Origin of the sequence: Glutamicibacter sp. NPDC090743 (genome assembly GCF_044769125.1) — a bacterium.
Taxonomy (GTDB): Bacteria; Actinomycetota; Actinomycetes; order Actinomycetales; family Micrococcaceae; genus Glutamicibacter.
On the sequence record NZ_JBIVXE010000006.1, the window covers coordinates 1 to 341,952 of the forward strand.

Consider the following 341,952-nt stretch of genomic DNA (forward strand, 5'->3'; position numbering starts at 1 on the left):
TTGACCGTTGTCAACTCGACGTTTCAGTCTTGTTCACCCCGCCGTTTCCGTTTCGCCCTTTCAGGCTGTCCGGATCAGCGGCGCGAGATAAAACTTTACACGGGTTCAGCCACGACGCAAAATCGGCCAGTTTCCATGCTTTTCTGCGCAGAATCCCCGGAATCATGCGGATTCCCTGCGGTCCAAGGTGAATATCGGCTAAAAACAACGGAAAATTGTTGTTATGAAGCAGGTCACCCCAATGAAAAGGGGCCATAACTTGCCTTGGCAAGTTATGGCCCCTTCACGGTGCTTGGAGACTACTTGGACTGTCCAGCGCGCAAACGCGATACCTCGTAGAGCGAGATGCCAACAGCCATCGAAGCATTCAGCGATTCCATTGCCGAGTCGATTGGAATCGAAACGATGGCGTCGCAGTTTTCGCGGACCAGCCGGGACAGGCCCTTGCCTTCGGAACCAACCACGATGCACAGCGGGCCGGTAGCCAATTCGAAGTTCGGAAGCTCCATGTCGCCACCGGCGTCGAGGCCGATCACGAAAATGCCAGCAGCCTTGATTTCTTTCAGTGCGCTGGTCAGGTTGCTGCACTTGGCTACTGGTACGCGTACAGCTGCACCGGCGCTGGTCTTCCATGCCGAAGCGGTCATGCCGACGCTGCGGCGCTCTGGAATGATCACGCCGTCTGCGCCGAAGGCCGAAGCCGAACGGACAATCGCACCCAGGTTACGCGGGTCGGTGATGCCATCCAGTGCCAGGAACAGCGGCTGGGTCCGGGTGTATCCCTTGTCGAAGTCCTTGATGGCCTTGGTAGCCAGCTGGACTGCATCCTTGTATTCGTATGGCGGGATCTGCAGGGCCATGCCCTGGTGGATCGCGTCATCGGTCATGCGGTCGAGCTCGGGCTTGGATGCTTCCATCAGCGGGATGCCCAGCTCGGCAGCCAGCTTCAGGGATTCGCGGACGCGGTCATCGACGTCGATGCGGATGGCAACGTGCAGCGCCTTGGCAGGGATGCCGGCGCGCAGCGCCTCAACGACGGAATTGCGGCCGGTGACGAACTCGGCGTTGACCTTGATGCGGTCGGTTCGACGGCCGGTGCTGCGCTTGGCGGCCGAGCGCTCAGAGAGCTGCTTGGCACGGTAAGCCTTGTGGTACGGGCGGTCCTCCGCTTTGGGGGTCGGGCCCTTGCCCTCGAGGGAACGACGTCCCTTGCCACCACTACCCTTGGTTGGGCCCTTTTTGTTCATTGGTTCATGTCCTTTAGTTTTGAGTTCATTGGTGCCGCGCGTGTTCGCGACTAGTTGTCCAGAGTCCAGCGAGCGCCATCGGCCGAGTCCGCCACGGTAATGCCAGCGGATGCCAGCGCATCGCGGATGGCGTCGGAGCGTGCCCAGTCCTTGGCAGCGCGTGCTTCGGCGCGTTCAGCCAACTGGGCCTGGATCAGCTGATCCAGGGCTGCGTGCTCTGCAGAAGATTTCGAGCTTTCATTGCTGCCGGCATCATCCAGGCCCAATACCTGGGTCATGGCCAAGACCTGGCCCAAGGCCTTGGCAGTGGCAGCGTCGTCACGGCTATCCAAGGATGCATTGCCCAGCCGCACGGTTTCATGCAGCGCGGCCAGCGCCATTGGAACGTTCAGGTCATCATCCATCGCGGTGCCGAAAGCTTCCGGAACCCCGGTGGCCACGATCGACTCGGCGACGGCACCCAGGCGGTAGCGCGCATTGGAGATGAAGGTGTCGATGCGTTCGACCGCTGCCCCCGCTTCGGTCAGCGAGTCCGGGCGGTAGTCGAGCATCGAACGGTACTGCGCCTGGCCCAGGAAGTAGCGCACCACGCGGGCGTCGGCCAGCGCGAGCATTTCTTCCGGGGAAATGGTGTTCCCAATGGACTTGGACATCTTCTCACCCTCATAGGTGACCATGCCGTTGTGCATCCAGAAGTTTGCAAAGCCGTGGCCAGCCGCGTTGGACTGGGCCATTTCGTTCTCGTGGTGCGGGAAGCGCAGATCCAGTCCGCCGCCATGGATGTCGAATTCGCTGCCCAGGTACTTGCCAGCCATCGCCGAGCATTCCAGGTGCCAGCCTGGGCGGCCGCGTCCCCAGGGGCTTGGCCAGGAAGCCGTCAGCGGATCGGTGCCCTTGTAGCCCTTCCACAGCGCGAAGTCGCGTGGATCCTTCTTGCCGCGCGGATCCGAATCCGGCGCGTCCTGCATATCGTCGATCTTCTGGCGGGTCAGTGCGCCGTACTGCTCATAGGAGCGCACGTCGAAATAGACATCTCCGGAGCTGTCGGCCGCCGGGTAGGCATGGCCGCGTTCGATCAGCTGTGCAATCAGCTCATGCATTTCGGTGATGTGGCCGGTCGCGCGGGGCTCGTAAGTCGGGCGTTGGACACCCAGAGCCTCGTAGGCCCGTGCGAATTCCTGCTCGAAGCGGTACGCCAGGGCGAACCATTCTTCGCGCGGCTTGTAATGGGCATCCGCCTCGAAGTCCTCGGCGAAGGATTTCGCCGACTTCTCCAGGATCTTGTCATCGATGTCGGTCACGTTGCGGACGGTGGTGACGGCAAAGCCGCGGTATTCGAGCCAGCGCACCAACAGGTCGAAGACAATGGCGCTGCGGACGTGGCCCACGTGCGGCATGCCCTGCACGGTGGCGCCACAGTAGTACAGCTTGACTTCGCCTTCCGCCAATGGCTGGAAGTCGCGTACGGATGCTGTTTTGGTGTCATAGAATCGCAGGCTCACGTCTTTAAGGTTATCCGATGGATGCACCCTTTGTACTTCACTTGTGACACTCTCGATGATCGAAGCCCCGCGGTTGCGCCAAGGGGCCTAGCCCGATACCGGGTAGACCAGTGCGGTGGCATAGGCTGTCACGCCCTTGCCTTCCCCCTCGTAGCCCAGCCCGTCGCTGGTGGTCGCAATGACGCTGACTGGGGCGCCGATAGCCTCGCTCAGCACTTTGCTGGCTTCTTCGCGGCGCGCGGCAAAGCGCGGGCGGCGGCCAACGAACTGCGCCGCGACATTGCCGATTTCGAATCCCGCCTCCCGCACCAGGCGGGCGGCTTCTGCAATCAGGCTCACACCGCTGGCCCCGGCGAATTCCGGTCGGTCCACCCCGAAGTGCGTGCCCAGATCGCCAATGCCCGCAGCGGAGAACAGCGCATCGCAGGCCGCGTGCGCTACCGCGTCGCCATCGGAGTGGCCCGAAAGCCCGGTGTCTTCCGGGAAGTGCAGTCCTGCCAGCCACATTTCGCGAGTCGGGTCTTCGCTGACCGCGTGAACATCGATGCCGTTGCCGACTCGTGGCAGGATCATGGTTTCTTCCTTTGCGCTTGGGGTGGCCGCGGGCTGGTTCGCCGCGAGCTTGCCTGCCGCGTCGAGATCTCCGGGATAGGTGACCTTCATGGCTTGCTGCGATCCCGGCACCACATGGACTTCGGCTCCGAAAGCCCGCACGATCGACGCGTCGTCGGTAACCTGCTCCAGTTCTGCCTTGGTGCAGCCATCCAGTTGGGCGTGGGCATCGCGCAACAGCTGCGCGTCAAAGCCCTGCGGGGTTTGCACCGCGCGCAGGATGGAACGTGCCGGGGTTTCCTTGATGATTTCGTGCTCGCCGGCGGCATCGAGCTCCACCACGCAGATGGTGTCGGTGACGTTCAGCGCCGGGATGACGGCGTTGCACTGCTCGTCGGCCAGAGCGCCAAGCACTTGTTCATGCAGCTTCGCCGGGGCAAAAGCGCGGGCGGCGTCATGCACCAGAATGTTGGTGGCGGCGGAACTGGCTTCAGCCAGGCCGGCGCGGACCGACGCGGCGCGGCTGGCGCCACCGGGCACGGTGCGCACCTTGTCCCCGTACTGCGCCATGGCCGCGGCCAGGCGTTCGTCCTGCGGCGGGGTCACCACGATGATTTCGGTGATCTGCGGAATTCCCAGCGCCCGGTCCACGGCATGTTCAGCCAGGGATTTTCCGGCCACCTGGACCATCGCCTTGGGAAGGCCAGCGCCGAGGCGGGTTCCCATTCCAGCAGCCACGAGGATCAGGCTTGAGTTCTGCACTTCGCTTTGCTTCACAGCGCCCAGCTTATCGTGCCGCGCGGTTCGGCCTTGGCCGCTTTAACGCCAAAAGCCGTGAAACGCTTGGGAGCGTTTCACGGCGATGCGTTACCGGAACGGGGCTAGGCCGAAGCCAGAACCTCGTCCAAGAGGCCTTCTGCCTTGGCCTCGTCCAGATCCTTGGCCAAGGCCAATTCACTGATCAATACCTGGCGAGCTTTTGCCAGCATGCGCTTTTCGCCTGCCGACAGACCACGGTCATTTTCTCGGCGCCACAAGTCGCGAACTACTTCTGCAACTTTGATGACATCGCCGGAAGCGAGCTTCTCGACATTTGCCTTGTAGCGGCGCGACCAGTTGGTCGGCTCTTCGGTAAATTCAGCACGAAGGACATCGAACACATGGTCCAAGCCTTCCTGACCTACCACGTCACGTACGCCAACAAGATCAACGTTCTCAGCAGGAACCTCAATGGTCAGGTCGCCCTGAGCCACCTTGAGCTTGAGATACATTTTCTCTTCGCCCTTGATCTTGCGCATCTTGATCTCTTCGATCATCGCGGCACCGTGGTGCGGGTAGACAACAGTCTCGCCAACCTCAAAAACCATGTGGATAAACCCCTTTCCCACGCCCTAGTCTACCATGTTTGCTATTCCGGATCCTGCGACTGTGCCCCATATAACCGCGAATTCACGCGGAAATGCCTCTTCCACTTGCAAGAGAAACATGCTATGAAGAAGATAGGGCAGTCGACTGCGCACCAACCCCCTTCCCCGCATCGGTTGTCTACAACTTGTCGAAATGCGTGTGTTGCACGTCGCTAAATCGCGTCTTTGCGTGAAAAACAGCTAGGCTTAGAGGTAATCGTGGTCCAATTTTCGATTGCCCCTGCCCTAGGTGCATTCGATTAAGCAGGCCACGAACCGAAGCAACTCATTTTTCTCACCGAGGAGTTAGTGTCGTGATCACCGCACGCATGACCGCTGGACGTCGCATTGCCGCGTCCCTCGCTGTGGCTGCCCTGGCATTCGGTGTCACCAGCTGTGGCGCCATCAACGAGCAGGCCACCAACACCGACTACGCCGCCAGCGATGGCGTCAACGTCGATGTCGCAGACGCAAAGGTCCGCAACCTGATGTTCGTCACCAACAGCGACGACACTGAAGCCCGCCTGATCGGCTCCGTAGTCAACGCCGGCGATTCCGCGCTGACCCTGTCGGTCAAGGCTGACAACGCAGCACCTGTCTCCATCCAGGTTCCTGCAGACGGCACCATCAAGCTTGAAGAAGACAAGAACCAGCAGATCATCAAGAACATGGGCATTGCAGCTGGCGAACACGCCGACTCGGTCTTCACCGTTGCCGGTGAGAACGTGGAATTTAGCGTTCCAGTTGTCGATGGCACCCTGGCTGAATACCGCGACTTCGTACCAGGCGGTGCTGATCAGTCGGTTACCGAGCACCTGACTCCAGAAGAGACCCACTCCACTTCGGGCCACTAAGCTTCGCGCAAGACAAAACAAGAGCCTCGGACAGAATCGAAAGATTCTGTCCGAGGCTCTTGGCGTATCCTGGCTCTTTGGCTTTAGACCACGAACTTGTAGCCCAGCCCGCGCACGGTCACCAGGCGTTCGGGCACCGCCGGGTCGACCTCGATCTTGGAGCGCAGGCGCTTGACGTGCACATCCAAAGTCTTGGTGTCCCCCACGTAGTCGCTGCCCCAGACGCGGTCAATCAGCTGGCCTCGGGTGAGCACTCGACCGGCGTTGCGCAACAGCATTTCCAGCAGCTCGAATTCCTTCAGCGGCATGGATACCTCGGTGTTGTCGACCGAGACCACGTGGCGTTCCACGTCCATTCGCACCGGACCGGCGGTGACCACATTGCTGATCAGTTCTTCGCCTTCGCCCTGGCGGCGCAGTACAGCACGGATGCGGGCCAGCAATTCGCGGGAGGAGTACGGCTTGGTGACGTAGTCGTCGGCGCCGAGCTCCAGGCCGACGACCTTATCGATCTCCGAGTCCTTTGCGGTGAGCATGATGACCGGGACCTGGCTGTTCAGGCGGATCTGGCGGATCACTTCGGTTCCGGGCTGGCCCGGGAGCATCAGATCCAGCAGCACCAGGTCTGCGCCATGGCGTTCGAACTCGGTCACGGCCTTCAGACCGTCGTCGGCGATCCGGACTTCGAAACCTTCGCGTTCCAGCAGGTAGGACAGCGGGTCAGAGAGCGATTCCTCGTCCTCAACGATCAATATGCGGGTCATCGGCGTCCTCCTTCACGATCGGACGCATTCGTCTCGATCGTTCGTTCCTTCATCGTCTGGCCGGCAAGCACATTGCTGGTCGCCGGTTCTTCGTCCGCTAGGGGAAGTCTTAGGGTAAATGTGGATCCGTGGCCCGGCTGCGACCACAGCGACACTTCGCCGCCGTGGTTGGCCAGCACGTGCTTGACGATGCTCAGCCCCAGGCCGGTGCCCCCGGTCTGCCTCGAACGTGCGGAGTCCACGCGGTAGAAGCGCTCGAAAACGCGTTCCTGCTCTTCGGCCGAAATCCCGGGTCCCTGGTCGGTGACCGAGATCTGCGCATAGCCATCACGCTGCCGGATGCCCACGCCTACCGTGGTGTTCTCCGGGGAGTAGCGGATGGCATTATCGATCAGGTTGCGGATCGCAGTCATCAGCAGGTCCGCATCGCCCAGGATCGGCTCCTCGAGATGTCCGCCTACGGTAATGGCGATGCCCTTTTCCTCGGCAATCAGGTGGCTGCGGTCAACTGCCTCGGCCACGACGCTGTCGATATTCACTTCCTGGCCCTGCACGATGGCATCGGATGCCTGCAGGCGGGAGAGCTCGATAATGTCCTGGACCAGGGCGGCCAGGCGCCGCGATTCCTTGTCCATCCGGGTGGAGAAGCGGCGTACCGCCTTGGGGTCATCGGCAGCCTCGGTAATGGCCTCGGCCAGCAGGCCGATCGCGCCGACAGGAGTCTTCAGCTCGTGGGAAACGTTGGCCACGAAGTCGTTGCGCATCGCTTCGGTACGGGTGATTTCGGTACGGTCGTCGGCCAGCAGGAGAATGTACTCGTCGCCCAGCGGTGCCACGCGCACATGGACAATCAGCTGCCCGGCACCCAGCGTGGAGCGTTGCAGCTCGTACTGGCTTTCGGCAATCACGCCGTCGGCGCGAACCTGCCGCACCAGCGAGAGCAGTTCGTTGTGGACGAGCGTGTGTCCTCGCACCAGTCCGTAGGCGTAGGAAGCGGGGTTGGCTCGAACCACCCCGTCGACGTCATCAAGGATTACGAAGGCGCGTCCAATGACCGACAGGACGGCGGCGGCTCCCTCGGGGAGCACGGGTTCGTCGACCTGCGGCAGCTTCGAGGAGCGGTTCTGGGAAAGCCGGAAGGCGATGACGCCAACGATCCCCAGAGCCAGGCCGAGGACGCCGGCTATAAGAGTCGAGATCACTTCGTTCACATCTTTAGACTAGCTTCACCTTTGGGTGGCACCGGCCCTAAATGACGTGATTTAGTCGATTTCGGCGCGCTGTTCACCAAACGTTCACCTTTCGTGGCATATTCGTTAATCACCCGCTGACAAGCTGGAGCAAGACCCTCCACCATGCCACAAAACTGTTTCGGGGCGGTTGGCTGCCACGGCAGTCCACCATCCGGCATGGATACCGACACTCGAAAGGAACTGCTGTGCGTAAGGTATTTCAAGCAGACCTGCAGCAAATTGGCGAAGAACTCATTGAGATGGCCAACCAGGTCGCAACCGCAATGGATCGAGCTTGGGATTCGCTAGCCAACGTCGACGTCGATCTGGCCCAGGAAGTCATCGCAGCGGACGCGAAGATCGACTTCCTGCAGAACCAGCTCGATGAGCGCGCTATCGATACCTTGGCTTTGCAGGGACCGGTAGCCAGCGATCTGCGCATGATCGTCGGTTCGCTGCGCATGAGTGCTTCGCTGGAGCGCATGGGCGACTTGGCACGCCACTTGGCGCAGCTGGCCCGCCTGCGCTTCCCCAACCCGGCAATCCCAGCCAGGATTTCCGACACCTTTGCCCAGATGGCAAAGATCGATATTGACATCGCCAAGGCCGTTGCGCGTTTGCTCGACACCCGCGATCTGCAGATCGCTACCGAAATTATCGAGCTGAACCACCAGCTGGATCGCTTGCACTCCAGCGTCTTCACCCTGGTCGCGGCCGACGACTGGGATGCCAATGCACCCACCACCGTGGACGTATCGCTGACCAGCCGCTACCTTGAGCGCTTCGGCGATCATGGTGTGTCCGTAGCTCGCAAGGTCACCTATCTGGTGACCGGCGAATGGGACCCCACCGAGATCTAGGTCCGCGGACCTAAGCTATAAGGCTGCGCCTTGGCGCCTGCCATCCGGTACCACCGGATGGCAGGCGCCATTTTTGCTCTCCAGCTCATTCAGCACTGAAACTGGGTGTCCGGGGTCCGGGAAGCCTTCGCATCGCGGCGCGAACTGGGTACCGTGCCGTGGCCCGCGGCCCCGTTGGCATGGCAGTGCTGCGCCTCGTCCGGCCATGCAGCTCCACGCGCTCACCGTGAGCGCACGTCCAGCCATTGCCCCGGCAGGATGCCAGCGGACGCACGACGCAGCGCTGGGCACCCCAGGGACCGCCGTTGGAGTCCGGTCCCATCCGGGGAATCCAGCCCGTTAAACCAGCAGAGGGCAGTCCACCGATCGGTGGACTGCCCTCGCAGGTTGTTGGCGCGCAAGTGGCGCCAGCGTCTAGCGGGCTTCTAGCCTTCGCACTCGACGCAGAAGCCTACATTGCCCTCTTCGCGCACCAGCTGCGAACGGTGGCGAATCAAGAAGCACGAGCCGCAAATGAACTCGTCGTCTTTCTGCGGAATGACCGTAACGGTCAATTCCTCGTTGGATAGATCCGCACCTGGCAGATCCATGCCATCGGTGTGGTCGGTCTCGTCGAGCTCGCGCACCACCGACTTGGCGTCCGGTGCGTTTGCGGACTTCACCGCATCCAGAGAAGCCTTACGTGCCTCAGCAACGTCTGGGCGGACTTCATCGTAATCAGTTGCCACGAATTGCATTCCTAACGTGAGCCATTGAGCCTATTCGAAATAGGAGATTACAGCATACTAATGCCAAAAATACAATCGTGCGCAGTTGTTTCGCTCACAGCCGGATGCTTGGCGTTACCTCGGCGTTAACAAGCGGACGGCGGCATCGCGAACTACTGGCGAGTAGCCAGCAGCCTCGATGCCGCCGAAAAGCGTGTCCTACTTGCGGCCTTGGTTGGCAACGGCCTCGATGGCGTCCGCAGCGGCTGCTGGATCCAGGTAGGTTCCGCCCTTGGTGATTGGCTGGAAGTTGTCATCCAGCTCATAGACCAGCGGGATGCCGGTTGGGATGTTCAGGCCAGCAATGTCTTCATCGCTGATGCCATCCAGATGCTTGACCAGCGCACGCAGCGAGTTGCCGTGGGCGGTGACCATGACGGTCTTGCCTGCCGACAGGTCGGCCTTGATGTTGTTCTCCCAGTAGGGAAGCATGCGATCCAGCACGTCCTTGAGGCACTCGGTGCGTGGGGCGGAGTCGCCCAACGCCGCATAGCGCTCGTCGTTGATCTGGCTGAACTCCGAGGAATCATCCAGTGCTGGTGGCGGGGTGTCGTAGCTGCGACGCCATTCCATGAACTGCTCTTCGCCGAACTCGGCCAAGGTCTGCGCCTTGTCCTTGCCCTGCAGCGCACCGTAGTGGCGCTCGTTCAGGCGCCAGTCGCGGTTCACCGGGATCCACGAACGGCCAGCGGCCTCCAGGGCCAGGTTCGCGGTAACAATGGCGCGGGTCAGCAAGGAGGTGTGAAGCACCTCCGGCTTGTAGCCAGCTTCGGTCAGCAGCTGGCCGCCGCGGGCAGCTTCAGCACGGCCCTTCTCAGTCAGCGATACGTCGTACCAACCGGTGAACAGGTTCTTTTCGTTCCATTCGCTCTGTCCGTGGCGAAGCAAAATCAAAGTGTGGCTCATGTAATCCATCCTAACCAATGCGCAAGCCTGCTCGTGCGAAAGTTAAGGCCCGTGATTAAAGTGCGAAGACCTGCAGTCCGCCAAGATGCGGATGCAGGTCTTCGGGAAAACTTGGTGCCTTGGCACGCCTAGTAGTTGTACCAGCCGCCGCCTTTGCCGCTGACGGCAGGCTTGACGTCCGCGAGGTACACGCAGGCGATGCAGGCGCCGATCAGCTGCAGGAAGCCGATTCCGCCCTGGCTGAAGATGCCAAGCAGTGCCACGGCGGTGCTGGCGACGGTCAGTCCAAGCCAGAACCCCTTGGTGCGCTTGCCTTCCTGGGCGAAACGATCTGCGCCATGACGCAGGCAATCAACCAAAGCCCAGACGGCGAGCGCAACGATGACAATGCTCAAAGCGATCATCATGTAGTACTCGATTATTTGGGCCATGCGCAACATGTTCATGCTTGTACTCTACCTTTTTGGCGCAAATGATGGGCGCTGTGCCACGCGCGGAAATCAGCGCCCGCGGGCATCAAAGCCGGTCCAGCGCTTGCTGCAGATCGGCCCAGAGGTCTTCCACCTCTTCAATGCCTACTGACAGTCGGATCAGGCTGGCCGGGACGCTGGCCGGCTCCGAAGCGTGGCGGGCCCGGCGCTCAGCTAGGGATTCCACGCCTCCAAGCGAGGTGGCGCCGGTGATGAGCTGGAAGGCTTCCAGCACCCGGTCCGCTTCTTCGGCGGTGCTTCCCGCTTCAAAGGCGATCACCGATCCGAACCCACCCATGAGGTCCGCGGCGCGCGCGTGGCCCGGGTCGTTGGGCAGTCCCGGGTAGCGTACGGCCTGCACCTTGGGATGTGCCGCGAGGCGTTCTGCCAGCACCTGGCTGTTTGACTGCGAACGCTGAAGGCGCACGGCCATGGTGCGCACCCCGCGTAATGCGAGGAAGGTATCCATCGGGCCGGCGATCGCGCCATGCAAGGTCCGGTACCCATGCAGGCGGCTGTGGAGCTGCTCGTCGCTGGTGACCAGCGCGCCCATGATCACGTCCGAGTGGCCCGACAGGTACTTGGTCACCGAGTGAACTACAAGGTCGGCACCGTGGACCAGCGGCTGCTGGAGCAGTGGGGTGGCAAAGGTGTTATCCACGATGCTCACGACGTTCTTCGCTTTGGCGGCAGCCAGCAGGGACGGCAGGTCGGCGACTTCCAGCATCGGGTTGGTTGGCGATTCCACCCAGAGCACATCGGCCCCATCCAAGGCAGCGAGCACTTCTTCGGTGTTGGCAATATCCACCGGGCGAATGCGCAGCCGTCCCGCATCTTGCAGCTCTGCGCTCAACGCCAGCGAACCGTTATAGGAATGCTGCGGCATCACCAGCACGCCGGCCTCTGGCACGATGCTCAATGCGGCGGCAATAGCTGCCATGCCCGAGGAGAACACCAGGGCAGGCAGCGTTGCCGCTTCGAGCTGGCCCAGTACTTCTTCAAACGGATCCCAGGTCGGATTGGAGAAGCGCGCATATACGCGTTCACCCGGCGCCGCCTGGCCTTTGGAATGGTAAGTCGAGGTGAAGGTTACCGGGTGGTTGACTGGAGCATCGTAGCCATGGGCCGGACGCCCGCCGGCAACGAGCAAAGTTTTCGGATCCCAGGCCGGATTGGCGCCTGATTCTGCGGTGCGGGGGTTCATGGAAAAAACTCTACGCTTCCTTTGACGCTGCCAGCCGGTGGATTTCACTACATTTCATCTGACTGATCCACCACACTGGGCGCATTTTCGTTGCACATCCTGCCGTTGCAGCGCACATCTTTAAATGTCCTTGGATAGGCTAGTGGGGTGAGTATCGAATCGAGTACCCCAACCCGTGGCTTGTTCATCGTTTTTGAAGGCGGTGACGGCGCTGGGAAGTCCACGCAGGTCGCCCTGGCCCAGCAATGGCTGGAGTCCCGTGGCGCCAAGGTCACCACTACCCGTGAGCCAGGCGGAACCCAGATCAGCGAAGAGCTGCGTTCCTTGGTGCTCGAACATGGCCACGGCGAGATCGATGCCCGTACCGAGGCCCTGATTTACTCGGCGGCGCGTGCCGCCCATGTCCAGCAGGTCATCTCCCCCGCGCTGGATGCCGGAACCCACGTCATCTGCGACCGGTTTGTTGATTCCTCGCTGGCTTACCAGGGCATGGGCCGTGCCCTCGGCTTTGATGCCGTCGCATCGATTAACGACTTCGCAACCGGCGGACTGAAGCCTGATGCCACCATCATTCTTGATATCTCCGCCGCGCAAGGACGTGCCCGGCGCATTGCGGCCAGCGGCGGCGTGGAGGATTCGGATCGCTTGGAATCCGAGCCGGATGATTTCCATGAACGCATCCGCAACGCCTTCCTCGACTTGGCGGCCCGTGATCCGCAACGCTATCTGGTCCTGGATGCCACCGCCAGCGTGGAGAAGCTGCACCAGTCGGTTGCGCAGCATTTGGCAGGCTTGCTGTGACCCGGCCGGTCTTCGCAGAACTTGCCGGGCAGGAACGTGTCATTGCCACGTTGACCGCTGAGGTTGATCGCGGCAACCCGACCCATGCCTGGCTGGTCACCGGTCCCCCGGGTTCGGGCCGCACCACGGCGGGGCGGGCTTTCGCGGCAGCTTTGCAGTGCACCCAGGCCCCGGCCGGCTGCGGGCAGTGCGCCAACTGCAAAATGGTCATGAATTCGGAGCACCCGGATGTGTCCTTCGTATCCACCGACAAATTCGAGTACCAGATCGCTGACGTCCGCCATCTGATTACCCGTGCACAGGAAAGTGCTGGCACCGGCCGCTGGCGCATCATCATCATCGAAGATGCCGACCGCATGTCCGAGCGCAGCACCAACGTGCTGCTCAAGGCCATTGAAGAACCGCCCGCCAAGATGATCTGGATCCTGAGCGCCCCGTCTCCTGCAGATGTTCTGGTGACCATTCGATCACGGTGCCGCGCGGTAAATCTCTCCGTGCCGTCCACCCAGGATGTTGCCGATCTTCTGGTGCGCCGTGACGGCCTGGAACCGGAACAGGCGCTGTTCGCTGCCCGTGTCTCGCAGTCCCACATTGGCGTAGCCCGTTTGCTGGCCCGTGACGAGCAAGCACGCATCCAGCGTGAAAAAGTCGTTACCTTGCCGTTGCGCACCACCACCTTGCCGCAGGCGATGGCCGCTGCCGCAGAAATTTCCAAACTGGCCAGCGAGCGTGCCGAGAACATTACCGGCACCGATCTGCAGAACAAGATTGCCCAGCTGCGCCACGCCAACGGCTTGGGTCCAGAGGAGAACATCCCCGCTGGATTGCGTGGACAGTTCAAGGCGCTGGAGGATGATGCCAAGCGATTCGCTCGGCGTGCGGCTTTCGATGCCTTGGACCGTACCCTGACAGACCTGACCACATTCTTCCGCGATGTTTTGAGCATCCAGCTGAAAACCGGAATTGAGCTGATCAACGAGCACCTGCGCGAGCAGCTCGAACGTTTCGCAGCGGAACAGTCCAGCGAGAAGTCCTTGGCCCAGCTTGATGCCATCAATGAAACGCGCAGCCGCTTGGCTGCCAACGTCAACCAGCTCATGGCCCTGGAAGCACTCATGACCCGTTTGCTGCCTCAGCCGGGACGCCGTTAACCCATCACAAGGAGACACTAAAAGTGCCTGCACGCTCACCGATGATGCGCTTGGCCGCAGTGGGGACCGCTCTGGCTTTGACCCTGGCCGGCTGCTCTTCCACTACAGCGGATTCGCAGTCCGGCGCATCGGATGCGTCGCAGTCCGCGCCCAACGCCAGTACACCGGAAGGATTGGAATCCTTCTACAGCCAAGACCTCGATTGGGAAGAATGCGGCAGCATCATCGAATGCGCCACCATAGAGGTTCCGCTGGACTATGCCGATCCCGAAGGCGAGAGCATTGATCTGGCGTTGAACCGCCGCGCAGTGGACGGAGCGACAGGCAATCTGCTGGTAAACCCCGGCGGCCCAGGCGGATCCGGCCTGGATCTGGTGGCGTCCTCGGTACCAGGCATGTTCAGCGCTGACCTGCAGCGCACCTACAACGTCATCGGATTCGATCCGCGAGGCGTGGGAGAAAGCTCCCCGGTCACCTGCCAAAGCGGTGCCGAGACCGATGAGGGACGCCAGGAAAACCTGCGGGCTTGGGTTCCTGAAGACCAGGACGAAATTGTCGAGGATACCGAGGACTACGCAGCTGACTGCGCGTCCAATACCGGCGATCTCCTAGGCCACGTCGATACCGTTTCGGTAGCGAAGGACATGGACGTGATCCGTGCTGTGCTCGGTGATGCACAGCTGGACTACCTCGGTTTCTCCTATGGAACCTTCCTCGGAGCAACCTACGCTGATTTGTTCCCTCGGAATGTGGGTCGCTTCGTACTCGATGGCGCCATGGATCCAACCAGCACAGCTTCGGACCTCACCTTGGCCCAGGCCGTTGGCTTCGAGAAGGAGATCGACGCGTGGCTCGCCAATTGCCTTGAAAGCGGTGAGTGCCCGTTCACTGGAACCGTTGAAGAGGCCAAGGTGCAGCTGCAGCAGTTCTTTGCGCAGGTGGAGAACGAACCAATGACTGCCAGCGACGGGCGTGCAGTGCCGATCATCGACTTCATCAACGGCTTCATCTTGCCGCTGTATGACGATTCCAGCTGGCCCATTTTGACCGATGCGATGAACGCTGCCGTCAACGACGCGGATGTGGATATGATCCTCGGCTTCGCGGATCTCTCGGCGGACCGCGAGGGCGACGGCACGTATGCATCGAATTCCACCGATGCTTTCACCGCCATCAATTGCCTGGACCGTCCAATGGACGCCAGTCCAGAAGCGATGCAGGCCGAAGCAACAGAGTTGATGCGTGCGGCCCCGACCTTGGGCAAGTATCTCGCCTACGGCGGCATCACCTGCGAGGCCTGGGACCACGACGCCACTGGCAAGCCTGAGGTCCTCGACGCGGAAGGCTCGAATGAGATCCTCGTCATTGGCACCGTCGGCGATCCAGCTACCCCCTACGCATGGTCTGAGGCATTGGCGCAGCAGCTGGATAACGCGACCCTGCTGACCTATGAAGGCCATGGCCACACCGCATATGGACGCTCCAATGAATGCATTACCAAAGCGGTGGATGAGTACCTGATTGACGGCAAAGTCCCCGAAGCCGGCACCCGGTGCTGATTGGGCTTGATGATGTCGTCGCCGTTTTGACGTTCAGACAATTCCTCGGATAAAGTGACGTGGTGCCTGTTTGCAGGTACAGGCCTCCTTAGCTCAGGGGTAGAGCAGCTCCCTCGTAAAGAGCAGGTCGCCGGTTCAAATCCGGCAGGGGGCTCGTTGTGAAGAAAACCCCGGAATCGCGCTTGCCGCATGATTCCGGGGTTTTCGCAATTTTCAATGGATTTTCATGACTGGTCCCGGGGTCTTCGATTCCCACGCAGTCCATTCTTATCCCGCATCTTGCCCAACGGCGCTTTTGGATATTCAATTAGGCCAGAGCCGGCAAACGATTCTTCACTCCGCGATCAGCAGATCATCGATCCTGGTTCGCGACCGGCAATAGCGGTATAAGCCTTCGACAGCAATTTCCAAGGAATTCCAAACTGATGCAATCCTTGCAGTACTCCCCTGAACCGCCATCGCTAGGCGGCAACGCGATCATGCGCCAACGGTGGAGCGAAGTAGCGTTCCTGCATTGGCGGGTTAGCCCGGATGAGGTGGCGCCGTACATGCCCGAAGGATGCCGGCCAGATATTGTCGCCGGCAGCGCTTGGGTGGGCCTCGTCGCTTTCCAGATGTCGCGCAGTGCGTTCTTCTCCGGTCCTGCGATTCCGTGGTTGGGTGACTTCCCGGAGATCAATGTGCGCCTCTATTCCGTTGACAATCAAGGACGCCGCGCAGTGGTATTCCTGAGCCTTGAAGCATCACGCCTGCTACCTGTGCTCATGGCGCGGGCAGTCTTCGGGTTGAAGTACCAGTGGTCGTCCATGAAAATCCTGAAGAAGGCCGGCACGATCAGCTATGCAACACGGCGCATCGGAAATCCGAGCGCACGTTCCCGCATCGTCGTGCGTCCGGTAGAAGCTTCTGCCAGTGCCGGTCCAATTACCCCGGGTTCGCAGACCGCCATCGCGCTATCGGCACAGTGGGCGTTCCACCAGCGGCATCTTGGGCGCACCTTGCACTGCCGGAACCACCATGAACCGTGGCCGCTGCAACCTGCACAACTCGTTGAATTCGACGATGGCCTGCTGCGTGCCGCCGGTTTCGCCACTCTCGCTGATCGAGCTCCTGACTCGGTTCTGTACGCCGAAGGCGTCGATACGCTGTTCGCTGCACCAACCGTACTGGACTGCTAGAGGCCAGGCACAAGGCAGTTGCGGCAGAAGGCTCCCGGTTTCGGAAGAAACCGGGAGCCTTCTGTTCTGCCTAGCTTTTTTACTCGAAATCGGCGGTTGCCGGGTCAGCCGAGATACGGCCTTCCGCTCCGCGGTCCAGGGTAGCGATGGCAGCCAGATCTTCCTCGTCCAGATGCACGTTCAGCGATTCGAAGTTCTCGACGATGCGCGATTCGGTGGTCGACTTCGGGATGACCACGTTGCCTACCGCCAGGTGCCACGCGATGACTACCTGTGCCACCGATGCTTCATGCTTCTTGGCGATCTCCACCAGCACTGGGTCGCTGAGCAGTTCGCCGCCGTGGCCCAGCGGGGACCAGGACTGGTGCAGGATGCCGTGCTCGGCCTCGTAGGCGCGCAGCTCGCCCTGCGGGAAGTACGGATGGGTTTCGACCTGGTTGATCACCGGGCGGACGCCGGTTTCGGTGTAGAGCTCTTCCAGTGCTTCCTTGGTGAAGTTGCAAACGCCGATGGACTTGGCCTTGCCGTCCTTCTGCAACTGGATCAGTGCCTTCCAGGTGTCCACGTAGGTGCCGCGCTTGGGCTGCAGCCAGTGGATCAGGTACAGGTCGACGTATTCCAGGCCGAGCCGTTCCAGCGAGGCATCCGCTGCGGCGAGGGTCTTCTCGAAACCCTGGTCCGAGTTCCAGACCTTGGTGGTGATGAAGAGGTCTTCGCGTGGCACGGTGCTGGCTGCAACTGCGCGGCCGACGCCAGCTTCGTTGCCATAGATGCGTGCGGTGTCGATGTGGCGGTAGCCGGCGTCGATGGCCTGGCCAACGACTGCTTCCGCGTCCTCGTCGGCGACCTTCCAGACGCCGTAGCCAAGCTGGTCGATGGTGTTTCCGTCAAGGAACTTCAGTTCAGGAATTGTTTGGGTCATGCAACTAATTTAGTCCACTGATGCGCCCTGCGCGGTGGAACACCACGCGAGCGATCGGGAAAACCCAATTATTCGCTGGAAGCGAGCAATTGCACGGCCCGGCTGACGTCTTCTTTCACCAGCATGGCACGATGGCGCACGGCTTCGATATCGATCGGCTTGCCGGCTTCGGCCTGCATGCGCATCATCGCTACGACCTGTGCGGTCGTCGCCAAATCATTGGCGGCCTTAGTCAGCGAACGATGCGCCGCAGAGGTCAGCTGCGGGATCGTGTCGTCATTGCTCGGGGTGATCCGATGCGCCGCACAGCAAAGCTGGCGTACGGTCGGCAACAGCACAGCCATCTCATTGGCTTCTCGGACCAGCTGATTGTAAACCTGGTCATCGTTGATGCCCTCTACCACCTGGAAGACCCGGTCCAATGACCGCTGGAAACGGTCATGGGCGCGACGCCAGACGCCCTCGCCAAGTTCGCGAGCAGCAGCACGCTCAGCGCGCAGTCGTGAAAAGAACGCCATTACACTTCTCTGCCGGTGGATTCCGATGAATTACTGGTTCTAGCCTACCGGGATCACCGCAGTGTTCCCGGCAGCGGGGTCGACATAAAACGAAACCGGCCGCGAGCCCCATCCGCTTTCGCCAATGGTTCTCACGGCCGGTACCAGTCGCGTTCAGCAGCAACGCCCTTCAGGATTCTTTTCCTGCCAGTCGGTGTAGTCCTTCCAGAATTCGCGCTCGGACATTGGCTTGGCGCCAGGATGATTGCGTTCGTGGTGTTCCAGGTAGTGCTGGTACTTGTCGGCCCCGAGCACCCCGTCGACAAACTTCTTGGCTTGCCCCAGGCGTTCCAACAGCGTCGCCATGGCTAGTGGCCGCCTCGCTGGACTTGGGCTTCGGCAGGGATTTGCTTCCAAGCCTTTTCAAGTTCCTTTTCGGCAGGCGACGAGATCAAGCCGGCGGGTGCGTACATCTTCGATGGCACGGCAGGATCCTCGGTGCTGTTGCCACCACCGCTCTGCTTGGCCTTGGCGGTTGCGACAACAGCCGATACCAGCACGATGGCGGTCAGTACCAGGAAGACCAGGGACAGCCAGCCCTGGACACCGGTGTTGCGGACCACGGCCTCCATGGCTTCGACGCTGCCCGCCGAGCCGAGGGAAGTCTCGCCATTGGCCAGAGCTTCCTTGTAGGCGTTGTGGTTGGCGAAGTAGCCCACCTTGGTATCTGCGGAGAAGATCTTCTGCCAGCTCGCGACGAAGGTGATCACCACGGTGAAGGCCAGCGGCAGAGCCACGACCCATAGGTACTTGAAGTTGTTCTGCTTGGCGATGATGGTCATCACCACGGCCAGCGCTATCGCAGCCAGCAGCTGATTGGCGATGCCGAACAGCGGGAAGAAGGTGTTGATGCCTCCCAGTGGATCTGTCACGCCGAGGATGAGGATGTAGCCCCAGCCGGCAACCATGATCAATGTGCACAGCCACACGCCCGGACGCCACGAGGTGTCCTTGAACTTCGGGAAGAAGTTGCCGATGGTGTCCTGCAGCATGAAGCGCGCAACACGGGTACCGGCGTCAACCGCGGTCAGGATGAACAGTGCCTCGAACATGATCGCGAAGTGGTACCAGAAGCCCATCATCGCGGTGCCGCCGAACCACTGGTGCATGATGTGCGCAATGCCCACAGCCAGGGTCGGAGCGCCACCGGTACGCGAGACAACCGAGCTCTCGCCCACGTTATTGGCAAGTTCGGTCAGCTGGTTTGGATCCAAGCTAACGCCGGCCAAACCCAGCGAGTTCACGAATGCCGCCGCGGTTTCCACCGTGCCGCCGGTAGCGGCAGCCGAGGAGTTCATCGCGAAGTAGATGCCGCGGTCGATGGAAATCGCTGCAACCAGCGCCATGATGGCCACCATGGATTCCATGAGCATGCCGCCGTAGCCCAGGAAGCGGGTTTGCTTTTCCTTCTCGACCAGCTTCGGGGTGGTGCCCGAGGCGATCAGTGCGTGGAAGCCCGACAGCGCACCGCAGGCAATGGTCACGAACAGGAATGGGAAGATGTGCCCGGCAACGACCGGGCCATCGGCACGGCCAGCGAACTCGGAGAAGGCCGGAACATCGATTTCCGGACGGACGACGATGATCGCCACGGCCAGCAGGCCGATGACGCCGATCTTCATGAAAGTCGACAGGTAGTCGCGAGGAGCCAGCAGCAGCCATACCGGGAGCACCGCGGCGATGATGCCGTAGATGATGATGGCCCAGGCGATGGTGGTGCGATCCAGGTGGAAGAACTCGGCACCCCACGCAGACTCGGCAATCCAGCGGCCGGAGATGATCGCGAACATCAGCAGCACGAAGCCGATGATGGAGATTTCCAGGACCTTGCCCGGGCGGATGAACCGCAGGTAGATGCCCATGAACAAGGCGATAGGGATGGTCAGGCCCACCGAGTAGACACCCCACGCGGACTCGCCCAGTGCATTGACGACCACCAGCGCCAAGATGGCGGTAATGATGATCATGATAGCCAGGGTGGCGATCAGGGCAGCGGTGCCGCCGATCAGGCCCAGCTCTTCGCGGGCCATCTGGCCCAGCGAGCGTCCGCCACGGCGCATGGAGAAGAACATGACGAGATAGTCCTGGACCGCTCCGGCCAGCACCACGCCCACGATAATCCAGATGGTGCCAGGCAAATAGCCCATCTGCGCTGCGAGGATCGGTCCAACCAGCGGACCGGCGCCTGCGATGGCGGCGAAGTGGTGGCCGAAGAGCACGCGGCGATCGGTGGGAACGAAGTCACGGCCGTTATTGACCGATTCGGCCGGGGTGGCCCGGAAATCATCGGGTTTGGCGATCTTGCGCTCGATGAACTTCGAATAGAAGCGGTAGGCAATCAGGTAGGTCGCAACAGCGGCGAAGACGAACCAGATGGCATTGATGGTTTCCCCGCGCGAGAAGGCGAGAATCGACCATGCGATTCCGCCGACCAGCGCGATGGCAACCCAGATGGCGATCTTGGCGGGGGTCCAACGCTTTTCTTCGCGTTCGGCAACCTCAGGATCGACACCCGCTGGTGGCAAGGTATTTTGGGTACTCAAATCGAGCAACCTCCTAGGAACAGTGCAAGTGATGTGCGCGACCAGCGGTTATTAGGCTAGTCACGCATTAATGACTACTGAGTCACCTTACAACTGGTTTCCCGCTGCTTTAAACCTCTATGACAACTTTTCCCGTATGTTCACCGGAATCGAAGTATTCGTGGGCAGCGGCCAGCTCCGGGAATCCAAAGGCCTTGGTGACGTTCAGTGCCAGTTTCCCCTGTTCCAGCAGCGGCATCACGCGGGTAATGGTCTGGCGAACGATCTCCGCCTTCTCATGCAGCGGGCGGGAACGCAAAGTTGTGCCGATGATCCGCGCCCGCTTGCTCATCAGCAGCCCCAAGTTCAGTTCTCCCTTGGCTCCGCCTTGCAGTCCGATGACTACCATCCGTCCGCCGACGGCGAGCGCCTTGACGTTCTCCCCCAGGTATTTGGCGCCCACGACATCCAGGATCAGATCCACGCCCCTGGCGTCGGTCAGTTCCTTGACGCGTGCAGAAAAGTCCTCTTCCCGGTAGTTGATCCCCTCGTCGGCGCCGAGGGTACGGCAGTAGTCCAATTTCTCTGCCGAGGAAGCGGTGACGATGACGCGGGCGCCAGCGGCTTTGGCGAGCTGTATGGCCATGGAGCCGATGCCGCCGGCTCCGCCATGGATCAACAACGCCTGGTCTTGGCCCAGTCCGCCTTCGATGAAGAGGTTGGAGACCACGGTGGCGGCGACTTCCGGCAACCCGGCGGCTTCGATGCTCGAAACCGTTTCAGGGATTTCGATGAGCAGTTCTGCCGGAACATTGACGTACTGCGCATACCCGCCAGCAGCGAGCAGGGCGGCAACTCGCGCTCCCGGTTTCCATCCGCTGACGCCATCGCCGATCTCCACGATGCTGCCCGAGACTTCCAGCCCGGGGATATCGCTGGCTCCGGGAGGTGGCGGATACACTCCCTTGCGCTGCTGCACATCCGCGCGGTTCAGTCCGAAGGCCTCGACCTTGACCAGCACTTCCCCAGCTGCGGGGACCGGCATTGGCCGTTGGACCAGTTCAAGGACTTCTGGCCCACCGGCACCGTTGTAGATATAGGCGTTCATAACGTCGTTCATGGCCTTCAATTCCTTTCAACAGGGGTTCATGCCGTATACTTTTTCGGGTTGGATGGTTGTCCGAGCGGCCGAAGGAGCTGGTCTTGAAAACCAGTAGGCGGCAACCCCGTCTCATGGGTTCAAATCCCATACCATCCGCGCTTTTCGAGTTTGGCGGGCTGATCCTTGGATCAGCCCGCCAAACTGCTTAATACTGCTCCGCGCTTAATCTTTCGTTGACGATCAGCCCCGCCAGGCGAGCCACTTCGTTCACTACGTTGGCTGCGTCTTGCAAGGTTCGGGCCGCGGGGTGGCGCAGGTCGCCCGCTTGCGCGGCAATAGCGGTCCCCCACTGCGCTGATGACAATTGCAATCCCAGCACGAATAGCCCGCGGTGCGCCAGCCCATCGCTGTTGACCAGACGGTATGGTTCACCGACCACGTCGAAACCGGATCCAGGCAGGCTTTCGCCTTCCGTGTTCTTCCAAGTGTGCACGCGCGCTACGTGATCTCCCAAGAGCTGCTTTATCAGTGCCGCGTTATTTTGCAGCACGCGGTTACTCGGCATCATCGCTTCGCACATGGTCTTCGCAGTGTGCACCTCCGCATCTACCCAGGGCGAGGATGCGGTGAACTGCTCGGAAACCTCGTCGAAGCCGAACTCCGGGTCCGGACCAAGGAAGGTTACGATCCCGGCGCGCGAGAGCGCCAGCAGCTGTTCAATGCGTTCGAGCGGCGGGCCTGAGGACAGCCCTTCGACCAGTGGCTCGAAGTGCGCTTGGATTTCTTCAATGCGCGACTGCTCGTCGATCACGCCGGAAGCAATCAGCTCCTTGACCAGCATGCGTCCGGCATTCATCGTCATAATGGCGCATGACAACGGGTCTTCTAGCCCGCCGGTGCTGTGCCGGGCATTGCCCACGAGGTAGTCGCGTACTGCCTGCTGGTATTGCTCATCGGAGCTGAACCCGAGTTCTTCAAATGGCCTTGCCAGCTTTGGCACATCGAGCCACTGCAACTGCGGGAACTGCCCGACGAACTTGCGCAGTTCGCTAAGCCACACTTGGCTTCCTTCATGGTGCTCCGCAGAGAGGATCGCTTCGAGCTGATCAACGAATTCTCGCTCATCGAGACCTTCCGGGGCACCATGCGCGCGAGCGCAAGTGCTGTAGTAGGCGAACAAGATGTCCCGGTGCAGTTTGGGCCAAATATGGCGTGAGAACACCAAGGAGGAGGCAGGGTTGGTGGCGCGTGCTTCGGCAAGGCGCCCGATGAGTTCCGGAGCGTCGAAGTAGCGTAGTTCAATTTCATCAGGAATGAACTGCTCCACTACTGGCTTGCCCCAGTAGGGGGTACCTCGGCGCGAAGCTACGATCAGTGCCGGCTCCCGGCCTGAGCCGATGTACTGCAGGCGATGCCCCGGCTCGGTGCTGGCCTCACGGAAAATCCCGCCGCGGCCTGCCGTCAGCTCGGCCATGCCGTCAAAGAAATTCAAGCCCAACCCGCGGATCAACGCAGGCTGGCCCTCCTTGAACTGGGAGTAGTCGAGGTCCGCTGGAACATTCGGTGGCAGGTAGGTGGCCCCGGCTTGGGAGGCAGCATCCTTGAGTTGCTTCTGCCATGGGTTCAGTTCTGCCGGCTGGTGGCCCAAGGCCAGCACCACAGCGTCAGCGGCCAGCTGACGGGTTTCGGCACCCTCCAGGTTACTGCGGAAATCGATCTGATAGGCGTTGCCGACGGGGCGGACCGCAACGACTTCTGCGGCTACATGTTCGATGCTGAAATTCTCGTGGGTGGCAAGTATCGCTGCGCTGCGCTCATACACGTGCTCAAGGTACTCGCCATAGATTGCGCGTGACGGATAGGAGCCGGGTTCAATTTGCCCGATCAGCTTGGCATGCTCATCGGTGAGCTTGCGTCCATCGCCGCGCAGTGCGACGAACTGGCGAAAGCTCAACCCCGGTTCATCGCCCAACCGTTCGGGGGCCACTGTCGGAAATGATGACGGGGTGTTCATCAGGAAATGCTCCGACTGTTTCGGGTTCCACACGTGGCCGGAGCCCGGAGGGAACGGATCAAAGACCGTAACTTTCAGAACGGTGCCTTGGGCCGGGAGTTTCAACGCCAAGTTAGCGAGTCTTTCAACCACGCTCGTGCCGCGTGGGCCTGCCCCGACAAGGGCCAGGCTGAACTCGTTCTTTGGTGTTGCTATCTCGCTGTTCACTCCTCTAGGTTATTACCTTTGGAACAGGGCATGGGCCAGACGCATAGACTATGGCCATGACTGAGCATGATTCTGAGGTTGCAAGCGCTGATCCGTATTCCTGGCTTGAAGGAATTCACGACGAAACGGCACTCGAATGGGTGCGGGATCAGACCCAGCGTACCGAGTCCGAGCTGTACGACGACTCGTTCCATGCTACTGCGGAGCGGATCAAAACGGTTCTGGATGCCCAAGACCGCATTCCCATGGTGACCAAGCGTGGCGATCACTACTACAACTTCTGGCGCGATTCCGCCCATCGTCTTGGACTTTGGCGTCGCACCACTTGGAATTCCTACCTCAGCGACGACCCGCAGTGGGAAATCCTATTGGATCTTGACCTGCATGCGCAGTTGGAAGGCCGCGAATGGCATTTCGCTGGTTCAGCACTCCTGCGTCCAGCGGCCGGCGGCGCCTACCAGCGGGCCCTGCTTCGCTTGAGTCCTGACGGCGGCGACCAGGTGCGCATTCGCGAATTCGATCTGACCTCCAAGAGCTTCGTTGCCGGCGGTTTCGACCTTCCCGTTGCGAAGACCCAAGCCTCGTGGATTGACCACGATACGTTGCTTGTCGGTTCCGCCAGCAGCGAGCAGTTCACGACCCGTTCGACCTACGCGAAGACGTTGCGAAGGCTCAGCCGCGGCATGGAGATCGAAGAAGCGCCAATTCTCTTCCAAGTCGATAGAGAACATGTCGCAGCCTTCGGCTACTTCGATTCGTCTCCGGGATTCGAACGCGTGGTCACCACTGATGCCATCGACTTCTACAATTCCACTGCCGGTGTCCTCATCGACGGGGAACACCATCTGATCGATGTTCCGACCGATGTGCAGGTCAGCCTGCACCGGCAGTGGGTCCTCTTTGCTCCCCAAACCAATTGGGAACACCAGGGCCAGAAGATCGCTGCGGGTTCATTGGCTATCGCCCGGCTGGATAGATTCCTCGAGTCCGGCAGCATCGAGAAGGTTCTCTTCGTCCCGGATGCGCACACTGCGCTGGAATCACTGAGCTTTACCGCCAATTATCTGCTGCTCACCGTATTGCATGATGTGGCTTCGCAAGTGCGCATTATTGATCTCGCAGATCATTTCAGCCAGTCGGACATGCCGCTGATGGATCCAATGCTCAGCGTCTCGGTGGGAGCCGTTGATGATGAGGACCCGGAGCATGGCGATGACTATTGGATGACCATCACCGGATTCATTACCCCTACTACCTTGTTGCGCGGCACAGTTGGTTCGGCAGCAAAGGTCGTGAAGAAATCGCCGGATCGCTTTGATGCCGGTGGTTTTGAAGTCACCCAGCATTTTGCGACCTCTGCGGACGGCACCAGGGTTCCATATTTCCAGGTCGCGGCATCCGACTTGGTTCACGATGGGAAGAACCCGGTGCTGATGGACGGCTACGGCGGTTTCCAGCACAGCATGACTCCTGGCTATGCAGCCGCCATGGGCACCGGTTGGTTATCGCGCCGTACCGTTGAGGGCCGCAAACCGGTATACGTCATGGCCAACATTCGCGGTGGTGGCGAGTACGGGCCAGATTGGCATCGTGCTGCCCTGCGTGAAAAGCGCCATCGTGCCTACGAGGATTTCGCGGCCATCGCCCAGGACCTGGTGGCTCGCCGGGTGACGTCCCGCGCGCATTTGGCCGCGACAGGGCGTTCTAACGGCGGGTTGCTCATGGGCAATATGATCTCTGGCTACCCGCACTTGTTCGGAGCAATTTCCTGCGGCGTCCCGCTATTGGACATGCAGCGCTACACGCAGCTAGCTGCCGGCCATTCCTGGATTGCCGAGTACGGCGACCCGCAGGTTCCCGGGGACTGGGACTTCCTGCGGACCTTCTCCCCCGTGCATCGACTCACCGACCAGCCTCATCCAGCCAATGACTATCCGGCCTCGTTGATTTGGACCACGACTTCTGATGACCGTGTCGGCCCTTCGCAGGCACGCATCATGGCAGCCAAAATGATGGATCTGGGCATTGCCAATGTGCGGTACCACGAGCCACAGGGCGGTGGCCATGCCGGGTCAACGGATAACGAGTCAACCGCCAAAATGCTGGCGACCAGCTACGAATTCCTGTGGCGACAGGTGCGTTAGCTCTCTCGTTTTGGAACACGCGCCCATCTTCGGGTAGGCTAGATTCTGCTGGAAACAGCGGATGGACACGTGCCAGAGCGGCCGAATGGACTTCACTGCTAATGAAGGGTCGGGCTAAAACTCGACCGGGGGTTCAAATCCCCCCGTGTCCGCCAAGAACCCCCTACTCAGGTAGGGGGTTTTTCGTTCATATGGCACTTTTTCGACGAGAACGTTCCGAATACGGAAAATCCCCCGGATTCACCGATTTTTCGGTGAATCCGGGGGATTTTCAAAACTCCAGGACAGCAGTTTCTCCGCTACTGGTCGTCGCGCTTAACGAAGGTCCGCAGCATGTTCTGCACGATATCCTCTGGCAACGAGGTGTGGCGAACAATGATGTCCGACATCCGGTCCAGATCGGTATCGGCGATTGCGTCGAAGAGCGCTTCGCGGTCAGCTTCTGGAAGTTCGGCAGCATCGAAATGCACTGGACCATCCGGGCCCTGGCCTTCAAAGCGGAAGTCTGCAATATTGCCGTTGGCGCTCGCGCCAGACATGGGAGACGTCGCGATCATGCGTTCCAGGTCTTCGACCGGCAGATCCGTATAGCCGTGCAGGATCTTTGCCGCTTCTTCAAAATTGGAATCCCGCAGCATGGAGAATAGCTGGTCGTATTCATTTGCCGGCAGTTGTTCGCTGGAAAATTCGCGGTTCTCGCCATCAAGTTCGAACGCCATCTTGAAGTGCGTAGCACTTGGTTCCTGAAGGGAACTGAACTGCTCGCTCCATTCCTGGGGTACAACCCAAGTGTCATCGGCAGGTGCTGGTGTGGCATCCTCTGCGGCAGTGGCGGCCGCTTCACGATCTTCGCGCTCAACTTGAGCTTCGAGTTTGTCGCTCAAAGCCTTGATCTCGGCATCATCATTCGGCAATTCCTTGGCAGGGGCTGTCTGCGGGTACTTGTCGAGGCTGCGTACTGCAATCACGCAATCCTTGACCGAGTCGCCAGTAGCAGCGCGGAAATCCTTGACCGCGCCCATGACGTCGCCCTTGGCCAGATTGCGGTACACCGAATTGCGTGAAGCATCATCCAGCCTCGCGTTTGCCGCCTGCGCTGCTTCACGGGAAATCGCCTGCGCGATTTGCGCAGTGTTCTTCTTGCGCAGCGCTTGCAGACCGAAGTAGCCCAGGGCAATCACTGCGATGAGGACAACGAGCCAGATGAGAAATTCCATACTTCCAGACTACTTTGTTTAACTGTGCGATTACCCGGCTACGCCCAAAGTGAAAGGCATGACACCCGGTGCGCCGGCGATGCGCAGGGCCCGCCCAGCCATCGCCATGGACCACCGGGAATCAACCAGATCATCAACTAGCAGCACCGGCCCTGGAGCGTCGGCAATGAGCTGTTCGAGCTGCGTTGGAAGTTCAAAAGCATCGGCAACCGCAGCCACACGGAAAGCGGAATTCCCGCCCGGGCCATTCTGTGGTCCAGCACCGCGATATTCGAGCTGCCCCAGGTAGCGCAACCGTCCCACCTCAGCTAGGCCCTGAGCAAGGGAGGTGATCAGCTGGGGACGCTTATTCGATGGCATGGCTACAACGCCCACTGGACGTTCCTCCCAATTCCATTCGGCAAGCACCTTGATGCACGCATCGAACATCGCCTTGTCGATAGGGGAATCGGTGGGGTCGGCAAAGAGCTGGCGCAATCGGTTGCCCCACCCCAGGTCGGTCAGGCGAGCCAGCGCCCGGCCCGTGGCCACCTGCTCGTCAATAGCGATTTTGCCCTTGAGCGTGTACCCCAGCCGGTCCAGTCCCGAAGGGTACAGCTTGCGCGGTTCAATAGGAACTCCCACCCGTCCAAGTGCCGCCTGCGCGCTGTCCTTCGAATCGTCAGGAATATGGTCGTCAAACCAAACGCCAGCGCAGTTGTCGCACCGGCCGCAGGGAGCAGACTGGGGATCATCCAAGGCGTCGGTCAGAAACTGCATGCGGCATCCGCGAGTGTTCTCGTAACTGACCATGAGGTTTTGTTCATGGATTCGGCTCTGCGCCACTCGCTTGTACCGATCGGCATCATAGGTCCATGGCATGTCGGTGCGCATCCAGCCGCCGGCAACACGCTCCACCGCACCATCCACGGCCAGCACCTTCAGCAACAGCTCAAGTGGCGAGCGGCGAAGGTTCACGGCGCTTTCCAGCGCCGGGACGCTCATCGCACCGTCGGTCTTGGCCAAGGCCTCGAGCACCTGGGTGGCGCGTACCTGGTCCGGCATGGAGCTGGTGGCGAAGTATTCCCAAATTTCCGAGTCGTCAGGCCCGGGCAGCAGCAGGACATCTGCGTTGATGCTCCCACGCCCGGCACGGCCCACCTGCTGGTAGTAGGCCACGGGCGAGCTGGGGGCACCGATGTGCAAGACGAAACCGAGGTCTGGCTTGTCAAAACCCATGCCCAAGGCGCTCGTGGCGATCAGCGCTTTCACTTCGTTATTCTTCAACGCTTGTTCAAGGCGTTCGCGTTCTTCCAAATCGGTGCGCCCGGTGTAGGCAGCAACTTCGTGCCTGGCATCCTTGAGCAGGCGAGCAATATCCTCGGCCGCAGAAACCGTCAGGGTGTAGATAATGCCCGAGCCCTTGAAGTCCTCGATGTGGCTGAGCAACCAGGCTAACTGCATGCGCGGCGAAGCCAGACGCAGGACACCTAGGCGCAGCGAGTCGCGAGCCAGGGTGCCGCGCAGCGTGAAGACCTCCTCGGTGCCGCCGGCCAGCTGTTCGGCAACGTCCTGGACTACTCGGCTGTTCGCTGTTGCAGTGGTCGCCAAAACCGGGAGGCCCTGAGGCAATCGGGCGATCAGGTCCCGGATGCGGCGGTAATCCGGGCGGAAATCGTGGCCCCAGTCCGAAATGCAGTGCGCCTCGTCGATGACCAGCAGGCCCAAGCGCTGCATCAGCATCGGCAGCTGCTGCTCGCGGAAGGATGGATTGTTCAAACGCTCCGGGGACACCAGCAGCACATCGAGCTCATTGCGTTGCAGCTTTTCGAGGATTTCACGCCATTCGAGCACATTGGCCGAATTGATGGCCGCAGCGCGGACTCCAGCACGCTCCGCGGCCGCAACCTGGTCGCGCATCAATGCCAGCAGCGGGGAAACGATCAGTGTTGGCCCGTAGCCCTGTTCTCGCAGCAGCAGGGAAGCGATGAAGTACACGGCGGACTTGCCCCAGCCGGTACGCTGGACGACCAGTGCGCGGCGCCGCTCGGCCACCAGTGCGCTGATCGCTTCATACTGGCCATCATGGAACTGCGCGTCCGGGTTTTGCACCAGTGCGCGCAGTTTCTGCAGTGCCAGCGTTTTCAGATCCACTTGCGTTGAGCCATCCATGCCTCCAGTATTTCAGTTCCTGCCCACGATTTAGCCCGTGGCGTCCGCTAATTGTGGATGAGCTCTCACAAGCTGCGGTGCCGACAGGGGAAAATAGCTGAAATGTTAGGCATTTCCCATCCGCAATCGCCTAGTTCTCAATGATTTGAATCAGTCAAACCGGTAGGCTGAAAGGCGTGAGTGAAGAAATTGATCTTAATCAGAGCTTTAAGGCCTACGACGTACGCGGCGTAGTCGGCGAGAACCTGGATGCCGAAGCAATTGAAGCCATCGGCGCAGCCTTTGTCGACGTCCTGTCCCTGTCCGGCAAGGAAGTACTGGTTGGCGGTGACATGCGCCCGTCTTCCGCAGAATTCGCCAAAGCCTTCGCTCGTGGCGCCACCTACCGCGGCGCCAACGTGATCATGCTCGGATTGATCTCCACCGATGAGCTGTACTTTGCATCGGGCAAGCTCAATGCCGCCGGTGTTGTCTTCACCGCCAGCCACAATCCCGCCCAGTACAACGGCATTAAGATGTCCAAGTCTGGCGCGCGCCCGATTTCTTCGGCTACCGGTCTGTTCGACATTCGCGACCTGGCCCAGCAGTACCTTGACGAGGGACTGCCGGTCTCCGGTGACGCCCCGCAGGGCAGCATCAGCGAGCGCGATGTGCTGGCTGACTATGCAGCTTACCTGCGAGAATTGGTGGACTTGTCGGGCATTCGTCCGCTGAAGATCGTGGTGGATGCCGGAAACGGCATGGGCGGCATGACTACCCCCGCAGTTCTTGGGGGTACGGTGCTCGCTGAGCTGCCGCTCGAAATTGTTCCGCTGTATTTCGAGCTGGATGGCACTTTCCCCAACCACCCGGCCAATCCGCTGGAACCGGAAAACCTCAAGGACCTGCAATCCGCAGTACTGGAGCACGGGGCCGATCTCGGCCTGGCTTTCGACGGCGATGCCGACCGCTGCTTCGTTATCGACGAGCGCGGACTGCCGCTGTCCCCTTCGGCTATCACCGCACTGGTCGCGGTGCGCGAAATCGCCCGTGTGCAGGCAGCTGGCGAAGAGTCCCCGGTGATCATCCACAACTTGATCACTTCCAAGGCGGTGCCTGAATTCGTCGCCAAGTCCGGAGGCGTTCCGGTGATGACCCGCGTAGGCCACTCCTTCATCAAAGCTGAAATGGCTTCGCAGGGCGCGGTCTTCGGCGGCGAGCATTCCGCCCACTACTACTTCCGCGACTTCTACAATGCCGATACCGGCATGCTCGCTGCCATGCATGTGCTGGCCGCCTTGGGCGAGCAGGAACTGCCGCTCTCCGAGCTGGGTGCCGAATACGAACCCTACGCTGCCACCGGTGAAATCAATTCAGAGGTCGAGGACAAGGCAGGTGCCACTGCCCGGGTCGTGTCGCATTTCCAAGACCAGCCAGTAGAAGTGATCACCATGGACGGCACGACCATTTCAGCGGCCGATGGCAGCTGGTGGATCAATCTGCGCCCATCGAACACCGAACCATTCCTGCGTTTCAACGGCGAAGGCCGGACCGCAGAAATCATTGAGCCCATCCGCGATGCCGTTCTGGCTATCGTGCGTGAAAAGAACGTCACCAACTAGCAAAGGGAAGACATGAACCTCGAAGAACTGGATGAGGGCGTCAAGGACGCGCTGAACAAGGTCTTGGGCACCGCCCTGGGCGTGGCCCGCGAACAGCTCGAAGAGCAGGGCGTGTTCCTGCCTTTCGCGATCGCGCTGGAGCCGAAGGAAGAGGAAGACGAGCCGGAGCTGCGCTTGATCGCTGTTCCGCCAACGGATGATCCTGAGGATCCGGAAGCCGACATCGACACCGAAGCCATGGTTGCGGACCTGATGCAGGTGCTGAACCAGCAGGGCACCCACTTCCAGGCGATCGCTGTCGCCTCGGATGTGCTGCTCCAGGAAAACGACCAGGATGCCATCCACATTGTGGCCGAGCACCGTGTCGGTGCGGCCTTGGCCATCGTGCAGCCGTACACCATGCCTGCAGAGCCAGGCGGCGAATGGATCTTCGACGAGCCAGCGGCAGAGTCGGCGGAAGCCATTTGGGCCAACGCGCTCTAGACCGCAGTTGGTAATTCCGGGGTCGGCATAGTCACTATGCTGACCCCGGAAGTCTTTTCGCACGTAAAGTAGGAATCATGAAACTCAGTGCCTTCACCGACGTATGCTTGCGAACCGTCATGGTCCTTGCAACGCCCGGCACCGGGCAACTGACCAGCCGCCAGATCGCCGAGTCCGTGGGGGTTCCCTACAACCACGTTGCCAAAGCCGTCCTGGAACTGCGCACGCTGGGAATCCTGCAGGTCACCCGCGGCCGCAATGGCGGCGCGCAGCTGAGCGATGGAGCACTGGATTTTTCCCTCGGCTCACTGCTGCGCAAGTTGGACAAGCGCACCGATATTGTGGATTGCTCCGATCATGACGCGCAATCCAACTGCCCGCTTTCGGGCAGCTGCCGCTTGCGGGCAGTCTTCCGGCAGGCCCGCGAAGCTTTCTACGCTTCACTGGACCCGCTGACCATCCAGGACATCTGCCCAGCATCATCCGCGATGCCCTTCACGGCGCTCCCCTTCCCTACGGTGCGCGCCCTTTCCTGATTCCCCTGCGCCCCCCGGGGGTCGCATCGCCGATTTCTGTTACGAATACCGGCCGGTAGATTTGCAATCCTTTTCTACTAGGCGTAGAAATGAATCATAAATCTTGTATCTGGAATACAAGTTATCGCCTACTCCAAGGAGACCCGATGCTGTCCACGAAGTCCTTCCCGGTCGTTGAAGCCACGTTGCCAATCATCGCAGAGCGCATTTCCAGCATTACCCCGAACTTCTACAACCGCCTGTTCACCGCTCACCCGGAACTGCTCGACGGAATCTTCTCCCGTTCGAACCAGAAGAACGGCACCCAGCAGCAGGCCTTGGCGGGATCCATCGCAGTCTTCGCAACCTACTTGGTCAAGTACCCGGGCACCACTCCGGAAACCATGCTCGCGCGCGTAGCCCACAAGCACGCTTCCCTCGGTGTCGCCGAGGAGCAGTACCCCATCGTCTACAAGCACCTCTTCGACGCCATCGCCGAAGACCTGGGCGAGGCGCTGACTCCGCAGATCGCCGAGGCCTGGACCGAGGTCTACTGGCTGATGGCCCACGCGCTGGTCAAGATCGAGAAAGGCTTGTACGCGCAGCAGGCCAACGCCGAGATCTACACCCCGTGGAAGCTTGTCGAGCGCACCGAAACCGGCGTTGATTCGGTCTGCTTCAGCTTCGAGCCAGCTGACCGGACCCCTGCCACCGTCGCCAAGCCGGGCCAATTCGTTTCGGTCCGCATGCCGATGGCCGACGGCCTGCGCCAGGTCCGCCAGTACACCTTGAGCGGCGACATCGAGCGAACCGACCGCCGCACCGTCACGGTCAAACTGGATGTGAACGGCGAATTCTCCCCGGTGATCCACCATGGCCTGAAACTCGGCGACGTGGTGGAGCTATCGAATCCGTATGGCGACCTGGTCATCGATGACGATGGCTCGCCACTGGTGATCGCCACCGCCGGAATCGGCTGCACCCCAAGCGCGGCCGCGTTGCAGACCCTGGCCGCACGCGGCTCCACCCGCAAGGTCACCGTGCTGCACGCAGACCAGACGGCCACCGCCTGGCCATTGCGCGAGCAGATGCTCGAATCCATCGGCAAGCTGCCAGAAGCCACCATCAGCACCTGGTTCGAACGCGGGGAATTGCCGGAGGGGCTGAACGCCACGTCCGGCTACATGGATCTCGCCGGCGCACTGACCGGGAATGCCCAGGTCTACTTATGCGGCCCGCTGCCATTCATGCATGCAATGCGCAACCAGGCGCTGGAAGCCGGCATCCCGGCCGAGCGTATCCACTACGAAGTCTTCGGCCCGGATGTATGGCTCGCCGCCTAGCTTCCTGGTGACAGAGCCGTGCTGCAGGTGGATCCATGGGGAATCCGCCTGCAGCACTTTTTTGCCTTTATTTTCCGGTATCCGCGGGAGAATCCGGCTTGCCACCCTGTTTCGGTGCCTTCTTCTTCAAATCGAACTTTTTCGGGTCCAGCTTTCGAGGATCGATTTTCCCGGCGAACCTGCCAGGCTTCTTCTGCCCGGCTTCTTGAGCTGGCGGCGCGGGCTCCCCGGCTTCCAGGTCCTGATTCGCCGGCGCTTCAGCGGCTTGTTCCACCGGTGTTGCTTTCGCGCCGGGTGCCGGCTTCGCAGCCTGCGGATCAACCAGGATCTGGTGCAGACCCGCATCGGAAATCCACTTGCGCAGCACCGAGTTGAACAGGATCGGGTTCTCGATATTCCATTGGTGGTGCATGCCCGGAACCACGCGCGTGATCACCTGCGGGAGCCTTGCGCGCAGCGCGTCAAAGGATTTCTGCACAACTTTGGGCTCCTTGGCTCCAGCGAGGGCCAGTACCGGGCCCCGGTAGGAGCCGAGCTTCTGCGGCAATCCCCCTGGGTCCATCTCGTCCATGATGGCCCGCATGTTCTCGGCTTTGAGCTTCACGCCGTGCTCGGTGAACAGCTCGCGCTCATCATCCACCATTCCGTAGGCACCAGCCTGGAAACGCCAGAACCACTCGCTGCCAATGAGCTTGAGCTGCATCCGCTGGAAAGCCCGGGCCGCCTGCCCCACACCGGTCACCGGAGTGCCGGTAATCAGCACGGAGTCAACGAGCTCCGGATGCCGTGCGGCCACGTGCAAAGCAATCACTCCACCCAGGGAAATGCCAACCAGATGCACGCCGCCTTCGGAAACCTCGTCGGCGATCAAGGCGGCGACATCATCGGCGGCGGATTCCAGGCCATCCCAGGTTTCCTCGAACCGGGCACCAAAGGCCGGCAGGTGCAGCGTCAGGATGTTGCAGTCGCCAAAGGCCAGAACCTGCGGGTCCCAGCTCCAGTTGCCGACGTTTCCGCCGTGGAGGAAGACCAGGGTCTTCATCGACCGTTGCCCATCATGATGCCGCCCGGGATGCACTTCCGGATAATCGGTGGCATCGCGCCCGGCACCGCTTGCAGGGGTCTTGTTCTGGTCTTTGGCTGCAGTCATGGCAAGTACTCCAATACCGCGTCGAGCCATTCCAGCTCCGCGGCTTGTTGTCGGATTGCATGGTCAAGTGTGGCAGCCATCAGGAAGCTGCGACGGTCCGCAGCGGCTCGCATGTCAATGCCTTCGCGCTGGGAGAGGTAGTCATCGAGGATGAACTGCGTGGCTTGGCGGCGCTCCTCCAGCAAGCTCTGGATATCATCGCGTTCGAGTTCGGCGGCGAAGAACACCTGCCCCATGAAGGGATCACGCTCGGGAGACTGCACCGCACCAGCAGAAAGCCACTGGGCCAGTGCCGCACGTCCCGTTTCCGTGATGTGGTGTTCCTGGCGGTCAGGGTAATTCGACTGCGCGACGGTGCGCACGGTGGCATACCCCTTGTCCACCAGCTGCGCCAAAGTGCGATAGATCTGCGCCTTGTCTGCGTTCCAGAAGTGGTTAATAGAGGAGTCAAAGTGCTTCTTGAGCTCGTAGCCAGTCATGGGCGACAAGCACAGCAGCCCGAGAATCAATCGTGCCAAAACCATAGAGCAATCTTTTCATAAATAGTTGATTTTGCACCCACTTTGCCCCGGCGTGTGGAAACTGTACCCGGATTGTGACAATTCCTCCGTGGCGCACGAGAACGCCCCGGTGACTGGAATTCCAGTCACCGGGGCGTTCACTGTGCGGATCTGCTGGAGATCCTAGTCAACTACGCGTTCAGGCGATCCTTCAAGCCGTCGAGCTCTGCACGCAGCGAAGCCGGCAGCGCGTCGCCGAACTTGGCGTACCACTCTTCGATGGCCTCGACTTCGGTAGCCCATTCATCCTTGTTGACAGCTACTGCCGCTTCGACGTCGGCTGGGGTGAACCCTTCAAGGCCGGCCAAATCCAGGGACTCGCCGGTCGGGACGTTTCCGATGATGGTTTCCCGGGCGTCCGCGGTGCCTTCGATACGCTCGACAGCCCACTTGAGCACACGCGAATTGTCGCCGAACCCTGGCCACGCGAAGCCACCGTCAGCCGTGCGGCGGAACCAGTTCACCAAGAAGATCTTCGGCATCTGCTCTGGGTTGAGCTTGTTCGAGATCTTGTCCCAGTGGTTCAGGTAGTCGCCTGCGTTGTAGCCGATGAATGGCAGCATCGCCATCGGGTCACGGCGAATCACTCCGGTCGCACCTGCAGCGGCTGCGGTGGTCTCGGAGGAAAGGGTCGAACCCATGAAGATGCCGTTGGTCCAGCTGCGGGCTTCGGTCACCAGCGGAATGGTGGTCTTGCGGCGGCCGCCGAAGAGGATCGCATCGATCTTCACGCCGTTAGGCGAGTAGTAGTCCTCGGAAAGCATGTCGACCTGGTCGATCGGGGTGCAGAAGCGCGAATTAGGGTGCGCTGCCGGACGACCGGATTCAGGAGTCCAGTCGTTGCCCAACCAGTCGGTCAGGTGCGCAGGAGCCTCGTCGGTCATGCCCTCCCACCAGACGCCACCGTCATCGGTCAGCGCAACATTGGTGAAGATGTTGTTGCCCTTGGAGATGGCGCGCATCGCGTTCGGGTTGGTGGACCAGCCGGTGCCTGGCGCCACGCCGAACAGGCCGTATTCGGGGTTAACGCCGCGCAGCTCGCCGTCCTTGCCGATGCGCATCCAGTTGATGTCATCGCCCAGGGTCTCAGTCTTCCAGCCTTCAATGGTTGGATCCAGCAGTGCCAGGTTGGTCTTGCCGCAGGCCGACGGGAATGCCGCGGCAATATGGTACGACTTGTTCTGCGGGCTGGTCAGCTTCAGGATGAGCATGTGCTCTGCGAGCCAGCCTTCATCGCGGGCCATCGCCGAGGCGATGCGCAGCGAGTAGCACTTCTTGCCCAGCAGCGCGTTGCCGCCGTAGCCCGAACCGTAGGACATGATGGCGCGGTCTTCGGGGAAGTGCACGATCCACTTGTCTTCGTTGCATGGCCAGGCAACATCTTCCTGGCCCGGCTCCAGGGGTGCACCTACCGAGTGCAGCGCTGGAACGAAGAAAGCGTCCTCGGCTTCCATCTTGCGCAGTACTTCATTGCCGATCTTGGCCATGATGCGCATCGAGGCAACGACGTAGGCGGAATCGGTGATCTCCACGCCGTAGGCAGGCACTTCCGCGTTCAGCGGGCCCATGACGAATGGGATGACGTACATGGTGCGTCCGCGCATCGAGCCATCGAACAGGCCGCTGAGCATGGACTTCATCTTGGTTGGGTCTTCCCAATTATTGGTGAAGCCTGCATCTTCTTCCTTTTCGGAGCAGATGAAGGTGCGCTCTTCGACTCGGGCCACATCCTTGGGGTCCGAGAAACCAGCGTAAGAGTTAGGGAAGTTCGGATCGGTCAGCTTGACCAAGGTGCCGGCTTCAACCAGCTCGGCAGTCAGGCGATCATTTTCTTCAGCTGACCCATCAACCCAATAAACACGATCCGGCTTCGTCAGTGCGGCAACTTCCTCAACCCAGGATGCCAACTTCTCGTGCGAAGTAGGTGCTGCGCTGATAACGTTCTGATCCGAGCTCGTGCTCATTATCCATTCCCTCCATTGGGCTGAACTTGCAATAAATCAAGGCTATTAGGTACTCAACTCCAGCGCCGTGTGATCGAAACCTCATGAAAGTGAAACCCGGAGGACCCGAAGGAAAAAATTCCCGAAATTCCGGGGGTTGGTCTAAACGAATTGACTCGATTATGTGACGAAGGTCACGTAGACCGGTACCCTTTCAACGTCTTCACATAACCTTATGTTCATCTGGACCCACTAGCTTTGCCCGTCGATTTGTACAGCGCGAAATCGACCTGTATAGTTATTCGAGGTTCGTGAGAACAAGCCACACAAAAGAATATGCGCCCATAGCTCAGCTGGATAGAGCGTCTGTCTACGGAACAGAAGGTCAGGGGTTCGAATCCCTTTGGGCGCACCAACTGAAAAATTCCCACTCGCTCGAGTGGGAATTTTTTGTTTCCCCCAAAGGATTGCCCGATGACACAGCTTGCTCTAGGCGGCCAGCTCAGCCTGCGCCTGCTGGAAGTCGCCGACGCAAAGCAAGTCGCTGAGTCCTACCAGCGCAATCGACAGCACCTGGAGCCCTGGGAGCCGGCTCGCCCCGCAGAATTCTTCACCGAGACGCGGCAAGCGGCACACCTCGCAGCCGCCTCAGAAGCTCGCCGAAGCGGATTGGCCTTTCCCTTCGGGCTCTTCGAACGGGATGCGCTCATCGGACGCTTTAATATCAGCGGAGTGGCCCGTGGCGCATTCCAAAGCGCCAGCCTGGGCTACTGGATCGATCATGAATACACCGGGCGGGGCTTGGCTTCCCGAGCCGTGGCCACCTTGCGCACGGTGGCGCTCAACGATCTGGGCTTGCACCGGCTGGAAGCCAGTACGCTCCCCCACAATTACGGCTCGCAGCGCGTTCTTGAAAAGAACGGCTTCGTCCGAATTGGCATGGCGCCGAACTATCTGGAGATCGAAGGACGCTGGCAGAACCACAACCTCTACCAAGCGATATTGCACGATCATTCGGCTTCCAATCCCAGTGATTCCGTAGTCGACTAGTTATTTTGTGAATCACGGCACTTTTTGCTGTTTTGGTTCTTGCTCCCCGGAAATCTCGTGTAAAGTTATTCAAGTCGTCAAGACTGCTAATAAATGAATATGCGCCCATAGCTCAGCTGGATAGAGCGTCTGTCTACGGAACAGAAGGTCAGGGGTTCGAATCCCTTTGGGCGCACCAACTGAAAATTCCCACTCGATCGAGTGGGAATTTTTTTGTTAAATCCCGGCGGTGAACGGCAGCGGTGCCGCAACAGACTAGTGCGAAGCGCGCAACACCAATTTCGTGTCCATGATGCTCCACTCGGGTACCTGTTCTCCGTTGATGCGTTTGATCAACAGTTCCGCCATGATTTCGCCCTGGCGCTCCGGGTTCTGCGCAATGGTCGTCAACGGCGGTGTCGAGCTTCGCGCGAAAGAGTCATCATCAACGGACGTTACCGAAATGTCCTCCGGCACTTTCACACCGGCTTCCCCTAGGGCTTGCAAAGCTCCGAAGCCCATCTGGGCACTGGCGGCAAACAGGCCGTCTACCGCAACATCCGCGTCCAGCAGCTGCTGCATGATGCGCCGTCCGCTAGCCGGGGTGAAGTCGCCGATCTCAATAGCCGCAGGCTCCAGGCCCGCGCGTTCAACTGCCTGCTTGAATCCCACCAAACGGTCCAGTCCCGCGCCCATGTCCTGTGGCCCGGCAATAATTGCCAGCTTGGTGCGTCCCTGGCCAAGGATGACCTCAGTCGCTTGCCTGGCGGCGGCGATGTTGTCGATATCGACAACATAGATGTCCTTTTGATCGGTGCTCATGGTGCGTCCGCCATAAACCATGGGCAACACAGTTCCGAGATCCGCATAGGAACGGTCATCCGCGTGGTGCGAAAGCACCAGCGCGCCATCCACATTGCTGCCTTGCAGGTAACGGGTGGTTTTCACCGGATCCGCTTCGGTGGACAGCAGCAAGGTGAGCATGAATTCGGTATCGGCCAAGTACTGGGCAGCGCCCTGGACGACCTTGGCGAAGTACGGGTCTGCGAAGAACTTCGCGGTGTTCTCGGGAACCACCAAGGCGATGGAATTGGTCCGGCCCTGCGCCAGGGAACGGGCGGCACGGTTAGGCACGTAGTTCAATTCGCGGATCGCCAATTCAACAGCCTTGCGAGCCCCTGGCTTCACCCGATCCGAGCCATTCACTACACGGGAGACCGTGGCCCGTGAGACACCTGCGCGTTCTGCCACCAACTCGAGGGTCGGTTTCGGGCTCCGCGCTTCGTGCATGATCATGATCTTTATCCAGGTGCCTTGCAGTAGTCCGTCGGTGAAACACGATGATGGTCCGCAGCACCATCGGCAGGCTGCGGACCATCATGCTCAGGTGTTATGCCATTGTACGGTTTGCGGCAATCAACCCTGCGTAGGCCTTGCCACTATTCTTAATCGTTCGCACCTGGGTCTGGTAATCGACGTGGATAATGCCAAAGCGCTTCGCGTAGCCCCAAGCCCATTCGAAATTGTCCAGCAAAGACCAGACAAAGTAGCCGCGGACATCCACGCCGTCTTCTATCGCGCGGGCCACAGCATCAAGGTGGTTGAGGATGTATTCCTCGCGTTCGGGATCTTCAACGGTTCCGGCTTCCGTCACCGTATCGGTGTAGGAAGCGCCATTCTCCGTGATGTACAGCGACGGAAGGTTAGCGTAGTCCCGGCTCAACCGGTTCAACAGCACGCGCAGCCCTTCGGGATTCACTTCCCAGCCCATGGCCGTGCGCGGCAGGTCGCGTGCCGGGAAGGTCACATACTCGCTGCCGACAAATGGCGAAGACTTCGGCGAATCGGTAGGCACCACGGGCTGCGGCTGGCCGGCGGGCAGCGGATGGCCTGAAACGTTGTCATCGTGGTAGTGGTTCACGCCCAAGAAGTCGATTGGCTGCGAGATGATCTCCAGGTCTCCTGCTTCAATGACTTCAGCCAGCCCCAAACCCCGGACGTCTTCAAGCAGGTCGTCGGGGTAGGAACCGCGCAGGACAGGGTCCAGGTACATGCGGTTCCACAATGCGTCGACGCGGCGCGCTGCTTCCAGATCCACCGGATCGCCGGGATTATTCGGGACCGCGTTGGTCAGGTTCAGCGTGATGCCGATATGCTCCGCGCCCAGTTCGCGCAGTCGGGCGGTGGCCAACCCGTGGGCCAGATGCTGGTGGTGCACCGCTGCCAGCGCGGCTTGAGGTTCTTGGCGTCCCGGGGCATGCTCGCCGGCGGCGTAGCCAATCAGCGAAGAGCACAGCGGTTCGTTGAATGTCGTCCAGTGCTTCACGCGGTCACCGAGCTTTTCATGCACAGCCTCCGCGTATTCGAGGAATTTGTAGGAGGTCTCGCGGTTGGTCCAGCCACCGCGCTCTTCCAATGCCTGCGGCAGATCCCAGTGGTAGAGCGTCAGCCACGGCAGGATGCCATTCTCCAGCAGCTCGTCGACCAGCCGGGAGTAGAAATCCAGGCCTTCGGGGTTCACGGTGCGGCCCCCGGGGACCACGCGAGCCCAGCTGGTGGAGAACCGGTAGGAGTCCAGGCCCAGTTCGCGCATGAGCTGCACATCTTCGCGGTAGCGGTGGTAGTGGTCCACTGCGACTTCGAGGTTCTCACCTCCTGCGATGGCCCCTTGCTTCCGGGCGAAGGCGTCCCAGACCGAATCTTCCTTGCCGTAGGAATGGCCAGCGCCTTCGATCTGGGCTGCTGCCGTAGCCGAGCCCCACAAGAATTCCTTAGGCCACGCGAATTTTTGGGATAGGTGGTTCATCATTAGCCCTTTACAGCTCCTGCCATAATTCCGGATACAAGTTGTTTGCCTGCAAGTATGAAGAGCACCAGCAGCGGGATCGTGGCCAGCAGGGCCCCGGTCATCACGATGGTGTAGTCAACGTATCGGGCAGACTGCAGTTGGCTCAACGCCACCTGCAAGGTTGGGTTCTGCGGTGCCACCAGCATGGGCCACAGGTAGTCGGTCCAGGCGGTCATGAAGGTGAACAGCGACAGGATCGCCATCGCCGGGCGAGCCGCTGGAACCCCGACATGCCAGAAGGTGCCGATCATGGAGGCGCCATCCACGCGGGCGGCCTCGATCAGTTCATCGGGGATGTTCTCCACCAGGTACTGGCGCATGAAGAATACGCCGAAGGCAGTGACCAGGGTCGGGATGATGATGGCTCCCAGCGAGCCGGTCCAGCCGAATTGCTTCATCATCATGAACATCGGGATGATGCCCAGCTGGGTGGGCACGGCCAAGGTCGCGATCACGAAGACCAGCAGCCCCTGGCGCCCGCGGAAGCGCAATTTGGCGAACGCGTAGCCTGCCAGGGTGGAGAAGGAAACCACCGAGAAGGTGATCACCGAGGAGACGATGATGCTGTTGCCCAGGGCCGCCCAGAAATCGACGGAGTCCAGGACCTCGGCGACATTGGTCCAGAACTGGCCGCCTGGCAGCAGCGGCGGGTACGCCGAGGCGAACACCGCACCGGTGGAGGAACCGATGACGAACGAGTACCACAGCGGGTAGGTGCTGCCAATGAGGAAGGCCAGCAGGATTCCGTAGGTGAGGAAGCCAGGACGGCGGTCCATGGAGAAGTTCTTGCCGCGGCGCTGGGGCGCACGGACCTGGCGCGCGGGGCGTTCCACTGTTGCATTACTCATTTGCTACACTTCCGCTCTGCGTTCCGTTGGCCGGCTTTGCTGCTTTGGCTTGGGCTCGGGCAGCTGCCCGACGTGCCGCTCGGGTTCTGCCAGTGCTGCCGGCGCCCTTCTTGTCGGCCGAGGAAGCGATGGATCCGGAGATCAGGAAATTGATCACGCCGATCACGATGATGATCAGGAAGAGGATCCAGGCCACGGCCGAAGCGCGTCCGAAGTCCCCGCGATTGAATGCCAGGTCCCAGAGGTAGAGCACCGTGGTCTGGTACTGGCGGTCCGGGCCGCCGGGAACCGAGCTGCTGGGGTTGAACAGCTTGGGTTCGGTGAAGATCTGCAGGCCGCCGATGGTGGCAGTGATGATCACGAAGATCATCGTGGGGCGGATGCTGGGCAAGGTAATCGAGAAGAAGCGGCGGATCACGCCGGCGCCGTCGATGGCCGCCGATTCATGCAGTTCGCGTGGCACCGCCTGCATGGCTGCCAGCAGGATCAGCGCGTTGTAGCCGGTCCAGCGCCAGTTCACCATGGTCGCAATAGCCATATGCGACGGGAAGACCTCGGTCTTCCACGCGATCGGGTCGATATTCACGGCGGCCAGCAGGTTGTTCAGCACGCCATACTGCTCGTCGAATGCCGAGGAGAAAATCAGTGTGACGGCCACCGGCGTGACCACGTAGGGAACCAGCACGCTCATGCGCCAGAAGGTCTTGGCGCGGATGTTCTGGTCCAGCATGGCCGCGATGAACGTCGCGATCACCAATTGCGGGATGGCCGAAAGCAGGAAGATGCTGAAGGTATTGAACAGGGAATTCCAGAACAGCGGAGAGGTCAGTTCGGCTTTGTAGTTTTCCAGGCCGATCCAGGCTCCTGCTCCGCCGAGCAGATCCCAGTCATTGATCGAGACGACGAACGTGTAGATCAGGGGGAACAGGCCCACCAGGCCGAAGAGGATGAAGAAAGGCGAGATGTAGAGATATGGGGAGTACTTGAAATCCCACCGCCCGCGAAGGTGCCGCCGGCGCGTCTTGCGCTCGTCCCTGGTCTCGGCCGGCTTAGCCCCGGCCGGAGCATTGTTCCCCTTGTTCCAACGCTGGGGCTGCGGACTGGGCGCGCTGGCGTCCCGGTCTTGTTCCGGGGCATCGTGTGTTGTGGTGCTCATCAGTGGCATCTTTCCTGCTGCAGTAGCTGTCCAGGCATGGGCCGCAACCTCGTTGCGTGCCGCGGCCCTTGCCTGGATTCGAAGCGGGCTACGGGATTACTTGATTTCCAGTTCCTGCAGGGTGGAGAGGGCCTTGTTCCAGGCGGTCTCGCTGTCGCTGCCAGCATCGATCGCCTTGATAGCCGGGCCGAAGACCTGCTCCTGGATCACCGAATCCTGAGGGCCCTTGTACTGGGCCTGGACGCCGTTGGCGCGGTTGCCCAGGATTTCGCCCACCGGTGCGTTATTGAAGAATTCGCTCATCTCATTCGTGCCGGTCACTGCATCGGACTTCTGCGCTTCCAGGTTCGAAGGGAACGTGCCGGCTTCCTCGAATGAGGTCGCCTGCGACGATGCGCTGGTCAGGTACTGGGCGAGCTTCGCAGCCTCGGCCGGGTGCTCGGAGGTGGTCGGCACGGTCAGGAACGAGCCGCCCCAGTTGGCCGCGCCGCCCGGGAAGACATCTGCGAAGTCCCAGCCTGCGCTGGAGTCTCCACCGGCACCCTCAACCTGGCCCTTGACCGTGCCAAGCATCCAGCCCGGGCAAGGCATGACGGCGAAGGAACCGTCAACGAAGGCCTGGCCCTTGCCCCAGTCCCACTGGGTCTGGTTGGCCGACAGCCCCTTGGACGCAGCATCGGAGAGCAGGTCCCAGCGCTCGCGCAGTTCGGCGTTGCCCTCGATATTCAGTGATCCGTCAGCCTTGTAGTAGCCCTCGTCGAGCTGATTGACCATGGAATTCCAGACGAAACCGGACTGGTCGTAGAAGGCCTTGTCGGTCTTCTTCACATACTCGTTGCCTGCCTTGAAGAAGTCTTCCCAGGTTGCGTCGTCGCCACCGAGCAACTCGGCAACTTCTTCGCGCTCGCTGGGCATGCCAGCGTCCTTGAACAGCTTGGCATTGAAGCAGATGCCCATCGGCCCAATGTCCGTACCGTAGCCAATGACGCGGCCTTCTGGGTCGGTGGCCTGCTTGACCTTCCAGTCAACCCAATCCCCCGCTACCTCATTGGCACCGAACTCGCGCAGATCGGTGAAGGAATCTGCAACCGACATCACCTGGCCCAGCCAGCCTTCTTCCACTGCTTGGACATCTGGCAGGCCGGCACCCGCAGCCTGCTTGGTCTTCCAGTCGGTCAACGCGTTGCCACCGGTGTCGATGTTGGTGGCTTCGATGGTGATTCCAGGGTTTTCCTTCTGGTACTTCTCGTACAGCGGGTCCAGTCCCTGGGTGCCGAAGGTCGTCACGGTCAGCGTGACCGGGTTATCAGCCGAGGCCGGCTGGGCATCCTTGCTTGCGTCGGCTGCGCAGCCGGTTGCTACCAGGGCGATGCTTCCGGCAACGGCCGTGGCCAGTGCCAGTGGGGATTTGCGTGAGGGTTTCACGGTGACTCCATTTCGGATATGAATCGTGCGAGCGGGTGAGCGCCAACAAGTTTGAGAGCGCTCTCAAAATACGGCAAAAAAGAAAATTCCTGCGATTTCCTGGATGCCTGAAACGATGAAAGCGACTCTGCCAAACATTTTGTGAGCGCTCTCACAAATCTTCTCCAACAATTCTCCACGATGGAAGTTTTCTGTCAAGCCTTTTCCCCAAAGAATTCTCCGCCCCGCAACCAGCGCCCCTCTGGGTTCCCCAAAGCGGGTTAAAAGAAGGTGGCCAGGCGCTCTTCAGGGAAGAAGAGCGCCCCGCCACCGCGCAGGCGGGAAAAGTCAGTTTTTCTTATCCAGCTGCAGTCCGACGAGCACCGGGTCATGATCCGAGGAACGGTACTGGTCAGCCGCGAACAGGTTAGTGATGTTGTTGTTGTAGCGGCTGTATTCGTAGCCCACGGATTCAAGGGCGTTGATGTTCCAGATGTCTTCTCCAGTCACCTTGCCCGCCAGCTTCTCCGAAGCGAAGATGTGGTCCAGCGAGCCCACCAAGCCGTCGTAGAGGTAGCTCTGGGAATCGGCTGCGGCGCCGAGGTCCACGTACCCGGCTTCAACCAGAACCTGCATCGGATCTTCAGCCGAATAGGAGTTGAAGTCCCCCGCCAGCAGCACCTGGTCGGTATTGCGCGATTTCTTCAGATCGTCCGCGAAGCCAACCAGCGCTTCCGCTTGGCCGACACGGGCTTCGTTCCAAGCGCCTTGGCCATCGCCGCTGTCGGCATTGCCCGATCCATCAGCAGGATCCGAGCCCTTGGACTTGAAGTGGTTGGCAACGACCAGGAAGCGGGTGTTCTGGTTTCCGCCGACACGCTGGAAGGCCTGGGCCAGTGGATCCCGGGCGTTCACGAATGCTGGATCGTCGAGGATGACCGACTCGTCGATGGGCTTCACTGACTTGTCGCGGTAGATGATCGCGGTGCGGATAACATCTTCGTCAGCGGGCACAACCGATGGGGTAGGGACATAGCTCCAAACCTTCTGGCCAGCTTCCTGGTTCAACTCGTTGACCAAGTGAGCCAGGGCGGCATCGCGGTTCTGTCCGAAGCGTGCCGAGTTCTCGATTTCTTCCAGGACCACCACGTCTGCGGTGAACTTGCCCAGTGCGGCAACGATCTTGGACTGCTGGCGCTCAAAGCTTTCAGCGGTCGCCGCGCCGCGCGCATCGCAACCACCGCGGACATTGATTGGATTGCCCTCGCGGTCGGTGTAGTACGAGCACCCATCGAGCATGTCGCCGGTAGTGGTGAAGTAGTTCAGCACGTTGAAGCTGCCAACGCTGACATTGCCGCCCACCTCTTGCGGAGCGTCGTTGTCGACCTGCTCGAAGTTCACGGCGATATCGGCATCATCGGCGCCGACCACCTGGCCCTGCGGCTGCAAACGCCACATATCGTAGCGGTAGTCCAAGATGACCGGTGCGATGAAGGATGCGTCAGCGCCTACGGTGACGCGCTGCTGCGCGTCGATGTACGGCAGGGCGATCTGCTTGTTCTTGCTGGTTGAGAAGTTCAGCGTGGCCCCGTCATCGACCACGATCGAGCGCTGCTCGTTTTCCGCCGCGAGAGCCTTGGCCTGGGCACTGCCCGGCTTGAAGACATCGGTTGGCTGGCGCAGCAGCCGTTCGCCGGGCAGGATCTCGCTGGTGCCCATGGCCAGGCTCAGCTCGCCGTACTGGTTCAGCGAGTAGTTATCCGAGACGGTGAACTCGCCCTGCGGCTCGATCAGCATGGATTCAAAGCGCTCGCGCTCGGCATCGCTGCTCGGCAGCGAAATCGCCAGCGGCTTGACGCCCTGCGCCGGTTCATCGAGCACCTCGACGCTGCCGGCCTTGAGCTGGGTCAAGCCATAGTATTCGGACACTTCGCCAGAAACCTGGACATGGTCGCCGACGCTCACCGAGGAAACCTCGTCCGGCGCGTACACGAAGATCGCCGAGCTCGCCTGGCCCGAGGCATCTACGCCGCTGCCAGCGCTCTGCAGATAGAAACCGCGGAATCCGCCGTCGGCGTAGGCTCCGGTGACAACACCGCGCACAGTTGCGTCCTGGCCAGCCATGGGTGAGCTGTCGCCGGTCCCCTGGATCTGTTCGATGGGGGTGATTTCGGCAGTATCGGCGTGCGCCGCCGAGAAGCTCGAAACCGCAAGCGCGGTTCCCAGCACCGCGGCAGCGATGCGAGTGGGACGTCTATTGATCATGTTTTTCCCTAGGTAGATATTCAAGCAGCGGCGGCCCTGCCGCGTGCATGGGCCTGGTTCCAAGGTAAGCAAAGCCCGATTAACTGCTCCTGAACTCTGCCCCGCTTTTTCGTGACGTACCCAACAACCATCAAAGGTCATCAAACGCTTTACGTCCAGTAGTGATTAAAGGAACCTTTTCACTAATTGAACTGACTGGTCAGTTCAATTAGCCTTTAACTGTGCTTACCGCAGATTCCATTACCGTCAAGGGACGCCACGACCAGCTCGTGGGGCCCACCTCCGTGCAACTGCAAAGAGGTGAACTGCAGCTGCTGGTATCCGAGCCGCAGATTTCCCGGACCGCGCTGGGCCTAGTACTGAGCGGACGCATGGCACCCAGCTCCGGGACGGTGGTGTGGAATGCGGATCCGAAGCTGCGAACCCTGCGCAAGCACAGCGCTCTGGTCGATTCGCCGGGGATCAATGAACCCGAATCCCACTTGAAGGTTTGCGATCTTGTCGCAGAAGATCTGGGGCTGATCCCGGGGCCAAGCTGGCGCAAGCCCGGCGCCAGGAAGTGGATGGCGCAGCATGGATTCGACGATATCGCCAGCTGCTGGAGCGATGCCATCGATCCGGGCCGCCTCTTCGAACTCCAGCTCCTGCTGGCTGCCGAGAATCCCCGTCTTGAATTGCTCATCGTCGATTCACCGGACCGGCACGATCTGGAAGACGAGCATTGGCTCGAGACCCTGGAGAACTTCGCTTCCTCGCATCGGGAATTCGCAGTCCTGGCTATCGTCAGCCGGCTGCCCCAGTGCTGGCAGCCGCAAACCGGGCAGGACGCCGACCCGGAACCAGCAGTGCTCCCGCTACCCGATCCATCCACCGGGTTCATCCAAGGCGAACTCGATCTGGGCCTGGATCACCTGGCCATGGCCGAGGGCATCGCGGACAACCACGATTTCTTCCTCCCAGCCGACGAACTTGCTGACGCTGTTCAGTGCGAAGCAAAGGAATAGACCATGACAACTTTGCGACTTGCCCTCTCCGAGCTCAAGCGGATGAGCCGCGGCACCTTGCCCAAACTGGCGCTCATCGCGGTCACCTGCGTTCCGCTGCTCTATGGCGCGCTCTACCTCTACGCCAACTGGGACCCCCAGGGAAACCTCGACAAGGTCACGGCCGCCGTGGTCAATCTGGATGAAGGCGCCGAACAGGACGGCGAGAAAACCCGAGTCGGCGACGACGTCGTCGAGGAATTGGAAGACGACGGCACCTTCAGCTGGGCGCACGTGGATTCCAAGGCGGAAGCCGAGCAGGCCGTGGCCACCGGCCAGTACGCCTTTGCGCTGATCCTGCCCGAGGACTTTTCCTCAGCCCTGGTCTCGCCGGGCGATTTCGATGATGCCGAACAGGCCAATATCGAGCTGCTGACCAACGATGCCAATAACTTCATGGTTTCCAACTTCGCCAAAACGCTGGCTACCACGGTGCGCACCTCGGTCGCCCAGGAAGTGGGAACCGAAACGGCTTCGGCGATGATCGCCGGATTCGTGGACATCCACGATTCGATGGGCGAAGCCGCAGACGGCGCCGGGAAGCTCTACGATGGCACCCTGCGACTGGGCGATGGCGTGGTCACCTTGGCCGATGGCACCACCAAGCTCGTCGATGGCAGCACCGAGCTGAACTCGGGCACCAAGACCCTGAAGAATGGCACCGCCGACCTGTCGGGAGGGTTGGGCCAACTGGTCGACGGCCAAACCCGGCTGCGCGACGGCAGCGCCGAACTGGCCGACGGCACCGCGCAGCTGGCCGACGGCAGCAAAGAGCTGAGCGACGGTCTGCACACCTTGAAGACGCAGACCAAAGCGCTGCCCGGTTCCGTCTCGAAGCTGGATCAAGGCGCCGCCAGCGCGAAAGAAGCCGCCGACCAGCTTGCTGCCGGTTCACAGCAGGTCGCAGACGGCAACCAGCAGCTGGCCAGCACGGCAGATGACGCCATCGCGGTAATCGACCAGCTGCAGGCCAACACGAAAACGCAGCTGGATAGCGTCAAGGAAGATACGCAGCAGCGCCTGGACGAGTTGGTCAGCAGTGGCGTGCTCACCCAGGACCAGGCTGATTCCATCCAGAGCACGGTCAGCCAAAGCGTGCAGAATTCTACGCTCGGCAATGCCTTGGATACCAAAGTGACCCAGGTCAATACCGAGTTATCTACCCTGCAAACGCAGCTGCACACCCTCGCCGACGGATCGGCGCAGGTAGCCGAAGGAAACCAGCAGCTGGCCACCGGCCTGGGCACCCTCGCGGATGGCACCAAGGCGTTGGATGACGCCATGCCTGCACTCGCGAAGGGCATCGGCTCGGCAGCCCAAGGCTCGGCGAAGCTCGCCTCCGGCGCCGCCGAAGCCCACACCGGGGCAAAGACCCTGGCCGAGGGCCAGCAGTCCGCATTGAATGGCGCCACCAACGCGGCTGACGGCGCAAGCCAACTGGATCAGGGTGCCGGCACACTGCTCGCCGGCACCGGAGCCCTGCACAACGGACTGGTGCAGCTCTCCGATGGAGTCGGCGAGCTCTCGGACGGCACCGAAGAACTGCAAGACGGTTCAGATGAATTGGCCGCCGGCCTGGAGGACGGCACCGGGAAGGTGCCGAACCCCGATAAGTCCACCAGCGGGCAACTGGCCGAAGTCATGGGCAATCCGGTAGCTGTCTCCAATAGCAAGCAGGCCGAAGCGCAGGCTTATGGCGAAGGCCTTGCCCCCTTCTTCATGACCCTGGCGACCTTTATCGGCGTGCTGATCCTGACCCAGGTGATGCGCCCGATGACCAAGCGCGCGCTGGCTTCCAACGGCAGCAACTGGAAAATTTCCATCGGCGGCTGGTTGCCCTTCGCCGCCATCGCAGTGCTGCAAACCAGCCTGCTCTACGCGGTGGTGCGATTCGGGCTGGGACTGCATGCCGCCCACCCGTGGCTGATCTGGGCTTTGCTGGCCGGTTCTGCCTTATGCTTCAGTGCGCTGATCCAGGGGTGCTTCGCGCTGCTGGGCACCGCTGGAAAGTTCGTGGTGCTGGTACTGATGGTCCTGCAGCTGGTCACCTCAGGCGGCACCTTCCCCTGGGAGACCTTGCCTGATTCGCTGCACCTGCTGCACCGGATCCTGCCCATGAGCAATGTGGTGATCGGCATGCGCCACCTGATGTACGGCGCGGATCTGGGAGTGCTGCCATCGGTTGCCGGTTCGTTGCTGCTCTACACCGCCATTGGACTAGTCTTGAGTATGCTTGCGGTACGCAAGAACAAGACCTGGAGCTTGAAAACACTGCAACCGGAGCTGAAAGAATGACAACGCCAACGGGCCAACGCCGCCGTGTGCGGGCCACGGATTCGAAGGAGAAGCTCTTCGAAGCGGCCATGCAGCTGCTCGGTTCGCGCTCCCCCGAGTCCGTCTCGGTGGACGAGATCGCGGCCGCGGCCGGCGTTTCCAAGGGCACGGTCTACTACAATTTCGGTTCCAAAGACGAGCTGGTCAGCCAGATCCTCAGCTACGGCGCGCACAAGCTCATGGGCGAACTGGCACGTGCGGCCTCCGGGGAAGACCCCTACCTTGCGCTGAGGCAGATGCTGGAATTCTCCATGGACTTCGTCGCCAGCTACCCCTCCTTTGCCCACCTGTGGATGCAGGAGCAGCTGAGCGCGGACACCGCCAATGCGTTCGCCAGCACCCCGCTGCACACGCAGGTGACCGGGCTGATCATCGAGGTTCTCGAACGCCTGGTCGTGCTCGAGCCCGACCAGAAGCTCTCGGTAGCCACCAGTATTTTCGGTGCGGCCTTGTTTACTGCCCGGATGCGCGCCTCGGGGCAGACCGGCCTGGATCGCGGGCAAACGGTGCGCGCCGTGCTGCTCACCGTGGATGGGCTTCGCGCTACCCGTCCGGCGGCCGGCTCCTAGGCCTGCGCGTCCCAGCTGGCGGTTTCCCTGATGCCAGGCAGTCCGGCGCTGAAGAGCAGCACCCCGGGATAGCCGTTGAGCAGTTCGGCCACGTCGCCGTAGGCTCCATCGGGCAAGCGGGTCAGCAGCGAATCGACCACCAGCAAGGGCGGTTCGCGCAACAGCGCCCGTGCCACCAGCAACGATGCTTGCTGCCCGGAACTAAGCGGTTCGCCGCCCCGGCGCAAGCGGGCTTCCGCTCCACCGGGCAAATCGGCCATCTTCAAACCGCAGGTTTCAGCCAGCGCCACGGCCTTGCGCAGCGAAGCGCCCGGATGGCGATACCGCAGCGCACGGGCGACACTTCCGCGCTCGGGAACCATGGATTCCAATGCGGAGCCCACGAGCTTGCGGCGGCCGGCAGCAGGCAGATCCTCGCTGCGCCCCTCGGCGATCCACACCCCGGCCTGCGGGTCGGCGCCGTGCACCAGGGCGCCGGTAGCAATGGCCGAAAGCAGCGCCGCGCATTGGCCCTGGCTTCCACGCAGCGCAATTCGCTCCCCGGGCTGTGCCCGCAGGGTGGAAAACTGGTCGGCCATCCCTGCGGGCACCTGGATGCGCACCGAGGAAGGCTGGAGCATTAGCTCCTTGGCATCGCGGGTGCTTGCCGAAGATTCTTCGCGGGCCCGCCAGCGTTCCTGCTCGGCCAGCAGCGGCGCGATGATTCGCCGGCCCGCCTTGTAATTCTGCCGGTACTCCACCACGCGGCCCCACTCGCCCAGGGTTCCTGCGCAAATTCCCATCAGCGTCAGGGCGGTCGCCACGGCAGCTGGCGGAAGCTGCGCCATCGAGGCCGCTGCCACAACCAGCGCGGTACCCAGCAGTGGAATGGCCAGCGCCCCGCCACGCAGGGCGGCGGCGAACCGGGCGCGATGCACCGAAGCATCGATCACCTTCTGCGAGGAGTCCTGCACCCTTTGCACTTCACGTTCCACGCCGCCGCCGGCCGCAATAGCTGTCCGCGCCGCGACGGTATCGGCAATGCGCGAGGCCAGGCTCCCACGGTGCCGGCGCAAGGTCCTGGCGCTCAGGAAAGTACCCCCGGCCAAGGCCGCCAGCAGGACGCCCTCGAGCACCAGGGTCGCGGCCAAGCTCAGGGCCAGGAGCGGATGCAGGAACCACAGGCCCGCACCGCTGACAATCAGCAATGGCAAACCGGCGACCAGCGGGACCATGCCCTGCACAATCCAGTTGCGGATCGAGGACAGGTCGTTGGTGGAACGGGCGATGGTGATGCCCATGGACGGACCGCGTGCACTGCGCAAAGCGTGCGTGACCAGCCCGCGGCGCAGCTGGGCCACATAATGCTGGCCGAGCTTCTCGGCCAGCACCCGTTCAGCGTACTTGGCCAGGAAGAAGCATCCCACCAAGCCCAGGACCGCGCCAAGAGCTGCCCAGCTGATGCGGGCCGAGAGCTGTCCGATCAGCCAGCCAATGGCAATCGAGAGCAAGCCGGCGAGAATGCCCAGGCTGAGCAATCCGGCCAGCAGCATCCGCCGCCCGGGCGCTACCAGGGCCGGCAGGCGCCCAGGCTGCGCCGGCTGCTCAACGGCGATCTTCTGGTCCAGCATCTTGGCTCCTAGCGGGTTGGCAGCAGGGCGGCGGCAACCTCTGCCTGGCACAGGTCGAAGGTCCCGATGACCGGGGTGGACAGCTGCGCATGGGCTTCCATCGCGGCCAGCGGGGAGGCCGTGAGCACCCCGGAAACCGCGGCAACATCCAGGCCTGCTTCGCGCAGGATCCGCTCTCCGGCCTGGGCGCCCAAGGCGTCCTGGGCGCTGAACAGCACGCGGTCTACATGCTCGGCGAAAATCGGGTCGCGCAGCAAGCGGGAAGTTTCGCCCTGGAACAGCCCGTCGGCGATCTCGATGACCACTGCGTCTGCGCCGGTGGCGCTTTGCTCGCGGATCATCGCCACCAGCAGGTCGCGCACGGTTTCGTAGTCCAAGCGGTAGGTGGTTGGGAAGCCGAAGTCGGTGAAGTCGCAGACGCTGAAGGCGCCGGCATCGGTGAACAGGTTCGGATCATTGCCGGCACCCGTGCCGGTGGCCTTGCCTGCGGCAACTTCCATGCCGGAGTTGACCAGTCCGTTGACCAGGCATCCCAGGGTGGTGGACTTGCCGGAGTTCATCGAGGTGCCCAGCACTGCGATCACCGGCGGGCGCGGCGCGGCAACCTGCGCTGCGCGCGGCGATGCGTTCTCGATGCCCAGTGGAGCGAAGTCCACCAGGTTCACGACCTTGCCGTGGCGCATCAGCAGGCCTGCGGGCTGCAGCTGTGTCGCCTTATCGATCGAGGCGTGCTGTTCGATGACTTCGCTGGCGACACCGCCGCCTGCAACCAGCTGGCATGGACCCAGGTTATCCGGCACATGGGCCAGGAACTGGTCTGGTGCGTAGCGGTGGCCGTAGGCGACCATGATTTCCTGTCCGACGAACATCAGCTGGCGTCGGGAAACCGGGGACTGCAGGCGCGTGTGCTTGCCTAGCTCGGTCACAGTCGCGATGACGACGTCACCGGCACGCGGCACCATGTTTGCGCGGCGCACGATCTCGAAATCCTGCGGATTGCGCTGCAGCTCGGCTGCAACGAAGCGGGTGGTGTAGGCAGCGCGGATGGTGCGGGCGCGCTGTGCATCGATCTGCTGCTGCACTTCATTGCGCGCTGCGGGGGTCTGCGTTGGAAGTGATTCTGCGATGATGGCCATCTGCCTATTCCTCTTTCAGTGTTTCCGGCCCGCCGTTGCGGTTTGCCGGTGCTGGCCGTGCTGCCAACGATTCCCAGTGAAACGAGCAATGGTTAACTGAAAGTGAACGGTTCATGAGGCGGCGAGGTGTATTCGATGAGAGGCCTATCATCTGCTTCTCATAAAGGCAGATCACCGCTTATTTACAGGCTGACTAGTGCATTAGAAAAAACTTGATGAGACTTCTCTCATGCGGGCCGCGGTGCGGTGAAATGCGTGACGCGCGCATCACGGGCATCCAGGTGCGAGTACGGATGCTTGGTTTCCAGCACCGTGGTTCCCAGGGTCGGATAGTTCATCGCCAGCTCGTAAACGGCTTCTTCATCCGAGTCCATTGCCGCCAAGCGCAGCGCCAATTCCTGGAGCACCGGCTGGTGCCCGATCACCAGCAGGTTGCTGACCGTATCGGGAACTTCATTGATGATGGAGCACAGCTGCGAGACTCCTGCGGTGAAAATGCGCGAATCGACATAGGGGGTCGGGCCCTTCTCGCCGAGTTCGGAAAGTACCCAGGCGCAGGTGGAGCGCGCACGCAGCGCGTCGGAGCAGATGATGTAGTCCGGTATCAGGCCATTCTCCACAAGCCAGGCTCCGGCGGCCGGGGCTTCGCGGTGCCCGCGGGCCGCCAGCGGCCGTTCGTGATCCGCGACGCCCAGCGGGTAGTCGGCTTTGGCGTGGCGCATCAGCATGAGCTTGCGGGAATGCATGGTGTTCATTGTTCCAGCTTAAGACAGCAGTGGCGGGCAAACCGAACCCGGTTTGCCCGCCACTGCTGCCAGCTGATGCTAGATGGAGTATTCCGGAGCTGCCCAGACAACAACTTCTGGGTGCTCGTAGAAGCGGTAGCCCTGGCCACGTACGGTGCGCACGGTATTGGCCAGGCGTCCCAGCTTGGAACGCAGACGACGGATATGCACGTCGATGGTGCGTTCGTTAGGGACTTCTTCGGCATTGCGCCACAGGTTTTCCAGCAGCTCTTCGCGGCCTACGGTGCGGGTGCCGTTTTCCACGAGGAAGTTCAGCAGCTCGAATTCCTTGAAGGTCAGGTTCAGGGTTTCGCCATCCAGGTAGACTTCGCGGCGCGAGAGGTCGATCAGCACGCCAGATGGGCGCGGGGTGGATGGACGGGCTTCAGCGCGTGGCCGGCGGGAAATCGTCGGATCGCCCAAAGCCTGGCGAACTACATCGATGGGCTCACCCTGGGCGCTAGTTGGAGCCAGTGCCACGGCGGCATGGGTCTGCGCTTGCGGCGACAAAGTGGCCAGGAAGGCGCGGACCTGGGTGGCCAGCTTGCCCAGCGAGGTGCCCTGCGCCTGGGCGGCAGTTTCATCCAGGCCCACGTAGAGCACGAAGCCGCGTGCGGAGGTGTCGGCGCTTGGCTGGCCTGTTGACTGCACTGGAGTGCTAGCCGGCTGATGCGATGCATCACGTGTTTCATGAACATTGGAAACCGCGCGCAGCGGACGGTAACCCGCTGGTGCATAGCTGCCAGAAGCTGAACGCTGCGCAGCTGCTGCGCGGTTCTGCGCATTGCGAATTGAAACGTGGACGTATCCGGAACCAGCCGACATAATCTTTTCCTCTTTTAGTGCGAAGGCCAAGTGGTTTGGCGCTCATGCTTCGGGTTTTGCTTGCGCTGTTCGCGGCCTTCGTCCACGTTCAGCAGTTGGGTTTCCCGTCAATAACTCCCAAGATCGGATTACAAATCACTCATAATTCGGCTTGGATGCCATGGACGCCGAGCATTCGTTGAGGACGATCTTGGGCAACTCGATGTTGGAATCCGAGGTGCTTTTACCGTCCTGCGCCGTACTCACACCTCTAGTTTCCTCGTAACATTGGCAACTTGCAAGTAACAATGAACACCTGCGTCCACATAGTGAGACGAATGTTTCCAAACGTGACGCACAACACTTTAGACAATTCTAGGCTACCTAAGCGCTTAACTAAACAATATGGTCAACATATCAATAGAACTTCGTCATTATGCCCGGTCCATTCATAGGCCTGAATATTCATTCATCACTATGGTCCGTCCACGCTTCAATCATTCGTCGTTCTTAGGGGTTGACCAAATTAACCACTATCGGTTCGGGTTTTCCCCGCATAAAATCGACTTATAGTCATAGCTGGCACACAGCAAAAACATATTCTCGGCCCATGGCAATAGGACAAGCTGATTAACATGAATGAATCACGATTCTCCCCTTCGCAATTGCCCCGGCTGACTCACCCTGATGGCACGGCAATCAAAGTTCTCGTGGTCGATGATGAACCTTCATTGGCGGAATTGGTCGCCATGGGAACCCGCATGCTCGGCTGGGAAGCCACGATGGCCCACGATGGGCCCGAAGCAGTAGCCACCGCTCGCTCCCTGGCGCCGGACGTACTGGTTCTCGACTGGATGCTGCCTGGGTTCGACGGCCCCGAGGTGCTGCGCAAGGTGCGCACCCACTTCCCTGAAATCCCCGTACTTTTCCTCACTGCCAAGGACGCGGTTGAAGACCGTATCGAGGGCCTGGGGGCCGGTGCAGACGACTACGTCGCCAAGCCCTTCAGCCTCGAAGAGGTCCTGATCCGATTGCACCGACTCGTGGAACGTTCCGGTGCGGCCACTGCGGATTCCGCTGAATTGGTCGTCGGCGATCTGGTGCTGAACATGGACTCGCACGACGTATCCCGCGCAGGCCGCGAAATTTCGCTGACCGCCACCGAATTCGACCTGCTCAGCTACCTGATGAACAACGCCCGCCGTGTGGTATCCAAGTCGCAGATCCTGGACAACGTCTGGCACTACGATTTCGACGGCCAGGCGAACATCGTCGAACTGTACATCTCGTACCTGCGCAAGAAGATTGACGTTGACGCGGAGCCGATGATCCACACCGTGCGTGGCGTTGGCTACGTGCTGAAGCCGGCTGCATGAGTTTCTTTTCCCCGAATACCAGGGTGAGCTCGCCGCACGCGCTGCAGCGCAAACTGCTGCTCATCCTGCTGACCTCGGTCACCGCCGTATCTGTCTTGCTCGGCCTGCTCTATAACGCGGGCATGCGCCAGACCTTGATGGACCAGCTCAACAGCCAGCTGCGGCTCACCACCGAACGCGCGCTGAATTATTCGCAGGGTGCACCAGCGGTGAACTCCCGGCTTGATGCCCCCGGCCAGTCCGCCGGCACGCTGACCGCGCGGTTCGTCGACAAATACGTCTTCAACGGCGGGGTGCTGGACGAACGCACCGGCGTGCTGAAGCAGCTGAGCCAGGAAGATGCCATCCCGATGGTGGATCTGGAGCTGAGCACGTTGCGTGCCGGCGGGCAGTTCAAGCCGGTACGTGCCCACCTGACTGTGGGCGACTATTACCTCGTCGCAGTCAAGGACTCTGGATCCAACGGCATCCTGATTGTCGGTTTGCCCCTGCACAGCACCGATCTGGCGTTGCGCGGCATGGCCTGGCTGACGCTGTTCATCGCCTTGATCCTGATCGCCGGTGCGGGCCTGGCCGGTTCGTGGCTGATCTCCCGCTCGCTTGCCTCGCTGAAGCGCGTGGCCACCGTGGCTGCTTCGGTTGCCGCCGAAGAGCTTGATTCAGGAAAGGTGGACCTGACCCAGCGCGTCCCGGCGCAAGATGCAGTCCCCGGTACCGAGGTGGGCAATGTCGGCAATGCGCTGAACGCGATGATCAGCAACGTCTCCACCGCGCTGACCGCCCGCGAGAAGTCCCAGGCCCAGATGCGCCAATTTGTCGCCGATGCCTCGCACGAACTGCGCACTCCGCTCTCGGCGATCCGCGGCTACACCGAGCTGCTCTCGGCCACTGAGCATTTCTCCCCGGACGGGCAGCGCTCGGTGGACCGCGTTCTGCAGCAAAGCAGCCGAATGAGCTCACTGGTTGAAAATCTACTGCTCCTGGCTCGGCTGGATGAGGAGAATGCGTTCAAGCGCAGCGAAATTGACCTGTGCTCGCTGACATCGGATATCACCGAGGACTTCAAGCTCACCGCGAGCGACCACCATTGGGAGTTCGACTGCCAGGCGCCGCAGACCATCGTCAATGGCGACTCGGCCTCGCTTCGCCGGGTGATCACCAACCTCTTGGCCAACGCCCGCAAGCACACGACGGCCGGAAACACCGTCACCGTTTCGGTGGACCAAGACGAAGACACCGATGAAGCCATCATCCGGGTTCACGACACCGGTGAGGGCATTGCCCCGGAATTCCTGCCTCGGGTCTTCGAACGTTTCACCCGCGCCGACAAGGCGCGTTCTGGCTCCGATGGCACGACCGGGCTGGGCCTGCCGATCGCCAAGAGCATCGTCGAAGCCCACGGGGGCACCGTCACGGTCACCTCCCAGCCAGGAGATACCGTCTTCGAGGTCCGGCTTCCGTTGGACACGCCCGAAACCGGTGAAGAAACGCCGAAGGCTGCGGTGTAGTCACCGCAGCCTTCGGGCACATCGCTTAGCTGGAACTAGGCAATGGGCGGGGTCACGCCATACAGGCGGTCGCCGGCATCGCCCAGGCCTGGGATGATGTAGGACTTCTCGTCCAGCTTTTCGTCCATCGCTGCCAGCACGATGTGCACGCGATGATCGCCACCGTGGATTTCCTTCAGACGCTCGATGCCCTCAGGGGCAGCGATCAGGCAAATGCAGGTAACGGATTCTGCGCCGCGTTCGAAGATGAACTTGATGGCCTCGGCCAGGGTGCCGCCGGTGGCCAGCATCGGATCCAGCACGAACACTTGGCGGCCGGCCAAGTCATTTGGCACGCGGTCAGCGTAGGTGATGATGTCCAGGGTTGCCTCGTTGCGGGCCATGCCCAGGAAGCCGACCTCAGCGGTCGGAACCAGGCGGGTCATGCCTTCGAGCATGCCCAGGCCGGCGCGCAGGATGGGGACAACCAGCGGGGTCGGCTTGGCAATGGAGGTACCGGTGGTGGTGGCGACCGGGGTCTGCACCTCAACGTTTTCGGTTTTCACCTCGCGGGTTGCCTCATAAGCCAGCAGGGTGACCAGTTCGTCGGTCAGCTGGCGGAAAATCGAGGATGGGGTGTTCTTATCACGAAGAACCGAAACCTTGTGTGCCACCAGTGGGTGGTCGACTACCTGTACGCGCATAAGTAGAAATCTATCAGCACCGACTCAGGCAAATCGAGAGATATCCCCGATTTCCCGCCGTTAAAGCACTTTGGTGTGCCCAAGGAAACAGCAAACTTCAGTGCAGTGCGCAGTGCACCACACTCCGAGCACCCGGCTACCGTCCCAAAACACGTAAAGTGAAAGCACTATGGTGCACGAATTTGATGCTTGGATGGACCTCGCCTTGGCTGAAGCGCGCGAAGCGCTGGCTACTGATGACGTACCCATCGGCGCCGTCATCCTCTCCCCCGAAGGCGAAGTCCTGGCCACCGGACGCAACGAGCGCGAGGCCATCAAGGACCCCACGGCGCATGCCGAGGTGGTCGCCATTCGCAATGCGGTCAAGGCCTTGGAAGCCAAGGGACAAGATGATGGCTGGCGCTTATCCGACTGCACCCTGGTGGTGACCCTTGAGCCCTGCGCCATGTGCGCCGGGGCAATAGTCCTTTCGCGCATTCCCAAATTGGTCTTCGGGGCCTGGGACGAGAAGGCCGGCGCGTGCGGCTCGGTCTTCGATATCGTCCGTGAACCGCGATTGAACCATTGGGTCGAGGTGTACTCGCGGGTCAAGGAAGAAGAATGCGGTGACCTGTTGCGTGAATTCTTCCGGAGCAAGCGCGGCTAGAAACCGACGTTGATGTGTTTCGGAACACTTCAGGCCAAAAACAGCGCTCTCGTTTTTGTTTTCGCCTGATGTTCGTTATAGAGTTATCAGGTCTGGTGACGTGTCCGAGCGGCCGAAGGTGCAACACTCGAAATGTTGTGTACGGTAACCCCGTACCGTGGGTTCAAATCCCACCGTCACCGCCAATGAAAACCCCTGGTCAGCCAGGGGTTTTCTTCTTTTAAAGATTTGACATGGTGCACTTATGGTGCATATTTCACCGGAGGGTAGTTACGACATGCCCATCCTTCGTTGTGAACACGGCTACCACCACCATGCAGGCCCGCACGCCTGCGACTGGGTGAACCACAACGAAGAATGACCATACTGGGCATCGCGCAAGCAGGACGAAAAAGATCTCTAGCCTCCCGCCGGCTGCCGCACCTGCTGCGCGCGCTTGCCCTCAGGAAGCCGGGCACAGAGAAAGGTCCCCCTGCTGCTGTATGCGGCAAGGGGATCTCTTCGGGTTAGGCTCAGCGGATCTGGACATTGCTCGTCTCGGCTCATTCGACGAACGAGCCGGCGTTACCTACTATCGTGAAGTGCTGGTCTTCGAGTGGTGGCGGTAGTTGGTGAACGCCAGGATCAGCGCTGCTAGCAGCAGTACTCCGCCAACAGCCCATCCAACCACGGCGTAGTCGGTAAGCTGAGGGACCCGTGGCAGGTTGATCGCGGCTACCGCAAGGAACAGAAGCACCACTACGGTGCTCTTCCTGGCGGCAGACGAATTGCTAGGTTGCTTTGTCATTTGCCGTTTCCTTTCTCGTGCCTAGCTGGCACCGCTCAGGCACTGTCCTACGGATGCGCCAGCAACAGCGGTGAAACTAGCCACGCAGATGATGCAGCCTGTTCCCACGGTAACAGCACAGAACGCCGCACAGGTGGAGATGATCACGAGCGCCGCCATGGTGGAGATGCCCAGCGCGTTGAGGCACTTGATCACACCTTCGTTGCCAGCGGCCGCAACGCCCACCGACGAGCCTTCAGGAGACATGGCGCTCAAGGCTTTCGCAGCCCGAGCTTCAGCTTCGGGAGTAGCTTCAACAGTCCACTGCTTGAGCAAACTCCCATCGACCCACTGCTTCACCTCGGCAGTGCTGTCGCTGGTGTACGTGGCTTGAACCTGTGCGAAGCTCTGGACAACGTCTCCAGCAGCGTCAACCACGGCAACGGCGAAGGAGCCCTCGTCGTGGCCGTCCCCAGACGTAGCCGCTGCCACCATCAGCGAACTGGAGCCATTGATCCGGGCGACGTTTGCCTGCTTGATATCGACTTCTGCACCGTTTCGCAGCTGAGCATCGAAACTCGGTTCGGCACTTGCGATCGCCCGCTCGACAGCTGACTCCGAAAGCGGCTCGTTGTTTAGGAACGAACCTTCGGAAGCGTTGACCGGACTAGCAACCGCGAAGAGCATCGCCCAGCCTGCAACCATCGCGATGATTGCTTTCGAGATCTTTTTCATGTTGACCACTTCCTATTTCTGGGCCTGGTCGATGCAATATCCTACCTGACCGCCCCATACGCCCGCGGCTGCGGCGATGCAAGGCAGTTGTTGAGCTTGTCCCAGAAACCGGCATATGTGGTGACGTTGTTTTCCGCGCCAGCTGTGGTCAATTGCTTGCCCATGGTCAGATTTCCGTCGACCCACATGCGGGCATGACCAGATACGTCGTCGCCAATGAAAGCCATCTCTGTGCGCTGCGCAACGTTGCCAGACTTATCAAGCAGCGCACCGACTGTGGCGAGCTGAACGCCGTCGCCAACGAGCGGGTAACTGACATACGATGTCCCGTCGGACATCGACCATGCCTGAACGTCTGAACGATCGACCTTCAGGCCTGAGAGCGACTCCGTTGGAAGATCAGCGCTGTTGGCCAACTGAACAGCCTCGGACTTTGGCAGACTCTCGGCATTCTCGCCAAAGCTGGCAATGCTGGTCACGGCCGGAGACGAAGCGGCCGCCGCTGGCTTCGTCAATGCAGTACTCAGAGTCAGGACCAGAGAAGCGATTGCCACGAACGCGATCGCAAGGTACGTGACCCCGGAGCGGAATTGTTGTCTTGATGTTGGGATTGGAATGCAGTGGTCGTCATTTGACCGGACCGCAATCGAGTGAAGTTTAAGCTTCACGACTATCACCTTTTGAATGAATCGAAATCTACATCCTCGTAAAGATCGGCGCATCATCTGCCGTGCCAAGCGGGGGTCGACCGGAATCGCGCCACCGAATCAAAAGTCCTCGCTCTGGATCGGATCTCCCCAGAAACGAGCACGTTTAATAATCATCATTAAATAAGAACGGCGTAAATACTACTTAAGTAGGAGGGCAAAACCCGCCTCGGATTACTCGATGGTCGGCAGAAGGGCAGATGGATGCTCGCCGAGACCACTGGCAATCTTCACGATGATGTCCAAGGTGGGATTCCTGCGACCACGCTCGATTCCGCTGACATAAGTCCGGTCGAGTTCAGGATGGTTGGCAAAGGCTCCTTGCGACGTAAACCCTTGGCTTTCCTCAACTCTCGGACCCGGTCGCCAAACGCGCGTCGATGCTCAGGAATGTTCATATATCAAGCTTTTTGATTATGACGACCATGAGACAACGGACTATGAGTCACAAGCACGAACATCTACGCTAGGAAGCCATGGCATCGATCACCATGCCGACAAAACGAATCCGAGCCCTGAGAGTACTCTCACGGACTGCTAAAGGTTTCAAATCCCACAGTCACCGCCAGAAAAACCCCGGGAATCAATGATCCCCGGGGTTTTGCTGTGCCTAGAGCTAGTTCGCGAAGGTATCGGTGAGCTTGCCCTTGGCATCCCACAGCGCCAGCGAGTCGCCACCGTTGTTCAGGATTCCCGGTCCGTCCACGTAGTAGGCTTCTTCGCTGTTGGTACCCGGACCCGAGTACACGCGCAGCTGATCGCCTGTCTCCAGCTCGTATCCTTCGCCAATTTCCAGGATGTTGTTAGCGGCATCGCGAATGATGTAGCCGCTGACATCGATGGTGCGCTTTCCGGTGTTCTCCAGGATCACGTGCTCGCCATTTTCTGGGGCGATGTCATCTCCCGGCACGTCATTGATCGCGTTGGCAATCACCACGCCATTGTTGGCAGGGAAATCCTTCTGGCCAGCGATGTGGCGGTTCACCTGTGCTGGGAAGTCGCCGGTGATTCGCTCGACACCCAGGGCCAGTGCAGCATCGGTTGCTTCGACGGCGTTGACGGTGTAGACGCCCAGGCCCAAGCCTGCGTCCTTCACGCGCTGCGCACCGGCGGCGTCAAGGGTGCGGTAGCTAGTGCCGAAAGAATCCGCGTAGGTCGCGTAGGTTGCCAGTTCCGCGGCAGAAGGCACGGTTCCGGCCAGCTGCTGCAGTGGTACTTCAGGTGCCAGTTGGGCAAAGATCTGGTTGGATGCTGCGTCGAAGCTGAGGACCTCGATCTTGTTGGCCTCTGCCAGTGCCTTCCATTCAGGATCCTCAGCCAGCGCGTCGGCTACCAGCTTCTCCACGCCAGGGGACTTGGCTGGATCTTTGATTTCGATGAATACTCCCGTGCCACCGGTCAGTACACCTGGAACCTCATCGAAATGGGGAATTTTCGTTCCCTCGAACTCGTCTGAGAAGTAGGAACCGGCATCGAGCTGCTGCAGTTCTTCCCAGGTAAATGACGTGATGGGGTCATTGACGCGGCCAGGGAAGACCTCTGCCACGTTCGTGGTGCGGGAGGGCGTACCGTCGTGGAAGATGAACGGTACTCCGTCCTTGGACAGCTGCACATCGATTTCGATGAATTCAGCGCCGGACTGGCTGCCTGCCTTGATGGCAGCCAAGGTGTTCTCCGGTGCCACGCCTGCTGCTCCGCGGTGGCCGATGATCAGTGGATCAGATCCAGTCGGTTCGATCTGAGCAGCCACGGCGGGAGCTGCCAGGGTGACGGCCAAAGCCAGAGTTGCCGTGCCAAGGGTGATATTGCGCAGTTTCATGGAGCACTTCCGTCGGTGTCATTGGTGTACACCTGCCATGTTTCCGCGCGCTGATGACTGCGACCCCACACTGAGCTGAATCAGAGATTAAGCTTTTCTACTCAATCTCATGCGTGCTGAACTGGGTTTCCAGATTCGTCCCGTTCAATTCAAGGTAGATTTGCCCCTCGGTCACCGAGACGGACATGGCATTGCGGCGCGTCAATGCTTGGGCCGCTGCATCAATGAATTTGGGGTCGAAGGAGCGCACCATGATCTCCTGCGACTGGTGGATCGTTTTGCCACGCCAAGAAGCCAGGAGCTTGGCAGGATCGCGGTGCGTGTAGACGGCGGTGCGGTCTGCCCGCTTGCTGCCCAAATGCAGGCGCTGGGCATCAGGGGCGCCGACTTCAATCCACGCGGTAATGAGTCCGGTCAGGTCCTTGACCAAAATGGCTGGCTCTTCCCCGGTGGAAACGCCTCCGGCCGAGAAGGCGATGCCTTCTTCATATTCGAGGCAGTAGGCCAGCACACGGGTGACCATGTAGGCATCGGTTTCTGATGGATGCTGCGCAACACGGAGCGAAAGATCCTCGTAAACCCCGCGATCTACATCAGCAAGTTGAACTTCAAAGGTGTGTATAGTCGCGCCGATAGCCATAGTTCTCGAGTTTACCGTGAACGCCGCAGCTCCATCGACGAGAGGTACGTGCGCTAAGCCTTCGCCTCGCAGTTTCGAACCACGAAGAATCCTGCCAGCGATGACAAGCTGGCCACGGCCGCAAAGATGCCAACCATTGGATTTCCGCTAAAGGAAAGCACCGAACAAGCAGCAAAAAGAATGGCAGAAACAACGAACAAAGTCTTCATAAATACATCCTATTTGATACAGCTCGCGGATAAAAGACATATCTAGGGGTGGCAGTTTTCTCACTCAGCCCCTTGAGCCACTGACAAAGGAGCTCAACAGTTCGGGCATGCAGCTACCGGGACTCCGTTCAATATCATCTGGCAGCCCGCGTCGCGCTATCCACCGGCGAATACCGAAAAGCCCGGTACGAGGTGCACGCGCACCTCGTGGTGCGCTCGCCCCAAGCACACGGAACCGCTACCGACGCCACGATTCTTCTTGGGCTTCACGTCCCGCCAGCACGGTCTTCCTTGAGACCCACCGGCCACCTGCTGGGGATCCGACGCCGGAGAGTTGCTGGATAATCTTTCGCCCGTTGCACTGCCTGGCGCAGATGTACGATTCCGGAGTGAAGACTGTGCGTTGGCCGCTGGCCGGATTCAACTGGGGCGCCGTATCCGCTGCGGTGCTCATCGGCCTGTCATTCGTCCCCGGGCTGGTACGGCAGGGCCTTGAGCTGGCGGACTCCCCCGATCACCCGCTGAATCTGCTTGGCATAGTGCTCGTGGTGTTCCAGGGCGGCTCGGTGGCAGTACTGCGCCACTGGCCGCATTGGTCTTTGACCCTCGCCTTCTCGTCGTTTGCCGCTTTACCAATTGCTCGAATTTCCCACCACATTCGCGGCTCTCGGTCTGCTGGTGGCCCTGGTAGGTGCCGGCGCGCTGGTGCAACGGCACCGACCTCTGGCCGTATCGCTGTTCCTTGCCGGCTACGTCCTGCTTGTCGCGGCCCTGATTCGGATTGACCCCACATTCACCGTGCCCGACGCCTTCGTCTTCGTCTTCGGAGCGTTGCTGGCTGCGCTGTGGATCTTGGGCTCGTGGCTTCGCGCGCAGTCCGCGATGCGGGTGATTTGTCCCGCGCCCCAACGCCGTAGCGTCTTGTTCACACCCACTAACGGGTAGCGAACAAGGAGCAAGAATGACAGAAGCTACCGAGAAATCCCCCTCCCTCAGGCAAAAATCTGGATCTCCACAACCCTGATGGTCACTGGAATGGCCATAGCAATGCTGATGGCCAATGCCCTGGCCGCGTGGCCACGCAATCCGGTGGCAGCCCTGATTATCGGACCCATCCTGGCCGTGGCAATGATCGGCCTGTTCAGCATTGCGGGACAACGAGTCGAACACCGCAAGGTAAAAGAATTCCCGAGGAGCAACGGCGTCCGCCATGTGCTGGTCGGGACAGGGCTCGGGGTGCTGATGTCCGGTGCCACAGTGGGCTTGCTTGCCCTCTTCGGCGCCTACGCGATCACCGGCTGGGGCTCTGTTTCCGGGATGCTGGCCGTAGCCGGAATGATGTGCGCTATCGCGGTGTCAGAGGAAGTATTCTTCCGCGGCGTCGTCTTCCGCTTGCTGCGCGGCCTCTGGGGCACAACGGTGGCGCTGGGTATCTCGGCCGTCCTCTTCGGACTGGTCCATCTGGTGAATCCGGATGCCTCATTGTGGGGCGCCTTCGCCATCATGATCGAAGCAGGAATCATGCTGGGCGCCGCATACCTGGCTACCGGATCCCTCTGGCTGGCCATCGGCGTGCACTTCGGCTGGAACTTCGCGATCACCGGCCTGTTCGGATCGGTCACCTCCGGCTCCGAAGCCCGCGAATCGCTGGTCACCGCGACCAGCAGCGGACCGGACTGGCTGTCCGGGGGAAGTTTCGGGCCAGAAGCCAGCATAGTGGCCATCTTGGTGTGCTCGGCAGCCATCGTCGTGTTCCTGGTTGTCGCCCGGAACCGCGCCAAAGCTAACTGAGGATTTCCAGCTCGCAGTTCGGAGGGACCCAACCCATGCCAGCCGCTGCCGAGAGGCCGCGCCGGCGCAGGGACCAATATCCATCAAGGATGGAACCCGAGCACAGCACTCCAGCGGTTGATGATTCCCTTCAAGCCTCCATGCCTCGCCAGAGTGTTCAGCGCTACCTTGCTGGAAGCCCTGAGTCCGGCCGGCCGCGCGTAAACCCGTCCTGCTGCCTCCACACGCAAAGAGGGAACGAATTTCAGGACGAAACTCCCCTGCGAAGCACAACTCAAATCCAAATCATCATGGATCGCAGATCCCTCGCGACATACTTCATGGCTCAGTTCTTCCCACAGGCTGCTTCTGAACGCCATATTGGACCCCCATAGCGGAACGGTCGCAAGAGCTGAACCCAAGCCGGCAAAATATCCGAAAGCGTAAACGACCGAGCCGAGTGTCCGGAGGCCCCGCGGAAGGTCGTAGAAATAACCGGGGCCGGTCAGAGCATCAATAGCGGGGTTCCCGGCGAATTCTTCATGGACCTTCTCAAGCCAATTGTCCGGCGGGATCGAATCGGCATCACACCTCACAATGATCTCCGCCGAGGTTTGGTCGTAACCGGCACTTGCGGCGGCGGGGATGCCTCTAGTTCTCTCAACAATGACTTTTGCCCCGGCGGAACGAGCGATTTGAGCACTATCATCGGTGCATCCGTTATCAACCACAATGATCTCGTCTGCTTGCCGCGTCTGCGACGCAAGCTTTTCCAGTAGCGTTCGGAGATGGTGCTCGTCGTTCAGCACCGGGACTACTACGCTGATTCGCATGCGCGTCCGAAGCTCCTTATCCGCTTGATCCAGCACACTGCCAGGACAATGCCCAGCATGCCGGCGAGTAAATCAGTAATGCTGTCGCTGATTCCGACCCCGATACTCCGGGAAATCAAGAAGTAGCCAGCCCATTCTCCGATTTCCCACAGAACAGCCGCTAAGGTGCCATTCACCAGCAGCCAGCCTGCTATTTTGTGTTCTTCAGCCGAGTTTGAAGGCGGTCTTAGAATCTTTCGATGAGTTGCGACGTCAAAGAGCAGGAGGGTGACAGTGGCCGTGGTAACGAAGTGGACTGCGAGGTCCAGCCACCAGATCACTTGGTACACGTCAAACGCGCTGAAAGCTCCAGCGGCTATGAAAACGAGTTGCCCCATCACATCTTGAGTACGCGACGCGGCATAGTACCGGAGCAACCAGGTCCCACCAGAAACCAGCGCCATCGCTGCCGCCGCGGCTGATCCGGCTGCCAGCAAAACAACTGGTATCAACACGAGCGCAGCTGCGCGCAGCGAATCACTCGTGTGCAGTCGAAAAGTCGATTCGTAACCTGTCGCTGTCACTTATTTCCTCCCACCACGCTGTTTGCCGGGCCTTGCAATTTGCAGTAAGGATACTGGTTTCGATGAGCCTTCACTAATTCCGGGGATTGGCCCACAACCCGCGTCATGCAGCCCGGCATCCGCAAACCCAGAAGGCACGCCATGCTCCGGACATGAGTCCTAATACCTGAATCGATGCCATCGACGGTTCATGCCACCTAGGCACCCGATCCTGGCCCTTGTGTACCCCGAGCCTGGGGCAGAATATACGAGGGCCCCGTTAAAGGAGCGCCTCGGCAAGATTACGATGATCGTCTGGAAATACACTCTAGTGAAGATCTCAGTTAGCCAGCAGCCCTGTATATATGCGACGGTGCGCTTCAGATAATGCCTGTCGTTGGCTCCTGCGCGCCTCCACATCCAGCCCGGGAATTTGCCGCAACTTCAGCTGATGCCGCACTGCCCTATTCAGGCTGGATTCATCGATCATTTCTCCATTCCATCTATATGGTTCCACGGAGGGATGCTGCCCCAGATAATGCCCGCAGTCTGGAACAACGACTGCGGCGCCAGCATCCAGGGCCGCTTCCAGCCATCCGGAGTGGGTGCCGAAGCGGTACGGCAGTACGCACACCTCCAAAGATCCCAAATAAGCGAATAACTGCGCTTCGGTGAAGTATGAGTGCGCTTCGAGTTCCCAGTCTCCCCGAGCGTGTCCGTCTATGAGTTGGCGTGCCAGGGCTGGCTGGTACTCCCGATTCTGTGGATCCAGGACTTCTTGATGGATATTGACCTGCAGGACTGTGCCGGGGATATCGGAGACGATGCGGGCCAGAGGCTGGAGCACAGCCGGGGAAATATTGGCTCGGACTTCCTTGAGATGCACACCCACTCGCCGCGTCCGCGACCCGGACTGACGTGGCTGTTTCTCACGGCGTTGGCGCAGCTCTCCCATCGTTGGAAAATCAATGACGTGCGGATGAGGCAGCACATGGGCAGTGCGTTTCCACTCAGCCGCAATCTGCGCGGCCGCTCCGTCGGTTAGGGTGATCAGCTCGTCAGCTGACGGAATAAGCACATCCAGCAATGCCCGGTGTGCGCGGGGGTCCGGTTGATGCGGATTTACCAGATCATGGACCGTATATACTAGGGGTTTCCCGGTTTCTTTCAATGCGCCGATTGTTTCTTCCATGCCATTCGGGTCCAACGCGTCAAATCCGAAATGGATGTGCATCAAGTCGAACTGACGCTGATTCTCCACAATCCACTGTGAGTTCAGCATTGCAGGTGGCCACCAAGCAGATTGGATGCTTTGTCCGCCATCGACCGGCCGCGGGTCGGGCAACCGCGCGATGTCGTACTCCTGGCCCTCCAACGGTTCCAGATGACGAATATAAACTTGGTCGTGGGGTACCGACGCTATACGAATGATGTTGGAAGCCTTCTGTGAAATCATGCTCAGTCCTCCTTTGGTGGTAGCTCTTCGATAGGGTCGAAGGCGAATGCGAAATTCCTATGCGAATGGTGCCTGATGCAATTCTCGATTCTGGTCATTGCCCACCGCCGTGCTGGGCACCTCCAACGGCTGTTGGATGGGGTCCAGCGCAGCTCGATGAAGCCCCAAGAGGTTGTGATTGTCTATATGGACGATCCTGCTCCTGCGCCGGTGGAATCCAGCCTTACGGTCAAGACTATTCATCTACGGTCCTTGCCTGGCGAGCGCGGCTTGCCTCTGGCCCGCGCGAGGAATACTGCTGCACGAAATGCCCGTACGGAGAATCTGGTATTCCTGGATATCGACTGCATACCGTCCAAAGAGTGCTTCGCCGGCATGCTCCGTACCCTCGCCTCGCAGCGTGCTCTGGTGATGGCAGAACCGAGATACCTGCGATCTGCTCTTCCTGCAGGAGCACCTCCGGAGGATTCGAAGTTGAGTGAACTGTCCGAGTCTCATCATGCTCGGTCCGGCCTCCCTCGGAATGTGCCCTGCCAGCTGCATGAAATGTTCTGGTCGCTGGCCTTTGCCATTAAATCTGGAGATTTCTCTGTATTGGAGGGGTTCTCCGAAGAGTACGAGGGGTACGGGGCCGAAGATACTGATTTCGCTTTCAAGGCACGCGAGAGCAATCTTCCGGTAGTTTTCATTCGGGAAACTGTATTCCACCAGCACCACGGAGTATTCAAACCGCCTTTGAACCACTTTTCGCAGATTGTGGAAAATGCCCAACAGTTCCGCCACCGGTGGGGAACATGGCCTATGGAAGGCTGGCTGGCAGCCTTTGCAAGCATGGATCTGGTTGCCTGGGACCGGGCAGCTGCCGATTTGGAAGTGCTTCGCGAACCGACATCTCTGCAAATCGAACGCGCTCGGAGCGACGATGCCTACTAGCATGGATGCTTCGTTACGCTAGCGACCATCCCGTGCAAGGCATCGGCAAATCCGTCATGGTCCCCAAACAACACCATCGCCAAGGCATCCGGGTTCTTGGAAGCAGCCACTGGCAAGAGTGCGTTCCAATCCACTGGCGTATTCCACGAAGCGAGCATCGGGTATCCGGTAGCACGGTGGAGCATGCGTGCATAGGCCATCTGTTCGCCAAACGGCCTTTCTTCCGGAATCAGCAGCGCAGGCTTGCGACAGCTCGCCGCCGCGACGACGGCATTGTGCCCTGTTGAAGTTATGATGACATCGGCATCGGCCATCCATTGTTCAGGGTTGGAAACTGTGCCGTGGCTGCGCAAATTATCGGGCATTGCGCCGGTAGCGCGTTGTACAGAACCCAGCACGTCCCAGGACCAGCTCGGCGCTGAGGCAGCGGCACGTGCAATTTCATCAAGGCTGATTGCCGCACCCAGTGAAGTTTGGACGGCAACCTTCCGGGATGCCTCCCGAGGGAAGCTCGTTCGGGGCCCAGGGTCGGAATAACCTACAGGGTCAGGGGACGGAAGGTAATAGCTCTTGCTCCCGTACCGTTGGAGATGGGAAGCTTCTTCAATGGATTCCGGGTAATAGGCGAACAGCGCATCTGCAATGCCATACCCCAATTCGTGCGCTTGATCTGTGCGTTGTCCTGGCATCCGGCGTAGTGCGACGCGGTATCCGCTCAGCCGGGCAAAAATAGCCACCTCCACAGAGACATCGACCATGACCAGATCCGGAGCGAATTGATACCACGCCTGATTCAATGTGGAAAATCGTTTAGTAATCCGAATGTCTGCCGGAGCATAGTGGAAGTAGCCGCCGGCTGTAATCTCACCAGCATGATTTTCCAAGATATCCGACGCCAATGGAACGTAATTCGTTCCTTCTGGAAGCAGCGCCTGGTTCATCGGTCCTGTGCTCGCTACCTGGACGTCAAACATCCTAGTTTCAACTATTCTGCGCGCATGGCGCAGATGCCCGGAGCCCATATGGTGTGCGTAGTAGGAAATTCTTGGTAATCTGCTCATCTGCGGCGATTTTCAGCAGAGGTCTTCAACGCGATTTCAACAAGTGCTTGTTCATATGAGTCGAGCATTCGATCATGTGAAAAACCGGCCGCTCTCTGGAACACAGCATCTCTGTCAAGAGTTCTTGCCCGCTCGATCGCTTCTACAAGGGACGCTGTATCGCAGCGCTCGGCTACGGCACCACCAGTAGGGCCGATAAGACCAGCCATTGCTCCAGATGGCAGGGCGGCAACAGGAGTGCCGCATGCCATCGCTTCCAAGGTGGTCAACCCGAAAGGCTCCTCCCAAAGCGGGGTGGAGAGAAACACTTCGCTCATGCTGATCATCTTGCTGAGCTCAGTGTGTGTCAGATGACCACGGTATTGAATCTGTTCATCAAGTCCAGGGGCGATCAGCTTGTCAAAATATTCCTGGTCCTGGATCGGGCCCGCCATAACCAATTGCATGCCAGCGGCACGAGCGGCCGTAATGGCGATGTGGGGACCTTTTTCCGGTGTAATCCGGCCGCTCCATGAAGCCAAGCCCGAGCGATATGACGTTTCACGGGCCGACGACCAGCTGGCGATGTCAATTCCGTTTTCGATTATGTGCAGTTGTGGGATCCAAGTTTTCCACGCTCGGGCATTGGAGCTCGATACAGTAGCGAAAAGGTGCCTGGTATGGGGATTTCCCTGTTGCTCCAGGACCCTGACGATCCGTGGCAGAGGGGGAGTGTGCAGAATGTGAAAGGTCGGGATGTCCTGAAGCTGCTCATGCGGAACAGGACTGAGCGAATTATTGATTACGACGTCGAAATTTCCCGCATGGATTCTATCGATAGCACTTTGCATAGCACCATCCAAAATCTGATGCTGCATATTCGTCAGGTCGTCATCGGGATACCCGCGCACTACATAGGACTCTGGAAGCATTGGTTCAAGTTCTGCGTTCGCCATTACGTCGAACTCATCGCTGCCCGCCTTGGCGAATAGGCGAACAGAATGTCCTCTCGATGCCAAACCGGCAACGAGATGTGCGGTATGCGATTCCATACCACCAGCAAAAGGCGCCCGAATGGGGTGATGCAGGTGCGCAAGCACAGCGATTCGCAGAGTCGCTGGCGAACCGAATAACTGAAATGCCATCTCCGGTTTAGCCTTTCGGATTGCTTTCAAGGGCCATCTGACTATGGATCGAAGAATATCTTTCTTCCGCTCTCGTCGTTGCGCTTCTTCGTATCTCCCAGCAATCGTCAGGTTTCATGATCTTGCATTGTCCGCACTTCTCCGGATTGCGACTTGCAACATCCGTCGAAATACTCTTGGGATGCGCCCACCAGCATGGCAACCGGGACAGAGCATCGTTCGATAAGTCGATCACACGTATCCAATATTGGCGTTCTCACCATCACGTCGTGCGCGCTATCCAACTGATGCTGTTGGCCATGAATCAGTTGCGGATCTGCGGAATCCTGCGGACGGCGAAAGCGTCGGGAAGAGCCGCCCGTGCGAGATGGACGATGTGGCTAGTTACCGGTTCGCCGGCTTGGCCGCTTGTACCTGAGATAGCGGCGCATCCACCTGTCGACACCCAGAAGGACCCTGGCCCCAGATCGACACCCACGACGGATAGCAAGTGCGAATGAACCGCAGCAGCCGGCGCCGGTGGCCGATCAGGCAGTCCGCGTGAACGGCTGGCTCCATAATCCGCGTCAGGTTGGTCCACGCTGTCGCTGAAAGAATGGTTCGCGAATGAGTCCAACCGAGCGGCCGTCCACGAGTTCCGGACATCCCGGAACCGAGTCCAAATGTGCCGGCCTCGCTCGGTTCACTAGGGACTTGTCCGTGTGCTGCCGATGGGATGTGCATCCAGGTACACGCCGTGGAAATACGAGTCGTTTCTACATTGAGTCCGGCCGATCAGCGAGTTGCCCGAGCATCGCTCCCAGCCCTGCGGCCAGGACATGTGCTTGCTCCAAGGGCATCCACCAGCATTCCCAGGACTCAGCTGCGCCGCCGTGCGCGGGATCTGGTTCACCGGCAATCCAACGCCGTGCAAGATCTTGCCGGGCAACCTTGAGCTGGAAGTAGTGGCGGTTTGCGATTTCATCTCTCATGGGCCGCACGTCGTAGGCCAAGATTCCCAGTTCCCGCGTGATGATCCCTGCCAGCCCAGTTTCTTCCAAGAGCTCGCGTCCGGCTGCTTCACGAGGGGTTTCACCCGGTTCGATGGTGCCGGCAGGTACTTGAACCCCGGTGACATGCATGGGGTGCTGCAAGTGCGTGAAGACCAGCAGGTGGTTATCTTGGACGACGTAGCAGACAGCTTTTTCTTTCACGCGCGGCATTGCTTGAGAATACCAGCAGAGCCAGCACCGGCCAGAGCCCTAGCCTTGGCACCTGTCCGAGGCATTTGGGGCCGCAGCAGCGCAGCGCCGTTCCGGGGAAAAACTCTTGGGCATGCAGGCAGCCTTAGACGCTGTCTGCTAGAGATTTGAGCTTCAGGCGTTGCTGCTCCCACTGACCGGGAGTGAGCTCTGGCAGGTTAGGCGCTGAAGGGCGCAGACCAATGAAACCGTCCAACTGCTCGCGGACGATATCCAGGTGTCCGGCATGACGGTGCGATTCGGCGATCATATGCACCAGAAGCCGTTGCACCGTGGTGTGCCGATGCTTATTCCACCACGGCACCACCGCTGGCGAATCCAGCTCCAGCTCATCGAGAACACCATCGGCTGCGGCAATCGTTTCCTTGTATAGGGATATTGCATCATCCAAGGACATCCCCGGTGGCGGCAGGAAGTCTGCCTGCTCATCTTCGGAATCGATAATGCTCCGGAGGACCGGATCCTGGATTTTCCGGCCCAGGCAGGCAATGAAGTATCCGGCCTCGGTGACGGCCAGATGCAGCAGCAGCCCCATGACGTGGGTACCTGTCGAGGACATGGGAGTCCGCGCCTGGGCATCGTCCAGACCTTCGCATTTCCACAAGACCGCTTCGCGTGCGTCATTGAGATATTCGCGCAGCAGCGCCGAGCTATCGAGTGTTCCGATTGGCATGAGCCGAGTCTATTACTTCACCGGACACAGGAACATAGGCAGATCAGGACAGGTTGAGGTCTGGGTTCCAGCAAGGGAATCTGCGGCTTAAGCTGTTCCTTCAGGATGCTCGTCGGCCCAGCGATGGGCACGTGAAACCAGCTGCTCGGATAATCCTGCAAGCTCTCCCTTGCCGCTGCCCATGGCCAATCCCAGCAAGAAGGTGCTCAAGGGCGCTGCCGGGCGGGCAACCTCATGGGCCACATGCTTGGCGGCATCCAGCACGGTAGCAATATCCACTTCGCTGGAGTCCAAGCCCAATTCCTTGGCGGCGGCTTCCAGCCAGTCGTTCAGTGCTTCTGGTGGCAGGTGCTGTGCCATGCGCGTCCTTTCGTTGCGGCGGGCACTTTCCAGCGCCTGCGGGGTATCGATATCGCTGCTTGTTTCATCATCCACCGGAACTTGTGCCAGGTGAAGCTGGTTCAATGCGCGCCGTACCGGCGCGTTGACGAGGTTCTCACCAAGTGCGTCGCAGACCGAGGCCAACGCCGCGGTGCGGTAGATCCCGGCCAGCCATTGGGTGTGGCCTTGGGCATCAACCAGCAGCAGGCCATCAGTCTCCCGCCGCTCGAAGTTCTTGGTCAACGTGGTGGCGACCGCGACCGGGCGCTGCAAATCGCAGGCCAGGACCATGGTCCATTCGCTCGCGGTTTCACCGCTGAGTTCCTTCAACCCCGCGGCAATGCCTGACAAGGGGCCGGCAAATGGTGGGTCTTCACGCACTACAGCATCGGCTTTGGTTCCCGCAGTATCCGGGCCAACCACGATAACTCGGGCGGCTCCCGCCTTGCGGGTCGCTGCCACCACACGGTCCACCAGGCGCTGGCCATGCAATTGCAGTTCCGCCTTGCCCGCACCGCCCAAGCGGGTGCCTCGTCCCCCGGCAAGGACCAGGGCGTCGAAGCCGATGACGTTCGAATTGCTCATGGAACCATCCTCAGGACTTCGACCTCATCGCCGGGATTGACCTGGGTGATCCCAGCCGGGACCAGGGCGTAGCCCTGGGCCGCGCCGAAACCGCCTACCGAGTGGGAAATACTCTGTGCCTGGACCGCCGGTGCGCATCGCAATTGCTCTCCATGTTCGAATACGACCGGGATGACCTGGACGCGTTCTGCGGCGGCTCGCCAACCTACCGCGGCCACTGCTCGCAAGGTGGGACGCAGCACGTCGCGGTGGTCCTGCATGGCACGCAGGCATGGTCGCACGAACAGCTCGAAGCTCACCGCGGCGCTGACCGGGTTGCCCGGCAGGGCGAAGACCATCGCGCCGGCTGCCAGCCGTCCGGCGCACTGCGGCTGGCCCGGACGGATCTTCACCCGCACCGCCTGCACTTGGGGTTCTGCTTCCAGCGCTTGGCGCATGACGTCATAGGCGCCCGGTCCCACTCCTCCGGTACTGAGCACGGCATCGTGGGTGGCGCCAAGGATCGCCAGCTGCTCGCGCACTGCTTCAATGTCATCGACGCAGTGCACTACGGTAGTGGCCTGGATTCCTGATTCTGCCAGCAGCCCCGCCATCAGCAAGGAGTTGGTTTCCGGGATCTGCCCGCGCGTCAGCGCTTGGCCGGGAGTACGCAATTCTGCTCCGGTGATCAGTACCGCCACCTTGGGCATGGTGCGCACCTCCAGCGTGCTGGATCCGGCTGCGGCCAAGGCTGAGAGCCGGGCCGCGGTTAGTTCCTCGCCGGCGTAGGCCATCGGTTCCCCGGCATTCTTGTCTTCCCCGCTGCGGCGGATGTCCTTGCCAGCAGGAACCTGCACATTGACCTGCACGGTCTTCACATCCCAGCCCTCAACCGCGGCCGAGGTGTCCTCGATGCGCACCACTGCGTCAGCATCCGACGGGATCGGGGCACCGGTCATGATTTTCACGCACTGGCCTGCCTCCAGCACCGGATTCCAGCCGCTTCCAGCCGGCACTTCACCGATCACATCCAGCGCCGCCGGAGCAGTTGCGGTATCGGCCGAGCGCACCGCGTAGCCATCCATGGCCGAGTTGTCCCACAGCGGCAGCGGGTGCGCTGAGGCAACATCCTGGGCCAGCACTGCACCATGCAATGCGGTGAAACCGCCGGCCACCGCAATCCGTTGCGGGGCCACGGGCACCACCTGCGAGAGCAGCCGCGAACGGTGCACTTCAAGTTCTATGGGGTCATTTCCGGTGCTCATGATTGCTCTTCCTGAATGCTTATCGGGTGCTGCGCGGGCAGCGTGGCCACCACGGCGCGCACAAAGCGATTGGCCGGGGCGGCAAAGACGTCGGCCACGGTGCCCTGCTGGATGATCTGTCCGCGCTCAAGCACCAGCAGGTCATCGGCGAGCGCCAAGGTATCGGCGGCCGAATGCGAGACCACGATGGCGCTGGTTGCGGTGCGCGCCAGCTCTTCGCGCACCAGGGCGCGCATGTCCATGGCGGCCTCGACATCCAGCGAAGCGAAGGGTTCGTCGATGAGCAGGATCTTCGGCTTGGCGGCCAGGGCGCGCGCCAGGGCGATGCGCTGCCGCTGTCCGCCAGACAGTGCCTCGGGCCGGTGGCTGGCGATTTCTTCCAGTCCCAGTCTCGCGAGCCATTCGCTGGCGGCGGCCGTGGCCGCGGACTTCTCCAGTCCCCCGGCCCGGGCGCCAAAGGCAATGTTCTTCAAGGCGTCCAAGTGCGGAAACAGATGCGGGTCCTGGCCCAGCAGCCCGACTTCGCGCAGGTGCGGCGGACGGTGCAGCTTCGCATCGGCCAGCACCGTGCCGGACAGTTCGATGCGCCCCCGGGTGATCTTCTGGATCCCGGCGATGGCGTGGACGATGGTGGACTTGCCCGAACCGCTGGGGCCCATCATTGCCAGCGTGCTGCCGGCGGGCACCGCGAATTCAACGTCTACGTCGAATCCGGTGCGCGGCACCTGCAGGTTTACCTTGAGCGTCATTTCAGTGCTCCCGGGCGCCAGGCACGCACCAGCAGCAGCACCAGAACTGCGGTGGCCAGCAGGAGCAGCGAGAGTGCGACAGCCGAGTCTCGTCCGGCCCCGGCACCGTTGAATGCGGTGTAGATGGCCAGCGGCATGGTCTGGGTGACACCCGGCGCATTGCCGGCAAATAGCGCGGTGGCGCCGAACTCGCCGATGGCCCGCGCGAAGCACAGGATGATGCCGGCGACCAGGCCCGGGGCGGCCAGCGGCAGGGTGATGCGGGTGAGCACCATCCAGCGCCCTGCGCCCAAGGTGGCGGCTGCCTGCTCATAGCCTTGGCCGGCGGCACGCAAGGAGCCTTCGACGGAGAGCACGAGGAATGGCAGTGCAACGAAACTTTGTGCAATCACCACCGCGGCGGTGGAGAACGGCAGGGAGATCCCCCATATGGAATCAATGAACTGGCCAATGGGGCTGGTGCGCCCGAACAGGAAGAGCAGTGCGACGCCGCCTACCATCGGCGGCAGCACCAGCGGGACGGCGATCAAGGCCCGCAATAGCTGGGCTACGCGGGTGGAGCTGCGGGCCATCAATACCGCCAGTGGCACGCCGAGCAGCACGCACAGCACGGTGGCGGCCACCCCGGTGCGCAAACTCAGCCACAGTGCGGCGAGCGCTTCTTCACTGGTGGCATCGGCCACCAGCGTGGACCAGCTGGCCCGCGAAATCAGTGCGAGCAGCGGAAGCACCAGCAGTGCCACGCCCAGCAACGCCGGTGCAATGGCGAAGCCTGGAACCCGTACCCCGGTATCGCTAGCCATTAGCCTGCGCGGCCCCGGTACCAAAGCCGTGCTCCTCCAGAATCTGCTGGCCGCGCTCGCTGCTCACGAAATCTACGAAGGCCTGTGCGCCAGGATTTTCACCCCGTGCTGCGATCGGGTAGGTGTTCACAATGTCTTCTGCCCCATCGGGCACGATCGCCGCAACGTTCCCGTCATCGAGTACGTCGGTGGCGTAGACCAGCCCGGCATCTGCTTCACCGGCGGCCACCTTCTGCAGCACCGCGGTGACATTCTGTTCCTGGCTGGCCGAGGTGACTTGCACGCCGCTGGCTTCAAGCAATCGCTGCGAAGCCGCGCCGCAGGGTACCTGTGGTGCGCACAGCACCATAGTGGCCTGTGAAAGGTCCTGCAGGGAATCGATATCCGCCGGGTTATCCTGCGGCACGGCGATCACCAAGGTGTTGCTGGCAAAGATCACCGGCTCGTGGCCGAACCCGGCTTCAGTTACCTCTGACATGTTGCGTTCATCGGCCGAAGCGAAGACATCCACGTTGGCGCCTTCGAGGATCTGCGTGGCCAGGGTAGAAGAGCCGTCATAGGTGATGCTGGAGATCTGCACTTCGGGGTGTTCGGCTGTGAATTCTTCGGAGATCTGCTCGAAGGCACCTTGCAGGGAGGCTGCTGCCGCAATGGTGATTGGTTCCCCGGTGCTGTTGCCGCTCGCCGAGCAGCCAGTCAGGAACAACCCGGCCACGGTGGCTAGCACCGTGCAGCGAAGGGCCAGCGGCCAACGTACGCGCATGAATTCTCCAGAAATTGTGCTTTAAGCCCATGCTACAACCGCACTGAGGTCTACCGGCTTATTTTACGCACTGATTTGCGCTTTCAGACGACTCCCTATCGCCTAGGACCCAACCGGGTTAAGCTGGGAAGCATGAAAGCTCCATTGGCAGGGGAAATACTGGATGCCCGTTCTCGGCCCCTGCATGACTTGCGGATTTCGGTCACGGACCGCTGCAATTTCCGGTGCGTGTACTGCATGCCCAAGGAAATTTTCGGCCGTGACTTCCAATTCCGCGAGCGCTCGGAGCTGCTGAGTTTCGAAGAGATTGAGCGTCTGGCTCGCATTTCGGTTTCTCTTGGCGTGACCAAGCTGCGCCTGACCGGTGGCGAACCATTGCTGCGCCGCGGCATCGTGGATCTGGTGGCAATGCTCTCCAACCTGCGCACGCCCGAAGGCAAACGCATTGACCTGGCAATGACCACCAACGGCTCGGCGTTGCCAGTGCTCGCACCTGCCCTCAAAGAAGCCGGCCTGAACCGCGTCACCATCTCGCTGGACTCGCTGGATGATGAAAAGTTCAAAGCCATCAATGACGTGAATTTCCCTGTCTCCAAGGTCTTGGAAGCCATCCAGGTGGCCCGCGAGGTCGGCCTGGGACCGGTGAAGATCAACACCGTGATCAAGCGCGGGGTCAATGACAGCGAGATCCTTTCGCTGGCCGAGCATTTCCGCGGCACCGGGAACATCCTGCGCTTCATTGAATTCATGGACGTCGGCACCACCAATGGCTGGAAGCTGGATGAAGTGCTCCCATCTGCTGAAGTGGTCTCCATGATCAACGAACGATGGGCGCTGGAACCAGTCACCAAGACCGAACCGGGCGAGACCGCCAACCGCTGGCGCTACAAGGACGGGGCCGGGGAGATCGGCGTGATTTCCAGTGTCACCAATGCCTTCTGCGGCAAATGCTCACGCGCTCGCGTCTCGGCCGAAGGCCAGCTCTACACCTGCCTGTTCGCCGGCTCCGGCTACGACCTGCGCCAGCTGATGCGTGACGGAATCAGCGATGAGGACTTGGCGAAGGCGTTGACCGGCCACTGGCGCAAGCGCGATGACAATTACTCGGAGCTGCGCGCAGCGCTGACCCCGGGCAATCGCAAACGCATCGAAATGTCCTATATCGGCGGCTAGCCCATCGATTTCTGTCCGTCTAGGGATTCGCGGATGATGTCCGCATGTCCTGAATGCTGGGTGGTTTCTGCGATGATGTGCACCAGGGTGCGGCGCACCGACCATTGCGTGTCGGTGAACCACGGGGCCGAGGGCAGCTCATGCACGGTATCCAGGTCCACCTCTGCCAGCAGCGCGTCGGTACGGTCGGCAATCTGCGCGTAGATCTCCAGCAGCTCTTCCAGGGTTTCTCCGTCTTGCATGCGGAATTCATTGAGGAAGGCTTCGACCGCCTCGGGCGGCATCTGGCTGAAATCCGCTCCGTCCCAGGCCATGGCCGCCCGGCCCATGACGATGAATCCCTGCCACTGCTTCTCGACCGCGGTCACGTGCCTGATCAACCCGCCGAGGGTCAATTCGCTCACCGTGGTGCGTTGCGATGCCTGCTCGTCGTTCAGGCCCTGGACGGTGAAACGCAGGAAATGCCGGGCGTTGGCCAGAGCCTGGAGCAGGTCCGCGCGTTCGCCGGTGAGGGTGGTGTTGGTGATGGCCATGGTGCTCATGATTGCCTCCTGGCATAAGCTGCAGCCGGTATTTCCAGCTGGTATTAACCAGAGTAGAAGTGAAAAGTGCCAGTTTTTGTCCTAAATCAAGGCAGACTTGTTGCATGAGTACCAGCACCAGATTCTTGCGCCTGCTCTCGCTGCTGCAGACCCATCGCTATTGGTCAGGAGACGAGCTCGCTGAACGCCTGGACGTCAGCCTGCGCACCGTTCGCCGGGACATCGACAGGCTGCGCGATCTCGGTTATCCGGTGCAAGCTGATCGCGGCGTAGGCGGCGGCTACCAGCTGGCCTCCGGCACCGCACTGCCTCCCTTGGTGCTCGACGATGAGGAAGCTGTGGCATTGGTAGTCTCATTGCAATCCACCGTGCACAGCGGATCTTCCGCGCTGGCCGAGGCCGCACTGCGGGCGATGGGAAAATTTGTGCCCGTGCTGCCAGCCAGATTGAGGAAGCGGGCGCAGGCGCTGACCGCGAGCACTGTCCCGCTCAATTCCCAGTCCTCCGCAACGGATCCGGTGGATCCAGCGGTACTGGTGGCATTGGCCCAGGCGTGCCGCGATCATGAACGAATCGCCTTCGACTACAAGGATGCCAAGTCAGCAGAAACCTCGCGCCGGGTAGAACCGGTCCAATTAGTGAATGTGGGCAACCGCTACTATCTGGTGGCCTTTGATCTGGACCGCGATGATTGGCGCAGTTTCCGGGTGGATCGCGCATTGAACCCCTCACCCAGGGCATTGCGGTTTGCGCCGCGTGAAGTGCCAGGTGGCGACGCAGCGGCCTTTGTGCGCGCAGGATTGCGCGGCAGCGGGCAACCAGAAGTGAGCGCTCGGATTCAGGCCAGCGCCGAAAAGCTGGAGCCTCTCATTGGCCGCTGGTTCCAGATCCAGCAGATCGATGAGAACAGTTGCCTCGTGCGCACCGAGAATATGGATCTGCGCTGGGCGGCGTTCGGCCTTGCGATGAGCGAGGCAAAGGTCAGCGACGTTCAGCCAAAAGAACTGCGTGCGCTATTGGATTCCTGGATTTCGAACCTCGCACCGATGTTGAGGAATGACGAATAAATACCAGTCGAAGTACATTCATGAAGACGGGCAGTTCCTCGCCAGCGGGTGGACATTCCGTTCTCCTGCGGGCTCGACAACAACGTATCTACTCAGGCGCGGGGAAGTTTTCGTGGCCTTCGCTGCCCATATCTATGGCCTTTAACTAGGCGTCAACATAACTCCATTAACAACTACCGACAAGATTGATTATGTAGATTTAAGGCTGTTGAATTGTCAGATCTTGCGGACTCACTATCCCTAGAATCGGCCCAGTCAGGCCGTCACGTAGTTAAACGAGAGAAGAACCCCCTAGCATTGCTAAGGCTCCCTATCAGATGACACCTAGGCCTACTGCTGAGTGCTATCCATGCTCCTGGCCAGCGCCCGGCGCAGGACGTAGCCAACCACCAGCGGAACGCCTGCGATCAGCGTGTATTGCAACCACAGCGGGTTGATCAACGCCGGCTCAACGAGGATGAATGCGGTGCAGACGGCAATGAAAAGCATCATGAGCGCGGTGAGTGCCACCGAAGTTGCACTCTCTTTGTGGGATTCTGGCCCGGTCTCGTGTAAGCCTGCAATGAAAAACCCAAACAGGAAAGTGGAAACCACGATCCCGAGGGCTGCTAGAATGGTCATGAACTCCACGATTACCTGGCTCTCCCGATTGGATGTGTGTTTACGCTCATCAGATCGCTATCTTCGTTTGAGGTGAGCATAACAGGATCCCAAACCGAGGATTGTGTGAACGATAAAAGCTCACCGAAACCTAGCGCGACGGAACTCGATGCGCTTTCTAGATCGTGCAGGGCTTACCTGCTAAGCGTCAGTGCGGATTAGGCACCACACATGATCGAAATTCCTCGCGTCTAGATCTGTCCGGCGGATCCATACCTGAACCGGCCGCTCGTGGAACCAACCAGGTGTCGGGAAAGTCCTTGGATTGATCTCGAAAAGCAAAACATGTTCATCCGACGCATCCGTGAGCGGCAACAACGTGGCCAGCTGCCCGTTGTACTCCTCACGGATTTCACACGCACTCCAGCCTGACATCCTGCTGATGCGTTCATCCGGGATGAAATCTGGATGCTCCGGGCGATGATCCGGAAGCTGAGCCTCGAACCTTAACAACCTGTTGTAGATCTCGAACTCGGTAAGCTCTACGAAATCCGCATAGAGATCAGCTTCTTCCTCGGATCTGAAATCGACACTGAACTGATCCTTGAGATTCATGAACCCGTCAATGTCCAGCGGCATCAACGGAATCGAGAGTATTGCATCACCAGAAGATTCCATGAATGCGAAGGTTTCGACCTCGTCATTTTCGGGTACGAAGTACCGAATCGCCCAAGGCGGATTCAGAAGGTCTTCCACGTCTTCGGGTTCGCCCATGTTCTGCGTGTCGTGGAAGAACTGGATGATGCCTTCGTTCGGAAGACCCGTGGGGATGAATCCAGGATCTCCCACGTTCATGGATTCGTATCCGAGGTCGACTTGGGCAATGTGCGTGAGCAGTGTCCCGTCGGAACTTCTCGGCCATTCCCGGCCATTCTCAAAGGGTTGACCGCCGAACCAGGAGGCCCCAAACCGTGTAGGTTCCTTATCCAGTTCCTTGCGCATTCTCTTTGGCTTTTTGAACTCCATGACGCCAAGTCCAAGAGAAACTTTGGGGTCAATCTGGATGCTGGGGAACTTCGACCGAACCGAAGACAGGTATTCCTCGGGGTCATGCAAGTACAGATAGGGATCCGGCAGTACTTCAGTCATAAGGACCTCGCAGTCAAGTATGGAATTACTTGTTGTGACTGTACCTACCCGACCTTGACTCCACAAAAACTCACAAGTTCCATACCCAAAAGTATGTGCAGCTCGCTCACGGTAACGTGCAGTATGTAACTATGCTTCGCTGCTATGTTGAAGAAAAGAGTGGCCATGGCACTTTCGACATGTCTTAGCCTTCAATTTCGATCCTCATGCTTGCCCCGTACATGATTCCTCGTGAACCAGTGAAAGTGTGAAGGGCCGCTATCAATTCCGAGAATGCATATTGCTCACCACCAGTGAATCCACGTGGCATCCTAATCCCATTCAAGCTGGCAATGTCTTTTTCTGTAACCCGCCATTTAACGATCGCACGGCCATTATCGTCAAAGTTCGGAAATTCAATACAGATCCCCACGGCGTTATGTGAGCTTCATACCCATATTCATCCACCAAGTAGTCAACATAGTTTTGGCGCTTGGAAGTCTCCATAAGCCAACCCTAGTGCGAATGGGTAGACACAAAATAGCGCTGGCCTCGATGTTTAAAACTGTCGGACAGCGGCAAAAGTTTAGGGATGAAGCGTCATGCCGAAAGACGAGAGGCTTTCACTCTCACTACGTCTTCCCTGTGGAAGGCTGAGAATGCCGTGGCGGCAAACAGGATCGCCAGGACGTCCAAGGCGATGATGACCAGTAGTGAACCTTGAGCCGCGCCCCACATCAATTTGCGTCCTCGAGCAGTTACCCTGGTTGAACCGCGGAGCCGGATTCCCTTCGGCGAATCGCTGCGCTATCCGCGTTCTGCCACAGTGCGTAGAACATAAAGAAGCAAATATTCATTGATAGCAGTACCAAAGCGACGATGGTCGCAAAAGTTTTTCGAATCGGCACTAGCATTCAAAACCTTCTAACAGTGCTTCGGCAGATATACTCTCGAGCCAAAAATACGCATGAATCGCAAGCAAGACGTCGTCTATTGTCTGCGCTGTTCGCGGAGCACCATGAAAAGAAAGGACCGCACTCGCGACATTCGATATCGCGGAGTTCAGGCTGGTCCTGTCGAACTCAACGCCGGGCAAAGCCAACAGAAAGTCGTGTGTCAGTTTGCGTAGCTCTCGCTTGGAAAGCATCTTGTGCGTCGAAAATTCCAGAGCGTGTTGCATCGACAAGGTCGCGGTTTCCACATCCGGAAGCGGCAGACATTGTTGTCGAAGCCTGGACACCAGGAATTCATCGCGAGGAATTTCTCCCGGCATGATTTCCCTATAGTCGGTCTTGCTCCCTACGCCAGGAGAATAGTCAGTCACAGGCAAGCCCGGCTTTCCATTAGTTGCATATGTGAAGCAGTATCGAGCCTACAGGCCAACCCATTCTGAACTGCCGGAAGAGAAGTGCTGCTTCTTCCAGATCGGGACCTCGGCCTTGATGCGTTCCACCAGGTTCTCAATGGCATCGAATGCTTCCTTGCGGTGGGCTGCTGCCGAAGCAGCGACCAGCGCGGCGTCGCCAATCTTCAAGGGACCCACGCGGTGCACTGCGGAAAGCTTCAGCCCGGTGCGTTCTTCTTCCTCGGCAATGATTTTCTCCAGAAAATCCTGCGCCTGTGGGTGATGCGAGTAGTCCAAGGAGTTCACCGACTGGCCGCCGTCGTGATTACGAATAATTCCGTGGAAGAGCACCACTGCGCCTGCAGTATCGGACTGCACTGCATCGCGCACTGCGACCTCGTCGATAGGTTCTTCGGTAATCAGCGCATAGCTCATGAGCGGTTTCCTTCGATAGATGCGGGTTCGGCCAGCAGCTGCGGTGCCACCGCGGCCAGTGCGGGAAGCCCGCCTTCAAGATAGTTTGTTTTGATGCCCCGGCCAGCGAGCAAGGCGGCAGCGCGTTGCGAGCGAGGACCGCGTGCGCAATAGACCGTTACCCGTGCCGGGATCTGCTTCAGATCTGTGCCGGATTCAATAGCTGCTTCCAGCTCAGGAAGGGGCAGATGCAAGGAACCGGCGATGTGCTGTTGTGCGCGTTCGTCATCATTGCGCACATCCAACAAGACAAGAGCAGCGGAACCAGCCAGCGACTGGGCGAGCGCCTTGGCATCGATGCCTTGGACCTCGGGCAGAGAACCGGAGCAGAAGAGCACGTAGTCAATCAGCTCGGTGACTTCGCCCGCTTGGGGATCACGGGAGAATTCGAGGGTGCGGGTGCTAGCCGCCAACGCATCGTAGATCAGCACCTTGCCCACCAGCGGGGCACCGATTCCGGCGATCAGCTTCAAGGCTTCGGTAGCCAGCAGCGAACCGACGGTTCCGCATAATCCAGGCAATACTCCCCCGGCCGCGCAATCCGGCACGGTGCCCGGGGCCGGCGGATCCGGGAACAGGTCTCGGTAGCCCGGGCCATGCTCATGCCAGGCCACGGAAACTTGTCCATGATGCTGCAGGATCGATCCCCAGATCAGGGGAATGCCGGTGAGCTGCGCGGCGTCATTGGACAGGTATCGGGTTGGGAAGTTGTCGCTGCCATCGATGACGAGGTCATAATTCGCAAAGATCTGAAGCGCGTTCGATGAATCCAGGCGCAGGTTGTGCTCGATGATCTTCACATTGGGGTCCAGCGCCGTAGCGGCCTGCGCCAGGGAAGCGGTCTTGGCCAAGCCGATATTAGCGGTGGTGTGCGTGACTTGGCGGTGCAGGTTGGATAGCTCCACCACGTCATCATCCACGATGCCGATGGTGCCTACTCCCGCTCCGACCAGATACGGGACGCTGGCGCTGCCTAGTCCGCCCGCGCCGATAACCAGTACCCGGGCGGCAGCCAGCCTGCGCTGCGCAGTGTCATCAAATCCGGGCAACGAGAGTTGGCGTGCAGCGCGAGCAGCCTGTTCGCCGCTCAGTGGCGGCCCGGGGGCCACAAGCGCGGGAAAGTCGCGTTCGCTTTTCATCGTGCTCCTTATCGCCTAGGCGCGATAGCATGAAGTCATGTCGAAGATTACGATACGCTACTTCGCTGCCGCGGCGGCAGCAGCGGGCTGCGAGCAGGAGAGCTGGGAACGCCCCGATACACTCGCCAGGCTGCGTAGCGAACTGATCGATTCCTACGGACCTGAAATGGCCCAGGTTTTGCGCGCCGGAAGTTTCCTGATCAACGGCGTGGTGCGCCGCGATGCCGGCGAGCTGGGCACTGCCGACGATCTGACCGTGGATGTCCTGCCGCCGTTCGCAGGCGGATAGTCCATGTCCTGCACTCTGGAAAGCCATCGCGCGGAACTTGAAGAGCTGCTGTCCCCGGTCTTCGCCTGCCTGGACAATGAAGTGCTGCCCATCGATAGCCCTGAGGCCAGCGATCGAATCCTCAGCGAGGACCAGTACGCCCTTTTGCCCATCCCTGCGTTCACCAATTCGCAGATGGATGGCTACGCTGCGCGCAGCGCGGATCTGGCAGCAGCCTCGCTCCGCTCCCCCATCTCTTTGCCATTGGGTTTCACGGCTGCTGCCGGCGACCGGCAAATATCCCTGGCTGAAGGCACGGTCAGTCCGGTGATGACCGGTGCGATGATCCCGCTGGGTGCTGACACCGTCATCCCCATCGAGGAAAGCGGCTCTGGCGCTTTCCCGGAATTGGTTCGTGCCGGCTTTGGCACCCCCAGCGGCCACGCGGAATTCTCGGCCCCCAGCGCCGCGGGCCGCTTCATCCGCCCCGCCGGCGGTGATCTCGAAACCGGCGCCTTGGTGGCCAAGGCCGGAACCCGGCTGACCCCGACCATGATTGCTGCACTGGTTTCCAGCGGGCTGCGTGAAGTACCGGTGCGCCGGGCCTTGAAGATGGCCGTGTGCACTACCGGCGATGAGCTCAGCGATGGGCAGCGTTCCCAGGGCCAGATCCCGGACTCGAATTCCCCTATGCTCGCAGCCTGGCTGCGCCGCTATCAGGTGCAGGTGCGCACCTTGCAGTTGCCCGATGATCCGCAGCGCTTCGCCCTGGCCATCGATGTCTTGCAGGAACAGGTTGACCTGATCGTAACCGTGGGCGGTATCAGCGCCGGAGCTTACGAGGTGGTCCGCCAAGCGCTGTCGCCGCTAGGCGGGGTTTTCCATCATGTGGCCATCCAGCCCGGCGGTCCGCAAGGCTTCGCCCGACTGGCCAAGGCAGCGGTGCTGTGCTTCCCGGGCAACCCGGTCAGTGCCCTGCTGTCGGCAGAACTGTTCCTGGCCCCGCTGCTGCGACAGCTCAATGCCCTGCCAGAGCCCTTGCCCAGGCACTACCCGCTGGCAGCCGATGCCAGTTCCCCCGAGCACAAGCACCAGGTGCGCCGCGCGCTGATCCGCGATGGCCAGGTCACCATCCTGGATCCGGGATCCCACCTGGTCCACGATCTGGCCCGCGCCGATGCGCTGGTGCATATCCCGGTAGGCGTCAGCCAGTTGGCTGCCGGCCAAAGCATCGAAACTTGGAGCATGAATGTCTGAGAAACTCACCCACCTGCGCGAAGACGGCAGCGCCCATATGGTCGATGTCAGCGACAAGGCCGTCACCAAGCGCGTGGCCACCGCAGAAGCCATCTTCGCCACCCGCCCGGATGTTGTCCCGATGCTGATGACCGGGCAGTTGCCCAAGGGCGAGGCGTTGGGCACCGCAAGGGTCGCTGGCATCATGGCGGCCAAGCGCACCTGGGAACTGATTCCGCTGTGCCACCCGCTGCCGATTTCCAAGGTGTCCATTGATTTCACCGCCGAGGAATCCGCGGTGCGCGTCACCGCCCAGGTGACCACCAAGGGCGTCACCGGGGTGGAGATGGAAGCGTTGACCGCGGCCAGCGTTGCGGCTCTGACCCTCTACGACATGGTCAAGGCCGTGGACAAGCACGCCGAGGTCCGCTCGGTGAAGGTTTTGGCGAAGTCCGGCGGCAAGAGCGGTGACTGGGTTCGTGGAGACTAGCCGCATGGCGGCCGTGGTGGTTGCTTCGACCAGCGCCGCAGCAGGCACCGCCGAAGACAAGACCGGTCCGCTGATCACCCGGTGGCTGTCCGAGCGCGGCTTCGAGACCGGCGAGCCGATGGTGGTGGCCGACGGGCAGCCGGTGCGTTTTGCCGTGGATGACCTGCTGGCCAACGACGCGCAGGTCGTGATCGTGACCGGCGGGACCGGGGTCTCACCCGATGACCAGTCCCCCGAAATGGTTGCCCCGCTGCTGGATGTCCAGCTGCCCGGAATCATCGAGGCCATCCGCCGGCGCGGAGAAGCGACCACCGCGCTGTCCATCATTACCCGCGGGGTCGCAGGATTCTCCGGCAACAGCTTCGTCATCACGTTGCCCGGGTCCACCGGCGGAGTGAAAGACGGGCTGGCCGTCCTGGATCCGATCCTGGAGCACCTGCTGGTCCAGCGCAGCGGCGGCACCGGGCACGGCCCGCGGTAAGTTCTCCAGTACCATCATTGATCAGAAAGGCCACCAGGTTGAGCATCGAACCCGGAATTTACCAGCATTTCAAGGGCCAGCGCTACGAGGTGCTGGCCGTGGGGAAGCACAGCGAAACCGAAGAGCCGCTGGTCTTCTACCGCAAGCTCTACGACGACTACAGCTTCTGGGCTCGGCCGCTGGAGATGTTTGCGGAACACGTTGAACGCGATGGCTACAACGGCCCGCGTTTCGCCAGGATCGCCTAGGGCAAGTTGCAGATTTCCCTGGACCTACTGCGAGTCGGCAACGTTATAGCGTTCCAAGGCCTCGGCAAAGGCCGAGATCTGCTCTTCGCTCCAGCCCTCCAGACGATCGGTTACCGCAGCTCGGTGCACGGCGGCGGAAGCCTGAAGCCGCTCGCGGCCCACGCCAGTCAGTTCCACTACGCGGCCGCGCCCGGATTCCGCATCGTCATAGGCGATATATCCCAAGTCCAGCAGCGTGCCTACCTGCCGGGAGACTGTCGAGCGGTTCAGCGAGAACGCCTCGGCAATGTCGGTGGCCCGGGTTCCGGGAGTATCGGCAATGAAGCGCAGCAGGGAATGCTCCACGAGTGTCAGCGGCTCGGCCAGCTGGCGTGAGCGCGTATTGGCACGTCGGGTAATCATTTGCATGTGATGGAAGATCGATTGGATATCGGCTTCCCGCTGTTCCTTGCCCATGTTCCGAGTCTAGTACGCAGGGCTTTGCCGGGCACTCAATGTTGCATCATGCAACATTAAGCGTATTCTTTAATGCTGATGACTCTCACCGACAACGCCCCGCGCCAATCCTCCGATTCCAAGCATGCCGTCAACCCGGCTGCAAAGAAGTCCCCCGCATCCAAGCCGGCACCGCTGGGCTGGGGAAAGCTGGTGCTGACCATGCTGATCCCGTTCTTCCTGTGCGCAATCATGGGATTGTTCTACCTGGGGGCCTTCCACGCGCCCAGTCCGCACAACGTGCAGGTGGCAGTAGTGGGCGATTCCGCGCAGTCCAAGGTCTTCGCCCAGACCCTGCAGGATGGGTCCGACGGGGCATTGAACGTGCGCACCGTCGCCGATGCGGACCAGGCCCGGAAACTGGTCGAGCAGCGCGAGCTCGTGGCCGCCTACGAAACCAGCGGCGGCACGGCAACGCTTTACAGCTCCAGCGCCGCGTCGGAAACTTCGGCGAATATCGCCCAGAAAGTCTTCTTGGACGTGGCCTACGAACAAGGCCAGCCATTGCGCATCGAAGATGTCGTGCCCACCGGCGAGCAGGACACCACCGGGCAGGGGCTGTTCTTCCTGCTGGTCGCCTTGAGCATTGGCGGCTACGCCAGCGCCGTGCCGCTGGCCGGGTTCATGGGCAAGGTCAAGCTACCCGTGCGCTTCGCCATGGCGGCGGTTGCCGCAGCGGTGGTTGCCACAATCGCGGTGCTGATCGCGGGCCCGGTCTACCGGATCATCGAGGATCATTACGCGGGCATCTGGCTGATTTCCTGGGTTTACGCCGCCGGCATCAGCCTGCTGGGCCTGGGCCTGCATCCACTGCTGCGCCACTGGACCACCCCGACGCTGACCTTGTGCTTCGTCGCACTGAATTTCACCAGTTCCGGCGGGATCTTCCAGCCGCAAATGCAGCCGGGATTCTACGGTGCACTCAATACCTTCTGGAATGGCGCCGGGTGGCTGCACGCAGTGCAGACCCTCGTCTACTTCCCCGGGCAGTCCATCGGCATGGATCTCCTGCGGCTAATCCTCTGGCTGATCCCCGGCATCCTGCTGGTCATCCTGACCCACGCGTGGAGCGTGCGCAAAACCCGCGTGGCCGATGAAAATGCCAGGATCCGGGACGTCGAGGAAACCGTCGCCGCGTAGCGGCACGCGCCGCGGGGATTGCTCCCTGCCAGATGCCGCTCCTAGCTGCGCAAGAGCCAGGAGCGCGCGGAGCCCAAGGCTCGGCGCAGTCCGCTCACCGCGTCATCCATGACCGCGGTTCCCACATCCTGGAAGGACCCCATACCACCGCGGTAGAGTTCCAAGGCCTTCCGGGCAGCCTCTCGCAGCTGCTCTCGGCTTTCAATATTCTCGAAAAGGCCTTCGAGCCAGCGTGCCGCATGGGCGCGTTGCGCGTCATGGTCCTGGGCCGCTGCGAGATGCAGCTTCTCGATCGCCGCGCGGATTCTGCTCAGTGACTGCTCGACATTGTCCATGACACAAGGTTATCCCGGCCGTCGGGCACTGCTGCCCGCCAGCCGCGCTTCAGGACTTGCCCAGCGGTATCAGGTCAAGTTGCGCGGTGATATGGCTGCGGACGTCGTTCAGTTCATCCATGTTGATCCCGTGGGCCAACCCCGGGTAGGTGTGGGCGGTCAGGGTCGAATGCTCGGGCAGGAACTTGGCGGTGCGTTCAATGGCGACCGGGGCAATGACCCGGTCTTCGGTGCCACGGCCCCAGAACACAGTTGGACGCTGCGCGGCGATGATTTCATCGGCTGGCTGGGTGCCGCCTAAGACGAATCCGCCCAGGATCGTGGTGGCCAGCACCCGCTCGGGCCGGGTGCGCAGCAGCTGGCTGGCCATCAACCCGCCCTGGGAGAAACCGATTGGAATGATCTTGGTGGCGGTGTCTACATTTGCATCGATCCAGGCCCAGATCGCCGCGGTGGCCGCTTGCACCGGCGCCGCGTCGGGGACGCCCGGAGTGGTGATCTGGAACCAGGCGGCCCCGCCGTGGCCCAATTCCAGCGGAGCGCGCAGCGAAGCCCAAGGCAGATCCAATCCCAGCGGTTCGGCGAGCGAGCCCAGGTCGTGTTCATTGGAGCCGAAGCCATGCAGGAAGACCAACACGGCACCGGATTCCCCGGCGTCATCCCAGTTGGAAGAACGCACTTCGCTCAACAAGTTGCTCATGGCAGGTCAACTCCTCATCAGTTGCCGGTGACGGTGCCCTGGGGAGGAATTGCGGATTTCGCTTCTCCCCGGCAAAACTCAATAGTTCAAGCATACTGCAATTTGTTGAAGATACAAGTAAATTCTGTCACTTAAAATTCGTCATCCCGGCCGTCACATACTCCCGCCAAGGCCCATTCGGAATTTCTGAAGCGATCTACGCCGCGATCGAGCTCACCCCCCCGCCAAGAGTCGCGAGGCAGAAGCGCGAACCAGCTGGTCAACAAAGATAATCGCGGGCCGGAATCGACCCCAGCCCAATGCGAAAACTTGTGGATTTCCTTTGGCGGAATCACTGATTCCGGAGGCATCCCGTCCCACTTCACGCAAAAATTTGGCGACAGAATCCACGAATCTCAAACTCAGGATCACGGACCGGGGCATTCGTAAATTCCGCGCAACATGGTCATTAACGCTTGAGAACCACACTCTGGACCAGACTGCGGTTCTCAAGTTCACATTATATTATTCCGGATTCATAAACGGCGCTGAATCTTGTCGCCGTGATTTGAGAATTCACCGGTAGGAGCGAGTGATGATTATCCGATATTCATCGCCCAGGGCTTCCACGAGTTGCCGCCGGAGCACTTCACCTTCGGCCCAGTGAACCGAACTTAGATCTTGCTCTGTCCAGCCAGCAACTTCGTCATACTTATCGATAAATCTTTGATTCCATTGAATCAAACGATTCGCAATGTCCTCGGGAACCATCGGAAGTGGATCACCGCTAAAATATCCTTGTTCATAGGGCATTTCAATGGGCAAAATGTTCGTCCACTGGGGAACGATCATGAGAGTTTTCGTCATGCGTTATCTCCTCACCTGCACGCCGGCTTAGAACTTGGATAAGACGTTATAACCAACTTGTTCGTTTTCGAAATAACGACGGTCGGGTTGAAAGTTACCTTTTTTGTACGTTTGGCATTCGTAAGCACAATCGGTGCGCTATAACAGAGCTTTCCGCCGCCCGCATTGCGAATCATCGCAGGATTTTTCAGAATGCTGCGCGTTGCGTAATCCATAAAATCATCCCAACGCCCATATCCTCCCACAGAACCAATACGCTTGGCCCACTCATATGCATGTCGAGACTTTATGTGCAAGTATCCAGAGGTGCTAGACGTTCCACACTTCAGATTAACTTTTCCGCCAGCAAACGCACTATAGCCCTTAGCTGTGTAAGAAGTTACATTCCAACCTCTATTACGAGAGACGTTACAATTGAAGCTGTCTATCGCGCCCAGTAGCGCTGGATTTGCTACCTGAAGTCCGCTTGGCGACTCTGCATCTGAAGCTGGCGGGAAAATCAGCGAACTGTGCTCGTTCAATTGTTCCACCGATATTTCCGTGATCGTCGAATCTGTCGTTACCACAGTGTTTAGCGGTTGCGCATTTGCAACGACCGTTGAAGACATTGCAAGTCCCACACCGGCAATGACTGCCAAAATCTGCCTAAACTTCACTTTGCTTTGTCCTTTGATAGTCGATTTTTCTACTAACGATGGTAATCATAACTCACTTGGATTATTGAAATTACGTTTGGAAGAAATATTTTCAATTAGTTCGACAGCCGTAGGCAGCCGCACGCCAGTAATTTGAGACTAGAACCTTGCATAAACTCGCAAAGGGCAAGTCCAAGCTCTTGAGCTTGCATGCGCCGGCCAGCCAACCGCTCACACGGGATGCTGTGTGTACCTTGTCTTTTCTGGGCACCGCACGCGGCTGATACCCGCCGTCGTATTCTAGATCCGTTTCTTTCCTGTCAAGGACGGGCAACCATGCCCGCTTAGGTCAGCGCCTCCGCCATAGATCCACAGGCCCACCCCGGCGTCAAAGACTGGCAAACTGCCGACTCACTCTTTGTCGACCAATGGTGGGAATCTGCCTGGCCGCTGCCGGATTTTATTGCTGCGGGTGTCACTGCAGATGCAACGCCGGTGCACGCTTGCTGTTTTAACCAAGGCGAACAGGAAGTGCGCAACGCCCTGGACAGCGAGCGTTTCCGGGGTAAGCTGGCCATGCTGGACCAGTTGCCGTCCGTCATTCGGGCCTCAAAATCAGAACAGCGCCCGGCCGCCGGTGAGGCCGAAAGGCTGCTGAGCGCGTCGATCCGCTCCCTGGAAGACGCCCACCACGACTCCGGCGAGGCCGCCGCGGGAGCCGTCCGCGACGAGGCACTGCACCAGGAGCGCAAGGCAGCCAAGGCACTGATGCATCTGGCCGAGTCCCTGGCCTACGGAGGGCTTGATGGCGCCGGTGCGCTGCTGCGGCACGTGCGCAAGCTACAGAGAATCCTAGGCCGGCACCAGGACAGCGCGATGCTGCGAACTTACCTGGACTCGGTTGCCCAACGGGACGATTCCTCCCTCAAGCTGCTCAAGGCCTGCTGCAAGATGCTGGACGCCGAAGAAGCCATCTCCGCCGCCGTGGTCCGCGATTATTCCAAAACCTGGCATGATGCTCAGCTCTCTGGCCTGGCCGCACTTCGAGACTAGGCAGGCGAGCATGGAGATCCTTCCAGCCGGGATCCGCGCGAATCCCGTCAATAAGCGCTGGCCTGCGCGGCTCGCTTCATGGCAAGCTGAAATCGAGCGCTGCTGAAGAGGTCAGCGGCCTATGGGAAGGGACATCCCATGATTTTCGACCCGTCCAGGACCGCAGTGGTGTCCATCCACAACCAGGGGGACATCATCGGGCCCAAATGGCGCCTTCGCGGACATGTTCCACGAGCAGATCACCCGCCGGAACGTGGTGGGCCAACTGGCCGGGCTGCTGGAGCAGGCCCGCACGGCCGGCGCCCCCATCATCTACACCCGCATCGCCTTCGCACCGGACTATAGCGATCTGGTGCCCAATTCCCCGCTGCTGCAGATGGTGCAGCAGGCAGGCTGCCTGGTGGACGGCACCGAATCGGCGGCCATCATTCCGCCGCTGATCCCGAGCCCCGGCGATGCTGTCATCACCAACCAGCAGGTCGGCGGCTTAGGCACGGAACTGGCTGAATTGCTCCGATCCCGCAACATCGGCACCCTGCTGATCGCCGGGGTAGCCACCAATATCTCGGTGGAAAGCACGGCCCGGGCTGCTGTGGACCACGGCTACCGGGTGGCGATCGTGGAAGATGCGTGCTCGGCGGCCACCGAAGCGGCCCATGCAGCGAGCATCGAGTCACTCGGGCTGCTCGCCACGATCCTCACGTGCGACGAAATCCAGTGGGATCCGGCCGTCGCGTGATCCCCTGCGTGTGCTAGCGGCTAGAGGCCAGCGCCTCGCGCACCTGCTGCGCGGCCTCGAAAAGCCGCGGCAGCACCGCTTGGGCTGCCTCCTGCGCGCTGTCGCTGGTATTCGGACGCACGCTCATCGACACGTTCATCGCGGCGACCACGGTGCCATCGGCACTGAATACCGGCACCGCCACCGAGCGCAGGCCGATCTCCAATTCCTGGTCCACCACGGCATAGCCCTGGGTACGGATCCGTTGAAGTTCAACGCGTAGCTGATCCGGGCCATCGATCCCCAGCCCGGTCATTGAATGCACGCCGGCGGCGATCACCGCCTCGCTGATTTCTTCGGGCTGGTAGGCCAGCAACACCCGGCCCATGGAGGTGTTGGCCGCCGGGAAGCGGGTGCCCACCGAAATGCCCACGCGCATGATCGAACGGGTATGCACCCGGGCGATGTAGACGATCTGCGATCCGTCCAGGATGGAAGCGGAGGCCGATTCATGCACAGCAGCCGAGAGTTCCTCAAGCACCGGTTCGATCAGCTGCGGCAAGGTGGCGCTGGACAGGTACGAGTACCCCAGCTGCAGGACCTTGCTGGTCAGCTCGAAATGCTTGCCGTCGGTGCGCATATAGCCCAGCTCCACCAGGGTCAGCAGGAACCGCCGGGCGGTGGCCCGGGACAGGGCAGTGCGTGCGGCGACCTCGGAGAGGGTCATTGACGCGTGATCGGCATCGAAGCTGCTGATGACCGCCAAGCCGCGGGCCAGGGACTGGACCGATGTGGTTGTTGCTGCCTGCTCGCTCACCGTGCTCCTTGCGCGCTGGAAATGATTGCGGGGCGCACTTCCGGGACTCGGATGCGCACCCCACTAATCTACTGGGTCTTCTAGGCCTGGGTCAGTTCCACCGGGACCTTGGCGGCCAGCTCCTCGAAGCTGATGCCATGGGTGGAGCGCACGAAGACCTTGGCATCGCGCAGCTCGAAGACGGCCACTTCGGTGTAGATCCGCGAGACGCAGCCCAGCCCGGTGACCGGATAGCTTAGCGTTTCAACCAGCTTGGATTCCCCGGCCTTGGTGAACAAGCTCATCATCACCCAGGTCGCCTTGGCGCCGATAGCCAGGTCCATGGCGCCGCCCACAGCAGGGATGGCACCTTCGGCACCGGTGTGCCAGTTGGCCAAATCGCCATCCTTGGAGATCTGGAAGGCACCGAGCACGCATACATCCAGGTGGCCGCCGCGCATCATCGCGAAGGAATCCGCGTGGTGGAAGAAGGAGGCGCCGGGCAGCTGCGTGACCGGGATCTTGCCTGCATTGATCAGATCCGGGTCGATGTCCTCGCCGGTGGCGACCGGGCCCATGCCCAGCATGCCGTTCTCGGTGTGCAGGGTGACGCCCTGTTCCTTGGTGAGGTAGTTCGAGACGTTGGTCGGCTGGCCGATTCCCAGGTTCACGAATGCTCCGGCCGGGATGTCCGCGGCAACGAGCTGCGCCATTTCATCGCGGGTGAGCTTTGCTTCGGTGGTGGTCATTGCGCTCATTACTTTTCCCCTCCCAGTTCCACCACGGTATCCACGAAGATGCCCGGGGTGATGACGTTTTCCGGATCGATGGAACCGGCCTGGACGACCTCGTCCACCTGCACGATGGCCGACTTGGCCGCGGTGGCCATGATCGGGCCGAAGTTCCGCGCGGTCTTGCGGTACACCAGGTTGCCCAGCATGTCGGCCTTCAGTGCCTTGATCAGCGCGAAATCGGCGTGGATCGGGGTTTCCAGCACATAGCCCTTGCCATCGATCACGCGGGTTTCCTTGCCCTCGGCCAGCAGCGTGCCGTAGCCGGTGGGGGTGAAGAACCCGCCGATGCCGGCGCCGGCGGCGCGGATGCGCTCGGCCAGGTTGCCCTGCGGAACCAGCTCCAGCTCGATTTCCCCGGCCCGGTAGGCCTCATCGAAGTGCCAGGAGTCGGACTGGCGCGGGAAGGAGCAGATGATCTTCTTGACCCGGCGTTCCTTGATCAGCAGGGCCAGGCCGGCGTCGGCCTGCCCGGCGTTGTTGTTCACGACCGTCAGGTCCTTCGCGCCGCAGTCCATGAGCGCGTTGATCAGTTCCATCGGCTGGCCGGCGTTGCCGAAGCCGCCGATCAGGACGGTGGCGCCGTCGGTGATCTCGGCGACGGCGTCCGCGGCCGAGGTGGCAATGCGTGGTGCCATGATGCTGCCTTTCTATAAGCTACTTGGTTGCGTTCACGTTTTCGACGACGACGGCCAGGCCCTGGCCGACGCCGATGCAGATCGCGGCGAGCCCGTAGCGCTCGCCGGATTCTGCCAGGCGGCGGGCGACGGTGCCCAGGATGCGCAGGCCCGAGGCTCCCAGCGGGTGGCCGATGGAGATGGCCCCGCCCCAGGCATTGACGATGGCCGGGTCGATATCCCAGGCCCGGATGCAGGCCAGGGACTGGGCCGCGAATGCCTCGTTCAGCTCGACCGCGGCGATATCCGACCACTTCAGGCCGGCCTTGGCCAGAGCCTTGTTGGCGGCTTCCACCGGGGCGAAGCCGAAGAACTGCGGATCCAGCGCGGCAGCGCCGTTGGAGACGATGCGGGCGATCGGATCGGCACCCAGCAATTCGCCGCCGCGCTCGGAACCGATGAAGGCCGCCGAGGCGCCGTCGCTCATCGGCGAGGCGTTGCCAGCGGTCACCGTGGCATTCTCCCCGGTGCGGAACACGGTGCGCAGCTTGGAGAGGGTCTGGGCAGTGGAATCGGCACGGATGGTTTCGTCGCGGGTGACTTCGGTGCCGCGCTTGTTCGCCGGCGGAACCGGAACTACCAAGTTGTCGTACTTTCCGGCCTCCCAGGCGGCCGCGGCTTGCTGGTGCGATGCCGCGGAGAATTCATCCTGGTCTTCGCGGGAGATGCCGTGCTTCTCGCGCAGCTGCTCGGTGGCCTCGCCCAGCGATACCGTCCATTCCCCCGGCATGGCCGGGTTGACCAGGCGCCAGCCCAGGGTGGTGTTGGCCAGTTCCAGATTGCTCATCGGGAAAGGACGCTCGGTCTTGGGAAGCACCCATGGAGCACGGCTCATCGATTCGACGCCGCCAACCAGGACCAGGTCCGCGTCGCCGGTGGCGATCTGGCGGGAAGCCGCGATCGAGGCATCCAGCGAGGAGCCGCACAGGCGGTTCATCGTGGTGCCCGGCAGCGAGGTCGGCAACCCGGCGAGCAGGGTGGCCATGCGGGCCACATTGCGGTTTTCCTCGCCGGCGCCGTTGGCGTTGCCGAAGATCGACTCGTCGATATCCGCGACATCCAGCTGCGGCGCCCGGGCGACCAGCTCGCGCACCACGTGGGCGGCCAGGTCATCGGGGCGGTGGCTGGACAGCGCGCCGCCGATCTTGCCGAAGGGGGTGCGGATTGCGTCGTATAGGTAGGCCTGCTGCATCGTCTCACTGCTCCATCGCTGCGGTCTGTTCACATCGTGAACTTATGTTCGTAGAATGAACTTTAGCAGCTGATGTCCGTAGCTTCAATAGATTTCTGTTGCGGTCCACCCGGTTCCCCGCACAAAAATGCCCCGGCTGCCGAAGCAGCCAGGGCACTCTCCAAGGCGAATATTGCTATTGCGCGTTAACCGCGACATTCAGCGGCTGCCATCCGGAAGACTCGTCGAACGCCGGGTCCTGCACAGCTAGCGAGCAAATGGATCCAATGAAGTTTCCATCCTCGTCATAAGCGATCTCATCCCAATGTTCTTCAAAATCCATGCAGGAAACCGGCTCAATTTCGCTGGTCGCCTTTCCATCTGCACCGAGGACTTGGCCAACGGCTCGCTCTATTCCAAAGCTGGCAAACACAACCTTGGGCTCGCCCGGCGATGCTCGATACTTGTCCAGGGTGCTCATGGTTTCAATAACCCTGAATTCGCCTTCGTCAATGCTTCCGCCATTGGCATAGGCCTGGTCGGTCTGGGCGATTAGCTCCTGGCACAAGGTGCAGTCCGCTGCCGAGAAGCCCTTGAGTGCGGCGGTGTCACCGCTCGCCACCGCATAGTTCAGCAGCTGTACCCAATACTCCACGGCACCTTCCAGCCCTTCCTCGGATTTCTCGCTGAGGACCGCCGGGCGCTGCGGAACTTCGGCATTTTGCTCCGTGGAGCTCGGCGCAGGCGACACCGTGCCAGCAGAAGGATCACCGGCCCCTCCCTGGGATGCACTGACGCAACCGCTGGCTGCCAGCGTCAGTGCAGCTATCAAAGCTGCAAGCTTCACTTGATGATTCCGAACCATTGCCGCCGCCTTCTTGGAGTTTATTCCGCGTTCGAAAACGACCTTACATCAAGCATTTCGATAATACGACCACTATTCAAATAACGTTTTCGCTACTCTTTTCAATGAAAATCGCTGGAAAAATTCCACGTTAACTCTGGATGAACAAGGGAAATTCGGCGCGATAGCGAACCCTGCTTGCACTAAAGCGCAGAGCCACTCACCTGGATGCAGGAGAAGCGAAGCAGCCACTGCCCTAAAATAGTTCCATGGCCAATTCGCCCAGTGGGGACTCTATGCTGGACCGCTTGGTTCGGATCCTGAATTCTTTTGATCTCAACAATCAGTCGCTCAGCGTCAGCAGCCTGGCCCGGCGTGCCGACATCCCCAAAGCAACCATGTACAGGTTGCTCGATGAATTGGTATCCCATGACTTGCTGGCGCGAGACGGATCTGGCCAGGTGCGGCTGGGTTTGCGCCTTTGGGAATTAGCCAATCGAAGCGCTGCCACCCAGGACCTTCGCACCGCGGCATTGCCGTTCATGGAGGACATCAACCAGCTGCTGGGGCAAAATACCCAGCTCTCGGTACTGCACCAGGACGAGGTGCTGATCATCGAGCGTCTCTCGCGGCCGGGCTCCGTTGTCAATCAGGCGAATGTCGCCGGACGCATGCCTGTGCACCGAACCTCGATGGGCATGGCACTTTTGGCCTTTTCACGGCCGGAAACCATTCACGGGTTCCTGGAACGCCACCACGAACTGATGACCGCCACCCATCCTGAACTCCGCGCAGAAATGGCGGAAATCCGACGCAACGGATTCGCCTCGTTCGACGGATTCATCGACCCGGAAACCACCGGTGCCGCCGCCCCGATCCTCGACGAGGCAGGCTATCAGGTTGCCGTAATCTCGGTGGTTGTCCCCCGCGACTCTGGAACACTGCAGTCCGCAGCCCTGGCGCTACGCACCGCAGCCCGGGGCATCGCTCGCGCACTGCGCCTCGACAACATCTAGCGACCAGAAATTGCAAGGCCAGCACCCTGTTGCGCTTGACCGGTGCGGCATAGATACGCAACCCATTTTTCCCATTCATTGAGAATGCGCCTGTCTGCCGGGTCACATGCACCGCATCCTGATGGAAGTTCTTCTTACTTCCTTAGACCACATGCATCGGTCCGGCAACGCAGCCGGGCGCCCGGCTTCTGGTCCAGACGACAGCAAGGCAGGGTCCCATGGTTCAGAATCCACGCATCCTCAAGACCAAGGTCGGCATCATCGGCGGCGGTCCAGCCGGGCTCATGCTTTCGCATCTGCTGGCCAAAACCGGCATCGAGAACATCGTCGTGGAAATGCGCGACCACGAGGCCATCCGCAACACCCACCGTGCCGGAATCCTCGAAGCCCAAGCGGTCAAGATGCTCACCGAGTCCGGCGTGGATGGACGGGTCCTCACCCACGGCGACGAGCACGCCGGCATCGACCTGCGCTTCAACGGCGAATCCCACCCGCTGGACTTCCGCGACCTGGTCGACGCCACCGTCACCCTGTACGCGCAGAACGAGGTCTTCGTCGACCTGGCCGCGGTACGCCAACGCGACCAGGGCGACGTGCGGTACTCCTGCGAAGTCACCGAGATCCTGGACATGGAGACATCCACCCCGAAGTTCCGCTTCACCGATGCCGAGGGCAACCTCTTCGAGGTGCACGCGGATGTCATCGTCGGCGCCGACGGCTCGCGCTCCTTCGCCCGCCGCCAGATGCCCGAAACCCTGCGCAAGGACTTCAAGGTCACCTACCCCTTCGCCTGGTTCGGAATCCTCACCGAAGCACCGAAATCCGCCCCGGAGCTGATCTACGCGAACTCCCCGCACGGCTTCGCGCTGATCTCCCAGCGCAGCGAAACCGTGCAGCGCATGTACTTCCAATGCGACCCGAACGAAGACGTGAACGCCTGGAGCGATGACCGCATCTGGACCGAGCTGCAAAAGCGCGTGGACGGGCCGGATGGCTTCCAGCTGAAAACCGGGGAGATCTTCGACAAGACCGTGCTGGGCTTCCGCTCCTTCGTGCGCGAACCGCTCTCCCACGGGCGGATGTTCCTGATCGGCGATGCCGGGCACACCGTCCCGCCCACCGGAGCCAAGGGCCTGAACCTGGCCTTCGCCGATGTGAAGGTGCTCTTCGAGGCCCTGGACTCCTACTTCTCCACCGGCAGCGAGCAGCTGCTGGACGGCTATTCGGACCTGGCGCTGAAGCGCGTGTGGAAGGCGCAGAACTTCTCCTACTGGATGACCTCCATGCTGCACACCCCGGTAGGCGGGGACCCGTTCATGGCCAAGCGCGCCCTGGGCGAACTGGAAACGGTCACCTCCTCGCGCTTCGGCCAGCAGTACCTGGCCGAGTCCTACACCGGCTGGCCCCACGCTTAGCCTTCGCCCTTGCCAAGCATTTCCTCCACCACTCCCGTACGCCCCCTTCGAAAGGAGCACGCAGTGAGCACCGAAACCACAGCTAACGAGTCGTTCAGCGATTCCCACGTGCTGGACCCCGCAGCCACGACGCTCTCGCAAGAATCCATCAGCCAGGAAATCGCCGATATCCATGCGGCCTACCGCCAGTCGGTGGTCGAGGGCAAGAAAGCCGAGACCCAGCCGCGCATCGACTTCGCGCCCTACCGTTCCTCGCTGCTGCGCCACCCGACCAAGAACCTGCGCCACGTGGACCCGGAAACCATTGAGCTGCACTCCCCGGCCTTCGGCCAGCGCGACGTGCACGCGCTGGAATCGGATCTGACGATCCAGCACAACGGCGAGCCGATCGGCGAGCGCATCGTGGTCGCCGGCCGCGTGCTCGATGGCGACGGCCGCCCGGTGGCCGGTCAGCTGGTGGAAATCTGGCAGGCCAACGCCGCGGGACGCTACATCCACAAGCGCGACCAGCATCCGGCCCCGATCGATCCGAACTTCACCGGCGTGGGACGCGCCATCACCGGCCCGAACGGCGAATACTCCTTCACCACCATCAAGCCGGCACCCTACCCGTGGAAGAACCACCACAACGCCTGGCGCCCGGCGCACATCCATTTCTCGCTGTTCGGCACCGACTTCACCCAGCGCATGATCACCCAGATGTACTTCCCGGGCGACCCGCTGTTCAGCCTCGACCCGATCTACCAGGCGATCACCGACAAGGAAGCGCGCGACCGCCTGGTCGCCAGCTACGACCATTCGCTGACGTCCCATGAATGGGCTACCGGCTACAACTGGGACATCGTACTCACCGGCTCCAACCGCACCTGGATGGAAGATGAAGAGGGAGACCACTAGCATGGCTCAGGCACCAGAACTGAAGCTGGCCCCCACACCGGGGCAGACCATCGGCCCGTTCTACGGCTACGCGCTGCCCTATGAGAAAGGCAATGAGCTGGCCAGCCAGGCCCATCCCCGCTCGGTACGCCTGCACGGGGTGATCACCGATGGCAAGGGCGAGGTGATCCCGGACGCCCTGCTGGAAATCTGGCAGGCCGACGAGAACGGCAATGTCGTTGCCCGCGATGGCTCGCTGGTTCGCGACGGCTACACCTTCACCGGGTGGGGACGGGCGGCGGTGGATAACGCCGGGCACTACACCTTCACCACCGTGAACCCGGGCGCTACCGAAGAGGGCAAGGCCCCGTTCATCATGCTCGCGGTTTTCGCCCGCGGCCTGCTCAATCGCCTGTTCACCCGCATCTACCTGCCGGAGGACACCGAAGCGCTGGCTAGCGACCCGTTGCTGTCATCGCTGGGCGAAGCAGAACGCGCAACGCTGATTGCTGCTCGCGAAGACGATGGCTCGCTGTGCTTCGATATCCGCCTGCAAGGCGGGAACGAAACGGTGTTCCTCTCCTACCCGCGCGAGAGCTAGTTGCCACCGCGACACCCCGCTGGATTGCCCCAACGCCCGCACTGTTACGGGCGTTGGAGCGCCCGGCGGGGTGTTGCCCGTTGCCGGGCACTACAGTTCTAGATAGACGGCTTATACGCTCAACAGCTAAGAATCGAGGCACCGAATGGATGGCGCAGACTACGGCGTGCTGGCCCCCGCCTGGGCAGGAACTGCGGCCGCGGCCCTGGCCAGCGATGCGTCTTTCGTCCAAGCCATGCTGGATGCCGAAGCCGGATGGGTGCAGGTCCAGGCGGATGCCGGCCTGTGCAGCGTCCAGGATGCGCAGGCCGTGCGCGAGGTGGCCAGCGTGGACCGCTACGACCTGGCCTTGCTGGCCTCCCGGACACCGGATGGGGCCAATGCGCTCATCCCGCTGCTGGGCATGATGCGCGACCTGCTCAAGCACGACGGGGCCGCGGAAACTGCGGGCACCGCGTTGCACCGCGGTGCCACCAGCCAGGACATCATCGACACCGCGCTGATGCTGGTCCTGTCCAAGACGCTCACGCTCACGCTGGCAGATCTGCGCAGCACCGCTGGCGGGTTGGCTGCCCTGGCGCAGGCCCACCGCGGGACCGTGTGCATTGCCCGCTCGCTGACCCAGCATGCGCTGCCCACCACCTTGGGCTGGAAAGCGGCCAGCTGGCTCTCGGCCGTGCTGGATGCCGAGCAGCAGCTGGATGCCGCGGCGCGGCAGCTGCGCTTGCAATGGGGCGGTGCGGTAGGCACGCTCGCCTCCCTGGAGCAGCTGCTCTCCGGCCAGCCGCAGACAACGGCCACAAGCCAGTCGCTGTCCTCGGATCTGGCGGCCCTGCTGGGCCTGGAGGATCCGGGAACGCCCTGGCACACCAACCGCATGCCGATTCTCCAGCTTGGCTCCGCACTGGGTGCGGCCATTGCCGCGCTGGGGACCCTGGGCGCTGATGTGCTCACCGCCTCCCGTCCGGAAATCGGCGAGCTGTCCGAACCTCGCGAGGCCGGCAAGGGCGGCTCCTCGGCCATGCCGCAGAAGCAGAACCCGGTGCGCTCGGTACTGCTGCGCAATGCGGCATTCAGCGCCCCCGGATTGCTCTCCACCCTGTTCACTGCTGCCGGCACCGCGGTGGATGAACGCCCCGATGGCGGCTGGCACGCCGAATGGAGTGCCCTGCGCGAACTGGCCCGGCTGGCATCAGGGGCGGCATTCCACGCTTCGTTCCTGGCCAACGGCCTGGGAGTGGATCGCGCTGCCATCGAGCGGAACCTCGCCCTGGGCGGAGATGCCGTGCTCTCCGAACGACTCGCTGCCGCCCTGGCTGACCTGGTGGTCGGCGGAAAACCGGCCATCCAGGCATTGGTGCGCCGCAGCCTCGACGAGCGCATTTCCCTGCGCGATCTGCTGCGCCTGGAAATCTCCGTGCATGACTTGAACGACCAGGACCTCTACGAATTATTTGATCCAGCTGGCTACCTCGGTGCCGCGGATCGCTTCACCGAAACCGTACTCGCCGATTACTCGGCACGGAAGGAATCATGGCAGTCCCGCAACTAACCCCCTCCTTGCTGCACACCGACAAGGCACTTCCCACCCTCATCGTCGGCCCCTCGCTGGGCACTGCGGCCCTGCCGCTGTGGGCCCCGGCCTTGCCTTACCTCAAGGACAAGTTCCAGGTCATCGCCTGGGACCTGCCGGGGCACGGCGAAAGCAAGCCGTCCACCGAGGCATTCTCGCTGGCCGAACTGGCTACCGGCGTCACCAAGGCCGTAGGGGCGCTGCGTGCCGACGGCGTCATCCCCGAGGACGGCAAGCTGTACTACGCCGGAGTGTCGGTTGGCGGGGCCACCGCCCTGCAGCTGGCCGTAGACCACGCCGGCTTCTTCAACGCGTTGTCCTCCATCTGCTCTGCCGCGAAGATCGGCACCCCCGAAGGGTGGACCGACCGTGCCGAGCTGGTCGCCAAGGCCGGCACCCCGACCATGGTCGCCGGTTCTGCCGAACGCTGGTTCGCGCCGGGATTCATCGAGAAGGAACCGGTGATCAGCACCGAGCTGCTGCACAGCCTGCAGAACGCTGACCGCTTCGCCTACGCCCACGCCTGCGGCGCCTTGGCAGGATTCGACGTGCGCGGGCAGCTGGCTTCAACCAGCGACCCGATCATTGCCATCAACGGCGCACAGGACCAAGTGTGCCCTCCGGCAGACGCGGAGTTCATCGCCGAAAATGCACCCCGCGGAACCATGGCGGTCATCGATTCGGCCGCCCACCTGGCCCCGGCCGAAGCACCCGAAGAGACCGCGGCCTTGCTGGCCGAGTTCTTGCTGGCCAACTAGAAGCGAGGACCTGCAGAAATGGCTGATTCACCGCGCCTTCCCGGCGATACCTATGATGCCGGCATGGAGGTACGCCGCCAGGTGCTGGGCAACGAGCACGTTGAGCGTTCCACCAGGAACTCGAATGAGTTCACCGACGAATTCCAGGAAATGATCACCCGCTACGCATGGGGCACCATCTGGACCCGCGACGGCCTGCCGCGCACTACCCGCAGCGCCATCACGCTGACCGCAATGATCGCCGGCGGCTACTGGGAAGAACTGGAAATGCATGTGCACGCGGCCCTGCGCAATGGCATGGCTCCCGAAGAAATCAAGGAAGTTTTCTTGCAGTGCGCCATCTACTGTTCCGTTCCGGCAGCGAACGTTGCGTTCAAGATCGGCAAGAAGGTGCTGGAGGAGTACGCGGCAGCCGAAGGCCACTAGCCGTGGCACCGCGCCGCTAGCGGCGCGCCGCCGCGGCTTGCCGGATCGAGTGCAGCAGGGCCCACGGGACGATGCCGCTGGTGCGCGGGTTGCGTGGCGAGGGGTGGTTCTTGATCGAGAAGCTGTACTCGCCGGCTGGGCCGCGCGCCTCGATGCGGTGCTCGGTCAGGCCTGCCTCCGGGTCGGCGATCAATCTGGCTGTCACCGCATCCCAATCCCCCACAGCCAACGCCACCGCCGCGGCCACATTCAATGACTTCGGGAAGTCCTGGGCCGCTGCCGCGGCTGGACCGCGAAATACCTCTACCGGTCCGGCGGCCTGCTCCAATTCACCGCGCCGCTGCGCATCCATCCACGGCTGCACCAAGGTGGCCGGCAGCTTGCGCGTCGTCACCAGCACCTGGTCGATGCCGCCCATCCGGGCAGCCGCGCCCAGCAGGTCCAATCCGCCGATGGCCCCGGCAGTGCTGGACAAGCGTCCCGGTCCGGCGGCCTGCACTTGCGCGGCGAACTCCGGGTCAGCCAGCGCCCCCATGGAACTGGCCAGCAGGTCAACCCCGCAGGCCAGGATGCGCACCGCATTCTCGCGCAGGGCTTGCTGGCCCGCGCATTCGACCACCAGGTCGCAGCGCTCCAGGGCCGACTCCCAGCTCAGCTGCTCATGCTCCAGCCCGGTTTGCGGCCGGCGCAGGATCACCCCTTCGAGCTGGGCACCGTGCACCGTCCCGGCTGCCAGTTGCTCCGCCACCACGGAGCCGATCGCCCCGTGGCCCAGTACTCCCACCCGATACATGCTGCCCGTGGCCATGCCCGTCCTGTCCGAAAAGATCGATGTAAGCTACCGCCAGCTTAGGCCAGCTCGCGGGCTCGGCACGAACTGCCAGCTGGCCAGTGTGCGGGCCATTGCCGCTAGTGCCGTGAAGCGGTCGAATGGTCCGTGCGTTCCATGAGCCGGGAGACTCCATATCCGATGAGAATACCCCAGAAGGCGGCATGGATGTTGAACAGGTCCAGACCGGAAATGGTTACCACGAACGTCACGAGGGCGCCCAGGGTGAATTTGGTGGCGAAGGCCGTCACAAAGGCCTGCTGCAGGGCCTTGAGCATGGCGATGCCTCCCAAGGCCAGCACGAAAGCCTCAGGGGTGGCCAGCATTAAGCGCGTCAGCGTTGGAGCGAACAGGGCGAAGAGCAGGGACAGGAAGCCATAGACCACCGCTGCGGTGTACTGGCGGTGCTTTTCGCCAGATGATGTGAGCAACGCGTTGGTTGGCCCGGTGACGCAGGCGGACACCGCACCGAAGCATGCGTTCAGGATCGAGAACCCGCCCGAGGCCAGCGCAAAGGCATTGACCGGGGGACGGTGCCCGGCAGAGCGCAGCACCGCGACACCCTGGCCGTTCTGCACAATCAGCACGGTGATGGCCAACGGCACCACCAGCTCCAGCTGCGCAGCCCAGGTGAATTCCGGAGCGGTGAACACCGGGGTGGCCAGCACGGGCCCGCCAGCTGCGTCCAACGCGAACTGGCCACTGGCTGCCACCGCGATGGCCCCGGCGATCAGCGTGCCCAGCACCGGGGGAATTCTTCTGCCCAGCGCCGGCACCGCAGCGAGCAGGACGAAGACCAGCACCATGGGGCCGGCCACCACCGGGTTGGCTTGGGTGGACGAGACGATGTCGGTGCCGAAGCGCAAGAAGACCGCGGCCACCATGGCCATCACAATCGGCATGGGTATGGCCGCCATGATCCGGCGCACCACCCCGGTAGCGCCCAAGGCCAGGACCAGTACCCCGGAGACGAAGAACGCCCCGACCACCTCGGGGAAGGACAGGTGCTGCAGCGAAGGGCCCAGCAGCACCGTGCCGGGGATGGACCAGGCGAATCCCAGCGGCTGGCGGTAGAGCAGGGACATCACGATGGTCGCCAACCCGGCGGAGAGGAAGATCCCGCAGACCCAGGAAGCCATCTCGGCCTGGGACAGCCCGCCAGCGGCACCCACCGCAAGGGTGACCGCGATGGGGCCCGAGGCGGAGAAAACCAGCCCGATCACGCCATTGCTGGCATATACCCCGCCCACGTCGCGCAGCAGGTCGCGGATTCCGGCAGGCCGCTGCTCGGCCCGCTCCAGCAGCGGTTCGCGTGGTGCTCGCGCAGCTGCTGGAGCCGATTCGCGGGTGGGCAGGTTATCGGCGGGTTTGGGCATGTGCGCTCCTGGGCGATGGTGGCAGTGGCATTAATAGTCCACCACCATTGCACGGCTCCAGGGGCCGTGGGACGTGGCGCATTGATCCGGGGTATGGCAGTCCTAGGATAGTTCGGGCTGCTAGCTGCCACTGCACGCAGGGCTAGGATAAGACCGGGGCGATGCGGCCCGCGGATGAAAGGAATGCAGGGATGAATTCCAATACCGAGCTCGGCGAATTCCTCAAGGCACGGCGGGCCCTGGTCAGCCCGGCAGGCGATGGCGGTCCCCGGCGACGCGTGCCTGGCCTGCGCCGCGAAGAGGTTGCGGTCCTGGCCGGCGTGAGCACCGACTACTACACCCGGCTGGAACAGGGCCGGCACAAGCGCCCTTCCGAATCCGTGCTCGGCGCGTTGGCCAAGGCCCTGGAACTGGATGAGACGGCGGCCGGGCATTTGTTCAATCTGGCCCGGTCGGTCTCCGGTTCCGGGCGCAACAACCCGTCGAACAGCATCCAGCGGGTACGCCCGTCATTGCATCAGCTGCTGGATTCCTTCACCGGGCATCCGGCCTTCATCCGTGGGCGGCGTACCGAGGTGCTGGGCATGAATGCGCTGGCCGCCAGCCTGCTCACCGACTTCCTCGCCAAGCCGGTGCGCCACCGCAGCCTGATCCGCTGGGCCTTCCTGGATCCCGAAGCCAGGCAGCGCTACGCCGACTGGGAGCAGATCGCCGCCTCGATGGTCGGCACCTTGCGCCTGGATGCCGGGCGCCATCCGCACGATCCGCTGCTCGCGCAGCTGGTCGGAGAGCTGTCCATGAACAGCGAAGAATTCCGCACCTGGTGGGCCGATCACCGGGTGGTCGAGCGGCGGGACGGGATCAAGCGGTTCAACCATCCCCAGGTGGGCTATCTGGAGGTCAACTACGAGGCCTTGGACGTGACCGGGGCACCAGACCAGACCCTGTTCATCTACACCACCGACCCGGGCTCGGACTCCGAAGCGAAGCTGCGCGATCTGGCCGCGCTGCTCAACGGCCAGGGACCGGCACCCGAAGCCTAGCTGCGTGCTGGGATCTGCGATTTGCCGAGCCAGCTGCGCTCCAGCTCGTTGAGCGGGCGCGACGAGACGCCATCGGCTGCCAGCGGCACCATGACCGTGGTCGAGTCGAATACCGGCTGCCCGTCCTGGTAGCCGATGCCCCGCACGGTGAAGGACTTGTTGCCCAGCCGGCTGATGCCCATGCGGATGAGCATCTCGGGCTGGTAGTACAGCGGGCGCAGGTAGTCGATCTGGATCGATGCCACCACGGTGCCGAATTCGAAACGGCCTGTTGTCCCGTCCTCGCGCGTCCAGCGGATGCGGGCTTCTTCCATCAGGGTCACGATGCGCGCATTGTTCACATGTCCCAGGGCATCCTGGTCCGACCAGCGCAGCTGCAAGATGACTTCGGTAGCCGCGGCCAGTTCATCGTTTGTCGTTTCACTCATGGAACCCATTGCACCAGAAACCCGGGCTGGCTACTGCGCCCGTGACGGCTCATGAACTTGGGCCATCGCCGGAAGGCACCCACCGTGCATCCTCGTTGTTGGCGTCCAGACAGATCCATTCCTGTGCAGGCCCGTAGCACCGCAGCTCATCGGTGAACCAGAACGTCTGGTCCGGGTCCCACCCGGCAATCACGCTGGCGTATTTATCATCGATGTCGAGGCATTGCCCGGCGAGCGCCAGATAGGCGCCGATACCCAGATGCACCCCGTCGTAATCGCGCGCCACGGCCAGCCAGTCGGGGATCTTCCATGCGCCGTCGCGCCCGGTGGACAGGTACCAGTCGTGGCGCTTGTGCGCGGTGACCTCGATGCCGTGCTCGCGGCAGAGCCGGATCCAGTCCTCGGCCGTGGCGATCTCCAGCACCTTGGCTGCGGGAGGCACGCTCGTGAACCTGACGCTGGCTTGCTCCCATCCGAAACCGTCCTCCACGCAGCTCAGGCCCACTGGCTCCCGGTCTGGGAACACACCGGTAGTGGAGGGCAGGCGGCTGCTGGGCTTGGACCACCATTCCCCGCTGAAGCTGCCCAGCGGGGTGCTACTCATTTCGGCGGCATCGCGGGCTTCGGTCGCCAGGATGCCGGCCCTCCACTCCTGCAGTAGGCCCAGGGCATTGCTACCGGGAGCCTGCGTCCTGCCCTGCGGGTCATGCTGGTCGAATTCGACCTGGAATTGGTTGCGCAGATCCACGGGATCCAGCCACACGGCCGCGAGCCCGCTGTCCGCCAGGTGCCGGGCCACGCGCTCAAGCGGCGCGGCCAGTTCCGGCAACGCCAGCAGGGTGTCTTCCCAATCCGGTTCCTGCCAATAGCGGGCACTGTCGACCGAGCGGACCAGCGCTTGCTGCAGCAGCGCTGCGGTGGCCGGAACCAAAGTGGTGCCGTCCAGGCGCCGGGCGATCTGCTGGACACTGGTTTCGGGCATGCTGGATTCATCCGCGCCAAACAGGCCAACGCTTTCGCCGCGTTCTACCGCTACGTGATACGCGGCGTAGAACATCGCCGCATGCAGCGGATGCTCCCCGAACGCCGGTAGCAGCTTCTCTTCGCTGGCAGTGGCGAACTCCCACAGCATCCTGCGCCCGCGCGCGCCTGCCATGAGCGCCTGCACTAGTTCCATCCGCGCCACTTCATTTCACTGGTTCGAAAACAGTAAATCCCGCCAAGACAGTCGATAACTATTTACGGGATCGATTATTAGACATTACCTGAGCAGGGGTTGCAATTCACCTGCCATTGGCACCGTGGAAGACGGCCGGCCAAGGGGCCGGCAGATTGTCCCCACCCGGAGGAACGTTCGTGAAAATCTTCGCTCGACCCGGCAAAACCAATCATCTCACCCCACTGCATCTCACCGCCGGAAGCCTAGTTGCCATTGCAGCTTCCACCGCCTTCATCGGCGCCACCCCGGAACTCGAGGCAGTGCCTGCCGCCAAGTCCGCCGCGGACTGGAGCTCCTCGGCCTACCGCGGGTCAGTCGAGGTGATCCCGGCAGGAACTGGCCGCAGCGGCACCGCGCAAGAGACGCTCGACGGAGTGGTCTTCGAGGATCGCAACAAGAACTCCACGCAGGATGCCAACGAGCCTGGCCTACCGAACGTCACGGTTTCCAACGGCCGCGACATCGTGGCCACCGATGGGCAGGGACGCTACGAACTTCCGGCATACAACAACATGACCGCGTTCGTCACCCAGCCCCGGGGCTTCCAGGTTCCGGTCGACGACGACAACGTCGCCCAATTCTTCTACACCCACCTGCCTGAAGGCTCCCCGGACCTGAAGTACGACGGCATCGCCCCGACCGGGCCGCTGCCTGAGGCAGTCAACTTCCCGCTGGTGGCCAGCAGCGCCACGCAATCGCCCGAGCAGAGCTGCGTCATCGGTGCCGATGTGCAGACCTATACCCAGCAGGAAGTCGAGTACGCCAGGGAAGGCGCTTTCGCCGATCTGGCGGCCCGCACCGACTACACCGGCTGCGGCGCCTTGTTCATCGGCGACCTCGTGGGAGATGACTTGACTTTCTTCCATCAGACCCGCGAACTGTCCTCCATGCTCAACGGTCCGGCCCGGTTCCTGCCGGGCAACCACGACATCGACTACGACTCGCTGGACGGGCAGCACGAGTACGATTCCTTCCGCGCCCAGTTCGGTCCGGAGTACTACTCCTACGACACGGGCAAGACTCACGTCATCGCCCTGAGCACCATCGATTACCCGACTGCGGTTCCGGCCAAGAAGAGCGACTACACCTACGATCTGGGCAAGCGCCAGCTGCAGTGGCTGCGCGCCGACCTGGCCGAGGTACCCAAGAACAAGGCCATCGTCCTGGCCGGGCACAGCCCCCTGCTGGAGTTCTTCTACAGCGACGAGCATTCCACCAAGCAGGTCCGGGAGATCTACGAGCTGCTGGAAGGACGCGAGGTCGCTTCCCTGGGCGGGCACACCCACATGTCAGAGAACCTGCGCGCCGGGGACCTGATGGATGGCTGGCGCGACGAGGTCGGCGAGGCAGGCCTGCCCTTCACGCACCTGACTGTCCCGGCCATTTCCGGGCAGTGGTATGACGGACGGGTTACCGAGAATGGCTACCCGACTTCCATCCAGCGCGACGGGACCCCTCCGGGAGTGCTCACCTTGGACATCAAGAACACCAGTATCACCGAGCGCTTCACCGTGACCGGCGGGGATGCCAGCAAGCAGATGTCCCTGGGCTTGAACACCCCGGCGTACCGGCAGTGGTACGAGGAGAATCTGGAAAAGGAGCGCGGCACGGTTCCGGCCCTGGATGACCCGTTGGCGGTGAGCCGGCAGGGACTGGCCGAGGACACCTGGCTGACCACGAACTTCTGGATGGGCAGCACCGGCTCCGCTGTCGAGGTCTCCATCGACGGCCAGGACCCGGTTGCGGCCGAGCGGACGCAGAAAATGGCCGGCGAACGCCCGCTGTCAGGCGCCGAGTACTCGGATCCGGCGGCCATCGCCGAGCAATTCGTCCATGGCGGCGGATTCGCCGAGAAGACCAGCCACTTGTGGCGCTTGGAACTGCCAGATGATCTCTCCGTGGGGGCGCACACCGCCACGGTGACTGCCACCGACGTGCATGGGCGTTCTTTCACCGAGGAATTGGATTTCACGGTCATCGGGTAGCGTCATCCTTCGTGCGTGCATGAAAAACTCCCCAAAAGTTGTTGTGACTTTTTCAGTCCAACTTTTGGGGAGCAGTTCAATGAGCAGGCACCAGCTTTTTGTTACGCCCGCAGTGGGACAGCATCGGCTGCAGGTGCCTAGGATGAATCCATGCGCATTGCAATCCTGGATGATTACCACAACGTGGCCCGCTCGCTGGCCGATTTCGACGGCCTCGCCGTCGCCTTGGACGCCGAAGTCACTGTCTTCACCGAGCACCTGGGCCACGAGGACAGCACCGTCGTCCAGGCGCTGCAGCCCTTCGACGCCATCGTCGCCATGCGCGAACGCACGCCTTTCCCGGCCGCCCGGCTCAATGCCCTGCCCAACCTGAAGCTGCTGGTCACCACCGGCCGCCGCAACGGATCCATCGACCTGCAGGCTGCCAAGAACCAGGGCATCGTGGTCAGCCACACCGGCTACGTGGCTACCGATGCCGCCGAGCACACCTGGGCGCTGATCCTCAGCGCCGCGCGCCGACTGGACGTGGAGCTGTTTTCCGCGGACCGCCCGCTGGCGGCTGGCTCGGGCTGGCAGACCACTTTCGGACTGGGCCTGTCCGGCAAGACCCTGGGCGTCTACGGCCTGGGAAATCTGGGAGCGAAGGTTGCGAAGGTCGGCTTGGCCTTCGGCATGCGGGTCATCGCCTACAGCCAGAATCTCACCAAGGCCCGCGCCACCGAAGTGGGCGTGGAGCTGGTCTCCGAAGCCGAGCTGTTTTCCACCAGCGACATCGTGACCGTGCACCTGAAGCTCTCGGAGCGCAGCACCGGGGTCATCGGACCCAAGCAGCTGGCGTGGATGCGTCCCGATTCCATCCTGGTCAACACCTCGCGCAGCAGGATCGTGCAGACCGACGCGCTCATCGACGCACTGGACAGCCGGCAGCTGCACCTGGCCGCCGTGGATGTCTTCGACGTGGAACCGCTGCCGGCCAAGGACCGGCTGGCCGCTACCCGGGGCGTGATTGCCACCCCGCATATCGGCTATGTGACTATCGAGCAGTTCGAGATGTTCTACCGCGACGCGGTGGAAGACATCCGCGCGTGGGCTAGCGGCGCACCGATCCGGGTGCTGGCCTAGGGACCTGCGGCCGCGGCACAAAGTAGTAGTGCAGGATCGCCACGACGGCAGCCCATGCGGCCCCGATCAGCATCCCCACCAGCACGTCAGAGACCCAGTGGTGCCCGATGTAGATTCGCGAAGCTCCCATCGCCAGGACGAATAGCGCCGCGACGATGGAGATCAGGTACGCGTAGCGGCGCAGCCCGTAGATGATCGCCAGGTAGCTGGCGATGCCGATCAGCGCGGCCGAGTTCAGCGTGTGCCCGCTGGGGAACGAAAAGGTCTGCGGCGGCGCCGGGCCTCCGGGAACGCCTTGGGGACGCGGCACCTGGAGGCTTGTCTTGAGAATAACGGTCAGCAGGACCGAGACCAGTGCAGTGAACGCGATGGCCGCCAACGGCCACGCGCTGCGGGTTTTCCAGCACAGCAATGAGGTGATCACCAGCATGATCATGGTCATCCCCGGTGTGGATCCCCAGAAGTACAAGAAGTCGGAGACCGCAAACAGGAACGGCGACTGGTGCTCCAGTGCCCATTGGTAGGCTGGGGCATCCAGATCCCTGGCCCATCCGCCCGCGTGCAGGGAGACCAGCACCCTGCGGGTGAAGTAGAACATGGCGACAACCAGCCCGAAAATGATCCACAGCACCTGTGCGCCGCGGGAACGTTGGCCTTGCCGGAAATACCATGAGGATCGCATGGCTTCCATCGTATCGGGGCGGGCGCGAAGCGCTGAACTCGATCGATGCGGAACAATAGAAGCATGACGATCAAGGTGCTGGCAGTTGGCAAGAAACACGAATCCTGGGTGGACGAGGGAATTTCCCGCTACGAGAAGCGGATGAAGAAGCCCTTCAATCTCACCTGGCAGCTGCTGAACCATTCCTCGCGCGAGAACGACGCGGCCCGCACCGAGGAGTCTGCCCGCATCCTGGCGAAAATCGATGACCGCGACTTCGTGGTTCTGCTCGATGAACGCGGCAAGAACGTGGACTCCCCCGCGTTGGCCAATACTTTGCGCACCCCGATTGATGCTTCGCGCAACGTTGTCATCATCATCGGCGGCGCGTACGGCGTGGACGCATCCGTGCATGCGCGGGCCAATTTCACCTGGTCGCTTTCGAAGCTGGTCTTCCCGCACCAGCTGGTGCGCTTGATCCTCACCGAGCAGCTGTACCGCGCGCAGGACATCCTGGCAGGCGGGAAGTACCATCACGTTTAAGCCATTCCCTTGACTTTCCAACTTGGAAAGACAAGACTTTCCATAACGGAAAGTGGGGAAATCATGGCTGAGGGGCAAGAACGAATCGACAAGCTGACCGCCGCGGAGCGCCTGGCCTCCGCGGACCAGGCCTCGAACAAGATGATCGCTGCCGGCACTTCTTCCCGGGCCACCCTCTTCGTGTACGTGGTGCTCGGGAGCACCGCGATGAGTCTTGAACATGTCCTTTCGCCAAAGATGGCTCTGGCGTTATTCGCGGTGGCTGTCGTTGCAGCCCTCGTGCACTACGTGATTATGCGCAGCCGCGCCACGATGCGCCCTTTGCTCAGCAGCTCGGCAACCTACGGCTGGTACGCGTTCCTGGCGTCAATGATCGTGATGTGCCTGCGCTTTTGGGTCGCCGAGGACCCTTGGAGCATCGGTGCGAAACTAGTCGTCTCCTGCACCGCCTTATGGCATTTGCTTTCCGCCGCGCAAACGGCATGGGACAAGGACCGTGTGCAAGATGCCCAGGAAATGGCGGTCTAGCCAGGTGAACAATTCGCAGATCCCCTCGGAGCGCGAAGCCGCTTCCCAACTCGCCACGGCCGAAGAAGCCGCGAGCGGCACCGTCAGCGCCACCGAAGCCCCCGGGGCATTCATGATTGCCCTGGGCATCGTCACGTCGGCAATCTTTTCGCTCTACGGAGTCATCGACATCGCCCTTTGGTACTGGTCGCCGGTGCTCTTTGTGCCATTGATCGCCTGGTACGCCTACTGGTCGCGCCAGCGGCCCAAGTCCCGTTCTGCATTGCGGCACTCGGGCAAATACATCGCTGTCATGCTGTTCATGATGCTCGCCCTGCAATTGTGCACCTTCTGGATTCCCCAGACTTGGCTGTTCGCGATACCCAAATTCCTCGCATTGGCCGCTGCCTTCACCGGTTCCCTGTGGATCATGCGCCGCGAAACCATCAAATCCCGCATCAAGGATGGAAATGAACAAGCCATCTAGCAATGCGCAATTCGACGAGCTGATCCATGCACCCATCCGGCTGCGCATTTGCGCCAGCCTCGCCCCGGTGCAGTGGGCAGAATTCGCGCACCTTCGCGGCATCCTCGATGTCGCCGACTCCGTCTTGAGCAAGCACCTCAAGCAGCTCGCCGATGCCGGGTATATCGGCATCGAGCGGTTCACCAAGCTGGGGCGCAGCCATATGCGCGTTTCGCTGACCAAATCCGGACGCCGGGCCTATGTCAGCCATGTGGCGGCCCTGCGGGAGATCACGGCGGGCGGATAATGGCCGATCTTGTCGTTCGCAGACCGTAGTATCGATTCCATGAGCGATGTCCTGTCCCGGTTCGGCGCAGCCACCCGCAAGTGGTTCACCGACGTCTTCTCCGCGCCCACCGTTGCCCAGAGTGGCGCCTGGGAATCCATCTCGGACGGGAAGCACACCCTGGTCATCGCGCCTACCGGCTCGGGCAAGACCCTGGCCGCGTTCCTCTGGGCGCTGGACCGGCTGCACCATGCGGAACTTGACGCTCCAGCATTGCCGGGGATGGACTCCGATGCCGATCATCCAACGGGCAATGGCACCAAGGTGCTCTACATTTCTCCGCTGAAGGCCCTCGGGGTCGACGTGGAGCGCAACCTGCGTTCTCCGCTCGCTGGCATCCGCGCCACCGCGCACGAAATGGGCTTGTCCCAGCCGTCGGTGTCGGTGGGAGTGCGCTCGGGAGACACCCCGGCCAATGACCGGCGCAAGCTGCTCAAGGACCCGCCCGAAATCCTGATCACCACGCCCGAGTCGCTGTACCTGATGCTCACCAGCCAGGCACGCAAGACCCTTGCCGAGGTGCACACCGTAATCATCGATGAGGTCCACGCGATTGCCAATACCAAGCGCGGAACCCATTTGGCCCTGTCACTGGAACGGCTCGACGCGCTGCTGCCCGCCCCGGCCCAGCGCATCGGGCTCTCTGCCACCGTCGAGCCGCCCGAAGAAGTGGCCCGCTTCCTGGCCGGATCCGCCCCGGTGAACATCGTGCGCCCGCCGTCCACCAAGAAATGGGAGTTGGCGGTGCGCGTCCCGGTGGAAGACATGACCGACCTGCCTTCCGCGGCCGGAGCGCATGATCTGGGTCCGGGTTCCTCCCCCGCGGCATCGGCGAGCATTTGGCCGCATGTGGAGAACCAGCTGGTGGATCTGGTGCTGGACAACCATTCGACCATCATCTTCGCCAACTCCCGCCGGCTGGCCGAGCGGCTGACCGGACGGCTGAACGAAATCTACGCCGAACGCGAGGGATTCAGCGCCGAGGATGCTTCCACCTCCACCCCTGCCGCGATGATGGCCCAGGCCGGTTCCACCGCTGCCGCGCACCCGGAAGCTCCGTTACTGGCCCGTGCCCACCACGGCTCGGTGTCCAAGGATTCGCGCGCCCAGATCGAGGAAGACCTGAAGCTGGGCAAGCTGCGCGCCGTGGTGGCCACCAGCTCCCTGGAACTCGGCATCGACATGGGACTGGTGGATCTGGTGATCCAGGTCGAATCCCCGAACTCGGTCTCCTCGGGGCTGCAGCGCGTGGGCCGTGCCGGGCACCAGGTCGGCTCGGTCTCCCGGGGCGCTTTCTTCCCCAAGCACCGGGCGGACCTGCTCTCCACCGCCCTGGTGGTCACCCGCATGCGCCAAGGAGCCATCGAGAAGATGGTGATCCCCGCCAACCCGCTGGATGTGCTGGCGCAGCAGACCCTGGCCGCGGTGGCCATGGACGACTTGGACGTAGAGCAATGGTTCGACACCGTGCGCCGCGCCGCCCCCTACCAGCAGCTGCCGCGCAGCGCCTATCTGGCCACCTTGGACATGCTCTCGGGCAAGTACCCTTCGGATGAATTCGCCACGCTCAAGCCGCGGCTGATCTGGGACCGGGATGCCGGTACCCTCACCGCCCGGCCCGGGGCGCAGCGCCTGGCCGTGATTTCCGGCGGCACCATCCCGGACCGCGGGCTGTTCGGCGTTTTCCTGGCCGGATCCGAGGATGACAAGGCGCCCAAGCGCGTGGGCGAGCTGGACGAGGAAATGGTCTACGAATCGCGCGTCGGAGACATTTTCGCCCTCGGGGCGACCAGCTGGCGCATCGAGGACATCACCCACGACCGGGTGCTGGTCACCCCGGCCTTCGGCCAGCCCGGAAAGCTGCCCTTCTGGCACGGCGACGGGCTGGGACGCCCGGTGGAACTCGGGGCGGCGCTGGGCGAATTCACCACGAAGCTGCTGGCCAGCGAACGCACCGAAGCGGCCGAAGTGCTGCACGGCAGCGGGCTGGATCCGTTCGCCGCGAACAATCTGCTCAACTACCTGGACGAGCAGCGCCGGGCCACCGGCCAGGTGCCCAACCACCAGAATTTCGTGATCGAGCGCTTCCACGACGAGCTGGGCGACTGGCGGGTCATCCTGCACTCCCCGTTCGGCTTGGCCGTGCACGCCCCGTGGGCGCTGGCCGTCGGCGCGCGGGTCCGCGAACGCTGGGGGCTGGACGCCTCGGCGATGGCCGCCGACGACGGGATCGTGCTGCGCATCCCCGCCATGGACGATGAGCCGCCCGGGGCGGATCTCTTCGCCTTCGAAGCCGACGAGATCATCGAGGTGGTCACCTCGCAGGTGGCCAATTCCGCGTTGTTCGCCTCCCGCTTCCGCGAATGCGCCGCCCGCGCGCTGCTGCTGCCGCGGATCAACCCGACCAAGCGCACCCCGCTGTGGCAGCAGCGCCAGCGTGCCAGCCAGCTGCTGGATGTGGCACGCAACTACCCGGATTTCCCGATCATCCTGGAAACCGTGCGCGAATGCCTGAATGATGTCTACGATCTGCCGGCACTGTCCAGGATCCTGTCCAGCATCTCCTCGCGGGCCATCCGCCTGGTGGAAGTGACCACCGAGCTGCCTTCGCCCTTCGCCCAATCCCTGCTTTTCGGCTACGTGGCGCAGTTCCTCTACGAATCCGACGCGCCGCTGGCCGAACGCCGCGCCGCCGCCCTGAGCCTGGATCCGGTGCTGCTGGGCGAATTGCTCGGGCGCAACGACGTGCGCGAGGTGCTGGACCCGCAGGTCATCTCGGCCTTGCAGGAGCAGCTGCAGCATCTGGCAGCCAACCGCCGGTTGGCGGGCATGGAAGGCGCTGCGGACCTGCTGCGGCTGCTGGGTCCGCTGGATGCCGGGCAGCTGGCCGCCAGGCTGCGCGATCCGGCCGATGACGAAGCGGCGCTGGATCCTGCCAGCGCCCGGGCCCACGCCGAGGCCTTGGTCTCCACGCGCCGGGCTTTCACCTTGCGCCGCTCCGGCCAGCTGGTGTACGCGGCCATCGAGGATGCCGGCAAGCTGCGCGATGCGCTGGGCACCCCGCTGCCCACCGGCATCCCGGCGGCCTTCCTGGAGCCTGCCACCGCTCCGATCCAGGACCTGGTCTCGCGCTTCGCCCGCACCCACGCCCCGTTCACCCTCGGGGAGCTGGCCGCGCAGCTGGGACTGGGCGTCGCGGTGCTGCGCCCGGTCCTCGACCAGCTGGTGGCCGCCGGCCGCTTGTCGCTGGGGGCCTTCCGCCCGCTGGAGCTCGTCCCCGAAGGCGTGGCCGGCGACGAATACTGCGACGTGTCGGTGCTGCGCACCATCCGCACCCGATCCCTGGCGGCGCTGCGTGCCGAGGTGGAGCCGGTGGACCAGGACACCTACGGTCGCTTCCTGCCGGCCTGGCAGCAGATCGGTTCTTCGCTGCAGGGAGCCGACGGCGCCTATGAAATCGTTGCCCAGCTCGCGGGCGCCGAGGTCCCCGCCTCCGCTTTGGAGTCCTTCATGCTCCCGGCCCGGCTGAGGGGCTACCAGAATTCCTGGCTGGATGAGCTGTGCAGCTCCGGGGATATCCTGATCTGCGGTGCCGGAGCCGCCGGCGGCAAGGACGGCTGGCTGTCGCTGCACACCGCCGAGCATGCAGCGCTGAGCCTTCCCCAGCCCGATGCCAGCGCGCTGCAAGCCCTGGACCTGCGCGTGCTCCAGGCCTTCGAGTCCACCGGCGCCTACTTCGCCGAGGAGCTGGCCGGACGCATCCACCGCAGCGATGAGCCGGCGGCCAGCAGCCACGAGGTCGCCGAATCCTGCTGGAGGCTGTTCTGGGCCGGGTACATTTCACCGGATACCATGGCGCCGATCCGCGGCTACCTGGCCGGCGGAAGCACCGCGCACAAAATCGCCAAGCCCGCCCCGCGGGCCCGCGCCGCACGATTGAACCGGCTCTCCGGGCTGAACCGGCTGGCCCGGGAACAAGCCGGCGGGCCGGCGCGCGGCTCGCGCGGCGCGGCCCGCTGGTCGCTGCTGCCCGCACCGGTAGCGGACCCCACGATCAGCGCCCACGCCACCGCGGAAATCATGCTGGAACGCTACGGGGTGCTCACCCGCGGCTCGGTGGCCGCCGAGTCGGTGCCCGGCGGCTTCGGCCAGCTCTACCGGGTGCTCTCGAAGCTGGAAGAAGCTGGCCATGCCCGGCGCGGCTACTTCGTCGAGAAGCTCGGCGCCGCCCAGTTCTCCACCTCCACCACCATTGACCGGCTGCGCGGATTCCAGCTGGCCGATGACCCGCGCCGACAGCCGGTGGCCACGGTGCTGGCTTCCACCGACCCGGCGAACCCCTATGGCGCGGCGCTGGCTTGGCCTGCGACCGAAACCGGGCACCGCCCCGGGCGCAAGGCCGGCGCAATCGTCGGGCTGCTCGACGGGGCCCTGAGCCTCTATCTGGAGCGCGGCGGGCGCACGGTGCTGACCTTCGGGCAGCTGCCCGAGCCGTCCTGGCGCATCCTCGCCACGGCGATGGTCGCCGCGCTGCGCACCGCCCAGGTCGACAAGATCGCCATCGCCACGGTCGACGGGCAGCCGGTGCAGGACCATCCGGTCGGCGCCGCCCTGCTGGGCGCCGGTTTCTATGCGACGCCCCAAGGCATCCGCTTCCGCCGCTGACCCGCTATCGAAGGAGCGTTGCCCATGCCCGAAGGCGATACCGTCTACCGCGCCACCGCCCGCCTGCACCAGGCGCTGGCCGGCGAAATCCTGCTGGCCTCCGATTTCCGCGTCCCGGCCCTGGCCACCGTGGACGTCGCCGGGTACACGGTGCGCGAGGTCGTCCCCCGGGGCAAGCACCTGCTGATGCGCCTGCAGCCGCCGGCTACTGCGAACCCGGCCTTCGCCCAGCCTGCGCTGACCTTGCATTCGCATCTGCTCATGGAAGGGCGCTGGGATCTCTATGCGCCAGGCGAACGCTGGAAGCGCCCGGCGCATACCGCCCGGGTGGTGCTGGAAACAGCAAACGCCAAGGCCGTGGGCTTCGAGATCGCCCAGGTGAAACTGCTGCCAACCGAACAGGAGTCCGAGGTGGTCGGCCATCTGGGACCCGACCTGCTCGGGCCGGACTGGGATGCGCAACGGGCGCTGGACAACCTGCGCGCCGATCCGCAGCTGGGCATCGGGCAAGCGCTGCTGGACCAGCGGATCATGGCCGGGGTGGGAAATGTCTACCGCAGCGAGATCCTGTTCCTGCGGCGCGTGCATCCGCTCACCGCGGTGGGCGAGGTGGCCGGCCTGCCGGCATTAATCGAACTGGCTCACCGCTTGCTGGTGGTGAACAAGGACCGGTCGCGGCGGGTGACTACCGGGCAGCCGCGCACCCGCGACCCGCTGTGGGTCTACGGCCGGGCGTCGAAGCCCTGCCTGCGCTGCGGAACCCGCATCGGGCTGCTGCGCATTCCCTCGGCTTCCACCGGTGCTGAACGGGACTGCTACCTGTGCCCTTCCTGCCAGCCAGCGGCCTAGGCGGCGGGGCGCGGCTGCAAGCCTAGAGGTCGACTTCGCCCTGCACGCAGCTGTTCACGTCGCCTCCCACCCAGACCACGCCGTCCTCAACGCGCAGATGCACCCGGCCCTGGTACCCGATCGCGGTGCCTTGGGCGGCGATGTAGCGTTCGGGAGCCAACCCGGAATCGGCCAGCCACCGGGCCAGGCCCGCATTGAGGCTGCCGGTAGCCGGGTCTTCCCACACTGGGTCCCCGCCGACGAAAGCACGCACTTCGAACTGCGTGCCGGCCCCTGGCTCCCGCGGACCTGCAACCCCGATGGCCAGCGTCCCCAGGGCGTTGGGATCCGGGTCCAAGGCCAGTACCTGCTGCGCACTGGAGAGCCTCACCCCGATCCATTCCGGGCCGTTGACCAGCCATGAGGCATCCTGGATCTGCTCCCGGGGAATCGCCAGTACCTCGGCGATGCGCTGCACCAGCAATTCGGCAACCGGTTCGTAGCGGGTCAGCGGCGGTGCAGCGAACCATAGCCGTTGCGGCTCAACGCGCACCTCCACCAGCCCGGCGGCGCATTCCTGGATGACCCGTCCCTTCTTCTTGGGAACCCCGCCGGCCTTCAGCCAGGCAAAGGCCGAGCCCAGCGTCGGGTGGCCGGCGAAGGGGAATTCCTGGGTGGCAGAGAAGATCCGCACCCGGTAGTCGGCGGCCGGATCCTCCGGTTGCATCAGGAACGTGGTCTCGGCCAGGTTGGTCCACTTGGCAAATCCTTGCATCTGCCCGCTGGCCAGGCCTTCTGCATCGTGGACCACAGCCAAGGGGTTGCCCAGATATGAAGTGGGAGAAAAGACGTCGACTTCGCTGTATTTACGCATGGCCATCGAACCAACCTAGCAGACCGCGGCCTGCGCGGTCCTGGCAAAGATGGGAGAATAGCCCCTATGGCTATGGAATCCCCGCTTCCCGTGCGCAACGGCGTCAATGCAACTCGTCTTCGCCTCCCGCGGACCGGTTCGTGGGCGACTGTCGCAGATTATTTGCTTGAGCGCTTCAGCCATGTGGATCCAGAGGGCATCCTGCGCCGCTTCGATGATCAGCAGATCGTTGGCTTGGGCGGCACTCCGCTCACCCGCCAGACGCCCCTGGGCGAGCACGAATTCATTTGGTACTACCGTTCCCTGCCGGTAGAAACTCCCATTCCCTTTGAAGCCAGGATCCTGCACCAAGACGAGCATCTGCTGGTCGTGGACAAGCCGCATTTCCTCCCCACCACACCCGGCGGACGCTTCATCCAGGAATCCGCGCTGGTACGCCTGCGCAACCAGACCGGCATCGATGATTTGGTGCCGATGCACCGGCTGGACCGGGCCACCGCCGGGGTCATTCTTTTCGCGGTGAATCCGGCGACCCGCGGCGATTACCAGATGCTCTTCGAACGCCGCGAGATCGCCAAGCGCTACAAGGCGGTGGTCGCCCTGCAGCCGGGCGAAGGCCTGGAAACTGGACGGGTGCTGCATCCAAATGGGGAGCATTCGCAGGTCAAACCGGAATCCGAGCTGCGTGGCCTGCTGCAGCGGATGCCGCTGCTCTTCGAGAACCGGATGGCCAAGGTCAAGGGCCAGCTGCGTTCCATTGTGGAAGAAGGGGAGCCGAACGCCCAGACCCTGGTCAAGCTCGAGGCGATCGGGACGAGCACCGGTTTCCATGCCGGGCTGGAGGTCGCCTTGATGGATCTGGAACCGCGATCGGGCAAGACCCATCAGCTGCGAGTGCACCTGGCTTCCTTGGGCCTGGGCATCATTAATGACGCGTTCTATCCGCGGCTGTGGGATCTGGCCCCGGATGACTACCGGCGCCCGCTGCAATTGCTGGCGCACACCATTTCCTTCACCGATCCGCTGACCGGCCACGCGCGCAGCTTCAGCTCGCAACAGCGGCTACTGGAAGCGCCGTCGGTCCCATAACCCCTTCTCACGGGGGAAGAATTGCCCTAGGCTGGTGCCTATTATCCCGTGACCCGTAAGGATGAAGGCAAGATGGCCGAACACCAGCGGACCCCGCAACTCGATTCCCTGGTGGAGTCGGCCCAGTCTGCCATTGCTTCGGCGGCAGAACGGTCCTCCTTCGTGTTGCCCTACGCGGCGCCGGATCATCGCCCCAACCCTGCAGTGGAACCTTTCGACACGGTCCGCGGCTACCTCTTGGGCGCTTCGGGCTTATTGCTGCTGCTGACCTCGTTGGCGTTGCCCTCCGGCTTGCATGGACGCGCGCCGTCCAGCCTGCTGGATACCAGCCTGGTGCATTCGGTGTTGTGGCCGGCAACTGCCATCGCGCTGGTCCTGAGCGCCGCGTTTTCGCTGCGCCGCGATCAGCTTTCGGCGCGACGCCAGCGAATCATTTCCGTTTATTCGATCCCGGCCACAGCGATGATGGCCTGCGCCATCACCCTGGCCTCCGGGTTCTTGGCCATCAGCGCTGCCATCCTGGCAACCATCGCTTCGCTGCTGTCCCTGTACGGCGTGCTCCAGCTGAACAGGAATACTGCGCGAAACCGCTTGGAGCGCTGGGCAACGGATGCCCCGGTAAGCTTCTTTGCCGGTTCCAGCTTGGTCTATGCCCTGCAGCTCTGGTTTGCCGCCGCCGGATGGAATGACGGTGGGCAGGGACTTCCTGCTGTGGTGGTGGCGGCCGGAATTTCAGTGGTTGCCGCCGCCTTCGCCCACTCGGAGCGCGGCCGCCACGCCTTTGCCAGCGGCTTCGGAATCTGCATGATCGCCGCTGCCATCCAGGGCTGGCTCAATGGGTCCGCACCGCTGTGGGTCTGCGCGGTCTGGATCTTCATGGCCTTGCTGGTCTTCCTGATGGCCGAGAACCGCCGGTTCCAGATCAGCCATGCCGAGCACCGTGCGCAGCGCGGCAAGCCCATAGAGTTCTAGGGCTGGCCGCACCCCGCCACAGTTGCCTAGCGTGGCGCCATGCGGATGGCTCCATCAAGGCGAATGGTTTCGCCGTTGAGCATCGGGTTGGCCACGATGTGCTCCACCAATGCCGCGTATTCTTCCGGACGTCCAAGACGCGAAGGATGCGGCACCTGGGCTCCGAGCGAGTCCTGGGCAGCCTGCGGCAGGCCGGCCATCATCGGCGTGTGGAAAATGCCCGGTGCGATGGTCATGACGCGGATCTGGTGGTTCGCCAGCTCGCGAGCCAGCGGAAGGGTCATAGCCGCTACTGCTCCCTTGGAGGCCGCATAGGCCGGCTGCCCGATCTGGCCGTCAAAGGCCGCCACCGACGCGGTGTTGATGATGACCCCGCGTTCGGTGGTTCCCTGCTCATCGCTCAGCGCTTCGCTATGCGCCATGGCTTCTGCGGCCAGGCGGATCACGTTGAAGGTGCCGTTGACATTGATGTCCAGCACCTTGGCGAAGCGCTCCAGCGGCAGCACTCCCTCGCGGCCCAGCACCTTGCCTGGTGTTGCCACACCGGCGCAATTGACCAGCACCCGCAGGGTGCCAAGTTCCTTGGCACGTTCGATGCCGGCAGCCACCTGCTGCGCGTCAGTGACATCAGCTGGCACGAAGCGGACATTCGCGCCGATCTCGGCGGCGATTTCATCGCCATCCTCACGCGGCAGGTCGAGTACCACCACATGCCTGGCCCCGGTGGCCAGCTTCTGCGCCGTGGCGCGTCCCAATCCCGATAGGCCGCCGGTGACCAGAGCGACTGAATCCTGCAACTGCATGTTTACCCCTTTGTAGACAGTGGTCTTGTGATCTACATTACTGGCCAGTTGCGTGGAGGCGAAGAATCTTGCCCGCGGGCATGGAAAAACCGCTGGACCCCGCGATGGGATCCAGCGGCTCTTGCACTGTCCTGCAGCCTAGTGGCTCGGAACCGTCGCAGGCTCGGCTTCGACTCCAGCCGATTTCTTCTTGCCGCCAAGCAGGAAGCCGATCACCACGATGCCGACGCTGCAGCCGGCACCGATCAGGAAGCCAGGCTGGAAACCTTCGACCGAAGCGGTCAACGGATCGCTGCCAGCCGCGATCTTCGCGGCGGTGGATGAGGCGACAACGCCAACCAGCAGGGCGGTGCCCATGGCGCCCGCCAACTGCTGCAAGGTCGAGAGCAGGGCCGAACCGTGCGAGTGCAGGCTGTGCGGCAGCGGGTTCAGCGCAGTGGTGAAGGCCGGGGTGAAGATGAAGGCCAGGCCCAAGCTCATCACCAGGTGCATGACAACCAGCAGCCAGATCGGAGTGTCCACATCCAGGACCACCGCGTAGCCCAGCAGCGAAACCAGCAGCACCAGGGCGCCGGGAACGATCAGCGGACGGGCGCCGACCTTGTCGTAGAGCTTTCCGACCAATGGCGCCAGGACACCCATCAGCAGACCGCCCGGGAGCATGATCAAACCGGTGGTCAGGGTTTCAATGCCCAACACGTTGGTGAAGAACATCGGCAGCAGGATGATCACGCCGAACAGCGAAATCATCGAGAACATCATCAGCACCAGCGAAAGGGTGAAAGCCCTGTAGTTCAGCGGACGCAGATCCAGCAGCGCCTTGTCTTCCTTCTGCAGGTTCAGCTGCAGGAAAACGAAAGCGAGCAGGCACAGAATCGCGCCAACAAGGATGCCCAGGTTCAGCGGGGTGACGCCAACCGACAAGCCGCTGAGGCCGTAGACCAGGCCGCCGAAACCCGGGATGGCCAGAATCAGCGAAGGAATGGACAGCGGCGTCGAGGCGCCGTCAACGTCCTTGGACAGTCGAGGGGTGCCGATCAGCAGAGCCGCTACCGCGATCGGGATGATCACGATGAACATGAATCGCCACGACAGGTACTGCAAGATCAGTCCGGATACCGTCGGGCCGATGGCCGGGGCTACGGAGATCACGATGGAGACATTGCCCATCAGCACGCCGCGGCGCTCAGCCGGGACCAGATGCAAGATGGTGGTCATCAGCAGCGGCATCATGATGGCGGTGCCGCTGGCCTGGATCACGCGGGCCACCAGCAGGACGCTCAGGCCCGGCGCGAGGGCAGCCAGCAGGGTGCCCAGAGTGAACAGGCCCATGGCCAAGACGAAGACATTGCGGATGCTCATCCGCTGAAGCAGGAAGCCGGTCATTGGAATGACCACGGCCATAGTCAGCATGAAGATGGTTGACAGCCACTGAATCGCGTCAGCGGTGACATTGAATTCATCCATCAGAACAGGCAGGGCCACGTTCATGATGGTCTCGTTCAGGATGACCACGAAGCTGGAAACAATCAGCACCGCAATCGTGGTGAAGTTCTGTTTGCTCAGTCGTTCTGGAGCGTTCGTCACGGCAGGAATCTGCTTCCACGAGGATTCGGAAAAAGGAAACGCTATCTGACGCTTGCGGCTGCTTCGCCGGGCAAGGAGGTTCAAATAGCTCTATCGATTTTATCGCTTGGGATTGCGGTGCACTAGGGGTGCAGGAAACCTTATAGGTGAGTTCGGCAACACAGATCCAGCTTCACGGAATGTCGAGGGTTTGTGTACGAAGATAGAACCATGAACGTGCGCACTCCTGACCCATACCCTGGATGGCTCTCCGAAGAAGACCTCTACGAGGCACGGCAGCGCCTGCCCATGCTCTACGTCGAGGCCATTCCCGTGCGCCTGGACCCGCTGGGCTACGTCAACGAGGTGGGCCTGCTGCTCACCGGCGATGATGACGGGCGCATGCTGCGCACCTTCGTTTCGGGGCGAGTGATGTACCGCGAGACCATACGCGCCGCGTTGATCCGCCACATCGAAAAGGACCTGGGCACCATGGTGCTTCCGCAGCTTCCTGCTTCACCGGTGCCCTTCACCGTTGCAGAATACTTCCCGGCGCCGAGCGAAACCGGTCTGACCGATGATCGGCAGCATGCCGTATCCATGTGCTACATCGTGCCGGTTCGCGGCGAGACCAGCCCTCGCTCCGATGCGTTGGAGCTGACCTGGCTTTCGCCCAGCGAAGCGCTCAGCTCGGACATCCAGGGCGAGTTCGCTGGCGGTCGAGAAAATATTCTCCGTCAGGCATTAGCCCATGTCGGAGTGAATATCTAGCCCTGCTGCCCGCTATTTGGAATGATTCCCTGCCGGCGCTTGATGATTGATCCAACCCAGCTTCCCAAGAGCACCCCGAGCATGCCCACGGTGCAGCCGATCAGGGTCTCGACCACGCGGTCGTACATCACCGAGCCGCTCAGGCCCGTCACCAGCGAGACGCCCACGAGCGCCATCGGGGTAATGAAGACCTGCGCCAGGAAATAGTTGCGCATGACCAGCAGCTCGGCCATGAATTGGCATATGGCGATGAAGGCGAGCAGGATCCAGACCTGCGGGTTCAGGAAGATCAAGACCGCCATCAGGACCATGCCTGCCAGGGTGCCGAGCATTCGGTGCACGCCGCGCCGGATGCGCAAGGTCGTGGTGTGCCCGACCAGGGGAACCACCGCGGCCACCATCGCCCAGTAGTTGTGCCCGGCTTCCAGGCTGCTGCCCACGGTATTGGCCAAGGCGCCGGCCACGCCGGCTGTCAGGATGTAGAACAGCCCTTCCCACCAGATGGCCTTGCGGACGTTATCCGATAGTGGCGGCAGCGGGGTGCGCTTCCACAAGCTGGTCCACTGCCCGAGTGCACCGGCCGCACCGATGGCTACCGACAACAAGATCGTCAGGGCCGACACGAGCAGGGCTTCGCCGATTGGCGCGGGGACGGGGATCGAGGCAATTGCCGCGAATGCGAAGATGTGGAACAGCGAACCGCCGGGCCGCAGCCGCATGAAACCCACCAGCACCGAGCAGGCACCGGCCACGAGAGTCGTCGCGCCAACTACTTGCCACTGCTTGATTCCAGGGTCCGAATGGTCGATCCACCAGTGCGAAGCGGCCAGCGCCAGAGCGATTACCGCGAAGAACAAGGCCCCGGAACGCACCTGCATCCGCAACCGGTTCCAGTAGCCGTCCACGCGCCCATACACGCCGGTAAAGGCGCCGAACACGGCAAAGACCACAAGGTCCAGCCGGTCAATCGCGAAGAGCGTGATCAGAGGCGCAAAAACACCGATGCCGGTGCGCAGGCCGATCCAATGGTCCTTGCGGGCAGGCCCCAGCGTAATGAGCGCCTTGGCGGATTTCTTCAAATTCTCCAGACCCACATCTTCCTTCCGTCGCGTTGGACACAACACGTACGCTCCATTATTCGCGCTTTGCCTTGTGAAGCGTTAGGTTTTGGCGCACATTGCCCCTGTCGTTTTCCTCACCGCGCGGTTAATACGGCACACTTGGTACGTGTCCGAAAAGAACTTTGACCCCAGTGCCCCGCATGCCCGCCAGGATGAATTCGGCTTTGAAGTCGGAACCCGGCTGACCGCTCCGGACGGTTCCCCGATGTTGGGACGTACCGGCGTTATCCGTACCCCGCACGGCGACGTCAAGACGCCCGCGTTCATTGCGGTAGGCACCAAAGCTACCGTCAAGGCAGTCACCCCGGTGCAGGTTCAGGAGCTTGGCGCGCAGGCTGTGCTGTCAAACGCCTACCACCTGTATCTTCAGCCGGGCGCGGATATCCTCGATGAAGCTGGCGGACTAGGCAAGTTCATGGGCTGGCAGGGGCCGACCTTCACCGACTCCGGCGGATTCCAGGTCATGAGCCTGGGCTCGGGCTTCAAGAAGGTCATCGACATGAAGTCCGTAGACCAGTCTGGTCCGGACGACGCCGTGGCCCCGGGCAAGGAACGCCTGGCCAATGTGGACGAGGACGGCGTCTGGTTCAAGTCCCATCTCGACGGCACCAAGCACCGCTTCTCCCCTGAGATCTCCATGGGCGTGCAGCACCGGATCGGCGCGGACATCATGTTCGCCTTCGACGAGCTGACCACCTTGCAGAATTCCCGCGGCTACCAGGTCGAGTCCCTGGAGCGCACCCGGCGCTGGGCCGAGCGCTGCATTGCCGAGCACTTTGCATTGACCGATTCCCGCGAAGGCAAGGAGTACCAAGCCTTGTTCGGCGTCATCCAGGGCGCCCAGTACGAGGACCTGCGCCGCAAGGCCTGCCAGGACCTGGGGGCCATGGCCTTCGATGGCTTCGGCATCGGCGGCGCCTTGGAGAAGGAAAATCTGGGAACCATCGTCGGCTGGTGCGCCGAAGAGCTTCCAGAGAACAAGCCGCGCCACCTGCTGGGCATTTCCGAGCCGGATGACGTCTTCACCGCGATTGAGAATGGTGCCGATACTTTCGACTGCGTCTCGCCCACTCGCGTTGCGCGCAACTCGGCGTTCTATACCCCCTGGGGCCGTTTCAATCTTTCCGGCGCACGCTACAAGCGGGATTTCACTCCGCTGGTGGAAGGCTGCGAGTGCTATGCCTGCAAGAACTTCACCCGTGCGTACATTCACCACCTGTACAAGGCCAAGGAACTGCTCAGCCACACGTTGATTTCCATCCACAACGAGCAGTTCACTGTTTCGCTGGTTGAATCCGCGCGCCAGGCGATCGAGGACGGAACCTTCTTCGAGCTCAAGGACAAGGTGCTCTCCAGCTACTACGCTGGCGAACCGGATCCGCAGGGCCAGCCGGCCGCCCTGTAGCCAAGGGCCGCAAAGCAGTCGAGGCATCGATTCTCCACGCACTGGGCAGTGCAAGGAGAATCGATGCCTCGGGCTTTTCTAGGCCGAAACGCCCTGCCCTGCGCGGGTCATCGGCAAATGCATGATCCCGTCGTCGTCATAGTCTTCTCCGGAGCGGAGGAAACCGAACTTTCCGTACCAGCCCTCCAGCTGGGTCTGGGCGCTGAGCTGGATCTCCGCCTCCGGAGCGCAAAGCGCCACGGCACGCTGCATGAGTTCCCCGGCCAGGCCCCGGCCTCGGGCTTCTGCGGCCGTTGCAACCCGCCCAATGCGCGGAGTGCCGCTTGCGCTGTCCATGATTCGCACAGTACACAGCACTTTCCCGTTCTCGGTGGCCACCAGATGCACAGTGCCGGCATCCAGATCGCGGCCATCGATGTCCGGGTAGCACGATCGCTGCTCGACGATGAATACCTCGGCACGCAGTTTCAGTATTGAGTAGAGCAATTCTGCGGAAAGCCCATCGGGCTCGTGGATGGAAATCAAATCGTTCATCCTCCAAGACTACCTACGCCCCCGCGCCCAGCTTCCTGCCGGAAACTTGAACCAGGGCACTTGCACCAAAGAGCATTGCCGCGATCCACAGCAACGGGGGAATGGGAGTACCGGGGCTGAGCACCAAGAAGAAAATTGGCGAGAACGTGGCAGCTGCCCGAAGGAAAGTCGCTGTTTCCAGGAAAAGATACGTGGCCACGGCCGAGTCGCTGGTGGCTCCCCCGAGTAATGCATCCCAGTCCCGTTCTTCCCTGCTGGCGTGGGCACTGCTTGCCGCAGCACACCCCAACGCGGCGACCAGGCCTGCGGCGGTCCAAAGCCAAATGCGATCCAGCTGGATCATGCCCAGCATTCCCAGCCCGCCGGTCAAGAACAGCAAGGCGGTGGCTGAAAATAGCATCGCATACAGCGTTGCTGCCCGCATCAGGCGCTGTTCCGAAATCCCTAGCAGCTGGGTGAGCTGCCGTTCGGAAACAAGCGGTGCAATGGTCGCGGAAATGCTCAAGGTAAGAACCAGGCAGAGCACCAGGTAAAAGGCCGCTGCGCTCAGCGGGTTGGCAATTCGCTGAACCGTGGCGGCCAACGCGAAAGCCAGGAGCAGGAACCCGGCCACCGAATGCCAACGGCCTCCCCTCAGCAAACGGAGGCAGAGAATGCGCCACGCCACCGGCAACTTGGCGGTGAGCTTGCCACCGCGTGCGCGCCTGCGGCTAATAGCGGATGTCGCCGGAGCCGAGAGGCCTCGCGAGTCGCCCTGCATCAAAGCCCCCACGGCGAATTGCTGGTGCTCTCCGGCAAAACGCAACGCCTGGCCCGGAATCTGGTCAAAATGGCGAAACGCACCGTACGTACTCGCGCCGCTAAGTACCAGGACAACGAGCAAGGCGAGCACCCAGGCAGCCGGCTTCAAGGTGGCCGCAGCCATAGCGCCAACCAGGCTTTGGGCCCAAGGAATCTGGAACATCATGAGCATCCACAGCACGGCCAAGGCGATGAGCAGCCCGAGGCCCACCCAGTCGCAGATCCGTCGCGCAGCTATTTGCTGGTTCTTCCCCTGGATCGCCGTGGCCGCGTTGGCAAGCCCGACACCGGCCACTGCGAAGCAGGCGAGCCCAAGGACTGCAACGGGTACCGGGAGCGATCCGGCCAGCCCCAGCATCACGATCAGCCACAACGCACCGGCAAAGCTGCTCGCGAAAAGACCGATGAGCACCGCATTTCGCCACGTCGGCTGGCGGATAGCCCGGAGCTTGACCGGCAGCGGCAGCCACCAGTCGGCCTTGGCCGCACTGAGCCCGCAAGGCCCCAGGTAGAGCATGAGCCGAAAGGTTGCCAAGCCGGCCAAGGCCAATAGCACGAAAGAGAGGTCCTGCAAGCGCCAGACGGCGCTAGGCAGCACTTGGTACGCTACGCCCTCGCCCAAGAGCACAAACAGCATGCCAAAGAGTGCGCTGAAGAGGTAAGCCAACGCCACCAGCGCGGCCAGCACCCAGACATAGGCATCGGAAAAGCTGTCGAATTTCTCGGAGAAATTCCGCCGCTTCTTGGCTCGATTGACCAGTTCTCTAGGATTGAAATCAACGGCATGGGTTGCAACCCGGCTAGCGCTCAAGCCACTGCGCCCCGGCCTGCGGATCAAGCAGTTCACCCTCGTCTTCATCCAGAAGCAGCACTTGGTCCACGCAGCTTCGCAGCATCAGCGGATCATGGGTCACCGCTAGCAAAGTTGTTCCCCTGCCGCGTACCCCGGCAAGCCGCTGGTACAGCTTCTGCCTGATACGCAGGTCCAGGCGTTGTTCCGGTTCGTCAAGAATCAGCAGTTCTGCCGGACGGATCAAGGCCGCGGCGAGCAGCAGCTTACGGCGTTGGCCAGAAGACAGCTCGCCGGGAAGGTGATCGGCAGCAGCAGTGATTTCGAAGAAGTCGAGTTCTGCCTGGACTAACTGGGCCCAATCATCCAGTCCGTGTCCACGAGCGACCATTTCCAGATGTTCGCGCACCGTGAGTTCTTCGAAGAAGGCGCCGTCGGTGACCTGCACTGCGACGGTACGGCGAAAATGCTCCGAGCTTTCATTCACGGGAAGACTTTGGAACTCGACGGTGCCTTCCACCGGAATGAGATGTCCCAGGATCGTGCGGATCAGTGTTGATTTTCCGCTGCCATTGGCACCGATAATTCCTAAGCCAGCACCGGGAGCCAGCTGCAGGTTGATCGGCCCGCAGATCACGCGATTGGGATAGCCAATGGTCAAGTCGCGTGCTTCTAGCTGAACTTCAGCGCTTTGACCTGTCTGCATGCCATCGATTCTAGTGTCCGGATACAGCTGTGGGCATCGCCCTCACGGATGATGCCCACAGGATCACTAGCTTGCGATGGCCGCTTGGCTGTAGCCAGGTTCGCGCTTCTTGAACCATTTGATGACCATCGAGGTCACCGGAACAAACAGGACCTCCACGGCGGTCTTGTAGATGAAGCCCACCACCACGTAGTTGATGAATGTCGGCGCATCGGCGATGCCGATAACTGGCGCTGCAATGGCACAGAAGATCAGGGTATCCAGGAACTCCCCAACACCGCTGGAGCCGATCAAGCGGAGAATCAGCCCACGCTCGCCGGTGCGTTCCTTGAGCTTGACCAGCACCCATGAGTTGGCCAGCTGCCCCACCAGGAAGCCGCAAGCGGAGGCGACGACGATCTGCCAGATCGGGCCAAGGGTGCGCTCAAATGCGTCTTGCCCGTCGTAGAACTCGGCTGATGGCAATTGGATCATGACCCAGAAGCAGAACACTGCGAAGAACGCCAAGGCGAAAGTCACCAGGATTGAACGGCGAGCCGCCTTCAATCCGTAGACTTCCGCAATGACGTCGCCCAGAATGTAGGCCAGCGGGAAGAGGAAGAAGCCGCCATCGGTGATCAGCGGACCGAAGCTGACACCTTTGGAGGCGCCGATATTCGAAAGAATCACGACCGCGCCCATCAAGGTGAGCACCGTGGAGAAGTAGGGAGAACCCGAAGAAGCGAAAACCGCGTTCTTGGTTCGAATCAGATTGTTGCTGGCGTTGGAATCGCCCATGAATTTTTTCCTTGTCAAAGTGGTTCGCCAGAACATCGCTAAAGGGCACGGCCCTGCCCACGAATCAAAAGGGTGAAGGTTCCATGCCTGCGCGCTGTCCCGCTGTATTAGCACTTACGCAACAAGTATCCCATGCATAACTGCGGCCACGTTCTCACCTGTTGAAGACCAACCATGTTTCAGAAATCAAAGAATTCCAAAATTCATATCTCACTTGAATGTCTTCGAACTATAAATTCGAGGAAACAAATAGTGCAGTGATCGTCCTCCCGTACATCAGCATGAAAATTTTCCTTTTTTGAACGCGTTCAAATAATTGGTAGAATCGGATCCACCCACTTCCATCCAAAGGCTCCATGACAACGCAACCACGCACCGAAAAAGGCCAGCAGACCCAAGCCAAACTCTTGGCAACTGCCTTGGAGTGCTTTGCCACGGACGGATATAAAGCCTCGAGCATGCGTGCCATTGCTTCGAACGCAGGGGTTTCCCTGTCGCATGCGTACTACTACTTCAAGTCCAAAGAGGAGATCGTTGCCCAGCTCCTGCTGAACCTGCGCAGGGAGCAATATGATCTTTGCGCGGGGATGCTCGCAGAGGGAAATACCCTCGAAGCCAACATCCGCGCAGTACTCGACACGGGCGTCGAAGCGTTGGCTCCCTATCACGATTTCGGGCCTGCGTTCCTGCGTCTGATGCTCGCGCGCGATATGGGCAACGACGAGATTTCCAGCATTGAATTGGAGATATGGGAGAAGGTCGTTTCCGGATCCCGCCCGTTGCCCCCATTGGGCATACGACGCGATCTGCCGAAGTTCTTACTGCTGGTTTCCCGCCAGATCTTCTCGGCGTGGGCTTTCGACCAGTCGCCGCAGCAGCGCCGATCCAGACTTCTGATGAAGAACATGGCACCGGTTGCCGCCAAGTTCGCGGTGCTCTGCCGCTTGCCTGTGGTGCGCTCGCTCTTTGAAGATGTGCTGGCACTGATGGATCCAGGGCCAGCAGGGATTGCCGAAGTGTCCATGGCAGATCCTTCACCGCTGAGACGGCCGAAAGCCTCCTGAAAAGCCGCGGATTGCGCGCGTCGGCAAACACCCTGACACAGAGTTCCGTATCACCGCGTCTTAAGGCGTAAAGTCAAACATGCCGATAGGTGATCCCTAGCGAACCAAAGGAGAACGCAGCACTATGAGCGCAATGGCACGAGCACTGCCAAGCTGGACCCACGACTACGCCACGCTGCGTGATCGCATTGCTTCCTTCCCGAACCAGCACGAGATTCGTTCGGTGAATCAAGACGGCGAAGACGTGGAAATCCTCCGCTACTGGCCTGATGCTTCCTGGTCCGCGCCAAAGGACGCGCAGCGCTTGATCCTCTTGGGCACTCCCAACGACAGCACCGCTGCAGAACTCGCCACTTCGGGTTGGCAGCAAAGCACGACCATGCATCTGCTGGCCGGCAAGCCCGACGACGTCGAGCAGGTGGTCAAGCTCGCCGATACGTCCGGGCTTTTCGAGGCTCCAATGGATAACTATGACGTCGTTGAGGTGACTGACTTCGACCGTCCGGTCGCCCGAGGACGCATGCGCTACGGCGAAAACTACGGCCTGCTTACCGACCCGGACCTTTTCTCCCCCGCTGATCCCGATGCGGCTCGCCGCGCGGTACTGGCTAACTTTGCAGGCGCAGCTTTCGGCCACGGGCTGCCCTGGCTGCTGCTGGTAGCCACCGCAGAACACGCCCAGCAGCTTCCCGAAGGCTGGTCCAAAGCGACCACGCTCAGCTTCTGGCAGCACAGCTAATCCCATTCCCTACCCGCACTACCCGCAATTGAGACTATGACTAATACAAACACTGCCTCTCCAGCCATGACCCTGACCATCGCTGGTTCCGAAGCCACTGGCGGCGCAGGCGCCCAGGCCGATTTGAAGACCTTCCAGGAACTGGGAACCTTCGGCATCGTGGCTTTGACCTGCATCGTCTCCTTCGATCCCAAGGACTCCTGGAACCACCGCTTCGTTCCCGTTGACCAGCAGGTAATTGCCGATCAGCTCGAAGCCATCCAGGCCTGCTACGAGGACAAGCTCAGCACGGTCAAGCTGGGCATGATGGGCTCGCCAGCAACGATCAACACCGTTGCCACCGCGTTGAATTCCCAGCAGTGGGACAACGTACTGCTGGACCCGGTGCTGATTTGCAAGGGCCAGGAACCAGGCCACGCACTGGACACCGACGAAGCCCTCAAGGCTGCCTTGCTGCCCTTGGCTACGTTCGTCACCCCGAACCACTTCGAGGCTGAACAGCTCTCGGGAATCAAGATCACCACCGAAGATGATCTGATCGAAGCCGCCAAGAAGATCCACGAGGTCTCCGGCGCGGCGGTCCTGGCCAAGGGTGGAGTCCGCATCGCTGGCGAAGACGCCGTGGACGTTTTCTACGATGGCACGACCCTCGAGGTCTTGCGCGAGAAGAAGATCGGCGAAGTTGCGGTCTCCGGCGCGGGCTGCTCGCTGGCCGCAGCCGTAACTGCAGAGCTGGCCAAGGGCGCTACCCCGCTGGAGGCAGCCCGCACAGCCAAGGCGTTTGTCACCGAAGGCATCCGCAACCGCGTTTCTGGCAACACCCCGTTTGACGCACTCTGGCAGGGCGGCCGCCGCTAGGCCCTGGCTGCTGGAGTGTTTGCTGGCCACTGCCGTTCACGGCGGTGGCCAGCAAACTGCTTTAACCGTGATCCCAGTCATTGGCCTAAGCCAACCGCACTTGTTATGGTTATTCCGGAAGTGCTCAGAATCAATGCGTGGAGAACCACAGGAAGGAGCGGTCGGCTATGCAAGCCACTTTGACGCTCTGCCCGTTCGTCTGCGTATCGAACGGGGTTGGCAACACATTTTCCGCTTAAGGCTTCTGCCTTAGGCAATGTTCCAGTGCCCCCAATTTTTCGTTCCCTTGCAGACCTCAATACCTTGACGATTCGTGATTCCGCGCGCCCATGAAGCGCGTGCGGACTATTTGAGGATTTCCCATGCAGCCATTGACCGAAAAAACCATCCGTTCTTCCTTCATCAACGCCAGCCGCCAAGAAGCGAAGAAATTGACCCTTCCCGAAAACTTTGCCTCCCTCGAGTGGGATTCGCTGGAGTACCTGGGTTGGCGCGACCCGAAAATGATGCAGCGCGGCTACCTGCTCCACACCGACGAAGCGGGGCAGACCCGCGGCATCCTCTTGCGCCCCACCGACGGTGGCCGCAAGCCGACCAACGCCACGATGTGCGAGATGTGCCGCGATGTGAACATCCCTTGCGCGGTAGGCATGTGGACGACCAAGCGCGCTGGCCAGGCTGGACGTGACGGCAATACCTTGGGGACATTGATCTGCCTGAACTTCGAGTGCTCCCGCAATGTGCGGATCCCGCCTCCGAAGAATCCGATCTACCCGGACCCAATGGTTGTCGTTGCCGAGCGCATCCAGCTGCTCGACGAGCGCGTGCATAGCTTCCTGAACCGCCTCTAGGCAACCGCAGCCTTCAAGCCGATTCCGGCGCCGCCCGCCCAGCAAGTAGTGAACTGATGAGTAACAAAGCGTCCAAATTTTCTCAAAAATGGACGGGCCCATCAGGCCTTGCTGGGCGGGTTTGTCGCAGTGGTTCGCGGATTTTATTGTGAAATTCCCAAGCCAGCACAATATCCAGCCAAAGGTTACTATTCAATAACCCCTTGATATATGAGCTACGTCACCTAAGATTCCAGCTATGGGTATACGCACTAGCGGACGTTTACCCCGGACGATCATCAAGGCTCGCACCGCTTTTATGTCGCCCGCCCATGACGGGAGCAGCACCGCTATCCAGCCCAGCTAGGAGAATCATGGTCACTCGCCGCACGCAGAGAGTGCCGCGCCTGATTTTGGGATCAGCCACTGCGCTTGCACTGGCTGTTACCTTGTCAGGACCGGCAAGCGCAGCAGGAATCCCCCAACCAGGCGACGGCGAAAATGCCGCGTCCCTGCCAATCACCAGTTCATCAGCGCTGTCCAACCTGAAAGTCTCTGGACCTCTTGCCAAATCAACTGGTGAAGTGTCTGTTTTCGTTCAGTTCCAGGGTGATGGCGCCTTCGAGACGGTGAAGAAGTCCGGCAAGAAGAAGGACACTGCCAAGGTCAAGAAGATCGGCAAGGAGGTCAAGGCCAAGGGCAAGCAGCTGGCAGCCGAGGCCAACTCGAAGGTCATCTACACCACGCACAACGCACTGCAGGGTGTCGCACTGACCGGTGATGCCGCTGATCTGCGCAAGCTTGCACAGCGTAGCGACGTTGCCAAGATCAGCTCCATCGTTCCCAAGAAGCCCTCCAACCGCAGCTCGGTCGTTGACACCGGCGCCCTGGAATCGTGGAAGTCCCTGGACAAGACCGGTGACGGCGTCAAGGTGGCTGTACTGGATACCGGCGTGGACTACACCCATGCCAGCTTCGGCGGCCCGGGCACCTTGGAAGGCTACAAGGAAGCCCAGGCCTCCGATGAGCTGCCCGGTGCAGATTCGGGCCTGATCGACACCAACAAGTTCATTGGCGGTTGGGACTTGGTTGGCGATGACTACAACGCCGACTCCGACGATCCCACCTACCAGCCAATTCCGCATCCGGACCCTAACCCGCTTGACTGCCAAGCTGCCGGACACGGCTCCCACGTTGCCGGAACCACCGCAGGCTATGGCGTCAACGCCGATGGCTCGACCTTCACCGGGGACTATTCCTCGCTGGACGCCGACGCGCTGGCGCAGATGAAGGTCGGCCCGGGCTCGGCCCCTGACGCACAGCTCATCGGCATCCGCGTCTTCGGTTGCGGCGGCTCCTCCTCCGTGGTTGGCCAAGCACTGGACTACGTACTTGATCCGAACGGCGACGGCGACTTCTCGGACCGCGCCGACGTGGTCAACATGTCCCTTGGTTCGGATCATTCCCCGGCCAACGACCCTGAAAATGACATTGTCGACGCCCTGAGCGCAGCCGGCATCCTCTCGGTTGTCGCTTCCGGCAATGCCGGCGATGTCACCGACGTGGGCGGTTCGCCGGGCAACTCGCGTTCCTCGCTGACCGTAGCCAACTCCGTTGGCTCGCACGTCACCTTGGACAAGATCCAGGTCGATGGTCCCGACAATGTCGCCGGTTCGGCCTCGGGCCAGTACTCGGCGAACTTCAACTACACCAATGCTGATCCGGCCGCCTTGTCCGGAGAAGCAGTGATGGCTCCGGCCGATAACGCATTCGGTTGCGACGCATTCGAAGAAGGTTCACTGGAAGGCAAGTGGGTTTGGCTGCAGTGGAGCGAGAACGGCGAGTTCCCTTGCGGTTCCGGCGCCCGCTTCAACAACGCTGAAGCCGCCGGTGCCACCGGTGTCCTCTTGGATGCAGAAAGCAACTTGTTCGATGCAGGCATCGCCGGCAACGCGACCATCCCGGGTGCGCAGTTCACCTTGGACGAGTCGAACAAGCTGCGCCCAGCAGCTGAAGCTGGCACGCTGCAGGTTACCCTGTCCCCCGAATTCGTTGGCGGTTCCTCCAGCGAGTCCGGCGTTGCAGACACGCTGAATTCCTCTTCATCGCGTGGCGTCCACGGTTCCAACGGCGTGGTCAAGCCGGATGTGGCTGCCCCAGGTACCCAGATCGGCTCGGTTGGCGTGGGCACCGGTACCGGCACCGCCGTGATGACCGGTACCTCGATGGCCACTCCATTGGTTGCTGGTATCGCCGCGCTGGTTCTGGAAGACAGCGACTACACCCCATATGAAGCCAAGAGCATCATCATGAACACCGCGGCCACCGACATCAAGGCCGCCAATGGCGAAGCCTACGGTCCGAACCGTGTTGGTTCCGGTCGCGTGATGGCCGATGCAGCACTCCAGAGCCCTGCTTTCGCCTACGATTCCGAGGCAGCGGATCTGACCAGCGTGGTCTTCGGCGTTATCGAGCTGGGAGGCAAGAAGCCGTTCAGCGCGCAGCGCGAAATCACCATTGAGAACACCAGCGGCAAGGCGCAGAGCTACGACGCCAACTACGTGGCCGCTACCGAGATCCCAGGCGCAAGCTTCACCTTGGATCGCAGCAGTGTCACCGTGCCGGCCGGCGGCAGCGCCAAGCTGAACGTCACCCTGAGCGTTGACCCGCAGCAGTGGGCCAAGACCATCGATCCAACCATGGCTACCAGCCAGTCCGGTCTGGCTCGTGCCTGGGTTGCCGATGCCAGCGGTCGCGTCGAGCTGACTGCCAGCAATGCTCCGACCCTGCGCATTCCAGTCCAGGCAGCTCCCAAGCTGGCTGCTGACATGGAGGGCAAGCTCAAGAAGCTGAAGAAGGGCGCGGATACCACCACCCTGAGCCTGAAGGGCAAGGACATCACTGCTGGCGAGGGCGCTACTTCGGTCACCTCCCTGCTCGGCGCCTTCGAACTGGGTGCTTCGAGTGAACGCGGCGACGATTCGCTGGACAGCATCCCGGCAGCCCGTTCCGTGGACCTGCAGCACGTTGGCGCATCGAGCACCGCTGCCCGCACCGGTGTGGCTGACGGCCTGCTGAATGTCGGCATCTCCACCTGGGCCAACTGGGCCCACCTGGCTGGCGGCACCGAGCTGGATGTCGAGATCGATACCAATGGCGACGGCGAAGCCGACTTCGTTACCTTCAACGCCGCATTCGACGAAGTTGACCTTGACCTGGCAGCAACCTTCAACCTCGCCACCGGCGAGCAAGTTGACCTGCAGCCAGTGAACGGCATGCTCGGCGATGTCGATACCAACACCTTCGACACCAATGCAGCGGTCTTCCCGATCTCCCTGTCAGCCCTGGGGCTCGATGAGGATTCGTCGGAGATCTCCTACCGTGTGCTGGGCTACTCCTGGTACAACACCGATGAGAACGGCTCGATGATCCCGGTTGACCAGACCGGCTGGATCGACTTCAACGTGGCAGCGCCACAGGTTGATTTCGGTGCAGAAGGCACCTTGTTCACCGATCTGTCCGGGACCCAGATCCCGGTGACCGTTGCAGACAGCACCAAGGCATCGAAGGCACTGTTGCTTCACCTGCACAACGGCAATGATGACCGTGCACAGGTTCTGGAAGTAACTGACGGAAAGAAGAAGGGCAAGAAGTAGGCCTTCCACCTCCCAAGAGCAGGCCCGGGGCACTTCCTAGCGAGTAAGGAAGAGCCCCGGGCCTACACCTTTAAGATCCAGCTGTGCAGCTTATTGCATGCGCAGCTTCTCTTCGAGAACCAGCACTGCGGCTTCTCTTACCTGGGCCGCGAATTTCCCATCGGCCTTGGCCTCGGCTGCCAGGGCCTTCGCCATGGTGATGGCCGGAGCCGATTTTACGCATAGCGGAACAGTTCCGCCGGCGGCCACGAACTTCACTGCGCGCTCGCCCACCGGCAGGTAGCCGACCTGCTTGGCTTCACAGAGATCATCGGAAATCACGATTCCCCCATACCCCATTTGCTCACGCAGCAATCCGGTGATGATCTTCGAAGAGAACGGTGCATCATTCTTTCCATCGAGCCGGGAGTAGCGGGCGTTGGAGACCATGACCCAGGACTTGCCCTGCTCGATAGCCTGCTCGAATGGCTGCAGATCGCTGGAGTCCGCATCGATCTTCGTATCGGTCACTTTGGTACTGGTATCGGTGTTCCCAGCGACCCGGCCCAATCCGGGGAAGTGCTTGACTACCGGTTGCACGCCTTCGGAGCGCAGCGCTTCGTTCACCGTCGAAATGGCCTTGGAGACCCCCGAGGCGTCATGCGCGTATTCGCGGCCAAAGTAGCCGATGGGTGCGTTGCCGGTGCCGATACTGGCCGGAACAACGTCCGCCACCGGAGCCAGATTCACGTTGATGCCGGCTTCAGCCAGTTCTTTCCCGGCGGCGCCCACTTCACGCTCCAGCTTCGATACAGGCCACCCTCCCTGCGTCAACGCAGTCGGCAGTTCGGTGAAACCGGGGCCCTGGAGCACCCGGACAAAGCCCCCTTCCTGATCGGTGGCCACCCAGACCGGCAATTGCCCGGGAATGCCGGACTCCAAGCCCTGGGTAATTTCCTGGACCTGGGCGGCGGTCTGCTTCACCGGCAGTTGCGAACGGCCACGCAGGAAGACATTGGAAATTCCCTGCTTCTTCATCGCAGAAATTTCCGCAGCGGTTGCTCCTGTTGCCGGGACACCGGCCATCACGAGGCTCGCTGCCTGTTCGCTGGCGCTCAGCTCGCCGGCTAGCGCTTCTGCTTGCTGGCGCAGCGAGGGTTCCTGGCTGCGGCTAGGCGATGGGCTTTCTTCTGCCCCGGAGTTGCCGGACGGGCTGGGAGTTGCCTGCTGCGCAGGAGTCCTCGTACTGCTCGGGCTGCTGGAGCTGCCCTCGGACGTGCTCGAAGCTGCTTCTTGGGCATTCGGCGCACTGCAGCTAGCGAGCATCACCGTCATCAGGATTCCGACTGACATGAGCTGCTTGGCACGGGTAGTCATGAGATCATCCTTCCACCGTAAACTGCGAAGTTGCCGAAGAGCCGAGAACCTTTTGCCGTTGGCAGAACGCTAGGCACGCACCACCAGCAGTTCATCCCAGTCGGTGGTGTAGCGCTGCGAAATATGCTCTCGTTTCATTGACCATTCAGGGATTTTGGCCATCCCGGCATGCCCCAGGCCAATGGATTTGGCACCGAATCGAAGGGAGATATCCTGGACTACCGAAGAGACGTTCTCTTGTTCCTCGGCAGCCGGATCGGGACTCTGGCCAAAGAGGTCCAGCTGTGGCTCGCCCGGAGAATCGCTGAGCCCGGAGAGGATCACTCCCCCGCGAACATAGTCCATTCCCGGTTTCATCAGATCCCGCATGGCGGCAATTGCCAGCTTGCTGAGCACGATGGGATCCCGCGTCGGACGCGGCAGGCGCACCTGGGCACTGGGGAATGAGGCTTCTCCCCGGGCGAAGCGGCTGGTGCCCGCGGTGACGGTAAGCAATGAAGCGTACAGGCCTTCGCGCGCCAAGCGGCCGGCAGCCTTCTGCGCATAGATGGACATGACTTCTTCCATCGCTTCATAGGTGCGCACCGGCGTGGAGAAGGAACGGGTGAACATGACCTGGCCGCGATCCGCGCGTTCCTCCACCGGACCAATGCAACGTTGCCCGTTGAGTTCGAAGACCGTGCGCTGCAAGACGACAGAAAACTTCTTGCGGATCGCCAATGGGTCAGCTGCTTGCAGGTCCGCGATGGATTCAATGCCCATGGCTGCCAGCTTGGCACCGGTTTTGCGGCCCACACCCCAGACATCGGTGACTGGAACCCGGTTCAGGATACTGCCCAGGACCTCGGGATCCATGAGCTGCTGGACGCAGACTCCGCCCAGTCCCGGATTGTGCTTGGCAATATGGTTGGACAGCTTCGCCAGGGTCTTGGTGGATGAGACACCCACGCAGACTGGCACCCCAATAGTCTTGTCAATGGCGGCACGGATCTGGGCCGCGGTGCTGCGCACCTGTTCCAGGTTGCCTTCCAGGCCGACGAAAGATTCATCGATGGAATACACCTCGTGCCAGGTCCCGAAGCGTCCGAGCAATTCCATGACACGGGCAGAAATATCCCCGTACAGTTCATAGTTGCTCGACCGCACCGCAAGGTTGTGGGAGTCCATATAGCGTTGGACCTTGAAGAAGGGTTCTCCAGTAGGAATGCCCAGATCCTTGGCTTCCTGGGAACGGGCCACCACGCAGCCGTCATTGTTCGACAGCACCACCACGGGACGATTGCGCAGCGAATAGTCGAAGGCCCGCTCGCAGGAGACGTAGAAATTGTTGACGTCCACCAGGGATACGTGGTCAGCGGACATGATGCAGGCACCTGGTAATGACGCCGAAGACACTGACCTCATCGCCTTCGGCCAGTACCACGGGCAGGGGCGATTCATCGCTGAGCAGCCCAACCTCGTGGCCGTCAATCTGCCAGCGGCGCACCAGCATCTGCCCGTTGAGGTTGACGATGACCACAGAGCCGTGGCGCACGGCCAGCGATCGGTCCACGATCACTTCATCGCCGTCGAAGATGCCAGCTGACCGCATGGCGTGGCCCGAGACGCGCATGATGAAGGTGGAGACACGATCACGGACCAGCAACCGGTTCAGGTCCAGTCCACCGTCAAAATAATCGCGTGCTGGCGAGGGGAAACCCATCGCGGATACCGCTTGGACCGGCCCTTGGGTTGCTCCCGGAGGCATCAGCTCCTGTTCTTCAGCCACACCCCACCACTTTCTAGTACAAATATTCGAATACTTGAATTGTAGCGCGTTATCCAGCAACCTTCATGTTTCCGGCGAGCGCGCTACCCCCGGGACTCCGTAGCAGAGGTCCTCCCATGGACCCTGGCCTGCGCTTTCCAGCTGTACAGCGCGGCGGATACAACAATAACCAGCAGCGTCGCGGCACCGGAGATCACGATGATTGCCCTGGCCGGGCCAATCAGCAATCCCGGGGTGCCGATGAGATAGCCCAATGCGACCATGATGTTGATGAGCATCCGCAGCTGCGCCCAAGCAGCACCATGGCGGGATTCCGGCACGTATTCGTAAATGGCTGTTCGCACTCCAGTATTGTGCAGTCCATTGCCCAGCCCGCCAGCAAGGAACACCAAGGCCAGGCCAGCCGCGTTGGACCAGAGCCCTTCCGTGAGGATCGCGGCGCCCACCAGCCCTCCACCGAGCAGAATCGTCAAGGCGCTTCGGGTACCGAAGCGGCGATTGCCTCCCAGCAGGGAACCGAACACTGCGCCCACGGACCAGGCACCGAGCAATACCGCATATCCAGTGTCGTTATCGGTGATCCCGCGCAGGTAGAACACCCCCGAAACGCCTTCTGCTGCGGTAAACAGCACGATCGCCGCCACCGGCAGCAGCAAGATCCGCAATTGTGGATTGCGCGTCAATGCAGCTCCACCGGGCGATACCGGTCCACCCTGATCCGGCTCGTTCGCTGCGTCTGTTCCTGTCCCGTTGGCGGCTTGCGAGCGGGACAGGAAGATGGCCGCCAGGGCCAGTGCCAGGAATCCTGCCGCCGCGTACCAAAGCACCGCGCCGATCCCCGATTTCGCGAAGACGAGCGAAGCTATCGCCGGCGCGATGATTCCCGCCAGGGACGTCGCTACGACAAGGAAGCTGCTGGCACGAGCAATGCTGAAGCCTCCGCGGATGCGCGGAACGATCTTGAAAATGACCGCTCCGTTAACCACCGCGCAAATACTGGCCACAGGCATCAAGGCGAGGCTCGCGAAGATATTGGAGGCAATGGCCATCACCGCGAAAATCGCCACATGCACGCACAGGTTCAGGATCCACACCCTGAAAAGGCCTGCCCCGTCCACCCAACGCCCTATAGCCGGGGCGGCAAGGATCGGCGGAACCAAGCCGGCGAGGAACAACGCGGTTACGCCCCAGGACCCCAACTGATCCGCGGATTCCAGGGTCAAGGCAAAGACCGCCATGCCCTCGCCGAGCATGGAGAGCAATGCAACCACGCAGAACAGGACACAACGCGCCGAAGACTGCACCTGGCCCCCTTCCTCCGCGCGCATGCCACGCTGGCCTAAAGGTTCTAGTCTATGGGTAGGGGGATTCGCCTCCGAGGACATATCGCGCCAAAGGAGTCTCGTGAAAGTATTACTGGTCAGCTGCGGAGATGTCGCCACCGAGGCAGGACTGCGGCTCCAGCAGGAGGGCCATCGCGTCACCGGCTGGCGGCGCAACAGCCAGAAGCTGCCCGCAGGATTTACCGGCCACAGCGTAGACCTGCTCGATGCCGCCCAGTGGCCAAGCATCGATCCGCAGACCGAAATCGTCGTGCTCACTCCCGTGCCAGCCACCCGCGATGCCGATGGCTACACGCGCGGCTATCTGCGGGTCGCCAAAGAACTGGCTTCACGGCTGGCAGCCCAATGCCCCAATCTTCGCCGGCTTATCTACATCTCCTCCACCGCAGTGATGGGCGGCGCCAACGGAGAACTCGTCGACGAATCAGCACCGCTTGCCCCAGCTAGCCCCACCGCGCAGGTCCTTGCGCACACCGAGGCAGCGCTCGCCGGCAGCGGCCTGCCGGTAACAATCCTGCGGGCGTCGGGAATCTACGGCCCGGGCCGCACCCGGCTCATCGATCACGTCACCGCCGGAACCGCACAGATTCCCGCGGGCTCGCATTGGACCAACCGCATCCACCGCGATGACCTGGCCGCGGCCATCGTTCACGTTGCGGCGCTGGGAGAGCAAGCCGCTGGCCTCTACCTGGCCAGTGACAGCACCCCAGCCCAGCTAGGCGAGGTCTACCAATTTTTGGCCAAGGAACTTCATTTGCCTGCGCCGGAAGAGGCAGGACAAGCCCCGGCACGACGTGCTGCCGACCGCCGGCTCGATAATTCCAAGCTGCTAGCCAGCGGGCTTGAACTGCAGTATCCGGGATTTACCGAAGGCTACCGCGCGATCCTTGCCGGGACATCAACCCGCCATGCCTAAAGCGCGTAAAAGACAGCCTTAAAGGAAAACCGGCTTGCAGCGCATCGCCATGATGCACCGCAAGCCGGTTGTTTTATTTCGTTCCGGGTGTAGACCGAAACGCTTAGAACCCCTTGCGCAAGGGGTTGAAGTGCCGGGCGATGCCTGGAACCTGCTGGCCAGCAATCTGGGCAGCCAGGATCTTGCCAGTCAGCGGTCCCAGCGCAACGCCCCACATGCCGTGGCCGCCGCCAACCGACACGCGCGAGGATCCGGTCTGGCCAATGAGTGGCATGCCGTCCGCGGTGCATGGGCGTCCACCCACCCATTCTTCTTTGCGGTTCTCCCAGTTAATCCCCTGGTAGACCGGGGTCGCAGCGGCAACGATGGCCTCAATGCGCTTCGGCTCCAGCTTGTGGTTGGCGTCGCGGAATTCCATGGTGCCGGCGATGCGGAAGCGATCGCCCAGCGGGGTGCAGGCAACGCGCTGGGTCGGGAAGTAGATCGGGTGCGTTGGCATGTGCTCCGGCTCCACGGTGAACGAGTAGCCGCGGCCTGCCTGAACCACAACGTTCACACCGAACTTGCTGGCCATGTCGGTCATCCAAGCACCGGTAGCCAGCACCACGTGATCCGCGGTGATTGAACGGCCTTCGGAACCGATGACGGTGACCGAGCCGCCATTGTCGCGCACATCGGTGACGTTGAAGGCTCCGATGATGTCGCCGCCGCGGGCGATGACGGATTCGGCCAGTGAATCCATGAACTTCGGCGGGTTGATGTAGCGCTGGTTCTTGATGGCTACGCCCGCAGCGACCTTATTGGACAGGGTCGGCTCGATGCCGCGCAACTCGTCGCCGGTGAGCAATTCGTAATCAACTTCGCCGCCGGTCTTCTCGATCATCTCGAATTCATGCAGCAGCGCATCGCGGTCGCTGAGCGAGGTGAATCCGGTCAAGAATGGATTTGCCGGCTTGGTCGGCTCCTGCACGCCCGGCCCTGCCGAAGTCGCCTGCGCGATTTCGTCGAAGGCATCCAAACCGGTTGCGCCGATTTCCGAGTAGACCCGCATGGCTTCTTCCCACTTCTTCGGGGTCGAGTGCCAGGCAAAACCGATCAGGAAGCGGAGCAACTTGGCATCGGCCTTCAGCGGAATGTACAGCGGGGATGCCGGGTCGAGCATCATCTTCAGGCCGTTCTTGAAAATTGCAGGCTCCGCGATGGGCAGGGTCAGGGCCGGGGTCAACCAGCCGGCGTTACCCCAAGAGGAACCGGACGCGACGCCGCCGCGATCCACGACGGTAACCTTAATGCCAGCTTCCTGCAGGTACCAAGCGGTCGACAGGCCAACAAAGCCAGCGCCTACAACAACGACATGATCTGGCACGCCTACTCCAGCCATGATCCACTCTCCTAGCATTTCGACGGCCTCTCCACACGAGCCCGCATGTCTTCACTGTCGCGCGATCCCCAGGGAAAATCAACGCGTCCTGACGATTCGACGGTGAGCGCCACCACACCGGCAGGAGGTTCGTGTTTCTTGCGGTAAATGATTGCCTATTCCGAACTTTCAACAAGTACTTCCTCCCGTACGGGCACTTTCCCCAGAGGCTGCATCACTATCGCCCATCGGGAACTTCGCCTCCAGCGCGTCCTGCGTAGACTGGAGAGAAGCGAATTACCAATCCCGCCGATCAGCCATTTCTAAGGAACTGCACCACACTCATGGCCTCACGTAAACCAGCCAAGAAGAAGCCTGCCCAGGGTCATCCAGCCCGCCGTTCCGGCGCCAGCAGCGTGCCTTTTGAATCCGAAGTGCGCCAAGCTCTTCAGCCATTCAAGTCCTCGCTCTTCCGCCACTTCCACGAAGAGGGCCAGGCAGCCAGCGAGACCCGCGCAGCGCTCGAAGGGCTCACTACCCTGCTGACCGTGCATGCCCAGTTGCGCCAGAGCGTTGACGTCAAAACCCTGGATCCGACGATTCTGGGTGAACAGCTGGGCCACTTGACGTCGCTGGGCAAGGAAGTTTCGGAAGCCAGCGCTGCGATCCTCAAGCATTACCTGACTTTCCTGGGCACGACCGCTAATTTCGGCGGAAGCGTGGATGACTTCAAGCAGACTTTCGAATTCCTCTCCCGCATGGCTGGCGATTCACCCATCGTGGCACCCTATCTCGAAGATGATGAGGCCAACGGCAGCCTCGAAGCGATGCCCTTCGTTTTTGCGGCTCGCGAGTTGATCAGCTGGGTTGGCGAAGGCAAGCCGACCACCCCAGCTGGCGTACTCACCGGCGATACGCTGCAGGATGCGGCCAGCGCGCTGGGCCTGTTCGTCAAGGTCGATGAATCCGCCGGCGTTCCAGAGGATGCCCAGTGGGAGCCGGAAGACGGCACTGCCGTTTCTTCGCTAGCCGACATTCCACGCCTATCGGCATACTGGGACGCCCTGATCGGCACGGCCATGCTGCGCTACCAGGAACCGAACGCAACCCCAACCGAGTCGCTCAGCGATGCGCTGCTGGCATCCAGCGGACAAGGCGCCCGCTTGGTCAAGGAGCTGATTGCAGAGGTTCTCTACTCGCACATCCTGATCAACACCTTGGAGCAGCCGGGCAAGGCGCAGATCGCCGAGATGGTGGCCGGCGTGTTGAGCAATGCCGCATCATCGACACCGCCACGTGCCGAGTTCGCGTTGCAAGTTCCGACCGAAGATGACCTTCCCGCCGAGCAGCATCACCTGATTGCCAGCCTTGAGGAGGTTGTCCCCCAGGTCGAGTCCCTGCTGCGCGTCTTTGAACGCGAAGGCCTTGTCGAGATTAATGACGAGATCACGATTCCTGTGGTCTTGCGCTCTTCACTGGAACGAGCGCTGGCCAAGGTTTCTGATCATGTTTTGAAAGACACCCAAGAGGCAGAGGCTTCCGAGGCTTAACCACCAGCAACGGCAAAGGGTGCGAGAACTAATTCGAGTTCTCGCACCCTTTGCCGTTGATTCATCGACTAGCCGATGCGCGTGGCCAGCTCGGCGTCGTGCCACGGCAGGCGATCGAACCATGGGCCCCGCTTGGTTCGCCGGCCTTCACGGCCAAAGAATCTGCGGTTGCTTCTGCGTTGATCGCAGCATCTGCCGTCTTGCTATCAAAGCCGCCCTTAGGCTCCACGGCCAGGCCTTATTGTTGCCAAACAACCGTATCTGCCTGGGTACTCATGCGCTCTCGCTTCCCAGACAGGAAATGCTCTCCATAGGCGCAACACCCCGCCACGCAGGCCCATTCCGACCTGAGGTGTGAGGCAGAACGCAGAAACACGGGCTGGGTTTAAGTTATAAAAGGTACGTTGCATTACTGACAGACAACGGCGTGCGATGGGGGCACAGCGCCGATGAAAGATCAGTCCGTTTACGCAATGCAACGTACCTTTTAATCACCCTCGGATCCTTAGTGATGCCACTCGCAAAACACCACCAAGTACCTTCCCGGTGATCGGTCTTCACCGATACATGTCTAACTTATCGCGTCCTGCGAAAATCCGAAATCATACTTTAGTAGGAGGGTAGGGGTCAGAACGGGATGCTTGCGCGCAGTGCCCAAACACCGTTTTCGGAACTGGTTGCAAACTTTCCACCAAATGCACGCATCCTGTCACCCATGCCAATCAGGCCTGTCCCGCCTTCGGGCAACCCACTCGCCTTCTTGTCGAAATTCCCCATCTGATTAGTAATTTCCAGGATGCCCTCTGCCCCTTGGACCGTGAGTTCGAAGGTGCACTTCCCGCCCAAGGCACCGTGCTTTATCACATTTGTTGTACCTTCTTGCATGACCCGATAAATCGCAGTCTGTGCAGAACGGGGTAATTCGGAAATTTTCTCGTCAGTGGTGGAGCTCACCTCGAAATTTGCCTCTTTTAGCCTCTGAACGAAAAGTTCTGCACCCTGAAGCGCGTAAACAGTAGTAGCGGCCGGCTTATCAATGCCCTGGGACGAGGGATCTGCCATGGTCCCATCAGCCCTCAGGACATTGAGCATCAGGCGTAAATCGTGCAAAGTCTCAGTACTCAGTTTGGCGATGACATCCAGAGCTTCGAGGGCCTTCTGACCATCGTTTGCGAACTTCGCGGCCTTCGACTGCATGGCCACGACCGTGATGTCATGCGCGACAATATCGTGCAGATCCCGGGCAATGTTCTTTCGCTCCCGGTCGACAGCAAGACGAGTCTGCTCTTTGACCGTATGCATTTGCCGAAGAGCGAGCTCGTTCTTCTCGCGCAGCAAGTAAATATTCCTCGTTAAGAAGAACGCCATCGCCGTCAACGGGGCAATCCCGACAAGCAGAACCGCGTCTTGCCCGGACTGGATGCCGAACTGCACCATCCACGCTGCGGACAAGGTTAGGAATAAGGCCCTAACGCTCATGGCACTGGCCGTAGCTGCCAGCGCCGAAAAAATCATGAATGAAACGACAGTCCAGAAGAACAAGGCGCCGTCCGTGAGGAAGAAATAGGCAACTGCCACAAACAATCCGACGGATACGGCAACCCAGCGAAGACCAAGCGCAAGAATTGCGCACAGTCCTACGCCGAGCAACGCGCCTCGAACCGAAATATCCGACGAACCACTAAATCCGTCTTCCAGCAGAGTCACGAACTCACTACTGGAAACCGCGATCAGAACCGCAATACCAGTCCAAACAATGACACCCCGACCAGCGAAGAGCTTGGTCAGGGTGTCCTTTAGTCGTCCAGTCATATGCCGAATAATTCCCGGCTCAGATGATCAAGTCAAATAAACCGCGTTATGGGCAGGCGACGCCGTAGCGTTTGCAGAACCACTCCGAGAAGGCTGAGCCAAAGCCAGCAGGAGTAGCAACGTTGCCACTGCTGGAGGCTGGAGAGCTCGCGGCAGATGCAGGAGCTGCCACGGCGGTCAATGGTGCCAGAACTAATGCTGCTACGGCCAGCATTTTCAAACCCTTCATAACAAACTCCACATCAGATCAACTTATATACTTTCAGGTGAACAGGCCAACATGAGGCCACCCGCATCGAATCAGAGGAATCAGATGGAACAAATAAAGGTCCTTATTGTCGATGATGAACCTCTAATTCGACATGCGTTGGGCACAATCCTAGCAACAGACCACGGAATTGTAACGGTTAATTCTGTTGAAAATGGACAGGCCGCCGTCGAGTATTGCAGCGGCAATCAAGTGGACGTTGTGCTCATGGATTTGCAGATGCCGATAATGGACGGGGTTAGCGCTACTAAAGCAATCAAATCTGCCGAAGACAGCCCCTCCGTGCTTGCCATTACCGCCTTTTCTTCTGACGACTACCTGGTTCCGGTACTGACCGCTGGGGCCAGCGGATACTTGGTAAAAGACTCTGAACCAGATGAAATTATTCATGCGATCCATGCCGTTCACCAAGGAACTGCAGCCATTTCCCCGTCGGTTTCTTCTGATCTAGTTTCTGCGGTTCGCGAAGCTTACCGGGATAATTCCCAAGACATTCAAGAACTGGCCTATGACTTGGGAATTACCAATCGGGAATTCGAGATTCTAAAACTGCTCGCACGCGGGCTAAACAATACCGAGATTTCAAGAACTCTGACTATTTCCGAAACTACGGTTAAAACCCATATGGCGAAGATTTTCGTTAAGCTGAATGTTCGCGATCGGGTCCAGGCTCTGGTTGCGGCCGCGCGTATGGGCCTTATCGAAATCCCCAAAGACTAGCGCCTGCTTTCCAGCTATTAGTGTGAAGTCAACCTCTTTGACACCTTGCCCGGCTGGTTCGGGAATATCTGCGCGCCATATGCGTTGAACATGAGCATAGACCGCTCAAGTTTCTATTAGGAGGCTCACTTGCCAGCATTTTTCGGCGCACCGTCAGATGGCTCGTTTGAGGAATTCCTCTCTCGATTCCTGTCTTCACGTGCTCAGGCAGCACGTCCCATCGACCTCACGCGCCTGCTTTCCGCCCGCACCCACGAAGCGGTAGCCACCGCGGCAGCGATTTCCCAGGAGCATGGCCACGACGAGATTGATTCCCTGCACCTCCTGATGGCTCTGCTGCGCACCGAACCAGTCGGCGAGCACCTGACCGCCATGGGTATCGACATCGAGGCTTTGAGTGCAGATGCCATCGCGCGCATGCCCAAGTCCCAGGAGAAGGGCGAGAAGCCATCCCACCTATCGTCGGCAGCTCAGCGCAGCCTCTTTGACGCCTATCAGGTTGCTCGTAACTACGGTTCGACCTACATCGACCCTGATCATCTTTTCCTGGCCTTCGTTTTCAACCCGGAATCTCCGGTCAGCCAGCTCCTGGCGCAGCACGGCATCACCGGCCAGTCCTTGCAGCAAGCCGCCATGGAGCAGGCCCAGCGTGGCCAAAACGATGCCCAGAACCAGTCCGATTCCGAGTCCGACGTGTCCATGCTCGAACGCTACGGAACCGATCTGACCCTGCTGGCCTCCGACGGCCAGATTGATCCGGTGATCGGACGCAAGGAGGAACTGGATCAGGTTATTGAAATCCTGGCCCGTCGCACCAAGAACAACCCTGTGCTGATTGGCGAGGCAGGCGTGGGCAAGACCGCCATTGCCGAAGGACTGGCCCGCGCCATCATCGATGACCAGGTACCAGCCCAACTGCGCAATGCGGCCTTGATCTCCATTGATCTTCCGGGCATGCTCGCCGGAACCCGCTACCGCGGAGATTTCGAGCAGCGGCTCACCGGCCTGCTCGACGAGGTAGCCGCAGCCGAAGGGCAGGTGCTGATATTCATCGATGAGATGCATCTGCTGGTCGGTGCAGGCTCTGGCGAGTCCGGCAATATGGACGCCGCAAATATCCTCAAGCCGCGTTTGGCGCGTGGCGAGCTGCACATGATCGGCGCCACTACGCTCGATGAGTTCCGCAAGGTGGAGAAGGACAGCGCGCTGGCTCGGCGCTTCGGCAAGGTTACTGTTGCCGAGCCGTCGGAGGAAACGGCGCTGGCCATTTTGGACGGCCTGCGCGAATCCTACGAGGATCACCACCAGGTGCAGTACACCCCCGAAGCGCTCAAGGCCGCGGTGACGCTCTCTGCCCGCTACTTGAACGACCGCCAGCTTCCTGACAAGGCCATCGACTTGATCGATATCGCCGGTGCCCGGCGGTCCATCGCTGCTGGAGATGCCGAGGATGTGCAGTCCCTGCGTGCCGAATTGGTAGACGCCGAGCGTGAGAAGTCACGCGCTATCGGCGAGGAACGATTCGAAGAAGCTGGCGCATGGCGTGACCACATCGTGGAAATGACCGCGCGCATCAAGGCTGCTGAGGAGGCCGGCGATGCAGGGGTCACCCGGGTAGTGGATGAGAAGCAGATTTCGGAAGTGATCTCCCGATCCACCGGCATCCCCACCTCGCGCATCTCGGGAGATGACAAGGCACGCTTGGCTTCGCTGGAAGATTCCCTGCATGCTTCGGTCATCGGCCAGCACGATGCCGTTGCCGCTGTGGCACGCGCCGTGCGTCGCAACCGTACCGGAATGTCGCCAGCAGGTCGCCCCATCGGCTCGTTCCTTTTCCTGGGTCCCACCGGCGTCGGAAAGACCGAACTGGCCAAGGCCCTGGCTGCAAACCTCTTCGGTTCGGCCGAATCGCTGGTTCGCGTCGATATGAGCGAATACGGTGAGAAGCACACCGTGGCGCGCCTGATTGGCGCACCTCCGGGGTACATCGGCCATGACGAGCCCGGCCAGCTGACCGAGAAGATCCGCCGCAACCCGTACTCGGTCGTGCTGCTCGATGAAATCGAGAAGGCCCACCCGGACGTGTTCAACGTGCTGCTGCAGGTACTCGATGACGGCCGGTTGACCGACTCAGCCGGGCGCACTGTCGATTTCTCCAACACGCTGATCCTGATGACCAGCAACCTCGGCGGCGAGTACTTGGCCAACAAGGCCGGAAACTTCGGTTTCACCTCCGCCAATGCCACCAGTGAGGCTGGAGAAATCCGGGCCAAGGTCATGGGCAAGGTACGCGAGTTCATGCGCCCAGAGTTCCTGAACCGTCTGGACGAGGTACTGCTGTTCTCCAAGCTCTCGCAGTCCGAGATTGGCCAGATCGTCAAGCTGGTCATCGCCGAGACCGAAGCTCGCTTGGTGGACCAGGAGCTGAAGCTGGAGGTGAGCGACGCTGCCGTGCAGTGGCTGGCAAACGAAGGCTACGACCCCGAGTTCGGTGCCCGCCCGCTGCGCCGGCTGGTACAGCGCAAGGTACAGGATGCCATTGCCGACCTGCTGATCAGTGATTCGCTTGCCGCTGGTGACACCGTTTCGGTGGACTATGCCGCTGGCATGCTGAAGGTGCAGAAGAAAGTCGAGATGCCGACTCCACCTGCTCACAACGAGCACGCGCCAAACTACTTCGATAGCTAGGCCGGCATAGCCCATAAAGGGGCTTGCTTGCTCGGGACTTCCGTCCCGGCCAAGCAAGCCCCTTTTCTTCACTTAGAAAGTGCGCTAGTCAGCTGCAGAAATGCAGTCAACCTCTAGCTAAGCAGGAAGACTCCCGGTACCTTTGACTGCATGGCGAACATTGGAATGATCACCCTTGATGCCCTTGACGAGAAAGCTGCCTCGGCTTGGTGGAGGGCTGTTCTGGGCGGGAAATATCTGGGCCAGTACCCGGGGTTCACCATGATCAGCGTCCCTGGCTTCAGCGCGAGGTTGGGGTTCCAAAAAGTTGATGAGATCACTGCCGGCAAGAACCGGGTTCATCTCGACTTGCAAGCAAGCACGAGCCGCGAGCAGGAAGTCGCCCGTTGCACAGCCGCTGGCGCAACACGCGTTGAGGACCACACCGAAGATCCCACTTTTGGCTGGACCATTATGCGCGATCCTTACGGAATCGTCTTTTGCATTTCCGACCCACACGAGGACTGAGGACATGTCGCTGTTTGCCAGGAAATCATCGGAGGCTTCGACTCACCGGGTGCAGATCCATTTTGCCCAGCCGATGACCGAACGCCTGCGCAAAGATCATGAAGCGGGCCTGCTCGATACATTGTTGCCCAAATACAAGGCTTCCGGAACCATCATCAGCGCCAAGACCACATTGGACGCGGCCGAGGAGCCGATCTCCAGCGACATTAACCTTGAAGTGGCCACCCCCGAACCGAAGAAGCTGTTTTCCGAATTGCTCTCTTCGCTCATCGATGGGGGACTGGGGCATGGTTCCTGGCTGATTATTGATGGACAACGCACCGAAGTAGGCGGCAGCGAGTACGTTTTGCTTCGAACCAGGCTTGGGGCCGAATCGGATCTGGAGCCAACCGTCAGGGCCCTGCAGCATGCATTGGGTGACGGCGAAATCGGATGGCATGAGGATGTCTACTACCGGCATGATGGCCCGGTGTTCGTTTACAACGGCGACTCCGCCCAAGCCATCATCCACACATTGGAAACAGAACTGGTGAAGCATCCGTTGCTGGGCAACGCGGAGATCCTTTCGGTTTCCCCGCAACAGTAAAAGGACTCGATGGAACTCTCCACCACTAAGGTGCCTTCCGAGGAACAAATACTCTCGCTCTACAACGCGGTGGGCTGGATCGCCTATACAGACAACCCAGACGTACTATTCGAAGGCCTGAAGAATTCAGCATGCGTAATCTACGCCTACGACGTAGACCACCAGTTGATCGGCCTTGTGCGCGTGGTCTCGGATAATGCCACCATCTGCTACGTCCAGGACATCCTGGTGCGTCCATCTACGCATCGCACCGGCGTAGGCCGTGCTTTGCTCTCTGCCGTACTAGTGAAATATGAGCATGTGCGTCAGCTGGTCCTGATCACCGATGATGAACCCGGGCAACGTGCCTTCTACGAATCCATGGGGCTCACGGAAGCGTCGGATTTCCGTCCCGGTGCGATCCGGACCTTTGCCAAATTCTCGTAACAGCTCTCCCTTCGCTGCCTGGCCTGTATAGACTGACCATTCATCGATAATGAGGAGTTATTCTTGCGCACCCGTTCGGTCATTGCCCTGTCATCGTTGGCTTTGCTTCTAGCAGGGTGCCATGCAGCTCCCGAACAAGCAGCGCCAGCCGATTCGAGGGCGGCTTCCGTCGTTGGCTCCACTCCGGCGGCACAGCCCGCGGCCGAAACCGGTGAACCCGGTGAAACCGCCCCCGAGCCTGGACCCGCGGAGTTGGACGCCAACGCCAATTCGGGACAGGCCTGGGCAGATTCCAAAATTGAGATGTGGAAAGAAAACTCTGGCATCAAGTCCACCAAAGGCTTCTTGTATCCCTACAACCTAATGACTTCTTGGGAATCTCCAGCACCTGGTGCCATCAATATCTTCTTGGATAACAGCATGAAGTTTGGAACCCAGATGCGGGAAAGCTACGAAACCAACGAGGATGAGCTGCGCATGATGGGCCGAATCATGTTCGAAAGCGTAGGCGAGGCCTCGCCGGAATTGGAATCTGTCACCTTCGCTACTGAAGACGGCAATAACTCAGGAACTTTCACCCGGGCTCGTACTGGTGCCGATCCCGAGGACCGCAAAGCCTGGGCCTCGGAAAAGTACATGCAGTGGCTGTCCGCCATGAACGATACCTACAAATCCCTATGCGGCGCTGAAATCACTGAGCTGGAAATCTACCGCACATGCCTGCCCGCTGACCCCCACGCCTACGTTGAGAAAGTCGAGTCGCCTGCGCTTGGCGAACTCGTCGTCACCCTCGCAGACGGTCCATGGATCGACGGCGAATACGACATGCCCGCATCGATCTTCGTCTCGGGAAATATGATGCTCAAGATCAACGAGCGTGCGGCAACCGGCGAAAAAATTGAAAAGCTGACGGTACTGGCCAGAAATGGCGATGACACCGATACGGCACTCCGCAAGGACTGGGAAATGTAGTTCATTTCCTTTCATGATCAGTTGATGGGCCCTCAGCCCCTAGGGTGGTACCTATGACCCAAGAACTCTCCATTCCATACGAAGACCTGGAACTCAGCGCGCTCTGGGACCGAGCAAAGGCGGCGAAGGCCGTCATCGTGCTCGCACACGGTTCAGGTGCTGGAAAGGATCATGACTTCATGGCCGGCTTTGCGCTAGCCGCTGCGAATCTGGGTGCCAGCGTCCTGCGTTTTAATTTCCCCTACATGGATGCTGGAAAGAAGTTTCCCGACAAAGCGCCAGCGGCGGTCGCAGTGTGGCACCAGGTCCGCCGTTGGGTTGAAGAACACTTGGCTGAAGGCCTGCCAATCTTCACGGCAGGAAAGTCCTTTGGCGGGCGCATCGCTTCCCTGTCAGTTGCCGAGGGCATGCCCTCGGCAGGGTTGATCTTCCTGGGGTACCCGTTGCACGCGCCTAAGAAGGAAGAGAAGCTACGCGATGAGCATCTCTACCCGATTGCGGTGCCGATGCTTTTCCTCGAAGGCACCCGCGATCCCTTTGCCAACCCCGAAAAGATGGAAGAAGTCGCCAGCAAGCTGAACGAGCACAGCGAACTTTCCTGGTTCGAAGGTGGCAACCATTCCTTCAAGGTAGCCCGCTCCGGCCGCACCGTTGCCCAGGATGGCGCGTGGCTGGCGGAAACTGCTCTTGCCTTCATCTCCAAGCACATCGCATAGTCCAACGGTCCTAGTCCACCTGCTTTTCCAGGAATCGGTAGACCTCGGTTTCATCTACTCCGGGAAAAGCTCCGGTTGGCATGGCCGCCAGCAAGTGGGTATTGGCGCGCGTAGCCGGCCACGCATTGCCGAACCACTGGCTGGATAGGTCAGCAGGTGGACGGCGGCAGCAGTTCTCGTCCGGGCAGGTGGATTGGCAGCGCTCCTTGGTATCCCGCCCGCGGAACCACTTCACATGCTCAAAAGGCACGCCAATGGACAAGGAATACAGTCCCGAGGAATGGCGCTCGGTGCGCGCCGTGCACCAGAAGGTCCCATTGACGGTATCGGTGTACTGCTCGAAGGAACGGAACTTATCCATCTGCTCGAAGACCACGCGACTTGTCCAATACCGGCAAATGGTTTGTCCTTCAATGGCACCGGTGTGATCGGCTGGAAAGTTCACTCGGTCATTCTCATAAGCCTTGTGCAAGATGCCCGATTCGTGGACCTTCTGGAAGTGGCAGGTCATCCCCAGATGCTCGGTGGCAAGGTTGGTGAACCGGTGGGCTGCGGACTCATAGGACACGGCGAAAGCATCGCGCAGATCCTCGATGGCCAACTCACGGTTGTTCTTAGCTCGCCGCAAGTAGTCCACCGTGGACTTTTCCGGCATCATCAACGCCGCGGCAAAGTAGTTGGTCGCGACCCTCTGCGAGAGGAAATCGAAATAATCGGTTGGAGTCCTATGACCCAATACGTGATGCCCTAGCGCCTGCAGCAACACCGAACGAGGATCATGTTCCGAGCGGTTCGCCTGCGTCAGATAGATACGCTTGTTCTTCTGGTCAGTCACCGAACGCGTGGAATGCGGAAGATTGCCCACAAAGCGCAGGCTGAATCCCAGATGCTCGGCGATATCTGCTGCACGATGATGCGAGAGCGGCCCTGAATCGTGGCCAACTGCAGAGAGGACTTTGGCGGCTTCCTGCTCGATATCCTTGTAGTAGTTGTTGCGTTGGCGCATCTCATGGCGCAACGCGGTATTGGCCCGACGGGCTTCTTCAGGGGTCGCGGCCTGCTCGTTCAGGCGGCGTTCCAATTCATGCTGCAGTCCCACCAGGGATTCCAGGACGTCCATGGGCAGACGCGTGCCAACACGAACGGTAGGCAATCCCAAGGACTCGTACAGTGGACCGCGTTGGGCACGTTCCAATTCGATCTCCAAAGCAGCACGGCGCGATGGCGGTTCGGTGCCCAGCAGATCGTCGACTCCAACCCCCATGGCTCCAGCCAGGGACTTAAGCAGCGATAGCTTCGGTTCGCGCTTGCCGTTTTCAATCAGCGACAACTGGCTCGGCGCGGTGTCAACGAGCGCCGAGACATCATCCAAGGTCAGTTGCTTGCCCTTGCGCAGAAAGCGGATTCTGCGGCCGAGAGCAATGGCGTCGAGTTCTGTATCTTCGCTGCCAGCGCCATTGCCGGCTGAGTTCACTGAGCGATTCCATGTGGTTGCAGTCACATGACAAGGTTATGCCAAGGATCGTGAAAATTTCTAGATCTTCCGGATTCAACCCGTAATTCAATCGCCCAGCAGTGACGCGGAAGCAAATATTCACGGTTCTTTCCTTGCTTCCCCGGCGAGCTACTCTCAACAAATGCACAGCCTTTCTGCGGAATCTTCAGCGAAGCGCAAACGTTGAAACTACAAAGAGATCCCGCAAGGAGCACCATGCACGCAGTCTCCACCCGCCCCCTACCGGCCCCGCGCCATGCCCATGATCCACCCCGGACTTTGGTCATCGTCGGCACCGATGGCGCAGGTAAAAGCACCACTATTGAAGCTTTAGTACAGCAGCTGCGCAACGATCGCATTCAGGCTCATAGGCTCGCAAACGTCGCCGCGCGGAGCTGGCTTACCAAATTCTCTCGCGCCCTGGGAATCACGTTCCCGACTTTCACCCAGGATTTCTTCGAAACTTCCATTCGCAGCTTCAATGTTGCCCGCAATATGCTTTTCGCGGCCCGCTCTCCCGGACTCAGCGTGATGGACCGGCACCTGTATTGCCAATTAGTGCTGCGGCGCTTACGTGGCCATCCTCCGGGACTGCTTCTCCCCTGGCTTGCGGCGAAAAGTACCGAGCACGCGAGAATTGTCCTGCTCGACATCGACCCCATCCTTGCCTTTGAGCGGATCAATTCCCGTGGCAAAGACGACGAAAGCATGGAGTATCTCAGGGACAGTCGAAATGAGTATCTGCGCCTTGCGCAAGTGCACGGTTGGATAACTCTTGATGCCTCGCTGCCCACATCCCAGCTGGTTGAACAACTTCGCTTGGTCATCGGCAAGTAGACTCGTCCCATGAGCGAAGCACAAGCATCTTTTGCACCGGGTTCCATTCTCGAATTGGCGCAAAGCACCAAGAAGCAATGGGAGCTAGGGCAGGTCCGGCTCATTGCGAGCGGCATTCTGGCGCAGGACGGAACGTTGCGGTCCAGCGAACTGCGGGAATCAACCTGGCAACTGTCGATTCGCTCTATCGAGAAATCTGCAACCTTCACTCCGTCGCCTTCGGCTCAAGTCTTCACGTTGATCGCCGGCGATTTCGTGCAGCTGGATGTAGACGGGCAAGAGCACGGATTGGAACCGCTGCGCCCGTTGAAATTCGAAACGAGAAATTCTGTCCAGGCGAGCCAGCCCGCCGAAGAACTGCTCATCGTGCACGTGGCCGCCATTCCAGAGCAGGTACGACCCACCGTTCGCATTGTCGAGCTGTCCAAAAAGCGCGAGCAATACCTCTTTGATGGGCAACTGGGCCTTTTGGTCCAGGGCTCCGCCAAGCTCTTGCTCGGCGACAGCGAACAGTCGCTGAACCTGCGTGACACCGTCGTTGGCTCTGACGCCGGTGAACCACGCATCTCCGGCCGCGGTTTCATGGCTGTGGTTTCTTTCGACCAGCCCTAGCCCGTTCCGGCTCAATCAGCCATTATCGCAAGATCCATAAATCTTCGCACTCAGAAACTGCACTGCCGGCCAAGAATATGGGCCATAGCGACAAGTCCAGGCCCCCATCTGGCAAAATCCAGCTACCAGTCCAGACTCTGATATTTCACGTTTTTTGGCCTGCTGCACAACGCCTGCCGTGGCGAATCAACACCTGCGGTTTCCATAAAATCCCAGCTCATCAGTGATTCGCCGATTCTCGCAGAGCCCGGAATCGGTCTGCTTTGGCTTCGCCCTTATCCAGGCTTGCTGTTAAATTTCACTCTTCTTCGCCAGGGATTGATTCAATATCAGCTAATTTCCATGCCTTGACTCACATTCAGCGCAAGAAGCGGTAAATTTCCATTTTTGTGAAGAAGTGGAAATCTTAATTCGAAAAACCTCTGTTGAAGCCCTCGCACCTGCGGAAAAGTAGTTGTCACGAAGAAGTTCACAAGATCACCTTCCGATCGACATGAACCCGTAGCTTGTGCGAAGGAGCCAAGGCAATGACTACTGAAAACACCAACGAAACCTCGATCGGCAACCGCATCGCAGCCATCGAGAGCGACTGGGAAAACAACCCCCGCTGGAACGGCGTAACCCGCGACTACAGCGCTGCCGACGTCGTGAAGCTCCAGGGCCGGGTCCAGGAAGAGCACACCCTGGCCAAACGCGGATCCGAGAAGCTGTGGAAACAGCTCACCGAGGAAACCCCCACCGGCGGCTACACCAACGCGTTGGGCGCACTGACCGGCAACCAGGCAGTGCAGCAAGTCAAGGCCGGCCTTCGAGCCATCTATCTTTCGGGCTGGCAGGTAGCAGCGGATGCCAACCTTTCAGGCCAGACCTACCCGGACCAGTCGCTGTACCCGGCCAATTCGGTTCCCCAGGTCGTGCGCCGCATCAACAACGCATTGCAGCGTGCAGACCAGATCGAGTTCTCCGAAGGCATCCAGACCGTCGAAGACTGGATGGTCCCCATCGTCGCTGATGCAGAAGCCGGCTTCGGCGGCCCGCTGAACGCCTACGAACTGATGAAGTCCATGATCACCGCTGGCGCATCGGGCGTCCACTGGGAAGACCAGCTGGCCAGCGAAAAGAAGTGCGGCCACCTCGGCGGCAAGGTGCTGATCCCGACCCAGCAGCACATCCGCACCCTGAACGCGGCCCGCCTGGCCGCCGACGTGGCTGGCACCCCTTCCGTAGTTATCGCCCGCACCGACGCTGAAGCGGCAACGCTGATCACCTCGGATGTCGATGAACGCGATCAGCAGTTCATCACCGGCGAGCGCACCCCGGAAGGCTTCTACAAGGTCACCAACGGGATCGAGCCATGCATCGCCCGGGCCAAGGCCTACGCACCGTACTCGGACCTGATCTGGATGGAAACCGGCACCCCTGACCTGGAGCTGGCCCGCAAGTTCGCCGAAGCGGTCAAAAAGGACTTCCCGGACCAGATGCTTTCCTACAACTGCTCGCCGTCGTTCAACTGGAAGAAGCACCTGGACGATGCGACCATCGCCAAGTTCCAGCGCGAATTGGGCGCCATGGGCTTCAGCTTCCAGTTCATCACCCTGGCCGGATTCCACGCATTGAACCACTCGATGTTCGACTTGGCCTCCGGCTACGCGAAGGACGGCATGAGCGCCTACGTCGAATTGCAGGAACGCGAATTCGCTTCCGAGGCCGCCGGCTACACCGCCACCAGGCACCAGCGCGAAGTCGGCACCGGCTACTTCGATGCGATCTCCACGGCGCTGAACCCTAACGCCTCAACCCTGGCCTTGGTGGGATCCACCGAAGAAGGCCAATTCCATTAGACCCTGATGGGTCGATGGTGCTAGCCGGCAAAGGCGCCGGCTAGCACCAGCACCATTTCCAAGATTTTTAAGGACGCTGCCATGAACTCCCCCATCACCCTGAACAACATCACCATTACCGCTACCCCCGTTCGCTACCAGGAGCAGATCCTGACCAGCGAGGCCCTGGACTTCCTTTCGGCCCTGCACACCGCATTCGAACCGCGCCGTGCCGAGTTGATGCAGCGCCGCCAGGTCAACCGGGCGCGCATTGCCAATGGCCGCGATCCGAAGTTCCTGGACGAGACCCGCGCTATTCGCGAAGACGATTCATGGCAGGTCGCCCCGATCGCACCGGGGCTGGAAGATCGCCGAGTGGAAATCACCGGCCCGATCGAACGCAAGATGGCTATCAATGCGCTGAACTCCGGGGCCAAGGTCTGGCTGGCCGACATGGAGGACGCTTCCTCGCCAACCTGGCAGAACGTCATCAAGAACCAGGTCAACCTGATCCGGGTGCTGGATCAGGATCTGGACTTCACCGCACCGGATGGCCGCGAGTACAAGCTGAACAGCTACGATCTGCAGCAGCTGCCAACCATCGTGGTTCGTCCCCGCGGCTGGCACCTGCCGGAGAAGCACCTGCTGGTTGCCGGCACCCCGATGTCCGGTGCGCTGGTGGACTTCGGACTGCACTTCTTCCACAACGCCAAGCGCCTGCTGGCAGCCGGACGCGGCCCGTACTACTACCTGCCGAAGCTGGAGAACCATCTGGAAGCACGGTTGTGGAACGACGTGTTCAACATGGCCCAGGATCTGATGGATATCGAGCGCGGCACTATCCGTGCCACCGTGCTGATCGAGACCATCACCGCCGCATTCGAGATGGAAGAGATCCTCTACGAACTGCGCGAGCATTCCTCGGGGCTCAATGCTGGCCGCTGGGATTACATCTTCTCGATCATCAAGAACTTCCGTTCCCGCGGACCGCGCTTCGTCTTTCCGGATCGCGACACCGTGACCATGACCGCCCCGTTCATGCGGGCCTACACCGAACAGCTGGTGCGGGCCTGCCACCGCCGCGGGGCTTCGGCCATCGGCGGGATGAGCGCATTCGTTCCCAACCGCAAGGACGCCTCGATCAACGAGCTGGCGTTCGGCAAGGTCCGCGAGGACAAGGCCCGCGAAGCAGCTGATGGCTTCGACGGCTCCTGGGTTGCCCACCCCGACCTGGTTTCGGTTGCCCGGGAGGTGTACGACGAGGTGCTCGGCGAGAACCCCAACCAGTTGCAGCGCACCCGCGAAGATGTCGAGGTTACCGGCCCGGCCCTGCTGAACATCGAGAGCGTCACCGGCAAGATCACCGAACGCGGCATCCGCGACAACATCGAGATCGGCATCCGCTACATCGAGTCCTGGCTGCGCGGCAACGGTGCTGTGGCACTGCGCAACCTGATGGAAGATGCTGCTACCGCCGAGATCTCCCGTTCGCAGCTGTGGCAGTGGATCCACCAGTCGGCGATCACCGATGAGGGCGAGATCATCACCCGTCGCTGGGTCCAGGAACTGGCCGAGGAGACCATGGAGGGCTTGGAGCGCTTCGAGGGCGATCGCTTCGAGGAAGCCGTGGAAATCTTCGAAGCTTGCGCCCTGCGCGATGACTTCCCGACCTTCCTGACCAAGAACGCCTACCTGCGCTACCTGGATGCGCCAGCCCGCACCCTGGAAATGGCAGGTTAGGCAGTACCCGAGACCCGGCCGATAGAAAACAGTCGTCCCTGAACGTCGGCCACGCAAAGCGGCATTCATCCGTTGGTAACCAGTCCAGCGGGTGGATGCCGTTTTGCGTGTGCGGTGGCTAGGCTGTAGCCATGGCTTTCCAGTTCAAGAACCCGGCCGAGGACCTGTGGCAGCCCGATCTGCTGGGCGAGGATTTCTCGCAACGGCCGCTGCCGATGTCGGACGGTTCGACCGCGACGTTGATCAGGCACCGTCCACGCAGAACGCTGCGCCTGCCGCCGCCATTGCGCGGGATCGCGGTGCTTTATGTGCATGGCTGGTCGGACTACTTCTTCCAGGCCGAGTTGGCTGGATTCCTCTCCGAAGCCGGAGCGGATTTCTACGCACTGGACCTGCGCCATTATGGACGGAACTTGCCGGTAGACCAGGCCACCAAAATCGCCGAGCACAGAAGCCCGGGCTTCACCACCGATCTGGAGGAGTACTTCGAGGAATTCGACGCGGCCCACCGCATCATTTCCAGCGCGCATCCGGGCACCCGCTTTGTCCTGCTCGCCCACTCCACTGGCGGGCTCAGCGCTTCGCTGTATGCGGCAGCCAACCCGCAGAAAGTTGATGCGCTGGCGCTGAACAGCCCGTGGCTGGAATTCCAGGCCAGCGAGATCGGGCGCACCGCCTTGGCGAGGATCGTCCAGGCGGCCAGCAGCCGCAACCCCCACCGCTTCTTGCCGACGGTGGATCCAGGGTTCTACACCCGCACGGTCTCCAGCCAGTTTTCCGGCGAATGGGATTACGATCTGGGTTGGCGCCCGATCAACGGCTTCAAGCTCACCGCGGGTTTCATCTCTGCAGTCTTCAATGCGCAAGCCAAGGTGAAGAAGGGGCTGGATCTACAGATGCCCACCCTGGTGATGCTTTCGGCGGAAGACTATTTGCTGCCTCGCTGGCACGACACCGCCACCCGCGCCGACGTGGCCTTGAATGTGCAGGTCGTCGCCCAGCGCAGCATAGACCTAGGCCGGGAACTGCATTTGGTGCGCCTACCAGGCGCGCTGCACGACGTGTTCCTCTCCTCGCCAAAGATCCGCTCCAAGGCCTACATGGCGTTGGGCTCATGGCTTGCGGTCGTCAAGAACCGGCAGCGTGATTCGCTGGTGGCCTCCAGCATCCGCCGGATTGTTCCTTCCGGCATCTAGTGCGGCTTAGCCCGCGACCTTGCTGGGCACCTGGTCATTGACCAGTTCCAACTGCCAATCGCCGGGCTCATTGCCGATAATGGCAACCGAGCCATTGCGGATGGTGTCCAGCTTGTAGCCGGCGAAGTGCGAGAGCGTGTAGCGGATAATGGTGCCGTGGCAGATTACCGCGACGTTCTTGCCCGGGTAGTCTGCTGCAATCTGGTTGATTGCGCGCAGGCCACGGTCAATTACAGATTCCAGTGGTTCAATTCCACCACCGTTCTTGTCCGGCCATAGCGCCAGCGCTTCGGTCTCAACCATGCCCTCGCCCTGGGCGTAGTCGCGCTCGATCAGCAGGTCGTAGCTAGGACCAAGTTCCAGTCCCAGCCCGTCGGCAATGATCTGTGCCGTCTCGCGTGCCCGCGAGAGCGGCGAGGAAACGATAGCGTCCCATTGGCCGCCGTCCAGCACCGAGACAGCCTCGCGGGCTTGGGCTCGCCCGGTATCGTTCAGGGGGATGTCGCTGGAACCCTGCAAGCGGCCTTCGAGGTTCCATTGCGTCTGTCCGTGGCGGACGAATCCTAGTTTCATAAGCCCATTCTCCCACCCGGCAGGTGGCCAACAGCAACCGCTGGTGGCCAAGCTCACGATAGATCTGCAACACTTAAGCGCGCCGTGGATGCCTGGAGCGCATAAGATTTTCACGGCTGTGCCCTGCCTTTGGCGCGGGCCCGTCCCCATCGAACGCACCCCTTATAGGATCCGAGCATTACTATCGTGAACGAAATAAAGGCGTCTCTCGCCCGCGGGCTGACTGCCCGCCACATCCGCTTCATGGCCCTCGGCTCAGCTATCGGAACGGGCCTTTTCTACGGCTCCTCTTCTGCTATCCAGGCTGCTGGCCCTGCCGTCCTCTTCGCATACATGATTGGCGGCGCTGCCGTCTTCATTGTCATGCGTGCCATGGGCGAGATGGCTGTCAAGCATCCGGTTTCCGGATCCTTCGCTCACTACGCTTCGCGCTACCTGGGCCGCTTCGCCGGCTTCGTCACCGGCTGGACTTTTGCCTTCGAAATGGCCATTGTCGCGATCGCCGATGTGACCGCGTTCGGCATCTACATGGGCTTCTGGTTCCCGCAGGTGGCGCAGTGGATCTGGGTGTTGGCGGTCGTCCTGCTCATCGCGTCGATCAACCTGATGAAGGTCAAGGTCTTCGGTGAAACCGAATTCTGGCTGGCTATCATCAAGGTGACCGCAATTATCGCCATGATCATTGGTGGCGCCGCCCTGATCATCTTCGGCTTCAACGCCCCTGAGACCGAAACCGCAACCGGCATCGCTACCCTGATGAGCGCTGGCACCCTGTTCCCCAACGGCTTCGTGGGCCTGCTGCTCTCGTTCTCCGTCGTGATGTTCGCCTTCGGCGGCATCGAAACCATCGGCATCACCGCTGGTGAAGCAGCTGATCCTGCCAAGTCGGTTCCAGCCGCCATCAATACCGTGCCATGGCGCATCCTGCTCTTCTACGTAGCTTCGCTGGCCGTAGTCATGATGCTCTTTGACTGGCGCCAGATCGACGGCTCAGCTTCGCCATTCGTGCAGATTTTCGACGGTCTGGGCATCCCGGCCGCCGCCCACGTGCTCAACGCCGTGGTGATCACCGCAGCCGTTTCGGCGATCAACGCCGATACTTTTGGGGCTGGCCGCATGCTCTACGCCATGTCCGAGATCGGCCATGCTCCGAAGTCCTTTGGCCGCATCTCGCGTAACGGCGTGCCGTGGATGACCGTGGTCATCATGGCCATTGTGCTGCTGGTAGGTGTGGTGCTCAACGCCCTGCTCCCGGAGTCGCTGTTCACCATCATCGCTTCCATCGCTACCTTCGCCACCGTTTGGGTGTGGATCATGATTCTGACTTCGTACCTGGCCATGCGACGCAAGGAAGCCGCAGCGGGCCGCGGACCGGCCGTTGCCCGCGAATACGCTGTGCCCGGCGGCACCGTTGCCGTATGGATCGCCTTGGCCTTCATGGTCTTCGTTGTCGTGCTCTTGGCCCTGAGCCCGACGACGCGTGTAGCCCTGTACACCGGAATCGCATGGCTCGTGCTTCTGGCCGTGCTCTTCAAGCTGCTGGTACGCCCAGCGGCGCCAATCAAGCAGGACAGCGACTCCTTGCTGAGTTAGCCACCGCGCAATAAAATATGCCTGGTTTCGCATAAAGCGAAGCCAAGCATATTTTTTATGTCTTTCTACTTGATCCCGGTGGAGGTTCCGGCCTGAGGCTCCGAGGGCGACTCCAGGCCATGGGGTGTGCGCAGCTCCTGGAACAACGCCAGGCTGGCCCACGCGAGCATGCCGCCTGCGACGATCCACAAGCTGCCGAGCCCCAGCCGCAGGTAGGCCAAGACGCCACCCAGGGAACCCATGGTGATCATCAGCCAAAGCACTGCGTAGCGCATCCATAGCATCCGGTAGCCGCCGCGGTCCGACCCGGTGGCCAACCCGATGATTGCTCCACCGAGTGCCTGCCCGAGCTTGACCAACGTGCCGGTCATATACGTCAGGCCCAGGGAAACCTCTCCCGAACGAGTGTAGGAAACATTGACCACGCCCATCGCGGCGGCCAGCAGCAGAGCCGTCAGCTGCGGCAAGAAATTCCCGGAGATGGCCGCAGCGAGCAGCAGTGCCGCACTGGAATACATGGCCACTGGCCGGCGCAGCCTATCGAGCCGGAAGGTAATCAGCGTTGCAAGGATGACACCTGCGACAAAGCAGCCCACCAAGGACATCGCCATCGCCCATCCGGCAAGGTCCCCTGTCATCAGCGCCACGGAGGAACGCGTGGAGTTTCCCGACATGAAGGAGAGGAAGTAGCCGCCGAAGTGCACGAATCCGACGCCATCAACAAAGCCTGCCATCGCCGTAATCGTTCCGGCGAAGAGGATTCCGCGCCATCGAAGGTTCTTTGCCACCTGCCCTGCTTTCTCTCGCCATCAGCACCATCCGGTTTCCGTAGGAGCCCTGCCATTATCTCCCCCGAAATCAGCAGCTGCGAATAAGGAATGCCCGGTGAGCAAAAGTTGTTACCTCAAGCATGAGCGAAGATACTGCTGTCCAGTCCCCGGAAGACAAGCGCATCCGCGTGGATATCTTCTCCGATATTGCCTGCCCTTGGTGTTTCATCGGAAAGCGCCGCTTTGAGCGGGGTGTCGAGGCGTTCGAATACTCCCAGAACGTGGATGTCTACTGGCACTCGTACCAGCTGGATCCGAGCCTGCCTGAGAACTATGACGGCAGCGAGGCCGAATACCTCTCCCAGATGAAGGGACTGGGCCAGGAACAGGTCGCCCAAATGCTTGACCATGTCACCGCCCAGGCTGCTGCCGAAGGATTGAACTACGACTTCGCCAACTTGAAGGTCGCTAATTCCTTCACTGCACTACGCGTACTGGAATACGCCAAGAAGCATGGTGCCGGAAACGAGATGAAGGAAGCGCTGCTTTCTGCCCACTTCGAGAAGGGCCTGAACACCGGAGACCTAGAAACGCTGCTCGAACTGGCCGGAACGCTGGGGCTGGATACCGGGGAACTGCGTGCGAAGCTCTCGTCCGGATCCTACGTTGAGGAAGTCAACGCAGATATCGTCCAGGCACGCGAGCTGGGCATCAGCGGTGTTCCTTTCTTCATCATTGATGGAAAGTACGGCATTTCCGGCGCCCAGCCAGCCGAGGTCTTCGCAAATGCGCTGGGCCAAGTGCATTCCGGAGATGTGCAGACCCCGTAGCCAGCTATTTGCTGCAGACCAGCTTGCCTTCAGAAGTATCGAGCTTGCGTTCTTTTTCCAGGCCGTCGAACTTCTCCCCCAGCGCCAGGTCCACCCGGCTGCCCCACTTCTTTTCGTCGTAGATGAAAACGATGCCGGGGATCTGGCGCTGCACGGTGAAAGCCTGGGCATAGCCATCAGGCCCGGCAATGACCGCGCCAGTGGTTTCGGAGAGCGACTTCCACCCGGAAGTCAGCGACGAAATCTTGAAGCCGCGCTTTTCCAGTGCCTCGGCAGTGTCACCCGCAAGACCCGAAATATCGGTAGTGTTCAGCACGCGTATTTCGACATCTGAGGGTTTTTGGTACTTGAAATCGATGGCCGGGCACTTGGGGTTTTCGATTTTCGTCTCGCTTGGCTTCGGGCTCGCGACAGCGGCAGGCTCGCCACCCAACTTCAGCGTTCCGTTGAAAACGAGTACGGCGCCGGCCAAAACCGCGATCACCAGCAGGGCCATCACGGAGAAAACAATGTTCTGGCGTTTGCGGGCACGCCGCTTAGCCTGGCCGTCCGAGCTGAAACTTAATTCTTGCTCGTCGACAATATGCGCACCGTGCCATTGCCCCGGGTCATCGCGATCACGCATCATTCCACCTTGCTCTGGTCAGCCTTCGGCAGCTGCTGGCCTGAAGGCGACGTCATCGTCATCCTCGTGGCGCTAGCTTATCTAACTAGCGTCCAGATCCAATATGCGTGCGTGTATTACCGAGCGATGATGAAGCGCCGAGCGCAGCGCGCGGTGCATCCCATCCTCCAGATACAACACGTCCCGATAGCGCACTACATGCGGGAACAAGTCGCCATAGAAGGTGGAATCCTCAGAGAGCAATGTTTCAAGATCCAAGGTGGCTTTGGTGGTGACCAAGTCAGCTAGTTTCACTTGCTGCGGGGGAAGTCCGCTCCAATCACGCGCCGAAGAATAGCCGTGGTCCGGGTATGGACGGCCTTCACCTACCGCTCGAAAAATCACTATTCAAGCATACGGACAAACTCTCCAGACCCGCAGACCTGCAGATCAGGCGCTAGTTGGCAGGCCCCAGGAAGGCCACTTCCCGAGACGGCGCCGATTGAGCCGGGTGGCAGCCGGACTCGCCGCGCAGTTGCCCGGCGAATGCTACACGCGAATGCGAATAATCAGACACGCAATGCGAAAAAGCAAGGATTGTTACGCCAAGGGAAACTTGGAGGAACCGGGCGTAACTTTAGCTGGTAACAATCGCGTCATAAGGTGCACTCTGGGTTTATGAACAACGTAGTCACCGAGATCCCACTGCTCGATATTTCTACCGCACGCAATGCTGACGGCTCCTTCAACAAGGATTTCCTTGCCGCGATTCGCGACGCCGCACACCGCGTCGGCTTCTTCCAGATCGTCGGATACAGCGCATATGCCGGGCAGGACCAGGAACTGCTCGACACCATCGCAGAATTCTTCCAGAAGCCCGTTGAGCAGAAAATCAAGCTCGATAACCGCAATAGCGCCCAGTTCCGCGGCTACACCCGGATGGGCACCGAAATCACCCGCGGCCGCGCCGATGCCCGCGAACAGATCGACTACGGACCGGAACGCGAGACGTTGGCGGTCGTTCCCGAGGACAAGCCGTACTTGAACCTGCAGGGCCCGAACCAGTTCCCTGCCGATTTCCCCCAGCTCGAAGAGCGCGCCATGGCGTGGGCCGAGCTGATGAACAAAACCGGCCACGAGCTGCTTTCGGCCATCGCTGTGGGGCTGGGCTTGCCCGAAGGCCACTTCGACGAGCCATTCGCCAACACCCCGTCATGGATGGGCAAGTTGGTGCACTACGTTTCGGGCGACGTCGTACCAGAGTCGGGCAACCAGGGCGTTGGCCTGCACGCCGACTACGGCTTCGTCACCCTGCTGCTGCAGGACCAGGTTGGAGGGCTGCAGGTGCAACCCTACGGCCAGGAAGAGTGGATCGAGGTGCCGCCGACCCCGGGTGCATTGGTAGTGAACCTCGGGGAGATGCTCGAAGTCGCGACCAACGGCTACCTGATGGCCACCATCCACCGCGTCATTGCGCCACCAGCTGGCGTTGACCGCTACTCGGTGCCGTTCTTCTACTCCCCTCGACTGGATGCAGTGATCGACAAGGTCGAACTGCCAGCCGAGCTGGCTGCCGAAGCTCGCGGCGTCTCCGATGATCCGGAAAACCCAATGCTGGCTTCCTACGGCGCCAACGTGCTCAAGGGATGGCTGCGAGCCCACCCGCAGACCGCGGCCATCCACTACCCAGAGCTGGCCAAGGGGCGCAAAAGCGCCTAGGCCGTGAGCTTCTGCAGGGATCAGGAGCTGCACACGCAAAACCTGTTGGCGTCGAGCTGGTGAGAGATTACCGGCCCGGCGCCAATAGGCATTCAAAGCGCCTCGCTTATTCGACGCCGGAAAGCACGCAGAATTCGTTGCCTTCAGGATCAGCCATCACGATCCAGCTCTCGTCCTCCCGCTGGCCCACATCGGCGTAGCTGGCCCCCAAAGAGATCAGGCGATCAGCTTCTTCTTGCTGCTGGGCGTTTTGAGGACGCAGGTCCAGATGGAGGCGATTCTTGATGCTCTTGGTTTCGGGCACTTGCGCGAACGTCAATTTCAGCCCGCCCTGGCCTTGGGATCCGGACCCAATACTGACCAAGCCGGCTTCTTCTTCCAATACGTCATAATTCAGCGCTTCGCACCAGAACCTCGCCACCAGCATCGGGTTCGCGCAGTCGACGGCGATTTCGCTCAATACACTTGCCATAGTCTTACCTTGCCGAAAGATTGCTGAACAGTTGCCACGGATACTACCTGCCAGGTTCTGGCAATGCCGGTAAGCGCAAAAAAATAATGTCCCGACTCATCGTTTTCACGATGAGCCGGGACATTACATTCGGCGGAGGATAGGGGATTTGAACCCCTGAGGGCGTTAACCCAACACGCGTTCCAGGCGTGCGCCATAGGCCGCTAGGCGAATCCTCCTCAGTTTGCTCCGTGGAGCAGGATCCAGCATATCTAAATTCTCGCTCAATCACGAATCGGACGTTTCCACGTTGCTTCCCAGCTCATTCTTGAGGCGTCAAACCCCTGAAATTCGGTCATTTTGCACCTTTTCACCATCCCGATCTTTTCTCCAAAGGCTGCCGTTTGAACAGATCAATACTGTAAACATGAGTAAAAGAGAGGTATTTCACAGCCAAGACGACCCTCGCCGACTGCCTATCAGCCCGCCCGGGACAAGGAGTATCCCCGGAATCGATGGTCTTTGGGCCGCGAACCTGGACAAAGACAATCTCTTTACCCAGATCGCCGCTACCGCCATAAACCTTTATGACCAGTCGCCGGTCACTGCATCCGCCCAGGGCCTGGAGCGGCTGAAGACCATTGCCCGGCTGCACAGCATGCTGGATGCTGCCGAGGCAGCGGTGTTGGCCGATAGCTACGAATATTCGGTCGCCGAGACGATCAGCCACGGAACCCAAGAGCCGCTGCTGGATGACCCCGGCACAACGGAAGAAACAGCTGAAACTCATTCTGCCTACTTCTACGGTGTCAATCGCTCCGACGAGTCGCTGATCCGTTCTTCCTTTGTTGCCGAGGCATCGGTGGCAATGCGCTCCTCGGAAAAGAAAGTCCAGGACAAGTTGTTCTTCGCCGAAGGACTGCGCCATCTTTGCGCAGACACTTTGGACGCCCTGAGCGTCGGTGAGATCACGACCAGATCCGCGCAGGAGATCGTCAAGCACTCTCAGGATCTGGCACCCGAGGACGTGGCACTAATGCAACGAACCTTGCTGCCGATAGCGCGGCAGGCCGCTGACTCCGCGATAGCCCTACGTGCCAGGAAAATGCGTGAGCGATTGCATCCAAAGCCCATTGAAGAACGCCACAAGAAAGGTGCGGAGGACCGCAAGATCACCTATTGGCACGAGGCCAATGGAATGAGCGTGATTCAGCTGCATCTGCCGGTGGAAAAGGCGTTGGGCATTATCAATACGGTCAATTGGCATGCCGTACGCAATGTTGATCCAGCTGATAATCGGACCGAACAGCAACGACGGCTGGACATTGTTTGCGATGCGTTGCTCGATGGTTGGCCCGCAACCGAAGGGACCCCGCTCAAAGCTCGTGTAGCTGTCACGATTCCTGCGCTGGAAATGCTGGCCAACCCTAAACGCGCACTAGCTGACCTTGAGGGCTACGGGCCGATCCCAGTAGGGACAGCGCTGCTAATCGCAAAAGACGCCCCGTCTTTCATCAAGGTGCTCACCGATCCTTGGTCAGGGGCAGCTATAGACGTGGGCCGCGAAAAGTACCGTCCGTCCAAGGCGCTGCGTGATCTGCTGCGAAATCGGGATATCGTCTGCCGCTTCCCCGGGTGCAATCGGCCCGCCGAAGCATCCGAGATTGACCACATCGATGCATGGGCAAAGGGCGGGCACACCACGCGCAGCAATACGCATTTATTGTGCAAGCGGCATCAGATGTTCAAGCACGTGCTGGGATGGCAAGCCACCTATCTTCCGGACGGTTCAGTGAACTGGCGCTCCCCCAACGGCATGATTTGTGTTGAGCTTCCCGGCAGCGTCACCAGCGTCCAGAACTTCGACTTCGAGAAGGAGCAGACGCCCATGTTGCCTACCGTCCAGCTCAATGACCGCGTTCGACGCGTACTTGGGTGGCTAGAACCGCCTGAAGAAGCGACCGGCTGAGGACGAACAGCATTTTTGGTCAAGATCTCTGAGCCATGATTTGCAAGCTGAGAGCAAGCGCACGCCTGCCGATTTTCATCCAAGCGCCAACCTCGGGTAGTATTTTTGGTGACCCCTCGTGTGGTGTCATCCTGTTGAACTCCCCCAGGACCGGAAGGTAGCAAGGGTAGATGGGCTCTGGCAGGTGCATGAGGGGTCTTTTACTTTCTTACGCAAGCCGAATGGAGTCCACGTGGGCGCTGGCCGTTTCGCCCCTAGCCCTTCGGGGCCACTCCACCTTGGCAATTTGCGCACGGCCATCCTCGCTTGGCTTTTCGCCCGCTCCTCGCAACGCAAATTCCTACTGCGCATTGAAGACTTGGATCGTGTTCGTTCCGGCGCCGAAGCCACCCAAATTGCTGAATTATCGTCCTTGGGCCTTGATTTCGACGGCGAAATTCTCCGACAGTCCGACCGCCTTCCGATTTATCTCCAGGCCGTTGAGCGGCTCAAGGCCCGCGGCTTGGTCTATGAATGCTTCTGCTCGCGCAAGGACATCGCCGAAGCCGGAAGTGCTCCGCATGCTGCGCCCGGCGCCTACCCGGGAACCTGCCGCGATCTGAGCGCCAGCGAACGCTCGGCTAAAGCACAGAACCGTCCAGCCGCCTTGCGACTGCGTTCAGAAGTGAACGAATTTTCTGTTCATGACGAACTATTCGGCGATTACACCGGTGCGGTAGATGATTTCGTCCTGATCCGCAACGATGGAGCTCCCGCCTACAACCTTGCGGTTGTCGTCGACGATGCGTTCTCAGGCATCGACCAGGTCGTGCGCGGAGATGATTTGCTCTCTTCTGCGCCGCGGCAGGCCTATCTGGCAACGCTACTGGGCTACACGGTCCCGGCCTACGCGCACGTACCGCTGGCACTGAACACCAAGGGCCAGCGCTTGGCTAAACGCGACGGTGCAGTAACACTCGAAGAGATCACCGAACAAGGTGTGCATCCAGCCAACGTTGTGGCGATTTTGCTAGAGTCATTGGGCTTGCCCAGCACAAGTTTGCAGGCAGCCCTGGAAGCTTTCGATCCGGCGAATCTGCCACGTGAACCGTGGACCGTCGAACCATTGAATATTGTCCAACAGCTGATGCCTAAAGCATCAGGCAACTGATAGGGAACCGGTGTGAGTACAGCGCTATATCGCAGATATCGTCCCGATACGTTTGGCGACGTTATCGGCCAGGAGCACGTTACTGCGCCCTTGATGACGGCGCTGGAGAAGAACCGCGTCAACCACGCCTACCTATTCTCCGGTCCGCGCGGTTGCGGCAAGACGACTTCTGCCCGCATTTTGGCCCGTTGCTTGAACTGCGAGCAGGGCCCTACGCCCGTTCCTTGCGGCACCTGCCCAAGCTGCGTGGACCTTGCCAATGGTGGCCCGGGTTCGCTGGATGTCATCGAGATTGACGCAGCCAGCCATGGCGGCGTCGATGATGCCCGCGATCTGCGCGAGCGCGCAACCTTCGCGCCGACTCGCGACCGCTACAAGATCTTCATCATCGATGAGGCCCACATGGTCACGGCGGCAGGCTTCAATGCCTTGCTGAAGATCGTTGAAGAGCCACCGGCGCACATCAAATTCATCTTCGCGACTACCGAGCCGGAAAAGGTCATCGGCACCATCCGCTCGCGTACCCACCACTACCCATTCCGCCTGGTTCCGCCAGAGGCATTGCTGGCGTACCTGCAAGTGCTCTGCGAACGCGAAAGCGTCGCGGTAGCCGAAGGCGTACTGCCACTGGTGATCCGTGCTGGCGGCGGGTCGGTCCGCGACACCCTTTCGGTGCTGGATCAGCTGATCGCTGGTGCCCGCGATGGCAACCTGGATTACGAGACGGCCATTGCACTGCTGGGCTATACCCACTCGACACTGCTCGATGAGGTCACCTTGTCGCTGCACGAATCCGATGGCGCTGGTCTGTTCGGTGCGATTGACCGCATCATCCAGACCGGTCTGGATCCCCGGCGCTTTGTTGAAGACGTGCTGGAGCGCTTCCGCGATCTGATCATCGCCAAGGCCATGCCAGAAGGCCTTGAGAAGATCTTGCGCGGCGTACCCGAAGACCAGCTTGAATCCCTTCGCTTGCAGGCTGGCCTGGTCGGCGCAGGCGAACTATCGCGCTGGGCCGATGTCACCAACAAGGCCCTGAGCGAGATGACCGGCGCAACCTCGCCTCGTCTGCACCTGGAATTGCTGGCCGCGCGCTTGATGCTGCCCGGTTCGCAGAATTCCGACAGCGCTTTTGCCGCTCGGCTGGATCGGTTGGAGCGCCATGCGATGACCGGTGGAGTGCTGCCTGCGCTTGATGAGGACGACGCTGCAAGTGCTGGTGCCTCAATGAACGCCACTCCTAACCCGGGCGCCGCGCGTCAGGGTGCTGCCGCAGTACGTGAAGCCCTGGCCGCCGCCAAATCCCGTCGTGAGGGTGCACCCGAACCGGCTGAAGCGCAGGGCGAACCAGTGGCTGGCGAACAGGCCCCACAGGTTCAGCCAAATCATGCCCAGCCGCAACCGCAGGCTCCCGAGGCTCCAGCGCAAATGCAGCAGCCCGTGCAGCACGCAGAACCAGTTCTAGCTCAGCGCACCGAGCAGCCTCAAGAGACTCCGCAGCCAGTACCTGCCGAGCAGGAAACGCATCCTCAGCAGTCCGCGCCATCACAGCCACAGCCACAGCCACAGCCACAGCCACAGCCACATGATGATGATCCAAATGCTCCGCTGGATCCAGGCGCGGCAGCGTCGCTGAACACTGGTGAAGCCGCTGACTGGGGCGCAACTTGGGGTCCAAAGGGCGAAAACTACTCGGTGACCACCGAGGTGCAGCCTGGTCCGAGTATTCCGGCAGCTCGTCCGGAAGGCGTGGCACCATTCAGCTTGGTTCCCGATCCTTCCAGCGGTGAAGACCTGTCATTCGGCACCGGGGTCTCCATTGATGACGTGAAGCAAAATCCTGCCATGGCCGAATTCGCACGTCGTGCGGCTGCCAACCGAACACCACAAGCACCGCAGTCGGCACAGCCGCAACAGGCACCAGAAGCTAGCCAGGCTGGCGTGGATGCCCAGCGCCATGCTGCCCACCAGGCGCAAGAACAAGCCCAAGGCGAACAAGCTGAACGCGAAGCACAACAGCGCGCCGCACAAGAACAAGCCCAACGCGAACAAGCTGAACGCGAAGCACAACAGCGCGCCGCACAAGAACAAGCCCAACGCGCTCAAACACCGCAACAGCAACAGCAACAGCAACAACAGGGTGCTCAGCAACCTCAACATGGTGCCCCTAGCGGGATGCCGCAGAGCCAGCCAGCACCACAGGACACCGGCTCACCGGTGGCGATGTTCCAGCAAGCGTGGCCAACGATCTTGCAGCAGTTGCAGGGCAGCTCGCGCGTCCTGCATTCCATGGTTGCCACCTATGGCTCTGTGGCAGGCTTCGATGGCCGCACCCTCACCTTGGCGTTCAGCAATACTGGCCCAATCGTGAATCTGCGCAACCGGCCGGATCTGATGAACACGCTGACCGGGGTTCTGTCCCAGGTCACCGGTGCACCGATCGAAGTGGTCCTCACCGAAGGCGGCTCCAACCCCAACGGTGGTGGTTCCCCAAAAGGTGAGCGCCGGCCAATCCCGGCGCCAACCCCAGCACCAACTAAGTTCACCAAGGCTGTAAGTTCTGCTGGGGCGGCCGCGCGCGCTGCGGCACGGGCCCAAGCTGCCGCTCCGGCACCGCAGCAGCGTCCGGTATCCGCTGTGCCAAGCTCGGCACCAGTCGCGCCTGCACCCCGCGCCCATGACGGGTACGACAGCTCCTACGATGACGTCCCGCCTCCAGCGGATGAACCCTACTTCGACGAGCCACCGTTCCCAGATGACCCGTACTACGTGCCAGCTGGTTCTGTTCCGGAAGCGCAGCAGGTGCAGCCGCAGCAACAGGCTCCGGTCCCGGCCGTGGCTCCGCAGCCGACCCCGGCAGCGCCAGCGCCGGCGCCGGCGCCGGCGGCTAGTGCACCACGGAGTTTCGGTGGACCTCCGGTGGCTCCCAAGCCCCGGATGACCGCTGGCATGACCGCGCGCCAGGCTGAGGGCGGTGTTCCGAACATTGCACGTCCGGTTTCTTCGACCCCGTTGCACCCGGAAAGCACCACCGATTCCTTCGGGAATCTAGCGGTTGGCGAATCCGGGCAGCAGGCTCCACAAGCTATGGCGCCATCAGCTCCATCGGTTCCGGAAGCCCCGGCGCCGCGGGCTGCCCAAACGCAGCCGCAGGTCCGCCCCCAGCACCAGGAACAGCCTCGCCAGGAACCGGCAGCCCCGCAGCCGGCCCCTGAATCCGCTCCGGGATGGGGCGCTCCACAGGCTGAACCGGCACCGGATCCTGCGGACTCGGCACCGGCGGCCTCAGGCCGCATGAGCCGATACCAGCAGCTGATGGACCAAGCGAAGAACGCACCCAGTGCGCCGGCGCCTGCCCAGGCGGCGAGCGGCTGGGGCGGTCCTGCTTCAGCTCCCGCGCCCGCTCCGGTGCAAGAGCCCGAGGAATTTGTCCCGAGCGACGATGATATCGAGGTCGAGGATTCGGCACTGATCGGTGTTCCAGCCGTGGAACGCCTGCTCGGCGGCATGGTCATCGAGCAGCGCGACGTCAACGGGAATGTAGTGGAAATCAAACGAAGCTTGTAGCCGGCACCACGGCGAACTGTCGGAGTGAGACACTAGGGTGTACCACGGAACAATTTCACGGTATTGAAGCAAGCTAGAAAGTAGGCGCACGTGTACGAAGGTGCTGTACAGGAACTGATCGACGAGCTCGGTCGCTTGCCTGGCATCGGCCCGAAGTCGGCTCAGCGCATTGCTTTCCACATTCTTGACGCCGATGCCGAGGACATGACCCGGCTCGCCGCCTCGATCCAGCTGGTCAAGGAAAAGGTGAAGTTCTGCGAGATCTGCTTCAACATCTCGGAGCAGGAAACCTGCGCCATTTGCCGCGATGAACGCCGCGATGGCACCAAGATCTGCATCGTGGAGGAGTCCAAGGACGTCCTGGCCATTGAGCGCACCCGGGCGTTCTCCGGCAAGTACCACGTGCTCGGCGGTTCCATTAATCCGCTGGCAGGCATTGGCCCGGAACAGCTGCACATCCGCGAGCTGGTAACCCGCTTGGCCGATGACTCGATCACCGAACTGATCCTGGCCACCGACCCGAATCTCGAAGGCGAAGCCACCGCCGTGTACCTGGTGCGCGCGCTAGCCCCTTTGGGCATCCACATCACCCGGTTGGCCTCCGGCCTGCCGGTGGGCGGCGATCTGGAATACGCCGATGAAGTGACCCTGGCCCGCGCCTTCGAGGGACGTCGCGCTGCCGGCCGCACCGCGCCGGGTCCGGCCCGCGCCAAGGCCCAGAAGCAGGGATCCGAGGAGCAGGCGCCGCAAGATCAGTCCGGAGAAGCTGCAGAGAAGCCAAAAGCCCAGCTATCCGAACCTCGCCTGCTGCACGTTGGCGGTGCGCCGGTTCCTTCCAGCAACGCTGGCGAAGGGCCTTCGCATCCGGTAGTTCCCGAGATGGATAACCGTCGCAGCCAGTAGTCCTGGTTGCCTTGGAACGCTCTGCACTCTTCCGGTTCGCCGGCTTGAGCGCAGGGCGTTTTTCTATGCCCGCACGGTGATGTGGGGTGAAACACGCTTAGTTGATAATAGTCAACTATCGCCGTATAGTTGATATCAATCAACCATTCAGGCCCTCTATGCCTGACCCTAAATTTTTGGAGCTTCCATGACCGCAACCGCACCGGTCGCCAAGCCCAAGATGACTCACCGCGAAATCCTCACTGCCCTCACGGGCATTTTGATGGGCATGTTCGTCTCCATCTTGGCCAGCACCGTCGTTTCCAGCTCGCTGCCAGTGATCGTCTCCGATCTCAACGGCAGCCAGACCGCCTACACCTGGGTGGTCACCGCCACCTTGTTGGCGACCACCATCTCCACTCCGATCTGGGGCAAGCTCGCCGACCTGGGCAACCGCAAACTGCTGCTGCAGATCTCGCTCGGCATCTTCGTGCTGGCCTCGGCCGCCGCAGGTTTCTCGCAGGACACCAGCTTCCTGATCACCATGCGCGTTGTCCAGGGACTGGCCGGTGGCGGCGTTGGCGCCTTGGCGCAGATCGTCATGGCCGATTTCCTCTCCCCTCGCGAACGCGGAAAGTACATGGGCCTGTTCGGCGCTGTCATGGCCGTTGGAACCGTGGGCGGCCCGCTGATCGGCGGCTTCGTTACTGACACCATCAACTGGCGCTGGAACTTCTTCATCGCCCTGCCTTTCGCCATCGCTGCGGTCATCCTGATCCAGCGCACCTTGCACCTTCCGGCCATGGCCAAGCGCAAGGTCAAGATCGACTACTGGGGCATCGTCCTGCTTTCCTCCGGCGTCTCGCTGCTGCTGATCTGGATGTCGCTGGGCGGCTCGCAGTTCGAGTGGGCCTCGACGACCAGCTACCTGATGATTGCCGGTGCGGTAATCCTGCTGGCGCTGTTCATTCTGGTCGAAGCCAAGTCCTCCGAGCCGCTGCTGAGCCTGGGCCTGTTCAAGAACCGCACCTTCACCTTCGCGGTCATCGCATCGCTGGCCGTTGGCGTTTCGATGTTCGGCACCTCGGTGTTCCTCAGCCAGTACATGATCATGGCCCGTGGCGCATCAGCCACCATGGCCGGCCTGATGACCTTCCCGCTGATGGGCGGCCTGCTGGTCATCTCCACCATCGGCGGTGCGATGATCTCGCGCACCGGCAAGTGGAAGGCACTGGTTGTCACCGGTTCGGTGCTGATCGTCGTTGGGCTGTTCCTGCTGGGAACCATCCACTACGACACCAACTACGCGTTGGTCGCCGCCTACATGTTCATCCTCGGCGCCGGCATGGGCCTTGTCATGCAGAACATGGTGCTGGTCGTGCAGAACTCGGTCCACGTCAAGGAACTGGGTGTAGCCTCCTCGGCCGTGAACTTCTTCCGCACCTTGGGCGGCACTGCAGGTACCGCAGGCCTGGGCGCCATACTGGCGACCACTGTGCCGAACATGATCGCCGACCGGCAATCCGATTTGGCCGCAGCCCTGGCTTCCCTGGGCGACCAAGCCAAGGAGCTGACCGCAGCATTGGGATCGGGCACCCTGCCTTCAGTTGCAGCGATGCCTGAACCGGTCCGCGTGATCTTCGAGTCCATCTACGGCGACGCAGTGCCTTCGCTGTTCACCATTGCCGCTCCGCTGTCGCTGCTCATCGTCGTGGCTGTCTGCCTGATCCCCAACCAGTCGCTGAAGACCCAGACTGCAAGTGAACGCATGCAGGAGCTGGCTGCTGAGGACCAGGACGCAGCCAAGGCAGAAACGCCAGCTGGCAACTAGGAGATCCGGTGCAGGTTTCAAGCAAAGCCGAAGACGTTCCCGCCGCTCAACGCCCCGATCTCTATGCGTCAGCCGAACAGGAATTATTTTCACTGATCGCGCTGACGACGCGTGCCAAGCGGGAACTGGCCACTCGGCTCGACAGCCGACTCACCCCGGGATACCTGCCCGTGCTCGGGATGATTCTGCGCAGCCAACGCATCACCCAGTCTGAAATCTGCGAACACTTGCTGGTCGATAAAGCTGCGCTATCGCGCATGATCACCAAGCTGGAACAGCTGGCGCTGGTCAAGCGTGAAGTCGACCCGGAAGACCGGAGGGTGTTCCACATCCTGCCTACCGAGCTTGCGGTTGAAAGGTGGCATGAATGCTTCCAAGGGTGGCGTACAGAGCTCCGCTCGCGCATGACCAATTGGGACAATGAGGATCTGTCGGCACTCATCGACCTCCTGAGCCGATTGAATTTGGAAATCAAGTCCCTCTAAAGCAGTCCAATCCCTGGCCGGTCTTCTCGGAATTACCGAGAAGACCGGCCAGGGGCTTTTAAAGCCCACTACATGCACCGGCAGTTCACGGCTTCGCACAGCGCCCTCGCTCACGGCCCATTCCCCGGCGCCAGACAGCGGCGCCGCGGCCACCTTGTTGTTGGAGCTTGCCAGGTTTCGGCACATGAGCACTTCACTGGGCAGATCAGGGAAAATCGAAATCCGCACTGGTTCAAGAGTGGAAGGAATGGGCAGGCATCATGGATGCCGCGGGCCTGCGCGACATGACGCAGAACGAATGGATTCAGAGGCTGCTTCCGCTGATGCAGGACCCGCAGAAAAGCGGCAGGCTCCTGCGGGCCCGGCGCATCGCTTCGGAGTACCGACAGCTCCAAGTCCGCCCTAGACTGTCCTCATGGCAACAAAAAGCAGCAACCTCCCGGCCATCGCCAAGGCCACCGGCATTGAATGGGATCAGTGGTGCGCCAAACTGCGCGCTGGCGGAGCCGATCAACTTACGCACAAGCAGATAGCCGAACTGGCTTTCACCCACATGCCCCCAACCGTCGATACTCCGGGCTGGTGGGCTCAATCCGTGGCTGTAGCCTATGAGCAGCACATTGGCCGACGCCTGCCCGGCCAATCCCAAGACGGCACCTTCCAAGGTTCGGTGAGCAGCACCATCGATGCTGATTTGGATACCGCGCTGGAACGCTGGATCGCCTGCGTCCAGGGGCGCCAGGAGTTCAACGGCCACCAGCTTTCCGAACCTGCACGCACCAGCGGCTCAGAGCGATGGCGCTATTGGCGAGCTGATTTCAGCGACGGAACCAAGACACAGGTAGACATTGGCCTCAAAGGTGGAAAATCCTCGGTTGCCATAAACATTACTAAGGCTGGAACACCTGAACAGGTGTCTGGATGGAAGAGCTTTTGGCGACAAATTTTGGCTGAATTCAAGGGGTAGCCAGTGTTTTTCAACAACCTGCATTGAGGTTCCTAGGCAATATGACCAATGGTTACCTTCACAACTAGGACATGTCGCCCCGTAGCTGTCACAATATTTATCTGGTAGATGTCTCGCGCCACAGTTCCATCAAAAAGCACCGGCGGCGAGGCACAGCTTTCAACAGGTGGAGTGAGTGCCCATGGGCCTAATTGTTCAAAAGTTTGGCGGTTCTTCCGTTTCAGATGCCGAAGGCATCAAGCGTGTAGCGCGCCGAATTATTGATACTAAGTCCAAGGGCCATGACGTCGTTGTCGTTGTTTCCGCAATGGGCGACACCACCGATGACTTGCTAGACCTGGCAGGCCAGCTTACCGATGATGCACCAGCCCGCGAGATGGACATGCTGCTCTCCGCTGGCGAACGCATCTCGATGTCGCTGCTGGCGATGGCGATCAACCAGCTCGGCGAGCAGGCCGCTTCATTCACCGGCTCGCAGGCAGGATTGATCACCGACTCGACCCACGGCAAAGCCCGCATCATGGAGGTCTCCCCACAGCGCGTACGCCGTGCTATCGACCGCGGATTCATCGCCATCGTCGCTGGGTTCCAGGGCATGAGCAAGGAATCCAAGAACATCACCACCATGGGCCGTGGCGGCTCGGATACCACCGCCGTCGCGCTGGCCGCAGCTCTGGGCGCCGATGTCTGCGAAATCTACACCGACGTGGACGGCATCTACACCGCCGACCCGCGCGTGGTCGCCTCGGCCAAGAAGATCGAGAAGATCACCAGTGAAGAAATGCTGGAAATGGCCGCCAGCGGCTCGAAGATCTTGCACCTGCGTTGCGTGGAATACGCCCGCCGTTTCGGCGTGCCGCTGCACGTGCGCTCTTCATTCAGCACCAACGAGGGCACCTGGGTGCTCCCGGATCCCGAAGACAAAATCAAAATTCAAGAGGGAGAACCCTTGGAACAGCCAATCATCTCAGGTGTCGCCCACGACCACTCCGAAGCCAAGGTCACCATCATTGGCGTACCGGATATCCCCGGTAAAGCAGCACAGATTTTCGGCGTTATCGCCGCTGCGCAGGCCAATATCGACATGATTGTGCAGAACATCTCGACGCGCGGTTCGGGTGCCACCGATATCTCCTTCACCCTGCCGATGACCGAGACCAAGCATGTGCTTGAAGCACTGAACACCGCGAAGCCGGAGATCGGTTTCGAGGAAATCGAGCACAATGACGAGGTTGGCAAGCTCTCGTTGATCGGTGCCGGAATGCGCTCGAATCCAGGAGTCTCCTTCACCTTCTTCGAGGCCTTGCACCGCGCGGGCGTGAACGTGGACATGATCTCCACTTCAGAGATCCGCATCTCCGTGGTCACCGACGCCGACAAGCTCAACGATGCAGTACGCGCTATCCACACCGCGTTCGATCTGGATACCGATGTGGAAGCCACCGTCTACGGCGGCACCGGCCGCTAAGCGCCGCCAAGCTGATAGGGAGAACGCCTGCGAAACAATTACTGTTTCGCAGGCGTTCTCCCTATTAACTGCTATTTATTCGGTTCCAGTGTCTTGGTATAGACGATTTCGCCCAAGCCATTGCGCAGCGTGACGGTGAACAGGTCCTGCTCATCGAGGTCGACGTGGCCGAAGAACTGGCCCTTGCCATCGCGCGGCGACTGGTTGGTGGTGCCAGCCAGCGAGAAGTCCACGCGTGGACCGAAAGTGCCATCCATTTGGTTCGGCCCGAAAGAACCGGCATTGACTGGACCGGCCACGAATTCCCAGAACTCATTGAACTCGCTGAAGGCTGCACGCTCTGGAGAGTAGTGGTGCGCCGCGCAATAGTGCACATCCGCGGTCAGGAAGACGACATTCTTGATGCCGCGGTCCTTGATGGCCTTGAGCAGGCGGGCAAGTTCCAGCTCGCGGCCTAGTGGTGCGCCGTGGTCTGCGTTGGAAATTGATTCCTGCGCCTTGCCGTCCGGAACAATGATGCCCAGCGGCAGGTCGTTGAGAATGACTTTCCAAGTTGCCTTGGACTTGGCCAAGGAATCGACTAGCCAATTCAGCTGCTCTTCGCCGAGAATTGAAGTGGACTTCTCTTCCATTCCGGTGGTGTTCTCGGACTTGTAGCTGCGCATGTCCAATGCGAACAGGTCCATTGCTGGACCACGCGAGATTTTGCGGTAGATGCGTGCCGCCTCGAATCCGGTGCCTGCGCGCATGGCGCGCGGGTCGGCGATCGGCTGGTATTCCTGCCAGGCCTGGCGGCCACGGGCGGCAAGGGTGTTGATATCGCGCACCGTGTAGCGCTCATCTTCGAGGACCTCACCCGGCCACCAGTTGTTATGGGTCTCGTGATCATCCCACTGGGCAATCACCGGAACCTCTGAATACATGGCACGCACATTGTGGTCCATCAGGTTGTAGCGGTGCCGCCCACGGTACTCGGCCAGGGTCTCGGCCACCTTGGAGACTTCCTCGGTGACCAAGTTGCGCCAGATCTGGCCGTCCGGTTCCACAACTTCTGCGGCAATCGGACCGTCGGCGTAGATGGTGTCGCCGCTGTGCACGAAGAAGTCCGGCTTGGTTGCATGCATGGCCGCGTAGGCGCGCATGCCACCGATTTCTTCGTTGATGCCCCAGCCCTGGCCAGCGGTGTCGCCGGACCACACAAAACTCTGGGCACGGGAGGCGTCGTGGTTGCGGCGACCGGTCAACGCCGGTGCGGTGCTGAACCAGCCGTTCTGAGTCTCGCCAAGGGTGCCGTTATCGTCCTCGAAACCGATGCTGACTGCGAAACGGGTACCGGCAGGCAGATGCTCGGCATTGATCTTTGCAGTGAAGTCAGTGGCCTCGCGGGCGTAGGCACCGCGCAAAGTCTTGGCGAAGGATCCACGGCCGCGGATGATTTCCCCTGCTTCGTCCACCGCACGCAGCTGCGCGCGCAAGCGGCCTTCCCCGGAGCTGCGAGCCCAGAGTACGGCATTGCTGGCAGAGACATCCCCCATGGAAAATCCGCTGGTCAATCCCAGGCGGGAACGCACGAGTCGGGGACTGCTGGAAGCCAGCGCTGCTCCAGTGGGCCCAACCAAGGTCAATGCACCTGCGCCAATGGCGCCGGTGAGCAATTTGCGTCGCGAAATATTATTCATGGGATTCAGTGTTCACGACTTGATCAGCCATTTCCTTGAGCCCAGATGAACACCAAGAGAAATCATTCGTGTCCAGTCCACGCCACGAATCCAGAGATCCTGAACTCCAAAGCACGCCCATTACTGGCAGACTGGAAAAATGAGTTCACCTCAAGTCATTTCTGGCCCGCCGTCCGCTGGCCACCCAATTCCTCCGGCTGCGCGCACTGCAGCCGGCCAGGCGGAAATCGAGGGTATCTGGCAGAACGCATTAGGCGGGATAACATACCGGATTGGACAGGGCGAGCAGATGCGCTTCGCCAAGTGGTCGCCGGGATGCCCTCCCGCAGAGGACGGCGATCTCCTGGCTGAAGCCCTGCGCATGCGGTGGGCGGGAGAATTCATCAGAGTCCCCGAAGTGCTCAGCTGCGGACAGCATGCTGACGGCCAGCTGCTCGTCACGGCAGCATTGCCCGGGCACAGTGCAGTCAGCGAGCTTGGCAAAAGCGATCCGGCGCGATCCGCGTATGCAGTGGGCGCCGGTCTGCGCCACCTGCACGATCGGCTGCCGGTCGACCAGTGCCCCTTCAGCTGGGATCTGGAATCCCGCATCCAGCACCTGCCTGCCCAGGAGCAAGCTGCTTTGCTGGCTGAAATCCCGGAGCTTGATCTTGTGGTCTGCCATGGCGATGCTTGCCTGCCCAACACGATCATCACCGATAGCCATGATTTCAGCGCGCATGTGGATATGGGGAAATTGGGTGTCGGAGACCGCTGGGCGGATCTCGCCGTTGCCGCATGGAGCACCGAGTGGAATTACGGGCCTGGTTTCGAACAGCATGTCTACGCCGGGTACGGAATCGAACCCGATGAGCGGAAGGTGTCGTTCTACCGAAAGGTCTGGGACGCAACCTAGGAGGCCGAGCCGCTAGCGTGCCACGTAACGGTGCTCGGGACGGCCACGAGTTCCGTATCCAAGCTGCAGCTCCAGGGATTCATTGGCCACCAGCGCCGCCAAATACCGTTGCGCTGTCGCACGGGCAACCCCAATTGCCTCCGCGACCTCGGCGACGCTCATGGGTTCGGTAGCATCCTTGACGCAGGAAAGAACTGCCTGCTCGGTGGGGGCGGCACCCACCGATGCGTTGGTTTCTTCGCCCCCTTGAAGCGCCCGGTACAACCGGTCCACGCCCTGCTGGTTGAACTCCGCGGTCCCGGTCAATTGGCGACGATAGCGAGCCCAGCCTTTGAGCTTGGCGGCCAGGGTCTTGGCCTCAAAGGGCTTGATGATGAACGCCAGTGCGCCCGAGCGCAGCGCTTTGTCAATATTCTTCGGTTCAATCGCCGCGGAAATCATGATCGCATCAACATCGAGTTCTCTCAACAGCTCGATTCCACTGACATGCGGCAGGTAGAGATCCAGCAATACCAAATCAGGTTTCAGGCTCTGCACCATTTTGGGCACAACACGCGGATCCTGCACAGGCTCCAGGGCCTGGAACCCGGGGATGGCGTTGACCATCTCAGCGTGCAGCTCTCCTACCCGGAAATCGTCATCGACAATTAGCACCCGGTAGTTGCCGCTGGAATTCTCGCTCAATGTTGCGCTCCTTCAATCTCGTCGTTTTCCGTATTGGCTGGCTCCACCAGTACCGCCGGCAATCTTGCTGCGATAACTGCCCCGGAACCATCCGTCCCGCGGTCCGCTATCCAGACGTCCCCGCTGCGGGCTTGGGCGAGCCGTCTGATCAGCGGCAATCCGACGCCATGGCCATGATCGCCACCCAGATGTGACCCGGTGCTGACGTCCCGGGCGAAGATATCCTCGTCGGTGGTAATGCCGGGTCCAGAATCGGCCACGGCGATGTGCAAGGTGTTCCCTTCGGAGAGCAAGTCGATTTCCACCCAGGGTTCTGCATCTGTGCAAAGAGCTGCCGTAAAGGCGTTATCCAGCAGATTCCCCAGGACTGCGGTGGCGTCTTGGGCATCGTGGGCCGAGGCGATGTGTCCGAAAAGCATGGATTGGGCAGACACTCTCAGTTCTATGCCTTGTTCGTGGGCGCGCACCGCCTTCGCCGAAATAAACGCCGAGAGGTAAGCGTCCTGGATGGCCTCCAGCCCGGGAACCCGAGCGATCTTCGGCCCGGATTCCATCACCTCACGCAGGTAGTCTTCTGCCTGTTCGATCTTGCCCAAGTTGATCAGCCCGAGGACTGCGTGCATTCGGTTGGCGAATTCATGGCGCTGGGCGCGCAGCGCATCGGCCATGTCCTGGACTGCATCGAGTTTGGTTCCCAACGCTTCAAGGGTGGTGACATCATGGAGCAGCACGACCAGTCCGAGGTCCACTCCGTCACGGTCGACCTTGGTCACGCGGGCTATGAGCGAGTTGCCATTGGCCGCAAAGCGCACCGGTGCCGGGTCGCATTCCTTGATCGCCCTGACCAGCCGGTGATCCAAACCAGCGGATTCAAAGTGGCGGCCGACCACGTCCTCCAATTCGGTGCGGTGCGGCAGTCCCAGCAATTGCCTGGCGGCCCTGTTGCGCACGGTAATCCGGCTATCGGCGCCAATGCCCATGACACCTTCGGTAACACCGTAGAGCACGGCCTGCTGGTCCCTGACAAGCTGGGCAATTTCGGCCGGTTCCAGCCCAAGGGTCTGGCGCTTCAAACGGCGTACGGTGACTCGTCCGGCAAGCACTGCCAAGGCTGCGCAAATCGCCGCAAACAATACAATCCAGGCGAAGGACCCAAGCAGTGCCCCGGTCAAGGAGTCAGTGGTCACGCCCACGGAAACCTCTCCGATGACCGCACCCGCGGTACTGTAGACCGGGACCTTGGCGCGCACCGATTCACCAAGGGTTCCGTGTTCCCGGGAGACCGCTTCAATGCCTTCCAGCGCCACCGGGTCAGTAGAAACCATTTGGCCCAGTTCCTCGGGGTTCGGATGGCTCAAGCGCAGTCCGCGGTCCTCGGTAATCACCACGAAATACGCTTGCTCTTGCCCAATGACAGCGTTTGCCAGTTGCTGCAGTTTTCCATCGGCGAGCGCCTTGGCATCCAGCTCGTCCAGCTTTGCATAGTGCGAGACCTGCTCAACTACTTCCGGCAAGACGGCCACCGAACGAGCTATGGTCAGCGAGGTATCCTCGGCTTTCGAATAGACGCGGTCATAGCTGGCGAAAAGCGTTCCGGCGGTAACGAGAACAATCAGAACACCTACGACCAGGAATTGAAGTCGCATGATGCGTGATGCGAAATGCCGGGTGCCGGCGCCAGAACGGAACATGCCACCCAGCATAAACCCATCTTTCCACTCTCGTGATTTTAATGAGCAAAAAGTTGGCAAAGAACTTAAGCCTTCAACAATAAGCACAAGACGCGCAAAGTGAGCACCGACACGTACCTTGAATGGGTGCCCCTCCTAGCTTGTGGGGACTAAGGATTCACTCACACTGAAATGGAGGTCGGGTCAATGCTCGTTGTACTCGGATTCCTCATGGTCGCCACCTTCATGGTGCTGATCATGACAAAACGCATGACGCCGCTGCTGGCATTGATTCTGGTTCCAACCATCTTCGGCTTGTTCACCGGTGCTGGATTCGGCCTTGGCGACATGGTCATGGACGCGGTCAAGGACATGTCCAGTACCGCAGCCCTGCTGATGTTCGCCATCATGTACTTCGGCATCATGATCGACGTCGGCTTGTTCGACCGATTGGTCTCCGGCATCCAGAAGCTAGTGGGCAACGACCCCGCCAAGGTCGTCATGGGCACTTCGCTGCTCACCGGCGTAATTTCCCTCGATGGCGATGGCTCGACCACCTTCATTGTGGTTACCGCGGCTCTGCTGCCGATCTACCAGCGCCTGGGCATGAGCCCAGTGGTCCTGACCTGCGTTGCAGGCCTGACCAATGGCACGCTGAACATCGTTCCCTGGGGCGGCCCAACGGCCCGCGCGGCAGCGGCACTTGGCGTTGACGCCTCGGAAATCTTCGTGCCGATGCTCCCTGCGCTGGGAATTTCCCTCATTGTCATTGCCCTGTTCGCATGGCAGATGGGCGTATCCGAACGCCGCCGCTTGCAGCGCGAGCGTCCGGAAATCTGGGGCACCGAACTCGGTGGCGGCAACGTTTCCACCCCAACCGGAGGAAAGAGCCCTGCTGGCACTTCCCCTGCCGGAGGCAACCTGGCCGTACTGGAATCCGTGGCTCGCAAGGGCGATGGCACCGAAGCTTCCACCTTGGACGGCACCGTCCTGGATCCGGATCGCGAGACCCTGCGCCCCAAGACCTTCTACTTCAACCTGGCACTGACCGTCGCCATCATGGTGCTGCTGGTAGTCGATGTCACTCCGTTGCCCTACCTGTTCATGGTGGGTACCGCGATCGCCTTGATCGTCAACTTCCCCAAGGTCTCCGACCAGGTGAAGATGATCGCCGCGCACTCCAGCGAAATCATTGCCGTGGTCTCCATGGTGCTCGCCGCGGCAGTGCTCACCGGCGTGCTCTCCGGCACCGGCATGGTTGATGCCATGAGCCAGTGGCTGGTGGATGTCATTCCTACCTCCATGGGTCCATACATGGCAGTACTGACCGGGCTGATTTCGATTCCAGCTACCTTCCTGATGAGCAATGACGCCTTCTACTTCGGCGTCTTGCCAGTTCTCGCCGAAGCCGGCGCGCATTTCGGTGTACCAGCGGTGGATATGGCTCGCGCCTCCATCACCGGACAGCCAGTGCACATGCAGTCTCCGCTCGTTCCAGCCATCTTGCTGCTGGTGTCGCTCTCTCGTGTGGACTTGGGCGATCACCACAAAAAGGTGCTGTGGCGTGCGTTGGTGGTCTCCTTGGTCATGCTCGCTTCGGGCATGCTCCTTGGTGTCATCCACATGGGCTAACGCCCCAGGACCAAAGGTCCGTCGTCAGCCAGGCTCCGTGCCACCCGGACATTTCCAAGCGGGTGGCACGGAGTCCGGTGTTTAACCCGGGCTGACCCCGTTGGCAGCCCGCCGGAGGCTGCCGCATGCAGCTATTCGAGCATTGACCATCTGCACAGGGCGCCGGTTCAGCAAGCACAGTTTCCCGTGAAAAACTGGAGGCAGGGCAAGACGTGCACAGCGCGTGCTTCCCCTGGACCGGATGGACACGCCACTGGGCCACACCGCGAATTCAACCGTCTTCTCCCGACGCAAAGGAAGGCTCCAGCGCATGGAAAGAGAACCTCTGGACAACAGCATCTCCCTAGCCCAGCTCGAAGCGGTTGTCATGATTGTGGACTATGGTTCCTTCACCGCCGCCGCGGATATCCTTGGCATCTCCCAGCCCTCCTTGTCCCGGCGCATTAGCGCGCTGGAGCGCACTCTTGGCATGCCCGTGTTCCGGGCCGCTGGAAGGGACATGGTGCTGACCGAGGTTGGCCGGAGCATCATTCCTGCCGGCCGCCGCGCACTGCGTGAAGTCGCCGCGATCGGAACCATCGCCTCCTCCACGCGTGCATTGGCCACCGGATCCCTGCGCATCGCGGGGTTGCCCTCCCTGGTTGGAGGAATCATGCCCGAGTACATCGGCCCCTTCCATCGCCAGCACCCCGGTGTCCGGATAGAGATCCTGAGCGTGGAGGACGACGAGCAGCTTGCCGATGCGCTTCGCCTGAATCGTGCCGATGTGGCTTTTGGCGTGAACGAGCGCATCCCCGCGGACCTCATCGGCAAATCCCTGCGCGATCAGCAATTCTCGGCCGTCGTATCCGAGGATACCGAGGTGGACCCGGACACTGGGCTAAGCCCTGAATTGCTCAATTCCCTGACTCTGGCCACCCTCCCCCAGGGCACCTCGATTCGCAAGATCACCGACGAAGTTTACCGGAGCTTGAAGGCCACCGCTCCGCGGCTCATCACCACAACGCAACGCGACGCATTGGTCCATCTGGGCATCGCCGCCGGCGGCATCACCTTGGTTCCACGGATCATGGCCAGCACCGCCGTGATCTTCGGCGGCAAGCAGGTCCCGCTGAGCTTGCCAGCCAGCAGGCCCCTGGGCGTCATCTACCGCCGCGAAGAATACCGTAATCCGGCGCTGGGCGAATTCCTCGAATACCTCTGAGACAGAGATCTCCAGGCGGTTTCCGCTCTCCCGAACCTGCGCGCGAAATCGGCCTTTCATGCGCCGCATGCATGGCTCGGCTCAACCATGCTATTGGTTCCAGCGGCGTTCCACGTGGTCAGCTTGATGGGTAATCCGGCCATGGTCCTACCAAGGAGAGCAAGATCGTGAATTCCCAACGAACACCTTCCTCTGCCAGGCGTAGTTCCAAACGGCCGCGGCGCCGGGTAGCTGCCATCATTGCAGCGGCGCTGGTGCTGGCAGTAGTGGTGCCGACCAGCATTGCCTTCCTGCGCCTGCAGGGGAATATTTCCGTCTCGGCGCTCAGGGCGTCTGAAGCGGATGTCCCGGACTCCAGCGAAGGCCTGAATCTGCTGGTGCTCGGTTCCGATAGCCGGGATTTCAGCTCCACCGGCTTCGGCACGGATAACGGCTCCCGACGCAGCGATTCCATGCTGCTTGTCCACTTGTCGCCAGGAAACGAGCGCATCGAGGCGGTCCAGATCCCACGCGATACCGTTTTGCAGCGCCCGGCCTGCGCGGATACCGGGTCCGGCGCTTATGCCGGAGGATACGGCATGATCAATTCTGCGCTGAATTACGGTCCCGCATGCTCTGTCGCCGCGGTGGAAGCGCTCACCGGGGTTCACCTGAACCACTTCATTGAGGTGGATTTCGAGGGATTCATTTCAATCATCGACGCACTCGACGGGGTCAGCGTGTGCCTGGCCCAGCCAATGACCGATCCGAAAGCAAACCTGGATCTTCCAGCCGGGCTGCAGGAGCTGGACGGAACCGATGCGCTTGCCCTGGCCAGGACCCGCCATGCCGTTGGCGATGGAAGCGACCTCGCTCGGCTCGGAAACCAGCAGAAGGTCATGTCCGCAATAGTCCAGCGTGCCACCAGCAAGGAAGTTCTCGCACGCCCGGACCGGCTCTACTCTTTCCTTGACGCGATTACCTCCTCGATGACCGTGGACCCGGAACTGAGTTCGCTACCGGAACTTGCAGGATTGGCTGCGCGGGTTAAGGACGTTCCCACGGACAAGATCACCTTCATGACCTTGCCGACCCAGCCTGCGCCATCAAACGCCAACCGGGTGGTCCCGGCTCCGGACGCGACCCTCATCTTTGAACGCATCAAGCAAGACATCCAGTTGAATCCGGATTCCGAGTCCGAATCCGGCTCCGAATCGGATGCAGGAGAAACTGCCACGGCGAAAGCCTCCGCCCGGCAGCTGCCTGTCAGCATAGCCAACGCAGCGCGAGTGAGCGGACTGGCCGGCAAATTCGCCAACGAAGCCACGGAGCAAGGCTTCACCGTCACTTCAATCACTACCGCGGCGTCCTTGCAGGCGCAAACACGGCTGCTGATTCCGGATACTGATGCAGCCAGGAAAACAGCCGACGCATTCGCCAAAACAGTCGATCTCGACATCGAGGCAACAGTCGCCGATGTCGAAAGCATCGAATTGATCCTGGGCCAGGATTACCAAAACCTGGGGCGGCCAGAAAAGCAGCCTCTCAAGGTGAACAGCCGCAAAGCAGACCAGAAACTCTGCGGCTGAGCCGGCCCCAAGGGCAGGCCGCGCCACCGGAAAATCCTGCCCTACCGCGATGGCTGCCAGGCGAATCTCCGTTTGCCCGCGGCTGTTGGCCTTCGTATTCCGGCTGGGCTGCACCTGCCAATTCCGTTTGACCGCGTCCCTTGCAGCGAGGTGATTCACAGTGAGCATTGCAGGCATCAATGGCAATGAATTCATCGTGCTGGCCATTTTGGCGGCCGTGCTGCTCGGACCTGAAAAATTGCCCGACTACGCAAGGAAACTAGCCACGCTGATTCGCGAGTTGCGCCGACTCGCCTCTGGTGCCCAGGAACAACTCCGCGAGGAGCTTGGCGAGGATTTCGCGGACATGGATCTGAAGAAGTTCGATCCGCGGCAATATGATCCTCGAAGGATCATCAGCGAAGCGCTGCGAGATCAACTCGAAGAGCCGCCTGCCCAAGGATTCCCGGATTCTGCCCGCTCAAGGGGACCCGAGATCGGGAGTTCATCATCATCGCCAGCACCCTCCGGCCCAGCCCCTTTTGACGAAGAAAGCACTTAGGACGCCATTGCTCCTTGCCGCAAGTGTCCGCTGGCCGCGCGAGCAGTGAATACGGACCGGTGGACAGGACTCATTCATCGCAGTCCCCAAAGCTCCACCCGGTTCCTTCATCCGGATCGCACGGATTCCGGCATCTATCCGCAACCGGTCCAGCTTCGCTGATTCGTCGGCCAACCGTGATGGCCGGCCGAAAAAGGATTCCCGGGATCGGCCACCAGCCTGCTGCCGGCCTAGCCTGTAGGCACGCCGGCGCTCCAATTCGGAACGGTATTTTTCCTAGTAGTGCCTTCACAGCAATTCAGGGAGCAGGCGCCACTGCCCGGGCCCAGCGCTTTGCTTCCGGCGATGGTCGATGACTCCGGCTGCTCGCCACGCACTTGCGCTGCCCGTTCCAGGACCAGATCGACCAAGCCGCTGACAAACGACGGTGAGGTGCCAACACTGCCGGCACGGAGAAACGCCATCCCCAACTCGCGCGCGGTATCTGCCGCTTCGGTATCCAGATCGAATTTGACCTCCATGTGGTCCGAAACGAATCCGAGGGGTACAACCAGAACGCCCTCAGTTCCAGTTTCCGCAAGCTCGCGCATGCGGTCATTGATGTCCGGTTCCAACCAGGGAGTGTGCATGGATCCAGAACGGGAGCAGTACACCAGTTCGGCATCCAGCTGCTCCTCACCAGCTAGTTCCCCGCCAATCCAGGCCATGAGCTCCTCATGCTGCCGCTGGTAGCCGGCGGTGAACTTCTGCGATGATTCTTGCATCGCAGTAGGGATCGAATGGGTGACATATAAGATCTTGTGCCGGTTGCGGTCCAGGCCGCCGACGAGCTGCTTGAATTCCTTCAATCCCTTCCGCACGCAGTCCAACTGCGCATGAGCGAATCCCGGATGATTGTAGTACTGCCGGACTTTATCGATCACCACCTCGAGGCCCTCTTCTTGCAGTGCCGCCACAGTTCCGGCGAAATCCTCGCGGTATTGCCGGCACGAGGAATATGAGGAGTAGGCCGACGTATCGATGGCCAGGAACCTTCTCGAGCCGTGCCTGCGCGCATGGTTTCCGACCACTTCGGTGAGGTACGGTTCCCAATTCCGGTTCCCCCAGAGCAGTGGCGTATCGATGCCGCGGGCTGCGAATTCCTCTTGAACGGCTTGCTGCAAAGCCTGGTTCTGCTCATTGATCGGCGATTTTCCGCCGAACATGTAGTAGTGCTCGCCCACCTCTTCAAGGCGCTCGTCCGGAATCCCTCGTCCCCGGGTAACGTTTTGCAGGAAGGGCAGGACATCTTCGGGCTTTTCCGGCCCGCCAAAGGACATCAGCACAACTGCATCAAACGGCGCTACCTGCATGTTTCCCATCGGGATCGTCCACGCTTTCTTCTCGGGCAACTGCCGCCATGGGCAAAACTCCCCGGAGCTGGCAGTCGCAAGCAATTACCTAGATTAGCTTTTATCTAGCCAAGCTAACAATAATTGCTTTGCCTCCGAATCGCCAGCGGGCGTCGCCGACCCCTAACGACTGCCCAGGCTATGAGCCAGTTCCAGCTCAATGCGCTCATTGCGGAACTGATGACCGGCATCGAGCAATTTGCGGGGGACAATTTTCTGATCAGCCATGGCCAGAAGGTGGGACCCTTCGGCTCCCAGCAGCAATTTGGGAGCCGCGGCAGGAACCGGAATGATGGCAGGCCGCCGCACTGCGCGCGCCAAGGCCCTGGTGAATTCGGCGTTGCTCACCGGCTGCGGTGCCACCGCATTGACCGGACCTGCCAATTGCGAATCCCAGAGCGCGCGATGGTAGATGTCCAGCAGGTCATCAAGCCCGATCCACGAAAGCATCTGCTTTCCCCCTGCCAGGGGACCGCCCAGGCCTGCGGAGAATACAGGACGCAAAACGGCGAGCATCCCGCCTCTGGGGCTCAGCACGATACCGGTCCTGATCTGCACCCGGCGCATGCCGCTGTCCCCCGCATTCGCCGCACGTTCCCAGCGGTCCACCACGTCAGCCAGGAAATCCGGAGTCCCGGCCCGCGGGGAATCGGTCTCGTCCAATGGGTGCGGTCCGGCTGAAGCACCGTAGAATCCGATGGCCGAAGCGCTGATGAAGGTCCGGACACCTGAACGTGACGCCAGCAGGGCAAGGGATCGGGTCGGTTCGATGCGGCTGGAGAGAATTGCCTGCCGATGTGCTTGGCTGAACCGGCCGAAGATGCTGGCTCCGGCCAAATGGATGACCGCGTCGCAGCCATCGAGCAGGCCCGGGTCAGGATCCAGCGGATTCCAGCGCCGTTCGCTTGCCGATTCCGGCTCGTGCCGCACGAGCTTGACGACCCGGTGCCCGCCGGTGGACAAGAAGGCGCACAAAGCCTGTCCGACTAATCCGCTTGAACCGGTCAGCGCTATCACCAGCGGCTTCAACCCGGCCTGCGCCGCCCGCTGGTGTGCGGCAAAATCGTCTGCCAGCTGGCGGTGGCGGTATGCAAGCATCGATTCGATCTGCCGTCCTGGCATATTCGACTGGATGCAGTCACCCACGGTCGTGCACTGTGCGCCCGCGGGCTCGAAGTAATGCTCATGCCGCCACTGCACCACCCGGGCAGGAAGGCCGCGAACCCCTTCGGGTTCAAGCTGGTCGACGAAACTGCGGTTCTCCGCGAACCCCTCAGGCTGGTGCTTGGCATTCCACAGCACTCCGCCGGGAAGGCCCAGCACGGCCGTCCCGTCCTTCAGCGAACCGGCTTCTTCAATGACCTTCAGCGGAAGCCACGGTGGCAAGAGCCGCTGCATGGCCCCGGGTCGCGAGAACCAGTCGAAGACAACGGATGCAGATGCCGGAAGTTGGCTGGAGCGCTCAGTGTTCATGGCCCCATCCTAGAGGCTTTAGGCAGGCCGGTTCCCGAGGATGGGAAATTGCTGGATTCCGTCGCAATGTCTGGTCCGGCGCCGCAATGAATCCCTCGGTTTCCTGCAGCACGCTATCCCGGCAGACTTGGAGCAGGAACAAGAACTTCTGGACAGAGCTTGATTGCGGACAACTAACGGGCCGGCTGTTGCCCGAAGCGGCTGCCAATGCAACCAGAAAGCTAGGCATACCATGCAGGAAGATAGTCGAAGGGAGGATCCTCGCCCACCCGCCGGTCGATGGCTTCACGCAAGAGATCCGCATGCCCTGCATGCCGCCCATACTCTTCAATCAGGTCGCAGATGATTCTGCGTATCGACGCATGCTTGCCTTCGAAGGCCAACCCCGAGCCCGTGTCCAGCTTCCTTTCCTCGATAACGGACTGCTGGATTCCCCGGCTTTTGGCCACGGCCCGGTCGTAGCGTTGATAAAGATTCTCCGGATCCTCTTCCAGATCAACCACGAAGTGCTCGCGCCCGTTGGCAGTGAACCCAAGGAGGACTTCAGGTCGTTGCCCGGCAATGAAGTAGGTGAATTTCTCATCTTCGACAAGGGCAAGATGCTGGAGCAATCCGCCCAGGCTGAGCTGGCTGCTGGGCAACTTGGTTGCCAGCTGTTCGATGTCCAGCCCCTCGGCCTTGTATCTGAAGGTGGCGCGCAGCCTGTCAAGCATCCCGAACAGATGCTGCTCGTCGGAGCCGCTCATTGGCGGTTCCCAGGGAGGCAGGATTTCCATGGCGTACCCCTTTGCGAGAAGTGTGAGTTGACGTACCAAACTGGTTTCATCGGCCCATGAATTGAATAATTAGAAGTATGCCTCTGACCGCCGCCATTTTGGAACCCTCGCAGTGGATGCCGCATGCCGCTGAGCATGAAGCGCGGGCGCGGGCCTTTGGCGAACCTTTCGTGGAACGGCGGATGAAGGGCAAGAAGCATCCCATCGAGGACTTCCTGTTCACCTATTACACGCAAAAGCCGGGCCAGCTCTACCGCTGGCATCCAGGGATGAACGTGGTTCTAGCCGGAGACGCGGCCCAAGAACGCGGCGAGTGGAAGTTCTACCGCAGAGTCCAAACCGGCCACGGTACGGGATACCACTTCGATGCGGAGGCATTCGGCAAGGCGCGTGCCCGGGCCATCGAGTTTGCCCGCATCATTCTGGCCGGCACCGCGCAGCGGCCAGGAAACTTCTCCTGCTTCGGCCTGCATGAATGGGCGATGGCCTACAAATCCGAGGTCAACGGCATCCGCCATGAATATCTCCCGCTGCGCTTGGGTGCGCAGGGAACCGACGAAGTGGTGGAAACCCACAAGATCCGTTGCACCCACTTCGATGCATTCCGCTTCTACACTCCCCAGGCGATCGAGCTCAACGAGCTGCAGCCGACCAGGGAAACCCAGCGCGACCTGGAACAGCCCGGTTGCCTGCACGCCAATATGGATCTGTATAAGTGGGCCTATAAGCTCTCCCCTGCGGTGCCAAGCGACTTGGTCATGGACTGCTTCGAGCTCGCCTGGGACATTCGCACCATGGATATGCAGGCGTCCCCCTATGATCTGGGCGATTGGGGCCATGAACCCATCCGCATTGAAACTCCCGAGGGCAAGGCCGCGTACGTGAGATTGCAAAAGGAATTTGCCCAGCGTGCCGACTCGCTGCGCAATCAATTGCTGCAAGTCGCCAACAACCTGCCAATCTTCCCGGAAGACTAGAACTTATTCGCGGCCGCAGGCAAGATTGATCCATGGTTACTGCACGGGGCCTTCGCCTGATTCCGGCCGGTATCGCGCTCGGCTGCGTGGGCCTCTTGCTGGCTTCCTGCGCCACCAGCATCGGACAGGGGCCGCAGACCCAATTGGAAATCACCATTCGCGATGACGGCAGCGAGATTTCACAGCAGTACTCCCTGGAATGCACCGGCGAACAAGCCGCTGAATCCAGCACATTGCCGAACGCATCCAAAGCTTGCTTGCAGCTCGAGCTTGAACCCGGTGCCATTGCCGGAGAAGTTGATCCCCAAGAAATCTGCACCGAAATATACGGTGGACCGCAACGGGCCGAAATAAGCGGAACCCTGCACGGCGAGACGGTGAATACGAGCTTTTCCCGGCATAACGGCTGCGCCATCGATCGTTGGGATGCCGCCTCATTTCTACTTGGTTCCGTGAAAACATGAGTCGATAACCCCTGAATAACTGCGCGGAGAAACTAGAATAGTAAGACTATGGAGTTTTTCCTGCTGGTTATCGCGCTGCTATTCGCCACGATCTTGATTGTCGGCATCGGGGAACGCATTAAATTGCCCTACCCGATCTTGATGCTGATTTTCGCGACGCTGGCAGGTTTCTTGCCGTTCATGCCCGAAATGCATATTGAGCCCGAGCTGATCCTGCCGATCTTCTTGCCGCCCTTGCTTTTCGCTACGGCCCAGCGCAGCAGTTGGTCGGTGTTCCGCTTCCGCTGGAAGGCCCTGATCCGGCTGGCCGTGGTGCTCATCGTGGTGACAGCAGGCACCGTGGCCGCTACCGCGCTGGCCTTCTCCCCCATCGCTTCCATTCCGCTGGCATTGGCGTTGGGCGCAGTAGTGGCCCCGCCTGACCCGGTCGCGGTGGATGCGATTGCCACCAAGGTGAAAATGCCGCGGCGCCTGACGTCCCTGCTGGAAACCGAGGGCCTGTTCAACGACGCAATGGCCATCGTGATCTTCCAGCTGGCCGTCCAGGCAACCCTGAATGGCTCGGAAGTCGGACTCGAAATCATTCCGCAGTTCCTGCTCGGTGCCGCAGGGGCGGTAGTCCTGGGTCTGGCCATGGGCTGGGCCATCGGCGCCTTGAACCGTTTCGTTCCCAACCTCGCAGCGCGTTGCGCGGCCACCTTGGTGGCACCTTATGCGGTCTACATGATTGCGGAGGAGCTGCATATTTCAGGGGTCATCGCAGTGGTGGTGACGGCCCTTGAAATGGTGCGGCGGGACCGCCCACAGGACTCTGCCGAACGCCTAACCCGGCAATCCTTCTGGGAAGTGCTCGAGCTGCTGGCCACCGGCCTGGCTTTCGGCTTGATGGGCATCGAGATGAACCAGGTGATCCAGGAGGAAGGCAGCAACCTGATCGGCTTCATCCCGGGCATCGCTGCGATCTGCTTCGTGGTCATCGCAGTGCGTGCGCTGTGGATGCTGGCGACCTACTACCTGCCCAACCGCAGCAAGCCCAAGATTCCTGCGCGCAAGGATGCGCTGGTGCTCACTTGGTGCGGCATGCGCGGGCTGGCGACTTTGGCCTTGGCCCTGGCACTGCCCAAGGTCGCAGCCGATGGCTCGGCCATCGAGGGACGCAACTTCGTGGTGGTCGCCGCTTGCTCCGTCTTGCTGTGCACTTTGGTGCTCCCGGGCCTGACCTTGCCAGCGCTGATGCGCGTGCTGAAGCTGCGCAACAACGAGCAAGATGCCAAGCGTGCCCGCCGGGCCCTAGCCCGCCGCGCCGAGGCTGTCGCACTGGCGGCGCTGCGCAAGAACGTGCAGCTCGAAGAGCTGCCGGAGAATTACCAGCAGGCGGTGCGCCGGCGCATGAACTCGCTGCATACCATCCTGGCCAAGGACCCGGATCCGCACGATGCGATCTCGGACGAAAAGTACACGCAGATTCGCGCGGTGATCGCCAAGGCCGATTCGATCCAGGCCATCGCCCTGGAAGCCGCCCGCGACGAGCTGCTCAAGGCCCGCCGCGAACCGAATATCGACCCGCACATCGTTGACGAGATTGTCGGCCGCCTTGACCGGCGCACCGCAACCCTGGATCGCTAGGCGGCCTTGCGCTCCAGCTTCACGATGACTTCGTAGTGGCTGGTCTGCGGGAACATGTCCATGACGCGAGCCTGCTGCGGAGCGTAGTTCTCCAAACGCTCCAGGTCCCTGGCCAGTGACTTCGCGTTGCAGCTGGAGTAAATGATGTGCTGGACATCGGACTCGTTCAGCCACTTCGATAGCTCTGCGGAGATACCGCGGCGCGGAGGATTCACGATTACCGCCTCTGGCGCCCAGCCGGCACCCAGCGCGAATTCGGTTGCGTCTTGGACCCTGAAATGGATGTCATCCAGCTCCATGGTCTTGGCGCTGATCTTTGCCGATTCAACGGCTTCCCCGCTGGTCTCGATGCCGTACACGGTACGGTCCTCGGTAGCGCAATGCAGTGCGAAACCACCCACCCCGCTGTACAGATCCCAAACGCTTTCGGGGTTGGCATCGTTGATCCATTGGCGGGCCTGCCGGTACAAGGCGGCAGCGATCTCGCTGTTGGTCTGGAAGAAGCCCTGGGGGCGCAGGTGCATCGGTACGCCGTTCAGCCCGAATTCCAAGGTGGTTCGGCGGGTAAGAATGATTTCTTCTTCGCCTTCCAGCACTGCCTTGTGCTCAGGCAAGAAGTTCACCGACACCACGCTGTGGCGTGGAAGCTGCTCAAGGAACTGCGGCAGCGAATCACGCAGTGCCACAAAATGCTTCTTGGTGCGCAATACCCAACGGACCATCACCGAGCCGGTATCCGACAGGGTGAGAATCACATGCTTGAGTTCGCCCTTGCGCTTGGGAACGTCGTAGGGAATGAGCTTCAGATCATGAATGAACTGCTCGATGACCGGGAATACGGCACGTAGCGGTGCTGCGATGACTCCGCAGTTGCGCAGATCGACACCGTGGCCGTCGGCATCCAGGATGCCGATGGTCGGCTGGCCGGTGGTTCCGGAAATGACCATTTTGGCTTTGTTGCGGAAGCCCTGTTCGCTGCTGGCTTGGGGCGGAAGGAATTCCAGGCCCGGGAAGCCGGCCAGCAGCTGCTGGCAATCCGCTACCTTTGATTGCAGTTGCTGGGCGTAAGGCACCGTCATCAAGGTGCATGAGCGGCAACGGGAGGCAGAAAAGTAAAGGCATTCCATGGTGCTTATGATTTTAGCGAAGATCGGCCGGCACCGAGCACAGAGAAATCTTGGCGCTGATTGACCGCAAATTTTCAGCTTTGGCCGCTAAGCTCTCAATTGATCAAAAGTTACTGAGCAGAATCCCTGCATGATGCGAAAGCCATACGGGGAAGGGTTGTTTAACCGCGAAAGGACAGATGGCACTTCATACCGGGCTATCCACGCATCGCCGTGGCATTGCATTGCTTGCACTCCCCCTTGCTGCCGTGATCGGCGCCTGCACGAGTTGCGCCGCTTCTTCACCCCAGGCTCATGAAGTTTCTTCCACCCCGGTTCCCGCCCCGTCTTCCAGCAGTGCCACCGAAAAATCCCTGCCCGCTCCGAGCAAGGCCGCAGCAAGCTCCAGCGTCCCGCTTCCGGCTCCAACCGGGAACAATGCCACTGCTCCCACCACGACTCCGAGCAATTCAGCCAAGCAGCCCGCCGGCACTCCGGCCAAGCCCGAGAGCTCCAAGACATCGCTGTCGCCCCTGGCCTCGGGTGCCAACACTGGTGCCTCCATCAAGGCGCTTCCCAGTTCAGCGGCCGAAATGTCCAAGGCCACCACGCAGCTGTTCGCTGCAGTGAATCGAGGCAAGCTGAAGGACGTCAAGGCGGCGCTCAAGGATGGAGCTGACCTCGACGCGCAGGACGAGGCCGGTCGCACCGCGCTGATGCGTGCAGTCATCAACAAGAACCCTGCCATCGCCAAGACCCTCTTCGAAGCAGGCTCGGATCCCGACAAGAAGGACGACTTCTACGAGTCGCCGTTCCTGCGCGCGAGCGCCAATGGCCAGGTTGAAACGCTGAAGCTTCTCATTGACGGCGGGGCCGACCTCACGGCGGTGAATCGCATGGGCGGGACCGCTTTGACCGTCGCCAGCGAGAATGGCCGGGTTCAGGCCGTACGCCAGTTGCTCCGCACCGATATCCCGGTAGACCAGGTTAATGACCTGGGCTGGACGGCCCTGCACGAAACCATTGTCCTGGGCCAGGGCACCGCCAATGCCATCACCATCGCGCGTTTGCTGATTATCAACGGGGCGGACCCGCATTTGGAGGACCACTCCGGTTCTGATGCATTCAAGCTAGCGCGTGAACGCCAGCAGAGCCAGATGCTGACCATGCTGCAGGCTGCAGCCAAGCGCTGAATCCTAGAGGGCGTCGAGGTAGAACCAGGCGCCGTCCTGCTTCACGAAGGTGCTGACCTCATGCTGCTGCGCTTCATGCCGGCCGTCGCGATAGTACGCAGCGAATTCCACCACCCCGCGGGAGGCCGCCGCGCCGCCAGCACGGGTTGAAATGATCTCCAAGCCGGTCCAGCGCATCTGCGAATCCACGTCCAGTTCCTTGGGCCTCGTGCTCTCATGCCAGGTCGCCAGCAAATACTGCGACAGCCCCAGCACGAAGGCGCTGTAGCGTGAGCGCATCAGCTGCTCCGCGGTCTGCGGCAGCAAGGAGCCGTCTTCCCTTCCGTCATGCAAGGGTTTGCAGCAGTTCTCGTAGGACAGCTTCGCAGCGTCCAGGACTCGGCAGGCGCAGACGGTTTGACTAGCATTTTTCACAGTTTCAGCATACGCGTCGAGCACGCTTCGACAACCCGTGAGCCTAAGATCACATGACTTAAACCGCAGGATATCGGTGCTATCGCGCACAGGGACGTTTTCCCCGTCACATTCACGGGTAGACTATGAAGGCAAGCTCGCGGAGCGCCAAATCCCCCTGGTGTGAGACGGCATCTCCGTGTGGCATTTAACTTAACCTCGCCAACAGGAGATATGCCGGATGCCCCGCATCGTTGTAGATGTCATGCTCAAGCCAGAAATCCTTGACCCTCAGGGCAAGGCCATCGCGGGAGCTCTTCCCCGCCTAGGCTTCACCTCCTTCGAAGCTGTCCGCCAGGGCAAGCGCTTTGAACTGTCCGTGGACGGCGAGGTGACCGAAGAAATCCTCGCCCAGGCTCGCGAGGCTGCAGAAACCCTGCTTTCCAACCCGGTGATCGAAGATGTCGTCAACGTCGAGGTATTCGAAGACTAATGAGCGCCGAACTTCCCCTGATTGGCGACTATTCAACGCCAAGCACTGAACTTTCCGGAGCGCGCATCGGCGTGGTGACCTTCCCGGGCACCCTCGATGACCGCGACGCCGCTCGCGCCGTGCGCGCAGCCGGTGCCGAAGCGGTGTCCCTGTGGCACGCCGACACCGACCTGCAGGATGTCGACGCCGTGGTGATCCCCGGCGGCTTCTCCTACGGCGACTACCTGCGCGCCGGCGCGATCTCCCGCTTCGCACCGATGATGGCGAAGATCGCAGATGCCGCGAACTCCGATGCCAAGCTGCCCGTGCTGGGCATCTGCAACGGTTTCCAGATCCTCACCGAGTCGCACCTGCTGCCCGGATCGATGATCAAGAACGACCACTTGAAGTTCATCTGCCGCGATCAGCTGCTGCGCGTGGAGAACAACCAGACCGCATGGACCAACGGCTTCGAAGCCGGCCAGGAAATCACCATCGTGCTGAAGAACCAGGATGGCCAGTACGTGGCCGACGAGAAGGTCCTGGACGAGCTCGAAGCTGAAAACCGCATCGCGTTCTCCTACGTGGGCTGGAACCCGAACGGCTCGCGCCGCTCGATCGCCGGCGTGAGCAACAAGGCCGGCAACGTTGTCGGCCTGATGCCGCACCCGGAGCACGCCATTGAGGCCGGCTTCGGCCCGGACCACCGCGGCACCGACGGGCTGGCATTCTTCACCAGCGTTCTGACCCACCTTGTTGGAGGCAAAAAGTGAGCCAGGAAGCCACTAAGGAATTCAATATCGACACCGTCGATAACGCAGCGGGCACCCCGGATGTAGAACTGCCATGGGCAGAGCTGGGCCTGAAGGACAACGAGTTCGCCGAGATCGTGAAGATCCTGGGCCGTCGTCCGACCGCCGCTGAATTGGCCATGTACTCGGTCATGTGGTCCGAGCACTGCTCGTACAAGTCCACCAAGAACCACCTGCGCCAGTTCGGCCAGAAGGTCACCCCGGAAATGAAGAAGGACCTGATGGTCGGCATGGGCGAAAACGCCGGTGTCACCGACCTGGGCGACGGCTGGGCCGTGACCTTCAAGATCGAGTCCCACAACTCGCCTTCCTACGTCGAGCCGTACCAGGGTGCCGCTACCGGCATCGGCGGCATCGTGCGCGACATCATCTCCATGGGCGCCCGCCCGATCGCCGTGATGGATCCGCTGCGTTTCGGCGCGATCGACCACGAGGACTCGCAGCGCGTCGTGCACGGCGTGGTCTCGGGCATCGGCGGCTACGGCAACTCGCTGGGCCTGCCGAACATCGGCGGCGAAACCGTCTTCGACCCGATCTACCAGGGCAACCCGCTGGTCAACGCACTGGCCGTGGGCGCACTGCGCCACGAGGATCTGCGCCTGGCCAACGCCTCGGGCGTGGGCAACAAGGTCGTGCTCTTCGGTGCGCGCACCGGTGGCGATGGCATCGGCGGCGCGTCGGTGCTGGCCTCGGAGTCCTTCGACGACACCAAGCCCTCCAAGCGCCCGGCGGTCCAGGTGGGCGACCCGTTCGCTGAGAAGGTGCTCATCGAGTGCTGCCTGGAGCTGTTCAAGGCCTCGCTGGTCGAGGGCATCCAGGACCTGGGCGCCGCAGGCATCTCCTGCGCCACCAGCGAACTGGCTTCCAACGGCGAAAGCGGCATGCAGGTCGAGCTGACCAACGTGCTGCTGCGCGACTCCACCCTGACCCCGGGCGAAATCCTGATGTCGGAGTCCCAGGAACGCATGATGGCCGTAGTCACCCCGCAGAACATCGAAGCGTTCGAGGCCGTCATGGCCAAGTGGAACGTGGAGTACTCCTGGCTGGGCGAGGTCACCGACACCGATCGGCTGATCATCACCTGGAATGGCGAAGTCATCGTGGACGTGGACCCGAAGACCGTCGCCCACGACGGCCCGGTCTACGACCGCCCGTATGCCCGCCCGCAGTGGCAGGATGCGCTGCAGGCTGACACCTTCAAGTCCTCGGAAGCCGGCGCCAACCTGCCAGCTACCGGCGAAGAGCTGAAGGCCGCCGCCCTGGAGCTGATCGCCAGCCCGAACATGTGCGACAAGTCCTGGATCACCAACCAGTACGACCGCTACGTCGGCGGCAACACCGCGCTGGCCGCCCCGGATGATGCCGGCGTGGTCCGCATCGACGAGTCCACCGGACTCGGCGTGGCCATCGCCACCGATGCCAACGGCCGCTACACCTACCTGGACCCGTATGCCGGTGCCCAGCTGGCGCTGGCCGAGTCCTACCGCAACGTCGCCACCTCCGGTGCGATCCCTGCGGCGGTTTCAGACTGCCTGAACTACGGTTCCCCGGAGGACCCCGACGTCATGTGGCAGCTGGCCGAGGGCATCCGCGGCCTGTCCGATGCGTGCATGGAGCTCGGCGTCCCGGTCACCGGCGGCAATGTCTCGCTGTACAACCAGACCGGCGACAAGGCCATCCACCCAACCCCTGTGGTTGCGACCCTGGGCAAGTTCGACGACGTCGCTCGCCGCACCCCTTCGGGCTGGCGCGAAGAGGCCGACGGCCAGGCCATCTACCTGATCGGCACCACCGCCGATGAACTGGACGGCTCGGAGTTCGCCAACCTGCGCGGCCACCTCGGCGGCCTGCCGCCAAAGGTCGACCTGGTTGCCGAGAAGGCACTGGGCGCAATCCTGATCAACGCCAGCCGCGACGGCATGATCGACGCCGCGCACGACCTGTCCGAGGGCGGCCTGCTTGCAGCGCTGTCCGAGATGGTCCTGCGCTACGGCGTTGGCGCTCGCGTGGCCCTGGATGAGATCAAGCAGCGTGACGGCATCGATTCCTTCACCGCGCTGTTCTCGGAGTCCCAGGCACGCGCCTTGGTTGCCGTTCCACGCAGCGAAGAGGTCCGCTTCAACGACATGACCAGTGCCCGCGGTGTCACCGTGGCCCGCATGGGCATTGTCGATGCGCAGTCCGGCGTCCTGGAAGTCCAGGGCGAGTTCACCGTTTCGGTGGATGAGCTGCGTGAAGCTTCCGAAGGCACCATGAAGAAGTACTTCGGCTAGGCTCCAGCCAACCTGTCAACGGCGGCTCTCCTCATCGAGGAGGGCCGCCGTTGTCCATCTGCACCCAGGCTGTCCCCGCGCGCGCCGCACCTCGGAAACGATAATCTGGGAACACCACAGTTCCCGTTCCCGGCTTCCAAAGGATCTGACCATGGCTGAACCCGACGGGCTGCCCGCCGCGGCCCTGCAGCCAGTGGTGGTGAACTGGAAATGCAATCTGACCTACAGCATCGTGGTCTGGGTCAGCAACGGGACGGCGCGCGTGCATTTCGAGGAAACGGTGCAGCTGCTGCAGGCCGGCCAAGCGCTGTGGATCCCGCGGTTCATTGCGCACAAGGTGGAGCATGATGCCCACTCCCTGGCCTTGTCGATCATGGTCAGGACAACGTCCAACCACAGGCTGGGCGACGGGTGGCGGCTGATCAACGTGCCGCCGGCCCAATCGCAGTGGATGTTCCACCTGATGCTACTGACCCTCTCGCCCGTGCACCAGGGCCAGGCCAGTGCGCAGCGGGTGCTCGATACGCTGGCGCATTTCGCCGTCGCCTCCCCCTCCTCCACCCGGCCCGTTCCGCTGGCCATGCCACGGCACAGCGCAGCCCGGAAGGTAGTCGCCCACCTGCTGGCCCATCCGCACGGCACGCTGCACTTGGCCGATTATGCGCGGAAGTTCGCGGTGTCCGAACGGACCTTGCGCCGCGCATTCCTCGCCGAAACTGGACTGAATTTCCGGCAATGGCGCCAGCAGGCACGGCTCGGCGCGTTGGACCGCGTGCTTCCGCACAGCGCCAGCCAGCCTCCGGCCTTGACCACCCGCTGGATGAACCTTGCCAACCAGGATCTGGTGCTCTGGGCGGTGCGCGGACGAGCCAGCATTTGCCAGCTGGCCCATGGGGAAGGCACCGGACGCGAACGCACCCAGCAGCTGCAGGGCGGGCAATTCATGCTGGTCCCTGCCGGGCAGTCCCTGCGCCTGCAGATCGAGCAGGGCTCGCTGCTGATCCCGCTGTCCCTGCCAGCCGGTTCTCTGCCGTCCGGGCAGCAGCACCGGATGCCCTGCCAGCTGCCGGTCGAGTTCTTCCAGGCCATGCTGCACCGCGCGGTTTCGCACATCACGCTGCTGCGTCCGGTCCACTTCGACCCGCTCGACACCGTGAAGCTGCTGCAGCTGGTGCCGAATTATCCCGGATTGCCCTGGCCGCACTCTGCCGAAATGCGTTCGCTGGCCGGCACCCTGGCCGCCGATACCCGGGGCAAGCTGCCGGCGTCCGCTGCCGCCGCGCAGCATGGCCTGAGCCTGCGCCAGCTGCAGCGGCGCTGGAGCGCCGAGACCGGCATGAGCCTGCGCGCCTGGCGCCAGGCCTCCCGCTTCCAGCATGCCGAAGCCTTGCTGAATGCAGGATTCACGGTGCCGATGGTCGCCCTCCAGCTCGGATTCAGCGACGCCGGGAACTTCTCCCGCGCCTATGCGAAGACGCGCGGACGCCGTCCCAAGCCGGCAGACTACACCCTCCCAACGGACATTTTTTGATCACTTAACGACATCTTAGCCTTCTCGATCCATCACCGGAAACCGCTGGTAATCCCGGAATTGCCGGTGGAAAACGCTCCGTCGGCTCCATCGGGGCAAGGTGAGCCTAAATTAACTCCGGCTAAGGTGGGAGACCGTCACCCTTGAACTCCACCGCGCCGTGTTTCGGCGCGGATACCCACCGAGGAGCAACCCCCGTGCGTTCATCCGCTCGCAAATTCGCATCCCTGGCCGCCGCGGCGGCCCTCACCCTTTCGCTTGGCGCCTGCGCCGCGGACGGAACGGCCGCAGCAGACGGGTCCCCGGCCGCCGATTCCGCGGACACCGGCAGCTGGCCGCGCACGCTAACGGATGACGCCGGAAACGAGGTGCAGATCCCGGCCAAGCCAGAGCGCATCATCTCCACCACGGTGTCCACCACCGGCACCCTGCTGGCCCTGGATGCCCCGGTCGTCGGCTCCTCCACCGCCGCCATCAGCCCGCAGAGCGACGAGAACGGATGGTTCACCCAGTGGGCCGACGTGGCAGTCGAGCGCGAGGTGGCACCGGTCTACCAGCTGGGCAACTTCAATCTGGAGGCCGTCGTGGCCCAGGATCCGGATCTGATCGTGGTCTCCACCTCCGGTGCCGACTCCGAAATGGACAACCTCGAGCAGCTGCAGTCGCTGGCCCCGACCTACGTGGTCAACTACGGCGACAAGGACTGGAAGTCGCTGGCCGAGGAGCTGGCCGAAGCCACCGGCACCGAAGCCAACGCCGAAGCGATCATCAGCGAATTCGACCAGCGCGCCGCCGCGATCAAGGACAAGCTGGCCATCCCGGCCGGCAGCACCGCGTCGATCGTCTCCTACAACAAGGGCACCGATTCCCCCGTGGGCAAGCAGAGCGGACCGCACTCGGCCCTGATCAGCGCGATGGGCTTCGAGATCATCGAGCCTCCGGCGCAGTTCGACACCTCCGCCCAGAAGCGCGAGGACTTCGCCTTCACCAGCTACGAAGGCCTGTCCGAATCCGCCACCGGCGATTCTGTCTTCCTGATCTCCGCCAACGACAAGACCGCGAAGTCCTTCGCCGCGGATCCGACGCTGTCCAACCTGCCCTCGGTGACCAGCGGCAACATCTTCCCGCTGGCCAACTCCTTCCGCCTGGACTACTACTCCTCCAACGACATCCTGGACTACTTCGAGAACGAGTTCCCGGGATTGAACGCAGGCAAGTAGGCCACCGGCAGTGCTTCAAGAACGCAGTGCCCGCCGCCGGCCCAGGGTTTCGCCCTGGCTGGCGGCTTCGGCCGTCCTGATGCTGCTGGGGCTGCTCTCCTGCGCACTGGGCACCAAGAACATCTCGCTGGCCGAGTCCTGGGCCGCCCTGGCCAGCTTCGATCCGGGGAACAACGACCACCTGCTGGTGCGCGAGCTGCGCGTGCCGCGCACGCTGCTGGCCGTGGTGGTCGGCGCCGGGCTGGGGTTGGCCGGCGCGCTGATGCAGTCCATGACCCGCAACCCGCTGGCCGAGCCCGGGCTGCTGGGCGTGAACGCCGGCGCCGCCTTCGCGGTGGCCATCGCGATCACCGTCGGGGTCGTGCAGCCGGCCGGCTACATGTCCTTTGCCTTCGCCGGGGCGGCCGCGGCCAGCCTCATCGTCTACTTCATGGGCAGCCGCAGGCAGTCGGGCAATGACGTGGTGCGCCTGGTGCTCGCCGGCGCCGGGCTGTCGGTGATGCTGATGGCCGCCACGCAGATCCTGGTCATCGGCGGCGGCACCGAAACCCATGAGCGCTTCGCTTCCTGGACCACCGGCTCGCTGCAGGGCCGCGGCTACGACGTGCTGCCGATCGCCGCGCTGGTGGTGCTCGCCGGCGCGGTGATCGCACTGGGCCTGTCCCGTTCGCTGGACGCACTGGCCCTGGGCGAAGACAGCGCCCGCGCGCTGGGCGTGAATCCCACCCGGGCCTGGCTGCTGTCCTCGCTCGCGGTGATGCTGCTGGCCGGGGCCGCCACCGCGGCCGCCGGGCCGATCAGCTTTGTCGGCCTGGCCGCCCCGCATGCGGCGCGGATGCTCGTTGGCGCACAGCACCTGCGCAGCCTGCCGCTGTCCATGCTGCTGGGCGCCGGTGTGCTGCTCATCGCCGACATCGCCGGGCGCATGGTGGCCGCCCCGGCGGAAATCGGTGCCGGGGCGATGAGCGCCCTGATCGGCGCACCGGTGTTCATCTACCTGGCCCGTCGACGACTGAAGGCGGGCAAATGAGCACCCGAACCCCTGCAACACAGCGATTCACCCGCACCCGCACCCGCCTGGTGCTCGGCATCCTGGCGCTGCTGCTGACGCTCGGCGCGCTGCTGGCGATGGGCACCGGAACCATCATGCTGGGCCCGGGCCAGGTGCTCGGCGCGCTGCTGGGTTCCGGCGAGCCGAAGGACGTGCTGGTGGTGCAGAAGATCCGCGCCCCGCGCGTGCTCACCGCCATTGGCGTGGGCGCGGCCCTGGGCGCGGCCGGCGCCTGCTTCCAGTCGATCTCCCGCAACCCGCTGGGCAGCCCCGACATCATCGGCTTCACCACGGGCGCCGCCACTGGCGCCGTGGCGCAGATCGTGCTGTTCAACGCCGGCGCCTGGGCCACCGGCCTGGCCGCCATGGCCTGCGGGCTGCTCACGGCCGCGGCGGTGTACGCGCTGTCCTTCTCCAAGCGCACCACCGGCGGGCAGCGCCTGGTGATCATCGGCATCGGCGTGGGCGCCATGCTCGGCGCGGTGAACACCATCCTGCTCTCCAAGGGGGACGCGGACCTGGCCGCCCAGGCGAACCTGTGGCTTTCGGGATCGCTGGGCGGGCGCAGCTGGGCCGACGCGGGCCTGGTGGGCCTGTGCCTGCTGGCGCTGCTGCCGCTGCTGATGGCGCACGGCCGGCACCTGACCCTGTTGGAAATGGGCGATGACACCGCCCAGGCGCTGGGCGTCAGCGCCGAACTGGTCCGCCGGATCACGATCTTCGCCGCCGTCTGCCTGACCGCCGCGGCCACCGCCGCCGCCGGCCCGATCGCTTTCGTGGCTTTGGCCTCCGGGCAGATCATCCGCCAGCTGATCGGCAACCGCACGGTGCCGATCTGGCAGGCGGCGCTCACCGGGGCGCTGCTGCTGCTGGCCTGCGACGTGGCCACCCAGCATCTGCCGCTGCGCGCGCAGGTGCCCATCGGCCTGGCCACCTCGCTGGCCGGCGGCCTCTACTTGCTCTACCTGCTCACCCGACCGACTACCCGAACCTGACCCGAGGAGCACCCATGCCAGCCAATGAAATGATCGTCGAGGAGATCATCGACTACACCCCGCGGATGCGCCGGGTGGTGTTCTGCGGAGCCGGGGTGGCCGAGTACCTGGCCGCCCCGCCGTGCGTGCCGAACATCAAGATCTATTTCCCTGCCCCGGGCAAGGCGCTGGACCAGCCCGGCGAGGACGAGCGCGGACGCTGGGTCTTCACCGGCGACCAGCGCTCGCGGGTGCGCACCTACACGGTGCGCTTCATGGACCAGCCGGCCTCGCAGCTGGCCATCGACTTCGTCCGCCACGGGGACGAGGGGCTGGCCAGCGCCTGGGTGGAACGCATCGCCCCGGGCGATGTGCTCGGCGCCCTGGGCGGCGGCGGGCTGGTGCTCAAGCCCGGCGGCCACGCCCTGCTCTTCGGCGATGAGACCGCGCTGCCTGCCATCAGCGACACCCTGGAGCAGATGCCCGCCGGCCAGCTCGGCCAGGTGTTCATCGAGGTGGCGGACGAGGACGACATCCACCCGCTGGCCAAGCCCGAGGGCGTGCAGGTGCACTGGCTGACGCGCGGCGGGGCGCCGGCGGGAAGCGCCGGGCTGCTCATCGAGGCGATGGACCGGCTGCAGCCGCCGGCCGGTCACGCAGACTTTTCCGGCGTGCACCTGTGGGTCGGGGCCGAGTCGCAGGTGGTGCGCTTCGCCCGCAAGTGGGCGGCCCGCGTAGGGATCGAGCGCGCCAACCGGCTGATCATCGGCTACTGGCACCAATCGATGGACGAGGTGGCCTACGGCAAGGACTCGGACCATGACCGGGTCAAGGACGAGATGGACTACGAGCGCCCGGGACATGAGCATGCCCATGCACACTGAGCGCACCCCGTACGCCGCGGCAGCACCGCGGGTCGAAGCCCGCGGCAACGGGGCGGCCACCCCGCGGGCGCGCGGATTCCTCGCTTCCCGGGTCAGTCCCGAAGGCATCGCCGCCCTGCCGGCGGCCCTGGCCGCGGGCAGCCTGGACTACCCGCTGGTCGACCGCTGCGCCACGACAGGCGTTGGCGGCCAGGACATGGTGCATGCGACGTTCCTGTTCCTCGACGAGCAGCCCGCGGATCCGGCGCGGGCGGTGATCCTGTCGGCCAATGCGCTAGTGGACCATGAGGACCTGGCGGCCAGCGAATTCGAGCAGTCCGGCGAGCGCCTGTGGAGCATTACCCTGCTGGTGCCTGCCGACTGGGTCGCCTCCTACCGGATCACCGTGCACCGCGGTGACGGCCCGGCCCCCTGGCATCAGGCAGCGGACCGCCGCGCGATCCGGCTGGTGGCTGATGGCGGAGGCCCCGATCCGCTGAACCCGCGGGGTTCGGCCACCATGAACGGCGCCGCGGTGTCGGTGTTCCGTGGCCCCCAGGCCACGGCCAACCCGCATCTGGCCCCGGCGGTTCCCGCCGCGGGGCGCAGTGGGCCATCGCTGGGCGGCTGGGGTGCGGCCGAGGCCGGCACGCAGGGGTTGCACCCGCGGCTGAGCCACCACCTTGTGCAGGATGAGAACTGCGCACGCGAACGCAGCGTGTGGATGTACCAGCCGCCAGGCAGCGAATCCGGCGCCCAGCAGGAGCCGACCCCGCTGGTGGTCGTGCATGACGGGGCCACCTGGGTGAAGCACCTGTCCTTCGCCGAGAGCCTGGACAATGCGATCAACGCCAAAGTGCTGGCGCCGGTGCACGTGATGTTCGTGGATTCCACGTCGATTCCGCTGCGCTCCGACGAGTTGCCGCACGCAACGGGCACCACCCGCTCGCTGGCTGGGCAGTTCCTGCCCTGGGCGCGCAGCGGCTTCAACGTGCGGGCCGATCCTGCCGGCACGCTGCTCACCGGTTCGTCTTTCGGCGGTCTCGCCGCGATGCTGGGGGTTCTGCTTTACCCGGAACTGTTCGGCAAGGCAGTGGCGCAATCCCCCTCGCTGTGGCACACCGATGTGTCCGCGCAGCTGCAGTCATTGGCTGCGCACGTTGAGCTGGAAATCCAGGCGGGGTGCTATGAAACGCGCATTGCCGAATCCTGTGCGCAGACCCTCGGCGCCTTGCAGGGCAGCGATGCTGCACAGCGCATCCAGTACCAGCTGTTCTCCGGCGGCCACGACTGGGCCTGGTGGGCACCGGAACTGCTTTCCGCGCTGGTGCGCGCCTATCCCGCGGCAGGCCACTGAGTGCAGTTGGCGGCGGTCCTCCTCTTTGGGCAGGGCCGCCGTTTTTGTTTGGGCAGATTATTTGGCGCTGAGCACTTCTTCGAGCTCTTTTCCGTTAACAAGGATCCGGGCCTCGCCGGTACCGGCCGCGGTCATCGCGGTGTATTGGAGCTATTCGACAATGCGCGGATCATCGCAGGCGCCGCCGGATTTCACGGTTCCGCTCAATTCGACGGTCACCGCATCGCCTTCCACCGCCGATGAAACGTAGTCGAGGTCGGAGCCGGCCAAGGCGTTGCGCAGCACTGATTCTCCGAGCATTTCCTCGTCATCAGCCAGGAGTGCGGTGATCGAGGCCTCGACTTGGTTGGTGAATTCCTCTGGTCCCGTTTCGGTCGCGACCAGCGAGTCGCCGCAGCCGATCTCCGACCCCGACTTCCCCTCATCGCCCACGGCAACATAGAACAGCGTCAGGGCGGCTGTGGTGGGCTCCGCGGAACTCACCGCCGGATCCGCGCTCTGCGCCTCAGTAGAGGCGCCGGTGCTGGCTGGCGGCTCCGCGGTAGCAGTATCAGCGCTGGTTGGCTGCGGCGGGCTTTCGGGCGTTTCACTGCCGGGGCCTTGGCTGCAGCCGGCCGCAAGCATGAGCACCGCAACAGCGAGCGCCAATGGCACCGGGGAGGTTCGTTGAGTTCGCATGGTAATTCCTCCTCGCCAAACTCGAACGAATGGCGTTCCCACCGTAGCCGTGCGCGGCGAGTCCAATCCAGCACGAATCCGTTGCAGTTTGGCTCCTTTGCAGCTCTCAATAGATCAGCTGGAGAGGGCCAAACTAAAGTAGTTGACACGTCAATGAATTAAGGTGATAATTGATGCATCAACCAAGTATTTGAAACGGGGAACACGCAATGAACGCCTTCGAGAACATCGAATTCGGCCTCGACACCTTTGGCGACGTACCCAGCGACAAGTCAGGCAAGCTGGTAACCCATGCGAAGGGCATCCGCGCCACGGTCCAAGAAGCCATCGCGGCCGATCAGGCCGGCGTCGATGTGATCGCTGTCGGCGAACACCACCGCCCGGAATACGCCATCTCCAGCCCCGAGACCGTTCTGGCGGGCATTGCCACGGCGACCGAGCGGATCCGCCTCGGATCCGGCGTGACCGTGCTGTCCTCCGACGATCCGGTCCGCGTCTTCCAGCGCTTCGCCACTGTTGATGCCTTGTCCAACGGACGTGCCGAGGTCATGCTGGGCCGCGGCTCCTTTACCGAGTCCTTCCCGTTGTTCGGCCATAACATGGCTGACTACGAACTGCTTTTCGACGAGAAGATCGACCTGTTCCACAAGCTGCTCGACGAAAAGCCGGTGACCTGGCAGGGAACCAAGCGTGCACCGCTGGAGGATATGGAAGTATTCCCGAAGACCGAGTCCGGCCGCCTGAACACCTGGGTGGGCGTGGGCGGTTCCCCGCAGTCGGTCATCCGCACCGCGCACTACGGATTGCGCATGATGCTCGCTGTCATCGGCGGGTCCCCCGAGCGCTTCGCACCCTACATCGACCTGTACCGCCGGGCCAACGACCAGTTCGGCCACCCAACCCTGCCCGTGGGCCTGCACTCCCCCGGCTTCGTGGCAGAAACCGACGAGCTGGCCCGCGAGCACATGTTCGACGCCTACAAGGAACAGCGTGACCGCATCGGCGCGTCCCGTGGCTGGAGCCCAATGGGCCGCGGAGAATTCGAGCACGAGATCAGCGAAGGCTCGCTGTACGTCGGCTCGCCGGAAACCGTGGCCCGCAAGATCGCCAAGACCCTCAAGTCCCTGGATATCGGCCGTTTCGATTTGATCTACTCCGGCGGCGCGGTAGAAGCTGGCGCCCGCTTGCGTGCCGTGGAACTCTACGGCGAAAAGGTCATCCCGCTGGTACGCGAAATGCTTTCCGAGAGCTAGACCCGGATTCGAAGACCTGCCTGAAGGAGAGAAAATGACACAGCAGACCATCGGCATCCTCGGCGCTGGAAAGATCGGCACGGTTCTTGCCCGCCGCGCCTTGCAGGCCGGCTACAAGGTGCTCATCGCCGGCTCCGGCGACCCCGGCGCCATTGCCCTGACCATCGAGATCCTGACTCCGGGCGCGCTGGCCGTGGATCCGGCAACCGCCGCGCGGGAAGCCGACATTGCCATACTGGCCCTGCCACTGGGCAAGTACCGGAATATTCCGGCTGCCGAGCTCGCAGGCAAGCTGGTCATCGACGCCATGAACTACTGGTGGGAAACGGATGGCATCCGCGAGGACCTGAACGGCCCTCAGGTCTCCACCAGCAATTTGATCCAGGAGTTCCTGCCAGGTTCGCGGGTCGTCAAGGCCTTCAACCACATGGGCTACCACGACCTCGAGGACGAGTCCCGTCCGGCCGGCGCCGAGCGCCGCAAGGCCATCGCGCTGGCCGGCGATCTGGACTCCGACGTTGACCAGGCAGCCCGGATCGTTGACGATTTCGGCTTCGATCCGCTGCCGATAGGATCCCTGGCTGAAGGCTTGCGCCTGCAGCCTGGCCAGCCTGCCTTCGGCGCGAACAAGCCGCGGGCCGAGCTCGCAGCGCTCATCGACGCCGCCCAGGTCCAGGCCTCAGCCGAGCTGCGCTAGCACCTCGTTCAGCGCTTCGGTGGACGAGGGATGGGTGAAGATCTGGTCGCGCAGTTCAGCGGCACTCATTCGCTGCCGCATGGCCAGCGCCACCAGATTCACCACTTCCTGGGAGTCCACGTGCATCAGCGCCGCTCCGAGGATCTTCTCGCTGCGCGCATCGACGACGAACTTGATGATGCCCCGCGGGTCGCCCACGATCTTGGCGCGGCATGGCGGCGATCTCGGAAACTTTCTTCACCGCGATCCTGACCTGCAGTCCCTGTTGTCCAGCCTGCTCCTCGCTCAAGCCGACGCGAGCCAGCGGCGGGGTGGTGAAGATGGTGTACGGAACAGCAACCCGGTCCTTGGTGCTGCGTGTTCCGTCTCCCAGCAGCCCGCTGGCCACGACCCGGTGATCGTCGAGCGAGACATAGGTGAACTGGGGACCGCCGTTGGCGTCGCCCAGGGCATAGATGCCCTGGACATTGGTGGACAGGAACTCGTCCACCACGACTTCCCCGCGGGTGCCCGTCCGGACCCCGGCGGCTTCCAGCCCCAGGCCGGCAGTATTCGGCACCCGCCCCAGGGCAATCAGCACCGCATCCGCCTGCAGCTGGTGCGTCCGGCCCTGGCGTTCGTAGCTGACGGTGGCGCCATGCTCGTCCTGGCTGATCGAACGCACCGAAGCAGAACTGGTGATCACGGCGCCGGCGTCTTCCAGGCAGGACTGGACTTCCCGGGCCACATCCGGGTCTTCCTTGGACAGTGCACGGCTTCCGCGATCCAGCACCGTGACTTTCGATCCGAACTGGGCAAACATGGAGGCGAACTCGATGCCGACATATCCCCCGCCCACCACAGCCAGGGTCTTGGGCAGCTGGGCATGCTGGATCGTTGTGGAATCATGCACCCGCCCGCCGATCTGCGCCTCTTGAATGTCCGGGACCGCGGGAAGCGCGCCGGTGTTGATGATGATCTTCGCCGCGCTCAGCTCCAGCTCATCGGAACCGGCAGTGACCCTGATGCTTCGAGGTCCGGTGAATGCGGCCTTGCCGTTGACCAGCAGCACCGACTCCAGGTCGTCGAGCATGGAGAAATTCTTGGCGCGCATCATGGCAGTGAGCTTGTCCCGGCGCTGGACGGCGGCTTGGAAGACCTGCTGGTCGTATCCGGCGCCATCGCGGGATTCGGCATCGTGGATCAAGGCCTTGGTCGGCACGCAACCGATATTGATGCAGGTGCCGCCATGCATCTGGGTGGACCGCTCGATTAACGCCACCCGCTGCCCGGCCCGGGCCAGGGTGCCTGCCAGGGTCTTGCCGCCTTTGCCCCACCCGATGATGATCGCGTCGAGTTGTCCGTCCGCGCTTGCTGAACCCACGATGAACCCCTAGCTGTTGCCGCCTTGTCCTAGCCCGAGTCTTGTTCGCGCAGGCCGCTTGCGTCAACCTTTGCCCGGACAGCCCGGAGATGAAAAATGGCGGACCACACCTTTTACAAGATGCGATCCGCCAGTTACAGGACGCTCACCTGGCTATTGGCCGGCACGGCCACGAGCAGCTGATTCGATGAGGTTATCGCCGGGCAGTGCAGCACCCGATGCCACTGCCTCGATCCAGGTAGCGGTCGGGGCCACCGCAGCCCAGCTGGAATTCAGCACGGCCATCAGGGTTTCATGCACCTGCTGGGCGGGGATGGAACCGGCAGCGTTGACAATGTCGATCGCGCCGGTAGCATCGGAGAGCACTTCCACGGCGAACCCCAGCGGTTCGGCAGCCGCGGCAGAACCGATCACGCAGTTATTGGTCATGTAGCCCACCAGGGTCAACGTGGTGATTTCACGCTCGCGAAGCCACTCTTCCAGGCCTGTACCCGCGAAGATGCTGGCATAGTTCTTGGAGAATTGGTGCTCTGCAGCTTCCATCCGATCCTGGATCTGCGGCTGCAGGGCATAGGTAGCGGATTCCGGGGCGAAGACGGGGAATCCCTCGGGCGCTTGGTGCTGCACGACAACCACCGGGATCCCGGCCTTTGCCGCTTCGTCCATGGCATTGGCGATGGTGGCTACCGACTGCTCGCGATCCGGGTACTGGATCTGCAGCAGGCCATCAAAGTATTCCTGCTGTGCGTCGATGACGATTAGTGCTCTGCGTGGTGCGGACATAGTGAGTTCCTCTTTCCGATGTGTCGAGATGGCGCCATACGGCACCGGGTGTTTCAGGTTTTATTTAGCCGGCCGGTAGTGCTGGGCCATGAGCTGCACGGTTTGCACCGCTGCGCCAGGGGTGTGGCTGCCAAGGACCATCATCAACTCATCCGCTCCGGTCCACTGCTGCAGCGCTTCCAGGCGCTGGGCCACTTCGGAAGGCGTGCCGGCCAGGGTGCGGTTGGTGTACATGTCAATGATCGCTCGCTCATTGAGCGTGGCCGGATATCCTGCGACCTCCTGGGCGGATAGCAGTGCAAAGGGTTCACGCTTGAACATCCGCAGCATGGCCATCGCCATGGTCGAGGCCTCGGCACGGGCGTATTCTGGATCCTCGGCCGCGATGACGCTTTGGCTGATGAGCACGTACGGACGGTCGAGCACTGCCGAAGGCACGAAATTCTCGCGGTAGATGCGCAGCGCGGTGTCGATATCGGCATCGCCGAACTGCAAGGCGAAGGCGTAGGGCCGGCCCAGCCGCGCGGCCAGCTGCGCCGAATACGGCGAGGAGCCCAGGATCCACAACGGGGTCTGCGTTTCCGGTGCGGGCAGGCGGTTCTGCTCGTTCTGCCACGGGCCGGGCACTGCATGGACTTCGCTGTAGGGGTGCCCTGCGGGGAAATCATCATTCAGGAATCCCACCAGCTCGGCCAGTTGCTCGTCGAAGGTTTCGTTGGCTCCGGTTCCGCGGCGCAACACGGCCGCGGTGGCCCCATCGGTTCCTGGCGCGCGCCCGACTCCCAGGTCGATGCGCCCGGGAGCCAGCGCTTCGAGCATGCCGATCTGCTCCGCGACCACCAGCGGCGCATGGTTGGGCAGCATCACTCCGCCCGCGCCCAACCTGATCCGCTGGGTGTCGGCGGTGAGCCGGGCCATCATCAGCAGCGGCGATGCGACGGACAGCGCGGGCATGGCATGGTGCTCGGACATCCAGAAACGGTGATATTCGGATTGATCCGCAGCCTTGGCGATATCGATGGTGTCCTGCAGGCCATCTTGGGCGGTTTGCCCTACACCGGGTCCGCCTCCGGTGTGAACCGACAGGGCGAAGGGAGCGGAGCCGAATCGTGGCACTGGCTGCAAGGCCAACCTCTTTTCTCATGTTATTTCTATTTTTTACCGTGATACACACACTAGCAGGTGATCACGGTAAAGCAATACTGATACCATGAGGAACATGTCCCAGATGCCCCTTCCCCCGAGCCCCGGAACCGCGCAGCACTGCAGCATTGATCTGGCCAACAGCGAAATCCAGCTGCCTGGCGGCAAGAGCTTCGACGCGCTGGCTAGCCCGGAGGACACCACGCAATGGCTCATCGTGCGGGGTCTCGTGCCCCAGGAAGCAGCGTTGCAAAGCTATTGCCAGAATCGGCTGGTCACCCTTCGCAGCCAGATCAGGAAAGCTTTCCATGCCAGCGCCACGGGCACGCCCGTGGCCCGGGAAGTGCTGCAGGGCATCAACGCCGCACTGCTGGCAGCACCGAGCACCCCATTGCTGCACCATGAGCCGGGCAAGGGATTCTTCCGCGCATTGGAACACCCCGCCACGCAATTGACCGAGCACGCCATGTCGCGACTTGCCGAGGACGCCGCAGCACTTCTGAGCAGCGAGGAAGCGGGCCTGCTGGCCCAATGCGAAGCCGAGCCATGCACCCGCTACCTGCTCAAGACCCATGGCCGCCGGCATTGGTGCTCCACGCGTTGCGGTGATCGCGTGCGGGCGGCCCGTTCGTACGCCAAGAAGAAGAGCCAGCAGGATTCTTCTGCCGCCTAGCCCATGGCCTGAGGATTCCCGCCGGCGGCGCAGCCGAGCACCTTGCATGCCGTGGCACGTGCCAAGCAGCATGGAACACTAAAGGCTCCCACCATCCGTAGATGCTGGGAGCCTGAGGAACTGCGGGCGGAACGCCTAGATCTTCTTGACGACGGAAGACTTCAGTTCCATCTGGCCGAAGCCGTCCACCTTGGCGGCGATATCATGGTCGCCAGAGCCTTGGACCAAGCGGATATTGCGCACCTTGGTTCCGGCCTTCAGCGCACTCTGCGCGCCCTTGACCTTCATGGTTTTGGTGATGCTGACGGTATCTCCGTCCTGCAGCGCATTGCCGACAGCATCCTTGATCTCTGCTTCGACAGCTTCGGCTACTTCGGCCTCAGCGTTCCATTCATGTGCGCACTCTGGGCAGACCAGCAGGGCATCCATTTCGTAGGTGTACTCGCTGGAGCATTCAGGGCACGGTGGCAAGGTATCAGACATGAAGCTGATTTTAGTGACCGGATATGCCCCATGTCGAATGAATCGGATATCGAATAATCCCCGGAATTCCGCGCTGGAAATGGCACGAACCCCAGGCCTTGAACACTTCCTGCCCTCCAGCTTGAAATTACTTGTTTTCCACGCCGGATATACCCCATACTCAGGCATACAGGCTGGTGCCCACACCGGCCGGGTTAGGGGCACACCATGTCTAAGCACCACAAGTACAAGAGCTACGGTCCGCAGTACACGGTGACGCCAAGGGAAGGGCTCACCCTGGAAATCCTCGCTCAGGCCGAAAAGGCCGGGGCAAAGGCAGGATACGCGATGGCCAAAGAGCAGCTGTACCGGAACATCGGCAACAGCTCTGTGCTCAACGAGCAGGAAACCGACGAATTGCTGGCCGCTGCCGAACGTGCCGGCGCCGCGGCGGCACTCACCGCGGCACGCAAAGTCCTGGATAAGACACTGCGCACCTCGTTCAAGCACTACCACCACTCGACGGCGCAGGGGCCCGCGCAGCAGCTTGCCCCGCAGCCATTTGCTCCTGCGCAGACGCGCAGCTACTCGGAAACCTACGAGGAGCCCTTGGCCCAGCACACCCCCGCCTTGGGATATCTGGATCCGCCAAGGGAAAAGGTGGATCAGCACATTCTGACCATCACCCGGGTAGAACAGCTGAACGACCAGATGGTGCGCATCATCGCTGGCGCCCCCGATCTGGATGGCTACCGTTCCAACGGGGCGATTGATGAATACGTGAAAGTCTTTGCCGCTGACCCCGCCCTCGGATTAGAGCCTCCCTATGATCTGCGCGCCTTGCGGCAGCGCCTGCCCCGCGATCAGGTTCCGCGTTCCAAGTCGTACACGATACGTTGGATCAACGCGGTTGTGCCGGAAATTGCGATCGACTTCGTAGTTCATGGGGAGTCTGGGACTGTTGGCCATTGGGCCGGGACAGCGCAGCCCGGGGACCCACTGGTTATTTCCCCCTCACGGAGCAAGTCATCATTGTCGCTGAATACCGACTACTACGTGCTGGCCGCGGATGAAGCAGGCATCCCGGCGATCTGCAAAGCCCTCGAAGCATTGCCCTCGGATGCGCGCGGTCTAGCGTTGCTCGAAGTTGCCGATCAGAACGCAATGTTTGACGTGAAACATCCTCCAGGCGTTGATTTACGCTGGCTGCCGCGTGACGGCGTTCCGGCGGGCCGCAGCTCACTGCTGGCCGATGAGCTCCGTTCCTTGCCGCTGCCCCATCTGCGGCTTGGGCTAATCGCTCATGCCGAGCGTTCCACGGTTAAAGAGATCAGCCAAGTTGCGCGGCACTGGCACCTCGACAAGCGTTCCTCCCACATTTCCTCTTACTGGACCCTGCGCGAGGGGAGATTACGCCGCTAAAAGCTGGATCAGAGTGATCCGCAGCATCACAACGGCACGCACAGGGACAAGCTCTTTAACTCCGGATAACCTTGGAAGCATCGCATCCGCACTGGTTATCCGAGGAGTGTCCATGGCTCAGCACGATAGCACCAGCAACTTCGCGCGCCTTCTCGGCGGTGTTTTGCTGATTGCCCTCGGACTCGTCCTGATGCTCAACTCGGCGAGCGCGGTCCGGCTGATTATTTGGCTGCTGGGCGCTGGCCTGTTGATTGCGGGCCTGGTGCGCCTTGCCGAGGCTCAACAGGACTCCGTTCGCCGCTGGCCAGTGATGCTTTCTGGCGGCCTGCTGGTGCTCAGCGGGGTCGCCCTCCCGCTCTGGCATCGGGCCAGCTTGCCGGTCCTGGCTTTGGCGACTTCACTGGTTCTTCTCCTGGGCGGAGTGCTCAGACTTGCAGCGGTGCTCCGCGGGCAGCGGCAGCATTCCTTCCGCGGCGCTCTCACAGCACTTGCCGGTGTCTTTGGCGCGGCTCTGGTGATGTTTTGGCCCAGGCTTTCCTTGTGGGTGCTCGGCGTCGCTTTCGGCGGCTGGTTATTCCTTTTGGGAGTCCACTGCTTGTGGTCTTTTCTCCGGCCTCGCCTTCCGGCAATTCCTGGCTGGCTCCGCGCTGCGCGTAGCGCGAGCCTGACAGGATTGAGCGCCATTGGCCTCATCGCCGTGCTCGGGCTCGGAACGATCACCGCTTTTCTGCATAGCCAAAGCGATACGGCCGCCGCGGATGATTTCTACTTGCCGCCAGCTAGCGTTCCTGCTGCCCATGGCCAGTTGCTGCGCGCGGAACCGCTGGCCAAGAGCACTCTGCCGAACACTCTCGCCTGGCGAATTCTGTATACGACGCAAGGTCACGATGGCTCTCCTGCAATAGCTTCGGGCGTGGTGACCGTGGCCGAGTCCGCCACGGGAACCCTACCTGTCATCTCATGGGCCAATGGGACCAAGGGCGTCATGTCCCAGTGCGCGCTGTCCATGGGACCGAATCCTTATGATGATGGTCCAGCTGCTGCCCGTGAAACCATGTTGGCTGGCGGATGGGCAGTAGTCGCTACCGATTACGTCGGCTTGGGCACCGCCGGCCCTCATCCCTATTTGATTCCGGCTGCCGAGGCGTACGCGGTGCTTGACGCGACTCTTGCTGCAGGTCAGCTGCAAGACCTGCATTCACGAGGAGTCCGGCTAGGACAGTCCAGCGTAGTGTGGGGCCATTCCCAGGGCGGGCATGCGGCTCTGGCTACGGCTGAAGCCGCCGGGGACTACGCTCCGAACCTGGAGATTCTCGGCATCGCCGCCATGGCCCCGGCAACCAACCTTCCGGAATTGGCCGAGTCGGTTGCTGATACCGCGGCGGGAAAAATCATTTCCAGCTACATTGCCGCCAGCTGGAACCAGCTGTATCCGGATCTGGGCATCGACGAGCGGTTGACGACCCGTTCTCGCATGGCGGTAAACCAGCTATCCCAGAATTGCTTTTCCGGTACGGGCGCGCTGACCGGGTTGGCCCAGGCCAGCCAGCTCTTCGAACCGATTCTCAGTTCCGAGGCTCTCGACGGCCAGCTGCACTCGGTGCTGAAACGCAATTCGTCCATCGTTCCGGCGGGCTACCCGGCGTTCATTGCCCAGGGCGCTGCTGATTCATTGGTCTTGCCCTCGATGCAGCGCGAGTTCTTCAGAAGTTCTTGCACCCCGGATGCCCAGATTGGTTACCTCGAGTACTCCGGACTGGACCACATGCCGCTCGTCGGGGCAGACTCGGCACTCAATGAAGATCTTGTCGCCTTCACCCACTCGCTGCTTGAGGGGAAGCCAGCTTTCCCTGAAGGCTCCACCCTGTGCAGGAAATAACCGTTTGCGATGCCACTCTGATTCCTTTTGTTCTTGTACCAGCGCACGGGCCCGTGTCTGGGGAACATAAAATAGGTTCGGAAAGACTTCCAGTAATTCATTGCCGCTCAATGCCGCCTAGCCATTTTCTGGCCGTCGGCCCAGGAGAATCCTAGTGCGTCCCAGCTTGTCCCGAATCGCAGTTGCCTTGTGCCTTGGCATCTTGGCCTTTTCCCTTGGCTCTTGCGCGGCGTTACCTGACGAGCAAGGGAGAGATGCGGGCACCGCGGCATTTGAAGCCGGGCATTGGCCACGCACCTTGACTGATTCAATGCATGACCCCATACGGATCCCGGCAAAACCTGAACGTATCGTCTCGACCTCGGTAGGACTCACGGGTTCACTGCTGGCCCTGGACGCGCCGGTCATTGCCAGCGCAACGGCGCCGGCGGGGCCTGATACCGATGGCGACGGTTTCTTCAAGCATTGGGCTGATGTTGCCTCGGACCGCAAAGTTGATCCGCTCTACGAGATCGGGAAGTTCGATCTGGAAGAAATCGAGGACCAGAAACCCGACCTCATCATCGTGGCGGCAACAGGAGCAGACTCCGAAGTCGACAACGTAGGTGCGCTGAGGAAGATTGCCCCAACCATTGTCGTGGACTACGCAGATAAGGACTGGAACGAACTTTCAAAGTTGCTCGGGGAAGCCACTGGTACCGCAGAACGAGCAGAGCAGAACACTGCAGCCATTAACGAACGGGTTTCAGCACTGAGAAGCATGCTGGCAATCCCATCCGGAACCACGGCTTCAATCATTTCCTACGCAGCCCATGGCATATCCCCGATCGCTAAAACCACCGGGCCGCATGCGCAGCTGTTCAGAGGACTCGGCTTCACGGTGGTATCCACGCCAAAGAAGTTCGACACTTCCACACAGCCAAGGGAAGATTTCAGTTTCGTCAGCTACAGGGATCTGCCAGCAACGCTCACTGGAGATGCCACCTTCCTCTTGGCCGCAAACAAGAAAGCGACCACGGCATTTACCTCGGATGAATCACTAGCCCAGCTGCCATCGGTGCAGAGCGGCAGCGTCTTCCCGCTCACCACTGCCCACCTTCTGGACTACTACGCAACCCAGAAGATCTTGGACTATTTCGAACACGAATTTCCAGGTCTGGGCTCTTCTGAGCTCGAGTAGCAGCATTCCTTGAAGTCGGTACATCCGACCTCACGCCACAACACGGATCATGGACGGCTAAATGGTCCGCTCCACTGCCTATAGTTCAAGTCAGAGCATCTTCTAGCTCAAGCACCAGCCACCTTAGGAGTAGTACTACCGCATGCGTTCGCTGCGTCGCACCTTATCTTTGTTCGCCCTCCTGTCCACCCTGGCTCTGAGCTCGTGCTCTTCATTGGAGACCATTGAGTTCCCGCCCCTTCCTGATGCCCAAGCCGCACCGACGCCAAGCACCGCAGAACAACGTGATATCTACGCAGAATCCCTTGAACTGCTCAATGAGGTTACGGTCAAAGGCCGCGCACCAAAAACCGGCTACGACAGAGCGGAATTCGGCAAGGGATGGAAAGATCCGGACCGCAATGGATGCGATGCGCGCAACGACATCCTCTCGCGCGATTTGGTGGACGTGACATATAAACCGGCCACGCGACCCTGCGTTGTATTGAGCGGAACGTTCGATGATCCCTACACGGGCAAGACCATCGAATTCAAGCGCGGCCAAGGCACCAGCACCTCCGTGCAAATCGACCATGTTGTCGCCCTGTCCGATTCCTGGCAAAAGGGCGCGCAGCGCTGGGATGCCGAGACCCGCTTGGAATTTGCCAATGACCCGCTGAACCTGCTGGCTTCCGATGGCCCCACTAATGCTTCCAAAGGCGACAAGGACGCGGCATCATGGTTGCCACCCAACAAGAGCTTCCGTTGCACTTACGTCTCGCGGCAGACCCAGGTAAAAGCCAAATACGACGTTTGGATGACCAAGGCAGAGCACACCGCGATCGGGAACATCCTCAAATCCTGCATCTAGCAGTCAGGCAGCTTCGCCGGGCCTCATAGCCGTACGCAGGACATCGCACGGAAACATCCACCTTAAGGCTTATCGTCAAATCGATGGACTTGTGGCAAAATGGATATTATTCAACACGTTAGCGATTATGTTCTGCGATGGCTTGGCCTGATCCTCTACTGCAAGGGCGCATGATGAAGACACGAATCCCCGGAGTCCTCCTACTGGTTTCCAGCGTGTGCATCTTCAGTTTTGCACTGACCACCACGCAGCGCGAGGCAGCCACTGCCTGCTGGGTCGTCTCCACCCTCATGTTCATTGGAGCAGCCATGCTGCTGCTGAGTGCGATCCTTGGAACTTCCACCGTCACCGCAGGTGACCCGCGGCATAAGCGTCAGCAATAACTGCATACTCCTCTAATCAGAAGCAACCTCTTGGCCTATGGCTGGGAGGTTGCTTCTGTTGAATAACCGACAGTACTTGTACTTCTGCACCTAAATTTAACGCCAAAGCATCGACAGGTTCATTCAGATGCGATAGACATATGTCTTGTCACACTCGTCACTTTTAGGAGTACCCATGCCTGCATTCAGGCAGATAAGAAAACTCGGTCTCGCTTCGCTGGCAACGATTTCGCTGGCCGCCACCGGTGCCGCAACAGCTCAGGCTACATCCACGCAGAGTGCTTCCCTGTCGCCAGCTGCGGGTACTGAAGCCGTCACCATTGATCTAGTTGGCATCAATGACTTCCATGGCCGCATTTCTGCTGACAGAAGCTCTGCCGGCGCTGCTGTGCTGTCCGGTGCTGTAGATGGAATGCGTGCAGAAAACGAAAACACCCTATTCGTCTCCGCCGGCGATAACATCGGCGCCTCAACCTTCGCTTCCGCCTCGCAGGATGACGAACCAACCATCGCTGCCCTGGGTGCTGGCGGCCTGGATGTCTCGGCAGTAGGCAACCACGAGTTCGACAAGGGATTCGCGGACCTGACCGGACGCGTCATCGACAGCTACGCCGATTCCAGCGGTGTCAACGGCGCAGACTTCGCACTGGGCGCCAATGTCTATGAAAAGGGCACCACGGCTCCTGCCCTCCAGGAATACGCGATCCGCGAGATTTCCGGTATTTCCGTGGGCTTCATTGGCACCGTTACCGAAGACATGCCTTCACTGGTTTCCCCAGCTGGCATCGCCGACCTGGATTTCGGCAGCGAACTGGAAGCAGCGAACCGTGTAGCTGAGCAGCTCTCCGATGGCGATGAAGCGAACGGCGAGGCAGATGTAGTGGTGCTGCTGACCCACAACGGTTCCGCTGGCGATCAGTGCGCAGATATTGCCGAAGAAGACAGCGCCTATGGCGAGCTCGTTCGCGAGGCCAGCAACGAGATCGACGCGATCTTCTCGGGCCACACCCACCAGTCCTACGACTGCGAAATCGCGGGCCGCCCGGTGATCCAGTCCCACCAGTACGGCACCACTTTGGGCAAGGTTTCCTTGCAGGTAGATCCTGAGACTGGCGAAGTCACCGAGGCCGCTACCGAGCGCATCGCCTTGGCAACCGAGGGCGCTGACGGCGAATGGGTGGGCAACTTTGATGCCAATGCCGAGGTCGCAGAAATCGTTAGCGCCGCTGAAGCGGAAGCTGAAGTGGTCGGCAGCGTGAAGATCGGCGCCATCTCTGAAGACATCCTTCGTGGTGGAGAAGAACCCGGCCAGGACCGAGGCGTTGAATCCACTCTGGGCAACACCGTAGCCGACATCCACCTATGGGCTACCTCTAATGAGGATTTCGCCAGCGAACCAGCCGAGATCGCATTCATGAACCCAGGCGGCCTGCGTGCCGACCTGCTCTACGGCCAAGATGGCACAGTGTCCTACAAGGCCGCAGCCGAGGTCCAGCCATTCGCCAACACCCTGATCACCTTCAACCTCACCGGGGCGCAGATCCGCGAGGCCTTGGAGCAGCAGTGGCAGCCTGCAGGATCGGAACGCAACAAGCTGCATCTGGGAATTTCCGAGGGTCTCGCCTACACCTACGTCGAGGACGCTGCCCAGGGCGAGCACATCAAGGACATCACCTTCAAGGGCGAGCCACTGGACGAGGAAGCAACCTTCCGTGTCGCAGCCAATGCATTCCTGGCTACCGGTGGCGATAACTTCGCCGCGTTTGCCGCCGGCACCGATCATGCTGACTCCGGCCAGATCGATTTGGACGCCACCGTGAACTACTTCAAGGCACATGACGTTGTTGAGCCGGCTCCGCTGGGCCGCGCGGTCCTGCAAGAGCCTGTTGCGCCAACGCAGTCGCCGGATCCTTCAGATGAGCCAACCGGGGATCCAACTGATTCGCCGGAACCATCTGAGGATGCAACCGACGACGCGACCGAAGAACCTACCAGTTCGCCAGAGCCAACTGGGGACGCGACCCGGTCCCCTGACTCGTCTGGCGAGCCTAAGGATGAGCAGAAGGATGATTCCCAGAACCGGGACTCCGAAGACCTAGCTGATACCGGATTCGGCACCAGCTGGATCGGCATCGTCGCCGGTGTCGTTGTCCTGGCAGGCATCGCCTTGGTACTGATACGCCGCTTCGGCAACAAGGCCGGACGCTAGAGCCCAAGGGCAAAGATAAAGGCAAAGGGAAGAACCAAGAGGTTCTTCCCTTTGCCTTTGTCCCAATAACTTAGTCGATGACCAGTTCGCCCATGGAATCCCAGCCTTCGCCGTCTACCTTGCGGGAAACGATCTTCGGGGTGGAGACCAGGTGTGGTCGCATGGACTCAAGACCGGCTGCGAAGTGGGCGGAGTTCACGTGGTTTGCCGCGGCTTCGTCATCGCGGAAGGCCTCAACCAGGACGAATTCGTTGGGGTCTTCGACGCTCACGGACCAATCGAAGAAGATGTTGCCCTCTTCGGCGCGGGTTGCCGCGGTGAATTCAGCGACATGGCCCATGAAGTTCGGGGTGGATTCTGGCTTTACTTGGTATTTAACAACGATGAAGTACATGTCTCTAGTCTAGGGTTCCCTTGTTAATTGCGCCTTGCAAACGAATGTATTCTTTATCCCTTTGGGGCATGCCGTCGACCACTAAATCGTATGAATCCTCGATGAGCTCGCCCATCAGTTGCGGGTCGAGTCCTGCACGAACCGAATTCCAGTGCTTCTTATTCATGTGATAGCCCGCGGTGATCTGCGGATGCTCGCTGCGCTGCTGGTCTGCCAGAGCCGGTTCGCATTTCAGGTTCAGCACTAATTCGCCTTGCAGGTGCATGAGCAGCCCAAATATTTTGCCTTTGCCCGGATCACTGCCCGCCACTTTGAATACGGTGCTGTCAGGGCCGAAGGGGTAATCGGCGTAAGCGCACGGCATGCGCAGGCACAGCTGCGCCCACGCATTTTCCAATTCTTCTTGCCCAGCTGTTGTTGCCATCAATGCCTCACTAGCGAAATGGGTACTCGATCTTGGGGCAGGTATCCATCACTACGTCCAGTCCCGCATCCTTGGCCCGTCGGGCGGCAGCTTCGTCAATGACGCCCAGCTGCAACCACACCGCCTTCGCTCCTACGGCAATGGCTTGGTCAACGATGTCTCCCACCTTGGAAGAGTTCACGAAGCAATCCACCACGTCAATGGGGCCTGGAATGTCAGCAAGCTTCGCGAAGCCCGGTTCGCCCATTACAGTTTCCGCGCCTAACGACACGGGAATAATCTGCATCGACAGTTCATCACGCAGGAAACGGGCGATGGACGGAGCTACGCGAGCTGGGTTGTTGGTCAGCCCGACAACCGCCCAGCGTCCAGGCGTGCTCAACAGCCTGCGGATTGTTGCCGAATTATTTACGTGCTGCGTGTCCATGCACGACACCATACCGCGTTGCTGGCACTTTTGGCGTCCAGGTACTGAAGTACGTCCAATTGGCAGGAACCGCTCACACCGCTGGCCTTCCAAGCGTTCGGAATTCACTGCTGCAGCTGAACCGCTTTCCCAGTGGCTGCCGCGCTGTTCTGCGAGAACGCCCCGCGGTGCTTAGCCGCCGGATGATGGGCGGGCAGGTAATCGCCACGGCCAAAGACCTTCTGGCGCAGGCTGCCCTCTGCATATCCACTTTGGGCCAGGCCACGGCGGCGCAGTTCGGGCAGCACTCCTTCAATGAAGTTGTCGTAGGAGCCGGGAAGAACATGATTCATCACGTTCAGGCCATCGATACCAGCATCCTGCCAGCGTTCGAGCTCATCGACAATTTGTTCCGGGGTCCCCGAAATCTGCTGTGCCTTGGCGCGGTAGTAGGCCAAGTCGCGCAGGGTCGGATTGCCGCCGGGCACCGAAGCCCGGGCTGCTTCAAGTACTCCCTGCGCACCCTCGGTCTGGATCTGGCCGATCGGGGTATCCAGATCCAGTCCGCCCAGATCCACTCCGATACCGCCGCCGATGTGCGCGATGATGGCGTCCAAGTCCAGGTACTCTTCGTATTCGGCTTCCAATGCCTTGGCTTCAGCTTCGGTGGAACCGATGAGGAAGGACAAGCCGGCAAAGACCTTGATGTCATCGCGGCCGCGTCCGGCAGCAGCCAGGTGCTCGATCAGCTGGGCATTTTTCTTCGCCACGTACTGTGCGTGCGGGGCAAAGAGGAAGGTCGCCTCGGCGTGAGTGGCCGCGAACTGCGAACCGCGTGCCGACGAACCAGCCTGGAACAGGAACGGGGTGCGCTGGGCACTTGGCAGTGCCAGGTGCGGACCGTCAATGGAGTAGTAGTCGCCGCGGTGGTTGATTTTGTTGACCTTGGCCGGATCTGCGTAGATTCCGGAAATCTTGTCGGCCAGCAAGGCATCCTCTTCCCAGGAGCCCTCCCACAGCTTGTAGGCGGCGTCCACGTATTCTTCGGCCCAACCGTAGCGGTCATCATGCCCGACCAGTTCTTTCCCGCCGAAATTGCGGTGCGCATTTTCCAGTACGCTGGTGACGATATTCCAGGCCACACGCCCCTGCGAGAGATGATCCAGGGTGGAGATCTGCCGGGCAAACTGGAATGGATGGGATTGGATGACCGAGCTGGTCATCGCCAGGCCGATGTCCTTGGTGTTGGCGGCCAATGCCGAAAGCAGGACCAGCGGATCATGGCTGGGGACCTGCAGTCCCTTTCGTACGTGCGATGCCCAACCACCCTCATGCTCGCCGTAAAGGCCAACCACGTCAGCGAAGAACAGCGAATCGAACTTTGCATCCTCCAGCTTCTTGGCCAGGTCAACCCATAGGCCCAGTTCATGGAACCGATGCTGCTGCGCTTCGGGGTGGCGCCACATTCCGCCAAGGATATGGCTGGAGGTGTTCATCAAGAAGGCCGAAAGCAGCAAGCGCGGGCGTTCGTTGAAAGTACCCATGATTATTTTCCTGCCTTTGCTTCGCCGATCGAGTTCAATCCAGTAGGAATGGTGCCGTTGATGAAGTAGTCCCCCACCGAGCGTGCCTTGAAGGCCACCGGATTGTGGGTGGCCACCGTGCGGGCATTGCGCCAGAAGCGGTCCAGCGACTTGGTGGTCGAAATCGCAGAGGCCCCGGTGACGTCGAAGAGCTCGCTGGTGGCGTCCAGGACCAGCTTCGGCGTGGCCACGTGAGCTTGCTGGACGGCAAGCTCTGCGCGCAGGTAGGCCGCTTGCGGGTCCAAGCCCAGATCCTCGTCGAGCGCCGAATCCAGTTCCCGGGCTGCGGTGACCACGATGCTCTCTGCAGCGAAGACATTGGCCGCCAAACGGCCGACAAGTTCCTGGATCTGCACGTCATCCTTGAACAGCGCGCCGGAGCCGGTGTTGAAGGTTCGCGTGCGGTTGGCAACGATGCCTGCTGCGGCATTGCGGGCCCCCTTGCCGATACCTGCCAGTACGGCGAGCAGGCACAGCTGGAAGAAGGCAGGTTCGAGGGTGGAAGCTATCTTGCGTTGAATGATATTGGCTTCTTCCACCGCAACGTCAGTGAATATCGCGGTGCCGGTACCGGTCAGCGGCTGGCCGAAGCCATCCCAGTCGTCAAGGATCTCCACGCCCTCGGCATGGCGATCGACGATGGCGTATTGGCGCCCCTCAATCCCGTCGGTGGTCGCCATGACCACTACCCAATCGGCGAAGATCGAGCCAGTGGTGTAGTACTTCTCGCCGCGCAGCACCCAGCCTTGCCCGGTCTGGACCAGCTTGGTATTGGTGGTGCCAAGGGCATTGCCGCCACGCTCGGTCGCAGCGTTGCCGAAGATTTCCCCGGCAAGCACCCGCGGGAACCAGCGGTCCTGGAACTCTGCCGGCTGCAGGGAGATGGTTTCTACGAAGGAGAAGTGGCTGCGCAGCAGGTGCGCCACATTCGAGTCCGCCGCGGCCAGCTCAATCAGCAAGCGGAACAGATGCTCGTGGTTGATAGGCGAACCGCCATGGCTTTCTGGCACACGCAGCGTGGTGAAACCGGCATCCTTGAGCCACTGCACCTGCTCGAAAGGCAGGATGCGCTGCTGCTCGCGTTCACAGCTTCCTTCAGCAATTCTGGCAAAGACCGCTTGGAATCGCTCCAGAAGTTCCTGGTAGCGGCTTTCGATTGCGGGCGCGGCGATCATCGTCATGGGTTCTCCCTGCAGAACGTCGATACTTTGAGTAAAGGAGTCGGAAAATGTGGTGCCCCACAACGCCGAAGTTCAGCGTCGTGGGGCCAAGGGCCTACTTATTCCAGGTGGCGAAGTCCGCTTCGAGATCGCGGTCCCAAGGAGTGCCCAATGCACCGTCGAGGTAGCTCGCGTACCATTCGCGCACCTCATCGGAGTGGTAGGCCTCTTCCAGCGCCTTGCCCTTTTCGGTGTCCGTAAACCCTGGCTTTGCGCCGATGATGTTGATGTACGGGAGCGCTTCTTCTTCCTCTTCGAAGAGCAGTGCGTCCTTCGGGTTCAGTCCGATCTCGGCGCCGAGCCGGGCGAAAAGGAACCCGGCATCCACGTCAGGCAGGGTCTTTGAGAGCGACTGCTGATCTACCTCAACGAACTTGAAGCCCTTGGGGTTCTCCAGGATGTCGTTCTGCGACAAGTGAATCACGCTCTTGCCCTCAGCTACCTTCAGGACACCGGCCTTATCCAACAGGGCCAGAGCGCGTCCGTTGTTGGCGGTATCCACAGGCAGTGCGATGGTCGCACCGTTGGGCAGGTCCTTGATGTCGTCGTATTTCTTCGAGTACACGCCGGCAGGCGAGCTGTACATGTAGAAGGCCGGCTCCACGTCGACGTTCTGATCCTTCTTGAACTGTTCCAGGTAAGCGCCGTGCTGGAAGAAGTTGGCATCGTATTCGCCATTGGACACCACGTGGTTCGGCTGCACGATGTCGGTGACGTAGGTAGCCTCCAGAGTCCAGCCCTTTTCGGCCAGCAGCTTCTGTGCGATTTTGGTTGGTTCCTGCGATGGGGCCGATTCGGTGACAATAACCTTGATGGTCTTGTCACCGGTGCCGGCGGCCTGTCCACCTGCCAGGCCGCAAGAAGCCAGCGCGAGGAGTGCGGCGGAGCCGGCGGTGAAAGTTAGGAAGGTGCGGCGAGAGAATGCCATGGTGTTGTCCTTTACTGAAATGCGAGTTGAGCGGGTTTTGTGTTTAGCGCTTGTCAGCGGCGCGCGATAGCCGAGTTCCGACGAACTGAACTGCATGCACCAGCAGGATCATCAACACGATGGCTAGCAGCATGACTCCGGTTTCATAGCGGTAGTAGCCGTAGCGGATTGCGAAGTCGCCGATACCACCTCCGCCGACCAGTCCGGCCATGGCCGAATACGAGATGAAGCTGACGGTCATGATGGTGATGGAAGACAGCAGTGCAGGCTTGGCTTCAATCAGCAGCACTTCACGGATGATCTGTCCCCGGGTGGCGCCCATGGCCTGCGCTGCTTCGACAACGCCATTGCCAAGCTGGCTGATGTTCTGCTCCACGAACCGGGCGAAATAGGGGATCGCGTTGATGGTCAGCGGAACGATAACCGCCGCGGTGCCAATGGTAGTTCCCACAACGAATCGGGTGAACGGGATGATGGCGATCAGCAGGATGAGGAATGGGAAGGAACGGATTGTATTGACCAGCCCGTCAACGATTCGGTGCAGTCGCGGACGTGGGCGCAAACCGTTGGGAGACATCGAGTAAAGCCAAATGCCCAGCGGGGTTCCCAGGAGAATCGCGATCGGGATGGAAACCAGCAGCATCGCAAAGGTCTGCGCCATGGCGACCCAGATTTCCGGGGCAAGTTCGATGATGCGGTCAAAACTGAAAGCTGCTGCGTTGCCGTTGCTCGTGGCTAGCACTACTGACGTGAAATTCATTGGTAATCCAGGTTCTCTATACGCGGGCTACGGTGGCAGCGACGGCTTGGTCCTGCTTTGGCTGGCGGTTAAGCGTGAGTTCGTCACTGATCAGGTAGCGGCCGATTGGCGTCACTGGTTCAAAGCCTGGTTCTCGCAACGAACTCAGGGCGAACTCTTCAACTACCGCTCCGTCTTCCATGACCGAAACCTTGTCGGCAATGGCCTTAATAACGTTCATCTCGTGGGTGACGATGACTGTGGTGATGCCAAGGCTGGCGTTGATGTCACTGAGGTATTGCAGCACCGACGTTGTCGTTCTAGGATCCACAGCACTGGTTGGCTCATCGCACAGCAGGACCTTGGGCTCGGTGACCAGCGCGCGGGCAATGGCGATGCGCTGTTTCTGGCCGCCCGAAAGCTGTCCTGGATAGGCGGCAGCCTTGTCAGCGAGGTCCACTATGGACAGCGCTTCCAGCGCACGTTCACGGCGTTGCTTTTTCGGAACACCAGCGAACTTCAGATTCAGCTCGACGTTCTGTTGCGCGGTGCGATTGTTCAGCAGGTTGAAGTGCTGGAAGATCATCCCGATCTCATGACGCTGCTTTCGCAGGTCTCCTTCACTGAGCCCGGTCAGTTCGACGCCATCCACGATGACCTGGCCCGACGTGGGACGCTGCAGCAAATTGATATTGCGCAATAGCGTTGACTTTCCCGCACCGGAAAATCCGATAATTCCATGGATGGTTCCGGCCTGGATTTCCAGCGAGACATCCTTGACGGCCGTGAATTGATCTTGGCCCTTGCCGAAGGCGGTCGTTACGTTTTCAAGACGAATCATCATCGCTCCCTTGGTGCTTGGTTATGCGGAGCGCACTTCGCGAAAATCATCTGCGTTCCACAGATTTTCCGTCGCGAAGTGAAAGTACTCCATCGGTTCTGGCTGTAGCACCGCTCCCTCTCGGGTGGTTGCTGCGACGTCGTTGAGCCAGATCTCTCAGTCGCTCTGGATGGTGTGCGTTCGGTTGTACGAGCCGAACAATTCAAGTCTGGAGTCCACGCCCGCAGGCCGGCAAACGTTACTTCAATCGGCGTCATCAAGTCATAGTCCGGACGGATCCACGCTGAAATCACGCAATAATCCACGTAGCAATCTGACACATTTCGCTACTTCCCCTCTTTGTGACGAAAGCCTTGCAGTTTCTGCCCATCTCTCGCTGGCTTGTGCCAGCAATCTTGGGTGGGGAATTCAGCGATGCCTACGGTGGTTGTAGCAGATGCAGACCAACGAGAGGACCCCATGAAGATCGCAATTACCGGTGCCACCGGACAGCTTGGAAATCTAGTCATCGACGCGCTGCTGGCGCGCGGGGCGAATGCCGCTGATCTGGTCGCCATTGGCCGCTCCGAGCAGAAGCTGGAACCGCTCGCAGGCAAAGGCCTGGAAACCCGTGTTGCCGATTACAACGCCCAGCCAACTCTCGTGTCCGCACTCGAAGGCATAGACAAGCTGCTGCTGATTTCGGCCAGCGAGGTGGGCCAGCGCGTTGCCCAGCATGAGAACGTCATCAATGCCGCCAAGCACGTGGATGTCTCGCTGATCGCCTACACCTCCATTGCCAACGCCCTGTCCGGCGGCATGAAGCTCGCCGAGGAGCACATCGCCACCGAACGGCTGCTGGCCGGATCCGGCATCGACTACGTGCTGTTGCGCAATGGATGGTACATCGAGAACTACACCGACCAGTTGATGGGCTACCTCAACAGCGGCACGGTGCTCGGTGCCGCCGGCGACGGCAAGATCAGCGCTGCCGCCCGTGCAGACTATGCGGATGCCGCTGCGGCCGTGCTGCTTTCCGAGGAAGACCAGAACGGCAGGATCTACGAGCTGGGCAGCGACAAGCCATTCACCCTCGCCCAGCTTGCTGGCGCGGTTGGCGCTGCCGCCGGCCAGGACATCGCCTACCAGGAAATGGATCCCGGGCAACTGGAAAAGATCTACGCTGATGCCGGCGTCCCCGGACCGTTCGCGCACATCCTCGTCGATACCGACATGCGCATTCGAGAAGGAGCGCTGGAGGTGGACTCCGGGGAGCTGGCTCAGCTGATCGGCCGCGCCCCGGCTTCCTTGGGCAAAGTCATCAAGGACAACCTGGACAAGTAGCCCAGGTGTACTAGGGTTCCAGCGGGCAGGCACTGGCGGCGATCGAGGCCGCGGTGCCTGCCCGCCGCTTTAACGCGTCACAACCCGGAATATTCGCGCGGCAATGCCGAAATTGCCGCGCAAACCCATGGTGCTGCGTGTCACAACCGCGTGGCGAGTTCCCGCTCCCGTAAATTTGCGCATACTTCATCCCCACCTGCAGAGGAGATCAAAGCATGCCACGAGTACGTTTAAGATCAGTTGCCTGCGCGGCAGCCATCGCCTTGGGCCTGGGAGCTTTCTCAGCGCTTCCGGCGAGCGCCGAACCACGGCACACCCAGAAGGACCCGACCGCCATCGGCACTGGAGGCGCAGTCTCGTCGGTTGATCCGGAAGCCACGGCTGCCGGCATCGAAATCCTGCGCAAGGGAGGCAACGCCGTCGATGCGGCTGTGGCAACCGCGGCGGCACTGGGCGTCACCGAACCCTATAGCGCAGGCATTGGCGGCGGCGGATACTTCATGCACTACGATGCGAAGTCGGGCAAGGTCAGCACCATCGACGGCCGCGAAACCGCCCCGGCAGGCATTGGGCATGATGCCTTCATCGATCCTGGAACCGGCGAGCCGTATAACTTCACCCCGGACCTGGTCACCAGTGGTGTGGCCGTAGGCGTGCCCGGGACAGTGGCCACCTGGCAGCGCGCACTGGATAATTGGGGTTCGCAGAACCTGAAACAGGTTCTGCGGCCGGCGACCCAGATCGCTTCACGCGGCTTTGTCATCGACGAGACGTTCCGCGAGCAGACCCTGGACAACAAGGAACGGTTCGCCGCGTTCACCTCCACGAGCGAATTGTTCCTGCCCGGCGGAGATGCTCCGGAAGTCGGGAGCATTTTCAAGAATCCGGATCTCGCACACACCTACCGGATGCTGGCCAAGCAAGGCATTGATGGATTCTATGAGGGCGAACTGGCTGCCGACATCGCCCAAACGGTACAGGCGCCGCCAAAGAGCGAAGACACCACCCTCCCGGTTCCCGCAGGGCAGCTGGGCACCGCCGACCTGGCCGGCTACGAAGTGGTGGAGCAGGCACCGACAAAGGTGAACTACCGGGGCTACGACGTCTTCGGCATGGCTCCTTCTTCCAGTGGCGGAACGACCATCGGCGAATCGCTGAACATTCTGGGCGAATTCGATTTGCCAGCCATGGAAGAACCCGATGCCTTGCATCATTATTTCGAGGCAACTGCGCTCGCCTACGCTGATCGCGGCAAGTACGTCGGCGACCCCGCGTTCACCAGCGTCCCGACCCGGACCTTGACGGACAAGTTATTCGGCGCGGATCGTGCCTGCGCCATTGATCCGGATCAGGCCGCAACGAAGCCGGTCGCTCCGGGCGACCTTGAAAACTATGATGGCCAATGCCCTGCGGCTACCAGCGAACCGGTAGTGGAGCAGGATACGGAGAACATCTCCACCACCCATCTGTCGGTCGTGGACCGTTGGGGCAATGCCGTTTCCTACACGTTGACCATCGAGCAGACCGGCGGCTCGGGTATGGTGGTCCCCGATCGCGGTTTCCTGCTGAACAACGAGCTGACCGATTTCTCCACGGTGTACGACCCGCAGGATCCGAACCGCATTGAACCTGGCAAGCGCCCGCGTTCCTCGATGGCTCCGACCATTGTCCTGCAGGACGGCGAGCCGGTGCTGGCCATCGGCTCCCCCGGTGGTTCAACCATCATCACCACGGTGCTGCAGACCCTGGTGAACCGCATTGATCTGGGCATGGATATCAGCGAAGCCATCGCCGCTCCACGTGCTTCCCAGCGCAATACGGCAGTGGTCACCGCGGAACCGGAGTTCATCCAAGCCCATGGTTCGGCGCTCGAAGCCTTCGGGCACAAGCTCGCGCCAGCTGGGGATTCCTTCACTCCGCAGGCGGAAATCGGGGCGGTTGAAGCGGTGGAAATCGCTGCCGACGGCACACTCACCGCCGCGGCCGAGCCCACGAGGCGCGGCGGCGGTTCAGCCATGGTGCTGCAGCCAACCGAATAGGCCCGCAGGCAGACGGCGGCCCCCGGCAACTTCATTCGAAGGTGCCGGGGGCCGCTGTCTGCTGCGCTAGCAGGCGATGCGCCTAGGCCTGCGCGGCCATCCGGTTGGAGATCTTGTACCGGGCTGCGCGGTGGGTGTCCTTCACGCGGTCGCCGGCGCCGAACATCTTGTGGCGCAGCGAGCCCTCGGTGTATTCGGTCTTGTAGACCCCGCGCGCCTGCAGCTCGGGAACCACGTACTCGACGATGTCCTCGAAGGTGCCCGGAGTGACAGCATAGGCGAGGTTGAAGCCGTCCACGTCAGTGTAGTCCACCCAGTCGATGAGCTTCTCGGCTACCTCGGCGCCGGAACCAACGGAGACCGGGCCGAATCCGCCCACGCCGATCCATTCGGCCAGCTGGCGGATGGTCCACGGCTTGCCGGTATCGCCGCTGGCCTTCTTGAAGGTTTCCACCGAGGACTGGATGGCGTTGGACTTCACGTCGTCGCCGATGACATCGTCGGGACCGTAGACGGACATGTCGATGCCGGTCCAGCCGGACAGCAGTGCCAGCGACCCCTCGATATCCACGTAGGAGCTGTAGTCCTGGAACTTCGCCTGGGCCAGTTCGGTGGTTTCGGCGGTAATGATGGTCTGCATGGCGAAGACCTTGATGTCGTAGCGGCCACGCCCGGCGGCCTCGGCAGCGTCACGGATCTTGCTGACCGCTTCCTTCAGCAGGTCGCGGGTGGGGCAATTGACGAAGATCGCTTCGGCGTTCGACGCGGCGAACTCGGTGCCGCGCTTGGAGGCGCCGGCCTGGTAGATCACCGGGGTGCGCTGGGTGGACGGCTCGGTGATGGCGATGCCCGGGACCTTGAAGTACTTGCCCTCGTGCTCGATCGGGTGCACCTTGGCCGGGTCGGTGTAGACGCCGGTGGCCTTGTTGTTCTGCACCGCGTCGTCTTCCCACGAGCCTTCGAGCAGCTTGTAGACCACCTCGAGGTACTCATCGGCGTGGTTGTAGCGCTCGTCGTGCTCCATCTGGTCTTCCTGGCCCATATTGCGGGCCGCCGATGGCAGGTAGCCGGTGACGACGTTCCAGCCCACGCGGCCGTTGGTCAGGTGGTCCAAGGTGGCCAAGCGGCGGGCGAAAGCGTACGGGTGCTCATAGGCGGTACCTGCGGTGACGCCGAAGCCGAGGTTCTGGGTCACAGCGGCCATGGCGGAAACCAGCATCATCGGGTCGTTGACCGGTGCCTGCGCGCCGGAGCCCAGCGGGGTCACGTTGGTGCCCTTGTACACGTCGTAGGTGCCCAGCACGTCAGCAAGGAACAGCCCGTCGAACTTCCCCTTTTCCAGCACCTTGGCCAGGTGGGTCCAGTAGCCCAGGGTGTTGTAGGTCGAGGCCTTGTCCTGCGGATGGCGCCACAGGCCCGGCGACTGGTGCACCACGCAGTTCATGTCGAATGCGTTGAATAAGATCTCGCGCTTGTTCTCGCTCATGGCTTTGCCCCCATAGGTCGGTAATCGTGGAAAGTTGCTGGTTTGCGTCGCAGGCCCTCAAGCCCGCTGGGTTGAATCTTCGCCGGTGACGGACAGCCGCTGCGGCTGGACACCGTTGATCTCGTAGTCCCCGACGATGCGCGCCTTGTAGATCGCCGGGTTATGCGTGGCGATGGTGCGCGCATTGCGCCAGTGCCGGTCCAGGTTGCAGCCGCTTCTGGTGGACGAGGCTCCCAGTCCGTCGAAGAGCTTGCTGGTCACGCCGATGGCCAGTGGCTGCACCACGGTTTGCGCGCGGTTGGCGGCCAGCTCGCATACTGCGTAGCGTTCTTCGTCGTTCAGTCCCGGGTCGCCCAAGGCGGCTTCAACTTCGAGTACCGCGCCGATCACCACGGAGTCGGCAGCGAAGGACTCCGCGGAAACTTCGCCCACCAGCTGGAGGACCTGGGGTTCCTGGTATACCGGCACCCCGGTTCCGGTGGTGAAGATGCGGGTGCGCGCCTGCACCGCGCTACGCAGGTCGTTCAGCGCGGCGCGGGCGATGCCGGCCTGCACGGCCATGAGCACCAGCTGGAAGATCGCCGCTTCGGAGTCATTGGTCTGCTGCGGCATGAAGCAATCCACCGGGACCTGGTGGAATTCGGTGGTGCCGGTTCCGGTAAGCCCCTGGCCGAATCCATCCCAGTCGTCGAGGATCTTGACGCCGCTGCGCTGGGTGGAGACCACGGCGATCTGGCGGCCGGCGAGCTCCGGGTGGGCCACGGCAACGGTGGTCCAGTCGGCAAAAATGGTGCCGGTGCAGTAGTACTTTTCACCGTCGATCACCCAGCGCCCGTCCACGGTGCTGGCCTTGGTGTTCAAGGTGCCCAGGGCGTTGCCACCGCGTTCGGTGTAGGCGTTGCCGATAATCTGCCCGGCAGCGATGCGAGCGACCCACTTCTTGCGCAGCTCTTCGTCCTCCAGCGCCAAGACGTTCTCGACGAATGCGACATGTGCACGCCACAGCTGGCCTACGTGGGAGTCCGCCTCGGACAGCTCGATGAGCAAGCGGAAGACATCCACCAGCCGTGCGCCGTAGCCCCCATCGGCAACGGAAAGGCGCAACGCACCGAACCGCTCGCGATTCAGCAGGCCTACCTGCTCGAAAGGAAGCACGCGGTTCAAGTCGCGGTCCTTGGCGGTTGCGGCGATCTGCGCAAAAACGGGACGGAAGATTTCGGCCAGCCGGTCGTATTGCTCATCCGCACTTGGTCCGGGGGTGATTTTCAGCAATTGCCTAGTCGGCAACTGTTCTTCAAACTTGTCCAGGCCCATTGCGGTGGCCTGCGAAGGGTCACTGAGCTGGTTGAAGTCCAGTCCGAGGGCATTGTGCGATTCACCAATAGGCATCAGGGTTCTCAATTCTTTCCATCGGTCCTGGCGGTAGCACCGTCCCGCTATTGGGGTGGTTGCTGCGGCGTCGTGGAGCCAGATCTCTCAGCCGCTCTGGATGGGTCGTAATTCATTTGTAACGGTAATAAACCGGTGATTCCAACCCGCGAAGTCACATTTCGTCCCAGTGCCGGCAGTGCCCATCTTCAAATTTCACAGCCTAATCCGTGTCCTGCCGAAGATGAGTTGCAAAGTTTTGCTTAATGTCGAGCAAACCAGCCTGCAATAAAATAAATAACGAAATTTCTGGGCAATGTGACGTAGTTGTCGAAGATTTTTTCATATTACGCGAGATTTGCGTTCAAATCGTTCGACTCGTTGTAATGGACACGTAACCATCCCGAGCGGCCGAGAGATCTGGCTCGTTGACGCCGCAGCAACCACCTTTGGAGTTTTGCTCTGCAGGCCGGTGCTACCGCCAGGACCGATGGAGATGAACATGACTCTTTCCTTTGCAGCGCCCGAGGCAGCTCCCGTTGTCTCAGCTTCAAGCGCCCTGGACGTGCAGTTCAGCAACGTGTCGCGGACCTTCACCACCAAGATGGAAAGCCGCACCGTCCTGGCCGATATCAACCTGCAAATTCCAGCAGGTCAAGTCGTGGCCATTCTTGGAGCCAGCGGTTGCGGAAAATCCACGCTGCTGCGTTCAGTATCGGGCTTGGACCACCCCACCACCGGCACCATCCGCACCGGCACCCGCGAGGTCACCGGCATCAACGAGTTATGCGCCGTTGCCTTCCAGGAGCCCCGGCTGCTGCCATGGCGCTCGGTTCGCCAGAACATTGCACTAGGCCTGGCACCGGAAACCGATAAGCGCGCCGGCAACTCGCTGATCGATGAGTTGATCGAGCTGACCGGTCTGAGCCATGCAGCCAGCTTGCGCCCACGAGAGATCTCCGGAGGCATGGCGCAGCGGGTTTCGCTGGCTCGCGCGCTGGCTCGGCGCCCGGGTGTATTGCTTCTTGATGAACCCTTCGGAGCCCTCGATGCGCTGACACGCTTGAAGATGCAGGATCTGCTGCTCTCGATTCACGCATCGTTCCCCACCACCGTTCTCATGGTGACCCATGATGTGGACGAGGCGTTGACTTTGGCTGACCGCGTGATTGTTCTGGGGCGAGGTGCTGGGCATAGTGCAGCGGGCGTCATCGAAGATCTGTCCATCTCAGCTGGGCATCCACGCCGGCATACCGATGAAAAGTTCGTTGCAGATCGTCTGCACCTATTGCGCCTGCTCGGCGTCGACCCAACCAACCATTAGTCCCGGGCACGCCGTGGGGCCCGAACCATTCGGCGGCCTCTCTGCCTTTCACCTACACCGCTTGCACGCACAATTCTAGGATTCTCCATGCTTTTGAACCGTCTCACCCGCCGCACTGCATTGTCCGCCGCCGCCTTGCTCGTTGGCGCAATTGCCCTGACCGGCTGTGCTGGCGAAAACGCTACAGCCTCCTCGGATGGTCAGACCCTGTCCATCGACTTTGCCACATACAACCCGCTGAGCCTGGTGCTCAAGGAAAAGGGATGGTTGGAAGCAGCCGCCAAGGAGCAGGGCGTAAATGTCGAATGGATCCAGTCCGCTGGTTCCAACAAGGCCAATGAAGCTCTTCGCGCCGACGCAATCGATGTTGGTTCCACAGCCGGTTCCGCTGCGCTCCTGAACCGTTCGAACGGTGCACCCATCAAGACCATCGCACTGTATTCGCAGCCGGAATGGGCGGCCCTGGTAGTGGATAGGGACTCAAAAATCGAGTCCGTTGAAGATCTCGCTGGCAAGACCGTGGCCGCTACAAAGGGCACCGACCCATACTTCTTCCTGCTGCAGGCGCTGGAATCCGCGGGCTTGATTGAAGCTGACATCAAGCTGCAGAACCTCCAGCATGCCGATGGACGTACCGCCCTGGCCAACGGCTCGGTTGATGCCTGGAGCGGTTTGGATCCGATCATGGCCGCTGCCGAAAAAGACGGCGCGCAACTGGTTTACCGGAACTTGGATTTCAACACCTACGGTGCGCTGAACGCTCGCGAAGACTTCATTGAGCAGAGCCCCGAACTCGCCCAGCTCGTTGTCGATGCCTACGAAAAGGCTCGTGGCTGGGCAGCTGACAATCCCGAGGAAACCGCAGAAATCCTGGCCGACGTAGCAGGGCTCGAACCAGGAGTTGCTGCCACCGTCATTGAGGAACGCTCCAATCTGGACGTTCCGGCAGTTCCCGACGCCAAATTCACTGGAGTCCTGAGCAAGATTGCTCCCACGCTGGTCGCCAGCGGCGATGTCTCGGAGCAGGAATCCGTTGATGAAGCTCTGGAAACCCTCATCGATGACCAGTTTGCCGTCAAGGCAGACGCAACAAAGATCTCCGGAGAGTAACCAGCCATGAGTCCCACTAACGTGGCTGGAACCCGCGGAAGCCAAACACCTGCCAAGCAGAAGGCCAGCATGGCCGCAACGATCCTGCGTGCCCCGAAATGGCTGCTTGCGCTGGTCTTGCCGCTGACCACCCTGGCTGTGTGGCAATTTGTCACCGTTACCGGAATCGTTGCTCCGTGGACACTGCCAACTCCGGGTTCAGTGGTTTCTGCTGCCATTGAGCTCTTCCAGGATGGCGAACTCGGAAAGCACATCGGCATCTCCACTCAGCGTGTTCTTCTCGGTTTCGCCTTCGGATCATTGCTGGGCTTGGCGCTGGGTGCGCTTGTCGGGCTGTCCAAATTGGCAGATGCATTTCTGGGACTGAGCATCAGCGCCCTGCGTGCAGTCCCTTCCTTGGCTTGGGTTCCGCTGCTGGTGCTCTGGATGAAAATGGGTGAAGATTCCAAGGTCACACTCGTGATCATTGGTGCCTTCTTCCCGGTCTTTACCACCGTCGCCTTGGCGTTGCGCCATGTCGATGCCCACCTGGTCGAAGCAGCCCGCGCCTTCGGGTTGAAGGGATTGAAGCTGCTGCGCACGGTCCAGCTGCCCGCAGTGGTCCCTTCGATCTTCTCCGGACTGCGTTTGGCACTAGCCCAAGCTTGGCTCTTCCTGGTCGCAGCCGAACTCCTCGGCGCGTCAATGGGCCTTGGCTTCTTGCTCACCGACTCGCAGAACAACGGCCGATTGGACCGCCTAATCATGACCATCGTGCTGCTGGCCGTCTTTGGAAAGATCACCGATGCCCTGCTGTCGATAGCAGAACGCTGGGCTATCAAGCGCTGGACCTGAAACCGGACCAGCTAGTACCCGCTGACAAAACTACCCCTCACCAAAGAAAGTTTGCGATGACCACCGAATTGGCAACAACCTCAACTCAAGTTTCAGAGGCAGCACGCCAGGAATTCTGGGACGAAGCGGCGAACCTCTTGGATTGGGACACCCCGTGGCACACCACCAGCCGCATCATTCCGGCCGATCCGGATGCCAAGCGCGGACCGGAAATTTCTTGGTACCTCGGCGGCAAGCTGAACGCCGCAGTGAACTGCGCCGACCGCCATGTAGCTGCGGGACGCGGCCAGAAGGTCGCACTGTATTTCGAAGGCGAGCCCGGTGACCGGGTAGCCGTCACCTACAAGAATTTGCAGGAGCGGGTCTCCCAGGCAGCCAACGCCTTGGAATCCCTGGGTGTGGTGAAGGGCGACCGCGTGGTCATTTACCTGCCGGTGCTCATTGAAACAATTGTCATCACCTTGGCTTGCGCCCGCATCGGCGCCATCCATTCGCTGGTCTTCGGCGGGTTCTCCGCCGAAGCGCTGAGGTTCCGCGTGGAGGACACCAAGGCAAAGGTCCTGGTCACCACCGACGGCCAGTTCCGCCGTGGCACTTCGGTTCCGGTCAAAGGCAACGCCGATGCGGCCGTTGCCGGCGAGAACGAAATCGAAAAGGTCCTGGTTATCCGCCGCACCGGCGACGAAATCCCGTGGACCGAAGGCCGCGACATCTGGTGGCATGAGGTGGTTGATACCCAATCCACCGAGCACCACGCGCAGGCATTCGATGCGGAGACGCCGCTGTTCATCATGTACACCTCGGGGACCACCGGCCAGCCGAAGGGCTTGGTTCACACCACCGGCGGGTACCTGACGCAGGCGGCCGCCAGCTACAACCTGCTGTTCGCCAACCCGGACGAGTCCCAGCGCGCCAAGGACGTGCACTGGTGCACCGCCGACCTCGCCTGGGTCACCGCGCATACCTACGAGATCTATGGCCCGTTGGCCAATGGCGTCACCCAGGTAATCTACGAGGGCGTCCCCAACGCCCCGCACCCGGGCCGCCACTTCGAGGTCATTGAACGCTACAAGGTCACCAGCTACTACACCGCTCCCACCTTGGTCCGCTCGTTGATGGGCTGGTTCCCGGACGGCATCCCCGCTCAATACGATCTCTCCTCGGTGAAGATCGGCGGCACTGTGGGTGAAGCCGTCAATCCCGAGGCATGGAAATGGTTCCGCCAGCAGATCGGCCGGGACAGCGAAGCAGGACTGCCGATGGTTGACACCTGGTGGCAGTCCGAATCCGGCGCGACCGTGCTTTCCCCCCTGCCGACCGATGGACATTTCAAGCCAGGCTGCGCCGCACGCGCGCTGCCGGGCATCTCGGTGGACATTGTCGACGATGGCGGCCTGAGCGTGCCGGCCAACCAGCAGGGCAATATTGTCATCACGCGCACTGGCCCGTCGATGGCCCGTACCGTATGGGGCAACCCGACGCGCTACTACACCAGCTACTGGGAACAATACGTAGAGCAGGGCTGGTTCTTGGCTGGCGACGGTGCCCGCTTCGATGAGGACGGCGATATCTACATCCTGGGCCGCACCGACGACGTGATCAATATTTCCGGCCATCGGCTTTCCACCATTGAAATCGAATCGGCATTGGTCACCCACCCCGGCGTGGTGGAAGCCGGCGTCTGCCCCACCCCGGATTCCAAGACCGGACACGCTGCAACCGCCTTCGTGGTACCGCTGGACAAGACCCTGGTTGCCGAGTCGCCTGACGAGCAGCTCGTTGCACGGCAGGCCGAGTTCATTGCTGAACTCCGTGATACCGTCGCGGTGCAGATCGGCCCGATTGCCAAGCCGCGGGAAATCGTCTTGGTTCCAGATGTGCCCAAGACCCGTTCGGGCAAGATCATGCGCCGCCTGCTCACCCAGCTGTTCGAGGGCACCACGCTCGGCGACACAACGAGCCTGCAGAATGAGCCGTGCATTCCGGAGATCAACGCGATCTGCCGCGCGCGCGGCTAATCGCTGCTCCCAAGCCCCTTGGGGACAAACAAATGAAGCTTCTTCCCCGGCTGGGGAAGAAGCTTCATTTGATTTGCCGGTTAGGAATCCCCGGCCGTTGGCTTCTGGCTCTGGCCATCGGCCGCGCTGCGCTTGCCGTCCTGCACCGGGTCAGCGGTGGCTTCGGTGGCGAAAAGCTTCACTTCGGAGGCCCTTCCCTCGGCCCTGACCAAAGGGATTTCGGTGGTCATCAAGCTGAACTGGCCACCCTCATGGCGGTCAACCGCCTGGCCCACGGACTGCTCCAGGACCTTTCGAGCCACCTTGCCGCGAAGCACCAGCGGATCCTTGCTCAGGTCCTTCCACAACGCCACGCAGAGCAGGAGCATCACAATCACGAATGGCAGCGCCGAAACAATAGTGATGTTCTTCAGCCCGGTCAATGCCTCCGCCGGATGATCGCCGCCAGCCAGCAGCATCACCGCGGCCACAGCGCCGGTGGCCACGCCCCAGAAGATCACGGCCTTCTTCGATGGCTCTTCAGCGCCGCGTTCGCTGAGCGCACCCATCACGATCGAGGCCGAGTCTGCGCCGGTCACGAAGAAGATCGCAATCAGCAGCACGGTGACGACCATCAGCACGGTAGCCATCCAGCCCGACAGCGGGAGGCTGCCAAGCATGTCGAAGAGGATCAAATCGAAGTTGATGTCTGGTGCGCCATCAACAATGCTGGCCAGCTTTTCCCCGGTTTCCCCGGCGCGTTCAGCGCGTTCCTGAATACCGATTGCGCCACCGCCGAAGATTGCAAACCAAATCAGGGTGACACTGGATGGAACGAGCAGCACGCCGGTGACGAACTGGCGAATAGTGCGGCCACGGGAAATGCGGGCGATGAACAAGCCTACGAATGGGCTCCAAGAGATCCACCATGCCCAGTAGAAGACAGTCCACGAGGACAGCCAATCAGACATTGCACCATCGCCGGCAGCCGTACGCGAAGCCATCTCCGGCAAGTCGCCGATGAAAGCGCCAATGGCATTGGGAATGACGTTCAGGATGAACAGAGTTGGGCCGCCAATGAAAACGATCAATGCGATGATCAATGCCAATACCATGTTGGTGTTGGACAACCACTGGATACCGCGCTCAATGCCGGAAACGGCAGAAGCGACAAACAATGCCGTCAGAATGCCAATGATGATAACCAGAACGCCGGAGCCGACCTTCTCCATCATCCCAGTGGCCTGGATGCCGCCGCCAATCTGCAATGCGCCCAGACCCAGCGAACAAGCCGAGCCGAAGAGGGTGGCGATGATGGCCAGGATATTGATGGTGCGCCCGCCCCAACCATGGATGGCGCGGTCGCCGAAGATCGAGCTGAACATGGCTGAGAACAGCTGGGGGCGTCCCAGCCGGAAGCTGCCGTAAGCCATGCCCAAGCCAACGATGGCGTACATGGCCCATGGGAATAAGGTCCAGTGGAAGAGCGTGGTGCCCATAGCGGTGCTCAATGCATCACTGGTGGAACCTTCCACCGTTCCCGGAGGAGGCGACATGTAGAAGTACAGCGGCTCGCCCACGCCGTAGAAGACCAAGCCGATGCCCATGCCGGTTGCGAACATCATCGAGATCCACGAGACCGTGGAGAACTTTGGCGTCTCGCCGTCCTTGCCCAGCGGGATGCGTCCAAAGTTCTTGGCCGCTACGACGATGGCGAAGACCGCGAAAACCGCGGCAGCAATGACAAAAAGCCAGCCAGTGTTGGTGATAACCCAGTCAAGGGCCGCGCTGGAGGCCTTGCCCAGCCCTTCGGGGCTAGCGAAACCCCAAATAATAAAGGCCAGCGCTAGAGCGCCGGCGATTCCGAATACCCAGTAATCCGTACCGGAAAGTGAGTACTTCTTAGGTCGTCTGTGACGAACTGAATGCAGTTCCTCAACGAGGTCGCCGATTGATTGATCCGTCTGCTTCATTGCGGTCTTCCTTCACTGGTGAGATCCCGCGGATAAGATCCGGGCGGAATCTGCCGAGCCATCGCCTCTCGAGTAAACGATCGCCATGCAGTGTGATTGATTGCGAATTGCTTTTCGGGTGTCGGTCCACTGTGTCTAAATCTCGCGTTGAAGCAGCCTGAAAGAAACAACTATTCTCCGCTAATATCCCGCGAATTATTCCTGCGAGTTGACTCGATTTAGCACGATTTTGACACGATGAATCCCAAAATGGGCCTTTTCCAGCATGGTCGACATCTCATCAAGGGTCAAATCAGATCCTTGATTTCTCGCCGTTTCCGGATCTTCAGCACCCCGGGATCACATTGTTTACGCTGGCAGTGCCATCCATGTGAGCTTCCTCGCCCCACAGGATTTTTCGCTCCCCGAACCCGTGGAATCATCAATTGGACCGCAATATTTCCCAAGATAAAACCACGCACTATTCGCTTTCTTATTTCGGGTGAAATGTCTGCGATTTCGTAATTTTCCTCCCCCAGAAGCACATCACGCTTGAACATGCACCATACGGAATACTTACTAATGAAGCATCGATTCAACCAGTCAGCTGGAGTCCACCCACTTTTAACGCGAAATACACTGGAACTTATCTTGACTGATTCAAAATAAGCAGGCATGCTGGGTACATGACATCACAGGCAGGGATCGAGCAGGTGCTGAAGGCGGCATCGATGCGGGTCACGCAACCGCGCGTTGCGGTACTTTCCGCCGTCGCGGCGCACCCGCACGCGGATACCGAAACCATCATTTCGGCTGTCCGTGAAGATCACCCCAATGTGTCGCACCAAGCTGTCTACGATTCACTCAGGCTCTTCACGAAACTGGGTGTCATTCGGCAGATACAGCCACAGGGCCATACCGCCCGCTATGAAGCCCGCGTTGGCGACAATCACCACCATGTGGTGTGCCGCCAGTGCGGAACGCTGGCGGACGTCGACTGCGCTGTCGGCGGCGCCCCGTGCCTGCATGCTTCCAATGACCACGGGTTCAGCATTGATGAAGCCGAAGTGATCTATTGGGGCACCTGCCCGGATTGCCAGGCTGCGAACGCATAGTTGCTGTCTAAGTAAACCCCTAGATTTGCCATCGTCATCAGCGCAGCTGCTGTGCGATGGATAAAACCAGATAAACCCTAAACAATCCGGAAGGAAAGAGCACATGTCTGAGATGACTGCAGGTCAGTGCCCAGTAGTTGGCGGCGCGGGTCGAATTCACCCTACCCAGGGCAATGCCAACACCGAATGGTGGCCGAATAAGCTGAATCTGAGGATTCTGGCCAAGAACCAGCAGGTTTCCAACCCGCTGGACGAGAACTTCGACTACATTGAAGCCTTCAATGCCCTCGACTTGTCGGCAGTAAAAGCCGACCTGACCGAAATCATGACCCAGTCGCACGACTGGTGGCCAGCAGACTTCGGCCACTACGGCCCGTTCTTCATCCGCATGGCTTGGCACTCCGCAGGCACCTACCGCTCGCACGACGGCCGCGGCGGCGGCGGCGCAGGCCAGCAGCGCTTCGCTCCGCTGAACTCGTGGCCTGACAACGTTTCGCTGGACAAGGCTCGCCGCCTGCTGTGGCCAGTGAAGAAGAAGTACGGCCAGTCGATTTCCTGGGCCGACCTTATCCTGCTGGCTGGCAACGTGGCTCTGGAAGACATGGGCTTCGAGACCTTCGGTTTCGCCGGCGGCCGCAAGGACGTTTGGGAAGCAGATGACGATGTCTACTGGGGCCCGGAAAAGGTCTGGCTGGACAGCGAACGCTACACCGGCAAGCGAGACCTGGATGCTCCTCTGGCAGCAGTGCAGATGGGCCTGATCTACGTGAATCCTGAGGGTCCTGACGGAAATCCGGATCCGCTGGCCTCGGCCGTAGACATCCGCGAAACCTTCCGCCGCATGGGCATGAACGACGAGGAGACCGTCGCGCTGATCGCCGGTGGCCACACCTTCGGCAAGACCCACGGCGCGCATGCCGATGACAAGATCGGCCCGGATCCAGAAGCAGCTCCGCTTGAAATGCAGGGACTGGGCTGGAAGAACGGCCACGGCACCGGCAAGGGCGCGGACACCGTGTCCTCGGGTCTTGAAGTCACCTGGACCTACCACCCAACCCGCTGGGACAACGAGTTCTTCCACATCCTCTTCGCCTACGAATGGGAACTGTTCGAATCCCCAGCAGGCGCCAAGCAGTGGCGCCCGGTCAACAATGGCGGAGCCGGCTTGGTCCAGCCTGCATTCGAGACCTTGGAACACCGCGAGCCACGCATGCTTACCAGCGACCTGGCCCTGCGCTTCGACCCGGTCTACGGCCCGATCTCCAAGAACTTCAAGGAGAACCCAGACCAGTTCGCAGACGCCTTCGCCCGCGCATGGTTCAAGCTGACCCACCGCGACATGGGCCCGAAGTCCCGCTACTTCGGCCCAGAGGTTCCTGCTGAGGACCTGCTCTGGCAGGATCCACTGCCAGCAGCTCCGCAGACCACCTTGGGTGCAACTGAAGTTGCCGCACTTAAAGCCCTGATCAACGATTCGGGACTGACCGTCCAGCAGCTGGTATCCACGGCTTGGAAGGCCGCTTCGACCTTCCGCACCTCGGATAAGCGCGGCGGCGTTAACGGCGGCCGCATCCGCCTGGAACCACAGGTCTCCTGGAGCGTGAACCAGCCTGAGCAGCTCAAACCGGTAATTGCCAAGCTGGAAGAGATTGTTGACAACTTCAACGCCACTTCCGGGATCAAGGCTTCCTTCGCGGACGTCGTTGTCCTAGCCGGCAACGTCGGAGTCGAGCAGGCAGCCCTGGCAGCTGGCCAGCAGGTCGAGGTTCCATTCACCCCGGGCCGCGTAGACGCAACCCAGGAGCAAACCGACGTTGACCAGTTCGCATGGCTGGAACCAGTTTCCGACGGATTCCGCAACTACGACTCGGGCTTCGTCAAGCTGCCTAGCGAGTACTTGCTGATCGACCGCGCGAATCTGCTGGGCCTCTCGGCACCGGAAGCGACCGTACTGCTCGGTGGACTGCGCGTCATCGGCAATAACTGGGACGGCTCCAACTTGGGCGTCTTCACCGACACCCCAGGCGCGTTGACCAACGACTTCTTCGCGAACCTGCTGGAGCTGGGGTTGGAATGGACCCCATCCGCTGACGAGCAGACCTACACCACCACCGATGGCCGCTGGACCGGCAGCCGCGTGGATCTGGTGTTCGGTGCCAACTCCGAGCTGCGTGCACTGGCCGAGGTTTACGCTTCGGATGATGCCAAGGAGAAGTTCGTCAATGACTTCGCCTCCGCTTGGGCCAAGCTCATGGACGCAGATCGCTTCGAACTGCGCAGCAAGTAGCAGCTGCTGGGCCGCGAGCCCGTAGCAATTAGTGCTGGGCTGCTGCTTCCCGCAAGGGAGGCAGCAGCCCAGCACTTGTTTCATGCGGGAGCTGCCCGTCAGAACAGCGTCGCGGCGCCGCTGGCGAAGTCCGGGTTCTCCAGCTTCAGCAGCTCGGACTTGGCTTCCAAGCCTCCCAGGTAGCCGCCCAATGAACCATCGGTGCGCAGCACCCGATGGCAGGGCAGCACGATGGGAATCGGGTTGGTGGCGCAGGCTGAACCGACGGCCCGCACCGCCTTCGGCTTGCCGATCTGCTGCGCCAGCTGGGCGTAGCTCAGGGTATGCCCGTAATCGATATGACCCAGTTCCAGCTGCACCTGGCGGCGGAACTCGGTGGAGAGCTGCAAGTCCACCGGAAGATCGAAGCCATGCCGCTGGCCCGCGAAATACTCCTCCAGTTGCCGGGCGGCATCATCCAGGCTCGAATTGTCGCGCAGGATCCGCGGGCTGAGCCTTTCCGAGAGCACCTCCAGAATCCGGTCATGGCCTTCGGATTCAAAAGCGACCCGGACCAGCCCGGCATCGGTGCTGGCCAGCAGCAAGGCCCCCACGGGGCTATCGACCACGCGATAGGCAACATCAACAAGTTCCCGTGCACGGGCCCGCTCAACGAGCCGGCCCTGCAGCGAGTCGAGGATTTGCGCTTCAGCGGCCGTAGCCTGCTGCCGATAATTTATTCCGTTCATGGCTGCTCCCTCCATAGTTCTTGGTCATCCATCCGGGCCCGCAGATTCTTGATCCCATCGGCGCCCGAACGCCGGGCGGCAGCTTCGGTGCCGGAAAGGATTCCGGCAATTTGCGCGTAGCTCATTCCGCCCAGATAGCGGTAGGCCACCACCTGCCGCTGCTTGCCAGGAAGCTGGTTCACCTCATGCCACAGCTGCAGGTTCTCCAACTGCAGATCCGGCCGTTGGGCCGATGGGGCCAGGCTGTCCACGTCTTGGCCGATGAGGATTTCCGGCTTGTTCCTGCGCAACTCGTCAATGGCTTTGTTCCGGGCAATACGCACTAGCCATGCCAGGACATTGGCGTCTTCAGGCAATTGCGGGTACGCCTTGAGCGCGGCAAGGAACGTTTCGGACCAGGCGTCTTGCGCGCGATGCTCATCAAGCAGGGCACGGCAAACGCGCAGGACGTTCAGTCCATAGTCCTGGACTATCCGCTCGAACGGTGCTTGCATGGATCTCCTGGCATTTGCGCCTTCATGGCTTCTCACCATGTAAACGTACGAGGAGACCATTTTGTGAGGCGTGAATGAAAAAAATTTCCTTCACGCAGAGACCCCATGGATTCCTAGAAAGCCATCAGATCCAATTCGCTGGCGATCTGCTCAAGGCGGATCAAGTCCAAGTGGAGCATTTCGCCATTTTCCACGCCTTGGGGATCCGTGGTTCCGGCCAATGCGTCACGGATGGTGCGCATGGTGGCCCCATGGCTGACAATCATGACCTTGCGCCCGGCATGCCTGCTGGCCAACTCCAGCAGCGCTGGCACCGCACGGCTCAAGATCTGGGCACGCGGCTCACGCAGGTCCTTGGCAGCAGCCGATTCCGCTTCGCTGACCTCGGCCATGATCCGGCCTTCCAGCGGGCCGAAGCCGCGTTCAATGAGTTCCGGAACAGCGTTCCCCGTCTCGGCCTCGATCTGCTGGGCAATCAGCGCGGCAGTTTCCCGGGCACGTTCCAAGGGCGAAGCAAGTACCAGCGACCAGTTCTGGCCGATGAGCTGGCGCCCGACCTCGCGAGCTTGTTCGCGCCCGGTATCGTTCAACGGGATATCGGTACGCCCCTGCAGGCGCCCTGCAAGGTTCCAATCGGTCTGCCCGTGTCGCACCAGTGCCAGCGAAGTATCCATGACTCCAGCCTAACCGGGGTAATAGGTATCGAAGAATCTCCGATAACAGCTCCAATACGCAACGTTACGACTCATAGTTGGGTCACGAACGGTCATGTTGCGAAGATTATTACACCATCCCGAGCGGCTGAGAGATCTGGTTCGATGACGCCGCAGCAACCTGCCACATCCGGTGGTTACGGTGCTACCGCCAGAAACGATGCAGCCGCCTACCCGTTGGACCACAGCAGGAAGCGACATTGATTCCGGGATTCCTGCCTCGATCGCGGCCCGCCCTGCGGTGCCCGCGAAACCCCAATCGACAAGGAGTCGTAAGCCACCATGGCAGATCACAAGTTTGGATTCCGCACCCGCGCATTGCATGCCGGAGGCACCCCCGATGCCGAGCATGGCTCACGCGCAGTGCCGATTTACCAGACCACTTCGTTCGTCTTCAAGGACGCTGACGATGCGGCCAACCTCTTTGCCTTGCAGAAGTACGGCAACATCTACTCGCGTATCGGCAACCCGACCGTAGCGGCTTTCGAAGAGCGCATGGCTTCGCTGGAAGGCGGCATCGGAGCGGTAGCCACCGGCTCGGGCATGGCCGCGGAATTCGTCACCTTCGCGGCCTTGGCCCAGGCAGGCGACCACATTGTGGCTTCCTCGAAGCTCTATGGCGGCACCATCACCCAGCTCGATGTCTCGCTGCGCCGCTTCGGCATCAACACCACTTTCATCGACTCCAATGATCCCGCCGACTTCGAAGCGGCGATCCAGGAAAACACCAAGGCCGTCTACACCGAGGTGGTGGCCAACCCGTCCGGCGACATCGCTGACCTGAAGGGCCTGGCCGAGGTGGCGCACCGCCACAATCTCCCGCTGGTAGTCGATTCGACGCTCACTCCCCCGTACATCCTGCGCCCTATCGAGCACGGCGCGGATATCGTGATCCACTCGGCCACCAAGTTCATCGGCGGGCACGGCACCACCCTGGGCGGCGTGGTCATCGAGTCGGGCAAGTTCAACTGGGGCAATGGCAAGTTCCCCACCATGACCGAACCGGTTGCCAGCTACGGCAACGTCTCCTGGTGGGACAACTTCGGCGAGTACGGCTTCCTGACCAAGCTGCGCAGCGAGCAGCTGCGCGACTTCGGACCGGCTCTGCCGGCCCAGTCCGCATTCCAGCTGCTGCAGGGCCTGGAGACCTTGCCGCAGCGCATGGACAACCACCTGTCCAACGCGAAGCAGGTCGCTGCCTGGTTGCAGGCCGATGAGCGCGTGACCTACGTGAACTATGCCGGCCTGGAATCCCACCCGCAGCACGCGCAGGCCAAGGAGCTACTGCCCATGGGCGTCGGCTCGGTCTTCAGCTTCGGGGTGAAGGGCGGGCGCGAAGCCGGCTCGAAGTTCATCGAAGCCCTGCAGTTGGCCAGCCACCTGGCCAACATCGGCGATGCCCGCACCCTGGTGCTGCACCCGGCCTCCACCACCCACCAGCAGCTGAGCGCCGAGCAGCTGGTCTCCGCTGGCGTGCCAGAAGATTTGATCCGCCTGTCGGTAGGACTGGAAGATGTCGAGGACATCCTCTGGGATCTGGACCAGGCGCTGGCCGCTTCGCAGGAAGCGATTGCCGGTTCCGCCGCAGGGTTCGAGGCACCGGCCTACGACGGTTCCGCCTGCGCATTGCCAACCGCTTCGAAGGGAGCAATCTAATGACTGCCGTTGATACCGCTTGGGAAGGCCCGGGAGCCGCACAGCGCCTGGAGATCCTGCGTGACACCAAGTCCATCGCCATTGTCGGCGCCTCGAACAAGCCATCGCGCGCCAGCTATTTTGTGGCTACCTACCTGCTCTCCTCCTCCAAGTACAAGGTGTATTTCATCAACCCGGTACTCGATGAGATCCTGGGCCAGCCGGTGTACAAGTCGCTGGCCGATCTGCCGGAGACCCCGGATCTGGTGGAGGTTTTCCGCAAGCACGATGACCTGCCTACCGTGTTGGACGAGGCCCTGGCCGTAGGCGCGAAGACCCTGTGGCTGCAGCTGGGATCCTGGCACGAGGAAGTGGCCCGGCGCGCCGAGGCCGCGGGCATGAATGTGGTCATGGACCGCTGCGTGAAGATCGAGCACGCCCGCTTCCACGGCGGCCTGCGCCTGGCTGGATTCAATACCGGCGTCATTTCCTCCAAGCGCCAGGTACTTGCCTAGGGAGTCCAAGATTCCAGGAAATGGGTGCATGCAACATTGCGTTGCATGCACCCATTTTTCTGCGGCAATTCCCCGGAAATGGCCGGTTTGGTCAACGACGCTGAACTTTTGCACGGAGCATTCCGAAGGAAGAACAAGACCTCTGCCGAACCATGGTCGATGCAATTGGCCCACGGCATGCCGTGGGTGTGGCCCCGAAGTGCTCGACGCATTCAATCACAGATCGAAAAATCTGCAAACCACAGCACTGCAAGACAAGGCCAAACGACCCAAACCCTAAAACAGGCAGGGAGAATCGAGTTCGATTCGCTACGAGCACGAACGAAACAAGAAAAATCCCGCCCGCACTGCTATATGAAAACTCAATTCCCTTGGCCCGAGAACATTCCAGCATCTCGCAATAGCATGGTGCCGCACCCTCGATGCTGCACGGAGTTGAAATTTCTCTGGGCGAGGATTCCATCTGCGGCACCCAGCTAAGAGGCATCGGAGACAGTACTCTGGGTTGACGCACTATTCAGAATTCTCCGGAAGCAGAAGCCTCCTTGGAGGTGCGCCAGTTGACTGGAGATACGAAGGAGCAGACAGTGGATGCAAATCGAAGAACCCTATGGTCCGTGGCCCTCGGGATGAGCTTGACTGCCTTGGTATGCAGCGGGATTGCCCTGTATTCTACGGGGGTCATCATGGATGAGAACAACCTGGACTCATGGCCTGCCCCGGCTCTTTGGGTGGTGGCGATTGTTGGTGTCGTGGGGCTGCTGATTAGCTTGCCCGGCTGGTTTGCTACCAAGGAAACCAAAAAGGCTTCCTAGCTGTTGCTTCCCTTGTCCATAATCGGAGCGTTCTGCCGGACGGCCTAGTTCTTTTGACCAGTTACGTCGCCTTCCACGTAGGTGGTGTATCCGCACAGCTTCCCGGTTTCATCGGTCGTCTTCGTCGCGGCGAAGATGATGTAAGGCCAGGATCTCAGGTCCCATCCGTCGCGTCCCCACCCTGGAACTTCGTACCACCCGGTACCGGCCAGCGATTCCATCCAGTCATACACTTCGCCGTACATATCGCGCTCGACAGTTGCCGGGACGGTAACGGTTTCGCGGCTGTCTTTGGTCGTGGTCTGCATAGGTTTTTTGCATCCTTTCGCTTCACGGAAAGAGGGGCAGATTGCCAGCCTCCCGTCGAAGCCCTCCCCCGGTTGTTTTTCTGCCTGCTGGCGAAAAGAAATGTAGCGGGGCCAGCCGGAAACCCATCAACCCGTCAGGCGTGCGCAATCCACGAAAATCTTGGGCCGAAAGAAGCGACGAAGGAGCGCGGACCAAGAATTTCTGGTGGAGCACGCCCGAAGCGCAGCGAGTGGCTTGTGGGTTTGGAGGTGGCCCGTACACTCCGAAGGACAGCAGCAAAAACAGGAAAAGACCTGACGAAGTCCGGGCCACCAACCGGACACGCCAGCGGACGCCCGACACACCTTGGAGACGAGCTTGCGAGGACCCAGGGTGTTCAACGGGACGAGAACCTCATGGCATACCTAGCCTGTGTCTAACGTCCACGACCATCCTGAACGGGGAATGCTCGCATGTTCAGAACCCACAGCGGGATTTGTAGCCAAAGTTTATCAACGCTAACTGAAAATTGACCCCCTACCGCCAATCGAAAATTGACCCCTCCACACCCAATTTGTTCTATACCTGCTCAGCGTTGCGCAGCAGATCCTGACGGTTCTTCACCCGATATGAATCCCCAGCCAAAGACAACACCTCCGCATGATGAACCAAACGATCAATCATCGCCGAAGCAACAACATCATCACCGAAAACCTCACCCCACCGGCCAAAAGGCATATTCGAGGTCGCCAGCACCGACCCCTGCTCATATCGATGAGCAATCAGCTGAAAGGACGTAGACCCTGAATGAGATTCAGGGTCTACGTCCTTATCGCGGGGCTTGATAATACGGTAGTGACTCAGTAGTTTTCGCCAAATACTATTCGCGATCCTTTGCCAACGTCCATGAGCGTAAGGTCCACGGACTTATCAGGCTGATCAGCATACACATGGTAGAAGTGTGCTGGACCGCCGCGCTCGAACTCGACCATCGTGAAGTTGGATGAGGTGACTTCTACCGAATCCATGTCGGTCTTCAGCGCAGCTAGCTGTGTGTTCATGACTGTTTCGTCTAATTTGTCCATGATCACTGAACACGCTTTGTCATGGTCGGTTGTTTCTGCAGCCTCAAGTAGTACTCGAACTGCTTCCTGTGGATCGCTGACGGGTTTTCCTCCGTCACAAGCCTGCTTCCTATCGGCTGAACACCCTGCTGCCGAAAGAGCCAGCGGAAACAGCAGTAGTGGGGCAATAATCTTTGAGATGCGTTTTTTGTACACAAATGACCTTTGCAAATCGAATGAGCTGTACGACTAGATCCTATGCGCGTACCAAGTTACATTCAGTGGTTTCAGCTGAGTGAAGGGCTTATTCAAAGTAGCGTTGCTGTGGTACGAGAGGTATGGGACACCATTGATTTTCTTAGTGGTCACCATGGTGTGCGTCATATTCTTAATCTTGGCACCGTTCGTTTTGTACTGAAGGATATCTCCAGGAACGAGGCTGTAGACACTGGCAAGACGTGAAGCCCGCTTTGATTCATTCCGGGCAAAACGATAGAAATTTTCAGCACCGCTCCAAGTCCAGCTGGTCATGACACCATAGCCAAACCATTTCGAGTTGCTCTTGTAGTAGCCTTCAATTTTCTTCCATCCACCTGCATAAAGCGCTTGGGAAGCGATATTAGTACAGTCGTAGCCGTGCCTCTTATAGGCAGGATTGTACGACTTAGCCCACTTGATTGCGTAGTTTGCAACTTTCGTCTTGTTGGACGAACTAAGCTTTGAAGCCGCCATTTCGGCGACGTTCAGGGGGAGAGGATTGATTAATGCCCCACTGTCCTCCTCGCTGCCAGGGACAGTGGGGTCAACTTCGATTTCCTCTTCTTCGGTAGTTAGAGCTAGTGCCGCAGACTGCGAGACAAGATACTCATCATCCTTCACTACGATGTTTTGGATCTTGCCAGTGTCGTCGATTGTTAGCTCATAAGGGATGAGCTCGCTCCTGAGCTGGTCAAGTTTTTGGGACACGAACTTTGATCTTTTTGTACATTTCCTCAAGCCGTCAAAGCTAGAGGATCCCTTTCCTGATATGAGTCCAGAACCGCCTGGGGCTAACTCCGCCATTTGCCGTATACGGGCGCTTCCGGTTGTACCAAACCGCGATGCACTCCTTCACTGCGGCACACGCAGCCACCCTGCTGCTGAAGAACCTGTGGTGGAACATTTCCTTCTTGATCGTCCAGAAGGCTGACTCGGCGACGGAATTATCCCAGGGACACCCCGGCGCGTCCCGTCGACTACCGCACCCTGTGCGCAGCACACCACCTCTGGAACGCGCCGAGGTACATTGGGCCCTCGGTCTGAATGGAACACACTACCAAACTGGATGAACGCCTGCGACGCAGCAAGCCCCCTCGCGTCAATGGCCAACTACGTTTACATGTTCTTACCCATTGACCAGCCCACGATCTGTCGCGAATTCAAATCGATCACCGTCGCCAAATACAACCAGCCTTCACCGGCGCGCAGACAGGCAATATCGCCTAACAGTTTCGCCGCAAGCCGCGAGGAGCGGAAGTCACGCATGCCGAGATTGTCGACCCTATGGTTTTCTATACGCACCGTCCGGGATTGGCGCTCACGCACGGTCGTGGTTTTGAAGGCGCTCATCCGCGTGGCCCGGATTCTCGGCTCTTTCATGAGCGACATCACCGTGGATGTCGAGATGTCTTCCTCATGGTTTTTGCGGATCAAATCCACTAATTGTCCGCCACCGGCAACCTGGTTGGACGCCTCACACTCGTCCTGGAGCAGTTTCGTGCGGTGTGCTCGCAGGACTTAGGCTTCGCTCAGCTCTTGGCAGGCGTTCAGACATCGGTAGTGACTGCCCCTGGAATTCTGGGTTTCCTGCCCATCCAGTTCACTGGATACTCGCCTATGTGGGCTTCGATGAAGTCTAAGACCGCGCTTACTCCGTACTGTTCGAGGCGCGATAAGCGCCGACAACTTTTATGAAGCCGTTCTCCCGTTTCACCTTCAACAGTTCTTTGCGCAGGTTCTCGTTGTGGACCGTTTCACTGGGCCGTGTTCTTCGGTTTCCGCTATGGGACGCTCGGCGCGGTCGGCGCGGGATTCTGAGCGCTCATTGACCTCTATTTGAAATAAGAGCGCCATAGGTAGGTCTAGTACTGTTTAATGCATTTAAGAGTTTTTTAAATTTACGACATCGAAAGGCTTTGGATGTCGCGCTCACAATCAATTACCCTGCGTCCATTTCGCAGCGCAGACACCGAATTCTTTGCCAGCATGGCCTCGGATGAACGTGTAGCTCGTTTTATTGGGTATGGGGAGCCATGGGACCGGCAAACCATCAACGCCTGCGTTAAGCAATCCCTCCAACATGAACCACTCGACACTGTGGGGGGCTCTCGATGGTTCCTAGCTACTGAAGCAAATGCAGCAGTGGGCCTCGTGTTTTGCACCCGGCAGGAAAGTTGCGTGGAGGTCGGTTACTGGGTATCTCCAGATCAATGGGGGCGAGGAGTTGGTGGAGCCGTGCTCGATAGCACCCTGATTTCAATTCCCAAGATATACGGAATTACGAAATTCAGTGCCCGCGTAGCTCCGGCTAACACTGCTTCAACCCGACTGCTCACCAGTCGAGGATTCAGACTGGAAAAACGTGATGACATGCTTGAGTACTACACACTGGAATAGCCTTCTGTGGGTAACCGAACGCAGCCTAGATTCCTGATTGAACCAGTTGGGGGTGAAATGTATTTGGTTTAATAGCCGATCCGTAGAATTTTGGCACGCGATTATTGAACCGTTCTTCAAGGGGTTCGGTAGATCTAACATGAAACCTGCTATGTCATGCCGAATACTTTCTATACTGCAAATATGACTTCCCCTCCTACCTCGACCATCGGGCTTGGTACTTGGTCCCGTGAACCAGGTACTGCTCTAGTGCAAGCAACTGCCTTGCCTAGCGATGCGACCTCATCATTTGTGATTCTGAGCGAAACGCACACCATTGATGTCTCTACGGAGTGGGAGCCTCATTCGCACCTGGCCCATGAGCTCTTATGGACCCAAGATGGGACACTCACCGCTCGAATCGAAGGACAGATTTTTACGGTCTCCGAGGGTCATGGTCTGTGGATTCCGTCCGGAGCGTTGCACGGTGGACGCCTGACCGCACATGTAGAACTTTTCAGCGCGTTCTTTTCCCCTGAGCGAACCACCACCCCATTCAGTACCCCTACAGTGATCGACATGAAACCGTTGCTTAAGTCGTTGCTGGTCCATTTATCCAGTCGGGAACTGAGCCAAGAAGCCAGAGCGCGTGCGGAGGCTGTAGTTTTCGACGTACTCAAACCATCAGCTCATCAGCTAGCGCTGCGCTTGCCCGATGACCCTCGTATCCATGGCATTGCCAACCGTTTACTAGCCAACCCTGCGGATAACCGATCTCTCGAGCGATGGGCGGTAGATGCTGGAATCAGCTCACGAACCATCACGCGAGTCTTCCGCGAAGCAACCGGCTTATCCTTTGCCCAGTGGCGTCAAGCGGTGAAAATTCATCGCGCCCTGGAGCTGCTCACCAACGGTGAAGGCGTCCAAGACATCTCTGAAATGCTGGGCTACGCGCAGCCGAGTACTTTTATCGACGCTTTTCGACGCACCTTGGGCTCCACACCTGGCACATTCGCCTTAGCAAATGTGAATAGGTGACCGAAAAGCCGGATGCACTGTCAGAAATCATCGATTGCTGACATCGATTAGTTAACTTAGACTTACCTAAGTGAAAATACCTATTCAAATCGGACGTATTCAATCCGTTCCTTACGCATGCTAGACGTGGCGTCCGGAGCAGCATCCGCCGCAGCCGGAACGATGCTCGCCCACGAGGTAGTGCTCCGCTACGGCAAAAGCACTGTGGTGGACGGTGCTTCCATCCGTTTATCCCCGGGTGAAGTCACCGCACTCATTGGACCCAATGGCAGCGGGAAATCCACACTTCTCCGTTCCATGGCAAGGTTGCATGAGCGCGCCGCGGGGGTGATCACGCTCTCCAATTCTCACGGGGAGGCCCGCGAAATTAGCACGCTGAATGGACGAACATTCGCCCACGAAGTTACGCTCTTCGCGCAGTCCCACGCCACCCCGGAAGGGTTAGCCGTGGCAGATATCGTCGCCTTCGGTCGCCATCCATATCGGCGCGGTTTCTCGGGGCTATCCGATGCGGATCATGCGGCGATTGCCTCGGCCATGGAACTGACTGGCACTACCTCGATGTCCCGGAAGGCAGCTGGAGAACTATCCGGTGGAGAACTTCAACGTGTCTGGTTGGCCGTGTGCTTGGCACAGCAAACCAATGTGGTGCTTCTCGACGAGCCGACCAATCACCTCGACTTGAGATATCAGGTCGAGACCCTAGATCTGGTCCATGATCTAGCCCGTCAAGATCGGCTAGCCATCGGCATCGTCCTGCATGACCTGAATCAAGCTGCCGCGTTGGCTGATCGGCTGGTGCTGATGAAACACGGCCGGGTATACGTCTCAGGAACCCCCGCTGAGGTCCTCACCGCAGATAACCTCTCGGAGGTCTATGAGATCCCTGTGCAGGTCCTCTCTGATAAGCAGAATGGATTGTTGCGCATCGAACCGGTTAGCCGCCACCGGATGAGCTGACCACTTTCTTTCTACCACCGAAACATATAATTACAAGGGAAAACCTATGCCTACACTCGCTCGAAATGCAGTCACTTCAGCGGCCGCTCTAGCACTGTTGTTCTCAGCCACCGCTTGCGGTACCACGGACATTAGCAGCGCTGGTGCCGAACGGAGCCCCGCTGCCGCATCCGCAAGTTGCGCGAATGACACCACCGCCACTAGCACAGATCCGGTATCTATGACCGATGATCTGGGCCGCACACTTGAATTGGATAAACCAGCCGAGCGCGTGGTGGTGCTCGAATGGCAGGAAATTGAAGATGTACTAACCTTGTGCGTCACTCCGGTGGGCGTCGCTTCCCCAGATGGATATAGCACCTACGTCACTGCAGAGGAGCTGCCTGAGGGTGTTGCTTCGGTGGGTGAACGTGGCGAGCCAGATCTGGATTCGATCTACGCGCTGGACCCCGACTTAATCATCGTGGACGCTTTTAGTGAAGAAGACCCCGTGCTGTCGCAGCTTGATAAGGGCGACGTTCCCGTATTGGCGGTCAAGGGCAACGATTCTGCGGATCCCATCGGCAACATGAAAAAAGTCTTCTCACAGGTCGCCGAAGCCACCGGCCGCACCGAGCGTGCTGCGTTAGTGCTCAACGAATTCGACGCCCACTTGGCGCAGAAAAAACAGGAAGTCTCCGAGGTGAAGTTGGAAACCACCGACTTCCTCTTCTTCGACGGTTGGGTTGACGGCTCCAACCTGACGATTCGTCCATACACTGACGGGGCTCTGTTCACAGAGCTTGGCAAGGAACTGGGCCTGAGCCCAGCTTGGAACGATGACATCAACAAGTCCTTCGGATCCGGCGGCGTGAACAAAGAATACGGACTGGCCCAGACGGACATAGAAGGCCTAGCGGGCGTTGGCGACGTCAACCTGTTCTACTCCAACGACGCAGGCACCGGGTGGACCACCGAGCTGGAATCCAGCGAGATCTGGAACAACTTGACCGCAGTCAAGGATGGCCGGACCTTCCAGTTCCCAAACATCTGGGGTGCCGGCGGGCCGAAATCCACCAGTCAAGCGGTAGATGCCTTCACCGATGCACTGACCTCCGCCTCGGAAGCCAAGTAGCGTACAACTGAAATGAAAACCGCTGAAAAATCAGCAGAGCGACACATCGTGGACAGCAGGGTCGGCATCCGAATGACCGGCCCTGGTTATTCCCCCGCGCCAGTCACCGGTACCCGTCTCGCCACTGGCCTAGGTCTGCTCGCCGCCTTAGCGGCAGCGGTACTGCTGGTAGGTGCTTGGCACCTCACCCAGGGGACCTCCGGTATTGGTTTGGGTGAACTGCTACGCGCACTCACCGGAGATGACACCCGTATCGGAGGGGTAGGAGCCGCCGAGATCTTCACCGGCTCCCGGCTACCGCGCCTCTGTGCGGGTGCCGCCGTTGGTCTGGCTTTGGGGGTGGCAGGTTCATTGCTCCAATCCGTCACCCGCAACCCGCTGGCCTCGCCGGACACATTGGCTGTCACCTCTGGTGCATTCTTCGCGTTGAGCGTGGCTGCTGCCTTGGGAATAAGCATGTCCACGCTGGCTTCCAGCACTCTCGCATTCGCTGGCGGGCTGCTCGCCGCCGGGATCGTATTGGCTATCTCTGGGCGCAGCGCGGGAACCGCCACCACCCGGTTGATCCTCGCTGGCTCTGCCATCGCCATGGCGTTGGAAGCAGGCAGCGGAATCATTTTGCTGCTGTTCAAGGAAAATACGACTGGACTGTATGCCTGGGGTTCAGGGTCGCTGGCCCAATTAAATCTCGATGCATTCTTGCGCAGTCTGCCAGTGATCTTGGTGGTGCTGGCCATCTGCCTCTTGCTCTCTCGCCGACTGGATGTCCTGTCCTTGGGTGATGAAAACGCTGCGGTGCTCGGCATCCCGGTGCGCTCAACCCGCACTCTCGCCGTCCTGTGTGCTGTGCTGCTCACCGGCGTTTCCGTTTCGCTGTCCGGCCCGATTGCTTTTGTAGGGCTTGGCGCCCCCGTGCTCGCCCGACTGCTGTCGCGCCGCCTGGTAGTCTTGCGCCGTCAACTGTTCTTGCTCCCCGCCACCGGCCTGATTGGTGCGCTACTGATCCTGCTGGCCGATGTTTCGCTTCGTGCCTCGCTCGGTGCGCAAGGTGCGGCTTCCATTCCTACTGGAGTTCCCACCGCGATCCTGGGCGGGGTGCTGATCATCATCTTGGCAATGCGACTGCCCGAAGTTTCCAGCTCCCGCAACCCGTTACAGGTAGCAAGCAAATTGCGCAGCAACCGCCGATTCGTTCTCACCATGACGCTGGGATTCAGTTTGCTGTTGGGAGCCGTGATTCTAGGCCTTTTGGCCGGGAGCATGTTACTCAAGCTGGGAGATCTCGCCTTGTGGTTCCAGGATGATGCGCCCAAGCTCATTGCCCGAGCCTTCTCCGAACGTGCACCACGGACCAGCGCGGCGCTGGGTGCCGGAGCCGCCTTAGGACTGGCTGGTTGTTTGGTGCAGGGCGCCGTGCGAAACCCATTGGCCGAGCCCGGAATCCTGGGTATTACCGCGGGGGCAGGGCTGGGCGCGGCTGTAGTGGTCACTGCCTTTGGCGGTTCCCGCTCGCTACTGGTGATTTTTGCGGTGATTGCCGGGCTCGCGACCTTCGCTGCCATCACCGCGCTAGCCTGGCGTCGAGGATTCTCCCCTGAACGTTTTGTGCTAATCGGCATCGGAGCTGGCTACACGCTCTCTGCGATCACCACCTACCTGCTGCTGAGCATTAATTCGTGGGAAACTCCGCGCATCTACACCTGGCTTTCTGGCTCAACTTATGGACGTCAGTTCGCAGACGTGTTACCTGTTCTGACGGTGTTGGCTTTAGCTCTTCCGGTCGTACTGCTCATGGGACGCAAGCTGGACCTGCTAGCCATCGACGAAGACCTGCCCCGGGTGCTGGGCGTCAAGACCATTCGCATCCGATTAGTCTCATTGTCCATTGCCGCGCTGCTTGCGGCACTCAGCGTAGTGGCCGTAGGTGTGGTTGGCTTTGTCGGACTCATCGCCCCGCATCTGGCGCGGTCGTTGGTGGGTTCCCGCCATCACCGGGCGATCCCGGTGTCCTTGGTTTTCGGAGCCTTGCTAGTTTGCCTGGCCGATACCTTGGGCCGTACCGCAATCGCGCCGGCACAGATTCCCGCCGGTCTGATCGTGTCGTTACTCGGCTCCCCGTACTTCATTTGGCTTTTGTACCGATCACGCGGCTAGGTGTTATGCGAGGATTCTAACCGACTCCGCCTCCACCCCACCTAATAGTAAGGAATCATGGCGAAACGCTCTGCCCGGCAAATGAGAATCCAGGCCTTTGACCCCCAGCAGCACCCGGCGCAACTACGGCATCTGGGTTCCATATCAGGTCCGTGGGAAAGTCTCATGGCAACGGTCAACGCTCGGCTGCTCACGATACAGTCATCAGATGCCACCATACTCGGTGCCGCATTGCTTACCGCCCGTTCGGCGACTGCATACGTGAAGATCTCTGGGGTTCTTGCCCGCGACACAGCTGCATATGAAGAGCTCGTCCGTGCGGTGCTGGACTACGCCAGGGAAAAAGATCTGGCCTGCGTGAAATGGGAAAGCTGGTCGGAAGAACCGTGGCTCGCAGACCTGGCTGAACAAATGGGTTTCCAGTCGTTGCCTGCTCCACGCTTCACCACAGATGCGTCGGTATCGATTCCAAAATTCGGCTATGTGCACTGGTCACATCCAGCCCGATATCTGCGTACCTCGCACTACCAGCAAAGCGAGAACTTCACCTGCGCGGCGGTTTCCGCGCTGGCCGCGCACGGGGAAACGATGAGCATTGCAACGATGGATCGCCTGCGTACCGCCGAGTTGTTACTGTGGCGTCAAGCGACTAATTTCATGGCTTGCGAACCCGTGGGGCTCGGGCTGGCCATCGCTGAGCGCTGGCCAGCAAGCTCAGTTCAGGTGTCTTTGGATACCGATAAGCCAGTAATCGTCGACTATTATCCCGAGGTTGAACGTGGCTGGCGGGGCATCTTGCAGGCTGACTCGCGCCGCCGTGCAGAAGCTACCGGGTTGCCGGTGACCTCTATGCGTATGGAAATCTCACAGATTCACAAAGTATTAAGTCAGGGTGCCCGCGTCTTGTTGCTGGTGTCATTGCAGCAGATGCTCGGCTACGATGTTCCGCACTGGCTACTCTGCCATGGAACGGCTGGTTCCACGGAACGTCCCGTCATTCTCATCGAGGACCCTTGGGTCGATGTTAGTAGCGGGGAGAGCTGGGTGGATGCTACCTGCCTACCGATAGCTTTCCAGCAACTAGAAGCCATGTCTTGTCTCGAGTCAGATGGCTATCGAGCTGCGCTGATTCTGACTGAGAGTGCTCACTAATCACCAATCAAGTTCGTCAATAACAAAAGAGTTCGACACCCGTCCAGAGACATCTTTCAACTCAATGGTTGCGAGAAGTCTCGCCGGGCACCGCTCCCCAGCCGAGAACGAGAATCCTTGAGAACTCACTAGTCCTAGAATCTCCCAACCATGTGCCGCAACTAATTTCGTTGGATCGTGCGGGCCTCGTTAGTCGCGAGAGGCTTTTCAGGGACTCCACGACAAGTCTCATCGGATCCCCTCGCGGATCAATCAAGGCTAAGGCGCCGATCACGAAGTCCAGGGCTTCCTCGTCATTTGATTCCGCTGCGATGCCACTGGATTCATAATGAGCTATTCGGTTCGCTGGTAGGACGGGCCGAATTCGATACAGCCCTCGACGCGATACTTCCCCGATGCTACTTCGGTGATCACGAACTTGGTTCGGCAGTAACGCTCGAACTAGATAACAATCGAACTCTCCGGTGAAGTTCGCGAATACAACCTCGAGTTGCGGGCCTCTGGCATCTATGGCAGTGACGCCGATCCGGGATTGCCGGTGGGCCCCATGGTTTTCACCGTCAAAGTAAATTCGACCCCAATGCAACTAGGAAGCATGCGAGAACGCACTAACGAATCCATCGCCAAATGCCAATCCAACGGAAAGACTTTAGCAGACGCCCACTAGTGCAAATATCAGAGCTGACCTCAGATCGCCTCCACGCTGTTCCGGTCGAAGTTATACCTTGGCAGAGGAACATCCGAAGAGAAAAGGAATGCACAAAGGACCGTTGCATTTCAGCCAACTCGACCGAACGCATTCAAGCGCGGGGAGTGGCATGGCTTGATCCAGGCACGTCATCCTGACGCAACTCGTTCGCCCGGCAACCTATGATTCCTGTCGAATTCATGAACTGCCCGCCCTGGCTCCTGGCCGTACAGACGTCTTGCTCATTAGCTGGGTTTCCAGTCAACTGAGGCCGCACAGTTAGCGATTTCCGGAGGACAGGATCGAGTCGTGCGCTGCTTTGGTTGCGCATATCTGCGAGCGCTGATTCTGCATAACCCCTAGCAAACCCACTCAAAACCAACTAAAGCCAAAGATTCCCCAGATTTTCACTTGACCATGCCACATAATCGGGCATAAAGTCATGGAAACACAGATCAATGTGTTGCAGGTCATGAGGAATTGCGGAGGCAAGAATGTTCGCCGAAGAACGACACCGGCTGATCGTTGAGCAGCTGGAAGCTGACGGGAAAGTAACCGTCGCCCAGCTCGCGCAGCGCTTCGATATCACCCGGGAAACCGTGCGGCGGGATCTGGCCCAGCTGGAATCTGAGAACTACCTGCGCCGCGTCCACGGCGGAGCGGTCACCATCACCGAAGCCAGCACCCGCGAGGAAAGCTACGTGGTGCGCACCGCCATCCATTCAGAGTCCAAGGCCCGCATCGCCCAGCGCGCGCTGAGCCTGCTGCCGGTCTCCGATGCCTCGGTCATCATCGACGCGGGAACCACCACGGAAATCCTGGCCGAACGCATGCTCAAGAGCACCGCGGGCACCGGATTGGTGGTCATCACCCACGCCCTGCCCATTGCCTCGGTGCTGGTCCACAGCCCGGATGTCGCCTTGGAGCTGATCGGCGGGCGGGTCCGCGGCATCACCGGCGCCTCCAGCGGAGCCCGCACCGTGCAGGAGTATTCCCAGTACCGGGCCGACATCGCCTTCATCGGCACCAACGGGCTGCATGCAGGATTCGGCCTGAGCACCCCGGACCCGCTGGAAGCTGCCGTCAAGCGCGCCCTGGTCGCCAGTGCCCGCCGCGTGGTGCTGCTGGCCGACGGATCCAAATTCGACCAGGAAACCCTGGTCTGCTTCGCCCGGCTCGAAGACATCGACACCCTGGTCACCGACCAGCAACCCGGCACTGAACTTGCCGCTGCGCTGGAAGCGGCGGATGTCGAGGTGGTGATCGCATGATTATCACGCTGACCGTCAACCCGGCGCTGGACAATACCATCGAGCTAGGCGCGCCACTGGCCCCCGGCGCCGTGCAGCGCGCGGCTTCCAGCCACGTCCAGGCGGCAGGCAAGGGAGTGAACGTCTCGCGCGCCATTGCCGCGGCCGGTGTTCCCACCCTGGCAGTGCTGCCCGGAGCCGGCACCGACCCGCTGATTACCGCGCTGTCCCGCGACCAGCTGGCGCACCGGAACCTGCCGATCACCGAAGCGCTGCGCACCAACACCACCCTGACCGATCCCGATGGCACCACCACCAAGATCAATGAGCCAGGCCCTACCCTGGACGCGCAGCAGCTGGCCGATCTCGGCGACCTGGTCGCCGAGGCCGCCGCCGGCGCCAGCTGGATGGTGATGGCCGGTTCGCTGCCGCCGGGAGTTCCTGCCAGCTTCTATGCGCAGCTGACCGCAAAGCTGAGGGCGGACCTGGGCGGGAAGTGCCCGAAGATCGCCGTGGACACCTCCGGCGCACCGCTTCTGGAGCTCTTCGCCCACAGCCAGCAGCACATCCCGGATCTGGTCAAGCCCAATGCCGAGGAATTGGCGCAGCTGGCGGGCGGCTACGGCGAGGCGGCACTGGAAGGCTCCCTCGAGCTGGCCACCGGCTGCGCGCAGCAGCTGCTGGACCGAGGCGTCGGCGCGGTACTGGCCACCCTCGGGGCGCAGGGCGCACTGCTGGTCACCAAGGCCGGTGTCTGGCACGGATCGCACACCCCGATCACCCCGCGCAGCACCGTGGGGGCTGGCGATTCCTCGCTGGCCGGCTACCTGCTGGCCGATGCTGCAGGGGCCAGCGCCCCTGAACGGCTGCGCAATGCCGTCGCCTACGGGGCCGCCGCCACGCAGCTGCCCGGCTCCACCATCCCGACCCAATCCGATCTCACCGTTGGCGCCGTCACCGTCCACGAACTTACTTCAACGCAAGGAACCGAGTCATGAGTGAACTAATCACTGCAGAGCTCGTGCTGCTCGATGCCGACCTGGGCAACAGCACGAGCGAGGTCATCGAGAAGCTGGCCCTGCTGGTGGCCAACCAGGGGCGCGCCACCGACGCCGCCGCCCTGGCCGCCGATGCCAAGGCCCGCGAAGCCAAGACCGCTACCGGGGTGCCCGGAGGCATCGCCATCCCGCACTGCCGTTCGGCTGCGGTGACCGAGCCGACCCTGGCCATGGCCCGCCTGGAACCGACGGTGGACTTCGGCGCCAAGGATGGCGAAGCCGACCTGGTGTTCTTCATTGCCGCCCCCGATGGCGCCGACCAGGCCCACCTCAAGCTGCTCTCCAAGCTCGCCCGCGCCCTGGTGAAGAAGTCCTTCACCGCCTCCCTGCGGGCAGCAGCCAGTGAAGCCGAGATCGTGGAACTGGTGCGCGCGGTGGTTTCCGATGCTCCGGCCGCGGCTCCTGCCTCCCTTGCTCCGGCCGCCCCCAAGAAGAAGTCGATCGTCGCGGTCACCGCCTGCCCCACCGGCATCGCCCACACCTACATGGCCGCCGATTCGCTGGCCCAGACCGCCGAGGAAATGGGTGTCGGCTTCGCGGTGGAAACCCAGGGTTCCTCGGGTTCCACCCCGCTGGACCCGGCGGTCATCGAAGCCGCCGACGCCGTGATTTTCGCGGTAGACGTCGATGTGCGCGACCGCGGCCGCTTCGCCGGCAAGCCGGTGATCCAGGTTCCGGTCAAGCGCGGCATCGACGAGCCGAAGAAGCTGATCAATGACGCCATCGCCGCCTCCGAAGATCCCAAGGCGCGCCGCGTTCCCGCCGGTGCCGCCGCATCCGGCGAGGAATCCGGCGGCAGCGAATCCTTCGGCGCAGGCCTGAAGCGCGCGCTGCTCACCGGCGTCTCCTATATGATCCCGTTCGTCGCCGGCGGCGGCTTGCTCATCGCGCTGGGCTTCCTGCTCGGCGGGTACTCGATCAGCAACGTGGCCGATGGCGTGCTGGGTTCCAGCACCCTGTTCAACTTGCCAGGTGCCGAGATCATGGCGCAGCTCGATACCCCGTTCGGTCCGCTGGGCGCCTATCTGGGCGCCGTCGCGTTCAAGATCGGTTCCCTGTCCATGTCCTTCCTGATTCCGGCGCTGGCAGGCTACATCGCCTATGCCTACGCCGACCGTCCGGGCATCGCCCCGGGCTTCACCGCGGGTGCCGTGGCAGGCTTCATGGGTGCCGGATTCATTGGCGGCATCATTGGCGGACTCATCGCTGGCCTGGCCTGCCGCTGGATCAATTCCTGGACCGTGCCACGCTGGCTGCGCGGGCTGATGCCAGTGGTCATCGTGCCGTTGCTCGGTTCCATCATCGCTTCGGGCCTGATGTTCCTGTTCCTTGGCGGGCCGATTGCCCAGCTCACCGAAGCCCTCAACGGCTGGCTGGCGGGCATGTCCGGCACCGCGGCGGCGATCCTCGGCCTGGTCCTGGGCCTGATGATGGCCATCGATTTGGGCGGGCCGATCAACAAGGTCGCTTATTCCTTCGCGGTAGCCGGCTTGGGCGCCGGTTCGGTGGCCGAGAACCCGGCCCCGCTGATGATCATGGCGGCCGTGATGGCTGCCGGCATGGTTCCGCCGCTGGCGATGGCCCTGGCCACCGCGGTGTCCCCGAAGCTGTTCACCGGGGCGGAACGCGAAAACGGCAAGGCGGCCTGGCTGCTGGGTGCCGCGTTCATCTCCGAAGGCGCCATCCCCTTCGCCGCGGCCGACCCGCTGCGTGTCATCCCGGCCTCCATGGTGGGTGCCGGGGTCACCGGCTCGCTGATCATGAGCTTCGATGTGCTCTCCCAGGCACCGCACGGCGGCATCTTCGTCTTCTTCGCGATGGACAGCACCTGGCCGATGTTCCTGGTGGCCACCGTGATCGGCACGCTGGTTTCCGCGGCGCTGGTGATCATCCTGAAGAAATATGTCCGCAAGGCCCCCGCACGGGCCGCTGAAGAGGCAAAGGCCGCAGCATGAGCCAGAAATTCACCGGAGTAGGCGTCAGCGCCGGACGGGTCATCGGATCCGTGCGCCGCATGCCCGACCCCATCCTCCCGCCCGCCGACGGCGCGCCCCTGCCAGCAGGTTCCAGCGCGGAAGCCGAATCCCTGCGCCTGGCCGAGGCCACGCAGGCGGTCGCCGCGCAGCTCAAGGAACGCGCGGCGCAGGCCACCGGCGATGCCCAAGCCGTGCTCAAGGCCACCGCGCTGATGGCCAGCGACCGCACGCTGCTCAAGTCGGCCACCAAGCTGGTGGCATCGGGCACCTGCGCCGAATCGGCCATCTGGGAGGCCGCCGACGCGGTCGCCACGCAGCTGTCGGCCCTCGGCGGCTACATGGCCGAACGCGCCGGGGATGTGCTCGATGTGCGCTCGCGCATCGTCGCCGAGCTGCGCGGCGTGCCCGCCCCGGGCATCCCGGACTCCGACCAGCCCTTCATCCTCGCCGCGGTGGACCTGGCTCCGGCCGATACCGCGACGCTGGATCCGGCCAAGGTCCTGGCGCTGGTCACCTCCGATGGCGGGCCGCAATCGCATACCGCCATCATCGCGCGCTCGCTGGGCCTTCCTGCCATCGTGGCCGCTGCCGGCACCACGGCGCTGGCCGATGGGGACCATGTCTTCGTGGACGGCATCGACGGGCTGGTCATCACCGGTCCCGGCGAGGCCGAAGAGCACCTGGCCGCCACCTACGCCAACCGCGAGGCGCTGCCGGAGTTCTCCGGCACCGGGCAGCTGCGCGACGGGCACCGCGTGCCGCTATTGTCCAATGTCGGCAGCGGCGACGACGCGCAGCTGGCCGCCGCGGCGGGCGCCGAGGGCGTGGGCCTGCTGCGTACCGAGTTCTGCTTCCTGGGCAAGGACAAGGAGCCTTCCCATGACGAGCAGGTGGCAGCCTACGGTGCGGTCTTCGCCGCCTTCCCCGGCCGCAAGGTCGTGGTGCGCACCTTGGATGCGGGAGCGGACAAGCCGCTGCCCTTCCTGACCGATGCCAGCGAGCCGAATCCGGCCCTCGGCGTGCGCGGCTACCGCACCGACCTGTCCAGCCCGGGCGTGCTCGAACGCCAGCTGCAGGCCATCGCGCAAGCCGCCGGCGAGCACCAGGCCGAAATCTGGGTGATGGCGCCGATGATTTCCACTGCGTCCGAAGCGCAGGAATTCGCGCAGCTGGCCAAGGCCGCTGGCCTGGCCACCGCCGGGACCATGATCGAGGTCCCTTCGGCGGCGGTGCTGGCAGGCCAGATCCTGCAGCGCTGCGATTTCGTCTCCATCGGCACCAACGACTTGACCCAGTACACCATGGCCGCGGACCGCCAGCTCGGTGCCCTGGCCGAGCTCAACGACCCCTGGCAGCCGGCAGTGCTGCACCTGGTGGCCGCCACCGCCGCCGGTGCGCAGGCGGCCGGCGGCAAACCCGTCGGGGTGTGCGGCGAAGCGGCCGCCGACCCGGCGCTGGCCGTGGTGCTGGTGGGCCTGGGCGTGGACACCCTGTCCATGAACAAGCGGGCGTTGGCACCGGTTGCCGCGGTGCTGCGCACCGTGGACCTGCCCACTGCGCAGCGCCTGTCCCAGCTGGCCTTGGACGCCGAGTCAGCCGAGGCGGCACGCACTGCCGTGCGCGCGCAGTTGGGCGAGCTGGACCGATTTGGCCTCTAGGCCCCCCGAATTTACCGCAATCAACCGTTCAATAGATCCTGAAGGAGCCATCATGGCAGAACGTACAGCAATCATCGGCAGCCGCGTCGGCCTGCACGCCCGCCCGGCAGCCATCTTCGCCGAGGCCGCGGCCGAGGCGCCGGTCGAGGTCACCATCGCCCTTCAGGGCGAGCCCGTGGACGAGGCGCTGGACGCGTCCAGCATCCTCTCGCTGATGGGCCTGGGCGCGGAATACGGAACCACCGTAGTGCTGCGTGCCGAGGGCGAAGGAGCCGAAGCTGCCCTGGAGCAGTTGGCGGCCATCCTGGAAACCGACCACGACGCCGAGTAGCACGAAGCCGAGCTCCGGGGACCACGCGCCATCGCGTGGTCCCCGGAGTTATTTAATTACCATCCACTGATTGACAAAGCTCAATCAGTGGATGGATGATAGTTCCTACGCACTACCGCAGGAGCTTCCATGAGCGCGCTCAAAACCTCTGCACTGCGCCTCATCAAGCCGTTCGCCTACCGCGACTACGCCCTGCTGGCCAGCGCACTTGTCCTCTCCACCTTCGCCGCCGGCATGTGGGCCGTGGCAATGGTCTACCAGGTGCGCCAGCTGGGCGGCGGGCCCATCCAGCTTTCTGCCGTGGCCACCGCCAGTGCCGCCGGGCTGCTCTGCTTCGTGCTGCTCGGCGGGATCATGGCGGACCGTCATTCCTGCCGGCGCATCGTGATGCTGGTCGAGGCGCTGTCGCTGGCGGTCATGGGCATCACCGCGGTGCTGGCCATGGCCGGTGCCCTGGAGCTGTGGCACCTGATGCTCGCCGGCTTCTGCGGCGGGGCCGGGTCGGCCTTCTTCTACCCCGCCTACTCCGCACTGCTGCCCAAGATGCTGCCCGCCGAGCAGCTGCTGGCCGCCAACGGATTGGAAGGGACAGCCCGGCCGGTGGTGCACACCGCCCTGGGCCCGATGGCCGCCGGATTCGTGGTGGCGGGACTCTCGCCGGCGCACGCCATCGTCGGCATCTGCGTAATCCACCTCGCGGCGCTGCTGATGCTGCGCCGGATCCCCAACCGCCAGGCGTACAACGCGCCAGGCCCCGTTGACGGCCAGGGACAGCCGGGGATGTTCCGGCAGCTGCGCGAAGGCATCGGCTACACGGTGCGCACCCGCTGGCTGCTGTGGACGCTGCTGTTCTCGGTCATTTCGGTGTTCACCTTCATCGGGCCCTTCGAGGTGCTGCTGCCCTTCATCGTCAGCGGCAACCTGCACGGGGACGCGAAACTGTTCAGCTTCGCACTGGCCTTCTTCGGCCTCGGTTCGGCGATCGGCTCGCTGCTGGTCGCGTCCGCGAAATTCCCGCGGCGCTACTTGAGCTTGATGACCGCCTGCTGGTGCCTGGGCACCTTGCCCCTGGCCCTGGTGGGCTACGTCGATGCCGCGTGGATGCTCTTCGCGATCCTGCTGGCCTTCGGCATCACCGACGCCGTGGGCATGGTCATCTGGGGCACCTTGCTCCAGCGCCGGGTTCCCGGACACCTGCTCGGGCGGATCTCCAGCCTGGATTTCTTCGTTTCGCTGGCGCTGATGCCGCTGTCCATGGCGGCGGCGGGACCTTTGACCCAGGTGCTCAGCTTGCAGGCGATATTCGTCATTGCCGGCCTCGCCTCGCCGCTGTTCGGAATCATCGCATGGTGGGCCGGGAAATTTGCCCGCGACGAAATAGCGCATCCGCTCTCGGACCCCGTTCCGGCGGAGCTGGACGGCGAGCGCAGTTGACCGGTTGCGACCAGCTGGCGCTGGGCCGGCGCTGATCAAACTCCCAGCAGATTTTCGCGTGTAGTTCCCGGGCACGGACCGGGCATGACGGGAAGGTGGAAGGATGACTTCTCGATTGCCCGACATGGCGCGCCTGGCCCTGTTGGCGCTGGGCCCGGTATTCCTGGTTTCCTGTTCTCCTGCACCAGCGCCTGCTCCCGATGCGCAGCCCACGGGCTCCGCGGCAAGCGAGCAGGTGGATTGCGCCGTGGCTCGATGCGTGGCGCTGACCTTCGATGACGGACCTGGCCAGTACACCGGGCGGCTGCTCGACGAGCTGAACGCCGCGGATGCGCCAGCCACCTTCTTCATGGTCGGGAAGAACATTGCCAAATACCCCGACGCGGTCAAGCGCATGGCCGCCGAAGGCCACCAGCTGGGCAGCCATACCTGGGACCATGCGGATCTCACGACGCTGACCAGAGAACAGATCCAGCATGAGCTGGGATGGACCAGCGAAGCGGTAGAAAAGGCCTCCGGCCACGAGCCCACCGTCTTCCGCCCGCCCTATGGGAATCACGGTGCCGTCTATGACCGGCTGGTGCCCTACCCGTTGGTGCTGTGGGATGTTGACACCCTGGATTGGAAGCACCACGATCCGGAGAAAACGGTGCGCATCGCCATGGACGAAGTCCATCCGGGCTCCATCATCTTGATGCATGACATCCATGAGAGCTCGGTCAAGGCACTGCCGGATCTCGTGGAGAAGCTGAAGGCCGAGGGCTACACCCCGGTCACCGTGGACCAGCTATTCAATGGCCAGCTGGAGAATTCGACGGCCTATGCTTCGGCTCCTGCTCCCGGCGCGACGAAATAGTTTTGCGCCGCGCAGGGTGCTCAGGGGGCCTGCTCTGCGTACAGCCGCAGCTGGTCCAGCTTGTCCCCTTCGCTTTCGCGGATATTTGCCGCCAGCTCCTCGCACTGCTCCACCGTCAGATCCGGGTTGATGATTGCCACCTGCAGCACTACCTCGGTATGCCCCGCGTCGTCCTTCAGGTCGTAGCGGTAGGAGAGCCCATCGGGATTCTCCGAGGTGTGCAGGATCAGCAAGCGGTTCTCGATCAGGTCATGGACGCGATACACGCGTTCATGGCCGGCAACGCGGTATACCAGCTGGGTGCCGACCTTGAGCTGCGGGTCGTCCGAATGCATGGAGCCGATCCCATGGATCCACAAGGGTGTTGCTGCCCAATCGGTAAGCAGCTCCCAGACACGGTGCACCGGCAGGTGAATGACCACGGTGCTCTCGAAAACGCTGAACTGGCTCATATCCGCATAGTGCCACCCTGGGCGGCCAAATGGAATAGCTTCATGGCTGTTGGCATGCAATCCGGTTTCCGGCCGCCCGCAGCAAAGGCCGGCACCCAGCGCGCGTACGCTGCTGGGTGCCGGCCCCTGGGCGGCAGAAGGCTTACCAGTCTTCTTCGTCGTCGCCATCCGCCTCGGAGATACCGAGTTCCGGCTCATTCTCGAGGTCGAAGTTGTACCAGGCCTCGGTGAAGTCAACCATCGCATCCAACGCGTCCTGCGCGTCGGAATCCAGGGCTTCCAGCGCCTCTGGGCTGTTGAGCACTGCGGTCACCGCGAGGAATGGGTGATTATCGAAGTAATCGGTGGGGGTGGCCTCCCCATTGAACGTCAAGTTCTCGCTCTGCGCGAAGAGGTCGACGTACTGAGCCACTGCCTCGGGCAGACGGCTCAGATTAATGCCAGTCAGGGACTCATTGTAGATTTCAGCAGTTGCGTCAGCCCACTGCTCAATGAGCTCTTCGCTCATCTGTGCCATCAGATTATCCACCTCGTGGTTGGGGTTCTAGTGCTCACGGGAATCGGTAGCAATTCATCTTATTTCTTCAGCGGGCGCGTGCCAAGACAGAAAGGCCCACGGCGTTGTGATCTTTTCCGCGTAGGTTCCTGCTCACTGGTTCGGGACGCCGAGGGACGGAATATCGGGCATGTCCGGCAGCGAAGGGATCGAGTATTCACGGGGCTGGGAATCCGGAGTTTCCACATCCTTGAGCTGATTCAGCAAGTCTTCGTCGAGGACGCTATCCTGGCTTGGATGACGGGGCTCCGGGGGCGAATCCAGCGAACCCTCCACTCCCGATATGAGCAGCCCCAGCGAAGCAGCCGCGGCAAACAGCCCGGCGAACAGATGCACCCCGATGAAATACAGGCCGCCGATATTGCCGCGAAGCATGGCCAAGTTCCGGTTTTTGGCCGAGGAGCTGACAGCCAGCCCGTAGGCAAAGGCATTTTCCTTGAATCCAAGACGGACTTGGGCTGCCAGCAAGGAAATGCCAGGCACCAGCAGTCCGGCGGCCACCGATCCGGCTGGCACGGCAGCGATCCTGCTTTCATTGGCCAAGCAAATCCCTAAGAGCACTAGCTGGATGAGCGCCAGGCACGCCCGCTTCCAGAAGCCAGCCGCGTGCAAGCCGCTGCACCGGACCAGGTACCGGCGTTGCTCGTGGCGGTCGGAGCCCTTTCTTGGCGGGCCAGCATTTTCTTGCAGGATCCACAGTGCTCCTAGCTGGCTTGCCAGCACACCGAGCAGCATCACGATGATGCCAGCCACCGGCAGGAAACAGCCCAGGACCGCTCCGCTCGTGCTCAGGAGCCAACCAATCCGGTAGGAGCGAATGGCTCGGGGCAGTTTGGGGAAGCGCGCATCAATGTCCTTGGCGTAGCCGGCGGGCAACGACCTGGCCGCCTTGATGTACGCCTTCTTGTTCCACCATCCAAAGAGCCCGGCCACGATGGCAATGGCGGCAATCGCCAGCAGCGCCCCGGTTCCACCAGCCCGCTGCCCCAGGGCGGCGGCAACTGCCAGCACCGGAGTGAAAAGCCAGAACCGATTAGCGTAGGCAGTTTGCTTCGCAACGAAGGTTTCCGCGTAGTCCTGATGCAGGCCTTCGTTCATCGGATCCATGGATATCAATCCACGCAGCACATCGCCTTGTTCCCCGACGATTTTTTCGCCATTGCCGATACTTCCGGCCGCCCGCAACAGCCCCTGGTGATTGGGGTCGATCTGCAGCCCGGATTGGAGGAATCTGAGAGCCGCCAGGTTGTCATCTTGGGCTTCGGCAGCAATTGCCGCGCCCTGGTAGTAATCGGGGTTCCCCGGCTCCAGCCGAATCGCGTGCTCGATGGCTTGGCGGGCCAGCACCCTGTCGTCGTTGCTCCGAATATCGCTGAGCGTGATCATGCTCAGCCAGTAGTGCCCGTTGCCGTATTCCGGTTCCGTTTCGATTACCTGCCGGATCGCCAGCAGCGCCTCCTCCCGTCGATGCTGGCGCATCAGGGCGACGGCCAGGCACTCCCCGGCCACCGGATTGGCAGGATCCAGATTCAGCCCGGCTCTGGCAGCGGACTCTGCTTCGGCCCACTGCTTGAGGCTCAAATGGCATGACGAATAGAGGATCCAGAAGGCAGGGACCTGATGGTGCTCGTTGAGGTTATCCTTCAGCAAGGCAATCGCTTCGGTTTCCCGTCCGATCGCGAGGTGGTGGGTGATCCGGTGATGCAGTCGCTCGAATTCCATGCGGTGTACTCCCCCGGTGCTTTCTAGAGCATGTTCTGCGAAACCAGATACTCGGATAAATCATCGTAGCGGCCATGCTGGTTGCTGAAGCGCACCACATTTCGCGCGGATTCCAGCCACGGCAAAGTCGACGCCTTGATTTCCGCCAGGGCAGTTCTGATATGGCTCATGTCCAAGGGGAGAACCTCGTTGCGCTCGATGGATTGCATCATTGCCTTCTCGGCGGCAGTGGTGCATACGTGCTCCAGGTCCGCACCCGAGAACCCGTCGGTCTGTGCCGCAATCCATTCCAGGTCGATTCCGGCAATCGGGCGGTTCTTCAAGTGGTACCGCAAAATGGACTCACGTGCCGGCGCGTCCGGCGGAGTCACCAGCAGGGTCCGGTCCAACCGGCCTGGACGCAGCAGTGCTTCGTCCAGATCCCATGGGTGGTTGGTAGCCCCCAGAACGTAAAGGCCATCGTTGTTTCCCGCAAGCGAATCCATCTCGATCAGCAGCTGATTGACCATCTGGCGCATCCACGCGCCCGATCCAGTCAGCGAACCGCGGCGGATGCCGATGGCATCAATCTCATCGATGAAGAGAACCGTTGGAGCATTCTTGCGGGCCCGGTCGAAAATCGCCTTGAGCCGCTTTTCCGTTTCACCGATGTAGGAGTCAACCACATCGGTAATGGTGACAGACATGAAATTGGCTTTCAGCTCACCGGCCACCGCGCGAGCCAGGAAAGTCTTGCCGCATCCCGGTGGCCCATACAGCAGCAGCCCGCCGCGCAATGATTTGCCAAAAGCCTTGGCAATTGCGGCGTTGCGCATCGGTGCCAGGAAGGATTCGTCCAGGCGGTCCTTGACCGCCTGCAAGCCACCCACATCATCCAGGGTGACACCCGTTCCGGCCGGGTTCTCGATGGGAGCTTCCGGGGCATCTGACCCCGCATCTGAGCGCAGTGGGACCCGTCCTTCAATAAAGGGCGCCGGCAGCGAACTGCCGAGTTCCTTGGAACCCGCTTCCCAGTCGTAGCCTGGTGGCGTATCGTTCTGCTGGTTTCCAGCCGGCGCGGCATCCGCTGCGGGTTCGACGGGCGCCTGCGGGGCCATCGCTGCGGCCATCGACGCGCTGATCGTTCCAAGCCTTCCCAGCGCGGACGCGTTCCCCGCATCCTGCTGCAGCACGATGCTGACATGGGACAGCGCTTCGGCGGATCGACCGGCACCATCGAGCTGTTCAGCCAAGTGCAATCGCAGGGCATGGTCGTCCGGCGCTGCTTCTACGGCCCGGAGAAGGCTAGCAATAAGGGCATCGTTCATTCTAGGGCCGCTCCACGGTTGAAGGTCTCGGTCTGTTGCCTCTGCTGGTTAAAGCATCCAGCGGGTATCGCTAGAAACGACACCCGCTGGAATTATACGTCGCAGACCCGACTGTTCGCTGAGCGCACCCAGTGCCTAGTAGGCCTTGACTCCCTGCTCTACCACCAAATGGATCAACGCGAATTTCTTGTTTTCGTCAATGGCCTTCAGCGCATTTTCCAGGGCAGCCGGGACATCTGAATCATTCTCGACGCGGACGCCGAACCCGCCGAAGGACTGCGCCATCAGCGCGAAGTCGGGGTTGGCCAACTGGGTTCCGGAAACCCGTTCCGGGTACTGGCGTTCCTGGTGGGTGCGGATGGTGCCGTACTGCTGGTTGTCCATGACGATCACCAGCGGGGTGGCGCCGTACTGGGCAGCGGTAGCCAGCTCCTGGCCATTCATCAAGAACTCGCCGTCACCTGCGATGGTCACCACGCGGCGCCCCGGGTAGTTCAGCGAAGCGGCGACGGCGGAAGGAATCGAGTAGCCCATGGAACCGTTGCGTGCCGAGAGCATCGAAGCGTAGCCGTTGGTTGGGAAGTAGCGGTGGGCCCAGTTGGTGTGCTCGCCGGCGCCGAAGGTCACCAGGGCGTCTTCGGGCAGGGATCCAACCAGATTAGCCATCATGGTCGCCATCCTCGCCTGGCCCGCGGAAGGCTGCGCTGGTGGAAGTTCGGCGAACTTCTCCTGCTCGCCGCGCATCCGGGAAGTCCACTCCTTCCAGGATTCCTTGACCGGCAAATCCATCAGCAGCAGGTCGCGAACGAAGACATCGGGCTTGGCGACAATCTGGTGCGATACCGGGCCGGAACGTCCGCGCAGCGACGGGTCGATGGTGACCAGGAAGTTCTTCTTGTCCCAGTTCTGGCGGACATTGAAGCCGTCGGTGATGACGTCGCCTGGAACCGTGCCGACGAAGATCAGCAGATCAGTCTCTTCCAGCAGGTCATAGGTCGGCTTGGGGCGGCCGTAGCCGATCGGGCCAACATAGGATGGCGAGTTGAAAGGCACGGTACCCTCGCAACGCCATTCGGCAGCGGCTGGCAGGTCGTGTTCCTCGAGCCAACGGGTGAAGTCCGCTGCGCCTTCGTGGGACCAGTCGTTGCCGCCGAAAATGAACAGCGGCTTATCCGCTTCCTGCAAGGCAGTATTCAGCGCCTTCCAGTCGGTCACGGTCATGCCGCCGGTAGCCACCGGGATTTCCGGATGGACTTCGGCGGAAACTTCGTTGCGGATGATGTCTTCTGGCAGGCCGACGACCACCGGGCCCGGGCGTCCGGACATGGCAGCGAACATGGCCTCGGCGACGACTTCGCTGGCGCGATCGGCGTGGTCCAGGATCATCACGCGCTTGGCGCCGGTGCCGAACCATGCCTTGGGATCGAATTCCTGGAAGGCTTCCTTTTCACGGTGCTCGAACGGGATCAGGCCCACGAACAGCACCAGCGGGGTCGAATCCTGCCATGCGGTATGCAGGCCGACGTGGGCGTTGGCAGCCCCCGGGCCACGGGTCACCATGGCAATGCCGGGGCGCTGGTGCATCTTGCCTTCGGCTTCGGCCATGTAGGTGGCTCCGCCTTCGTGGCGGCAGACCACGGTTTCGATTGGCGAGTTGTGCAGCCCATCAAGGACATCCAGGTAGCTTTCACCCGGCACCACGTAGGCGCGTTCCACGCCGTGCGCGGCAAGCGTGTCGACAATGACGTGTCCGGCCGACTTCTTTGTCAGGCCCTGACCATTTTCACTCATCTTCTAGGCGTCTTTCTGGTTTCGAGAAATCGTCTGACGCAACGGCGGAGAAAACGGCCCTGCTGGCCAATGATGCAACGCTGCGTCAACGTGAAACAGTACTAAACAAGCTGCGATTGCACACATTGCCGATCGAATGCTACGCATATGTGACACGATGCCGTATGTGAATCATATTTGAGTGCAAAATGTCTAGAAAGTTTCACTGAATGGAACGGTTTGCTTCGTCACATTGCGGCTGGCCAGAGCAGTGCGGTGGGCAATGTTCGCGATTTCCATTGATCGGCAGCGCCAGCGCTAGTAGCCTGTGATGCAACAAAAGTTTACTTAAGGTAAGCGCTGCTTTTATCCGGACATCGAGGTTCTCCATGGAATTCATCAACGGCGCGATTGTCGCCGCCTACCTGGCCGCAATGCTGGCCTTTGGCTGGTGGGGCAAATCCCGCACCAAGAACAGCAGCGACTATCTGGTGGCCGGCCGGCGCCTGGGCCCCTTCCTCTACACCGGAACCATGGCGGCGGTGGTGCTCGGCGGAGCCTCGACCGTGGGCGGCGTTGGCCTGGGCTACAAGCACGGGATCTCCGGCATGTGGCTCGTGGTGGCTATTGGCGCAGGCGTGATCCTGCTGTCGCTGGCTTTCGCCCCGACGCTGCAGAAGCTCAAGGTCTTCACCGTTTCGCAGATGCTGACCCTGCGCTACGGCAGCGCGGCGGCAACCAATACCTCCGGCATCGTCATGCTGGCCTACACGCTGATGCTCTGCGCCACCTCAACCAGCGCCTACGCCACCATTTTCGTGGTGCTCTTCGGCTGGGAGAAATGGCTGGCCATCGCCATCGGCGGCGCCATCGTAGTCATCTACTCCACTATCGGCGGCATGTGGTCCATCACCCTGGCCGACCAGGTGCAGTTCATCATCAAGACCATCGGCATCTTCGCCCTGATGCTGCCCTTCTCCATGCATGCCGCCGGCGGCCTGGATGGCATCCGCGAGCGCATGGGCGCCGAATTCTTCAGCTTCACCGGCATGGGGCTGCAGTCGATCATCACCTACTTCGTGGTCTACACCCTGGGCCTGCTGATCGGCCAGGACATCTGGCAGCGCGTCTTCACCGCCAAAACCCCGAAGGTCGCCCGCTGGGGCGGGATGACCGCCGGCATCTACTGCATCTTCTACGGAGCTGCCGGCGCACTGATTGGCATGGCCGCAAAGGTGGCGCTGCCGAATATCGCGGGCGCGGCGGAGAACAAGGACGTGGTTTATGCCGAGGTCGCCACTCAGCTGCTGCCAGTTGCGGTGGGAGGTTTGGTCATGGCCGCAGCCGTGGCCGCGATGATGTCCACCGCCTCCGGGGCGCTGATCGCCGCCGCAACCGTGGCCCGCACCGATGTCACCCCATTTGCGGCCAGCTGGTTCGGCAAGCGCGTGGAAGTGAATACCGATGAGAACCCCGAGCATGATGTTCGCGCCAACCGCATCTGGGTGATGGCGCTGGGCGTCGTCACGGTCACCTTGGCAATCCTGGTGGACGACGTGGTCGCAGCACTGACCATTGCCTACGACATCCTGGTGGGCGGATTGCTGGTGGCAATCATCGGCGGCCTGCTGTGGAAGCGCGGCAACGGCACTGGTGCCACAGCCTCCATGGCGGCAGGATCAATAGCCACTTTGGGCACGATGATCATCTTGGAGATCCAGGCTGAGAACAAGTTCGATGGCGTCTACGCCAATGAGCCGATCTACTACGGCCTGATCGCTTCGGCAGTAGCGTTCATTGCTGTTTCGCTGTTGACCAAGCCCACTAACCGGCAGGTGATCGAGCACTGGAACCTGCGAGTTGCCGGCAAGACCCACGACACTCCGGCCAGCACTACTGCACAGGAGCCAACGTACTAGGCCAGTAAGCAACATCGAAGCGAACCCTTGTATTCGAGCCTCGGGCTCAGTGTTGCTCAGCCGTGATCACTACTGAGCACGGGGATCGTTTTGCTCCTCGATATTCGGCGCCGCAGAATTGACTGCGCAGGACTCCAAGTGGGCTATGAAATTCTGAGGCCACATTTCAGTAGGGCCCTCTTTGCCGCACAGGAACTTGCAAACGCCAGTTTTGCAGCGTTGGAATCTGGGCATCTTTATCGTTCCCGCAAAGTTGAAACCCTTCATTGCCGCTGTGTCGCTGATGCTCAAACTTTTCATCACCTGACGACGGGGTGCACACGGCCACCATCACCGACCACGGCTGCTCAAATACCTGACCGTGAACCTGGCCTTGGGAAACTGCGACATGCACGCTGGGAACATCGGGCTGACCATCGACCGCGGAACCATGCGACTGGCTCCGGCCTACGATGTGGTCCCCACTGCCGTATGGGAGCACGCCGACCGAAAGCTGTCCCTGTGCGTAGGCACCGGCGTGCACATCGACGAGGTCAACGGCAGGCACTAGATGGACGAAGCGGCCTCTTGGGGTGTCCCTGCGAAAATTGCCGCCAGGAAAATACGCACTACCCTGAAGGCAATGCTGGATGCGCTCCCGGAGCTCATCGAAAATCACGCGCAGAAGGCTGGTTCACCCTCATGTTCCTCGACGTTGCCGCTGACACCAGAGAGCGCATCGACCGGCTCATCCCGCCAAGCACATAACCACTAGGGGGTTGCCACCTGGCTCATTCCTCACTGACTTCTCGCATGGTCGCATCGATAGCAGATTCGTCTGGCTCCGGCTTTCCATTAGGGAATATGAAAGATGCCGCACCTCGTTTGCCGACTGCCGGAACCTGTCCGCATCGTTTCTGATAATGACTGCGCTGAAAGTAGCCTCTTCTGGCATTCGGCTTCCGCCTTGATACGTTCACGTGTTGGTTGCGCATGTACGTCACTACGACCATGCGCTTTTCAATCCTAGGAATTCCGCTTGACGTGACAGAAGCTGGTCACCTGCTCGGCTCAGGGCCGCGCACACGAAAAAGGAGCTATCGCAGTTCATTCATTGATGAACTGCGATAGCTCCTAAGTCCCGGGAACCTAGTCCTGGATCAGATCGTGGCGCACGATGGTCTGATCGCGGTCCGGTCCCACGCCGATGGCGGAGATCCGGGTGCCGGAGATCTTCTCCAGGGCCAGGATGTAGTTCCTTGCGTTCTCCGGAAGCTCTTCCATGCTCTGCGCACCCGAGATGTCCTCGGTCCAGCCCGGGAAGTACTCGAAGATCGGCTTCGCGTGGTGGAACTCGGTCTGCGTCATCGGCATTTCGTCGTGGCGCACGCCGTCAACGTCGTAGGCCACGCATACCGGGATCTGCTCGATGTTGGTGAGCACATCCAGCTTGGTGACGAAGTAGTCGGTGAAGCCGTTCACGCGCGAAGCGTGGCGAGCCAGCACGGCGTCGTACCAACCGCAACGACGCGGGCGTCCGGTGTTTACGCCGAATTCGCCACCGGTCTTCTGCAGGTAGAGGCCCATGTCGTCGAACAGCTCGGTAGGGAACGGACCAGCACCCACGCGGGTGGTGTAGGCCTTGATGATGCCGATGGAGCGGGTGATGCGGGTCGGGCCGATGCCCGAACCCACCGACGCGCCACCAGCAGTCGGGTTGGAGGACGTCACGAATGGGTAGGTACCGTGGTCCACGTCCAGGAAGGTGGCCTGGCCGCCTTCCATCAGCACGACCTTGTCCTCGTCCAGAGCCTTGTTCAGCTCGTAGGTGGAGTCGATGACCAGCGGGCGCAGGCGCTCGGCGTAGGAGAGGAAGTACGAGACGATTTCCTCGACCTCGACGCTGCGGCGGTTGTAGATCTTGACCAGCAGCTCGTTCTTCTGGCGCAGTGCGCCTTCGACCTTCTGGCGCAGGATGGACTCGTCGAAGACGTCCTGTACGCGGATGCCCAAGCGCCCGACCTTATCCATGTAGGCCGGGCCGATGCCGCGTCCGGTGGTGCCAATGGCACGCTTGCCCAGGAAGCGCTCGGTGACCTTGTCCATGGTCTGGTGGTACGGGGCCACCAGATGCGCGTTGGCCGAGACACGCAGCTTCGAGGTGTCGGCGCCGCGCGATTCCAGGCCGTCGATTTCTTCGAAGAGGGCTTCAAGGTTCACCACGCAGCCATTGCCGATAATCGGAGTGGCGTTCGGGGAAAGGATGCCGGCAGGAAGGAGCTTAAGCTCGTACTTCTCTCCGCCGACGACCACGGTGTGCCCGGCGTTGTTGCCGCCGTTTGGCTTCACTACATAGTCAACCTTGCCACCGAGCAGGTCGGTAGCCTTTCCTTTACCCTCATCGCCCCATTGGGCTCCGACGATCACGATTGCTGGCATGGGATCCTCCCCCTTGCAAAAAGCAGTGGTTACGGCGTGCTTAGCGCCGTCCCGGCACGGTGCCGGGCAAAAAATATGCCCCTGTCCTGCTCACTGAAACCCGGAGGTCCGTTGCAAGAGTTAGGGGCTCTTACGACCAAAGTTTACCGAAACGATTAGCGAATCTCGAGTTGCACGTCACGAAGTCGGGGTTAATCATGGATATCAACGAGTTTCTCGCGCAGACTTGACCCTGACACAGTGTGAGGGCGGAGAACTGAAGCATGTTATCCATCGGGGCGTTTGCGCAGATCGGCCAGGTTACCCACCGCATGCTGCGGCATTGGGATACTGCCGGCCTGCTCACCCCCGCCCATGTGGCCCCGTTCAGCGGCTACCGCTCCTATGATCCTTCCCAGCTTCAGCGCTTGCATCAAATCGTCGCCTTGCGGGATTTGGGGTTCGGGCTCGAAGAGATTTCCATAATCCTGGATCAGGGAGCAACAGCTGGAAAAATAGCCGAGCTTCTGCACATTCGCCGGGCGCAGGTTGAGGCCGAACACCAGTTGGCCACGCAGCGCTTGGCAGATGTGCAGCGGCGCCTGCACTTGATCTCCAAGGAGAAGCACATGTCACGTATTGAAATCATCCACAAGCCATTGCCCGCGGTGCGCTTGGCCGCAGGCCGTTTCACGGTGGCCGAGCAACCTGAAATCGCCGGTCGCGTCGGTCCCCTCTTCGACAGAATCGCGCAGTCCCTTCAGGGCCAGAGCCTTGCCACCCCCATTGCGCAATACGATGGCACCGAGGATGGCGTAGAGGTCATTGCCGGATACGCCACTAGCGCTATGAACCTCGCCGGGGTCGAGATCATCGAGCTTCCTGCAGTGCCCGAGGCGATCTGCGGGGTGCACCTGGGAGCCATGGACACCATCCATGAAAGCTGGCAGGCCGTGCACGAGGAAGTCTTGGCCCGCGGGCTAGTCCCATCCGGTCCGTGCCGCGAAGCCTATGTGCGCGCCGTGTCGGAAAACCAAGCGGATTGGGTGACCGAGCTGCAGCAACCGGTCAGCAAGCCTCAGCCAACCAGCTGATGCGGGGCCTCCAGCAGGTCTCCCACTACGCTGCGCGCGGCGCCGACCAGCGCACCGGTTTGGCCCAGCGGCGAGCACAGCAGCCGCGCTTGGGCGGCGATGCTCGGCGCGTGCACCTGCAGGCTGGCTTCCATGGCAGGACGCAACCACTGCTCCAGGGCGGCAAAATGCCCGCCAAAGACCACGGTGGAAACGTTGTACAGGCGCATGGCCGAGGCTACGGCAATTCCCAAGGATTTTCCGGCCTCGGCCACCGCGCCCACTGCCGGTTCGGCACCGGTTTCCAGCGCTTGGTAGAGCCGGCCAATTCGCTCCTGGCGCGATTCGCTATCGGCAACCGCCCCGAGGTTGGCAGCGGCCAGAATAGCTTCCTGCCCGGCGACGGTTTCCAAGCAGCCACGCCCGCCGCAGCTGCACGCCTTGCCATCGGGGGCGATCACCACATGCCCGAGTTCGCCGGCATGCCCCTGGGGTCCGACAAAGAGTTCAGCGTCGATGATCAATCCGCCGCCAATGCCCACTTCCCCCGAGACAAAGAGGAAGTCGCGGTCCTGGGCCTCCATCAATTGCTGCTGGGCCAGCGCCGAGGCGTTGGCTTCGTTAAAGAGCCTGAAGCGGGTTTTGGGTTCGGGCAGCAGCGCCGCGACGTCCAGGTCCTGTCCCTCCCAACCGAGGTTAGGGGCCTGCAAGACGGTGAATTGCTCCTCGTCCACCAAGCCCGGGACGGCGAGCGCTCCGCCAAGAATCGCCAGTCCTTGGGATTGGGCCGCTTCTTGCAGATTGCGGCTCAGTTCCCCCAGCGCGGCGAGCACTTCTCCGGAGTTCGAGCGGTGATTGGTGCGCGGCCGGATTTCGTGCGCCAGCAGTTTGCCGCTCAGGTCAACTAATCCGGCGGCAATGTAGTCGACGTTGATTTCCATGCCCATCACGCAGCGCGCGGGATTGAGCACCAGCCCCACCGAGGGCCGTCCGCGCTCCCCGTCGCGGTGCACGCCGATTTCAATGGCCAACCCGGCAACCAACAGGTCGGCGACCAAGCTGGAGACCGAGGCCTTGGTCAATTGGCTGCGCTGGGCGATATCAGCTCGCGATAGCCTCCCGGCATCGCCGGTGCCGGCAATCACCGACAGGACCCTGGCCAAGTTGGCTTTGCGCACGTCCCCGACATTGCCCGGGGCCGAGGATGCTGCGGCTCGGGCGCTGGACGCTGGTTGGCGCATGCCTTCTCCTTGTGGAAATTCCTGGAATGGATTTGCGGGTTTCGCTATTGACTCTAGCGTATTGCCACCCATATAGTTCAGGACATAAACTAAATGGCGGAAGCCATACCACCCCGATCCAAGGATGCATCCCATGACTCTTCAGCCAACCGCCGCCGACCGCTTCACTTTTGGACTGTGGACCGTGGGATGGACCGGTGCCGATCCGTTCGGTGTCGCCACCCGCAAGAACCTGGACCCGGTAGAAGCCGTCCACAAGCTCGCCGAACTCGGCGCCTACGGCATCACCTTCCACGACAATGACCTGGTTCCTTTTGACGCCACCGCTTCCCAGCGCGAGCAGATCCTTTCGGACTTCCGTGCAGCACTGGAAGAAACCGGCCTGAAGGTCCCTATGGTGACCACCAACCTGTTCAGCCACCCGGTGTTCAAGGACGGCGGCTTCACCTCCAACGACCGCTCGATCCGCCGCTTCGCACTGGCCAAGGTCCTGCACAACATCGACCTGGCAGCCGAGATGGGCGCCGAAACCTTCGTCATGTGGGGCGGCCGCGAAGGCTCCGAATACGATGGCTCCAAGGACCTGGCAGCAGCACTGGACCGCATGGGCGAAAGCGTGGACACCGCGGCCGGCTACATCAAGGACAAGGGCTACAACCTGCGCATCGCGCTGGAGCCGAAGCCAAACGAACCACGTGGCGACATCTTCCTGCCCACCGTTGGCCACGGCCTGGCTTTCATCGAGAAGCTGGAACACGGCGACATCGTTGGCCTGAACCCGGAAACCGGCCACGAGCAGATGGCTGGCCTGAACTTCACCCATGGCATCGCCCAGGCGCTGTGGGCAGGCAAGCTCTTCCACATCGACCTCAACGGCCAGCGCGGCATCAAGTACGACCAGGACCTCGTCTTCGGCCACGGCGATCTGACCAGCGCCTTCTTCACCGTTGACCTGCTGGAGAACGGCTTCCCAACCGGCGGACCGAAGTACGACGGCCCACGCCACTTCGACTACAAGCCATCGCGCACCGACGGCTACGATGGCGTCTGGGACTCGGCCAAGGCCAACATGTCCATGTACCTGATGCTCAAGGATCGCGCACAGGCATTCCGCGCAGATCCAGAAGTACAGGAAGCCATGAAGCTTTCCGGTGTCTTCGAACTGGGCGAAACCACCCTGAACGCTGGCGAAACCGCAGCGCAGCTGATGAACGATGCGGCAAGCTTCGCCGACTTCGACGCCAACGCCGCGGCGCAGCGCAACTTCGCGTTCATCCGCCTGAACCAGCTGGCTATCGAGCACCTGCTCAACGCCCGCTAAACCCCGCATACCCACCCCACCGAAGGAAGCAGCCCGAACAATGACGCTCGTTGCCGGCATCGACTCGTCCACCCAATCATGCAAGGTGGTCATCCGCGACGCCGCAACCGGCGCATTGATCCGCTCCGGACGTGCCTCGCACCCTGAGGGCACCGAAGTGGATCCAGAGTTCTGGTTCACTGCGATGCAGGCTGCTATCGCCCAGGCCGGCGGCCTGGATGATGTAGCCGCAGTTTCGGTGGGTGGGCAGCAGCACGGCATGGTGGTGCTCGATGAATCGGGCACCGTCATCCGTCCGGCGCTGCTGTGGAATGACACCCGCAGCGCCCAGTCCGCCACCGACATCATTTCCGATGCCGGTGACGGCGATATGGAAGCCGGTGCCAAGTACTGGGCACAGCGCACCGGCACCCTCCCGGTCTCCTCGATCACGCTGACCAAGCTGCGCTGGCTGAAGGACAACGAACCGGAAAACGCCGCCAAGGTCGCCGCCGTCTGCTTGCCGCACGACTGGCTGTCCTGGCGACTGGCCGGTTACGGTCCGGGCAGCGGCGCCGAAGGCTTGGCCGCGCTGCGCACCGATCGCTCCGATGCCTCGGGCACCGGATACTACCGTCCCGCCGAAAACGCCTACGACCTCGAGGCGCTGGAGCAGCACCTGGGCCACGCCCCGCTGCTGCCAGCCGTTGCAGGGCCGCTGGAATCCATTGGCCGCACCGCGTCTGGCGCATTGATCGGTGCCGGCGCGGGCGATAACGCCGCAGCCGGATTGGGCGTAGGCGCCAAGGTGGGCGATGCGGTGATGTCCCTGGGCACCTCCGGCACTGTCTTCGCGGTTGCCGATTCCCCCTCGGCAGATGCTTCCGGCCTGGTGGCAGGCTTCGCCGACGCTACCGGCAACTACCTGCCGTTGGTATGCACCCTGAACGCCACCCGCATCTTCGACGCCACTGCCAGCCTGCTGCAGGCCAGCCTCGAAGAATTCAATGACCTGGCGCTGTCCGCCGCCCCGGGCTGCGACGGCCTGGCCTTGCTGCCCTACTTCGACGGCGAGCGCACCCCTAACCTGCCAGAGGCCACCGGCTCGCTGCATGGCATTACCCGAGCCAACTACACCGCCGCGAATCTGGCCCGCAGCGCGGTGGAAGCGGTAGTTTGCTCGCTGGCCGACGGCCTGCGCGCACTGGAAGCGCAAGGCGTCCAAGCCCAGCGCGTCATCCTGGTCGGCGGTGGCGCGCAGTCCCGCGCGGTCCAGCAGATCGCCGCACAGATCCTGGGCTTGCCAATCCTGGTCCCCGCCCCGGGCGAATACGTGGCCGATGGAGCCGCCCGCCAGGCGGCCGGCGTACTGGCCGGAGAATTCCCCCACTGGGCACAGGGCACTGCCCAAGTCCCGGCGATGGAACCGGCCCCGCAGGTACTGGAACGCTACCGCGCACTGGTTTCCAGCCAGTGGCTCGACAAGTAGGGAATAGCCGTGGAACTGCGCAACAGGGAACTGAACTGGGCCGGAAATCTTGAATACCGGGCCAAAGAACTGGTCTACCCCACCAGCCTTGCACAGTTGCGGAACCTGGTGCGTGCTGCAAAATCCGTGAAGGTCCTGGGATCGCGTCATTCCTTCAATGACATCGCCGATACCGAGGAGCTGATGATCTCTCTGGCCAAGATGCCAGAAGCCATCGAGATTGATGAGCAGGCCATGGCCGTGCGCGTCAGCGCCGGCACCGCCTACGGTGCCCTGGCTGATGCACTGCAACGCGCCGGCTATGCCCTGCACAATCTCGCCTCCCTGCCGCATATCTCGGTTGCCGGGGCGGTATCCACGGGAACCCACGGTTCTGGCGAAACCCATGGCAACCTCGCCACCGCCGTGCGCGCGGTGGAACTGGTGCTGGCCGATGGCTCGCAGCTGAGCGTGAAGCGCGGCGACGAGGATTTCAATGGCATCGTGGTCGGCCTGGGTGCGCTGGGCGTGCTGACCCACCTCACCTTGGATATCGGGCCCAGCTTCGAGGTGGAGCAGACCGTCTACCAGGACCTGTCCTGGGACAAGGTGCTCGAGGAATTCGACACCATTCAGGCTTCGGCCTACAGCGTCAGCCTGTTCACTGACTGGAGCGGCGAGCAGGTAGGCCAGGCCTGGCTCAAGCGCCGGGTCGGCGACGCGCTGGCAGAGCATATTGACCAGGGCCGATTCGGCGGGTTCCCGGCGACCGCTGCGCTGCACCCGCTGCCCGGCGCCGATGGCGGGATCTGCAGCATCCAGTTGGGCCAGGCGGGTTCATGGTCGGATCGCTTGGCGCATTTCCGCATGGACTTCACCCCCAGCGCCGGCGATGAATTGCAGACCGAATACCTGGTCCCGCGCGAGCACGCGGTAGAAGCGATCCAGGCTATCCGCAGCCTTTCGGCCGCCATCACTCCCCTGCTGCTGGTCTCGGAAGTGCGCACCATTGCCGCCGATGACCTGTGGCTCAGTGGAAACTACGGCCGTGACGGCATCGCCCTGCACTTCACCTGGAAGCCCCGGCAGGAGGCTGTCGAGGCGCTCCTTCCACGGATCGAGGAAGCACTGGCACCTTTTGCGGCACGCCCGCATTGGGGCAAGCTCTTCGCAGCCACCTGCGCGCAGCTGGCCGGGCTGTATCCGAAGTTCAACGACTTCATTGCATTGGCGCAGCGCCTGGATCCGTCCGGCAAGTTCCGCAACGACTTCCTGGACCGCACGGTGTTTGGAGCCTAAGCGCGCACAGGCGTTGCGACTAGACTTGTCACCATGGCATTGACTCAGTTAACGGTCGTGGACACCGCGGTCGGCATCCTGCAACAGTTCGGGTTGGCTGATTTGTCGATGCGCCGATTGGCCAAGGAACTCGATGTCCAGGTCGGTGCGCTCTACTGGCATGTGAAGAACAAGCAGGAGCTGCTGGCGCAGGTTGCCGCCCAGCTGCTGAACACCCCTGCGCTGTCGGTGGCTGCCGAGGACTACAACTCCCCATCCGAGGCGATCCTGCAGCTGGCACGCAAGCTCTACCTCGCATTGCTGCCGATCCAGGACAGCCCCGAGGTCATCGAAGTCGCCACCGCGATGCAGGCCACCGAGCTCCAGCCGGTGCTGCAGCTTCGCACCCTGCTGGAAGCAGCGGGGCTACCTGCCGAAAATGCCCGCCATGGCCAGCAGCTTTTGCTGAACCACGTGCTCGGCTCGGTTGCCCACCGCCAAAACCTCGTGCAGCTCGATGTCGACGCACCACTGGCTGATGGCTTCGACTGGGGCCTGCAGCGGGCCGTTGCCGGCCTCATCGGCTAACGCCTCGCGCCGGGAATTCCCAACTCTGCCAGCTCCCGCGCGCTAGCGGTCAATTCTCGAACTTCCTTCTTGGCCAAGGCAGCTTCCGGGTTATCGCTCAGGACCGAGACGTCCTCAATCAAACTTGCCAGGTAGTTCTTCGCTTCCTGCACCGAGTCGATAAGCAGCTGGGCTTGTCGAGCACCCGAGCGGCAGCGATCCATTCCTGCGCGAAGTCCCAGTATGGTTGGGCGTCCTGCGTGATCCGGTGGTTGTCGAGCTCTTCGACCAGCATGCCAGGGTCGTGGAGCACTGCCATGGCAACAGCTTCGGCTGCACGCCCTTTCTCGATCGCATCATGCATCAATTCCTTGTTCACGACTCCCTCCAGGAATCCCTGGTATTTGCCTGCGGCCGCAAGCAGGCGATTCCTTCCGCAATGGGTTTTGCGCCCTCTAGCTGTCCGGCATGAATCGGTGTCGATGAATATTCGAATCCGTGGCCTTCGGTACCGCGCCTTCGAGAGATCCCGATGCGCCGGAGGCAGGGCCAGCGGGATGAATCTTCATTCTGGAGGTTCTTCCTGGAATGAGCCATCGCCGTTCTGTTCTTCGAACTGGTCGTATCGTTCCCGCGCTTGTTCGATATCGGGCATATGGCTCACTGTCCAGTCGAGGAGCGCATCGATCGGTGCGCGCATGGTCTTGCCTATCGGCGCAACACGGTACTCGACTGCTACCGGACGGGAGCGCACTACCCTGCGGTCGATGACGCCATTTCGCTCCAGCCGGCGCAGCGTATTGGTCAAGGACTTCTGGCTCACTCCCGGAACGGCTCGCCGCAGCTCGTTGAATCGCTTGGGTGATTCGCAAAGCTGGCTCAAGACATGCAAAGACCACTTGTCCAAGACCTGGTCGAGCAGTTCGCGGTGGGAAGCCGATATGCCCAGCGGCGATTCGGAGGTTTCTTCCATTGCACCTAGTTTCGTTGCAGTTGCTTTTGTAGACCAAGTATAAGTTTTATACCTGCATCCAGCAGCGAACTACTGAAGGAGAATTCCATGCCAGTGAATTATTCAAGCCCCGCCGGGATGCTCCCCGGAACTCCCTACCACCACGTAGCGGTGGGATCCGGCACGCGGCATATCCACATCGCCGGACAGGTAGCCCACATGCCCGACGGCTCCAGGATCCCCGACGATTTGGCTGGCCAGGTGGCGCAGGCGCTACGCAACGTTTCCGCAGGCTTGAACTCGGCAGGGGCGGGGTTCCAAGACGTCGTCAGGCTGACCGTATACGTAACCGACTGGGAAACCAGCAAAATATCGGAGTTCATGCAAGGAGTCGAATCCGTCGCGGAGGAAATCGGGTTGCAGCTTCCGATGCCGCCTGCATCGTTGATCGCCGTGGCCCAACTGTACGAGCCAGCAGTTCTCGTGGAGATCGAAGCTACAGCGATACTCTGACCCGCAGCGAAAACGCCGAATGGGCCGCGGCCAGCGCCTTACCCGGCTGGCCGCCACTGGGTGGACCGGCCTCCGGCGGCTTTCGGCCGGCGCGAGGCTTCCGGTCCGAAAGGCTACCGAGCTAGCTCAGCTTGCCGCCGGAGGCTTCCAGATAGCAGGCAGCGCACAGCGACTCGTACCAGACCTCTTCACCGTCGATAGCGACCTGGTCTCCATCAAAAACAATGTGGTCACCCGATCGGCGGGTATTGAACATGGCCTTGCGCCCGCAGCGGCAGATGGTCTTCAGCTCTTCAAGTGAGTGCGCCAGTTCCATCAAGCGTGCCGAGCCCGGGAAGGCACGGGTGCGGAAGTCGGTACGGATACCGTAGGCGAGCACCGGGACATCATCGAGCACGGCAATGCGCAGAAGATCATCGACCTGGGTGCGGGAGAGGAATTGAACTTCGTCGACCAGCAGGCAGGCTACCGGCGGCGCATCCACATGCGGCAGCAAGGCATCAGGGTCATCGCCGAGGCAATGGGCCGCGAACTTCTCCCGAAGGTTCTCTTCCGGCCCCACGCTGAAGTCGACTTCGCGTTCGATTCCCAGGCGGGAAACGATTGATTTCTCGCCCTTGGTGTCAACCCCCGGCTTGGCCAGCAGGATACGCTGGCCGCGTTCTTCGTAGTTGAAGGCAGCCTGCAGCAAGCTCGTGGATTTGCCCGAGTTCATCGCTCCGTAGCGGAAATACAGCTTGGCCACCATTGCTCCTCGAAAGTTGCGGTGCCTGCCAACTGGCAGGCCCCTTAAGATCTTAGTGCCCGCGCCGCGGATCGCCAGCGAACCGGCGCCGCGGACGATTGCCCTGCTATTTCACCGCAGGCTGTTTCTTGCCGGCGAAAACCAGCCTGTAGAGCACCGACATCACGATGACGAAGGGAACACCGAAGATCAGGGTGTACTTGAATTCCGGCACGAAGAACGAGGTCACCAGCAGGCCGGCGAGCAGTACCGAGCCGAGAATCGACGCGGCCGGGTAGCCTGGCAGCTTGTACTCCAGGACGGCCCGGTCCAGGCGCACCTGGCGGCGGAAGGACACGTGGGTCACCAGGATCATGAACCACGTCGCCAGGGCACCGAAGGTAGCCAGCGACATCATGATGCCGAAGCCTCCCTCCGGAACCAGCGCGTAGACCAGTGCTGCCACGGCGATGCCTCCGGCAGACATCCACACCGCGTGGATAGGAGCGCCCGCGCTGTTGGTCCGGTGTGCCAGGCGCGGCGCGTGCCCGGAATCAGCCAGCGAATGCAGCATGCGGGTTGCCGCATAGAGCTGGGCGTTCATGGCCGAGAGCGCGGCAATGATGAGCACGAAGTTCAGTACCGAATCGGCGAACGGGATACCCATCTGGGACATCACAGTGACAAATGGCGATCCGCCGGCCAGCAGTTCGCTGGTGGGCGCCACCGCGAGGATCAGGGCCATGGTGAACACGTAGAAGAGCAGCAAGCGCAGGAAGGAGACCTTGAAGGCCTTGCGTACGGCAATCTTGGGGTTCTTTGCTTCTGCGGCGGCAATGGAGATCGCCTCGATGCCCATGTAGGAGAAGATCGCCACGACGACAGCGGTCCACATGCCGAACAGGCCCTTGGAGAAGAAGCCGCCTTCGGCCGAGTAGTTATGGAACCCGTATTGGTCGCTGGGGTCGTGGAACACCAGCCAGAGGGCAATGATGATGAACGCGACCACCGCGAAGACCTTGATCGCGGAGAACCAGTATTCGGTGGTTCCGAAGATCTTCACGCTGGAGAAGTTCACGCCCAAAAGCGCGGCCGAGAAGACAAGGACCCAAACCAGCCCTGGAATCTCGGGGAACCAGTACTGCATGTACTCGCCTACCGCGCTGACTTCGGTGCCCACGGCGAAGATCAGCGCAGACCAGTACAGGTACTTGGTCAGGTACCCGGCGAAACGTCCAAGATAGCGTTCGGCGTAGACCCCGAAGGAACCGGCCACCGGCTGCTTGACGGTCATTTCCGCCAATGCGCCCATGACCAGCAAGGCGACGACCCCGCCAATGAGGTAGCTGATGATCACCGAGGGACCGGCCATGGCGATGGCGAGCTTGCTGCCCGCGAAAAGACCGGTGCCGATGGCACTGCCCAGCGCGATCATGGACATCTGCCCAGGAGTCAGCGACTTCTTCAAACCCGAACCGAATTCAGTGGCGCGTACCGGCTGCTTGCCCAACGATGCTCCCTTTAGACCTATGCGAACAGCACGGCATCGAAAATGCCGTGCTGTTGTTAAGGTTACTCTCGCGCAGATTCGCCGGCTTCGGCGCACCAAGACCCGAAAGCGGCGGAATTTGCGTTATGTCACGGCATTACGCACGGCGTACTCTTCGCGCTGCCAGGCATTGGTGTGCAGAATTTCACGCAGCTTCTCCACGGCGTCCCAGATATCGGTACGCGTCAGGTACAGCGGGGTGATGCCAAAGCGCAGGACTTCCGGTTCGCGGTAGTCCCCGATAACGCCCTGGTCAATGAGCGCAGCGATGATTTCGTACCCATGCTCATGGCGGAAGCTGACGTGGCTGCCGCGAGCAGCATGTTCGCGTGGAGTCACCAGTTCCAGGCCGTAGCCGGCGCAGCGGGTTTCAACCAGCTCGATGAACAGGTCCACCAGCTCCAGCGAGTTGGCGCGCACCTTGTCCATGTCCGCTTCCAGCGCGATATCCAGGCCGACCTCGATCATGGCCAGCGAAGTAACCGGCTGGGTACCGCACATGAAGCGGCGAATGTCATTTGCTGGAGTGTAGCTGCCAGCCATCTCGAAGGGCGACTTGTGCGACCACCAGCCGGACAGCGGCTGCCAGAAACGTTCATGGTGGCGGGCATTGACCCAGATGAAAGCCGGAGAACCCGGGCCGCCGTTGAGGTACTTGTAGGTGCAGCCCACGGCGTAGTCTGCATCTGCGGCATTCAGGTCAATCGGCACTGCACCCGCGGCATGGGCCAAGTCCCAGACCACCAGGGCTCCGGAGCCGTGGATTGCTGCGGTGGTCTCGTCCATGTCCCACATGGAACCGGTGCGGTAGTTCACGTGCGACAGGGCAACCACGGCGACAGTCTCGTCCAGTGCAGCGCGCAGCGACGCCTCGCCATCGATGAGCTTCACTTCATAGGCCACACCTGTTTCCTGCGAGAGCGAGTTGACCAGATCAGCCAATCCCTCGGCGATATAGATATCTGTTGGGAAGTTGTCGCGTTCGGTGAGAATCACCCGGCGCTGCGGGGCATCAGCCTTCTGCGTGCGCAGTGCCGATGCCAAGGCCTTGAACAGATTCAGTGTGGTGGTATCGGTGATCGCGGTTTCGCTGGGGTTCGCGCCCAGCAGCCGCCCCAGCTTGTCGCCGAGCTTCAGCGGCATCTCGAACCAGCCGGCGGTGTTCCAGGAACGGATCAGGCCCTGGCCCCATTCTTCGGTCACCACCTGGGCGGCACGTTCGGCCGCACCCTTCGGCAACGCGCCCAATGAGTTGCCATCGAGGTAGATGACGCCTTCCGGGAGGTTGAAGCGGTCGCCAAAGGCCACCAGCGGGTCTGTCGCGTCCAACTGGGCAAGGGTCTCTCGGGTCAGTTCCGTGGTCATTGGATCTCCTGTTCAGCCAAGATCAAAGCGGGAGAACTTCCGTTCTCCATGGTGTTTCCATCGTAGAATCAGATTCGATATAGTGCGACTAAATCTGAACTTTCCCAAAGAATTGAGTTGATCAACCGTGGCAGGTTCATTATGGACAGTTCAAGGCGACGCCAAGCCGAATCCTGTTCGTGTAGACGAAGCGGATTTGTCCATTCTCGCCGAGCTGAGCAAGGATGCTCGAATTGCCAATAACGTCCTGGCTGCAAAAGTCGGCCTGGCGCCGTCCACCTGCTTGGGCCGGGTGAAAGCCCTCTCCAAGGCGGGGGTGATCACCGGCTACCATGCTGCGATCAATGAGCAACTTCTTGGCGTGGCCGTCAACGCCATGATCTCTATTGTGGTCTCGTCCACAGCCCGAGACCGCTTGCTCTCCTCGGCGCATCAGCTCAAAGAGCTCGCCGAGGTCAAGGAAGTCTTCGTTCTTGGCGGCTCGCCGGATTTGCTGGTTCGGGTGGCTACCCGAAGCATCGAAGACCTACGGGCATTCGTGGCCGCGCACTTGGGCTCCAACCGCGCGTTCTCATCCACCCAGACGGTAATTATCTTCGAGCACCTGGCTTAGCCGAGACAGGCTTTTTGTCATCTAACGGCGTCTCTCATCTATATCTCATTTATTTCAGCCACAATGAAAAACATGGGAAAGGAAGCTTTGCGCCGCGTCTTTGCGACAATCGCTGTAATCGCAGTCGTGTTTCTTGGCGCTTTCGGAATCAGCCAAGCCTTGGAAGGTCCGGCGGACCAGGACCTCGGGGAAGGGTTCATCTTCGAAGAAGCAACTCCGTCTCCGACGAGCGGCACCCCCAACAGTCCCTCCTCCTCGCCTTCTGCCCCAGCGACTGGATCCCAAAAGCCGTCTTCCAGCTCGAGCACCTCCGCCAAGCCGAAAACCTCGGAAAAGCCTAAGCCTAGCGCTACCCCGACACCGAAGCCCAAGCCGAAACCTCCAGCACCGGCACCGCCAAGGAAGACCGTCGTTCCGCTGCCTCCCTCGGGCACCCAGTACGACAATGATGACGACGACGATGACGATTACGACGACTACGACGATGACGGCGACGATGACTAGAGCGCCAGAACGCCGCTGGTCCATCCGAGCACGGGTCCTGACCGGCATGATGCTCCTGGTAGGCCTGGCCTTGCTGGCAGCGGGTACCGCGAGCTTTGCGGTTCAACGCCACGAACTGAATGAACGCCTCGACGAGTCATTGACCCGCACCGTCAAGGAATTCGAAGTTCTCACCGATACTGGTGTCGATCCGCGAACCATGGAACGCTTCAAGCACGCTGAAGACTTGCTCTACATAGCAATGCAGCGCACCCTGCCCTCCCCGAAGCAGGGCATGCTCTCCCTGGTTGGTGACGAGGTGCGTTGGACCGCACCGGATATCGTCAACACCCGCCTGGAAGATGATCCGGAATTCCTCGAATGGGCCAGAAGCGTCCAGGACGCCAACCATATCCGCTTGGGAACTGTCGACACGGACATCACGACCTACCGCGCCGTCGTTGTTCCGGTTAGCCTCCCTGCAGACCACGAGCATGGCGCGTTCGTGCTGGCCTACGACTACTCTGCCGAGGCCATCGCCAACGACCGCAACTTCATGATCTATGGTGCCGTCGGCGCCTCGGTCATGCTCGTGGCCGCGCTGGCCGCCTGGCTTGTGGTTGGCCGAATGCTCGACCCGATCCGCCGCCTGCAAACTACCGCGCAGCAGATCTCGGAGACCGACGTATCCCAGCGCATTGAAGTTTCCGGAAATGACGAATTCGCCGAATTGACGGTCACCGTCAACGAAATGCTGGATCGCCTTGAAGGCGCGCTCAGCTCCCAGCGCCAGCTGCTCGATGATGTCGGGCACGAACTGCGCACGCCGGTGACTATCATCAACGGGCATCTGGAATTGATGGATCCCAACGATCCGGACGACGTTGCCCAGAGCCGCGATATCGCCATGGACGAGCTCGGGCGCATGTCCTTGCTCATCAATGACCTAGTCACCCTGGCAAAGTCCAACCGCACGGATTTTCTCCAGGTGGAGCCGGCAGAAGTCGGCAAGCTGCTTGACGACATCCTCGACAAAGCCCGCGGCCTGGGGCCGCGCCAGTGGCGCGTGGACTACCGCACCGAGGCCACCGTTGCTCTCGACCCGATCCGGACCACCCAAGCCATGCTGCAGCTCTGCGCCAACGCGGTGAAGTTCTCTGCTGCGGATAGCCGCATCGGCTTGGGCAACGAGATCGTGCGCGATGGGCATGGCAACACCACCTTGCGCTGGTGGGTATCCGATGCGGGCGTGGGCATCCAGGCTGAAGATCTTGAACGTATTTTCGAGCGCTTTGGACGGGGCCAGAACTCTGTTCGTTCTTCGGGGTCCGGCCTGGGGCTGAACATCGTGCAGGCCATAGCGGAGACCCACGGCGGACGCGTTTGGGTGAGCTCGGAACATGGCAAGGGTTCGACGTTCTACATTGACATGCCGTTGACGACTGGAAGCAAGGAAGCATGAGCCAGATACTGATCATTGAAGATGAACCGCGAATCAGTTCGTTCGTAGCCAAGGGGCTGCGTGCTGCGGGATTGACCTCATCCATCGCAGAAACCGGGCATGATGGCTTCACCCAGGCCATTGACGGTGACCATGAGCTGATCATCCTCGACCTCGGCCTGCCAGATGAGGACGGCTTCTCGGTATTGCGGCGTCTGCGCGCCGCGCAGATCGATACGCCGGTGATCATCTTGACCGCACGCGGCAGCGTGGAAGACACAGTAGCCGGCCTGCAGAACGGCGCCGACGACTACATGGCCAAGCCATTCCACTTCGATGAGTTGCTGGCGCGGGTGCGCTTGCGCCTGCGCGCCGAGGACAATGCACCTGAAGTTTCCTCGCTGGCCCACGAAGACCTGATCATGGACCTGCTGCGCCGCCGGGTGACGGTCAATGAGCGCGAAGTCGACCTTTCCGCGCGTGAATTCGCCTTGGCCGAAGCCTTCTTGCGCAACCCCGGCCAAGTGCTCAGCCGCGAGCAATTGCTTTCCCGGGTCTGGGGCTATGATTTCGATCCAGGATCCAACGTGGTGGATGTGTATGTCCGCTACCTGCGCAACAAGCTCGGCTCGGAACGTTTTGAGACGGTACGCGGATTCGGCTACCGACTCGCCTCGGAGCGCTAGCCGAATCCTGCACGGGATCTAGCGCAACGTCGGATCCGGAACGAAGCTCTGCTGGAGCAAACGGCTCCAGCGATTGGCCGGCAGCTGCGGGTTCAGCAGTGCAATGCCGATGCAATACTTGGACATCGATACCTCTCGGATGCCCAGCTCGGCCAAGGCCTGGTCCGACGCGCCCCGGCCATCAGCGGACTTGGTCTCCACGACAACCAGGTCCGGTCCGTCAACCCTCGAATCGCCGTTGGCGTATTCCAGTTCAACGTCGCAGGTCAGCCGTTCGCCATCGATGGGGTTCACGAAAGTTGCACGCCGGTAGTCACTGTCCAGCACAGGTTGCAGTTGGGGCACGTCCTGCCCGTACTCGCTGCGCAGGACCGATTCCAAGAACTCGAGGTTCTCTTCGGTCAGCTCGCCGGCGCTGTCCAGATCCTGCTCGACGCGATGCTTCACCGTCGAGCCGCGAAGCCCCTTGGTCTTGATCTCGAACATCGACAGCCCGGTGTCAGCATAAGTGCGCGAGCGCACCTTGTATCGCCGTCGCCGACCCTGGCGGTGGGCGCGGTACTGGTCGTAGTCCTCGGTATCGAAATACACCGATTCGTAGCGGAAGGTGCGCAGGCCATCGATCTGCATGATCTTGAATTGATCGCCCAAGCGCTCGGATAATGCCGTGAACTCCTCTGGGGCCAACAGGAACTTCTTGTCGACTCGGGTCTGCAGCGCCGCTTCGGAGATCACGTCTTCGAGACTGATCGGCTCCCGGCCGATGACGGCTTCTTCAAGAGCCGCGCGCGCCTGGGAGGCAACGACGTCCGCGCTCTTGGTTGCAAGCGCAGTCATCAGGACCACGTCTCCTGCTTGGCTCCGTTCTGCGCTGCCGGTGCGGACTGGCTGTTCGCCAATTCATAAGTGCCGGAGAAGCTCTCGGATGCGCTGGACTTGGCATTGGACTTGCTGCCGGCAGCGTTGGTACGGAAGCGGACATCAACGATGGTCAAATCGCGAACCATGTCCAGCTCGACAACTACGGTTCGCAGCACCTTGGCATCCAGCAGTTCTTCCAATGCAGCCTGCAGATCCGCCTTCTTCGGGTGGGCACGTTCCAGGGTCACGGTCTGGCGCTCGGTGCGCGGAGCGAAGCTCGGGTGGTCAGCAAGGAACATCACCAGAACCAGGGCCGCGGTGGCCGCTGGAGCCAGCCATGCCGGGTCCGGGTGCAGGCCGTTGACCAAACCAATGGCCAGCGAAATGAAGTAGTAGGCGACTTCTTCCTGGGTCAGCGTGTCTGAGCGAAGGCGAATGATTGAGAGGATGCCGAAGAGCCCCAGCCCCAGCCCCATGCCTGCGCCGCTGCCTGAAAGCAGCAAGGTGACCGCGAAGATTCCCATGCTCAAGGCGATATATGCGAGCACGAGGTCGCGGCGGAAGTGGCGGCGGAAGTATACGAAGTACACCAGAACCGTAATGCCGATGACGTTTGAGGCTAGTCCCGTCCAGAATGACAACATTGCTATCCCTTTCAAAAGTTTGAAGTGATGATCCCTTCTTTATGAACTTTAGGTGAACTAAATGAGTCCAAAAGTAGAACAACATGAGAACGCCCTCATGTTACTGAATAGGTCTTGACTTGCATGTTTGCCTTCTGCTGACGGAGAGTGTGCCGTCTGGCTGGTTTTACTCAGCTTCCGCGCACCCGAGTTCTCTTACTTCTTGAGCATGCCCTCGAAGCGTTAAACAGCTAACGGCGGCTATTCTCTTTGCGAGAATAGCCGCCGTTAGCTGTTGGAGTATCGCTTACTTGCCAGCTTCGATTTCAGCCTTGGCCGTCGAATCCGAATCGTTCAGGAACTTGCCGATGCGGTCGACTTCTTCAGTCTCGCCGATGGCTGCGGCCGCACGGCCCAGCGCATAGAGCGAGCGAAGGAAGCCTCGGTTTGGCTCATGGCGCCAAGGCACAGGGCCCTGTCCGCGCCAGCCGGCTTTGCGCAGCGAGTCCAAGCCTCGGTGGTAGCCAACTCGTGCGAACGCGTACGACTCCACGATGCGGCCCTCACTGTGCGCTTCGTTGGCAAGCAGCGCCCAAACCAGTGACGAGGCAGGGAACTTTGCCGCCAAGTCCGTGGCTTCATCACCGGCTTCATAGCGTGCCAGCACTTCGGTTTCTTCCGGAAGCAGGGTTTCCGGGATACCCAGCAGGTTTTCTCCGACCATGGTTACTTCAGCGACTTTCCGGCCGAGCCTAGCTGCTGGGCAGCTTCAACGATGCGGGCAGCCATGGACTCTTCAGCCTTGGCGCCCCAAACGCGCGGGTCATAGGTCTTCTTGTTGCCAACTTCGCCGTCGATCTTCAGCACGCCATCGTAGTTGCCCAGCATGTGGCCTGCGACCGGACGGGTGAATGCGTACTGGGTGTCGGTGTCGATGTTCATCTTGATCACGCCGTAGGCAACAGCGTCAGCGATTTCCTGCTCGGAGGAGCCCGATCCGCCGTGGAATACGAGATCGAATGGGTTAGCCTTGCCGATTTTGGCACCAACCTGGGCCTGGATATCCTTCAGGATCTCTGGGCGCAGCTTTACGTTGCCTGGCTTGTAAACGCCGTGGACGTTGCCGAAGGTCAGCGCGGTGATGTAGCGTCCCTTTTCACCGGCGCCCAAAGCCTCGATGGTAGCCAAGGCATCTTCGACGGTGCTGTACAGCTTGTCGTTGATCGCGTTCTCGACGCCATCTTCTTCGCCGCCCACGGCACCAATTTCAACTTCGAGGATCTGCTTCGCGGCAGCGGTGCGTGGCAGCAGTTCAGCAGCAATACGCAGGTTCTCTTCGAGGGTCTCAGCCGAGCCGTCCCACATGTGGGAGTTGAAGAATGGATCGCGGCCTGCAGCGACTTCAGCCTCCGAAGCGGCCAGCAGCGGCAACACGAAACCGTCCAGCTTGTCCGCTGGGCAGTGGTCGGTATGCAAGGCGATGTTCACGCCGTAGTTCTTGGCAACCTGGCGCGCGAAGGCCGCGAAGCCCAGCGAGCCGGTAACCATATCCTTGATGGATGCACCAGACCAGTATGCGGCGCCGCCGGTGGAGACCTGGATGATGCCGTCGGATTCAGCCTCTGCGAAGCCGCGAATTGCGGCGTTCAGAGTCTGCGAGCTGGTCACGTTCACTGCTGGGAAGGCGTAGCCGCCTGCCTTGGCAGCATCGATCATTGCATTGTACTTATCGGGGGTTGCGATAGGCATGCTTCACTCCTGGTGATTAGCGAGGTTACGCGTCTCCATTGACGGCGGTTCGCCATCCATCCTATCGGCTATGTCACTAACTAAGCCCTAAATCTCGTATCGTGACACGGGGAATTCCGCGGTTTACCGCAAAGCAAACGGCCAACCCAGATGAGAGCTTGTCTCATTATGGTTGGCCGCTGGCTTTTTACGTTCTCTATTCGGTTGTTGCGCTTACAGAGGTGCTTCCCGACGGAGCTAGCTGTGTCTTGGTCGTGGTGCTGGGCACTGATGCAGAGCTCTTGGAAGCCGCCGGAGTTTCAGTTCCGGTCGAGGCCGACTTCGACGAATCCGTCTTTGGTGCAGAAGCTGAGCCGGTTGGAGTATCCGTAACGGCTTCTTCTTCTGGCTTCGTTGGCTCTGGAGTTGGAGCCTCCACCTCATCAGTGGCATCCGGATCTTCGGGTCCGTCCGTAGCGCCTGGACTCTTCGAATCGTCAGGGCTCTTGGAACTATCTGGGCTCTTCGAGCTATCAGGGCTCTTCGAACCGTCCGGGCTCTGTGAACCATCTGGAGACTGCGAACCGCTCGGGCTTTCACTCTCGCTCGGCGACGGGCGCTGTGATTCCGATGGGCTTGGCTTCGGCCGTGGAATGCTTGGAGTGTCATCCTCGGGGACAATGACGTCTGGATCCGGGCCGCTTGGAGCCTTATCAGGAACGCGGGAGCCGTTGCCCTTGGGAGCACTGCCCGCATTGACTGTCAGCCGCTGCGAATTAATCATCGCCTGGCGCTGGCCCGGAATGGTTGGCAGGTAGTTGCGCGGATCATGCCAACGGCCGTCGATGATGACCTCGAAGTGCACGTGGCAACCGGTCGAGTTGCCGGTAGTGCCAGCCAGGCCGATCAGTTCACCCTGCTCGACTCGCTGCCCCACCTTGGCAATCAACTTCGAATTGTGGCTGTAGCCAGTCTGGACATTGCTGCCGTGGTCGATAGTCACGCGCATGCCGGAGTGCCCAGCCCATGCCGATACGGTCACCGTTCCAGCTTCAGAAGCGTAGACCGGCGAGCCGCAGGAAATAGGGTAGTCCTGGCCAATGTGGATCTGGTTGCCAGGACCGGTAGGGTTGGCACGCCAGCCATAAGGGCTGGAAATACTGCGGGTCTTGACCGGGTGCATCAGTTGCAGGTCGCCAGGCAATTTGCCGAGCTCGCCGACCATGCCCGCAAGCAGAGCTGAGGATTCGTTGTCATTGCCGGACGCTTCTGAGCCCGCGTCAGCGCCATCAAGCATTCCAACGGGACGGCCGTCAATAGCCAGCTCCTTGCCGGAACCGCCAAATGAGTTCAGCGGCGCATCTGCACTGACGTAGACCGGTCCGTTGAACATTGATGGATCTGCCACAGCATCGATGCCTACAGGGATATCGCCCTGCCTGGAGTCACCGGCCTGAGCCATGATCGGGATCGCCAGGGCTCCCGTCAGTCCGAGCGCGGCGACGATAGAAGTGGACCATATAACCAATGGCCTTCTGCGTCGAGGCAGCCCGGGCAACAGCAAGTCACGGTTTACTTGATGACGTCGTTTCACGACCGCCCTCTCCCAGATCACGTTTTCATAACTAAAACCCAGAGTAGGCGGAAAATGATAACTAATCCAGATGCTCGACTAAACTCGTCAGTATTAAATTTCTTGTTAACCTACTTTTTGCCCAAACACGTGCCTGCGTACCCACGCATGCATGGCAATCCCGGCTGCGGATGCCGCGTTGATTGAACGAGTCGAGCCGAACTGCTCGATGGACAAGGTGTCCTTGGCCGCAACGTGGACTTCCGGGCTGAGTCCCGGACCTTCCTGCCCGAAGACCAGCACGCAGTCCTTCGGCAGGTCGTAGGTCTCCAGTGGAACGGAGTCCGGGAAGATATCGATTCCCAGAATCGTCAACCCCTCGCCCTCAGCCCAGGCAACGAACTCCTCCACCGTTGCATGGTGGCGTACGTGCTGGTAACGATCAGTAACCATGGCGCCTCGTCGATTCCAGCGGCGACGGCCGATGATATGGACTTCTTTGGCCAGGAAAGCGTTTGCGCTGCGTACCACGGTGCCGATGTTCATATCGTGCTGCCAGTTTTCAATGGCGATATGGAAATCGTGGCGGCGTTCGTCAAGATCAGCAATGATGGCGTCCATCGTCCAGTAGCGGTACTTGTCCGCGACGTTGCGCCGGTCGCCCTCGGCAAGCAACTGGGGATCGTATTTTCCGTCGGTTGGCAGTTCCCCCTCCCAGGGGCCTACTCCGATCACATGCTGCGCGCTCGGGTCATTAACTGGTTCATGCGTTTCTTCGTTCACAGTATTAAGCCTAGTTCGTTATGTTCGCGCCCTTGTTCACGGCGCATTTGCGTGCGCCTGTGTAATCTCTTAATAGAACGGGATACTTTCAGTGCCGATAGCTCCCACCAAATATTTCCCTAGGGAGGATCCACGCCTCGTGACAACTTCAATCCGCGGTACGCGAACTGTCCACGACATCAAATGCTGGCTCACGGACATGGACGGCGTATTGGTTCACGAGAACCAGGCCATCAAGGGCGCCGCCGAGATGCTGAGCTACTGGCGCGACAACAACCTGCGCTTCCTGGTCCTGACCAATAACTCCATCTACACCCCGCGCGATCTGCGTGCCCGCTTATTGGCCTCGGGCCTGGACGTCCCGGAGGAAAACATCTGGACCTCCGCGATGGCCACTGCAGAGTTCCTGGCTCGCCAGCGCCCCGGCGGCCGCACCTTCGTCATTGGCGAAGCCGGTTTGACCACTGCCCTGCATGATGCGGGGTTCATCATGACCGACCAGAACCCTGACTACGTCGTGCTGGGCGAAACCCGCACCTACTCTTTCGAAGCCATCACCAAGGCCATCCGCCTGATCGAAGGCGGGGCGAAGTTCATCGCCACCAACCCGGACGCTACCGGGCCGTCCACCGAAGGCATTATGCCAGCCACCGGTGCGATCGCGGCTTTGATCTCGCGTGCAACCAACCGCGAGCCATACGTGGTGGGCAAGCCGAACCCAATGATGTTCCGTTCTGCCCTGAACCGAATCGATGCGCACTCGGAAACCACCGCAATGATCGGCGACCGCATGGACACCGATATCGTTGCGGGCATGGAAGCCGGACTGCTGACCGCATTGGTCTACACCGGCATCACCGCCCGCGAGGACATGGACACTTTCCCGTTCCGCCCGGACCTGCAGTTCCCATCCGTGGCGAATCTGCACGCGGAACTCGCCAAGGGTACCGCTGCAGCGGAAGCGCCTGCAGCCAAGAAGTAGCAGCTAGCGGATTCAGCAAGGCCGGGCTTTTGCCCGGCCTTGCTGCGTTGACGCAAGATTCCGGAAGTATGCTGAAACCGTGACCGAGCAAGTACCGAACGAGGTCCCGAGCGCGCGGAAGCGTGGACGGCCCAAAGGCAGCAACACGGGGACAACTAGAGCGGCGATCCTCAAAGCCGCGTCCAAGGAGTTCTCCCGTGCCGGATACGAGGCAGCCAGCCTCCGGTCGGTAGCGCGCCGAGCCGGGGTGGATCCAGCACTGGTTCACCACTATTTCAAGGACAAGAGCGACTTGTTTGTCCAGACCATGCGCATCCCCGTCAACCCAGGGGAAATCATCGCCGAGGCGGCAACAGCGCCGTTGGAGGAGATGGGCGAGGCGCTGACTCGCGCATTGCTCGCTACCTGGAGCAAGCCGGCTTTCCGCACGGCTGCAACGGCAATGATCCGGGGCTTGGTCTCCAGCAGCAGCGCGGCGAAAATCCTCCGTCCATTCCTGCAAGAGCAGATCTTCTCGCGCTTGGGTGCGCGTTTGCCGGAAGAAAGCGCCGAGCCGAGGGTAGCCCTGGTGGCCAGCCAGATTGTCGGCCTGATTGTCGCGCGCTACATCATTGGCTTGGAGCCTTTGGCCTCCATGGATGATGAGCAGGTTATCGAGCTGGTGGCCCCCACCATCCAGCGCTACCTCACCGGCCAATTGCCTGCGTTGAACCATTGACATGCTGCTGGCAGAGGTCCCTAATTCATTATGTGATGAATAAAACGGCTTGTGTCGATGTGCAGCGGCTCGACGTCAGACGCGGAAGGGCATTGGTCCTGGACCACGTGGAATTCCAGCTCGCGCCGGGACGGATCATCGGCTTGCTCGGCCCCAGCGGCAGCGGCAAGAGCACCTTGCTGCGAAGCATCGTGGGCAACCAGGTCATCAGCAGCGGAACAGTCTCCGTTCTCGGAAAGCCCGCCGGGCACAAGTCCCTGCGCAACCGGGTCGGCTATATGACCCAGGCAGCCAGCGTCTATGACGATTTGAGTGTCCGGCAGAACATCGCCTACTTCGCCAAGATCCTCGGCCAGCCCCCAGCCGAAGTGGATCGAGTCCTCGAAGCCACGGACCTGGCGGACCAGGCTGGCCGGCTGGCTATGGGCCTGTCCGGCGGACAGCGCAATCGGGTGTCCTTGGCCATCGCGCTGCTCGGCTCGCCGGAAATTGTCATCCTGGATGAACCCACGGTGGGTTTGGACCCGGTGCTGCGTGCGGATCTGTGGGCGATGTTCCCGCAGTTGGCGGCCACCGGCCTGTGCCTTGTCGTCTCCAGCCATGTCATGGACGAAGCCATGCGTTGCGATGAAATCCTGCTGCTGCGCGAGGGGAAGCTGCTCGGCCAGATGAGCCCGGCTGCATTGATGGAGTCAACCGGTGCAGACAATCCCGAAAATGCCTTCGTTGCCCTGATCGCGGCAGGCGGCACCGGGCAGCCGCCAAGGGGCACCGCACCTGCACCGAAGCATCGGGCCGAGGCCGAAAGGAACCAGCCATGAAACGGACACTCGCCACCGCCGGGCGGGTCCTGGCCCAGGTGCGCCATGACCCGCGGACCATTGCCTTGATGCTCATCGTGCCCAGCCTGCTAATCGGCCTGATCGCATGGATCTTCACCGACACCCCGGCCTTCAGCCGCATCGGCCCGGCCATGATCGCCTTGTTCCCATTCGTGGTCATGTTCCTGGTCACCAGCATCGCAACACTGCGCGAGCGGCGCAGCGGAACACTTGAGCGCCTGCTGAGCATGCCGCTGGCCAAGGGCGAATTCATCTTCGGCTACGCGCTGGCGTTCACCCTGGTTGCGATCCTCCAGACCATGATCGCGGTCAGTTTCGCCATCTGGGTTTGCGGCTTGGAGATCGAAGGCAGTTTCTGGCTGCTGTTCGCGGTGGCCGCCCTCGACGCGCTGCTGGGCATCAGCCTCGGCCTGATGGCCAGCGCCTTCGCACGCACCGAATTCCAGGTGGTTCAGTTCATGCCGGCGCTGGTCATCCCGCAGTTCCTGCTGTCCGGAATCATCCTGCCCCGCGAGCAGCTGCCCGGCGCGCTGGAGGCCATCGGCGACTGGCTTCCGCTGTCCCACGCCATCGACGCCCTCTCGGATGCCGCGGCGGGAACAGTGGATTCGGCGACGGCAAGAAGCATGCTGGTCATCGCCGCCTGGATCGCCGCCGCGCTGATCGTCGGTTCCCTGACCCTGCGGCGGCGCACCGCCTAGAAATACTTAGATTTTTGGATGACATGACTTAACTGGATCCGATGCCCCATTTCCTGACGTTCTTTGAACGCGACATTAATTTTACTCGAAAGAACAGATTCTCGTCTAAGCTTTATTGTCTCGCTCGTCTGATAACATCAGAAATTGTCGTGCAGTTCAGAATGTCGTTTTACGCTTATACAATTTCAAAAGTGAGGGAATGAATTGGGGATCATAGAAGGAATTGAAGACCTTTCCGCCAAAATACGTGCGCAGAAAGATTCGATCCAGACTGAAGAAGCAACGAAGAACGCATTCGTTATGCCATTTATTTCGCGCGTCTTGGGATACGACGTATTTAATCCCCTCGAAGTGATTCCGGAATTCACGGCCGACCATGGAATGAAAAAGGGGGAAAAAGTTGACTACGCGATCATGAAAGACGGCGAAGTTCAGATTCTTATCGAGTGCAAACATGTTGGTGACTCTCTCAACGTCAAGCATGCTTCGCAGCTTTTCCGGTATTTTTCAGTTACCAACGCCCGAATCGGCGTGTTAACTAATGGGCAGGCCTATCATTTCTTCACGGATCTAGACGCTCCAAACATCATGGATCAGAAGCCGTTCCTCGTACTTGACCTGCTAGACGTAGACGAAATTGTCTACCCTGAACTCACAAAGCTCACTAAAGAAACTTTCAATCTAGATTCAGTGTTGAACTCAGCTGAAGAGCTCAAGTATGTCGGAGCGTTGAAACGCGAAATTGGCAACGAGTTCAAGGAGCCAGGAAAAGATTTCGTTCGATTGCTGATGACCAAGGTAACCGAACGTCGAGCGACCGCAGATAACTTAGCACTTTTCACTGAATTAGTTGGTAAAGCAACTAAGCAATTTTTGAAAGAAAAAGTGCATGAACGACTTAAAAACGCGTTACATGAAGGCGACGCCATTGAGGTGCCACTTCCAGACGGCCAACGGACTTCAGAACAGGTTCACAAATCAGTTGAAAACGCCGTCGAGGCAAAAGAGGAATCTGATAAGACCGGGGTAGTCACCACCGAAGAAGAACTTGCTGGGTACCAAATCATCAAGGCGATTGCGTGTAGCGAAGTCAAACCTAATCGAGTGACTCACCGCGATAGCAAAACATATTTTGGAATCTTGCTAGACGATAACAATCGACGAACGATCGCCCGGCTCCACTTCAATGCAAAAGCCCAGAAATACATCGGGCTCCTTGACGAAGACAAAAAGGAGACTCGGCATCCAATTGACGAGCTGGAAGATATCTACCTCTTCGCGGAACAGATTCGAACATGTGTCGCACGCCTAGACAGCAACTAGATTAAGTGTTTGAAACCGCTGCGCCATTCTAGTATTGGCGCAGCGGTTCGAGCACTTTCAGGTGCTGCCCTGCGGCGGCGCACCGCCTAGCGGCTACGCGATGTCCACCGGGGTGTCCAGCACGCGGCCCTCGGCCACTTCGCGCACCTTCCCGGTGATCCGGAACTCGGCCTGCAGTGGCAGGTCCTCGCTGCTGGTTCCCACCAGCGCGGTGAACTTGCCCGGTTCCACAATGCGCTTCCCGGACAGCCCGGTGAACGAGGTTCGGTCAGCATGCACGGTGAAAGCCACGCGCTTCGACTCCCCTGCCTCAAGCTGCACCTTGGCGAAGCCGGCCAGCCAGCGGCGCGGGCGCACCACCTGCGACACCGCGTCAGCCATGTACAGCTGCACCACTTCGGCACCGGAGCGCGCTCCGGTATTGGCCACGGTGGCACTGACCCGAATGGTGCCGTCGGCAGCGATTTCAGTTTCCGGCAGTTCCAGCCCGGAGATCTCGAAGCTGGTGTAGGAGCTGCCGTAGCCGAAGGGGTAGAGCGGACGCGGATCGAGGTTGGTTACGCCTTCTGAATGCCACGCCAGCTTGGAAGCCAGGTAGGTGCCCGGCTGCCCGCCGATATGGTCGGGGATCTGCACCGGCAGCTTGCCCGAGGGGTTGACATCGCCGGTCAGCACGCCAGCCAGTGCCGGCCCGCCTTCCACCCCGGGCATGAAGCACTGGATGATGGCCGCGGTGCGATCAGCGAATTGCCCCAGCGAATACGGGCGCCCAGTGACCAGCACCAGCACCGTCGGGGTCCCCGTGGCCAGCACGGCTTCCACCAGATCCCCCTGCCGCCCGGGCAGGCGCAGGTCGACGACGTCGCAGCCCTCCCCCGAGGTGCCACGGCCGAAGAGCCCGGCGAGGTCGCCAACGGCAACCACCGCGACTTCGGCGTTGCGGGCGGCCTGGACCGCCTGGGCGATGCCCGAATCATCCAGATCGGTGAAGTCCACGCCACGGGCATACTCGATCTGCGATCCGGCGAGCGCGGGAGCCTGCTGCAAGGCTTCGAGGATCGAGGCCATCGGCACGCCGTAGTCCTGCTGCGTGGCGAAGCGCGAGTAGACATGATTGGTGAAGGAGTAGCAGCCCAGGTGGGTGCGCGGCTGGGAGGCGCTGGGCCCGATGACCGCCAAGCGTGCCGGGCTGGCCAAGGGCAGGATCTGCTCGTTGCGCAGCAGGATGATCGATTCCTCGGCCATTTTCCGGGCATGGGCACGGTTATCGGCCGAATCCAGTTCCACGTCATCGCCCAGCCAGGCCTGGCGCGGGTTCCAGCCCGGATCCAGCAGGCCCATCTGCAGCTTCTGGGCCAGCACGCGGCGCACCGCGGTGTCCAGGACTTCCTGCTCCAGCGCTCCGGCGCGGACCGCCTGGGCCAGGTTGGCGAAGGCGGTGGTCTCCGGGAGCTCAACGTCCATGCCGGCTTCCAGGGACAGCCGGCCCGCGGCGTCCTCGTCTTCTGCGACTTCGTGCATGCTGTGCAGGAAGCTGACGGACCAGTAGTCCGCCACGACGGTTCCCGCGAAGCCCCAGCGGCCCCGCAGCACTTCGGTGAGCAGCCGGTGGCTGCCAGCGGGCGCTTCGCCATCCACGTCCGCATAGGAGTTCATCACGGACTTCACTCCACCCTCGCGAACCGCGCGTTCGAACGGCGGGAACACCGTGTCTTCCAGCGCCCGGGGGCCCATGGAGACCGGCGCGTGGTTGCGCCCGGCTTGCGAGGCCGCGTAGCCGGCGAAGTGCTTCAAGGTGGCGTGCACCCCCGAGTCCTGCAGCCCGCGCACGTAGGCTACACCCAGCTCCCCAACCAGGTGGGGGTCTTCGCCCATGGTCTCTTCCACCCGGCCCCAGCGGTAGTCGCGGGTGACGTCCAAGACCGGGGACAGGCCCTGGTGCACTCCCATCTTCAGCATGTCGGCGCCGATGCGCCGGGCCATGCCGCCAATGAGTTCCGGGTTGAAGGTGGCGCCCCAGGCAATGGACGCCGGGTAGCAGGTCGCGCCAAGGGTGGTGAAGCCAGTCAGGCATTCCTCGTGGGCGATGGCCGGGATGCCCAAGCGGTTCGCGGCAATGACCTGTTCTTGCAGCTCGACCAGGCGTTCGCGGCCTTCGGCGGGGGCCAGCGGGATGGTGCCGAAGGCGCGGGTGATATGCCCCAAGCCGTCCTTGATGGCGGTTTCGAAGCTTGGGCCTGCGGTGAAGGTGTCGGCCATCGGCGCGACGTTGCCTTCCCCGTCCTGGTTTTCTTCCTCCGGGCGGATCCAGAACGAGCCCAGCTGCCCGGCTTTCTCTTCCAGGGTCATTTCATCCATGAGCGCGGCGACGCGCTGTTCGGCAGGAAGTGAGATGTCGTGCCAGGTTTGCTCGACGGTTTTCATGGCAGTTCCTTGTCTTCAAAGATTTCGATTGCTTGCGGGGGCGGATCAGCCCTTGACTGCGCCCTGCAGTCCATTGACGATGCGCTTCTGCATGGCCAGGAAGAAGATCAGTGCCGGGATCATCGCCAGCGCGGTGAACGCGAAGACGCCGGCGGTGTCGGCCGAGTGCTCGCTGGAGTAGTCGGCGACGCCCAGCGGCAAGGTGCGCATATCCCCTTGCAGCAGCAGCAACGGCAGCAGGTAGGCGTTCCACGAGCCGACGAAGGCCAGTACGCCGACGGTGACCATGCCCGGCCCGGACAATGGCAGCAGGATCCTCCAGAAGAAGCCGATGCGGCTGGCGCCATCGAGCTGGGCGGCTTCTTCCAGCTCCTGGGGCAGCGCCATCAGGAAGGGGCGCAGGATGACCACGGTCATGGGCAGCGCGAAGGCCGCCTGCGGCAGGGCGACGCCCCACCAGGTGTTGCCCATGTCCAGGTCCCGGGTAATCAGGATGAACAGCGGAACAATCGCCACGGTGGCCGGGAACAGCAAGCCAAGCACGAAGACCATGAAGATCGGCTCGCGCAGGCGGAACGTGTAGCGGGCCAGCGGGTAGGCAGCCATGATGCCGAAGACCACCACGACGATGGTGGTGATCACCGCGATCATCGTGGAGTTCAGCGCGTACTGCCAGAAATCCGGGTTCTTCAGCACGCCGGCGTAGTTCTCCAGCACCCACGGCTCGGGAAGGCCTGCCGGGTTCTCGGCCAGCTGCGCGTTGGTGCGGAACCCGCCGAGCACCCCGTAGAGGACCGGGCCCAGGGTGATCGCGACAACCGCCAAGGCGATGGCGTAGACCAGGACGTTTCCGCCTTGCCGGCCGTTGCGCTGCTTGGCGCGTTTTGCCTGGGCGGGGGTGTGCTGGGGCCTGGTAGCCAGGGTGGCGCTCATGCTTTGGCCTTCTTCCGCTTCGTGCGCTCATCATCGGGCTGCGAATCCCGCTTGAGGATGAACTGCTGGTAGGAGATGGCCAGAACCAGGGCGACGATGAACAAGATGACCGAGGCGGCCGCGGCGATCCCGAAGTTCTGGCGCTTGGTTCCTTCCGAAACCAGGAAGCTGGCCATCGTGGTGGTGGCGTTGGCCGGTCCGCCGCCGGTGAGGATCCAGACCATGTCGAAGAGCTGCAGCGAGCCGATCATGGACAAGAAGCCCCAGGTGCGCAGGGTGGGGCCCAGCAGCGGGATGGTGATCTTGCGCTGGATCTGCCACCAGGAGGCGCCGTCGATTTCCGCCGCTTCGTAGAGCTCGGACGGCACCCCCTGCAGCCCGGCAAGGAACAGGATCACCGCCAGGCCAAGGTACTTCCAGGTCAGCACTGCCAGCACGGTCCACAAAGCGAGTTCCGGCGTGCCCAGCCAGCCCTGGGCCGGCCCCTGGATTCCCAGCTTGGACAAGATGGTGTCGATCACCCCGTACTGCGGCTGCAGCAGCTGGAACCAGACCACCCCGGCGATGACTTCGGACAGCACGTAGGGCACGAAGATGATGGTGCGCAGCAGGGACTGGATCTTCATCTTCCGGTTCAGCAGCAGGGCGATGCCCAGGCCGATCGGCAGCTGCAGGGCGATGGAGCCGCCGATGATGACCAGGTTATGGACCAGGGCATCGGTGAACACCTCGTTGCCCAGCACCCGGACGTAATTCTTGAAGCCCACGAAGTCCACCAGCGGGCCGAAGCCCTTCCAGTTGTACATCGAGAAGCGCACGGCCTGGATGATGGGGACCAGCATGAAGACCGCGATCAGCAGCAATGCCGGGCTGACGAAGAACAGGATCTCCAGGTTCTTGCGCCGCTGCGCGGGCTTGCGCGTGCGCTTGGCACCGGCAGGCGGCAGTCCGCTTGGCGTGGAACGCCGCCTTTCGGAAAGCCCTGGGCCACCGCTGGCTGGCGGACTGGCTGCGTAGGTTACTTCTGGGGCCACGGCGTGGATCACTTCTCCAGGTCAGCGGCATCTTGGCTGGCGTCGACGATCTTCTGCGCGTCGGATTTGCCGGCGAAGAGCAGGGCGATCTCGTCGTTCATGGCCCCGCCAATGGAGGCACCGAACGAGGTGTCGAAGTACAGCTGGAAATATGGCGCCTTGTCGCGCACGTCCATCAGCGAAGCCAATGCCGGATCCGAGATCGCGTCCTTGGCCGCCGGGTTGGTCGGCAGGCCCATGTCCAGCTCGGCGAAACCGCGCTGGACCTCGTCGGAGAGCATGTGCTTCACGAAGTCCACCGCCGCGTCGGGGGCGCCTTCGGAAACTGCCCAGGCGTCGCCTCCGCCAAGCTGCGCGGCCGGGTCGCCCTGGCCGCCCTCAATGGCAGGGAAGGGGAACCATCCGGCGTCTTCCCCCATGCCAGTGCCGTCTTCGGTCAGGCCCTGCATGACCCCTGGCTCCCAGTGGCCAGCCAATTCCATGGCTACCTTTCCGGTGGCCAGCAGGCCCGAAGCGGAGGTGGGGCCGGACTGCGCCGGGGTAGAGAGGAAGCCCGGGTTGAATGGCTCGGATTTGATCAGCTGGTCCACGTCTTCCCCGGCCTTGGTGAAGCACTGGTCGCTGAAATCGAGATTGGCGACCGAATCGGCCAGGGTCTGCTGGGAGCATTCGCGCACTGCCGCGTAGTACCAGTAGTGGGCTGCCGGCCATTTGTCGCCGGCGCCGATGGAAATCGGGTCGATGCCTGCCTGCTTCAGCTTCCCGGTGGCCGCAATCAGTTCATCGAAGGTCTGCGGGGCCGAGTCGATGCCCGCTTCCTTGAACAGCGCCTTGTTGTACCAGAACCCCGCGCCGCCCAGCGAGAACGGCAAGGCGTAGGTCTTGCCATCGAGCTGCCAGCCGCCGGCGTTCTCGCCGAGGAAGGCGATTTCCTCGGAGGCCGCCTCGGTCAGGTCGTTGGTCAGCCCGGCGGCCACGTGGGCTGCGAGCTCCCCGCCACCACGTTCCATGTAGACATCCGGGGCGTCGCCGCTCTGGAAGGCCGCATCGAGCTTGGTGAGCATGTCCTCGTGCTGCATGGCGCTGACTTCGACCTCCACCCCTTCATGGGCGGCTTCGAAGTCGGCTGCAACCTGTTCGTAGTAGGCCTTGCCGTCGCCGTTATTGGAGTTGTGCCACCAGGTGATGGTGGTGGTTCCGTCTGCCGACGTCCCTTCCTGGCCTGCATCGGCGGCGCAGCCGGTGGCCAGCAGGGCAGTCGTGGCGGCCAGCGCCAGAATCTGCGCACCTCGGATCTTGGATAACATGCTCGTGCTCCTCAGCTGTGATGAAGACCTGCCGGCATCGGACGGCAGGCGATTGGCTCCACCAAGAATTGCACCGTGACGCAGGTCATGTCAATCGTTTTCGATAACGTTTTCGAAATCCATTGCGAAAACGTTGTCGAAAGATCCGCAATCGGTCGTCATGCCCCCGTGAAGTCACGGAATTCCGGAGTATTTTGCGCTACTGTTAGTGGAGTGATGACCCCTCAGACCGGAATCCCCGGGATCGCCAATGCCCAGCAGCCGCAGATCCCCGGCGAGCCTTCCAGCGCACGCGTGACCATCAACGACGTCGCGCGCGCCGCGCAGGTCTCCGTCTCCACCGTCTCGAAGGTCGTCAACGGCCGCTACGGGGTCGCCCCGGCCACCATCGCCAAGGTCCACCAGGTCATCAGCGAACTGGGCTACGAGACCTCGCTGGTCGCCTCCTCGCTGCGCAGCACCCGCACCAACATCATCGGCATCCTGGTGGCGGAGTTCGAGCCCTTCTCGCTGGGCCTGCTCAACGGCATCTCCGCGACCCTGCGCGGAACCCAATACGATTTGATGGCCTACGCGGGCAACCTTTCCCCCGAAGGGCATGCCGGCTGGGAACGCCGCTCCCTGTCCCGCTTGGGCGGAACGCTGATCGACGGCGCCATCATCGTCACCCCCACCGTGGAAGTCCCGCACAGCTCGGTGCCGGTCGTCGCCATTGACCCGCATGCCGGTCCGGAAATGCCGATCGCCATCGACGTGGACAACCGTTCCGGGGCCTATACGGCCACCCGGCACCTGCTGGATCTGGGCCATCGCCGCATCGGGCACATCCGCGGGCGCGGGGACCTGGCTTCCGCGCACCTGCGCGAGCAGGGCTACCGCCAAGCGCTGGAAGAGGCCGGCGTGGAATTCGATGGGCAGCTGTCGCACGATGGCGATTACCAGCATGATGCCGCGGTGCAGGCCGCCCATGACCTGCTGGACCTGCCCCAGCCGCCCACGGCGATCTTCGCGGCCAATGACCTCTCGGCCCTGGCCGCCTTGCAGGTGGCCGGCGAGCGCGGGCTGCAGGTTCCCGGCGATCTTTCGATCATCGGCTTCGATGACATCCCGGCCGCGGCACAGTCCTCTCCCCCGCTGAGCACCGTGCGCCAGCCGCTGCATGAGATGGGCGCCCAGGCGGTGAGCATGCTGCTGGGCCTGCTTGCGGGCGAGGACGTCCGCTCCCCCGGCCACCTGCCTGCCGTGCTCGTCCCGCGCGAGACCACGGGCCCCGCGCGCAGCAGCTAGCCGGGAAAAGCAGAGCACCCCGCCGCGCACCGGGAATTCTCCGGTGGGCAACGAGGTGCTGTGCAGGGAATCGCTTGCCGGCTACAGGCCCAGCTCGTTCTTGCCGTAGGCGAACAGGTACGGAACGCCGGCTTCTTCTTCGATGCGTTCCTTGGCTCCGGTGTCGCGGTCAACGATCACGGCCACGGCAATCACGTTGCCGCCGGCCTTGCGCACGCCCTCGACAGCGGTCAGCGCCGAACCGCCGGTGGTGGAAGTATCCTCGAGCACGATGACATCGCGGCCTTCCACGCTCGGGCCCTCGACCTGGCGGCCCATGCCGTAGGACTTCTGCGCCTTGCGGACCACGAAAGCGTCGATGGCGCGGCCCTTGGCCCGGGCGGTGTGCATGATGGCGGTGCCTACCGGGTCAGCGCCCATGGTCAAGCCGCCCACATTGCTGAATTCCAGCTTGGCCTCGTCCAGCAAGCCAAGCATGACTTCGCCAACCAAGCCCGAGGCTTCCTGGTGCAGGGTTACACGGCGCAGATCGATGTAGTAATCAGCTTCCTTGCCCGAGGACAAGGTGACCTTGCCGCGCACAATGGCTAGTTCTTGGATCAGTTCTTTTAGTCGCTCACGGGCGCTGGTTTCGCTCATACCCTCGATTCTAGTCGGCATCATGGCTAGGCTGATTCCATGAACGCAAAACGCCCCTTGGGTTACTGGCTGAAATTGGTGGATTCGCTGATTGACGAGCAGTTTGCAGCGACTTTGGAAGAGCACGGTGTGACACGCAGGCAATGGCAGGTGCTCAACCTGCTGGAGCAGCAACCTGCCACCGAGGCGCAATTGGACGCCGGGCTTTCCCCGTTCTTCGCCTCGCCGGATGAACCGCAATCATTGAGAGAGCACCTTGCCGAGTTGATCGAATCCGGCTGGGTTACGGCAATCAACGGCGAGTATTCCATCACCGATCGGGGCCACACCTCGTTGCTCAAGCTCAGTGAGCTCGTGGAAAAGATCCGCACCCAGTTCGGCCAGGATCTGGACGGTTCCGAATATGACGCGGTGGTCGAAGCCTTGGAGAAGATCGCGCGCAATCTCGGCTGGGACCCGGACCAGGATTCCGAATAGCCCCTCCGGGATTTGTTGAGAACAGATTAACTTTCGTTCCCAGCCTGTGCAGCGGTACCGCACGGCGAGGGCTCATGCCTAGGATTAGAAGCATGCGTGAACTGCAAGCAAAGATCATTGAAGAGCTGGGCGTGCGCCCGGAAATCGACGCAGCCGACGAAATTCGCCGTCGTATCGACTTCCTCAAGGACTATCTGGCCGCTACCGGTGCCCGGGGTTTCGTGCTGGGCATCTCCGGCGGCATCGATTCGACGCTGGCTGGCCGCTTGGCCCAGTTGGCCGTCGAAGAGGTGCGCGAATCCGGCGGCGAGGCGCGCTTCGTGTCGGTGCGCCTGCCGCATGGCGTGCAGAAGGATGCGGCCGATGCGGAAGCGGCCATGAATTTCGTGGCTGCCGACGAGCAGTTCGAGGTGAACATCCAAAAGCCTGTCGCCGCTTTCGATGAAGCCCTGGCCGATGCGGGCCACCTGGCGCTGAGCGATTTCAACCGCGGAAACCTCAAGGCCCGCACCCGGATGATCATGCAGTACGCCATGGCCGGGGACCGCGGGATGCTGGTCCTGGGCACCGATCACGCGGCCGAATCGATCACCGGCTTCTTCACCAAGTTCGGCGATGGCGGAGCGGACCTCCTGCCCCTGGCCGGGCTGAATAAGCGCCAGAACCAGGCACTGCTGCGCGAGCTGCAGGCTCCTGAGCTGCTGTGGGCCAAGGAGCCTACCGCGGACCTGCTGGACGGCCAGCCGCTGCGCGCAGATGAAGAGGAACTTGGCCTGACCTATCCGCAGATTGATGACTACCTCGAAGGCCGCGAGATTGACCCTGCGGCAGCCGAGGTCATCGAAAGGCGCTTCGTGGGATCCCGGCACAAGCGCACCGTACCGGCCACCTACTGGGACAAATGGTGGCGCGCTTAAGGATTACCCCAAGCCGGTGATTTCCTTCAGCGCCTGGACATGTTGCGCAAAGGCCTCCTGCCCAGCTGAAGTCAGCTTCGCCCAGGTACGAGGCCTTTTGCCCACATACCCTTTCTTGATCTGCACGTAACCGCCGGCTTCCAGTGCGCTCAGATGCCGGGAAAGCACCGAATCCGAAATGCCGATGGCTTCTTTCAAGGATTTGAAATCGGCTTCGTCCACGGCTTGCAAGGAGCCCATCAGTGAAAGCCGTACCGGGTTGGAGAAGTCGTCGTTGAGCCGTTCGCGAGCATGGGCATTCACTTGCGCACCATCGCAATTCCGGTCAGGAACAACGGCGCGGCAACGATAATCCAGATCAACGCGATGGCGCCCCAGCCCATGGGTCCCGCCCCGAGCAAGGCCACTGCCACCGCGTAAAGCACCATGCTCGCAATGAACCCCCGAAGATACATCTTGGAATGCCCGCGCGGCAGCGAGCGGTAGAGCTTCCCGTAAGCCAAGGACATTGCTGCAACGGATACGCAGAACAACGCCATGATGACGATGAAGCCGATAAAATCCGCATCGGGACGAAAGACCTGCAGCAGTGCGGCCAGGCCGCCCATGAGCACTCCCAAGATGATGCAATAGGTGCCCAGCAATTTGGCTCCGTACCCGGCGGCACGCTGCATTCCCTGCCGCGCCGACCCCAGGGCGGCCAGTTGCTCTTCAGGGCTCATTTTCTTGCCGGAACTCATTTGCTGGCCGCCTTGCGAGCCTTCTGCTGGCGCTGTGCGTAGACGGACGTCATGGTCATGCAAATTGCCATGAAGAAGCCCATGCCAATGAAGATCAGGGAGTTGTTGCCCGTGGCATAGGCGGTCATGGCCATTGCCGCGAAGGCCAGACCTGCCGCAACGGTGATGATGGTGTACCAGGTGCTGAATGGCATCTTCATTGTCCTGCTCCTTTGGCTTTGATCTTTCGGGTTCCCCAACCATAACAAGTACTTTCCACTTTGGAAAGTACTTGTTATGAATTAGCTGGAAAGATTCCAACGGACGGATGCCCCGGCTACACGAAGGCACTGACTCCGGTCAGGGCACGTCCCACAATCAGCGAATTGATTTCATAGGTGCCTTCATAGGTATGGAGAATCTCGACATCGCAGAAGACCTTGGCCATTTCGAAATCGCTCACAATGCCATTGCCGCCAAGCATCGCTCGGCCCAAGGCGGCCGAATCCCGCGCCAGGCGGGTGGCAGTCGACTTCGCCATTGCCGCATCCACCATGTGCAATTCCGCGCGCTCTTGCTTGCGGGCAATATCGCCCATCATGGAAAGGCAGGCGCTCAGGTTGCCTGCAATTTCGGCCAGGGGCTGCTGAATCAACTGGAAAGCGGCCAGCGGCTGCCCGAACTGCTGGCGCTGCGCGACGTACTCGCTGCAGATGTCGAGCGTTGCCATCATCGCGCCGACAGCCTGCCACCCCACCCACGCGCGAGATTGCATCAATAGCTGGTTTGCCGCAGCGAAGCTGGTCACCCCTGGAAGCTTATTCGCGACGGGAATCCGCACATTCTCCAGCCGAATATCCGCATTCTGCATGCTGCGCAGCCCGATCTTGTGTTCGATCTTGGAGGCGCTATATCCAGGGCGGTCCGCTTCAACGAGGTAGGCCCCGACCTGCGAAGTTTCCTCGTCCTTGGCCCAGACCAGCGCGAAATCGCTGAAGGTGCCCATGCCGATCCACCGCTTGGCCCCGTTCAGAACGTACTGGTCACCGTCGCGCTGCGCGGTGCTCCGTATGCCGCCGGCGATATCCGATCCATGTTCCGGTTCGGTCAGCGCAAATGCGCCGTAGGCTTCAAAGCCGGCGAGCTTGCCCAGCCACTGCGCGCGCTGCTCTTCCGACCCCAATTCGCGGATCATCCCGAGCACCAGTTCGTTGTGGATGCCGACCACGGATGAGATTGAAATATCGGCGCGGGCGAGTTCTGCATGGATCAGCCCCCGCAGCAAATGCGAGCTGTCCCCCAGCTGCAATCCGCCCAGTCCGAGTTCGGCCAGTTTTCCGATCAGCTCGGTCGGAAATTCTTCGCGGTTCCAATAGCCAACGGACTGCTTGCGCACCTGATGCTGCGCTACCTGCCTGATTCCAAGCAGTCGCTGCCGTTCGGTTCCACTTAGTTCTCCGGCCACATTCAAGAGGTCCATCCGGGGATTCCTTCCAAACCATAGGATGTCCAAGTATATTGTTGGACTAAGTCTTCTTTTGGGGGTATGCACATGACTTCTCCGCTCTCACGCGATCCAATCGCGCAAGCCAGGGAACAATGGATTTCCCATGGATGGTCAGCCGAGGCCGACTCCATGGCCGCAATTACCGCGGTGATGCGCACGGCATCGATTTACCTGCAGCGAGCCGATGCCATCCTCAAGCCGCACGGGCTGACCTTTGCGCGATTCGAAGTACTCGCCTTGCTCGGTTTCTCCAAGCGCGGCTCCCTGCCCATGAGCCAGGCCAGCCAGCTCCTGCAGGTCCACGCCACCAGCCTGACCAACTCGGTAGACCGCCTGGAAGCCACCGGTTTGGTGCGGCGCATCCCGCACCCGACCGACGGCCGCACCCGCCTTTTGGAACTCACGGCCGCAGGCCAGCAAGTGCTGCCTGCGGCCCGCGGCGATCTGAACGAAAAGCTCTTTGCCCAGAGCGATCTCTCCGGCACCGACGCCACCGAGATTTTCGAGATCCTGGCCCGATTCCGCAAGGCCTCCGGGGACTTCCTATAGCGATCCGTCGCGGATCGCGTTGATAATCCCGGAAAAATCGGTTCCCGCATCGCCCTCATCGCTGAACTTGCGGTACAGCGCTGCGGCCAGGGAGCCGAGCTGGGCATCGGTACTCGTATGCTCCAGCGCGCTAGCTGCCAGGCCGAGGTCCTTGGCCATCAGCGCTGCGGCAAATCCTGGCTGGTAATCGCGATTGGCAGGGGAAGCAGGCACAGGTCCGGGCACCGGGCAATTGGTGGTGACCGACCAGCATTGCCCCGACGCGGAGGAAATGACATCGAAGAGCGCCTGGTGCTCCAAGCCCAGCCGTTCTCCGAGCACGAAGGCCTCGGCAGCGCCAATCATCGAGATGCCCAGCAGCATGTTGTTGCAGACCTTGGCGGCCTGGCCTGCGCCGTACCCGCCGCAGTGCACGATCCGCTTGCCCATGTGCTCCAGCAGCGGGGTGATCTCTCCGAGATCTTCGGCTTGCGCACCGAGCATGAACGTCAAAGTCCCCGCTTCTGCCCCGACCACGCCCCCGGATACCGGAGCGTCGGCGCTTCGATGCCCCGCGGCGACCGCAAGCTGCGCCGCTTCACGGGCCTGCGCTACGTCGATTGTGGAGCACTCCAGGAACAGCGTATTGGGCTTGGCGCTATCGAGCAGGTATTCGCGGTAGGCATCGAGCACGTGCTTGCCCGAAGGGAACATCGTGATGACGATGTCCACGCCGGCGGCCGCCTCGGCTCCGGTAGCCACAGTGCCGATGCCTGCCTCTTGGGCGGCCTGCACCGCGCCAGGAACCACGTCGAAGCCCTTGATCCGGTAGCCTGCCTTGTGCAGGTTGATGGCCATGGGCAATCCCATATGGCCCATGCCCAGGAATCCGATAACTGGTTTTGCGTTCATGAGTGGCTCTTTTCCGCTAGATCTTCACCGAGCAGTGCGAAAGTTAGTTCTGCCCCGAACAGGGGCTCCAAATGCCGTTGCGTGCGCTGGCCCGGGCTTAGCCCCGGGACTGCTTCCGTCCATTGCGCAGTGCGGTCCTTGTCGATGACTGCGGCGCGAATCCCCTCGGCGAAATCGGGGTCATCAAGCCGGTGAACGGCAGCCCGATACTCTCGTTGCAGGTCTGTTCTCAAATCCGATCCAGCCAGGTGGATCAGTTCTTCGGCCAAGCGCACCGAGCTCGGGCAGGCGGCGCCCAATGCCTTCAACACCTCTTGGGCTTGCGGGCAGTCGTGCAGCTCCAGTGCACGCATGACCGCTGGGGTGCTTGCCTCGCCAAAGGCCTGTACCCATTCTTCGTGCAGGAAGCCAGGCTCCGGAGTCTCGGCATAGCTGGCCAGCACCGACGCGGCCGGCTGGGCCTCGAGGTCTGCGAGCACGTCGGGGATCCGGGCCTTGGGCACATACGAGTCGGCCAGGCCCAAAGCGATGGTGTCGGCCGCGCTGAATTTCATTCCAGTCAATGCCGCCAATCGTCCGGCCGCATGCGGGGCACGCGCCAGCAAATGCGTTCCGCCTACGTCCGGGAAGAATCCGATACCGACTTCCGGCATGCCGCAACGGCTGGTTTCGGTAACTATGCGATGGCTGCCATGCGCCGAGATGCCGATGCCACCGCCTAGGACGATTCCGTCCATGAGCGCAATGTACGGCTTGGGGTACTCGTCGATCAGGACGTTGAGCTGGTATTCAATGCGCCAGAAGTCTGCCGAAGCACCGCTGCGGTCCAAGATATCCCGGTAGATCGCCACGATATCCCCGCCGGCGCACAGGCCGCGCTCCCCTGCGCCCATAACCGCTACCTGGGCGATATCCGGGTCATCGCGCCATTCCAGCAGCACGTCGAGGAAGTCACGGCACATGTCCGCGTTGAGGGCGTTCAGGGCCTTCGGCCGGTTCAGCGTAATGAGCCCCAGGTGCCCCCGGCGTTCGGTCAGAATCTCAGGCAACAGACTCTCCTTTGAGTGATTGAGGTCACCTACTAGTGTCGAATATACTCGGACTTCCAACTAAATTGAAGTGGCACAAGACAGCAAACTTGATAGGTTGAACTAGTGAAGATTGCAACCTGGAATGTGAACTCGCTGCGAGCCCGCGCCGACCGTGTTGAGGACTGGCTGCGACGTACCGATGTAGATGTCCTGGCTATCCAGGAAACTAAGTGCAAAGACGACAATTTCCCCTGGGAACTGTTCGAGAACAACGATTACGAGGTAGCGCACTTCGGAGTCAACCAGTGGAATGGCGTTGCCATCGCTTCTCGCGTTGGCCTCGAGGATGTTGAGCGCACCTTCCCCGGGCAGCCGGAATTCGGCAAGGCCGGCAAGAATCCGATCCAGGAGCCTCGCGCCATCGCGGCAACCTGTGGCGGAGTGCGTGTCTGGAGCCTGTATGTACCCAACGGACGCGCGTTGGATGATGAGCACATGGGCTACAAGCTGAACTGGCTGGATGTGCTCAAGCAGGAATCCGCCCGATGGCTGGCGGAAAACCCCGAGGCGCAGATTGCCTTGATGGGCGATTGGAACATCGCGCCAAAGGACGAAGACGTGTGGGATATCGACTTCTTCCTCGAGAACAAGTTGACCCACGTCTCGGCGCCAGAGCGCGCCTCCTTCGCTGCCTTCGAGGAGCTGGGCTTCACCGATGTCGTGCGCCCGCACACCGAAGGCGAATACACCTACTGGGATTACACGCAGTTGCGTTTCCCGAAGGGCGAAGGCATGCGCATCGATTTCTCGCTCACCTCGCCTGCGCTCACCGCACGCGTAACCGGCGCAAGCATTGACCGCGAAGAACGCAAGGGCAAGGGCGCCAGCGACCACGCCCCGGTCATCGTGGAGCTGGCCGACTAGTCATGGCGGCAAAGATGATTGGGCCCGCCGCAGAGCTGACCGCAGCTACAGCGCACCTGCGCGTCTACGAGCCGCTGGATGCTTTCGAGGATTGGGCCCAGTCCATCATCCTGCGTACCCCGCGGCGCACCGCGGAGCAGTGGGATGACTTCGAGAACGAGCGGCTGTGGAGCCGCACCCTGCGCCATGTCTCCGACCCGTTCCCGCATAATGAGCCGGAATTCTTCCGCAGCGTGAAGTCCTTGGACTACCAAGGGGCCGAGCACACGCGCTATTGCCCGGGGCAATTGCAGGCACGCAGCCTGCTCGCTGCCGAACAAGCCGAAGAAGCCATGCGGGCCGAGGTTTTCGACCTGCTGGTACCGCCGGCAGCGCGGCAGGCTAACGCACAACGCGTTGATGCCGACCGCCTGGCCAATGACCTGACCCATCTGCACACGAGGACCTCTTCATGGGGCATCCCGCTGGGCTGGTTTGCCCTCTTCCGCGAGGACGACGAGCACGAGCTGGTTCACAGCGGTGAGCAGCTGAAGACGGTTCGCATGTACGCCACTTTCGAACAGGCCATTGACCGCCTGGCTTGGGCAGTCCAAGCGCTGGCATCCCATGCGCCGCAGTCGCAGCTCTTCGAGGAGCTGGGCAGCCTTGGCGGATGGCTGGAATCCTTCGACAACAGATCGGTCATTGAACTGGATTATGGCCTGTTGGCAGAAATTGTGTGGCCCGATGATTCCGCGAACGACTTGATGCACGGCATTCAGGCGTTGGAAGACGAGGACATGACTAGCGCCGCCGCCGCATACCGCCGGCTGAGCAATCGCTGGATTGGTCCGCGGCATCTTGGCCGCGCGAACTAACTGCCCCTGGATACAGCAAAAGCCCCGGAATCCGGAGCTTCTGTTTAGTGTGCGACCCTGACGGGACTTGAACCCGCGACCTCCGCCGTGACAGGGCGGCGCGCTAACCAACTGCGCTACAGGGCCTAGTGCTTTGAATAAATTCAAGTCACACAGTAAAACCCCCGGGATAAACCGAGGGCCTGCGTGGCTCCGACCGGCGTCGATCCGGTGACCTTTCGATTTTCAGTCGAACGCTCTACCAACTGAGCTACAGAGCCTGGTACCACTAAGTGGACACCAAATCTACTATTGAAATAGTAAATTGAGCGACCCTGACGGGACTTGAACCCGCGACCTCCGCCGTGACAGGGCGGCGCGCTAACCAACTGCGCTACAGGGCCTTGCTTTCGCAAGCCAATGGATTTCTCCATCTGACAACCACATAATGGTTGTTTGTACCCCCAACGGGATTCGAACCCGTGCCGCTGCCGTGAAAGGGCAGTGTCCTAGGCCGCTAGACGATGGGGGCCTAAGTTGTTCGCTTCGGTTTCTTGCTTCTCCGTAGCGGACTCCAATAACTATACGCAGTGTTTTTTGCTTTTGCAAAATCGGCACCTGGACGAGTTTCACCCATGCCAAATCGGGTGCGCGGGCCTAGTCTGGAAGCATGCTTTTTGAGATGGATGACGACGAATTCCAGACCCTGGTCGAGCAGGCCATCGACGCCATTCCGGAGGCTGCATTCGCCATGATGGACAACGTCATTTTCTTCATCGAAGACGAGTATGAGCCGCTTCCAGGAGAATCAGAAAACCCTGAAATTCTGGGGTTATACGAGGGCATTGCACTCACGGAACGGGACCTGGACTGGGGCACGGGCGCACTTCCCGACCGCATAACGATCTTCAAGAATCCGACGCTTCGAGCCTGCGAAACACGTGAAGATGTAGTGCGGGAAATTGGGATTACAGTGATGCACGAAGTGGCCCATCACTTCGGAATCGACGACGCGAAATTGCACGATTTAGGGTGGTCATAGCCCCAAATCCGCAGAATCTTCTTTTGAGATCTGCCTCACAAAAATACTCGAATGCAGTGGTCGAGTCGAGGTCGAAAGAGACCCAAAGCACAGGCATGGCGCTTGGAATCGCCATCCGGGTCCAGTCGACCGGCGGGCAAGCCGCCCAAAAGCCGGCTCTCAACGATTCGCGCGCCGGTCGGTTTCCCGTTGCCCCGCTGGCGGCTGCTTTATCCGGGCGTGATCAGGTGCAGCCAGCCGGAGGAACCTGGCATGCCCCTTGCCCTTGTCCACCCAGCGACTCTGGGCCCCTCCGCCACCAAGGGCAGCGAGGTGATCCCGATTGGGAGCACGGCACCGCACCCCCTCAAAAGGATTTCGCCATTGGAGCCGGCGCCTCCGAGGCAGACCCAGCGAAGCAGAGCTTTGCGCCCTCCCGGAGTACCTTTCCCTTTTAAAGGCAAACCTTTTTGCAGCCGCACATTCCCCTCCGGCACGTTACCCAAGCTTCATGACAATCGATACCTTGGTAACGAGGCGAGATATATGTCTGAGTAATTTCCCAGCCACTCTTGATCAGCCACACAGATCCCAAATGCCACTATCTTCGCAGATCACCGCCGAATACCCAGGCGAATTACACGAATGGGATTCATGTGACTGATGTGAACAGTGTTGCCAAGCGTGTCTTAATTGGCCTAATGTGCTATTTGGAGTCTTATCCGAATCGTGACCTACTCATCGGTGAAGGTCACGACTCACGCACTCCGCGTCATCCAAGTACTTAGTGAGGAACGATATGGCTACTCGCCACACGCTCGGTGTTGCTGCAAGCACCCTAGCCCTAGCGGTGTCCTGCATTGCAGGCGCTTTGCCCGCTTCCGCATCTACTTCAGCTCTGCTTCCTCAGTCTGTGGCCATCGCTGCCGCACCTAGCGCTTCCGCGCTACCTTCGGACGCAGAGGTCCAGGACGCAAAGAAGGATAAGGCTTCGACGAACGCGATGATCGCGCGCATCGAAGCTTCCCTGGCTTCCAGCCGCGCCGAACTGAAGCGCGTTGAAACTGAGGCCGCTCAGGCTCAGGAATCCCTGCTCACCGCCGGCGAAGAGCGCGATCTGCGCACCGCTGCGGCCGAGAAGGCTGTAGAACAGCTCGAGTACGCAAAGACTTACCTGGAGCAGAGCCGCAACGATCTGGGTGCTATCGCTTCGGATATCTACCGCAATGGCGCAGGCACCTCGACCCTGAGCCTGCTCCTTGATGACAACCAGGAAGGCGACCTGTTCTACAAGGCCGCTACCATCGACGCGTTGAGCGAACAGAAGGTCCAGTCCGTCAACACCGCCACCGAGGCCGAAGGCCTCGTTTCGGCTTGGCAGGAATATGCTGATGCGGCACAGAACGCCGCCGAAGAAGCTGCAGCCAACTATGACGCAGCCGCAGCGACCGCGAACAGCACCCTGTCCACCTACGAAGCAGCTATCGCACCTGAGAAGCAGCTGCGCGATGACTTGATCGGCCACCTCGCTACCTTGAAGCAGAAGGAAGAGGCCGAGGTTCGCCAGGCGGTTGAAGAGCGCGAAACGCAGGAGCAGGAAAAAGCTCTCGCGGACGCCATCGCCGAAGAGGAAACCGCCAAGGTTCCCGAAACGAAGCAAGACTCCGTTCAGCCGCTCTCGGTTGAAAAGCCACGTGAGCTGGAGCAGGCCGAACCTGAAGAGGAAACGGTCGAGTCGGAGCCTGAGAAGGTTGAAGAGGAACCGGAAGCTGTCGAGCCTCCCGTAGCGCCGAAGCCGGAGCCAACTAAAAAGGCCGAGCCAAAGCCGGAACCGACCAAAAAGGCCGAGCCGAAGCCGGAACCGACCAAAAAGGCCGAGCCGAAGCCGGAACCGACCAAAAAGGCCGAGCCAAAGCCAACCAAGAAGGCCGAACCGAAGCCGGAACCCACCAAAAAGGCCGAGCCGAAGCCGAAGGCTACCCCGAAGCCGGCACCCAAGCCTGAGCCAAAGCCGGAGCCCAAGCCGAAGGTCACCCCGAAGCCAGCGCCTAAGCCTGAGCCAAAGCCGGAACCTAAGCCGGAGCCGAAGCCTGAAGTCGCGCCGCAGTCCGGCAGCAACTACTCAGCAGCGTTTTCCTGGGCCTTGAAGACCGCGGATGATCCCAGCAAGTACTACGTTTACGGTGCCAACGGTCCCGATGCTTTCGACTGCTCGAGCTTCTCGCAGCGAGCTTTCGGCAAATCCGGCATCAGCCTGCCACGTACTTCGTCCCAGCAGTTCGCTAGCGCCCCGCAGTACGTGTCGCTGAGCAACCTGCGCCCAGGTGACCTGGTGTTCTCGTCTTCCAACGGCGGTTCCTCGTTCTACCACGTAGCTATCTACATCGGCAACGGCCAGGTCGTCCACGCTCGCAACCCGAACGCCGGCATCTCGGTGACTCCACTGAGCTACGTCAACAACCTCTACCCGAAGGCAGCCCGCTACTAAGCGCCACCCCTCGAGCACGAAGGCCGCACACCCTTTTGGGTGTGCGGCCTTCCTGCATTCTGGCTACAGGCGTGCGGTCACTGCTCCTGCGCCCGCGTATCGAAGTCCTTGCGGTTCTCCAGGCGAGGGTCATCCGAGTCCGGCACGACCATCACCGGGCCCTTGGAGTGGTGCAAGACGCCCTGCGAGGTTGAGCCAAGCAGCATCCCGGTAAAGCCGCCGCGGCCCCGCGAGCCGGTGACGGTCAGTACCGCATGCTCGGATTCGCGGATCAGCACCTCGACGGGAGGCCCGGAGACCACATCGGTTTCCATCTTCAGCGACGGATAGTGCGACTTCAGCCATTTGGAGCCCACACTCATCTGGTAGCGCACATCTTCCAGCACGGCTTCCTGGTCAACGGTCGCCGGCATCCATGCCAGCGCCGCCCCCACCGGCGGCACCGCGCAGATCAGGCGCAGCGTCAGGTCGCTGGCGATGGCCGCGTCCGCGGCCGCCAGCACCGCTGAACGCGCGCGGTCTGAACCGTCAACGCCGACCACGATGCAGTTGCGGTTCGACGCCGCGGCGGCACCGGCCTCTTCCTGCTCCTTGGCCATGGCCAGCGGAACCACGACGGTCGGGCACTTGGAGTGCGCGGGCAGTGCCGAGGACACCGAGCCGAGCAGGCGGCCAACGAAGCCGCCGCGGCCACGGGTTCCGACCACTACCAATTCGGCGTCCTGGCTCAGGTCCAGCAGCACGCCGGACGGGTCGCCGGATTCGATATAGGTGCGGATGGCCGCCGTGCTGCCTTCAAGCTCTGCGCGCGCCTGGCGCACAATGTCCTCGGCTCCCCCGCGGATCAGGTCGTCATCCAGAGTCGAGTAGCCTGCGTCCATGGAGGACGCGGCGAACACCGGGATGGTGTAGGCGGACACGATATTCAACACGCTGCCGCGGCGTACCGCTTCGCGTTCGGCCCAGCGCAAAGCGCATCTGCTCTGCTGGGATCCGTCCACGCCAACGACAATTCCTTCAATCTTCTCTGCTGCGACTGGTGCTTCGTCACTCATCAGACTCGCTCCTCAACTACCTCAGATATAACGGGATGTGATTTCCCTTACCACCAATGTACTTGCTTCCGCAGTTCTAGGTGTGAGTTGGGTCTAAAGTTTTCGCGTACAGCCTACTGGACACTCGGATCGATATGAATCAGCGCCCGAAACGTCATAGAATTTTTCCATGTCCTCCTCCACACAAACCGCGTCCGGGAATGCTATGGCCGCGCGCATCGACCGATACTTCAAGATTTCGGAACGGCGTTCAACGTTCTCCACCGAAGTTCGCGGCGGCATCGCCACCTTCTTCGCGATGAGCTACATCGTCGTCCTCAACCCGCTGGTTCTTTCCGGTGCCGATTCCTCGGGCGGCGAGTTGGGCATCCAGCGCGTTGCCGCGGTGACCGCATTTGTCGCCGGCATCCTGACCATCCTGATGGGCATCTGGGCCCGCCACCCATTCGCCATGGCTACCGGCTTGGGCGTCAACGCCTTCGTCGCTATCACCGTGGCAACCAACCCGGAACTGACCTGGGCTGATGTCATGGGCCTGGTGCTCATTGCGGGTGTGGTCATGTTCGGCCTGGTGCTCACAGGGTTCCGGACCGCGGTGTTCAATGCGGTTCCAGCCGGATTGAAAACCGCCATCGTGGTGGGCATCGGCATGTTCATCGCACTGATCGGCCTGGTCAACGCCGGCTTCGTCCAGCGCCTCCCGGATGCCGCGAACACCACCGTTCCGGTGGGCCTGGGCTTCGACGGAGAGCTGATGGGCTGGCCGATCCTGGTCTTCGTTGTCGGCCTGCTGCTGACCATGGCCCTGGTGGTGCGCAAGGTCAAGGGCGCGATCCTGATCGGCATCGTCGTTTCTGCGATCCTTGCCAACATCCTCGAAGCCGTCTTCCACATCGGCGCGATGGAGACCAATACCTGGTCGCTGGTGGTTCCGTCGCTGCCGGAGTGGACCCTTCCGGACCTGTCGCTGATCGGCCAGGTCAGCGTGTTCGGCGCCTTCAGCAAGATCGGCGCCACTGCCGCTTCGCTGCTGGCCTTCGTCATCCTGCTCTCGATCTTCTTCGATGCCATGGGCACCATGGTGGGCTTGGCTTCGGAAGCTGGTTCCATGGACGAGAACGGGCAGATCCCCAACGTGGACAAGGTCCTGCTGGTGGATGCGGCCGGCGCGATCGTCGGCGGCGGCACCTCCAGCTCCTCGGCGCAGATCTTCGTGGAGTCCGGCGCCGGCATCGGCGAGGGCGCCCGTACCGGCCTGGCCTCGGTAGTCACCGGCCTGCTGATGATCGTCGCGATGTTCCTGAGCCCGCTGATCTACCTGGTGCCTTTCGAAGCCGTGGCGCCGGCACTGGTCGTGGTCGGTTTCATGATGATCACCCAGGTCTCCAAGATCGATTGGAACGACTGGGGCATCGCGCTGCCGGCCTTCCTGACCTTCACCCTGATGCCGTTCACCTACTCGATCGCCAATGGCATCGGTGCCGGCTTCATCTCCTACGTCTTCATCCGCGCCACGCAGGGCCGCGCCAAGGAAATCCACCCGCTGATGTGGGTTGTTTCCGCGGCTTTCGTGCTGTTCTTCGGCATCGGACTGATTGAGATGTGGGCCGGGGTCAAATAGCCCCGAAGCCCTCCAGGCGCCCCGTCATTGCTCCGGCGATGGCGGGGCGTTTTTTGCCTCCGTCCGGCGGGCACTGGCTAGGATGGGCTCTATGAGCGATCAGCAGAACACCGCTGGGCAGTGGATCCAGGTGGCCGCAGGCTTGAAGAACCCCTCGATGCGCCGGCTTCTCGGGGCCGTATTGAGCGGGCACGGGGTACCCGAGCAGGCCAATAAGTCCGAACGCAAGGACTTGGAGCGCTGGGCCAGCATCGGGCTTCTGCGCCAAGAGGGGTCCGACTGGGCGCTGAACGACGAACTGCTGGAGAAGACCTTGGCTTCGGCCTCGGCCGCGAAGGCCGACCGCGTCGGGATCCGCCGCTTCTTCGACGAACACAAGCTGCATAGCCTCCCGGCGAAACCAGCGGACCGCCATGAAGTGCTGGTCTACCTGCGCAATGCGGTGATAGGAGCCGGGGACGAACTGCGCGAAGAGCAGCTCAATGAACGGCTGCGGGTATTCCACCCGGACGTCGCGCTGCTGCGCCGCTACATGGTTGACCACGGCCTGCTGCAGCGCGCAGCAGACGGGAGCGGATACCGGATGGGCCCCGGGAGCTAGCCGGTAATCGGCACGGCCCCGGTGGCGAAGCGCTGCACTGCCGCCCCTGAAACCAGCTGCGCCGGCAACGGCGCAGTGCGCAGGCTGCGTTCGAATGCAGGGCCGAGCTTGAGCGGTTCGTCGCTGGCCAGGAACACGATGTTCCCGTAGCGCCGGCCCTTGAGCATCGGCGGGTCGGCGATCATGGCCACATGCTCGAAGACCTCCAGCAGCGTCGCGGCTTCCGCCTTGGCGCCGGACAGGTCCGCGGTATCGCCGCAATTCATGATGTAGACGCCCCCGGCATCCAGCACGCGCTGGGCTTCGCGGGCGTAGTCCGCCGTGGTCAGCACGCGCGGGGTGGTGCTCCCGGCGAAGACATCGCGGATGATCACATCGCGGCTCGCATCGCTCAAGGTGGGCAGCACCTGGGCTGCGTCTCCCACGCGCAGGCGTACCAGCGGAGCGCGCGGAACCTCGAAGTGGACGCGCACCAGCTCGGCCAGCTTGGCATCCAGTTCCACCACGACCTGCCGGGCGTTTTCATAGCTGGCCGCGACCCAGCGGGCCATGGAGCAGCCACCTCCGCCAAGGTGGAGCACGCGCAGCTTGCGGGCGCGCCCGTCGTATTGCCCGGCCGGGAAACCGATGGCGAAGACCGGTTCCATCCAGCGCATGTACTCGAAATCGAGGTAGGCCGGGTCCTCCAGGTCCACATGGGAGGAGGGCACGCCGTTGACCTTCAGGATATAGCGGCTGGCGCCGTAGGGATCAGCTTCAATGATCGCCGTTCCGGTGTCGATCGGATACTCTCCGAGCATTGATTCCTTGGCATCCCTAGCCACGCGCGCGCACCATTCGTTGTTCGATTAAGCCATCCCAGCTGCCAGTCAGGGCTTCACTGGTTCCATCAGGCGTGAATCCCTGCTTCGCGAAGAAGGCCAGGGCCCTCTCGTTGCCTTGCAGGACCCAGACCAGGGCGTCGTGCTGTCCAAGGACAACATCGAAGAGGTGCTGGCCCAGTCCGGTACCGTAGTACTCTTCCAGGACATAGAGCATGCCCAATTCGACGTCTACTCCGGCATCCTGGTCTTCTTCGATGACCGGAGTTCCACCGGCTAGCCCGATGATGCGGCCATCGCGGTCTTCCGCGATGAAGAACTGCGCTCCGGATGCCAGCCCGCGTTCCCACCAGGCTGTCTGGCCATCAAGTTGGCCTTCATGGTGGGCGAAAAAGGACTCATCGCGAAGTGTGGCGTACGCTTCTCGCCAGGCTTGCAATTTCATTTGCAGCGCTGGGCGGACGTCTTGTTCAGTAGCCAGTCGGATTCGGTAGTCGTTCATTTGCGGCACTTCTCTAGCCTACGGCAGTGACTTCGCTATTTTCTTCCAACGCACCAAGGCCCCCTCCTACTAAAGTAGTATTGCGGACTGTCCAAATGCTTGAAAAAATATTCACGTAGTCGTAAACTTTTTGGCTCAAAGGGGGGTCGGACTTGAACCGGAATACAAAATACGCTGCCTTGACTGGTGGCCTTGTCGGTTCCCTGACCCTGACCATCAGCCTTTCCTCGACCTTCTGGGTGATTTTGCTCGGTTGCGTTCTCCTAGCCGCCGGCTTCAGCATTCTGGCCAGGTTCGAACGCTTCTGGGGCCCGGCCGAACCGGACCACTACTACTACATCGTTCCCATGCTGGTTGGCCCGGTAGTTGCGGGGCTGGTGCGCAATACCGGTTATGCCCTGTGGGTCGGCCCGCCGATGGGTCTTCTCTGCGGATTGGGCGTGTACTTCTTGATCCTGAAGTCGCCGCCGTTCAAGCACGATGAAGCCGGGGAACTCGAATTCGAGCGCCCCGAGCGCTATCCAACGCGCTAGAGGACTCGCGCTAGCGCGAACCCGTCCCACCCCTTGACGCCTATAGTCTGCAGCGCCGTGGCTGATACGCGCGGGTCATCGCGCAACCACCGCAAAGAGTCCTGGATTCCGCGAACATCGGCTTCTTGCGTCCCATGCCGGGATGGGTCATCCAAGACCGCGCCGCTGCGCACCACGTTGTCGAGCACCAGCACGGTGCCTGAATGCGCCAGCTCCAGTGCGCGTTCCAGGTAGGGCACGTTGTTGCGCTTATCGGCATCTATGAAGATCAGGTCAAATGGTGCAACGCGTTTGAAAATCAGCGAATCCATGGAACCCTGAGCGGCCCCCAACCGGATTTCAACACGTTCTGAAAGCCCTGCCCGCTGCAAGTTCTCACGCGCAATCGAGGCATGCAGGGGTTCAAATTCGCAGCTGATGACGGTACCAGCTGCACCGACGCCCCGGGCGAGCCAGCTGGTGGAGTAGCCTCCGAGGGTTCCGATCTCGAGGACCCTCCGGGCACCTGTGATCTCGGTGAGCAGCTGGAGGAACTTTCCCTGGGCAGGACTGACTTCAATCCGTGGAAGCCCGGCACTATGGGAATGCTCCCGGCCTGCCTCCAAGGCATCAACGCGCAACCCCAGCGCCTGTTCCAAATATTCATCGACGGCTGCGGCATGGTGCTCTGCAGAATGGTGGATCATGACGACATGTTCTCCTCACTATCCTCAATAGCCTTCTCCAGGCGTTGGATTTTGCCATCGAGCTCACCTTCGTAACCGGGCCGAATATCGGCTTTCAACACCAGCGATACGCGCGAACCGAATCGGCCAACGGCCATGGTGGCTTGCTTGACTACCTCCATGACTTCGTCCCATTCACCTTCGATCTCGGTGAACATGGAGCTGGTGCGATTGGGGAGGCCAGAATCGCGGACGATTTTCACCGCTTCGGCCACTGCATCGTGGACCGAACCGTTGGGGTTGTCGTTACTTGGGGCTACGGAGAAAGCTACAATCATGCTTCCACTGTCCCACTACGCCTTGTGCTTGTCATCCGCCTTGCAGGCAATATCTAGGCAGCTAGTCCGCTCGCCCTCAAGACGATGGCCGCCAGAGCACCGACGACAACGACGACAAGATAGGGTGCCTTGAAAGCCAGTGCGATAATCGCCGCCGCGAGCGCACCGATACGGGCGCCAATCACCAGTTCCTGCCCGGAGGTGAAGGCGTTGACCGTCACCAACGAGGCGAGCAACGCAATGGTCAGCGTGGCCGCGACATGGGACATGGTCGGCGAGTCCAGAACCTTGCGTGGCACAAAGTAGCCGCAGAGCTTGATTGCGTAGGCCATCAGGCAGGCTCCCAGAATCCACCAGCTCAATTCGCTCAAGGCTGGTCCTCCTCAATGCTTTCCAGATCGCCGTGCTCGGTCGCAGCCGGGGTCCGGCGGCCGGTGGCCACCGCGTAGATCGCAGCGCAGGCCGCGGTTACCAGAATCGGCAAGCCCGGCGCGGTGACCGGCACAGCCAGCGCGGTGAGGATTGCGGCCGCAATCGCGATCATGACCGGTTCAACTGACTTCAAGCGCGGCCAGAGCAAACCGATGAAGGCGGCGACCGCGGCGCCATCGAGCCCCCAAGCCGCGGGGTCCCCCATGCGTTCTCCGAGCAAGGCTCCGACGAGGGTGAATAGATTCCACAGGACGTAGACGCCCATCCCGGCGGTGAAGAAACCACGGCGCTTCTCGGCCAGGTCCGATTGCCCCAAGCTGACTGCGGTGGATTCATCGATGGTCACCTGGGCCATCCAGGGCACATGCCGTCCCAAAGGCCGCAATGCCTGCTTGATCTGCATCCCGTACACGGCATTGCGGATTCCCAGCAGCGAAGCGGCGGAGAACGCTGCCGAGGCAGCACCTCCGCCTGAGATCACGCCGATAAAGGCGAACTGCGATCCGCCGGTGAACATCAAGGCGCTCAAGGCAACGGTTTGCCACAGATCCAGTCCTGCAGCAATGGACAGGGCCCCGAAGGAAATGCCGTAGAGCCCGGTGGCGATCGCGATGGAAAGGCCCATCCTGGTCGCCGGAGTGAACCAGCTAGCGGACGTGGCGTGCATCGTACCTGACCTTGTAGACACCGCGCTTGACCTTTGCGTCGCCGATCTCGACGTGCTGCAGCTGGTTCAGGTGCTTCACGTGGGTGCCACCGCAAGGTTCGGCATTCACCCCGGCGATGCTCACGGTACGGATGCCCTGAGCATCGGTGGCCGTTGTGATTTCTCCGCCGCCAGCGATGAGTTCATCGACGCGTCCTTGGAGCCAGGCCTTGGCGGCGGCCCGTTCGTTCTCATCACCCAATGGCAGGTCGAGGCTGGCCGGATCGAAGTCGAGCCGCGACTGCCCAGGGAAGTGCGAGTGGCCCTGGTGCTGCCAGCCGCGGTCTTCGCCAGCGAAGCCCAGGACGTGCCCTGCGGTGTGCAATGCGGCATGGGAAAGGCGCAGCTCGCCATCGATCTCAGCTAGGACCTGATCACCCACCTGCCGGGCGCCGGCGCCGTACAAGACCACCAGTGCATTCGCGTCGCGCTGGACTGAGACAGGCAGCCCGTCCACGGTGCCTGAGTCTTCGGGCTGGCCTCCACCACGGGGATGGAAGATATTGGGGCTCAGGGCAATCCACTGCCCGTCTTCGCCGCTTCCCGTCGCAATGACTCGGGCCTCCGCAGCAAAAATGTACGTGTCCTGCAGGTACAGGTTGACCTGTGCGATTTCTCCGGTGTTCATGTGGCCTAGCTCAGCTCCAATTCTTTGCGCAGTTCTGCCGGGCGGTTGCTCGTCAATTCCCCGACACCCAGGTCCACCAGGAATTGCGCATCCGCGGGACGGTCAACCGTCCAGATGCGCGCCTTCAGCCCTTGTTCCAGCCATCGGCGCACAAGATGCTCATTGGCTCGGGTCCAGGCGACCCCGGATCCAATGATGCCAGCTCCCCCTGCGTTGATCAGTTCGATTCCTTCAGGCACGGAGCGGTAAAGAACATCGTAGACACCTGCTCGCCCCAGGTCGCCGGAATCAATGAGCTGCCGGACATAGTCCGGGTTGACCTCGGTCATCAGTTGGCACAATAGTGAAGTGCTGACGGTGCGTGCCAGATAGCGCAGGGAATTCGGCTCAAAGCTCATCAGGGTCACCGCGATCTGCCCTTGCGAGCCGGCCGTGCCCGTCTGCGGGTCGAAGCCATGGGCTGCGAGAACCTGCAGCACACCCTTTTCGAGCAGGTGGCCATAGGGGCTTGGATGCTTGATTTCGATAGCCAGGCCAATTGGCTTGCCGCGTGCTTCAATGAGCTCGAAAAGTTCGCCGAGGCTCAGGAGCTGTTCATTCTCCGCCCCGTACTCGGCCGGGACCATGCTCGGAACGACTCCAGTGAAGTCCATGGCTTTCATCTGGGCCAAGGTAAATCCGGCAACCAGACCGGCTGAATCAGAGGTGCGGTCGACTGTTGGATCGTGGTGGCAGACGACGATTCCGTCTTTGCTCAGATGGACGTCGCATTCGATTCCATCGGCGCCTTCGTCGATGGCCTGCAGATAGGCAGCACGAGTGTTCTCCGAATATTTATGGGAGCTGCCGCGATGGGCGAAAAAAAGCGTATCCATAATTCCTACGCTACGCGATCATCGCTCCTTGGCAACGCAGATTGCCCTCTGCCAAGACGCTTATTTCTTCGACTGCTTTCGTGGCTTCGGCCTGCGGATGCAAGCACTTGCTGCCATCGTGCAAAACACGAAGTTACCCGGCAAGAAAAGGTGTCCGCTTTCCTGATTCTGCCCCGGAATTCCAAGGCAAAATCGCCATCGTCATGGGAATCAGCCTGCACGCTGATAGCTGGCTGCGATTGCCCCGCTGGCCAGTGGCTGCGCTGATATCAACTGGAGGTGACGGGAATCCTGCAATCCTGCCTCATGCAGGGTTGGTCCATGCCCGGCGATGACTGGATGGACTAGGAAGTGGTATTCGTCGATAAGTTCCATCCGGTCCAGAACCGTTGCCAATTTGCCGCTACCGAGCAGCACTCCATTGGGGTACTGGTCCTTCAGCTTCTGCACCGAGGCGCGTAGGTCGCCGCTTAGCAAGTGCGAATTCTTCCACGAGTACGCGGTGCGGGTGCTTGAGACAACGTACTTGGGCTTCTCCTCCAGCTGCTGCGCCCAGCGAAGCAGCGCTGGTGGCGCTGCGATATCTCCATGAGCGACGGCCGGCCAGTAATCTTCCATCAGCTCGTAGGTGGCACGCCCCCAGAGCATCGCTCCGTGCGCATTCATCAGTCGTGTGAAGTAGTCGTGCAATTCGTCGTCGGCGATGCCTTCGCGATGATCTACACAGCCATCCAGCGTGACGTTGATGCTGAATGTCAATTGTCCCATCGCAAGCTCCTGTAGCTATAGCCTCACCACCAGGTCCCCGGTGCCTTGACTGTAGGGTTGCCGGCCAGCCACGTCAAGCAGCGACGATGCATCATCAGGCAACCGGTGCGAAAGCAAAGACAGGCCCGTTCGCATCGGCGATGTCCGCCCAGCATCTGCGTTGGATGCAGAACCTGTAAGCGAAATACAATTTCACGCTCATCTTCCGGGAGACTAAGCGTCAAAGGTAGGCTCGCAGTATGCCGCCACCAGACTCATCCCCAAGTTTGTCCCCTGGTCCCCGCGACCTCATGCCCATTGTCCAGGGCCTGGTCCAAGGCCCCTGGCCAAAGACCGAAGTCGAGCGTGAAGTCCTGTTCGGTGCCCTTGGATTCGTTTCCGGAAACAACGTTGATGCCGAAGACCACGATTCACCACATCAAATGATGAGCCTAGACCTCGGCCTGCCAGGAAAAATGGTGAGTTTTTGGGATACTTACCGTCAGCAATTCCTCAGCGTCTGCACCCACCTCTACGGATCGCTGAACGCCCAGGACCCGGTGGCCCAGTATGGCTACGAAGCCCTGCAGGCGCAGCTTTCCCAACTGTATGGCGCTCCTGAGCGCCCTTGGGACGACGAAGATCAGCCGGTGGGCATGTGGCGCTGTAATGGCCGGAGCATCACCCTGCAGCTATTTGACCGGTCGGATAGCACCGTGATGCTCACCATCGAAGACCTGGCACTCGCGTCAATAATTGAAGCCGAAGAAGCAGCCCACTAGTCTTCTCACTCCTTGGACGGCTTGAAGCGGTTCAAAGCGATTGCGATGCTTCGATAATAGGCAGGCCGCAAGCCAACAGGAACAGTGCTTAAACAAGTGCAGGGGCCAGGCTTTCATGCCTGGCCCCTGCACGGGTTAAACAGGTGAGGCCCCGGCACCAAACGGTACCAGGGCCTCAAACCATCTACTCAAGTTAAGTCCGGCGGTGACCTACTCTCCCACACCCTCACGAGTGCAGTACCATCGGCGCAGTGGGCCTTAGCTTCCGGGTTCGGTATGGGACCGGGCGTTTCCCCCACGCTATGACCGCCGTAACAATCACGAAGCACACAAACCAAAACGTTTCCTGGTCAATGTTTTCCGGTGCTACAAAGTCTTGTATCCGTATTTGCTGGCTAGAGGTTGTTGTCTCGTAACCGCATAGTGAACGCGAACAGCATTGAAATCATCAGTTCAAATATTGTTTTATTGTGTGTTGAAAGTCATC

The 341,952-nt window shown here is 61.2% G+C and carries 322 protein-coding genes, 11 tRNA genes, 1 rRNA gene, 1 other RNA gene, 5 pseudogenes and 4 riboswitches; of the genes and pseudogenes, 168 read left to right on the forward strand and 172 right to left on the reverse strand.

Annotation, left to right across the window (positions count from 1 at the left end):
- Positions 1 to 10: 10 nt before the first annotated feature.
- The 5 genes from ACIQTS_RS12970 to ACIQTS_RS12990 form a co-directional block, all read right to left on the reverse strand.
- Positions 11 to 256: a hypothetical protein gene (locus ACIQTS_RS12970; protein WP_402473617.1), complete on the reverse strand. Its 246-nt coding sequence runs from the start codon at positions 254 to 256 to the stop codon at positions 11 to 13.
- A gap of 43 nt (positions 257 to 299) precedes the next feature.
- Positions 300 to 1,247, reverse strand: coding sequence for a 23S rRNA (guanosine(2251)-2'-O)-methyltransferase RlmB (gene rlmB / locus ACIQTS_RS12975; RefSeq protein WP_105658780.1), 948 nt, complete (start codon positions 1,245 to 1,247; stop codon positions 300 to 302).
- Between the two features lie 50 nt (positions 1,248 to 1,297).
- The gene (gene cysS / locus ACIQTS_RS12980; protein WP_332499016.1) at positions 1,298 to 2,749 is read right to left on the reverse strand and encodes a cysteine--tRNA ligase; all 1,452 of its coding nucleotides are present in this window, start codon (positions 2,747 to 2,749) and stop codon (positions 1,298 to 1,300) included.
- An 87-nt stretch (positions 2,750 to 2,836) separates the two neighbouring features.
- Entirely contained in the window at positions 2,837 to 4,078 is a 1,242-nt protein-coding gene (gene ispD / locus ACIQTS_RS12985) for a 2-C-methyl-D-erythritol 4-phosphate cytidylyltransferase (protein ID WP_402473618.1), read from the reverse strand.
- Positions 4,079 to 4,182: 104 nt separating this feature from the next.
- The gene (locus ACIQTS_RS12990; RefSeq protein ID WP_038993823.1) at positions 4,183 to 4,668 is read right to left on the reverse strand and encodes a CarD family transcriptional regulator; all 486 of its coding nucleotides are present in this window, start codon (positions 4,666 to 4,668) and stop codon (positions 4,183 to 4,185) included.
- A 353-nt stretch (positions 4,669 to 5,021) separates the two neighbouring features.
- Here ACIQTS_RS12990 and ACIQTS_RS12995 point away from each other — a divergent pair, with 353 nt between their 5' ends.
- A complete protein-coding gene (locus tag ACIQTS_RS12995) occupies positions 5,022 to 5,561 on the forward strand; it encodes a hypothetical protein (RefSeq protein ID WP_332488239.1) in 540 nt (179 codons plus the stop codon).
- A gap of 83 nt (positions 5,562 to 5,644) precedes the next feature.
- On the opposite strand, the gene ACIQTS_RS13000 is transcribed toward ACIQTS_RS12995, so the two are convergent.
- Positions 5,645 to 6,325, reverse strand: a complete 681-nt coding sequence (locus ACIQTS_RS13000; RefSeq protein ID WP_105658784.1) for a response regulator transcription factor — start codon at positions 6,323 to 6,325, stop codon at positions 5,645 to 5,647.
- The gene (locus ACIQTS_RS13005) at positions 6,322 to 7,536 is read right to left on the reverse strand and encodes a cell wall metabolism sensor histidine kinase WalK (RefSeq protein ID WP_388024205.1); all 1,215 of its coding nucleotides are present in this window, start codon (positions 7,534 to 7,536) and stop codon (positions 6,322 to 6,324) included. The genes ACIQTS_RS13000 and ACIQTS_RS13005 overlap by 4 nt, the downstream gene beginning before the upstream one ends.
- A gap of 227 nt (positions 7,537 to 7,763) precedes the next feature.
- Here ACIQTS_RS13005 and phoU point away from each other — a divergent pair, with 227 nt between their 5' ends.
- Entirely contained in the window at positions 7,764 to 8,417 is a 654-nt protein-coding gene (gene phoU, locus ACIQTS_RS13010) for a phosphate signaling complex protein PhoU (protein WP_133835063.1), read from the forward strand.
- Positions 8,418 to 8,842: 425 nt separating this feature from the next.
- On the opposite strand, the gene ACIQTS_RS13015 is transcribed toward phoU, so the two are convergent.
- From ACIQTS_RS13015 to ACIQTS_RS13030, 4 genes are all read right to left on the reverse strand, one after another.
- Positions 8,843 to 9,145 carry a DUF4193 domain-containing protein gene (locus ACIQTS_RS13015; RefSeq protein ID WP_038993831.1) on the reverse strand — a complete coding sequence of 101 codons (303 nt, stop codon included), beginning with the start codon at positions 9,143 to 9,145 and terminating at the stop codon, positions 8,843 to 8,845.
- Positions 9,146 to 9,343: 198 nt separating this feature from the next.
- Positions 9,344 to 10,090: a phosphoglyceromutase gene (locus ACIQTS_RS13020; protein WP_332488251.1), complete on the reverse strand. Its 747-nt coding sequence runs from the start codon at positions 10,088 to 10,090 to the stop codon at positions 9,344 to 9,346.
- A gap of 128 nt (positions 10,091 to 10,218) precedes the next feature.
- On the reverse strand, positions 10,219 to 10,536 hold the full coding sequence (locus ACIQTS_RS13025) for a DUF2516 family protein (protein ID WP_105658787.1): 318 nt from the start codon (positions 10,534 to 10,536) through the stop codon (positions 10,219 to 10,221).
- A 70-nt stretch (positions 10,537 to 10,606) separates the two neighbouring features.
- The gene (locus ACIQTS_RS13030) at positions 10,607 to 11,764 is read right to left on the reverse strand and encodes a trans-sulfuration enzyme family protein (protein ID WP_402473619.1); all 1,158 of its coding nucleotides are present in this window, start codon (positions 11,762 to 11,764) and stop codon (positions 10,607 to 10,609) included.
- 147 nt (positions 11,765 to 11,911) lie between these two features.
- Between ACIQTS_RS13030 and tmk the strand changes: the two genes are divergently transcribed.
- From tmk to ACIQTS_RS13055, 5 genes are all read left to right on the forward strand, one after another.
- The gene (gene tmk / locus ACIQTS_RS13035; RefSeq protein ID WP_400291617.1) at positions 11,912 to 12,565 is read left to right on the forward strand and encodes a dTMP kinase; all 654 of its coding nucleotides are present in this window, start codon (positions 11,912 to 11,914) and stop codon (positions 12,563 to 12,565) included.
- Positions 12,562 to 13,716, forward strand: coding sequence for a DNA polymerase III subunit delta' (locus ACIQTS_RS13040; protein WP_400291616.1), 1,155 nt, complete (start codon positions 12,562 to 12,564; stop codon positions 13,714 to 13,716). Before tmk ends, ACIQTS_RS13040 begins: the two co-directional genes overlap by 4 nt.
- 23 nt (positions 13,717 to 13,739) lie before the next feature.
- Positions 13,740 to 15,275, forward strand: a complete 1,536-nt coding sequence (locus ACIQTS_RS13045; RefSeq protein WP_402473620.1) for an alpha/beta hydrolase — start codon at positions 13,740 to 13,742, stop codon at positions 15,273 to 15,275.
- Between the two features lie 82 nt (positions 15,276 to 15,357).
- A tRNA-Thr gene (locus ACIQTS_RS13050) sits at positions 15,358 to 15,429 on the forward strand.
- 271 nt (positions 15,430 to 15,700) lie between these two features.
- A complete protein-coding gene (locus ACIQTS_RS13055; protein ID WP_400291612.1) occupies positions 15,701 to 16,453 on the forward strand; it encodes a YqjF family protein in 753 nt (250 codons plus the stop codon).
- A gap of 79 nt (positions 16,454 to 16,532) precedes the next feature.
- Here ACIQTS_RS13055 and ACIQTS_RS13060 read toward each other — a convergent pair whose 3' ends face one another.
- The 5 genes from ACIQTS_RS13060 to ACIQTS_RS13080 form a co-directional block, all read right to left on the reverse strand.
- Positions 16,533 to 17,375 (reverse strand): aldo/keto reductase, encoded by an 843-nt coding sequence (locus ACIQTS_RS13060; RefSeq protein ID WP_105662502.1) that lies wholly within the window; start codon positions 17,373 to 17,375, stop codon positions 16,533 to 16,535.
- Between the two features lie 68 nt (positions 17,376 to 17,443).
- Positions 17,444 to 17,893 (reverse strand): hypothetical protein, encoded by a 450-nt coding sequence (locus tag ACIQTS_RS13065; protein WP_105662501.1) that lies wholly within the window; start codon positions 17,891 to 17,893, stop codon positions 17,444 to 17,446.
- A gap of 153 nt (positions 17,894 to 18,046) precedes the next feature.
- Positions 18,047 to 18,238 (reverse strand): YbdD/YjiX family protein, encoded by a 192-nt coding sequence (locus ACIQTS_RS13070; protein ID WP_402473621.1) that lies wholly within the window; start codon positions 18,236 to 18,238, stop codon positions 18,047 to 18,049.
- A gap of 2 nt (positions 18,239 to 18,240) precedes the next feature.
- Positions 18,241 to 20,475, reverse strand: a complete 2,235-nt coding sequence (locus ACIQTS_RS13075; RefSeq protein ID WP_402473622.1) for a carbon starvation CstA family protein — start codon at positions 20,473 to 20,475, stop codon at positions 18,241 to 18,243.
- 109 nt (positions 20,476 to 20,584) lie between these two features.
- A complete protein-coding gene (locus tag ACIQTS_RS13080; protein WP_400291626.1) occupies positions 20,585 to 21,562 on the reverse strand; it encodes an NAD(P)H-quinone oxidoreductase in 978 nt (325 codons plus the stop codon).
- Between the two features lie 62 nt (positions 21,563 to 21,624).
- Between ACIQTS_RS13080 and ACIQTS_RS13085 the strand changes: the two genes are divergently transcribed.
- Positions 21,625 to 21,712: transfer RNA gene (locus tag ACIQTS_RS13085), tRNA-Ser, on the forward strand.
- Positions 21,713 to 21,761: 49 nt separating this feature from the next.
- On the opposite strand, the gene ACIQTS_RS13090 is transcribed toward ACIQTS_RS13085, so the two are convergent.
- Positions 21,762 to 23,777, reverse strand: coding sequence for an FAD/NAD(P)-binding protein (locus ACIQTS_RS13090; RefSeq protein WP_332488268.1), 2,016 nt, complete (start codon positions 23,775 to 23,777; stop codon positions 21,762 to 21,764).
- A 56-nt stretch (positions 23,778 to 23,833) separates the two neighbouring features.
- Here ACIQTS_RS13090 and ACIQTS_RS13095 point away from each other — a divergent pair, with 56 nt between their 5' ends.
- On the forward strand, positions 23,834 to 25,921 hold the full coding sequence (locus ACIQTS_RS13095) for a prolyl oligopeptidase family serine peptidase (protein WP_365945922.1): 2,088 nt from the start codon (positions 23,834 to 23,836) through the stop codon (positions 25,919 to 25,921).
- Between the two features lie 63 nt (positions 25,922 to 25,984).
- Positions 25,985 to 26,076, forward strand: a tRNA-Ser gene (locus ACIQTS_RS13100).
- A gap of 144 nt (positions 26,077 to 26,220) precedes the next feature.
- Here ACIQTS_RS13100 and ACIQTS_RS13105 read toward each other — a convergent pair.
- Both ACIQTS_RS13105 and ACIQTS_RS13110 read right to left on the reverse strand, forming a co-directional pair.
- A complete protein-coding gene (locus tag ACIQTS_RS13105; RefSeq protein ID WP_332498833.1) occupies positions 26,221 to 27,138 on the reverse strand; it encodes a hypothetical protein in 918 nt (305 codons plus the stop codon).
- Positions 27,139 to 27,168: 30 nt separating this feature from the next.
- The gene (locus tag ACIQTS_RS13110; protein WP_402473623.1) at positions 27,169 to 29,289 is read right to left on the reverse strand and encodes a RecQ family ATP-dependent DNA helicase; all 2,121 of its coding nucleotides are present in this window, start codon (positions 29,287 to 29,289) and stop codon (positions 27,169 to 27,171) included.
- A 167-nt stretch (positions 29,290 to 29,456) separates the two neighbouring features.
- Between ACIQTS_RS13110 and ACIQTS_RS13115 the strand changes: the two genes are divergently transcribed.
- The 4 genes from ACIQTS_RS13115 (at position 29,457) to ACIQTS_RS13130 (ending at position 33,231) form a co-directional block, all read left to right on the forward strand.
- On the forward strand, positions 29,457 to 30,890 hold the full coding sequence (locus ACIQTS_RS13115) for a phosphomannomutase/phosphoglucomutase (protein WP_388024647.1): 1,434 nt from the start codon (positions 29,457 to 29,459) through the stop codon (positions 30,888 to 30,890).
- Positions 30,891 to 30,902: 12 nt separating this feature from the next.
- Positions 30,903 to 31,373 (forward strand): hypothetical protein, encoded by a 471-nt coding sequence (locus ACIQTS_RS13120; RefSeq protein WP_105658802.1) that lies wholly within the window; start codon positions 30,903 to 30,905, stop codon positions 31,371 to 31,373.
- A 77-nt stretch (positions 31,374 to 31,450) separates the two neighbouring features.
- Positions 31,451 to 31,909, forward strand: a complete 459-nt coding sequence (locus ACIQTS_RS13125) for an Rrf2 family transcriptional regulator (protein WP_105662496.1) — start codon at positions 31,451 to 31,453, stop codon at positions 31,907 to 31,909.
- A 146-nt stretch (positions 31,910 to 32,055) separates the two neighbouring features.
- Complete coding sequence (locus ACIQTS_RS13130; protein WP_402473624.1) at positions 32,056 to 33,231, forward strand: globin domain-containing protein; 1,176 nt, start codon at positions 32,056 to 32,058, stop codon at positions 33,229 to 33,231.
- A gap of 67 nt (positions 33,232 to 33,298) precedes the next feature.
- Here ACIQTS_RS13130 and ACIQTS_RS13135 read toward each other — a convergent pair whose 3' ends face one another.
- The 3 genes from ACIQTS_RS13135 to ACIQTS_RS13145 all read right to left on the reverse strand — a co-directional run bounded on the left by ACIQTS_RS13135 (position 33,299) and on the right by ACIQTS_RS13145 (position 36,905).
- Positions 33,299 to 34,381, reverse strand: a complete 1,083-nt coding sequence (locus tag ACIQTS_RS13135) for an alpha/beta hydrolase (RefSeq protein WP_332488280.1) — start codon at positions 34,379 to 34,381, stop codon at positions 33,299 to 33,301.
- Positions 34,378 to 34,905: a PadR family transcriptional regulator gene (locus tag ACIQTS_RS13140; protein ID WP_105658806.1), complete on the reverse strand. Its 528-nt coding sequence runs from the start codon at positions 34,903 to 34,905 to the stop codon at positions 34,378 to 34,380. Before ACIQTS_RS13140 ends, ACIQTS_RS13135 begins: the two co-directional genes overlap by 4 nt.
- 167 nt (positions 34,906 to 35,072) lie before the next feature.
- The gene (locus ACIQTS_RS13145; protein ID WP_402473625.1) at positions 35,073 to 36,905 is read right to left on the reverse strand and encodes a phosphoenolpyruvate carboxykinase (GTP); all 1,833 of its coding nucleotides are present in this window, start codon (positions 36,903 to 36,905) and stop codon (positions 35,073 to 35,075) included.
- Between the two features lie 317 nt (positions 36,906 to 37,222).
- Here ACIQTS_RS13145 and ACIQTS_RS13150 point away from each other — a divergent pair.
- The 3 genes from ACIQTS_RS13150 to ACIQTS_RS13160 all read left to right on the forward strand — a co-directional run bounded on the left by ACIQTS_RS13150 (position 37,223) and on the right by ACIQTS_RS13160 (position 38,112).
- Positions 37,223 to 37,299, forward strand: a tRNA-Arg gene (locus ACIQTS_RS13150).
- A 59-nt stretch (positions 37,300 to 37,358) separates the two neighbouring features.
- Entirely contained in the window at positions 37,359 to 37,934 is a 576-nt protein-coding gene (locus ACIQTS_RS13155; RefSeq protein ID WP_332488285.1) for a GNAT family N-acetyltransferase, read from the forward strand.
- Positions 37,935 to 38,035: 101 nt separating this feature from the next.
- Positions 38,036 to 38,112: transfer RNA gene (locus tag ACIQTS_RS13160), tRNA-Arg, on the forward strand.
- A 77-nt stretch (positions 38,113 to 38,189) separates the two neighbouring features.
- Here ACIQTS_RS13160 and ACIQTS_RS13165 read toward each other — a convergent pair.
- The 6 genes from ACIQTS_RS13165 to ACIQTS_RS13190 form a co-directional block, all read right to left on the reverse strand.
- Positions 38,190 to 39,203, reverse strand: coding sequence for a LacI family DNA-binding transcriptional regulator (locus ACIQTS_RS13165; RefSeq protein ID WP_286134377.1), 1,014 nt, complete (start codon positions 39,201 to 39,203; stop codon positions 38,190 to 38,192).
- A 100-nt stretch (positions 39,204 to 39,303) separates the two neighbouring features.
- Complete coding sequence (locus ACIQTS_RS13170) at positions 39,304 to 40,722, reverse strand: GH1 family beta-glucosidase (RefSeq protein WP_400291247.1); 1,419 nt, start codon at positions 40,720 to 40,722, stop codon at positions 39,304 to 39,306.
- Positions 40,722 to 41,609, reverse strand: coding sequence for a carbohydrate ABC transporter permease (locus ACIQTS_RS13175; RefSeq protein WP_041648380.1), 888 nt, complete (start codon positions 41,607 to 41,609; stop codon positions 40,722 to 40,724). Before ACIQTS_RS13175 ends, ACIQTS_RS13170 begins: the two co-directional genes overlap by 1 nt.
- The gene (locus ACIQTS_RS13180; protein ID WP_402473626.1) at positions 41,602 to 42,765 is read right to left on the reverse strand and encodes a carbohydrate ABC transporter permease; all 1,164 of its coding nucleotides are present in this window, start codon (positions 42,763 to 42,765) and stop codon (positions 41,602 to 41,604) included. The genes ACIQTS_RS13175 and ACIQTS_RS13180 overlap by 8 nt, the downstream gene beginning before the upstream one ends.
- A 96-nt stretch (positions 42,766 to 42,861) precedes the next feature.
- Positions 42,862 to 44,190: an ABC transporter substrate-binding protein gene (locus ACIQTS_RS13185; protein ID WP_133835076.1), complete on the reverse strand. Its 1,329-nt coding sequence runs from the start codon at positions 44,188 to 44,190 to the stop codon at positions 42,862 to 42,864.
- Positions 44,191 to 44,517: 327 nt separating this feature from the next.
- On the reverse strand, positions 44,518 to 46,434 hold the full coding sequence (locus ACIQTS_RS13190) for an ExeM/NucH family extracellular endonuclease (RefSeq protein WP_402473627.1): 1,917 nt from the start codon (positions 46,432 to 46,434) through the stop codon (positions 44,518 to 44,520).
- A 221-nt stretch (positions 46,435 to 46,655) separates the two neighbouring features.
- Between ACIQTS_RS13190 and ACIQTS_RS13195 the strand changes: the two genes are divergently transcribed.
- The 3 genes from ACIQTS_RS13195 to ACIQTS_RS13205 are packed head-to-tail and all read left to right on the forward strand — an operon-like array spanning position 46,656 to position 50,380.
- Positions 46,656 to 47,438 (forward strand): ABC transporter ATP-binding protein, encoded by a 783-nt coding sequence (locus ACIQTS_RS13195; RefSeq protein WP_402473628.1) that lies wholly within the window; start codon positions 46,656 to 46,658, stop codon positions 47,436 to 47,438.
- Positions 47,439 to 47,441: 3 nt separating this feature from the next.
- A complete protein-coding gene (locus ACIQTS_RS13200; protein ID WP_402473629.1) occupies positions 47,442 to 49,772 on the forward strand; it encodes a YhgE/Pip family protein in 2,331 nt (776 codons plus the stop codon).
- Positions 49,769 to 50,380, forward strand: a complete 612-nt coding sequence (locus tag ACIQTS_RS13205) for a TetR/AcrR family transcriptional regulator (RefSeq protein WP_400291237.1) — start codon at positions 49,769 to 49,771, stop codon at positions 50,378 to 50,380. The genes ACIQTS_RS13200 and ACIQTS_RS13205 overlap by 4 nt, the downstream gene beginning before the upstream one ends.
- Here ACIQTS_RS13205 and ACIQTS_RS13210 read toward each other — a convergent pair.
- From ACIQTS_RS13210 to ACIQTS_RS13225, 4 genes are all read right to left on the reverse strand, one after another.
- Positions 50,377 to 51,990 carry an ABC transporter ATP-binding protein gene (locus ACIQTS_RS13210; RefSeq protein WP_105658816.1) on the reverse strand — a complete coding sequence of 538 codons (1,614 nt, stop codon included), beginning with the start codon at positions 51,988 to 51,990 and terminating at the stop codon, positions 50,377 to 50,379. The genes ACIQTS_RS13205 and ACIQTS_RS13210 overlap by 4 nt on opposite strands.
- Positions 51,991 to 51,998: 8 nt before the next feature.
- A complete protein-coding gene (locus tag ACIQTS_RS13215; RefSeq protein ID WP_402473630.1) occupies positions 51,999 to 53,126 on the reverse strand; it encodes a DUF1611 domain-containing protein in 1,128 nt (375 codons plus the stop codon).
- A 227-nt stretch (positions 53,127 to 53,353) separates the two neighbouring features.
- Positions 53,354 to 53,881, reverse strand: a complete 528-nt coding sequence (locus ACIQTS_RS13220; protein WP_402473631.1) for a SixA phosphatase family protein — start codon at positions 53,879 to 53,881, stop codon at positions 53,354 to 53,356.
- Between the two features lie 69 nt (positions 53,882 to 53,950).
- Positions 53,951 to 54,736, reverse strand: a complete 786-nt coding sequence (locus tag ACIQTS_RS13225) for a winged helix-turn-helix domain-containing protein (protein WP_105658819.1) — start codon at positions 54,734 to 54,736, stop codon at positions 53,951 to 53,953.
- Between the two features lie 614 nt (positions 54,737 to 55,350).
- On the opposite strand from ACIQTS_RS13225, the gene ACIQTS_RS13230 reads away from it, so the two are divergent.
- Together ACIQTS_RS13230 and ACIQTS_RS13235 are read left to right on the forward strand one after the other, a co-directional pair.
- Entirely contained in the window at positions 55,351 to 56,091 is a 741-nt protein-coding gene (locus ACIQTS_RS13230; RefSeq protein WP_105658820.1) for a response regulator transcription factor, read from the forward strand.
- A gap of 23 nt (positions 56,092 to 56,114) precedes the next feature.
- Positions 56,115 to 57,599: a cell wall metabolism sensor histidine kinase WalK gene (locus ACIQTS_RS13235; RefSeq protein WP_286172350.1), complete on the forward strand. Its 1,485-nt coding sequence runs from the start codon at positions 56,115 to 56,117 to the stop codon at positions 57,597 to 57,599.
- 35 nt (positions 57,600 to 57,634) lie between these two features.
- Here the strand turns inward: ACIQTS_RS13235 and upp are convergent, their stop codons facing one another.
- Positions 57,635 to 58,282 (reverse strand): uracil phosphoribosyltransferase, encoded by a 648-nt coding sequence (gene upp, locus ACIQTS_RS13240; protein WP_105658822.1) that lies wholly within the window; start codon positions 58,280 to 58,282, stop codon positions 57,635 to 57,637.
- A gap of 169 nt (positions 58,283 to 58,451) precedes the next feature.
- Between upp and tadA the strand changes: the two genes are divergently transcribed.
- Entirely contained in the window at positions 58,452 to 58,928 is a 477-nt protein-coding gene (tadA, locus tag ACIQTS_RS13245) for a tRNA adenosine(34) deaminase TadA (RefSeq protein WP_105658823.1), read from the forward strand.
- 94 nt (positions 58,929 to 59,022) lie between these two features.
- A tRNA-Ser gene (locus tag ACIQTS_RS13250) sits at positions 59,023 to 59,113 on the forward strand.
- Positions 59,114 to 59,499: 386 nt separating this feature from the next.
- Here ACIQTS_RS13250 and ACIQTS_RS13255 read toward each other — a convergent pair.
- The 8 genes and pseudogenes from ACIQTS_RS13255 to ACIQTS_RS13290 all read right to left on the reverse strand — a co-directional run bounded on the left by ACIQTS_RS13255 (position 59,500) and on the right by ACIQTS_RS13290 (position 64,397).
- Positions 59,500 to 59,715 (reverse strand): hypothetical protein, encoded by a 216-nt coding sequence (locus tag ACIQTS_RS13255; RefSeq protein WP_133835086.1) that lies wholly within the window; start codon positions 59,713 to 59,715, stop codon positions 59,500 to 59,502.
- Between the two features lie 21 nt (positions 59,716 to 59,736).
- Positions 59,737 to 60,429 (reverse strand): hypothetical protein, encoded by a 693-nt coding sequence (locus tag ACIQTS_RS13260; protein ID WP_402473632.1) that lies wholly within the window; start codon positions 60,427 to 60,429, stop codon positions 59,737 to 59,739.
- A gap of 41 nt (positions 60,430 to 60,470) precedes the next feature.
- Positions 60,471 to 60,908 carry a hypothetical protein gene (locus ACIQTS_RS13265; protein WP_402473633.1) on the reverse strand — a complete coding sequence of 146 codons (438 nt, stop codon included), beginning with the start codon at positions 60,906 to 60,908 and terminating at the stop codon, positions 60,471 to 60,473.
- Between the two features lie 402 nt (positions 60,909 to 61,310).
- Positions 61,311 to 61,421, reverse strand: a pseudogene (locus ACIQTS_RS13270) (helix-turn-helix domain-containing protein); the annotation flags it as partial.
- 331 nt (positions 61,422 to 61,752) lie between these two features.
- Positions 61,753 to 62,955, reverse strand: coding sequence for a glycerophosphodiester phosphodiesterase family protein (locus tag ACIQTS_RS13275; protein ID WP_402473634.1), 1,203 nt, complete (start codon positions 62,953 to 62,955; stop codon positions 61,753 to 61,755).
- Between the two features lie 97 nt (positions 62,956 to 63,052).
- Complete coding sequence (locus ACIQTS_RS13280) at positions 63,053 to 63,595, reverse strand: YaeQ family protein (RefSeq protein WP_402473635.1); 543 nt, start codon at positions 63,593 to 63,595, stop codon at positions 63,053 to 63,055.
- Between the two features lie 53 nt (positions 63,596 to 63,648).
- Positions 63,649 to 63,804 (reverse strand): hypothetical protein, encoded by a 156-nt coding sequence (locus tag ACIQTS_RS13285; protein WP_365943103.1) that lies wholly within the window; start codon positions 63,802 to 63,804, stop codon positions 63,649 to 63,651.
- Between the two features lie 461 nt (positions 63,805 to 64,265).
- A complete protein-coding gene (locus ACIQTS_RS13290; protein WP_365943102.1) occupies positions 64,266 to 64,397 on the reverse strand; it encodes a hypothetical protein in 132 nt (43 codons plus the stop codon).
- Between the two features lie 43 nt (positions 64,398 to 64,440).
- Between ACIQTS_RS13290 and ACIQTS_RS13295 the strand changes: the two genes are divergently transcribed.
- Together ACIQTS_RS13295 and ACIQTS_RS13300 are read left to right on the forward strand one after the other, a co-directional pair.
- The gene (locus ACIQTS_RS13295; RefSeq protein WP_400291226.1) at positions 64,441 to 64,749 is read left to right on the forward strand and encodes a hypothetical protein; all 309 of its coding nucleotides are present in this window, start codon (positions 64,441 to 64,443) and stop codon (positions 64,747 to 64,749) included.
- Positions 64,750 to 64,839: 90 nt separating this feature from the next.
- Positions 64,840 to 65,595 (forward strand): lysostaphin resistance A-like protein, encoded by a 756-nt coding sequence (locus ACIQTS_RS13300; RefSeq protein WP_402473636.1) that lies wholly within the window; start codon positions 64,840 to 64,842, stop codon positions 65,593 to 65,595.
- A gap of 83 nt (positions 65,596 to 65,678) precedes the next feature.
- Here ACIQTS_RS13300 and ACIQTS_RS13305 read toward each other — a convergent pair whose 3' ends face one another.
- The 3 genes from ACIQTS_RS13305 to ACIQTS_RS13315 form a co-directional block, all read right to left on the reverse strand.
- Positions 65,679 to 66,407, reverse strand: a complete 729-nt coding sequence (locus ACIQTS_RS13305; RefSeq protein ID WP_402473637.1) for a glycosyltransferase family 2 protein — start codon at positions 66,405 to 66,407, stop codon at positions 65,679 to 65,681.
- Positions 66,392 to 66,970: a hypothetical protein gene (locus ACIQTS_RS13310; RefSeq protein WP_365943098.1), complete on the reverse strand. Its 579-nt coding sequence runs from the start codon at positions 66,968 to 66,970 to the stop codon at positions 66,392 to 66,394. The genes ACIQTS_RS13305 and ACIQTS_RS13310 overlap by 16 nt, the downstream gene beginning before the upstream one ends.
- A 319-nt stretch (positions 66,971 to 67,289) precedes the next feature.
- Complete coding sequence (locus ACIQTS_RS13315) at positions 67,290 to 68,405, reverse strand: glycosyltransferase family 1 protein (protein WP_402473638.1); 1,116 nt, start codon at positions 68,403 to 68,405, stop codon at positions 67,290 to 67,292.
- Positions 68,406 to 68,480: 75 nt separating this feature from the next.
- Here ACIQTS_RS13315 and ACIQTS_RS13320 point away from each other — a divergent pair, with 75 nt between their 5' ends.
- Positions 68,481 to 69,338: a glycosyltransferase gene (locus tag ACIQTS_RS13320; protein ID WP_365943096.1), complete on the forward strand. Its 858-nt coding sequence runs from the start codon at positions 68,481 to 68,483 to the stop codon at positions 69,336 to 69,338.
- On the opposite strand, the gene ACIQTS_RS13325 is transcribed toward ACIQTS_RS13320, so the two are convergent.
- The 9 genes from ACIQTS_RS13325 to modA all read right to left on the reverse strand — a co-directional run bounded on the left by ACIQTS_RS13325 (position 69,335) and on the right by modA (position 77,962).
- The gene (locus tag ACIQTS_RS13325; protein WP_402473639.1) at positions 69,335 to 70,279 is read right to left on the reverse strand and encodes a hypothetical protein; all 945 of its coding nucleotides are present in this window, start codon (positions 70,277 to 70,279) and stop codon (positions 69,335 to 69,337) included. The two genes, ACIQTS_RS13320 and ACIQTS_RS13325, sit on opposite strands and share 4 nt — an antisense overlap.
- 116 nt (positions 70,280 to 70,395) lie before the next feature.
- A complete protein-coding gene (locus ACIQTS_RS13330) occupies positions 70,396 to 71,430 on the reverse strand; it encodes a glycosyltransferase (protein ID WP_402473640.1) in 1,035 nt (344 codons plus the stop codon).
- An 848-nt stretch (positions 71,431 to 72,278) separates the two neighbouring features.
- On the reverse strand, positions 72,279 to 72,716 hold the full coding sequence (locus ACIQTS_RS13335; RefSeq protein ID WP_402473641.1) for an NUDIX domain-containing protein: 438 nt from the start codon (positions 72,714 to 72,716) through the stop codon (positions 72,279 to 72,281).
- A 133-nt stretch (positions 72,717 to 72,849) separates the two neighbouring features.
- A complete protein-coding gene (locus ACIQTS_RS13340) occupies positions 72,850 to 73,437 on the reverse strand; it encodes a DinB family protein (RefSeq protein ID WP_402473642.1) in 588 nt (195 codons plus the stop codon).
- 87 nt (positions 73,438 to 73,524) lie between these two features.
- The gene (locus ACIQTS_RS13345; RefSeq protein ID WP_402473643.1) at positions 73,525 to 74,403 is read right to left on the reverse strand and encodes an NTP transferase domain-containing protein; all 879 of its coding nucleotides are present in this window, start codon (positions 74,401 to 74,403) and stop codon (positions 73,525 to 73,527) included.
- Positions 74,400 to 75,647: a gephyrin-like molybdotransferase Glp gene (gene glp, locus ACIQTS_RS13350; RefSeq protein ID WP_402473644.1), complete on the reverse strand. Its 1,248-nt coding sequence runs from the start codon at positions 75,645 to 75,647 to the stop codon at positions 74,400 to 74,402. Before glp ends, ACIQTS_RS13345 begins: the two co-directional genes overlap by 4 nt.
- Positions 75,644 to 76,396, reverse strand: coding sequence for an ATP-binding cassette domain-containing protein (locus tag ACIQTS_RS13355; protein WP_365943089.1), 753 nt, complete (start codon positions 76,394 to 76,396; stop codon positions 75,644 to 75,646). The genes glp and ACIQTS_RS13355 overlap by 4 nt, the downstream gene beginning before the upstream one ends.
- Positions 76,393 to 77,199 (reverse strand): ABC transporter permease, encoded by an 807-nt coding sequence (locus ACIQTS_RS13360; protein ID WP_402473645.1) that lies wholly within the window; start codon positions 77,197 to 77,199, stop codon positions 76,393 to 76,395. Before ACIQTS_RS13360 ends, ACIQTS_RS13355 begins: the two co-directional genes overlap by 4 nt.
- Positions 77,192 to 77,962, reverse strand: a complete 771-nt coding sequence (gene modA, locus ACIQTS_RS13365) for a molybdate ABC transporter substrate-binding protein (RefSeq protein WP_402473646.1) — start codon at positions 77,960 to 77,962, stop codon at positions 77,192 to 77,194. The genes ACIQTS_RS13360 and modA overlap by 8 nt, the downstream gene beginning before the upstream one ends.
- Positions 77,963 to 78,094: 132 nt before the next feature.
- On the opposite strand from modA, the gene moaA reads away from it, so the two are divergent.
- Positions 78,095 to 79,135: a GTP 3',8-cyclase MoaA gene (gene moaA, locus ACIQTS_RS13370; protein WP_402473647.1), complete on the forward strand. Its 1,041-nt coding sequence runs from the start codon at positions 78,095 to 78,097 to the stop codon at positions 79,133 to 79,135.
- Here moaA and ACIQTS_RS13375 read toward each other — a convergent pair.
- The gene (locus ACIQTS_RS13375; RefSeq protein ID WP_180993110.1) at positions 79,132 to 79,677 is read right to left on the reverse strand and encodes a DinB family protein; all 546 of its coding nucleotides are present in this window, start codon (positions 79,675 to 79,677) and stop codon (positions 79,132 to 79,134) included. The genes moaA and ACIQTS_RS13375 overlap by 4 nt on opposite strands.
- A 104-nt stretch (positions 79,678 to 79,781) precedes the next feature.
- On the opposite strand from ACIQTS_RS13375, the gene ACIQTS_RS13380 reads away from it, so the two are divergent.
- Positions 79,782 to 80,744, forward strand: a complete 963-nt coding sequence (locus tag ACIQTS_RS13380) for a helix-turn-helix transcriptional regulator (protein ID WP_402473648.1) — start codon at positions 79,782 to 79,784, stop codon at positions 80,742 to 80,744.
- A gap of 330 nt (positions 80,745 to 81,074) precedes the next feature.
- On the opposite strand, the gene ACIQTS_RS13385 is transcribed toward ACIQTS_RS13380, so the two are convergent.
- From ACIQTS_RS13385 to ACIQTS_RS13405, 5 genes are all read right to left on the reverse strand, one after another.
- Positions 81,075 to 81,374 carry a hypothetical protein gene (locus ACIQTS_RS13385; protein WP_402473649.1) on the reverse strand — a complete coding sequence of 100 codons (300 nt, stop codon included), beginning with the start codon at positions 81,372 to 81,374 and terminating at the stop codon, positions 81,075 to 81,077.
- 171 nt (positions 81,375 to 81,545) lie between these two features.
- Complete coding sequence (locus tag ACIQTS_RS13390; RefSeq protein WP_402473650.1) at positions 81,546 to 82,493, reverse strand: DUF1963 domain-containing protein; 948 nt, start codon at positions 82,491 to 82,493, stop codon at positions 81,546 to 81,548.
- 886 nt (positions 82,494 to 83,379) lie between these two features.
- Positions 83,380 to 83,796, reverse strand: a complete 417-nt coding sequence (locus tag ACIQTS_RS13395) for a hypothetical protein (protein ID WP_402473651.1) — start codon at positions 83,794 to 83,796, stop codon at positions 83,380 to 83,382.
- Between the two features lie 48 nt (positions 83,797 to 83,844).
- The gene (locus tag ACIQTS_RS13400; protein ID WP_365943082.1) at positions 83,845 to 84,252 is read right to left on the reverse strand and encodes a molybdenum cofactor biosynthesis protein MoaE; all 408 of its coding nucleotides are present in this window, start codon (positions 84,250 to 84,252) and stop codon (positions 83,845 to 83,847) included.
- Positions 84,249 to 85,430: a ThiF family adenylyltransferase gene (locus tag ACIQTS_RS13405; RefSeq protein ID WP_402473652.1), complete on the reverse strand. Its 1,182-nt coding sequence runs from the start codon at positions 85,428 to 85,430 to the stop codon at positions 84,249 to 84,251. Before ACIQTS_RS13405 ends, ACIQTS_RS13400 begins: the two co-directional genes overlap by 4 nt.
- 37 nt (positions 85,431 to 85,467) lie before the next feature.
- On the opposite strand from ACIQTS_RS13405, the gene ACIQTS_RS13410 reads away from it, so the two are divergent.
- Genes ACIQTS_RS13410 through ACIQTS_RS13430 form a run of 5 tightly spaced genes read left to right on the forward strand, consistent with a single transcriptional unit; the run spans position 85,468 to position 88,153 of the window.
- Positions 85,468 to 85,719 (forward strand): MoaD/ThiS family protein, encoded by a 252-nt coding sequence (locus ACIQTS_RS13410; protein WP_105658553.1) that lies wholly within the window; start codon positions 85,468 to 85,470, stop codon positions 85,717 to 85,719.
- Positions 85,720 to 85,722: 3 nt separating this feature from the next.
- A complete protein-coding gene (locus tag ACIQTS_RS13415; RefSeq protein ID WP_402473653.1) occupies positions 85,723 to 86,955 on the forward strand; it encodes a molybdopterin molybdotransferase MoeA in 1,233 nt (410 codons plus the stop codon).
- The gene (moaC, locus tag ACIQTS_RS13420) at positions 86,948 to 87,424 is read left to right on the forward strand and encodes a cyclic pyranopterin monophosphate synthase MoaC (protein ID WP_332487502.1); all 477 of its coding nucleotides are present in this window, start codon (positions 86,948 to 86,950) and stop codon (positions 87,422 to 87,424) included. Before ACIQTS_RS13415 ends, moaC begins: the two co-directional genes overlap by 8 nt.
- Complete coding sequence (locus tag ACIQTS_RS13425; RefSeq protein ID WP_402473654.1) at positions 87,414 to 87,905, forward strand: molybdenum cofactor biosynthesis protein B; 492 nt, start codon at positions 87,414 to 87,416, stop codon at positions 87,903 to 87,905. The genes moaC and ACIQTS_RS13425 overlap by 11 nt, the downstream gene beginning before the upstream one ends.
- Positions 87,906 to 87,943: 38 nt before the next feature.
- Positions 87,944 to 88,153, forward strand: coding sequence for a DUF1653 domain-containing protein (locus ACIQTS_RS13430; protein ID WP_013347838.1), 210 nt, complete (start codon positions 87,944 to 87,946; stop codon positions 88,151 to 88,153).
- A 24-nt stretch (positions 88,154 to 88,177) separates the two neighbouring features.
- On the opposite strand, the gene ACIQTS_RS13435 is transcribed toward ACIQTS_RS13430, so the two are convergent.
- The gene (locus tag ACIQTS_RS13435; RefSeq protein WP_133834408.1) at positions 88,178 to 88,609 is read right to left on the reverse strand and encodes a MarR family winged helix-turn-helix transcriptional regulator; all 432 of its coding nucleotides are present in this window, start codon (positions 88,607 to 88,609) and stop codon (positions 88,178 to 88,180) included.
- Between the two features lie 78 nt (positions 88,610 to 88,687).
- On the opposite strand from ACIQTS_RS13435, the gene ACIQTS_RS13440 reads away from it, so the two are divergent.
- A complete protein-coding gene (locus ACIQTS_RS13440) occupies positions 88,688 to 89,788 on the forward strand; it encodes a hypothetical protein (RefSeq protein ID WP_402473655.1) in 1,101 nt (366 codons plus the stop codon).
- Positions 89,789 to 89,829: 41 nt separating this feature from the next.
- Here the strand turns inward: ACIQTS_RS13440 and ACIQTS_RS13445 are convergent, their stop codons facing one another.
- The 4 genes from ACIQTS_RS13445 to ACIQTS_RS13460 all read right to left on the reverse strand — a co-directional run bounded on the left by ACIQTS_RS13445 (position 89,830) and on the right by ACIQTS_RS13460 (position 92,325).
- Positions 89,830 to 90,123, reverse strand: a complete 294-nt coding sequence (locus tag ACIQTS_RS13445) for a DUF6966 domain-containing protein (RefSeq protein WP_133834406.1) — start codon at positions 90,121 to 90,123, stop codon at positions 89,830 to 89,832.
- 49 nt (positions 90,124 to 90,172) lie between these two features.
- Positions 90,173 to 90,823, reverse strand: coding sequence for an alpha/beta hydrolase (locus ACIQTS_RS13450; RefSeq protein WP_402473656.1), 651 nt, complete (start codon positions 90,821 to 90,823; stop codon positions 90,173 to 90,175).
- A gap of 555 nt (positions 90,824 to 91,378) precedes the next feature.
- Positions 91,379 to 91,669, reverse strand: a complete 291-nt coding sequence (locus tag ACIQTS_RS13455; protein ID WP_332487489.1) for a hypothetical protein — start codon at positions 91,667 to 91,669, stop codon at positions 91,379 to 91,381.
- Between the two features lie 11 nt (positions 91,670 to 91,680).
- Entirely contained in the window at positions 91,681 to 92,325 is a 645-nt protein-coding gene (locus tag ACIQTS_RS13460; RefSeq protein WP_332487487.1) for a hypothetical protein, read from the reverse strand.
- A gap of 510 nt (positions 92,326 to 92,835) precedes the next feature.
- Between ACIQTS_RS13460 and ACIQTS_RS13465 the strand changes: the two genes are divergently transcribed.
- Positions 92,836 to 93,357 carry a CHAD domain-containing protein gene (locus ACIQTS_RS13465; RefSeq protein ID WP_402473657.1) on the forward strand — a complete coding sequence of 174 codons (522 nt, stop codon included), beginning with the start codon at positions 92,836 to 92,838 and terminating at the stop codon, positions 93,355 to 93,357.
- Positions 93,358 to 93,580: 223 nt separating this feature from the next.
- Complete coding sequence (locus tag ACIQTS_RS13470; protein WP_402473658.1) at positions 93,581 to 94,096, forward strand: cysteine hydrolase family protein; 516 nt, start codon at positions 93,581 to 93,583, stop codon at positions 94,094 to 94,096.
- A gap of 13 nt (positions 94,097 to 94,109) precedes the next feature.
- On the opposite strand, the gene ACIQTS_RS13475 is transcribed toward ACIQTS_RS13470, so the two are convergent.
- The 5 genes from ACIQTS_RS13475 to ACIQTS_RS13495 form a co-directional block, all read right to left on the reverse strand.
- Positions 94,110 to 94,892 carry an IclR family transcriptional regulator C-terminal domain-containing protein gene (locus ACIQTS_RS13475; protein WP_402473659.1) on the reverse strand — a complete coding sequence of 261 codons (783 nt, stop codon included), beginning with the start codon at positions 94,890 to 94,892 and terminating at the stop codon, positions 94,110 to 94,112.
- 80 nt (positions 94,893 to 94,972) lie between these two features.
- Complete coding sequence (locus ACIQTS_RS13480) at positions 94,973 to 95,629, reverse strand: 3-oxoacid CoA-transferase subunit B (RefSeq protein ID WP_105658562.1); 657 nt, start codon at positions 95,627 to 95,629, stop codon at positions 94,973 to 94,975.
- Positions 95,629 to 96,300: a 3-oxoacid CoA-transferase subunit A gene (locus ACIQTS_RS13485; protein ID WP_402473660.1), complete on the reverse strand. Its 672-nt coding sequence runs from the start codon at positions 96,298 to 96,300 to the stop codon at positions 95,629 to 95,631. The genes ACIQTS_RS13480 and ACIQTS_RS13485 overlap by 1 nt, the downstream gene beginning before the upstream one ends.
- 19 nt (positions 96,301 to 96,319) lie before the next feature.
- Positions 96,320 to 97,531 (reverse strand): thiolase family protein, encoded by a 1,212-nt coding sequence (locus ACIQTS_RS13490; RefSeq protein WP_402473661.1) that lies wholly within the window; start codon positions 97,529 to 97,531, stop codon positions 96,320 to 96,322.
- Between the two features lie 175 nt (positions 97,532 to 97,706).
- Complete coding sequence (locus ACIQTS_RS13495; RefSeq protein ID WP_365943069.1) at positions 97,707 to 98,357, reverse strand: DUF6318 family protein; 651 nt, start codon at positions 98,355 to 98,357, stop codon at positions 97,707 to 97,709.
- Between the two features lie 266 nt (positions 98,358 to 98,623).
- Here ACIQTS_RS13495 and ACIQTS_RS13500 point away from each other — a divergent pair, with 266 nt between their 5' ends.
- From ACIQTS_RS13500 to pcaC, 7 genes are all read left to right on the forward strand, one after another.
- Positions 98,624 to 99,370 (forward strand): IclR family transcriptional regulator, encoded by a 747-nt coding sequence (locus tag ACIQTS_RS13500; protein WP_365943068.1) that lies wholly within the window; start codon positions 98,624 to 98,626, stop codon positions 99,368 to 99,370.
- A 218-nt stretch (positions 99,371 to 99,588) separates the two neighbouring features.
- A complete protein-coding gene (locus ACIQTS_RS13505; protein ID WP_365943067.1) occupies positions 99,589 to 100,785 on the forward strand; it encodes a 4-hydroxybenzoate 3-monooxygenase in 1,197 nt (398 codons plus the stop codon).
- A 63-nt stretch (positions 100,786 to 100,848) separates the two neighbouring features.
- The gene (gene pcaH / locus ACIQTS_RS13510) at positions 100,849 to 101,682 is read left to right on the forward strand and encodes a protocatechuate 3,4-dioxygenase subunit beta (RefSeq protein ID WP_332728439.1); all 834 of its coding nucleotides are present in this window, start codon (positions 100,849 to 100,851) and stop codon (positions 101,680 to 101,682) included.
- A gap of 1 nt (position 101,683) precedes the next feature.
- On the forward strand, positions 101,684 to 102,262 hold the full coding sequence (gene pcaG, locus ACIQTS_RS13515) for a protocatechuate 3,4-dioxygenase subunit alpha (RefSeq protein WP_365943066.1): 579 nt from the start codon (positions 101,684 to 101,686) through the stop codon (positions 102,260 to 102,262).
- A 145-nt stretch (positions 102,263 to 102,407) separates the two neighbouring features.
- Positions 102,408 to 103,814 (forward strand): lyase family protein, encoded by a 1,407-nt coding sequence (locus ACIQTS_RS13520; RefSeq protein WP_365943065.1) that lies wholly within the window; start codon positions 102,408 to 102,410, stop codon positions 103,812 to 103,814.
- Positions 103,796 to 104,593, forward strand: coding sequence for an alpha/beta fold hydrolase (locus tag ACIQTS_RS13525; RefSeq protein WP_365943064.1), 798 nt, complete (start codon positions 103,796 to 103,798; stop codon positions 104,591 to 104,593). Before ACIQTS_RS13520 ends, ACIQTS_RS13525 begins: the two co-directional genes overlap by 19 nt.
- Positions 104,594 to 104,611: 18 nt before the next feature.
- Positions 104,612 to 105,019 carry a 4-carboxymuconolactone decarboxylase gene (gene pcaC, locus ACIQTS_RS13530; RefSeq protein ID WP_365943063.1) on the forward strand — a complete coding sequence of 136 codons (408 nt, stop codon included), beginning with the start codon at positions 104,612 to 104,614 and terminating at the stop codon, positions 105,017 to 105,019.
- A 16-nt stretch (positions 105,020 to 105,035) separates the two neighbouring features.
- Here the strand turns inward: pcaC and ACIQTS_RS13535 are convergent, their stop codons facing one another.
- Positions 105,036 to 105,827, reverse strand: a complete 792-nt coding sequence (locus ACIQTS_RS13535; protein WP_332498987.1) for an aspartate dehydrogenase domain-containing protein — start codon at positions 105,825 to 105,827, stop codon at positions 105,036 to 105,038.
- Positions 105,828 to 105,928: 101 nt separating this feature from the next.
- A complete protein-coding gene (locus ACIQTS_RS13540) occupies positions 105,929 to 107,224 on the reverse strand; it encodes a benzoate/H(+) symporter BenE family transporter (RefSeq protein ID WP_365943062.1) in 1,296 nt (431 codons plus the stop codon).
- Between the two features lie 191 nt (positions 107,225 to 107,415).
- Between ACIQTS_RS13540 and ACIQTS_RS13545 the strand changes: the two genes are divergently transcribed.
- Positions 107,416 to 108,267, forward strand: a complete 852-nt coding sequence (locus ACIQTS_RS13545) for a helix-turn-helix transcriptional regulator (protein WP_365943061.1) — start codon at positions 107,416 to 107,418, stop codon at positions 108,265 to 108,267.
- On the opposite strand, the gene ACIQTS_RS13550 is transcribed toward ACIQTS_RS13545, so the two are convergent.
- Both ACIQTS_RS13550 and ACIQTS_RS13555 read right to left on the reverse strand, forming a co-directional pair.
- Positions 108,264 to 108,695, reverse strand: coding sequence for an acyl-CoA thioesterase (locus tag ACIQTS_RS13550; RefSeq protein WP_365943060.1), 432 nt, complete (start codon positions 108,693 to 108,695; stop codon positions 108,264 to 108,266). The two genes, ACIQTS_RS13545 and ACIQTS_RS13550, sit on opposite strands and share 4 nt — an antisense overlap.
- Positions 108,696 to 108,744: 49 nt before the next feature.
- Positions 108,745 to 109,872, reverse strand: a complete 1,128-nt coding sequence (locus ACIQTS_RS13555) for a hypothetical protein (RefSeq protein ID WP_402473662.1) — start codon at positions 109,870 to 109,872, stop codon at positions 108,745 to 108,747.
- 179 nt (positions 109,873 to 110,051) lie between these two features.
- Between ACIQTS_RS13555 and ACIQTS_RS13560 the strand changes: the two genes are divergently transcribed.
- Both ACIQTS_RS13560 and ACIQTS_RS13565 read left to right on the forward strand, forming a co-directional pair.
- Entirely contained in the window at positions 110,052 to 111,899 is a 1,848-nt protein-coding gene (locus ACIQTS_RS13560; RefSeq protein ID WP_365943058.1) for a calcineurin-like phosphoesterase family protein, read from the forward strand.
- A 150-nt stretch (positions 111,900 to 112,049) separates the two neighbouring features.
- The gene (locus ACIQTS_RS13565) at positions 112,050 to 113,021 is read left to right on the forward strand and encodes a D-2-hydroxyacid dehydrogenase family protein (protein ID WP_332595439.1); all 972 of its coding nucleotides are present in this window, start codon (positions 112,050 to 112,052) and stop codon (positions 113,019 to 113,021) included.
- On the opposite strand, the gene ACIQTS_RS13570 is transcribed toward ACIQTS_RS13565, so the two are convergent.
- Positions 112,990 to 113,703: a phosphatase PAP2 family protein gene (locus ACIQTS_RS13570; RefSeq protein WP_365943057.1), complete on the reverse strand. Its 714-nt coding sequence runs from the start codon at positions 113,701 to 113,703 to the stop codon at positions 112,990 to 112,992. The two genes, ACIQTS_RS13565 and ACIQTS_RS13570, sit on opposite strands and share 32 nt — an antisense overlap.
- Positions 113,704 to 113,766: 63 nt before the next feature.
- On the opposite strand from ACIQTS_RS13570, the gene ACIQTS_RS13575 reads away from it, so the two are divergent.
- The 6 genes from ACIQTS_RS13575 (at position 113,767) to ACIQTS_RS13600 (ending at position 121,058) form a co-directional block, all read left to right on the forward strand.
- A complete protein-coding gene (locus ACIQTS_RS13575) occupies positions 113,767 to 114,225 on the forward strand; it encodes a 23S rRNA (pseudouridine(1915)-N(3))-methyltransferase RlmH (protein ID WP_365943056.1) in 459 nt (152 codons plus the stop codon).
- A 63-nt stretch (positions 114,226 to 114,288) separates the two neighbouring features.
- Entirely contained in the window at positions 114,289 to 114,753 is a 465-nt protein-coding gene (locus ACIQTS_RS13580) for a hypothetical protein (protein WP_365943055.1), read from the forward strand.
- A 4-nt stretch (positions 114,754 to 114,757) separates the two neighbouring features.
- Complete coding sequence (locus ACIQTS_RS13585; protein ID WP_365943054.1) at positions 114,758 to 115,219, forward strand: hypothetical protein; 462 nt, start codon at positions 114,758 to 114,760, stop codon at positions 115,217 to 115,219.
- Complete coding sequence (locus ACIQTS_RS13590; protein WP_105658582.1) at positions 115,203 to 115,505, forward strand: transcriptional regulator; 303 nt, start codon at positions 115,203 to 115,205, stop codon at positions 115,503 to 115,505. Before ACIQTS_RS13585 ends, ACIQTS_RS13590 begins: the two co-directional genes overlap by 17 nt.
- A gap of 39 nt (positions 115,506 to 115,544) precedes the next feature.
- Positions 115,545 to 120,209 (forward strand): ATP-dependent helicase, encoded by a 4,665-nt coding sequence (locus ACIQTS_RS13595; RefSeq protein ID WP_402473663.1) that lies wholly within the window; start codon positions 115,545 to 115,547, stop codon positions 120,207 to 120,209.
- 24 nt (positions 120,210 to 120,233) lie between these two features.
- Positions 120,234 to 121,058, forward strand: coding sequence for a DNA-formamidopyrimidine glycosylase family protein (locus ACIQTS_RS13600; protein ID WP_332502550.1), 825 nt, complete (start codon positions 120,234 to 120,236; stop codon positions 121,056 to 121,058).
- Positions 121,059 to 121,080: 22 nt separating this feature from the next.
- Here the strand turns inward: ACIQTS_RS13600 and ACIQTS_RS13605 are convergent, their stop codons facing one another.
- Positions 121,081 to 121,917 carry a PhzF family phenazine biosynthesis protein gene (locus tag ACIQTS_RS13605; RefSeq protein WP_402473664.1) on the reverse strand — a complete coding sequence of 279 codons (837 nt, stop codon included), beginning with the start codon at positions 121,915 to 121,917 and terminating at the stop codon, positions 121,081 to 121,083.
- 60 nt (positions 121,918 to 121,977) lie between these two features.
- On the opposite strand from ACIQTS_RS13605, the gene ACIQTS_RS13610 reads away from it, so the two are divergent.
- Positions 121,978 to 123,000, forward strand: coding sequence for a pseudouridine synthase (locus ACIQTS_RS13610; RefSeq protein ID WP_402473665.1), 1,023 nt, complete (start codon positions 121,978 to 121,980; stop codon positions 122,998 to 123,000).
- Between the two features lie 48 nt (positions 123,001 to 123,048).
- Positions 123,049 to 123,972: a hypothetical protein gene (locus ACIQTS_RS13615; RefSeq protein WP_365943051.1), complete on the forward strand. Its 924-nt coding sequence runs from the start codon at positions 123,049 to 123,051 to the stop codon at positions 123,970 to 123,972.
- 26 nt (positions 123,973 to 123,998) lie between these two features.
- On the opposite strand, the gene ACIQTS_RS13620 is transcribed toward ACIQTS_RS13615, so the two are convergent.
- Positions 123,999 to 124,775, reverse strand: a complete 777-nt coding sequence (locus ACIQTS_RS13620) for an SDR family NAD(P)-dependent oxidoreductase (RefSeq protein WP_332594860.1) — start codon at positions 124,773 to 124,775, stop codon at positions 123,999 to 124,001.
- A 138-nt stretch (positions 124,776 to 124,913) separates the two neighbouring features.
- Positions 124,914 to 126,362: an MDR family MFS transporter gene (locus ACIQTS_RS13625; protein WP_365943050.1), complete on the reverse strand. Its 1,449-nt coding sequence runs from the start codon at positions 126,360 to 126,362 to the stop codon at positions 124,914 to 124,916.
- A gap of 210 nt (positions 126,363 to 126,572) precedes the next feature.
- Here ACIQTS_RS13625 and ACIQTS_RS13630 point away from each other — a divergent pair, with 210 nt between their 5' ends.
- Positions 126,573 to 127,112: an NUDIX hydrolase family protein gene (locus ACIQTS_RS13630; protein WP_105658590.1), complete on the forward strand. Its 540-nt coding sequence runs from the start codon at positions 126,573 to 126,575 to the stop codon at positions 127,110 to 127,112.
- Here ACIQTS_RS13630 and ACIQTS_RS13635 read toward each other — a convergent pair.
- Complete coding sequence (locus tag ACIQTS_RS13635; RefSeq protein ID WP_365943049.1) at positions 127,109 to 128,206, reverse strand: FUSC family protein; 1,098 nt, start codon at positions 128,204 to 128,206, stop codon at positions 127,109 to 127,111. The two genes, ACIQTS_RS13630 and ACIQTS_RS13635, sit on opposite strands and share 4 nt — an antisense overlap.
- Before the next feature lie 133 nt (positions 128,207 to 128,339).
- On the opposite strand from ACIQTS_RS13635, the gene tgt reads away from it, so the two are divergent.
- Positions 128,340 to 129,638 carry a tRNA guanosine(34) transglycosylase Tgt gene (gene tgt, locus ACIQTS_RS13640; RefSeq protein WP_105658591.1) on the forward strand — a complete coding sequence of 433 codons (1,299 nt, stop codon included), beginning with the start codon at positions 128,340 to 128,342 and terminating at the stop codon, positions 129,636 to 129,638.
- A gap of 78 nt (positions 129,639 to 129,716) precedes the next feature.
- On the opposite strand, the gene ACIQTS_RS13645 is transcribed toward tgt, so the two are convergent.
- From ACIQTS_RS13645 to ACIQTS_RS13660, 4 genes are all read right to left on the reverse strand, one after another.
- Positions 129,717 to 130,172: a GNAT family N-acetyltransferase gene (locus tag ACIQTS_RS13645; RefSeq protein WP_332594861.1), complete on the reverse strand. Its 456-nt coding sequence runs from the start codon at positions 130,170 to 130,172 to the stop codon at positions 129,717 to 129,719.
- Between the two features lie 13 nt (positions 130,173 to 130,185).
- A complete protein-coding gene (locus tag ACIQTS_RS13650; RefSeq protein ID WP_400291205.1) occupies positions 130,186 to 131,784 on the reverse strand; it encodes a hypothetical protein in 1,599 nt (532 codons plus the stop codon).
- Complete coding sequence (locus ACIQTS_RS13655) at positions 131,774 to 132,469, reverse strand: ATP-binding cassette domain-containing protein (RefSeq protein WP_332594863.1); 696 nt, start codon at positions 132,467 to 132,469, stop codon at positions 131,774 to 131,776. Before ACIQTS_RS13655 ends, ACIQTS_RS13650 begins: the two co-directional genes overlap by 11 nt.
- Positions 132,470 to 132,535: 66 nt before the next feature.
- Entirely contained in the window at positions 132,536 to 133,246 is a 711-nt protein-coding gene (locus tag ACIQTS_RS13660) for a queuosine precursor transporter (RefSeq protein ID WP_365943047.1), read from the reverse strand.
- 356 nt (positions 133,247 to 133,602) lie between these two features.
- Here ACIQTS_RS13660 and ACIQTS_RS13665 point away from each other — a divergent pair, with 356 nt between their 5' ends.
- The 5 genes from ACIQTS_RS13665 to ACIQTS_RS13685 all read left to right on the forward strand — a co-directional run bounded on the left by ACIQTS_RS13665 (position 133,603) and on the right by ACIQTS_RS13685 (position 140,393).
- Positions 133,603 to 134,310 carry a TetR/AcrR family transcriptional regulator gene (locus ACIQTS_RS13665; RefSeq protein ID WP_365943046.1) on the forward strand — a complete coding sequence of 236 codons (708 nt, stop codon included), beginning with the start codon at positions 133,603 to 133,605 and terminating at the stop codon, positions 134,308 to 134,310.
- Positions 134,311 to 134,434: 124 nt separating this feature from the next.
- On the forward strand, positions 134,435 to 135,049 hold the full coding sequence (locus ACIQTS_RS13670) for a hypothetical protein (RefSeq protein WP_365943045.1): 615 nt from the start codon (positions 134,435 to 134,437) through the stop codon (positions 135,047 to 135,049).
- A gap of 36 nt (positions 135,050 to 135,085) precedes the next feature.
- Positions 135,086 to 135,907: a hydroxymethylpyrimidine/phosphomethylpyrimidine kinase gene (locus ACIQTS_RS13675; protein ID WP_332487402.1), complete on the forward strand. Its 822-nt coding sequence runs from the start codon at positions 135,086 to 135,088 to the stop codon at positions 135,905 to 135,907.
- A gap of 362 nt (positions 135,908 to 136,269) precedes the next feature.
- Positions 136,270 to 136,758: an FBP domain-containing protein gene (locus tag ACIQTS_RS13680; protein ID WP_105658599.1), complete on the forward strand. Its 489-nt coding sequence runs from the start codon at positions 136,270 to 136,272 to the stop codon at positions 136,756 to 136,758.
- Between the two features lie 563 nt (positions 136,759 to 137,321).
- Positions 137,322 to 140,393 (forward strand): S8 family serine peptidase, encoded by a 3,072-nt coding sequence (locus ACIQTS_RS13685; RefSeq protein WP_402473666.1) that lies wholly within the window; start codon positions 137,322 to 137,324, stop codon positions 140,391 to 140,393.
- A 90-nt stretch (positions 140,394 to 140,483) separates the two neighbouring features.
- Here ACIQTS_RS13685 and ACIQTS_RS13690 read toward each other — a convergent pair whose 3' ends face one another.
- The 4 genes from ACIQTS_RS13690 to ACIQTS_RS13705 all read right to left on the reverse strand — a co-directional run bounded on the left by ACIQTS_RS13690 (position 140,484) and on the right by ACIQTS_RS13705 (position 144,845).
- Complete coding sequence (locus tag ACIQTS_RS13690; RefSeq protein WP_365943042.1) at positions 140,484 to 141,749, reverse strand: glycoside hydrolase family 3 N-terminal domain-containing protein; 1,266 nt, start codon at positions 141,747 to 141,749, stop codon at positions 140,484 to 140,486.
- A gap of 69 nt (positions 141,750 to 141,818) precedes the next feature.
- Complete coding sequence (locus ACIQTS_RS13695; RefSeq protein ID WP_105658602.1) at positions 141,819 to 143,111, reverse strand: Y-family DNA polymerase; 1,293 nt, start codon at positions 143,109 to 143,111, stop codon at positions 141,819 to 141,821.
- Entirely contained in the window at positions 143,101 to 143,517 is a 417-nt protein-coding gene (locus ACIQTS_RS13700) for a LexA family transcriptional regulator (RefSeq protein WP_105658603.1), read from the reverse strand. The genes ACIQTS_RS13695 and ACIQTS_RS13700 overlap by 11 nt, the downstream gene beginning before the upstream one ends.
- 83 nt (positions 143,518 to 143,600) lie before the next feature.
- Entirely contained in the window at positions 143,601 to 144,845 is a 1,245-nt protein-coding gene (locus ACIQTS_RS13705) for a hypothetical protein (protein WP_402473667.1), read from the reverse strand.
- Between the two features lie 76 nt (positions 144,846 to 144,921).
- Here ACIQTS_RS13705 and ACIQTS_RS13710 point away from each other — a divergent pair, with 76 nt between their 5' ends.
- A complete protein-coding gene (locus ACIQTS_RS13710; RefSeq protein WP_365943040.1) occupies positions 144,922 to 145,776 on the forward strand; it encodes an NAD-dependent epimerase/dehydratase family protein in 855 nt (284 codons plus the stop codon).
- Between the two features lie 103 nt (positions 145,777 to 145,879).
- Here ACIQTS_RS13710 and ACIQTS_RS13715 read toward each other — a convergent pair whose 3' ends face one another.
- A complete protein-coding gene (locus tag ACIQTS_RS13715) occupies positions 145,880 to 147,157 on the reverse strand; it encodes an FAD-binding oxidoreductase (protein ID WP_105662422.1) in 1,278 nt (425 codons plus the stop codon).
- Between the two features lie 323 nt (positions 147,158 to 147,480).
- On the opposite strand from ACIQTS_RS13715, the gene ACIQTS_RS13720 reads away from it, so the two are divergent.
- Entirely contained in the window at positions 147,481 to 148,686 is a 1,206-nt protein-coding gene (locus ACIQTS_RS13720) for a hypothetical protein (protein WP_402473668.1), read from the forward strand.
- Between the two features lie 627 nt (positions 148,687 to 149,313).
- Here ACIQTS_RS13720 and ACIQTS_RS13725 read toward each other — a convergent pair.
- Entirely contained in the window at positions 149,314 to 150,498 is a 1,185-nt protein-coding gene (locus ACIQTS_RS13725) for a histidine kinase (protein WP_365943037.1), read from the reverse strand.
- 313 nt (positions 150,499 to 150,811) lie between these two features.
- Between ACIQTS_RS13725 and ACIQTS_RS13730 the strand changes: the two genes are divergently transcribed.
- The 7 genes from ACIQTS_RS13730 (at position 150,812) to ACIQTS_RS13760 (ending at position 157,381) form a co-directional block, all read left to right on the forward strand.
- On the forward strand, positions 150,812 to 151,486 hold the full coding sequence (locus ACIQTS_RS13730) for a response regulator (RefSeq protein ID WP_402473669.1): 675 nt from the start codon (positions 150,812 to 150,814) through the stop codon (positions 151,484 to 151,486).
- Between the two features lie 129 nt (positions 151,487 to 151,615).
- Positions 151,616 to 154,174 (forward strand): ATP-dependent Clp protease ATP-binding subunit, encoded by a 2,559-nt coding sequence (locus ACIQTS_RS13735; RefSeq protein ID WP_105658610.1) that lies wholly within the window; start codon positions 151,616 to 151,618, stop codon positions 154,172 to 154,174.
- Between the two features lie 150 nt (positions 154,175 to 154,324).
- Positions 154,325 to 154,681, forward strand: a complete 357-nt coding sequence (locus ACIQTS_RS13740; RefSeq protein ID WP_402473670.1) for a VOC family protein — start codon at positions 154,325 to 154,327, stop codon at positions 154,679 to 154,681.
- Positions 154,682 to 154,685: 4 nt separating this feature from the next.
- On the forward strand, positions 154,686 to 155,267 hold the full coding sequence (locus ACIQTS_RS13745; protein ID WP_402473671.1) for a hypothetical protein: 582 nt from the start codon (positions 154,686 to 154,688) through the stop codon (positions 155,265 to 155,267).
- A gap of 9 nt (positions 155,268 to 155,276) precedes the next feature.
- Positions 155,277 to 155,693, forward strand: coding sequence for a GNAT family N-acetyltransferase (locus ACIQTS_RS13750; RefSeq protein WP_402473672.1), 417 nt, complete (start codon positions 155,277 to 155,279; stop codon positions 155,691 to 155,693).
- 252 nt (positions 155,694 to 155,945) lie between these two features.
- Positions 155,946 to 156,665, forward strand: a complete 720-nt coding sequence (locus tag ACIQTS_RS13755) for a hypothetical protein (RefSeq protein ID WP_402473673.1) — start codon at positions 155,946 to 155,948, stop codon at positions 156,663 to 156,665.
- A 53-nt stretch (positions 156,666 to 156,718) separates the two neighbouring features.
- Positions 156,719 to 157,381, forward strand: a complete 663-nt coding sequence (locus ACIQTS_RS13760) for an alpha/beta family hydrolase (RefSeq protein WP_105658615.1) — start codon at positions 156,719 to 156,721, stop codon at positions 157,379 to 157,381.
- A gap of 10 nt (positions 157,382 to 157,391) precedes the next feature.
- Here the strand turns inward: ACIQTS_RS13760 and ACIQTS_RS13765 are convergent, their stop codons facing one another.
- Complete coding sequence (locus ACIQTS_RS13765) at positions 157,392 to 158,882, reverse strand: helix-turn-helix transcriptional regulator (RefSeq protein ID WP_105658616.1); 1,491 nt, start codon at positions 158,880 to 158,882, stop codon at positions 157,392 to 157,394.
- Positions 158,883 to 159,092: 210 nt separating this feature from the next.
- Here ACIQTS_RS13765 and ACIQTS_RS13770 point away from each other — a divergent pair, with 210 nt between their 5' ends.
- The 5 genes from ACIQTS_RS13770 to ACIQTS_RS13790 all read left to right on the forward strand — a co-directional run bounded on the left by ACIQTS_RS13770 (position 159,093) and on the right by ACIQTS_RS13790 (position 165,081).
- Entirely contained in the window at positions 159,093 to 159,713 is a 621-nt protein-coding gene (locus ACIQTS_RS13770; protein ID WP_402473674.1) for a thymidylate kinase, read from the forward strand.
- A 9-nt stretch (positions 159,714 to 159,722) separates the two neighbouring features.
- Positions 159,723 to 160,325 (forward strand): HutD family protein, encoded by a 603-nt coding sequence (locus ACIQTS_RS13775; RefSeq protein WP_402473675.1) that lies wholly within the window; start codon positions 159,723 to 159,725, stop codon positions 160,323 to 160,325.
- Between the two features lie 527 nt (positions 160,326 to 160,852).
- Positions 160,853 to 162,166: an isocitrate lyase gene (gene aceA / locus ACIQTS_RS13780; protein WP_402473676.1), complete on the forward strand. Its 1,314-nt coding sequence runs from the start codon at positions 160,853 to 160,855 to the stop codon at positions 162,164 to 162,166.
- 81 nt (positions 162,167 to 162,247) lie between these two features.
- On the forward strand, positions 162,248 to 163,885 hold the full coding sequence (aceB, locus tag ACIQTS_RS13785; RefSeq protein ID WP_402473677.1) for a malate synthase A: 1,638 nt from the start codon (positions 162,248 to 162,250) through the stop codon (positions 163,883 to 163,885).
- A 131-nt stretch (positions 163,886 to 164,016) separates the two neighbouring features.
- The gene (locus ACIQTS_RS13790; RefSeq protein WP_402473678.1) at positions 164,017 to 165,081 is read left to right on the forward strand and encodes an alpha/beta hydrolase; all 1,065 of its coding nucleotides are present in this window, start codon (positions 164,017 to 164,019) and stop codon (positions 165,079 to 165,081) included.
- A 6-nt stretch (positions 165,082 to 165,087) separates the two neighbouring features.
- Here the strand turns inward: ACIQTS_RS13790 and ACIQTS_RS13795 are convergent, their stop codons facing one another.
- Complete coding sequence (locus tag ACIQTS_RS13795; RefSeq protein ID WP_402473679.1) at positions 165,088 to 165,654, reverse strand: histidine phosphatase family protein; 567 nt, start codon at positions 165,652 to 165,654, stop codon at positions 165,088 to 165,090.
- Positions 165,655 to 165,840: 186 nt separating this feature from the next.
- On the opposite strand from ACIQTS_RS13795, the gene ACIQTS_RS13800 reads away from it, so the two are divergent.
- Entirely contained in the window at positions 165,841 to 167,247 is a 1,407-nt protein-coding gene (locus tag ACIQTS_RS13800; RefSeq protein WP_105659184.1) for an amino acid permease, read from the forward strand.
- A 65-nt stretch (positions 167,248 to 167,312) separates the two neighbouring features.
- Here the strand turns inward: ACIQTS_RS13800 and ACIQTS_RS13805 are convergent, their stop codons facing one another.
- On the reverse strand, positions 167,313 to 168,035 hold the full coding sequence (locus ACIQTS_RS13805; RefSeq protein ID WP_365943031.1) for a YoaK family protein: 723 nt from the start codon (positions 168,033 to 168,035) through the stop codon (positions 167,313 to 167,315).
- Between the two features lie 122 nt (positions 168,036 to 168,157).
- Between ACIQTS_RS13805 and ACIQTS_RS13810 the strand changes: the two genes are divergently transcribed.
- Positions 168,158 to 168,847 carry a DsbA family protein gene (locus tag ACIQTS_RS13810; RefSeq protein ID WP_402473680.1) on the forward strand — a complete coding sequence of 230 codons (690 nt, stop codon included), beginning with the start codon at positions 168,158 to 168,160 and terminating at the stop codon, positions 168,845 to 168,847.
- Between the two features lie 4 nt (positions 168,848 to 168,851).
- On the opposite strand, the gene ACIQTS_RS13815 is transcribed toward ACIQTS_RS13810, so the two are convergent.
- Both ACIQTS_RS13815 and ACIQTS_RS13820 read right to left on the reverse strand, forming a co-directional pair.
- On the reverse strand, positions 168,852 to 169,475 hold the full coding sequence (locus ACIQTS_RS13815; protein WP_105662411.1) for a LytR C-terminal domain-containing protein: 624 nt from the start codon (positions 169,473 to 169,475) through the stop codon (positions 168,852 to 168,854).
- Positions 169,476 to 169,553: 78 nt separating this feature from the next.
- Entirely contained in the window at positions 169,554 to 169,856 is a 303-nt protein-coding gene (locus ACIQTS_RS13820; protein ID WP_388024543.1) for a type II toxin-antitoxin system VapB family antitoxin, read from the reverse strand.
- Between the two features lie 273 nt (positions 169,857 to 170,129).
- Between ACIQTS_RS13820 and ACIQTS_RS13825 the strand changes: the two genes are divergently transcribed.
- Positions 170,130 to 171,170 (forward strand): isopenicillin N synthase family dioxygenase, encoded by a 1,041-nt coding sequence (locus tag ACIQTS_RS13825; protein ID WP_402473681.1) that lies wholly within the window; start codon positions 170,130 to 170,132, stop codon positions 171,168 to 171,170.
- 106 nt (positions 171,171 to 171,276) lie between these two features.
- On the opposite strand, the gene ACIQTS_RS13830 is transcribed toward ACIQTS_RS13825, so the two are convergent.
- Positions 171,277 to 171,642 (reverse strand): VOC family protein, encoded by a 366-nt coding sequence (locus tag ACIQTS_RS13830; RefSeq protein WP_402473682.1) that lies wholly within the window; start codon positions 171,640 to 171,642, stop codon positions 171,277 to 171,279.
- 133 nt (positions 171,643 to 171,775) lie between these two features.
- A tRNA-Ser gene (locus ACIQTS_RS13835) sits at positions 171,776 to 171,860 on the reverse strand.
- A gap of 89 nt (positions 171,861 to 171,949) precedes the next feature.
- Here ACIQTS_RS13835 and ACIQTS_RS13840 point away from each other — a divergent pair.
- From ACIQTS_RS13840 to ACIQTS_RS13880, 9 genes and pseudogenes are all read left to right on the forward strand, one after another.
- On the forward strand, positions 171,950 to 173,590 hold the full coding sequence (locus ACIQTS_RS13840; RefSeq protein ID WP_146112294.1) for an HNH endonuclease signature motif containing protein: 1,641 nt from the start codon (positions 171,950 to 171,952) through the stop codon (positions 173,588 to 173,590).
- Positions 173,591 to 173,697: 107 nt separating this feature from the next.
- An RNA gene (gene ffs, locus ACIQTS_RS13845) (signal recognition particle sRNA small type) lies at positions 173,698 to 173,794 on the forward strand.
- 28 nt (positions 173,795 to 173,822) lie between these two features.
- Complete coding sequence (gluQRS, locus tag ACIQTS_RS13850; protein ID WP_105662409.1) at positions 173,823 to 174,740, forward strand: tRNA glutamyl-Q(34) synthetase GluQRS; 918 nt, start codon at positions 173,823 to 173,825, stop codon at positions 174,738 to 174,740.
- A 12-nt stretch (positions 174,741 to 174,752) separates the two neighbouring features.
- Positions 174,753 to 178,307: a DNA polymerase III subunit gamma and tau gene (locus ACIQTS_RS13855; protein ID WP_402473683.1), complete on the forward strand. Its 3,555-nt coding sequence runs from the start codon at positions 174,753 to 174,755 to the stop codon at positions 178,305 to 178,307.
- 90 nt (positions 178,308 to 178,397) lie between these two features.
- Positions 178,398 to 178,988 (forward strand): annotated as a pseudogene (gene recR, locus ACIQTS_RS13860) (recombination mediator RecR); the annotation flags it as partial.
- Positions 178,989 to 179,397: 409 nt separating this feature from the next.
- Complete coding sequence (locus ACIQTS_RS13865) at positions 179,398 to 181,020, forward strand: MFS transporter (RefSeq protein ID WP_105657996.1); 1,623 nt, start codon at positions 179,398 to 179,400, stop codon at positions 181,018 to 181,020.
- Between the two features lie 8 nt (positions 181,021 to 181,028).
- Positions 181,029 to 181,505, forward strand: a complete 477-nt coding sequence (locus ACIQTS_RS13870) for a MarR family winged helix-turn-helix transcriptional regulator (RefSeq protein ID WP_402473684.1) — start codon at positions 181,029 to 181,031, stop codon at positions 181,503 to 181,505.
- Between the two features lie 415 nt (positions 181,506 to 181,920).
- Entirely contained in the window at positions 181,921 to 182,472 is a 552-nt protein-coding gene (locus tag ACIQTS_RS13875) for a hypothetical protein (RefSeq protein ID WP_402473685.1), read from the forward strand.
- Between the two features lie 181 nt (positions 182,473 to 182,653).
- Positions 182,654 to 183,940, forward strand: a complete 1,287-nt coding sequence (locus tag ACIQTS_RS13880; RefSeq protein WP_105657993.1) for an aspartate kinase — start codon at positions 182,654 to 182,656, stop codon at positions 183,938 to 183,940.
- Between the two features lie 71 nt (positions 183,941 to 184,011).
- On the opposite strand, the gene ACIQTS_RS13885 is transcribed toward ACIQTS_RS13880, so the two are convergent.
- Positions 184,012 to 185,619, reverse strand: a complete 1,608-nt coding sequence (locus ACIQTS_RS13885) for an alkaline phosphatase D family protein (protein ID WP_400291182.1) — start codon at positions 185,617 to 185,619, stop codon at positions 184,012 to 184,014.
- Between the two features lie 139 nt (positions 185,620 to 185,758).
- On the opposite strand from ACIQTS_RS13885, the gene ACIQTS_RS13890 reads away from it, so the two are divergent.
- Complete coding sequence (locus tag ACIQTS_RS13890; protein ID WP_402473686.1) at positions 185,759 to 186,514, forward strand: phosphotransferase; 756 nt, start codon at positions 185,759 to 185,761, stop codon at positions 186,512 to 186,514.
- A 12-nt stretch (positions 186,515 to 186,526) separates the two neighbouring features.
- On the opposite strand, the gene ACIQTS_RS13895 is transcribed toward ACIQTS_RS13890, so the two are convergent.
- The gene (locus tag ACIQTS_RS13895; protein WP_105657990.1) at positions 186,527 to 187,198 is read right to left on the reverse strand and encodes a response regulator; all 672 of its coding nucleotides are present in this window, start codon (positions 187,196 to 187,198) and stop codon (positions 186,527 to 186,529) included.
- On the reverse strand, positions 187,195 to 188,889 hold the full coding sequence (locus ACIQTS_RS13900) for an ATP-binding protein (RefSeq protein ID WP_400291178.1): 1,695 nt from the start codon (positions 188,887 to 188,889) through the stop codon (positions 187,195 to 187,197). The genes ACIQTS_RS13895 and ACIQTS_RS13900 overlap by 4 nt, the downstream gene beginning before the upstream one ends.
- 186 nt (positions 188,890 to 189,075) lie before the next feature.
- Between ACIQTS_RS13900 and ACIQTS_RS13905 the strand changes: the two genes are divergently transcribed.
- The 4 genes from ACIQTS_RS13905 (at position 189,076) to ACIQTS_RS13920 (ending at position 193,813) form a co-directional block, all read left to right on the forward strand.
- A complete protein-coding gene (locus ACIQTS_RS13905) occupies positions 189,076 to 190,500 on the forward strand; it encodes a CitMHS family transporter (protein WP_105657989.1) in 1,425 nt (474 codons plus the stop codon).
- 310 nt (positions 190,501 to 190,810) lie between these two features.
- Entirely contained in the window at positions 190,811 to 191,704 is an 894-nt protein-coding gene (locus ACIQTS_RS13910; protein ID WP_332730626.1) for a LysR family transcriptional regulator, read from the forward strand.
- Between the two features lie 167 nt (positions 191,705 to 191,871).
- Positions 191,872 to 193,272, forward strand: a complete 1,401-nt coding sequence (locus ACIQTS_RS13915) for an LCP family protein (protein ID WP_402473687.1) — start codon at positions 191,872 to 191,874, stop codon at positions 193,270 to 193,272.
- 160 nt (positions 193,273 to 193,432) lie between these two features.
- Positions 193,433 to 193,813 carry a twin-arginine translocase TatA/TatE family subunit gene (locus ACIQTS_RS13920; RefSeq protein WP_402473688.1) on the forward strand — a complete coding sequence of 127 codons (381 nt, stop codon included), beginning with the start codon at positions 193,433 to 193,435 and terminating at the stop codon, positions 193,811 to 193,813.
- Positions 193,814 to 194,043: 230 nt separating this feature from the next.
- Here ACIQTS_RS13920 and ACIQTS_RS13925 read toward each other — a convergent pair whose 3' ends face one another.
- The 3 genes from ACIQTS_RS13925 to ACIQTS_RS13935 form a co-directional block, all read right to left on the reverse strand.
- Entirely contained in the window at positions 194,044 to 195,174 is a 1,131-nt protein-coding gene (locus tag ACIQTS_RS13925) for a ferrochelatase (RefSeq protein WP_400291172.1), read from the reverse strand.
- 153 nt (positions 195,175 to 195,327) lie between these two features.
- On the reverse strand, positions 195,328 to 196,677 hold the full coding sequence (locus ACIQTS_RS13930; RefSeq protein WP_402473689.1) for a TIGR01777 family oxidoreductase: 1,350 nt from the start codon (positions 196,675 to 196,677) through the stop codon (positions 195,328 to 195,330).
- A 221-nt stretch (positions 196,678 to 196,898) separates the two neighbouring features.
- Positions 196,899 to 197,453, reverse strand: coding sequence for a DinB family protein (locus tag ACIQTS_RS13935; RefSeq protein WP_402473690.1), 555 nt, complete (start codon positions 197,451 to 197,453; stop codon positions 196,899 to 196,901).
- Between the two features lie 77 nt (positions 197,454 to 197,530).
- On the opposite strand from ACIQTS_RS13935, the gene ACIQTS_RS13940 reads away from it, so the two are divergent.
- Genes ACIQTS_RS13940 through ACIQTS_RS13950 form a run of 3 tightly spaced genes read left to right on the forward strand, consistent with a single transcriptional unit; the run spans position 197,531 to position 200,520 of the window.
- Positions 197,531 to 198,430, forward strand: a complete 900-nt coding sequence (locus ACIQTS_RS13940; protein WP_402473691.1) for a 3-methyladenine DNA glycosylase — start codon at positions 197,531 to 197,533, stop codon at positions 198,428 to 198,430.
- Positions 198,431 to 198,462: 32 nt separating this feature from the next.
- Positions 198,463 to 198,894 (forward strand): hypothetical protein, encoded by a 432-nt coding sequence (locus ACIQTS_RS13945; RefSeq protein ID WP_402473692.1) that lies wholly within the window; start codon positions 198,463 to 198,465, stop codon positions 198,892 to 198,894.
- 48 nt (positions 198,895 to 198,942) lie between these two features.
- Positions 198,943 to 200,520 (forward strand): sodium:proton antiporter, encoded by a 1,578-nt coding sequence (locus ACIQTS_RS13950; RefSeq protein ID WP_105657981.1) that lies wholly within the window; start codon positions 198,943 to 198,945, stop codon positions 200,518 to 200,520.
- On the opposite strand, the gene ACIQTS_RS13955 is transcribed toward ACIQTS_RS13950, so the two are convergent.
- Positions 200,517 to 201,647, reverse strand: coding sequence for a methyltransferase domain-containing protein (locus ACIQTS_RS13955; protein ID WP_402473693.1), 1,131 nt, complete (start codon positions 201,645 to 201,647; stop codon positions 200,517 to 200,519). The two genes, ACIQTS_RS13950 and ACIQTS_RS13955, sit on opposite strands and share 4 nt — an antisense overlap.
- Before the next feature lie 179 nt (positions 201,648 to 201,826).
- On the opposite strand from ACIQTS_RS13955, the gene ACIQTS_RS13960 reads away from it, so the two are divergent.
- Positions 201,827 to 202,819 carry an ankyrin repeat domain-containing protein gene (locus ACIQTS_RS13960; RefSeq protein WP_388024565.1) on the forward strand — a complete coding sequence of 331 codons (993 nt, stop codon included), beginning with the start codon at positions 201,827 to 201,829 and terminating at the stop codon, positions 202,817 to 202,819.
- 3 nt (positions 202,820 to 202,822) lie between these two features.
- Here the strand turns inward: ACIQTS_RS13960 and ACIQTS_RS13965 are convergent, their stop codons facing one another.
- The gene (locus tag ACIQTS_RS13965) at positions 202,823 to 203,233 is read right to left on the reverse strand and encodes a YchJ family protein (RefSeq protein WP_402473694.1); all 411 of its coding nucleotides are present in this window, start codon (positions 203,231 to 203,233) and stop codon (positions 202,823 to 202,825) included.
- A gap of 220 nt (positions 203,234 to 203,453) precedes the next feature.
- Here ACIQTS_RS13965 and purS point away from each other — a divergent pair, with 220 nt between their 5' ends.
- The 9 genes from purS (at position 203,454) to ACIQTS_RS14010 (ending at position 213,765) form a co-directional block, all read left to right on the forward strand.
- A complete protein-coding gene (gene purS / locus ACIQTS_RS13970; protein ID WP_102598679.1) occupies positions 203,454 to 203,705 on the forward strand; it encodes a phosphoribosylformylglycinamidine synthase subunit PurS in 252 nt (83 codons plus the stop codon).
- Entirely contained in the window at positions 203,705 to 204,457 is a 753-nt protein-coding gene (gene purQ / locus ACIQTS_RS13975; protein ID WP_102598680.1) for a phosphoribosylformylglycinamidine synthase subunit PurQ, read from the forward strand. Before purS ends, purQ begins: the two co-directional genes overlap by 1 nt.
- Positions 204,454 to 206,769, forward strand: coding sequence for a phosphoribosylformylglycinamidine synthase subunit PurL (gene purL, locus ACIQTS_RS13980; protein ID WP_402473695.1), 2,316 nt, complete (start codon positions 204,454 to 204,456; stop codon positions 206,767 to 206,769). The genes purQ and purL overlap by 4 nt, the downstream gene beginning before the upstream one ends.
- A gap of 151 nt (positions 206,770 to 206,920) precedes the next feature.
- Complete coding sequence (locus ACIQTS_RS13985; protein WP_402473696.1) at positions 206,921 to 208,300, forward strand: helix-turn-helix domain-containing protein; 1,380 nt, start codon at positions 206,921 to 206,923, stop codon at positions 208,298 to 208,300.
- A gap of 197 nt (positions 208,301 to 208,497) precedes the next feature.
- Positions 208,498 to 209,520, forward strand: coding sequence for a Fe2+-enterobactin ABC transporter substrate-binding protein (gene fepB / locus ACIQTS_RS13990; protein ID WP_402473697.1), 1,023 nt, complete (start codon positions 208,498 to 208,500; stop codon positions 209,518 to 209,520).
- A gap of 10 nt (positions 209,521 to 209,530) precedes the next feature.
- Positions 209,531 to 210,550 (forward strand): FecCD family ABC transporter permease, encoded by a 1,020-nt coding sequence (locus ACIQTS_RS13995; protein ID WP_400291153.1) that lies wholly within the window; start codon positions 209,531 to 209,533, stop codon positions 210,548 to 210,550.
- Positions 210,547 to 211,566: a FecCD family ABC transporter permease gene (locus ACIQTS_RS14000; RefSeq protein ID WP_402473698.1), complete on the forward strand. Its 1,020-nt coding sequence runs from the start codon at positions 210,547 to 210,549 to the stop codon at positions 211,564 to 211,566. The genes ACIQTS_RS13995 and ACIQTS_RS14000 overlap by 4 nt, the downstream gene beginning before the upstream one ends.
- Positions 211,567 to 211,580: 14 nt before the next feature.
- Positions 211,581 to 212,429, forward strand: a complete 849-nt coding sequence (locus ACIQTS_RS14005) for a siderophore-interacting protein (RefSeq protein ID WP_402473699.1) — start codon at positions 211,581 to 211,583, stop codon at positions 212,427 to 212,429.
- Positions 212,413 to 213,765, forward strand: a complete 1,353-nt coding sequence (locus ACIQTS_RS14010) for an enterochelin esterase domain-containing protein (RefSeq protein WP_402473700.1) — start codon at positions 212,413 to 212,415, stop codon at positions 213,763 to 213,765. Before ACIQTS_RS14005 ends, ACIQTS_RS14010 begins: the two co-directional genes overlap by 17 nt.
- Before the next feature lie 150 nt (positions 213,766 to 213,915).
- On the opposite strand, the gene ACIQTS_RS14015 is transcribed toward ACIQTS_RS14010, so the two are convergent.
- Entirely contained in the window at positions 213,916 to 214,443 is a 528-nt protein-coding gene (locus ACIQTS_RS14015) for a hypothetical protein (protein WP_402473701.1), read from the reverse strand.
- Positions 214,444 to 214,652: 209 nt separating this feature from the next.
- On the opposite strand from ACIQTS_RS14015, the gene ACIQTS_RS14020 reads away from it, so the two are divergent.
- Both ACIQTS_RS14020 and ACIQTS_RS14025 read left to right on the forward strand, forming a co-directional pair.
- Positions 214,653 to 215,696 (forward strand): LLM class flavin-dependent oxidoreductase, encoded by a 1,044-nt coding sequence (locus ACIQTS_RS14020; RefSeq protein ID WP_402473702.1) that lies wholly within the window; start codon positions 214,653 to 214,655, stop codon positions 215,694 to 215,696.
- A 16-nt stretch (positions 215,697 to 215,712) separates the two neighbouring features.
- Complete coding sequence (locus ACIQTS_RS14025) at positions 215,713 to 216,393, forward strand: NADPH-dependent F420 reductase (protein WP_402473753.1); 681 nt, start codon at positions 215,713 to 215,715, stop codon at positions 216,391 to 216,393.
- Here the strand turns inward: ACIQTS_RS14025 and ACIQTS_RS14030 are convergent.
- The 4 genes and pseudogenes from ACIQTS_RS14030 to ACIQTS_RS14045 all read right to left on the reverse strand — a co-directional run bounded on the left by ACIQTS_RS14030 (position 216,376) and on the right by ACIQTS_RS14045 (position 219,655).
- Entirely contained in the window at positions 216,376 to 216,591 is a 216-nt protein-coding gene (locus ACIQTS_RS14030; protein WP_400291141.1) for a hypothetical protein, read from the reverse strand. The genes ACIQTS_RS14025 and ACIQTS_RS14030 overlap by 18 nt on opposite strands.
- 268 nt (positions 216,592 to 216,859) lie before the next feature.
- Positions 216,860 to 217,756: pseudogene (locus tag ACIQTS_RS14035) on the reverse strand (FAD-dependent oxidoreductase); the annotation flags it as partial.
- A 153-nt stretch (positions 217,757 to 217,909) separates the two neighbouring features.
- A complete protein-coding gene (locus ACIQTS_RS14040) occupies positions 217,910 to 218,539 on the reverse strand; it encodes an isochorismatase family protein (RefSeq protein ID WP_402473703.1) in 630 nt (209 codons plus the stop codon).
- A gap of 60 nt (positions 218,540 to 218,599) precedes the next feature.
- Positions 218,600 to 219,655, reverse strand: coding sequence for an LLM class flavin-dependent oxidoreductase (locus tag ACIQTS_RS14045; protein ID WP_402473754.1), 1,056 nt, complete (start codon positions 219,653 to 219,655; stop codon positions 218,600 to 218,602).
- Positions 219,656 to 219,758: 103 nt separating this feature from the next.
- On the opposite strand from ACIQTS_RS14045, the gene ACIQTS_RS14050 reads away from it, so the two are divergent.
- Entirely contained in the window at positions 219,759 to 220,355 is a 597-nt protein-coding gene (locus tag ACIQTS_RS14050) for a CGNR zinc finger domain-containing protein (RefSeq protein ID WP_332728319.1), read from the forward strand.
- A gap of 135 nt (positions 220,356 to 220,490) precedes the next feature.
- Here ACIQTS_RS14050 and ACIQTS_RS14055 read toward each other — a convergent pair whose 3' ends face one another.
- Entirely contained in the window at positions 220,491 to 220,838 is a 348-nt protein-coding gene (locus ACIQTS_RS14055; RefSeq protein ID WP_402473704.1) for a zinc ribbon domain-containing protein YjdM, read from the reverse strand.
- 207 nt (positions 220,839 to 221,045) lie between these two features.
- Here ACIQTS_RS14055 and ACIQTS_RS14060 point away from each other — a divergent pair, with 207 nt between their 5' ends.
- The 6 genes from ACIQTS_RS14060 to ACIQTS_RS14085 all read left to right on the forward strand — a co-directional run bounded on the left by ACIQTS_RS14060 (position 221,046) and on the right by ACIQTS_RS14085 (position 228,740).
- A complete protein-coding gene (locus ACIQTS_RS14060) occupies positions 221,046 to 222,239 on the forward strand; it encodes a siderophore-interacting protein (protein WP_402473705.1) in 1,194 nt (397 codons plus the stop codon).
- Positions 222,240 to 222,351: 112 nt separating this feature from the next.
- Positions 222,352 to 224,118, forward strand: a complete 1,767-nt coding sequence (locus ACIQTS_RS14065; RefSeq protein ID WP_402473706.1) for a lipase family protein — start codon at positions 222,352 to 222,354, stop codon at positions 224,116 to 224,118.
- 154 nt (positions 224,119 to 224,272) lie between these two features.
- Positions 224,273 to 225,298: a Fe2+-enterobactin ABC transporter substrate-binding protein gene (gene fepB / locus ACIQTS_RS14070; RefSeq protein WP_402473707.1), complete on the forward strand. Its 1,026-nt coding sequence runs from the start codon at positions 224,273 to 224,275 to the stop codon at positions 225,296 to 225,298.
- Between the two features lie 142 nt (positions 225,299 to 225,440).
- Positions 225,441 to 226,148 (forward strand): HNH endonuclease family protein, encoded by a 708-nt coding sequence (locus tag ACIQTS_RS14075; protein ID WP_332488394.1) that lies wholly within the window; start codon positions 225,441 to 225,443, stop codon positions 226,146 to 226,148.
- 170 nt (positions 226,149 to 226,318) lie between these two features.
- A complete protein-coding gene (locus ACIQTS_RS14080) occupies positions 226,319 to 226,531 on the forward strand; it encodes a hypothetical protein (protein ID WP_105657967.1) in 213 nt (70 codons plus the stop codon).
- 175 nt (positions 226,532 to 226,706) lie between these two features.
- Positions 226,707 to 228,740 carry a bifunctional UDP-sugar hydrolase/5'-nucleotidase gene (locus ACIQTS_RS14085; RefSeq protein ID WP_105657966.1) on the forward strand — a complete coding sequence of 678 codons (2,034 nt, stop codon included), beginning with the start codon at positions 226,707 to 226,709 and terminating at the stop codon, positions 228,738 to 228,740.
- A 70-nt stretch (positions 228,741 to 228,810) separates the two neighbouring features.
- Here the strand turns inward: ACIQTS_RS14085 and ACIQTS_RS14090 are convergent, their stop codons facing one another.
- The 8 genes from ACIQTS_RS14090 to ACIQTS_RS14125 all read right to left on the reverse strand — a co-directional run bounded on the left by ACIQTS_RS14090 (position 228,811) and on the right by ACIQTS_RS14125 (position 235,278).
- Positions 228,811 to 229,134: a putative quinol monooxygenase gene (locus tag ACIQTS_RS14090; RefSeq protein ID WP_105657965.1), complete on the reverse strand. Its 324-nt coding sequence runs from the start codon at positions 229,132 to 229,134 to the stop codon at positions 228,811 to 228,813.
- Positions 229,135 to 229,138: 4 nt separating this feature from the next.
- Positions 229,139 to 229,558, reverse strand: coding sequence for an MmcQ/YjbR family DNA-binding protein (locus ACIQTS_RS14095; protein WP_105657964.1), 420 nt, complete (start codon positions 229,556 to 229,558; stop codon positions 229,139 to 229,141).
- 10 nt (positions 229,559 to 229,568) lie between these two features.
- Positions 229,569 to 229,985 carry a CoA-binding protein gene (locus tag ACIQTS_RS14100; RefSeq protein WP_332502855.1) on the reverse strand — a complete coding sequence of 139 codons (417 nt, stop codon included), beginning with the start codon at positions 229,983 to 229,985 and terminating at the stop codon, positions 229,569 to 229,571.
- 104 nt (positions 229,986 to 230,089) lie between these two features.
- Positions 230,090 to 231,508 carry an NtaA/DmoA family FMN-dependent monooxygenase gene (locus ACIQTS_RS14105; RefSeq protein ID WP_400291123.1) on the reverse strand — a complete coding sequence of 473 codons (1,419 nt, stop codon included), beginning with the start codon at positions 231,506 to 231,508 and terminating at the stop codon, positions 230,090 to 230,092.
- A 2-nt stretch (positions 231,509 to 231,510) separates the two neighbouring features.
- Complete coding sequence (locus ACIQTS_RS14110; protein WP_402473708.1) at positions 231,511 to 232,728, reverse strand: acyl-CoA dehydrogenase family protein; 1,218 nt, start codon at positions 232,726 to 232,728, stop codon at positions 231,511 to 231,513.
- Positions 232,729 to 232,822: 94 nt separating this feature from the next.
- The gene (locus ACIQTS_RS14115; protein ID WP_105657961.1) at positions 232,823 to 233,695 is read right to left on the reverse strand and encodes a MetQ/NlpA family ABC transporter substrate-binding protein; all 873 of its coding nucleotides are present in this window, start codon (positions 233,693 to 233,695) and stop codon (positions 232,823 to 232,825) included.
- A gap of 43 nt (positions 233,696 to 233,738) precedes the next feature.
- Complete coding sequence (locus ACIQTS_RS14120; protein WP_105657960.1) at positions 233,739 to 234,455, reverse strand: methionine ABC transporter permease; 717 nt, start codon at positions 234,453 to 234,455, stop codon at positions 233,739 to 233,741.
- 16 nt (positions 234,456 to 234,471) lie between these two features.
- Positions 234,472 to 235,278: a methionine ABC transporter ATP-binding protein gene (locus tag ACIQTS_RS14125; RefSeq protein ID WP_286134248.1), complete on the reverse strand. Its 807-nt coding sequence runs from the start codon at positions 235,276 to 235,278 to the stop codon at positions 234,472 to 234,474.
- 83 nt (positions 235,279 to 235,361) lie between these two features.
- Positions 235,362 to 235,451: riboswitch (SAM riboswitch) on the reverse strand.
- A gap of 283 nt (positions 235,452 to 235,734) precedes the next feature.
- On the opposite strand from ACIQTS_RS14125, the gene ACIQTS_RS14130 reads away from it, so the two are divergent.
- Together ACIQTS_RS14130 and ggt are read left to right on the forward strand one after the other, a co-directional pair.
- Positions 235,735 to 236,598 carry an NAD(P)H-binding protein gene (locus tag ACIQTS_RS14130; RefSeq protein ID WP_332498689.1) on the forward strand — a complete coding sequence of 288 codons (864 nt, stop codon included), beginning with the start codon at positions 235,735 to 235,737 and terminating at the stop codon, positions 236,596 to 236,598.
- Between the two features lie 215 nt (positions 236,599 to 236,813).
- Positions 236,814 to 238,637, forward strand: a complete 1,824-nt coding sequence (gene ggt, locus ACIQTS_RS14135; RefSeq protein ID WP_402473709.1) for a gamma-glutamyltransferase — start codon at positions 236,814 to 236,816, stop codon at positions 238,635 to 238,637.
- 82 nt (positions 238,638 to 238,719) lie between these two features.
- On the opposite strand, the gene ACIQTS_RS14140 is transcribed toward ggt, so the two are convergent.
- Both ACIQTS_RS14140 and ACIQTS_RS14145 read right to left on the reverse strand, forming a co-directional pair.
- Positions 238,720 to 240,123, reverse strand: a complete 1,404-nt coding sequence (locus tag ACIQTS_RS14140) for an LLM class flavin-dependent oxidoreductase (protein WP_400291118.1) — start codon at positions 240,121 to 240,123, stop codon at positions 238,720 to 238,722.
- Between the two features lie 57 nt (positions 240,124 to 240,180).
- Positions 240,181 to 241,512, reverse strand: coding sequence for an acyl-CoA dehydrogenase (locus tag ACIQTS_RS14145; RefSeq protein WP_400291116.1), 1,332 nt, complete (start codon positions 241,510 to 241,512; stop codon positions 240,181 to 240,183).
- 15 nt (positions 241,513 to 241,527) lie between these two features.
- Positions 241,528 to 241,619, reverse strand: a riboswitch (SAM riboswitch).
- A 267-nt stretch (positions 241,620 to 241,886) separates the two neighbouring features.
- A riboswitch (SAM riboswitch) is annotated at positions 241,887 to 241,988 on the forward strand.
- Positions 241,989 to 241,993: 5 nt separating this feature from the next.
- Here ACIQTS_RS14145 and ACIQTS_RS14150 point away from each other — a divergent pair.
- The 4 genes from ACIQTS_RS14150 to acs all read left to right on the forward strand — a co-directional run bounded on the left by ACIQTS_RS14150 (position 241,994) and on the right by acs (position 246,777).
- Positions 241,994 to 242,815, forward strand: a complete 822-nt coding sequence (locus ACIQTS_RS14150) for an ABC transporter ATP-binding protein (RefSeq protein WP_332595239.1) — start codon at positions 241,994 to 241,996, stop codon at positions 242,813 to 242,815.
- A gap of 87 nt (positions 242,816 to 242,902) precedes the next feature.
- Positions 242,903 to 243,925, forward strand: coding sequence for an aliphatic sulfonate ABC transporter substrate-binding protein (locus ACIQTS_RS14155; RefSeq protein ID WP_402473710.1), 1,023 nt, complete (start codon positions 242,903 to 242,905; stop codon positions 243,923 to 243,925).
- A 69-nt stretch (positions 243,926 to 243,994) separates the two neighbouring features.
- Entirely contained in the window at positions 243,995 to 244,759 is a 765-nt protein-coding gene (locus ACIQTS_RS14160; protein WP_388024657.1) for an ABC transporter permease, read from the forward strand.
- A 56-nt stretch (positions 244,760 to 244,815) separates the two neighbouring features.
- Complete coding sequence (gene acs / locus ACIQTS_RS14165; protein ID WP_388024593.1) at positions 244,816 to 246,777, forward strand: acetate--CoA ligase; 1,962 nt, start codon at positions 244,816 to 244,818, stop codon at positions 246,775 to 246,777.
- A gap of 80 nt (positions 246,778 to 246,857) precedes the next feature.
- On the opposite strand, the gene ACIQTS_RS14170 is transcribed toward acs, so the two are convergent.
- On the reverse strand, positions 246,858 to 248,729 hold the full coding sequence (locus ACIQTS_RS14170; RefSeq protein WP_402473711.1) for a BCCT family transporter: 1,872 nt from the start codon (positions 248,727 to 248,729) through the stop codon (positions 246,858 to 246,860).
- A 665-nt stretch (positions 248,730 to 249,394) separates the two neighbouring features.
- On the opposite strand from ACIQTS_RS14170, the gene ACIQTS_RS14175 reads away from it, so the two are divergent.
- Both ACIQTS_RS14175 and katG read left to right on the forward strand, forming a co-directional pair.
- Complete coding sequence (locus tag ACIQTS_RS14175) at positions 249,395 to 249,823, forward strand: Fur family transcriptional regulator (RefSeq protein ID WP_388024594.1); 429 nt, start codon at positions 249,395 to 249,397, stop codon at positions 249,821 to 249,823.
- Positions 249,824 to 249,926: 103 nt separating this feature from the next.
- On the forward strand, positions 249,927 to 252,110 hold the full coding sequence (gene katG / locus ACIQTS_RS14180) for a catalase/peroxidase HPI (RefSeq protein WP_105657950.1): 2,184 nt from the start codon (positions 249,927 to 249,929) through the stop codon (positions 252,108 to 252,110).
- Positions 252,111 to 252,208: 98 nt separating this feature from the next.
- On the opposite strand, the gene ACIQTS_RS14185 is transcribed toward katG, so the two are convergent.
- From ACIQTS_RS14185 to ACIQTS_RS14195, 3 genes are all read right to left on the reverse strand, one after another.
- Positions 252,209 to 252,838 carry a methylated-DNA--[protein]-cysteine S-methyltransferase gene (locus ACIQTS_RS14185; protein ID WP_402473712.1) on the reverse strand — a complete coding sequence of 210 codons (630 nt, stop codon included), beginning with the start codon at positions 252,836 to 252,838 and terminating at the stop codon, positions 252,209 to 252,211.
- The gene (locus ACIQTS_RS14190) at positions 252,835 to 253,332 is read right to left on the reverse strand and encodes an RNA polymerase sigma factor (protein WP_332595234.1); all 498 of its coding nucleotides are present in this window, start codon (positions 253,330 to 253,332) and stop codon (positions 252,835 to 252,837) included. The genes ACIQTS_RS14185 and ACIQTS_RS14190 overlap by 4 nt, the downstream gene beginning before the upstream one ends.
- Before the next feature lie 113 nt (positions 253,333 to 253,445).
- On the reverse strand, positions 253,446 to 254,006 hold the full coding sequence (locus ACIQTS_RS14195) for a histidine phosphatase family protein (protein ID WP_402473713.1): 561 nt from the start codon (positions 254,004 to 254,006) through the stop codon (positions 253,446 to 253,448).
- A 111-nt stretch (positions 254,007 to 254,117) separates the two neighbouring features.
- Positions 254,118 to 254,212, forward strand: a riboswitch (SAM riboswitch).
- A gap of 115 nt (positions 254,213 to 254,327) precedes the next feature.
- Here ACIQTS_RS14195 and ACIQTS_RS14200 point away from each other — a divergent pair.
- From ACIQTS_RS14200 to ACIQTS_RS14210, 3 genes are all read left to right on the forward strand, one after another.
- On the forward strand, positions 254,328 to 255,701 hold the full coding sequence (locus tag ACIQTS_RS14200; protein ID WP_332595232.1) for an O-acetylhomoserine aminocarboxypropyltransferase/cysteine synthase family protein: 1,374 nt from the start codon (positions 254,328 to 254,330) through the stop codon (positions 255,699 to 255,701).
- Positions 255,701 to 256,195: a CoA-binding protein gene (locus ACIQTS_RS14205; RefSeq protein WP_105657946.1), complete on the forward strand. Its 495-nt coding sequence runs from the start codon at positions 255,701 to 255,703 to the stop codon at positions 256,193 to 256,195. Before ACIQTS_RS14200 ends, ACIQTS_RS14205 begins: the two co-directional genes overlap by 1 nt.
- 587 nt (positions 256,196 to 256,782) lie before the next feature.
- The gene (locus tag ACIQTS_RS14210; protein ID WP_146112981.1) at positions 256,783 to 257,010 is read left to right on the forward strand and encodes a hypothetical protein; all 228 of its coding nucleotides are present in this window, start codon (positions 256,783 to 256,785) and stop codon (positions 257,008 to 257,010) included.
- A gap of 44 nt (positions 257,011 to 257,054) precedes the next feature.
- Here the strand turns inward: ACIQTS_RS14210 and ACIQTS_RS14215 are convergent, their stop codons facing one another.
- The 5 genes and pseudogenes from ACIQTS_RS14215 to ACIQTS_RS14235 form a co-directional block, all read right to left on the reverse strand.
- Positions 257,055 to 257,318, reverse strand: a complete 264-nt coding sequence (locus ACIQTS_RS14215; protein ID WP_402473714.1) for a hypothetical protein — start codon at positions 257,316 to 257,318, stop codon at positions 257,055 to 257,057.
- 559 nt (positions 257,319 to 257,877) lie between these two features.
- Positions 257,878 to 258,189: an ATP-binding protein gene (locus ACIQTS_RS14220; protein ID WP_402473755.1), complete on the reverse strand. Its 312-nt coding sequence runs from the start codon at positions 258,187 to 258,189 to the stop codon at positions 257,878 to 257,880.
- Entirely contained in the window at positions 258,159 to 258,578 is a 420-nt protein-coding gene (locus tag ACIQTS_RS14225) for a hypothetical protein (RefSeq protein ID WP_402473715.1), read from the reverse strand. The genes ACIQTS_RS14220 and ACIQTS_RS14225 overlap by 31 nt, the downstream gene beginning before the upstream one ends.
- Positions 258,579 to 258,611: 33 nt before the next feature.
- Entirely contained in the window at positions 258,612 to 259,094 is a 483-nt protein-coding gene (locus tag ACIQTS_RS14230) for an amidase domain-containing protein (RefSeq protein WP_402473756.1), read from the reverse strand.
- 260 nt (positions 259,095 to 259,354) lie between these two features.
- Positions 259,355 to 260,429: pseudogene (locus tag ACIQTS_RS14235) on the reverse strand (IS3 family transposase); the annotation flags it as partial.
- Between the two features lie 111 nt (positions 260,430 to 260,540).
- Between ACIQTS_RS14235 and ACIQTS_RS14240 the strand changes: the two are divergent.
- From ACIQTS_RS14240 to ACIQTS_RS14300, 13 genes are all read left to right on the forward strand, one after another.
- Entirely contained in the window at positions 260,541 to 261,017 is a 477-nt protein-coding gene (locus ACIQTS_RS14240; RefSeq protein ID WP_105657939.1) for a GNAT family N-acetyltransferase, read from the forward strand.
- 183 nt (positions 261,018 to 261,200) lie between these two features.
- Entirely contained in the window at positions 261,201 to 262,034 is an 834-nt protein-coding gene (locus ACIQTS_RS14245; protein ID WP_402473716.1) for an AraC family transcriptional regulator, read from the forward strand.
- A 117-nt stretch (positions 262,035 to 262,151) separates the two neighbouring features.
- Positions 262,152 to 262,994, forward strand: a complete 843-nt coding sequence (locus ACIQTS_RS14250; RefSeq protein WP_105657938.1) for an ABC transporter ATP-binding protein — start codon at positions 262,152 to 262,154, stop codon at positions 262,992 to 262,994.
- 220 nt (positions 262,995 to 263,214) lie between these two features.
- Positions 263,215 to 264,108 carry an ABC transporter substrate-binding protein gene (locus ACIQTS_RS14255; protein WP_332488347.1) on the forward strand — a complete coding sequence of 298 codons (894 nt, stop codon included), beginning with the start codon at positions 263,215 to 263,217 and terminating at the stop codon, positions 264,106 to 264,108.
- Between the two features lie 12 nt (positions 264,109 to 264,120).
- Positions 264,121 to 266,262 (forward strand): iron ABC transporter permease, encoded by a 2,142-nt coding sequence (locus tag ACIQTS_RS14260; RefSeq protein ID WP_402473717.1) that lies wholly within the window; start codon positions 264,121 to 264,123, stop codon positions 266,260 to 266,262.
- A 57-nt stretch (positions 266,263 to 266,319) separates the two neighbouring features.
- Complete coding sequence (locus ACIQTS_RS14265; RefSeq protein WP_402473718.1) at positions 266,320 to 267,414, forward strand: peptidase C39 family protein; 1,095 nt, start codon at positions 266,320 to 266,322, stop codon at positions 267,412 to 267,414.
- Positions 267,415 to 268,596: 1,182 nt separating this feature from the next.
- Positions 268,597 to 269,373, forward strand: coding sequence for a DeoR/GlpR family DNA-binding transcription regulator (locus ACIQTS_RS14270; RefSeq protein ID WP_105662630.1), 777 nt, complete (start codon positions 268,597 to 268,599; stop codon positions 269,371 to 269,373).
- Positions 269,370 to 270,350: a 1-phosphofructokinase family hexose kinase gene (locus tag ACIQTS_RS14275; RefSeq protein ID WP_402473719.1), complete on the forward strand. Its 981-nt coding sequence runs from the start codon at positions 269,370 to 269,372 to the stop codon at positions 270,348 to 270,350. The genes ACIQTS_RS14270 and ACIQTS_RS14275 overlap by 4 nt, the downstream gene beginning before the upstream one ends.
- Entirely contained in the window at positions 270,347 to 272,365 is a 2,019-nt protein-coding gene (locus tag ACIQTS_RS14280) for a fructose-specific PTS transporter subunit EIIC (protein ID WP_402473720.1), read from the forward strand. The genes ACIQTS_RS14275 and ACIQTS_RS14280 overlap by 4 nt, the downstream gene beginning before the upstream one ends.
- Positions 272,362 to 274,044, forward strand: a complete 1,683-nt coding sequence (gene ptsP / locus ACIQTS_RS14285; RefSeq protein ID WP_402473721.1) for a phosphoenolpyruvate--protein phosphotransferase — start codon at positions 272,362 to 272,364, stop codon at positions 274,042 to 274,044. Before ACIQTS_RS14280 ends, ptsP begins: the two co-directional genes overlap by 4 nt.
- A 52-nt stretch (positions 274,045 to 274,096) precedes the next feature.
- A complete protein-coding gene (locus tag ACIQTS_RS14290) occupies positions 274,097 to 274,375 on the forward strand; it encodes an HPr family phosphocarrier protein (RefSeq protein WP_105657931.1) in 279 nt (92 codons plus the stop codon).
- A 129-nt stretch (positions 274,376 to 274,504) separates the two neighbouring features.
- On the forward strand, positions 274,505 to 275,809 hold the full coding sequence (locus ACIQTS_RS14295) for an MFS transporter (protein ID WP_105657930.1): 1,305 nt from the start codon (positions 274,505 to 274,507) through the stop codon (positions 275,807 to 275,809).
- A 103-nt stretch (positions 275,810 to 275,912) separates the two neighbouring features.
- Positions 275,913 to 276,665 carry a polysaccharide deacetylase family protein gene (locus ACIQTS_RS14300; RefSeq protein WP_402473722.1) on the forward strand — a complete coding sequence of 251 codons (753 nt, stop codon included), beginning with the start codon at positions 275,913 to 275,915 and terminating at the stop codon, positions 276,663 to 276,665.
- 20 nt (positions 276,666 to 276,685) lie between these two features.
- Here ACIQTS_RS14300 and ACIQTS_RS14305 read toward each other — a convergent pair whose 3' ends face one another.
- The 5 genes from ACIQTS_RS14305 to ACIQTS_RS14325 all read right to left on the reverse strand — a co-directional run bounded on the left by ACIQTS_RS14305 (position 276,686) and on the right by ACIQTS_RS14325 (position 282,493).
- A complete protein-coding gene (locus ACIQTS_RS14305; protein WP_166650869.1) occupies positions 276,686 to 277,117 on the reverse strand; it encodes an SRPBCC domain-containing protein in 432 nt (143 codons plus the stop codon).
- Between the two features lie 142 nt (positions 277,118 to 277,259).
- Positions 277,260 to 277,634: a hypothetical protein gene (locus tag ACIQTS_RS14310; RefSeq protein ID WP_105657927.1), complete on the reverse strand. Its 375-nt coding sequence runs from the start codon at positions 277,632 to 277,634 to the stop codon at positions 277,260 to 277,262.
- Positions 277,635 to 277,766: 132 nt separating this feature from the next.
- On the reverse strand, positions 277,767 to 279,395 hold the full coding sequence (locus ACIQTS_RS14315) for a hypothetical protein (protein WP_402473723.1): 1,629 nt from the start codon (positions 279,393 to 279,395) through the stop codon (positions 277,767 to 277,769).
- A gap of 23 nt (positions 279,396 to 279,418) precedes the next feature.
- Positions 279,419 to 280,702 carry an AAA family ATPase gene (locus tag ACIQTS_RS14320; protein WP_402473724.1) on the reverse strand — a complete coding sequence of 428 codons (1,284 nt, stop codon included), beginning with the start codon at positions 280,700 to 280,702 and terminating at the stop codon, positions 279,419 to 279,421.
- 135 nt (positions 280,703 to 280,837) lie between these two features.
- Positions 280,838 to 282,493 carry a thiamine pyrophosphate-dependent enzyme gene (locus ACIQTS_RS14325; RefSeq protein WP_105657924.1) on the reverse strand — a complete coding sequence of 552 codons (1,656 nt, stop codon included), beginning with the start codon at positions 282,491 to 282,493 and terminating at the stop codon, positions 280,838 to 280,840.
- A gap of 368 nt (positions 282,494 to 282,861) precedes the next feature.
- Between ACIQTS_RS14325 and ACIQTS_RS14330 the strand changes: the two genes are divergently transcribed.
- Positions 282,862 to 284,391 (forward strand): sodium:solute symporter, encoded by a 1,530-nt coding sequence (locus tag ACIQTS_RS14330; RefSeq protein ID WP_402473725.1) that lies wholly within the window; start codon positions 282,862 to 282,864, stop codon positions 284,389 to 284,391.
- 337 nt (positions 284,392 to 284,728) lie between these two features.
- A pseudogene (locus tag ACIQTS_RS14335) lies at positions 284,729 to 284,941 on the forward strand (HipA domain-containing protein); the annotation flags it as partial.
- Positions 284,942 to 285,519: 578 nt separating this feature from the next.
- On the opposite strand, the gene ACIQTS_RS14340 reads toward ACIQTS_RS14335, so the two are convergent.
- Positions 285,520 to 286,809 carry an adenylosuccinate synthase gene (locus ACIQTS_RS14340; RefSeq protein ID WP_388024618.1) on the reverse strand — a complete coding sequence of 430 codons (1,290 nt, stop codon included), beginning with the start codon at positions 286,807 to 286,809 and terminating at the stop codon, positions 285,520 to 285,522.
- Between the two features lie 263 nt (positions 286,810 to 287,072).
- Between ACIQTS_RS14340 and ACIQTS_RS14345 the strand changes: the two genes are divergently transcribed.
- A complete protein-coding gene (locus tag ACIQTS_RS14345) occupies positions 287,073 to 287,882 on the forward strand; it encodes a MerR family transcriptional regulator (RefSeq protein ID WP_400291074.1) in 810 nt (269 codons plus the stop codon).
- Here ACIQTS_RS14345 and ACIQTS_RS14350 read toward each other — a convergent pair.
- Positions 287,867 to 289,102, reverse strand: coding sequence for an ROK family protein (locus ACIQTS_RS14350; protein ID WP_402473726.1), 1,236 nt, complete (start codon positions 289,100 to 289,102; stop codon positions 287,867 to 287,869). The two genes, ACIQTS_RS14345 and ACIQTS_RS14350, sit on opposite strands and share 16 nt — an antisense overlap.
- Positions 289,103 to 289,235: 133 nt before the next feature.
- On the opposite strand from ACIQTS_RS14350, the gene xylA reads away from it, so the two are divergent.
- Genes xylA through ACIQTS_RS14370 form a run of 4 tightly spaced genes read left to right on the forward strand, consistent with a single transcriptional unit; the run spans position 289,236 to position 293,736 of the window.
- Positions 289,236 to 290,423 (forward strand): xylose isomerase, encoded by a 1,188-nt coding sequence (xylA, locus tag ACIQTS_RS14355; protein WP_402473727.1) that lies wholly within the window; start codon positions 289,236 to 289,238, stop codon positions 290,421 to 290,423.
- Between the two features lie 40 nt (positions 290,424 to 290,463).
- Positions 290,464 to 291,891, forward strand: a complete 1,428-nt coding sequence (gene xylB / locus ACIQTS_RS14360; protein WP_400291068.1) for a xylulokinase — start codon at positions 290,464 to 290,466, stop codon at positions 291,889 to 291,891.
- Positions 291,892 to 291,900: 9 nt separating this feature from the next.
- Positions 291,901 to 293,169, forward strand: coding sequence for an FAD-binding protein (locus ACIQTS_RS14365; protein WP_402473728.1), 1,269 nt, complete (start codon positions 291,901 to 291,903; stop codon positions 293,167 to 293,169).
- Positions 293,170 to 293,202: 33 nt separating this feature from the next.
- Positions 293,203 to 293,736, forward strand: a complete 534-nt coding sequence (locus ACIQTS_RS14370; protein WP_402473729.1) for a TetR/AcrR family transcriptional regulator — start codon at positions 293,203 to 293,205, stop codon at positions 293,734 to 293,736.
- Here ACIQTS_RS14370 and ACIQTS_RS14375 read toward each other — a convergent pair.
- Both ACIQTS_RS14375 and ACIQTS_RS14380 read right to left on the reverse strand, forming a co-directional pair.
- Positions 293,733 to 293,939, reverse strand: coding sequence for a hypothetical protein (locus tag ACIQTS_RS14375; RefSeq protein WP_400291062.1), 207 nt, complete (start codon positions 293,937 to 293,939; stop codon positions 293,733 to 293,735). The genes ACIQTS_RS14370 and ACIQTS_RS14375 overlap by 4 nt on opposite strands.
- Before the next feature lie 341 nt (positions 293,940 to 294,280).
- Positions 294,281 to 294,688 carry a winged helix-turn-helix transcriptional regulator gene (locus ACIQTS_RS14380; protein ID WP_402473730.1) on the reverse strand — a complete coding sequence of 136 codons (408 nt, stop codon included), beginning with the start codon at positions 294,686 to 294,688 and terminating at the stop codon, positions 294,281 to 294,283.
- An 87-nt stretch (positions 294,689 to 294,775) separates the two neighbouring features.
- Between ACIQTS_RS14380 and ACIQTS_RS14385 the strand changes: the two genes are divergently transcribed.
- On the forward strand, positions 294,776 to 295,180 hold the full coding sequence (locus ACIQTS_RS14385) for a RidA family protein (protein ID WP_133834957.1): 405 nt from the start codon (positions 294,776 to 294,778) through the stop codon (positions 295,178 to 295,180).
- Between the two features lie 121 nt (positions 295,181 to 295,301).
- On the opposite strand, the gene ACIQTS_RS14390 is transcribed toward ACIQTS_RS14385, so the two are convergent.
- From ACIQTS_RS14390 to kynU, 3 genes are all read right to left on the reverse strand, one after another.
- A complete protein-coding gene (locus tag ACIQTS_RS14390) occupies positions 295,302 to 295,925 on the reverse strand; it encodes a thymidine kinase (protein ID WP_105658007.1) in 624 nt (207 codons plus the stop codon).
- Positions 295,926 to 296,031: 106 nt separating this feature from the next.
- Positions 296,032 to 297,414, reverse strand: a complete 1,383-nt coding sequence (locus ACIQTS_RS14395) for an amino acid permease (protein ID WP_402473731.1) — start codon at positions 297,412 to 297,414, stop codon at positions 296,032 to 296,034.
- Between the two features lie 123 nt (positions 297,415 to 297,537).
- On the reverse strand, positions 297,538 to 298,818 hold the full coding sequence (gene kynU / locus ACIQTS_RS14400; protein ID WP_105662646.1) for a kynureninase: 1,281 nt from the start codon (positions 298,816 to 298,818) through the stop codon (positions 297,538 to 297,540).
- Between the two features lie 127 nt (positions 298,819 to 298,945).
- Between kynU and ACIQTS_RS14405 the strand changes: the two genes are divergently transcribed.
- From ACIQTS_RS14405 to ACIQTS_RS14420, 4 genes are all read left to right on the forward strand, one after another.
- On the forward strand, positions 298,946 to 299,431 hold the full coding sequence (locus ACIQTS_RS14405) for an Lrp/AsnC family transcriptional regulator (RefSeq protein WP_105662647.1): 486 nt from the start codon (positions 298,946 to 298,948) through the stop codon (positions 299,429 to 299,431).
- 72 nt (positions 299,432 to 299,503) lie between these two features.
- The gene (locus tag ACIQTS_RS14410) at positions 299,504 to 299,935 is read left to right on the forward strand and encodes a hypothetical protein (protein ID WP_402473732.1); all 432 of its coding nucleotides are present in this window, start codon (positions 299,504 to 299,506) and stop codon (positions 299,933 to 299,935) included.
- Positions 299,928 to 301,376, forward strand: a complete 1,449-nt coding sequence (locus ACIQTS_RS14415) for a sensor histidine kinase (protein WP_402473733.1) — start codon at positions 299,928 to 299,930, stop codon at positions 301,374 to 301,376. The genes ACIQTS_RS14410 and ACIQTS_RS14415 overlap by 8 nt, the downstream gene beginning before the upstream one ends.
- Positions 301,373 to 302,041, forward strand: a complete 669-nt coding sequence (locus ACIQTS_RS14420; protein ID WP_402473734.1) for a response regulator transcription factor — start codon at positions 301,373 to 301,375, stop codon at positions 302,039 to 302,041. Before ACIQTS_RS14415 ends, ACIQTS_RS14420 begins: the two co-directional genes overlap by 4 nt.
- An 18-nt stretch (positions 302,042 to 302,059) precedes the next feature.
- Here the strand turns inward: ACIQTS_RS14420 and ACIQTS_RS14425 are convergent, their stop codons facing one another.
- The 6 genes from ACIQTS_RS14425 to ACIQTS_RS14450 form a co-directional block, all read right to left on the reverse strand.
- Positions 302,060 to 302,878, reverse strand: coding sequence for a polyphosphate polymerase domain-containing protein (locus tag ACIQTS_RS14425; protein WP_402473735.1), 819 nt, complete (start codon positions 302,876 to 302,878; stop codon positions 302,060 to 302,062).
- Positions 302,878 to 303,546, reverse strand: a complete 669-nt coding sequence (locus ACIQTS_RS14430) for a DUF4956 domain-containing protein (RefSeq protein ID WP_402473736.1) — start codon at positions 303,544 to 303,546, stop codon at positions 302,878 to 302,880. Before ACIQTS_RS14430 ends, ACIQTS_RS14425 begins: the two co-directional genes overlap by 1 nt.
- Positions 303,547 to 303,832: 286 nt before the next feature.
- Entirely contained in the window at positions 303,833 to 304,249 is a 417-nt protein-coding gene (locus tag ACIQTS_RS14435) for a DUF3151 domain-containing protein (RefSeq protein ID WP_105657906.1), read from the reverse strand.
- 2 nt (positions 304,250 to 304,251) lie between these two features.
- Complete coding sequence (fbaA, locus tag ACIQTS_RS14440) at positions 304,252 to 305,274, reverse strand: class II fructose-bisphosphate aldolase (RefSeq protein WP_105657905.1); 1,023 nt, start codon at positions 305,272 to 305,274, stop codon at positions 304,252 to 304,254.
- A 196-nt stretch (positions 305,275 to 305,470) separates the two neighbouring features.
- Positions 305,471 to 306,847: a peptidoglycan DD-metalloendopeptidase family protein gene (locus tag ACIQTS_RS14445; RefSeq protein WP_402473737.1), complete on the reverse strand. Its 1,377-nt coding sequence runs from the start codon at positions 306,845 to 306,847 to the stop codon at positions 305,471 to 305,473.
- A gap of 105 nt (positions 306,848 to 306,952) precedes the next feature.
- A complete protein-coding gene (locus ACIQTS_RS14450; protein WP_105662651.1) occupies positions 306,953 to 307,609 on the reverse strand; it encodes an RNA methyltransferase in 657 nt (218 codons plus the stop codon).
- 139 nt (positions 307,610 to 307,748) lie between these two features.
- On the opposite strand from ACIQTS_RS14450, the gene ACIQTS_RS14455 reads away from it, so the two are divergent.
- From ACIQTS_RS14455 to ACIQTS_RS14475, 5 genes are all read left to right on the forward strand, one after another.
- The gene (locus ACIQTS_RS14455; RefSeq protein WP_105662652.1) at positions 307,749 to 308,591 is read left to right on the forward strand and encodes an HAD-IIA family hydrolase; all 843 of its coding nucleotides are present in this window, start codon (positions 307,749 to 307,751) and stop codon (positions 308,589 to 308,591) included.
- A gap of 79 nt (positions 308,592 to 308,670) precedes the next feature.
- On the forward strand, positions 308,671 to 309,309 hold the full coding sequence (locus ACIQTS_RS14460; protein WP_402473738.1) for a TetR family transcriptional regulator: 639 nt from the start codon (positions 308,671 to 308,673) through the stop codon (positions 309,307 to 309,309).
- A 35-nt stretch (positions 309,310 to 309,344) separates the two neighbouring features.
- Entirely contained in the window at positions 309,345 to 310,130 is a 786-nt protein-coding gene (locus tag ACIQTS_RS14465; protein ID WP_402473757.1) for an ABC transporter ATP-binding protein, read from the forward strand.
- The gene (locus tag ACIQTS_RS14470; protein ID WP_402473739.1) at positions 310,127 to 310,852 is read left to right on the forward strand and encodes an ABC transporter permease; all 726 of its coding nucleotides are present in this window, start codon (positions 310,127 to 310,129) and stop codon (positions 310,850 to 310,852) included. The genes ACIQTS_RS14465 and ACIQTS_RS14470 overlap by 4 nt, the downstream gene beginning before the upstream one ends.
- A gap of 204 nt (positions 310,853 to 311,056) precedes the next feature.
- On the forward strand, positions 311,057 to 312,175 hold the full coding sequence (locus ACIQTS_RS14475; RefSeq protein ID WP_286134242.1) for a type I restriction endonuclease: 1,119 nt from the start codon (positions 311,057 to 311,059) through the stop codon (positions 312,173 to 312,175).
- Between the two features lie 93 nt (positions 312,176 to 312,268).
- On the opposite strand, the gene ACIQTS_RS14480 is transcribed toward ACIQTS_RS14475, so the two are convergent.
- From ACIQTS_RS14480 to ACIQTS_RS14495, 4 genes are read right to left on the reverse strand one after another with little or no spacing between them, the layout of a single operon-like run.
- On the reverse strand, positions 312,269 to 314,599 hold the full coding sequence (locus ACIQTS_RS14480) for a glycoside hydrolase family 3 N-terminal domain-containing protein (RefSeq protein ID WP_402473740.1): 2,331 nt from the start codon (positions 314,597 to 314,599) through the stop codon (positions 312,269 to 312,271).
- Between the two features lie 45 nt (positions 314,600 to 314,644).
- Positions 314,645 to 315,532: a carbohydrate ABC transporter permease gene (locus ACIQTS_RS14485; protein ID WP_105662657.1), complete on the reverse strand. Its 888-nt coding sequence runs from the start codon at positions 315,530 to 315,532 to the stop codon at positions 314,645 to 314,647.
- On the reverse strand, positions 315,529 to 316,566 hold the full coding sequence (locus tag ACIQTS_RS14490) for a carbohydrate ABC transporter permease (protein ID WP_105658004.1): 1,038 nt from the start codon (positions 316,564 to 316,566) through the stop codon (positions 315,529 to 315,531). Before ACIQTS_RS14490 ends, ACIQTS_RS14485 begins: the two co-directional genes overlap by 4 nt.
- 8 nt (positions 316,567 to 316,574) lie before the next feature.
- A complete protein-coding gene (locus tag ACIQTS_RS14495; RefSeq protein ID WP_402473741.1) occupies positions 316,575 to 317,873 on the reverse strand; it encodes an extracellular solute-binding protein in 1,299 nt (432 codons plus the stop codon).
- 216 nt (positions 317,874 to 318,089) lie between these two features.
- On the opposite strand from ACIQTS_RS14495, the gene ACIQTS_RS14500 reads away from it, so the two are divergent.
- The gene (locus ACIQTS_RS14500; RefSeq protein WP_105657895.1) at positions 318,090 to 319,160 is read left to right on the forward strand and encodes a LacI family DNA-binding transcriptional regulator; all 1,071 of its coding nucleotides are present in this window, start codon (positions 318,090 to 318,092) and stop codon (positions 319,158 to 319,160) included.
- Positions 319,161 to 319,241: 81 nt separating this feature from the next.
- Here the strand turns inward: ACIQTS_RS14500 and pyrE are convergent, their stop codons facing one another.
- Positions 319,242 to 319,799 (reverse strand): orotate phosphoribosyltransferase, encoded by a 558-nt coding sequence (gene pyrE, locus ACIQTS_RS14505; protein WP_400291028.1) that lies wholly within the window; start codon positions 319,797 to 319,799, stop codon positions 319,242 to 319,244.
- Positions 319,800 to 319,838: 39 nt separating this feature from the next.
- On the opposite strand from pyrE, the gene ACIQTS_RS14510 reads away from it, so the two are divergent.
- Positions 319,839 to 320,276, forward strand: a complete 438-nt coding sequence (locus tag ACIQTS_RS14510; protein WP_400291026.1) for a MarR family winged helix-turn-helix transcriptional regulator — start codon at positions 319,839 to 319,841, stop codon at positions 320,274 to 320,276.
- A gap of 92 nt (positions 320,277 to 320,368) precedes the next feature.
- Positions 320,369 to 321,193 (forward strand): ammonia-dependent NAD(+) synthetase, encoded by an 825-nt coding sequence (nadE, locus tag ACIQTS_RS14515; RefSeq protein WP_402473742.1) that lies wholly within the window; start codon positions 320,369 to 320,371, stop codon positions 321,191 to 321,193.
- 3 nt (positions 321,194 to 321,196) lie between these two features.
- On the opposite strand, the gene ACIQTS_RS14520 is transcribed toward nadE, so the two are convergent.
- The 4 genes from ACIQTS_RS14520 to ACIQTS_RS14535 form a co-directional block, all read right to left on the reverse strand.
- Positions 321,197 to 321,496 carry a transcriptional regulator gene (locus ACIQTS_RS14520; protein ID WP_105657891.1) on the reverse strand — a complete coding sequence of 100 codons (300 nt, stop codon included), beginning with the start codon at positions 321,494 to 321,496 and terminating at the stop codon, positions 321,197 to 321,199.
- On the reverse strand, positions 321,493 to 321,933 hold the full coding sequence (locus tag ACIQTS_RS14525; protein ID WP_402473743.1) for a hypothetical protein: 441 nt from the start codon (positions 321,931 to 321,933) through the stop codon (positions 321,493 to 321,495). The genes ACIQTS_RS14520 and ACIQTS_RS14525 overlap by 4 nt, the downstream gene beginning before the upstream one ends.
- Positions 321,930 to 322,133, reverse strand: a complete 204-nt coding sequence (locus ACIQTS_RS14530) for a hypothetical protein (protein WP_402473744.1) — start codon at positions 322,131 to 322,133, stop codon at positions 321,930 to 321,932. The genes ACIQTS_RS14525 and ACIQTS_RS14530 overlap by 4 nt, the downstream gene beginning before the upstream one ends.
- A 116-nt stretch (positions 322,134 to 322,249) precedes the next feature.
- The gene (locus tag ACIQTS_RS14535) at positions 322,250 to 323,392 is read right to left on the reverse strand and encodes an acyl-CoA dehydrogenase family protein (RefSeq protein ID WP_402473745.1); all 1,143 of its coding nucleotides are present in this window, start codon (positions 323,390 to 323,392) and stop codon (positions 322,250 to 322,252) included.
- Positions 323,393 to 323,464: 72 nt separating this feature from the next.
- On the opposite strand from ACIQTS_RS14535, the gene ACIQTS_RS14540 reads away from it, so the two are divergent.
- The gene (locus tag ACIQTS_RS14540; protein ID WP_105658003.1) at positions 323,465 to 323,968 is read left to right on the forward strand and encodes a MarR family winged helix-turn-helix transcriptional regulator; all 504 of its coding nucleotides are present in this window, start codon (positions 323,465 to 323,467) and stop codon (positions 323,966 to 323,968) included.
- Here ACIQTS_RS14540 and mmsB read toward each other — a convergent pair.
- A complete protein-coding gene (gene mmsB / locus ACIQTS_RS14545) occupies positions 323,963 to 324,859 on the reverse strand; it encodes a 3-hydroxyisobutyrate dehydrogenase (RefSeq protein WP_332727630.1) in 897 nt (298 codons plus the stop codon). The two genes, ACIQTS_RS14540 and mmsB, sit on opposite strands and share 6 nt — an antisense overlap.
- Positions 324,856 to 325,908 carry a 3-hydroxyisobutyryl-CoA hydrolase gene (locus ACIQTS_RS14550; protein ID WP_402473746.1) on the reverse strand — a complete coding sequence of 351 codons (1,053 nt, stop codon included), beginning with the start codon at positions 325,906 to 325,908 and terminating at the stop codon, positions 324,856 to 324,858. Before ACIQTS_RS14550 ends, mmsB begins: the two co-directional genes overlap by 4 nt.
- A 105-nt stretch (positions 325,909 to 326,013) precedes the next feature.
- Here ACIQTS_RS14550 and ACIQTS_RS14555 point away from each other — a divergent pair, with 105 nt between their 5' ends.
- A complete protein-coding gene (locus tag ACIQTS_RS14555) occupies positions 326,014 to 326,814 on the forward strand; it encodes an exodeoxyribonuclease III (RefSeq protein WP_105657885.1) in 801 nt (266 codons plus the stop codon).
- 2 nt (positions 326,815 to 326,816) lie between these two features.
- Positions 326,817 to 327,671, forward strand: coding sequence for a hypothetical protein (locus ACIQTS_RS14560; protein ID WP_286134704.1), 855 nt, complete (start codon positions 326,817 to 326,819; stop codon positions 327,669 to 327,671).
- A gap of 52 nt (positions 327,672 to 327,723) precedes the next feature.
- Here the strand turns inward: ACIQTS_RS14560 and ACIQTS_RS14565 are convergent.
- The 4 genes from ACIQTS_RS14565 to ACIQTS_RS14580 all read right to left on the reverse strand — a co-directional run bounded on the left by ACIQTS_RS14565 (position 327,724) and on the right by ACIQTS_RS14580 (position 328,182).
- Positions 327,724 to 327,797 (reverse strand) — tRNA-Asp (locus tag ACIQTS_RS14565).
- Between the two features lie 61 nt (positions 327,798 to 327,858).
- Positions 327,859 to 327,931: transfer RNA gene (locus ACIQTS_RS14570), tRNA-Phe, on the reverse strand.
- Positions 327,932 to 327,980: 49 nt separating this feature from the next.
- Positions 327,981 to 328,054: transfer RNA gene (locus tag ACIQTS_RS14575), tRNA-Asp, on the reverse strand.
- 55 nt (positions 328,055 to 328,109) lie between these two features.
- Positions 328,110 to 328,182, reverse strand: a tRNA-Glu gene (locus ACIQTS_RS14580).
- 138 nt (positions 328,183 to 328,320) lie between these two features.
- On the opposite strand from ACIQTS_RS14580, the gene ACIQTS_RS14585 reads away from it, so the two are divergent.
- Both ACIQTS_RS14585 and ACIQTS_RS14590 read left to right on the forward strand, forming a co-directional pair.
- Complete coding sequence (locus ACIQTS_RS14585; protein WP_105662666.1) at positions 328,321 to 328,692, forward strand: metallopeptidase family protein; 372 nt, start codon at positions 328,321 to 328,323, stop codon at positions 328,690 to 328,692.
- A gap of 778 nt (positions 328,693 to 329,470) precedes the next feature.
- A complete protein-coding gene (locus tag ACIQTS_RS14590) occupies positions 329,471 to 331,159 on the forward strand; it encodes an NlpC/P60 family protein (protein ID WP_402473747.1) in 1,689 nt (562 codons plus the stop codon).
- A 77-nt stretch (positions 331,160 to 331,236) separates the two neighbouring features.
- Here ACIQTS_RS14590 and ACIQTS_RS14595 read toward each other — a convergent pair whose 3' ends face one another.
- Complete coding sequence (locus ACIQTS_RS14595) at positions 331,237 to 332,214, reverse strand: universal stress protein (RefSeq protein ID WP_105657882.1); 978 nt, start codon at positions 332,212 to 332,214, stop codon at positions 331,237 to 331,239.
- 169 nt (positions 332,215 to 332,383) lie between these two features.
- Here ACIQTS_RS14595 and ACIQTS_RS14600 point away from each other — a divergent pair, with 169 nt between their 5' ends.
- Positions 332,384 to 333,835: an NCS2 family permease gene (locus ACIQTS_RS14600; RefSeq protein ID WP_181148871.1), complete on the forward strand. Its 1,452-nt coding sequence runs from the start codon at positions 332,384 to 332,386 to the stop codon at positions 333,833 to 333,835.
- Between the two features lie 91 nt (positions 333,836 to 333,926).
- Complete coding sequence (locus ACIQTS_RS14605; protein ID WP_402473748.1) at positions 333,927 to 334,436, forward strand: DUF2087 domain-containing protein; 510 nt, start codon at positions 333,927 to 333,929, stop codon at positions 334,434 to 334,436.
- On the opposite strand, the gene ACIQTS_RS14610 is transcribed toward ACIQTS_RS14605, so the two are convergent.
- Both ACIQTS_RS14610 and ACIQTS_RS14615 read right to left on the reverse strand, forming a co-directional pair.
- Complete coding sequence (locus tag ACIQTS_RS14610; RefSeq protein ID WP_286134238.1) at positions 334,433 to 335,260, reverse strand: spermidine synthase; 828 nt, start codon at positions 335,258 to 335,260, stop codon at positions 334,433 to 334,435. The genes ACIQTS_RS14605 and ACIQTS_RS14610 overlap by 4 nt on opposite strands.
- On the reverse strand, positions 335,253 to 335,759 hold the full coding sequence (locus ACIQTS_RS14615; protein WP_286172335.1) for a GNAT family N-acetyltransferase: 507 nt from the start codon (positions 335,757 to 335,759) through the stop codon (positions 335,253 to 335,255). Before ACIQTS_RS14615 ends, ACIQTS_RS14610 begins: the two co-directional genes overlap by 8 nt.
- Positions 335,760 to 335,911: 152 nt before the next feature.
- On the opposite strand from ACIQTS_RS14615, the gene ACIQTS_RS14620 reads away from it, so the two are divergent.
- Positions 335,912 to 336,292: a hypothetical protein gene (locus ACIQTS_RS14620; RefSeq protein WP_400291007.1), complete on the forward strand. Its 381-nt coding sequence runs from the start codon at positions 335,912 to 335,914 to the stop codon at positions 336,290 to 336,292.
- Here ACIQTS_RS14620 and ACIQTS_RS14625 read toward each other — a convergent pair.
- From ACIQTS_RS14625 to ACIQTS_RS14655, 7 genes are all read right to left on the reverse strand, one after another.
- Positions 336,289 to 336,978 (reverse strand): O-methyltransferase, encoded by a 690-nt coding sequence (locus ACIQTS_RS14625; RefSeq protein WP_402473749.1) that lies wholly within the window; start codon positions 336,976 to 336,978, stop codon positions 336,289 to 336,291. The two genes, ACIQTS_RS14620 and ACIQTS_RS14625, sit on opposite strands and share 4 nt — an antisense overlap.
- Positions 336,975 to 337,295, reverse strand: coding sequence for an MTH1187 family thiamine-binding protein (locus ACIQTS_RS14630; RefSeq protein WP_400291005.1), 321 nt, complete (start codon positions 337,293 to 337,295; stop codon positions 336,975 to 336,977). The genes ACIQTS_RS14625 and ACIQTS_RS14630 overlap by 4 nt, the downstream gene beginning before the upstream one ends.
- 53 nt (positions 337,296 to 337,348) lie before the next feature.
- Positions 337,349 to 337,666, reverse strand: coding sequence for an AzlD domain-containing protein (locus ACIQTS_RS14635; RefSeq protein WP_402473750.1), 318 nt, complete (start codon positions 337,664 to 337,666; stop codon positions 337,349 to 337,351).
- Positions 337,663 to 338,394 (reverse strand): AzlC family ABC transporter permease, encoded by a 732-nt coding sequence (locus ACIQTS_RS14640; protein WP_400291003.1) that lies wholly within the window; start codon positions 338,392 to 338,394, stop codon positions 337,663 to 337,665. The genes ACIQTS_RS14635 and ACIQTS_RS14640 overlap by 4 nt, the downstream gene beginning before the upstream one ends.
- The gene (locus tag ACIQTS_RS14645) at positions 338,375 to 339,061 is read right to left on the reverse strand and encodes a hypothetical protein (protein ID WP_105662673.1); all 687 of its coding nucleotides are present in this window, start codon (positions 339,059 to 339,061) and stop codon (positions 338,375 to 338,377) included. Before ACIQTS_RS14645 ends, ACIQTS_RS14640 begins: the two co-directional genes overlap by 20 nt.
- Before the next feature lie 5 nt (positions 339,062 to 339,066).
- On the reverse strand, positions 339,067 to 339,936 hold the full coding sequence (locus tag ACIQTS_RS14650) for a glycerophosphodiester phosphodiesterase family protein (protein WP_105657872.1): 870 nt from the start codon (positions 339,934 to 339,936) through the stop codon (positions 339,067 to 339,069).
- Positions 339,937 to 340,146: 210 nt separating this feature from the next.
- Positions 340,147 to 340,704: a dihydrofolate reductase family protein gene (locus ACIQTS_RS14655; protein WP_402473751.1), complete on the reverse strand. Its 558-nt coding sequence runs from the start codon at positions 340,702 to 340,704 to the stop codon at positions 340,147 to 340,149.
- A 239-nt stretch (positions 340,705 to 340,943) separates the two neighbouring features.
- On the opposite strand from ACIQTS_RS14655, the gene ACIQTS_RS14660 reads away from it, so the two are divergent.
- Positions 340,944 to 341,465, forward strand: a complete 522-nt coding sequence (locus ACIQTS_RS14660; RefSeq protein WP_402473752.1) for a hypothetical protein — start codon at positions 340,944 to 340,946, stop codon at positions 341,463 to 341,465.
- A 197-nt stretch (positions 341,466 to 341,662) separates the two neighbouring features.
- Here the strand turns inward: ACIQTS_RS14660 and rrf are convergent.
- Positions 341,663 to 341,779, reverse strand: a 5S ribosomal RNA gene (gene rrf, locus ACIQTS_RS14665).
- Positions 341,780 to 341,952 lie beyond the last annotated feature (173 nt).

Excerpts from the sequence above, each read along its gene's own strand:
- ACIQTS_RS12970 (WP_402473617.1), bottom strand. The coding sequence starts at position 256 with ATGGCCCCTTTTCATTGGGGTGACCTGCTTCATAACAACAATTTTCCG.
- rlmB (WP_105658780.1), bottom strand. The coding sequence starts at position 1,247 with ATGAACAAAAAGGGCCCAACCAAGGGTAGTGGTGGCAAGGGACGTCGT.
- ACIQTS_RS12990 (WP_038993823.1), bottom strand. The coding sequence starts at position 4,668 with ATGGTTTTTGAGGTTGGCGAGACTGTTGTCTACCCGCACCACGGTGCC.
- ACIQTS_RS13000 (WP_105658784.1), bottom strand. The coding sequence starts at position 6,325 with ATGACCCGCATATTGATCGTTGAGGACGAGGAATCGCTCTCTGACCCG.
- ACIQTS_RS13020 (WP_332488251.1), bottom strand. The coding sequence starts at position 10,090 with ATGAGCCACACTTTGATTTTGCTTCGCCACGGACAGAGCGAATGGAAC.
- ACIQTS_RS13025 (WP_105658787.1), bottom strand. The coding sequence starts at position 10,536 with ATGAACATGTTGCGCATGGCCCAAATAATCGAGTACTACATGATGATC.
- ACIQTS_RS13030 (WP_402473619.1), bottom strand. The coding sequence starts at position 11,764 with ATGAACCCCCGCACCGCAGAATCAGGCGCCAATCCGGCCTGGGATCCG.
- ACIQTS_RS13055 (WP_400291612.1), top strand. The coding sequence starts at position 15,701 with ATGCAATCCTTGCAGTACTCCCCTGAACCGCCATCGCTAGGCGGCAAC.
- ACIQTS_RS13060 (WP_105662502.1), bottom strand. The coding sequence starts at position 17,375 with ATGACCCAAACAATTCCTGAACTGAAGTTCCTTGACGGAAACACCATC.
- ACIQTS_RS13065 (WP_105662501.1), bottom strand. The coding sequence starts at position 17,893 with ATGGCGTTCTTTTCACGACTGCGCGCTGAGCGTGCTGCTGCTCGCGAA.
- ACIQTS_RS13070 (WP_402473621.1), bottom strand. The coding sequence starts at position 18,238 with ATGGCGACGCTGTTGGAACGCCTGGGGCAAGCCAAGAAGTTTGTCGAC.
- ACIQTS_RS13080 (WP_400291626.1), bottom strand. The coding sequence starts at position 21,562 with ATGAACGCCTATATCTACAACGGTGCCGGTGGGCCAGAAGTCCTTGAA.
- ACIQTS_RS13095 (WP_365945922.1), top strand. The coding sequence starts at position 23,834 with ATGACTGAGCATGATTCTGAGGTTGCAAGCGCTGATCCGTATTCCTGG.
- ACIQTS_RS13105 (WP_332498833.1), bottom strand. The coding sequence starts at position 27,138 with ATGGAATTTCTCATCTGGCTCGTTGTCCTCATCGCAGTGATTGCCCTG.
- ACIQTS_RS13110 (WP_402473623.1), bottom strand. The coding sequence starts at position 29,289 with ATGGATGGCTCAACGCAAGTGGATCTGAAAACGCTGGCACTGCAGAAA.
- ACIQTS_RS13120 (WP_105658802.1), top strand. The coding sequence starts at position 30,903 with ATGAACCTCGAAGAACTGGATGAGGGCGTCAAGGACGCGCTGAACAAG.
- ACIQTS_RS13125 (WP_105662496.1), top strand. The coding sequence starts at position 31,451 with ATGAAACTCAGTGCCTTCACCGACGTATGCTTGCGAACCGTCATGGTC.
- ACIQTS_RS13130 (WP_402473624.1), top strand. The coding sequence starts at position 32,056 with ATGCTGTCCACGAAGTCCTTCCCGGTCGTTGAAGCCACGTTGCCAATC.
- ACIQTS_RS13135 (WP_332488280.1), bottom strand. The coding sequence starts at position 34,381 with ATGACTGCAGCCAAAGACCAGAACAAGACCCCTGCAAGCGGTGCCGGG.
- ACIQTS_RS13140 (WP_105658806.1), bottom strand. The coding sequence starts at position 34,905 with ATGGTTTTGGCACGATTGATTCTCGGGCTGCTGTGCTTGTCGCCCATG.
- ACIQTS_RS13145 (WP_402473625.1), bottom strand. The coding sequence starts at position 36,905 with ATGAGCACGAGCTCGGATCAGAACGTTATCAGCGCAGCACCTACTTCG.
- ACIQTS_RS13155 (WP_332488285.1), top strand. The coding sequence starts at position 37,359 with ATGACACAGCTTGCTCTAGGCGGCCAGCTCAGCCTGCGCCTGCTGGAA.
- ACIQTS_RS13165 (WP_286134377.1), bottom strand. The coding sequence starts at position 39,203 with ATGCACGAAGCGCGGAGCCCGAAACCGACCCTCGAGTTGGTGGCAGAA.
- ACIQTS_RS13170 (WP_400291247.1), bottom strand. The coding sequence starts at position 40,722 with ATGATGAACCACCTATCCCAAAAATTCGCGTGGCCTAAGGAATTCTTG.
- ACIQTS_RS13175 (WP_041648380.1), bottom strand. The coding sequence starts at position 41,609 with ATGAGTAATGCAACAGTGGAACGCCCCGCGCGCCAGGTCCGTGCGCCC.
- ACIQTS_RS13180 (WP_402473626.1), bottom strand. The coding sequence starts at position 42,765 with ATGAGCACCACAACACACGATGCCCCGGAACAAGACCGGGACGCCAGC.
- ACIQTS_RS13190 (WP_402473627.1), bottom strand. The coding sequence starts at position 46,434 with ATGATCAATAGACGTCCCACTCGCATCGCTGCCGCGGTGCTGGGAACC.
- ACIQTS_RS13200 (WP_402473629.1), top strand. The coding sequence starts at position 47,442 with ATGACAACTTTGCGACTTGCCCTCTCCGAGCTCAAGCGGATGAGCCGC.
- ACIQTS_RS13205 (WP_400291237.1), top strand. The coding sequence starts at position 49,769 with ATGACAACGCCAACGGGCCAACGCCGCCGTGTGCGGGCCACGGATTCG.
- ACIQTS_RS13210 (WP_105658816.1), bottom strand. The coding sequence starts at position 51,990 with ATGCTGGACCAGAAGATCGCCGTTGAGCAGCCGGCGCAGCCTGGGCGC.
- ACIQTS_RS13215 (WP_402473630.1), bottom strand. The coding sequence starts at position 53,126 with ATGGCCATCATCGCAGAATCACTTCCAACGCAGACCCCCGCAGCGCGC.
- ACIQTS_RS13220 (WP_402473631.1), bottom strand. The coding sequence starts at position 53,881 with ATGAACACCATGCATTCCCGCAAGCTCATGCTGATGCGCCACGCCAAA.
- ACIQTS_RS13225 (WP_105658819.1), bottom strand. The coding sequence starts at position 54,736 with ATGTCGGCTGGTTCCGGATACGTCCACGTTTCAATTCGCAATGCGCAG.
- ACIQTS_RS13230 (WP_105658820.1), top strand. The coding sequence starts at position 55,351 with ATGAATGAATCACGATTCTCCCCTTCGCAATTGCCCCGGCTGACTCAC.
- upp (WP_105658822.1), bottom strand. The coding sequence starts at position 58,282 with ATGCGCGTACAGGTAGTCGACCACCCACTGGTGGCACACAAGGTTTCG.
- tadA (WP_105658823.1), top strand. The coding sequence starts at position 58,452 with ATGGTGCACGAATTTGATGCTTGGATGGACCTCGCCTTGGCTGAAGCG.
- ACIQTS_RS13255 (WP_133835086.1), bottom strand. The coding sequence starts at position 59,715 with ATGACAAAGCAACCTAGCAATTCGTCTGCCGCCAGGAAGAGCACCGTA.
- ACIQTS_RS13260 (WP_402473632.1), bottom strand. The coding sequence starts at position 60,429 with ATGAAAAAGATCTCGAAAGCAATCATCGCGATGGTTGCAGGCTGGGCG.
- ACIQTS_RS13275 (WP_402473634.1), bottom strand. The coding sequence starts at position 62,955 with ATGAAACTGCGCAATATCACCCTTGGCACGGCAACTCTGGCTTTGGCC.
- ACIQTS_RS13280 (WP_402473635.1), bottom strand. The coding sequence starts at position 63,595 with ATGGCTATCGGCGCGACTATACACACCTTTGAAGTTCAACTTGCTGAT.
- ACIQTS_RS13285 (WP_365943103.1), bottom strand. The coding sequence starts at position 63,804 with ATGAAGACTTTGTTCGTTGTTTCTGCCATTCTTTTTGCTGCTTGTTCG.
- ACIQTS_RS13290 (WP_365943102.1), bottom strand. The coding sequence starts at position 64,397 with ATGCGGCCAGTGGCGCAGTACTGCCACCGAGCCGCCCTGGAACACCAC.
- ACIQTS_RS13300 (WP_402473636.1), top strand. The coding sequence starts at position 64,840 with ATGGCCATAGCAATGCTGATGGCCAATGCCCTGGCCGCGTGGCCACGC.
- ACIQTS_RS13305 (WP_402473637.1), bottom strand. The coding sequence starts at position 66,407 with ATGCGAATCAGCGTAGTAGTCCCGGTGCTGAACGACGAGCACCATCTC.
- ACIQTS_RS13315 (WP_402473638.1), bottom strand. The coding sequence starts at position 68,405 with ATGATTTCACAGAAGGCTTCCAACATCATTCGTATAGCGTCGGTACCC.
- ACIQTS_RS13320 (WP_365943096.1), top strand. The coding sequence starts at position 68,481 with ATGCAATTCTCGATTCTGGTCATTGCCCACCGCCGTGCTGGGCACCTC.
- ACIQTS_RS13325 (WP_402473639.1), bottom strand. The coding sequence starts at position 70,279 with ATGAACCAGGCGCTGCTTCCAGAAGGAACGAATTACGTTCCATTGGCG.
- ACIQTS_RS13330 (WP_402473640.1), bottom strand. The coding sequence starts at position 71,430 with ATGGAATCGCATACCGCACATCTCGTTGCCGGTTTGGCATCGAGAGGA.
- ACIQTS_RS13340 (WP_402473642.1), bottom strand. The coding sequence starts at position 73,437 with ATGCCAATCGGAACACTCGATAGCTCGGCGCTGCTGCGCGAATATCTC.
- ACIQTS_RS13345 (WP_402473643.1), bottom strand. The coding sequence starts at position 74,403 with ATGAGCAATTCGAACGTCATCGGCTTCGACGCCCTGGTCCTTGCCGGG.
- glp (WP_402473644.1), bottom strand. The coding sequence starts at position 75,647 with ATGAGCACCGGAAATGACCCCATAGAACTTGAAGTGCACCGTTCGCGG.
- ACIQTS_RS13355 (WP_365943089.1), bottom strand. The coding sequence starts at position 76,396 with ATGACGCTCAAGGTAAACCTGCAGGTGCCGCGCACCGGATTCGACGTA.
- ACIQTS_RS13360 (WP_402473645.1), bottom strand. The coding sequence starts at position 77,199 with ATGGCTAGCGATACCGGGGTACGGGTTCCAGGCTTCGCCATTGCACCG.
- modA (WP_402473646.1), bottom strand. The coding sequence starts at position 77,962 with ATGCGCGTACGTTGGCCGCTGGCCCTTCGCTGCACGGTGCTAGCCACC.
- moaA (WP_402473647.1), top strand. The coding sequence starts at position 78,095 with ATGAAAGCTCCATTGGCAGGGGAAATACTGGATGCCCGTTCTCGGCCC.
- ACIQTS_RS13375 (WP_180993110.1), bottom strand. The coding sequence starts at position 79,677 with ATGAGCACCATGGCCATCACCAACACCACCCTCACCGGCGAACGCGCG.
- ACIQTS_RS13380 (WP_402473648.1), top strand. The coding sequence starts at position 79,782 with ATGAGTACCAGCACCAGATTCTTGCGCCTGCTCTCGCTGCTGCAGACC.
- ACIQTS_RS13390 (WP_402473650.1), bottom strand. The coding sequence starts at position 82,493 with ATGACTGAAGTACTGCCGGATCCCTATCTGTACTTGCATGACCCCGAG.
- ACIQTS_RS13400 (WP_365943082.1), bottom strand. The coding sequence starts at position 84,252 with ATGAGCTATGCGCTGATTACCGAAGAACCTATCGACGAGGTCGCAGTG.
- ACIQTS_RS13405 (WP_402473652.1), bottom strand. The coding sequence starts at position 85,430 with ATGAAAAGCGAACGCGACTTTCCCGCGCTTGTGGCCCCCGGGCCGCCA.
- ACIQTS_RS13410 (WP_105658553.1), top strand. The coding sequence starts at position 85,468 with ATGTCGAAGATTACGATACGCTACTTCGCTGCCGCGGCGGCAGCAGCG.
- ACIQTS_RS13415 (WP_402473653.1), top strand. The coding sequence starts at position 85,723 with ATGTCCTGCACTCTGGAAAGCCATCGCGCGGAACTTGAAGAGCTGCTG.
- moaC (WP_332487502.1), top strand. The coding sequence starts at position 86,948 with ATGTCTGAGAAACTCACCCACCTGCGCGAAGACGGCAGCGCCCATATG.
- ACIQTS_RS13435 (WP_133834408.1), bottom strand. The coding sequence starts at position 88,609 with ATGGGCAAGGAACAGCGGGAAGCCGATATCCAATCGATCTTCCATCAC.
- ACIQTS_RS13440 (WP_402473655.1), top strand. The coding sequence starts at position 88,688 with ATGACTCTCACCGACAACGCCCCGCGCCAATCCTCCGATTCCAAGCAT.
- ACIQTS_RS13445 (WP_133834406.1), bottom strand. The coding sequence starts at position 90,123 with ATGGACAATGTCGAGCAGTCACTGAGCAGAATCCGCGCGGCGATCGAG.
- ACIQTS_RS13450 (WP_402473656.1), bottom strand. The coding sequence starts at position 90,823 with ATGAGCAACTTGTTGAGCGAAGTGCGTTCTTCCAACTGGGATGACGCC.
- ACIQTS_RS13455 (WP_332487489.1), bottom strand. The coding sequence starts at position 91,669 with ATGACGAAAACTCTCATGATCGTTCCCCAGTGGACGAACATTTTGCCC.
- ACIQTS_RS13470 (WP_402473658.1), top strand. The coding sequence starts at position 93,581 with ATGTTCCACGAGCAGATCACCCGCCGGAACGTGGTGGGCCAACTGGCC.
- ACIQTS_RS13480 (WP_105658562.1), bottom strand. The coding sequence starts at position 95,629 with ATGAGCGCAATGACCACCACCGAAGCAAAGCTCACCCGCGATGAAATG.
- ACIQTS_RS13485 (WP_402473660.1), bottom strand. The coding sequence starts at position 96,300 with ATGGCACCACGCATTGCCACCTCGGCCGCGGACGCCGTCGCCGAGATC.
- ACIQTS_RS13490 (WP_402473661.1), bottom strand. The coding sequence starts at position 97,531 with ATGCAGCAGGCCTACCTATACGACGCAATCCGCACCCCCTTCGGCAAG.
- ACIQTS_RS13500 (WP_365943068.1), top strand. The coding sequence starts at position 98,624 with ATGGCCAATTCGCCCAGTGGGGACTCTATGCTGGACCGCTTGGTTCGG.
- ACIQTS_RS13505 (WP_365943067.1), top strand. The coding sequence starts at position 99,589 with ATGGTTCAGAATCCACGCATCCTCAAGACCAAGGTCGGCATCATCGGC.
- pcaG (WP_365943066.1), top strand. The coding sequence starts at position 101,684 with ATGGCTCAGGCACCAGAACTGAAGCTGGCCCCCACACCGGGGCAGACC.
- ACIQTS_RS13520 (WP_365943065.1), top strand. The coding sequence starts at position 102,408 with ATGGATGGCGCAGACTACGGCGTGCTGGCCCCCGCCTGGGCAGGAACT.
- ACIQTS_RS13525 (WP_365943064.1), top strand. The coding sequence starts at position 103,796 with ATGGCAGTCCCGCAACTAACCCCCTCCTTGCTGCACACCGACAAGGCA.
- pcaC (WP_365943063.1), top strand. The coding sequence starts at position 104,612 with ATGGCTGATTCACCGCGCCTTCCCGGCGATACCTATGATGCCGGCATG.
- ACIQTS_RS13535 (WP_332498987.1), bottom strand. The coding sequence starts at position 105,827 with ATGGCCACGGGCAGCATGTATCGGGTGGGAGTACTGGGCCACGGGGCG.
- ACIQTS_RS13540 (WP_365943062.1), bottom strand. The coding sequence starts at position 107,224 with ATGCCCAAACCCGCCGATAACCTGCCCACCCGCGAATCGGCTCCAGCA.
- ACIQTS_RS13545 (WP_365943061.1), top strand. The coding sequence starts at position 107,416 with ATGAATTCCAATACCGAGCTCGGCGAATTCCTCAAGGCACGGCGGGCC.
- ACIQTS_RS13550 (WP_365943060.1), bottom strand. The coding sequence starts at position 108,695 with ATGAGTGAAACGACAAACGATGAACTGGCCGCGGCTACCGAAGTCATC.
- ACIQTS_RS13555 (WP_402473662.1), bottom strand. The coding sequence starts at position 109,872 with ATGGAACTAGTGCAGGCGCTCATGGCAGGCGCGCGCGGGCGCAGGATG.
- ACIQTS_RS13565 (WP_332595439.1), top strand. The coding sequence starts at position 112,050 with ATGCGCATTGCAATCCTGGATGATTACCACAACGTGGCCCGCTCGCTG.
- ACIQTS_RS13570 (WP_365943057.1), bottom strand. The coding sequence starts at position 113,703 with ATGCGATCCTCATGGTATTTCCGGCAAGGCCAACGTTCCCGCGGCGCA.
- ACIQTS_RS13575 (WP_365943056.1), top strand. The coding sequence starts at position 113,767 with ATGACGATCAAGGTGCTGGCAGTTGGCAAGAAACACGAATCCTGGGTG.
- ACIQTS_RS13580 (WP_365943055.1), top strand. The coding sequence starts at position 114,289 with ATGGCTGAGGGGCAAGAACGAATCGACAAGCTGACCGCCGCGGAGCGC.
- ACIQTS_RS13590 (WP_105658582.1), top strand. The coding sequence starts at position 115,203 with ATGAACAAGCCATCTAGCAATGCGCAATTCGACGAGCTGATCCATGCA.
- ACIQTS_RS13595 (WP_402473663.1), top strand. The coding sequence starts at position 115,545 with ATGAGCGATGTCCTGTCCCGGTTCGGCGCAGCCACCCGCAAGTGGTTC.
- ACIQTS_RS13600 (WP_332502550.1), top strand. The coding sequence starts at position 120,234 with ATGCCCGAAGGCGATACCGTCTACCGCGCCACCGCCCGCCTGCACCAG.
- ACIQTS_RS13605 (WP_402473664.1), bottom strand. The coding sequence starts at position 121,917 with ATGGCCATGCGTAAATACAGCGAAGTCGACGTCTTTTCTCCCACTTCA.
- ACIQTS_RS13610 (WP_402473665.1), top strand. The coding sequence starts at position 121,978 with ATGGCTATGGAATCCCCGCTTCCCGTGCGCAACGGCGTCAATGCAACT.
- ACIQTS_RS13620 (WP_332594860.1), bottom strand. The coding sequence starts at position 124,775 with ATGCAGTTGCAGGATTCAGTCGCTCTGGTCACCGGCGGCCTATCGGGA.
- ACIQTS_RS13630 (WP_105658590.1), top strand. The coding sequence starts at position 126,573 with ATGAACGTGCGCACTCCTGACCCATACCCTGGATGGCTCTCCGAAGAA.
- ACIQTS_RS13645 (WP_332594861.1), bottom strand. The coding sequence starts at position 130,172 with ATGAACGATTTGATTTCCATCCACGAGCCCGATGGGCTTTCCGCAGAA.
- ACIQTS_RS13655 (WP_332594863.1), bottom strand. The coding sequence starts at position 132,469 with ATGCAGACAGGTCAAAGCGCTGAAGTTCAGCTAGAAGCACGCGACTTG.
- ACIQTS_RS13660 (WP_365943047.1), bottom strand. The coding sequence starts at position 133,246 with ATGGGCGATTCCAACGCCAGCAACAATCTGATTCGAACCAAGAACGCG.
- ACIQTS_RS13665 (WP_365943046.1), top strand. The coding sequence starts at position 133,603 with ATGACAACGCAACCACGCACCGAAAAAGGCCAGCAGACCCAAGCCAAA.
- ACIQTS_RS13670 (WP_365943045.1), top strand. The coding sequence starts at position 134,435 with ATGAGCGCAATGGCACGAGCACTGCCAAGCTGGACCCACGACTACGCC.
- ACIQTS_RS13675 (WP_332487402.1), top strand. The coding sequence starts at position 135,086 with ATGACTAATACAAACACTGCCTCTCCAGCCATGACCCTGACCATCGCT.
- ACIQTS_RS13680 (WP_105658599.1), top strand. The coding sequence starts at position 136,270 with ATGCAGCCATTGACCGAAAAAACCATCCGTTCTTCCTTCATCAACGCC.
- ACIQTS_RS13690 (WP_365943042.1), bottom strand. The coding sequence starts at position 141,749 with ATGACTACCCGTGCCAAGCAGCTCATGTCAGTCGGAATCCTGATGACG.
- ACIQTS_RS13695 (WP_105658602.1), bottom strand. The coding sequence starts at position 143,111 with ATGTCCGCTGACCACGTATCCCTGGTGGACGTCAACAATTTCTACGTC.
- ACIQTS_RS13705 (WP_402473667.1), bottom strand. The coding sequence starts at position 144,845 with ATGCGCGCGGAGGAAGGGGGCCAGGTGCAGTCTTCGGCGCGTTGTGTC.
- ACIQTS_RS13715 (WP_105662422.1), bottom strand. The coding sequence starts at position 147,157 with ATGGCTGGAGTAGGCGTGCCAGATCATGTCGTTGTTGTAGGCGCTGGC.
- ACIQTS_RS13720 (WP_402473668.1), top strand. The coding sequence starts at position 147,481 with ATGGCCTCACGTAAACCAGCCAAGAAGAAGCCTGCCCAGGGTCATCCA.
- ACIQTS_RS13725 (WP_365943037.1), bottom strand. The coding sequence starts at position 150,498 with ATGACTGGACGACTAAAGGACACCCTGACCAAGCTCTTCGCTGGTCGG.
- ACIQTS_RS13730 (WP_402473669.1), top strand. The coding sequence starts at position 150,812 with ATGGAACAAATAAAGGTCCTTATTGTCGATGATGAACCTCTAATTCGA.
- ACIQTS_RS13740 (WP_402473670.1), top strand. The coding sequence starts at position 154,325 with ATGGCGAACATTGGAATGATCACCCTTGATGCCCTTGACGAGAAAGCT.
- ACIQTS_RS13745 (WP_402473671.1), top strand. The coding sequence starts at position 154,686 with ATGTCGCTGTTTGCCAGGAAATCATCGGAGGCTTCGACTCACCGGGTG.
- ACIQTS_RS13750 (WP_402473672.1), top strand. The coding sequence starts at position 155,277 with ATGGAACTCTCCACCACTAAGGTGCCTTCCGAGGAACAAATACTCTCG.
- ACIQTS_RS13760 (WP_105658615.1), top strand. The coding sequence starts at position 156,719 with ATGACCCAAGAACTCTCCATTCCATACGAAGACCTGGAACTCAGCGCG.
- ACIQTS_RS13770 (WP_402473674.1), top strand. The coding sequence starts at position 159,093 with ATGCACGCAGTCTCCACCCGCCCCCTACCGGCCCCGCGCCATGCCCAT.
- ACIQTS_RS13775 (WP_402473675.1), top strand. The coding sequence starts at position 159,723 with ATGAGCGAAGCACAAGCATCTTTTGCACCGGGTTCCATTCTCGAATTG.
- aceA (WP_402473676.1), top strand. The coding sequence starts at position 160,853 with ATGACTACTGAAAACACCAACGAAACCTCGATCGGCAACCGCATCGCA.
- aceB (WP_402473677.1), top strand. The coding sequence starts at position 162,248 with ATGAACTCCCCCATCACCCTGAACAACATCACCATTACCGCTACCCCC.
- ACIQTS_RS13790 (WP_402473678.1), top strand. The coding sequence starts at position 164,017 with ATGGCTTTCCAGTTCAAGAACCCGGCCGAGGACCTGTGGCAGCCCGAT.
- ACIQTS_RS13795 (WP_402473679.1), bottom strand. The coding sequence starts at position 165,654 with ATGAAACTAGGATTCGTCCGCCACGGACAGACGCAATGGAACCTCGAA.
- ACIQTS_RS13810 (WP_402473680.1), top strand. The coding sequence starts at position 168,158 with ATGAGCGAAGATACTGCTGTCCAGTCCCCGGAAGACAAGCGCATCCGC.
- ACIQTS_RS13815 (WP_105662411.1), bottom strand. The coding sequence starts at position 169,475 with ATGATGCGTGATCGCGATGACCCGGGGCAATGGCACGGTGCGCATATT.
- ACIQTS_RS13825 (WP_402473681.1), top strand. The coding sequence starts at position 170,130 with ATGAACAACGTAGTCACCGAGATCCCACTGCTCGATATTTCTACCGCA.
- ACIQTS_RS13830 (WP_402473682.1), bottom strand. The coding sequence starts at position 171,642 with ATGGCAAGTGTATTGAGCGAAATCGCCGTCGACTGCGCGAACCCGATG.
- ACIQTS_RS13865 (WP_105657996.1), top strand. The coding sequence starts at position 179,398 with ATGACCGCAACCGCACCGGTCGCCAAGCCCAAGATGACTCACCGCGAA.
- ACIQTS_RS13875 (WP_402473685.1), top strand. The coding sequence starts at position 181,921 with ATGGCAACAAAAAGCAGCAACCTCCCGGCCATCGCCAAGGCCACCGGC.
- ACIQTS_RS13880 (WP_105657993.1), top strand. The coding sequence starts at position 182,654 with ATGGGCCTAATTGTTCAAAAGTTTGGCGGTTCTTCCGTTTCAGATGCC.
- ACIQTS_RS13885 (WP_400291182.1), bottom strand. The coding sequence starts at position 185,619 with ATGAATAATATTTCGCGACGCAAATTGCTCACCGGCGCCATTGGCGCA.
- ACIQTS_RS13890 (WP_402473686.1), top strand. The coding sequence starts at position 185,759 with ATGAGTTCACCTCAAGTCATTTCTGGCCCGCCGTCCGCTGGCCACCCA.
- ACIQTS_RS13900 (WP_400291178.1), bottom strand. The coding sequence starts at position 188,889 with ATGTTCCGTTCTGGCGCCGGCACCCGGCATTTCGCATCACGCATCATG.
- ACIQTS_RS13905 (WP_105657989.1), top strand. The coding sequence starts at position 189,076 with ATGCTCGTTGTACTCGGATTCCTCATGGTCGCCACCTTCATGGTGCTG.
- ACIQTS_RS13910 (WP_332730626.1), top strand. The coding sequence starts at position 190,811 with ATGGAAAGAGAACCTCTGGACAACAGCATCTCCCTAGCCCAGCTCGAA.
- ACIQTS_RS13925 (WP_400291172.1), bottom strand. The coding sequence starts at position 195,174 with ATGGGAAACATGCAGGTAGCGCCGTTTGATGCAGTTGTGCTGATGTCC.
- ACIQTS_RS13930 (WP_402473689.1), bottom strand. The coding sequence starts at position 196,677 with ATGAACACTGAGCGCTCCAGCCAACTTCCGGCATCTGCATCCGTTGTC.
- ACIQTS_RS13935 (WP_402473690.1), bottom strand. The coding sequence starts at position 197,453 with ATGGAAATCCTGCCTCCCTGGGAACCGCCAATGAGCGGCTCCGACGAG.
- ACIQTS_RS13940 (WP_402473691.1), top strand. The coding sequence starts at position 197,531 with ATGCCTCTGACCGCCGCCATTTTGGAACCCTCGCAGTGGATGCCGCAT.
- ACIQTS_RS13945 (WP_402473692.1), top strand. The coding sequence starts at position 198,463 with ATGGTTACTGCACGGGGCCTTCGCCTGATTCCGGCCGGTATCGCGCTC.
- ACIQTS_RS13950 (WP_105657981.1), top strand. The coding sequence starts at position 198,943 with ATGGAGTTTTTCCTGCTGGTTATCGCGCTGCTATTCGCCACGATCTTG.
- ACIQTS_RS13955 (WP_402473693.1), bottom strand. The coding sequence starts at position 201,647 with ATGGAATGCCTTTACTTTTCTGCCTCCCGTTGCCGCTCATGCACCTTG.
- ACIQTS_RS13960 (WP_388024565.1), top strand. The coding sequence starts at position 201,827 with ATGGCACTTCATACCGGGCTATCCACGCATCGCCGTGGCATTGCATTG.
- purS (WP_102598679.1), top strand. The coding sequence starts at position 203,454 with ATGCCCCGCATCGTTGTAGATGTCATGCTCAAGCCAGAAATCCTTGAC.
- purQ (WP_102598680.1), top strand. The coding sequence starts at position 203,705 with ATGAGCGCCGAACTTCCCCTGATTGGCGACTATTCAACGCCAAGCACT.
- ACIQTS_RS13985 (WP_402473696.1), top strand. The coding sequence starts at position 206,921 with ATGGCTGAACCCGACGGGCTGCCCGCCGCGGCCCTGCAGCCAGTGGTG.
- ACIQTS_RS14000 (WP_402473698.1), top strand. The coding sequence starts at position 210,547 with ATGAGCACCCGAACCCCTGCAACACAGCGATTCACCCGCACCCGCACC.
- ACIQTS_RS14005 (WP_402473699.1), top strand. The coding sequence starts at position 211,581 with ATGCCAGCCAATGAAATGATCGTCGAGGAGATCATCGACTACACCCCG.
- ACIQTS_RS14010 (WP_402473700.1), top strand. The coding sequence starts at position 212,413 with ATGCCCATGCACACTGAGCGCACCCCGTACGCCGCGGCAGCACCGCGG.
- ACIQTS_RS14015 (WP_402473701.1), bottom strand. The coding sequence starts at position 214,443 with ATGCGAACTCAACGAACCTCCCCGGTGCCATTGGCGCTCGCTGTTGCG.
- ACIQTS_RS14020 (WP_402473702.1), top strand. The coding sequence starts at position 214,653 with ATGAACGCCTTCGAGAACATCGAATTCGGCCTCGACACCTTTGGCGAC.
- ACIQTS_RS14040 (WP_402473703.1), bottom strand. The coding sequence starts at position 218,539 with ATGTCCGCACCACGCAGAGCACTAATCGTCATCGACGCACAGCAGGAA.
- ACIQTS_RS14050 (WP_332728319.1), top strand. The coding sequence starts at position 219,759 with ATGTCCCAGATGCCCCTTCCCCCGAGCCCCGGAACCGCGCAGCACTGC.
- ACIQTS_RS14055 (WP_402473704.1), bottom strand. The coding sequence starts at position 220,838 with ATGTCTGATACCTTGCCACCGTGCCCTGAATGCTCCAGCGAGTACACC.
- ACIQTS_RS14060 (WP_402473705.1), top strand. The coding sequence starts at position 221,046 with ATGTCTAAGCACCACAAGTACAAGAGCTACGGTCCGCAGTACACGGTG.
- ACIQTS_RS14065 (WP_402473706.1), top strand. The coding sequence starts at position 222,352 with ATGGCTCAGCACGATAGCACCAGCAACTTCGCGCGCCTTCTCGGCGGT.
- ACIQTS_RS14075 (WP_332488394.1), top strand. The coding sequence starts at position 225,441 with ATGCGTTCGCTGCGTCGCACCTTATCTTTGTTCGCCCTCCTGTCCACC.
- ACIQTS_RS14080 (WP_105657967.1), top strand. The coding sequence starts at position 226,319 with ATGATGAAGACACGAATCCCCGGAGTCCTCCTACTGGTTTCCAGCGTG.
- ACIQTS_RS14085 (WP_105657966.1), top strand. The coding sequence starts at position 226,707 with ATGCCTGCATTCAGGCAGATAAGAAAACTCGGTCTCGCTTCGCTGGCA.
- ACIQTS_RS14090 (WP_105657965.1), bottom strand. The coding sequence starts at position 229,134 with ATGTACTTCATCGTTGTTAAATACCAAGTAAAGCCAGAATCCACCCCG.
- ACIQTS_RS14095 (WP_105657964.1), bottom strand. The coding sequence starts at position 229,558 with ATGGCAACAACAGCTGGGCAAGAAGAATTGGAAAATGCGTGGGCGCAG.
- ACIQTS_RS14100 (WP_332502855.1), bottom strand. The coding sequence starts at position 229,985 with ATGGACACGCAGCACGTAAATAATTCGGCAACAATCCGCAGGCTGTTG.
- ACIQTS_RS14105 (WP_400291123.1), bottom strand. The coding sequence starts at position 231,508 with ATGGGTACTTTCAACGAACGCCCGCGCTTGCTGCTTTCGGCCTTCTTG.
- ACIQTS_RS14110 (WP_402473708.1), bottom strand. The coding sequence starts at position 232,728 with ATGACGATGATCGCCGCGCCCGCAATCGAAAGCCGCTACCAGGAACTT.
- ACIQTS_RS14115 (WP_105657961.1), bottom strand. The coding sequence starts at position 233,695 with ATGGCATTCTCTCGCCGCACCTTCCTAACTTTCACCGCCGGCTCCGCC.
- ACIQTS_RS14120 (WP_105657960.1), bottom strand. The coding sequence starts at position 234,455 with ATGAATTTCACGTCAGTAGTGCTAGCCACGAGCAACGGCAACGCAGCA.
- ACIQTS_RS14125 (WP_286134248.1), bottom strand. The coding sequence starts at position 235,278 with ATGATGATTCGTCTTGAAAACGTAACGACCGCCTTCGGCAAGGGCCAA.
- ACIQTS_RS14130 (WP_332498689.1), top strand. The coding sequence starts at position 235,735 with ATGAAGATCGCAATTACCGGTGCCACCGGACAGCTTGGAAATCTAGTC.
- ggt (WP_402473709.1), top strand. The coding sequence starts at position 236,814 with ATGCCACGAGTACGTTTAAGATCAGTTGCCTGCGCGGCAGCCATCGCC.
- ACIQTS_RS14140 (WP_400291118.1), bottom strand. The coding sequence starts at position 240,123 with ATGAGCGAGAACAAGCGCGAGATCTTATTCAACGCATTCGACATGAAC.
- ACIQTS_RS14145 (WP_400291116.1), bottom strand. The coding sequence starts at position 241,512 with ATGCCTATTGGTGAATCGCACAATGCCCTCGGACTGGACTTCAACCAG.
- ACIQTS_RS14150 (WP_332595239.1), top strand. The coding sequence starts at position 241,994 with ATGACTCTTTCCTTTGCAGCGCCCGAGGCAGCTCCCGTTGTCTCAGCT.
- ACIQTS_RS14155 (WP_402473710.1), top strand. The coding sequence starts at position 242,903 with ATGCTTTTGAACCGTCTCACCCGCCGCACTGCATTGTCCGCCGCCGCC.
- ACIQTS_RS14160 (WP_388024657.1), top strand. The coding sequence starts at position 243,995 with ATGGCCGCAACGATCCTGCGTGCCCCGAAATGGCTGCTTGCGCTGGTC.
- acs (WP_388024593.1), top strand. The coding sequence starts at position 244,816 with ATGACCACCGAATTGGCAACAACCTCAACTCAAGTTTCAGAGGCAGCA.
- ACIQTS_RS14170 (WP_402473711.1), bottom strand. The coding sequence starts at position 248,729 with ATGAAGCAGACGGATCAATCAATCGGCGACCTCGTTGAGGAACTGCAT.
- ACIQTS_RS14175 (WP_388024594.1), top strand. The coding sequence starts at position 249,395 with ATGACATCACAGGCAGGGATCGAGCAGGTGCTGAAGGCGGCATCGATG.
- katG (WP_105657950.1), top strand. The coding sequence starts at position 249,927 with ATGTCTGAGATGACTGCAGGTCAGTGCCCAGTAGTTGGCGGCGCGGGT.
- ACIQTS_RS14185 (WP_402473712.1), bottom strand. The coding sequence starts at position 252,838 with ATGAACGGAATAAATTATCGGCAGCAGGCTACGGCCGCTGAAGCGCAA.
- ACIQTS_RS14190 (WP_332595234.1), bottom strand. The coding sequence starts at position 253,332 with ATGCAAGCACCGTTCGAGCGGATAGTCCAGGACTATGGACTGAACGTC.
- ACIQTS_RS14195 (WP_402473713.1), bottom strand. The coding sequence starts at position 254,006 with ATGGATACTTCGCTGGCACTGGTGCGACACGGGCAGACCGATTGGAAC.
- ACIQTS_RS14200 (WP_332595232.1), top strand. The coding sequence starts at position 254,328 with ATGGCAGATCACAAGTTTGGATTCCGCACCCGCGCATTGCATGCCGGA.
- ACIQTS_RS14205 (WP_105657946.1), top strand. The coding sequence starts at position 255,701 with ATGACTGCCGTTGATACCGCTTGGGAAGGCCCGGGAGCCGCACAGCGC.
- ACIQTS_RS14215 (WP_402473714.1), bottom strand. The coding sequence starts at position 257,318 with ATGCAGACCACGACCAAAGACAGCCGCGAAACCGTTACCGTCCCGGCA.
- ACIQTS_RS14230 (WP_402473756.1), bottom strand. The coding sequence starts at position 259,094 with ATGGCGGCTTCAAAGCTTAGTTCGTCCAACAAGACGAAAGTTGCAAAC.
- ACIQTS_RS14240 (WP_105657939.1), top strand. The coding sequence starts at position 260,541 with ATGTCGCGCTCACAATCAATTACCCTGCGTCCATTTCGCAGCGCAGAC.
- ACIQTS_RS14245 (WP_402473716.1), top strand. The coding sequence starts at position 261,201 with ATGACTTCCCCTCCTACCTCGACCATCGGGCTTGGTACTTGGTCCCGT.
- ACIQTS_RS14250 (WP_105657938.1), top strand. The coding sequence starts at position 262,152 with ATGCTAGACGTGGCGTCCGGAGCAGCATCCGCCGCAGCCGGAACGATG.
- ACIQTS_RS14255 (WP_332488347.1), top strand. The coding sequence starts at position 263,215 with ATGACCGATGATCTGGGCCGCACACTTGAATTGGATAAACCAGCCGAG.
- ACIQTS_RS14260 (WP_402473717.1), top strand. The coding sequence starts at position 264,121 with ATGAAAACCGCTGAAAAATCAGCAGAGCGACACATCGTGGACAGCAGG.
- ACIQTS_RS14265 (WP_402473718.1), top strand. The coding sequence starts at position 266,320 with ATGGCGAAACGCTCTGCCCGGCAAATGAGAATCCAGGCCTTTGACCCC.
- ACIQTS_RS14270 (WP_105662630.1), top strand. The coding sequence starts at position 268,597 with ATGTTCGCCGAAGAACGACACCGGCTGATCGTTGAGCAGCTGGAAGCT.
- ACIQTS_RS14275 (WP_402473719.1), top strand. The coding sequence starts at position 269,370 with ATGATTATCACGCTGACCGTCAACCCGGCGCTGGACAATACCATCGAG.
- ACIQTS_RS14280 (WP_402473720.1), top strand. The coding sequence starts at position 270,347 with ATGAGTGAACTAATCACTGCAGAGCTCGTGCTGCTCGATGCCGACCTG.
- ptsP (WP_402473721.1), top strand. The coding sequence starts at position 272,362 with ATGAGCCAGAAATTCACCGGAGTAGGCGTCAGCGCCGGACGGGTCATC.
- ACIQTS_RS14290 (WP_105657931.1), top strand. The coding sequence starts at position 274,097 with ATGGCAGAACGTACAGCAATCATCGGCAGCCGCGTCGGCCTGCACGCC.
- ACIQTS_RS14295 (WP_105657930.1), top strand. The coding sequence starts at position 274,505 with ATGAGCGCGCTCAAAACCTCTGCACTGCGCCTCATCAAGCCGTTCGCC.
- ACIQTS_RS14300 (WP_402473722.1), top strand. The coding sequence starts at position 275,913 with ATGACTTCTCGATTGCCCGACATGGCGCGCCTGGCCCTGTTGGCGCTG.
- ACIQTS_RS14305 (WP_166650869.1), bottom strand. The coding sequence starts at position 277,117 with ATGAGCCAGTTCAGCGTTTTCGAGAGCACCGTGGTCATTCACCTGCCG.
- ACIQTS_RS14310 (WP_105657927.1), bottom strand. The coding sequence starts at position 277,634 with ATGGCACAGATGAGCGAAGAGCTCATTGAGCAGTGGGCTGACGCAACT.
- ACIQTS_RS14315 (WP_402473723.1), bottom strand. The coding sequence starts at position 279,395 with ATGGAATTCGAGCGACTGCATCACCGGATCACCCACCACCTCGCGATC.
- ACIQTS_RS14320 (WP_402473724.1), bottom strand. The coding sequence starts at position 280,702 with ATGAACGATGCCCTTATTGCTAGCCTTCTCCGGGCCGTAGAAGCAGCG.
- ACIQTS_RS14325 (WP_105657924.1), bottom strand. The coding sequence starts at position 282,493 with ATGAGTGAAAATGGTCAGGGCCTGACAAAGAAGTCGGCCGGACACGTC.
- ACIQTS_RS14330 (WP_402473725.1), top strand. The coding sequence starts at position 282,862 with ATGGAATTCATCAACGGCGCGATTGTCGCCGCCTACCTGGCCGCAATG.
- ACIQTS_RS14340 (WP_388024618.1), bottom strand. The coding sequence starts at position 286,809 with ATGCCAGCAATCGTGATCGTCGGAGCCCAATGGGGCGATGAGGGTAAA.
- ACIQTS_RS14345 (WP_400291074.1), top strand. The coding sequence starts at position 287,073 with ATGTTATCCATCGGGGCGTTTGCGCAGATCGGCCAGGTTACCCACCGC.
- ACIQTS_RS14350 (WP_402473726.1), bottom strand. The coding sequence starts at position 289,102 with ATGCGCCAACCAGCGTCCAGCGCCCGAGCCGCAGCATCCTCGGCCCCG.
- xylA (WP_402473727.1), top strand. The coding sequence starts at position 289,236 with ATGACTCTTCAGCCAACCGCCGCCGACCGCTTCACTTTTGGACTGTGG.
- xylB (WP_400291068.1), top strand. The coding sequence starts at position 290,464 with ATGACGCTCGTTGCCGGCATCGACTCGTCCACCCAATCATGCAAGGTG.
- ACIQTS_RS14370 (WP_402473729.1), top strand. The coding sequence starts at position 293,203 with ATGGCATTGACTCAGTTAACGGTCGTGGACACCGCGGTCGGCATCCTG.
- ACIQTS_RS14375 (WP_400291062.1), bottom strand. The coding sequence starts at position 293,939 with ATGGATCGCTGCCGCTCGGGTGCTCGACAAGCCCAGCTGCTTATCGAC.
- ACIQTS_RS14380 (WP_402473730.1), bottom strand. The coding sequence starts at position 294,688 with ATGGAAGAAACCTCCGAATCGCCGCTGGGCATATCGGCTTCCCACCGC.
- ACIQTS_RS14385 (WP_133834957.1), top strand. The coding sequence starts at position 294,776 with ATGCCAGTGAATTATTCAAGCCCCGCCGGGATGCTCCCCGGAACTCCC.
- kynU (WP_105662646.1), bottom strand. The coding sequence starts at position 298,818 with ATGACCACGGAACTGACCCGAGAGACCCTTGCCCAGTTGGACGCGACA.
- ACIQTS_RS14410 (WP_402473732.1), top strand. The coding sequence starts at position 299,504 with ATGGGAAAGGAAGCTTTGCGCCGCGTCTTTGCGACAATCGCTGTAATC.
- ACIQTS_RS14415 (WP_402473733.1), top strand. The coding sequence starts at position 299,928 with ATGACTAGAGCGCCAGAACGCCGCTGGTCCATCCGAGCACGGGTCCTG.
- ACIQTS_RS14420 (WP_402473734.1), top strand. The coding sequence starts at position 301,373 with ATGAGCCAGATACTGATCATTGAAGATGAACCGCGAATCAGTTCGTTC.
- ACIQTS_RS14425 (WP_402473735.1), bottom strand. The coding sequence starts at position 302,878 with ATGACTGCGCTTGCAACCAAGAGCGCGGACGTCGTTGCCTCCCAGGCG.
- ACIQTS_RS14430 (WP_402473736.1), bottom strand. The coding sequence starts at position 303,546 with ATGTTGTCATTCTGGACGGGACTAGCCTCAAACGTCATCGGCATTACG.
- ACIQTS_RS14435 (WP_105657906.1), bottom strand. The coding sequence starts at position 304,249 with ATGGTCGGAGAAAACCTGCTGGGTATCCCGGAAACCCTGCTTCCGGAA.
- fbaA (WP_105657905.1), bottom strand. The coding sequence starts at position 305,274 with ATGCCTATCGCAACCCCCGATAAGTACAATGCAATGATCGATGCTGCC.
- ACIQTS_RS14465 (WP_402473757.1), top strand. The coding sequence starts at position 309,345 with ATGAATAAAACGGCTTGTGTCGATGTGCAGCGGCTCGACGTCAGACGC.
- ACIQTS_RS14470 (WP_402473739.1), top strand. The coding sequence starts at position 310,127 with ATGAAACGGACACTCGCCACCGCCGGGCGGGTCCTGGCCCAGGTGCGC.
- ACIQTS_RS14480 (WP_402473740.1), bottom strand. The coding sequence starts at position 314,599 with ATGAAAACCGTCGAGCAAACCTGGCACGACATCTCACTTCCTGCCGAA.
- ACIQTS_RS14485 (WP_105662657.1), bottom strand. The coding sequence starts at position 315,532 with ATGAGCGCCACCCTGGCTACCAGGCCCCAGCACACCCCCGCCCAGGCA.
- ACIQTS_RS14495 (WP_402473741.1), bottom strand. The coding sequence starts at position 317,873 with ATGTTATCCAAGATCCGAGGTGCGCAGATTCTGGCGCTGGCCGCCACG.
- ACIQTS_RS14500 (WP_105657895.1), top strand. The coding sequence starts at position 318,090 with ATGACCCCTCAGACCGGAATCCCCGGGATCGCCAATGCCCAGCAGCCG.
- pyrE (WP_400291028.1), bottom strand. The coding sequence starts at position 319,799 with ATGAGCGAAACCAGCGCCCGTGAGCGACTAAAAGAACTGATCCAAGAA.
- ACIQTS_RS14510 (WP_400291026.1), top strand. The coding sequence starts at position 319,839 with ATGAACGCAAAACGCCCCTTGGGTTACTGGCTGAAATTGGTGGATTCG.
- nadE (WP_402473742.1), top strand. The coding sequence starts at position 320,369 with ATGCGTGAACTGCAAGCAAAGATCATTGAAGAGCTGGGCGTGCGCCCG.
- ACIQTS_RS14525 (WP_402473743.1), bottom strand. The coding sequence starts at position 321,933 with ATGAGTTCCGGCAAGAAAATGAGCCCTGAAGAGCAACTGGCCGCCCTG.
- ACIQTS_RS14530 (WP_402473744.1), bottom strand. The coding sequence starts at position 322,133 with ATGAAGATGCCATTCAGCACCTGGTACACCATCATCACCGTTGCGGCA.
- ACIQTS_RS14535 (WP_402473745.1), bottom strand. The coding sequence starts at position 323,392 with ATGGACCTCTTGAATGTGGCCGGAGAACTAAGTGGAACCGAACGGCAG.
- ACIQTS_RS14540 (WP_105658003.1), top strand. The coding sequence starts at position 323,465 with ATGACTTCTCCGCTCTCACGCGATCCAATCGCGCAAGCCAGGGAACAA.
- mmsB (WP_332727630.1), bottom strand. The coding sequence starts at position 324,859 with ATGAACGCAAAACCAGTTATCGGATTCCTGGGCATGGGCCATATGGGA.
- ACIQTS_RS14560 (WP_286134704.1), top strand. The coding sequence starts at position 326,817 with ATGGCGGCAAAGATGATTGGGCCCGCCGCAGAGCTGACCGCAGCTACA.
- ACIQTS_RS14585 (WP_105662666.1), top strand. The coding sequence starts at position 328,321 with ATGCTTTTTGAGATGGATGACGACGAATTCCAGACCCTGGTCGAGCAG.
- ACIQTS_RS14590 (WP_402473747.1), top strand. The coding sequence starts at position 329,471 with ATGGCTACTCGCCACACGCTCGGTGTTGCTGCAAGCACCCTAGCCCTA.
- ACIQTS_RS14595 (WP_105657882.1), bottom strand. The coding sequence starts at position 332,214 with ATGAGTGACGAAGCACCAGTCGCAGCAGAGAAGATTGAAGGAATTGTC.
- ACIQTS_RS14600 (WP_181148871.1), top strand. The coding sequence starts at position 332,384 with ATGTCCTCCTCCACACAAACCGCGTCCGGGAATGCTATGGCCGCGCGC.
- ACIQTS_RS14605 (WP_402473748.1), top strand. The coding sequence starts at position 333,927 with ATGAGCGATCAGCAGAACACCGCTGGGCAGTGGATCCAGGTGGCCGCA.
- ACIQTS_RS14615 (WP_286172335.1), bottom strand. The coding sequence starts at position 335,759 with ATGAACGACTACCGAATCCGACTGGCTACTGAACAAGACGTCCGCCCA.
- ACIQTS_RS14625 (WP_402473749.1), bottom strand. The coding sequence starts at position 336,978 with ATGATCCACCATTCTGCAGAGCACCATGCCGCAGCCGTCGATGAATAT.
- ACIQTS_RS14630 (WP_400291005.1), bottom strand. The coding sequence starts at position 337,295 with ATGATTGTAGCTTTCTCCGTAGCCCCAAGTAACGACAACCCCAACGGT.
- ACIQTS_RS14640 (WP_400291003.1), bottom strand. The coding sequence starts at position 338,394 with ATGCACGCCACGTCCGCTAGCTGGTTCACTCCGGCGACCAGGATGGGC.
- ACIQTS_RS14645 (WP_105662673.1), bottom strand. The coding sequence starts at position 339,061 with ATGAACACCGGAGAAATCGCACAGGTCAACCTGTACCTGCAGGACACG.
- ACIQTS_RS14650 (WP_105657872.1), bottom strand. The coding sequence starts at position 339,936 with ATGGATACGCTTTTTTTCGCCCATCGCGGCAGCTCCCATAAATATTCG.
- ACIQTS_RS14655 (WP_402473751.1), bottom strand. The coding sequence starts at position 340,704 with ATGGGACAATTGACATTCAGCATCAACGTCACGCTGGATGGCTGTGTA.
- ACIQTS_RS14660 (WP_402473752.1), top strand. The coding sequence starts at position 340,944 with ATGCCGCCACCAGACTCATCCCCAAGTTTGTCCCCTGGTCCCCGCGAC.